Source organism: Mesorhizobium sp. P2_E9 (genome assembly GCF_056403815.1).
In genome coordinates this window covers 109,897-556,106 of record NZ_JBFUET010000001.1, presented here as the reverse complement: position 1 = coordinate 556,106, position 446,210 = coordinate 109,897, and the positions used below count along the sequence as shown (strand labels likewise).

The window sequence follows — 446,210 nt, the reverse complement described above, 5'->3', positions numbered from 1 at the left end:
CCTTGCAGGATGGCTTCGCCATGACGGTGATCGCGTCCGACCGCAAGAAGGACAAGCTTGCGGCGCAGTTGACCTGGCTTGCCAACAAGCACGAACTCGACCTGCCGGAAGACCGCCGCCACGAGCGCGTCGCGCCGCGCAACCCGACCAGCGTGCTGCAGCTCACCGACGGCCGCCAATACCAGTGCCGGATCATCGACCTGTCGCTGTCCGGAGCCGCGGTCGAGATCGATGTCAAGCCGGCGATCGGCGTCCAGGTCATGCTCGGCACCATGCGCGGCCAGATCGTTCGCCATTTCGAGGATGGCGTCGCCATCGAATTCGCCGTCATCCAGCGCCCCGAAACACTCGATTCCGAATTCAACGCGCCGCGATCCTGACCGGACAGGACAGGACGCCCAATCGAACCGGCCCTTCGTGGCCGGTTTTTTGTTTCTGGGCGCCAGCGATCGATGCTCGTCCGGTCAGCCGAGGCTATGACCTGCAATGCTCAACGCGGGCCACGCATCCCGCCCGGTCAGCCCCGCCAATCCAAACAATTCAATACTCAAATGATTCAAATTTTATGTGAATTCTACTGGCGTTTTACTTAAAGTCTGCTTCGCGCTTTTGCGTCAAATAAATCCAGCCGTGGCAGTGTCTCCTTCGAACGGGGAGACTAGAAAATGAAAAGAACGAGGGGCAAGCTGTTGCTGATGGCAATGGCGATGCAGCTTTCCGCTTGGGGATCAGCATATGCCGCGGGACCGGCCTATATGCACACCGGCGGACGTACCACGCAGCCTGTTGGCCATTATGAATTCTGCCAGCGCATTCCTGGCGAATGCAACGAGAGGACGCCCAAGGGCGCGCCGGTCGACCTGAGCCGCAAGCTCTGGGCAACGATCGTCAACATCAACAATTCGGTCAACACCCGCATCAAGCCGCGCACCGACATCGAAAACTACGGTGTCGAGGAGTATTGGGCCTATCCCGACAATGGCTATGGCGATTGCGAGGATTACGCGCTGGAGAAGCGCCGCGAACTGATGGACGCGGGCGTGCCGGCGGGCGATCTCTTGATGACGGTTGCGCGCCAGCCAAATGGCGACGGCCACGCCGTCCTGACTGTGCGCACCAGCCTCGGCGAGTTCATTCTCGACAATCTGGAAACCAAGGTGCTGTCCTGGACGGACACCGACTACACCTATCTCAAGCGTCAATCGACGGAGAATTCCGGCGTTTGGGTAACGATCAACGACGGCCGCTCCGACGCGGTCGCCAGCGTCCGCTGAGGACGTAACGAGAAACCCGGTCGAGTCCCCACCCTCCCCGTCCCCAACGACCGGGTCTAAGGAGCCGGCCCCGTCCCCGGGCCGGCTCCGCCATTTCTGGCGGAAGCCGCTAAAATTGATCCAGTTTCGACCGCATGGTGTGTGCTCGCGTCGCAGTATCTCCAGAAGATATCAGCCGCAGGAGGTCTTATGCCCACCGAAGCTCGATCACCGCATCTTGCGGTTCTCATCGACGCCGACAACACCTCCGCCAAGATTGCCGACGGTCTGTTCGAGGAGATCGCAAACATCGGCGAGGCCAGCGTGCGCCGGATATATGGCGACTTCTCCAGCCCTCGGTCCAAGGGCTGGGCAGACATACTGGCGAAACACGCAATTATTCCGCAACAGCAGTTCGCCTATACCACCGGGAAGAATGCTTCAGATATCACGCTGGTGATCGACGCCATGGATCTGCTCCATAGCGGTCGTTTCGACGGTTTCTGTCTGGTTTCATCCGACAGTGACTTCAATAGACTCGCCCTGCGCATTCGCGAACAGGGCGTCGACGTGTTCGGGTTCGGCGAGCGGAAAGCCCCAAAGAGCTTCCAGCAGGCCTGTCACCGTTTCATCTGTACCGAAAATCTTCTGCGTGGCGCGGCGAACGGTCGGGATGCCGCGCCCGCAACGAAGTCGGGTAAAACGCCAGGTGCAGCACTGCCCATACTTAAGAAGGCCGTCGGCTTGATGAATAGCCCGGATGGTTGGGTGCTGCTCGGCACCTTCGGGAAGCAACTCTCAAGCCTGTTTTCGGACTTTAATCCTCGGACCTATGGCTTCCGTAAGTTGAGCGATCTGGTGAGAAGTACAGGCGCATTTGAAATCGAAACCCCTAAGGGCGGCGCGATGCGAATGCGGACCAAGCCAACAGCTGGGAAAAAGGGAAAAATCAAACCTGATCAGTGATAGGAGCCTGACGTCCTCAAGGCCACAGCGGCCAGGCACATTCGAACATCCTGATCGGCCTTCCCACAAGTAGGTGATAGAGGCACAATAAGTCGTTGCTTTCCTCCTCCGGATCACGGCGATGTTGGAAATCCCGGAAGATCGATGCGAGCGCCATCGCCTGTTCAAGGCGATCGACGATGCCTTCAAGGCCGGTGACTTCGACGGCCTTGGCAAAGCGCTGGGCGGTTCGCCCCGCTGGTTCGACGAGCGCATGCCGTTCGAGCTGGGCCTCGGCCATCCGCTGGAATATGCGATCTATTGGAGTTCCATCGGCTTCATCTCGACCCTGCTGGGTGCGGGCTCGGACCCGAACTACGGGGATCACGGTGGGTTTCCGGCAATCATTGCCGCGCTGTCCACCGACCGGGCCGACAGGCTGGAAGTCGTGCGGGTGTTGATCGAGGCTGGCGCCGATCCCGACATGCGGGGCGTGAACGACTGGACACCGCTTCACTACGCAGTGGTCATCCGCAGCGCCGACGCGATCCGCCTGCTTTTGGCGGCGGGTGCTGATCCTGCGCTCGAAACCCGGATCGACCACTACAGGACAGCCGCCGAGGAAGCCGACATTGCCGGCTTTGAAGCCGGCGTGTCATTGTTGCGCAATGCGATGGCCGGGCGTGGCTCCAACGGACAGTAAAGTCAGCTCGCGATTAAACGGTCGGCGACAGCAGTTGGCCAAGCCGGGCTCAGACCTTCTTCAGCCCCGCCTTGAAGCGCTTGCCATTGGCGACGTAGTGCGCTGCCGAGCCGCGCAGCCTGGCGATAGCCGCGTCGTCCAGCACCCTGATCGCCTTGGCCGGTGAGCCGACGATCAGCGAATTGTCCGGGAACTCCTTGCCCTCGGTCACCAGCGCGCCTGCGCCAACCAGCGAATTCTTGCCGATCCTGGCGCCGTTCAGCACGATGGCGCCCATGCCGATCAGGCTGTTGTCGCCGATCGTGCAGCCATGCAGCATGGCCCGGTGACCGACCGTGCAGCCTTCGCCGATGGTCAGCGGAAAGCCGGGATCGGTGTGCATGACCGTGTGTTCCTGCACATTGGTGTCGGCGCCGATGACAACAGGTTCGTTGTCGCCGCGAATGACGACGCCGAACCAGAAGCCGGCATTGCGGCCAACGCTCACATTGCCGATCAGCGTCGCATCGGGCGCGATCCAGTTTGTGTCCGCGTCCGCGAAGCTGGGCTCCGTTCCGTCGATCGCATAAAGCGGCATTGTCGGTCTCCGAATCGTCTCAGATGCCGGACCCTAGGAGACGGATCGTCCATGAGGCAATGGCAAGCACGACGATGCCCAGCGCCAGGGACCAGGCAATCGCCGTGCAGCCGCATGACAGGAGCGCCACTGTCGAAATGCGGTTCTCGCGCCGGGCATCGAGGGCAGCGTTGACCAGCATGAACGGGCCGGCGCCAGCCGTAGCCATAAGCGAGCGCAGCACATGCGAGGTCGACACATAGGGTTCGGCAAAGGCGACCTTGCGGCCCGACACCAGTTCCATCGTCGAGCCCGTCAGCCCGCAGACCGTCAGCCCGACGGCAAAAGCGAACAGGAAGAGTTCCATCTGAGCCATCTTAACCTTCCATTTACCATGAAATCGCACAGTCGTTTCAGGAAGGCTGCAAGAGCCGTGCCGCGCGATGTGTGCCGCCGAGGGACACCGGGAATGGCGGCTGGGATGAGGACCGAGATGAAGCAGGCAGCGATCGCCGACGGCGCTGAATTCACCGTGATCGATTCCACGCTGATGAGGCGGGTGTTCTACGCCTTTGCCGCACTGGCCCTGCTGTCGGTGGCGATCAGCGTTGGCGGCAAATGGGTCGGCCATTCGATTGCCATGGCCGGTTACACGGACGATCCGACCATCCGACAGGTCGTGATCGGCAACAATGTCATCGCTGTGCCGGCCAACACCATTCGTTTCGCCCAGGCCCGGCGCGACGGCATTGCCTCGCGCCTCGACCTTTACCTTCGCTATCCCGAGATGGACGGTTACAGCGAGGCGGCCCGCGACGACTTCAATCACTCGGAAGCCAACGGCAAGATCATCTTCCTGTCGTTCGAGCAGCAGATGATGTCGCGCGACATGAGCGGCCGGTTCGCGCCGATCTACAGCGCACTAATCGTCAAGCCCGGCATCCCCGGACCTGGCGGCACGAAGGTCTACGGTTTCAACGAGAAATCAGGCTATCTGAACGAGGTGCTGGTGGTCGGCAAGCGCGAGGGCAAGGACCCTTTCGTCGCCCGCTGCCTCAGCGGGCCGAATGCCGGTCAGTCGCTGGCGCCGTGCGAGCGGGACATCCATGTCGGCGACGATCTCAGCCTCACCTATCGTTTCCCCAAGGAATTCCTTGGCGACTGGCAGGCACTCGACGCGGCGATGACGGCAGAGGCCGCGCGAATCCTGAAGCCCGGACATTGACTGAGAGATGCCGAGGCCGGCCGCGCTCGGCGCGGCCCGCCATCGGCTTGCGGGCTCAGGCCAGATCGATGTCAAGGATCGCCATCGAGAAATTGTAGTCGCCGTCATCCTCGTCCTTGAAGACGATGCCGAGGAACTCGTCACCGACATAGACTTCGGCCGAATCTTCCTTGCGCGGCCGTGCCTTGACCTCAAGCTTGGGATTCTGGAAGACGCGCTTGAAATAGGCGTCCAGCTTTCTGATTTCGTCCGGCTTCAACAGTCTTCTCCGATCATCGGGCTTGCTGGTTTGAAGGGCGCTTCTGGCACGTCGACAATGGCGATGTAAAGGCAAGCCGGCCGTATTGCACCGGAAGCGACAGCGCCGCCGGGCAAAATCGCAATGACGCCGGACGACGCGCTGGCGCGTAAATCAGATATCGAAGCTGACCACCTGGTCCATCGACTGCGATGGCAGAAGCTGGTCCATCTGGCGCGAGGGCTGGTCGCAACCGGTCTCGCCGACGACGCGGGCCGGCACACCGGCAACCGTCTTGTTGTGCGGCACGGGTGACAGCACCACGGAGCCAGCGGCGATCTTGGAGCAATGACCGACTTCGATGTTGCCGAGAATCTTGGCGCCGGCGCCGATCAACACGCCACGGCGGATCTTGGGGTGGCGGTCGCCACCGGCCTTGCCGGTGCCGCCCAGCGTCACGCCGTGCAGGATCGACACGTCGTCCTCTATGACCGCGGTCTCGCCGACGACGAGGCCGGTGGCGTGATCGATGAAGATGCCCTTGCCGATGCGGGCGGCCGGATTGATGTCGGTCTGGAAGACCGAGGATGAGCGGCTCTGCAAATAGAGCGCGAAGTCCTTGCGGCCCTGGTTCCACAGCCAATGCGCCAGCCGATGAGTCTGGATGGCGTGAAAGCCCTTGAAATAAAGCACCGGCATGATGAAGCGGTCGCAGGCCGGGTCGCGGTCGTAATAGGCCTGGATGTCGACGCGCACGGTCGTCGGCCAGTCCTTGTCCTCAGCCAGCATCGATTTGAAGGTCTGGCGGATGAGATCGGAGCCGATATCCTGATGGGCAAGCCGCTCGGCGATCCGGTGAATGACAGCCTCTTCCAGGCTCTCCTGGTTGAGGATCGTCGAATAGAGGAACGCTGCGAGAAGCGGATCGCGGTTGACCGCGTCCATCGCCTCGTCGCGGATCGAACGCCAGATCGGATCGACCGGCTGCAACGCACTGTGGCGGGAAATGCTGATGCTGTTCATCGACGTCTCGTCCTGCGTCCTGCTAGCTTGCCTGTTGTCCGGCGGCACATATAAGCCAGATCATAGCACGATTGAACTCAATTTTCCTTAGTGCTGTGTCAAATGGATTTGGTTCGCGGGAATTCAAGCAGCCATGGAAAACGAACCCTTGATCGACACGGCCCTGAAAACCGAGCTTTCGGCCCTCTATAATGCCTGGGATCGCCACTACCACAACCTCGCCCATATCGAGGCGCTGCTGGCGCTGGCCGGTGATTATCGAGCGCTGCTCGACGATCCCGAAGCCGTCGAAGCGGCGATCTGGTTCCACGACGCCATCTACGACAGCAAGGCCAAGGACAATGAGGCCAGAAGTGCCGCCCTTGCCGAGAAAAAACTCGCGGGCCTTACCGATGCCGGGCGGCTGGGCCGTGTCAGCGCGATGATCCTCGCCACCGCCACGCACCAGCTGCCCAGGTTCGACGACGCGGCGGCCACACGCGACGCCAGCCTCTTCCTTGACATGGACCTGTCGGTCCTGGGTGCCGCGCCGGATGCGTTCGACGCCTATGAGCGCGCGGTTCGCCGCGAATATGGCTGGGTGGAGGAGCCGATGTGGCGTGCCGGACGGGGTGCCGTGCTGAAGGATTTCCTGGCCCGCTCGCACATCTTCCACACCGAGGAATTTCGCCAGCGCTTCGAGCCGCAGGCCAGACTGAACATGGCGCGGTCGCTGGAGAGCCTGCAAAAGCCCTCGTGATTTTCGCGAGGCTTCGTCAAACGTGAATTCTTCTGAGGTGCCGACATCATGAGCAGTAATTTCTTCCAGCCGGTCGACGCTTCGGCCGTTCCCCGCTTTGCCGGGCTCTCGACCTTCATGCGGCTGCCGGCGGTGGCGAGCGCCGCAGGACTCGACATAGCGCTGGTCGGCACACCGTGGGACGGCGGCACGACCAACCGCGCCGGGGCACGGCACGGCCCGCGCGAGATCCGCAACCAGTCGAGCCTGATGCGGCGCGTCCACCACGTGTCGGGGACCGAACCGTTCAGCATCGCCAATGTCGCCGATGTCGGCGATCTCTCGATCAATCCGATCAACCTCATGGACGGATTGAAACGCATCGAGGACGGCATCGCGGCGATCGTCGCGGCAGGCGCCATTCCGCTATCCGCCGGCGGCGACCATCTGACGACGCTGCCGGTGCTGCGCGCCGTCGCCAGGGATCGTCCGGTCGGCATGATCCATTTCGATGCGCATTCAGACACCAACGACCGCTATTTCGGCGACAATCCCTACACGCACGGCACGCCCTTTCGCCGCGCCATCGAAGAGGGACTGCTCGATCCCAGGCGTGTCGTGCAGGTCGGCATTCGCGGCTCGATCTACGAGCCCGGCGAGCATGACTGGGCAGTCGCCCAGGGCATTCGCATCATCTACATGGAGGAGTTCGTCAGGCGGGGCGCTGCCAGCGTCATGGAAGAAGCGCGCACCATCGCCGGAACCGGACCGACCTATGTGACCTTCGACATCGACTGCATCGACCCGTCGATGGCGCCGGGAACAGGCACGCCTGAGCTCGGCGGCTTCACCACCCGCGAGGCGCAGGAAATGGTCCGACTGCTCGACGGATTGAACATTGTCGGCGCCGATGTCGTGGAAGTGGCGCCGCCATTCGATCTTGCCGGCATGACGGCGCTGGCGGGCGCGACGATGATGTTCGAACTGCTGTGCGTGCTGGCGAAGTCGGTTCAGGCAGCGAGAGCGCGGAACGTCAGGTAAAGGCGCCTATGGTCGACGCCATTGCCGCGAGGATGGCCAGCCCCGCCGCCACCGACAGCCCGTTGAGGATGATGCCCAGCAGGCCAAGGGCGCGATTGTCGTTAGAACGCGCCAGCGCCATGATGCCGAAGACGAACCCGGTGACGTGTGCCAGCGGCCCCGCCAATAGAAACACGGCCATGAAGAAGCCGGTGGCGACGTTCTGGACCGACTGGGATGTATCGCTCGGCATCGCCACCATTATGGCGATGGCAAGCGCTCCCGCCGTGAAGGCGCCCAATGCCAGTATGACCGAACGTTTGCCGAACCGACTGCGAGCCACGGCGCCCGGCGTGGCGCCGGCGCTTCTTCCCCATTGTGCCACTGCCGCCCCCCGGCTCACCGCTCAAAGCGGATATTCAGCATAAAACTCCAGCACGCGCTGCTTGAAGGTCTTGTCCCCGACCGCCAGCATATGATCCCTGCCCTCGATGTGGAAAGGCCTGGCGTTCGGCATCAAGGCGGCAAGCTCGTCCGGTGAGCCGCCAATGTCGTCCGTCGTACCGACCGCGACCAGCGTCGGCTGGGCGATGCGGGCAATATCGTTCTCGCTTAGCAATTCCCGCGACTTGGCAATGCAGGCGGCGAGCGCTCGGCGGTCGCTGCGGGTCTGGTCGGCGAAGGCGCGGAAAGAGCGGCCGCGCGGATGGGTGATGGCAGCCGCATCGTCGGCAAGCAGGGCCGCGGCAATCGGGTCCCAATCGCCAACGCCGTCGATCATGCCGATGCCGAGGCCGCCAAAGACCAGCGTCGCCACCTTGTCCGGGTCGGACAGCGCCAGAAACGCCGCAATGCGCGCACCCATCGAATAGCCCATGACATGAGCCCGTTCGATGCCGAGGTGGTCGAGCAAAGCAGCGGCATCCGAGGCCATTTTCGCCGGCGTGTAATCGGCCTCGTCATAGCTCTTCGATGAGGAACCATGGCCGCGATTGTCGAAAGCGATGGCGCGATACCCGGCATCGTTGAGGGTCTTGAACCAGCCGGGCGACACCCAGTTGACATAATGGCTCGAGGCAAAGCCGTGGATCATCAGCACCGGATCGCCCTCGCCCGAGGCCGGCTGGCGGTCGAGGAAGGCAAGATCGAACCCGTCATGGGAAAAAAACTGCATCGGAAGGCGATCCCCGGCGCTCAGTTGGAATCGACGTTCGGAGAATCGCCCTTGTCAGCCGGCGGCATACCGGGGCCAGATACGGTGCCGACCGCCGGGTGGCGCAAAAGATCGTCATACTCGATGCCGTTCCTGGCGGCGGTGCCAGCCTTGAGCTCGAGCACGAAGCGCACCGGTACGCCTGGCGAAATGATAGCCTGGGATTGCGGGTCGCCGTGCTTGATGGCCCGGATCTTGCCGTCCTGGCCGACAAAGATGAGGTCAAGCGGCATCGGCGTGTTCTGCATCCAGAAACTGACCTGCTGCGGTATCTCGAAAACGAACAGCATGCCGTGGTCGTCCGCCATGTCCTGGCGGTACATCAAGCCGGCCTCGCGCTCCGCATCGGTGTCGGCGATTTCGATCGAAAAGGAGCGATTCCCATCCTTCGTCACCACGACCAGCGGCGTCGGGTCGACCGGAAGGATCATCGCCCGGCTGTCGGCCGAGGTCGGCCGTTCCGAGTAGAAGAAAGCGCCCGCGGCCACGATCACCGCAGCAATGGCGCAAAGCACGCCCGCCGTCAGCCAGTTCCTCTGAGCCATGCAAAGTCCTCGACCGAAATCGTCCTAAAGCGCGTCGCGCCGAAACGGATTCATGTGACGCGCTTTAGGCTCTTGTTTTTATGCATGTCGTCCTCCCAAAGCCGGGGCCACCTTTGGGCGACATGCATTAGACCATGATCCCGAAAAGTGGAACCGGTTTTCTCGGACAAACGGAGGCCGTTTGTCCAGAGATCATGGTCAAACAAAGAGGAGGTAGAACCTGAACCATCCCGGGTCTATCGGGATGGGTCAGGTTCTAGTGCGAAACCGGCAAGGTGCCCATATCGGGGTGAATTTCGGCCGCCATAAGGCCTTTGTCACCGCGCCCGAAACGGACAAGCACGACCTGCCCCGGCCGAAGTTCGGTGATGCCGTAGCGGCGCAAGGTCTCCATATGGACGAAAATGTCCTCGGTGCCCTCGCCGCGCGTCAGGAAGCCGAAGCCCTTGGTGCGGTTGAACCACTTGACCAAAGCGCGTTCGAGCCCGCTCTCCGGCGTCACCGCCACATGGGTGCGCTGTTCCTGCATTTCCGCGGGATGGACGGCGGTGGTGATATCCATAGAGAGCACACGGAAGGCCTGCAGCCCACGATCACCCTGCTTGACAAGACAGACCACGCGCGCGCCTTCCAGCGCTGTCTGGAAGCCGTCCCGCCGAAGGCATGTCACATGGAGGAGGATATCGCCCGAAACACCGTCATCGGGAAGGATGAATCCGTAGCCCTTGGCCACATCGAACCACTTGATGGCGCCGGCAATTTCGGCCAGGTCAGCGGCATCGCCGCCTTCGTCGCGCGTCAAGGCGTCGGCAAGGGTTCCGGCCCGCCCCGTCAAAGAGGCCTTTTCCCCCATAAGAATGCCCCCTTTGTTCAAGAACACCGCAACTGATTCTTGACACCAGATTAACACCGCGGCTTCCGGTGTGTGCAAGACCTTCCCTGCCTTTTTTCACGGTTCATTTCGGGAATACCGGATTTGTTCTTTGCCGGCGTCGCCGGCCGCCGGAGATTGCCCTTTGATCGGGCCGACCCTATGTTGCGCCGCAACCCAACAAATCGAGGAAAACACATGCGCTATCTGCACACCATGGTCCGCGTCGCCGATGTCGATGCCTCGCTCGATTTCTACTGCAACAAGCTCGGGCTGAAGGAGGTCCGCCGCTACGAAAACGAGCAGGGCCGCTTCACGCTGATCTTCCTCGCCGCCTCCGAAGACGAGGAGAGCGGCATCAACGACAAGGCGCCGCTGGTCGAACTCACCTACAACTGGGATCCGGAAGACTACAAGGGCGGGCGCAATTTCGGCCACCTCGCCTATGAGGTCGACGACATCTACGCCACCTGCCAGCACCTGATGGACAACGGCGTCACCATCAACCGGCCGCCGCGCGACGGCAACATGGCCTTCATCAGGTCGCCGGACGGCATCTCCATCGAGCTTCTGCAGAAAGGTCCGGCGAAAGCCAAGGCCGAACCCTGGGCTTCGATGGCGAACACCGGAAGCTGGTAGGCATCGAGCTGATGCCGGGCGGGAGTTGCCCGGCCGCCTTTGCCGTTTCTCACGAAGGCACCTATCTACCCGAACATGGCGCCAGCCTGGCAAGTCTGGCGCCATGTCAAGCAATGGGCACCTGCCCTTCTGGAGAATTCACTCATGCCGACCAGCCGGGCCGACGTCGCCACCGAACATGCCAGCCGTTATCTGCAGCAGCTGTGCAAGCACTGGGCGCACAAATTTCCTGTCGAATTCGATCCAACCCATGGCACCATCGACCTGACATCGCTGGGACGCACCGTCATGGATGCCGATGCAAGCACGCTGCACATCACGGTGTCGACCGACGAAGCCGGGTCGATCGAGCGCCTGGAAAGCGTCGTCGCCGATCACATCAAGCGTTTTGCCTTCCGCGAGGAACTGACCTTCGACTGGAAGCCGGCTCCGACGGCTTGATCGGCCTAATTCTTACCGGCCTGACCGGCCATCTCCAGCAGCGCCAGCACCGAGCGCCAGTTGCGCGCGGTGCCAGGCACCTTCAGAACGCGCGGAATGAGGTTGGCGAACACTGACTTGCCGAGTCCGTCCGGCGCGCTGAGGTAGAGCACGTCTCCCTTGACCTCGAAGCGCTCGGGGCCGGTGCACTTTTCGGCCAGCCGCGCCACCTCATCGGCGGTCGGCTCGCGCTCCAGCGCGTAGGCATGGAGTTTGGTGTGGTCGCCGGCGGCTTCCGGATAGGGATTTTCGCTCACCAGCCGTTCGAACCAGGAGAGATCGCGCACCATGATGCGCGAATGAAACCCCCATTTCTTCTCGAAAGCCGCTTCGATCTGTTTGGTCAGCGCGACCGCGTCTCCCTTGCCGGCCCGAAAGACGACATTGCCGCTCTGCACATAGGTGGCGATATCGGAAAAGCCGAGATCCTCGAAGAACGAGCGCAACTCCGCCATCTTGACGATGCGGTTGCCGCCGACATTGATGCCGGAAAACAGGGCGATGAAGATTTTTCCGCTCATATGATGAACCCGGCCAAAGTCTCGTTGTCGGTGATGTCCTGATACTGGACGCCCTCGGCCTCGAAATTCGCCTTCAACAGGTCGAAATTGCGACGGTCCTTGGTTTCGATGCCGATCAGCACCGAGCCGAAATTGCGCGCCGACTTCTTCAGATATTCGAAGCGCGCAATGTCGTCGTCCGGCCCCAGCATTTCGAGGAAGTCACGCAGCGCGCCCGGCCGCTGCGGGAAGCGGATGATGAAGTATTTCTTCAGGCCTTCGTAGCGCAGCGCCCGTTCCTTGACATCGGGCAGCCGCTCGAAATCGAAATTGCCGCCTGAAACCACAGCGACAATGGTCTTGCCGCGGATTTCCTTTCTGGAAAAATCCTTCAATGCGTCGATCGCCAACGCCCCGGCCGGCTCGAGCACGACACCTTCGACGTTGAGCATCTCGATCATGGTCGCACAGAGCCGGTTTTCCGGGATCAGCCGCACTGTGTCGGCGGCAAACTCCTTGAGGTATCGCAACGGTTCGCGGCCGATCTCGGCGACGGCCGCGCCATCGACGAAGTTGTCGACCTTGGCGAGCTTGAGCCGTTTTCCAGCCGCAAGGCTGTCATGCAGGCTCGGCGCACCGGCCGGCTCGCAAAAGACGAAACGCGCCTCCCGGCCCTGATCGGCGAAATAATGCGTGACGCCGGCGGCTAGCCCGCCACCGCCGACCGGCAGCATGATGATGTCGGGCATGCGTGCGCCCGGCATCTGGTCCGCGATCTCATAGGCGACCGTCGCCTGGCCTTCGATGATGTCCTTGTGGTCGAAGGGCGGCACCATGTGGGCGCCGGAGCTTTCAGTGAATTCGAAGGCGGCGCGATAGCAGTCGTCGAAAAAGTCACCGACCAGCCTGATCTCGACGAAATCGCCGCCGAACAGTCTGGTCTTGTCGATCTTCTGCTGCGGCGTCGTCACTGGCATGAACACCACGCCCTTCTTGCCGAAATGGCGGCAGACGAAGGCGAAACCCTGTGCATGGTTGCCGGCCGACGCGCAGACGAACAGTTCGGCCTGATTGCCGGCGGCAAGCGCCTTGCGGAAGAAGTTGAAGGCGCCGCGGATCTTGTAGGAGCGCACGGGCGACAGGTCCTCGCGCTTCAGCAGCACCCGCGCGCCGGTCTTTTTCGACAGATAGTCGTTTTCCTGCAGCGGCGTTTCCGGAAAGATCTGGCGGATCGCCGCGGCCGCGACGGCGACGCGGGAGGAAAAACTGGTCATCGGAACGTCACCTTGTGCCGCATATCTGCGCGGACCCCTGTCATCAACATGGCCGCACAATGTCTGTCTGTTGCACCCTGATCTCGCGCAGCCGATCCTGCCTATTGCATATCCGGCCCTGCAACGCCATTGTCCGGCCCTCCATGCCCTTCCCGCAAAGGGCATTCACAGAATCCTTGCAAGCACTTGGGAGCGTTTGTTCATGCCTGTCGCATCGGTCGGCCTGAAATCCATGTCGCTGCCGGAATTCGGCGAGCCGACGGTGATGCCGCTCGTTGCCCGAAATACCCATGAAGCGCGCATCGAAGCGCTGATCGCGCTCGGCGCCAAGGCCGGCTTCGATGCCTTCGCCATCTATGGCGACCGCGAACACGCGGCCAATGTCGCCTATCTCTCGGGCTACGATCCGCGCTTCGAGGAGACATTGCTGGTCATCGTTCCCGGCAAGCAGCCAAGACTTCTCGTCGGCAATGAGGGCTGGGGCTATGCCGAAATCTGCGATGGGCCTTACGAGCGCGTGCTCTACCAGACCTTCTCGCTGCCGGCGCAGCCACGTGACCGCTCGGACGCGCTGCCCGACATCCTTGCCGGCTGCGGCCTGAAGCCCGGCGACAGGATCGGCGCCATCGGCTGGAAGCCTTTTGGCGCCGGCGATGCCGGGTTCGATGAGACGACGCTCGACCTGCCGTCCTTCATTGCTGATACGCTGCGCGCCTTCGTCGGCGACAAGGGCGCGGTCGTGAATGCCGCCAATCTTTTGATGAACCCCAGCGACGGCCTGCGCGCCATCAACGAGGCCGACCAACTGGCTGCCTTCGAGTTTGCCGCGACCTTCACCTCGCAAGGGCTGCGCAATGTGCTGCGAGGTATCGAGCCCGGCATGAGCGAACTGCAGGCGGCGCGGCTGATGGGCATGAATGGCCTGCCGCATGGTTGTCATCCAATGCTGTCGGCCGGAAAACGCGCCGCCTATGGCCTGCCCAGCCCGCGCCTCGATGTCATCCGGCGTGGCGACCCGATCACCATGGCCTATGGCATCCAGGGTGCGCTCAACGCCCGTGCCGGCTTCCTGACCGAGGACGCCTCCGAGCTTCCGCATGCCATCCGCGACTATGTCGAGAAGCTGGTCGCGCCCTATTTCGCCGCGGTCGTCGACTGGTACGAAGCGATCGGCATCGGCACGACGGGCGGCACTTTGTGGAAGGCGGTGCATGATCGCATCGGTGACCCGTTCTTTGGCGTCTCCCTCAATCCTGGCCATCTCGTCCATATCGACGAATGGATGCATTCGCCGGTGTTTTCCGGCTCCGACATCAAATTGCGATCCGGCATGGCGTTGCAGGTCGACATCATCCCGGCGACCGGCAGCGACTATTTCACCACCAATATCGAGGATGGCATCGCGCTCGCCGACGAGGCACTGCGCGAGGAGATTGCAGCGCGTTATCCCGAGGCCTGGAGCCGCATCGAGGCGCGGCGTGCTTTCATGGCCGATGTGCTCGGCATCCGCCTCAAGCCCGAGGTGCTGCCCTTCTCCAACATTCCGGCGTTTCTTCCGCCATTTTGGCTTTCGCGCAACAGTGCGATGGCTGTAGTCGGCCGCTGACCACATTTCGGCTGGACACGACTTAGTTCTGCCGCACTCTCCCTGTCCGGGAGGTGTCGCGGGGGTGGATGGGCCTTTTGGCCGGAGTGGAATTTCAGACGTGCCTTTGAAGAAGAACCTTACGGTTGTCCTTGCCTTGCTCGTTGCCGGCTGCGCCGGCCCGCAAACCCAGGAATTGCTCGGCAGCGCAGTCATGTCCGCGCCGGTGACGGAAATCGCCGGCAACCACTCGATCTTCATCGCTACGACGCGCAAGAAATCCGACGATCCCAACAAGGTTTTCGATGGCGAGCGCTCGGCCACGCTGAACTACGCCCGCGTCAACGTCACCGTGCCTGGCATCCATCAGACTGGCCAGATCGAACGGCGTTCGCGCGGCAAGTCGGATGATCCGGCCAAATATTTCATGGCTTCCGAGGTCGTCGGCTACGACGCACAGCCGAAATTCTCCAGCGCGCTCAACGCCGATATCGCGGCGCGCGGCGGCCGTGTCATGGTCTTCGTGCATGGCTACAACACCGGCTTCGATGACGCGGTCTACCGCTTGACCCAGATCGTTCACGATTCCGGCTACCCGGGCACGCCGGTCTTGTTCTCCTGGGCATCCGGCGCCAGGACCACCGATTATGTCTATGACAAGGAAAGCGCCAGTGCCGCGCGGGACCAGCTCGAAGTGACGTTGCGGATGCTGCAGCAGTCCGGGGCGCGGCGTATCGACATCGTCGCGCATTCGATGGGAACGTGGGTAACCATGGAAACGCTGCGCCAGATGGCGATCAGCGGCGATCGTGATCTCGGCGGCAAGCTGGGCGACGTGGTGCTGGCCTCGCCCGATATCGACGTCGACGTGTTCAAGAGCCAGATGCGTCGCTACGGCAAGCCCGACAAGCCGTTCATCCTGCTGCTGTCTGACGACGACCGCGCGCTGAGGCTGTCCGGCCTGATCGCCGGTTCGCGGCCACGCGTCGGCGACTACAAGGATGCCGCCGACCTTGCCTCCTACGGCGTGACGGTGGTCGATCTTTCCAAGGTCAAGGGCAGCGACAGCTTCAACCATACGAAATTCGCCGACAATCCGACCCTGGTGAAGATGATCGGCCAGCGGCTGCGCGAGGATGACGGCTTCGCCAGCGACAGGGACGTGACCGACCGCATCACCCAGCTCGGGCAGTAGATGCGCCGCCAAGGATTTCGCTGTGCCTGCTCACGAGGCGCCAGGCCACTTTGAACTGGACCGCGCCGGTCTCTGGCTCTATCGGAATGACTGGTGGCGTCACGCTTTTGACGTCCCCCTTTACGGGAGCTGTCGCGTGACCGTGCGTTTGAACAGTGTCGTCGCCATGACTTTCGCGCTGCTGGTCGCCGGCTGCGCTGGAAATACGCACGATCTGCTCAACAAGACGACGGTCGCGGTGCCGGCGTCCGCCATCGCGGCCACGCATGAGATATTCGTCGCCACCACCCGCCAGAAGGCAACGAAGGACCCGCGGCAGGTGTTCGACGGCGATCGTTCGCTGACCACCAGCTTCGCCCGGGTCGACGTCACGGTTCCGACGAGCCATCAGGTCGGCGCCATCGAGCGTGCCAAGGGTTCCGCCAACAGCAATCCGGCCAAGGATTTCACCGCCAAGGACGTCACCTACTACGAAGGCGCGCCACAATTCGCCAAGGCTGTCGGCGCCGACATCGCCTTGCGCGGCGACCGCGCGCTGGTTTTCGTGCATGGCTTCAACAACGGCTTCGACGACGGTGTCTACCGGTTGACGCAGATCGCCCATGACACGAAATATCCGGGCACGCCGGTGCTGTTTTCCTGGGCGTCGAGCGCCAAGACGACGGGCTATATCTACGACAAGGACAGCGCCAACGCCGCTCGTGACGATCTTGAGGCGACGCTCAGGATGCTCGCCAAGACGCGGGTCAAGAGCATCGACATCATCGCCCATTCGATGGGAACCTGGTTGACGATGGAGGCACTGCGCCAGCTCGCCATCACCGGCGATCGCGATCTCGGCGGCAAGCTCGGCTATGTCGTCCTGGCTTCACCCGACATCGATGTCGACGTGTTCAAAAAGCAGATGATGCGTTACGGCAAGCCGGACAAGCCGTTTGCCGTGCTGCTTTCAAGCGATGACCGGGCGCTCAAGCTGTCATCCATCATCTCGGGCGACAAACCGCGTGTCGGCGACTATGGCAATGCCGCCGATCTCGCCAGCTATGGCGTCTCCGTGGTCGACCTGTCCAAGATCAAGGGCGGCGACGGTGGCCTCAACCACGCCAAATTCGCCGACAATCCGATCCTGGTGCAGCTGCTCGGCGACCGCCTGCGCACGCCGGCTGGTCTGGCCTCGGACGAACCCGATCCGGCACAGCTCGACAATCTCGGCCAGGGCCTCGGCAAGGCCGTCGGTTCGGTCGCCGAGGTCGTCATAACCACACCGTTCAAGGTGCTGACCATCGTCACCGGCGGGTAAGTGCCAGCCAAGGGATGTTGAGATTCGGGCCAGGCCGAGCCGGGAATGGCTGCTTCCGAGAACCGCAACGGAGCGTACTTAATCGCCCGTGAAGTATCCTGAACGGCTTTTGTTTTCTGTGCGGTTGAGCCGCTCGGCAAGTGTTTGCTTTGCAGCACGATGGAATCACGCGGCCAAAGGCCGATCAGCACCCCACAAAATCAACCATATCGGCCAAATGCGGGCTCTCGGTGCCGAACGTGAAAGGTGCTTCTCCGACGGCTCATGAATCTGATGAAGGCTCTGCGGATTCGCAAGATTTCAAAGCAATTACAACAATTTAACCAACCAGCCAACGCGAGTAGCGACGTCCCCCAGGTGCGACTACTTTTTCGCCTTCTGCAAACGGATCCAACTACGAGGTGAAACACATGTCGGACGAGCAAGTGCGCTGGCTTTTGAAGGTCATCCAGCCCGAGGCGACCTTGGCCTCCCTCCCCAAAGGCGCCAGCCTAAACCGGGATGCTCATGCCGGCCTCCTCGGCCTCCCGGTTGAGATCTACGCGACGGAACTCGGCCGCATGCAAAAGGAGGCCTCGGAAGCAGCCGACGCGTTGCTTGCTGACCCAGCCGTGGCATCGATGGTCGATCGCCTTCCCCTCCGGAAAGGGGACAAAGTAGTGGCGTTCGGCGACAGTTTGACGTCTGATCCCCAATCTTGGGCGGTAGTCCTTAGGGAAATGCTGGCGAGGCGCCGCGGTACCGACGGGATTTCGTTGACCATCAGCGCAGTCGCAGGCGAGACGACCACCCACAGTCTCGTGCGGGTCGCAAATGTCATCAATTCCCGGCCCGACTGGATACTCTTCCTCTTCGGTACGAATGATGCCCGCACGCAGGGCCCACACCCCACGAAGACGCTCGTCCATCATGAGGAGACCGCGCGCAACATTGCCGAGCTGCGGCAGCGCGTTTCAGGAGAGACCACGGCGACCTGCGTCTGGATTACTCCGCCTGCGGTCAATGAAGCGCAGGTAGCGGCCCATCGGGGCCTGGCCAGGTTCGGGGTCCGGTTCCGCAACGAAGACCTGGCACGAGTGGCCAAGATCGTCCGCGAGGGCGACGGGCCGGTTATCGACGCCTTCTCAACGCTGGGGAGTCCTCCTCCTTCGGACCTGCTCATGGACGACGGTCTGCATTTCACTCTGGCGGGCCAGAAGCGAATGGCGTTCGAGGTGATCCGTGGCTGGAGCAAGCTCCAGTGAAACATCTCATCATCGGCGCCACGGGAAACATCGGCTCTCGGGTAACCCAGCGCCTCGTTGATTGCGGAGCACGCCCGTGCGTTTTCGTTCGCAGCGCGAAGAAGGCCAGGGCCCTTTTCGGTGACCGTGTCGATATCCATACCGGAGACCTCGAAAAGCCAGGCTCCTCGCTAACCACTGCGCTGGCTGGGGTCGACGGCATATTCCTCCTGACTGATGGATCGGATCTCGAGAAGCGAGATCGCGCGGTCTCCTTCGCAGCCCGCCACGCAGGCGTACGGCACGTCGTCAAGCTCTCTACCCTGGACGTGCGAACCGGGATTGGCACCGGTCCGTGGCATGCACGCGGCGAGGATGCCGTTCGGGGAAGCGGGGTGGCGTTCACGTTCATTCAGGCGGCCGGATTTATGTCCAACGCGCTCGGTTGGTCGCAATCCATCCGCCGCGAGAGCGTGCTGCGCTCGTCCACGGGTGGGGGCAAGATCGCATTCATCCATCCAGACGACATCGCCGCCGTCGCCACGGCCGCCCTGACCACGCGCGACCACGACGGCCAGGCACTGGTGATCACCGGCCGTAAGGCGCTGTCCTATGGGGAGATGGCGGCCACGATAGGCAGAGCCATCGGCAAGCCCGTCGGCTTCGAGGAAATATCCGACCGGCAGGCGTACACCGACGCCGTCGAATGGGCCGGGAAAGGCCCCTATGTCGATGCCCTTGTGGACATCTGGCGCGCGGTGCGCGAGGGCCGACTTGACACGGTGACGGACGGGGTAAAACGAGTAACTGGGCGGGAACCAATCCCGTTTGCTCAGTGGGCCGCCGAGAACGCCGCGTCGTTTCAATAGTGTTTCGGTGCAGTGCCCTCAAAAGAATTCACGTAGACCAGTACGGCACGGATCGCCTCGCTCCTAACGACATCACGCGAGAGGGCGCGCGCCTGGTGGACCGCTCCGTGCACGAGGGATTCCACCATGCGTGGAAGGACAAAAAGCATTCGCTCCGTCTCGTCGAGGCTGTATCGCTTTTCGTCGGCGCTTGACAGCACTCGCCCAAACGTGTGATGCAGCGCGTTCCTGAAGCCAAGAGCGCCTTCCGGAACGGCGGACGAAACAATCTCGTGCAGTTCCGCAGCATCCACGTGCACGTTCACCAGACCTCGGACAAGTTCGCCTGTGAATTCCTGCAGCGGAGCCGAGGCGTAGGCAGCCGTCGTCTGCCCGATGACCTGCCGTACATCGTCGACGTGTCGGTCATGAAGGGCGGTGAAGATTGCGCGCTTGTCGGGGAAGTACTGATAAAGCGACCCGACGCTAACGCCGGCGGCCTCCGCGATGCGATTCGTGGTGATGGCCTGGGTCCCGTGACGCTTCACCACAAGTTGGACGGCCTCGAGCACGCAGTCCACGGTCTGCCGCGAGCGTTGCTGTGTCGGCTCTCGCCGCGCGAAGGTTCTTTTGGCCGTGGTCATGCTGCCTCGTCGTATGCAGTTCGCAGGCCGACATCATCCGAATACCTAGACGAACAGATCGACCTTCTGGAACGTCGTCACGTCGATCAGCCCGACATCGGAAATCCTCAGCTCCGGGATGACCACCAGCGCCAGCAGCGAGTGCTGCATGTAGGCGTTGTTCAGCGAACAGCCCATCTTGCGCATCGCCTCGGTCAGTTTTTCGGCCTTGGCGGCGACGATCTCGGCGCGCTCGTCCGACATCAGCCCGGCGATCGGCATTTCGACCAGCGCCAGTTCCTTGCCTTTGGAGAACAGCACCACGCCACCACCGACTTCACCCAGCCGGTTGACCGCCAGCGCCATGTCCTGCTTGTTGGTGCCGACGCAGATGATGTGGTGGGCGTCATGCGCCACGCTCGACGCCATGGCGCAATCGCCCATATAGCCAAAGCCGGAAACGAAGGCGTTGGTGACGCCGCCGGTGCCCCGGTGCCGTTCGACCAGCGCGATCTGGCAGACATCGTTGCGGCGATCCATGGCGACCAAGCCGTCCTCGACAGGAAGATCCGCCTCCAGCGCCCGCGTCGGCGCCTGGTTCTCGATGACACCGATGACCCGCACCCGCACCTCGTTGGCGCCCTTGGGGGCGGCGATGTCGAAATCTGCCGCCTTCAGCTTCTTGCCCAGCTTGACGGTGTTCTTCGCCGTCTTCGGGTAGTCATAGGCCGGAATGTCGACGTCGAGCTTGCCGCCCTTGGCCAGCCTGGCGCCGCGTGCATAGACCTCATCGATGGTCATTGCGGCGAGATCGGAGACAATCAGCAGGTCGGCCAACCGCCCTGGCGCGATCGAACCGATCTCACGTTCCAGCCTGAAATGCTGGGCTGTGTTGATCGTCGCCATCTGGATCGCCGTCACCGGCTTCAGCCCCTGTTGGATGGCGTGGCGCACCACACGGTCCATATGCCCCTCATGCACCAGCGTGCCGGAATGGCTGTCGTCGGTGCACAGGATGAAATTGCGCGGATCGATGCCGCCTTCGGTCACCGCCTTGATCTGCGAGGCAACGTCGTACCAGGCCGAGCCCAGCCGCAGCATGGCCTTCATGCCCTGACGCACACGGGCGATGGCATCCTCAGCGCGCGTGCCTTCATGGTCGTCCTCGGGTCCACCGGCAACATAGCCATGGAACGGCAGGCCAAGATCGCGCGAAGCATAGTGGCCGCCAACGGTCTTGCCCGCCTTCACTGTCGCGGCGATCTCGCCCGACATGACGGGATCGTTGGCGACAACACCGGGGAAATTCATCACTTCGCCCAGCCCGATGATGTTTTCCCATGTCATCGCTTCGGCAACATCTGCGACCGTAAGCTCGGCGCCGGCGTGCTCCAGCCCCGGTGCCGAAGGCACGCAGGACGGCATCTGCACATGCACGTTGATCGGCATCGCCACCGCCTCGTCATGCATCAGCCGCACGCCCGGCAGGCCGAGCACATTGGCGATCTCGTGCGGATCGATGAACATCGACGTGGTGCCGTGCGGGATGACGGCACGGCAGAACTCGGTCACCGTCACCATGCCGCTCTCGACATGCATGTGCGCGTCGCAGAGGCCGGGCACCAGGTAGCGCCCGCCAGCATCGACCACCTTGGTGCCCTGGCCGATGGCGTGGCTGGCATTCGGCCCGCAATAGGCGAAGCGGCCGCCGGCAATAGCGATATCGGTGCCGGCGATGATCTCGCCCGAGTGAACGTTCACCCAGCGGCCGTTGCGGACGACGAGATCGGCGGGCTTGCGGCCCATGGCGACGTCGACCAGATGCGTCGCCATCTCGGTCCAGGGTTTTGGCTTCGTCGCATGCGCCGCCGGCTTCTTTGCCATGGAGGGACTCCTGTTTGCACGACTGTGCCAAGCCTGCCTGGTTTTGACCAGCGTCAAACAGCGGATAGGCCTACCCAACCGTCACAAAGGCTGTTCGGCCTTTACTTCGACCGTGACTTTCGCACCGCCGGCCGAAATCCGCTCCGCGAGGCGCTGGAGTTCGCCCGCGGCGAAGGTGCCGTTGAGCATCACCTCGCCGCCAAGGATGGGTTCGACCAGGCGCGGCGACGCCACCACGGCACCGTCGACGCTGAGATCAACCACCTTGCCGACATTCGCCCTGGTGAAGTCGGCGAATGCCTTTGCGCTGTCCGCCGTCATCTTGAGGTTGAGTGCCATCTGTCCCGACGCCGCATCGGCTACGACCGCGGCCTTGGCAATGGCGAGCGTCAATGGCTCGGCCTTGGCGAGGCCGCAGGCGAGCAGCACGATGGCTACTCCGGCGATGAGACGAGCCAAGCTGTTCATCAGGATTTTTCCCTGCAAAAAGATCATCTTGCACGGTTACATTCGCCCGGCAATGCCAGCTGCTCCCGGCTTGCAGAGCGCGGTTCCGGCTAGGGACACACGGCCGCTGCCAGAAATCCGATTCCGTTTTGTCGCAAATCGGTCTACCCTGGCTGCCAAGGATTTTTCCGACTCTTCGTCCGGGGAGTTCGAATGTATCGCCTTGTGGTCGCAAGTGCCGGTCTTCTAGCACTGTCCATGCCGGCTTTCGCAGCCGACCCGACGGTCGATGTTCCGATGACCGCGCCCGGCTTCGACTGGACCGGATATTACGCCGGCCTGCAGGCAGGCTATGGCTGGGGCCAATCCGAGATCTCAGGGACCGACGGCGGACCGTTTTCCGTCTCGCCCGACATTGACGGCGGCTTCGTCGGCGGACACGTCGCCGGCCTGTGGCAGTTCGACCAGGCGGTGATCGGCGCCGAGGCCGACCTCAACTATTCCTCGATCGACGGCACGGCGGAACTCGGCGGGCCCGGAAATGTCGTTGGCACCGACATCAAATGGTTCGGGTCGGTCAACGCAAAGGCCGGGTATGCGATGGATCGTGTGCTGGTCTACGGCATAGGCGGCGTCGCCTTCGCTGGGATCGAGACGTCGCAAGCCTCGGGCTCCGCCTTCTCCGAGACACGAACGAATGTCGGCTGGACGGTGGGCGCCGGCGTCGACTATGCGCTGACCGACAAGTTCGTCGTCGGCGCCCAATATCGCTACTACGATTTCGGCTCCGAACACTATGATGGATCCAGCGATTTCGTCGGCCGCGACCAGGATACCAAGCTGAACACCGTCGGCGTCAATCTCAGCTACAAGTTCTGAGCGCGGCCAGCAGCGATCGGCGAGCGACGGCTGTGATGTTACCAGCAATTTCGATGAGAGGGGCGGCCGGCGCCCCCAGTGGGCGGGGGAATGGGTTGGGCCTGGTAGACGCCGGCCTCGGCGGATCAAGTCCGCCGTGCAAACACCCTATCCCCTGCGCGCGGCGCGGATAATTCCGCGATCGCACCAGTATCGCCGCGCCCCCTCCTCTGGGGTGCGTGTTCAGACAGCTCAAGAACACGACTTGACGGCCTGTGTCTGGCATCTGAAAAGGGCTGGCCTGCGGACGTGGCGGAATTGGTAGACGCAAGGGACTTAAAATCCCTCGATCTCTGATCGTACGGGTTCGATTCCCGTCGTCCGCACCATATTGATTATAAAAAGAAATTGGTCGAATGAGGCGCCGCTGGCTACCCAAAGAAATTCCACGTGGGTAGCCGTAGGGGTAGCCGAGTATGATAGAATGAGGGCCAGATAATGGAATTCGATGACATCGTTTCCGGTAAGGAGGCATTTCTCAATCAGGCAATCCTCCTAGAAACGCAGGAAGGCCTGAGGCTCGATTTCAAGGCGCCGGCCGTTGGTAAGCCAGGCGCGGCTTTTACCCCGCAAGGCCAACTTACCAAGGATGGCCGAAGCAGTTTAGCCAAAGCTCTGTCGGCCTTTAGCAACTCTGCCGGCGGCGTTCTGGTGATTGGAGTCGAATGCCGTAAGAATGCAGACGGGGTCGATTGTGCCTGCGATCTCGAACCGCTTCCCAATTGGAGAACCGCACTCAGTGCCGTGAGTTCGGCGGTGGGCGATCTGTTGCAGCCAAAAAATGACGGTATCCGAATCGACGGATTTGCGTCCGATGGAAATCAGAGCCTCGGCTATATAGTCGTAGACGTGCCTCGTTCTGAGCGACGACCTCACCGCAGCGAAGCCGCCGATCTAAAGCAGTATTTCAAGCGCTCCGGCTCCGGTAGCTATGCCATGGAGCATTTCGACATCGAGGATGCTTTTCGTCGAACGGCCGTTCCAGAACTCAAGCTGAGAACAGACGACCGGAAATTTAGGTCGTCGGGATCAAATGGCTACTACAATATCCAATTGTGGCTCGACAATGTTTCCTCCGTAACGGCCTTTTTCCCGTCAATTACCACTTGGGATTGTACGGGAATCCAGTTCGGCTGGGGCGACGACCGCTTGCCATCCGTGAGGCGGATCAACGAGGCCGATAAAGTTACGGCTTACGGAGATTCTGAGTTCGTAATTCACCCTGACTCGACCCGACAGATTGAGGAATTTGAATTTCACGCCGCGTTCGAAAACGGTAGCCCGGTGATCGTCGGCGATCGCTTGCCGAACATGGCCCACCTTTCATTTAAGTACCGCATAGGCGCCCAGGATATGATTTCGCGCGAAGAGTCGATTGAAATCCGTCTTTTCCCATTCAAATGGTGATGGCCCGCCACCTTTCGGCAGCGGGCCATATTCCGCACCGTGCGGATTTCAGTCAGTCGGCGGTGTCGGGCTGCTCACGCTCGTCGATTGCTTCCCGCTCGTCGTCGCCTTCGCGGTCGTCCACGGCATCGTTCTCCCGCCAACCGGTGGCTATTCCTGACCAGCCCATCTCCGGTTCGCCGCCATCGACGTGCCACGAATCGTTTACGATCGGCGCTAGGGTTTGGTCGAGATGCTCCGCCCAGCCAAGTTCGGTCTCGTCTTCTTCCCGATCGTGCGGCTCGTCCAGCACGTCGCCGCCATGCTCGTTTTCGGCCTCGCACTCATCACGGCCCGGAGCGGTGGCACGCTCGCCCGCCCGCCCAATGCTCCTGCGAGTTGCTGCCATAGTACATGACGGTTAACTCCCCGCAGCGGCCCCACGGGCTTTCCCTTGATGTCGGATGGCGCTCGATGGCGCCCATGGTCGGCTCGCCCTCGCTGTCCGGCTCATAGTCGCTGTTGTCCTGCTCCCGGTCGTCTTCGCCGATCGATGGCTCGGCGTCGGCGCCGTCTTCAAGGTCACAATCGGCTTCCATCAGGTCCAGAGCCGTTATCAGGCTCATGGCGCCGTCCAGGTGGTCATTCAGGCGCTTCTGCACCGATTGGCGCCATTGGCGCGGATCCATGCCGTAGGGCCGCAGAGACCTTGCCGAGACATAGGCCTCGGCCTTCTTGGTGAGATCGAGATTATCCATGGAGGTCGGCCTCCAGGTTGTCGATCACACGGGCGCCCGCGTCGTACAGGACGTTGGACGTCTTCAGGAGCACATAGGCGAGGCAACCGCGCGCCAGGCGCGTTCTCAGGGCCGCTGCGGCCAGTAGCAGCGCAATAGCGGCGTAGGTCATGACGGCCTCCGCTGGACAAACAGGATCCGGCCGGAAAATCGTCCGATGATGGCTATCCGGTCAGCAGGCATAGCTCCGCCGGCTGCCGGAACATGGGTGTTCGGCATTGTGGTTGCTCCCTTGAGCGATTTAATTGACTGTGATAGTTTTCGCTCAAATCAAGCGATTGTCAACGGATTAGCGCAAAATGAGCGAAAGCACTCAATTCACTGGTCGACAAATATCTGCGGCCAGGGCTTTGCTCGGGCTTGCGCAAGCCGAGTTGGCGGCTGCCGCATCGATATCAGTTGCGACGCTTCGACGAATGGAGGCGAGCGAGTTTGCCGCTGTGGGGCTGACCAACAATGTGGCGGCGGTTCGCCGTGCCTTGGAAGCGGCCGGCGTCGAGTTCATCCCCGAGAATGGCGGCGGCGCCGGGGTGAGACTGCGGAAATGACCCCTGAACAAGAGGCACATATCGAGCGCCTCAAAAAGAGACGTCCCCAGGCTCTTGGCATTATTCTGGTAGGGCTTCCCTTGGCTCTCTTGCTTGTAAAGTTCTGCAAGGCCGAAGGATGGAATGCACGGGTAGATCTGCCCATCGCAATCGGCATTTCGATCCTCATCGGCCGCGTCTCAACCGTGTTGATGCAGCGGTTTATGGCCAAGAAGTAAGCGACGCTCCTGCTAGATGAACGGGACTTCTCCTCCGGTCACTTCCCGCACAGCCTTCAGCAGCGCCTCGCTCGATTTCTTCCTGCGATAGCTGCTTTGAAGGTTTGGTCCTGGCCATAGGCGATCTCCGTTCGTTTGAAGGGTCGCCGCAACGGAGGAATATATTCCTGATATTGGTGGTGGTGGCAAGGTCGCTCAATCCGGGTCCCTAAGAATATCCGCCTCAATCGCCGCATTGACGAAGGCGGCGCGGGCATAGCCGGCCTCTTTCAGCCCCTCGAGCACACCCAAGCATGCCTTGCGGGCGGCAACGTGACAGCGGCCCGTCTTCACGGGCCAACGGTTTAGCAGGATGTCCGCGGCCTGGGCGACGCGCTCAACCTTGAAAGTCGTGTTCTTTGATCTGCCGAGCGCAACCCGCACCGGCTCATCGAAACGCTGGTCCTGCATGCTTCCCTCCCGGACTCGACCTCGGAGGCAATTCGGTTCCCTCAGGTATCAGAAAGCCCCAGGGCATGATCGCCTGCCGCTTCAAAAAAAGCCCGCTGCCTGTCCCATCGTGGCAACGGGCTGAGTGCTTATGGAGGGCAATTAAGCCCACGGTAATATTAGATCGGCAAGGCGCGCTTGTCGTTGTGCGATTGCCTGTCGTTGACGGTTGGGGACTACCTGTGGATAACTCGCCGAGCGTGTGGCTATGCAGGGCTCGCCAGCGCGCGTTTCCGCTGGCCGCTGTTCTAAGCCCGGCTCGCTGCGGGCCGCATCAATCAGGCAAGTTGCCCCGAATGCATGGTGGGGATCGTTCCCGAGCTCTTATTGCGCAATCCGTAGCGATCTTGGCTTTGGCGTCGCTGATTTGCATCTGCAGTACGTTGAGCTTCTCAACAAGCTCGGGCATTCGAGCAACCGTTTCCTCAACGAACTTCATCGCAGGGGCGCAAGCCAGATACTCGCCTCGCAGATGATCCGCAGCATCACGTTCAGCGCTTGCTAGCATTCCCGGGCTAAAACTATCCTGATGGCGAGCGGTCACCTTCAAGGTGACGCCCACAACATTGGCGTACGATTTTGCAGGGAAGCAATATCGGTCAATCGCTTCCGCGTAAGCCCATGCTCTGATGAACGGCATTTCCTCGATCTGGCCCGTGATGCCCCTGACAAGCCCTTCAAGGTCAAGTGTCCAGGTCTCACGAAGGACGGTAGCCTTGGCTGTTCCCGCGAAGCAGGTGACGATCAACAGGCAGAAAGCAATGGCCCATTTCATTGACCTGGCTCCCCCAAAAAACCGAACTTAGACCGGCGGCCGCTCTCCTACACCGCCGAAGCCTGCCGCGCGTCCTGGCGCCAGCTTGTGGCCAAGCCATGCCCCGTTGCGCCCGTTCGCTGAAATCGTCAAGCGCTTCCGAAAGGGAGCCGGTCGGCTTGCGTGCAGATCGGCTACTGTGCAGAGTTGAGGCGGAAAGGTGAGAAAATGAATCTCGACGAAGCGATCGCCCATACGCTTTCTGCGATGAAGAATCAGCGATCTGCTGCCTTTGGATATGATCTCGCTCCTGTAAAAGTTGCACAAGACGTCTCATGGGAACTGAGCGGCGGGAACCGGGACTTGCACAACCAGCGCAACGACAGCGTGGCGTGGTCTTCCCTATTTTTTGAGGCAGCGTGGGAACTTTGCCGAAGGGGAATAGTGCGCCCTGGCGTGACGGGCACTGGCAAGCAAGCGACGTCGGACGGGGGATATTCGCTAACTACGTCTGGACGTGCATACATCGAGTCTCTGGATGACACAGCCTTGCTTCTGGTACAGCCCGGCGCGTTAGCCGCAGCATTGGCGCAATATGCCAATAGGTTCGGCGCCGGTTTCTTGCAGCGTTCGCAGGAGGCTATCCGCTGCCGAAATGCTGAAGCATGGTTGGCGTGTTGCTCAATGGTTGGGGCCGCCGCCGAGTCTGTGCTGCTTGCGCTGGCGATCTCAAAAACGGGTACAGAAGACGTTGTTCTAGCCGAGTATTCAAAAATGGGCGGGCGGCAAAAGGTGGTCAACATGGTAGTTGGGCAATCAGCCGGTCATGTTCAGTCGACGCTGAAAAGCTTTGCGGGCATTGTCTCGCTTTGGAGAGACGAAGCGGCACACGGGAAAGCCAGTCTACTCGACACTGCGAACGCCGACGAAGCGCTTCGCCAACTCCTGCATATGTGTCAATGGGTCTCTAAAGAATGGGATGCCCTCACCAAATAACCGCAAGGGACTGAACTCTTTGCGTTGGCGATACCTCCCCGCCGTCGGGCAGAATGTCTCATTTGGGCAGATCGATGAACTCCCAAATGACCGAACCGACCCGGCTGCCACCTTTGCCGCCTTCGATGATGAAGCCAAGATCGCGTGCGGCCGCCACCAAGCCTTGGCGGTCCACTAGCTTCCTCGTGAGATCTGGATTTTCTATATCGAGAAGTCCGAAGAGGTTCCCGCTGGCAACCCCATATCGTGGAATGGCGTCAAGCAGGAACTTGGAAAGCCTCTCTTGATCTGATGTCGTCAGTTGCATCTCACCTTCCCCCCTTAAACCTATCGACCTAACATTAACGCGGCGAGCGGAGCCTCGCCAGCGCGCGTTTCTGCCGGCCGCTCTCCTACACCGCCGAAGTGTCCCGCGCGTCCTGGCGGGCCGCCTGTGACTGCCTGCCAGCATAGCCAAACCTGCTCGGCCTCTTGTCGATAACCGGACGGCATCGGCTGCCAGTCAGCCGGCGGGATTCGCATGCACCATTTCGGATCCCGGTAGCCCCAATGCTCAAGCCCAACCTTTTCGGACCCGTCAAACCAGACCGACACATTGAGCTTGGGGAAATGCAGCACCTTGGTCTGCCACCATGTGCGCTCGATGTCGTACTCGCCAGCGCCTTCTGCCCAGCGAGTCCAGCCGCGGCCCGGAGCTCTACAAGTTCGTGATCCTGCATGGCTCGCGTGATCTGTCTCGTTTCGGGACGAAAATGCCTGGCACCGTTTTTGCACTGCCGAGGTTGCCGGTGCTCCTCCCACCGGTCCTGATCGCGGGGATCAGGAAGTAAACTTTCGCCGGGCTTGAAGGGAATTGGGGTTCCTCGCCCGGCGAGTTTTCTTTCTATGCAGCATGGCTTGCAAGATCAGGATCTCGGAAACGCCGCCGCGGGGACCTAGGTCCAACTTGTGACTGGCCTCCCGCAGGCGCAAGGTCGCGATGAACCCGACGGCTAAGGGCTTGGATCGCCATGGTTGGCGGCCCAGGCCCTTTGTCTTTTGAGCGCGATATTGAGGAATGGAAAGCCCGCCGCCCCATCGAGCGGTCATCTCTTACATTCACGGAGCCGCCGGTCCCGCTCTACATCGCCGCTATCGCTGCTCTGATGCTCGCCGGCGTGTCTGGCGCTACCGGCAGCGCGACATGCTGGGTATGGCCGCCTGCCGTGCTGATGGCCGCGCTAGGTGCCTTACTGCTTCTCTAAAACCCGACGACAATCCAAGGATTGGTCTCGTATCCGAGGCGCGGTTTCTCCGGCGTTGCTCCATCCGGCAATTTGGCCGTCCCAGTCAAACTGCAGTCCAACTCCGGCACCGGCTTCTTGGCCGAATGCTTGGTAGAGCAAAGGTCCGCAGCATTGCTGACCACCACTTTTTTCTCCTTGGCCACAGCGACACCGGTCGCAGCGATTACGATCGCCGCGCAAAAAATTGCCACTCTCATCGTACTTCCCCACGGTTGCGCATCCCCATGATGCCGGGGCCTGACGTTACGTCACTTTTATATTAGCGCAAGCGAATATTACGGCTACTAGCGGATACGTGATCGCACCATACCGACGCGCCCGCGAATCCGTCATGCATGAGGCGCGGCGGACCTGAATTGTCCGCTTGGCCGGCGCCGCACAGCCCACAGCTCCCACCCTTGGCGTCGGCCATTTTACCCGCGGTATATGTTACGCCGAGTGTTTAGCGCCTCTCTTCGGCTTCGGCGTGATTTCCTGGACCCGCACCTTCTCCTTAGCCATCGCCAGCGCTTTGGCCCTGTTCTAGGTGGTAAGGACGGTGTGCCAATGCGGCTTCTCGAAGCTCACGGATGTAGGTTGTGGCCGGCTTATGCTCCACCTTTTGCTGCTTCCATCGTTCATATTGATAAGTCCCGATTATATTAGCAAAGGTGTATTCATTGGCCAGCCGGACGCGCGTCCCGTCCTCAAGGCCACTGCCGGCCAGGCCCAGCGGCCTTCCGCTGCCAGTCCCTCTTGCAACCAAGCCGCTGGGCCGCCGTCCTAAGTCTCTGGCTTGGCGCTTCCGAACGTCGGCTTTCAGTCTCGGTTGCGCTTCGCCTGCAGGCCCTCGTAGTCAGGAATGCAGGTGAAGAAAGCCGGGCGCCGATCGCGGCCGGCGGCCTTACAATGCGAGCAGGCGACGAGCGCAACTAGATCCTGGTGCATTGAACCATGGCCCGGCCCGAGACGGCTTACCGGTCGGCTATACAAGGGTTTTTGTGACTCGCGGCCTCGGCCACGATGCCATCACCAGCAGCTACGTCGTACAGCACCAGCGTTGGCCGCGTCGTTTCCGTTGCCCAAGCGGGCGTTCTTCCTTGTTTGCTAAATGCGCGTAGTGCCCCTCTCTTGGCCGCCCGAATGCAGCACCGGCGACCGCTGATCGGCGCTTCGCTCATGGTCTGGCCGAGAGCCTATCTCAATGATCCCGACCAGCGCGCGAACAAACTCAACCATATCGTTCGCCGTGATGGCTGCCTGGTCAGGCTCTTGCCCAATGTGCTCGGCGGCCGCGCAGCATGACAGGCGGATGTGATCGTAGTGAGAATCCCTTTCATCCTCCGGCAACATCGCCAATTTCATGGCTCGGCGATGAATCAGCCGGAGCAATTGTCCGAGAGCGGCTCCGACACTCATGCGTTTGCTCCGCATTGGTCAAACGTTCCGGCGCTCCCAGGGCGGATGTCGGAACATGATGGGAGGTATTTCCGTCCCTGTGCCAAGGCTGCATTATAGCCATTAATATATTGTTTATTGCTAATATACGCTTCCAAGAGGCGGCTTTTGGCCTCCATGAAATCCCAACGGCCCAGCTCGACGCCAACGCCGCATGAGGCGGAGCCTTGCCATGACCGCGCGGACCGAGTGATCCCGTACGAGCTGTTTGACTTCAAACGGGGCGCTGGATTTCCAGCATCGGATCGCCGGCGGCATATTTATTGCCGACGACGTCGCTACAGTCGCATCAGTTGGCAATTCCATCGCCGTTATGCCCCGCGGTTGTGCGGTAAGGAGCCGAGGCAGGGTTCTCACGCCGCCTTTCGGGCGAGCCAACAGCGCCTGCGCATTCGCAAAGCTATTTCGGAACCGGCAATGACAATAACGATAGATGGAAACGCCAGTTGGCGCGATATCGCGGGCGTGAGCGAAGGCGAATCCCTGGCGCTTAGCCAGGCAGCGTGGAAGAGGATCGCTTTTGCGAACCAGCTCGTAGCGGCCATCGTCGATAAAGGCATCCGCGCCTATGGCGTCAATACCGGGGTCGGCGCATTGGCGAGCAAGATTGTGGCGCCTGCCCTGCAAAAGAAACTGTCGCGCAATATCATTCGCAGTCACGCGTGCGGCGTTGGTGACCTCGTGCCAAGACGCGGCGTGCGCGCCATCATTGCCGCTCAAGTGGCAAATTTCGCGCATGGCCATTCGGGCGTGAGCCCTGCGATCGTGCGCAATTTGCTCACCTTTATCGAGCGCGACTGCGTTCCCAACGTGCCGTCCCGGGGATCGGCCGGATATTTGACGCACAACGCGCATGTAGCACTGGTCTTGATCGGTGAAGGCAGTGCAACCGTGGCAGGTCGCTCGATGAGCGGGCTCGAGGCTCTGACTGAAATGGGTCTGGAGCCGTTGGAGCTTGGCGCCAAGGAAGGCTTGAGTCTCGTCAATGGCACCGCATGCGCAACCGGCCTGACAAGCATCGCCGTGCGGCGCGCGGAGCGCTTGTTGGGATGGGCTGACGCGGCGGCAGCTTTAACGCTTGAGGCCGCAGGCGCACAAATGCCGGCTTTTGGCGAGGCAATCCTGGCGATGAGGCCCTCACCCGGCATTCAGGACGTGGGCAGATCGCTGCGTGGCTGGCTTCATGGCAGCGAACTTATTGCGCTGGCCCACGGCAGTCGCACGCAGGACGCACTCAGTCTTCGAGCCGTGCCGCATGTCCATGGCGCCGCCCGGGAGGTGCTGGACCGGTCCGCCGAGCTGGTCGACCGCGAACTGGCCGCTGTCACCGACAATCCCGCCGTATTCGGGTCTTTGAAAGATCCTCAGGTTGTTTCAGAAGCGCATGCGGTAGCGCCCGCCCTCGGGCAGGCGGCTGACGGCCTGACCATCGCTTTGGCGCAGGTGGCTGGAATGAGCGAGCGTCGGATCGACCGTCTCGTCAATCCACTTGTCAACAATTTGCCGGCCTTCCTTGCCGATGAGGACGGGGCCAATTCCGGCTTCATGATCGCCCAATACACGGCCACGTCGCTCAGCAACGTCAATCGGCGTTTGGCCGCCCCGGCGGCGACCGACGGCGGCGTCACATCCGGCCTGCAAGAGGATTTTCTTGCTCATCCAACCGTCGCAGCCAACAAGCTGCTGGCGGTCATCGACAACGCGGAATACATTCTGGCGATCGAACTCATGGCAGCCGCGCAGGCACATGATTTTCTGACGCAGCGCGGTGTACGAGCGCCTGGTACCGACACCATCTACCGAATGGTCCGGGAAAACATCGCCCACTATTCGGACGATCGGCCTCTGTCCCGGGACATGGAAGCCTTGCGCAACTTCATCCGCGAAATGGACGTGCCGGCCTGTCCGCAGCACAACTCATAAGGCAACGGCGAGCTTCGAGAGACTAGGCCTTCATCGGGTTCAATTTTAGGTGCTGGATCAAAATGATGGTCTTGGCATCGACGATGCGGCCGTCAGCGATGCCGGCCAGCGCTTCGTCGAGCGGCATTTCCAGAACCTCGATGTCCTCGCCTTCTTCCGCCGCGCCGCCGCCGGCCGAGATGCGGTCGGCGGGCGAATAACGGGCCACGAAGAACCAAAGCCGCTCGGTGACGCTGCCCGGGCTCATGTAAGGCGCAAACAGCCGCTCAATCTTGTTCAGCCGGTAGCCGAGTTCTTCCTCGGCCTCCTTGCGGATGGCGGTCTCCGGATCGTTTTCATCAAGCAGTCCTGCACAGGCCTCGATCAGCGGCTCGCGGTGGCCGGTGACGTAGGCGGGATAGCGGAACTGGCGCACCAGCAGCACGGTCGAGCGGCTGGGATCGTAGGGCAGGATCACCGCACCGTCGCCGCGATCATAGGTCTGGCGGACCTGCGTCTCCCACTGGCCATCACGCCGGCGGTAGTCGAGCACGGTCTTCTTCAACACCGCCCAGTCGTCGGAAAGAACCTCTTCCGAGCGGATGCGAATGCGATCTTCCATTGGATACCTCGGGTATTTGCTGCCAAGCGCAGGCGTAGCCGCGAACCGGCGCCGGTGCAATTGGGGCAGCGATTGGTCCAGCGGGCGTTTCACTCTCTCGTGTGTGGTATGCAAGAGTTCCATTGCCTAAATAACGCGTTCCCCTCCCCCGGAGCCCTTTTCATGACCGCATCGCTTTTTCAGCCGATCACGCTCGACGGCCTCACCTTCCACAATCGCATCGCCGTCGCGCCGATGTGCCAGTATTCCGCCGAGGACGGCTGCGCCAGCGACTGGCATCTCTACCACTGGATGAACCTGGCCATGTCCGGCGCCGGCATGGTCACGGTGGAGATGACCGATGTCGAGCGGCGCGGGCGCATCACGCATGGCTGCCTCGGGCTCTATTCCGATGACAATGAAGCCGCTGCGCGCCGCACGCTGGACGCGGCACGACGCGTCGCCGCGCCGGACACGAAATTCGGCACACAGCTGGCGCACGCCGGCCGCAAGGCCTCGAATCGCAAGCCCTGGGAGGGTGGCGGGCCGCTGCAGCCAAACGAAGACCCCTGGCAGACCGTCTCGGCCTCGGCCATCGCCTACGACACCGGCTGGAACGTGCCGCGCGCGCTCAATGAGGAAGAAATCCTGCAGCTCATCGAGCGCTTCGTCGAAGCCGCAAGGCGGGCTGAACGCGCCGGCTTCGACTTCATCGAATTGCACGCAGCACACGGCTATTTGATCTTCCAGTTCCTGTCGCCGCTGTCCAACCAGCGCACGGACCGCTGGGGCGGCTCGCTGGAAAACCGGATGCGTCTTGTCGTCGAAATCGCCAGGGCGGTGAGACAAGCGGTGCCGAAGCTGATGCTCGGCACGCGCCTGTCGGTGAAGGACTGGGTCGACGGCGGCTTCGACGTCGACGATGCAATCGAGGTGGCGAAAGCCCTGAAGGCCGAGGGCGTCGCCTATCTCTGCTGCTCCAGCGGCGGCAATTCGCCGTTGCAGAAATTGCCCACCGGCCCCGGCTATCAGGTGCATCTGGCGGAAGCCGTGCGCAAGGGCGCCGGCATCCCGACCCGCGCGGTCGGCCTGATCGACGATCCGAAGCAGGCCGAGGCTGTTATCGCCGAGGGCCGTGCCGACATGGTGGCGCTGGCGCGCGCCTTCCTCGCCGACCCGCGCTGGGGTTGGCGTGCTGCCGCCACATTCAGCGAAAAGATCCATCCGGCGCCACAGCTCGCCCGCTCGGTGACGACCATGGAACACTGGATGAAGGCGGCGGGCTGATCGGCCCGTTTTCCTGATACCGGCGCATCCTGCCCAACCCGTCTGCAACAGCCCGCTTCAATTCTCGCCGCAAACTGTTACGTTGGGTGAGGCTGCGGCGGGCGCGGCCGGGCTTGGGAGGAAATCATGTCGTTCAAGGCATTTTTGCCGGCTGCGATGCTTGTGACTGTCGCCGCGTTTTGGCTCGGTGCGTCGACGCCGAGCGTCGCGCAATATTGCGAGGGTACTGTGCACGGCCTGTCCGGGCGCTACAATCTGGCCACCGGCAGCGGCTTTCTCGCCGTGCGGACACGGCCGAACTCGTCATCGCGGATGATCGGCCAGCTGTTCAATGGCAATCACACCGAGATTTTCGACCGGCGCGGCAACTGGTATCAGGTCGAAATCGGCGGCACGACCGGCTGGGCCAACGCACGCTGGCTGCGCAACGATTGCGGCTACTGAGGCTGCTTCGAAAATCGCTCCGGATGGCCGCCGGAGTAGAGGTTCCCAAACAGCTTCTGAGACGTTTGGGCGCAGGCTGACGGCCACTTTTGCAACCAAATTGGCTGCTTTGCGTTGCGGCCATGATGGACAACAAACCTTTTGAAACGCCGGTCGTGGTCGAACTTGGCCATGTCGGCAAATATCGCCATATCCGCAGCACCCAGGAGGCAGCGGAGTGTCTGATGACGGTGTGGCCGCTCAATCGCGGCCCGCGTCATCGTGATGCCCTCGACACTTGCCTCAAAGTGCTGGAAGGTTATCGTTCGACAGCGGAAGCGCGACGGGCATTGATCGAGGCCGCCAGGGAATCGGAAGTGCTGGTGCCCGACGACAGGCTGTCCGACGACCGGCTGCATTGAGCAGGCGGACTTTCAACCGGAGGTTTTGATGGCGAAGCTGACTTACAAGATCGTCGAGCATGACGGCGGTTGGGCCTATAAGGTCGGTTCCACCTTCTCGGAGACATTTCCCACCCATCAGGATGCGTTGCGCGCCGCCGAGATCGCCTCGGCCGAGCAGCAGGTGGCGGGTGCTACGGACGGCATTCAGTATGAGGATGCCGAGGGCAAATGGCATGAGGAACTGGCGGATGGCCGCGACCGGCCGCAGACCGAAGTGTCCGACTGAGCAATTCCAGGAAAAGTCTGAAGAAGAGAACTTGCCGGCAGGAACAGGCAGGGCGCCGACCGCGGACGTCAGGAGAGACGACGTCCTACGGTCAGCGGCTGCCCAGCGGCTGAACTATTTACCGCAATACTGATCGTTCACGTTGCCCTGGGCATTCGCGTCAGGACCGGCCGTGTTGTAGGCACAAGGGCCGGCAGAGCCCGTGCTGCCAAGGGTATCCAGTCCCGAGCGGTCGCCGTTGATGCTTCCGGTCGTGTTCTGGTCAACGCCTGAAGACTCTTCGTTGCCGAAGGGCCACCAGTTGTGATGGTTGGAATATGCGACGTCCGACGATTGCGCCATCGCCGATATGGCGAGACCGATCGTCAGAACCGATGCTGCGAGAAGTTTCCTGTACGTTGCATTACTCCGTGTCTTGGTCGCCTTGGGAGCGACACGCGGTAAACCCGGAAGTCAGCCGATTGGTTCATTGAAATTGTCGTGAGGCTGCGGTGATGGAAACGCGCGGGCGGCAATCCGCTCGATGAAACCAATCACCCGCCTGGGCTCGGCGAACTGCGGCATATGACCGACGTCGTCGACGGGTTCGAAATCGAGCCCTTCGATCTTGCCTCGCATCGGCTCGCCATGGATGCGGATGTCGATGACGCGGTCGGCGGTTCCAAACAGGATGCCGGCCGGCATGGCAATCTCGCCATAGCGTTGCTCGATGCGGCCGAGATCCTGTTCGATGGCCACGACATCGGCTGATGTTGCCTGGAAATGGACTGGCCGCAGCCCGAGCCAGCCACCGCCGTCGACCATGTAGTCCGCGGGAAAAGCCTGCGGCGCGAAGATGAATTCCATCGTCGGCCGCGCATAGCGCAGGCTCAGGGGTATTGCCACGGTGTAGGCCATGATCCAGCGTTTCAGGCGCGAGGGGATATAGAGCAGGTCGAACCGCTGGCGTGCCCTGGTTTCCAGATGCGTCAACGGCCCCAGCAAGGCGATTCCCGAAATCGCCTCGGGATGCTCCACGGCCAGGGTGAGCGTGACGGCGCCACCCAGCGAATGGCCAACCACCAGCGGCCTTTCCAGCCCCAATTTTTCAATGAAGCGGCGCACCAGCGCTGCCTGCTCGGGCAAGCGGCCGGTCGCACCGCGCGCGCGCACCGAATAGCCAGATCCGGGACGATCGAGCGCGATCAGCCGGTAGCCCGGGCCGAAATGTCCGAACAGCGTGTGCCGGAAGTGATGGAGTTGCGCACCAAGCCCGTGCAGGAAGACGATCGGCCGCCCCTCGCCCACATCGACATAGTGGATGCGGTTGCCGTCGATCTCGATGAATTTTCCGACCGGCGGCACCAGTCTTTGCGCCTTCGCCGCGATCCACAGCGTCGCCAACACCAGACAGGCGATCCCCAGGACCGCCAGCAGGAACAACAGGGCCAGCAGCCACGACAGGATCGATATCAGCATTGTTCACCCGGACCAGAACCAGTTTGAGCTTACCCGCATCCGGTTGCGCTGCAACCTCGCATCGAAACGGTTGCCATTGTTCGCCGCCCGGACGGCATTGCCGACAGCCACGTGCCGCGCTATCTCAAGCGACCCGTCCTGCCGGAGCCCTCCATGCCTGAAATCGTTACAGCCGCCATGCTTGTCATCGGCGATGAGATTCTGTCCGGCCGCACCAAGGACAAGAACATCGGCCACCTCGCCGACATCATGACGGCTATAGGCATCGACCTGAAGGAAGTGCGCATCGTTCCCGACGAGGAAGACGAGATCATAGCTGCGGTGAATGCCGTGCGTGCGCGCTATACCTATGTGTTCACCACCGGTGGCATCGGCCCGACCCATGACGACATCACCGCCGATTCGATCGCCAAGGCGTTCGGTGTTCCCTGCGAATACGATGCCAAGGCCTATGCGATGCTGGGCGAAAACTATGCGGCGCGCGGCATCGAATACACCGAGGCGCGCAAGCGCATGGCGCGGATGCCGCGCGGCGCCGACCACATAGATAACCCGGTGTCCGTGGCGCCCGGTTTCCGCATCGGCAACGTCCACGTCATGGCCGGCGTGCCCTCGATCTTCCAGGCCATGCTCGACAATGTCGTGCCGACGCTGAAGACCGGCACGAAAATGCTGTCGGCGACAGTGCACTGTCCGTTCGGCGAAGGCCTTATCGGCGGGCCATTGGGTGAGATCCAGAAGGCGCATCCGGACACCATCATCGGCTCCTATCCAAAGTATGGCGACGGCAAGTTCTGGACCGAACTGGTCGTTCGCGCCCGCAGCCAGGAGGCGCTCGACGCCGCGCGCGCCGATGTCGAGGCAATGGTGGCGGGTTTCGCCGCCAAGGCGAGCTGAGGCCGGAACCAAGCACGGCGCGCCAACGTTTCCTTGCACGCGAGATCGACGCTCGCCAGATTGAGGGATCACCATGCGCTTCAAGACCATCGTTGCCATTCTGCAGAACGAGCAGGACGCTGAACGCGTGCTCGACTGCGCCATTCCGCTCGCCAGCCGCTTCGAGAGCCATCTGATCGGCATCCATGCCGAGGCGCTTCCGGTGCCCTACACGTCTGCGACCGGTTTTCCCGATACCGAATTCCTGCAGGTCTCGGCCGACATGAACCGGGAGCGGGCCGACAAGCTGCAGGCCGTCTTCCTCAAGCGCATCGAGGATTCCGGCCTTTCCTTCGAGTGGCGCAGCCTGGAGAGTTTCTCCGGCGACAGCGCGCTGACCGGCATTTCGAGCGTGCGCGCCGCTGATCTGATCATTGCCGCCCAGCGCGATACGGGCGGCGACCCGAGCGCCGATGTCGATACGCTGGTCTATGATGCCGGCCGGCCGGTGCTGGTGGTGCCACATGCGGGCCCGCTGGTCACCACGTTCAAGCATGTGCTGCTCGCCTGGAACGGCAGCAAGGAAGCCGCTCGTGCCGCCTTCGACGCCCTGCCCTTCATCATCGAGGCGGAGAAAACCGACATATTGGTCATCGATCCGCCTGATACGCTCGACGAAAGTCCGGAAGCCGCCGGCGCCGAAATCGCATCGGCCCTGTCGCGCCATGGCGCCAACGTGAGCGTCTCGGTGCAGAAATCGGGCGGCACCTCGGTCGACGACATGATCCAGAACAGGATCGCCGAGACCGGCGCCGATCTCCTGGTGCTGGGCGCCTACAGCCACTCCTGGCTGCGCCAGCTGCTGTTCGGCGGCGTGACGCGCACGGTGCTGCGTACGACGCAGGTGGCGGCCTTCCTGTCGCGTTAGGTTGCGTGGATCGAGGATCTCTAGCGCGCGGCGAAGTACGCCCCGACATGGTCGACAACGGCGGAAGTCAGGTCATCCGCCGCGTGAGGGCTGCGTCGCAAAGCGACATCGTAGTAACCGACAGATGGAAGACCGTGCTCCGGCCCGAACGGCGCCAGTTCGCCCGACAAGGCTGCAATCGGCAGCGGCGCGACCGCCAACCCAGCCAGCACCGGGGCGAGCTGACCAGTGAGGTTCTCGCTTGTACAAACGATGTGATAAGAGATGCCGGCTGCGTCGAGCGCGTCGATGGCTGCCTTGCGCCACACGCAACTCGTCGGACCTGCGGCGACCGCCAGCGGACGACGCAAGTGGGCACTCCCATGCGCAAGGCCGGCCCATACAAGCCGGTCTCTGTGGATAGCCGTCTCGGGTGATCCAGTTCGACCTGTCGCGCCGGCGGTCACCAGCGCAACATCCAGTTCGCCCTCATCCAGCATCCGCGACACCATGCTGCTCGCGCGGCAGGTCACGTTGATTTCCATCAAGGGGTACGCGGCCGCATAGCTGGAGAGAACTGAGGGAAGGAACGCAACGGCATATTCGTCCGTCATTCCCAGTCGCACTGCGCGCCCATGCGACAAGCGGTTGAACCGCGCCACCGCTTCTTCAGCGATCCCAAGGACACGCCGCGCGTAGGTCAGAAGCGCTTCTCCTGCTGGCGTCAGCGCTATGGATCGCCCCTGATGCACGAAGACCGGCTGTCCGATCTGCGTCTCGAGTCGCTTCATTTGCATGCTGACTGCCGACGGCGTGCGATGCACTATCCGGGCAGCGCCGACAAAGCTGCCGGCGTCGACAACTGCCATCAGAGTACGCAGGAGCACATTGTCCAGTGCCAACAGAACACCCGAGTCCGGCCGTGCGTTGTTCGACATGAGTGGCAGCCCCAATTCACCAATTTAGCTGACGACGAATGTAAATCCTTTTCGTTTCTCGGAGCAATCAGCATCGGCCAAACTGAGTGACCCAACCGGACCGATCCGGTTCGACTGACAGGGTGGGCGGCTATCAGCGCCCGTGCATCGCTATTGCTTGGAGAGGTCCATTCAATGAACACGGCGCTCAAGCTCGCATACCACGCTGCACGAGCATGGATCGACGGACTGGACGATCGTTCCGTGGCCGCCACGGCCGGCCTATCGGACCTCAAGCAATGCTTCGCCGGTCCATTGCCGCCCGATGGCAGCAATGCGCGGGACGTGATCCGTGCACTTGTCCGAGACGCCGATGCAGGCATGCATGGCAGCGCGGGTGGACGCTTCTTCGCCTGGGTGATTGGCGGTGGGCTGGAATCCGCACTCGCGGCCGACTGGCTCGTTGCCACCTGGGATCAGAACGCAGCGCTCTATTCGGCCAGTCCTGCATCCGCGGTAATCGAAGAGACAGCTGGCGAATGGATCAAGGAACTGCTCGATCTGCCGCGAGACGCCTCCTTTGCTTTCACCAGCGGCTGCCAGATGGCGCACATGACGAGCCTTGCGGCTGCGCGAGCCGCTCTCCTCAAGCGCGTCGGCTGGAGTGTGGAAGAGGACGGGTTGTTTGGAGCCCCTGAAATCAGAGTCCTCACGAGTGACCAGCGGCACGTCACCATAGACCGCGCGGTGCGCTTTCTGGGGATCGGCCGCAATGCCATCGAACAATTGAAAACGGACGGGGATGGGCGAGTCTCTACTGCGGCTCTCGACGGTGCGCTTTCCGAAAACTCCAAGCCGGCCATACTCGTGCTCAATGCCGCCGACTTGAACATCGGCGCATGCGACCCGTTCAAGGACTTGATCCCAATGGCACATTCGGCTGGTGCCTGGGTTCACATCGACGGCGCCTTCGGTCTCTTCGCACGCGCGAGCCGAACGTACCGTCACCTGCTCGACGGTGTGGAAACGGCTGACAGCTGGGCGACCGACGGCCACAAATGGTTGAACGTCCCCTTCGACTGCGGTATCGCTGTCGTCGCGGATCGCAACGCGCATCGGACTGCGATGACATCGAACGCCTCCTATGTCGCGCCGGTAACAATCGCGCGGGACCAGCTGGACTGGAATCCGGAATACTCTCGCCGGGCACGCGGCGTTCCCGTCTACGCCGCGCTCAAGGAACTTGGCCGCAACGGCGTAGAGGCTCTGGTGGATCGCTGCTGTGCGCATTGCGCCAGCATCGTCGAGGGGATAGGTAAACTGCCGGGTGCCGAGATCCTGGCAAGGCCAACGCTCAATCAAGGCCTGCTCCGTTTCGTTCGGCCAGGCGCATCACCTGGCGAAAACGATGTCTTTACCGACGAGACGATTCAAAGAATCAATGCCACGGGCGAAGCCTTCTTCTCCGGCACCACATGGCGCAGCCGGCGTGCCATGCGCGTCAGTGTGGTCAACTGGCGCACCGGCGACCAGGACGTCAAGCGGGCAATCGCGGCCGCGACTTCCGTGCTGAAGTCGGAAGCAGCCACGCCTGTCGACTGACGGTCCTGCCACTTGCCAAGTCCAAGGTTTTCCAGTTAATTCCGCGCGCATTCCCCTGTTTTTGTGCACGCGGTCTTCGCGTGCTGCGGAGTGCGCGAAAAATGTCCCTTCCCGAAAAAGCCTTCCCGGTCTCCTGGGACCAGTTCCATCGTGACGCCCGTGCGCTTTCCTGGCGGCTTTCCGGCGCCAACAAGGGACAATGGAGAGCGATCGTCTGCATCACCCGCGGCGGTCTGGTCCCTGCGGCGATCATTGCACGCGAGCTCGGCATCCGCGTCATCGAGACGGTCTGCGTCGCCTCCTATCATGACTACACCAGCCAGGGGCAGTTGCAGGTGCTGAAGGAAATCACGCCCGCGCTGCTTGCCGACGATGGCGCCGGGGTGCTGATCATCGACGACCTGACCGACACCGGCAAGACCGCCGGCATCGTGCGGGCGATGATGCCCAAGGCGCATTTCGCCACCGTCTACGCCAAGCCCAAGGGCCGGCCGCTGGTCGATACTTTCGTGACCGAGGTCAGCCAGGACACCTGGATCTATTTCCCCTGGGACATGGGCTTCACCTACCAGAAGCCGATCGCCGACGACCACGCCGGCTGATTCGCAACAAGCCGCATTTTTCCAGATAAGCCGCACCGATGACAATATTTGCTTCCGCGGACGGGCCTGCGGGGCAGGATATCCTGTGAAATCGACCTTCGTTGACGGGACTCGGCCAGCCTGATCAAAGTTTTTACTTTTATTGGTCACAATTAGCCGTAAGATTCGTAAGGCGGCAAACGATTCTGGAGGCTGGGGCTAGCTTCTCCGATGTTGACAAGGCCAACGACGCACAACCATCTGGCTGAAAGGGTCCGGCGACTCTTCGGCACCGCGCCGTGCCGTCTGCAGGTTGCTGCGCTGCCTTGGCGCGATACTGGGAACGGCGTCGAGATCATGCTGATCACCAGCCGCGATACGGGCCGCTGGGTGTTGCCGAAGGGCTGGCCGGAGGCCAGGGAGCCGCTCTGCGAGGCGGCGGCGCGGGAAGCCGGCGAGGAAGCCGGGTTGCGCGGAAACATCTCCCATCTCGAAGCTGGCCGTTATTTCTATGCCAAGGTGCTGGCATCAGGCGAAGAAGTGCCTTGCGAGGTGCTGGTGTTTCCGCTGCACGTCGACAGGATCGCCGATCGCTGGAAGGAAAAGCGCTCGCGCACCCGCAAATGGGTCAATTCCAGCGAAGCGGTGCGCATGGTCAATGAACCGGACCTTTGCCAGATCATCGCCTATTTCTGCGCCGACCCGCTCAGGTTCGCCTAAGCGGCATCTTCGCGCGCTCTATGGCGGATTCACAACCATGTGATGTACCGCATGAATGGTTTGCTAATTTTTCTTCGCTAAGAATCGGCCAGTCTGGCGATTGAGCGATGGCAAACTCTGTAGACCCACTTAAGCAAGATTCCGACGCCTCCAAGCGCGAGCACCGTCCGCGCGTGCTCAAGGGCGGTTCCGTCATCACCGGCATTCAAAACTCGGAAGTCGGCGTTACGCTGCGCAACCAGCATGCTGGCGGTGCCGAATTGAAAGTTCCGCTCGAGTCGCGGGTGCCCGATCGTTTCCTTCTCTATGTGCCGCTCGACGGCGTCGCCTATCGCTGCGAGGTCCGCTGGCGCCGCAACGATCGGATCGGAGTACAGTTCACCGGCACCGAGCCCAAGCCGAAGCTGCATTACGGCTGACCCGATCTATCGCAGCCTGTTCGGCTTGCCCGGACTCACCCGACAGTGATCTCCGGTCGCGGAGGCATGCGTGCCTGTCGCCGGCAAACAGCGATCTCTCGTGCTCAATTCTATCCCCGTTATCCACATGTGTGACACACAAGATGTTGGGGTCACAAAAGCTACGCAAACGAATCCTTGACGGCGCAAAACGAGTCGCCTTTTATAGGCCATGCGCTCCTGTTGAGAGTGCGACCGGAAAGTTCTGAGCCCGGTCTTTTTCCCGGATTATGTGCGTTTTTGCCCGCATTTCCGCCTGTTTACGAGGCCGGCGGAAGCGTTGGGATTGTGGGTGGTGGGGCGACGAAAGGGAGAATTGTCGGACTGGAATAAATTGTCTGTTAATACTATATTTAGTGTTTGCAGGTAGGTTCGACGCTAGATAGTGTGAAATTCCCTCGGGTGAGGGAATCGAAAAAATCAGATTTGAGGGACCCGCGAGGTTCCCCGGCGCGTTGTGACAGAGGCTTCATAAGGAGCCCAGGCAGCAAGTGCTGGGGAGGTCGCGAAATGGAGAGCCGGTCGTTTTCGAACGCCGGCAGACGGCGGACATGCGCGTTTCGCAATGGGGGCAGAAATCCCTGGGGAAAAGCGCTATATATAGACAAAAGGACCGGACCAATGCGCATCGAGCGTCGCTTCACCAAGCCAGGCCAATCAGCTTATGCGGAGATCGAATTCCGCAAGGCCCTTTCCGAGATCAAGAATCCGGATGGCTCGGTGGTGTTCCGCTTGGACAATATCGATGTGCCGGCGCAATTCTCCCAGGTCGCCGCCGACATCCTGGCGCAGAAATATTTCCGCAAGGCCGGTGTTCCCGCGCGGCTGAAGAAGGTCGAGGAGAACGACGTCCCCTCCTTCCTGTGGCGCTCCGTCGCCGACGAGGCCGAGCTTGCCAAGCTGCCGGAAGGCGAGCGCTACGGGTCCGAGATCGACGCCCGCCAGGTCTTCGACCGGCTGGCCGGCACCTGGACCTACTGGGGCTGGAAGGGCGGCTACTTCAAGACGTCGGAGGAAGACGCGCGCGCTTTCCGCGATGAGCTTGCCTATATGCTGGCCACCCAGCGCGTCGCGCCGAATTCGCCGCAATGGTTCAACACCGGCCTGCACTGGGCCTACGGCATCGACGGACCGAGCCAGGGTCACTTCTATGTCGACCCCTTCACCGGCAAGCTGACCAAGTCGAAGTCGTCCTACGAGCATCCGCAGCCGCATGCCTGCTTCATCCAGGGCGTGCAGGACGACCTCGTCAACGAGGGCGGCATCATGGATCTTTGGGTGCGTGAAGCGCGCCTGTTCAAATATGGCTCGGGCACCGGCTCGAACTTCTCGCTCCTGCGCGGCGAAGGCGAAAAGCTGTCCGGCGGCGGCCGCTCGTCCGGCCTGATGAGCTTCCTCAAGATCGGCGACCGCGCGGCAGGCGCCATCAAGTCGGGCGGCACGACGCGCCGCGCCGCGAAAATGGTCATCGTCGACGCCGACCACCCCGATATCGAGGAATTCATCGACTGGAAGGTCAATGAAGAGCAGAAGGTCGCCTCGCTGGTGACCGGCTCCAAGATCGTCAAGAAGCATCTTGAGTTGATCATGAAGGCCTGCGTCAATTGCGAAGGCAATGGCGAGGATTGCTTCGATCCGGCCATCAACACGGCGCTGAAGCGCGAGATCAAGGCGGCCAAGAAGGACGCGGTGCCGGAGAACTACATCTACCGCGTCATCCAGTTCGCCAAGCAGGGCTACACCTCGATGTCGTTCAAGACCTACGACACGGACTGGGATTCGGATGCCTATCTGACGGTTTCGGGCCAGAACTCCAACAATTCGGTGTCGCTGAAGGACAATTTCCTGCGCGCCGTCGAGCAGGACGCCGACTGGCACCTGACCGCCCGCAAGGACGGCAAGGTGCTGAAGACGCTGAAGGCGCGGGATCTCTGGGAAAAGATCGGCTACGCCGCCTGGGCCTCGGCCGATCCCGGCCTGCACTTCAACACGACGATGAACGACTGGCACACCTGCGCTTCCGCCGGTGCGATCCGGGCCTCCAACCCGTGCTCGGAATACATGTTCCTCGACGACACGGCCTGCAATCTCGCCTCGATCAACCTGCTGCCCTACCGCAATGGCGACGGCACGATCGACATTGCCGCCTACGAGCACACGGTGCGGCTGTGGACCATCGTGCTCGAAATCTCTGTGATGATGGCGCAGTTCCCGTCGAAGGAGATCGCCAAGCAGTCTTACGAATACCGCACGCTCGGCTTGGGCTACGCCAACATTGGCGGCCTGCTGATGACCTCGGGCATTCCCTATGACTCGGACGAAGGCCGCGCCATCTGCGCCGCGCTCACGGCGATCATGACCGGCATGGCCTATGCCACTTCGGCCGAAATGGCCGCCGAGCTCGGCGCCTTCGCCGACTATGATCGTAACGCCCAGAACATGCTGCGCGTCATGCGCAACCATCGCCGTGCCGCCTATGGCGACAAGGACGGCTACGAGAAGCTGGCCGTCAATCCGGTGCCGCTGGTCGCTTCCGATCTCAAGCAGCAGGCGCTTGTCGAGCATGCGAAGGCCGCCTGGGACCGCGCCATCGAGCTTGGCGAGGAGCATGGCTACCGCAATGCGCAGGCGACCGTCATCGCGCCGACCGGCACGATCGGTCTGGTCATGGATTGCGACACCACCGGCATCGAGCCCGACTTCGCGTTGGTGAAGTTCAAGAAGCTCGCCGGCGGCGGTTACTTCAAGATCATCAACCGCGCCGTGCCGGAAGCTTTGCGCACGCTCGGCTATTCCGAAGCCCAGATCGGCGAGATCGAGGCCTATGCGGTCGGCCACGGCAACCTCAACCAGGCGCCAGCCATCAACCCTGGCTCGCTCAAGGCGAAAGGCTTCACCGACGAGAAGATCGCGGCGCTCAATGCGGCGCTGAAGTCGGCCTTCGACATCAAGTTCGTCTTCAACCAGTGGACGCTCGGCGCCGACTGGGTGAAGGAGACGTTCGGCTTCACCGACGAGCAGCTAAACGACTTCTCGTTCGAGATCCTGCCGGCGCTCGGCTTCTCCAGGAAGGATATCGAGGCCGCCAACATCCATGTCTGCGGTGCGATGACTTTGGAAGGCGCGCCCTTCCTCAAGGCCGAGCACATCGCGGTGTTCGATTGCGCCAGCCCCTGCGGCAAGATCGGCAAGCGCTCGCTTTCGATCAACAGCCACATCCAGATGATGGCGGCGGCACAGCCCTTCATCTCCGGCGCCATCTCCAAGACCATCAACATGCCCAACGACGCGACGGTGGAAGACGCCAAGGGCGCCTACATGCTGTCGTGGAAGCTGGCACTGAAGGCCAACGCGCTTTACCGCGACGGCTCGAAACTGTCGCAGCCGCTGAACGCCTCGCTGCTCGCCGATGGCGAGGAGGACGAGGACGATGCGGTCGAGCAGCTGATCGCGGCCCCGGCCGCGGCACGTGCGGCGCAGATCACCGAGCGGATCGTCGAACGCATCATCGAGCGCGTGTCGCGCGAGCAGGAAAAGCTGCCCGGCCGCCGCAAGGGTTATACGCAGAAGGCCAAGATCGGTGGCAACACCATCTTCCTGCGCACCGGCGAATATGATGACGGCCGCCTCGGCGAGATCTTCATCGACATGAACAAGGAAGGTGCGACGCTGCGTGGCCTTCTCAACAACTTCGCCATCGCCATTTCGCTCGGCCTGCAGTACGGCGTGCCGCTCGACGAATATGTGCATGCCTTCACCTTCACCAAGTTCGAGCCGGCGGGCATGGTGCAGGGCAATGACGCCATCAAGAGCGCGACATCGATCCTCGACTACGTGTTCCGTGAGCTCGCCATCTCGTATCTCGGCCGCAACGACCTCGCCCATGTCGACCAGTCGGACTTTTCCAACACCGCACTTGGCCGCAACATCAGCGAAGGCAAGACCGACGCCGTCTCCAAGGGCCTGACCCGTGGTTCGCCGGTGAAGCTGGTGTCGAGGGCAATCGGCAACGAGCCGAAGGGTTTCGCCGGTTCCGCAGGAACCCCTGCCCGCTCGGCGCCGACCGCCTTCTCCGGCTCCAACGTGCTGGCGTTGAAGCCGGCCAGCGACGAGGCGGTCGCCTACAAGCGCGATTATGAGGATCGCGCCAAGGAACTGGCCGAGGACATCGCCTTCGAGGAAGCGGCAGGCTCTGCTACCGACACCACGGCGGCACTGTTCACCGACGCCGCAGCCAATGAAGCGGCCGAAGCGAAGAAACTCGCCGCCGACCGCCGCGCCAGGTCACTGCTGCAAGGCTACACCGGCAATTCCTGCTCCGAGTGCCAGAACTTTACGATGGTGCGGAACGGGACTTGCGAGAAGTGCGATACGTGCGGTGCGACCAGCGGGTGCAGCTGAGGCAATTCTGAGGTGCTAAACGCAATATCATCGGCCCGGTCATATGATCGGGCCGAAATGGTAAAAGGAACAAAAAGGGTACAACGCATAAGGATGTCTTTATGTGACATCCTCAGAAAACACCAAAGGCCGCCCCCTACCGGAGCGGCCTTTGGTACCGCGAATAAGCCGAAGCCCACGCGGGGCGACGAGATCAAGAATCCCACCTCCTGTTGCAAGGTTATTATATGGAGATTCTGATCTGGGAGTCGAGAAGGCATCGGTAGCTGGTGTGACTTTAACGGCTCAAGAAAGGCCTTCTCGTTATGAAAACCGAACCACAAATTAGTGCCAATAAACTGATCGAATATTGCTTCGCTCGGTCGACCCGCCGAACTGCGATCATTGAAGATATCATCAGACCTAAGAGCTTCCTTCTCGACACACGCTACAACGAGATTGAGCGCGCGATGATGCATTTCATTGAAACTCATGGTCATGATGACAGCCGACTATCTCAACTCGACGGGGCCCTATTGTCTCGCCAACCTGCCACTTCGCACGACGAACAGAGGCTTCTTACGGCCCACGATGCAATCGAACTCTGCCGTACTATGAGCTTGGCCAAACTGCCTGCTACTGCGAAATTAATCGGCATTTCAGATAGTCAGCCAAAATTCTCTCTTGGCGGCGTCTCCGTTAGCGTCCGGCCGACTAACTCAGTGAAGTTGCCACAGATAGGGAAGAAGGAATTGGGCCTCGGCTTGATCAAGCCTTATCTCTGCAAGACGCTACCACTGACGACAGAAACTTCGTCACTCCATGGGGCTCTTCTCCACTGGTATGCGGAAGAATTCTTCAAAGGTGCCGGCGAACCACGTGCAGAATTCTGTTTTGTCGTTGATGTGTTTGCGCAGAAGATTTTCGCTGCGCCTGGCAACTTCAGCCAACGCAGAAAACTGCTGGCCGCCTCGTGCCAAGAGATTGCCGACCGTTGGCAGTCGATTCGGGCAAGGCTAGTTGCCGATGAAGCATCCCGTCAGACGCGAATTAGATGATCTGCCAACTATCTCCACCTTCTCCCTTGTGGCCGGGAGGAGGTGGCTGAGCTAAGCTTTGCCGAAGACTCTGATCCCACCCCTCACCCCGCCGACAAAACCCGCAACGTCTGCTCATCAAACAACGGCTCGTCCTGGCCAACACGCACGAACAGCACTTTCCGCCCCGCCGGGATCTCGAAATACTGGATGCCGTCAGGCATTTCACCCCAGTCGCCGCAGGGCGGGTCGGGAACCTCGTCGGGGTTGGCGAGCGCTTTCAGCTCTTTCGCGTAGGCGGCATCGGGGCTGAATGTGTAGCGTTTGACGCCGGCGGGAACGGTGCCCTCCGTGTAAGGCGCCAGCACACAGCGGGCGCTGACGGCCTTGTCGGTCTTTTCCAGGAACAGGCGCTGCAAGGCGGCTTCGGCGGTTTCGCCTGATTTGATGTCGAACACTTCGACCAGAGGATCGGCCGCGCCGCCATCGCTGTATTTGATGGCGAGCGCGTTGCCGGCGAATTCGAAATGGATCTGGCGGAAGCCGAAATCGCAGCGCTGCGCCCAGGCGGCAAGGCCGACGGTCTTGTCGGCGAGTTTTTCCCAGACGCATTTGTCGACCGGCGGGCGCGACGGTGCCGGCTCGTCGGCCATGGCGGATATCGTCGCGGATGCAAACAGGGCGCAGGCCCAGGCGATCGATCTCATGGCGCTAGTCATCGCGGCATCCAGTCAAGGTGAAGGCATCCCATGCCGAGCCATTCGGATTGGCGTTGGCGAAATCGGCCCATTCGGTGAAAGCCACGCCGAAATCGGGCAGCAACAGCCCTTTCGGCGCCGGTGTCGCTTCGCGCGAATTCAACTGTTCGGCGCCGCCGCCGGTCAAGGCGTAGACCTGGCCGTCCCATATCCGGCACAGCCCGCTGCCATCTTGCAGCCCCGCCTCGCGGTCGTCGTCGGTGCAGGTGTGGCGAATGGTGCCGAGCGGAAACGAATTCCTGCCATTGGTCCAGGTGATGTCGGCCGGCAGGTTTTTGTCGGTGTTGGGCACGGTCAGCGAAAACACCTGCGCGGTGAGCGCCGCCGGCTCATTGTCCAGCGGCCGGAATTGCAGAACCGCACCCGATCGCGGCTCGCGGTAGGTGGCGTGGCTCAGCAGACATTCCTTGGCGCTCGCCGCCTGTAAGGAGCCGAGCAGACCCAGGACAACAAAGGCCAGTCTGCGAATGATCATCGGATGTTCCCGGGAAGCGTTATGGAAGCCAAAAGCCTGTCCTCACACCAGCCCGACGAGCCAGGCGGCGCCGCCGAGAAATCCTGCCGAACAGACCCACAGCAACCAGAGCCCGCGCACCCTGCATTCGAGCACCGCCGAGGCCGGGTTGGCGGGGTCATAGTGCACTTCGACCTTGCTACCGTCGGCATAGCTCTGCGCCTGACCGCTGACGAGGCCGGGCAAGGAAGCCGTGACCGTGGCGCCGAAGGTGACGCGGTCGGAGGTGTAGCGCTGACCGGCGACACCGTAGGTGTAGACGATGCGAGATTTGAAGACGGTGCGCCAGCGTCGATAACCGCTATAGTTTCGCAGCGCCTGCAGACCCGAGGACTCGATGCGGCCGGCAACGACCGGCCATTTTGCCGCCTGCTCGGCCAGCGATTTCTGGGCGAACCCCATGCGCAAGGCGAACAGGCCCATGAACAGCAGCAGAGCCGCGGCGCCGAGGTTCTGCGGCTTAGGCAGATGCGGCCGGATCGCCTCCAGGAGCCCGCCGACGGAAAACACCAGAACGACCGCGACGATCACCAGCCCTGCCGAGAGCTGGAACATGAACTTGAAGGCGCCATCGGGCATAGTGCGCTCGATCACGGCCTTGCTCGGATCAGCCGGATTGTAGAAGACGGTCACGTCGGCGCCGCGGGGAAACTGCGCCAGGGTCTCGGCGACTTCGAAATTCCCCAAATTCTCCTTCACGCTGTAGCGCGAGCTTTGAAATTTCTTGCCAGCCACCTTGTATTCGAAGGTGATCGCCGGAAAATTGCGCATCTCGGTGGTATCGCTGCTGTCCGAGCCAACGCCCGAGCTTCTGACCTCACGCGCCTCGACGCGCGATGAGATAATCTTTCCCGGCGTCGGCAACCAGCGGCTGAGCGCCTGCACCTCGCGCCATTTCACGAAGGTGATGAGCGACAACATACCCGCGACCGCGCAGGCAAAGCCGACAAGCAGAATTTTGAGCTCCACCCTGATCCCCCCGGAGTGCAGGAACCGGCACTAAACAGCACCGCGGCGGCAATGTCTCGCTTATTCGCAAAGTCGGGTGATGAGCGGCCGGGCAAGCATCAGTGGCGGCCGCTTAGTCATCGATCGCCCTATTCGTCGATCGCCATGACGCGGACATACCCCTCCAGCAGGAGCGCGCGATCCCGGATGACATTGGTCGCGTCGGCAGCCTGCATGGGCACATACATCGTGCCTTGCCTTGTTTCGTAGAGAGCGTCCCTTGCCTTGGCCTCGCTGTCGCGAAAGGCCAGCCAGGCGCGTTGCGACAGGCGCAGCTGCTGTGCCGCCTCGCGCTGCAATTCGTGCATGAGCGTCGCATAGGCGGCATTCATGCGGCGATCATAGTCACCCGTTGCCGCCGCCTCGCATTCGGTTTGGCCTGCAGTCGAGCCATTGGCCGGGTCGTTCAGGCAGCGGTCGAGGGTGTCGGCAGTGGGGTCCTTCAGACCCGAGGCCATCAGCTTCGCCAGCAGCGCTGTCAACAGGCAGGCCAGCGCCCCGCCGATGAGCCAAGATGTCCCTGTCAGCTTGTTCCGCATTTCGCCCCCAGAAGATGGCCTTAAAGCGCGGCTGGCAGCCGCACGTGAAAATCATCTTCCGCCATTGTGGAGGCAATATGCCTGGGCGCAAGTCGGCGTCATCGCAGGGTTCTCGACATCGACTGTAACGCGCGCGCTCCTTCTGCCCTGTGGGGTTAAGCTATGCACACATCTTCTGTGATTGGCGTGACTGATCAGCCTGAGGCTTGATTGCCAGGTGGTTCCCCCAATCCGTCGCTGCTTCGCAGCGCCACCTTTCCCCCCGCCGGAGGGAAAGGAAGGGAGCGCTGCTGGACGAGCGTTGACGGCAAAAAGCTTGGCACCTTTCCTCTACCCCGTCGATCGGGGGAGAGGTGGCTCGGCGAAGCCGAGACGGAGTGGGGGTCGACCAGCGCAGCATAGGACAATGCATGCGCCAAGCTGCCATGCACGCTATCGCCAAAGACCAGCTGCTTGGAAATGTGTGCATGCCGTAGCTGTTGGAGAAGGGAAGAAATCCCTTCATGCCGGCCTTATAGCCAGGAACGTGTTCCATTCTTCGTCGTTGCGACCCAGGTTGAAATCGTCCCTGAGAAGCACCAGCCCGGCGGCTTCGAGACGGGCCGCAAAATCGTCCCTGCGCCAGTAGACCGTATGATATTCGCCTGATGTTTCGCCATCGCCATTGCGCATCGATACGAGGAAGGCGCCGCCTGGCCGCAGCGACCCTTCTATCCTGGCAAGCACCTGGTCGGTCTGGTCGCGCGGCACATGGATCAGGACGGCCAAGGCCAGGACGGCGTCATAGGGGCCGCCGAGATCATCGGTGAGGAGATCGAGAAGCTCGCCATGCTTGCCGCGCGCGGCTTGCAATTCGAGAAACCGCTTTGTCGCGTCGGTGCGGCGAACCTTGACGCCCAGGCCCTCCAGAAAGTCCGCATCGTAGCCCGCTCCCGACCCGACCTCCAGAATCCGGCCTCCGGTGCCGGCAATCGCCACAAGCCGCTTCAGCGATGCCTGCTCTCTCTCGTTGGGGACATGCCGCACGATGGCATCGTAGCGTTCCGCATAATCCTCATAGGCATTGATCGTTTGACGGCTCTTCGCCAGAGCCTCCGATGACGCGTCCATCTTTCCCTCCCTTGCATCCATGTGGGTCAAAAGCTTCCTCAGCGACTGCTGCCGGGAGGCACGTGTCCGTCGAGCACGCCGATGTCGCGCAGGAAATGGTCCGATAAAGAACGCTGGTCAAGCAGGCCGCGCCTGCGGGGTCTGAACGGCGCGGTGAACAGGTCGAGCATCGGACGACGAAGCGGATTGCAGAGGGTCATTGCCGTGTCCTTTCAGGTTCGAGTTGATGACCTATCATGCCTGTTTGCGGCCTTGGCTTCCAATCGAACGTCGCGTAGCATGCATCAGGAGGACTGATGCGTCATGAGTTGGGATCTACCGCCCTTAGGGGCCATCCGGGTGTTCGAAGCCGCGGCTAGACTGGGCAGTTTTACCAAAGCGGCCGAAGAACTCGGCATGACCCAGTCAGCGGCCAGCTATCAGATCAAGGTGCTGGAGGAACGCGCCGGGACACCGCTTTTCATAAGAAAAACAAGACAGATCGCCTTGACCGAGGCGGGGCAGCACTTGGCGCCGCACGCCACGGGCGCGTTCTCTGCCCTGGCGGATGCATGGGTCGCCACCAAGGGTGGAGCGAGCGGCGTGCTTTCGCTGACGACCATGGCGACATTTGCATCGAACTGGCTGGCCGTGTGGCTTGGAACATTCCAGCTGATGCATCCCGACCTCGCCGTGAAGGTGGATACATCGTCGAGGCTGGTCGATTTCGGGCGCGAGGGCATGGATATCGGCATCCGGACCGGCACCGGCAAATGGCCCGACCTGACCGCCCACTATCTGTTCAAGGCCGACTACACGCCGATGCTCAGCCCAAAACTGGCCGAGAGCGTCGGCGGCATCCGCCACCCCGAGGATCTCTACAAGGTGCCGCTATGCGGCCCTGACGATCCCTGGTGGAAAATCTGGTTCGAAGCAGCCGGCGTGCCCTTCGATCCCGCGCGTGTCATCCCCGGCCCGGCACTCGGCGGGCAGGCTTATGATGCGATGGCGGCACTGACCGATCAGGCCGCTGCCATCCTCACGCAAAATCTCTACAGCGCGCTTTTGACGAGGGGGCAGCTGATAAAGCCTTTCGACATCGTCGGGTCCGATGGCGACGGCTATTGGCTGGTGCACCTGGAAAGCCGCCGCAACGTACCGAAGATCAAGGTGTTCCGGGACTGGGTGCTTGCCCAGACTGCCGAGATTCGAGAACAGGAAGCCCGCCAGGCATAGGCTTGCAGGCGCAGCCGCAACAGAGGACAAAAATGATCGATCACATAACCATCGAAGTGGGCGACCTGGAGAAGAGCAAGCTCTTCTACGAACGCGCTTTCGCGCCCTTGGGATATCGTCTGTCCTTCGGCAAGGACGGCGTGTTCTGGGCCTTCGATATCGGCAATGGCTGCCTGTTCGAGATCCAGCGAACCGGCGAGACCCCACCGCTCACCCATCTGCACGTCGCGTTCCGCGTCGGCAGCAAGGCGGAGGTCGATGCGTTCTATCGGGCAGCGCTGGAGGCTGGCGCCAAAGACAATGGCGCACCCGGCCGGCGTCCCGACTATGCGCAGAATTACTACGCCTGCTTCGTGCTCGACCCCGACGGCTACAATATCGAGGCAATGATCAACGAGCCCTCGGCTTCATCCTAGCCAGCAGGGAACCCAGCACGAAGAGGTCAACAACGAAGGGGGCACATGCGCCCTCCTCACCCGCGAACACAGCCTTCCAACTGAACCACGCGATCCGGAGGGTGGGCGCCCGCATCGCCCAATCCGTTGATCCAGATCAACGCAGATACATCGCCAGTGCTGTCTCCTCGGCTATCCATCCAGGGAGAACGAACATGTCGACTTACGACCTCATGGTTATCGCCGCAGTGCTGCTCAGTTTCTCGTCATTTTCCGCGGTTCTCGCCTTTGCTACGTTCGACGAGTCGCGTCGCCGTCACGCAAGATAGGGTCTGGCGATCGGATCGGGTGGATGGGCGTCTGGCGGCCATCCACACGACGAAGTGATATAGATGCAATTTGACGGCGGATCGGATCAAATGAGAACGTCTGGAAGATAGCAACCGGAAAGTGGCCATGAGCGATGAAGCCGACGATGACAACGACATCGTGAACCAGCTCGCCTATGTCAGAGCCGATCCAACCCAGCATGACACGCTGACGCTTTTGACCATGATCGACGCAGCACTTGCCGAGATCATGAGCTTGAGGGCGAGGTTGCGGCTAAGCGAGGAGCGGAATGGCGGGAGCCGCCAGCTCCAGTGAGGATCAGCCGGCGGCCGCGCCAAGGGCTAGTCCGCGTCCGCCATCACCTGACGGCCGCCGCCGCCGGCCCAGGCACGCCATTGCCGCTCGTCGCCGTGGAAGACGTTGAGGTCGATGCGGCCGGTCACGCCATGCGACAGGCCGGAGCCGGAATACTGCCAGAACAGCCATTTGCGGCCGGGATAGACCTTTGACGGATGCCGCGCCACCGCGCGCAGCCAGAAGGGGTAGTCGAGAAAGGCACCCTGGAGATTGTCGCGATAGAAGTCGGGCGAGGTGTAGATGATCGGACGCTGACCATAGTGACGCTCCAGCTTGTCCATGAACACTTGCATCTTCTCCAGCACCTTTTCGCGCGATGGGCGCCGCTGGCAGGAGGAGTCGCCATTCCACTCGACGTCGATCACCGGCGGCAACGCGCCATCCATCTTCGGCACGTTGCGGATGAACCAGTCGGCCTGCTCGCCGGCGGTGCGGCACCAGTAGAAGAAATGATAGGCGCCGCGCTTCAGCCCGGCGGCATCGGCATTGCGCCAGTTCTTCATGAACATCGGATCGAGGTGGTCACCGCCATCAGTCGCCTTGATGTAGGCGAAGTTGGCGCCCTGGGCGCGAAGCTTGCCCCAGTTGACGTCGCCTTGCCAGCGCGAGACGTCGACCCCATGGACGGCGAGATGCCTGGGTGATGACCGACCGAAATTGATCGGCTTGGCGTCGCGAAAGCCGTAGCGCATGATCGACCCGGCAAACATGGGCGGCCCATTGCGGCTCAATAGCTTCGACGGCGACACCAGTGCAGCTGCTTCGACCGGCGGCTCGGCACTGTCGGGCAGCTCAGCACTGTCGGGCAGCTCAGGTGTTGCGAGCATCGCCGTTTCTTCTTCCGCCAGGCCAAAAGGCCGAGCAGGTTCGTCCACCGGCGCTGCCTCGGCCAGCTTGCGTGCTCCGGCTTTGGCCACAGGGACGGATGTGATCGGCGCGCTTGGCCGTACCACCGAGCTGGTGGTCTCGTTCGACGGCTTTTGCATGTCGAGCGCGTCCATGCCCGATGTCGACGAACAGCTGGCAAGGCACAGCGCTGCGATCACGAAACTGACGACGCTTGGTAACCGCATCTGGACCTGTACTCAGAACACAACAGACCGAAGGCGACGGCCGACGGACAACCAGACTAGTTATGAACGAGAAATTACCAATAAAGTTTGAATCAGTTTTTTACCATGACTGTGACCCGTTTCAGACAGTCGCGGTCTACGGCCGGCCGAGCCTTGACAGCGCCATGATGTGGCTGTTGAGACGAGGGGGCGGCGTTTGCCGCCGGTAGTTCCCACGATTCCCAAAAGGCGCCCGATGATTGCGTTGCAGCGGCTTCTCCTGGTCCCCCTGCTCGCGGCCCTCGCCTGCGGCGGCGCCCTCATGGCCGGAACCGCTCATGCCAGCGGGCTGGTCGTCGTTCCTCCTGGCAATCGCTCCCAGATGCAACCGACGATCCCGGATGCATCGGCGACGCGAACCCGCGCCTTCAAGACCACTTACGCGGAAAAATACGAGAAGATCGTAGCGCTGCTGAAGCGCGAGAAGAAACTCGTGGCGCATATCAAGCAGGTGGCGGCCGCCTACGATATCGACCCCATCCACATCGTCGGCGCGCTGGTCGGCGAACATACCTACAATGTGACGGCAGTCGGCTCGGTCCAGACCTACTATGTGAAGGCGCTGTCTTATTCCGGCCTCGACTTTGCCTTCCGTTACAAGGGCGTGCCGGTGCAGACCTTTGTCCAGCGGCCGGAATTCGCGGCCTGCACACAGACTGGGGACAGTGCCGCCCTGTGGAGCTGCCGCGACAGGGTGTGGGTCGAGCACTTCCGCGGCAAGACCGTCGACGGCCTCACCTACGACGCAATGACCTTCCAGCAGGCATTCTTCCAGCCCTTCTTCGCCGGCCAGACCTTCGGCCTCGGCCAGATCAGCCCGCTGACGGCGCTCGAGGTCACCGACCTGGTCAACAGGGTCAGCGGCTATGACAGGCTCACACCTGATCATCCGCAGGCGATCTATCGCGATGTCATGGATCCGGACCGCAGCATCGTCTACATCGCCGCCATCGTGCGCGACGCCATCGACGCCTACAAGGAACAGGGCTTCGACATATCAGGCAATCCGGGCATCACGGCCACGCTCTACAATGTCGGCCAGCCCCGGCAACGGGCGGCAGACCTGCGCGCGGCGGTGGCCGGCGGCAAGGGCCGCAAGTTGCCGGTCGAGAATTATTACGGCTGGCTCGTCAACGACAAGCTCGACGGACTCAGGAGCCTGCTCGACAGCGGCAGCTGAGAAGCGCTTTTAACAGGGAGCCTGCGTGCAGTCGTTCATCGACCAGAGCGATTGTTTCATCGAGAACCATCAGGCGTGGGCCGGTCTCGTGGTCGGGCTGCTGGCTTTTGGCGAGTCGCTCGTGCTCGTCGGCATCCTCTTGCCCGGCACCACGGTCCTCATCATCGTCGGCGGCCTGGTGGGGGCCGGCATCGTCCAGGCTTTGCCCGTTCTTCTGTCCGCCATGATCGGGGCGGCGCTCGGCGATACCATCTCCTATTTCCTCGGCAAATGGCTCGGGCGCGGTGTCGTCCACAAATGGCCGCTCAACCACTACCGCCGGGAGGTCGCCAAGGCGCGGCTTTTCTTCCACCGTTATGGCTTCGCAGCGGTTTTCGTCGGCCGCTTCTTCGGCCCGGTCCGCGCCACAGTGCCGCTGGTCGCCGGCATGATGGGCATGCACCGGCGCCGCTTCCAGATCGCCAACATCCTGTCGGCGATCATCTGGGCTCCGGTCGTGCTGTCGCCGGGATGGCTGGTGGCCAAGGGCGCCGGCAACATTCCCGAGATCGATGTGACCAGCCTGTTCGGGCTGGCGGCGATCGCCGTGGTCGCCTTGATCATCATCGCGGTGATCGTGCTCAAGCTTCGGGGCAAGCGCGAGCCTAGCCCCTCTTCCTGAACACGCCGATCATCGGTCCCAGATTCCAGTAATCATCGTTGCGGCCGATCGCGGGCGCGAACAGGCTCGATATCGTGCCGTCGAGAAACAGCGCATTGTCGCAGCCGAGCGCGTCGCGGAACAGCCGGGCGAATGCATGGAAATTCACCGTGCCGTTCGAAATGGCAAAGACCGCGACACCATCCTTGCGCACCCCGACCCCGTCGCGGGACTTGCGCGACGTGCCGTCGGACTGGAATTTCGGATGAAGCTGGCCGTCGATCACGAGCATCGGCCCGGATTGCGTGGCATAGTCGGTGGATGGCCGCTTCCTGACAAAGTCCCTGGTCGCGCGAACCGCCGCCTTGCCTTGGCTGATGTAGAAGATGCCGTTCGGCTGCAGCGAAAAATTGCCGCTTCCCGATCCCGTCTTCACACCAGCCATTTCCTGGCCGCGCTCGACATAGAGGCCGACCGGCCTGAGGTCGGGATGATACATGCCGGCATTGATGGCAAACAGCATGGTGCGGCCGGCGGCGCGCTGGGCGTCGTCGAGATTGTGCAGCGACTGAAAGGGGTTGCCGGCCGGATCCTTCCAGAACAGTTCGATCGAATAGAGTTTCGGGTCGACCTCGCAGACCAGGTAGCTGGTCGCCTCGAAGGCGAAGTCACGGCACGGCGGTACCGATGAGACCCATTGGCCGAATGCCATCGTGGTAGCGACCGCCTGCGGCAGCGCGGCCTTGACCAAGCCCATCAGCAGGGGCGCCGCGTTGAGAAGCGTCAGAAAATCCATACATCTATCCGATTGCCAGTTCCAACGAGCGGCCGTGGATAGCACCGTCGACCGGCACTATGAAGACCGGTTCGGGAGCATGGATATGCGGCCGGCGCGGCCGGGCGACGAGACTATTTGACCGAGCTGACCAGCTGTTCGTCGCCTCCAAGGATGGAAACCCAGTGCCCGGTGTTATCGCTCGCCTGCCGTTTCAGATAGCGATAGCTGGTCTGGTTCCAGAGCCGGACCTTGTCGGTCAGATTGTCGAGGATGAAGTCGCCCTTGTCGGTGCGCACCGTCAGCACGGCATGACCTTCGCCATCCGGTTTGCGGACCACCGTCATCAAAAGATTGGCCACGGCGATGCCCAGGCTGTTGAGCTCACGCCGCTTTTCCAGCGCATAATCCTCGCAGTCACCAAAACCGTTGTCGGGATAGGCCCACCACTCGTCCTTGCCGTAATTGTCCATGTCGCTCATCGGCTTGACGCGCGTGTTGACCGAGAGATTTACGGCCGAGATATCGTGCAGCAGCTTGCTGGTCATATGTTCCGGTTCGCTGTTGGGCGAACGGATCGAGCATTCGGCGACATGGATCTTGCAGAAATCATAGTGGCCGATCGGCTGGGAGGTCGAGCCGCCGACAACCATGGAAACGGGCGCGGCATAGCCTGAACCCACCGCACAGAAAGCGGACAGCGCAAACGCCAGCCCCAGCCCCTTCGCCTTGCGGCGCCAATCCATCGAGGATGCCATCCGGCCCCACCCATCTGTTTTGTTAACAGAATGTTAAAGGGTGTTATCTTCCGAAGTCAATGAACGCCGCTGATCACATCTCCGGGGGATCGACTCACGCATCCAAGTGGTGCTGGCGCGCAACACTGGCCTGTCAAGCCAGCCATCCCATCGCCACGCTCAGCAGCAGGACGACGCCGAGCAGGCCGCGATAGATGACGAAAGGCCAGGCGGAGAAACGTTCCAGCACCCGCATCAGGCCCCAGATGGCGAAGAAGGCGGAGATCGAGGCAACGACCAGGCCGACAGCGAGGACCGACCAGCCGTGGGCATCAAGGTGAACCTTGTGCAGCTCCCACAACTCCTTGAGGCCGGCCAGCGCAATCGCCGGCAGCCCGAGCAGGAACGAGAAGCGCGCCGCCTCGGCCCGCTTGAAGCCGAGCCCCAGTGCGGCCGTCAGGGTCGAGCCCGAACGGGAGACACCAGGGATCAGCGCGCCGATCTGGGCCACGCCGACAAGCAGTGCGTCGGCCAACGACGCTTCCGCGATGGTGCGCTTGTGGCGGGCGAAAAGCTCGGCCAGCGCCAGCAGGATCGCCATGGCGATGCAGGACCAGCCGATCACGCTCAGGCTGCGCAGCGGCGAATTGCAGGCGTTGAGAACGCCCGACAGCGCGACGCCGGCAATGACGATGGGGATCGTCGCCAGCACGATCCAGGAAGCCAGCTGGAAATGCCGATCGGCGAAATCGCGCCGCGTGAGGGCGTCGAGCGAACCGAACAGGAGATCCCTCACATCACCCCAGAAATAGCTGATGACGGCGGCAAGGGCGGCAAGCTGCATGGCAGCGGAGAAGGCAGATCCCGGATCCTGCCAGCCGAGTACCGCCGGCACGATGCGCATATGGGCGGTCGAGGAAATCGGCAGCAATTCGGTGATGCCTTGCACCAGGCCGAGAAAGGCGACCTTGGCAAATCCCAGGCCGACAAAGCCGGTGTCTACGCCTTGAGTGCAGATGTCAGCCATATCGAGCCTTTCCGTTGGAATCTGTGCCGAGCAATAGACGCGCAAGGTACGGAATCCAATTTACCGATTTGTAATGCGTCTCCCCGGTTGACAAGTCGCACATCAATATTATTATCTGCTAACCTTACATTGTAAGGCAAATAGCGGAGGAGAGCCATGCAGACCGCCCTGTCAGACTTGCAGGCGCCACCTGAACCGCACGCGCCGGGTATTGCGATCGAGGATGTCTCGCGCGATCTCAGCCGTATTATCGAACGCGCCGAGGTGCATGCCTGGCTCGACCTCTATGCAGCCGCGCCCGCCGATTTCGCCGCAAGGCAAGGGCTTTCGATCGCCAGGGAAGGCGACCTCGCCTGGACCACCTGCACGACGATCCCGTTCGTCCACTTCAACTGCGTGAAGAATTTCGGCGTCGACAGCCCGGCCTCCGAAAGCCAGCTCGACGCGCTGCTGGCGCATTACCGCGCCGCCGGCATTTCGCGGCCCTGGTTCTATGTCAATCCGCACTCCGAACCATCACGCCTCAGATGCTGGCTCGAGGCGCGCGGCCTGCAGCGCCAGGGCGGCTGGGAGCGGATCTATCGTGAGGCGGAACCGCTGTCATCCGAGCCGCTCTTCATGGCTGACGGGGTTTCAGTCGAACGCGTGACGAAGGCATCGGCAAGCGAATGGGCCGGCTTCATCGACAGAAGCTACCGGCTGCCCACCTCGCCCTGGCTGTTGGCTCTGGTCGACCGGCCGGGCTGGCATCACTACACGGCCAAGCGGGATGGCACGGTGGTGGCGGTGCGCTCACTGTTCATCGGTGCCGACGGCGCGGCCTGGAGCGGCATCGAAGCGCCGGTGCCGGGCATCATGGCGCCGAGCTTCGATCTGGATGCCATGCTTGGAGAGGCGCTGGTGCGCGACGGTATTGCGGCCGGCGCGAAACTGTTCGTCGCCGACATCGAGGCGCCGCATGAGGAGCGCGACGGACCGGCCTATCGCAACTATGCGCGCCTCGGCTTCAAAATCGCCTATTTCCGCAGCCATTACAGCTATCTGCCGGCTAGCTCAAACTGACCGCGCCTAGAGCGCTCACCGTTTCACGGAAACGGCAACCTGCTCTAACTCTTTGTTTTGACGCAATTCCGGACGGAAAACCGTTTTACACTTTTCCTGGGATTGCTTCTAGTTGCGCAGCCATTGCTGGAAACAGCTTTTGACCACCATATGGGCCGGCGGAACCACCGGCCGATCGGCGGGTGCGTCATCGACCACCCGGCTACGAGCCCGTTCGAGCAGCATGCGTACCTGTTCAGGGCGCACGCGGTCGCGCTCCATGACAAGCAGGACCATCGGATCGCTCAAAAGCTCGTCCAGGGTGCTGATGCTGTCGTTCATCCGTCGTCTCCTCGAATGCCGGCCCGCGCTGCATAGATAGGAAGACAATGATGGCCCGCCAATGACGTTTTGCCGGCTATCGCGTGTTGTTTTGGATTAAATTTTGGTCATGGTTTCACTTCCCTCTTCCCTTGTGGGAGAAGGAAAGACCTAGCCTGGCGGCGGAGCGCCTTCATGTTGCGGCAGGCCGTCATCGAGCACCACCCAGGGCTGTTTCGAGGCGGTGAAAATGTGCATCTGCGGCTTGAAGCCCGAGGGGTCGTCGAGCGAGCCGGTGGTGATGCCGATGATGCCGGCGGAGTCGCGGCGCGAAAACATCGTCGTGCCGCAGCTCGGGCAAAAACCGCGCTTCAGATCGGGCGAGGTGTTCACGGTCGCCAGCGGCCCCTCGATGGTCACATCATCGATGCGAAACAGCACGCGCGCGTTGAAAGCGGCGCCGATCGCCTTCTGGCAAAGCCGGCAATGGCAGATGCGTTCGTTGATGGGAGCCGCGTCGGTACTATAGCGCACCGCGCCGCACAGGCACCCGCCCTGATGTTTGGCCATCACCGTGATCCATAATGAGGAAAATGTGCGGCCAAGGTAATGGCGGCACCGATTGGGTCAATTGAAAAGCTTTGATACAACATCATCGATTACCGTGATGCGGCAGAAAGCCATGACGCAAGACATCGAGACCATCGGCATTGCGGATCTGTTCGGGCCGCCCTCGCCCACCCGCGACCGCGCCGACGCCGGCATCATGGCCGCCGCTTCGGGGATAGGCTTCATGGCGGTCCGCGATTTTCCCGGCGACGCCTGGCTGACGCCGGACGGCAGAGCTCAATTGCTGCGCATCTTCGACCTTCCCCAACCTGAGAAGCAGAAATTGCTGCGCTGGAATTTCGATCGCAGCAAAAAGAACGTCTATCGCGGCTGGTTCCCGCTACAGCCGGCAGCCGTCTCCTACAAGGAAGGCATCGACATGGGGCCGGATCTCACAGACACGGCGCGCGTTTCGGTTACCGACGATCCGCTGTGCGAGCCGACACCCTTGCCGGCCGAAGACGCCCTGCCCGGCTGGCGCGCGGCGGCGGCGGATTACTACCGCGCGATGGAAACGGTCGGCAACGCGCTGATGCGGTCGATCGCGCGCGGGCTTGGCCTGCCGGAAACGATCTTCGACCCCTATTTCGAGCAAGGCATCTCGACGCTGCGCCTGATCCGCTATCCCCTGCGCGACGACAATGCGGGCATCGACATCAGCGGGCCTGACTTCTCGGTGGTCCACAAAGGAGAGACACGCACCATCATCGGCCGCGAACATGCCGATTCCGGTTTTGTCACCTTGTTGGCGCAGGACGGGGTCGAGGGCCTGCAGGCCAAAAACCTCGCCGGCGAATGGATCGACGTGCCGCCGGCCAACGGCACGCTGGCGGTCAATTTCGGCCAGTTGCGTGAGCGCTGGACCGGCGGACGTGTGCGGGCAACGCGGCACCGGGTGATTGCGCCGAAGACGGCACGGTTTTCAATTCCGTTTTTCTATGAGCCGCGTGTCGACGCCGAGATCGCGCCCTTGCCATTGGATGGCGCCGAGGCCTTCGAGCCGTTTCTCTATGGCGACTATCTCTGGGAGGCGGCGACGAATTTCGTCGAGATGAGCGGCATCAAGCATCTCAGGCAGCCACGCCGGGCACGGGCTTCCTGAGCGACACGCCGGCCATCTCGTGGGAGACAGCCGGCGCAAATGGCATATGTCATTCCGTCACGCTGACCACCTCGTCCCAGGTCCTCACCTTGGTCTCGCCGTTGAGGAACGGCAGCGCGGCGGCCGTCAGTTCCGGAGCGAAGAAGACGTCGTAATGGGTACGGTTGGGCAAGATCGCCAGGCGATTCTGTGACAGGTTCTCGCGCATCCAGCCTGCATCCTTCAGACCGCCGCCGAGCATCTGGTAGAACTTGATCTCGTGCTCCGGCTTGTACATGTCGCTGTCGCCATAGGCCAGCATGACCGGCATCTTCAGCTTCGGAACATCGGCCGAGAAGTCGTAGTCCTGGCGCATGAAGTTGCCGAGCGCGTCGAGCAGTTTCGGAAAATCTTCCGGGTGCGGCGCGACCGCGACATAGGATTTGTACATCGGCGTATCCTTCATGAACGCGGCCGCGGCCGCGCTCACCTGTGCCTGTTGCGGACGCATCTCGTCATAGAAGCCGTCGGCGGCATAGCCGGTCGAAACCAGGACAAGGCGGCGCACGGTCTCGGGATGCTGGACCGCCATGCGAAAGGCGACGCCGCCGCCCAGCGAATAGCCCATAACGTCGACCTTGTCGTAGCCGAGCGCCTTGACGATATTGGCCATGTCGTCGCCAATCGCTTCCAGACTGAATGGCCGGTCGCCGAGCGCCGTGCGGCCATGGCCTTGCAGATCGACGCCGATGACAGTGCGGTTTTCGGCAAGCTTGGGCAGGATCGGTGCGAACATGTCGATGGAGCCGAGACCGCCATGCAAGAGAAGCAGCGGCTCACCCTTGCCGTAGACGGCATAATAATAGTTCAGACCGTTGATCGGCAGCAGGCCGGACTTTTCCGGCTTCGGCAGTGGCTTCGTTTCGGTGGTCATAGCGGTTTCCTCTGCATTGGTGGCGCCCGGACAGCCAACAAGCGCTGCAACCGAGGCAAGAATGGCGAAAAGCAGGGTCTTGGACATATCGATCTCCTCCCGTCCTGCCGAATTCAAAGTGTCTTGGCGAGGTCTTCGAGCTGGTCGGTGCACTGGCCCCAACCCACGTGAAAACCCATCGCCTCATGTTGTTCGCGGTCGGCGACGCTCCAGTGGCGGACGCGCGCGATGTAGCGGGTCTTGCCCTCGCCTTCGTCTTCGAAGGTCAGCACGCCGGTCATGAACGGCTTTTCCGATGGTTCCCACGCCTGCGTATAGGCATCGGTGAAGACGATCTTCTTGCCGGGAACGACTTCCAGGAAGACGCCGGGGTTGGGAAACTCATTGCCGTCGGGGCCGGCCATGACGACCAGGCTTGAGCCGCCGGTGCGCACATCCATTTGGGCGCGCGGCGTCGTCCACGGCTTTGGCGCGAACCACTGCGTCACCAGTTTCGGGTCGGTCCAGCAGCGATAGACGTTCTCGCGCGGCGCATCGATGATGCGGGCGACAACCAGTTCGAGGTCATTGGCGGGGGCGATATCGAGCTTGGTGGTCACGGTGGTCTCCTCGGTTTGATCTGGCTTCCGTCCCAAGGACGAGCCGACAGAACGCAACCCGACATGGCCAGCGAAAAAACTCTGGAGATGATGCGCTGGGAGAACCGCGAACCGAGCTCGCGTCAATGGCGCTTGGCTTGCACAAGATAGGCGTCGATCTCAGTCTCGCCGAGCCACTTGGCCGCTTCCAGGCGATGCAGGCCTTCGACGAGGATATGGCGCTTGCCGTCGTGGCGAACCTGGATCGGCGTCTTCATGCCATTCTCCAATATGTCCTCGGCGAGGCTCCGCACGGTCTCGGGGTGCAATGTCTTCTTGCGCGCCGTCGGAACGTAGATATCGTCGAGCTTGACCTTCTGGACCCTGAGCATGCCTATCCCCGTGGCGGAAATGCCGCCTTCCCTGAGATAGTCCGTTTGCTGAAGCCGGCCAAGGGCGTGGCTAACGAATGCTGGCCTGATCGTTTCCATTTGACGCTCGGCCTGCAGATCGCCGAAATGGCGCGCCTCGACCTTTTCCGGTGTTCATGACCCAGCTGCCCACCGAGTTTCCTGATTTCGGACTGACGCCAGAGCAGCGCCGCCACGCGGTGCGCGGCCACTATTACGAATGGCCAGGAATGGACGGCGAGCGCGGCGAGATCTGGTGCTACAGCGACCGCTTTTCCTATCGCGCCGGCGAGACGGTGACGCTGTATGTCAGTTCGACGGCGCCAGCATTCAACATGGCGATCGCTCGTGACGGCGGCACCGAGACGAAAGTGTTCGAGAAATCGGGCATTGCGGCGGTCTGGCAGGACACTTCAGACCAATGTTCCGCCGAGGGTTGCGGCTGGGAAGCCGCCTTCGAATTCCGTGTCGAGAGCCACTGGCCGTCTGGTGCCTATCGGATAACGCTGACTGCCGTTGGCCATGATGGCAGGCCGATCCACAGCCACCATCTGTTCATCGTCAGCCCCCAGTCCGGCAGGAAGCCCGGCCGCGTGCTGCAGGTGGCGGCGACGGGCACCTGGCTTGCCTACAACACCTGGGGCGGCTCCAACCATTATCAGGGCATTACCGGGCCGGAGCGCAACCAGTACTCGCCCATCGTGTCGACGCAACGCCCCTGGTGCCGTGGCTTCGTCGTTCTACCGAAAGACGCACCGCGCGTGCCGCTGGAGGTCGCAGTGCCGCCGAAGACGGTGCCACGCTATCCGCATATGGAATGGGCGCTCGCCACCGGCCATTCGAAGAAATATGCCTCGTCGGGCTGGGCGAGCTATGACAGCCACTTCTTCCGCTTCGCCGAGCGGGCGGGCTATGAAGTAGACCTCGCCAGCCAGCACGATCTGCATTTTTCGCCCGACATTCTCGACGGCTATGACTGTGCCGTCTTCGTCGGCCACGACGAGTACTGGACCTGGGAAATGCGCGATGCGGTCGACACTTATGTCGAACGCGGCGGCCATGCGGCGCGCTTTGCCGGCAATTTCATGTGGCAGACGCGGCTGGAGGACGAGGGTCGCCGGCAGGTCTGCTACAAATACCGCGCGCGCAAGGAGGATCCCGCCTATCTCCAAGGCGGCGACGTCACCCGGGCCACCAATTCCTGGGAAGCGCCGGAAATTGGCCGGCCGGGTTCAGCAACCTTCGGGCTCAACGCGACGCGCGGCGTCTATGCCGGCTGGGGCGGTTGCGCGCCGCGCGGCGTGCGCGGCTTTCCGGTCTACCGGCCGGAACACTGGGCTTTTGCCGGCACCGGCATCTATTATGGCGACCTGCTGGGTGCCGACAGCCATGTCTATGGCTATGAGGTCGATGGGCTCGATTTCGAAATCCGCGGCGGCCTGCCCTACCCCACATCAGACAGCGGCGCGCCGGATGGGTTGCAGGTTCTGGCCGTCGGCATGGCCAGCCAGGTGGAGGAAAGCGCCGACATCCCGATCGAGGACCAGTTCCTCACCGACGAGGATGGCCGCTTCACTGCCGAAACGCTGTTCGGCGAGGCGAGCGACGCCAATCTGGAAAAGGTCAAACGCGGCAACGGCATGATCGTCAATTTCCCGCGCGGCAAGGGCGAGGTGTTCCACGCCGGAAGCTGCGAATGGGTGGCCGGCCTGCTAAGACAAGACCCGATGGTCGGACGCGTCACCCAAAATGTCCTCGATCACTACCTTGGAAAGTCCTGACATGTCGAAGACCCAGACCGCCGCTCAAGACATCGAGACCCGGCGAGAATCGCATCTGTTCTACCTTTCCAGCCTGCGCCGGCCGCTGATCGACCGCGCCGACGGCATCTATATGTGGACGCAGGATGGCCGCCGCTTCATCGATGGCTCGAGCGGTCCGATGGTCGCCAATATCGGCCATTCCAACCGCAATGTTCTGGACGCCATGAAACGGCAGATGGACCGTGCCACCTTCGCCTACCGGCTGCATTTCGAGAACGAACCGGCGGAAGAGCTCGCGCGCGAGCTGGCCGGCAAGCTGCCGGAGGGCATGGATCGCATCTTCTTCGTTTCTGGCGGCTCGGAGGCGACGGAATCCTGCATCAAGCTGGCACGGCAATGGGCCGTTGCCACCGGCCAGGCCAGCCGCTGGAAGGTGATCACGCGCTTCCCCTCCTATCATGGTGGCACGCTGGGTTCGCTGTCGATCACCGGCGACGACGCGCTCGCCGAAACCTTTGAGCCGATGATGCGGGTGATGCCGACGGTGCCGGCACCAACCGCGTGGCGCGACCGCGACAATCTTTCGATGGAACAGCGCGGCGTGCGCTATGCCGACATGCTGGAGGAGAAGATCCTCGCCGAAGGGCCGGAGAGCGTCGTCGCCTTCATCATGGAGCCGATCGGGGGTGCTGCGACGGCGGCCCTGGTGGCGCCGGACAGCTATTATGCGCGTGTCCGCGAAATCTGCGACCGCTACGGCATCCTGCTCATCCATGACGAAGTGATGAGCGGCGCTGGCCGCACCGGCAAATTCCTTGGCGGCGACCACTGGAACTGTAAGCCGGACATCGTCGCGCTGTCGAAAGGGCTGGGCTCGGGCTACGCACCGCTCGGCGCGCTCGCCGCCCCAATGCGGCTGGTACAGCCGCTGCTTGCTTCCGGCGGCTTCCAGCATGGTCACACCTATGCCGGCAACCCGCTGGCCTGCGCCGCCGGGCTCGCCGTGCTCGGCGAGATGGACCGGCTCGACTTGATCGCCAATGCCGCCGCGATGGGCGATGTGCTGATGGACGGACTGAAGGGGTTGGCGAAGCGCTTTCCCTTCATCGCCGACGTGCGCGGCAAGGGCCTGCTGACCGGCGCCGAGATGGTTGCCGATCCCGAGACGTTGCTGCCGATCGAGCAGAGCAAGAAAGCCACGCAGCGCCTGCTCGATCTTGCCTATGAGCGCGGGCTGATCATCTATGGACGCAGGGTCAAAGGCGGCGTCGACGGCGACAATTTCATGGTCGCGCCGCCGATGATCGTCACCAGCGAACAGGTCGGCGAGATCATTTCCGTCATCGGCGACTCGTTGGAGGTTCTGGCCGCTGAGCTCGACCTGCCCGTCGAAGGCCGGGGCTAAAAAATGGCGCCGAGAAAAGTCATCATCACCTGCGCCGTCACCGGCTCGGTGCACACGCCGTCGATGTCACCCTATCTGCCGGTCACCCCGGACCAGATCGCTGCCGATGCCATCGCCGCGGCCGAGGCCGGCGCCTCGATCCTGCATCTGCACGCCCGCGATCCCAGAGATGGCCGGCCAACCGCCGATCCGGACGTGTTTATGCAGTTCCTGCCACGCATCAAGCAGGCGACCGATGCGGTGATCAACATCACCACTGGGGGCTCCTCCTTGATGACACTGGACCAACGGCTGGCGGCACCGTTGCGGGCAGAGCCCGAAATGTGCTCGCTCAACATGGGTTCGATGAATTTCGCGCTGTTCCCGATGCTCGACAAGCCACGCGAATGGCAGCACGAATGGGAGCCGAAGCTGCTCGAAGGCACGCGCGACACCATCTTCAAGAACACCTTCGCCGACATGGAAGGTGTGCTCGAAAGGCTGGGCAAGGGCTGCGGCACGCGCTTCGAATTCGAATGCTACGATGTCGGCCACCTCTATTCGCTGGCGCATTTCCGCGACCGTGGCCTGGTGTCGGGGCCGCTGTTCATCCAGTTCGTGCTGGGCATTCTGGGCGGCATCGGCGCCGATCCGGACAATCTCATCCATATGAAGCGCATCGCCGACAAGCTGTTCGGCGACAGCTACCAGTTCTCGGTGCTGGCCGCCGGCCGCCAGCAGATGCCGCTGATCTCGATCGCCGCGGCGATGGGCGGCAATGTCCGTGTCGGGCTGGAAGACAGCCTCTACGATGGCCGCCAGCTGGCGAAATCCAACGCCGACCAGGTGCGCCGCATCCGTGGCATTCTCGACGGGCTGTCGCTGGAGGTTGCCACGCCAACCGAGGCGCGTGAAATGCTGGCGCTGAAGGGTGGCGACCGGGTGGCTTTCTAGACGCAAGGGAGGAGCTGACATGGAAAGGGTTCTCGTCTCCGCCTGCCTGCTCGGCAGTCACGTCCGTTATAACGGCTCCTACCGGCTGAACGGCCATCCCGTACTGACACGGTGGCAGGCGGAAGGACGGGTCGTGCAAATCTGCCCAGAGGTCGCCGCAGGCTTCTCCACGCCGCGTCCCGCTGCAGAAATTCGCGGTGCAGGCGATGGCCGCGCGGTGCTTCACGGCCAGGGTCGGGTGGTCGAGCAGACGGGAAATGATGTGACCGCACTTTATCTCGAAGCTGGGCAGCTTGCGCTTGAACTCGCGCGCGAAACGGGATGCCGCTATGCGGTTCTTACCGACGGCAGTCCCTCCTGCGGCAGCAGCTTCGTCTATGACGGCAGTTTTTCAAGCAAGCGAGTGACCGGTCGCGGCACGACCACCGCGCTGCTGGAGGCAAACGGCATTCGCGTCTTTTCGGAAGACAATATCGGCGACCTTGACGATCTCCTGAACAAGCGCGGCTCAGCCGAAACCGCGGCCTGATCCATGGCAGACAAGATCCAGACCGCGACCAGCAATACCGTGATCCGCCACGGCACCATTGACGACGTCGACATCATCCACGCCGCGCTTCTCAAACTCGGCACCCATATCGGCGCCCATCAGGAGATCACGTCCACATCAGATGATCTCCGCCGCTACGGCTTTGGCGAAAAGCCTGCCTTCTCCACCCTGATCGCCGAGATAGATGGCGAATTCGCCGGCCTGTGTCTGTATTTCCCGATCTTTTCGACCTGGATGGGGCGGCCCGGGGTCTATGTGCAGGACCTTTATGTCGAGGACCGGTTCCGTGGCCGCAAGATCGGCGAGCGGCTGTTGCGGCGCGTCGCGGCGGAGAGCCGGAAAGAAGGCGGCGTCTATCTCAGGCTGTCGGTCGACACTGACAATGAGGGTGCCAAGGCCTTCTATGAAAGGTTGGGTATCGCCTGGTCGAGTTACGAGCAGACGCAGAAGATTTTGGGCGAAGCCTTTTTCGCCTTCGCCGACGCGCCGGAGGAGCAGGAATGAAAGCCTTTTATGCGCAGGAGCAGAAGCGCCACGACCCCAAGGCCTTTCTATCCAGTGGCGCACCGCAGCCCAATCCGGAAAAACCCGAGCGTGTCGAGAGATTGTTAGCCGGAGCAAAATCCGCCGGCTGCACGATCGAGCGGCCACGCAATCACGGCCTCGGTCCGGTTTCGGCGGTGCATACGCCCGAATATCTCGACTTCCTCGAACATATTTACGCGCGCTGGCAACGCATCGATGGCGCGTCTGCCGAGGTCATCCCCAACATCCATCCGATCGCGCGCAACGGTTCCTATCCGGCCTCTGCCGTCGGCCAGGCCGGCTATCATATGGCCGATACCGCTTGCCCGATCTCGAGCGAAACCTGGCAGAGCGCGCTGTGGAGCGCCTGGAGCGCGGTCGATGCCGCTGAAACGGTGATGACTGGCGCGCCGGCCGCCTATGCGTTGTGCCGCCCGCCCGGCCACCATGCCTTTGCCGATGTCGCCGGCGGCTTCTGCTTCATCAACAATTCTGCCGTTGCGGCGCAGGTGCTGCGCAAGCAGGCGGCGCGGGTGGCCATCCTCGATGTCGACCTGCATCACGGCAATGGCACGCAAGGCATTTTTTATGCGCGGCCGGACGTGCTCACCGTCTCGCTGCATGCCGACCCGGTGCGCTTTTACCCGTTCTTCTGGGGCCATGCCGACGAGCGCGGCGAAGGGCCGGGCCTCGGCTATAATTTCAACCTGCCCTTGCCGCGCAAATCCGCCGACGCGGCGTTTCTGGAAGCACTCGAAGTGGCGTTCCAGCGTATCCGCGCCTTCGCGCCCGACGCGTTGGTCGTGGCGCTTGGCCTCGACGCCTTCGAAGGCGACCCGTTCGGCGGGCTTTCGGTGACGACGCCAGGTTTTTCCCGTATCGGCGAAGCCATTGCCAAGCTCCAGTTGCCCACGGTCATCGTCCAGGAAGGCGGCTATCTCTGCGACGAACTCGGCGACAACCTTACTGCCTTCCTCACCGGTTTTGGCGGCAAGGCGCGGTGAAGGCTCAGCCTGACTTCAGGAGCGCTGCTGCCTGAGCATCGCGATCACCCGGTGTACGCTCTCCAGCGTCTCGTCGATCTCGGCCGCCGTGTTGTAATGCGCGATACCGATACGCACGACGCCCTGGTCGGCCGGAATGCCGAGCTGGTGAACGATCTCCCAGGCGTAGTTGTGGCCCGACCAAAGGAAGATGTTCTCGGCGTTCATCTGCCGAACGATCGTCTCCGGCACGATGCCGTCGACGGTGAACGAGACCGTCGGCACGCGATCGCCGAGCCGTTTCGGGTCGGTGATGCCATGGATGGTCAGGCCTGAAATGTCGGACAGGCCGTCGATCAGCCTTTGCGCCAGCGGATTTTCGTAGGCAATCGAGACTTCGAATGCCCTGGCAATCTTCTGCCTGCGCGAACCACCCTCGCCCGCCGCCGCACCCAGTTCGGCAAAATAGTCGACCGCCGCCGTGAGGCCGGCCATCAATTCGATCTGCGGCGTGCCGAGCTCGAAGCGTTCCGACAGGCCGTCGGACGAGCACCGGCATTTGTACGGCTGTAGCGTCTCGATGACGTCACGCCGGCCCCACAATATCCCCATATGCGGACCGAAGAATTTGTAGGCCGAGCAGATCAGGAAATCGCAGCCGAGGTCTTGCACGTCGATCAGGCCATGCGGTGCGAACTGGACGGCGTCGACATAGACCAGCGCGCCGGCCTGTTTTGCGATGGCGGTCAGGGACTTAACCCGGTTGATCGAGCCGGTCAGGTTCGAGGCATAATTCAATGCGACCAGCCGTGTCTTGTCTGACAGCAGCCCGGCCAGCGTCGCCTCCTCGACCTGCCAGCTCTTTTCGTCGAACGGCAGCCAGCGCACCACGAGGCCAAGGTCCTCGGCCAGTTGCAGCCAGGGCGAGACATTGCCCTCATGGTCCATGCGGGTGAGGACAATCTCGTCGCCGGGTTTCAGCGTGCGGCCGAGCGTGCGCGACATATGATAGGTCAGCGTCGTCATGTTGGCGCCGATGATGATTTCCTCAGGGCTCGCCGCACCGAGAAAATCGGCCATCGCTTGATGCGCCTCGTCGACGACAGCTTGAGCGGCGATCGTCGTTTCGAAATAGCCGCCGAGATTGGCATTGGTGGTGAGCAGGCAGCGCGACACTGCATCGGCGACGACCTGCGGCACCTGCGTGCCGGCGGGGTTGTCGAGATAGATGCGACGGCGGCCCTTGTCGGTCAGGGAAAGCGCTGGAAATCTTCCACGCACGGCCTCGATCGGAAAGTCCACCATCGTCTCCACCCCTCTGTTATTCCTGATAATTCTATCCCGAGCCGCTCAAGGACAGGGATTGCCGACCCGCTGGTGGATCGCGTCCACCGCCTTCTGCATCTCTTCGGTCCAGACCACATCCACCGAGGACAACGCCATTTCGAGCTGCGGAATGGTCGTCGCACCGACGATGTTCGAGGTGACGAAGGGCCGGCTCGACACATAGGCATTGGCAAACAGGGCCGGCTCCAAGCCGAACGAACGCGCCAGTTCATTGTATTCGAGCAGCGCTTCCGCGGCATTCGGTGTTTCGTAACGCTGGCCGCGATTGAAGAGCTGTGAGCGCGAGCCCTGCGGGCGGGCGCCATGGTCGTACTTGCCGGTCAAGTAGCCCTGCGCCAATGGCGAATAAGGCAGCAACGACACGTCTTCGCGCTCGCAGACCTCGGCGAGGTTCACCTCGAAGGTGCGGTTGACCAAATTGTAGGCGTTCTGGATCGACGCAACGCGCGGGCCGACGCCTTTGTCCGCCTCGGCAAGGAACCGCATGACGCCCCACGAACTCTCGTTCGACAAGCCGAAATGGCGGATCTTTCCTGCCTTTACCAACTCATCGAACACGCCAAGCGTTTCGGCGATCGGCGTTTCGTTGGCCGGCGCACCGTCGGCATCGGCACGGCGCGCCACCGCCCCGACACGCGTCGGGTTGGCACCCCAGGGGATGTCCCGTTCCGGCCAGTGGATCTGATAGAGGTCGAGATAGTCGGTGCCGAGCTTGGCCAGCGATTTGTCGACGGCGTCAAAGATATCGGCGCGCACCAGTTGCGATGGCCTGTCGCCGCGAAACCAGTCGCTCGCCGTGCGGCCGACGACCTTGGAGGCAAGGATCACCTTGTCGCGGTTGCCCTTGGCCTTCATCCAGCTGCCGATGATCTTCTCGGTTCGTCCCTGTGTCTCCGCCTTGGGCGGGATCGGATAGAGTTCCGCGGTGTCGATGAAATTGACACCGCGCGAAAAAGCCAGGTCCATCTGCGCGTGGCCTTCGGCCTCGGTGTTCTGCTGGCCCCAGGTCATCGAACCAAGGCAGATCTGGGTGACAAGAAGATCGGTCCGACCGAGACGGCGTTTGTGCATGGAATTCTGCTCCGGAGGGAAAGCGTGCGTGGCCACGCGGGGAGGAAGTCGCATCTATAGGGAAAGCGGAGGCGCTCTCCAAGCCTCGGCAGACCGACTTTTGCGTGAGCCAGCGGGTTTAGCTAGCGGCGAGCACCGGCCAGCGCGCGGCGCTTGGCCTCGTCGATTAGCATGTTGGCGACCTGCATGCGGATCACGGCGCGCTGGCGCAGATGCGGGGCGACGCGATCGGGGTGGTTGGTGAAAGCAAAGCTGCGGCGCATGCGGCCGAAATCGGCGGCGCTCTTGGACTGGTTCAGTCCCAGTTCGGCCGCGATCGATTCCGGATCGATCGGCGGCAGTTTTTCCTCGAGCTTCGGATCCTCGGCAGCCAGGGCCAGCTTGGCGTGTTCGAGCAAGGCGGCGAACTCGCTCGCCAAATCAGCACCGGCCTCGCGATATTCGGCGGCCGATACCTTGATGCGGCCGGAGTGGAGTTCATCGGCGACCGAGAGATAATCGAACGGAATGGACGGACGCGCGCCGGCCTCGTCGCCCTCGATGCCGTCGCCCTTGTCGGAGGCGACGAAGAGGTCGTCGAGCAGCGAAGCGAAATCACGCTTGGCGCTGGTAGCGATGTCAGCCTCCCACTTGCCTGACTGTCAGGTTTCCAGACCATAGAACCGGCTTGTTAAAAATACATACCACCGATCTTAATGAATTTAGCCATTCGAAGGATCGCGTCCGGCCCTCAAACAAAAAGCCGGACTGCATTTTCATGCAGCCCGGAAATTCGCCAGGAGTGGCGAGGAAAAACTGGCCATGAGCCAGCGTTGAAGCCTACGGTTCGCGCGGCGCAGAAGTTTCAGGGGCCGCAAAAAAATTTATGAAAATCATCCGGACATAGCAGGCATGCAAATGCTGCACTGCACAATTGTCACGATTCACCTATATTGGCTGGCGTGGAGGACCAACCAGGAGCCTGAATCATGGGTTTCTTCACTGAAATGTTCGCCCGGCCCCGCCCGCAGGAACATCTGAGATACCGCGCAGCACTCGCGCTGCTTCACTCTATGAGCAGTGCCGACCGCGCCGACATCGGCATCAAGCCCGCCGATTTTGCGCGCATCGCCCGCGAAATGTCCATTCGCTAAGCAGGTTGCGAGATGTCCCGGACCGATCCGGGACATCTCAAAGTCTGATTTCTCAACGCGATCCCAGGAATGTCGCCTTGCCCAACGGCACGCCATTGTGGCGAAGGATGTCGTAAGCGGTGGTGAGGTGGAAGTAGAAATTGGGCATGGCCACATGCAGCAGATACTGCATGCCGCCCAACGTCGTTTCGCGGCCACCGAGCTTCAACTCGATCACCTTGTCGTCGGAACCGTCGATATCGGCTGGCGAAAAAGTCGCCAGAAGCGCGAGCGTCTTGGCGATCCGCGCCTCTAGATCGGCAAAGCTTGCCTCATTGTCCTCGTATTTCGGCACCTCTCGGCCGGCGAGCCTCGACGGCGCGCCCTTGGCATGGTCGGTGGCGATCTGCACCTGCCTGGCCAAAGCGAACATGTCGGGCGCAAGCCGCGCCGACAAAAACACCTGCGGGTCGATCTTGCGGTCAAGCGCATTCTGTTCGGCGGCCGCCAGCACACTGGAAAGTGCTTTCAGCCTGGCTGAAAACACGGGCACGGATGCCTCATACATCGATATCGTCACGTCAAATCTCCCTGTCCGGCCTGAACGCCGGCGCAGGGGACCTAGCGCCTGTGCGCACGATTTTTCAAGCGCCGTGGGCTCCGCGTCACCACGCCGCCGCAATCGCTGTGGTAGAATTTTCGTCATCGAGCGGAGATTCCCGATGAGACGCGTCCTCCTCGCAGCGACTGCCCTTTTCTCCCTTGCCATATCTGGCCAAACGGCGCTGGCCGCCGACGATGCACCCGAAGCGCCCTATGTCGACGATCGCTCGAGCGCCGAAGCGGTCATCCGTTCGCTCTACAGTGCCATCAACCGGCACGAATTCGCCCGCGCCTGGGGGTATTATGGCGATGCAAAGCCGGCTAAGGATTTCGACAGCTTCGTCAAGGGCTATGACGGTACCGACAAGGTCGAAGTCACGACCGGTGCTATTTCAGACGATGGTGCCGCCGGCAGCATATTCTACAACGTCCCTGTCGCCATCCGTGCCACCGACAGGAGCGGCGGCGAGAAGGTTTTCGCCGGCTGCTACACGCTGCGCCAGGTGAACGCGCAGGCCCAGGCCGCGCCGCCCTTCGATCCTATTCACATCGAAAAAGGCGCGCTGAAACCCTCCACCGCCGACTTCGAGGAAGCGCTGCCGCCAAGCTGCGGCGACGGTCCGCCGCCACCGAAGAAGGATACGGCGCTTGAGCAGGCCAAGAAGGCATTCCTGGCGACCTATGGCAACCAGTGCGACAAGGACCTTGTGGCCAATGAGCCGGAAGTCTTTTCGATCAAATACAAGGACAAGAATGCGCAGCCCGGTGATCCGGACAAGGAAACGCGGCTGTTTCATTTTTCCTGTGCGGCCGCCGCCTACAATGAGAACTCGATCTACTATATGACGGATGAGGTCGATGGCGTGCGGCAATTGCAGTTCGCCGAACCGGAGACCGATATCCGCTACGAAAACAACGACAGTGACGGCAAGCTGTTGAGCGTGACGCTGATCGGCTTCCACACCACGGGATGGGCCACCAACTCCGACTATGACCCGGACGCCCATACGATCACCACTTTCAACAAATGGCGCGGCATCGGCGATGCCTCCGACTCCGGCACATATTTGTTCCGTAACGGTGATTTTTCGCTGGTTCAGTATGACGTCGACGCGTCCTATGATGGCGAAGAAAATCCGCAGACGATTGTCGACTACAACACCGCCCCCTGAAGCGCGATGCGCTTCAAGCTTTTGTCCTTTTGTATCAAGGCGCCTTCGACAGCATCCAGTTCAGCGTTCCTCGCCAGTCGACCATGCGGATCGGCGTGCCATGCGTGCCGGTCTCGAAGCGGACGAAGCGGGTCGGATAGGGATATGCCTTCGATTTGGCGATGATGGATCGGAAGAAGGCTTCCTGGTTCGCCACGGGAAAAACCACGTCATGGCTGCCCTGGCCGAAGAAGACCGGGACATGGCGCCTGAAGGCAGGACTTGCAAGAAAACTGTCGTCCCATAGCGATCCGAGCAGCAGCAGCCCGTTTATGCGCCGGCCGCTATCGTTGCGCGCGGCAAGCTTCCAACACAGGGAACCGCCCATCGAGCCGCAAGCGACGAAGATCTTCGCGCCCGGCGATTGTTCGGCGTAGTGATCGATCAAGGCTGCGACTTGTGCGGCGCCCTTGTCACCGAAATCGGGGAAATCCGGCGAGAGATAAAGCCCGCCATTGCCGGCCATCAAATTCTTGAGGCGGTTGAAATTGCCGCCGAAAGTGAAGTCGTCGACGCCCTGCTTGCGGCTGCCACCCTGCCCGTGCAGGTAGAGCACGATGATACCGGCACCTTCCGTCTTGCCGACGGCGACGTGCCTGACATCGCCAGCATCGGTCTTCAGCATCAGATCCTGCTGAACCTTGCGCACACTGGTGTCAGTATACTGCGCATGCACGCGCTTTTCCGGCACTTCATCACGCTGGTTGATGTCGCGCATTTCGCGGTAGTCGATGACCGTATAGGCGCCGTTGCTGTCGGACGAGAGCGTGGCCGGGTAGGCGAAGAGATCGTCCTTGAAGGGTTTCAGTTCGAGCGCATCGGCTTGGGCGGCAACGCCAAGAACAAATGTTGCGATCAGAACGCCGTGGAGAGGAGAAAGGAAACGAAAAGCCATCCCTCAGCCATGCTTAATTCAGTTCGGGTTTGTCAATCCTGCAGCACGCCGCCGGCGCCTTCGAGCGCCTCGCGGGTGTCGACATCGACAGACGCGCCCTCGCCGATCTCGACATCGATGACGTCGAGCCCTTCGGCCTCGACCAGGTGGCGCGCGCCGGTATCGCCTTCGAGATGAGCGATGGCCGGGAACAGCGACCGCGGCAGGAGCACCGGGTTGCCGCGTTTGCCCTCATGCGAAGCGCGGACCACGGAATTGCCTCCAGCCTTGCGGAAGGCATCGATCAGCCGGTCGAGATCGTCTGACACAACGCCAGGCATGTCTCCCAGAACAATCATCACGCCGGCGGTGTCCTCCGGCAGATAGGCAATACCGGCCTTCAGCGACGTGGACAGGCCATCGGCGAAATCCGGATTGTCAGCGAGGGTGACGTCGAGGCCTAACAAAGCTGCGCGCACCCGCTCGCGCTGATGACCGGTGACGATGATCGTGCCCGACGCCTTCGAGGCGACCGCACGCTCGGCGGTGCGGCGCACCAGCGGCTTGCCGTCGAACAGCGCCAAGAGCTTGTTCGGTCCGCCCATGCGGCTCGACCGGCCGGCCGCCAGAAGCACGGTGGCGACCTTGAGCCGGCTTTTGGCCGGCAGCGGTTCGCGCGGCTGCGGCCGTGTCGGGATTTCCATCAGCAACCCGCCGACACCCATGCCGGCGATGTCCTTCGCGGTGACGTCAAGGCCAGCGATCAACCGGTCAAGCACCCAGTCGAAGCCGTTTTCCTTGGGGCTGCGGGCGCAGCCGGGCGCACCGATGACGCGCTTGCCATCCAGCGTCCCCAGTACCAGCAAATTGCCGGGATCGACCGGCATGCCGGCGCGGATGACAGTCCCGCCCGCCATTTCGATCGCCGCCGGAACGACATCGGCGAAATCGCTCATCGCCGATGCGCCGAAGATCACCACCATGTCATTGTCGCGCGCCAGCGAGGCAGCGGCCTCCGCCACGGGCGCGATCTCATGCGGCGTGCGGCGCTCCGCCGTCAACCTGCCGCCCGAACGCGCCAGCCTTGCTTCGGTGACGCGCAGCGTCTTGTCGAGCACGCTGGGCTTGATGCCCGGCAGGACCGTCTGGATGACACCGACGCGCACCGGCTGATAGGCGTTGACGGCAAAGATCTCGCCGCCGGCACAGATTTTCGCGACCGCATCGACAAGCGCAGAGCTGACCGCGAACGGGATGATCTTCACCGTCGCCACCATCTGACCCTTTTCGACCGGCGCATGCTGCGCCAGCGTGGCAAGGGTGATGGCGGGATCGACGGCGTTGATCGCGTCGATCATCGCCGCGCTGACCGTGAAGATGCCTGATGCCTTGGCGTGGAGATTGACCCGGCCGGTGGCGGCGGACCTGGCCTCGATACCGCTGAAAGTCATGCTTTCGGCAATTCTTTGCGCCGCGGCGTCCTCGCCGAGATCGTCCGCGGAAAGCACGGCCGCAACAACCTGCGAGACGCCAGCCCGCTTGAGTATGGAGACGTCTTCGGCGCTCAGCCTGTGCGCCTTGCGAAAGCGCATTTCGCCAGCGGTGGTGGCATGCGCCAGCACCGCGCCTTCGGCCGTCTCAATCGGGATCGGACCGAATTTCACGCCACCGCGCCCTTGGCGTCGAGGCCGCGCGAGCGGAAGGCGTAGATGGTCTGCGCCAGCACCGCGACAGCGATCTCGGCCGGGCTGGCGGCACCGATGTCGAGCCCGATCGGCGCATGGATGCGGGCGATCTGGTCGGCGCTCGCGCCCAGCGCCAGCAAGCGCTCGACGCGCTTGGCGTGCGTCTTGCGGCTGCCAAGCGCGCCGACATAGAAGCAGTTGGCGTCAAGCGCTGCCTTCAGCGCGAAATCATCGATCTTCGGGTCATGGGTGACGGCGGCAAGCGCGGTGTAGCTGTCGAGCGGCTGGCGCGTCAGAACATCTTCCGGCCACTCGGCATGCAAGGCGACATCGGGAAAGCGGTCGGGCGTAGCAAAAGCGGTGCGCGGATCGATGATCTCCAGGGGATAGCCGGCAATCCTGGCCATCGGCGCCAGCGCCTGGCTGATATGGACGGCGCCGATCACCACGAGGCGCGGCTGCGGCAGATGCGCGTTGAGAAAGAAGGTCCGCCCTTCCGCCTCGACGGAACCGGAATTGCCTGATCGAAACGCCTTGGCGATCGCGGCTCCGAGATCGCCGGCGACCCGGTCGCCCTCACGCACGATGCGATCGCGGCCATCACCGAGATCGGTGACGAGGATCGCCGCGCGGCGGGCACGTCGTTCGGCATTCAAAGTTTTTAAGGCGTATGGATCCATCTGAGATCAGCCCAACCGCTCGACATACACCTTGATGCGGCCACCGCAGGAGAGGCCGACCTGCCAGGCGGTTTCGTCGGCGACGCCGAATTCGAGCATTTTGGCTTTCCCTGAGTCGATCACGTCGATCGCCTCGCTCACCACCGCACCCTCGACACAGCCGCCCGAGACCGAGCCATGGAAATTGCCTTCGGCGTCGATGACCAGATGGCTGCCGACCGGCCTCGGCGCCGAACCCCAGGTCTCGACCACGGTGGCAATGGCGACATCCTTGCCGTCCTTCATCCAGCCTTCCGCGATGATCAGCGGGTCGCGGGCCTCATCGAGATAGATGCTGTCGTCCATGATCGCTTCTCTCAGAGTCTGTTTTTCCGATGGATAAACATATGGCTATGCAGCGTGCCTCGCGCCAGCTTCCATCCATCGCCGCGGATCGACCGACTGCGCCGATTTCTTGTCGAGTGAGGCGCAGAGGTCGGCGAGCGCGTCGAGATTGTGGACCGAGCGGAATTCATCGACATGCGGCAGCATCGCCTTGACGCCGCGGGCACGCGCCTGAAAACCGTCGAAGCGAAGCAAGGGATTCAACCAAATTAGCCGCCGGCAGGATTTGTGCAGCCGCTCCATTTCCTCGGACAGGCCGGCGACATCGTCGCGCTCCAGCCCGTCGGTGATCAGAAGCACGACAGCACCCTGCCCCAGTACGCGCCGCGACCATACCAGGTTGAACTCGGCCAGCGTGTCACCGATGCGCGTGCCGCCCGACCAGTCCTTGACCGCCGCCGAACAGTCGGCAAGTGCCGCATCGGGATCGCGGTGGCGCATCTGCCGGGTCAGGTTGGTCAGCCGCGTGCCGAAGACGAAAGTGTGCACGCGGCGGCGCTTTTCCGTCAGCGCATGCAGGAAATGCAGGAAGATGCGCGTGTACTGGCTCATCGAACCGGAAATGTCGGCCAGCACCACCAGCGGCGGATGGACTTCGCGGGGCGAGCGGAATTTCGGCAGGATCAGTTCGCCGCCGGTGCGCGCGGCCGAGCGCATCATGGCGCGCGGGTCGATACGCCGACCATGCGCGTCGGCCTTGAAGCGCCTGGTCCGCACCATGTCGAAAGGCAATCGCAGCTCGGCGATGGCCTTCTTGGCATCGGCCATCTCGGCGGCGTTCATCTGGGCAAAATCCTTAGCCCGCAACACCTCGTTGCCGGAAAAGGTAAAGCGGGCATCAACCTCGATCTCAGGGATTTCCCGCGGCGGCTGGTTCTTCTGATGGCCCTCGAACATCGCCTGGCTGACGCGATTTTCGGCCGCGCGCGGCTTCTGCTTCTCCCTGGCGTCAGGCGCCACCGGCGAGAACATCGCCAGCATCTTTTCGATCAGTTCGCGCGATTTCCAGAACAGCCGGAAGGCTTCGTCGAAGGTCGGGTGATCCTCATGCCTGGACACCAGCACCGCGTGCAGCGTCCAGTAGAAATCGTCGCGTGAGCCGATTCCGGCAGCCAGCACCGCCTCGATGGCATCCTTGACCGAGGCCGGGCCGACCCGCATGCCTGCCTTGCGCAAGGTGCGGGCGAAATAGACGATGTTGTCGGCAATGCGCCCGTCCGGCGTCGCCTCTCTGGGGTCGGCCTCTTTGGGGTAAGCACCCGGCGCGTTCATTGCCGCTACTGCGCCGCCGCGAGTTCGGCCTTGACCTCGTCGAGGATGCGCCGGCCCTCGCCCGAACCGATGCGGGCAATATCGTCCTGGTATTTCAACAGCACGCCGATCGTGTCGGACACGGTTTCGGGATCGAGCGCCACCTTGTCGAGCTCCGTCAGCGCGCCGGCCCAGTCTATGGTTTCGGCAACGCCCGGCACCTTGAACAGCTCGATCTGGCGCAGCTTCTGGATGAAGGAAACCACCTCAGCCGACAGCCGCTGGTTGGCCTGAGGCACCTTGCGGCGCACGATCTCCAATTCGCGCTCGGCATTGGGATAATCGACCCAGTGGTAAAGGCAGCGCCGCTTCAGCGCATCGTGGATCTCGCGGGTACGGTTGGTGGTGATGATGACGATCGGCGGCTCTTCGGCCTTGATGGTGCCGAGTTCGGGTACCGTCACCTGGTAGTCGGACAGGATTTCGAGCAGGAACGCTTCGAAGGCTTCATCCGTGCGGTCGAGCTCGTCGATCAGGAAGACCGGGGCAGCGCCCGTCTTGCCGGTCAACGCGTCGAGCACCGGACGGCGGATCAGATATTTCTCGGAGAAGACGTTACGCTCCATGGCGGAGCGGTCGACCTTGCCGGCCGCCTCCTCCATGCGGATTTCGATCATCTGCGCGGCGTAGTTCCATTCATAGACGGCCGAGGAGACGTCGAGCCCCTCATAGCACTGCAGGCGGATCAGCCGGCGGCCAAGCGCCTGCGCCAACACCTTGGCGATCTCTGTCTTGCCGACACCGGCTTCGCCCTCGAGGAACAAGGGCCGGTTCATGCGCAGCGACAGGAAAAGCACGGTCGCCAGCGACCGGTCCGCCACATAGTCCGCGCCGGTCAGAAGATCGAGCGTCTCGTCGATCGTCCGCGGCACGGGGCGCGGTTTCAGTTCGGTCATTCTTTCTCCGTGAACGCCGCCGCTCCGCTGTCCAGGACGTGGTAGCCTCGGGCGTGGTAGATCAGCGGCCGCAAATTATCGCCCATGCGCAGGCCTGTCACCTTGCCAAAAAGCACACGATGGGTGGCCAGGTCCTTGGTGTCGATCAATTCGCAGTCGAACACGGCGAGTGCGCCCTTCAGCGTCGGCGCACCGGTGGAAATCACATCCCACTCACCGAGCGCGAAACGCTCTTCAAGCGGCAGGCCGGTGATGCCGGAAAAGCCGATCGACAGCGGCTCCTGATGCGAGGCCAGCGTGTTCAGGGCAAACCGGCCGTTTTGCACGAACAGCTCATTCTTGGCATTTTCACGGTTGAGACAGACCAGGATGGTCGGCGGCGTGTCCGATACCGAACAGGCCGCAATCACGGTCGTGCCGCGCTTGCCGGCGGGCCCGTCGGTTGTAACCACATGGACGTGGCCGGCAAAATGGCTCATCGCGTCGCGATAGGCCTGCGGCCCAATATCGTTCTTCTTCAGCACCGGGAATATTCCATGGCCAGTATCGTCCTGACATATATGGCCAGACATGACACGCCACAAGCGAAGCGCTTGGCCCATATCCCCAAATTCGCGTGTTGCACCAAGGCCGGGCAGCCTTTAGGTCTTGGCGGCAAATAGTGCCAAAGCGTAAAGCCGGCACGGAGGACTCCATCGCTCGAATGCGACCTGGGACAAGAACAATTGCGGCGCTGGCCTGGCTGTTCGTGGCCAACAGCGCGATCGCGCAGACGCTGCTGGTCGGCGTCGCCGCGCCCTTGTCCGGACCATCGGCAATTCTCGGCAAGCAGGTCGCGGCCGGCACCAGTCTGGCGGCGCAAGCGAATGGCATCGAACTCAAGACCGTGGATGACGCGTGCACCGCCGACGGTGGTGCTTCTGCGGCCAGGGACTTCGCCGCGGCGAAGGTCAGTGTCGTCGTCGGCTTCCTCTGCACCGACGCCATCGAGGCGGCGATGCCGATCCTCAAGGACGCCAACATCCCGGTCATCACCGTCGGCGTGCGCACCGAAAGCCTGACCGACCGCCGCGCCAAGACCGGCTGGCCGGTCTATCGCCTCGGGCCGCGCGGCGACGACGAGCGCAACGCCGTTGCCTCCACCCTCACCCGCCTGTGGCAGAACGAGCTGTTCGCCATCATCGACGACGGCACCATCTATGGCCGCGAGATGGCCGAAACATTTCGCGCGGCGGCCGAGCAAGCGGCGCTGAAACCGGTCTTCGTCGACACGTTCCGGCCGCAGCTTGACAACCAGATCGGGATGATCGGCCGGCTGAAGAAAGCCGGCGCCACGCATGTCTTTGCCGGCGGCGACGGCGACGACATTGCCATTATGGGCCGCGATGCCGCGCAGCTCCAGGCCGGCATCACCTTTGCCGGCGGCGAAAATCTGCGCACGCCGCCCGGCGACGTGCCTTATGCAGGGGGCACACTGATGATCGCCCCGCCAGAATGGGCCGATGTCACTGATCCCAAAGTGCTGGAAAGCTTCTCTGCGCAAAAGATCGTGCCGGACGGTTATGCACTGCCTGCCTATGCGGCGATCGAGATTGCCAAGGCGGCGTCTGCGCTGTCCGAGAGCTCGGGCAAGCCGCTGACCGACGCCCTGACCGGTCAAGATTTCACGACGGCGATCGGAGCGGTCCGCTTCGACGCCAAGGGCGACCTCAGTCGGAGCCCCTACCGCGTCTTCCGTTTCGACGGCACGCGCTTCGTGCCTTTGGAAAGCAACTGATGTTCCGCACTGGTCCGCGCAATCTGATCACCGACGTTGCCGGCCTGCGGGTCGGCAATGCTTCCGATGCCAGGCTGAAGTCCGGCGTGACATCAGTGCTGTGCGACGAACCGGCGGTGGCCGGCGTCCAGATCCTTGGCGGCGCGCCGGGAACGCGCGAGACGGACCTGCTCGAACCGCACAATTCGGTCGAGGCGATCCATGCGGTGGTGCTGTCGGGCGGTTCGGCTTTCGGCCTTGATGCTGCGTCCGGCGTGCAGGCGGCGCTGCGCGAGCGCGGCATCGGCTTCGAAGTGGGCGGCTTTCGCGTGCCGATCGTGCCAGCGGCGATCCTGTTCGACCTGCGCAATGGCGGCGACAAGGATTGGGGTCGCTATCCACCCTACCGCGACCTCGGCTATGAGGCAGCACAATCCGCCGCCACCGATTTCCAGCTTGGCACGACGGGCGCCGGCACCGGTGCGCTGACCGCGGGATTGAAGGGCGGCCTGGGCTCCGCCTCGACGCTTTTGGACAATGGCATCACTATTGGCGCGCTGGCCGCCGTCAATCCGACCGGCTCGGTGACTATCAGCCGCACCCGCCATTTCTGGGCAGCCCCCTTCGAAATCGGCGATGAATTCGGCGGGCTCGGCTATCCCTCGCCGATGCCGGACGATGCCAGGAACATTTTGCTGAAATACCGCGACAAGCATGCAGGCAGGCAGATGGAGACCGGAGGCAACACCACCATTGCCGTCATTGCCACGGACGCGGTCCTCACCAAGGCCGCCGCAAAACGCCTGGCAATGTCGGCGCATGACGGCTTCGTGCGCGCCATCTGGCCGACGCACACGCCGGCCGACGGCGATCTGGTGTTTGCGCTGGCGACAGGAAAGAGCGGCATCCGGCTCGAAGCTGATGCGGCAATCGACCTCTATGCCGCGGCCGGCGCCACGATGGCGCGCGCCATCAGCCGCGGCGTGTTTGCGGCGACGCCAGCCGACAACGATCTGTTTCCGGTCTGGTCGTCGCGCCGCTAGAGCGGGTCGCCCTATCAGACGGGATCGGACTTTTCTTCCTCGAAGGTCACCGCGACATCCGAATTCGCCGACAGCCACACCTTCTTGCCGTCGACCTCGCCGACCAGCGCCAGAGGAATGTAGTGGTGATGGCCCTTGTGAGCGCCCTCGCCGCTGTCGGCCTTGGTCAGCTTGATGCGCTGACCGTCAACCTTGTCGACGGTGCCGACATGCACGCCATCGGCGCCGACGACTTCCATATGCTCGCGAATTTTGCTGGTGTCGGTCATGGTGGTTCTCCATTGGGACTGCCGACAATAACAACTGACGGGCCGATTGGATGCATCGGCTTTCGGCCCGCACGACGTTTTGATTCGGTCGTGCTAGGGATTGCAACGATCGCCGCTGCCTGAGGGAAGAACCGATGCGAATGCTCGTTTTGTTTGCCGTTTCCCTGGCCGCACAGTTTGCGGCGTCGATCGCTGCCCAGGCCGGCGATGTCGCCGAGCTTGAGATCCTTGGCTTCACCAAGGACGGTGGCGTGTTTGCTTTCGAGGAATATGGCGTCCAGGACGGGTCGGGCTTTCCCTATGCCAACCGCTATTACATCGACACCAGCACCGACAGCTTTCTCAACGGCACGCCGATCCGGGTCCGGCTCGACGACGAGAATGCCAAACTGGACGCAGCGCGCCTTCAGGCCCGGCAGAAAGGTGAGGCCATTGTCGGCCAGGCCGAGCTGAGCGCCAATCGCGGCATCACCGCCGGTTTCAACCCGGTGACCGAGCTTTCGGCCGATCCGCACCGGATGGTGGTCAATCCGCGGCCGATCTTTTCTCCGGTCGACCAGCCGCTCGAGTTCCGACTGGACGAGATCGGCATGAACAACACCGAAGGCTGCGACAGCCAGGGCGAGATTAATGGCTTCCGGCTGCTGCGCATCGAGGCGCAGGATGGCGGCGCCACCAAATTGCTGCACGAAGACAAAGCCATCCCCAAGAGCCGCGGCTGCCCGAACGGCTACCGCATCGGTGCGGTGCAGACATTCTCCATGGACAGCCTCAGCGCCTATGCGGTGCTGATCGCGGTGCGCCAATATGGCTTCGAGGGGCCGGACTTTCGCTGGATCGCCGTGACTGGCCGCCTGTGACACCCATTGCTCAACCCGCAAGGCGCAATCGTGCCCTTGGCCGCGTGTACAACGCGATACCGACGCCGCGCACGGCACTTCTCGGCGCCTTGCTATGGGCCGTCACGATGGGCGCCAGTGCGCTCGTCAACCTGTTGCTGGACAGTTGGGTGACGCCGGATAAGATCCGTACGGTATCGCTGCTGTTTGCGGGCGGCGGCGCCTTGGCCTTTCCGGTCGGCCTGTTCGCGGCACGGCTCGTTTCGCTCGGAAGGGGCCGAGAGGTCGCCTTCGCCGCGACAATGGTGTGCCTTGCCGCCGCGACGATCGGGCTAACCGCCGGGCTCTATGCCTTGCAATACCGGTCCTACTATGCGGAATGGCATGCGCCCGTCTTCACTCTCACCTGGGGGTTTCAGCTCGCCTTCACGATGGCCGTAGCGTCCTACCAGTTCGTGGTGTTGGGCATCCGGCTCTATTTCCCGCTTGGTTTCATCGCCTTGTTTGCCGCAAGCCTTTGGTTTGCGCGGCAACAGCGTTGAGCATTTTGCCCGCCTCTGTTAGGACGCGGGCTAACCCAGAGCGGTTCAGCGTTTGGTAGAACCGCCGACCCGCTCTAACTCCTCTTTTTCGCAATTCCGGACGGAAAACCGCTGCGCACTGTTCCTGGATTGCTCTAGATACATCAGGACTGACCGATGATCCCTCGCTATTCCCGGCCGGAAATGGTCGCCATTTGGTCGCCCGAAACCCGGTTTCGCATCTGGTTCGAAATCGAGGCCCATGCCTGCGACGCGCTGGCCGAGCTCGGTGTCATCCCGAAAGCGGCTGCGAAAACCATTTGGGAAAAGGGTAATGCCGCGAAATTCGATGTCGAGAAGATCGACGAGATCGAGCGCGTCACCAAGCATGACGTGATCGCCTTCCTCACCCATCTCGCCGAATTCGTCGGACCCGACGCGCGCTTCATCCACCAGGGCATGACCTCGTCGGATGTTCTCGACACCTGCTTTGCCGTCCAGCTTACCCGCGCCAGCGATATCCTGCTCGCAGACATTGACGGCCTGCTTGCCGCGCTCAAGCGCCGCGCCTTCGAGCACAAGGATACCGTCACCATAGGCCGCAGCCACGGCATCCACGCCGAGCCTACGACCTTCGGCATCAAGCTGGCGCAGGCCTATGCCGAGTTCACGCGCTGCCGCGAGCGACTGGTGCATGCCCGAGAAGATATCGCCACCTGTGCGATTTCAGGCGCTGTCGGCACCTTCGCCAACATCGAACCCTATGTCGAAGAGCATGTGGCGGCAAAGCTAGGGCTGAAGCCGGAGCCGGTGTCGACGCAGGTCATCCCGCGCGACCGCCACGCCATGTTCTTTGCTACGCTCGGCGTCATCGCCTCGTCGATGGAGCGGCTGGCGACCGAGATCCGGCATCTGCAGCGCACCGAGGTGCTGGAAGCGGAAGAGTATTTTTCGCCAGGCCAGAAAGGCTCGTCGGCGATGCCGCACAAGCGCAATCCGGTGCTGACGGAAAATCTTACCGGCCTTGCCCGCATGGTGCGCTCCATGGCGCTGCCGGCGATGGAGGATGTGGCGCTCTGGCATGAGCGCGACATCTCGCACTCCTCGGTTGAGCGCATGATCGGCCCGGACGCCACGGTGACGCTCGATTTCGCGCTGTCACGGCTGACCGGCGTCATCGACAAGCTGGTCGTCTATCCCGAGAACATGCTGAAGAACATGAACAAGTTCCGCGGCCTGGTGCATTCGCAGCGCGTGATGTTGGCGCTGACGCAGGCTGGCCTGTCACGCGAGGACTCCTACAGGCTGGTGCAGCGCAACGCCATGAGGGTGTGGGAGCAAGGCGCTGATTTTCTTGAGGAACTTCTGGCCGACAAGGAAGTGACGGCAGCATTGCCGGAAGCCGAGATCCGCGAGAAATTCGACCTGGGCTATCACACCAAGCATGTCGATACGATTTTCCGGCGGGTGTTTGGGGAAGCTTGAGCTTTCCTTCTCCCCGTTTACGGGGAGAAAGACGCTCACGTCAAAAGCCAATCACGCCTTGCCGGGAACAGTCCTGATCACCGTGCCCCAGGGATCCTCGCGGACTGTCTCGCCGGTCACATTGTCCGAACGCATCTCCACCCAGGCCAGACCGGACCGGCTCGGATCGCGGCGGTTGGCACCGGAGCTCTGCCAGGCATTGGCGCCGATGTGGTGATGGTAGCCGCCGGACGACAGGAACACGGCCTGGCCGCCATATCTGGCTACCGTGTCGAAGCCGAATTCCTGGTTCCACCAGGCTTCGGCTTCTTCCGGCCTGCCGACGCGCAGATGGACATGGCCGACGATGCTGTTTTCCGGCGCACCTTGCCAGCCGGCATCGCCGGCCGGCACTTCGGCGACAATAGACGGAATATTCAGCCGCTCGGTCGCCATGGCGATCTTGTCGCCGTTCCATTTCCAGTCCTGTGGACGGCGGTCGGCGTAGATTTCGATGCCATTGCCTTCAGGATCGGTCAGGTACAGCGCCTCACTGACCAGATGGTCCGAAGCGCCGTCGATGGTGATCTTGTCTGATATCGCGTGGTTGATCCAGCGGCCGAGATCGGCACGGCTGGGCAGCAGGAAAGCCGTATGGAACAGGCCGGCGCCGCGCGGATCGTCGGGCTTGGCCGAAGGATCAGCCTCGACAACCAGCAGCGGACGGCTGCCGGCGCCGAGCGTGATCGCGCCGTCGGCACGGCTCAATTCCTGCAGTCCGACGACTTTGCGATAATAGGCGGCAAGACTTTCGGCATCGCGCGCCTTCAGGCCGACGCGGGCAACGCTCACCGGCGTGGTGGCGGCAAATGGCAGTTCGCTCATCATTGTCTCCGTTGCGGCAGCGCTTGATGAAGCTCCCAATGCCAGGAGCCCGGCGCCGCCGATCATTGTACGTCGTGTCAGCGCCAAATATCCGGTCCTTCACGGCTGTTTCTCTCCCGACGACAGATCGTCTATCGCGATCGTTCACACAAGACAGCGAAATGCGAACATGGTGTTCACCATTATGAGCAGGAGCGTGCCCATCAACGGTTGCATGAGGCAATCGGGCTCGCTATCTCAGCGGCATGAAAGTCAAAGACGCAGATATCCTGATCGTTCCGGGCTACACCAATTCCGGACCTGAGCATTGGCAGACCCGCTGGCAATCGAAACTGTCGACGGCGAGGCGCGTCGAGCAGGCGGAGTGGTCGAAGCCGGTGCGCGAGGACTGGACGGCGAGCGTCGCCAAAGCGGTCAACGAGGCCGAGCGGCCCGTCGTCATCGTTGCCCATTCGCTTGGTGTCGCGGCGGCCGTGCAGGCCATGCCGCAATTCGTCAAGCCGGTCGCCGGCGCCTTCTTTGTGGCGCCGCCCGATGTCGCCAACCCTAAGATCAAGCCGAAGCACCTGATGACCTTCGGCCCCTATCCGCGCGAGCCCTTGCCTTTTCCGTCGATCGTCATCGCCAGCCGCAACGACCCGTTCTGCGCTTTCGATGTCGCCGAGGACATTGCCGGCGCCTGGGGATCGCTGTTCATCGATGCCGGCGAGACCGGCCATCTCAGCGAGGATTCAGGCTTCGGCCCCTGGCCCGAAGGCTCCATGACCTTCGCCAAGTTCCTGACGGACTTGTAATATATACTGACAGAACCTGCGCACGAAGTCGCCCTCAAGCATCCGCTTGGCCTGCGTGAACAATAATTTAATGCAGCTCGCGGTAATCTCTTCAGACGCGGGGAATTCTGTTCGCCGAATTATATTAGAGAATACTGAACTAACGATTTTTCAAACAAGGGTCCATACTTGCGCAAGGATGCTTCACTCGAATTGCTGAGAGGTGTCGCGGCACTTGTTGTTCTGAATGGGCATATTTTGATCGCCTTCGCACCATCCGAAGCCGCGCAATCGTTCGAAACAAGTCTGGCTTTCGTCGCCTTCAATGGCGCCTCCGCCGTGTACTTGTTTTTCGTCCTGTCTTCCTATGTGCTTGTGAATCGCTATTTTCAGACCCGTAAACTGGAAGATTTGCTGCTGGGTGCGATCAAGCGCCTGCCGCGCCTGGCCGGCCCGGTGCTCATCACGACGCTGGCGTCCTGCACCGTCTTCAAGCTCGATCTGTACTTCTTCGAGGATGCCGCCAGCGTCACTCAATCGGGCTGGCTAAGCAGATTCGGTAATGCCTCACAGCTGCTTTCGCCGGAGTCCGCGAATTTCAGCGATGCATTCCTGCAAGGGACCTGGCGAACGTTCATTGACGGCGACAGCTATTATGACAGCAGCCTGTGGACCATGGCGGTCGAATTCTGGGGAAGCTTGCTGGCCTTTGCCCTGGCTCCGGTCGTCCTGCAGGCCCGGTCGCCGCAGTTGTCCTTGTTCGCCGTTGCAACGGGCGTTTTCTTGGCGTGGCAAGTTAATTTCCTCTTTTGCGCCTTTGCAGCCAGCCTCCTGCTCTATCCTCTTCTTGCCATGGGATTTCGCCCGAATCGGTGGGTGAGAGGTGCCATCGTCATGGTTTCCCTGGCGCTGTTGGGTTATGCTGGGGATGCTGTCGGCATATACCGCCCCTTCGTCGTGCTTGAGGTTGTTGCTCCCAGGGATGACTTGCGGCAAGCCTGCGTGGCCATCCCGGCAAGCATTATGCTGGTCTACGCCTTGCTGAGTGTGGAGAACCCGCCGTCATGGTTCTCGGGCAAGGCGGCACGTCTCCTGGGCGACCTGTCCTTCCCGCTCTACCTCGTGCATGTACCCGTCATCTGCTCACTGGGGGCATGGGTCTTGCTGGCCAGTGGCTCGGCCGCACTCGGCGCCGTGGCCGCCTTGCTGGGTTCGATCCTGGTGGCGTTGCCGCTGATGGCCATCAACAACTGGTGGGTCCAGGCACTCAGCGCTCTGTTCAACAAATTCAGACGCCACGGCCCAGCAGCAGCGGCGCCCGCGGCTGCCAAGGCCTGACCACGCAACGCTTGTGCGGCAGCGATTCGTCTGGTTTGGATTCAGGATCCGATCGAGTCCTTGATGCCCTTCAGCAAGGTTTTTGCGCCCAGCGAAATCAGCGCATGTTCGGACCCGGTGGCGAGCAGGCGGTAACCCATCGACACGACACGGCCGGCAATTGCCGGTTCGACGACATAGATCGCGGCATGTTTTCCCGCCTTGCGGGTGCGCTCGGCGACCGACGCTATCGTCTCCATCATGCTTTCCAGCGTCGAATTGACGACCGTGCCGTTGCTCCAGGCGATCGAGAAATCCGATGGGCCGAGGAAAATGCCGTCAATGCCCGCCGTGTCGAGAATGCCGTCGAGCGCGTCGAGCGCGGCACGCGTCTCGACCATGGCGAAGGCCATGGTGCGCTGATTGGTGTCGCGCAGCCATTCGGCATAATCGCCCTTGCCGTGGCGCGGAAAGGCATAGGTCGGCCCCCACGAGCGCTCGCCGAGCGGCGGATACTTCATCGCCGAGGCGAACAGTTTCGCGTCAGCCACCGAATTCACCATCGGCGCGATGACTGCCTCGGCGCCGAAATCGAGCGCCCGGCTTGCCATGTCGAAGCGGCCGACCGGGATGCGCACCAGCGCCGGCTTGTTTGCGGCAAGCACCGGCATGAGACCGCGCAGCACGCTGTCCTCGTGATGGCCGCCATGCTGCATGTCGAGCGTGATGGCATCGAAGCCCTGTTTGGCGAGGATCTCGACGGTCAGGGCGTCCGGCACACCCGACCAGGCGGTGATCAGCGTTTCATCGGCGGCAAGGCGGGACTTCAGGGACATCTAATCTCTTTCCTCGTTAACATCGCATCGGCCCGAAAATCGGATCGATTTTCGGAAAGCACGATGCGAAAACGCTAAGCGTTAGAGCGTACTTTGTGCGTCCAGAAGGACGCACGTCGCTCTAATGCAGTTTCAGCCGGAAACCACGGCAAAGGCAAAGAAAAACCGCCCGGCTTGGCCGGGCGGTCGATTGGTCCAGTCATTCTTTATCGCAGGTTCTGTCGCAAAACCGTGGGACACCTTTGCGGAACCTGTTTCCTTTTGTTTGTCGCAGGCTCTGTCGCAAAACCGTGGGACACTTTGCGGAACCTGCTCCGGCCCGGATCAGGTGTTCTTGATCTGCTCGATCGCCTCCGCCATCAGTTCGTCCATGGTGCGGCGGATCTGATGGTCCGACTGTTCGACCCCGGCAGCGTCAAAATCCTTGCGGATCTTGCGGAACACGTCGTGATCGCCGGCTTCCTCGATGTCGGAGACGACGACTTCCTTGGCGTAGGCATCAGCATCAGTGCCCGACTTTCCGAGCTTTTCGGCGGCCCACAGGCCGAGCGCCTTGTTGCGGCGCGCCGAGGCCTTGAACCGAAGCTCCTCGTCGAATGCAAATTTGCGCTCGAAGCCTTCTTCGCGGTCTTTCATGCTGCTCATGGCGTCCCTCCGGGTCAAATCCGATTCGTTGGCAAGTGATATGTGTGTTGCCAAAGCACAAACCAAAAGGTCGCGGGCCGGTCAATACGCTTCGTCATATGCTGCGCTGCGGCATTTCAGTCCCGAAAGCGGTTGATTGGAAGGATTTGCCGATTGAGCAAACGATGTGATTGGGATAGACCCGGCATTGAACCCCGCCGTCGCCGCACTAATTTAGGCAGACGGACAGGAACTGGTCGCTTGCCGCCTGCCCGCAAATCCAGAGAAAAAATCAGATGAAAAATCGCCGCCGCATTTATGAAGGCAAGGCCAAGATCCTCTATGAGGGACCCGAACCGGGCACGCTGATCCAGTTCTTCAAGGACGATGCAACCGCGTTCAACAAGAAGAAGCATGAGGTCATCGACGGCAAGGGCGTGCTGAACAACCGCATTTCCGAGTACATCTTCAACCATCTGAACCGCATGGGCATCCCGACCCACTTCATCCGCCGGCTCAACATGCGCGAGCAGCTGATCAAGGAAGTCGAGATCATTCCGCTCGAAGTGGTGGTGCGCAACGTCGCCGCCGGTTCGCTGTCCAAGCGCCTGGGCATCGAGGAAGGCACCGTTCTGCCGCGCTCGATCATCGAATTCTACTACAAGGCCGACGCGCTCGACGATCCGATGGTGTCGGAAGAGCACATCACCGCCTTCGGCTGGGCGAGCCCGCAGGAGATCGATGACGTCATGGCGCTGGCCATCCGCGTCAACGACTTCCTCTCCGGCCTGTTCATGGGTGTCGGCATCCAGCTCGTCGACTTCAAGATCGAGTGCGGCCGCCTGTTCGAAGGCGACATGATGCGCATTGTCGTCGCCGACGAGATTTCACCGGATTCGTGCCGCTTGTGGGACGTGGCGACGCAGGACAAGCTCGACAAGGACCGTTTCCGCCGCGACATGGGCGGCCTCGTCGAAGCCTACCAGGAAGTCGCCCGCCGCCTCGGCATCATGAATGAGAATGAGCCGCCCCGCCCCACCGGTCCGGTGCTTGTCGCCTCGACCGACGGCGTCAAAGGCAAGCCGCACTGATCGCGGCTTGCGATCCGATACTTTAGAACAGGAGCATGTCCAGCGTGATCAAGGCCCGCATTACCGTCACCCTCAAGAACGGTGTTCTCGACCCGCAAGGCAAGGCGATTGAGCACGCGCTGTCCGGCCTGGGTTTTGATGGCGTCGGCGCGGTGCGGCAAGGCAAGGTGTTCGACGTCGAACTGGCCGAAAGCGACAAGGCCAAGGCCGAAGCCGACCTGAAAGCCATGTGCGACAAGCTGCTGGCGAATACGGTGATTGAGAATTATAGTGTGACACTTACCTGAGGTTGTGTCGGAGGCACTATGTCGGAAGTCACGAATGAACTGATGTTCGAGCTTCTGAAGCACGTACATCACGAAATCGGTGAGCTTCGTCAGGATGTCTCCGAGACGAAACGGGAATTGAATGTGATACAGGGTCACATGGTGGCCACGCAAAGCGACATCCACAACGTTTATGGCATTCTCGCCAGACAAGACGAGCGCCTGGAGCGCATAGACAGACGTTTCGACCTGCGCGAACTAGCCGAAGCCCAGAGGCCCTACGAACCAAAATGAAATCAGCCGTCGTCCTCCTGCCTGGCCTCAACCGTGACCGCGACATGATCGCGGCGCTGACCAAGATTTCGGGAAAACCGCCGGTCACGGTCTGGCAGACAGACACCGAGATTCCGGATGTCGACCTGATCGCCATTCCCGGCGGCTTCTCCTTCGGCGACTATCTGCGCTGTGGCGCGATCGCCGCGCGCATGCCGGTGATGCGGGCCGTGGCCGAAAAGGCCGCCAAGGGCGTCACGGTCATCGGCGTCTGCAACGGTTTTCAGATCCTGGTCGAGGCCGGTCTGCTGCCGGGGGCGCTGATGCGCAACACTTCGCTGAAGTTTGTCTGCCGGCAGATCAAGCTCGAGATCACCAACGCCAACACGATGTTCACCCGCCGCTATCAGCCGGGCCAGATCATCCGCTCGCCAGTGGCACACCATGACGGCAATTACTTCGCCGACGCCGAAACGCTTGCCCGCCTCGAAGGCGAAGGCCAGGTGGTGTTCCGTTATGCCGAGGGGACCAACCCCAATGGCTCGATCAATGACATTGCCGGCATCATCAACGAACAAGGCAATGTGCTCGGCCTGATGCCGCATCCTGAAAACCTGATCGAAGCCGCCCATGGCGGCAGCGACGGTCGCGCCCTCTTCGAAGGCGCGCTCGGCATCGCCGCTTGACGATTTCAGCCGCAAATGCAGTAAAGTTTACAAGGACATCACGTCCATTGCTCTGGGGAGAGAGACGGTCATGAAACTCTATTCGCGGCCGTTGTCGCCCTACTCGTCGATCGTGCGGGCGCTGGCCTATATCAAGGACGTGCCGCTCAAGATCATCGCGCCACCGCCGGGTTTTCCGATCCCCGAAGCGTTTCGCGCCATTTCGCCGATGAACCGGATCCCCGTGCTGATCACCGGCTCGGGTGAAACCATCGTCGAATCGGTTGTCATCGCCGAATATCTCGAGGAGCGGTTTCCGGAGCCGGCGCTGCTGCCGCCCGATTCCAAGGACCGCGCGCTGGTGCGCATGTTCGCCCGCATCACCGATCTCGATGTTCTCACCCCGACGATGAAGCTTTTCGAGCTGCATTTCGTGCCGAAGCGCAACAATGCCGAGATCGACGCCCAATTCACGCGCCTGCACCACGGGCTGGCGGCGATCGAGGCGCGCATGGCGCAAGGCCCCTTCGCGCTCGGCGACGACATCAGTTTCGCAGATGCGTGGCTGACACCGACCCGGTTCATCTTCAACAATTTCCGCGCCATGACAGGTCGCCACGACCTGCTCGACGCCTATCCCAAATTCGATGCCTATGAGCAGATCGCTTCGCAGCATCCGGCCCTGTCGCGGGTGTGGGGTGAGATGACAGACGGCCTGAAAATCTCTCTCTCCGAACTCGAGATGGGTGCCGCTTGATCAAGAGCAAGACGATCGCCCTGGTTGCCGCGGCAGGCTTTGCCCTGGCCTCGTGCCAGTCGACCCCGAAGAGCACGCCTGTGCCCTCGGGCAAGAGCGCGGCACTGCTGGCCATGGAACAGGTGGCAATCGACGCACACAAATGCTGGATCGCCAGCAAGGACCCGGCCTTCAAGCAATACCAGATGGCCAATGAGCTGAACTCGTTCAGCGGCACGCCGCGCTTCCTGCTGGTGCCGGCCAAGCATTATGGTGGCAAGCCGTTGCTGGTCGTGCAGGCGCAAGGCAATTCGAGCCGCGTCGACGCGTTCGGGCCGCTGATGAACGACCCGCTCGGCGCGCGCATCGGCTCGGACATTGCCCGCTGGCAGGCCGGCAATCCGGCCTGCGCCGCGACCGCCTGACCATGGGCCGCTTCCTGCAGGTGGTGGGTCTGGCCATCGGTCTGGCAGGCCTCGTCCTGCAGTTTTGCATCAGCATCCCAGCGTCGATGGAAGCCGGCCGCAGCCTGCTCGGCTCGATCGTCTTCTACTTCAGCTTCTTCACCATCCTGACCAACATTGGCGCCGTGCTGGTGTACACATCCCTGCTGTCACCCAGCTTCTATGCGTGGCTGCCGGCCTTCGCCGGGTTCCGGATGCGCGCGGGTGTCGCGGTTTCGATCACCCTGGTCGTCATCGTTTATGCCACTGTTCTGGCGCGGCTCTGGCAGCCGCAAGGCCTGTTCCTGCTCTGCGACGTCCTGTTGCATTACGTGACGCCGGTTCTGTTCGTGCTGTGGTGGCTGATAGCAGGCGCCGACGGCAGGACGCGCTGGAGCGACATATCCTGGTGGATGCTCTATCCCATCGCCTATCTGGCCTATGCGCTGGCGCGGGCGCCGTTTGCCGGCGAGGTGCCCTACCCCTTCCTCGATGTCGCCAAGAACGGCGCAGCCAGTGTCGCCATTGCGGCATTGGCCATCACCGCGCTGTTCCTGGTAATCTCCGTCGTTGCCGTTTTTATCGATCGTGGCATCGGCCATCGCGGGACCAAACGGGTCCGTTAAGATTGGCCCCTATTCCCAGAAGGGTCTGATGCCCTCGCGATGGGCATCGCAGCGCGAGAGGCCGATGTCCTTGAGCTGATCGTCGGTCATTTCCAGCAATGCCAGGCGGCCGCGCCGGCGCTCCAGCAAATGGTCGATCCATCGTGCCAGTGACCTGATCACGCGCACCAGATGGCCGACAAAACCTCGCTGGCCGGACGGGCGTAGCGTTTCGTCTGGAAACACGGCTCTTGAAGGACGGATTGTCGCGATTGTATCCATTTTCTTTCTGCCAAAAGTATCGATTGCACCCCTTTTGGTGTGCGATTGATATGTATTGACTCACATTCCGGTGCAATATAGAAAATTGTCACCATGACAAATTGGCTTCCAGATCTGACCACCGGCGCCGGGCCGCTCTATCAACGCCTTGCCGACTCCGTTGAAGCGGGCATCGACCAGGGCGTCATCGGGGCCGGGACAAAACTGCCACCGCAACGCGACCTCGCCTACGACATCGGCACCACCGTCGGCACGGTCGGCCGGGCTTACCAATTGCTGCGCGAGCGCGGGCTGGTGAGCGGCGAAGTCGGGCGCGGAACCTATGTGCTTGGCCAGCGCGCCGACGGCGTAAAGCCGGAGGCTCCCGACGTCAGCGTGGAAGGCACGCGCTTTGTCGATGCGCCGCAGGACAAGCTGCGTTTCGACAGCACGGCGGCACCCGATATCGGCCAGGGCGCCATCGTCGCCGAGGTGCTATCGCGCACTGCGCAGGATCATCCCCATGAAATTTCAAGCTATACGCGCGATTTTCCGGGCCGCTGGTACGAAGCCGGCGCCCGCTGGCTGTCGCGAAACGCCTTCCGCCCGGCTGCCGACGCCATCGTTCCGACGCTCGGCACCCATGCCGCGGTGATGGCGGCGATCGCCGCGCTCACCACGCCAGGCGACTATGTCGCGTTCGAACACCTCACCTATTCGCAGATCTCCCGCAGTGCCGGGTTGATCGGCCGGCGCACGGCGCTGGTGGCATCGGACGAGGAAGGCCTCGACCCGGCCGATTTCGAGCGCGTCTGCGCGCAAAAACATCCCAGGATGATCTTCCTGATGCCGACGGCGCAGAACCCGACCTTGGTGACCTTGTCGCGGGCGCGCCGCGAGGCGATCGCACGTGTCGCGCGCCAATACAATGTCGTTCTCATCGAGGACGATCTCTATGGCCACCTGACCGATGACCCGACACCGTTGCTCGCCGAATATGCTCCGGAGAGAACTATCGTTGCCGGCGGCCTATCGAAGTCGGTCGCGGCCGGGATGCGCGGCGGCTGGCTCTCCTGCCCGCCTGCCTATCGCCACCGTATCCGTGTCGCCCACAAGATGATGACCGGCGGCATGCCCTTCCTGCTGGCGGAGGTGAATGCCCGGCTGGTGCTTTCCGGTCGGGCCAGCGATATCCGCAAGCGCAGCATCGCCGAAATCAGTGCCCGCATCGCGATCGTGCGCGAGACCTTGGCCGGCTTCGCGTTCAAGTCGCACGACAAGGTGCCGTTTGTCTGGCTGACTTTACCCGACCCTTGGCTGTCCGGCACTTTCAAGAATGCCTGCCTGGAAAACGGCGTGCTGATCGATGACGAGGACGAGTTCAAGGCCGGCCGTTCCGAACAGGTCTTTCACGGCATCCGCTTCGGCGTTTCGCAGCCGCGGCAGCGCGGCGATGTTGCCGATGGCGTTGCGGTGCTTCGGCGCCTCCTCGATGAGGGCCGCGCCGGCTACGACAGCTTCTCCTGAGGAGCTAGGCCCGGATCAGCCTTCGGCCTTGAAGTTGCTGGCTTCCTTCCTTGCCTTGTCCTTGCCGAGCTTTTCGGCCAGTTCCTTGGCCTGGTCGGGCGAAACGTCAGTGGTCTCGGCAATATGCATGGCCTCTTTGTCCGAGAGGCGATTGTCTTTCTTGCCTTGCTTGGTAGCCATGGTCCGGATCTCCTGAATGGTCGCAGACCCAACGGCCAGGACGCCATAGCGTTCCGCATTCGGCTTTGCATCCCTCACGGTGATCTCGCCGATGCGGCCGGCCCGACAAGCGCCTGCAAGGACCTGATGCGGCTTACCCTGTCATCACCTTGTTGCTTTCTGTCTTTTTCCTCGCTCGACGGGTGTATCGACCGCAAAGCTTGCGTTATGAGGGGACTCAAAATCCCCGCTCCATGGACATAAATCGCCGCCCATGACCATTTCCAATTCCGTTCCGATCACCCCAGAGCTCATTGCCGCGCACGGGCTGAAGCCCGACGAATATCAGCGCATCCTCGACCTCGTCGGACGCGAGCCGAGCTTTACCGAACTCGGCATCTTCTCGGCGATGTGGAACGAGCACTGTTCCTACAAATCCTCGAAGAAGTGGCTGCGCACGCTGCCCACCACCGGGCCACAGGTCATTCAGGGACCGGGCGAGAATGCCGGCGTGGTCGACATTGGTGACGGCGACTGCGTCGTCTTCAAGATGGAAAGCCATAACCATCCCTCCTACATCGAGCCTTATCAGGGCGCGGCGACCGGCGTCGGCGGCATTTTGCGCGACGTCTTCACCATGGGCGCGCGACCGATCGCGGCGATGAATGCGCTGCGCTTCGGCGCTCCCGATCACCCCAAGACCAGGCATCTTGTCGCCGGTGTGGTTTCGGGCGTCGGCGGTTACGGCAATTCCTTCGGCGTGCCGACGGTCGGCGGCGAGGTCAATTTCGACGCCCGCTACAACGGCAACATCCTGGTCAACGCCTTTGCCGCCGGCCTTGCCAAGACCAACGCCATCTTTCTTTCGGAAGCCAAAGGCGTCGGCCTGCCTGTCGTCTATCTCGGCGCCAAGACCGGCCGCGACGGCGTCGGCGGCGCCACCATGGCGTCGGCCGAATTCGACGACAAGATCGACGAGAAGCGCCCGACCGTACAGGTCGGCGACCCCTTCACCGAAAAATGCCTGCTGGAGGCCTGCCTCGAGCTGATGGCCTCGGGCGCCGTCATCGCCATCCAGGACATGGGTGCGGCCGGCCTCACCTGCTCGGCGGTCGAGATGGGCGCCAAGGGCGACCTCGGCATCGAGCTCGATCTCGACAAGGTGCCGGTGCGCGAGGAGCGCATGAGCGCCTACGAGATGATGCTGTCGGAAAGCCAAGAGCGCATGCTGATGGTGCTGCGCCCCGAGAAGGAAAAGGAAGCCGAGGCGATCTTCCACAAATGGGGGCTCGACTTCGCCATCGTCGGCAAGACCACCGACGATTTGCGTTTTCGCGTGCTGCATCAGGGTGATCAGGTCGCCGATCTGCCGATCAAGGATCTCGGCGACAAGGCGCCGGAATATGACCGGCCGTGGATCGAGCCGAAGAAGCCGGCGCCGCTTGCCGCCAATGACATTCCGCAGGCCGATGTCACTGAGGCGCTGCTGAAGCTGCTCGGCGGCCCGGACCTGTCGTCCCGCCGCTGGGTGTGGGAGCAGTATGACACGCTGATCCAGGGCAATTCGCTGCAGCTTCCCGGCGGCGATGCCGGCGTGGTGCGGGTGGAAGGCCATGCGACCAAAGCGCTCGCCTTTTCGTCTGATGTGACGCCGCGCTATTGCGAGGCCGACCCTTACGAAGGCGGCAAGCAGGCGGTGGCCGAATGCTGGCGCAATCTCACCGCCACCGGGGCTTTGCCGCTGGCCGCCACCGACAACCTCAATTTCGGCAACCCGGAACGGCCCGAGATCATGGGCCAGCTGGTCGGCGCGGTAAAAGGCATCGGCGATGCCTGTCGCGCGCTCGGCTTCCCGATCGTGTCGGGCAATGTCTCGCTCTACAACGAGACCAACGGCCAGGGCATCCTGCCGACACCAACGATTGGCGGCGTCGGCCTGATCGCCGACTGGTCGAAGATGGTGCGCACCGGCTTTGCGGCTGAGGGCCAGATGATCCTGCTGGTTGGCGCGCCCGCCTCCTGGGGCACGCATCTTGGCCAGTCCGTCTACTTCAGAGACATCCATGGCCGCACGGACGGTCCGCCGCCGCCGGTCGACCTCGCGCATGAGAAGCGCGTCGGCGACCATGTGCGCTCGCTGATCGCGTCCGGCATCGTCACGGCTGCACATGACGTTTCCGATGGCGGCATCGCAGTGGCGCTGGCCGAAATGGCGATGGCGTCGGGCATCGGCGCAACCGTTCCCGGGCTTGTCGGCACCGATCCGATCCCGGTCTGGTTCGGCGAGGATCAGGGCCGCTATCTGCTGACGCTGTCGATCGACCCGCATGGCGAGGAATGGGACGCCATCCGCAAGCAGCAGGGCGAACTCGGCATCTTCGCGCCGTGGATCGGCTCGACCGGCGGCAACACGCTCAAGCTCGGCGACGCCAGGGCGATCCCGGTCAGCGACTTGACCGCCGCGCACGAAGGCTGGTTCCCCCGCTTCATGGACCAGGCCAGTTGAGTACACTGGCCGTTCGGGCGCTGCTTGCAGTCGTCTTCTGGCCGTCGCTGTTCTTCTTCTGGTTCCTCGGGCCGTTCGTCTTCTTCCTGCTGTCGACGACCTCGAGCGAGGTTTGCCCGCTGTTGGAAAGGCGTGAGCAGTTCCTGGCTTCGGCCAATGGCACGCTGCCGATGCTGGTTCTGCAGAACCTCATCTATGCGGTTCCGATCGTCTGCCTCGTGCTTTGGAGCCGGCTTTTGCCGGAGCCCGCAAGGACAGGCCGGGTCGTCACCTGCATCAAGCTTTTCGCCGTTGCAGCCATCCTGGGAGCCCTGTGGGAGTATGGCTCTTCGCTGGCCTGCGATGGTTACGGCCAGCCGTTCTTCTCGCCCGTCTGGCGGATGACCAGCTATCTGCCGATCGCCAACCTGGCGGTCAACATCCCGCTCTACGTGTTGGTCTTCAGCCTTGGCCGCGCCTTCTCGATGCGCGACGACGACCCCGCAGCCGATGCGGTCCGTCCGGATGACAGTGCGTCGTAGGCGACAATCGCGCCGGCGCTGTGCGGAACGGCTTCAATCGTGGCCTGAAAGGCTTTAGGTTTACCCCGACTCTCATCGCACGGGCGCTGCCGCCCGCCCGAAACAGGAATTCTGCCATGGCAATGGATGCCCACGACATCGAAAAACTGATCAAGGACGGCATTCCGGACGCCAAGGTGACGATCCGCGACCTCGCCGGCGATGGCGACCACTATGCTGCCGAAGTCGTCGCCGAGAGCTTCCGCGGAAAGAGCCGCGTCCAGCAGCACCAGATGGTCTATGACGCGCTGAAGGGCAATATGGGCGGCGTGCTGCACGCGCTTGCGCTGCAGACCAGCGTTCCCGACTGAGGCCGTTCCAATCAACCCCCGCTTGGCCCAATACGGCTCATCTCTTGCGCCATTTCGCCCATGGCGCGGCTAATGTCTTGTTTCGGGCAACCTATGGGTTTATTTGAAGGACATGCTTCGAGCCTGACTCCCACAGGCGTGAAAGGATGTTCCATGAGCGGTATCAACGACTACATCGACAATGAAGTGAAGGGCAACGACGTCGTGCTTTTCATGAAGGGCACGCCCGGTTTCCCGCAGTGCGGTTTTTCCGGCCAGGTCGTCCAGATCCTCGACTATATCGGCGCCGACTACAAAGGCGTGAATGTCCTGGACTCTGCAGAGCTACGCCAGGGCATCAAGGACTATTCCAACTGGCCGACGATCCCCCAGCTCTACGTCAAGGGCGAGTTCGTTGGCGGCTGCGACATTATCCGCGAGATGTTCCAGGCCGGCGAGTTGCAGACGTTCCTCGTCGAAAAGGGCGTGAGCGTCAAAGCCACTGCCTGATTTCGGTTTCGGGCAGGTTTTAACGACCGCACTGAACACCGGGGTAACCTCGCCTCGGCAATTCTTACGTCCCTGACGTCGGGACCAAGACGAGCCAATGCGCCGGCCCGCCGGCGCGTTTTCGTTTTAGAGATCGGACTTGCCGTGGACCAGCAATCAACAGCGCCGCAATTGGCAATCAAACTGCCTATTCCGCGCTGGGAGTTCATTGCGCTCTGCGCCGCACTGATGGCGCTGAATTCGCTGGCCATCGACATCATGCTGCCGGCGCTGCAACAGATCGGCGCTTCGCTCGGCGTCGAGAATGAAAACCACCGGCAATATGTGGTCACCGCCTACATTCTGGGTTTTGGTGGCGGCCAGCTGTTCTTCGGGCCGATCTCGGACCGATTCGGCCGCCGCTCGCCGCTTGTCGCCGGGCTGATCATCTACGTAGCGGCGGCCGCCGCGGCAGCCATCGCGCCAAGCTTTGAAACGCTGCTGATATGCCGCGTCGTGCAAGGCATTGGCGCGGCCGCCACGCGCGTCATCGCGGTCTCGATCGTGCGCGATACATTCGAAGGCCGGCGCATGGCCGAAGTCATGTCGCTGATCTTCATGGTGTTCATGGCGATACCGGTCATTGCGCCTGGGATCGGCCAGTTCATCATGCTGTTCGCGACCTGGCACTACATCTTCGTCACCATGGCCGTCGGCGCGCTGATCGTGTCGGCGTGGTCACTGCTGCGCCTGCCTGAAACGCTGCGCCCCGAATATCGCCGGCCACTCACGGTCTCCTCCGTCATCGGTGGCTTCCGCATCGTGCTCACCAACCGCATCGCGCTTTGCTACGCCTTTGCCAGCACCTTCGTCTTTGCCGCCATGTTCGGCTTCATCGCCTCGGCGCAGCAGATCTATGTCGACATCTTCAACGTCGGCGAGATGTTCCCGGTCATCTTCGCCGGGGTCGCGGGCGTGCTCGCCTTCTCAAATTTCCTGAACTCGCGCTTGGTCGGCCGTATCGGCATGCGCCGCTTGTCGCAGAGCGCGCTGCTGCTGTTTCTGGTCATCAGCCTGGCCTGGCTGGTGGTTTCGCTGGAAATCAAGATGCCGCTCTGGCTGTTCGTCACCTTCTTTGCCAGCGCCATGCTTCCCTTCGGCGCGCTTGGCGCCAATTTCAACGCACTGGCCATGGAGCCGCTCGGCCAGCTGGCCGGCACGGCATCGTCCATCCTGGGCTTCATGCAGACGTTTCTCGGCGGCATTCTCGGCACGCTGATCGGCCAGGCTTTCAACGGCACGGTGACGCCGCTTGCCGCCGGCTTCTGCAGCGTCTCGGTCGCGGCGCTGCTGATGATCCTCATCGCCGAGCGCGGCAAGATGTTCCAGCCGCACAACCCACCGGTTTCAGGGCATATTACCGACCTGCATTGAACGAGGTGCGTCAGGATGCACTTTGAAGTGCTGCTGTGAAGCGAGGCGCAAGCAGACGCCCCGCGATTGCTCCGCCCATACTGTCCGAAAAAGGCAATGGCAGTGCTTCGTCGAGTGCCTTGAGGATCGACGCCACGAAGGCCCGGCTGAGCTGGGTATCGGTCCCGAGATCCGAATAGGTGGCGCGAGGCTTGCCGATCAGCGTGCCGTTGCGGCGCAACGAGAACTGCAGCGTGAGCGACATGCCCGCGGTTCCGGCTGGCGGCTTCCGACAGGCATAGATGGCGTCCGACATCTCCTTGAGCGTGTCGACGGGATCGGCACTGTGGCAGGGACGCTCTTGCGCGATTGCCGCGCTGGCGCCTGCAAACAAAAAAAGAGCCGTCGCAAAAATTGCGAACCGAGATTTCATTTCAGAGAGCCCCCACGAAAGCACCAATTTTGCGGCCGCGCAAACCCACCGGTGAAGCGCGGGCCGCAGGACTTGATCCTACTCAGCCCACAGTTCGCGGCGCAACTCCTGCCAGCTTCCCCGGTCGGGGGCGACCAGCAGACCGCCACCGACATGCGATGGCAGATAGGCTGTACCGTCGAAGCGCGCGGCATGGCCGCCGGCTTCGGCATGGATCAGCACGCCGGCGAGGTGATCCCAGGGCATCAGCTTGTTGTAGACGACGAAATGGCCGTGGCCGCTCGCCAGCAAGCGGTACTCGTGGGCGGCACAGCGGTAGTTGAACTGCGACAGCGTCTTGGTCTGGTTGCAGGCGAGCCGCGTGCGGTCGGGCTCCGCCATGTATTGCCAGGAAACCGCGCCGGTCATCCCAGAAATCGGCGCGCTCGCGGCAACCCGCACGGTCTCCAGCCTGCCATGGGCATGCCGGATATGGCTGCCGGCGCCCTTGGCGCCGATCAACCAGTCCTTGCCGACGGGATCATGGATGATGCCGGCGACCGTCTCGCCCTTGACCACGACGCCGAGCATGACGCCGAACAGCGGCACGCCGGAGGCGAAATTGAAGGTCCCGTCGACCGGGTCGATGACGAAGGCCAGATCGGCATCGCCCAGACCATCGAGCAGCGCCGGATTGTCGGAACAGGCTTCCTCGCCGACAACCATGGCCGAGGGATAGTGCTGGCGCAGCCTGGCGGTGATCAGCCGCTCGGCGTTGACATCGGCTTCCGTCACCAGATCGGCGGCCGAGGTCTTCTGTCTGATGTCGCCCTCGCCCAGCCGGCGAAAGCGGGGCATGATTTCGGTGTCGGCTGCCTCGGCCAGCAGGCTGGCCAGCCAGTCGATCGCGTTGTCGTCAAATGTCATCGGGTGCGTCTTGTCCTGTGATGAGGGTCCGGTTCAGAGCGGCGAAATCGAACAGTTTCCGGTCGAGCAGATGCGACGGCCTGGTGTTGGACAGCGCGCGGATCATGGTGTCCTTGCGGCCGGGCATGCGCTTTTCCAGATCGTCCAGCATCGCCTTCATGGCGTTGCGCTGAAGGCCTTCCTGGCTGCCGCAGAGGTCGCAAGGAATGATCGGGAACCGCATGGCGGCGGCGAATTTTTCGAGGTCGGTCTCGGCACAATAGCTCAGCGGCCGCAGCACCATGACGTCGCCTTCGTCATTGAGCAGCTTCGGCGGCATGGCGGCGAGCCGGCCGCCATGGAACAGGTTCATGAAGAAGGTTTCGAGGATGTCCTCGCGGTGGTGGCCGAGCACCAGCGCCGAGCAGCCCTCTTCGCGCGCAATGCGGTAGAGATGGCCGCGCCGCAGCCGCGAGCAGAGCGAGCAATAGGTGCTGCCCTGCGGCAGCTTGTCGGTGACGACCGAATAGGTGTCCTGATACTCGATGCGGTGGGCAATGCCGTTGGCGTTGAGATAGTCCGGCAGGATGTGTTTTGGGAAATTCGGCTGGCCCTGGTCCAGATTGCAGGCCAAGAGTTCGACCGGCAGCAGCCCGCGCCATTTGAGGTCGAGCAATGTGGCGAGCAGACCGTAGGAATCCTTGCCGCCCGACAGCGCGACCAGCCAGCGCTGGCCCGGCTCCACCATCGAGAAATCCTCGATGGCCTGCCGGGTTAGCCGCAGCAGCCGCTTGCGCAGCTTGTTGAACTCGACCGAGGACGGCACATCGGCGAACAGAGGATGAGAGCCGCCTTCGGCGGCCGGTTCTAGAGTCTCGATGTCTGGCAGCATGTTCATGGCGCGGCGGCCCCGGAGGTGACGTCCGCCCGGATTAGCGCATCGGCCGGAGAATCGAAACCGCAAAGCGGATGTACGAAACAAAAAGGCCGCCTCGAAGGGCGGCCTTTTCGGTATCGCAGAAAAGCGTTCGCTTAGCGCGAATAGAATTCGACGACCAGGTTCGGTTCCATCTGCACGGCAAACGGAACGTCCGCCAGGCCGGGGATGCGCGAGAAGGTCGCGACCATCTTGTTGTGATCGGCTTCGATGTAGTCCGGCACGTCGCGCTCGGCGAGGCCGACCGATTCCAGGACGATGACCAGCTGCTTCGACTTTTCACGCACTTCGATGACGTCGCCCGGCTTGCAGCGGTACGAGCCGATGTTGACGCGCTTGCCGTTGACGTTGACGTGGCCGTGGTTGACGAACTGACGGGCGGCGAAAATGGTCGGCACGAACTTGGAGCGGTAGACGACCGCGTCGAGACGCGACTCGAGCAGGCCGATCAGGTTCTCCGAGGTGTCGCCCTTGCGGCGGTCAGCCTCTTCATAGACCTTGCGGAACTGCTTTTCCGAAACGTCGCCATAGTGACCCTTCAGCTTCTGCTTGGCGCGCAGCTGCAGGCCGAAGTCGGAAAGCTTGCCCTTGCGGCGCTGGCCATGCTGGCCGGGGCCGTATTCGCGCTTGTTGACCGGGGACTTCGGGCGGCCCCAGATATTTTCGCCGAGACGGCGGTCGATCTTGTACTTCGCAGATTCGCGCTTGCTCATCGCATTCCCTTTTTAAAACAACACACCCGGCACCTCATGGTCCGGGTGAAGGAAACGCGCCCTCCTCTGGCCTCCGTTTTCGAGACCTGACAGGGTTTTCCCACGCAACGCGGCGGAAAACCCACGGGACACGTCAGTTCAAACAAAACCAGAAACCAAGGCAACCGGTCTTGCGCATCCAAAACAAACACCGGACATCGCTGCCCGGCGTTGGCGGCTGGTTAAACCGAGATTTAACCGGTGTCAAGCTTGTGAGTGGCGCGGCGCAACGCAACTCTATAGCGTTCGGGGCGTTACGCGATGCCGGATGTGGCGGGAGGTTCTGCGCCAACGGCACCAGGAAGGGATCTGGAGCTAGAGGAGTCCAATTAGCATGAAGAAGTTCTTCCTTACCTTGGCAGGCGCCGCGGTGCTTGCAGGTTCGATGGCGGTGGCGCCGGAACCGGCGATGGCGCGCCATTGGCACGGCCACAAACAGGTCTGCCGCGTCATCGTCAAGAAGCGGGTGGTGTGGCGGCACGGTCATCGCAAGGTGATCGTGACAAAGGTAAGGCGCTGCCACCGCTGGTGAGGCAAAACATTTGCCGAGAGACTTTGCTTGAAGAAACAAGGCCCGCAGTTCCGTTGCGGGCCTTCGTCTTTTTTGGGTCAACGTTTCGCGAACGAGATGCTCAGTCTTTCGACTTCTTTTCCGGCAATCCCTTGCGCTTGGTCTCGGCGAATTCCTCAAGCTGTTTTTCGCTCATGGATTCGTACATTCCTTTGGAAGCGCCCTTGAGTTCGCTCTTTTTCGTCTCGCCGCGCTTGGCGGAGAGCGCGGCCCCGGCAGCTTTTTGCTGAGCTTGTGAGGTGGCAGGCATGGCTGTTTCTCCTTTGCTGTCAGAGGAGAAACGCCGAGCTTCGGCGGCAGTTCCAGAGACCCAGTTCCTCACCAGACTGCTGCCATTCCGGCGGCCGGCTCTGGCGATTTTCGTTAGCGACCTTCCCGTGTTCGAAGCTCCGGTGTAGGACCGCTGAATGAAGTCTCTGACAGACCCTTCACGAGCGCTCTTCACCGGCCTGGCGAAGATCCGCACCGAATTCCACGTGCCGGAGGGATTTCCGGCTGAGGTCATGGCCGCGGCGGAGGCGGCGGCCCGACGTGCGCCGAACCAGCATGCCAATCGAATTGATATGCCCTTCGTCACGCTCGATCCGGCTGCCTCCACCGATCTCGACCAGGCGTTCTCGATCGAGGCGAGCGCCGGTGATCTTCTGCTGCACTATGCCATTGCCGACGTGGCCTGGTTCGTCGCGGACGGCGACGCGATCGATCTCGAAGCCTGGACGCGGGGCGAGACGTTTTACCTGCCGGACGGCAAGGCCGGGCTCTACCCGCCGGTACTTGCCGAGGGTGCGGCGAGCCTGTTGCCGGACGGCCCGCGTCCAGCTGTTATCTTCACCGTTCGGGTCGCTGAGGACGGTGCGGTGAAATTGGACGGCGCGGAGCGGGCAATCGTTCAGAGCCGCGCGAAGCTCGCCTATGACAGCGTGAAGGCCTCCGACGTTCCCGCCGGCTTCGCCGAAATGGCGCGGCGCATGGCGATGAACGAAAAGCGTCGTGGCGCTTCCCGCGTCGACCCGCCCGAGCAGGAGGTTGAGAGGCTCGCCGACGGCACATTCCAGCTTTCGTTCAGACCGCTGCTGCAATCCGAACAAGACAACGCCGCGCTTTCGCTGGCTGCCAACATGGCGATCGCCGACGCCATGTTTGCGCACCATACCGGGTTGTTCAGGGTGATGTCGGAGCCGGATGCTTCCAAGGTGCAAAGGCTGCGCAATGCGGCGCAGGCTCTCGGGCTGTCCTGGCCGGCCTCCACCAGCTTGCACGACTATCAGCGGACCCTTGATCCGACCAACAAGCAGCAGGCGGCGCTGATGCTGGAAATCCGCCATGCCGGCTCCGGCGCGTCCTATCAGCCCTATCAGAAGGGCGTCGTCCCGTGGCACGAGGCGATGGCTGCAACCTATGCCCACGCAACCGCGCCGCTCAGGCGGCTGGCCGACCGCTATGTCATTCGCTGTGCGCTGGCTATCGCCAACGGCCAGCCCGTGCCAGAGGCCGTCACCGAGGCGTTCACCAGATTGCCGAAAGTGATGGGACGGTCGGATGCCCGCGCTTCGCAGATCAACCATGCGGCCATCGACCTTGCCGAGGCGGTGATGCTCAGGGGACGCGAGGGTGAGACGTTCAAGGCCGTTGTCACCGACGTCAACCATGGCGTGCGCGTCCAGCTTGCCGACATGCCCGTCGTTGCCAACCTGAAGGCCTCCGGGCTCGAACAGGGTGATGGTCTGACGCTAAGGCTGGTCTCGGCAGATCCGGATCAGCGCAGCATCGTCTTTGAAGCTGTTTGAGCGGCAGACGTTTCCGCCACCGCCTAGCGTACGGCCAGTCCAAATCCCTGCATCAGCCGGCTGACGGCGAAATCCGCCTTGCCGGAGGTGAAGACGGCGATATCGGGTTCGCTTTGCGGCAGTGGCCCGTCGACGGGCGGCAGCAGCGAAAGCGCGCGACGGGCGATTGCTTCGGCCGGATCGATCCAGTCGACCGGCCAGGGCGCGGTCTTGCGCATGCGGTTGACCAGGAACGGATAATGCGTGCAGGCCAGCACGACGATGTCGGTCCGCATTCCATCACGCTCCATGAAACAGGGCGCGATCTCGGTGCACACGGCCTCCTCGTCGACAAAGCCCTCGCGCATATAGGCTTCGGCAAGTCCCGCCAGCCTGTCGCTGCCGACCAGGCGGACATGGCATTTCTGCGCCCATTTGCTGATCAGGTCGCGCGTGTATTGCCGCTTCACCGTGCCTGGCGTCGCCAGTACCGAGACCAGGCCCGAACGTGTGCGCTCGGCCGCCGGCTTGACCGCCGGCACGGTGCCGACAAAGGGATGGCCTGGAAAGGCGTCGCGCAGCACGTCGATCACCAGCGTCGAGGCGGTGTTGCAGGCGATGACGGACATGACTGGTTCAAACCGGTCGAGCAGTTTGGCGAAGAGCTCCAGTATGTGCGTCCGCAGCGCCGGTTCTTCCCAGGCGCCGAAAGGAAACGCCGCATCGTCGGCGACATAAATGAAACGCCGGTCCGGCATCAGCACGCGCGCCTCGCGCAACACGGTCAGCCCGCCGACGCCGGAATCGAACATCAGGATCGGGCGGTGGCTTGATCGATCGTTCATGAATATCGGACCACGGAAAGAGGCTGGCCAGTGATTTGGCCAATGCCGTTTCTATCCGCAACGATCATGGTCTTGAAGTGGCGAATGCTCGCAAGTTTTGCGCAGTTCTGGGCCTCACACCCCACGCTTGCCGAAGCCGGCGGCGCGCGGCCTGCCGAAAGGCTGTGGTGCGGGCGAAACGCGTGCAGCGGCGACACGCGGCGTAGCGGGAACAGTGCTTGCCGCGGTTCGGTCGGCGCGGGCTGGCGTTGGCAGCGGGCCGTCAAAGTCGAAGATTGAGGTCAGCTCTTCGATGTTGTTGCCGGCGACAGGCTTTGCCCACAGGATGGTGCACCAGAGGCCGAATATGGAAAGGCCGAGCAGGTTCAGGCCGCCAGGCACGCTTTCCGGATCGCCGAATTTGATGACCAGCAGCGTGCCTGCTTGCAGAACGGCGTAGAAGCCGGAAAGCACGATATAGGACCACACGATCCATCGGCGCCCGTTTGCATCGCGACTGCGGCGCAACGCAATGTTGCCGCGCAGCACAACAAAGATGAGCGAGAAGACCAGTACCGCACCGGCCATGCCTTGACGTGACGGGCCTGGCGCAGAATAGACCAGAGCTTCGAAGCCGATCGTGCCCATGATGCAGACGATGATCGCCACCATCTCGGCCACCGACAGGCCGAGTGAGTAAAGGAAGAAGCGCATCCGGCCTATACTGGACGTAACCATATGCCACCCTCACAGTTTCGATGAGGATGGATCAGCACCGAATAATATTCGGTTACACCAGACGTTCGAAGCTTATTGACCTTAATCTTCTTTGTCTGTCGTCCGGCTTCGCGCAGCGGCCGGAAGTCGTCTTGGATCGTCCCCCGGCGAGCCATCGCCACGCGGCATTGCCGGGGAAAACCTGTCGAGCGAGGAAATAATGCCGCGCAGTACTTTGAGCTCCGGTTCGGCGAAGCCGGCGCGCGTCAGCACGGCGCGCAGATTGTCGACCATTTTCGGTTTCTTCGGCGACGGCCGGAAATAGCCGCGCGCCTCGAGCGCGCCTTCAAGATAGGCGAACAGGCCGTGCAACTCTTCCTTGCTGGCCGGCTTCATCTCCGGCCCCGTGAAGTTTGTCTTGGTCTCGTCCTCGAGGCCGGATTTCATCCACTCATAGGACATCAGCAGTGCTGCCTGGGCGATGTTGAGCGAAGAGAAGTCAGGGTCGACGGGAAAGGTGACGATCTCGTCGGCAAGGCCGACTTCGTCATTGTAGAGGCCGAAGCGCTCACGGCCGAACAGGATGCCGGTGCGCTGCCCCATGGTGTGACGGGCGCGGAGCACCCTGCCCGCCTCCACCGGACCGCGCACGGACTTGAAGCCGTCGCGCTGCCTGGCGGTGGTGGCGAAAACGAAGTTCAAATCGGCAAGCGCCGAGGCCAGGTCGTCGAACACTTTCACGGCGTCGATGACATGGTCGGCCCGGCTGGCGGCGGCGCGCGCCTTCTCGCTCGGCCAGCCGTCGCGCGGGTTAACCAGGCGCAGCTCGGCCAAGCCGAAATTGGCCATGGCGCGGGCGACCATGCCGATGTTTTCGCCGAGCTGCGGCTCGACCAGGATAATCGCCGGGCCGGCGGCTGCGATCTTGTCGGGGTCTTTGGTGACGGGCATGATTGTCAATGAACTGCTGTTTGCGGCATTTCAGCGTTCCCTGCCATATTCAGCCGCGAAAATGAAGCTTTGGCAAATGATCGCGGCGACAGCCCCACAGTCGTGACCGATCGCCGTTTGCGCGGCCAAAAGCGCTTTGATATACGGGCGGCATCCCCTGGCCAAATCCCGCGCGGGCAAGGCCGTCCCATATCCCAGCAACGAGGCATTCTTTCATGGCGAAGATCAAGGTGGCGAACCCGGTCGTCGAACTCGACGGCGACGAGATGACCCGCATCATCTGGCAGTTCATTAAGGACAAGCTGATCCACCCTTATCTCGACCTGAAGCTCGAATATTACGACCTCGGCATCGAGCACCGCGACGCCACCAACGACCAGGTGACGATCGATTCGGCCAACGCCATCAAGAAATACGGCGTCGGCGTGAAATGCGCGACGATCACCCCCGACGAGCAGCGCGTCGAGGAATTCAAGCTGAAGAAGATGTGGAAGTCGCCGAACGGCACCATCCGCAACATCCTCGGCGGAACCATCTTCCGCGAGCCGATCATCATGAAGAACGTGCCGCGCCTGGTGCCGGGATGGACCAAGCCGATCATCGTCGGCCGTCACGCCTTCGGCGACCAGTACCGCGCCACCGATTTCCGCTTTCCGGGCAAAGGCAAGCTGACCATCAAGTTCGTTGGCGAGGACGGCCAGGTGATCGAGCATGATGTGTACGATGCACCAGGCGCCGGTGTGGCCATGGCCATGTACAATCTCGACGAGTCGATCCGCGAGTTCGCCCGCGCCTCGCTGAATTACGGCCTGCTGCGCAACTATCCGGTCTATCTGTCGACCAAGAACACCATCCTCAAAGCCTATGACGGCCGCTTCAAGGACATCTTTCAGGAAGTCTACGAGGCGGAATTCGAGGCCGAGTTCAAGGCAAAGAAGCTGTGGTACGAGCACCGCCTGATCGACGACATGGTGGCCTCCGCCCTGAAATGGTCTGGCGGCTATGTCTGGGCCTGCAAGAACTATGACGGCGACGTGCAGTCCGACACGGTGGCGCAAGGTTTTGGCTCGCTCGGCCTGATGACATCGGTGCTGATGACGCCGGATGGCAAGACGGTAGAGGCGGAAGCCGCGCACGGCACCGTCACCCGCCACTATCGCCAGCACCAGAAGGGCGAGGAAACCTCGACCAATTCGATCGCCTCGATCTTCGCCTGGACGCGCGGCCTCGCGCATCGCGCCAAGCTCGATGACAATGCCGAGCTGAAGCGCTTTGCCGACACGCTGGAGAAGGTCTGTATCCAGACGGTCGAATCCGGCTTCATGACCAAGGACCTGTCGCTCTTGATCGGTCCCGACCAGCCCTGGCTGTCGACCACCGGCTTCCTCGACAAGATCGACGAGAATCTGCAGAAGGCGATGGGGTAAGAACCCAGATTTACAAGACGGCGAAGGCTCCGAAAGGAGCCTTCGCTTTATTGGGGCAGCGAAAACGAAGGGCTGACAGCATGACCAGGCCGATCCTCTATACGGCGCGGACTACAGCGTTTACGTGCGCATCGCGCGGATGGCGCTGGAGGAGAAAGGCATCGACTATGAACTCGTGCCGCTCGATATCTTCGCCGCCGAAGGCATTCCGGCCTGGTATCTGGAGCTTCACCCGTTCGGCCGCATTCCGGCCTTCGAGCATGACGGGTTCCGGCTGTTCGAGACGAACGCGATCGCGCGCTATATCGACGAAGCCTTCGACGGCCCGGCGCTGCAGCCTGCCGATGCGCGCGGCCGCGCCAGGATGGGCCAGATGACAGGCATGCTCGACGCCTATGCCTACCGCGCCATGGTCTGGGACGTTGCCGTCGAGCGGCTGGAAAAGGCTGAGCCGGATGAGGCTTTGATCGCCGACGGACTCCGCCAGGCCGAAACGGTGCTGCGGGTGCTAACCTCGCTCAAGGCTCCCGGCCCGTGGCTGCTCGGCGACCAGGTGACGCTGGCCGACCTGCATGCCGCGCCGATCATCGCCTATTTCTTAAAAGTCGCTGAGGGCCAAAAGCGCCTGGCCCAATTTGCCGATATCCACGCCTGGTGGGGCCGCATCGCGGCCCGAGTGAGCTTCGCCAAGACCGAAAAGGCAGATTGAGCTGCCCACCAGGCGAGCCAAGGCGGAAGGCGATGGGCTAAAGCCCTATCTCCGGCCTGGTGACCATCAGCCAGAGAATGGCAAGCACGGCGGCGAAAGCCGGGAAGCCGCAAGCAAACCAGATGCGAAACAGGCGCTTCTCTTCGGCGGGCAGCGGCGCGTTTTCGATGGCCGCCTGCCGCGCCAGGTTGCGGATGCGAATCTGGATCCAGACCACCGGCAGCCAGAACAGGCCTGTCACGACATAGAGCAGCAAGGACAGCACGATCCAGCCCTCGGACAGCGGCCAGCCCACTGCCCGCGCCAGCAGCACGCCCGTGATCGGCTGAACGATGACGGCGGTCGCCGTAAAAATGGTGTCGGCGATGACAACCGTGCCCGCGACATGGGCGACGAGGTCGGCGCGGCCAGTGCGTTGCGCCATGAGCATGAAGAAGGCGATGCCGGCGCCGGTGCCGAACAGAACCGTGGCGCCGATGATATGCAGCCAGCGCAGAGTGTCGACCCAGAGGCTCATCGCTCGTCCAAAATCGCCAGCGCCACCAGGACAAGGCAAAGCGCGGGTACCGCCTTGACCATTGCCCCCAGGGGATCGAGCCACAGATCGGGCGCAAGTGCGGTTGCCGCGCCAAGATAGGCCAAGGTGATGGCAATCATTCCCGTCAGCGCGAGGCGTGCGAGGGAACGCACCAGAACAGCGGCTCCGACAATGATGTCGGCAACACTTCCGGCAAGCACCATTCCGAGCGCAAGCGCAGACGACAGGCCATGCGACACCAGAATGTCGGCTGCCGCATCCTGTCGAGCCAGGCCGACGATGCCGGAAACCAGCCAGAACAGCGGGAGCACGCCGAACACGATCGGCTTCAGCAGCCACAGGCGGGCGAACCATCGTTGCTGGACATTTGCGGGCATGTCGGCCAGCGTCGCTTCCAGTGGCTGAAGCGGGTGGCCGCTTATATCGTTCCAGGGTCCGGCATTGCCGGTCACGCCACGCGCCAGCGCGACAAGGGCTGCGCTGCGCAAAGGCGATCGCCAACCAAGCAGGCCAAGGCCGTCCGCAATGACGGCGGCAAGCCGGCCGACAACGGCCGGCATCGGCACGATGCGGGCCGACGGCAGCCCAAGCCATGCCCGAAAGTCTGAGAGAACATCAGCGAGCGATCGGGCCTCGGTTTCAACGAGATCAATCGCAAGGCGCGGCGGCAGAGATCCGGCAACCGCGCGCGAGACCGCCTCGGCAACGTCCGTTACCGCGACGGTCTGGATCGGCCGGCGCGCCATGACGGCAGGGACAAAAACGGGAAAGGCCGCAAGGGCGCGCAAAAGTGCGGTCCCGCCATAGGCGGCGGGCGCGATCACCAGGCCCGGCCGCAGGATGGTCCACTCCAGCGAGGAGCTTGCGACCGCCTTGTCGCCTTCCGCCTTGGTGCTGAAGAAAGCATCTGATGAGGCGGGATCGGCGCCGATCGCCGAGATCTGCGCAAAGCGGTGCACTCCGGCCTGCTCGCAGGCCGTGACCAGCGCCACCACCGAGCCGCGATGGATGGCGTCGAGGCGATCGCGCGGGCCGTCCTGCAGCGCGCCTGCCGCATTGACGACCGCGTCCATGCCCGCGACCACCGGCAGCCAGTCTTCAGCAGCGAGCAGTTTCGACATGTCTGCCGCGATCCAGCGAACCGCCGGCCGGCGTCGTTGTGCATCCCGGATATCGCGACCGAGACCGGTCACGTGATGACCGTCGCGAAGCAAACGGCCGACGACAGCGTCCCCGATCAAACCATAGCCGCCGAGGACAAGAACATTCATGTCGTGGCTTTCAGGCGGCTTCGAGTGCCGCCTTCACAGCCGCTATCGCATCATTGGCCTTTGAGGCATCCGGTCCGCCGGCCTGCGCCATATCGGGCCGTCCGCCGCCGCCCTGCCCGCCGAGTGCTGCGGAGGCCACGCGCACCAGATCGACGGCGCTGAAGCGGCTTAACAGATCGTCGGTGACAGCGACGACGACGCTCGCCTTGTTGTCCTCGCCGGCGCCGACGAAGACGACGACGCCGGAGCCCAGCGAGGTCTTGCCGGCATCGGCCAGCGGCTTCAGATCCTTCGGCGAGACGCCGGAGACCGCCTTGCCGAGGAAGCCGACGCCCGCCACCGTCTCGTTCTCCGACGGTGCACCTACCGCGGCACCGCCGCCCAGCGCCAGTTTCTTGCGCGCTTCGGTGAGTTCCTTCTCGAGCTTCTTGCGCTCTTCGAGCAAAGCCTCGACGCGGGCCGGCACGTCAGCCGGTGAAATCTTCAGCACCGCCGCCGCCGCCTTCAGACGCCTGTCCTGCTCGTCGAGATGTCTGCGCGCGGCTTCGCCGGTCAGCGCCTCGATGCGGCGCACGCCGGCGGCGACCGCGCTGTCGGAGACGACGCGGACCAGACCGATATCGCCGGTCGCCCTGACATGGGTGCCGCCGCAGAGCTCGACCGAATAGGGCCGGTTGGCCTTGGCGCCATGCAAGCCGGTGCCCATCGACACGACGCGCACCTCATCACCGTACTTCTCGCCGAACAGCGCCATGGCGCCCTCGGCAATGGCGTCGTCGACCGACATCAGGCGCGTGGTCACCGGGCTGTTCTGGACGACGATCTCGTTGGCCATGCGCTCGACCTCTTCGAGTTCCTCGGCCGAGATCGGCTTGTTGTGCGAGATGTCGAAACGCAGCCGCTCGGGCGCGACCAGCGAGCCTTTCTGCGCGACATGGGTGCCCAACACCTCGCGCAGCGCCTCGTGGATCAGATGCGTGGCGGAGTGGTTGGCGCGCAGCCTGGTGCGGCGCGCATGGTTGACCTTGAGCTCGACCGCAGCGCCCGTCTTGACGGTGCCGCTTGCTACCTTGCCCAGATGCACGAACAGCCCGTCGGCCTTCTTCTGCGTGTCGGAAACCTCGATCGAAAACCCTTCGCCGGAGATCACACCGGTGTCACCCATCTGGCCGCCGGACTCGCCATAGAACGGCGTCTGGTTGACGACCACGGCAACGGCGTCGCCCTTGCTGGCGCTGTCGACGGCCTTGCCGTCCTTGACCAGGGCCTGGATGAGGCCTTCCGCAGCTTCAGTCTCGTAACCGAGGAATTCGGTGGCGCCGGTCTTTTCGCGCACGGAGAACCACACTGTCTCCGTCGCGGCCTCGCCAGACCCGGTCCAATGCTTGCGCGCCTCGGCCTTCTGCTGCTCCATCGCATTGGTGAAGCCAGCAAGGTCGACCGAGATGCTGCGCTGGCGCAGCGCGTCCTGAGTCAGGTCGAGTGGGAAGCCGTAGGTGTCGTAAAGCTTGAAGGCCGTCTCGCCGTCCAGCATGTCGCCGGCATGCAGTGTTTCCGTCGCCTCGGAGAGCAGGCCGAGGCCGCGCACCAGCGTCTTGCGGAAGCGTGTCTCCTCGAGCTTCAGCGTCTCTGTGATCAACTGCTCGCCGCGCAGCAGTTCGGGATAGGCCTGGCCCATCTCGCGCACCAGCGCCGGCACCAGCTTCCACATCAGCGGCTCGTTCGCACCGAGCAACTGCGCGTGGCGCATGGCGCGGCGCATGATGCGGCGCAGCACATAGCCGCGGCCTTCGTTCGACGGCAACACGCCGTCGGCGACCAGGAAGGAGGACGAGCGCAGGTGATCGGCAATGACGCGGTAGGACGCCACCGTTTCCGCATCCGGAGCACGCCCAAGCGCGGAGGACGCCGCATCGATCAAATGCCGGAACAGGTCGGTTTCGAAAACGCTTTCCACGCCTTGCAGGATGGAGGCCATGCGCTCCAGGCCCATGCCGGTGTCGATCGACGGACGCGGCAGGTCGACGCGCTCCTCCTTCGTCACCTGCTCATATTGCATGAACACCAAGTTCCAGAATTCGAGGAAGCGATCGCCGTCTTCCTCGGGACTGCCGGGAGGACCGCCCCAGATGTGCTCGCCACGGTCGATGAAGATTTCCGAGCACGGCCCGCAAGGACCGGTGTCGCCCATCGCCCAGAAATTGTCCGAGGTCGGGATGCGGATGATGCGATCGTCCGAGAAACCGGCGATCTTCTTCCAGAAACCGGCCGCCTCGTCGTCCGTATGGTAGACGGTGACCAGCAGCTTGTCCTTGTTCAGCCCGAACTCCTTGGTGATCAGGTTCCAGGCAAGCTCGATGGCACGCTCCTTGAAATAGTCGCCGAAGGAGAAATTGCCGAGCATCTCGAAGAAGGTCAGGTGACGCGCGGTGTAGCCGACATTGTCGAGGTCGTTGTGCTTGCCGCCGGCGCGGACGCTCTTCTGGGCGGTCGTGGCGCGCGAATAGGCCCGCTTCTCCAAACCGGTGAAGACGTTCTTGAACTGCACCATGCCGGCATTGGTGAACATCAATGTCGGATCGTTGCGCGGCACGAGCGGGCTCGAGGCGACGACCTCGTGGCCCTCCTTGCGGAAATAGTCGAGAAATGTCGACCGGATCTCGTTCACGCCACTCATGACTGCTGCCTTTTCGCGAAAACCGCCGGCGCGGCCGGCGGAAACTGGTCTCTGCTTTGCAGAAATAGATTTGGCCTTTTAGCGGGCACGCCCCAGCCTGTCCAGAAACACGGAATTGGGCCAATCGAGGAGCTTGCCAGCCGTCGGCGCCACCCAAAAACGAAAACCGCCGGCGCAAAGGCCGGCGGTTTTGGACGCGATACTACAGAACTCAGTTACTTAAGCCTCAGATCATAGACCGGGATTATGGCCGAACTCCGGCAATTGCCTTACATCGCACCGGCTTCGTCCTCGAAACCATCGTCGCCACTGCCCTCAGAGCCGCCATTCTCGAGGAATTTCTCGGCGATCAGCCCGGCATTCTGCCTCAGCGCCAATTCGATCTCGCGCGCGGTATCGGGATTGTCGCGCAGGAACAGTTTTGCATTTTCGCGACCCTGGCCAAGACGCTGCGAATTGTAGGAGAACCAGGCGCCCGACTTCTCGACCACGCCGGCCTTGACGCCGAGATCGACCAGTTCGCCGGTCTTGGACACGCCCTCGCCATACATGATGTCGAACTCGACCACCTTGAAGGGCGGCGCCAGCTTGTTCTTAACCACCTTGACGCGGGTCTGGTTGCCGACGACCTCGTCGCGGTCCTTGACCGAGCCGATGCGGCGGATGTCGAGGCGCACCGACGCATAGAATTTCAGCGCATTGCCGCCGGTCGTGGTTTCGGGCGAACCGAACATGACGCCGATCTTCATGCGGATCTGGTTGATGAAGATGACCATGGTGTTGGAGCGCGAGATCGAAGCGGTCAGCTTGCGCAGCGCCTGGCTCATCAAACGAGCTTGAAGACCAGGCAGCGAATCGCCCATCTCACCTTCGATTTCGGCACGCGGCGTCAGCGCCGCCACCGAATCGACCACCAGCACGTCGATGGCGCCGGAGCGCACCAGCGTGTCGCAGATTTCCAGCGCCTGCTCGCCGGTGTCGGGCTGCGAGATCAGCAGGTTTTCAAGGTCGACGCCAAGCTTGCGGGCATAGACCGGATCAAGCGCATGTTCGGCGTCGACGAAGGCGCAGATGCCGCCCTTCTTCTGGGCTTCGGCCACGGTGTGTAACGCCAGCGTCGTCTTGCCCGAGCTTTCCGGCCCATAGATTTCGATGATGCGGCCGCGCGGCAGGCCACCGACGCCAAGCGCGATGTCGAGGCCGAGCGAGCCGGTCGGCACCGTTTCGATCTCGACGACCTGCTCGTTCGCGCCGAGCCGCATGATCGAGCCCTTGCCGAACGCCCGCTCGATTTGCGACAGCGCCGCATCCAGAGCCTTTGATTTGTCCACTGCCTTATCCTCTACAAGCCGCAAAGAATTCTGAGCCATGATACATCACCCCTTGGTCGTCAATGAAGGCCGGACAATCCGTAATCCCTGCCATTTTGTACCTTTTTTGTTCTCATTTGGCAAGAGGCAACAACCATTTGAAAAACAAGCAATATCCCGATTTGTTCTTTTTTCGTCCCAGAAACGCAAGCAGCAACGCATTCGCATTAGGCCAGCGGGCCCCGTTGTCTCGGTCTGCCGAATCGCTGCCTCGCATGCGAAACTGCAGTCGCAGCCTAGCGCTTGCGCGGCAAGAATAACAAAGGGCATATCGCCGGCATGGTGAAATCCGTAAAGATTCTGGCCGTGGGCGGCGCCCATATCGACCGGCGTGGCCAGGTGTCCGGCGCTTACGTGCCGGCCGCGTCCAATCCCGGCACGATGCGCGAGGATGTCGGCGGCGGCGTCTTCAACGCGCTGCGCAGCACGGTGCGGCGCGGCGCTTCCGCTTCACTGCTTTCGATGCGAGGCGGCGATGCGGCGGGCGATACGGTTTCACGCGCCATAGCGGAAGCAGGCATCGCCGATCTGTCGGCCGTGTTCCTCGACCGCACGACGCCGAGCTATACGGCGCTGATCGACCGCGAGGGCGAACTGATCGTCGGCTTTGCCGATATGGCGCTGTACGATCTGGCGTTCCCCAAGCAGATGAGGCGCTCCAAGGTCCGCGAGGCGATCACTGCCGCCGATGCCGTCCTGTGCGACGCCAATCTGCCGTCGGCAGCGTTGGAGCGGCTGGTTTCGCTTGCCGCCGGCAAACCTGTATTCGCCATTGCCATTTCGCCGGCCAAGGTGATCCGGCTAATACCGGTGCTCGGCGCTCTGGCTCAGCTGTTCATGAACCGGCGAGAAGCCGTCGCGCTGGCCGGCGTCCATGCCGATGCCGCCGAGCGAGATCTCATCGACGGATTGCGATGCAGCGGCCTTGCCAGCGGCATCGTGACGGCGGGCAGCGCACCGGTGCTGGGTTTCGACGAAGCAGGCGCCTTCTCGATCCTGCCGCCGCCGCCAAGAAGGGTTGCCGATGTCACCGGTGCCGGCGATGCACTGGCGGGCGCGACGATCGCGGCCTTGCTGCGCGGCATCCCTTTGCGCCAGGCCTTGCGCGACGGCGTCGCGGCGGCAACGCTGGCCATCGAAAGCGCCGACGCCGTTCCCGATTTCACCGCCGCGAGCTTCACTGAAGCGCTGGCCCTTGTGCCGGAGGCGCAGGAAGTGGCATGAGACCGGCAAATTCATAGTGCCTGAGTGAAGCTGCGTGTCCAGACGGATGCGCCGCACTCCGGTTGGAGATGCAGATGACCCCAGAGACCGCCCGCCCCTTCATCGACATCCACGCGCCGGTGGCTCAGGCGCTGGCCGCCGGGCGGCCGGTGGTGGCACTGGAAAGCACCATCATCACCCATGGCATGCCCTACCCCGACAATGGCGCAATGGCGGCGGATGTCGAGAAGATCATCAGCGACGGCGGCGCCGTGCCGGCGACGATCGCGGTGGTCGGCGGCCGCATCAAGATCGGCCTGTCCGACGGCGAGCGCGAATCGCTGGCCATGACCGGTGACGCCATGAAGCTTTCGCGCGCCGACCTCGGCTTTGCCGTCGCGCAAGGCCGCACCGGCGGTACGACAGTCGCCGCCACGATGATCGCGGCGCATATGGTCGGGATAAAAGTGTTCGCCACCGGCGGCATTGGCGGCGTCCACAAGGGCGCGGAAAAGAGTTTCGATATTTCCGCCGACCTCGACGAGTTGGCGCGCACACCGGTCATCGTCGTCTCGGCCGGCGCCAAGGCCATCCTTGATATCGAGAAGACGCTCGAGGTTCTGGAAACGCGCGGCGTGCCGGTCGTCGGCCATGGCTGCGAGACGATGCCGGCTTTCTGGTCGCGGCAATCGCCCTTCCGCGCGCCGCTGACTCTGCACACGCCGGAAGAGATCGCGCATTTCTACCAGACGCGACTGACACTGGGGCTCAGCGGCGGCATGTTGATCGCCAACCCAGTGCCCGAGAACCACGAAATCCCGGCGGAAGAGATGGCGGGCTATATCGAAGCCGCGCAGAAGGCCGCCGAGGCCCTCAACGTGACCGGCAAGGCGGTGACGCCGTTCCTGCTGGGAAAAATCCTCGAACTGACCGGCGGCCGGAGCCTGAAGACCAACATCGCGCTGGTCGAAAACAATGCGCGGTTGGCGGCGAGGATTGCGAAGGCGCTGTAGGGCATGCTGACATTCAGGTGATGCCGGCCTGCGAATGGCGGGTTCCTGCGCTTCCCGTTCTACTGCGTCGCAGTAGAACTGAGCTCACGTACGAAAAGTACACTCCGCTCCGGTTCTCGGAACCCACCACTCGACTCGGCCTGACCTGAATCTCAACATACCCTGCGTCTGCGCAGTTATTTCCCAGCCCTTCGCCCCGCCTCATAGGCGCGGCGCGCCCACACCGTCATCTCGTCGGGATCGTCGAACGCGCTATCGGGAATGCTCCAGTAGGGCATTGCCACCAGCTTGCCGTGGCGCGAGCCGGTATAGGTCCATTGCTTGCAGCCGGCGGCTTCGAAATCGGGGGCGCTTTGCTCGTCGGCCTTCAGCAGCAATTCGCCGCGCAGCACGATGGCGACGATGACGCCGTCGAAATAGATGCCCTTGCCGCCGAACAGTTTTCGGATGCTGACCGGGCCGAGGCCCTCGAAAAGTTCGGCGATGCGTTCATTGTCCATGCCGCGATCATGTCACCGGCATTTGACATTGTCATCGCGCAACCAAAATCATGCTGACAGGTTGAGACCATTCCGTCGGAGTTTTTGTCATGCCGCTTCTGCTCAAGGGATCCTGCCGCTGCAACGCCGTGCGTTTCGAGGTGGAAAGCCACACGCCCGTGCCGTTCATGCTGTGCTACTGCTCGATCTGCCGCAAGCAGCAGGGCGGCGGCGGTTTCGCCATCAATCTCGGCGCCGATTACGAAACGCTGAACATCAGGGGCAAGCGCAGCCTCGGCGTCTACCGCGCCGAGATCGAAGATGACGAGCATCCCCATTGCGAAGTCTCGACCGGCGAGCGCAATTTCTGCCGCAAATGCGGATCGGCGCTCTGGCTCTACGACCCGACATGGCCGGAGCTTGTGCATCCCTTCGCCTCGGCGATCGACAGCGACCTGCCGAAACCGCCTGAAAAGGTGCATCTGATGCTGAAATACAAGGCGAACTGGGTCGAGCCCGATATCGGCAGGAAAGACAAGGCGTTCGATGTCTATCCCGAGGAATCGATCGCGGACTGGCACAAGCGGACAGGGATGTGGGTGGAGTAGCGTTCTTCGCCCCGTTTACGGGGAGAAGATGCCGGCAGGCAGATGAGGGGCAGCGTTAGCTTTGGAGAGGTTGGCGCTGCCCCTCATCCGTCACTTCGTGACACCTTCTCCCCGTGAACGGGGAGAAGGAATGGTTCATCATTCGCCAAAGCCGCGAGCGCGTCGCCGCTCAGCCGAAAGAAAACCTTGTCCGGCTGCCTCGTACCGCCAAGGCCGTCATAGAAGGTCAGCAGCCGCTGGTTTTCGCGGTCGGCGGTCCAGTCGACGCGTCCATGGCCGCGCTGCAGGGCGGTCCGCGCCAGCGTTTGCATCAGCAGGCGTCCGGCACCGCTGCCGCGATGGGCTTGCGAGACGAACAGTTCTTTCAGGAAAAAGCCGGTTCGCAGGCCAGGTCCGGGATAGATCGTCGAGCAGATGGCAAAACCGATGATCCTGTCCGTTTCGGCGACCAAAATCTCAACACCCGGCGGCAGAGCGGCAAGATCGGCAAGGATGGTCTCGAGCGGCGGGCACGGCACCCGATAGTGCCGCTGCATCTCTTCGAAAAGATGCGCCAGCGCGGCATTGTCGGCGCTGACATGCGGCCGGATTGATGTCGCGACGTTCACGTTTTCGACGGCCATCCGGTCACCGGCTCGGTGTGGATTCGGAAACTCGGCCTGGGTTCAGGCCGAAGCGCGTGCCTCTGCCAGCGCCTTGAGGTCGGCCGGCTTCAGCTCGACGGATTCGCCGCAGCCACAGGCCGAACTCTGGTTCGGGTTGTGGAAGGTGAAGCCGGTGCGCAGCGTCGTCTGTTCGAAATCCATCTCGGTGCCGAACAGGAAAAGGGCGGCCTCCGGGGCGACATAGACATGGGCGCCGTCGCGTTCGATGTGATCGTCCTTGGTGTTGGGCTCGATCACCAGATCGACCGTGTATTCCATGCCGGCGCAGCCGCCCTTCTTGATGCCAAGGCGGATGCCATGCGCGCTGTCGCGGGTGGCAACGATCTCGCGCACCCGGTCGGCGGCCTTTTCGGTCATCGTGATGACGGCGAAGCGTCCCATTGTCTTTCCTTCTCCATTCCATGCAGGTTCAAGGCCTGCCGAATGATTCCTCACCTAAAATGGTGAAGTTTTACCCCTGGCGCAAGTGCGCCAGCCTCTGCCTGCCTAGTACCAGCCAACCGCCACCTGCGCCTCTTCCGACATGCGGTCGGCCGACCAGGGCGGATCGAAGGTCATGTTGACCTCGACGCCGGAGACGCCTTCGACGGCGCCGACGGCATTTTCCACCCAGCCGGGCATTTCGCCGGCCACCGGGCAACCCGGGGCGGTCAGCGTCATGGCGATCTTGACCGAGCGGTCGTCCTCGATGTCGATCTTGTAGATGAGGCCGAGCTCGTAGATGTCGGCCGGGATTTCCGGGTCGTAGACCGTCTTCAGCGCCGAGACGATGTCGTCGGTCAGCCGCGCCAGTTCGTCGGCAGGAATGGCCGAGGCGGAAACCAGGGGGTTGATCGCCGTTTCCGGCACGGTCTCGGTGGTGTGGCTAGCGTCATCCATGATCGTCACCCGAAGAATTTGCGCGCTTTTTCGAGCGCCTCGGCCAAAGCGTCGACTTCGGCCCTGGTATTATACATGCCGAACGATGCCCTGCATGTGGAGGTTACGCCAAAGCGTTTCAACAGCGGCTGGGCACAATGGGTGCCCGCGCGCACGGCCACGCCCTGCCTGTCTATCACCATCGACACGTCATGGGCATGAATGCCTTGCAGTTCGAAGGAGATAATGGCGCCCTTGCCTGGTGCGTCGCCGAAGATGCGCAGCGAATTGATGGCGCGCAGCCGCTCATGCGCGTAAGTCTTGAGGTCTTCCTCATGTGCTGCGATGCGCTCGCGGCCGATTTTTTCCATATAGTCCAGCGCCGCGCCGAGCCCGATCGCCTGGACGATCGGCGGCGTGCCGGCCTCGAAACGATGCGGCGGCTCGTTGTAAGTGACGATGTCTTCCGTCACCTCCTCGATCATCTCGCCGCCGCCCATGAACGGACGCATGCCGGCGAGAATGTCCTTCTTGCCGTAGAGAACGCCGATGCCCGACGGGCCGTAGACCTTGTGGCCGGTGAAGACGAAGAAGTCGCAGTCGAGGTCCTGGACATCGATCGGCATGTGCACGGCGCTCTGGCTGCCGTCGACGAGCACGGGAATGCCGCGCGCATGCGCAATGCGCACGATCTCCTTGATCGGCGTCACCGTGCCCAGCGCATTCGACATCTGCGTGATGGCCACAAGTTTCGTGCGGTCGGTCAGCCGCTTCTCGAATTCCTCGATGTGGAAGACACCGAGATCGTCGACCGGCACCCAGACCAGTTTGGCGCCCTGCCGCTCGCGGATGAAATGCCAGGGCACGATGTTGGAGTGGTGCTCCATGATCGACAGCACGATCTCGTCGCCCTCGCCGATGTCTGGCATGCCGTAGCCATAGGCAACCGTGTTGATCGCCGACGTCGTGTTCGAGGTGAAGACGATGTTGTCGGTGCTCGGCGCATTGAGGAACCGGCGCACCGTCTCACGTGCTTTTTCATAGGCATCGGTAGCGGCATTCGACAGGAAATGCAGCCCGCGATGAACGTTGGCGTATTCCTGGCTGTAGGCGTGCTGGATCGTATCCAGCACCACCTGCGGCTTCTGTGCCGAGGCGCCATTGTCGAGATAGACCAGTGGCTTGCCGTAGACTTCGCGCGACAGGATCGGGAAGTCGCGGCGGATCGCCTCGACGTCGTAGAAATCTCCAATCTTGCCTGGAGCGTTCATCATTTCACCCGTGCGTCAGAAACCACTCGTCGAGCTTCGCTTCCAGCGCCTCGACGATCGTCTCGTCATCCAGTTCCTCGATCACCTCGGCAACAAAGGCTTTGACCAGCAAGCCCCGCGCGCTCTTCTCGTCGACACCGCGCGCCATCAGGTAGAAGAGATGGTCGTGGTCGATCTCGGTGACTGTCGCGCCATGGCCGCAGATGACGTCATCGGCGAAGATTTCAAGCTCGGGCTTGGTCGAGAACTCGCCATCGTCCGACAGGAGTAGCGTGTTGCAGGCCATCTTGGCATTGGTCTTCTGTGCGTACTGATGGACGTTGATGCGGCCCTGGAAAACGCCGCGCGCCTTGCCCGTCACCACATTGCGGATGACCTCTGTCGAGGTCGTGTGCGGGACGGCGTGGTCGAGCACCATGGTCACATCGGTGTGGGTGTCGCCGGCCAGAAGATTGATGCCGCGCAGCTTGAAATCGGCGCCTTCGCCTGTCGTCCTGACCATGATCTCCTGGCGCACAAGCTTGCCGCCGGCGTTCATGACGAACAGCGTCAGCTTCGCGTTCTTGCCGATATGGGCCTTGAACTGCGCCAGATGCGTCGCCGTCTCCGGCTGCTCCTGCACGATCAGCCACGTCACCTCGGCGCCCTCGCCGAGCACGAGTTGGCTGACCGAGCTGACCAGAGCTGCCCCATCACCCGCCTGACGCTCGACGATGACAGCCTTGGCGCCGGCGCCGACGCGCACCGGCAGGCGCACATGGGTCTGGCCGCCAGCCTGCAAATTCTGCAGTTCGATCGGCTTTTCCAGCTCAGCGCCGTCAGCGATGTCGACAAAGTAGCCGTCGGCGACGAAGGCCGTGTTCAGGGCGCCGATGGCATCATCGTTGCCATAGGGATCAAGGCCTGGCGCGATGCTTCCGTCAATCAGCTTTTCCGACAGGCGCTGGACGGTAACGCCTTCGATATCAGGCGTCGTCTTCGCGTCGGACTTGCCGTTCAGGATCGCCAGCACCGCTGAGCCTTCGACGATCGGTGCAATAGCTTTTGCCGCCGCCGCCGGGTCGAAGTCCGGCACGGCATTCAGCAGCCGGCGCAGGTCGGTGTAGTGCCAGGATTCGATGCGCCGCGTCGGCAGGCCGTGCTTGATCGCCTCGATGGCGTCGTCGCGCTTCAGCATCACCGCGCCGTCGCCCGGCAGCAGCGACAGCCGGTCGCCGAACGCGTCGATCAACGCGGTTTCGGCCGGTGTCCGCTGCGGTTGTGTGTGCATATTCATCAGTTTGACCTTGCCTTCTGGCATCTCACGCGGCTTCGCCGATCACGCCGGCATAGCCATTGGCTTCGAGGTCGAGCGCCAGCGACTTGTCGCCGGACTTGATAACCTGGCCCTTGTAAAGCACGTGCACTGTATCCGGCACGATGTGTTCGAGCAGCCGCTGGTAGTGGGTGATGACTAGGAACGCCCGGTCCGGCGCGCGCAAAGCGTTGACGCCGTCGGAGACGATCTTCAGCGCATCGATGTCGAGGCCGGAATCCGTCTCGTCGAGCACGCACAGCTTCGGCTCCAAGAGCTTCATCTGCAGGATTTCGGCGCGCTTCTTCTCGCCGCCGGAGAAGCCGACATTGAGCGGACGCTTCAGCATCGCAATGTCCATGCTGAGCGAAGCGGCGGCTTCCTTCACTCGCCTCAGGAATTCCGGGATCTTCAGCGGTTCTTCGCCACGCGCCTTGCGCTGCTCGTTCATCGCCACTTTCAGGAATTCCATGGTCGCGACGCCCGGTATCTCCATCGGGTACTGGAAGGCGAGGAAGATGCCTGACGTGGCGCGTTCGGCCGGATCCATTTCGAGGATCGACTGGCCGTTGTAGAGGATGTCGCCCTCGGTGACCTCATAGTCCTCGCGGCCAGCGAGGATGTAGGACAGCGTCGATTTGCCCGAGCCGTTCGGGCCCATGATGGCGGCGACCTCGCCGGCTTTCACCGTCAGGTTCAGGCCGCGGATGATTTCGGTGCCGTCATCGACGATGCGGGCGTGCAAGTTCTTGATCTCAAGCATTCTTTTGTTTCCTGAATATCTGTCCGGTCAGCCGACCGAGCCCTCAAGCGAGATGCCGATCAGCTTCTGCGCTTCGACCGCGAATTCCATCGGCAGCTGCTGGATGACATCCTTGACGAAGCCGTTGACGATCAGCGCGATCGCCTCCTCCTCCGGAATGCCGCGCTGCATGACGTAGAACTTCTGGTCTTCGGAAATCTTGGACGTCGTCGCCTCGTGCTCGAACTGCGCCGTCGAGTTCTTGGCTTCCATGTAAGGCACGGTGTGCGCGCCGCACTGGTCGCCGATCAGCAGCGAGTCGCAGTTGGTGAAGTTGCGGGCGTTGGTCGCCTTGCGGTGCGCCGAGACCTGGCCGCGATAGGTGTTTTGCGAGAAGCCGGCGGCGATGCCCTTGGAGATGATGCGGCTCGACGTGTTCTTGCCGAGATGGATCATCTTGGTGCCGCTATCGACCTGCTGATAACCGTTCGACACGGCGATCGAATAGAACTCGCCTTGGGAATCGTCGCCGCGCAGGATGCAGCTCGGGTACTTCCAGGTGATGGCCGAGCCGGTTTCGACCTGCGTCCACGAGATTTTCGAACGGTCGCCGCGGCAGTCGCCGCGCTTGGTGACGAAATTGTAGATGCCGCCCTTGCCCTCGGCGTCGCCGGGGTACCAGTTCTGCACCGTCGAATATTTGATCTCGGCATCGTCGAGCGCCACCAGTTCGACCACCGCGGCATGCAGCTGGTTCTCATCGCGCTGCGGCGCCGTGCAGCCTTCGAGATAGGAGACGTAAGCCCCCTCCTCGGCGATGATCAGCGTGCGCTCGAACTGGCCGGTGTTCTTCTCGTTCATGCGGAAATAGGTCGACAGCTCCATCGGGCAGCGCACGCCCTTGGGCACGAAGACGAACGAGCCGTCGGTGAACACAGCCGAATTCAGCGTCGCATAGTAATTGTCGGAGGTCGGCACCACGGAGCCGAGATACTTTTTCACCAGCTCCGGATGCTCGCGGATGGCTTCCGAGATCGAGCAGAAGATGACGCCGGCCTGCGCCAACTCCTTCTTGAAGGTGGTGACGACGGAGACGGAATCGAACACCGCATCGACGGCGACGCGGCCCGACTTGTAGACGTTGTCGCTGGGCTCCTCGAGATCGGAGGCATCCGTCTTCTGCACGCCGGCAAGGATTTCCTGTTCCCGCAGCGGAATGCCGAGCTTCTCGTAGACCTTCAAGAGTTCGGGATCGACGTCGCTGAGCGACGACGGGCCTGGCGTGCTCTTGGGCGCCGCATAGTAGTAGATGTCCTGGAAGTCGATCTTCGGATAGTGGACGCGCGCCCAGGTCGGCTCTTCCAGCGTCAGCCAGCGCCGATAGGCTTCCAGGCGCCATTCCAGCATCCAGGACGGCTCGTCCTTCTTGGCCGAAATGAAACGGATGATGTCTTCGCTCAGGCCCTTGGGGGCCTTGTCGACAGCAATCTCGGTCTGGAATCCGTATTTGTATTGGTCGACGTCGATCTTTCGGACCCGATCGATCGTGTCCTGCACAGCAGGCATATGCGTTCTCCATCCACGCCGGGGTCAAGGCCCGGCAGTTTTCAAACTATGGCACTACCGAAATGAACGCCAAAGAGCGCTCGCGGCAGCGTAAGTTCCATATAGTGCGCCTCGACCGGAAATTCACCCGGCCAGCATGAAACGCACGGCTCTACCAGGCCGAAAGGCCCAAAATCGTCCAACCGCTACGCGGCCTCTTCTCTATCCGCCTTTTCCCTAGCGGCTAGCCGTGCGGCAATGCCCGCCAGCGCGGTGCGGAAGAGTTCGATATCCTCGGCACCCGTCGCCGAACCGATCGACACGCGCAAGGCGCCAAGACTGTCACCGAAACCCATGGCCTTCAGCACATGGCTCGGTCCGACCTTGCCCGACGAACAGGCGGAGCCGGCCGACAGCGCGACACCGGCGAGATCGAAGGCGATCTGCGCGGTTTCGGCCTTGACGCCCGCAATAGCGAAGAATGTCGTGTTGGCAAGCCTTGGCGCGCCGGTTCCAAAGATTTCTGCCTCCGGCACCAGCATTTTCACGATGGCCTCGATCGCGTCGCGGCGCTCGCGCACCGCATCGATCGCCGGCAGTCCGCTCACCGCCTCGCGCGCGGCAGCACCAAAACCGGCGATGGCGGCGAGGTTTTCCGTGCCGCCGCGATGGCCCTTTTCCTGGCCGCCGCCATTGATCAGCGGCTTCGGCATCATCAGATCGGCGGCGGCAACGATGGCGCCGACGCCCTTGGGACCGCCGATCTTGTGCGACGACAGAATCAGATAGTCGGCGTAACCCGCTGACATATCGATGGAAACGCGGCCCACGGCCTGAACCGCATCGACGACAAGAATGCCGCCCGCAGCCTTGACGATCCCGGCGATCCGATCGATCGGCTGGATGACGCCGGTCTCGTTGTTGGCGGCATGGATCGCCACCAGCGGCAGGCCATCGGCCTTGTCGTGACCGGCAAGCGCCGCGGATAACGCGTTGAGATCGGCAATGCCGTTGGCATCGACGCCGACGCGCGTCACCTGCGCTGCCGGGAAGCGTCCACCATTCAACAGGCAGGGATGATCGGCCTCGCAGACGTAGAGCCGGCTCATGCGGACAGTCCCGCGCCCCATCTGCCAATCGGGTGAAAGCAGTGTCGAGGCGGCTTCGGTCGCACCGGAGGTGAACACGACATGTTCGGGCTTGGCATTCACCAGCGCCGCAACCTCGCGCCTTGCCGTCTCGATCAGGCGCCGCGCGGCGCGGCCTTCGGCATGGACCGATGACGGGTTGGCGGTCACGTCGAGCGCCGCGACCATAGCCTCGCGTGCCGCTGGGAACAGCGGCGCACTGGCATTGTAGTCGAGATAGGCGCGTTTTGCGGCCATTTTCGTCCAGTTGGTCCCGTCAGAAGCCATTCGGTTGTCGTATGGCGTTATTTCCTTGAAATTCCAAGGCGAGCCGTCCTATTTACGCGGCTTGCGGCGCGGGTGGCCGGGCTCGACGTCAGGCCACTCAGTTTTGAATAGTTCTAAACTAGCTTCTAAGAAGACGCTCGCCCTGCGTCAAGGCCAGAGGAAGACACGTTCCGGGCGCCGCGCATTCGTATACCAAGTGGAGTATTTCATGCCTGAGGTCATTTTCACCGGTCCGGCCGGCCGCCTGGAGGGACGTTACCAGCCTTCCAAGGAAAAGAGCGCGCCGATTGCCATTGTGCTGCACCCGCACCCGCAATTCGGCGGCACGATGAACAACAAGATCGTCTACGACCTCTTCTACATGTTCCAGAAGCGCGATTTCACCACGCTGCGCTTCAATTTCCGCGGCATCGGCCGCAGCCAGGGCGAATTCGACCACGGCACCGGTGAATTGTCGGATGCGGCCGCCGCCCTCGACTGGGTGCAGTCGTTGCATCCGGATTCCAAGAGCTGCTGGGTTGCCGGGTATTCCTTCGGCTCGTGGATCGGCATGCAGCTTTTGATGCGCCGGCCCGAGATCGAAGGCTTCATCTCGATCGCGCCGCAGCCCAACACCTATGATTTCTCGTTCCTGGCGCCCTGCCCGTCATCGGGCCTGATCATCCACGGCGATGCCGACAAGGTGGCGCCGCCGAAGGATGTGCAAGGCCTGGTCGACAAGCTCCACACGCAAAAGGGCATCACCATCACGCAGAAGACCTTGCCCGGCGCCAACCACTTTTTCGCCAACGATGCGGACCTGCTGATCGAGGAATGCGCCGACTATCTCGATCGCCGACTGGCGGGCGAGTTGTCCGATCCGCGGCCGAAGCGGCTGAGATAAGCAGGGAAAGGCGCCAGCGCCGATGTACGAGCCTCCCCATTTCCAGGAAACGCGGCCGGATGTCCTGCACGGACTGATCCGGTCGCATCCGCTCGGCATGCTGATCTCGAACGGGCCTGACGGTCCGGTCGCCGATGCCATTCCGTTCCTGCTCGACGCAGAAGCGTCGCCGAACGGCAGGTTGCGCGCCCACCTGGCCAAGGCCAACCCGCACTGGAAACTTATCGCGGAAAACCCGTCATCACCGGTGCTGATCGTCTTCCAGGGCACCGATGCCTATGTGACGCCTTCCTGGTACGAGACCAAGCGCGAGACCGGCAAGGTTGTGCCGACCTGGAACTATGCCATCGTACAGGTGCGCGGCACGGCAAAAGTGATGGACGACCAGGACTGGCTGGCACAGCAGATCGCCGACCTGACCCTATCGCAGGAAGGCCCTCGCGAAGCCCCCTGGGCGGTGACCGACGCGCCGCCGCCCTTCATCCAGTCACAAATCAAGGGCATCATCGGACTGGAGATCGAAATCAGCGAGATCCACGGCAAGTGGAAGGTCAGCCAGAACCGTCCCGTCGCCGATCGCGTTGGCGTCGCGCAAGGTCTTGAAAGCGAGACCGCCAATTCATCCGACATGATCCGCCTGGTCAGATCCTACGGCGGCCTGGATAGCAACTGATACGGCAGCGGCCTATCTTTCAGGAGCAATCAGCCGAAACGATGCTTTGCGGACCGGCAATCCCGACGGCGTCGGCCGGAAGATGAAGCCGAGCCGGGCAAAGACCAGTCCGCAGGCGAGCGCAAACGCACAGCCCAGGCCGAAGCCGGCGACGGTGTCGCTGGGATAGTGCGCGCCGACGAAAACCCTGGTCGAGGCGAAACAGGCGGTGACCACCAAGGCGATATACCAACGCCTCGGGAACAAAAGCAGGAGAACGCCGAAGACCGCCCCCATCGTCGTCGCGTGGCCGGACGGAAAACCGGCGAAGCGCGCGTCAAAGGCGAAGGGATGCAGAGCGAGCACGCCAAAATCCTGGAAGTAGAGCGGCCGCGCCCGGCCGATCGCATATTTCAGCACATTGACCAGCAGGCCGGACAGGCCGACGGCGCTCAGCACCAGGAATGCCAGGCAAGTCCAGTTGTAGACCAGCATCAGCCGCCGCCGCGAAAGGCTTCGCCAATCGATCAGATTGGCCGCCACGAGCAAAAGCGCTGATGGAATCAGATACCAGCCGCCGAGAGCGAACTGGGTCAGGAATTCGGCAACCCTCGCTCCCGACCATTGACCATGCAGCACCCCTGCCGGCGTGTCGAGGCGAACAAAGGCCGCCGCTGTCAGCAACAGCCAGACCAGCCCCCAAACCGGCCATGCGATGTTGGGGTAACGCGCGGGACGACCTGCAAAGCGCCTTCTGACGATCTGCAAGGTGTCGCGAAAATTGTCCATGGACCGGCGCCCAACTGCAAGCAGCGTGGCGAAAACGGAAGGGCGCGGTTTCACGAGCATTGGGAATTCGACCCCATTGTTGCCGTCATGGGCATCGACGAGCCGTCATGGAGCCACACGATAGAGGCCGAGCGTAAGTTTGTCTCCCGACGAATAGTTGAGGCCGTCGATCTCGGCGATGCGGTTCACCGATTTGCCTCGCACCGATAGCATGCCATTGAGTTTCTGCTCGTCCTCGATCGGTGCCAACCCCAACGCGCAGGCCGGATCGGCAAGCAGATGTTCCGCCACGCCGCCGACATCGGTCAGCACCGTCTTGGTGCCCACGAGGAATACCAGGCTCGGTTCCTGATACCGCGCCGAGGCCAGCACCGTCGTGTCGCAAGGTTTGTTGGCGAGCACCGCCTGCTTGATCGCCGGGCTCAGCCAGATCGGCTTCAGCGACGGCGCGATGACGCCGAACAGCAAGGCATAGGTGATGCCGGCACAGGCGGCGGTGGCGCCGATGCGGGGCAGCGGCACCTGCAACTGCCGCGAAAAAGCGAAGTAGCCCGTGCCGAGTGCGGCGGCGGCGGCCGGAATGCTCCACCAGGAGAAGGTGTGTGTGATGTAGATCGGCGCACCGATACAGACCGCCGCGAGGCCGAGGCTTACCACGACCAGGCCGAATGCGGTCGACCACCACAACCATTGCTGCCAACGCTTCAGCGGCGCATTGGCATCCTCCGGCTGCAACGTCAGTAGCCAGCCGACCAGCAGCGCCATGCCGGGATAGGCCGGCAAGACATAGTGCGGCAGCTTGGTCGGGATCAGTTCGAACACCAGCCAGAACGGGATGTACCAGGCGAGGCAAAAGCGCAGCCTGACATCGTCGCGCAGACGGTTGAGGGCCTGCAGACCGGCACCGACCGCGATCAGCCCGAACGGCCACATGAATAGCGAATAGGTCAGCATATAGAAGCCGGGCGGCAGGCCGTGCGATTCCTCCCCCGACGCGACCTTGCCGAGCATGTCCTTGCCGACCGCCTGTTGCAGGAAAGCGCCGTGGCTTTTCCAGGTGATAGCGGCAAGCCAGGGCAGCGCGATCACCACGACAAGCAACAGGCCACGTCCGACCCTGAGCTTCGACAGCCAGCGCCCGTCGCGCTCGAAGGCGAACAGCGCCGCGATGGTCAGCGCCGACAAAAGCGGTGCAATCGGCCCTTTGATGAGGATTGCCGCGCCTTGCGCGATCCAGAAGATCCACCAGAGATGGCCGGCGACTGGTTCGTTACGGCGCGATGCCAGATAAATCTGCGCCAGCGCGCCTTGCGCTGCCACGCAGCAGGCCAGCAGCATCGCATCGGTCTTGGCGTCACGGCCCTCGAAGGCCGTGGCGAAGATCGCCGCCATCACCAGGCCGGCGGCGATGCCGGCACTGGCGCCGAAAAGATTGGTTCCCGTCCAGGCGATCGCCAGCACCGCGATGGCAATGCCCAACGCCGAGATCGTGCGATAGACCCAGATCGGGGCTTCGGCGCCCTTCCCACTTAAGGTCACGGCAGCGGATTGCAGCCAGTAGATACCGACGGGCTTCTGGTAGCGCGAGGCGTCCTGAAAGCGGATGTCGACATAGTCGCCGCTCTCCGCCATCTGCTTGGTGGCCTGGACAAAGCGCGACTCGTCGCGGTCGATCGGCGGCAGGGAGGCCAGCCCCGAAAGCGTCATCACCAGGCTGAACAGGAAGAGAAGGATGTAGTTCCTGTTCAACGCCATGCTTGAGCCTCTCTGGTCATTTCACCAAGCATGTCGCCCAAAGTGTGCCGCGGTTTTGGGGAGACGACATGCAAAAAGATTATCCGGCCGGCCGCTCAATCGACCTTGGTCATCGCCGCCGCCTTGCGCTCATTGGCGATCAGCCAGAGATTTCTGACATAGATGAACATGCCCATGGCCTGGCCGGCGATGAACACCGGATCCTGACGCACGATGGCATAGATCAGCAGCAGGCCGCCGCCAAACAGGGAAAAGAACCAGAAGGCCACCGGCACGACGCTGCGCTTGGCCTTTTCAGATGCCAGCCACTGCACGACGAAACGCATGGTGAAGAAGAATTGGGCGATGAACCCCAGCAGGACCCATGCGTCGAATTGCTTGACAAAAACCTGGTGAAGCCAGGTTCCCAATTCCTGAAGCACGTTAACCACGCTTGATTTCCTCTACTTTTGGCATTCTGCGCCGCCTGCGGCGCAGCCACCAGACACCGCCGAGATCGAGCGCGCCCTGCAGGCCGCGGTCGAAAATGCCGTAGTTCGACTTGCCGTGGCGGCGCGACCGGTCGACGACGTCGCAATGCACGACGCGATAGCCTTCCTGGATGACCAGGGCTGGAACGAAACGATGCGTGCCGTCGAAAAACGGCAATTTGCGCAGGACATCGGTATGCACCGCCTTCAGGCCGCAGCCGGTATCGCGCGTCTCGTCATGCAGGATGGCGTTTCTCAGCCAGTTAGCGAAACGAGACGCCAGTTGCTTGACCTTGCTGTCGCGGCGCTTGAGGCGCTGCCCCTGGGCGGCGCCGAAATCGGGCCCGGCCTGCCGCAAGGCATCGACCAGCACCGGAATGTATTGCGGATCGTTCTGGCCATCACCGTCGATCGTGGCGACGATGCCGCCGCGCGCCGCCCAGGCGCCCGAACGCACCGAGAGGCTCTGGCCGGCGGATTTCTGGTGCCGCAATTCGCGCACCGGGAACGGGCGAAGTGCCGTCTGCTCGGCCAGCACGGCAGCGGTCTCGTCGGTCGAGCCGTCATTGACGATGATCAGTTCGAAGTCGCGCCCGGCCATCGCCGCCTCGATCTCGTCGATCAGCAGCGGCAGGTTTGCCGCCTCGTTCCTGCAAGGAATGACGATGGATATCAATGCGTCCGGCATGTCGCGTCGGGGCTCTGTCGTCGGATATGGCATTGTTGGATGCCGTGCGGTGCCGCTCGAGGTCGTGGGCTGCAAGAACCTTTGGCGCGGCGCCTCATTACGCCAGCCGAAACGATGAAGCAAGCATTCGTCCCGGACGGCTCGTCGCACCGTTTCAACAACGGGTGATCACCCTGATATCTTGTGACCCTTGGCGCATGACAACCCGAGGCAAAACCGGAAACCACTTTTGCTGATCGCGCTTGGATGCTAAACGCGCGCCTTCATATAGGCCGCATCAGATCGGCCGGACGCTTTCGGGAAACAAAATATGCCTGCCTTCAAATCCGATTTCCTGCGCACGATGAGCGAGCGCGGCTTCATCCACCAGATTTCGGATGAGACCGGCCTCGACCAGCTTTTCGCCAAGGAAACGGTCACTGCCTATGTCGGCTACGACGCCACCGCCACCAGCCTGCATATCGGCAATTTGATCTCGGCGACCATGCTTTACTGGCTGCAGGAGACCGGGCACCGGCCGATCGCGCTGATGGGCGGCGGCACGTCGATGATCGGCGACCCGTCCTTCCGCGACGACCAGCGCAGCCTTTTGACGCCTGAGGCGATCGCCACCAATATCGAAGGCATCAAGCGCATCTTCGGCCGCATCCTGCGGTTCGGCGACGGCCCCAACGACGCCATCATGGTCAACAATGCCGATTGGCTGATGAAGCTCAACTATGTCGAGTTCCTGCGTGACGTCGGCCGGCATTTCTCCGTCAACCGCATGCTGACCTTCGACAGCGTCAAGCTCAGGCTCGACCGCGAACAGTCGCTGTCGTTCCTCGAATTCAACTACATGATCCTGCAGGGCTACGATTTCGTCGAACTCGCCCGGCGCCAGAACTGCCGCCTGCAGATGGGCGGGTCGGACCAGTGGGGCAACATCATCAACGGCGTCGATCTCGGCCATCGCATGGGCACGCCGCAGCTTTACGCGCTGACCACACCGCTGCTCACGACGTCTTCCGGCGCCAAGATGGGCAAGTCGGCGAAGGGTGCGGTCTGGCTCAACGGCGACCTCTTCTCGCCCTATGATTTCTGGCAGTATTGGCGCAACACCGAGGACGCCGATGTCGAGCGCTTCCTGAAGATATTCACCCGCCTGCCCCTCGATGAGATCGCGCGGCTGGCCGCACTCGGCGGCTCCGAGATCAACGAGGCCAAGAAGATCCTGGCCACGGAGACGACGGCGATCGTCCACGGTCGAGACGCGGCGAACCAAGCCGAGGAAACCGCGCGAAAAACCTTCGAGGAAGGCGCTCTGGCCGAAACGTTGCCGACCGTTGGGGTCGACAAAGCCGCGCTGGAGGCCGGCGTCGGCATCCTGTCGCTGCTGGTCACGGCCGGGCTGGCATCGTCCAATGGCGAGGCGCGGCGGCTCATCCAGGGTGGTGCGGTGCGCATCAACGACCAGTCTGTCAGTGACGACCGCCGTATGGTCACGCTTCAGGATTTGAGTCCGGAAAACGTCGTAAAGCTTTCAGTCGGCAGGAAAAAACACGTCCTGGTGCGGCCGGTCTGAGGCCGTTAAAACAGTTTGCCGTTTCATGGAAACGGCGAACTGTTTTAACTATTTGTTTTGCCGCAATTCCCAAGGGAAAGCGCTACGCGCTTTTCCCGGGAAAACCGCTTCACACTTTTCCTGGAATTGCTCACCGGTACTCGAAGATCGACCTGAATATGCCCGGTGCGATCACCGACAGCGGATTGACGTCGAGCACCGGCTTGTTGGCATTGCCCCTGAGCCGGTAGGTGACGCCGATCAGGCCGCGGTCGCGGCCATTGCCGAGCAACGCGCCGACGATGGGCAGTTCGCCGAAGATGCGGTTGAGACCATAGACCGGCATGAAGGTGCCGGTCATGTCCATATTGTTGTTCTGGTCGTAGAGGATGCCCTGGAACGTCGTGCCGATGCGCGGACCGCGCAGCACGCCATTGCCCAGTTTCAGATAGCCGCTGCCTTTCTCGATCTCGGCATAACCGCGCTCGAACTTCACCCGCGACGTGTCGAGATTGCCCTTGACCGCCTGGTTGAGGCTGCGGTTGTCGCCGGCCGGCGTGGTCGAGACGATGGAAGCGAGTTTCGGTTCGTTGACGATGAAGAAGTTGCTGGTGTCGACCTTGCCCTTCATCGGCCCGTCACTGGTTCCTGACAAGGCCAGCGTGATCGCGCCGCCTTCCATGTGCTCGTAGACGTTCAGGAACCTCAATATGGCGCCGGCGTCCGCGGACTGCACGTTGAGCGAACGCTGGCCGCCGCCGGTGGTGTTGCTGATGGTGATGGCCGCGCCCGAACTTGCCGTGGCGCTGACCTTCAGTCCGTTCACCCTTGAACCGGCGGCACTATAATCGAGCTTCAGGTTGGACAGTTGCTCGTCGTGGAAACCGGTAAGCTGCTCGACATCGGCGCTGACGGAAATGTTGTCTGTTCCGGTCGTCTTGGTCGCGGTGTCCACATCGGAGGTGAACTGCTTGATGAGCGCGCGGGCGTCGAGCGCGTTGCCATTGATATCGACCGCATAGCCCTTGCCCGACCGCTTCACCGAAATCGCGACATCGTCACCCCGGTTCAAGGTGACCTTGCTGAACTTCGCCGACGACAGGGCGCCGTTGACCAGCACGATGCTGCCGTCGATGGAGAATGTCTTTCCGTCGAGTTCGAAATCGGACAGCGTCGTGGTGTCGCCGGCCTTGGTCATGACGAAGTTGACGTTGGCCGGAACCCCTGCCCCCTTGCTCCAGCCGGCCCAGGGAATGTCCAGCCTGGCATTGGTCAGGTCGGCCGAGACGTTCTGGTTGCCGCTTCCGCTCTTGTCGATCGCGACCTTCACCGTTCCGCCCAGAAGCGGCGTCAGGCCCGGCATGGCGGCGGCACGGATCTTGTCGTCGAGCACCAGGGCCACCTTGCGGCTGCGCGGCGGCCCATCATCCGCCAGCGGCTCGACAAGATCGAGTTCGGCAGGAATGCCGTTCAGCGATGCCTTGGCGGAAATCACCGCCTTTTCGGGATCGACCGTGATCGAACCGTCGGCATCGGTCACGGTCTGTCCCTCGAACGGCTTGGCCAGCGACAGGCCGGTGTAGTCGAGCGACACCAGCCAGTCGAGCTTCGAGGTATCGACACCGGACTGCAGTGGGATATCAGCCCTGACATGGCCGGTGACGCTGCCGGACAGATCATCCGGCAGGAAGCCGACATGGCGCATGGCGTTGATCGGTTCGTAGGAGGCAAGCTCGGCGACAGCCGGCGCCTCCCCCTCCACGTCGATGTCGAGTGCGCCGATGACCGGCGGGCGGTTCGCCGCCTTGACCGCCAGCGTGCCGTTGCTGGCCGCCACGGTGCGGCCGCTGGGCATGAAGACGGTGCCCGAGGAGAGCGAAACATCGACGTCATTGCCGTGGAAAGCGACGACGCCAACCGCGTCGCGTATCGGCGGAATTCGCCCGGCCGTGTCAAAACGCGAGCCTTCGATCTGGAAGCGGCCGAACACCTCGTCGGCCGACAGCGGCACGCCGTTGCCGAGGCGGTCCGGTACGACCTGGAATTGGAGATTGGCGTCGACGACGCGGCCGCCAAACAGATTGTTCAGCACCCAAAGCCGCGCATTGCGCGCCGAAAACCACGGCCATAGCTGCTTGACGTACGAGACCGGCATGTCATGGACATTGAGCGCCAGATTGATGCCCGGGGCCTTGCCGTCAACGAACGTGACGGCCGCGGTGCCGAGCACCTCGCCGGGCGCGTCGGAGCGAACCGCGATCTGCTCGGCCACCAATTTGTGGCTCTTGATCTGATAGACACCGGCGATGCGCGCCAGGAAGGTCAGCTCGGGCTCGGGCGATTCCGATGGCGCCAGTGTCGAACCGTCGCTGGTCAGGTCGTAACGATAGGAGGGTTCCTCGCCCGCCGCCCCGGTCGCAGGTTTTGGCCCTATCGAGCCGCCGAAATTGAAAGAAGACCGGCCGGTTTTCAGCAGTAGCTTGTCCACCTGGATCTTGTTGCTGCCATCGACAAGCGTGGCATCGACATCGACGTCGGCCGGGAGCAGCCCGCGGGGACCAAGATCGAGCACGGAACCTGTCGACGACAGGGCGGCCGTCAACCGTGATGCAATGGTGCCGGCTCCTTCCGATCCTGTCAGTTTCAGCGCGACAGCCCCCAACTTCCCGGCGTCGGCCGTAGTGGTCTCGGCAGCCACCAGATTGATGCTTGCATTCAGGGCCGTCACCCGGTGCGCCGCGATATCGCGGGTCGCGGAAGCGGCAACGGTGACCTTTCTGCCATCGACATCCGCCTCGGAGGAAAACGCCATGCCGCCTGGCCCCGACTGTACGACGGTGGCGTCGGCGATCTTGATCAGCTTGATCGCCCCGGTATCGGGCAGCACGAATTCGACATTGCTGAGTTCGATCCGGCGCAGCGAATCTTCCCGCACGGCGTCCAGCGCGTGATGGATGTTGCCGAACACCGCGTCGGACAGTTTCTCCGGATCGATGAGGCCGTCCTCGTTGCGCAATTGCGCCGTCCAGTCGCCGCCGGACGGCATCGCCGCCACAACGATATGGGCATCCGAGATCCTGGCGCTGGTCAGCCGCACCTCTCCCCAAAGCAGCGGTATCAGGCGCATGCCGAAGCGCACGCGGCCGGCATCCGCCATCGGCTTGTCATCTGATGTCTTCAGGCTGACGTCGCTCACCTGAAGCGCGACGAAGCTCGAACTGTCGAGCGTGATCCGCGCCGGCCCGACCGCGACATGGACATCGACGCCGGCGAGTTTCTCGATGGCGGTTTCGGCTTCCGCCCGAAGCCGCTCGGAGCCTATCCCGGATGCCCCGACCAGATAGACAACGACGGCGGCCAGCAGGACGAGCGCGACCATGCCGGCAAACACGCGCGAAAGCATGCGGAAGCCGCGGCCGATCGACGCCTGACCAAGCGGTGGAACGCGGCACGCGGACGGCAAGGCCCCCAGGTCGGTGATCTCGTCACGCCTGAACCTGATCTTCTCGTGCTGCGGTTGCTCCTGATCCACGCAATCTTCCGTTGTACAAATTCGCTCGTGGACGAATCCCCGGTCGACACTATATCGGTGTGGCTTCGCGCGTAACCTCAAACAAGGGCATCGATATGGCTGACCTCGACGTGGGCGATCTCGCACCGCAGTTCGACCTGCCCCGGGATGGGGGCGGGTCTCTAAGCCTTTCGTCCTCGTCCGGCAAACCTGTCGTCCTCTATTTCTATCCGCAGGACGACACGACGAGTTGTACGCAAGAGGCAATCAGCTTTTCACAGCTGAAACCCGAATTCGAGAAGGCCGGCGCCGTCGTGATCGGTCTGTCACCCGACAACGTCAAGAAGCACGACAAGTTCAAATCCAAGTACAATCTCACCATCGACCTCGCCGCCGACGAGGAACGCAAGGTGATCGAGGCCTACCATCTGTGGGTCGAGAAATCGATGTATGGCCGTAAATACATGGGCGTCGAGCGGGCGACTTTCCTGATCGGCCGTGACGGGCGGATCGCCAGGATTTGGCGCAAGGTCCGGGTCAAGGGCCATGCGGAAGAGGTGCTGGAGGCCGTTCGCGCGCTTTGAGCGTCGCGAAGACCCACACGTGCCGCCCTACTCGTCGGGTGCTTCTGCCTTCGGCTTCGGCTGTCGCTTTGCTCGCCAGGACTTCGCGACATGGCTCACACGATCGGCCAGCTCGGCAAGATGACCGCGCAGGCCACGCGCTCCGATCATCGACGACAGCGTGACGGATTGGGTGGCGAAGCGCCGCTTGAAATCCTCGCCGCCGCAGAGAAAATCAACTTTGGCGAGGCCACGGTCGAGCGACCACTGGATATAGTCCATCATCAGTACCATGCCCGGCGAGGCGCGCTCATATTCGGGATCATAGGTGGTGATGAAAGCCATCATCGTGCCGTGCTGCTCGAAATTGATCGAGACGGCGACGATCGTGTCGTCAAGTTCCAGCACGAAGATGCGCAACAGCCCGAGCTCGGCCAGCACCGAAATAAGCGCGGTGAGAACGGGCGAGTCCTTGTCGAACAGGTCCGAAACGCGGCCGTGCCGGACGAGCCAGAGGCGCTTCAGCGCCGCGACCCGTGCGAGCACCGGCTCCCGCGGCTCGCCGGCATCGAGCAAGCGGAAACGCAATGTACCGGCTTCTTCCATGAACTTACGGCCACGCCGGTAATTCTGCCTGCCTTTCTTTGACAGCGTCTCGAACCATTTCGCCCCACTCTGCCAGGGACCCGCGACACGGTAGCTGATTTCAGTGCGGTGGTTGGCCCGAAGCGCCGTGCCGTGGCGCGAGGCCGGGTTCAGAAGGGCATGAACACCGGCATCCGGCAGCAGACGGTTGAGATAGATCAGGTCAAAGCCGCCCTGATCAAAAATATGCTGCCAGAGGCGGGAGATCGCCTGCGGATCGCTGTCGGGCAGTACCAGCGCATCGCCATAGTCGCTGTGATCCTTCGCCGCCCATTCGAGTATGCGAATGCCGGAGCGCTTGAAGGTCGCCAGCGCTATCACGCCATCGAGCCTGTCGCCGTTCCAGGCAAGCCCGATCCTGAGCGTGCGCCGCTCCTGATGCGGGGTGGTGCGCCACCAGGCCGCGATCCAGTCCGGGTGCTGGAACACAAGCCCGCCGGCTCGCTGCCAGAGCGCGCTCCAGGCTGGTGCGATCTCGGCCAGGCGCGTCGCCGATGTCACGACTTCGAAGGTGCGTGTGCGCGGGATGGCGAGCACGAAGGGAGCGTTCATGGCAGTGTCCCTTCCGATGATCGCGAAGTCCGTGGCTTTCCGGGCCGGATGCGCCTGGCAATATGCCCCCACATCCGCTTCAGCGGCATGACATAAAGGCCGGCCAGCGACTGGTAATCGCGCACGTCGCGGTCGACCAGTCCGAACTTGAAGTCCTCGTCGGGCTTCGGCACACACAATGTTCCGAAGAGCCGGTCCCAGAACGAGAACAGCAGCCCGAAATTCTTGTCGTAGTGGCGTGGATCGGTGCTGTGATGCAGCTGGTGCCAATGAGGACACAGGATCACATTGTTGAGCGAGCCGAACGAGATCTTGAAATGCGTGTGCCTGACGAAATCCATCATCAGGATGTTGCGCATGACATAGACGTTGACGCCAAAGACAGTCAGTTCGACAAGGTTCAGCGAAATCAGCGACCAGATGCCGAAGCAGACGCCGACGATGACGCCGTCCCAGGCTCGATTCATCAGCTCGTCGAGCGGGTGGACCCGGTCCTTGGTGATCCCGACCATCACCTCGGCCGAGTGATGCACCTTGTGCAATTCCCAAAGCACGGGATAGCGATGCTGGGCAACGTGATAGAGATAATAGGAAATGTCGTAGGCGAGCAGCATGGTGATGGTGAAGATCAGCACCGTCACCGGCCCTGCGGGCCCGTCGATCAGAGGCGGCTGGAACTGGAACAGTGCCGAAAACAGCCAGTTGGTGCCGTAGCCCACCGCCGAGACGAAGACAATTCCGGCGGGCAGCATGAGGAAGGGCATCAGCGCCTTCTTCGTCACCCAGAACATCAGGTCGGCCCTCGCCGAGGGATGGGTGATGACCTCCTGCGGGATAACGAACTCGAAAAATTCCTTCCAGCTCTTTTCTTCGACCGTGCGCCAATAGGCCACGAGCGCGCTGACAAGGGCAGTCAGCAGCAAGAGCCCGGTCGCCAGCAGACTGGTGCTCGACAACTTGTCGAGGATCTTGCCAACCGGATCGCTCAGCATCCCTTAGACCGCCATATTCAATAGAATCCCAAACCCCATCACGCTTTTAATCGAAAACCGTCAAGTAAATGCAATCGAAGACAGTTAAGGAACCCTAGTCCCTGACCCGCGAGCGACGGGCCGCTCGGCTGGCAGAAAATTGTTGTTCATTGCCAATGACTTAGCGACAGGTCGGCCGCCCGCATGGCGGTTTTCATGCAACCTTTTGCCCGTGCCGCGTGCATTCGGTGCCGCGCAATCGGCCCAGAAAGCCTTTGTTAACCCTAATAATGTGTAATCAAGCAGTCGTGGTGTCGTAAACGAAAGCTTGGTCCCGTGAACGCAACCGGTCAGTCCGCAGTCTTCGGCAGGCGCAAGGAACCCCACACGGTCATCATCGCCCGAGGCAACGAGATCAGGCATTTTACGATCCGGCCCTGGCTCGCGGCTTTCATCGGTTCGGCACTCGCCGCCATTGCCATCGGCTATCTCCTGGCCACGTCCTATCTCGTGCTGCGCGACGACCTGATCGGCGCCACCACCGCGCGCCAGGCGCGCATGCAGCAGGCCTACGAAGACCGCATCTCAGCACTCCGCGCCCAGGTCGACCGCATCACCAGCCGCCAGCTGCTCGACCAACAATTGATGGAAACCAAGGTCAGCGAACTGCTTGAACGCCAGACACAGCTCAGCCAGCGGCACGGCCGTCTCGGCCCGCTGCTCGAACGCGCCGAGAATGACGTCGGAACAGTGCCCACCGAGGATCCGGCAGCTGCCGCCAAGCCGGACAAACACGCCGAGGTGACCGGCAGCATCAGCCAGCCGGCGCAGAATTACGCGGTGGCCAGTCTCAGCGCCGACCTTGGCGCCGCCGACACCAGGCCATTCTCCTTATGGTCGACCCGCACCGATCCGCTGCCCAGCGATTCGGCCGCCGATCGCGCCGACAGGCTGTTCGTGTCGATCAACCAGTCGCTGAAATCCATCGAGAGCGAGCAGCTCAGCCGCATCAACACGCTTGCCGACAATGCCTATAAGAGCGCCGACGCGATCACCCAGGCGCTCCAGGCTGCCGGCCTGCCGGTCGACAGCGATTTCGGCAAGAACGAAAGCGATGTCGGCGGACCGCTGATCCCGCTCGACAGTTCGATGATGTTCGACAGCAAGGTCAAGGAACTGGACGAGGCGCTGGATACACTCGACCATCTCAAGAAGGAAGCTCGCCAGCTGCCGCTGGCCAACCCGGCTCCCGGCCACTCCGTCACCAGCCCGTTCGGCGTGCGCACCGATCCTATCCTCGGCACCGCCGCGCTGCATTCGGGCATGGACTTCAGGGCGCCCATCGGCATGGACGCCAAGGTCACGGCGCCCGGCGTTGTCACCAAGGCCGGCTGGAACGGCGGCTATGGCCGCATGGTTGAGGTCGACCACGGCAATGGCTTTGCGACCCGCTACGGGCATCTCAGCGAAATCGACGTGACCGTGGGCGAGAAGCTGGGCGCCGGCGCAGTCATCGGCAAGACCGGCAGCAGCGGCCGCTCGACCGGCCCGCATCTGCATTATGAAGTGCGCCACAATGGCGAAGCGATCGATCCCTTGCGCTTCCTCACCGTCGGCAAGAAGGTCGCCCAGTATCTCTGAGCTGCGCCAGTCCTGACCTGATTGGCTACCTCTCAAACCAAATCTGCCCCGCTTTGCAAGCAATCCGGATCTGGGGGATCGCTGTCCGTGCCGGCCTCGACTGCCAGCGGGCGGCTTCTGCTCCTGCTTGATCAGCGACCTGGCCAGCACCTAACCCAACGCGCTGGCAAGCGACTTGTCCACGGCCGTTCGGCCTGCCGGTGTTGACACAATTCCAGTTGTAGGATGATATGTATAACCATACGCCACAACATCAGCGCCAATCCGATAATGACCATTCACGGCATTTCGCCTGACGTCTTTGCCGCCCTGGAGCATCTCCTGGGGCAAGGCGGTGTGGCCGCCGATGCGGCCAACATGGCGAAATACCTCGTGGACTGGTCAGGCGATCATCATGGCGGCGCCCTTGCCGTGCTGAAACCGGCATCGGTCGCCGAGGTCCAGGCCTCGGTTCGGCTGTGCGGCACGCTTGGGCTGGCGATAATCCCGCAGGGCGGCAACACCGGGCTTGTCGCCGGCGCGATCGACATCGGCACGGCCTGCGGCGCGGTGATCATCAGCCTGGAGCGACTGAACAGGATCCGCTCTGTCGACGCCGACAATTTCACGCTGCAAGCCGATGCCGGCTGCATCCTGCAGCATATCAAGGATGCGGCAGAGGAACAGGATTGCCTGTTTCCGCTGGCGCTCGGCGCTCAAGGCAGTTGCCAGATCGGCGGCAACGCTTCCAGCAATGCAGGTGGCGTCAATGTGCTGCGCTACGGCATGGCCCGCGACCTTATCGTCGGCCTAGAAGTGGTGCTGCCTGACGGCGAATTGTGGAGCGGCTTTTCCGGCCTGCGCAAGGACAATCGCGGCTACGACCTGAAACAGCTTTTCATCGGCGCCGAGGGCACGCTCGGCATCATCACCGGTGTCGAAATGAAGCTCTTTCCGCGACCCGGCAAGGTCGAGACGGCGTATCTGGGGCTTCCATCATTCGAAGCGGCGATATCGCTGTTCAGGCAAGCCCGACGCGAATGCTCCGACCTGATATCCGCCTTCGAGATCATCGGATCGGAATGTATGGAGCTGGCGCGGCTCGTCGACCCGAACATCGTCGCGCCGGTCACCGCCCCGGTCCATGTGCTGATCGAATTGTCGTCGAGTGCCGCCATCGATTTGCGCGCCCTGCTGGTGGATTTCCTTGCCCGCACGATGGAAGAAGAGCTCGTCACTGACGCCGTCCTGGCAGAAAGCGGCGCACAGGCCAGGGCGTTCTGGGCCATTCGCGAAGGGCTGGTCGAGGGCCAGGCCAAGCGCGGCTACCACGTACGCACCGATCTTTCGGTGCGTATCTCCGATATCCCCACGCTGATCGCCCGAGCCCGGCAGTTTGTCCAACTGGAGCATCCCTGCTGGATTTCCCAGGCCTATGGCCACGCGGGCGACGGTAACATCCATTTCAATGTGCTGCCGCCGCTCGACCTTGCCGAGCCCGAGGCCCGCGCCAGGGGCACCGCCATCACCACCGGGTTGTACGATGTCGTCAACGCACTTGGCGGCTCGATCAGCGCCGAGCACGGCATCGGGCGCACCCGCCAGCCTGCCTACTGGGCCGGAATGACCCCTGTCCATCGCAAGCTCGTCACCGCGCTGAAACATGCCATCGACCCGGGCGGGCTGATGAACCCTGGCTGCCTCTTTCGCGCGACGGAGACTTTTTCATGAAACAACGACTGGCCGCCATCGGCACTGTCGAGGCGCTGCCGCATCGGGTCGCGGCGTTCCTCAGCCGCGAGATCGAGTCCGGTGACCTCAACCCGGGCGCCCTGCTGCCGACGGAACAGCAGCTCTCCGAAAAATTCGGCGTCAGCCGCAACGTGGTGCGCGAGGCGATCGCGCAATTGCGGGCCGACGGCATGGTGGAGGCACGGCAAGGCATCGGCTCCTTCGTGCTGGCGCCGGAACAGCGCGCGGCGATCCGCATCGACCGCGAGACGCTAAAGGAAGGGCAGAACATGGAGCGGCTGTTCGAGCTGCGCTGCATCCTCGAGGCCGAGTCCGCAGCACTCGCTGCTGAACGCCGCGGCCAGGAGCATCTCGATGCCATCAAGGCCGCACTCGACCGCATGAGCGGCGAGGAGCGCTGGGAGGACGGCAGCATCGACGCCGACCTGCTGTTCCATCGCGAAATCGCCCGGGCGACGGGCAACAGCTACATCCACACCTTCATCTCCTTCGTCTGCGAGCAGATCCGGCGCTCGATCTATTACGCAAGGCAGACCAACCCCTTGCACGATCTGGTGGAGGTCAATGTCGGCGAGCATGTGCGCATCTACGAGGCGCTGGTCGCCGGTGACCCGGCGGCTGCCGAGGCTGCAATGCGCGCGCACATCATCGGCGCGGCCGACCGTGTCGGCGTCAAACTGCCACTGCGCACCCAGCGCGCCGAGGGAGGGAAATAGTCATGTCGCTGGGGACCGCATATCGAATTTCGGACGTCTGCCTTCTCGTCGAAAACATCGAGCGGACGGTGGAGTTCTACGTCGACAGACTGGGCTTTCGCCTCCGTCGCCGCGCCGAGGGTTTCGCCGACTTCCACAGCGAAGGCGTGACACTGGCCGCCTGGGAGATCGACCATATCAGCCGGCATACCGGCGTATCCAAACTGAGGTCGCCGCGCCATGCGCACAAGGTCTGCGTCGCCGTCCAGCTCGACGCACCTAACGAGATCGACCGGCTGCATGCCGAGCTGACGGCAAAGGGTGTGCGGTTTTATGGCCCGCCCGAAAACTATGTCTGGAACGCGCGCTGCGCCTATTTCACCGACCCGGACGACACGCTTTGGGAACTCTACGCCTGGCTCGACGGCGGCCCCGGCGACTACCACGACGAACAGCCGTAGACGACACCGCGCCAAGGGAACGGCGCGCAATGAAGAGACGAGACAGTCTTGCAACAGGAGCGAAAAATGAATGGGAATTACGACATGAATCGCCGCGGTTTCATGAAGTCCGGCCTGGCGGCTGTTGCCGTGGCATCGGGCGGCATGCAGCTGGTGCTGACGCCGGGCGCGAAGGCCGCCGGAAAGGTCGTCATCCAGTATGACTGGCTGATGTCCAACGGCCAGATCGGCGATATCGCCGCCGTCGCCAATGGCTACTTCAAGGATGCCGGGCTCGAGGTGGAATTCAGCCCGGGCGGGCCCAACGCCTCGACCGTGCCGCCGGTGATTTCGGGCGCGGCACAGCTTGGCCAATTCTCCGAAACGCCACAGCTGTTTGCGGCGCGCGCCAGCGGCGTGCCGGTGAAGATCATCGCCTGCGGCTTCCGCACGGGCCCCTACGCGCTCACCTCTAAGGCCTCAAATCCGATCAAGGGCGTGGCCGACCTGAAGGGCAAGAAGATCGGCATCCAGCCGACGGCGCGTTTCGTGATGGATGAGATCCTGGCCAAGAACGGCATGAGTGCATCCGACCTCACCGTCATCAATGTCGGCTTCGACAAGGGACCACTGGTGCGCGGCGATGTCGACGCCATTGGCGGCTGGATCACCAACACGCAGGCGCTCAGCGTCGTCGGCGACGACCGCATCGACCTTCTGGTGCGTGACCTCGGCCTGAACTCCTATGCTGATGTCTATTTCGCCACCGACGCGGCGATCGAAAAGGCCCCGGACACGCTGGCCAAATTCATCGGCGCGGTTGCCAAGGGCTGGGGCTGGGTGCACGCCAACCCGCAGGAAGCGGTGAAGAAAATGGTCGCCGCCTATCCCGAAATGGACCTCGGCTGGGAAGAGAAGACCGTCAACCTCGTGCTAAAACTCTCCTTCGACGGCGCAACGGCCAAGGACGGCTGGGGCACGTTCGACCCCGCCTCGATCGAAGAGCAGCTGACGCTGCTCGACAAGGTCGGCCAGTACCCCAACGGCCGGCCCAAGGCGGCCGATGTCTACACCACCGAGATCCTCGAACTTTCGGCTGCCGAGCGGCCGAAGCTCGACGCGCCCGCCGCCTGATGGCGAGCGCGATCGAAGCCAGCAGGCTGGATGTCGGCTATGGCGGCCGCCAGGCGGCCGTCAAGGTGCTTTCCGGCCTCGACCTCAGCGTCGAGGCCGGCTCCTTCCTGTCGATCCTCGGACCGTCCGGCTGCGGCAAGTCGACCTTGCTGCGCGTGGTCGCCGACCTGCTCGAACCGCTCGGCGGCACGATCAGCGTGCTTGGCGACACGCCGCATGCGGTGCGCTCGCGCCGCGATGTCGGCTTCGTCTTCCAGGACTCGACGCTGCTGCCCTGGCGCACTGTGCGTGACAATGTCCGCCTGCCGCTTGACGTCGGGCAAGGCAGCCTGACCCGCAAGATCGAGGACCGCAGCGACGAACTGCTGGAGCTGATGGGGCTTGCCGGCTTTGGCGAACGCCTGCCACATCAACTCTCCGGCGGCCAGCGCCAACGCGTGGCCATCGCCCGCGCCTTGCTTGGCCAGCCGAAGCTGCTGCTGATGGACGAGCCGTTCGGGGCGCTCGACGAGATCACCCGCGATCGGCTCAACGACGAGCTTCTGAACCTGTGGCGGCGCACCGGCACGACGATCCTGTTCGTCACCCATTCGATCGCCGAAGCCGCCTATCTCGGCGAACGCGTTATCGTTCTCGCCACCAATCCGGGGCGGCTCGTTAGGGATTTGGACCTGCGGCCGCTCAAGCAGGACGGCAACCGCTGCACGCGCGAAGATCCGGCAATCGTCGCCGCCATGGCGGAACTGCGGACCGCGCTGGAGCAAGCATCATGAGGCCCGCACCGCTGTCGCCGCAAATGGCAATAGCCCTGCCCGTTCTCGGCGCGGCTTCGCTGCTTCTCGCCTGGCAGTATCTGCTGCCACTGCTCGGCGTGCCGGCCTATATCGTGCCGACCCCAACTGCCATATCCGGCGTCTTCCAGAAGAATTTCGCGCTGCTCATGGACAATCTCAGGCCGACGCTGATCGAGGCGCTGGCCGGCTTCGTCATCGGCAATCTGGCCGCCGTGCTGCTCGCCGTCCTGTTCGTGCACAACCGCGTCCTGCAGGCTACCTATTTTCCGATCGTGCTGTTCTTCAACACCATTCCTATCCTGGCGCTGTCACCGATCATCATCCTGATCTTCGGTCTCGGCATGACGCCGAAGATCGTCATCGCGGCGGTGATATGCTTCTTCCCGACGCTGGTGAACATGATCCGCGGCCTGGACTCCGCCAGCGACAATGAGCACGAGCTGTTCCGGGTGCTGTCGGCGACACGTTCGGAGATTTTCTGGAGCCTGCGGCTGCCGCGTGCGCTGCCGATGCTGTTTTCCTCGCTCCGCATCGCATCGGCGACGGCAGTCATCGGCGCCATCGTCGGCGAATGGATCGGCTCGGACAAGGGCCTCGGCGCGCTGATCATCCAGGCGAGTTTCAACTACCAGTCCGACCGGCTTTACGCGGCGATCGTGCTATCGTCTTGCCTGTCGATTGCCCTGTTCTGCGCCGTGGTGCTGGTCGAGCGCCGGGTCATCAAATACTGAACAGGCCTGAACTGCTTGATCAATCCGGCCTTTCCGGTTGCGTCGACAGAAATCTGGTCGCCGCCGAAACCAGGGTCGCCGCGCCGATTTTTAGCGCGGCCTCATCGACACGAAACCTGGGATGGTGGAGCGGAAAGACCGATCCGACCGCTTCATTGCGGATTCCGAGCCGAAAATAGACCGATGGACGCTTCTCGCTGTAGTAGCCAAAATCGTCGGCAATGGTCCACCCAGGTGTGTTGAGAACATTGTCGGCGCCGACGCAGGCCCTGCCGCTGACGGCGATCAGCTCCGCCATCTCGACATCGTTGACCACTCCCGGCTCACCTTTGTGTATGGCGAGTTCCACACTAGCGCCGTGGCTTGCCGCCATGCCCTCCAGGATTTCGCGAACGCGGCGCCAGGCCCGCTCGCGGGTTGCGTCGCTACCGCTGCGGATGGTGCCTTTCAGGGCGACCCTGCCGGCGATCACATTGTAGGCGCTGCCGCCATTGATGCCGGTGACGGAAATGGCCAGGGGGTCATACGGATCGATTTCGCGCGCGACGATCTTCTGCAATTCCCCGACCATGGAGCAGGCCACGGCAATCGCATCGACGCCTTCATAGGGCTTGGCCGCATGCGCCGCCTCGCCTATGACGATTGCGTCGAACGTGTCGCACGCCAGGGTATAGGGACCTGAACGGACCGCGACCTTGCCGGACGGTGTATAGGGGTCGACGTGAAGACAGATGGCGGCGTCGATATCGTCGAGCAGCCCCTCTTCCACCACCCGCCTGCCGCCCGAGGGCGAATCCTCCTCGGCCGGCTGGAAGATCAGGCGGACGGTTCCGCCAAAATCGGCCCTTGATCGATGGAGGTGCGCGGCAACCGCGAAACCCATCGAGGCATGGGCGTCGTGGCCGCAGGCATGCATCACGCCGGGATTTGTCGATGCATAGTCGACACCGGACTCTTCTTCGATGGGCAAGGCATCGATGTCGGCGCGAATGGCAATCTTCCGGTTCGACGGCTTGCCGGTGCCGACAATGTCGACCGCAAGGCCAAAGCCCGCGACGTCGCGAATGTCGGCTATCCCCTCGCCGGCCAGCATCTGCCTGAGATAGCGTTGCGTGTTGGCTTCATTGTTCGACAGTTCCGGATTGCGGTGCAGATGGCGGCGGATCTCGATCATCTGGTCGAGAATTCCCGTGTCGATATCGACTGCACCGGGACTTGCAGCACCGCCTACCATGGCCGAACCCTCAGGATTTGACATGGATCTCTCGCGGGAACTTCGTCAGCGTCTCATGGCCCGTTTCGGTGACCAGGATGGTCTCGCTGATCTCGATGCCCCAGCCGTCCATCCACATGCCGAGGATGGAATGAACGACGTTGCCGGGCTGAAGCACCGTCTTGTCACCCGGCCTGAGGCTGATCGTGTGTTCGCCCCAATCCGGCGGATAGGCGACGCCGATGGAATAGCCGATGCGCGACTCCTTCTTCAGTCCATAGCGTTGAATGACCTTGCGCCATGCGGCCTCGACGGCTTCGGCAGATGTTCCCGGCCTGACCGCGTCGAGCACCGCGTCCATGCCCTCGATCACCGCCTTTGCCGTGTCCGCGACACGCGTCGGCGTCTTGCCGAGTTGCATCGTTCTAGCCAGTCCAGCCGCGTAGCGGCGGCAGACGCCAGCGAGTTCCAGCGCAATCGTCTCATTGTCCCCGAACCGCCGGTCACTCCACATGATGTGCGGGGCCGAGGCATTCTCGCCGCCGAGGATGGTCGGCGGGAGAGCCGTGATGTCGCCGGCGAAATCCGGGCTGCCGGCGATCTGCGCCGCCTGGATCGCGGCAATCGCATCGCACTCGCGCACGCCGGGCGCGATCACCTCGAAGGCCCGCGTAACGGCGGCCTCGGCCAAGGTGGAAGCCTTGCGCAGATAGGCGATTTCCGGCGCGGATTTGACCGCGCGGATCCAGTTCACCAGCAGATCGGCATCGTGCCATTTCGCATTGGAAAGGCCGGCGACAAGGCGGGCATGCGCTTTCGGCGAGAAATAATAGGCTTCGAGCTCGATGCCGATATGTCTGTTACCCCAACCCTTGGCGACGATCCAGTTCGCGATCCAGTCCATGGGGTGGCGATCGGCCCGCTGAACATGATCCTCCGGGAAGCCAACCACGTTTTCGGGTTTCATCCAGGCTGTCAAAAGGCCACCCGCCGCGTCCATGGCGCGCCCGATCCAGACCGGCTCGACCTCCTCAATGGGTACCAGCACCACCTGCGGCGTGTAGAACGACCAACCGTCGTAGCCGGTGATGTAGTGCTGGTTGGCAACGTCGTTGACGACAAGGAGTTCGAGACCGCGCTTCGCCATCTCGGCGCGGATCTTGGCAAGCCGCTGCTGGTATTCGTCGCGGGCAAACGGCAGTTCGATCATCTCTACTCCATGCTTTGTTCAACGATTGCGAGGCTCGCCCAGCATTGAAGCGGTTTCACCATGGCGGCAATCAGCCAAGCGCCACACCTGAACAGGGCCTGGGCCGGATGCGACCTGCGGCTCTCCCGGATTGGACCGCGCTCCCGATTTATTTTTGAATTCCATTTGACTGAATAACTCTTTGATGCGAACCTAACGTCAATCAGGGGGCGCAAGGCATGGCATTGCGGGGGACCAATCAGGAATTCGGGCGGCCGTACAACCGGCGCATCGTGCTTGAATCCATCCGCCTGCATGGGCCGATCGCCCGCGGCGATATCGCCAGCCGCGTCGGCCTCACCGTCCAGACCGTATCGACCATCGTTCGCGAATTGGAGGAGCAGGGCTACATCCTCTCGGTGCGCGAGGAACCCAAGGGACGCGGCCTGCCACCGGCGACGCTGCGCATCAATCCCGAGGGCGGCTATGCCGTCGGCATCCACATCACCCCGCTCGGCATCAATGCCGCCCTGATCAATCTGAGCGGCGACGTCATCGAGAGCGCCTACCGCGAGGCGCCGAACGCAACGCCCGACCACGCCTTCGACCTGATCGGGGCCATGGTGTCTGAATTGACCGGATTGCGGGCCGGCGGGCGGGTTCTCGGGGTTGGCCTCGCCCTGCCCGGACCATTCGGTGTCGAATCCATGAGTTTTATCGGCCCGACCACCATGACCGGCTGGAAGGATGTGGCGCTGCGCGAACGGCTGGCGGCCTCGACCGGACTGCCGGCCTTCTTCGAGACCGACATGGCGGCGGCGGCCATGGGCGAGCGGCTCTACGGCCTCGGCGCCCAATTTTCTGAATACTATTATCTCTATTTCGGCGTCGGCTTGGGCGGCGTCATGGTTCATGACGGCAGCGTGCAGCGTGGCGCCTGGGGCAATGCCGGCGAGGTCGGGCATATCCCTGTCGTTCCCGGCGGCGAGGCTTGTCCCTGCGGCAACAGCGGTTGTCTTGAAAGGTACCTCTCGCTGGAGGCGCTCCGGCGCTGGAACGGCACAGAGGCCGATTGGGTCGCGGAAGTCGCGCCGATCTTTCACAATGCCATCGCCGTCATCGAGAACCTGTTCGATCCTGAAACGGTCATTCTCGGCGGGCTGGCGTCCACCGATCTGCTCGAACGGCTGGCCGGTTCGGCTGACGGCCTGCACAACTCCGTCTCGGCGCGCAAGGACCGGGTGACGCCGCGGATTATGGTCGCGCGCGGCGGGCAACATTCCGTGCTGCGCGGCGCCGCCGCCCTTGCGGTTTCCGGGGTGCTGTCGCCGCGCTTCGGCCAGATGTTCGCCGCCGAGCGCGAACGCGGCCGCGATCTTCTGACAGCCAAGGAGATTGCCGCATGAGCGAACCGCTGCTGGTGCTCGACAACGTCACCAAGAACTATGGCGCGATCGAAGCGCTGAAGGGCATCAGCTTCTCGATCGGCAAGGGCGAGGTCGTGGCGTTGCTCGGCGACAACGGCGCCGGCAAATCCACGCTGGTCAAGATCATCGCTGGCGGGCTCGAGCCGACCTCGGGCCGCATGCTGTTCGAAGGCAAGGAGTTTCTGGCGAGGTCGCCGGCCGAAGCCAAGGCGGCGGGCATCGAAACCGTCTACCAGGACCTGTCGCTGTGCACCAATGTCGACGTGGTCGCCAATTTCTTCATGGGCCGCGAGATCACCAGAAAGGTGCTTGGCATTCCAGTGCTCGACGAGCGCGCCATGGAGGCCGTCGTCGAAAAGGCGCTGGCCAGCGCCGGCACCCGCATTCCGTCGCTGCGCACCAATGTCGAGCATCTCTCGGGTGGCCAGCGGCAAGCCATCGAACTCAACCGTTTCGTGCATTGGGGCGGCAAGCTGGTGCTGCTCGACGAGCCATTCGCCGCCCTTGGCGTCGAGCAGACCCGGCGCGGCCTCGACATGATCCGCCAGGTGGCGAGCCAGGGCATCGGCGTCGTCATCATCACACACATCATGCAGCAGGCTTTTCAGGTCGCCGACCGGATCGTGGTGATCCGGCAAGGCGTCGTGGCGGGCGATGTCGCACGCAACAAAACAAGTCCCGACGCGGTGATCAACATGATCACCGGAGAGACGCTTGCCGGTGCCGGACCGGCAGGCTGAGGGACAAAGAGGGGTCCGGCTTAACAGAGAGCCAACGACATGAAGCGAATACTTCTTGCTGTCTTCGGTATCCTGGCACTGGCCTTTGCCACGCTCACGCCGGCATTCGCCCAGTCCAAGGGTGTCGTCTATTACATGGTGCCGACACTGCTCGACGAATTCCAGACCGGCTCGGTGAGCGCTCTGGAGCTGTTCCTGAAGCAGACCGGCTATGAGATGAAGACCCTGAACGCCGACAACAAGACCGACGCTCAGCAATCGCAGATGAATGACGTCATCGCCCTCAAGCCGGCGGCGATCATCCTCGCTGCCGTCGACTTCAACGCGCTGAAACCGTCGATCGAAGCCGCACGTGCCGCCGGCATTCCGGTGGTCGAATTCGACCGCCAGATCACCTCGACGCCTTCCGACTTCACCTCGGTCGCCGGAACCGTCGAGATCGGCTATGTCGCCGCCGACCAGGCCGAAAAACTGCTGAAAGCCAAGAACGGCTCGGTGAAGGGCAAGGTGCTGCAGGTGCTGGGCGACCCCGGCGATCCCTACACGCTCGACATCCAGAAAGGCTTTGAGGAGAAGATGAAGGCGTTTCCGGACGTCAAGATCATCTCGCTTCCAGCCATGCAGTGGGAAGCCAGCAACGCCGGCACCATCGTTGCCGACCAGATGCTGGCCAACCCCGACATCGACCTGATCTTCAGCCATGCCGCCCACCTCTCGGTCGCCGCCGTCGCCTCGCTCGAGGCCGCCGGCAAGAAGCCGGGCGACGTCATGCTGATGAGCTCGAACGGCGCTCCGGTCGGTCTCGACCTGATCCGCAAAGGCTGGCTCAATGTCGAAGTCGAGCAGCCGCTCTACGCACAGGCCGCTGCCGTCGCCATGTTCATGGACAAGGTGGTCAAGAAGCAAGAGATCAAGCCCGGCGAATACGACGTGCTTGGCTTGAAATCGACCGTGACCAAGGAAGCCTGGGGTCCGAACATCAAGATCCCCGGTGCCGCCATCACCAAGGAAAACGTCGACAACCCGGCCTTCTGGGGCAACCAGAAGCCGCCGACGGACACCGTCAAGTCGGTCGAATAGGCACGTCACCTGAAACGCTCCGGGCCGCCGGCCCGGAGCCGATCCTCCAATTCCAATCCGCGCATGACTTCGAAAATCAAAAGATGATTTTCGGATATGCGCCAGCCGGATCAACCCATGAACCCTCGCACCCGCCATGCCCTGGAGTTCGTTCTCGACAACCTCGTCTGGTTCATGCTGCTGTTCGTGCTGGTGGTCTTCTCCATCTTCATCCCGAACTATTTCCAGCTCGGCATCTTCGCCAACATCATCGAGGCCTCGAGCGTGCTCGGCGTCATGTCGATCGGCCTGGCGCTGGTCATCATCGCCGGCCACATGGACCTGTCGGTCGAATCCGTCGCCGCGCTCAGCGCCATGGCGGTCGGCATCCTGTTCTGCTCGTCGGGCATCGGCCTTGGCATACAGCTACATCCGGAATGGCTGATGGTTCCGGTTTCGCTGCTGCTGGCGCTGGCCGTCGGCGGCCTGATCGGCGCCTTCAACGGTTACCTGGTGGTCAAGGTCAAGATGAGCGCCTTCATCATTACGCTGGCCTCCTACATCTGGGTACGCGGCCTGGTGCTGGTGATTTCGGGCGGCCGCTCGGCGCAGGATCTGGCGCCAGCGATCCGCTGGTTCGGCATCCAGCGGCTAATCGGCCTGCCGCTGACCGCCTGGATCGCCATCGCCTGTTTCGTCGTCTTCTCGCTGATCATGGCCAAGACGCCCTTCGGCCGTCATCTCGTGATGATCGGCGGCAACGAGACGGCGACCTTCCGCGCCGGCATCCGGGTGAACCGCAACCTCATCATCGCTTTCGTGCTTGCCGGCGCCATCGCTGGCCTAGCCGGCTGGCTGCTGGCGATCCGCACCTCCGGCGCCACCGCCAATCTCGGTGTCGGCCTGCTGTTCAACGCCTTTGCCGCGGTCGTCATCGGCGGCGTCAGCCTCAAAGGCGGCGTCGGCACCCTCCCCGGCGTCTATGCCGGCGTGCTTCTGCTCTCGGCCATCAACACGGCGATCAACCTGATGGGGCTGCCGGCCAATTTTACCCAGGTCATCCATGGCCTGCTGGTGCTGGCCGCCGTGTTGCTCGACGCTTTCAAGCAAACCATTCGCCAAAGACTCGCATGACAGGACGGCTCACATGACCGGACGACTGAACGACAAGGTCGCGCTGATCATCGGCAGCGCAAGCGGTATTGGCAAAGGTATCGCACTGCGCTTCGCCGAAGAAGGTGCAAGGCTGGTGCTCGCCGACACCGATGTCGAGGCCGGACAAGCGACCGCGGATGAGCTTGGCGCTCCTTTCATCGGCACCGACATCTCGCAAATGCGCGACGCCGAGGCCGCGGTGGCATCGGCGCTGAAGCATCACGGCCGGCTCGACATCATCGTGCAGAATGCCGGCATCTATCCCTGGCAGCTGATCGAGAACACCAGCACCGACGACTGGGATCGCGTCATGGCCGTCAATCTGCGCGGCACATTCAATGCCACCCGCGCGGCACTGGTGCCGATGAAGGCGCAGCGCTACGGACGCATGCTGTTCACCTCCTCCATCACCGGTCCGCACGTCACCAGTCCGGGCCACGGCCATTATTCGGCGACCAAGGCAGGCATCAACGGCTTCATCCGTTCGGCGGCTCTGGAATTCTCCGGTTACGGCATCACCGTCAACGGCGTCGAGCCCGGCAACATCCTGACCGAGGCCATCCAGCAGCACCGTGGCGCCGCCTATATCAAGAATATGGAGGATTCGATCCCGCTCGGCCGGCTCGGCAGTCCGCGCGACGTCGCCAATGCCTTCCTGTTCCTCGCCTCGGACGACGCCAGCTACATCACCGGCACGACCATTGTCGTCGACGGCGGGCAATTGCTGCCCGAGGGCAAGGATTTCCGGATGGTGCCGCCGTAATCCTTGCATCGACGGCATTGGATCGGCCGCCTCCTGACCAGAGGCAACAGGACAAGCCGTCGCTCGGCGCATCAGCCGGCAAGTATTCCCTCGTAAGTTGCATGGAACGCATCCTCACCTCAAGGGTTGTCTATCAGTTCTAGCCAACCGAGGGGTTTGCAAATGGCCGACGAAATCAGAACAAGCCATATCTACCAGCGGGCTCATGCTTTGGCGGAAGGTGGTGTCCACAACTCTCCAGCCGAGATTGTTGCAGCGTTACTGGCCGAGGGTTACCCGGAGGCGGCCGAGCTGCTGAACACCAAAAACATCCATGCCGATCTGCGCCGGGTTTGTGACGCGGCCGCCGACGGACAGCCAGCCGCGCGCGACCTTCGCCACTGAGTAGCATTAACAGTATGGAATGGTGGGGTGCTGGAATGGTGGGCGATGACGGGCTCGAACCGCCGACATCTTCGGTGTAAACGAAGCGCTCTACCAACTGAGCTAATCGCCCGCTCCGGGCCGGACCTTTAAGCGGTCGAGACCGGCTTCGCAAGGCCAAATGAACAGGCGACGCCCTGTTCGCGGGCCGGATTTGCCAACAAAACGCCGGCTGTCAAAAAACCTTCTCCAGTTTGCTGTTATGATGGTTTGGTGCGCTTGACACCCGGTGGCGAACCCCTTATCCAGCGCCCCAACGACGAACACGGCTGACACGTGCTCGTCAATGCGCGGGTGTAGCTCAGTTGGTTAGAGTGCCGGCCTGTCACGCCGGAGGTCGCGGGTTCGAGCCCCGTCACTCGCGCCATTTCTCTCAAGGGTTTCAAACCCTTGGCATAGGGAAATGTCGACATGAATTGTCAAAGTCCACTTTCAGAAATGAAGTGTCGAGGCGCGGTCGGTGATCGTTACCAGCGCCAATCGTACGCGGCCGACGGTCTTCACAGCCGGCTTCAAAAAAACAATCATGCATGCGTGACGGTGTGGCAAACGGGACGCCACTCCAATAGGCTGAAAAGCAGCTCCTGAACCGACTCAGCCTGGTTGAGCCGCGTTTGATCTTGCGAATTGCGCTTGCGGATTTGCCCACAAAGCGCTCGATTCATTTCGCAGGTAACGGAGCTGCACCAGTATGCTGCCGAAACGGTATGGAGGACTTATAGTGTCAATCGCACCAAACATTCCTATACGCACGATATTCACCCTCGTTTACCTGGGTGCCGTGACGACGGTCGCCACCGCCCTTTTCCCGGCGACCGCGTCGGCCGACAGGCTGCAGCAGTGCGCGCGCGAGGGCGGCATCTGTCGTCTGCCGTATCCCGCCGAGGTGGTCTACGGCGCCCGGGGCCGCACAACCTCGCGCTATTTCGAGCGAAACGCCGTACCCTGCACAAATCGCGTTTTTGGCGACCCCGCACCGGGCAGGCCAAAGTCGTGTTTCATCGTCATGCGCGACCGGGACCAGTCGGATGACAATTACGACGAGCCGCGCCGCGAAAGATGGGCTGCCTGTGCCGATGAAGGCGAATTCTGCGACTTCGATGGCCGCAAGGTGGTCAGATACGGAGCGCGCGGCCGATTCACGCAGGACGTGTTCCGCAATGGCGTCCAATGCGACAACGATACATTCGGCGATCCCGCGCCCGATCAAGAAAAACGCTGCTACATCAAGCAGTAAGGGCATCGCCTGCGGGACATCTAGAGCGCGTCGCATTGAAGCGTATTCATGCGACGCACTTCGGGTCCTTGTTTGATGTATGCAGTTCTCCCAAACCGAGGTCACTTTTGGCCACATGCGTTAGGGCTGGAACAGCCTGATGGCTCGGTTGGGCCGCGAGCCTCAGTGTCTCAGCCCTTCGCCAACAGTGCCTCGACCTCCTGCAGCGTCGGCATCGACGGCGCGGTGCCGGGACGCGTCACCGAAATGCCGGCGACGGCGCAGGCGAAGCGCACAGCCTGCAGCGGCTCCACGCCTCGCGACAGCGCTGCGGCAAAGCCACCATTGAAGGCATCCCCCGCACCGGTGGTTTCGACAACCGGCCCGGCACTGATGGCGGGGATATGGTCGGAGCGGTCCTTCGAGTGCAGCAGCGCGCCCTTGTCGCCGAGCGTTACGATGACCGTGCCGACGCCCTTTTCAAGCAGCTTGCCGGCGGCGGCACGCGCCTCATCGACCGAGGAGACTTTCAGTCCGGTCAATTCCTCCGTCTCGGTCTCGTTCGGCGTGAGATAGTCGCAGAGCGCGTAGATGCGGTCGGGAAGCTTTGCCGCGGGAGCGGGGTTGAGGATGGTCGTCACCCCTGCCCCGCGCGCGATCTCCAGCGCCCGCATCGCGGCATCGATCGGCTGTTCGAGCTGCGTCACGAAGACGCCGGCGCCACGAATCAGATCGCCGTTGGCCTCGATATCGGCTGGCGAGATCAGCATGGCGGCGCCGGGGCTGACGATGATGGCGTTGTTGCCGCTGCCCTCCTCGACGAAGATGTAGGCAGCGCCGGTATAGCTGTCCGGCGTGTCGATGACGGCGCTCTTCACCCCGGCATCCTGCCAGGTCCGCTTGGCCATGTCGGCGAAGGCGTCGATGCCAAGCCGGGTCAGGAAGGTGGTGTCGGCACCGAGCTTGCCGGCGGCAACGGCCTGGTTCGACCCCTTGCCACCCGGACCCAGCTTGAACGAATTGCCGAGGATCGTCTCGCCCATGCGCGGCTGGCGATCGGCGCGATAGGCGGTGTCGGCGACAAAGACGCCCAAAATGACGACAGGCTTGCCGGTGGCCATGCTGCTACTCCGCATCCGGCGGCACCACGCCCTTGCGGAAGGCGAAGCAGCCATAGAAGCGGCGTTCGCCGGTCTGGATGACGCAATAGGCCTGCTTGGCGCGCTCATAGAAGGCATAGCGCTCAACGGAAATCATCGGCCAGGCCTTGCCTTCGGCCGTGTCGATCTCCTTTTGCACTTCCTTCTGCACCGGCGGGATCTCGTCCGGCTTGCCGACGATTTCCATGCGCGCAGCGGAGTCATCGACGAATGTGTCCAAGGGATAAAGCGACAACACCGCCTTCACCACCTCGGCCGCCGATGCATCGATGCGCAGCAGCCTGCCGTGCACGGTCTGCTTCGCCACCGAATCCGACGGGAAATTGGTGTCGGCGATGATCAGGTCATCGCCATGGCCCATCGCCCGCAATGCCTGCAGCACGTCGGCATTGAGCAGCGGATTGATGCCTTTGAGCATGATAGTCCTCGTGAAGTCCGTTTGAGATCAGAGACGCTTGCCTGTCTCGGCTTCGAAAAGATGGATCTGGTCGAGCCTCGGCTTCAGGGTCAGCGTGTCGCCGGGCTTGAAATCGTGGCGTTCACGGAACAGCGCCACCATCTCGCCCTCGCCGAAGCGCAGGAACACCAGCGTTTCCGAGCCGGTCGGCTCGACCACCGAAATCTTCGCCGGCACGCCATCGGGATGGATCTCCAGATGCTCCGGTCGCACGCCATAGACGACGGCCTGCCCGTCCTGCGCGGCGCTGTTCGGGGCAATCGGGAACAGCGTGCCAGCGATCTCGACGCCCGGCTTGTCGCCCTTGCGCATGATGCCCTTGAGCAGGTTCATCGACGGCGAGCCGATGAAGCCGGCGACAAACAAATTGGCCGGCCGGTCGAACAGCTCCAGCGGCGCGCCGACCTGCTCGATGCGGCCATCGCGCATGACGACGATCTTGTCGGCCATGGTCATGGCCTCGATCTGGTCGTGGGTGACGTAGATCGTGGTGGTCTTCAGCCGCTGGTGCAATTCCTTGATCTCGGTGCGCATCTGCACGCGCAGCTTGGCGTCGAGATTGCTGAGTGGCTCGTCGAACAGAAACACCTGTGGATTGCGCACGATAGCGCGCCCCATCGCCACGCGCTGGCGCTGACCACCGGAGAGCTGCCGGGGATAGCGCTTCAGATAGGGATTGAGATCGAGGATGTCGGCGGCGCGCTTGACCCGCTCGGCGACCTCGGCCGGATCGGTTTTGCGCAGCTTGAGGGCAAAAGCCATGTTCTGCTCCACCGTCTTGTGCGGGTAGAGCGCGTAGTTCTGGAACACCATGGCGATGTCGCGCTTGGCCGGCGGCAGATGATTGACGACGCGATCGCCGATGGCGATCGTGCCGCCGGAAACGGTCTCCAGCCCGGCCACCATTCTGAGCAGCGTGGACTTGCCGCAACCCGAGGGGCCAACCAGCACCACGAACTGTCCGTCGGCGATGTCGACGCTGACCTCATGCAGAACCTTGACGGTTCCAAACGCCTTGGCCACCTTGCTGATTGCGACTTGAGCCATCATCCTCCCTCTCGTTGCGGTGAAGCTAGCCAACGCCAACGGCAAGGGCAAGTCGGTCTCTTATAGATAAAAATCCATTCTCGTTGACACGGCATCCCGTTGTGCGAATAGTGATAGTTGCCAATCCGAATGCCGGACCTTTCACCCGGAAAGCGGAACTCCAGGCGACGCAGGGTGGGGTCCCACGTCCCCGTTTTATCGAGGAGAACCGTCGACGTCTCGGCGTCCGAATTTTTGGCATATCAATTCACGGTCTTGTTCTGGGAGGAATGGTAGATGAGAGTCGGTCTTTACGAGAAAATGGTCGGCGCGGGAGCAACCCGACGCGACATATTGAAGGGTGCGGCCAGCATGGCCGCCATCGCCGCCGCATCCGGCGCCGGGCTTGGCGCGTTCACGCGTCCAGCCTCCGCCGCCAGCGAGCTGCGCACGAAAATCCTGCAGATCCCCGGTGTCGGCAAGGGTCAGCCTACCGACGCCGACTTCCAGAAGGTCGGTGAGCTTTGCCTGGAGGCAACCAAGGCCAACGTCAAGGAAGGCGAATTCGCCGGCGTCGAGCTGACCTTCATGGGTCTCAACAACCAAAACCTGCACAACGTGCTGTTCCGCGGCTTCCTGAAGCCGTGGGAGGCCTATACCGGCGCCAAGATCAGCTGGATCGACCTGGCGCAGGCCGACTACAATGCCCGCCTGCAGCAGTCGATCGCCACCGGCACTGTCGACTTCGACATCATCGAGATGGGCGCGCCGTTCGAAGGCGATGTCTGCGGCAAGGGCCTGACGTCAGAGATGCCCGACTGGGTCAAGAAGCAGATCGATTTCGACGATCTGGTCAATTATCTGAAGCCGCCGGTCGGCACCTGGGACGGCAAGCAGTATCGCGTCACCATCGACGGCGACACACACAATTTCAACTACCGCACCGACGTGTTTGCCGATGCCGACCTCGCCAAGCAGTGGAAGGACGGTGGCGGGGCCGGCGAATGGGGCGTGCCGAAGACCTGGCAGCAGGTGCAGGCTGTCACCAAGTTCCTCAAGGGCAAGAAATTCAAGGGCCAGGACGTCTATGGCTATCTCGATGCGCCCAAGCCCTGGGGCGGGTTCGGCTTCTACTTCCTCGGCAGCCGTGCCACCGCCTATGCCAAGCATCCCGATGACAAGGCATGGCTGTTCGACGCCGATACGATGAAGCCGCGCATCAACAATCCGGCCTGGGTGCGCGCCATCCAGGACGTGATCGACGCGCTGCCGTCCGAACCGGCGGACCAGATCAACGCCGACCCGAACACCACCGGCTTCCAGCAGTTCCTGGCTGGCACCGGGTCGATGATCCCCTGGTGGGGCGACATCGGCTCCAACGTCAAGACCAACGATTCCTCGGTCATCGGCGACGTCACCGGCTTCTCGATCCTGCCGGGTTCGGACGATGTCTACAATTCCAAGACCGGCAAGTGGGAAAAGCTCGCCAGCGGGCCAAACTACTCACCGAACTGCGCCTATCTCGGCTGGGGCGTCTATGTCATGGCCCGCGTCGACAAGGACGAGAAGAAGAAAAAGGCGGCATGGTCCGCCGCCGCCCATCTCGGCGGCAAGGACCTGTCGATCTGGACGGCGATGTATCCGTCCGGCTTCCAGCCCTACCGCAACTCGCATTTCGATATTCCGGAATGGGTGGCGGCCGGCTACGACGAGGCCTTCATCACTTCCTACCTCAAGTCGGAAGGCGACAGCTACAATCATCCGAACGCGGCGATCGAGCCACGCATCCCCGGCATCTTCCAGTACTATTCCGCCGCCGAGGATATTTTGGCCAACACCTTCGCCGGCAAGATGAAGGCACAGGAAGGCGCCGACGCCATCGCCGCCGCCTGGGAAAAGCTCACCGACCAGATCGGTCGCGAAAAGCAGGTCAAGCTCTACAAGGCCTCGCTCGGCCTGGCCTGATCGTAGCATGAACCTGGGGTCCGGCGACGAGAGCCGCCGGACCCCGTCCTGACCGGCGTGGCCGGTCGCGAAGTGCCTTTTGCAAACGGACGAGACGCGTGGCTAACCAGACTTTGCCCACCAATGATTGGCCGGCAAACGCCGTCCCATCCGACCTCATCCCGCCAGGCCGCAAACGGCTCGGCTGGGCGCTGATGGCCGCTGCAACGCTCGGCCTGCTGGCAACGATCCTTGTTCAGATCCTTTACAAGAGCGAGGTCGACACGATCGGCTTCGAGACGTGGCGCCCCGTCGTCTACGCCTATGTGCTGTGGGGCGTGGCGATCGGCATCGGCCAGGTGCTGACGCGCGGCGAGGACGGCCAGCGCGCGCTGTTCCTGCTGCCGGCGCTGCTCTTCACCATCGCCATGGTGATCTTCCCGACCCTGTTCGGCTTCTATATCGCGCTGACCGACTGGAACCTTAGCTCCTTCAGCGGGCGCAGGTTCAACGGGCTCGACAATTTCTGGCAGATGCTGGCCGATCCCTATTATCGCAATGCGCTGTTCAACATGGTGCTCTACGTGCTCGCCGTGCTGGTCGAATATGTCATCGCCTTCGGCCTGGCGCTGTTGCTCAACGCCCAGATCCGCGCGCGAAAATTCTTCCGCGTCGTCTTCCTGATGCCGCTGATGCTGTCGCCGGTCGCGGTGTCGTGGATGGTCGGCAAGTCGCTGATGGAATATCGCTTCGGGCCGGCAGCAACGCTGGCGCGTCATCTCGGCTGGGAAAACCCGGCCTTCTTCTCGGATCCGATCATCGCCCGCATCTCAATCATGGTGCTGGACGCCTGGACCTTCATCCCGTTCATGATGATCATGCTGCTCGCCGGCCTGCAGGCGATGTCGCGCGAGATCCTCGAAGCGGCACGGGTCGACGGCGCCAATGCGTGGCAAACCTTCTGGCAGGTCACCTTCCCGCTGATGCTGCCGGTTTCGGTGACGGCGGTCATCCTGCGCATCATCTTCAAGCTGAAGCTCGCCGACATCATCATCACGGTGACATCAGGCGGGCCAGGCGGCGCCACCGATTCCGTCTCCAGTTTCATCTACCGCGAATACCGCGACCGCTCCAATGTCGGTTACGGCACCATGCTGGCGATGGCCTATCTGGTCATCATCGTCGTGTTCGTGACCTGGCTGCTGAAATTCGCCAACCGCTTCGTGCGCAACGTCAACTGAGCGGTGGGATCATGAGCGTTCAAACCACCGAATACACCGTTTCCGAAATCCGCTCTCCAGCGAGCTTCATCACCAGCCGTGTCTTCATCTATGGCGCGCTGGTGTTCTGGGCCTTCATCTGCCTGTTCCCGATCTACTGGACGCTAACCACCTCGTTCAAATCGGCGGTCGATGTCACGCAAGGCCATCTGATCCCCTTCGTCGACTTCCAGCCGGACTGGAAGGGCTGGCGATCGCTCGGCCTGTCGCCGGATTCGATCTTCCAGACCTCCACGGTGCGCGATGAGTTCTTCAAGCGCTTCATGAATTCGGTCATCACCTCGGTCGGCGCGTCGAGCCTTGCCATCGTCATCGGCAGCCTCGCCGCCTACGGCCTCACGCGCTACCGCTACAAGTTCGCCTGGTTCAAGAACGAGGACATCTCGTTCTTCTTCCTGTCGCAGCTGATCCTGCCGCCGGTGGTGCTGGCACTGCCGTTCCTGGTGCTCTACCGCGAAGTCGGCCTGCTCGACACGCGCATCGGGCTGATCCTGCTCTACACGCTGATGGTGTTGCCGATCGTCATCTGGATCATGCGCGACCAGTTCAATTCCATCCCCGTAGAGCTCGAGGAAGCGGCCCTCGTCGATGGCCTGTCTATCTGGGGCGCCTTTTTCCGCATCGTCATGCCGATCGCCCTGCCAGGCATGGTCGCCGCCTTCATCCTGGCGATGGTGCTGTGCTGGAACGAGTATTTCTTCGCCGCGCTTTTGACCTCGACCGATGCCAAGACCATTCCTGTCATGGTGGCGAGCCAGACCGGCTCGCAAGGCATCAACTGGTGGTCGATGGCAGCGCTTGCCACCGCGGCCATAGCGCCGCTGGCGGTCATCGGCATTGCCTTGGAACGCTATCTCATCATGGGCATGACGGCGGGAGCCGTGAAGTGACGACCCAATACTGGTTCGCGCGCAACATTCGCGTGGGCTACGACCGCTACGGCAAGGGCGTCATGCCGATTGCCTGGCAGGGTCGGGCCGTCATCGCCGGTTTTGTATTGGCAATGCTCTGTGGCGGCTTGCTCATGGCTCTGGTGGGCTTCTATGCCAACCACCTTGCTCTCGGCATAGCCCTTTACGTCATCCTGGCGATAGCCGGCGCCGGCACGTTCATCTGGGCCGTGGCCACCAAGAGCGATCCGGACAAGTCGATCGCCGACTACCGGGCGGAGCGGTTGAAAAGCCGGGATTAGGCCTTCAGGATCGCGCGCAGGTGATCCATGATCATGGCGACGCCCTTGTGCCCGAGTTCCGCCGATGCATCCTTGGCATCAGCCGTATACCAGCCGGTATTGTCGGCGAAGTGGGCCGTATCGACGGCCTCCGGACATAGCGCCAGCATCAGCGATGTCTCGCCGATGCCGGCATGGTCGAACGGGTACTTGCCGTTCATGGCGGCGGGCATGAGCGGATGCACCTGCACCCAGTTGAAGAAATTCTCCCCCGCGGCATGTCCGGCATAATAGTCGACCATCGTCTCGGAGCCCCACCAGCCCTCGCCGCGCTGCTTCTCGAGGAAACGGAAAATCGCCTGCCTGCCAGCGGTCTTGAAGGCGAGATCGGTCGGCATGCCGGCAGCGAAGTTTTCCGTCTGGTGATGGATGATGGCGTGGATGTTGCGGAAGCCGATGCGCAACAGGCTGTAGAACAGTTCCTCGCCGAACGGCGCCAGCTGATTGCCGCCGACCTGTACCGAACCCGTGCCTTCCGGCGGCGCCACCGCGTAGCTCGCAGCACCGTAGTAGAAGGGCGGCAGGATGACGACGTCCCTCTCCTTCTCGAACAGCTCCAGCGTCTTGATGACGGCCAGCGTGTCCATGCCGACAGCCATGTGCTCGCCATGGTATTCGAGCACGCCAAGCGGCAACGCGAGCGGCCAATTCTCAGCGATCGCCTTGCGAATCTGGTGCGGCAGCATCAGTTCATAACGCATGGTCTATTCCATGTTGGTGTGGCGGGCGCGCATGGCTTCGGGCGACGCACCGGTCAGGCATTTGAGCTTCAGCACCATCACCTCGAACAGCAGGAACAGCGCGCCTTCGAACACCGAGCCCATCGGCAGCACCGATGTCTTTTGCGATCCCTGGTCATTGGCCATTGTCTGCGCCGGGATGAGCAGCGTGAAATCAGCCCGCTTCGCCGCGCGGCCTTCGGCCTGAGCGGTCAACAGGAGGTTGGTTGCACCTGCATCGTGCGCGACCTGCATCAAGGTCAGCACCGTCGAGGTCTCTCCTGGTCCGGAACTGGCCAGGAAGGCATCGCCTGGGCCCAGCGGCGGCGTGGTCATGTCACCGACCACCGAGACCGGCAGGCCGAGGTGATAGAGCCGCATGGCGAAACCCTTGACCTGCAAAGCCTCGCGGCCGCAGCCATAGACGACGATCTGCCTGGCTTCGGCCAACAGCTTGCAGGCGGAATCGATGCGGCTCTCATCCACGCGCGCCAGCACGGCGCCGAGTTCGTCGAGCGCGGTTCCAAACAGGTTTTCGTTCTTGTCGCTCACCGCTGACCCGCCCCGAAATCGCCGTGGGATTTTCCACGAACAGCTTGATTTCGTTCATGCTAGCAACCGCGAAAATGCGTGTCCAACACTGCGCGGCGCTTTTGCCTGATCACAGGCATGATAGTGTCATGTCAGACAAATCAAGCCAGGACACACCAGGACATGAAGACACGGCATTTCGACCGCATCGGCAATGGCGGGATCACCTTTACCGAGCTCGGCTTCGGCACGGCGCCGCTCGGCAATCTCTACCGCGCCGTCTCCGACGAGGATGCCAATGCCACGCTCGATGCCGCCTGGGCGACCGGCTGCCGCTACTACGACACCGCGCCGCTCTATGGGCTCGGCCTGTCGGAAACACGGCTCAACCCGTTCCTGCGCGGCAGGAAGCGCGACGACTATGTGCTGTCGAGCAAGGTCGGCCGCCTGATGCGCGCTTGCCCGCCGGAGCAGCGCACGGGCATCGGCAAGTTCTTCGACACGCCATCGCGTAGGGAAGTCTACGATTACAGCTATGACGGCGTGATGCGGTCATTTGAGGCCTCGCTAGAGCGGCTCGGCGTCGACCGGATCGACATCCTGTTCGTGCACGATGTCGACATCTTCACCCATGGCAGCAAGGAGGCGTCCGACCAGCGCATCGAGGAATTCATGCGCTCGGGCTATTACGGGTTGCTGTCGCTGCGCGACCAGGGCGTCATCAAGGCGTTCGGCGGCGGCATCAACGAATGGCAGGTTGCCCAGACGCTGGCCGAGCGCGGCGATTTCGACCTGTTCCTGCTTGCCGGGCGCTACACGCTGCTGGAACAGGAGGCGCTTGCCACCTTCCTGCCGCTCTGCCAGAAGCGCGGCATCGGCATCGTGCTGGGCGGCCCCTACAATTCCGGCATCCTGGCGACAGGACCGAAGCCCGGCGCCTACTACGACTATTCAGAGGCGCCCAAGGACATTCTCGAGCGGGTCGCCGGCATTGAGGCTGTCTGCAAGCGCCATGGCATCAGGCTGATCGAGGCGGCGCTGCAATTTCCGCTGCTGCATCCCTCGGTGGTCTCGGTGATCCCCGGTGGCCAGCGGCCAAGCGAGGTCGAAAGCAACCGGTCACTGCTCGACGCGAAACTGCCAGCGGCCCTTTGGGCCGATCTCAAGAAGGAAGGCCTGATGCGCGCGGATGCGCCGACAGCATAGCGCGGCGATCATCCAAAGCAGAGCGCGGGCACAAAAATGAAAAGCCGGGCGAGCCCGGCTTTTCTGTCTCTGAAAAAGAAAAACGCGTTTAGTTGACTGCGTCCTTGAGGCCCTTGCCGGCCGAAAACTTCGGCACGGTGCGTGCCGGGATCTGCACTTCGGCGCCGGTCTGCGGGTTGCGGCCGGTGGAGGCCGCACGCTTTGACACGGTGAAATTGCCAAAGCCGACAAGCCGGACATCGCCGCCCTTCTTCAGTTCGCCGGTGATCACGGAAAATACCGCATCGACCGCCGACTGCGCGTCACCCTTCGAAATGCTCGCGGCGTCGGCGACAGCGGACACCAGTTCGTTCTTGTTCATAAAAATTCCCTTCCATGAGAACACCGGAACTAACGACTCATCCGGCAGGAAACGGACTTTAGAAAGAAGCGCTCCCGCAACCAAGTCGAAAAGGCAGGAAAAAAGCGGAAAAAGCCCGGAAATCCGGGGTTTTTCACATGAAAAAGCCGGGCGCGAGGCCCGGCTTTCCGTTTGTGCACTGCAACTTTAGCAAATATTAATGCATGGCCCCGAAAACCGATGTCGGTTTCCGGAAAGGACCATGCATAAGTCCCAAGTGTTAGAGCGTCCTTTGCGCGCCCAATTGGACGCGCGGCGCTCTAATGCGCAAGCGACTTTCCAGCGTCGTCAACGCTGTCGGTCGTGGCCGGCGGATTGACCGGTTCGACCCACTCGATCGGCTCCGGCATACGCACCAGCGCGTGCCGCAACACCTCGCCAACGCGCGAGACCGGAATGATCTCCATGCCGTTCTTCACATTGTCCGGAATCTCCGCCAGATCCTTGGCGTTGTCTTCCGGGATCAGCACCTTCTTGATGCCGCCGCGCAATGCGGCGAGCAGCTTTTCCTTCAGGCCGCCGATCGGCAAGATGCGGCCGCGAAGCGTTATCTCGCCAGTCATCGCCACATCGGCGCGGACCGGAATACCCGTCAGCACCGACACAATGGCTGTCGCCATGGCAGCACCAGCGGACGGGCCGTCCTTCGGCGTGGCGCCTTCCGGCAAGTGGACGTGGATGTCACGCTTGTCGAACAGCGGCGGTTCGATGCCGAAATCGATGGCGCGCGAGCGGACATAAGAGGCCGCCGCCGAAATCGATTCCTTCATCACGTCGCGTAGATTGCCGGTCACCGTCATGCGACCCTTGCCGGGCATCATGACGCCTTCGACCGTCAGCAGCTCGCCGCCGACTTCCGTCCAGGCAAGACCGGTGACGACACCGACCTGATCGTCGGCCTCGACCTGGCCGAAGCGGAAGCGCTGGACACCGAGGTAGTCGGCAAGGTTCGCCGCCGTGATGCTCACCGTCTTCTTCTTCGTCTTCAGGATCTCGGTCACCGCCTTGCGCCCAAGCTTCATCAGCTCGCGCTCCAGGCTCCGGACACCCGCTTCACGGGTGTAGGTCTGGATGATGGCGCGGATCGCGTCCTCGCCAACGGAGAACTCCTTCGGCTGCAGCGCGTGATCGCGGATCACCTTCGGCATCAGATGCCGCTTGGCGATTTCGATCTTCTCGTCCTCGGTGTAGCCGGCGATACGGATGATCTCCATGCGGTCCATCAAGGGCGCAGGGATGTTCAGCGTGTTCGCCGTCGTCACGAACATCACGCTCGACAGGTCGTATTCGACCTCGAGGTAATGGTCCATGAACGTCGAGTTCTGCTCGGGATCGAGCACCTCGAGCAGCGCCGACGACGGATCGCCACGGAAGTCCTGGCCCATCTTGTCGATCTCGTCGAGCAGGAAGAGCGGATTGGACTTCTTCGCCTTCTTCATCGACTGGATGACCTTGCCGGGCATCGAGCCGATATAGGTCCGCCGATGGCCACGAATCTCGGCTTCGTCACGCACGCCGCCCAGCGCCATGCGGATGAATTCGCGACCTGTCGCCTTGGCGATCGACTTGCCGAGCGAGGTCTTGCCAACGCCGGGAGGGCCGACGAGGCACAGGATCGGCCCCTTCAGCTTCTTCTGGCGGCTCTGCACGGCCAGGTACTCGACGATGCGGTCCTTGACCTTGTCGAGGCCGAAGTGATCGGTGTCGAGCACGTTCTGCGCGAAAGCCAAGTCCTGCTTGACCTTGGAGTTCTTGCCCCACGGAATCGACAGGATCCAGTCGAGATAGTTGCGCACGACGGTCGATTCCGCCGACATCGGCGACATCGTCCTGAGCTTCTTCAACTCGGCTTCCGCCTTTTCGCGGGCCTCCTTGGAGAGCTTGGTCTTCTTGATGCGCGCCTCGATCTCGGCAGCCTCGTCGCGGCCGTCCTCGCCTTCGCCGAGCTCCTTCTGGATCGCCTTCATCTGCTCGTTGAGGTAGTATTCGCGCTGCGTCTTCTCCATCTGACGCTTGACGCGCGAGCGGATGCGCTTCTCCACCTGCAGGACGGAGATTTCGGCTTCCATGAAGCCCATCGCCTTTTCCAGCCGCTCCTTGACCGAGAGCGTGGCCAGCATTTCCTGCTTTTCAGGGATCTTGATGGCGAGATGCGAGGCAACCGTATCGGCGAGTTTGGAATAGTCGTCGATCTGGCTGGCAGCACCCACCACTTCAGGCGAGATCTTCTTGTTCAGCTTGACGTAGTTCTCGAAGTCGGTGACGACCGAGCGGGCCAGCGCCTCAACCTCGACCTCTTCCTCCTCCGGCTCGACCAACGCCGTGGCGCGGGCTTCGTGGAAGTCGGGACGATCGGTGAAGGAGACGATTTTCGCACGCGAAGCGCCCTCGACCAGAACCTTGACGGTGCCGTCGGGCAGCTTCAGCAATTGCAGCACATTGGCGAGCGTGCCGATGTCGAAGATGGCATCGGGCTCGGGATCGTCATCGGCGGCATTCATCTGGGTGGCAAGCAGGATCTGCTTCTCCTGACCCATCACCTCTTCCAGCGCCTTGATCGACTTTTCACGCCCGACAAAGAGCGGAACGATCATGTGCGGAAACACCACGATGTCGCGCAGTGGGAGGACTGCGAAGACGCCGTCGCTGGGAGCCTTGGATATTTTGGCCATTGTCCAACCTTTCATGTCGCGGCCACCATCAGGCCAACCGCGAATCTCATATTAACGACCGGGGATCGTTCCGCCTACCACCGTTTGTGACGGGAGTTTTACAGCACAGAATTCGGCACCTCGGCCTTCCAGTGTTAGGTGGATGCACGCGGGGCAAAGATCAAGAGTTAACATCGCCGGCAAATCCACTCCATCACCGAGGTCGGGTGTCCTTCACAGCAAAACGGCGCCGCAACGGCGCCGTTCCACAAAAATATGGGGTCAGTTGCCATATCAGGCGCTGACATTGCCCTTCTTTTCCTTCTGTTCGGAGTAGATATAGAGCGGCCGGGCACTGCCGGTCACCACTTCCTCCGAAATCACCACTTCACGCACGCCCTCGAGCGCGGGCAGTTCGAACATGGTGTCGAGCAGGATCGCTTCCATGATCGAGCGTAGGCCGCGGGCGCCGGTCTTGCGCTCGATGGCGCGCTTGGCGATCGCCGACAGCGCGTTCTCGTGGAAGGTCAGGTCGACATTTTCCATCTCGAACAGCCGCTGATACTGCTTGACCAGAGCGTTCTTCGGCTCGGTCAGGATCTGGATCAGCGCCGGCTCGTCGAGGTCCTCCAGCGTCGCCAGAACCGGCAGACGGCCGACGAACTCGGGGATGAGGCCGAATTTCAACAGATCCTCGGGCTCGACCAGGCGGAAGACATCGCCGGTGCGACGATCCTCCGGAGAAGCGACGATGGCGCCGAAGCCGATCGAGGTCTTTCTGCCGCGATCCGAGATGATCTTGTCCAGGCCGGCGAAGGCGCCGCCGCAGATGAACAGGATGTTGGCGGTGTCGACCTGCAGGAATTCCTGCTGCGGATGCTTCCTGCCGCCCTGCGGCGGCACGGAGGCGACGGTGCCTTCCATGATCTTCAGCAGTGCCTGCTGCACGCCCTCGCCCGACACGTCGCGGGTGATCGAGGGATTGTCGGACTTGCGCGAAATCTTGTCGATCTCGTCGATGTAGACGATGCCGCGCTGGGCGCGCTCGACATTGTAGTCGGCCGACTGCAGCAGCTTCAGGATGATGTTCTCGACGTCCTCGCCGACATAACCGGCTTCGGTCAGCGTCGTCGCGTCCGCCATGGTGAACGGCACGTCGATGATGCGGGCGAGCGTCTGCGCAAGCAGCGTCTTGCCGCAACCGGTCGGGCCGATCAGCAGGATGTTGGACTTGGCCAGCTCGACGTCGTTGTTCTTGCCGGCATGCGCAAGGCGTTTGTAGTGGTTGTGGACGGCCACCGACAGTACGCGCTTGGCGTAGGGCTGGCCGATCACATAGTCGTCGAGAACCTTGAGGATCTCCTGCGGTGTCGGCACGCCCTCGCGCGACTTCACCATCGAGGTTTTGTTCTCCTCGCGGATGATGTCCATGCAGAGCTCGACGCATTCGTCGCAGATGAAGACCGTCGGACCGGCGATCAGCTTGCGCACCTCATGCTGGCTTTTGCCGCAAAACGAGCAATAAAGCGTGTTCTTCGAGTCACCGCTGTTGTTGCCGACCTTGCTCATTTTCCTGTCCTTTCATGGCCGCCCGCCGATGGTCTGGCTGAAAGGGCGCATATTCTAACTATCGCGGGAATTCGCCGCCGCCAGTGTCCCGGCTCCCGCAACGTATTCCGTACGAAACACAAATCAGAAAACGTGGCAATGATTCGCAGCAACCCCACACAAAGCTAAGCCGTCGAAAATCAACATAGCCTTAACGTAGGCAATCCTGACCGTCGAGGGAACAGCCAATTGTGGCCGAAATGCCGCAAGAGGCGCCAAAAGCGCGTGATGGTGCCATCCAACTGCCACCCAGCCCTTATGCCACGGCGGCTTCAGGCGGCTCGCGCGACGAAATGACCTTGTCGATGAGGCCGAAATCCTTGGCTTCGTCGGCGGTCATGAAATGGTCGCGGTCGAGCGTGCGTTCAATCTCCTCGTAGGTCTTGCCGGTGTGCTTGACATAGACCTCATTGAGACGGCGCTTCAGCTTGACGATGTCCATGGCGTGGCGCTCGATGTCGGAAGCCTGGCCCTGGAAGCCGCCCGACGGCTGGTGAACCATGATGCGGGCGTTCGGCGTGGCGAAGCGCATGTCCTTGTGGCCGGCGGTCAGGAGCAGCGAGCCCATCGAGGCGGCCTGGCCGATGCAGAGCGTCGATACGGCCGGCTTGATGAACTGCATGGTGTCATAGATCGCCATGCCCGAGGTGACCACGCCGCCCGGCGAATTAATGTAGAGGTTGATTTCCTTCTTCGGATTCTCGGCTTCGAGGAATAAAAGCTGTGCGCAGACCAGCGTCGCCATGCCGTCCTCGACCGGACCGGTGATGAAAATGATGCGCTCCTTGAGGAGGCGCGAGAAAATGTCGTAGGCCCGCTCGCCGCGATTGGTCTGTTCGACCACCATCGGAACGAGGTTCATGTAGGTTTCGACGGGGTTCTTCATCAGATATCTCTTATCTCGCGGTGGGATTCCGGCGCCGGGAAGGTTGGCAGATCGGGCAGAATCGGGACTGGATCGTTATTCCGTAGATAGGATGCCGGCTCATCCTTGTGCAAGGCCGACCCGTCCTAGCCATCTGGGTAAGTCGAATCAAGCTTTACGGCCAAGGATTCGCACCTGCGCCGGTCTGGGGCAGCCGCGCCGATCCGCAGCGTAGCAGTTTCTTAACCGCGTCACTTAACGAAATGCGGCAAAACCGCTTTTCTACGCAACGGCTTGCCCTACAATCCAACGTTGAACTTATGTGTAAAGTTCAAACAGGGGGAGTGTCATGTTCAGGAGAAGCGCATCCTTCGCCATTGCCGGGCTGGCCATGCTCGGCACGACTTCGCAGACGGCGGCCGGCGGCCGCGCCGTGGAATGCTACGAACCGGTCCGCACGCCGGCGGTATACGACACGGTCTATGAAGACGTGATGGTCAACCCACCCGGCCAGCAGGTCGACTACACCCCGCCCATCTACGGCACGCGCGAACGCGTGGTGATGACCGTTCCGGCACAGGTGAGCTACGAGATCGTGCCCGCCATCACCCGCACCGTCTACCACACGGTGCAAGTCGACGACGGCGGCTATTCCTGGGAATGGCGCGTCATCCACGGCCGCAGGGTGTTGTGCAAGATCTGGCACAAGGCACGTTATGAGCGCGTCGCCGAGACGGTGGTGATCCAGCCCGAGCGCACGCGACGTGTCGTCATTCCAGCGCAGTACGACAAGATTGCCGAGGAAGTGCTGATACAGCCGGAGCAAAGGCGCATCATCGATGTACCTGCCTCCTACCAGACCGTCGCGCGGCGCGTGGTGGTCCGCGAAGGGTCGTCAGGCTGGCGGCGCGTGCATATTCCCAGGCATTGCCAGGATTAATTCAGGTTCGGGCGGACGCTCAGGCCACCTCCGCCCGCAGCCATGCTTTCAGTCCCGCGACGTCGCCGTCGCCGACAGCCGCGGCAACGCGCCTGCCAACCGCCGCGCCGAACTTGTAGCCGTGGCCGGAGCAGGCTGAGACGATCAGGCACCTGCCCTTCTCTTGCGCCATGAATTTCTCGTCGGCGGTGAAAGTGTAGGCGCAGGTGACGACCTCGGTCACCTCATATTCCTCGATGCGGGCGATCGGTGGCGAAAACAGGTTGCGGATCGCCTCGCCCTCACCCGGCACCGGGTCACGATTCCAGTCGGCGTCGCTGGTGGGCACCCTGTGCAACCCGGAGCCGAATTTCATGCCAGCGCCGCCCGAGGGCGGGATTGCGTAACCGTCGACAGAACCGCCAATATCAAGGATCACCGGTGACGCATCCCAGGCGGCCTTGAGGTCGGCTGGCGGTTCGACATAGGCGAGTGCAGTCCGATAGGTCTTCAGCTCGCCATCCAGTTCCGGAAACAGTTTCAGCACCCAGGCGCCGGCCGCGACGACAATGCGATCGGCCTGCATGGTTTCACCACCTTCGAGCACGATATGGCCGGCATCGGCGTCGATGGCGGTGACCTTGCTGTTTTCGTAGACATTGGCGCCTTGGGCGCGCAACCACTTCGCCAGGCTGGAGGCGATCTTGCGGGAATGCAGCGCGCCGCCTTCGGTCGAAAAATAGGCATAGCGGAACGAGCCGGCTTGCAAAAACGGCCAGCGTTTCACGGCTGCGTCCGATTCCAGCAACTCAAAAGGGAAATTCCCCGCTTCCAGACCCTCGCGGTACTCCTCTGCCTCGTCGCCCGGCTCACGCGAAATGCAGACAAACCCGCGCGCATCGAGGTGGCTTTCGCCGAGATCGGCCCACATCTCGTCCCAGGCCTGATAGGCCTCGGTGATCAGCCGGCCGTAGCCACTTCCGGCCCGGTAGGCGCGGCGGATGACGCGATGATGGTCGCCCGACGCCGCCAACGGATTGGGAATAGGCCCCTGCTCGACGATGGAGACGCTGTGGCCGGCCTTGACCAGCGACCATGCCGTGGAGAGACCGGCAATACCCGCGCCGACAACGATCACATTCATCCGCTCAGACCTTCCACAGCCGCCACGGCTGGATCAATTCATGGGGTATCGCGCGCCAACATACGGTCTGGAATGAGGCTGGCAAGCCGCGCTATGGGTCTGGCATGACCAAATTGACGCTGCCCTATCTGGCCCTTGATCCAGCCACTCGCCAGCTGCGGCTCGACCCGCACGAGCCGGCTTTCTTCCTGAACCCTTATGAGGCCTATGGTTTCCTGCATGGCGTATCGAATGCCTTCTTCTGGGAAGAATTCGGCTTCTTGTGCTTTGGCGGCTTCGACGATGTCAACCGGCTGCTGCGCGACCGCCGCTTCGGTCGCCAGAACCCCGCCGGTATTCCCGACAGCCGTGGCAACGGCCAGGACCGAAGCCATCTCAAGGCGTTCGACGGCATCGAAGCGAACTCCATGCTCGAGCTGGAACCGCCCGTGCACACGCGGCTGAGGACGCTGGTCAACCGCGCCTTCGTCTCGCGCCAGGTCGAGCGGCTGCGGCCACGTGTCGAAGCGCTCGCCAACGAGCTGATCGACCGCTTCGATCCGAGCGGCCCCGTCGACCTTTTGCCCGCCTTCGCGGCCCCGTTGCCGATCACCATCATCGCCGAAATGCTCGGCGTGCCGGTCGAGATGGGGTCCCAACTGCTCGACTGGTCACATCAAATGGTCGCCATGTACATCCATGGCCGCACGCGCGAGACCGAGGAGACGGCCAATCGCGCCGCAGGCCAATTTGCCGATTTCCTGCGTGGCTACGTCACCGAGCGTCGCAAGAATCCCGGCGACGACCTGCTGTCGCTGCTGATTTCGGCGCAGGAGGACGGCCAAAAACTGTCCGAGGACGAGATGGTGTCCTCGGCGATCCTGCTGCTCAATGCCGGCCATGAAGCGACCGTGCACCAGACCGGCAACGCAGTGCGCTCGATCCTGGCGCAAGGCGGCGATCCGCGACGCTTCTTCGCCTCGCCCGAAGCGACCGCTGCCACCGTCGAGGAATGCCTGCGCTTCGACGCGCCGCTGCATATGTTCATGCGCTACGCCTATCAGGAGATCGAGATTGCGCCTGGCATCGTGGTGCAGCCGGGCCAGACGATCGGGCTTTTGCTCGGCATGGCCAATCATGATCCGCGCGCTTTCGCCGAACCGCTGGCCTTCCGGCCGGACCGGACAGACCAGAAGAACGTGTCCTTCGGCGCCGGCATCCATTTCTGCATCGGCGCGCCGCTGGCGCGGCTCGAATTGCAGATGTCGCTGAAAACCCTGTTCGAACGGCAGCCAAAGCTCCATCTTGCCGAACAGCCGCGCTTCCGCGACACTTACCACTTCCATGGGCTGGAAACGCTCGCTGTCGGCTTCTGAACGATCGCGGGCCTGGGGCTGCGCGATGAGACTGTTTTCCAAACTGGCGACGGCGTTCGCATTGGCATGGCTGTGCGCCTGCCTGGGGGCGGCGCGCGCCCAGCAGCAGCCGGAAAACATACCTCAGGAAAACAGCGATGCCGTCGCCAGGGCCATGGCTGGCGGTCTGCTCGAACGCCAAACGGGCGCGGCTGTGCCCGCGGACAAGTTCTGGGCCTATGAAGTCGACTTCAACCTCGACGGTTTGTCCGAAATCTATGCCTATGTCGCGGATCCCGCCTGCGACGGCGTGAAATGCGGGCTTTTCCTGTTCGTGTTGGAAGGCGACGGCTACCGTGAGGTCCTCGGCGACATCCCGGGTGCGAGACTGACGCCTCCAGACAGGGTCGCTCTCGGTGCCTTCAAGCGCAACGGCTTCATCGACCTGCAACTCGACCAGAAGCTATTTGGCTGGACCGGCGACCATTACGCTGAAGTCTCGACCTTCCCCGCCACATCGCTCGACGGCACTGCTTTCATCGCGGCCTGCCAAAAAAGCAAATCCAGCGAGCAACCTGAAGACGGCGAGGCCGAACGGGTCGCCGGTGAGTGCCAATGCCAGTTTAACCGGTTTCAAGCGATCGGCTTCACCCAGGCCGACCTTGACCAATATGCCGCCTCGCTGGGTGAGAATTTTGAATATCCCAGCGGCGGCAAAGAGAAGGCCTGGCAAGCCGTCACCACGAACGCGAGCGATGCCGCAACCGGCTGTGACGTGGTCAGCGGCAAGAGCCAGTGGCAGTCGGCCTACGTCAATCATGGCGACCAGCCGCAACAGAGGCTCGATTTCAACGGCTTCATTGCTGCCTGCCCGACCCAGGATTTCATCCTGACCAACCGCAAGGTCGGCTCGCCGGACCGTGCTCTCAGCCTTTGCGGCTGTCTCGCTCGGGAAATGCCGACACAAGGAGTGACGCAGGCCCAGTTGGATCTCGTGACGCGCTACTACCGCGACGAGATATCGGACACCGATGCCGAGGATGCGCTGGCGATGCACGACAAGGCGTCCGAAGCCTGCCTCAGCCAGTTCCCGGCAAAATAGATTCCGGAATCAATGATCGAAATGAAATTCGCTTTCCTGGAAGAGCCGCCATTCTGCTTCACCGGCGCATCGGGTGAGGTTTCGGGTTGCGACGTCGAGCTTGCGCAAAGGGTCAGCAGCATGCTGGGCTTTGCGGACTTCATGACGATAGGAACCGAATTCGCCGAATTGTTGCCGGGGTTGGTCGACAACCGCTGGACCGTGACAACCGGCCTGTTCGTCTCCGACGAGCGCAAGCAGATTGTCGACTTCACCCGGCCGATCTGGGCTCTGCAGGATGGGTTGCTGGTGAGGCGAGGCAATCCGCGCGGCTTTAGCGGATACCAATCGATCGCGAAGGACCCGACTGCATTGATCGGCGTCATCACCGATCAGGTCCAGCATCTTACGGCGTCGCGGAATGGACTCTCGCCCAGCCAGATCCGGCCGTTCGCGACACAAGCGGAGGCGGCGCAAGCGGTCTCCGACGGCATGGTGCATGCCTATGCCAGCGTTGCCATGGCGCACCGAGGTTATCTGGCGCAGCGACCGGAAATCCAGCTTGAAATTGTCGAGGTTCCCGCGGCTGAAAAGCCGCCATCGGCCGGTGCCTTCGCGATCGCCAAGGAGAATGCCGACCTGCTCCGCCGCATCGATGATTGCCTCGCTGAGCTGCTCGGCAGCGACTGGCACCGGCGGATGATGGCCCGATACGGATTTTCAGACAGTGACATCGATCGCGTCGTCTGACCCGGATGCCTAAAGCGCGTCGCGTTTGATCGGATTCACGCGATGCGCTTTAGGTCATTGTCTTTATGCATGTCGTTCTCCCAAAACCGGGGCCACTTTTGGGCGACATGCATTAAAGCTTGATCACATATTCCTTGCGAGTCGTTTCAAGCACTTCCCAGCTGCCTTTGAAGCCCGGCCTCAGCACGAAACTGTCGCCGGACTGGACAGTGCGCGCTTGCCCACCGTCTTCCGCGATCACCGAAACGCCGGACAGGATGTGGCAGAACTCCCATTCGTCATAGACGATGCGCCATTTGCCGGGGGTCGATTCCCAGGTGCCGGCGTAAAGGCCGCCGTCCCGCTCCTCGACATTCCAGGTGCGAAATTTCGGATCGCCCGAGATCAGGCGATCCGGCGCCGGCGCGCCGGATTCGGGTTCGACGCTCTTGGTGTCGACGGAAAGAAACGCAGTCATCAGCGATCAGACCTTGGCGAGTGCCTGTTCGAGGTCGGCGACGATATCGGTGACGTCCTCGATGCCGATAGAAAGCCGCACAGTGTCCGGGCCGGCGCCGGCCTTGACCTTCTGCTCGTCGGAAAGCTGGCGATGGGTGGTCGAGGCCGGGTGGATGACCAGCGACTTGGTGTCGCCGACATTGGCGAGATGCGAAAACAGTTCCAGCGCCTCGACGAATTTGACGCCGGCCTCGTAGCCGCCCTTGAGGCCAAAAGTGAACACGGCGCCGGCGCCGAGCGGCGAGTATTTCTTCTGCAACGCGTTGTTCTTGTCGCTGGGAAGGCCGGGATAGTTCACCCAGGCGACCTTGGGGTGGTTGGACAGCCAGCCGGCGACGGTGACCGCATTATCGCAGTGGCGCTGCATGCGCAAAGGCAAGGTTTCGAGGCCGGTCAGGATGAGGAAGGCGTTGAACGGCGAGATCGCCGGGCCGAGATCGCGCAGGCCGAGCACGCGCGCGGCGATGGCGAAGGCGAAATTGCCGAAGGTTTCGTGCAGGACGAGGCCGCCATATTCGGGGCGCGGCTCCGACAGCATCGGGTACTTGCCCGACTTCGACCAGTCGAAGGTGCCGCCATCGACAATGACGCCGCCGATCGAATTGCCGTGGCCGCCGATGAACTTGGTCAGCGAATGGACGACGATGTCGGCGCCATGCTCGATCGGCCGGATCAGATAGGGCGAGGCCAGCGTGTTGTCGACGATCAGCGGCAGGCCGTGCTTGCGGGCGATGTCGCCGATCTTCTCGATATCGACAAAGGTGCCGCCCGGATTGGCTAGGCTCTCGATGAAGATCGCCTTGGTCCTGTCGTCGATCTGGCTTTCGAAGGTCGAGATGTCGTTGGTATCGGCCCAGCGGACTTCCCAGCCATAATTCTTGAAGGCGTGGCCGAACTGGTTGATCGAGCCGCCATAAAGTCTGGTCGCAGCGACGAAATTGTCGCCCGGCTGCATCAGATTGTGGAACACGATCACCTGCGCGGCGTGGCCGGATGCGACCGCCAGGGCAGCCGTGCCGCCCTCGAGTGCCGCGACGCGCTCTTCAAGCACCGCCTGGGTCGGGTTCATGATGCGGGTGTAGATGTTGCCGAAGGCCTTCAGGCCGAACAGGGAAGCGGCGTGGTCGGCGTCGTCGAAGACGAAGGAGGTCGTCTGGTAGATCGGCGTGGCGCGTGCGCCGGTGGCCGGATCGGGCTTGGCGCCGGCATGGACGGCGAGCGTGTTGAAACCGGGCGAACGGGTCACTGAAACCTCCCTTTTTGAAGCTCTGGAAATCGCCGGGCATTCTTGGCGAAGCCCGTAGGCGAATGCAAAGAAGAAAATACCTTTTGGTGGACGATCTGCGATGAACGCGCGGGAAACTCAATCGCTTCCCGAAATAATTTTGCGCGGCGGCGGTTGGCTGGACTCTATTCCGAAAAAACGATCCCGATCTTTTCGGATCGCGTCACTTCTGGCGCACGCCAAAACTTTGGAAACCCTGGCGCATCAGCGGCTTCTTCGACGACAGGACGCCGGAATTGACGCCGGTCCAGCCGATTTCGCCGGACAGCTTGCCGTACTCGATCTTGGGACAGCGGTTCATCACCACCTTGATGCCGGCGGCCTCGGCGCGTGCGGCTGCCTCGTCATGGCGCACGCCAAGTTGCATCCAGATGACTTTGGGCAAGGGATCGAGCCGCAACACCTCGTCAACGATGCCCGGCACCGCGGTCGCCGCGCGAAAAATATCGACCATGTCGATCGGCTCCGGAATATCGGCCAGCCTGGCATAGGTCATCCGGCCAAGGATTTCCTTGCCGGCCTGGCCGGGATTGATCGGAATCACCGAAAAGCCCTTGGCCAGCAGATATTTCAGCACGAAAAAGCTCGGCCGTACGTCGTTGGCGGACGCGCCGACCATGGCGATGGTCTTCACCGAATTGAGGATGCCGGCGATGTAGGTGTTGTCGTAGCTATCGTGATTCATGCCTCGTCCTCATACAACGCCTCGGCGAGAAAACCATCCGGGTCATTGCTGAAATCGCGCAACATGCGGAAGTGGTCGGTATCACGAAGGTCTGCGGGCTCGAGCCCGAACCGGCTGATGCGGAACAGTTGCGCGCCGGGACAAGCCATCAGCAGCGGCGAGTGCGTGGCCATGATCACCTGCGCGGTGCCTGACTGGTCCATGCGCCGCAGCATCTTCAGCAATTCGATCTGGCGCGACGGCGACAGCGCGCTTTCCGGTTCGTCGAGAATGTAGATGCCTTGCCTGCGGCAGCGCTCCTCGAAGAAGCGGATGAAGCCTTCGCCATGCGACCAGGACAGGAAATCCGGCGGCGGTGGCTTGAACGGGTCTTCCAGCGCGGCCTGGTCGAGATAACGGGCCACCGAGTAGAAGGATTCGGCGCGAAAGAACCAGCCGGCGGTGACTTTTGGCAACCAGTGGCCACGGAATGTGTTCGCCAATGCGGCACCACTCTTGTCGATGGCGCTGGAATGGTCGACTGGCATGTAGCCTTTGCCCCCGCCGGCCTCGTCATAGCCGGCCAGCGCGCCGATCGCCTCGAGCAAGGTGGATTTGCCGGTACCGTTCTCACCGACGATGATGGTGATCGGCGTGGTGAATTCGAGTTCGAAGTCGCGGCCGCGAAACAGCGGCAGGTTCCAGGGGTATTTTTCCCAGTCGGACACCCGCTCCGGATCGAGCAGGATGCGTTTGAGATAGGGCGCCTTGAGCCGCGTCAGCTGCTTGCGGTAGGCCATCACCCAGGCAACGAAATCGTGCCGTCTTCCGCGATTGGAAAGGCCGGATTGTGCGCCACCTCCCAGACATGGCCGTCGGCATCGGCGAAATAGCCGTACCAGCCGCCCCAGAAGGCGCGGCCGGCCGGCTTGACGATCTTGCCGCCGGCCCTGTCGGCCATGGTAAGCACTTCATCGACTTCTGCGTCGGAGCGGGTGTTGTAGGCGAGATAGACTGCGGAAGGTGCCCTGGCGAAGGCGAGCCCCGCATCCTCCTCGGCACTGGCGCGCGGAAACAGGCCAAGAATGGCGCCGCCCATCTGGAAGAAGGCGACGCCGTCGGTGATGCCGGCATGACGGGTCAGGCCCATCGCCTCGTAGAAGCGCACCGCGCGATCGAGGTCATCCGTCGCGATCGTGATGATGGAGATGCGCGGTTCCACGGTTACTCGTCCGTCCATTCCGGCTTGCGCTTGCCGATGAAGGCGCCGATGCCCTCCTCCGCGTCACGCGCCAGCATGTTCTCGACCATGACGCGGCCGGTATAGGCATAGGCGTCCGCCAGCCCCATTTCAGCCTGCGCGTAAAAGGCTTCCTTGCCGGTCTTCACCACCAAAGATGATTTGGAAGCAATGGTTTGCGCGTATTTGGTGACGATCTGATTCAGGTATTCGCGCGGCACGACCCGGTTGACCAGGCCGAATTCCTTGGCGGTTGCCGCGTCGATCGTCTCGCCGGTCAGGAGCATCTCCATCGCTTGCTTGCGCGAGACATTGCGCGACAGCGCCACCATCGGTGTCGAGCAGAACAGGCCGATGTTGACGCCCGGCGTGCAGAAGGTCGCTTCATGCGAAGCAATCGCCAGATCGCAGCTCGCGACCAGTTGAAGCCCGGCGGCGGTTGCCAGGCCGTCGACTTCGGCAATCACCGGCTTGGGATGGCGCACGATCGCCTGCATCAGCGCGGCGCAAGCGGCAAAGGTCTCTTCGAAGAAGGCCTTGCCGCGATCGGCGTCGGCACGCCGCGCGGTCATTTCCTTGAGATCATGACCGGCGCAGAACACCTTGCCGGCGGCCGACAGAACGATGACACGAACAGCCTTGTCGGCCTTGGCGCGTTCTAGTTCCGCCGTCAGCGCCGCCATGACCGCCAGCGACAAAGCGTTGGCGGGTGGATTGGCGATCGTCAGGCGCAGCACGCCCTTGCCCAGTTGTGCGACAACCGGACCTTCAACTGCAGCAGGCTTGATGGCAAGGATTTCGGCCATGGCTAAGGTCTCCACGATTCCGGTCGGGTTGGCAGACTATCTAATATCGCATCGGGTTTCATCCAACACCCATCGCTTGCGCCAGGAGGATGAAGATGTTGCCAGAAACATCCGGCTGCGCCCATACAGGCTTGCCGCTAAACGAGAGACCGATATGCCCGCCCAGACCAATCTCAAGCCGGTGCTGACCGCAGCGCAAATCAATGCGCTGATGGCGACTGTGTTTCCGCAACTCAACGAGAGTTCCGCCGCCTATGAGGCGATCGACGTGTTTCCCGGCGGCTGCATCGTGCGGCTCAATGCCAATGAGCGGCATCTGCGTCCCGGCGGAACGGTGTCGGGCCCTGCCCTGTTCACGCTGGCCGACATTGGCGGCTATGTCTGCGTGCTCAGCCACGCCGGGCCGGACGCGCTCTCGGTCACCACCAACCTCAATATCAACTTCGTGCGCAAGGCCGAGGCCGGGCCGATCGATGGCCATTGCCGCATCCTGAAGCTGGGAAAGAGCCTGATGGTGTTCGACATCGACATCGTCGCCGGGCCGGACGGACAGACGATCGCGCACGCGACGGGCACCTATTCGATCCCGCCGAAGCGGAACAGCGATGTGGTAAAATAATACCTTTTACCTAGACCATTGTTTTTGCTATTGTTTCTTCGCTGTAGAGCTTTTTGATCGGCTTGACGCGCAGTTCCCCCTCGCCTATAAGCCCTCACGAAGCAGCGGCCCGCAAAGGCCGCCGTTTTGTTATTGGCGGCGAGTAAGTGTCTCATCGCCAATCCAAGCAACAAGAAACGCCTTCCCTTTGAAGGTCAGAACCGAGAGCAGAAAACATGACAACCTTTTCGCAGAAGCCTGCGGATGTGGTGAAGAAGTGGATCCTGATCGACGCCGAAGGTCTCGTCGTTGGTCGTCTCGCCACTGTCATCGCCAATCATCTTCGCGGCAAGCACAAGCCGACCTTCACCCCGCATGTCGACGACGGCGACAATGTCATCGTCATCAATGCCGACAAGGTGGTGTTCACCGGCAAGAAGTTCACCGACAAGGTCTATTACTGGCACACCGGCCACCCCGGCGGCATCAAGGAGCGCACCGCGCGCCAGCTGCTCGAGGGCCGTTTCCCCGAGCGTGTCGTCGAGAAGGCCGTTGAGCGCATGGTCCCGCGTGGCCCGCTCGGCCGTCGCCAGATGAAGAACCTGCGCGTCTATGCAGGGGCCGAGCATCCGCATGTCGCCCAGCAGCCAGAAGTCCTCGACGTGGCCAAGCTGAATTCCAAGAACAAGAAGGTCGCATAAGATGGCTGAGCTTTCCTCGCTCGCAGAACTGGGCGCCGCTACCGGCAACACGAATACCCAGCCGGCAGCCCCCGTCCACGTCCAGAAGCTCGACAAGTCGGGCCGCGCCTATGCCACCGGCAAGCGCAAGAACGCCATTGCGCGCGTCTGGGTGAAGCCGGGCTCCGGCAAGATCGTCGTCAATGACAAGGAATTCGCGACCTATTTCGCGCGTCCGGTCCTGCAGATGATCCTCAACCAGCCGATCATCGCTTCCAACCGTGCAGGCCAGTACGACATCGTCGCCACCGTCGTCGGCGGCGGCCTATCCGGCCAGGCCGGTGCTGTTCGTCACGGCATCTCGAAGGCGCTGACCTACTACGAGCCGGCACTGCGCGCCGTGCTCAAGAAGGGTGGCTTCCTGACCCGCGACAGCCGCGTCGTCGAGCGCAAGAAGTACGGCAAGGCGAAGGCCCGCCGCAGCTTCCAGTTCTCGAAGCGCTAAGCGCTCCGCAGTTTTCGACAATCGAAAAGGCCGCCTCCGGGCGGCCTTTTTGCATTGCGCATCCCTATCCCGCGGAATGGTCGGCATCGCGGATGAACAGGAAGGCGCAAATTGCGGAAACGGCCACACCGAGCGCCGAGGCCAGGAATGCCAGTTGCATGCCCTGGATCGTGCCCAGCGCCAAAGCTGAGCCAAACAGCGCGACGCCAATCGCTCCGCCCGACTGGCGCACGGTGTTGAGCGCGCCCGAGGCAGTCCCCGACATCGCCGTCGGCACGGACGACAACAGCGTCGTGGTCATGGCGGGTACGGCGAGACCGATGCCGATCGGCAGGAACAGCAGCCGCCAAAGCAGCGACAGGTAGGACGTATCGGCCTGGATCAGCGCCATCAGGCCGAAACCGGTAGCACCGAGAAGCAGGCCAATCGCCATCGGCAAGCGTGAGCCATAATTTGCGGCGATTCGTCCGGCCGCGACATTCGACACCGTGACCGCCGCCATGAAGGGCAGGAAGGCGAGCCCGGTCATCTCGGGCGAAAAATGCCTTTCCTTCTGGAAGTAGAGGCTGAGCATGAAGATCGTGCCGTAGAGCGTCAGGTTGACCGCCAGCCCGACGAGGCTCGTCACCGCCGGAATGCGGCTGGCAAACAGCTTGAGCGGAAACATCGGCGCCTTGGTCCGGCTCTCGACCAGCAGGAACAGGATTCCAGCCACCACCGCCAGGATCAATCCGCCAATGACCGGCAAGGAAGTCCAGCCCGACGAACCGGTTTCGATGAAGGCGCCGGTCAGCGAAAACAGCGTCAGCACGACAAGCCCCTGCCCGGCCCAGTCGATCGGCGGCTTCCCGGTCTTGGGCGGCGTTTCCTCTAGAAACCGGTAGGCCATCCAGATGGCGAGAGCGCCGATGGGCAGGTTGACCAGAAAAATGCTGGCCCAGCCAAGCGACGCGACCATGAAGCCGCCGAGCACCGGCCCGGCCGAAAGCGCGATGCCGCCCGCCGCCGTCCACAGGCCGACGGCGCGCGCCCGGCGCGGCTTGTCCGAGGCATAGGCGCGGTTGAGCAGCGCCAGCGAACACGGCATCAGCAAGGCGGCGCCCGCGCCTTGCACGGCACGCGCCGCGATCAGCACCCAAGGGCTCTGCGCCAGGCCGCAGACCAGCGAAGCGATGCTGAACAATGCCATGCCGCCGACAAACACACGGCGGGCGCCGATCCTGTCGCCGAGCGCACCGCCGGCAAGCAGCAGCGAGGCAAAGGCCAGCGTGTAGGCATCGACGACCCATTGCAGGCCGCCTATGCCCATCGACAGCGCCGCGCCGATCCTGTTCAGCGCGACATTGACGATGGAGACATCGAGCTGCACCACGACGAAACCGAAACTGGTCGCGGCGACGGTGGCGGCATAGGCGGCGCGGGGCTTGAAAACCATGGTGTCGGGCATGCCCTGGGATAACGGGTTTTCACTGTCACCGTTCCGTCAGTAGAGGTCAGCCTGCGACAACTAGGCCGGGACGCCGATCACGGGCAAATCAATTGATGCTGGCGGTCGCGGCGGGCTCAACGCGTTCGCCCGTCCCGGCATAGGGCACGCGATAGCCGTTGGCCGCCAGCCAGTCGATTGCCGCCTTCGGTTCGTCGGTCTGGATGATGGTGGCGCCGCGATCGGCCCAGAAACCCCAGGCTTCGCGCGGCAGGCTGGCCTGCACCGCCAGTTCGTCGCCACGGCCGCCGGCGAGGAAACCGCCCGGCTTGTTGACGATGGCGTAGGTGTCGGCCCAGATGTGCCAGTTTCCCCGCACCGCTGCCGCGCGCATGCGCGTGCTGAACAGCGGTCCGCCGGTTGCGGTCAGGGTTTCGGCGCCCGCCCGCCAGTTGATCAGTTCGATGGCGCGTGGCGAGAAAGCGTGATCGACCGTTTCGGCGAAACCGGCATCATGCACCGCGTCATCGGCGATGATCGGCATGAACTGGACACCGCCGCCGATCGCGGCCATGGCTGATTTGACCGTGTTGACCCGATTCTGGTTCCACAGGTTCTCCTTGACGATGACCTGGTCGGCCATGCCGAGATCGCGCGCCACCGCGATCATGCCCGGGAGGTCGCCGACTTCGAGCTTGTTGTCGAGATTGATGAGGATCCGGTCCCTGGTCGCCAGCAGCATCTCGCGCAGCGTCGAGACCCTCTCGTCGGTGACGGTGCGCGTGCCCTCGACCACCAGCCGGCATGTCCTGAGTTCGGCCAGCGTGTATTTGATGACCTCGCCCTTGCAGGTCGTGGTGCGGTCGAGCCAGCTGTCATGCATGACGACGAGCTCGCCGTCCTTGGAACGCCTGATATCGACCTCGACAATCTCGGCGCCCATGGCGATCGAGCCTTCCACGGCAGCGAGCGAATTTTCCGCGTAAAGTGTCTTGCCGGCCTGCATGCTGCCGGCCCGATGCGCGGCCACCATGACATGGTCGCGCCACTGGTTGGCATGTTCGAAGCGGTCAAGGATCTGCCTGGCGCGGCTTTCGCCGGCCAGGGCCTGACCGGAGGCAACCGCGAATGCCGTGGAAAGCAGAAGGCTCAGCCAGATTGTCCGCATCGAGAATCGCTCCTTGCCGGATCGAAGCCGGGATAGGCGATGTCCGTGACAGGGAGGTGAACGAAGCCGGCTAGCGGCCTTCTTGTTTGAGCATGATCTTTTCCGAAAACCGGCTTCCACTTTTCGGGATCATGCTCGCGATATCCCGCGTCAGATGCGTTTCGAGAACCTGCGGAACCACGCCATCGCAGGCATTTCGACCAGGCGCCAGGTGATCCAGGACGCGGCGATGGTGGCGACGAGCATGACGACGATTGCTACCGTTCCGGCCAAGCCGGTGCCGAAGCCGGTCGCCGGCGCGCCGCGCAGCACGATGTCGCCGACGATGCCAAGGCCGAGCTTGTGCTCGACCAGCCCCGCAATGTTGATCAGGCGCGCCTGGACGAAGAGGTGGACCATGTAGATCGAATAGGACAGCGCGCCGAGCGTCAGCATGAACGGAAGCTTGAGCAAGGCGGAAATCCAGCCGCCCTCATGGGCGAACAGAAACAACGCCAGCGCAAACACCAGGGGAGCGGCGACGCCGAAATCATTGCTGCCCGCCAGCGAGACGAAAAGCACGATCACCGCCACCATGACGATTTCGGCAAGGGTCCAGCTCAGCCGCGGACCGTTCCTGACAAGGATCTGTCGCGCCCCTGCAATGGAATCATGCTGAAACCAGGCCAGCAGGGCGCCGAGCGAGAAGCCGTAGAGGCAGCGAATGAAGCCGAAATCGTAGGATACATCCATATGATGCGTGGAGAAGCCGAGCAGGAACAGCGGCGCGGTGACGGCGGCGGCAACGAACCATATCCAGGCACGCGCGCCGGCGATGAAGACCACGCCGGCAAACAGGAGATAGGCGAAGAACTCCGCCGAAATGCTCCAGCTTGGCGCATTCCAGGTCAGATGATCCTCGAAGCCCATCCCTTGCAGCAGCAGCAGATTGGCCAGCAGACTCCTAGGGTCGAAACCGCCGGTGAAAGGGGCGGCGCCGGTGCCATGCAGTTGCGGCAGCATCAGCCGCAGCAGCTCGAAACCGGCAAAGGCGGCAAGCATGAGCAAATGCAGCGGGTAGATTCGGCCAAAACGCACCAAAGCGAAGCGAGCGACCTGGACCGGCTGGCTCAGCCGACTGCCGTAGCTGCTGGCGATAACGAAACCGGAAAGGACGAAGAAGAAGTCGACGAAAAGGTAGGACGAACCAATGAAGGCGCTCTGCGAGATCCCAGAAGCGGTCGGGAAATGAAACAGCGCCACCAGCAGCGCGCAGATGCCGCGCCACGAATCGAGAACCTGGAAGCGCTCGCCGGCTATCGTACCGGCATGGGTCGACACCATGGCATCGGACGGATTAAGAAACGCGGCCTGCGTCATGATGGTACAAATCCTGTCTTGCCGTGGCACCCGGGCGGCGCCGTTTCGTCTCCCCAAGCTGTGACTGGCATCTTCCATGCCGGTTCTGTAGTTGTTGCACCCCGATGAAAACGAGGACCAGTAATGGCGACCAAGAACATCGACCATGCCTTCACCGCTCGCTCCAAAACGGGCGGCGCCCTTGAGCCGACCTATTCCGGCGCGCTGTCGTTCATGCGGCGCAAATACACCAAGGACGTGAGGGGCGCGGACGCGGTGGTGTGGGGCATTCCCTTCGACGCCGCCGTCACCAACCGGCCCGGCGCCCGTTTCGGGCCGCAGGCTATACGCCGCGCCTCGGCGATCCTCGACAATGACCCGCAGTACCCGTTCTCGCGCGATCTGTTCGAGCACCTTGCGGTGATCGATTATGGCGATTGCCTGCTCGACTCGGGCAACCACCAGAAGACGCCCGGCACGATCGAGCGGGAAGCGGCCAAGATCCTGAAATCAGGCGCTTTCCTTTTGACGCTCGGCGGCGACCATTTCGTCACCTGGCCGCTGCTCAAGGCGCATGCCGCCATCCACGGACCGCTCGCTTTGGTGCAGTTCGACGCGCATCAGGACACATGGGAAGATGACGGCAAGCGCATCGACCACGGATCCTTCGTCGGCCGCGCGGTCAAGGAAGGCATCATCGACCCCGACCGGTCGATCCAGATCGGCATCCGGACGCACGCGCCCGACACGTTCGGCATCAAGATCCTCTACGGTCACGAAATCGAGGAGATGCGCGCGTCCGACATCGCCTACGCCATCGTCGACCGCACCGGCGGCAAGAAGACGTACCTGACCTTCGACATCGATTGCCTCGACCCGGCCTATGCGCCCGGAACCGGCACGCCGGTGGCCGGCGGGCCGTCGTCGGCGAAGATCCTGTCGACGCTGCGCCAGCTCAATCAGGTCGATATTGTCGGCGCCGATGTCGTGGAGGTTGCGCCGGCCTATGATCACGCCGATATAACGGCGATCGCCGGCTCGATGGTGGCCATGCAGTATCTCGGCCTGCTGGCGGAGCGAAAGGCACGGCAGCTAGAGATGAACAACGGCAATCACAATGGCGCCGCTGTGAATCACGGTCACGGCATATAGTGTTGAAATATCAGGGAATTTGATCAGGTCATGAAACCGAAAATCTTCATCGACGGTGAGCACGGCACCACCGGCCTGCAGATCCGGGCGCTGCTTGCCGAGCGTGGCGACCTGGAGATCATTTCCATTCCGACCGAGCGTCGCAAGGAAACGGCGGCGCGCGCCGAATTCCTCAACGCCGCCGATGTCGCGATCCTGTGCCTGCCGGACGATGCGGCGAAGGAAAGTGTGTCGCTGATCGCCAACGACACCACCAAGGTCATCGACGCGTCGACCGCGCATCGCGTCGCCGAAGGCTGGGCCTATGGCTTCGCCGAGATGGACAAGGAGCAGGCGAAGGCAATCGCCACCGCCAAGCGCGTCGCCAATCCCGGCTGCTGGCCGCAGGGACCGATCGCCACCCTCAGGCCCCTGGTCACTGCGGGCCTGCTGCCGGCCGATTTCCCGATCACCGTCAACGGCATTTCGGGCTATTCGGGCGGCGGCCGGCCTATGATCGAGGATTACGTCGCCAAGGGCGAGGACGCCTCGGAGTTCCTGCCCTATGGCCTCACCCTGCAGCACAAGCATGTGCCGGAGCTGCGGGCCTATGCGAAGCTGTCGCATGATCCGATCATGCAGCCGGCGGTCGGCAATTTCGCCCAGGGCATGATCACCGTGGTGCCGCTGCAGCTCGGCGGCCTCGACCATGTGCCGACGGGTGTGGAGCTTCATGCCGCCATTGCCGACCATTTCGCCGCCATCAAGGGTGGCGTGGTCGAGGTGGCGCCCTATGCGCATCTGGAGCGCATGCCGGACATCGATCCCGAGATCTACAACGGCACCAACCGCATGAAGGTCTATGTCTTTGCCAACGACAAACGCGCGCAGGCGCTGCTGCTGGCGGTCTACGACAATCTCGGCAAGGGTGCCTCGGGTGCCGCCGTCCAGAACATGGACCTGATGCTCGGCCTCTGATGGACGCACCGGCCTTCCCGGCGCGCTGGAAAATCAGCGCGCCCGAACTCATTGCCGAGACCTTTTCAAGCCGCATCTGGAAGGTTGTTCGCGAGGATGGCTCGCCGGCCGTCGTCAAGGCGCTCAAGCCTTTCGACGATATCGCCGATGAGTTGCGTGGCGAACATTTTCTCGCCTGGCGGCGCGGCGAAGGCGCGGTGCGCCTGCTTGGCCGCGACGGGCACTCGATGCTGCTCGAATATGCCGGCGACACCCTGCTTTCGCAGGTTCTCGATGAACAGGGCGACAACGGCGCGACCGCAATCGCGGCGGAGGTGATGGCGCAACTGTTTTCGCCTGGGAAAGGCCCCTTCCCGCCCGAGCTTCAGCCGCTCAGGGAGCGTTTTTCGAGCCTGTTCAAGAAGGCGAAAGCCGACCGGGACGCCAGCGAAGACAGCCTGTATGTCGAAGCCGCCGCCATCGCCGAGCGGCTGCTGTCCAACCCGCATGACGTTAGGCCATTGCATGGCGATCTCCACGACGACAACATCCTGCACGGCGTGCGCGGCTGGCTGGTGATCGACCCGAAGGGCGTGCTCGGCGATCCCGGCTTCGATGCCGCCAACATGTTCTACAACCCGCTCGATCGCGATGCGCTTTGCCTCGATCCGCTGCGGATCGCGCACATGGCCGAAGTCTTTGCGAGCACGCTGGGGCAATCACCGGCAGCGATACTGGACCATGCCATCGCCTATGGCTGTCTGTCCGCAGCCTGGCACCACGAGGACGACAATGCGGTCGAGGAGAACCGCGAATTGTCGATCGCCAAGGCGATCCGGACGGTGCGGGCAGATTTCTGACCTCAGGGAACAACGTGGTAGTCGATTGTTCACCATGATCGGCTACAGACCATGTCCTGGCTCCCACCCAAGGATTTGTCATGGTCAGCGCGATTTCGGGCTCCTCCTCCGCAATCCAGTACTCCTCGTCCAGCTCCTCGAGCAATGCAGCCCAGGAGGCCGCGCTCGAAAAGCAGATCCAGGACCTGGAAGACCAGGCCAAGGCGATCACCGATGAGGTCAAGGCCGCCCAGGTGCGGCAGGACATCGCCGTTGCCCAGGCCAAGCTTGACGCGCTCAGAGCCGCCGACGCCGACGAGGCAGCGAAAGCCGCTCAGCGCCAGTCAACGCCATCCGCAGCCGCCGTGCGCCAGGCGGAATTCGACGGCGAGAAAACCACGCAGTCCAACGAATTCTGGATGTGACGGGCCGATTGGCTCGAGATCAGTTCCTGACCGCGATCTGGTGCGGCAAGGGGTAAGCCCCCTTGGTACCGCGCCAATGAGCGGCGGCGAAGCCCAGTACGATCAGTGCGAACCCCTGATGGGTCAGCGCCATGTGCAGCGGCACATGCATCAGCAGCGTGCCGATGCCGATAGAGGCCTGCACCAGCACCAGCACAAACAATAGCGTCGCGCGGCGGGCATGGGTTGAGCCGGGCAGCCGCCGACCCGTGGCGATCATGTGCCAGAGCGCGACGGCGAAGACCGTATAGGCGCCGAGCCGATGGACGAACTGCACCGTCTTCGGGCTTTCGAAGAAGTTGCGCCATGCCGGCTCGAGGATCAGCAGATCGCCCGGGATGATCTTGCCGTCCATCAGCGGCCAGGTGTTGTAGCTCAGACCGGCGTCGAGCCCGGCAACCAGACCGCCAAGATAGATCTGGATCAGCGCCAGAAGCACGATGACGCCGGCCAGGCGCTGCGTCGAACGATCGGCCGCGGGCTCGGAGTGCGGCGCCAAGCCACGCGCGACGACCATGGTGGCGGTGAAGATCAGCGCCGCCAGCGTCAGGTGCGTCGCCAGCCGGTACTGGCTGACGGCAACCCGGTCGACCAGGCCGGAGGCCACCATCCACCAACCGATAGCGCCCTGCAGGCCACCGAGAAGCAGAATGCCGACCAGCTTTGGCCCAAGGCCGCGCTCGATGCGGCGTGTCGCCCAGAAGACCAGCAGCGGCAAGGCGAAGACCAGGCCGACGCTGCGCGCCAGCAGACGGTGCGCCCATTCCCACCAGAAGATCGACTTGAACGCCTCGATGCCCATGCCCTTGTTGAGCTCGGTGTATTGCGGGATCTGCTGATAGCGCTGGAATTCCTCTTGCCACTCGGCGTCGTTGAGCGGAGGGATGACACCATGGATCGGCTGCCATTCGGTGATGGAAAGACCGGACTCGGTGAGCCGCGTGGCGCCACCGACCAAAACCAGCGCAAACAGCACCAGGAGCACGACGTAAAGCCAGCCACGCACCAGCGCGCGGTTGTGCAGGTCGCGGTCGCGGGCAGCGTATGGTGCAGCGGCGGCTGAGATGGCAGCCATGATCTTGTCCCGTCCGATTGAATGTCGCGGATTGGTGAACCATCGCACCGGCACTGGCAAGACTGTGCAGCGCGGCACGCCGTCGCGCCTGATGCGGCGGGTTGCACGTGTCCCGCGTTCGGCCTAAGCGATAGTGATCAACGAGACCATACCATGCCCATTCGCCTGAAAAAGCTGATCGGAATGTTCCTGCTGGTGGCCCTGGTCATCGTCTACGCGCTGGTCGCATCCATCTTCGCCGTCGCGCGGCTTTCGGAATCGGGCGCGCTGGTCCAATTCCTGTTCTTCCTGTTCAGCGGCCTGCTCTGGGTGCTGCCGGCGATGGGCATCATCAAATGGCTGATGCTGGAGCCGCGGGTGAAGCGCTAAGCTCTGCCGGGCAACTCGTCAGATGGTGACGAGCATCTTGCCGGCATTGGCGAGCGGCGTCGTTACTCCCGACAGCATGGTGCGGATGTGGGCGAGGTTCTGGTAGCGGCCATTGATCGAAATGCGCGGCAAGGCCTGCAGGAAGCCGGCATGTTCGGCGCGCAGCACGCCATGACGGGTGGTCACGGCGGAGGTATAGCCGGCGTCACGGACAAAGCCGACTTCGCGGCAGCCGACGGCGCTTGCATAGCCATAGGGATAGGCGAAATGGTGCGGCTCCCTGCCAAGTTCGGCCCGCAACATGTCCCTTACAGCTGCGATCTCGTGGCGCGCATCGGCCTCGGAAAGCCGCTTCAGATTGCTGTGGTTGATCGTATGGGCGCCGATCGTCACCAGCGGATGAGCGGCGACGGTGCGGATCTCATCCCAGTTCATCAGGGTCCGCAGCCGCGAGGCGTCCGCGTCGACGCCGTTTGAAGCAGCCAGATCGCGTAGCACGGTCCGCAAATCTTCCTCGCGAACCTCGGTGGTGAGGTAGGCATGCAGCCTGGCTATCGCCTGATTTTTCCTGGCGGGGGTCGCGCAATCGATCACCGTTGGACCGGTCGGGGTCGCCAGGGTCAGGCGGTCGCACGCATTGACGATGTCCTCGGCCACGTCCCACCACAGATCGGCGGTGCCGTCGATCAGGCCGGGCGCGACATAGATGGTGATCGGCGCGCCGTGCTTTTCCAGCACCGGCAGGGCCTCTGTCATGTTGTCTCGATAGGCATCGTCGGCGGTGATGGTGGCGAAGCGGCCGCCCTTGCCGCCTGCCTTGATGCGCTCCACGGCCTCGTCCATCGAGACGAAGGCATAGCCGTCCGCCTTCATGCCGGCGATCACCGCGTCGAGGAAACTGGGCGCGATGTTGAGGTGACGGTTGACGCTGTTTGGCTTCTCTGGTGTCGCCGTCACACGGTGCAGCATCAGGATGGCGCCGATGCCGCCGACAAACGGCCTGGCCAGCGGTGCGAGGCCGGTATAGCGCGCGACATTGAGCGCCAGCTTCCGGATTGCCTCCCCACCGTCGATCATTCATTCACCTTTTGCGCCTAGGCTGATCCAAGCACGGAACACGCCTGAGCGCTCCCCCAAATCGGGATCAATACGCCTTAAGGATTGAGGTATGGTTGACGCAATGGCGTCATTTGACGGCAATCGGCTCGCGGCCACCGAGGCTTCGCCGCGCGCCCTGCCGAAGGATGCAGCGCAGCTGTCGGTTTCCGTTGCCGCGGCCGAAGGGCTCACGGCCTATGCGGGGTTTTGCCGCTCGGCGCTCTACGCGCCGGCGCAGGGCGAGACATGGATCCTGAACTGGGCCGGTGAGTTCAAACCCGATCTGCTCGTCGCAACGCTCTCTCCCGAAGGCAAGCCGGTCTTCGCACTGGCGCTGGAGGTCGTAAGCCAGGGACCGTTCCGGGTTGCCCGTTTCATGGGCGGCCGCCACGCCAACGGCAATTTCGCAGCGGCCGACCCGCAATGGTTGGCCAGGGCTGACATCACGGCCATCCGCTCGATGTTTGCGGCCATCGCCAGAGCCCGCCCCGACATCGATCTCATCGCGCTGGAACGATTGCTGCCCGATTTCGACGGCATCGCCAATCCGCTCGCATCGCTTGACCATTTCGCCAGCCCCAATCTTTCGCTGGCCGTCGACCTTGCGGGTGGCTTCGATGCGTTGCTGCTGCGCGCCAGCGGCAAGCGCAAACGCAAGAAGCATCGTTCGCAGACGCGTAAATTCGAGGTCGTCGGCAGCCACCGGCGCATCGAGGCGCAAACACCGGACGAGGTGGACAGGTTGCTCGACGCCTTCTTCGAGATGAAGGAGAACCGGTTTCGCAAGATGGGCATCGCCAACGTCTTCGGCGACGATCGGACACGCGCCTTCTTCCGAGGGCTGTTCACGCAGGCCCTGGCCGAGGACACGCCCTCTTTCGTGCTGCACGGGCTGGAGGTTGCCGGCAAGCTGCGCGCCGTCACCGGATCGAGCCGTTCGGGCAAGCGCCTGATCTGCGAGTTCGGCGCGATTGCCGAGGACGATCTCGCGCACAGCAGTCCCGGCGATTTCCTGTTCTTCGACAACATCCAGGAAGCCTGCGAGACGGGTTTTGCGGTCTATGATTTCTCCGTCGGCGACGAGCCCTACAAACGGCAGTGGTGCGATATCGAAACCCGGCATTGCGAGGTGCTGGTGCCGCTGACGCTGAAGGGCCGCGCGCTGGCGCAGACGCTTCGCCAGGGCGCGCGGCTGAAGGCCTTCGTTAAGAACAGCCCGACGATCTGGAAGCTGACCAAGATGCTACGCCGCAAGGCAGCCGGGCAGGCTGCACCCACTACCGGCGAGGACGACAGCTAACTTTCAGAAATTCAGAGCTTCCCTGAGCGCCGGGCCGGCCCTGACGCGCAGGTCGAGATCGGCCTCGATGTGATCTATGTGGTGCAGCATCAAGCGGCTTGCCCGCTCGCAATCGCTGTTTTCCAGCGCGCCGACAATTTCCGTGTGCTCGCTGTGCCCGCAGGCTGACACGCCGGACCGTCCGTAAAGCGCAATGACCAGCGAAGAGCGCGCGACCAGCTCCTCCATGAAGCGTTGCAGGATGGCATTGCCGGCGACAGAGGCCAGCAGCAGATGGAAATCGCCGGACGCCTTGATTTCGGAACGCCGCGCGGTCGGACCGCGCTCAGCGATGAAGCGGCCCTCCTCGTCGAGTTGCGCCCTGAAGGCGACGATGTCGGCTGATGTGACGCGCCCGCAGGCGGCAATGGCAATGCCGGGTTCGATCAACCGGCGCGAGGCGAAGACCTGGCGGGCCTCCTCGGGTGACGGGTTGGCGACGAAAGCGCCGCGGTTGCGCTCGGTGCGCACCAGGCCTTCGAAGGACAGCATCTGCAAGGCCGCGCGGGCGACAGTCCGCGACACATCGAACAGCGTGCCGACCTCGCCTTCCGACAGCTTGGTGCCCGGCGCCAGCCGGCGGTCGACGATGGCGTCGCGCAGATTGTCGCGGATCGCCTGAGCGCGATCCTGATTGGCGCTGTCGGTGGCGGAATAGATCTGATCGGCGATATTCATGGCGATGATGTCCTGCCCCCTTCTAACGCGACTCGTCCTCCCCGCACGAGAGGCAAAGTGGACACAACGTCAAAAAAGATTGCATACGATTCTTGTGCAGATCGCGCACAATCGCCCATAATTTGTGCAATGCACAAGACGGCCCGATGCATAGGCAACAGGCGAGAATCCTGATTCTTCTGACAAATCAATCGGTTGGACCAACACATCCCATTTGGCACGCATGATGCATTGGTTAATGCGACCAAACGGGGAAGCCTGAATGTCCAAAGCCGCCGAGATCGACATCGTGTCCGTTTCGAAAGTCTATGGAACGACGACCGCCGTCGAGGACATCAGCCTGAAGATACCAGCGGGGACTTATTGCTGCCTGCTCGGTCCCTCCGGCTGCGGCAAGACCTCGACGCTGCGCATGATCGCCGGCCACGAAAGCATCTCGTCCGGCGACGTCCGGCTCGGTAACACCGTCGTCACCGACCTGCCGCCGGCCAAGCGCGGCACGGCGATGATGTTCCAGTCCTATGCGCTGTTCCCGCATCTCGACCTCATCGACAATGTCGCCTTCAGCCTGAAGATGAAGGGCGTCGACAAGGAAAAACGCCGGGCCAAAGCGCTCGACATGCTGAAGCTGATGCAGATGGAGGCCTATGCGACGCGCCGGCCCGCGCAGCTTTCCGGCGGCCAGCAGCAGCGCGTAGCGCTCGCCCGCGCCCTGATCACCGATCCCGAGGCGCTGCTGCTCGACGAGCCGCTGTCGGCACTCGACCCGTTCCTGAAGATCCGCATGCGCGCCGAGCTGAAGAAATTGCAGACGTCGCTCGGCATCACCTTCGTCCACGTCACCCACAGCCAGGAGGAGGCCATGGCCTTGGCGGACCTGATCGTGGTGATGAATGACGGCCGCATCGAACAGGCGGCACCGCCGCGCGACGTGTTCGAACGGCCGGCCACCGCCTTCGTCGCGCGCTTCATGGGCGACCACAATGTCATCTCCGGCAGGGTCACCGGCGGGCGCGACGGCATGGTCGTCTTCGACGTCAATGGCGGCGGCTCGCTCGCCGCCTGTGGGCAAGGCCAGGAGGTGGGAGCGCCGATCGACATCGCCATCCGCACCGACCATGTGCGCATCGGCGACGCGCCCTCGCCCGGCCTCGGCTTCACCGGCATCATCTCCAACATCGAATATCGCGGCGCCACGGTGAAACTCTCGGTGACCGGCGCCGGCATCGACGACTTCACCGTCATCGTCGACGATTCCGATTTCTTCGCCAGACCCGTCGCCATCGGCGACGCCGTACCGCTCGCCTGGGATCCGCAAGACGCGATCGTCCTCGGCCGCCTCAATTCATGACTCCAACCAAGCAAAACAAGACAGGGGAATAGACATGACAGACACCATACAAACCAAGACTGGCATTTCGCGCCGCTCGCTGCTCAAGACGGGTGCGGCCGCAGTCGGCCTTGCCGCCGGCTCGGGCGTCATCACCGGCTTCCCGACCATCTGGGCGCAGTCCAACATCACGCTGCGCCAGTTCGGCACCGGCGTGTCGAACCTCAACGCCATTGCCGACAAGTGCAAGGCCGACCTCGGCATCACGCTGGAGATGACGGCGACCGATTCCGACGCCGCCGCCCAGCGCGCCGTGACCCAGCCCGATAGCTACGACATCGCCGACATCGAATACTGGATCTGCAAGAAGGTGTTCCCCACCGGCGTGCTGCAGCCGATGGATGTCAGCAAGCTGAAATATTACGACGAGCTGGTGCCGCTGTTCAAAACCGGCAAGCTGACCCCTGACAGCGTGATCGCCCAGGGCACCGCCCCGCATACCGTCGGCTTCGTCGAGGCGCAGGATTCCAAGACCTTCGCCAAGGCGCCGACCAACTGGTTCACCATGGTGCCGACCATCTACAACGCCGACACGCTCGGCATCCGCCCCGACCTCGTCGGCCGCGACATCACAACCTGGGCCGACATCATGGATCCGGCCTTCAAGGGCAAGACCGCCATCCTCAACATCCCTTCGATCGGCATCATGGATGCGGCCATGATCATGGAAGCCACCGGCAACATCAAATATGCCGACAAGGGCAACATGACCAAGGACGAGATCGACAAGACGATCGACTTCCTGATCAAGGCCAAGCAGGCCGGCCAGTTCCGCGCCTTCTGGAAGTCCTTCGACGAGAGCGTCAATCTGATGGCGTCGGGCGAAGTCGTCATCCAGTCCATGTGGTCGCCGGCCGTCGCCGCCGTGCGCTCCAAGGGCATTGCCTGCCGCTTCCAGCCGCTCAAGGAGGGCTACCGCTCGTGGGGCGGCGGCCTCGGCCTTGCCGCCCACCTCAAAGGCGCCGAACTCGACGCGGCCTATGAATACATCAACTGGTACACGTCGGGCTGGGTCGGCGGCTACCTCAACCGCCAAGGCTACTACTCGGCCAACATGGTCTCGGCCAAGAAGTTCATGACCGAGGACGAGTGGGGCTACTGGATCGAGGGCAAGCCGGCCAAGGGCGAGATCAAGGCGCCGGACGGCACGGTCATGGAAAAGGCCGGCGCCGTGCGCGATGGCGGCTCCTTCGAGGAGCGCATGGGCAAGGTCGCCTGCTGGAACTCGGTGATGGACGAGGACCGCTACATGGTGAAGCGCTGGAACGAGTTCATCGCGGCGTAAGGGAACAAGCGCCCCTCCTCTACCCCTTCTCCCCTTGCAGGGAGAAGGGGTAACGCGGCTCCGCCCGCATCGCCAAAACCGAGAGCCTTGATGACAGTCGCGCTCGAACGCCCCGCTATCGCCGCCAGCCCCACTAGGCGGCGCCGCCGCTTCTCCATCGGCGCCGTCACGCCCTACCTGCAGTCAGCTCCACTGGCGCTGATCCTCGGCGCGTTCCTGCTTTTGCCCATCATCATGATCGTCGTCGTGTCCTTCTGGGACTACGACTTCGCCGCCATGTATCCGGACTTCCTGACCACCAACTATTCCGATGTGCTGGGCTCCTGGGTCACCTGGAAAACCTATCTCAACACCATCAAATTCGCGGCCATCGTCTGGGCGCTGACCTTGTTCATCGGCTTCTGGGTAGCCTATTTCCTCGCCTTTCACATCCGCACCACGGCCATGCAGATGGTGCTGTTCCTGGTCTGCACCGTGCCGTTCCTGACCTCCAACATCATCCGCATGATCTCGTGGATCCCGGTGCTCGGCCGCAACGGGCTGATCAACTCGACGCTGGTGCATATGGGTCTGGTGCCAAAGCCCATCGAATGGCTACTCTATTCCGAATTCGCGGTCGTGCTGGCCATGGTGCATCTTTACACGCTGTTCATGGTGACGCCGATCTTCAACACGCTGATGCGCATCGACCGCTCGCTGGTCGAGGCCGCGCGCGATGCCGGCGCCTCCGGCTGGCAGGTGCTGTGGAACGTCATCATCCCACTGGCCAAGCCCGGCATGGCGATCGGCACCATCTTCGTCGTCACGCTGGTAATGGCCGATTTCTCCACCGTGCAGGTGATGTCGGGCGGCCAGAGTGCGTCGGTGGCGCTGATGATGAAGAACCAGATGTCGCTGCTGCAATATCCGGCCGCCGCCGCCAACGCCGTGGTGCTTTTGGTACTGGTGCTCTTGATGGTCGCCGGCATCCTGCGCATCGTCGATATCCGCAGGGAGCTTTGACGTGAGCCACGAAAAACGCACCCTCGAATTCTACGTGCTCGCCGCCTTCTTCGCGCTGTTCGTGCTGTTCCTCTACGGTCCGCTGTCGGCGATCCTGATCCTCTCCTTCCAGGGTGAGACCGGCGGCCTCACCTTCCCGCTCAACGGCGTGTCGCTGCACTGGTTCGCCAATCTGTTCGAGCGCCAGGCGGTCGGCGATTTCGGCGGCAGCTTCAAGCGTTCGCTGGTGCTGGGCCTGATGGTGATGATCGTCACGGTTATCGTGTCGCTGCTCGCCGGCCTCGCCTTCCGGCAGAAGTTTCGCGGCGCCACAGCGCTGTTCTATCTGGCGGTCGCCAGTCTCGTCGTGCCCTCCATCATCATTTCGCTGGGCATCGGCGTCGTCTTCCAGCAGGTCGGCTTGCGCCCAGCCTGGTATACGTCGGCCTTCGGCGCGCATCTGACCTGGACCTTGCCGTTCGGCGTGCTGATCATGTTCGCCGTCTTCAACCGCTTCTCGCCGGCTTATGAGGAGGCCGCGCGCGATCTCGGCGCCTCGTCCTGGCAGACCTTCGCCCATGTCGTGCTGCCGATGATCGCGCCGAGCCTGATCGGCGTCGGCCTGTTCGGCTTCACGCTGTCCTATGACGAGTTTGCCCGCACGCTGATGACATCTGGAACCTTCAACACGCTGCCGCTGGAAATCTACGGTATGACCACGAACGTCACGACGCCGGTGCTCTATGCGCTGGGCACGGTGACCACCGTGTTCTCCTTCCTGGTGATCCTGGCGACGCTGGGCGCCATCCTCTATGTCGGCCGCCGCCGGGCGAGAGCGTGATCGTGCAGATCCTTGTGGTGAACCCCAACACGACAGCGAGCATGACCGAGACGATCGCGGCGGCCGCGCGCGCGGTCGCCGGCGCCCGGACCGAAATCGTCGCCGTCACCTCGTCCACGGGACCGGCCTCAATCGAGGGCTATTATGACGAGGCTCTGGCGGTGCCCGGCCTGCTGATGGAGATCGTCGCCGGCGAACGCCGCGGCGTTCAGGCCGCCATCATCGCCTGCTTCGACGACACCGGGCTGGACGCCGCGCGCGCCATGGCCGCCATTCCCGTCATCGGCATCTGCGAGGCAGCACTCAGCATGGCTTCCTTCATCGCCCAGCGCTTCACCGTCGTCACCACCACCGAACGCTCGCGCGTGCCTGTGGAGGGGTTGGTGCAACGCTACGGCATGACTGGACGGGCGCGTGTGCGGGCCGCCGACATTCCGGTGCTGGCACTCGAGGATCCGACATCGGGAGCGGTTGGCAAGCTGCGCGACGAGATCGCCCGTGCTGTCGAGGAGGATCGCGCCGAGGCCATCGTGCTTGGCTGCGCCGGCATGGCCGACCTTGCCCACCAGTTGCAGGCGGATTTCGGACTGCCCGTCATCGACGGTGTCGGCGCCGCGATCAAGCAGGCCGAAGCGCTGATTGCGCTGGGCTTGTCGACATCGAAGCGCGGTGCCTATGCCAGCCCGCTGGCCAAGCCCTATCTTGGTATGCTGAAATCATTCTCGCCCGGAGCTGTCGCGGCGGAGTAAGCCATGAAACCGATCATCCGCACGCTGTCGCTGGGGGAATTGGCCGACCTCATCGACTGGGCGGCTGACGAGGGCTGGAACCCCGGCCTTGAAGATGCGGCGAGGTTCCAGGCAGCGGATCCGGAGGGTTTCATCGGTGCCTTTGTCGGCAACGACATGGTCGCCGCGATCTCAGCGGTGGCCTATGGGCGCGATTTTGGTTTCATCGGCCTCTACATCTGCCGTCCGGACATGCGCGGCAAGGGCTATGGCAAGGCAGTGTGGACCGCGGGCATGGACAGGCTGGCCGGGCGTACCGTCGGCCTCGACGGCGTCGAGGAGCAGCAAGCCAACTACCGAAGCAAGGGGTTCAGGCCGGTCTACGAGACCATCCGCTACAGCGGACGTCCCGCAGCGCTGCCCGCCGGCGCCGAGCGGCCTCGTATCGTGACCGCGCAGTCAGTGCCCGACATCATCGGGTATGACGCGCTTTGCTTTCAGGCGCCCCGGAGCTCTTTCTTGCGGCAATGGCTGCAGCCGCCTCACCGTGCCCTGGCGGCGATCACATCACGGGGAATGGCCGGCTATGCGGTGGCGCGATCCTGCCGAAGCGGCTTCAAGGTCGGACCGCTCTTTGCCGACGACGCGCAGACAGCACTCGAATTGCTCGGGGCGCTGGCGAGCGCGTGTGAAGGCGGTGACCTGAACATCGACGTTCCCGCGACCCAGGTGGATTTCATCGCGGCGCTCGAGGCAGCAGGCTTCTCACCGACCTTCAGCACCACCCGAATGTACCAAGGCACGCCGCCGAAGCTCGATCCCGACAGGATATTCGGCGTGACGACGCTGGAGCTGGGATAGGCCGGGTCCGCCGCTTTCAGGCGGCGGAGCGCCGGCCCGGTGTGCCCGGCGGTTCGTGGCCAAGAGGGGTCACCAGTGTCAGGTCGGGGTAGCCGCTCTCGATCAGCTTGACCGCGGCCTCCGTCACCTCGTCGTCCGGTTCGAGCATAGACAGGAACACTTCGGTGGCCTCACCGCCCAGGCGGCTGATGCCTTGCGCATCGGCCGGTCCGCATTCGACCACCACCAGGTCATAGGCGGTGGTCAGCGACTGCATGATGATGGGCAGCCGGTCGGCGGCGCGCATGGCGCGGACCGGATCGGCGGTGCCGACGGGAATGACGTGGCAGTCGGAATAGAGATCGGCATGGATCACGTCGCTGAACTGCGCCTGCGAAGCGAGCAGGTCGGTTATGCCCGGGAAAAGCCCGCTGTCCAGCATTGGCCGCGAAGCGGCGCCCGAGGCGGTGAGGTCGAGCAGCAGGACGCGCAGGCCGGCGTCGGATACCTCGCGCGCCACCAGGATCGCCGATGCGGCCGCCTCGTCGCCTTCGGGCGACACGAATATGGCGCGGGCTGCCCCGCTGGCGATCAGCTTTTCCGCGGCCTTCTCGATGTCGATCTCGCCAAGCACCGAGCGTGGCCGCTGGACCTCTACGACAGGCTCCGGCTCGGCGACCGATTCGGCTTCCGCGACAGGCTCAGCCTTGGCCACAGCTTCGGCAGCGGCAACAGGCTGCGGCTGCGCCAGCAGCTCCGATTCCGTGACCGGTTCAGTGACCGCTTCTGGCCAAGGCGTCTCGGCGGCATGACTGGCGAATTCGCTGGCGACAGCCGGCTCCAGGCGTGCATATGGCTCCAGAGGAGCGGCCGGCTCCTGGCGGGCAGTGGCAGGCATCGCCACCTCGTCGATCGGCGCGAAACGGGTGCCCGTGGCCGGGCGCATGGCGCGGCCCGAGAACAGTTCCTTGAGCAGCGTGTATACCGCGGCCAGCAGAAGCGAAGCCGCCGCGGCCGCACCAACAATCGGCCCAACCTTGGGGAAATATGGCTCGGAGGGCACCGAAGCGGGTGAGGAGACACGGGCGTCGACCGGCACGTAGTTGCGGTCCTGGCGCGAAGCTGCCTCGCGGTAGTTGGTCAGATAGAGTTCGAGCTGCTGGCGCTTGGCGGCGGCATCGCGCTGCAGTGCGTCGAGACCGACCTGCTCGTTGCCGGCCTGCGCCGATGCTGCCTTCAGTTGATTGACGTCGGAGATGAGCTGGCTTTCACGCGCCTTGGCGGCATCGGCCTGCATCAGCAGGCCCTTCATGATCTTCTGGGCCTCGTTGCGAATTTGTGCATCGAGATCGGCCAGTTGTGATTTCGCGGCGCGAACGCGCGGATGATTGTCGAGCATCGTCGTCGACAGATCGGCGATGTTGGCGCGCAACTCGGCCTGCCGCTCCCGCAAACGCTGGATCAGGTCGGACGACAGCACTTCCGGCAGTGAGTCGAGCGAACCGCCATTCTGCAGCGCCTCGCGCACGCTGTCGGCGGTGCCTTCGGCCGCGGCGCGATTGGCGCGCACCCGCGACAATTCGGTCGACAGCTCGGCCAGCTGCTGCGTGGCCAGAACCGCATTGTTGCCGCCCATCAGCAGGTCGGACTGGCCGCGGTAGGCGGCGACCTTGGCCTCGGCATCCCTGACCTGCTTCGACAGGTCGGCAATCTCGGGCGCCAGAAAGTCCGCGGCGGCGGTGTTCGATTCGCTCTTGGCCGCGCCCTGCCCGGCAATATAGGCAGCGGCGATGGCATCAGGGATGGAAGCCGCGAACTTGGGATCCTCTGAGGAGAATTCGATCGCGATGATGCGGGTCTTTTCAACGCCGAAGACGTTGAGCTTTTCGCGCATCTTCTTCAGGACACGCTCGTCGAGAGGAATATCCGTCGGGTCGTTCTTAAGCCCAAGCAGGACCAGCACGCGGCTCAGGTATGACATGTTGAGCGCTTCGTCGAACTCAGGCAGTCGCGACAGGCCAAGTTTCTGTGCCACCTGCTTGAGGATTTCGTTGGACGAAATGATCTGAACCTGGGTGGCGACGCCTTGCTCGTCGAGGATCGGCTTGTCGCCGTCATTGTTGCTGCCGGCCGGACGGGTGTAGACGGATTCACGCGGGGCGATTTCGATCTGCGTCTGGGCCTTGTAATGCTTGGTCGCGAATAATGCGAAGGCAAACGCCAGGCCCGTCACCACCAGGACGAAGAGCACTATGCGCAGCCAGTTCCTCGCCAGGCTGGCGAAGAGCTGCCTGAGGTCAACGTCGACATCTGCGGCCGCGGACTGAACGGACATGCATCCCTACTCCGAAACTGGGTCAGGATGCACCGTAAACAACTATGGTAACTCAGCCGTTAAGATCGCGGTAATACTCCGTTAGGGATTACTGGCGAGCAGCAAGAAAAACGATAAAAATACCAAAACCGCGAGCGCTCTCGACCGGCTCCTTTACCGGCCATTAACCCTAACAGGATGATAACGGACCCGATCCCAGATGTTTGCTGCGACGCCGCAGCGGCCAGTCGAAGGTACGTATCCGACATGAAAAGCACTGCCTCTCTCTTTCGCGCTCTGCTTGCCGTGTCGATGCTCGCCGGCTGCTCCAGCTACCGGCCGACGCCGGCCGCCTTCCACGAGGTCCTTGACCAGCCCTATCGTCTCGGCGCCGGCGACCGCATCCGCGTCACCGTGTTCGAGCAGGACGGCCTGACCAACAGCTACAGTGTCGACCAGTCCGGCTACCTCTCCTTCCCGCTTGTCGGCGCCATACCGGCGCGTGGCCACACCGCGCAGCAGATGGAAAAGGAGATCGCCGACAAATTGCGGCAAGGCTATCTGCGCGACCCCGACGTCTCGGTCGAGATCGATCGCTACCGGCCGATCTTCGTCATGGGCGAAGTGGGTGCTGCCGGCCAGTATTCCTATGTGCCCGGCCTGACCGTGCAGAAGGCCATCGCCATTGCCGGCGGCTTCTCGCCGCGCGCCAACCAGGAAAGCGTCGACATCACCCGCGACATCAATGGCAAGGTGATGACCGGCCGCGTGGTCACCTCCGATCCGCTGCTGCCCGGAGATACCGTTTACGTCCGCGAACGCCTGTTCTGACAGACACCACGTGGCGGACAAGCTCAGGATCGTCCACTGCTTTCGTTCACCGGTCGGAGGAATTTTCCGGCATGTGCGCGACCTGACGGAAGCGCAGGTCGCCGCCGGTCATGTGGTCGGCATCGTCTGCGATTCGACCACCGGCGGCGAATTCGAGGAGCGCCTGTTCGAGCAGATGAAGGACATGCTGGCGCTCGGCATCCATCGCACGCCAATGCAGCGCCATGTCGGCCCGGGCGATCTCGCCTCGGCCCGACGCACATACAGGATCATCAAGGAATTGCGGCCGGACGTGTTGCACGGGCACGGCGCCAAGGGTGGCGCCTATGCCCGTCTGTTCGGCTCATTGTTGCGGGTATCAAGGTCTCGCGTAGCCCGCCTTTATTCGCCGCATGGCGGCTCCCTCCACTATGACGAAACGACAGCCACCGGGAAGCTGTTCTTCGCGCTGGAGCGCACCATGGCGCGCTTTACCGATTGCCTGCTGTTCGTCTCGGACTACGAACGGCGGACCTATCGCAGGAAGGTGGGCGAGCCGCCGATCCCGAACATTCTGGTCTACAACGGACTGCGCGCCGCCGAATTCGAACCGGTGATCATCGCATCCGATGCGGCGGATCTGCTCTATATCGGCATGATGCGGGACCTGAAGGGACCCGACATCTTCATCGATGCCCTGGCAGCCGCCGGTCCCCGACTTGGCCGCGCGCTGAGCGCAGTGATGGTCGGCGACGGCGACGACCTGCCGCGCTACCATGCGCAGGTAGAGCGCCTGGGGCTGCAAGGCCATGTCCGCTTCCTGCCGCCAATGCCGGCCAGGCAGGCCTTCGCGCTGGCGGCGCTGGTGGTCGTTCCATCCCGCGCCGAAGCCATGCCCTATATCGTGCTGGAGACGCTGGCCTCAGCAAGACCCATGATAGCCACCGCTGTCGGCGGCATACCCGAAATTTTCGGCTCCGGCTCCCCTGCCTTGATCCGGCCCGATCCGGTCGAACTCGCCGGCAAGATGAGCGAGGCGCTGGCCGATCTCTCAGCCTACAGCAAACTCATGCCCGATGGCGGCAGCCTCAGGGCGCGCTTCGGCGCCGACGTCATGGCCGCCGAAATCGAGAAGGCCTATTTCGCCGCGCTCGACCGGTAACGCCCAGGCCTTTCCAAAGCCACGCGTTGTTTCAAGGGTTTCTTAGCTCTCTTTTGCTATTGACCGAAGGAAGCTTGCGGAAAGCCCCATGAACGAGATCGACCCAGCGCGCCGCTTTTCACCTGAAGCGGTGCGTAAATTCGACGGCCCAGCTGAGGGCGATGTGCCCGGCGGCATGAATGACGTTGCCCGGCAGGTCGCGTCGCAATACCGGCGCGATACGATGTCGCCGATCATGGTCAGCGGCGTCCTGCGCATGGTCGAGTTCGGGATCCTGTTCGTTTCGGGGCTCTGCGTTTATTTCTACTTTGTCGGCTTCTTCAACTATCTCGCCTGGCAATATCCGGTGACGATTGCCGCCGCGTCGTTCCTCGCCGTGGTGCTGCTCGATGTCACCGACTGCTACCAGGTCGTTTCGCTGATGCGACCGATCGCCAATCTTGGCCGCATCCTGCTGGTCTGGGCCGGCACCTTCGCGCTGATGGCGTTGACGGCCTTCGCCATGAAGATGTCGGAAGACTATTCGCGGCTTCTGTTCGGCACCTGGTTCGTCGTCGGCTTCGTCCTCCTCTTCGGCCTCAGGCTGGTGATGTCGAGACTGATCCGGCGCTGGGCACGCGATGGCCGCATGGAGCGGCGCGCCGTCATCGTCGGCGGCGGCAAGGCGGCGGAAGTCCTCATCCGCTCGGTCGAAAAGCAGCCCTACAACGATATCCGCATCTGCGGAATCTTCGATGACCGCTCAGACAAGCGCTCGCCGCCGATCGTCGCCGGCTATCCCAAGCTCGGCACGATTTCGGAACTGATCGAGTTCGCCCGTATCGCGCGCATCGACATGCTGATCGTGTCGCTGCCGCTGACCGCCGAAACACGCGTGCTGCAGTTGTTGAAGAAGCTGTGGGTGCTGCCGGTCGATATCCGGCTTTCGGCGCATTCCAACGCGCTGCAGTTCCGCCCGCGCGCGTATTCCTTCATCGGCTCGGTGCCGATGCTCGACATCTTCGACAAGCCGATCAACGACTGGGATTCCGTCGCCAAGCGCGCCTTCGACATCATTTTCTCGCTGGTCGGCATCATCGTCTTCTCGCCGGTGATGCTGGCGACAGCGATTGCCATCAAGCTCGACAGCAAGGGACCGGTGCTGTTCAAGCAAAAGCGGCATGGCTTCAACAACGAGATCATCGAGGTCTACAAGTTCCGCTCGATGTACACGGACCGCTCGGATCCGACCGCCAAGCAGACGGTGACCAAGAACGATCCGCGCGTCACCCGTGTCGGCCGCTTCATCCGCAAGACGTCGATCGACGAACTGCCGCAGTTCGTCAACTCGCTGCTGGGCTCGCTGTCGCTGATCGGCCCGCGCCCGCATGCGATCGCCGCGCAGTCGCACAACCTGCTCTACAACGAGGTGGTCGACGGCTATTTCGCCCGCCACAAGGTCAAGCCGGGCGTCACCGGCTGGGCGCAGATCAACGGCTGGCGTGGCGAGATGGACACCAACGAGAAGATCCGCATGCGGACGGAATACGACCTCTACTACATCGAGAACTGGTCGCTGCTGTTCGATCTGCGGATCCTGTTCCTGACGCCGGTCCGGCTGCTCAACACGGAAAACGCCTATTGAGCGCGATCTCCCATGAGTTGCCGTCGGCCGCGGTCAACGCCAAGCTGATCGCGCTGATTTCTTCCGCTGCGGTGGTGGTCGGCATCCTTCTGTCCGGCTTCGTCATCAGCGAGCCGGCGCCTTACGAAATCTACATGGCCGGGCTGATCGCCATCTGGGCTCTGTTCGGCCTGCGGATTTCCCGCGCGGCCATGCCGCTGCTGGTGCTGCTGGTGACGATGAACATCGGCGGCATGATCTCGATGACGCAGATGGCAGACCTCGCCTTCACGCCGCTCTATCTCTCCGTATCGCTGTTTCTCGCTTTCAGCGCGGTGTTCTTCGCCTCCGTGACAGCCACGCAGCCGGGCCTCTACCGGCTGATCTTCAATGCCTATGTCGTCTCGGCGGTGGCGACGTCGCTGCTCGGCATAGCAGGCTATTTCCACGCCTTCCCCGGCGCCGAAATGTTCACCAAATACGACCGCGCGGCCGGCGCGTTCCAGGACCCGAACGTTTTCGGACCTTTCCTGGTGCTGCCGGGCATCTATCTGCTCTACCTGATCCTGACCGGTTCGGTCTCGCGCATGCCGCTGCTGGCGGTGCCGCTGCTGATCATCACATTGGGCATCTTCTTCTCCTTCTCGCGTGGCGCCTGGGGCATGTTCGCCGTCTCGGCGGTCCTCCTCACCGGTTGCCTGTTCCTGCAAAGCGCCAGCGGCAAGTTCCGGCTGCGCGTGGTGATCATGACCATCGCCGCGCTGTCATTGCTGACCATCGCCATCATCGTCATCCTGCAATTGCCCGGCGTGTCGGAGATGTTCTCCAACCGCGCGCATCTCGAACAGAGCTACGACACCGCCCGCCTCGGCCGCTTTGCCCGCTACGGTATAGGCTTCCAGATGGCGATGGAGCGCCCGTTCGGCATCGGGCCGCTGGTCTTCGGCAAGATGTTCGGCGAGGACACGCACGACATCTGGCTGAAAATGCTGATGGATTATGGCTGGCTTGGCTTCGTGTCGTTCCTGACGCTGGTCGTCTGGACCATCACAGCCGGTTTTCGCATCCTGCTGCGCGACCGGCCATGGCAGCCCTATCTGCTGTGTGCCTATGTTGCCTTCATCGGCAATATCGGGCTCGGCACCTTCATCGACATCGACCACTGGCGCCACATGTATCTGCTGCTCGGCCTGATCTGGGGCGCCATCGCCCTGGAATACCGCCACCAGCGGCTGTCGCGGCCGGCTTTTCCAGGCGTGTCGGCGATCGCGCGATAAATGCCGAATTTCGGTTGACCCGAACAGGGTTATCACGATACATCGCGACCGGTCCGGAGTGTAGCGCAGCCCGGTAGCGCACTTGACTGGGGGTCAAGGGGTCGTCGGTTCGAATCCGGCCACTCCGACCATTAACAAAACAAGGACTTACCCCCAAAAGTCCATTTGAATTCTTCAACCTAATTTTCGTCCAGGGTAACGCACGGGGTAACTCCCCTCCCAATTGGCCCGCGTTCCTGCGACTATCGGTGGTGGCCAAATCGACCGGGATCAGGGGAGATTGCTTTGCCATGCCTGATTTCGATAGAGTCGTTAAAGGTCCGATCGCGTTGAATGAAGCCGTTGATGGCGAGGCCCAAGTTTTCGGCATTGTGACTCAGGGTATCTCAACATCACGCACGGCAACTACCAAAATCGACCAGAAGGCTGTCGTGAGCGGTCGAGCGCAGACCGGCCTGTCAAGGGATAAGGGAAAAGCCCGCCACCGTGAGGCTACAGCCGAAACCCGCCCCTAAGCATCACGAGGTCCGGGGCTTCTTCTTCGTCCTCCTCGGATTCATACGACTCTGGCGCCTCCAATAGGTCGGCGGATGGCCCACACATTGATCGACAGTTCCGATCGAACAGAGATCAAATTACCGGAAGAGGGCTCAAGAAATATATAGCCGGATATGCCGCAGTGACGCGTAATAACCTTGCTGATTAACGGCGCCTTGCAGGGATGGCAAAGGGAGCTTATTGTCGTTTGACGGGGAACTATCTGCGGCATGGCTTGGGGAATATGCTATGCGTAGGATTTTGCGCGAATTCTGGAATGATCAACGCGGTATCGCGATGCTGCTGGTTGCAATTATGCTGCCGGTTCTCATCGGCTTTTCTTTGCTGGCCTTCGACATGAGCCGAGCTACCGGGCTTCAACAACAGCTGCAAAAGGGTGTCGATGCCATCGCTCTGGCCGCTGCCGCGGAACTGGATGGCAGATCGGATTCGATCACGCGGGCCAACCTCGCAGTGACGACCCTTGTTGCCAACCAGACGCTGTATTCGGACGTGGCCGGTCATACACTCGTTCCGGCAGACGTGACCGTCACGTATTTGACCGGAATACCGGCCAGCGATGAGACGACCCTGACCACCGCCGGCGTCGATGCCAACGGCGTGAACTGGGCCAGCGTCGATCCTAAAGCGGTGGCTTTTGCCGAAGTGACTATAAACGCGTCCGGCCTGGCGAAGGGTGCTGGGGCATTCACAACCATCTTTCCGGCAAGCCTCGTCGGCAGCACTGACACAATGGACATCCGACCCCAGGCTGTCGCCGGTTTCGTTCAGTCGATATGCGAGACTGTTCCGCTCTTCATGTGCAACCCGTTCGAGACAGCCGATTCGTCGACCAGCAAGACGATCCAACAAGCGTTTGCCTCCGGCGACACCTACAGCCGGGAGTTCCGCGTCCTGAAGGTGGACTCGAATCCTGGCCCCGGCAATTTCGGGCTGATCGACAACAACCTGAGTTCGCTGCGCGATGCTATCGCGATCGGAAACTCTGGCACCTGTTACAATCGCGACGCGCTGACGACGAAGACCGGTGTCACCCTTGGCCAGGTCAATGCCGGCCTCAATGTCCGGTTTGATCTCTATAGCGGCTCCCTGAACAAGAACAACAAGGACTTCAATTACCGGCCGGCGAGCAACGTGCGCAAGGGCCAGAAAACCGGTTGCAGCAAATATGACCCGGTCACTGACAACACAGCGCTGCCGCTGCCGCCCGGGACCAATTATGTCGACACGAAAGGCATGTCCGACGCGATCGGGTCTCAAGGCTTTTGGACGAACTACTGGCAGATCAACCACGGAGGCGCTTATCCGAACGTCCCGAGCGCCACCAACCCAACCGGCACCAAGACAGCGCCGGCGTCGAGGTATGACGTCTACAAATACGAGATTTCTCAAGGGTTGGTAGGCGACAAATCACTCAATCCGACCAAAGAAACCGGCACGCCATCTTGCTACAAAGGAGACGCCCCGACAGCCGATCCTGATCGTCGGCTGCTCAATATGGCGATCGTCAACTGCATAGCGAACCAAGACAAGATCAATGGGCACGTACAATTGAAACCGGATGGGTATGTTAGCGTCTTCATCAACACGCCAGTCCAAAAGCAAGATAACACCAAAGACCCTGAAGACCCTTCGGCTGGCGAGAAGCCTATCAGCCTGGAGATCGTCGACGTGGATGGCGCGTTCGCCAACAACACGCTTGTCGACAAGGCATTCCGCAACGAGGCGCAGCTCTATCGATGAGACACCTTGTTCTGGCTGTCCTGCTGATCGCCAACCCCGCTGCCGCTGAGATGTCCGTGACAGGTTGCAATGCCCTAAGCGATTCTGCCGGCGCGGCAGCTCTGCAACTGCGATCCACTGTCAGAGTCGTCAAGGGTGAAGCTTTCCATGAAGCAGTGCCGATGATGCCTGCAAGCGCTAGAGATGAGGCGGCCGATCTGGAAGATGCCAGGATTGGTGCCGAGTCCGCACTTCGCGAGTATGCGCTGTCTCTGGAGGCCTTTGCAAAAGCGATAAAGGATTGCGGCAACTAGGCCGCCTGTGCAGCAGCGTGATCAGACAATTCCCGCACACCGTGCCTCGCTAAAATAACGGGGTATATCGACAGCCATAGACCATGGTCGCCTTTACCTTCCTGACGCCTCGGCGTGCTTCTATGGTTAAGTCGCTAATAATGTCACAAAATCATAGGCTTACCGTCCCAGCCTAGCAACGCTGCAAGTCTTCGCGGTTAACTTTCCGTTAAATCCCTTTGACTTCGGCATATCAGTAAAGACTAATAGTCATCGACGGGGCGGCTTGGGGGCATCAATTGCCGGCAACTCCGGGGTGTAAAGTCAAAAAAGGGGTAATCACATGCGTAATTTGATCAAGCAGTTCCGCGACGACGAAAACGGCGCCGCGATGGTGGAATATTCCATCCTCATCGGCATCATTGCCGCGGCCTCGATTGTCGCCGTGATCGCGATCGGCGGATGGGTCGGCAGCCAGTTCACCGGCCTGTGCGTGAAACTGAACAACACTGGCATTTCCAAGACTGGCACCGGCACCGGCACCTGCTAAAGGTCTTAACGCGCCCCTGTTCACTGAACCCGACGGGCAAACAATGTAAGGGTCGGCGTTCGTCGCGCCGGCCCTTTTCGTTAGGAGCGCGGAAATGCCGCTGTTGGCACCGTGAAGCCAGCATCGGAGGCGTAGCGGGCAACGCCCTTGGTGATGCGGACCTCATCGATCCAGCCATTGAAATTGAAGTTTGTGGTGTTGCCGTCGCCGCCGATGCTGAGAACCGCCCCTGATGGATTGATGGTGCGGTGCGTCGTTGACGACGCCACTATCACGCCGTTCAGGTACATTCGGTATTTTGTCCCGTGATAGTCGACAGCAAGATGATACCAGGTGTCGGTGGTTACACCTGTGGAACTGACGAGGTCAGTGGTGGAGGCACTACCATCTAGCGACACGGTGAACTCTGGTGTTTTGATGTGTTAGTCGGCGTGAGGTCCAGTAATTTGACTAGGGGTCAAGGGGTCGTCGTTCGAATCCGGCCACTCCGACCATTTTAAAGCAGGACTTGCCCCCGAAGTCCCCCAGCCAAATCAACCAACCCTCGAATCGCTCCTCCCTTGCCCTGCCGGTTTCAGCCTTGGATTGGTTCCGACGTTAGCCTTGGCAAACATCCACCCACTCAGCACCGGTGAGCTCAACCATCCTCTGCGGCGAAATCCTCACCGCCGCGTTGGTGGCTCCAGCAGCCGGCACCACCTCGTCGAATTCGCGCAGCGAGACGTCGCAATAGACTGGCAGCGGTGCCGGCAGGCCGAACGGGCAGACACCACCGACCGGATGGTTGGTGGCGGCGACGACTTCCTCCGCGTCCAGCATGCGCGGCTTGCCGCCGAACTGGTCCTTGAACTTGCGGTTGTCCAGCCTGGCGATGCCGCTGGTCACGACCAGCATGGTGCGCTCGCCGACGCGCAGGCAGATGGTCTTGGCGATCTGCGCCGGCAGGACGCCGTGCGCTTCCGCCGCCAGCGTCACCGTCGCCGAACTCGCTTGCGTGACGATGACCTCGATATCGGGCGCATGGGCGGCGAACAAGGCACGAACAGACTCCAGGCTCATATCAAAAACCCACGATTCGAAGACGACGGACGGCAGACGCGATTGGCGCAGTTTTGTATGCCGCAAGTATAAACACGCGCGATCTGTAAATCGGCAAGTCCGGCCTGCCTGAGGACGCCGTGGCATCAACAAGAAACCCGCCAAGCGGGCTCTGGCGGGTTCTCTTGCATGCCTGGTACTGGTCCTATGCCAAGGGTCGGCCTTGTGCGGCCGGCGTCGGCGCGGCGGGCGCCATGAGAGCGTCCTGAGGCATGCGAAGCGCGGACGCAATACGACGCAGCTTCGACGGATCGGCCGCCCGGCCGTTCTCGATATCCTCAATCTCGCCGACCGACAGACCGCAGGTCAGGGAAAGCTCTTCCACGCTGTATCCGCGGGTTTCCCGCATTGCTCTAAGGGTGCTGTAATCGTGCCCGATCTCACTGGCTAACGGTTCGGAGAGGGCATGGCTTTTTGCATTGTTGGGCATTGGCAACTCCGGTGGCTGAAAGCGTTTTGATCAAAAATGGAGTGTTGCCTGAGACGAGCAGGAACATGCCTGCTCGCCAGCGATTTGCCAAGAGCCAAAGGCCGTCACGCTATCGTGAAGCGGGTCCCGGCAAGGGCGGTCTCACGCATGCCATCAAGTTCTTTTGAACACCTCGGCACCTTTTTGCCCGGAGGTTTCAGCCCACCTGTTCGTTGTTCTGATGCGCTGGCGTGAAAACCATCCGGTTCCAGCCGGCCCGTTCCCCAGAAGGATCCCTGCAATGAACTTCAAGACATTCATGGTCGTGCTCGGCACGATCTCCAGCCTTTCCCTTGCCGCCGTGAGCGGCGCCCAGGCGGCGGACGCACTGCGCGTGCGCGGTACGGTGGTCAGTTTCGAGCCATCGCTGCTGACCGTGAAAACCCGCCAGGGCGATACTTTCGCGATCAAGCTCAACACCGGCTGGAAGATATCCGGCGTCGCCAGCGCCTCCGAAAAGGACATCAAGCAGGGCGATTTCCTTGGCATCGCATCGGTCTCGAAGGCGGATGGCGGCAGTGGGGCGCTGGAAGTGGTGATTTTCCCAGCCGCCTTGAAAGGCACCGGCGAGGGCGACCGTCCGTGGGACTTGCAGCCGAACAGCCGCATGACCAATGGCACCGTGGCCGACGTCACCGACATAAACGGGCGCGCCGTGACGCTGACCTATGACAATGGGCAGACCAAGAAGATTTCGATTCCCGACAGCACGCCGGTCGTGACCTTCGCGCCAGCCGCGCCGACCGATCTCAAGCCAGGCGCTACGGTCTTCGCCAATGCCCAGCGCGAGGCTGACGGCACGCTGAGCTCCAGCCGCGTCGTGGTGGGAAACAATGGCGTGATCCCGCCGATGTAGCCAAAACAGGCGGCAAGAGCCGGCTTTTCGGCCCTCGCAAAGATGTGACGTGAAGCCGGCTTCCTAGAAACAGTCCAGAAACAAAATTCTACAACCGGGAAATACTGACGAAAAAATCCGGGAGCGTAATTCCAGGCGCGGCGGTCGGGCTATCGACCCGAGTCATAGCTGCCGGCGAAACAAAAGGAAACGATCCCATGAAGAAGTCCCTCCTCTCGGCCCTCGGGCTTGCAGTTGCACTGGCTTTCACGGCGCCCGTGGTCGGTGCGACGAGCGCGGATGCGGCGCCGATGGCGAAGCATCATCATCATCCCCACCACCATCATCGTTATCATCACCGCCATCATCACTACCATCATCACTACCATCATTATCACCACCACATGAAGAAGATGGCAAAGAAGACGTACTAAGCATACCAGACCGCCAACGCGAAGACCGACCTTGGCTTCTTGTTCAAGCTTGGTCTTCGCGTGGTTGTGCAATGCCAAGCCCGACATCAAACCGGGCCTGTCGAATTCGCCGGATGACCCAACTGACCCAGGATTTTCGGCGCCACCCCCGATACCGCGACGGCAAGTGAAATCTTTCACGCGGCGCCAAATCGCGGTACGGCAGGAATGTTGCTGACCGGTGTATCGCACTGGATCGGGCGTTTGCGAACAGGGCCAGGTATCCCCGATGACGGCCAAGGCCGATATCTCCCGGACAGACCGCCTTGTCCTGTCGGTCGCGCGATTGTGGCTCACGCTTCGCCATCCTGCGCTTGTGGTGCGATACTTCATGAAACTGGGCTATCTGCCCAATCCGGCCACGCCGGTGCGCTACCATGAGCTCTTGCTCTGGCGAAAAATCGTCGACCGCAATCCGCTGTTCGTAACACTGACCGACAAGCTCGCCGCCAAGGCTCATATCCGTGACGCCTGTCCCGAGATCGCCGTGCCTCAGACGCTCTGGTCCGGGCGCAACCCTGCCGACATTCCTCTCGACCTGCTGGCCGGCAATGTCATCGTCAAGACAAACCACGGCTGCGCGATGAACATATTCGTTGCCAATGGCGAGCCCAATCGCGGCCTCATCGTCGCCAAGACGAGGCACTGGCTGAGAAAACGCTACGGCCGCCGCAATGGCGAATGGGCCTATTGGCCTGTCGTTCCCACCGTTTTCGTGGAAGAGCGGCTGGCGCTCTCCGGCGCAAGGATCGCAACCGACATCAAAGTGCATGTTTGCGGCGGCGTGGTAACGCATGCCTGGGTCGAGGATAAGGAAGCCGGGCGTTCGCTGCTTTTGGACCGGGACGCCAATCCATTGCCAGGGCGCGATCCGGGCTATCCCCGCGAGGATCAGGCGGTGCCCGTCAACACGCGGCTTCTCGACTATGTCCGTCAGGCGGTGTCGATCGCCCCCGTTATCGCCGGCAACCTCGACTATATCCGCATCGACTTCCTGGTCACCGACCATGGTCTCTATGCCGGCGAGATCGTCGTCTATCCCGGCGCCGGCTATGGCACCACCACCAATCCGGCGTTCGCCGGCGAAATCGTGCGGCTGTGGCGGCTCGACCAATCCGCCTTCCTGCGTCGGACGCACACGGGTGTTACCCGGCTCTATGCCGACGCGCTTCGCGCCAGATACCGGAGCGGCATCGCAACCCGCATAAACTGAAAATGGCGACCGCGCCCGAAAGGCGAGCCGCCACTTTCTTTTCTATCCCTTGTACCGACGTCGCCGTCAGCGCCGGCTGAACAGCAGGCTGGCGACCAGGCCGAGCACCACAAGGCCAACGGCGGCCGCCGCCGCCGGATGGTCGCGGGCCGATTTCTCCATCACCCTGCCCTGCTTGCGGATTGCCGGCATGGCATCGCGCAGACGTCCGGCAAGGTCGGAATATGTGTCGAGAGCGGCATCGCGGCCATCTTCATAGTAAGCGCCACCCCGCTTCGACACGGCCTTGCGCAGCGCCGCGAGTTCCCTTGAGAGGGCCGCGACCTGCTTTTCGAGGTCGATGTCCGAAAGGGTCGAAAATGTTGCCATCATGCGTTTCCTTGTCTTGCCGCAGGAAAGTCTTGCAGAAGGAAACGTAACGCCTCACCCCAAGTCGGGTTCCGGTCTCGAGGGCTCCAAAGCGCTTCGCGCGGTGGTCAGCGCACCTGGTCAAGCAGGCGCTTGCATTCCAAGAGGTCGAACAGCGCCTCCTGCAGCAGCGCGCGATTGTCGCGCGAGAGTTTAGATGCGTCCGGCTGAACCGGACCTTCCTCGTCGCTCTTGCCCAGGCCGAAAAAGCGGCGGCTGGGCTTGACCCTTGGCTGGCCAACCAATTCATCATCGCCGCCGCGCGGCTGTGCCGCCGGGGTCAGCGGCACCTGGTCGGCCTGCTTTCGCTGCGAGATCGCCTCGACGGCGGCCATGTCGCCGTTGCCGATGGCGACGAGGAAATGATTGCCGTTCTCGCGCAGCAGCTTCTGCACGCCCTTGATGGTGTAGCCCTGGTCGTAGAGCATGTGGCGGATGCCCTTGATCAGCTCGACATCCTGCGGCCGGTAGTAGCGCCGGCCGCCGCCGCGCTTCATCGGCTTGATCTGGTTAAAGCGCGTTTCCCAGAAGCGCAGCACATGCTGCGGCAGGTCGAGATCTTCAGCGACCTCGCTGATGGTGCGGAAGGCGTCAGGGCTCTTGTCCATGGGCGAAATCCTCACGCTGGAGCGTGATCCGGAACGGTCTTCAGCGAGATCAGGCTTCAACAAAGAGAGAAGCTCATTCCATTTGCGCGGAATGGATCATACGCGGAACACCAATCCAGCCATGCTGCCGAATCGGACCTTATTTCAGCGGTTTGTGAAGCAATATTCAAGCCCGGCGTTATGGCGAGGCCGGTTTTCAACCGTACAATGGAGGCTATTTGCCGCCCTTGGCCTTGCTGTTCTGGTGGGAACGCAAGATACGGTTCTTCAACACGTTCGACGATTTGAAGGTCATCACCCGGCGCGGCAGGATCGGCACCTCTTCACCGGTCTTGGGATTGCGCCCGATGCGCTCATTCTTGGAGCGGACATGGAATGTCGCGAACGACGACAGCTTTACCGTCTCGCCGCGGACGATGGCTTCGCAGATTTCGTCCAGCACCGCTTCGACGAGTTCAGCGGATTCAGTGCGCGACAGACCGACCTTTCGGTAGACGGCCTCCGCTAGGTCGGCACGCGTAAGTGTCTTTCCCCCCATGCGACCGTCCCATCAGCTCAAACGTAAAATTCGGCACAACAACAGCTGAGCCTAAGTAATTGATCCGGCAAGGTCAAGGACCGAAACCGGACCGTTCGGCACTTACCAGCGAACCAGAACGGCGCCCCAGGTGAAGCCGCCGCCCATCGCTTCCAGGAGGACGAGGTCGCCCTTCTTGATGCGGCCGTCGGCGACGGCCACCGACAGCGCCAGCGGCACGGAAGCAGCCGAGGTGTTACCGTGCAAATCGACCGTAACCACCACCTTTTGTTCTGCAATCCCGAGCTTCTTGGCCGAAGCGTCAATAATTCGTTTATTGGCCTGGTGCGGCACGAACCAGTCGAGATCGTCGGCTGATATACCGGCGGCCGAGAAGGTCGCCTCGATGACGTCGGTGATCATGCCGACCGCGTGCTTGAAGACTTCGCGGCCTTCCATCCTGAGGTGGCCGACGGTTCCTGTCGTAGATGGTCCGCCGTCGACAAAAAGCTTGTCCTTGTGCGCACCGTCCGAGCGCAGGCTGGCGGCCAGAACGCCGTGGTCGGCAATCGTGCCGGCCCCCTCGCCTGCTTCCAGGATCAGTGCGCCGGCGCCGTCGCCGAACAGCACGCAGGTCGAGCGGTCGCTCCAGTCGAGGATGCGCGAGAATGTTTCCGAGCCGATCACCAGCACGCGTTTTGCCAGGCCGCCGCGGATGTAGAGATCGGCTGTCGTCACCGCATAGACGAAGCCTGAGCACACTGCCTGCATGTCGAAGGCAAAGCCGTGATGCATGCCGAGGCGGTTCTGGATCTCGACGGCAGTCGCCGGAAATGTGTTGTTGGGGGTGGACGTCGCCAGCACGATCAGGTCGATATCGTCCGGCGTCAGTCCCGCGTTGGCAAGGGCGGTGCGAGCCGCGGCCTCTCCCAGCGAAGCCGTCGTCTCGTCGTCGGCCGCGATATGACGCTGGCGGATGCCGGTGCGCTGGGCGATCCACTCGTCCGAGGTTTCGACCATGCCTTCGAAATCGGCATTCTTCATGATGCGGCGGGGCAGCGCGGCACCGGTGCCGCGCACGACTGATCTGATCAAAGTTGTTTCCTATTCCTTCGCGTCGGTACCGTCGGATTTCCGGGATGACAGGGCATGCGGGTTGCGCGCATGAAACAGGTCCAGGTCGGCCTCGATGCGGTCGAGCAGATTGTTGCGCACCATGTCGTAGCCGAGTTCGATCGCGGCGGCGAAACCGTCCGAATCAGCACCGCCGTGGCTTTTGACGACGATGCCGTTCAGCCCCAGGAACACGCCGCCATTGGAGCGGCCGACATCCATCTTTTCGCGCAGGCGATCGAAGGCGCCCTTGGCGAAGACATAGCCGATCTTGGCCATTAAAGTGCGGCTCATCGCGGCGCGCAGGTAACCGGCGATCTGGCGCGCGGTGCCTTCGGCCGTCTTCAGCGCGATGTTGCCGGCGAAGCCTTCCGTCACCACCACGTCGACCGTGCCCTTGCCGATATCGTCGCCTTCGACGAAGCCATGATAGTTCATCGAGGCCATGTTGGCCTCGCGCAGTATGCGTCCCGCTTCCTTGACCTCTTCCTGGCCCTTGATCTCTTCGACGCCGACATTGAGCAGGCCGACGGTGGGCCGGGCGATGCCGAAGACGGAGCGCGCCATGCCGGTGCCGAGAATGGCAAAATCAATGAGCTGGTGCGCGTCGGCGCCAATGGTGGCGCCGACGTCCAGAACCACGCTTTCGCCGCGCAATGTCGGCCACAATGCCGCGATCGCCGGGCGATCGATGGTGGCCATGGTGCGCAGGCAGAATTTCGACATCGCCATCAACGCGCCGGTGTTGCCGGCGGAGATGCAGGCGTCCGCAGCGCCCGACTTGACCGCTTCGACCGCCTTCCACATCGACGACTTCCAGCGGCCATGGCGCAGCGCCTGGCTCGGCTTGTCGTCCATCCTCACCGCGATCTCGCAGTGGAAGAATTCGCTCACCTCGGCCAGTTTGGGAAACTTGGCCAGTTCGGGGCGCACGACTTCCTCACGCCCGTAGATGACGAAGCGGATGTCGGGACGGCGGGTGGCGACCGTCATGAGCGCCGGAATGACCACGGCTGGTCCGTGATCGCCGCCCATGGCATCGATGGAAATCCTGATCACGCGGTATTCATCTCACGGGTTATGCGGCAGGTCGCTTTAGTGGTCGCGAAGGTTCGGCGAAAATAGCGGTTTTGGGTTTTCACACAACCGACTTTTCCATCGCGGACGAGGTTTTCAGGATTTTCCCAGCAAGGATCGCAGTTTTTGCTGAAATTCATTCTCCGCCGCTTCGGTCTCGCCACCGGCATCCAGCGACGCGCCCGACTTGCGCGGATAGGGGTCGATCGCCAGTCCGAAGAACTGTTCGGCAAGCGCCCCGACATCGATAATGTCACCGGAGAATGTTTCGGGACTGTCAGGGCCATCCGCGTCGAGCAGGATCTCGCCGCCGCCGTCGAACCCCTGCCGTCCAAGCTTGGAATCCTCGGGCAGCAGCAACGCCTCGAATGGCTCGTCGATATGCGCAGCGACGGGATCGAGCGTGACGATGCAGGCCTGCGTGATATCGGCCTCGACACGGCCGCTGACCTTGACGCCATTGCGTTTCCAGGAGGCCACAAGGAGTTCCGCGCGGTAGGCTTCGACCGATAGCAACCCGTGTTCCTCGGCGAGCGCCGCGCGCTGGGCGGCGTCGGCCTCGATCACCACGGGCAGGCCCTTCTGCGGCAGACGAGCGACATTCGCGAAAAAGCCAACCGGGCTCTGCGGATCGGTATGTTTCATCAAGCACCTCCCCTGGCGAGCGGAAACACCGCCTTGCCGGAAACGATTGATTCGGACGGCTGTGCGGCCAGTTGCCGGCAGGCATCGGCGACATAATCGGCCAATTGCGGCGCCTCCGGCCAGGCGCCGGAATCGGGCCGGACATTGCGGGCAAGAGCCGCGGTCAGCGCGTCGCGATCGTTTCTTTCAAGCGCATCATCATAGGCGGCGGTGCGGCCATAAAACATCTTCGCCAGTTTCTTCATACGCTTGGGCACGCCGACGTCACCAATGCCCAGCTCCCGCAACGAATGGTCGACGTCGAGGAAGAACTCGTCGATCAGCACCTGGGCGATCTCCTGCGCCACACCGTCCTCGCCACGCAAGCGATGCTGGAACAGGAACATATGCAGCGAAAGCATCTCGAAACGGCCGAGCGGCGTGTCCGGCACATTCCAGTGGGAATAAAATACACTCTGCCGCGCCGCCGCCACGATTTGTGCGTAAAGCGCGTCCGTGATGGCGCGGTTGGCGTGGCGTTCGCGACCAAAAAGGCGCTGGAACATGGGGATGGTCTCCGGGGACCGTTTGTTGAATTGGCCTTGTTGCATCGGCAAGCAAGCTGGTTTACCGGTTTTGCGGCCCAGCGCAAGTTGCGGCGATATAATGGAGAATTGTTGTTGCGCGCGCTGAATTTCAAGTCGACCTTTTCGTCCAGGCCCGCCAGCGCGATCTCGCTGCTGCTCGTCGTATCGGCGCTCTCGGCGTGTCACACCAACAAGATGTTCGGCGACCTCAGTCCGAGCGAAACGCTCACTCAAGGCTATGTCTACGACCAGCAAGCCGTCGATTCGGTGCCGGTCGGCTCCAGCCGCGAGCAGGTGCTTCTGGCGCTTGGCACGCCGTCGACCACGGCGACTTTCGACAACGAGGCGTTTTATTACATTTCGCAAACGCGCAAGCGCTATGTGGCCTTCGCCAAGCCCAGGCTTGTCGACCAGAAGGTGCTCGCGGTCTATTTCGGCGCCGATGGCCGCGTCACCCAGATCGCCAATTACGGCTTGAAGGACGGCAAGATTTTCGACTTCATCTCGCGCACCACGCCGACTGGCGGCAAGGACCAGAACTTCCTCAGCCAGATCATCAACGGCGCCAGCAAGCTGGCGCCCAGCATCCCCGGCGGCGGCACTCCCTGATCATCAGACCCCGCTTCCCAACGGGAAAGCGGCAACATCTCAGGCGACCAAAAGCCCGTGGGAGCGATCTCACGGGTTTTTGTTTTCTACCGTTATCCGACGATCCGTGCCCGCCATTTCCTTTATTATGCGGTCACCAAGGGAGTGTTGCGCATGGCACGTCTGCCTCTGCAGGTATTGGTAATCCCATATCGATATCGCGACGATCTCAGGATTGAGTATGCAATCTTCAAGCGCGGCGACCACGATCAAGACTGCTGGCAAGGAGTGGCGGGCGGCGTCGAACAGGGAGAATCTCCCGAACAAGCGGCAAGACGTGAAGCGATGGAAGAGGCTGGCATTCCCTTCAAAGCGCCGTTGATTCCGCTGGACGCGATGGCCAGCGTGCCGGCCTATCACTTCCAGGACCGTGATCTCTGGAGACCAGACCTGTACGTGGTCCTTGAACGTGCGTTCGGGATACATCTGACGGATGATCTGACCATCGTGCTGTCGCGCGAGCATACCGAATATCGATGGGTGGCTTATGAAGAAGCAGTCCGATTACTCAAATGGGACAGCAACAGGACAGCCTTGTGGGAACTGAACGAACGACTCGGATGTGGTGACATCACGGTGTCGTCTTGAGAGCCGCGCATTGAAGCCCAAGCAAAAACCCGCCAGATCGCTCCGGCGGGTTTGCCATTCAGGTACCGGGCTGCTCAGCCGTGCGCGAGCACGGCCAGCAGCAGGAGCGCGACGATGTTTGTTATCTTGATCGCCGGGTTGACCGCCGGACCGGCGGTGTCCTTGTAGGGATCGCCGACCGTATCGCCGGTCACCGAAGCCTTGTGCGCCTCGGAGCCCTTCAGGTGCTTGACGCCGTCCTTGTCGACGAAACCGTCCTCGAACGATTTTTTCGCATTGTCCCAGGCGCCGCCGCCCGAGGTCATCGAGATGGCGACGAACAGGCCGTTGACGATGACGCCGAGCAGCGAGGCGCCGAGGGCTGCGAAGGCCGAGGCCTTCGACCCCGAGATCAACAGCACGCCGAAATAGACGACGAGCGGCGCCAGCACCGGCAGCAGCGACGGGATGATCATTTCCCGGATCGCTGCCTTGGTCAGCAGATCGACCGCACGCGCGTAGTTCGGCTTCGAGGTGCCGGCCATGATGCCCGGATCCTCGCGGAACTGCTTGCGCACCTCCTCGACGATGGCGCCCGCCGCGCGGCCGACGGCCGTCATCGCGATGCCGCCGAACAGATACGGGATCAGGCCGCCGAAGATCAGGCCGGCGACGACGTAGGGGTTGGAGAGATCGAAGGAGATCTCGCCCATGCCCTGGAAGTAGGGATATTTGTCGCCATTGGCGGCAAAGAACTTCAGGTCGTTCGAGTAGGCGGCGAACAGCACCAACGCGCCGAGACCGGCCGAGCCGATGGCATAGCCCTTGGTCACGGCCTTGGTGGTGTTGCCGACCGCGTCGAGCGCGTCGGTGGAGTGGCGCACTTCCTTGGGCAGGCCGGCCATTTCGGCAATGCCGCCGGCATTGTCGGTGACCGGGCCGAAGGCGTCGAGCGCAACGATCATGCCGGCAAGGCCGAGCATCGTCGTCACCGCGATCGCCGTGCCGAACAGGCCGGCGAGCTGGTAGGTCGAGATGATGCCGCCGACGATGACGATGGCCGGCAGTGCCGTCGATTCCAGCGAGACCGCGAGGCCCTGGATGACGTTGGTGCCGTGGCCGGTCACCGAGGCCTGGGCGATCGAGTTGACCGGGCGCTTGCCGGTGCCGGTGTAGTACTCGGTGATCACCACGATGAGGCCGGTCACTACGAGGCCGACCAGGCCGCAGATGAACAGGTTCTTGCCGGTGATGATCATGCCGGCAACGGTGCCAACCTCACCCCAACCGACGGTAGCGGAGGTGGCGACGGCGAGGCCGACGATCGACAGCAGGCCGGTCACGATCAGGCCCTTGTAGAGCGCGCCCATGATCGAACCGTTCGAGCCGAGCTTGACGAAGAAGGTGCCGACGATCGAGGTCAGGATGCAGGCGCCGCAGATGGCGAGCGGATACAGCATCGCAGTCTGCAGGACGGCGGTACCGCCAAAGAAGATGGCGCCGAGCACCATGGTGGCGACGACCGTCACCGCATAGGTCTCGAACAGGTCGGCGGCCATGCCGGCGCAGTCGCCGACATTGTCGCCGACATTGTCGGCGATGGTGGCCGGGTTGCGCGGATCGTCTTCCGGGATACCGGCTTCGACCTTGCCGACCAGATCGCCGCCGACGTCGGCACCCTTGGTGAAGATGCCGCCGCCGAGACGAGCGAAGATCGAGATCAAAGAGGCGCCAAAGCCGAGCGAGACCAGCGAATCGATGACGATGCGATCATTAGGCTGCAGGCCCATCGGACCAGTCAGGATCAGGAAGTAGATCGAGACGCCGAGCAGCGCCAGGCCAGCCACCAGCATGCCGGTGATGGCGCCCGACTTGAAGGCGATGTCGAGACCGGCGGCGAGGCTGTTGGAGGCCGCCTGTGCGGTGCGCACATTGGCCCGCACCGAAACATGCATGCCGATGAAGCCGGCAGCGCCCGACAGGACGGCGCCGATCAGGAAGCCGATAGCGGCGGTGATGGAAAGCAGCCACCAGGCGAGCACGAGCACGACCACACCAACGATGGCGATGGTGGTGTACTGGCGCGCCAGATAGGCTTGCGCGCCTTCGCGGATGGCGGCGGAGATTTCCTGCATGCGTGCATTGCCCTGATCGGCCGCGAGAACCGAACGTGTCGCCCAGATGGCGTAAAGGACAGAAAGCAAGCCGCAGGCGATGACGGCGTAAAGTATGGTCATTGCCGAATTTTCCTCGATTGCTGGCCCAAAAGAACCCCTCCCTGGGCCGTTGAGACAAAGACCGGAATCCGCGCACGGAATCCACCTCTTCGCATCGGTGTATGCGAAACAGGGCTCGGAACGTCAAGATATTGTTCGGTTTTTGCCCGGCTTTCGCCCAAAAGACAAAAGCCGTGACGGCCCTGCCGGCAAGGTCCTTGATTTAGATCGATTGAAATGACGCAAGGAGATCATCCCAACAAAGACCATCAGCTCCCCCAGGGACTATTGCGCCTCGCGTCCCATCCGCCGCGCGGCATAGCGCTCGACCGCCGACAGCCCGTCATAGATCAGCACGGCAAGGGCCGCCACGATCAGGCCGCCCTGGAGGATAAAGGCGAGATTGTTGGACAAGAGGCCGGCGATAATCACCTCGCCCAGCGTCTTTGCAGCCACCGTCGAGCCGATGGTGGCGGTGGCAAGGCCGATGACAACCGACAACCGGATACCGCCCAGGATGATCGGTGCGCTGAGCGGCAACTCGACCTTGGTGAGCCTTTGCCAGCCGGTCATGCCGGCGCCACGCGCAGCCTCCATCACATTGGCCGGCAGCGTCGTCAGCCCGGTCAGCGCGTTCTCGAAGATCGGCAGCAGGCCATAGAGAAACAGCGCGATCAGCGTCGGCTTCTCACCGAAGCCGACAGCCGGCACCGCGAGCGCCAGCACCGCCACCGGCGGAAAGGTCTGGCCGATATTGACCAGGCTGCGCGACAACGGCAGGAATTCGGCACCGGCTGGCCTGGTGACAAGGATGGCCAGAGCCACCGCAACGATGGTCGCGGCGACGGTGGCGATCAGCACGATGCGCAGATGCAGCAGCGTCAGTGTCAGCAGGCTGCCCTGATTGTAGATCGCGGGGGCGTTGTTTTCGGTCAATGGCTTGAGCAGCGGCTCGAACCAACCGGGATTGGTGACGAAAGCCACGAGCAACACCACCAGCGCAAGCCTGAGCAGCAAAGGCAGCCAGGCTTTCATGCCGGCCTCGCTGCGCGCTTGACCAGCCCGTCCACCGTGACGCGGCCGAGCGGTTCGCCGTCGGCGCCTTTCACTGGCAGCGCCGGCCGGCCCGACCACAGGAGTTCCGCCAGTGCATCGCGCTGGCTGGCATCGCCGGGGATCGCTTCGCCCTCGGCGGTGCCATTCTCCACTGCGTCACGCACCCGTCCGAGCGACAGCAGCCGGAACGGCCTTTCGCTGGCGCCGACCAAGGTCTCGACGAAGCTGCTGGCCGGGTTCGCCAGGATCTCGGCGGGTTTGGCGTATTGCACGAGCTTGCCGGCATCCATGACCGCGATCTTGTCGCCCATATGCACGGCCTCTTCCATGTCGTGGGTGACGAGGATGATGGTGGTGCCGAAGCGCTTCTGGATCGCCAGCAGATCTTCCTGCGCCTTGGTGCGGATGATCGGGTCGAGCGCGCCGAACGGCTCGTCCATCAACAGCACGTTGGGTTCGGCGGCGAGCGCACGGGCGACGCCGACGCGCTGTTGCTGGCCGCCGGACAGTTCGTGCGGGTAGCGCGGCCCATAAGCCTGCGGATCGAGCTGATAGAGCGTCATCAATTCGTCGACGCGAGCGTTGATGCGGTCCTTGTCCCAGCCGAGCAGCACCGGCACGGTGGCGATGTTCTGCGCCACTGTTCGATGCGGAAACAGGCCGTGACCCTGGATGGCATAGCCGATGCTGCGGCGCAGTTCGTAACCGGGCACCGAACGATTGTCGGCGCCGTCGAGCTTGATGATTCCGGCAGTCGGCTCGACCAGCCGGTTGATCATGCGCAGCAGCGTCGTCTTGCCCGAACCGGATGTGCCGACAATGACGCATACCGTGCGCGGCTCGATGACCATCGATACGTCGTCGACCACCGTTGTCGCGTCATAAACCTTGGTAATGCCTTCGATCTCGATCATGCCGTTTCAACCCTGCGCTTGGTGGCGGTCATTTCGATCACCGCATCGAGGATGATGGCGGCGGCGAAGGCGAGCGCGACCGTCGGCACGGCGCCGAGCAGCACCAGGTCCATCGCCGTCTGGCCGACGCCCTGGAACACGAACACGCCGAAGCCGCCGCCACCGATAAGGGCAGCGATGGTGGCGAGACCGATATTCTGCACCAGCACGATGCGGATGCCGGTGAGGATCACCGGGAAGGCCAGCGGAAACTCGACACCGAACAGGCGCTGGCGATCGGTCATGCCCATGCCGCGCGCCGCGTCGTTGGCGGCACGCGGCACGCCGGCGAGACCGACCACGGTGTTGGCCACCACCGGGAGCAGCGAATAGAGGAACAGGGCGACGAAGGCAGGTGCGGTGCCAATGCCGCGAATGCCGAGCGCGGCCGCCCCCGGCACGTGGATGGCGACCCAGCCGAGCGGCGCGATCAGCAGGCCAAACAGCGCGATCGAGGGAATGGTCTGGATGATGTTGAGCACGTTGAGCACGCCGGCGCGCAGCCTTTCGACGCGGTGGCAAAGGATGCCCAGCGGCAGGCCGACGATCACCGCGGCGGCCAGCGAACCGAGCGCCAGCGTCACATGCTTGGTGCCTTCGGCCCAGAAACTGTCGGCGCGGTTGAAATATTCTTTCAGGATCGACAGATTGTCCCAGCTTCCCGACATCAACAGCAGGCCAATCGCCAAAGCCGCGACGACAAGCACGCCAACTCGCGCCAAGGGCGACAGGTTCAGCCTGGTCAGCACGTCAGCCAACACAATCGTGAAGGAAAAAATTAGTATCCAAAAACCGGAAGCGGGGGACACTCTGGCGAAGGTGTTGCCGGCCGGCGTGAGAAATGTGCCGGCGACGCCGATGAGCAGCGCGAGCGCGACAAGTGCGACGACGCCGGCGGCAAGGCGCAGCACGAGCGGTGTCCTGAACAGAGCTATGAGCGCTGCGGCGACGATGATGGCGAGCAGCAACCATCCTGTCGTTGCCGGCAGCGCTTCGAGAATCGAGCGAGCCTGCCCGGGAACGATGCGGTTGGCCCGGAACGTGGCGAAGGGGGCGAGGAACGCCGCATAGGCCGCGATCACGGCAATGACCACGCCGAGCTTGTCGAAGCGGATATTCACGCCCTCCCCCGTCGGTCGTTCCGGCGCGCCACGCGAGCGGCGCGCCGGAATCGTCCTACTTCAGAAAGCCGTTCTTCTTCAGGAAGTCCTCGGCGACGCCCTTGACCGGCTCGCCGCCGACCTGCACGCGGCCGTTCAGCTCCTGCAGCGTGACGAGGTCGAGCTTGGCGAAGACCGGCTTCAGCAGCGTCACGATCTTGGGATGTTCCTTGAGCACGGATTCGCGGATGATCGGCGCCGGCTGGTAGACCGGCTGAACGCCCTTGTCGTCCTCAAGCACGACCAGGCCGGACGGCGCGATGCCGCCATCGGTGCCATAGACCATGGCGGCGTTGGCACCGCTGGTCTGGTTGGCGGCCGCGGCGATGGTGGCCGCCGTGTCGCCGCCTGAGAGCGTGATCAGCTGCTCGGGCTTCAGCTTGAAGCCATAGGTGGTCTGGAAGGCCGGCAGGGCTGCCGCCGAATTGACGAACTCGGCCGAGGCCGCCAGCACCACCTGGCCGCCGCCGGCGACATATTTGCCGAAGTCGGACAGCGTGGCGAGCTTGTTGGTATCAGTCACTTCCTTGCGCAGCGCGATCGCCCAGGTGTTGTTGGCCGGCGCCGGCGCCAGCCAGACGATCTTGTTGGCGTCATAGTCGAGCTTCTTGGCCGTCTCGTAGGCCTTGCCGGCGTCCTTCCACACGGGGTCATCGGCCTTCTCGAAGAAGAAGGCGGCATTGCCGGTGTATTCGGGATAGATGTCGATCTCGCCGGCGGTGATCGCCTTGCGCACCACCGGCGTGCCGCCGAGCTGGATGCGGTCGGTGGTCTTGATGTTGTTGGCGTTGAGAACGAGCTGGATGATGTTGCCGAGCACGCCACCCTCGGTATCGATCTTGGAGGAGACAACCACCTGAGCACTGGCGGAAGCCGCCGTGATGGCCAGCGCCAATGCCGCGCCGGCAAAAACCTTGACTGAAAACACTGTGAAAATCCCTTGCTGTGAACCGGAATGCGGTGGCCGCATATGAGCATGGCTTCAACGGCCAGTCGGGGCACACGGTTTCATAACAATAGGTACAGACGCAATAATTTTGTTTCGACGCGGCAAATTCAGCCGAAGCAATCCTGACAACATCATGTCAGATCGACAACAGTTCGGGATCAGGCGCTCGCCTTGCGCAGACTGGTCATCTTGAGCGCGCCGAGTGCGACAAAGCACAGAACGGTGACCGGAAAGATCATCCAGTTCAGCATCTCCCAGCCGAAGGCGTTGTAGACCATGCCCGACAGCAGAGATGCGCAGGCGACGGAGCCGAACAGGACGAAGTCGTGAAAACCCTGCACCTTGCCCTTTTCCGACGGCCGGTAGCTGGCCGCCACCATGGCGGTGGCGCCGATGAAGCCGAAATTCCAGCCAAGGCCGAGCAGGATCAGCGACGTCCAGAATTGCCACAGCGCCAGGCCCGACAAAGCGACAATGGCGCAGCCGATGAGGAGGATCAGGCCGACAGCGACAATGCGCTCGGCGCCGAAGCGATGGATCAGCGAGCCGGTGAAGAAGCTCGGTGCGAACATCGCCATGACGTGCCAGGAGATGCCCAGCGTCGCATCATCCTCCGACAGGCCGCAGCCGACCATCGCCAGCGGCGCGCCGGTCATGACGAAGCTCATCAGCGCATAGCTGCCGACGGCACAAAACAGCGCCGCGACGAAGCGCGGCTTGGTGACGATTTCGGACAGCGGCCTGGCATCGCCTTCGGTAATGTCGACCTTGCTCACGGCCTTCGCCGGCAGGCGCAGAAACGACAGGATAAGGGCGCCAACTGCAGCCAGCGGCAGGATGGAAGCGAACGACCCGGCAAACATCACCGGCGCGAACAGTTCGCGGGTGAAGATGACGATCTGCGGCCCAAGGATGGCGGTGATAATGCCGCCGGCCAGCACGAAGGAGATGGCGCGCGCCTTGAACTCCGGCGGCGCATTGTCGGCGGCGGCGAAGCGGAACTGCTGGACGAAGGCACCACCGATGCCGATCACCAGCAGCGCGAACGCGAACAGCCAGAAACTGCTGTGGAAAAGCGCCAGCGTGGCAATCAGGCCGCCAAGCGCGGTGACGACGGTTCCAGTCATGAAGCCGCCGCGCTGCCCCAGCCAGCGGATGATGGCCGCGGCCGGCAACGCGCCGAGCGCCACGCCAAGGTTGAAGCCGGTGATCGGCGCCGTCGCCAGCGATTTGTCGGCACCGAGCAGATATTGCCCGGCCAGCGCGCCCATGGAGATGGCGATGGGTGCCGCCGAGCCGATAATCGCCTGAGAGGCGGCGAGGATCAGCGCGGTGCGCCGCGCATCCTTGGGCGCCTCGACGGCGATGGCCGTCACGATGCGTCCTTGCCGCGCCCCTCGCCGCGCACCCGGCGTGACACGCGGTCGAGCACGGCATTGACCAGCTTCGGCTCGTCTTCTTCGTAGAAGGCCTTGGCGATGTCGACATATTCCGAAACGATCACCGCCACCGGCACGTCTTCGCGCTTCATCAATTCATAGACGCCGGCGCGCATAATGGCGCGCAGCGTCGAATCGAGCCGAGACAGCGGCCAGTCATCGGTCAGCGCCTGGCGGATGACCGGATCGATGGTCTTCTGGTTCTCGACGACGCCGGTCAGGATGGCGCGGAACCATTGGGCATCCGCCTCACGATAGAGCGCGCCGTCGACTTCCTTGCCGAGGCGAAACGCCTCATATTCGGCAGTGATCTCGAAGACGCCGCTGCCGGCGACATCCATCTGATAGAGCGCCTGCACGGCCGCCAGACGGGCGGCGCCGCGCTTGTTGGCGTGGCGCACCGCGGGCTGTCCGGGCGACGCGGGTTCGCTCACGATCGCGCTCCCAACTGTTCCTTCAGCGCAATCATGGTCAGCGCCGCACGCGCGGCAAAGCCACCCTTGTCGCCTTCCGAGCGCTTGGCCCGTGTCCATGCCTGTGCGTCGTTCTCGGTGGTCAGGATGCCGTTGCCGATGCAGACCGAGTCCTGCACGGACAGGTCCATGAGCGCGCGGCTGGATTCATTGGCGACGATGTCGAAATGATAGGTGTCGCCGCGAACGACGGTGCCGAGCGCAACGAAGCCGTCGTAATTGGTGCCGCCTTCCGCCGCGCCGTCCAGCGCGAAGGTGATCACTGCGGGAATCTCGAGCGAGCCTGGAACGGTGACGACGTCGTAGGTCGCGCCCGCTTCATCGAGCGCGCTTGTCGCGCCGTCGAGCAGCGCGTCGGCAAGGTCGTCGTGGAAGCGCGCTTCGACAATCAGCAGATGCGCCTTCGCCTTCGGACGAATGAAGGCTTTGCCGTGTTGGGATGTACCAGCCATAAAAGTCTCCGGGGGGTTGCCGGTGACTTAGGCCGAAGCCGGATTGATCGCAAGCGGAAGATTGCGGGAGGCGCATCAGACGCCTTGGGCATGCCGGTCCGGCAGACTTCTAGAGCCCCTCTTTCGCCGCCTCGGCAAGCCGCGCGGCGTAGCGGGCCATGGTGTCGATCTCGAGATTGACGCGGTCGCCGGCCTTGCGCTCACCCCAAGTGGTGACGGTCAGCGAATGGTGGATCAGCAGCACGTCGAAGCGGGTGCCCTCGACCTTGTTGACGGTGAGCGAGGTGCCGTCCAGCGCCACGGAGCCCTTCGGCGCAATGAATTTCGCCAGATGGCGCGGCGCCTCCAGCGTGAAACGCACCGCATCACCCTCATCCTTGCGCTCGACGATCTCGGCGGTGCCGTCGACATGGCCCGAAACGATGTGGCCGCCAAGTTCGTCGCCGATCTTCAGTGCCCGTTCGAGATTGACCTTGCTGCCGGATTTCCAGCTCGAGGCCGTGGTCAGCCGCAAGGCTTCTTCCCACGCCTCGACCTCGAACCAGCGCGCGTTAGAGCCATGGTCAGGCAAAGCCGTGACCGTCAGGCAAACACCGCCGCAGGAGATCGAGGCGCCAATGGCTATCATCTCGGGATTGTAGGCGGTGTCGATGCGCAGGCCGACGCCTTCGCTCAGCGGCTTGACGGCCGCGACGGTGCCGATATCGGTGACAATTCCGGTAAACATCGATGCTATCTTCCCGTTTTGACCATGACCTTGTCCGAAAACCGGGTCCCACTTTTCGGGATCATGGTCTAGAGGTCTCTTACCCACTCGGCGTAGCTGTCTTCACCAAAGCGCATCTCTCGCAGCTTGCGAAAGCCTGCCGGGATATGGTCGGCGTCGATCGGCGACACAATGCCGCCATCGCCGATCGCCTCCGGCCCCTGGAACAGCACGATGCGATCGACCAGCCCATCAGCGAGGAAAGCGCTGGCCACCCTGGCGCCGCCCTCGACCAGCACGCTTGCCATGCCGAGAGCCGCCAAATCCTCGAGCAGTTCCGGCAACGCCACGCCGCCTTCATGCGTTTCGGTGCCGATGAAGCGCACGCCGGCGCGTTCGAGTGCGGCCCGCCGATGCGGATCGGCCTCCAGGCAAGCGGCGACGTAGAGCGGCACGCGATCCACGCCCGAGGCCAGTTTCGACGCCTCCGGCAGCCTGATCTGCCGGTCGAGCACGATGCGGGCCGGCGAACGGTTCTCCAGCCCCGGCAAGCGCACCGTCAGTGCCGGATCATCCTCCAGCGCCGTGCCGATGCCGACCAGGATGCCGTCAGCCTCGGCCCGCATCAGGTAGACTTCGCGGCGGGCGATATCACCTGTAATCGCGACCTGGCCGGCGCCTTGCCTGCCGATCTTGCCGTCACTGGAAAGCGCAAGCTTCAGAATCACTTCCGGGCGCTTGCTGAGCGACCGAATGAGATAACCGGCCATCTGCTCGGCGGCTTCGCCCGCCAGCACCTTCTCGACCACCTCGACACCGGCGGCACGCAGGATGGCATAGCCCTTGCCGGAGACCCGCGGATCGGGATCGCTGGCAGCACCCACGACGCGTGCTATGCCGGCATTGACGAGCGCATTGGCGCAAGGCGGGGTGCGGCCGTGATGAGCGCATGGCTCCAAAGTGACGTAAGCCGTAGCGCCACGCGCGAGTTCGCCGGCCTCGGCCAGCGCCTCGGTCTCGGCATGCGGCCGGCCGCCGACGGCGGTGACACCGGTTCCGACGATCATCGGCCCGGCACCGTCGTCGCGCACGATCACTGTACCGACGGAAGGATTGGTCGAGGTCCTGCCGGCATTGCGGCGTGACAGCCGCAGCGCCGCGGCCATGAAACGGCGATCAAGGGCTGCCTGTTCAAGCTCGCTACGCTGCGATCCTGCCATGCTCAGCCGGCTTCCTCTTCACTGCTCTTGTCTTCGTCGCCCTTCAATTCGCCCAGCAGCTCATGGAAGTCCTTGGCCTCGCGGAAATTGCGGTAGACCGAGGCGAAGCGCACATAGGCGACGTCGTCGAGCGATTTCAGCGCTTCCATGACCAGCTTGCCGACCTCACCGGAAGCCACTTCGGTCTCGCCGGAGCTTTCGAGCTGGCGCACGATGCCGGTCACGGCGCGGTCGATGCGCTCGGGATCGACATTGCGCTTGCGCACCGCGATCTCGACCGAGCGCAGCAGCTTGTCACGGTCGAACGGCACTTTCCGGCCTGACTTCTTGACCACGACCAGGTCGCGCAACTGGACGCGCTCGAAGGTGGTGAAACGGCCGCCGCAATCGGGGCAGACACGTCGCCTGCGGATCGCCGCGCCGTCCTCGGCGGGGCGCGAATCCTTCACCTGCGTATCTTCGGACTGGCAATAGGGACAGCGCATGAAAAGCCTTGGGTTCGCGAATCTGGTGAGGCGAAAGGCTTAGAGCCTTTCCGGTCGGGATTGAAGCGGTTCCGTTTCTTCAGAGATAGCGAGGCGCGAGAAAGATTGCCAGCGCGGCCACCAGCCAGACGGCGATGCCGCCGACAACAGCCAGGCGATAATCGACCTTGTCGATGAACAACCAGCAGGCGCCGAGGAAGGCAAGATAGGCGGGAATTGTCTTCATACCGGCAAGGCAGGCATCGCGAAAACCGCTGGGATTACCCTTGGCGCCCACGGCGAGCAAGGCAATGACGGCAAAGGTCGGCGCCAGCGGCAGTATCCCGGGCAGGACATTGCCCCGCTTGGACGCCCAGACGATCAGCGCCGTCACCAGCCCGCCGACCACACCCTTCCAGACAATGTCCATCCGCGCCCCCTATTCCGCCGTCCGCGTCACGGCGCGACGTCTTTGGTCGGGAAGCCGCAGGACGTTCCGAGGTTGCGGTAGGCCTTGGTGAAGCCATCCATCGGGATGCTGGCGACAACGTCCTTGCCGAAAGTCACATCGAGCGAGATGACCTGGCGCATGGCGCGCAGCAGGGCGAGACTGGTCTTGGCCTGATTGTCGACCGTCCAGCTCGGACGGCCGATGACGGCGTCGTTGGAATAAACCGTTGCCGGAACCTTGACGCCGGGATCGCCGAACGTTGCCGCGATCTTGTTGCCGGTCGGCAGTTGCTTGTTGTCGACGGTGAGCATGATGGCCGGATAGGCATCAGGCGGCAGCGCATCGCCGGTCGAGATCGACAAGGTCAGCGTGCCCGAATTGCCGCTCGCATCGAAGAACGCCGTCGAAGCCGCACAGGTCTTGCTCGCATCCTGGCCGGTGTCGAGCACATCGACGATGGTTGTCCATTTGCCGAAGGTGCTGGTGGCAGGCGTGTCCGGGGCGGGCTGGGTCTGCGCCAAGGCAGACCCGCAAACGGCCAGCCAGCCGGCGACACCGAGTGAGGCGGGACGAAAATTGCGCATCATCAAGTCTCCAGTTCCATGCGTCACCCGTTCAGGGGCGACGCACCGCCGGCGAATAAGAGATGACGCTTCGCGCCCGGTCAATCGAGATAAGGATGGTCAACCGAGATAAGGATAGAGCGGAAAACGATCGGTCAGCGCCACGACCTTGGCCTTGACCGCCGCTTCGACCGCGGCATTGCCCTCGTCCGAATTGGCGACCTTGAGACCATCCAGCACTTCGGCGATCAGCTTGCCGATCTCGCGGAACTCGGCCTGGCCGAAGCCGCGCGTGGTGCCGGCCGGCGTGCCGAGGCGCACGCCCGAGGTGACGAAGGGCTTTTCCGGATCGAAGGGGATGCCGTTCTTGTTGCAGGTGATGTTGGCGCGGCCAAGGGCTGCCTCGGCGCGCTTGCCGGTGGCATTCTTGGGGCGCAAATCGACCAGCATCAGATGGTTGTCGGTGCCGCCGGAGACGATGTCGAGACCCGTCTCCTTGAGGCTCGAAGCCAGCGCCTTGGCGTTGGCGGCCACACTCTCCGCATAGACCTTGAAGCTCGGCTTCAGCGCTTCGCCGAAGGCCACCGCCTTGGCGGCGATGACATGCATCAGCGGGCCGCCCTGCAGGCCGGGGAACACGGCCGAGTTCATCTTCTTGGCGATGTCCTCGTCATTGCACAGGATCATGCCGCCGCGCGGACCGCGCAGCGATTTGTGCGTGGTGGTCGTCACCACATGCGCGTGCGGCAGCGGCGACGGATGCACGCCGCCGGCGACGAGGCCCGCAATGTGCGCCATATCGACCATCAGGTAAGCGCCGACCGCATCAGCGATCTCGCGAAAGCGCTTCCAGTCCCAGATGCGCGAATAGGCGGTGCCGCCGGCCAGGATCAGCTTCGGCTTGGTCTCGTGCGCGGTCTTCTCGATCGCGTCCATGTCGAGCAGATGGTCTTCCTTGCGCACTCCATAGGAGACGACCTTGAACCACTTGCCGCTCATGTTGACCGGCGAGCCGTGGGTGAGATGGCCACCGGAATTGAGGTCGAGGCCCATGAAGGTGTCGCCGGGCTGCAGCAGCGCCAGGAACACCGCCTGGTTCATCTGGCTGCCGGAATTCGGCTGGACGTTGGCGAAATTGCAGCCGAACAGCTCTTTCGCCCGTTCGATGGCCAGTTCCTCGGCCACGTCGACGAACTGGCAGCCGCCATAGTAGCGCTTGCCCGGATAGCCCTCGGCATATTTGTTGGTCATGATCGACCCCTGCGCCTCGAGCACCGCGCGGGAAACAATGTTCTCCGAGGCGATCAGCTCGATCTCGTGGCGCTGGCGACCTAGTTCGTTGCGGATGGCGCCGAAAATCTCCGGATCGGCGTCTTCCAGCGTGGTTTCGAAGAAGGATTCGAATTTGTTCGACACTGCCGCTGCTGTTGCCATGGCCTGAAAATCCTCCGGTTCGGGGGCTATTTGCTTATGCATATCGCTGCCCCAAAACCGCTGCACAGCTTTGGGCGACATGCATTGCCGCGCCATTAACACAGTTGTTTTCGACCCGCCACGTTTGCGGCGCGAAATTTGCTGGCCGGTTTGCGGCAGAGACTGCAAATCCACAGCCCCTGGGCATCGCCGGTTCTATTTCCGCGTCTGCCTGCCGTTCAAAAGGGCCTCCGTCAGGGTGATCTCGGTGAACAGCGCGCGCGCCGTGTGATCATTGATCTCGCCGCGCTGAAGCATGGCGCGCACCGCCGTGCGCTCGGCCTCGATGCCGGCAAGTCGCATTTCGAGTTCCACCCGCCCGGCCTCGCGCGCCTCGGCTCTGGCTTCATCGGCCTCGTCGGAGGTGGCGATGCGGCGCCGGTAGCCGGCGACGATGTTTTCGGCGGTGACAAGTCTGGCGCTAGGCACCTCGCCGTCGTCGTTGCTGCTGCCCGCCATGCTCTCGATGCGAGCGATTGCCGCATTGGCAGCGCCGACACGCGCCCGGCGTTCCTCGGCAGCACCGGCATCCTCGCCCGGCTCGACCAGACCGCGCGCAATCACCGGCAAGGCCAAGCTGGCGATCAGCAGGGAGCAGATGATGACGCCGGCGGCGAGGAAGATGACAAGGTCGCGCGCCGGAAATGGCGACCCGTCCTGCAGAGCCAGCGGCAGCGACAATATGCCGGCCAGCGTGATGGCGCCACGCACGCCCGCCACCGAGCCGGCCAAGCGCACGCGCAGGCCGAACGGCTCGACCTCGCGCTTGCCGAGCCGCGCCGCAACCGCCGCCGCGATGTCGCCAACCCAGATCCAGACGAAGCGGAGCGCGATCAGGCAGAACGTCAGCGCCACCACGGTCAGCACCGGCTGGATGATCGGATAGTGACCCGTGAGCTCCGGCGGCACCTTGCGGATGATTTCGGGAAGCTGCAGGCCGAGCACGATGAACAGCGCGCCGTTGAAGACGAAAGAGAACGTCGTCCAGAGCGAGATTGTCTGCATGCGCGCAGAGACGCCGAGAAAGCGGAATATGCCGGTGCTGCCGGTCAGCAGACCGGCGGTCACCGCCGCCAGGATGCCCGAGGCCCCGAAATGCTCGGCGCCGAGATAGGCGACGAAGGGCAGCAGAATGGTTATCAGCACCTGCGCCTCGGCCGGCACACCGCCGATGCGGTTCAAAAGTTGCAGCGCCTTGGCGGCGACGAACAAGGCCGCCACGCCGGCCAGGATGCCGACCGCCACGGCATAGAGGAAACTCAGCGAGGCCGCGGCAAAGGAAAAGCTGCCGGTCAACGCCGCCGCCACGGCAAAGCGGAACATGACCAGGCCCGACGCATCGTTGAGCAGCGACTCGCCTTCCAGAATGTGCATCAGCCGCGCCGGAACGACGTTCCTGTCGACGATCGAGGAGACGGCCACGGCATCGGTCGGCGACAGCACCGCGGCGAGCGCGAAGGCAACGACCAGCGGTATGCTTGGCACCAGCCAGTGCAAGGCATAGCCGAAGCCGACGATGGTGAAGAAGACGAGCCCGATCGCAAGGTCGAGGATCGGCCCGCGCAATGCCATCAGCTCGCGCTTTGGCGCGCCGAAAGCGTCGCTGAACAGCAGTGGCGGAATGAACACCAGCAGGAACAGTTCCGGATCGATCTCGACATGGATGCCGCGCACCGGCCATGCGAGGGCAGCACCTATGGCGATCTGCAAGACCGGCAGCGGCACCCGCACCAGCCGCACCAGCGCGCCGGAAACGGCGACGAAGACGAGCACGACGAGAATGAAGATGGCGGTTTGCATGGCTCGATTCCGGCTGTTGGCAGGACCATGCGCAATCATCGGCGTCGCGTCCAGACAGCGCTGGCGGAGCGATGGCCGAGAGAACAGCAGACCGAGTGGCCAGCAGGCTGCCGATGTCAGAAAAAGGCCGGCACCTGGCGTCAGCGCGAGGCTGCCTAGGGCACCAGGTGGCCGGCCGCACGCCGCCCCCCGGTCGACGTGCGTATGCGGAGCGCCGATGCCCAAACATTCGGGCATGAATTTCGAAAGCCGGCGCCGCTGCTTGTCTGGATACGCGAGCATAGTCCAGCATCAACCTCCCGATAGCGCGGGGTTGACAGATGGCTGTCACCGGCTGGCAGCCTTGCGGGTCATACTCGGCTGTGACACGCTGCGTTACGGCTCACGAGCGGGGGTTCGATCGATGCTGTCACGGATCATGGCACATGCCGAACCGGCATTGGCGTCGGCAACGGCCGAGGGCGCAAGCACCGCTTATTTCGCGGCGATGGAAGTCTTCGGCGCGTCCTATCTACAGACCCGCCTCTATCGAAGGCCGTCAGCAACGCTGACCTCCGCCAGCCATTGGGCGGCCGGCGGCTTCATCACGCGGCTGGCGCCGGCGAACTGGCCGGGCAGCCCGGCATTCGACTATGTCTGCTTCGAGTGCAACCCTTTGCTGGGCGCGATCCGCGAAAGCCGCACGCGCTACCGCTTCTCCGATTTTGCCCCGCGCGACCGCGCTGAGTTCGGCGTCTATTGGGAGGCGCTCGGCGAGGCCGGGATCAATGACGCGCTGTGTTCCACCTCCTACGGCGCCGATGGCGCCATTGCCTCGCTGCACCTCGGCTTCCACGAGCGCGACTTCACGGCAGACGAGAGCTTTGCCATCCAGATGGCCGGTCTCGTGCTGACGGAACGGCTGATGGTCCTGACGACGCCACCGCCCGCCGCCACCGTTCGGCTGACGGTGCGCGAACGCGACAGCCTGGCGCTTGTCGCCGAAGGCAAGACGGATTGGGAAATCTCGGTCATTCTGGGCATTGCCGAAGCGACGGTGCGCTTCCATGTCGACAATGCCAGGCGCAAACTCGGCGCCGTCAACCGCGCGCAAGCGGTGGCGCGGCTGGTGAACCAGCGGCTGATTTAACGCTCCCGCAAAACAAAAAGGCCGCCCTTTGAGCGGCCTTTCGCTAGAATTATCAGATGCTTAGAGCGAGGAGGTGATCTGCAGCTCGCTGGCACCGTCCAACGCGTAGACGTCGTCGCGGAACTGAACGACGCCGGGTCCCGTCGACCAGGCCGAGAGATAGAGGAAGTGCACCGGCACCGGGTTGGTGACCTGGATCGGCGTGTTTTCGCCGGTCTTGATCGCCGCCTCGAAATGCTGGCGGTCCCAGCCGGGCGTGTCGCGCAGGATCCAGGTGACCAGATCGCGCACGTTCTGCACGCGCACGCAGCCCGAGGAATCGAAGCGCAGCATCTTGCCGAACAGGCTCTGCTGCGGCGTGTCGTGCATGTAGACGCCGTCCGGGCTCGGGAAATTGATCTTCACCGACGCCATGGCGTTTTCGGAGCCGGGATCCTGGCGGAACCGGTACTTGGCAGCGTCATCCGTCGACCAGTCCACGTTCATCGGATCGACTTCGCTGCCATCCGGCGCGAACAGGCGGATGTGGCTGTTCTTCAAATAGTTGGGATCTTTCCGCATCAGCGGAATGATGTCCTTGCGCACGATCGAGACCGGCGCGTTCCAGTACGGATTGACGATGATCTCGTTGATCTTGGAATTGACGATCGGCGTCTGGCGGTCGATCTTGCCGACGATTGCCGTGTGGCGAAGCACGACGCGGTCGTTCTCGACCGCTTCGATCTGCGCCGCCGGAATGTCGACCAGCACATATCGGCTGCCCAGCGTGCCGGCCTTCTCCTTCAGCCGCTGCAGATTGGTCTGCAACTGGCCAAGCCGGATCTGCGCCGAAACGTTCATCGCCGCATAGGTGTATTTGCCCATCGAGCCGTCGGCGGGCAGGCCGTGGCGCAGCTGGAAGCGCTTGACCGCCGAGTCGACATAGGAATCGAAGGCCGTCGAAATGCCGGCGCTCTGCGACAGGTCGCCTGCAATCATCAGGCGCTTGCGCAGCGGCACCACATCCGGGTCATCGACGCCGAGTTGCAGTTTCTTGGTCGCGGGAACGTCTACCCAGCCGCCCTGCCCGACGATGTTCTGATATTGCGCGACCGCCTGCTCCGTGAACGCAACGGTCTGCGGGCTGAAGATCGGCAGTGTCGAAGCCACCTTGCCGCCTTCGCTGGCGCGGGCGTCGAACTGGTCGTCCCAATTGCCGCGGGCCGAGGATTTCAGGATATCCCCGATCACATCCTGCGCGTTCGCACGGCCGGCCACCATCGCGGCGGCGGCGAGCGCGGAGGCTCCGGAAAGGAAAAAGCGGCGGCTGGTTCTCATGGACGTTCCAGACATAGGTAGCGGTTCGATCACTTGCTGCGTCGGTCATCGGGCGATCTCGCCCGCACTCTAAAATTGGCAATCTTAACAATTAGCCAACTATGGCCCGTATCACGTTGGCTAGAAACGCACGAGGCGCGATACGGTTGCGGGTGGACGCATGGTCTTGACGACAGCATCACTGCCACCCTCGGTCCCATTGGAATATGGCGGCAACGTGGCCTTGCGCCCAATTTGGGTCCGCCCAGCATGGCGAAATGAAAGGGGCGTGCTTTTTCGGCACCGAACCCGTGTCTACCGTCGCGTCAGAGCCGGATGCAGCGGTCAGGAACAGCTAGGGCTGTGAACCGGTCTTGACCTCGAGCTCCGAACATCGTTGCAGCACCTGGTACTCGGGATACCGCAATATCTTGTTGTCCTCGAGCTTGAGCAATAGTGCGCGCCGCTTGTCGACACTCTGCTCATCGTCCGAGCAGGTCATATCCAGGACGATCGCATCCAGGCCTCTGAGTTTCTGGACCCTGTCGAGCGTGCACCAAACTTCCCACATTTCCACCGACTTGTCGGTGAACGTCACTCTCGAGTCATTGTTGTCGCAGGGGCTGGTGCCTTCACTGGCGAAGGAATCTTTCCACCATTCCTCCGCGAAGGCCATTTCCGGCGCCAGCAAGAGCACCGTTGCGACCGAACAGACTTTGAAGCAGACCCCTCGACCCATCATGCCCCCTTGGGCGGCGACATTAGGCATTGTGGAGGCGAAAGCAAAGCGTGCGGCAGAAGTCGAGGCCCGCAGGCTCCCAGGTGCAACCGCAATCGTCGAGTGATGGCCTGCCGAACTCCCGGCTGACTATCGATGATCAGAAAAAGGACCGGTGCTTTTCGGCACCGGCCCCTGACTGAAGGTCGCTATGTCGGCCGCGCTTCTGTGGCGCGGGCCAGATCTGGTATGCCTACATGCGGTAGGCGATGGTATCGTTCCAGAAGCGGTCGAGACGCTGCAGGGCACGATTCATCTGCTTGAACTCGTCGGTGTTGATGCCGCCGACCTGCTCGATCGAGCCGACATGGCGCTCATAGAGACCGGCGACGACATCAGCCACCTCGTTGCCCTTCGGGGTCAGCGAGACGCGGACCGAACGACGATCGATGCGCGAGCGCTGGTGGTTGATGAAGCCGAGATCGACCAGCTTCTTCAGATTGTAGGAGACGTTCGAGCCGAGATAATAGCCACGCGAGCGCAGCTCGCCAGCGGTCAGCTCGGAATTGCCGATGTTGAAGAGCAGCAGTGCCTGGATGGCATTGATGTCGGAACGGCCGTTGCGGTCGAACTCGTCCTTGATCACGTCAAGCAGGCGGCGGTGCAGCCGCTCGACGAGCTGCAGCGATTCCATGTACAGGGAACGGATAGCCTCGCGGCGATCGTCGGATACGTTGGCGGTCTTCGCCGCCGGACGCGAATTGATCATTGTCTTTGCCTCTCGTTTGTCGCCCTGGTGATTTTTTGTTTTTCACCTTGATCGCGACACTATCGAATACTCATAAAATTCGACTTAAACGCTAGGGCTAACAAGAGCTTACCGGTAAGAGGTTTCGAAAGAGGCTTAACGAACGGTCACCCGAGCAAGGATAATTAACCTAAAGGCTTAGGCACCTTTCACGGGGCTCAAATCCGGCGCTCGCCAAGTCGCCAATGCCCTCAACGGCTTAGTGCCGGACGGGGCGTTTCTGCAGCCAGATGACGACGCGAAAGACGATGTAGAGCAGCGCCACCGCCGCGTGCGAGACGACGATCAGCAGCCGATGGCCGAAAAGCTCGGGAAACCCGGCATACATGACGGTCTCGGTGACCGCGCAGATGAACCAGATCACCGGGCCCCAGGAGGCCAGCATCCACAGCCCGGCCGCGGCAAAGGGGAAAAACACGGCGAGCATCACCGCCGCCACCTGCCAGTGCACTGGCATCAGGTCGAAGCGCCAGAGCGAGCCCGGATAGAAGCCGATCAGCTTGATCCAGTAGAGGATGCCGAACAGCAGACAGTAGCCCGCGATGACGCGCTGGAACCAGGCGAAGATCACCTCGACCGTCGAGGGCTGCAGCACGACGCGTCTCGACGTCACCTCGCTCATAGCGAGAGTTCCCGTTCACCGAGTGGGGCGAAATAGGCATCGATATCGGCCGCGCTCACCGCATCCAGCTTCGCCGGCCGCCATTGCGGGGTCGAGCCTTTGTCGATGATGGCGGCGCGGATGCCCTCGTAGAAATCATGGCCGGCGAGCATGCGGTTGAGAATGCGGAACTCCATCTTCATGCATTCATCCATCGACAGCGTCTGGCCGGCACCGATCTGCCGCCAGGCGACGCGAAGGCTGGTCGGCGAGCGCGTGCGGATCGTCGCCAGCGTCTTTGCCGCGAATTCGTCGGTGCCCGATGCTCGGTCCAGGCTGTCGACAACATCCTGCAGCGATGGCTGGGCGAAATGGCGCGATATCGCATCCAGTGTCGGCCTGTCGGTCTCCCGCTTCGCCTGGACAAAGAAACCGCGCAGCACCGATTCCGGATCGCCGGTCAGCGCCAGCCGATCAAGAAAGCTTGCCTGGTCTTCGGCCTTGATGGTGTGGGTGGCGAGCCCCGACCACAGCGCGTCGCCATAGCGGATGCGGTTGCCGGTCAGGGCCAGATACATGCCGAAAGAGCCGCCAAGGTCGGGCAGCAGATGGCTGGCGCCGACATCCGGGAAAAAGCCGATGCCGACTTCCGGCATGGCGAACTGGGCATTTTCGGTCATCACCCGGTGCGAGCCGTGAAAGGAAATGCCGACCCCGCCACCCATGACGATGCCGTCGATGAGCGCGACATAGGGCTTCTTGAAGCTGTTGATGCGGGCGTTCAGCCGGTACTCGTCGGCAAAGAACTCGACTGGCGGCTTTCCGGCCCGGCCGGCCTCATAAATGTGCAGGATGTCGCCTCCGGCCGAAAATGCCCTGCCCTCGGCCTTGACGAGGACGACATCCACACTGTCGTCGCGCTCCCAGGAACGCAAGGCCTTGCCCAGCGCCTTGACCATGCCATGGGTAACGGCGTTGAGCGCCTGCGGCCGCGTCAGCGTGACGACACCGGCTCTGCCCAGCCGCTCGAAGCGAATCTCGTCGCCGCCGCCAAAATCCATCGCCAGAGAATCCCTCCCCCGCGCCTGCGGGACTGAAGTGCTAAAGGCGGCGCATGGGTGCGTCAATGGCAGCAGTCTGTTCCCGCGGTCTTGGCGGCTGACATCACTTCCGACCCTGGCACAATCGTGTCGCATTGGTCAGCACCGAGGGCTCGTGGTAAAAGCCGCCGAACGAGAGTTTTGGCCGAGAGTTTTGGCAATGAACAAATTTACCCCGACCAGGCCAGCCGGCGCGCGCAGCGTCGACGACATCACCGGCAGCCGCCGCCTGCGTCGCATGCGAAAGGCCGACTGGTCGCGCCGTCTGGTGCAGGAGAACCGGCTTACGGTCGACGATTTGATCTGGCCGATCTTCGTCGTCGAGGGCAGCAATGTACGCGAGCCGATCGCCGCCATGCCGGGCGTCTTCCGCCTGTCGGTCGACCTAGCGATCAAGGAAGCCGAACGCGCGGCGAAGCTTGGCATTCCGGCACTCGCCACCTTCCCCAATGTCGACCTGGCCTTACGCGACCAGACCGGCTCGCACATCCTCGATCCGGAAAACATCATCAACCGCGCCACCCGCGCCATAAAGGATGCGGTGCCCGGGATCGGCATCATCACCGACGCCGCGCTCGACCCGTTCACCAGCCACGGCCATGACGGCATTTTGCGCGATGGCATCATCGTCAACGACGAAACGGTCGAACAGGTCGCGGCGGCGGCCGTCATCCAGGCGGCGGCCGGCGCCGACATCATCGCGCCCTCCGACATGATGGACGGCCGCATCGGCGCCATCCGCGATGCGCTCGACGCCAACGGTTTCCAGGACGTGGCGATCATGTCCTACGCAACGAAGTTCGCCTCGGCCTTCTACGGCCCCTATCGCGAGGCGGTCGGCACCGCCGGCCTGCTCAAGGGCGACAAAAAAACCTATTACATCGACCACGCCAATTCGGACGAGGCGGTGCGCGAGGCCGAGCAGGATATCGCCGAAGGCGCCGACATGCTGATGGTCAAGCCCGGCCTGCCCTATCTCGACATCATCCGCCGGCTGAAGGACGAGTTCCAGATGCCGACCTTCGCCTACCAGGTGTCGGGCGAATATTCGATGATCAAGGCGGCGGGCGCCAATGGCTGGATCGACGGCGAGAAGGCGATGCTGGAATCGCTGCTCGCCTTCAAGCGTGCCGGCTGCGACGGTATTTTGACCTATTTCGCGCCTGAAGTGGCGCAGATGCTGAAGGGATAAATTTCACTCCAGCACATAACTCTCTTTGACATTTCTTGTTTCGAAATCCAGCCGACCACGCCCGCAAACCGACATGTCTTGGAACAAGTCGGGATTCTTGATGCCTGCTTCGACACAGGCTTCTCTCAATTTGGCGGTGCAAATGACGATGCCCATGTTCTTCTGTTTGAAGATATGCGCATCGCCGACAGTCTCCTCCTTGAAATAGAAGCAGGCGCCTCCGGCGCGGTCGTAGTGCACACCTCCATTCTCGCCGATCAAAAGCCTAAACTTCGACGATTCGAGATCCACGGCATCAATCTTGCGAACGATGTCGCAAAGGTAGTGCTTTGGTTCGATCGGCTTCCCGCTCAAATAGAAAACGTCGCAGTCGTTAAATACGACCCCATCAGGGTCGACTGACTGCAGAACGTCCTTCAGGCGCTCAGATACAAGCCAGTAACAATGAAAATCTTCCAGGTCTTTTGGTGGCCTGCAATAGTCTGTCGCTTCAGGCCGCAGCCTGGGCGTCTCCGGGTACTCAGGAAAGCCGTATCCCCCAAACTCCGCCGGCCCGAGCAGTATGCGGGGTGGCGGCACCAAAACTTGGGCGTTTTCCAGCTGAAGACAATGGGACCCGCCGCGATATGTCGGTCCGATCTGGAAGAATTTTCCATGTTTCTTGAATTTCGCCTCTTTGCGGAAAACCCGCTCTGGGACTTGAGCTGGCCTAGGCTGCGGACGGTTCCGGTTGGCAAACAGTTTTGCAATGAGTGAAATAATGGTCACGTGCGCGCCTGCTCAGTTTACCGACTTCTAGCTCAAGACTAAATCGCGTGAGAATACCCGTCCACCTGCTTCGCGCCCGAGGTGGCGCAGATGCTGAAGGGATAGCCGCGCCGCGGCCGCCCTGCTCCACTTTCTCAAAATTCCACGTCCAGCTCGATGATATCCTCGGGCTCGGCCAATGCGTCCTGCGTCCATTCCTGCATCAGCGGCCAGGCGAAGATAGTGTCGCAATAGGCGGTGAGCGGCGCGTCGAGCTCGACCGCATAGGTACGGAAACGGGTACAGACCGGTGCGTACATCGCGTCGGCCACGGTCGGCGACGCACCGAACAGCCACGGCCCGCCATAGGTTTCCAGGCATTCGGACCAGATCGTCTTGATCCTCTCCACATCCGGCCGGGCGCCGGAGAAGATCTTGAAGCTCTTGTGCCTGGCTTTCAGGCTCATCGGCAGCGCCGAGCGCAAATTATGAAAGCCTGAATGCATCTCGCCAGACACGGCGCGGCAATGCGCCCGCGCGATGCGGTCGGCCGGCAGGAGCCCCGCGCCGGGCATGGTCTCGGCCAGATATTCGGCGATCGCCAGCGTGTCCCATACCGTCACCCCGTCATGGGTCAGCCGCGGCACCAGAACTGATGGCGACAGCAACAACAACTCCTGCCGCTGCCCGGCATCATCGATGTCGACGCGCTTTTCCTCGAACTCCAGCCCTGCCATGCGGCACAGCAACCAGCCACGCAGCGACCAGGACGAATAGTTCTTCGACGAGATCGTCAACATCGCGATGGCCGCGTTAGCCACGGGTGCCTTAATCCTGGCCACCTTCGTCATGCCGTCGACCCTCCGAGCCCTTTGCCGGCAACAATCCTCTCGCAATGCACAAAGTTTTGCACTAGATTTTTTTGCACTGCCACATGGTCGTTGGGAATGGGACGTATTCGATGCTGTACCAGGCCTACCAGCTTCAGGACGACCTTATCGCCCCGACGCGCTTTTTCGCCGATCTGATGCGTTCGAAGATAGGCGGCACGGTCTCGGCCGACGGCTTGAAACAACGCCTGACCGCCGGGCTGGAGATGATCGCCCGTCTCAAACTCACCCACGCACGGCCGGATTTCGACATCAAATCAGCCAGGGTCGGCAATCGCGATGTGCCTGTCAGCGTGGAAACGGCGCTTGACCTGCCATTCGGCAAGCTTTTGCGCTTCGCCAAGGATATGGATACGCGCCAGCCGCGGGTGATGGTGATCGCCCCGTTGTCGGGCCATTTCTCGACGCTGTTGCGCGGCACGGTGACGACACTTCTGGCCGATCACGAAGTCTATATCACAGACTGGGCCAATGCCCGCGACGTGCCGCTTGTCGCCGGCCGCTTCGGGGTGGACGACTATGTCGACTACATCATTCGCTTCCTGCAGGCGATTGGCCCGGGCGCGCACATCCTGGCGGTTTGCCAGCCCTGCGTCCAGGCGCTTGCCGTCGTTGCTATCATGTCCGAGGACGGGCATCCGGCGACGCCGCGCTCGATGACGCTGATGGCGGGTCCTATCGATCCGCGCGAAAGCCCTACCAAGGTCAACGAATTCGCCGTCAGCAAGTCGCTGTCGTGGTTCCAGAACTCCGTCATCTCGCGTGTGCCCTGGCGCCACGCCGGCGGCGGACGCCGGGTCTATCCCGGCTTTCTCCAGCTTGCCGCGTTCATGGGCATGAACATCGACCGGCACACGAAAGCGCACCGCAAACTGCACGACCATCTGGCCGCCGGCGAGACCGCCGAGGCCGAGAAGATCAAGACTTTCTATGACGAGTATCTGGCGGTGCTCGACCTCACCGAGGAATTTTATATCGAAACCATAGACCGTGTGTTCCAGAAGGCGGAGATCGCCACCGGGACGTACACCTTCCGTGGCAGCCTGGTCGACCCGGGCGCGATCCGCAACACCGCGCTGCTCACCGTCGAAGGCGGGCGCGACGATATCTGCGCACTCGGACAGACCTCGGCCGCGCATGAATTGTGCCGGTCACTGCGTCCGCATCTCAAACGCCATCACCTGCAGGCCAATGTAGGCCACTATGGCGTCTTCAACGGCAAACGCTGGGAGCGCGAAATTTATCCGGTCGTGCGCAATCTCATCCTGTCGATGGAATAGCTTTTCGCCCCTTGGCGCGTGGCCCTTTCGAGAGGCTGACGCATGCCGCAAATCCAACCAATCTTTTGCGCTGACAAGATCAGCGTGACCTGGCTATTATGGCGGCACGGCCGGAGGCGGCCGGCAGCCCGCACCTCGCCAGAGGTATGGCGAACGCCTCCAGAGGATGCTTCCTGACCCGTTTCACCGTCGGGCGAAGGCGTCGGCAATGCGGGCACTGACGAAGACTTCGCCGTGACCCGAGGAAACGGACATGCTTGCCTATCGTGATGCCAAGACCATGGCGAAAGCCATGCGGGAGGCGCTTGCCGCCCGCGACCTGACGATCAGCCACAGCGAGGCTCTGGAGATCGTCGCGCGCCAGTTCGGACTGGCGACCTGGAACATCCTGTCGGCGAAAATCGATGCGCCGGCGGCCCGGCAGGAACCGATCATCTTCGAACGGACGGCGCCGATCGTGCGCATCTTCGACGTCGCCAAGGCGCACGAATTCTACCTCGGCTACCTTGGCTTCGCCGTGGACTGGGAGCACCGCTACGGCGACAACTTCCCGCTTTATACGTAGGTCTCACGCGGCAACCTTGTCCTGCATTTGTCCGAACATGCCGGCGACGCGACGCCGGGCGGCAACATGGTTGTGTACATGAAAGGCATCCGCGACTTTCACAAAGAGCTTGTGGCCAAGGACTACCGCTACATGAAGCCTGGTTTGGAACAGGAGGATGGACGGCTGACGGTCCAGGTCATCGACCCGTTCAGCAACCACATCCGCTTCATGGAACTCACCGAATAGCCTGATATTGCGTCTGCTTCGGCGGCCACCAGTGGCTACCCCAGCGCGTCGCTACGCAACATTCCGGACGTCACTTGGCGACGTTGTCAGGACGTGTCTGCATCGTGAGGAATACCGCTTGCGGATTGCAATCGGTTTGCTACAAGAAAACCGATTGCAGACATAATTGGTTAGGAGGCCTTCCATGTCCAAACTTCGCGTCAACGCATTCACCTTGTCGCTCGACGGCTATGGCGCTGGTCCAGATCAGGATCTGCAAAATCCGCTCGGCGTCGGCGGCCAATCCTTGCACAAGTGGTTTGTCGACACCCGCACCTTCCGCAAGATGGTGCTCGGACAAGACGGCGGCACCACCGACACCAACGAAGCGTTCGCGGCGCGCAGCTTCGAGAATGTCGGCGCCTGGATCCTTGGCCGCAACATGTTCGGGCCGATCCGCGGCGAATGGCCTGACGACAGCTGGAAAGGCTGGTGGGGCGACAACCCGCCCTACCATGTGCCGGTTTTCGTGCTGACGCACCACGAGCGGGCGCCGATCACGATGGAAGGTGGCACGACCTTTTATTTCGTGACCGACGGCATCCATTCGGCGCTCGAGCAGGCGAAGGCGGCGGCCGGCGACAAGGATGTGCGGGTCGGCGGCGGCGTCGCCACGATCCGCCAGTATTTGCAGGAAAAGCTGATGGACGAGATGCATCTGGCAATCTCGCCGGTGTTGCTTGGCAAGGGTGAGAACCTTTTTGCCGGCCTGGATATGTTGAAGCTTGGCTATCAATGCACCGAGCAGGTGGCGACGGCGCTCGCCACGCATGTGGTGATCAAGCGGGGTTAGCCACTTTCTCCCCGTTCTACGGGGAGTTGAGGAGCGATCCGCGAAGCGGACGAAAAGCCAATCGCTTGGCTTTTCGAGTGACGAACGCCCGGCAGGGCAATGAGGGGCGGCGCTGAGGTTTGGAAGATTTGCGCTGCCGACGGCACCGCCAATAGCAAATGGCAACACCCGCGCATCGGTTCGACCGCGTTCAATTGTCAAGGTCGGCGCTACCCCTCATCCGCCCGTCGGGCACCTTCCCCCGTAAACGGGGAGAAGGGAGCTAACTTCAATACTTTTCCGGCACGTAAAGCTCGCGCGGCAGCGTCTGGCGTTCGTATTCGGGGTTGAAGACACGCTCCGGCAAGGTGATCTCCTCGTGCGGCACCTCTTCATACGGCATCTGCTTGAGCAGATGATCGATGCAGTTCAGCCGCGCACGCTTCTTGTCGTTGCCCTCGACGATGAACCAGGGCGCTTCGGGAATGTTGGTACGGGCGAAGGTCTCTTCCTTGGCCTTGGTGTACTGCTCCCAGCGAACGCGCGACTGCAAATCCATGGGCGACAGCTTCCACTGCTTCATCGGGTCGTGGATGCGCATCAGGAAGCGCATCTGCTGTTCCTCATCGGTGATCGAGAACCAGTATTTCACCACGGTGATGCCCGAGCGCACCAGCATGCGCTCGAACTCCGGCACGTCGCGGAAAAATTCCTCGACCTGACCGCCATCGGCAAATCCCATCACCCGTTCGACGCCGGAGCGGTTGTACCAGGAGCGGTCGAACAGCACGATCTCGCCACCCGCCGGCAGATGCGGCACATAGCGCTGGAAATACCATTGCGACTTCTCGCGTTCGGTCGGCGCCGGAAGTGCCACGACGCGAGCGATGCGCGGGTTAAGGCGCTGGGTGATGCGCTTGATGACGCCACCCTTGCCGGCGGAGTCGCGGCCCTCGAAAATCACCACCAGCTTCTTCTTGTGATAGGCGACCCAGGACTGCAGCTTGATCAATTCGGACTGCAGGCTGATCAGGTCGCGAAAATACTGCATGCGGTCGATCGAAGGCGGATGCGCGTTCTTGTAGATCTTGGCGATCTCCATCGACAGCGCCGGCTCCGACATTTCGAGCTCATAATCTTCGTCGAGCGTGTCGGCGAGTTCGGCTTCGAGCCAGTCCTTGGCGGGAGAATTCTGTCTCAGCTCGGTCATATCGGTCGCTCCGCGTGCAAGCCTGTCGGTTCATGTCCGGCACCCCAAACTGCTGGCCCGAGGCCTGGAATGGAAACACCTTAGCCGAATTCAATATAGGCCGGCAGTGACGGTTTTATTGCAGCCTGAGCGCGATTGCCGTCACCGCCAATCCCGCGAGGTACGATCGATCCGTCGTCCTGGCATGGCGACAAGGCGACCAAATTGTCCTACAAATGCCTGGTCGCATTCCGGGCTGCCCTTTGGCGGCGCCCCAATTCAACACAATCGCGAGGACTGACATGGAATACCGTACGCTCGGCCGTTCCGGCCTGAAGGTTTCGACACTGACCCTGGGCACCATGACCTTCGGTGGCACCGGGCCCTTCGCCGCGGTCGGCAACAGCGATCTTACCGAAGCCAAGCGGATGATCGACATGTGTATCGACGCCGGCATCAATCTCATCGACACCGCCAATGTCTATTCGAACGGCCTGTCGGAGGAGATCATCGGCGAGGCGCTTGGCGGCAAGCGCAAGAACGACGTGCTGATCGCCTCCAAGGCGCGCATGCGGATCGGCAGCGGGCCTAACGACGAAGGCCTGTCGCGCCACCATCTGATCCGCGAATGCGAAAAGAGCCTGAAGCGACTGAAGACCGACGTCATCGACATCTATTTCGTCCACCAATGGGACGGCCTTACCCCGGTCGAGGAAACGGTCGCCGCGCTCGACACTTTGGTCAGCCAGGGCAAGGTGCGCTATATCGGCTGCTCCAACTGGTCCGGCTGGCAAGTGATGAAGGCGCTCGCGATCAGCGACAGCCGCCACCAGCAGCGCTTCGTCACCCAGCAGATCCACTACACGTTGGAGGCCCGCGAGGCCGAGTATGAGCTGCTGCCGATCTCGGTCGACCAGGGACTGGGCGTGCTGGTCTGGAGCCCGCTCGCCGGCGGCTTGCTGTCGGGCAAATACCACCGCGACAGCCCGACCGCACGGCAGCTCGCCGGCTGGTCCGAGCCGCCGATCCGCGACGAGGACCGGCTCTGGCAGATCGTCGATGTGCTGGTCGAGATCGGTAAGGCCCGGGGCGTGTCGGCGGCGCAGGTGGCGCTTGCCTGGCTGCTTGGCCGCCCCGCCGTCTCCTCGCTGGTGATCGGCGCCCGCAACGATGTCCAGCTCAAGGACAATCTCGCGGCGGCAAGCCTGGAGCTCAGCCATGAGGAACGCCAGCGCCTCGACGCGGTCAGCCGGCCGCCTTTGCTCTACCCCTATTGGCACCAACAATTGACGGCGAAGGCTCGCTTTGGTGCTGCCGATCTCGTGATTGACCGAAGCGGCGTATAGGTTTGACGAGAGGCCGGCGGGTCCAAGCTCGCCGGTCTCCACCTTTTGACGCCGGAATTGCTCATCCCATGATATAGCGCCAGACTTCGGCATCCGGCTTGATCTGGCCGCTCAGCACGAAATATTTGTAGAGCACCAGAAGCGAGATCGCCTGTTCGGCCTGTTCGTCGCCGAACATCCGGCAATAGCCATTCGCGGCCGCGATGATGCGCTCTGCCTTCGCCGGGTGCCGTTCGAAATAGGCCACATGTTCGGCGAGGTCGGAGAAATCGGCTTCGAGCGGCACATAGTGCACATTGGCTTCGAGTTGCCGCTCCGCGAACCAAGTCTCATATGTCGGCGGCGGCATCAGGCAGAGCGACTTCGAATTCAAGATCCATTTCAGGTTGGTCGCCACATCATTGCCCTCGAGCGAGACGATATAGCGATAGCGCTGGTGCTGGCTGATGCTGAGAAAGGGCTTGGCGTATTCGGCCGGCGCGTTCGGCTTGTGCGAACCGGCATCGCAGAACGGCAGGTCGCGCGCCGCTTGCAGAAACCGTGTCCTGATCGGATTGTTGAGGTCGCCGCGCCAGACCACAACCGGCAGCTTGTCCGCGAACGAGAGGGCGTCAGCCGGCATCTGGAAGTGACGGAACTTGTCGAGCTTCATGATGACGGCGTTCTCGTCGTCATCACGGATCGGCCGATCCTTGACGATCGTCGGCACCTTCGGCACATTCTTGACGTCGCCGAATTCGATGTCGATGAGCAATCCGGGATCGAAGTAGCGGGCGAATTCCTTCAGGTCGTAATAGTACATGGTCGGCGTGAAGGGCAGCTTGCTGATGCGAATGGCATTGGCGCTTGGCGCGAAACCATCCTGCAGCTTGTTGTAGTAATTCAATCGTCGGCGCGCCGCCTCATCGCAAAGCCTGGCCTTTTCGAGGCGAACGGCCAGTCTGCGGCGAAACAGCGCTTGTGGAATGACATCGCGCGCTGCGTTTCGCGCATAGTAGAAAACCTTTGCCGACGTCCGCGCAATTGTGGCCATAGTTCACTTGATCAAAACAAACGAGCAGCTCTCAACACGCTGGTGCCCCGCGTTTCCTACATCATTATGGCGCCGATCTGGCAAGCCCCCCCGCGGATCTCCAACGTTGCGCCCGCGCACTGTCGCTTCAGCTGTTGTGTTTGACGGCTAATGCTCCTAGGCAGGGTCAGAGCCGCAAGGCAGTACAAAAGGAGCCGATATGGCGCGAGCACCGAACTACGATCAGGAACGCAAGGAACGCGACCGCCAGAAGGCGGCCAAGAAGGCCGAGAAGCTGGCGGCCAAGGTTGCCGCACGGGAGCGTTCGCAGCCCGAAAGCGAGACTAAGACCGAAACCGCGGAATGACGGCAAAAGGCCCGCACATGCGGGCCTTGCCTCAGTCCGGATTGTCGCCCTGCGTCAGGCGGGCGCTTTGTCGCTGACAAAAACGTCCACTTCACGCGCCGCGGCAATAAAGGCGCGCCGGGCGTTCATGGCCGGCTTGTCGCCGGCCAGCGCGTCGTGGCACGCCTGCAGCGCTGCGCGATGCTTGGGGCTGCGCTTGCCGGGCCAGCTGTTGAGGAGGTAGTCGGAAGCTTCGCGGGCCGTGCGCAAGAGCTGAGTGCTTCCCGCCGTGACGGACTTGACGATCACGGGTGTTTCAAATCGGTTATTTTCCATCGCCGCTCTTACGCCATCGGCGTCCGTGAAGCGAGGCCGAAAGTGCGCGTCGCGTCAGACGCCGCCTTTTTTGGCCGACAGAGGCCCCTGCCCCGCATAGACCGCGCTAAGCGGCGATGACGGCAAATCCCCTGGCGCGAAGACCGCGTCGATCGTTGGCGAGCGACGTCACCAGCCGGTCGCGGCTGCCGACGATATGGGCTGAAAGCCGGCACGCCGCTTCATCGGCCTCGCCAAGGCGCGTTGCCGCCAGAATGGCGCGATGTTCGGCCCAGGCGCGGCCAAGGGCTGCTTCGTCTCGCACCTCCAGCCAGCGGGCGCGCGACAGGCGCGTCATGGCATCGCGCACTGCCCTGAACAGGAATTCATTGCCCGACAGGCGCGCCAGCTCGATGTGAAAATCCATGCCGACGCGATGCCATTCCTCCCGCGGCGTGTTTTCGTCGCAGGAATCGAGCATCGCCTCGATGACATCGATGGCATTCCCGTCGGCGCACGTGCATGTCAGCCGCAGGGCCGCGACCTCGACGGCTTCGCGATAGACTGCGATCTGCTCGAGCTCGGCGAGGTTGATGGGCGACACAGTCCAGCCGCGGCCATCCCTGCCGACCAGCCCCTCGGTCTCCAGTCGCAGCAGCGCCGCCCTCACCGGCGTGCGCGAGGCGCCGAAGCGGGCTTCGATCCAGCGCTCGGTCAATTTCTCGCCTGGACCGATCTCGAGCCCCAGGATCATCTCGCGCAACTGTCGTTCGACATTCTGCATCTGCGACATTGCGCTGCCCTTTTCCCAAGCCGCATTGACAGCGCCTGGGTTGGAGTTCATGACGGATACCGGTTTGGTATCCCAAAATGGTATCCGCAACAAGCGCTGATATCGGGCAGGCAGGACATGGCACAGGAAGACACGCAACAAAGCGGCTACAACATCCACTGGCGGCGCAATCTCGCCGTCTGTTTCGCGGGCTCGTTCAGCACGCTCATCGCCATGACCCTGCTGCTGCCCTTCCTGCCGCTCTATGTCGAACAGCTTGGGGCGCAGGGCCACGCGGCGATCGTGCAGTGGTCCGGCATCGCCTATGGCGCCACCTTCTTCGCCGCAGCCCTGGTCGCGCCGTTGTGGGGACGGCTGGGCGACCGCTACGGCCGCAAGGTGATGCTGGTGCGCGCCAGTTTCGGCATGGCGATCTGTATGTCGCTGACCGGCATGGTCGAGACGGTCTGGCAACTGGTGCTGCTGCGCCTGCTGATCGGCTTTGCCGGCGGCTATTCCTCGGGTTCGACCATATTGGTCGCCATGCAGACGCCGAAGGACCGCTCCGGCTGGGCGCTGGGCGTGCTGTCGGCGGGGATCACGGCGGGGTCGCTGGTCGGCCCCCTGCTTGGCGGCGCACTGCCGACACTGATCGGCATCCGCACCACCTTCCTGTTGTCGGGTGGCATGATCTTCCTCGCCTTTCTGGCGACGACATTCCTGATCAAGGAGAATCCGCGCCCTCAGGCCGCCAAGGCAGCGTCAAGCGTGAAGCCGAAAAGCGGCTGGTCGCAGATCCCCGACAAGCGCCCGGTCGTGGCCATGCTGACAACCGGCATGCTGCTCGCCTTCGCCACCATGTCGATCGAGCCGATCATCACCGTCTATGTGCAGCAGCTCATCGCGGACCAGAGCCAGGTGACCATGGTCGCCGGCGTGGTGATGTCGGCGGCGGCCCTCGGCACCATCCTGTCGGCGTCATGGCTGGGCAAGCTTGCCGACCGCGTCGGCCATTGGAACGTCGTCGTTGGGGCGCTGGCCGTCTCGGCCCTGCTGCTCATCCCGCAGGCCTTCGTCACCAATGGCTGGCAACTGATCGGCCTGCGTTTCCTGATGGGCCTGGCGCTCGGCGGCCTGCTGCCTTGCATCACCAGCGTCATCCGCCACAACATCCCGGACGGCGTCGGCGGCAATGTGCTTGGCCTGGCGATCTCGGCGCAATATGTCGGGCAGGTTGCAGGACCATTGACCGGCGGCTTTGTCGGCGGTCATTTTGGCATGCGGGCGGTGTTCCTCGCCACATCGGTGCTGATGGCGGGCGGCGCGATCTACAACTGGGTTGTCCAGTCGCGGCGCACACGCCATATGGCGCTGGAAGCGAGTGAACCTTAATTGGCTCCACATCGCTGCAAGAGGGAGCTAGCCGACATGAATTCCGCCGAACCCAGCCGTATCCTTGTGCTTGCCGGCGGTCTCGTCGGCGCGGCGGGCGTGGCGCTGTCGGCAGCCGCAGCGCACCGCGGCGGCGCCTTCACCGGCACGGCCGCGTCGTTCCTGTTGATGCACGCGCCGGTCTTCCTCGCCATCGGCCTCATTGGAGCGAATCGCTGCCTGCGGATTGCGAGCGTCGTGCTGCTTGTCGGGCTCCTGCTTTTCGCGGGCGATCTTCTCGCCCGCGATTTCCTGGGATCGAGACTGTTTCCGATGTCGGCGCCAATCGGAGGCACCCTGCTCATCGCCGGCTGGCTGGCGATAGCAATCTCTGCCCTGGTACGCCCGCGCTCCTGAGGCCAAATAGGATCAATCCCGGGGACGTTCGGTGCGAATCCAAAGATCGCGATTGCGCGCGGCCGGCTTCGTCAGGCGTCGCACCTTCGGCCGCTCGGCAGCCGGCGCGATGCCCCAGTAGTTGCGATAGATGTCCTCGAACAGATGCTTGATGGGATGCATGGCTCTTCTCCCTTTGAATTGAATCGATCCAATCGGCATGAAAAAAAATGGAGCCGATCAACTCCGCTTGCGCTCCACAAGGAAGCGAAGGTCGCGAATCCATGGGCCGGTCATGCCCCGGCGCCTGGACCTGTTGGTGGTCGACCCGATACTCCAGTCGTTGCGATAGATGTCTTCGAACAAATAATTCACGGGATGCATGGCGCACCTCCCCTAGCTCATTTCGCAGAACAGATCTGCCTTCTTGGATCGATTCAAAGATAGGACTTCACGCATCCCGGGTCAAGCAAAATTTGAATCGATCCAACGAAAGTGCTAGGTGCAAATCCGGAACGTGCTAAATGCATGTCAGGAGGCACGCACAATGGCGTCACTCACCGCAGGCAATCGAAGACCCGTCCGGCTGGCCGACATCGCCAAGGCCGCCGGGGTTTCGCACGGCACCGCATCCAATGTCTTCAGCCGCCCCGAGATCGTTCGCGAGGAAGTTCGCGAACGGGTCAAGGCAGCCGCCGAGGCAATGGGCTATGGCGGACCGGATCCCAAGGGTCGCTTGCTGCGGGCCGGCAAGGTCAATGCCATCGGCGTCGCCACCGCCGAACCCCTCTCCTATTTCTTCGACGATCCCTTTGCGCGGGTCATGATGGCCAGCATCTCGCAGGCCTGCGATGCAACGGGAGCCGGGATCTCCCTGGTTTCGGCCGCCAACAACGAACAGCTTGCCTGGAACATCCAAAGCGCGCTGGTCGACGGCTTCATCGTCTTCTGCGTCGAAGGTGGTTCGCGCCTGGTGGAATTGGCACGTGAGCGCAAACTGCCCTTCGTGGCGCTCGACCTGGACTCCGAGGATGGGGCGGTCGCGGCGATCGGTGTCGACAACATCGCCGGCGCCAGCCTGGCGGCGCGCCATCTCACCGATCTCGGACATCGCCGCTTTGCCGTTCTGGCACTGCCTTTTGCCGACGGCAGGACAGGTCTCGTTTCACCCGAGCAGGTTCGCTCCGCGACCTATGCGGGAACGCGCGACCGCCTCACCGGCTATCTCAGGGAGCTTTCGCGGGTTGGTGTCGACACATCCAAGGTGCCCGTCTACGAGACCGCCAACGATGCGGCCACCGCGAAAGCCGGGCTCGAAACCATCTTCGCGGCCAAGCAGCCGCCCACGGCCATCCTGGCGATGTCGGACAAAATAGCCTTGGTAACGCTCGAATGGCTGAGCGCGCGCAAGCTCAACGTCCCCAAAGATGTTTCCGTCGTCGGGTTCGACGGTGTTCCGGAGTCCGCCGTGTCCGAGCCGTCGCTGACCACGATCGCCCAGCCGATAGCCGCGATGGGCCGCCTTGCCGTCAAGGCGATCCTGGAAAACGACGGCAAGGTCAGCCGGCAGTTGCTGCCGGTCGAACTGATCGTGCGCGCCTCGTCGGCTCCGCCGCGCGGCTGAGCCGCGCCCCTCTCAGCGATTGGCTCTTGCCACGGCGGAGATGCCGAAGGACGCTCGGACCGGCGTGACATCCTTTTGCGTCATGCGGGCCTTGCCCGAACCGCCGATGGTCGACAGCCATTCGAGATAGAAGGCGAGCGCGAACTGCATAGCGATGCCGGCCGACAGCAGCAGGCTGTCATAGGCAAGCCCGCCCGGATTGATCAGTTTCATCACCTGCGCGACCATGGCAATGACCGTGCCGGCGATGAAGACCGGCAGCGAGCGCTTGCCTAGGATCGCCAGAGGATGGTCCGGGCTGGTGCGGAACAGGTTCGACAGCGCCGGCAGGGCGACGATGAGGTAGCTGACCGCCAGGATATGCAGCAGACGCGGCAGCGACAGGAAGGTCTTGTCGAAGCCGCCGATCACCACCGGCAGCTTGAACCAGGTTATCTGCCCCCAGAGCGGACTGTGCACCCACACCAGCGCCGTCGCCACATAGGCCACAGCCGCGCCGACCAGCCAGCGGTTGACTGGAATGACACCGCCGCGCCTGACATGCAGCATGCTGGCCAAGCCGATGTTGAACAGGAACTGCCAGGACAGCGGGTTCAGGAACCAGAAACCGGGTTCGGGATAGTTGGGCGGGGCGATCTGCCAGATGCCGGCGACGAGCCATAGCGTGCCGGAGGCGACGAGCGCCGCGACGGGCCGGTAGCTGATCAGCAGGACGAAGGCAGGCGCCATCAAAAGCAGCGCCGCATAGACCGGCAGGATGTTGTTGTAGCCGAGCTGATGGCCGAGCGTGACGATGCCGACCAGCACTTCCGGCGTGTTCTTCATCAATGGCTCGATGTTGATCAGTTTCAGCAGTTCCGGCCGCTTGGTGAACACTGCCACTGCGCAGAAAAGGGCAATCACGACCATGGTCGTGACGATGTGGGCGGTGTAGAGCGTGCCTGCCCGCCGCCACATCTTCAAGGTCGCGAGAAGCCGGTTGCCCGGCTGGAACTTCGTGCCATAGGCGAGCGCGACCGAGATGCCGGAAATCAAAACGAAGGCCTCGGCCGCATCGGAGAAGCCGAAATTCTTGTAGGTGAAGGCCTCGAAAGCCGTGCCCGGCACGTGGTCGATGAAAATGATGATGAGCGCCAGCGCGCGCAACACATCGATACGCGTGTCGCGATCCGAGATACGCGTATCGCGTTCGAGGATACGCAAATTGCGATCCGGGATACGCAAATTGCGATCCGACAAAACAGGGGTAGTCATCGACAAAAGGCCTCAAAGCTGGTTGTTCATGTCCAGCAATGCGACCCCCGGCGCACCGCTTCGATTCCTCCCACGCGGAGTATATCGGCGCAGAAACGGGCTGGAATGCGCCTGGTTCAATCAACTTTCGCGGAGCACGAACATATTGCGTTTTGAAGCCGGCAAATTGAGCGGAACCTCATATAATCAAGAGGATGCGGGATGACTGGCGACAGCCTCGAAAACAACCCGCTGCTCTCCGATCTGCCCTTTCCCTATCGCATTCACGACGCCGGCAGGAACAGCCGTGAATGCCTGTTCCTGCTGCATGGATCGGGTGTCGACGAGACCACTCTGGTGCCGCTGGCAAGACGGATCGCGCCCGCCGCCGTGCTGGTCGCGGCGCGTGGCCGTATCCCTCAAGAGGACGGTTTTCGCTGGTTCGAGCGGATAAGCCCGACGCGCTTCGAACAGAAGAGCATTCTCGCCGAAACAGCTGCCTTCACGGCATTCGCCAACGAGGCAGCCAGGCGCCATGGACTTGATCTCGATCACGCAACATTCCTCGGCTATTCGAACGGCGCCAATCTGGTTTCCAGTCTCATGCTGCTCCATCCCGGCATCGTCCGAAGGACGACGCTGCTGAGGCCAATGCCTGTGCTTGACGACGTGCCGGCGACGGATCTTGCGGGAACACGAGCACTGATCATCGCCGGCGCCGCCGACGAGACCTACGGACCCTTCGCGCCGGCGCTGGTCACGCTGCTCAGCCGGCACGGCGCGGATATAGACGCGCGTATCGTTGCCTCGGGCCACGAGATCGGTGACCCAGACGTCGCGATCGTCAGGCAATGGCTTGCAGGCCCGATGGCCATTGCACAGGCGGATTGACCGCTCAGCGCGCGGCGACGGCCTCAAAGCATTCGGCGGCGAGATCGACAACGCCACGCTGGTCAAGATTTACGGCACGTTGCCGGAAAGCGTTGGGAGATTGCGGGACGTCGTTGCGCTGATCGAGGAGAAGAAAAGCCGAGAAGCCACTGGCGCGCTGCCCCTGCGAGGTTGACGAGCCATCGCGTTCGACGAGCTTCATTGGAGCTATCTAGCAGAATGTGCTATGATTCTTGTCGTGGGCAAGAAGGCAAAGCAGAGGATCGAATCCTTGGAAGATCGCGAGATGGCGATCGAAGCCGCCTACTTTGCCCGCAAGTTCGGCCTCACCAAAGAGGAAGCACTCAAAACCATTAAAGATGCCCGTGTCGTGAAACCGTTGCCTGGCAGAAATCTGGCAAAAACCCGATAAGGGCTGGGTTGGGCGACAACGGGCCTTTGGCGAGAAATCGAACGACACTTCAGGGCCATAGACCTTGTGTCAGATCTTTATGGGCGTTCATCGCCCATATTCAGATTTCGGGCGCCTTCTCTGTGTCAGCCGCCCAGGCGCGTGACAAAATAGGTGAGGGCCGAAATGGCGGCCGTCGCCGGCAAAGTGACGATCCAGGCAATGACGATGTTCCCGGCGATGCCCCAGCGTACGGCCGACACACGGCGGGCGGCACCGACGCCGATGATGGCGCCGGTAATGGTATGCGTGGTCGACACTGGAACGCCAAGCCAGGTGGCAGCGAACAGAGTGATGGCGCCGCCGGTTTCGGCGCAGAAGCCCTGCATCGGATTGAGCCTGGTGATCTTCGAACCCATCGTGTGGACGATGCGCCAGCCGCCGAGCAGCGTGCCCAGCGCCAGTGCAGACTGACAGGTGAGGACGACCCAGAGCGGCACGTAGAATTTCTCGCCAAGCATGCCTTGCGAATAGAGCAGCACGGCGATGATACCCATGGTTTTCTGCGCGTCGTTGCCGCCATGGCCAAGCGAATAGAGCGAGGCGGAAAAGAACTGCAGGACGCGAAAGGTGCTGTCGACGGCGAACGGTGTCTGGCGCACAAACAGCCACGAAACCACCAGGATGAGGACGAGCGCCAGGACAAAACCGGTCGCCGGCGACACGACGATCGCGGCGACCGTCTTGCCAAGACCCGACCAGACGATGGCGCCGAAACCGGCCTTGGCGACACCGGCGCCAACCAGCCCGCCAATCAGCGCGTGCGAGCTGCTCGACGGAATGCCGGCAATCCAGGTGACGATATTCCAGACGATAGCGCCGACAAGGGCCGAAAAGATCACAACGGGTGTGACGATGCTGACGTCGACGATGCCTTTCCCCACGGTTTCGGCAACATGCAGGCCGAAGAACATGAAGGCGATGAAATTGAAGAAGGCCGCCCACAGCACTGCATATTGTGGCCTCAGCACACGGGTGGAGACGATGGTGGCAATGGAATTGGCGGCGTCGTGCAGGCCGTTGAGAAAATCGAAGAACAGCGCCACGGCGACAAGGCCGATCAGCACGGGAAAGGCAATGGTGGCTTCCATCACCTAAACATTCTCGATGACGATGCCGCTGATCTCGTTGGCGACGTCCTCGAAACGGTCGACCACCTTTTCCAGCTGACCGTAAATCTCGCTACCGATCAGGTAAGCCATCGGGTCGCTGCGGCCATGCCGCTTGAATAAGTCCTTCAGCCCTTGCTCGTGCAAATCGTCGGCCCGGCTTTCGACGCGCATGACCTCTTCGGCGATAGCGTTGAGGCGCACGGTGTGCGTGCCGACCTTGCTCAGCAGCGGGATCGCCTCGGCAACCAGCTTGGCGGCGGCGACGATGACGCCGCCCATTTCCTGCATGAGCGGGTCGAATTCCCTTTTCTCGAACAATCTTACGGTCTTGACGGTCTTGTGCATCATGTCGATGGCGTCATCCATCGACTGGATCAGATCCTTGATGTCGCCGCGATCGAAGGGCGTGATGAAGGAACGCCGCACCGCTAACAGGACTTCGGCGGTGATATGATCGGCCTCGTCCTCGAGATCGATGATCTTCTGACACCAGCGATCGTTGTCCTTGCCCTGGAGAAGTTGTTCCAGCGCCTCGGCGCCGCCGACCACAGTGCGGGAATGACGTTCGAACAGGTCGAAGAAGCGATCTTCGCGCGGTAGCAGCTTGCGGAACCAGCCCAACATGTCCAACCTCCCGTCGCGCTTCCACGACCCCATCAATTCACATAACGCCCCAGCGAGCCACTGGAAACAGTAAGCCGGCTGAAAGATGTGGATGCGCGCGATGCGGCTTGAGACGCGACACAATTTCCCCGACCTTGCGCAAGAAGGGCCACGGCGGTCGACAGGCTGCTGGAAGCGCTGACCAGCCCGAAGCTGCAGCAGCTCGCCTGGTCCAAGCACGGATTGCGCGGGCCGCTCGGCACCGTGGCGGGTGACGCCAACGCCATCGCCGGCGTGAGACCCGCGGAGATCGAAGCGGTGCTGCCGATGCCTTCAGCTGATGTGATGCTGGCGCTGCTCGCACAGATGGACAGTTGAGGCTTACCCTCGCCCCATCCGGTTCCACGCATCGAGCCCGGCGATCTTGTAGGCTTCGGCGAGCGTCGGGTAGTTGAAAGTGTTGTTGACGAAGAAGTCGACCGTGCCGCCGAGATTAATCACCGCCTGGCCGATATGAATGAGTTCGGTGGCGCCCTCGCCGACGATATGCGCGCCGAGCAGACGGCGCGTCTCTATCGAGAACAGCAACTTCAGGAAGCCGGTATTGACGCCCATGATGTGGCCACGCGAGGTCTCGCGAAAGCGTGCCACGCCAACCTCATAGGCGGCTCCACTCTCACGCACCTGTTCCTCGGACTGGCCGACAGTGGAGATCTCCGGCACGGCGTAAATGCCATAGGGGAAAGTTTCCGGCGGAGGCGGGAGCGGCACACCGAAGGCGTGGCAGGCGGCCACCCTGCCCTGCTCCATCGACGTCGAGGCGAGGCTGGGGAAGCCGATGACATCGCCAGCGGCGTAGATGTTGGGCACGCTGGTCTGGAAGGTCTGTGGATCGACCTTGATGCGGCCTCGGGAGTCGGCGTCGATGCCGACCACGTCGAGGCCCAAGGTTCCGACATTGCCGGTGCGACCGGCGGCGTAGAGCACGACATCCGAACGGATGGTGCGGCCGTCGGCCAGTTCCACCTCGGCCGTTTCCGGCTTGGAGCGGATTTCCTTCACTGCGCTGCCCAGCCTTATCGTCATGCCGCGGTCGCGCATCTGGTGGATGAAATCGTCGACGATCTCGCGGTCGACGAAATCGAGGATGGTGTTGCGCGGCTCGACCAGCGTCACCGGCACGTCGAGCGCGGAAAAGATCGTCGCATATTCGACGCCGATGACGCCGCCGCCGATCACTGTCAGCGTGCGCGGCAGCTTGCCGAGTTCCAGCATCTCGTCGCTGTCGAAAACGCGGGTCTTGTCGAAGGGCACGTCGCGCGGGCGGTGCGGCCTGGTACCCACCGCGATCAACGCGTTGGCGAAGCCGACTTCGCTGTAATCGCCATTGTCTGATGTCAGGCTGACCTTGTTGGGGCCGATGAATTTTACGGCGGCGCGTGCGCTCTTGACCGTGTTGCGCATGAACTGGTGCTGCAGCACCTCGACCTCGTGATCGAGCGTCTTGTGCAGCCGTTCGATCAGGTCGCCGACGGAAATGTCCTGCTTGACCCTGTAGCCGCGTCCGTAAAAACCGCGCTCGCGCCAGCCCGAGAGATTGAGCACGGTTTCGCGCAGCGTCTTCGATGGGATGGTGCCGGTGTGCACGGAGACGCCGCCGAGACGCCGGCCGCGATCGACCACCAGCACCGATTTGCCGAGCTTGGCCGACTGCACCGCGGCGCGGCGGCCGGAAGGGCCGCTGCCGATGACCAGCATGTCATAGTCCATATTTCCCCGTCCCCTCGCCTCTGCTTCAGAGTGCTTTTGTTGCGCCGCAACAAGCTAATGCCATCCGCGCGGCAAATTCAACCGATTCGGATTGTGCCCCTGCGTCGCTCGAGCCTTGCGCTCCGGAAGCCCGACCTTGATTCCGACACGGGCCTTCACCATTTCATCATCGAGCGGCCCGCACACTATGTCGGGCCCTGTTACGAGGAAATGACATGAACGCGCGCGTTCTCGACGGCGAAATCATCAACACCCGGCTTGACGATGTCAGGGCCTATGAAGGCGTGCGCACAAGGCGCATCCTGGCCTTCGTGATCGACTATATCATCGTCGCGCTGCTCACGATTCCTTTCGCCATACTGGTGTTCTTCCTCGGGCTTTTGACCCTCGGCCTTGGCTGGATGCTGTTCGGCGCCCTCGTGCCGGTTGTCGCCATCCTCTACATCTGGAACACGCTGGGCAGCGCCGACCAGGCCACCACGGGCATGAAGATAATGGGCATCCGCCTCGACCGGCTCGACGGCCGGCCGATCGACGGCCTGACCGCGGTCGTCCATTCCGTGCTGTTCTGGGCCGGCAATGTCATCCTGTCGCCGCTGGTTCTGCTGGTGACCCTGTTCTCCGATCGCAAGCGCACGCTGCACGACCTTCTGCTCGGCACGGTGGTGAGCCGCAGCGGCCGTTAAAGGCGTTTTTCGGGAGCGCTCCCGCCGCATTAGTGCAAATGTGAAGGGCTTAGCTTACTCGCGCCTTCACAATCCTGTTGAATTTTTCGCTTTCCGCGCCAAAGGTAGAGCGACTCGAAGGAGTGTTTCCAAGGCTCGATGACGCAGCATCCGACCCAGTCGCCGCAGTTCTTCCTGACCGCGCCGTCGCCGTGCCCCTATCTCGACGGCCAGTTCGAGCGCAAGGTGTTCACGCATCTGGTCGGCGACAAGGCGTCGGAGATGAACGATCTCCTCACGCAAGGCGGCTTCCGGCGCTCACAGAACATCGCCTACAGGCCGGCCTGCGAGACCTGCCGCGCCTGCGTTTCGGTGCGCATCCTCGCCCAGGAATTCACCGCCAGCCGCAACATGAAGCGCGTGCTGCAACATAATTCCGACCTCGTCGGCGCCATGCACAATGCCGAACCCTCGACCGAACAATATTCGCTGTTCCGCGGCTACCTCGATGCCCGCCACCGCCGCGGCGGCATGTCCGACATGACGGTGCTCGACTATGCCATGATGGTCGAGGATACCCATGTCGACACCAAGGTGATCGAATACCGGCGGCGCGGGCCCGACACCTTCATCACCGGCAAGGGCCAGGGCGAGCTGATCGCCGTGGCGCTCACCGACAAGATGGCCGACGGCCTGTCGATGGTCTATTCCTACTTCAATCCCGAATTCGAGGAGCGTTCGCTCGGCACGTTCATGATCCTCGACCACATCGCCCGCGCCAGGGCGATGGGCCTGCCCCATGTCTACCTCGGCTACTGGGTCAACGGCTCGCGCAAGATGAATTATAAGATGCGCTTCATGCCGCAGGAGCATCTCGGCCCCAAGGGCTGGGAGCGCTACACCAACGAAGCGGTTTCACGCTGAGTTTTTCCACGATCCGCGCTTAAACTGTTTCAAAGCCTTAAACTGGCTCAAGGCGGGAGATGCTGGTCTTTCAGCCGGTTGGCTGGAGAAAGTGCGCCATTGCACCGGCCGGCCGCCAGCCTGCATTTCATTGCGAAAGTTCCTGCATGTCCTCTCACCTTGATCACCAGAAGGGTCTCTTGATAACCGCCCTCGGCGGGCTGACGCTGACAGTCGACATACCGTTGATCCGCCTCGCCGACGGTGGCGCATGGACGATCATGCTGCTGCGCACCGGCACCACATTCGTCGCGGGCATGGTCATCTGGTCGGTCTGGCGTGCGTTGAGCCGGAACGCCCCACCACTCATTCCCGGCTGGTCCGGCCTGATCGTGGCGATCTGCTATGGCCTGACCGGGATCACCTTCGTCACCGCCGTCTATCACACCTCGACCGCCGATCTGGTGTTCATCCTGGCCTTCAACACCGTCTTCGCCGGCTTGCTGTCCTGGCTATTCCTGAAGGAAAGGCCGCAGCTGGTGACGATCATCGCCATGTCGATCATGATCCTCGGCGTGCTGGTCATCGTCGGCGGGTCAGTCGGCACCGGCAAGCTGTTCGGCGATTTCATGGCGCTTTGCTCGGCCTTCTTCATCGCCGTGGCCATCACCATCTCGCGCGCCAGCGGCAAGGACATGGGTTTCACCTCGCTCGTCGGCGTCCTTCTGCCGATGGCCCTGGCCGCCTTCATGGTGTCAGGCGAAGGCTTTCACGTGAACGCACCCTGGTGGATCATCTTCAACGGCGCCGTCATCATGCCGATCTCGTTCTTCTGCCTCGCCGCCGGGCCGAAATACATTTCGGGGCCGGAAGTGGCGATGTTCTATCTGCTCGAAACCGTGCTGGCGCCGGTCTGGGTGTGGATGGTCTTTGCCGAGGCACCGACCCGCAACAGCCTGATCGGCGGCGCCATCCTGATCGTCACTCTGGTCGCCCATTCGCTCTGGCAGTTGCATGACGGGCGCAAGCGCCGGCCTGATCTCGCGGTGCATCACCCGGTCTAGAAACAAATTTTCGGAATCAGGCGCTGGCCTTCTTCGCCGCACCAGGTTCCGGCAAGATCTCGATCTGCGGGCCAGCTTCGATTTCGACCGCCTCGCCTGCGGCCATCTCATCGACCAGTTCCACCTCGCGCAGCCACTCGCGCCATATGGCGACCAGCAGCGCCATCAGCACCGGGCCGATGAACAGACCAAGAAAACCCATGGTCTTGACGCCGCCGATCAGGCCGAAAAAGGTCGGCAGGAAGGGCAGTTTTATCGGCCCGCCAACGAGCTTCGGGCGCAGTGTCTTGTCGACGACGAACAGTTCGACCGCGCCCCACAGGAACAGCACCAGGCCGGTCATGGGCGAGCCGCTGGCGGCGAGGTAGATCGAGACAAGGGTGAAGGACAGAGGTGCGCCGCCGGGGATGAGCGCCATGACACCGGTCAGGGCACCGAGCGTCACCGGCGACGGCACGCCGGCCAGCCAATAGGCAATGCCCAGCACCAACCCCTCGCCGATGGCGATGACGGTCATGCCGGTCACCGTCGAGGAAATGGTCGCCGGCACGACGCGCGAAATCCGCTCCCATCTCGTCGGCAGGATGCGCTCGCCAAGACGATCCACCTGGCCGGCAAAATGCTCGCCGTCGCGATAGGCGAAGAACAGCGCGATCATCATGAACAGCAGTGTCAGAAGCAGGCCGAAAGCACTGCCGCCGGCGGCGAGCACGCCGCGATAGATGCTGCCGATGTTGGCACCACTGACCAGCTGGATCAGTTCCCCGATGCCGCCAGGATGGCCGATATTGGTCGTCCACTGGTCGTTCAGCCACTCGCCCACGACAGGCAGCGTGGCGATCCAGTGCGGCGTGGTGGCACCATGCCGATTGGTCTCGATCGCCCAGCCGACCCATTCACGCACCTCGTTGATGGCATAGGTGCCGGCGAGTGCGATCGGGATGACGAGGAAGGCCAGGATGAACAGGATGGCAAAGGTCGCGGCGATGGTGCGGTTGCCGCCGACGGCAACAAGCAGACGCCGGTAGAGCGGCCAGCTGGCGAAGGCGATGACAAGCGCGGCCAGCACCGGGAACAGGAAGCCATGGAAGAAATAGACGCCGGCGGCAACGATCAACACCAGCAGCCAGCGCGCCGCCGACAGCGGCGGAATGACAGCCGACCGCAGCGGCGTCGACAGGCCGAACAGGCGCTGGTGGCGCTCCGGTTTCTGGATTTTGGATTCCTTCAAACGCCCGTGTCTCCCAAACGCCCTTCGCCGTTATGCACTGATATAGTGCAGCAATCGTGACGATACTCCAACTGGTTGGATATCTCCCCCCTCGAGGGAGAGATGGCCGGCAGGCCAGAGGGGGTCGCCGCGCGTAAAGCGCCAGCCTCTCCTGTTTAAAGTAGCAGGTCGCGTCCGGTCGAACCGACCCCCTCTGTCGCCTTCGGCGACATCTCCCTCTCGAGGGGGGAGATCAGCTACCCGAACTTCCCAGTTCTCGGGAAACCCTTCGGCACCATGCGGCCTGCCGACGCCCGGGCGCCGATCCATTCGGCGAGTTCCTCGCGCGACCTGGTGAAGGTGCGGTCGGCCGAATCCTGCCAGGACAGGCCGGTTTCCAAGGTGAACGGCTTGAGATCGAGCAGGCCGCCGTCCTTGTATTTCTGCAGCCGCACACCCTTGCCGCGGCCCATCTCCGGGATTTCGGAGAGCGCGAACACCAGCATTTTGCGATTCTCGCCGACGATGGCCAGGTGATCGCCACTGACCGGGATGCAGCGCTTGGCTTCGTCCGGCGCCTTGACGTTCATCACCTGCTTGCCCTTGCGGGTGTTGGCGACCACTTCCTCCTCCGGCACGATGAAGCCATTGGCGTCATATGAGGCCAGCAGCAGCTTGCGCTTTGGATCGTGGACGAAGGCGGTGACGATGTCCTGGTCATTGTCCATGTCGACGATGATGCGGATCGGCTCGCCATGGCCACGCCCACCCGGCAGCCGGTCGGCGCCGATGGTGTAGAACTTGCCGCCGGTGGTGAAGACCAGCACCTTGTCGGTAGTCTGGGCATGGAAGGCGAGCTTCAGGCTGTCGCCTTCCTTGAAGGTCAGCGTCGAGAGATCGGCGAGATGCCCCTTCATCGCCCGCAGCCAGCCCTTTTCCGAGACCACCACGGTGACCGGCTCGCGCTCGATCATGGCGTGGGCGATGTCGGTCAGGTCATGCTCGGGCGCATCGGCAAACTGGGTGCGGCGCTTGCCGAGCTCGGTCTCGGGGCCGAACTTGTCGCGGATGCTGGTGACTTCCCACTTGATCGTCGCCCACTGCTTGGCATCGGATGCCAGCAGCGCCTCGATCTGCTTCTTCTCGGTGGTGAGGCCGTCGAATTCCTTGCGGATCTCGAATTCTTCCAGCTTGCGCAAGGCACGCAGGCGCATGTTGAGGATGGCTTCGGCCTGGGTGTCGGTGAGCGACCAGCGGGCCATCATCACCTGCTTGGGCTCATCCTCCTCGCGGATGATCCTGATCACCTCGTCGATGTTGAGATAGGCGATCAGGTAGCCGGCAAGGATCTCCAGCCGTCTTTCGATCTCGCCCAGCCGATGTTTCGAGCGGCGGATCAGGACGTCACGGCGATGGTCGAGCCATTCCTGCAGCACGCCCTTCAGTGACAGCACGTTGGGCACCTTGCCGCGCGACAGCACATTCATGTTGAGCGGAAACCGGCTTTCGAGCTCGGTCAGCTTGAACAGCGATTCCATCAGGATGCCGGGATCGACCGACCGGCTCTTCGGCACCAGCACGACGCGGATGTCCTCGGCGCTTTCGTCCCTGATATCCTCGAGCAGCGGCAGCTTGCGCGCCATCAACAGCTCGGCGATCTTCTCGATGAGCCGCGCTTTCTGCACGCCATAGGGGATCTCGGTGACGACGATGCTCCAGGTGCCCCTGCCCTGGTCCTCCTGGATCCACTTCGAGCGCACGCGAAAACCGCCGCGCCCGGTCTCATAGGCTTCGAGGATGGAGGCGCGGCTGTCGACAATAATGCCGCCCGTCGGGAAATCCGGACCCTGGACGAACTCCATCAGCTTGGCCACCGGTGCGTCCCGATGCTCGATCAGATGCAGTGCGGCGTCGCAAAGCTCGGCCGCGTTGTGCGGCGGGATCGATGTCGCCATGCCCACCGCGATGCCGGATGAGCCGTTGGCGAGCAGGTTCGGGAAGGCGCCGGGGAGCACAACCGGCTCCTCGTCCTCTTCATTGTAGGTCGGCCGATAGTCGACGGCATCCTCGGTGATGCCGGCCAGCAGTTCGGTCGCCACGTCGGTCATGCGCGCTTCGGTGTAGCGCATGGCGGCGGCGTTATCGCCGTCGATGTTGCCGAAATTGCCCTGCCCGTCGACCAGGGGATAGCGCATCGAAAAATCCTGCGCCAACCGCACCAGCGCGTCATAGATCGACTGGTCGCCATGCGGATGGAACTTGCCCATCACCTCGCCGACGATACGGGCGCATTTGGCGAAGCCCTGGTCGGGATTGAGGCGCAGCAGGCGCATCGCATGCATGATGCGGCGGTGGACCGGCTTCAGCCCGTCGCGAACATCGGGCAGCGCCCGGTGCATGATGGTCGACAGCGCATAGGCAAGATAGCGCTCTTCCAGCGCCTTCTTCAGATCGACCGGTTCGATGTGATCGCCACCGCCATCTTGAGGCGGCAAAACCCTTTTTGCCATGGGCTGGGACTAGCCGAGCGGGTGATTCGCGGCAAGAGGCGCGTGCCGGACCGGTCGACTTGCGCGCGGTTGTGCAACAGGAAACCGCAAGGTCGAGCTTGCCGGCCAACATCAATCTGTTACATGCCACATCTATTGCGAAGCACGATAACGCTCGACGGCCCGACGTTCATGCCAAATTCACTGCATTCTCCAATAGCGTTCGGTTCGGGTTTGCCTTTCACTGCGATTTTTGACCATTGTGCCGGGACACGCCTTTTTCCCGTCCAGTTCGTCACGGAATGGTGATGGCGCCAAGAATTGAAAAACAATTTCAGGACACTCTCAGGGACCTTGCGATGACAATCAAACGCTCAACTCTCCGGAAATTCGCTCTTTCGACCTTCTTGTTCACACTGCCGCTGAATGCCGCCCTTGCCCAGGACGCGGCGGTCGCCGACCGGCTGAAGGCGACGCTTGCCGCCCAGGGCGTCGACATCTCCTGGACCGGCGTGACCGGCGACAACACCAGCATGGTGCTGCAGGGCGTTGCCATCAAGCCGGCTGCGGAAAAGGAAGCCCTCACCATCGGCGACGTCAAGCTCGAGAACGTCACCGAAGCCAATGGCGGCTACGACATCGGCACCGTCTCGACCTCGGCCTTCGAACACAGCAAGGACGGCGTCACCCTCAATCTCAGCCCCTTCATCATCCATGACATGACGGTTCCGGCTGACGGCTCCACCGGCCCGCTGGGCTCGCTGATGATGTACAAGTCGGCCGAACTCTCCAACATGACGGTCAAGGTCGCCGACAAGACCGCCTTCTCGATGGACGGGCTTGCCATCCAGATCACACCGCCGGCCGACGGCAAGGCGATGGAATTCACCGGCAATACGGAGAAATTCTCGGCCGATCTGTCGCTGGTCGACGACCCCAAGTCCAAGGAAGTCATCGACGCGCTCGGCTACCAGAACATCTCCGGCAATCTCGCGATGGCCGGCACCTGGCAGCCCTCGGACGGCAAGATGGAGCTGTCGAAATATGACATCTCCGTCGAGAATGCCGGCACGCTCGGCATGACCTTCGACCTCGGCGGCTACACGATCGACTTCATCAAGTCGCTGCAGGAAATGCAGAAGAAGATGGCCGCGCAGCCGGAAGGCGCCGACAACTCGGCGCAAGGCATGGCCATGCTCGGCCTGTTGCAGCAGCTTTCGTTCAACAGCGCCTCGATCCGCTTCGACGACGATTCGCTGACCGGCAAGGTGCTGGAATATGTCGGCAAGCAGCAGGGCATGTCGGCCAAGGACATCGCCAACCAGGCCAAGGCGATCGTACCCTTCGGCATGGCGCAGCTCAACAATCCGGAACTGACGGCGCAGGTGACGGCGGCGGTCAGCAAATATCTCGACGACCCCAAGAGCCTCGAAATCTCGGCCGAGCCGCCGGCATCGGTGCCGTTCGCGCTGATCATGGCCGGCGCCATGTCCAACCCGCTCGACCTGCCGAAGACGCTTGGCGTCAGCGTCAAGGCCAACGAGGACTGATCGACGGCCTCAGATACGAAAAAAGCCCGGCAGCGATGCCGGGCTTTTTTGATGGATTATCGAATCGAAAGAATCGGTTCGGACGGTTCTTTAAAGTGCCGCCCGAAGCTGGCGGTCAGGCGTCCTTCTTGGTCGGCGCGACACGCAGCGCCAGTTCGCGAAGCTGTTGCGGCGAGGCTTCCGAAGGCGCGTTCATCAACAGATCATAGGCCTGCTGGTTCATCGGGAACATGGTGATCTCGCGCAGGTTCTTGGCGCCAACCAGCAGCATGACGACGCGGTCGACGCCGGCCGCCATGCCGCCATGCGGCGGCGCGCCATACTGGAAGGCGCGGTAGAGGCCGCCAAAGCGCTCCTCCACCGTCGCACGGTCCAGCCCGACCGTCTCGAACGCCTTGACCATGGTTTCGGGCAGATGGTTGCGGATGCCGCCTGAGGCGATCTCGAAACCGTTGCAGACCATGTCGTACTGGAAAGCCTTGATGCCGAGCAGATCCTCGCCGTTCAGCGCATCGATGCCGCCCTGCGGCATGGAGAACGGGTTGTGGGCGAAGTCGATCTTCTTCTCCTCCTCGTTCCATTCGAAGAACGGGAAGTCGACGATCCAGCACAGCTCGAAGCGCTCGCGGTCGACAAGGTTCAGTTCCTCGCCGGCGCGCGTGCGCGCAGCACCGGCAAAGGAAACGAACTTCTTCGGATCACCCGCAACGAAGAAGGCGGCGTCGCCATCGGCAAGGCCGAGTTGCTGACGGATCGCCTCGGTGCGCTCTTCACCGATGTTCTTGGCGAGCGGGCCGGCGCCTTCGAGCTTGTCGCCCTCCTTGCGCCAGAAGATGTAGCCCAGCCCCGGCTGGCCCTCGCCTTGCGCCCAAGAATTCATGCGGTCGCAGAAGGCACGGCTGCCGCCGGTCTTGGCCGGAATGCCCCACACCTCCGCCTTCGGGTCGTTGGCCAGGATGTTGGCGAAGACCTTGAAGCCGGAATCGCGAAAATGATCGGAGACGGCCTGCATCTCGATCGGGTTGCGCAGGTCCGGCTTGTCGGAGCCGTACTTGCGCATGGCGACATCATAAGGAATGCGCTGGAATTTCTGCGTCACCGGCTTGCCGTTGGCGAAGGTCTCGAACACGCCCCGCATCACCGGTTCCATAGTTGACAGCACATCGTCCTGCTCGACGAAGCTCATTTCCAGGTCGAGCTGGTAGAATTCGCCTGGCAGACGGTCGGCGCGCGGGTCCTCGTCGCGGAAACAGGGCGCGATCTGGAAATAGCGGTCGAAACCCGACACCATGATCAGCTGCTTGTACTGCTGCGGCGCCTGCGGCAGCGCGTAGAACGTGCCGGGATGGATTCGCGACGGCACCAGGAAGTCGCGCGCGCCTTCCGGCGACGACGCGGTGAGGATCGGCGTCGAGAATTCGGTGAAGCCGACCTCGCCCATGCGCCTGCGCATTTCGGCGATGATTTTTGTCCGAGCAATAATGTTCTTGTGCAGCGTCTCGCGGCGCAGGTCGAGGAAACGGTATTTCAGCCGGATGTCCTCGGGATAGTCCGGCTCGCCGAACACCGGCAGCGGTAATTCCTTGGCCGCGGACAGCACCTCGATCTCGCGGGCGAATATCTCGATCTCGCCGGTCGGCAGGTTGGCGTTCGTGGTCTCTGGCAAGCGTGCCTTGACCTCGCCGTCGACGCGGATGACCCACTCGCCACGCACGGTCTCGGCAACCTTGAAGGCCGGCGAATCCGGATCGGCGACGATCTGGGTCAGACCATAATTGTCGCGCAGGTCGATGAAGAGCAGGCCGCCATGGTCGCGCACGCGATGCACCCAGCCCGACAAGCGAACGGAAGAGCCGACATCGCTCTTTCTCAACTGGGCACAGGTATGGCTGCGGTAACGGTGCATGGTCATTGCTAAAGTCCGGGGTGCTGGGTTGCGGCCGAAGCATCAAAGCCCGGCCCAAAATTTGCGCGAAAAGCGCATGGGAGGCCGGATTTGTCAAGGCAAGCGGGCGATCCCGAGGCCTGACATGCCACTGACCGTTCAGGCGAAGTGGATTTCGGCGCCCTGACGTTCGAAATCAGCAAGGATCGCGGCCGGCGCGGTCTTTTCAACCACCAGATGGCGGATCGCTTCGGCCCCGGCGACGCGATAGGGTGCCGCGGTGGCGAGCTTGTCGTTGGTGACGGCGATGACGATGCCGGCGCTGTTCCTGGCCATGGCTCGCTTCACTTCGGCCTCGGCCGAATCGAATGCCGTCACACCGCGTGCGGCATCGAGGCCGCACGAGCCAAGGAAAAACAGATCGGCACCGAGCTGCGCAATGGCGGCTAGCGTGTCGGCGCCGACGCAGGTGCCGAGGTCACGGACAAATCTGCCGCCGAGCACGATCAGTTCGACCAGGGGATGGTCGGATAGCGCCGAGGCAACACCAAGCGAATTGGTGGCGATGGTCAGTTCGAGGTCGCGCGGAATCGCCTTGGCAATGGCGGCGTTGGTGCTGCCGCCGTCGATGAACAAGGTCTGCCTGCCGGAGAGTAACGCCACGGCCGCGCTCGCCAGCCGTGCCTTCTCCTCGACCGCATGGCCGCCGCGCAGACCGATGGAAGCCGCGGCAAAGGGTGCCGCCGCAACCGCGCCACCATAGACCCGGCGACATTGCCCGGCTTTCGCCAGCTCCCTGAGGTCGCGGCGCACCGTGTCTTCCGAAACACCGAAGCGGCTCGCCAGTTCGCCGGCCAGCACGCTCCCCTCCGCCGCGAGGCGGTCGCGGATAAGCTGGTGCCGTTGATCGGTGAGCATTGCCTGATCCTATTTCTCTTTTGCACGTTCTTGCATGTTCTGCACGTTTATGCAAGAAGTGATCGACCAGGCTGCCGGACAGGCCAGTCTCTCTCTTCCTTTGAAAGCACCGCGATGAGCTTTGGCCTCAACGTTGCCCCGCAACACCGCGTTTATGCCGGGTTCGCGATCTATTCCTTCGCCATGGGCAACATTTTTCCGCGGCTGCCCGATATCAAGCACGCCATGGGCATTGAGGATGGCACGCTCGGCCTCAGCCTGATCGGAACCCCGATCGGCACCTTGACGGCACTGACGCTGGCGACACCGTTGCTCGAGCGCGTCGGCTTCCGCCGCGCGCTGCTTGTCCTGGTCCCGCTGGTGGCGCTTGCCTATGCCATCGCAGTGCACGCGCCGGGGCCGCTGGCGCTGTTCCTGATGCTCTTTCCAGTCGGCCTGATGATCGGCAGCGTCGAGATCATGCTCAATGTCGAGGCCGACCGGACCGAATTCCTGGTCAAGCGCCGTATCATGAACCGCGCGCATTCGTTTTGGAGCATCGGCTTTTTCGGCGCCGGCCTGTTTGGCGCCGCGCTTGCGCATCTCGGCATATCGCCGCAACTGCATCTGGCGCTGATCGTACCGATCGTCGCGATCTCGATGGCGCTGTTCCTCGGCGGTTACCAGCCGGCGCCGAGCCGTTTCGCCGGTACCGGCGAGAAGGCTCCCGTGCTGGCACGGCCGACGCTGCCGATCCTCGTCCTTGTCGCGGTGACGCTCTCGGCGATGTTGATGGAAGGCGCCAGCATCGACTGGTCGGCGATCTATATGCGCACGGTGTTCGAATCCGGCCCCTTCGTCGCCGGCTTCACCGTGGCGCTGTTTGCCTTTTCCCAGGCAACCACGCGCTTCTTCGCCGACAGTTTCGTCGACCGCCATTCGCCAAGCGGCGTGGCGCGGGTGCTGCTGGTGATGATGGCGGCCGGCGTGCTGATTGTGTTTTTCTCGCCCGCGCCGTTCGTCTCCATGCTGGGCTTTGCCCTTTTGGGGATCGGGACCAGCGCCCTCTTCCCGCTGGCGATCTCGGCCGCCGCGCAGCGGACGGATCGGCCAGCGGCGATCAATGTCGCGGCGCTGTCACAGATCTCCTTCGTCGCCTTCCTGCTCGGCCCGCCGCTGCTCGGCTTCGTCTCCGACCATTGGGGCATCCGCTCGGCCTTTGGCATCGGCATCCCGTTCATTGTCCTCAGCCTGCTGACCGCGGGATCGCTCGGCCGGCGGCCGGCCGTTGGCAAGCCCGCCGTGCCGGCGGATGAGTCGCTCGAACCGACGCGGGACAAGATACTGGCGCGGGCGGCAGAAGGATGAATGGCGTTTCCACCGCCGCGGACAGGACGGACGGCCAGTTTAAGATCGCGTCGCGAAATTGACGTTCGCAGGGGGCCACACGGACCCAACGCCCGCTCCAAACTAGGCAATGCGGCGGGGGCGCTGCAGAACGGCAATTGCCGCTGGCATTGACCAGAGCAATGGTTCAAGAAGGGATCACCGATACGTGATCGCCTTTTTCATGTCCTCCATCCGTCCGCTGATCCCGCTTCTTCTCGCCGCAGGCATCCTGCTCGGCGGCAATGGGCTGCAGAGCACGCTGATTGCGCTGCGCGGCGCGCAGGAAGGGTTTCCGGCCTCGTCCATCGGCCTCATGGGCACTTTCTATTTCGCCGGCTTCCTGCTCGGCTGCCTGGCCATCACCCGCATCATGAAGGCGGTCGGCCATATCAGGGCGTTTTCAGCGCTTGCCGCGATCGCCTCGGTCGGCACCTTGCTGCTGGTGCTGGTCCTCGATCCGGTGATGTGGTGCGCGGTGCGCTTTGCCGGCGGCTTCTGTTTCGCCGGGCTGTTCACCATCGTCGAAAGCTGGCTGAATTCCGGCGTCACCAACAAGGACCGAGCGCGTGTGCTGGCGATCTACCGGATGGTCGACACCGGGTCGGTGACATCAGCCCAGTTCCTGATCCCGGTCTTCGGCGCCGGCGGCTTCACCATCTTCGCCATCATGTCGATCATGATCACGCTGTCGCTGGTGCCGGTCTCGCTCGGCGACCGCTCCAACCCGACGCCGCCCGAGGAGGTCAAACTCGACCTGGCGCGCGTCTGGCGGATTTCGCCGCTCGGCTGCTTCGGGTGTATCGCCGTCGGCGTCACCAACAGTGCGTTTCGCACGCTGTCGCCGGTCTATGCCGAGCAGATCGGCATGTCGGTCGCCGATGTCGTCACCTTCGTCAGCGTCGGCATCTTCGGCGGCGCCATCATCCAATATCCGCTCGGTTATCTCTCCGATCGCTGGGACCGGCGCCGGGTGCTGTTGATAACGACCTGCTGCGCGATGCTTTCAGCCCTGGCGCTGGTGTTCATCGCCGGCAGCAATCCGCAGCTCAACTTCATCATCATCTTCATCTTCGGCTGTTCGCCATGCCGCTCTATTCGCTGTCGGCGGCGCACTCCAACGACCGCGCCGACACGGGCGAGTTCGTGCTGATCAATGCCGCACTGATGCTGTTCTACTCGTTCGGCGCCATTGGCGGCCCTTTCGCGGCCTCGGCAGTGATGCAGCATTTCGGGCCGAGCGCGCTGTTTGTGTTCAGCGCCGTCGTCTATGCGATCTTCATCGCCGTCATCCTCTACCGCATGCAGGCACGCTCGGGCGTGCCCGTGGGCAAGCGCAGCCGCTTCACCGCGCTGTTGCGCACCTCGACCGTTTTTGCCCGGCTGGCCAGAAGAAACGGCGATCCAGACGGCCCGCCAGAGCCGTAACCATGGCGCCAAAGCTTGACGAAAGCCTTCCCGGCTGAAATCTAGGAAGACCTTACTCCTGCCAAAAGCGATTTGATGCACGTCATCACCACCCAGAAAGAACTCGAGACCGTTCTCGCCGCTTTCGAAAAGTCGGATTTCGTCACCGTCGACACCGAATTCATCCGCGAAACCACCTTCTGGCCAATCCTGTGCCTGATCCAGATGGCGTCGCCTGGGGTGACGGCGCTGATCGATCCGCTGTCGCCGGACATCGACCTCAAGCCCTTCTTCAGGCTGATGGCCAATGAGGCGGTGGTCAAAGTCTTCCATGCCGCCCGGCAGGACATCGAAATCATCGTCCATCTCGGCGATCTCGTTCCGCACCCGGTGTTCGATACGCAGGTCGCGGCGATGGTCTGCGGCTTTGGCGACAGTGTTTCCTACGACCAGCTCGTGCAGCGCATCACCGGTGCGCGGCTCGACAAGTCGTCGCGCTTCACCGACTGGCGCCACCGGCCGTTGTCCGACAAACAGCTCGACTATGCGCTGGCCGACGTCACCCACCTGATCGAAGTCTATCAGCACCTGAGCGCTGAACTGGAGCGGGAAAACCGCGCCCATTGGCTGAACGAAGAGATGGACGTGCTGACCTCGCGCGAGACCTACGATCCGCACCCCGAAGACGCCTGGAAGCGGCTGAAGATGCGGCTGCGCAAGCCGCAGGAACTGGCGATCGTCCAGACCGTGGCAGCATGGCGCGAACGCGAGGCCAGGGAACGCGACGTGCCGCGCGGCCGAGTGCTCAAGGACGACGCGATCTACGAAGTGGCGCAGCAGGCACCACGCGACGCGGCGGCCCTTGCTAAGCTGCGCACCACGCCAAAAGGCTGGGAGCGCTCCTCGACGGCGACGGCCCTGCTGGGGGCGGTCAATAACGCGCTGGCCTTGCCCAAGGAAGAGATGCCGAAACTGCCGAAGAATTTTCAGCCGCCGGAAGGCTCGAGTGCCGCGGCGGAACTGTTGAAAGTGCTGCTGCGGATCGTTGCCGAAAAGCAGGGCGTTGCTTCGAAAGTGCTGGCCTCCAGCGACGACATCGACCGCATCGCGGCCGAAGGCGAGGACGCCGATGTGCCGGCACTGCAAGGCTGGCGCCGCGCCGTCTTCGGCGAAACGGCACTGAAGCTGGTGCGCGGCGAGATCGGCATCAAGTTCGACAAGCGCAAGATCGCGGTGTTTGATTTGTAGAGTGAGCGGCCTTTCCTTCTCCCCTTGTGGGAGAAGGGAGAACTGCTCTGCTCAGACCACCCCAAGCAGATGCAGCGCGACCCAGATCCAGCCCAAAAGGATAATCACCGCTCCGAAGACGAAAGAGCGGTTGCGCAGCAGCAGGTTGTTGCTGGTCAGGTGCACCCAGGCGTGGACATAGCGCGAGGCGACAAAAATCCACATCAGCGCCAGGGTCAGATAGTTGACGCCGTTGGTGACGTGGAGTGTCAGGCACAGCACGTAGAACAGCATCGGCAGTTCGAACTGGTTGCTGAGATTGGCGGCGCCGGTGACGCTGGAGGCCGGCTCAGTCGAACGCACCTTGTACTGGCCGGCCCTGGCCTCGCCTGACTTGACCGCACCGTATCTGCGACGGCCCAGAACGCAGTAGACGATGTAGATCAGCAGCACGTGCGCCAGAACAGGCCAGAAGATCGTCGTCTGGTTCATGACATGTCCCCTGCCCTGTCCGGCATCAAGCCTGGCGTCTCTGGCCCACCAGCCAGAAAGCGGCGATGACGACCACCGGGATGGCAAGAAGCGCGAATTTGGTGACGATCAGCGCCGAAGCGAAAGACAGCGAATCCGGGTTGGCCGACAGGAAATCGGACAGAAGCCGCGCCACCGCGATGTTCTGGGCATAGTCGGCAAGCGTGTAGGGCAGCACCAGCACCAACGCAAAGATCGACTGCACCTGCCCGGGAAGCACGCGGAAGTTCTTCAGGCGCCGGCCGCTGGCCAGGATCAGGCTGACCAATGTCAGCGACAGCAGCGCCGGGAACAAGAGATCGAAGGTCAGATAGTGCCAGACGAGAATGATCTCGCCGCCGCGCCGGCCGAGCGCCGTCAGCCAGGCCATGCCCTCGTCGGGCGTGAAGCCGAAATAGCGCATGTCGAGCGACGGCAAGCCGCCGCTCAACTGACGGAAATAGAAGAATTCCAACAGCGTCATGGCGATGAAGACCGCCGCTGACAGGAAACAAAGTGCTGCCGCGTGGCGCGACAGCCGCAGGATCGTCGCGGTCAGGCTCCGCCCGAGCCCGTATTGTTCAGGCTCCGCCGGGATAGTTCGGGCTTTCGCGGGTAATCGTGACGTCATGGGCGTGGCTTTCACGAAGTCCGGCGTTGGATATGCGCACAAAGGTGGCGCGTTCACGGAAATCGGCAAGGTCGCGGCCACCGACATAACCCATAGCGGCTTTTAGCCCGCCTGCAAGCTGGTGCAGCACGCCAGACACAGGTCCTTTGTAGGGAACCTGGCCTTCAATGCCTTCCGGGACCAGTTTCAGCGTGTCGCGCACCTCGGCCTGGAAGTAGCGATCGGCCGAACCGCGTGCCATGGCGCCGACCGAGCCCATGCCGCGATAGGCCTTGAACGAGCGGCCCTGATGCAGATAGACCTCGCCCGGGCTCTCGTCGGTACCAGCCAGCAGCGAGCCGATCATGGCGGCGCTGGCGCCGGCGGCGAGCGCCTTGGCGAGATCGCCGGAATATTTGATGCCGCCATCGGCAATCACCGACACACCCGATTTGTGCGCCGTCTCGACCGCTGACATGATGGCCGAAAGCTGCGGCACGCCGACACCGGCGACGATGCGGGTGGTGCAGATGGAGCCCGGGCCGATGCCGACCTTGACGGCATCGGCGCCGGCATCAATCAACGCCTGCGTGCCTTCGGCGGTGGCGACGTTGCCGGCCAGGATGCGAACCGAATTGGAAAGCTTTTTCGCCCGCGTGACGGCATCAAGCACGCGCTGGGAATGGCCGTGCGCGGTGTCGATGACCAGAAGGTCGACGCCGGCATCGATCAGGCGCTCGGCGCGCTCGAAGCCGTCGTCGCCGACGCTGGTGGCGGCTGCCGCGCGCAGACGTCCCTGAGCGTCCTTGGTGGCGTGCGGATTGAGCTGCGACTTCTCGATATCCTTGACCGTGATCAGGCCGACGCAATTGCCCGCCTTGTCGACAACAACGAGCTTTTCGATCCGGTGCTGGTGCAGAAGCCGCTTGGCCTCGTCCTGGTCGACATTCTCCTTGACCGTGATCAGGTTCTCACGGGTCATCAATTCGTAGACTTTTTGCGCCGGATCGGAGGCAAAGCGCACGTCGCGGTTGGTCAGGATGCCGACCAGCCGGCCGATCTTCTGGCCGCCGGTACCGCCATTCTCGACCACCGGAATGCCCGAGATCGAATAGGTGCGCATCAAGGACAGCGCGTCGGCAAGGGTGGCGTCGGGGCCGATGGTGACGGGATTGATCACCATGCCGGACTCGAATTTCTTGACCTGCCGCACCTGCTCGGCCTGTTCGGCCGGCGAGAAATTGCGGTGGATGACGCCGATGCCGCCGGCCTGGGCCATGGCGATGGCAAGACGCGCCTCGGTGACGGTGTCCATCGCGGCCGAGAGGATCGGCACGTTGAGGTCGATGTCGCCGGCAATGCGGGTGCGGACATCGGTTTCGCCCGGCATGACCTCGGAATGACCCGGCTGCAAAAGCACGTCGTCAAAGGTCAGCGCCAGTGCGCCGGTGGACGTTTCGATGATTTTTGCCATAGCCAGCCCTTTAGAATGCGGAAAAAGCGCTGGACCGGGATGGACAGCGCCGACTCGTTCTTCCCTTTCAGGATTGGCGCTGGCTGGTAACACGTCGCGACGCGGATGAAAAGCCGATGATTTCACGCTCCCGGAAAGGTGACCTTTTCCGAAAAGATGCCACCCAGGGTTGCCAGTCGCACAAAAGTGACAGCAAATTAATGCGACATCCACCCGGAGGCATGGTAACCGCCCGCTCCAAGGCCGACATGCAATCGGCAACGCAACATTCAAGTCTGGACGCGTTCCTTGAACCGCACCATCCCGCTGATCCTGGCGGTCGCCCTTTTCATGGAAAACATGGATTCGACCGTCATCGCGACATCGCTGCCGGCGATCGCCATCGACATCCACACCAGCCCGATCGCGCTCAAGCTGGCGCTGACGGCCTATCTGGTGTCGCTGGCGATCTTCATTCCGATCAGCGGCTGGATGGCCGACCGTTTTGGCGCCAAGAATATTTTTCGTGCCGCGATCGCGGTCTTCATCGTTGGTTCGATCGCTTGTGCTCTGTCAGGTTCGCTGCCGGCTTTCGTCGTTTCGCGCTTCCTGCAAGGCATTGGCGGCGCCATGATGACGCCGGTCGGGCGCCTGGTGCTGGTGCGGGCCACGCCCAAGAGCGAACTGGTCGCCGCGATGTCATGGCTGACCGTTCCCGCGCTGGTCGGACCGCTGGTCGGACCGCCGATCGGCGGCTTCATCACCACCTATTTCACCTGGCACTGGATCTTCCTGATCAACGTGCCGATCGGCCTGGTCGGCATCTGGCTGGCCACACGCTTCCTGCCGGAAACCGAATCCATGGAAACGCCGCCGCTCGATTTCATCGGCTTCGTGCTGAGCGGGCTGGCAGCATCCGGCGTCGTGTTCGGCCTGTCGGTGGTCTCCCTGCCCTATCTGCCGCCGGCGACTGGCCTCATCACCGTGGCCGTCGGGCTGCTGTCGGGGGCGCTCTACCTGCTGCACGCCCGCCGCGCCAAAAATCCGCTGCTGGCGCTCGAGCTGTTCCGCAACCAGGTGTTCCGCTCCTCCGTGCTTGGCGGCTCGCTGTTTCGTATCGGCATCGGCGCGGTGCCGTTCCTGCTGCCGCTGATGTTCCAGATCGGCTTCGGGCTGACGCCCTTCCAGTCCGGCATGATCACCTTCGTCTCGGCCATCGGCGCCATCGGCATGAAATTCGTGACAGCACTGATCTTCCGGCTCGCCGGCTTCCGCCGGGTGCTGATCTGGGGCTCGCTGATCGCCGCCGCATCGATCGCCATCTACGGCCTGTTTACCCCAGAAACGCCTTACGCGCTGATGCTGGCCATGTTGCTGGTCGGCGGCTTCGTCCGTTCGATGTTCTTCACCGGCGTCAACGCGCTCTCCTATGCCGAGGTGTCGGCAGAAGATACGAGCAAGGCAACGCCGATCACGGCGGTGTTCCAGCAGCTCTCGATTGCGCTCGGCGTGGCGCTGGCCGGCGGCATTCTGGAAGTCTCGACCTCGATCCATGGCGGCTCGCTGACGCTGGGCGACTTCCATATCGCCTTCTTCATCGTCGCGGCGGTGTCGGCGGCGGCATCGCTGTCGTTCATGCGGCTGGCGCCTGATGCCGGCAACGCCGTGTCGGGTCATGGCCGGCTGACCACGCCCAAAACGCTGGAACCGGCGAGATCGCCGGGGGAGTGAGGCCGCTCAGGCTTCGTCCGGCCCTTCGCTATGGCTCCGGGCGCTCGAGTCCTTCGGAACGTCCACTGGACGTTCCGATCCGCCTGGCGGCAGACCGGCCTCTCGCCCTTTGAAATCCTTCGCCAGCAGGTACAGCTCCACTGACTCATCGCGCGATGCCGGCGGCTTGACGTGGTGGACGGAGCGGAAATTCTTCTTGAGCATCGAGAGCAGTTCGTTCTCCGCGCCGCCCTGAAAAGTCTTGGCGAGGAAATGCCCGCCGGGTTTCAGGACCGACAGCGCGAAATCGGCCGCGACCTCGCACAGATGCATGGTGCGGATGTGGTCGGTCCGCTTGTGGCCGGTGGTTGGTGCGGCCATGTCGGACAACACGACATCCGGGTCACCACCCAGCGCTTCGGCGAGCTTCTGCGGCGCATCCGGATCCAGGAAATCCATCAACAGCACCGGCGCCCCGGGCACGGCATCCATTTCCAGATAGTCGATGCCGATGACATGCGGATTTTCCGCCGTCGATTTCGTGCGCGCGGCCGCGACCTGGCACCAGCCGCCGGGGGCAGCACCCAGGTCGATCACCTTCATGCCGGGCTTGAGCAGATGGTGCTTGTCGTCGATCTCGATCAGCTTGTAGGCCGCGCGCGAGCGATAGCCATCAGCCTTCGAGCGCTGGACATAGGGATCGTTGATGTGGCGCTGCAGCCAGCGGCGCGACGATTCCTTCAGGCCGCTTTTCTTCTTGATCCGCGTCTTCAGCACACGAATGCTGGCCGAGCCTGGTTTTTCCGGTTTCTTGGTCATTGCCTGATTTCTTGCTTGAGCATGATCTCTACGCCCTGCCACGCCCATCATTGCGCCAGACGCCGTCATCGGCCATCAGCTCGCTCAATATGCCTTCGCGCAGGCCACGGTCGGCGACGCGCAGCCGCTCCGAGGGCCAGACCGCGCGGATCGCTTCCAATATAGCACAGCCAGCGAGCACCAGATCGGCGCGGTCCGCACCGATACAAGGGTTGGCGCAGCGCTGCTGGAAATCCCAGCCGACCAGCCTCTCGACCATGCGGTCGACGCTGTCGCGGTCCATCCACAGCCCGTCGACACGACGCCGGTCGTAACGGTCGAGATCGAGGTGGACGCCGGCCAGCGTCGTCACCGTACCGGACGTGCCGAGCAGATGAAAATTCGGGCTGGCCTTGAGGTGGCTCAGCCGGTCGCGGCCATCGAAGGTGGCCAGCCTGCCGGCGACATCATCGACCATGGCGGTGAAGATTTCGCGCGTTACCGTGCGTCCGCCAAAGCGCTCGGCCAAGGAGACGACGCCTACCGGCAGCGACGTCCACGACACGATATGGTTGGCGAGCCGCGGCGAACGGCGGCCGGTGAGATCGATCAGCGCGATTTCGGAAGAGCCGCCGCCGATATCGAACAGGACGACGCCTTGCGTGTCGCGCTCGACCAGAGAGCCGCAGCCGGAAACCGCCAGCCGCGCCTCGGTCTGGCGGTCGATGATCTCGAGCTTCAGCCCGGCCTCGCGCTCGACGCGTTCGAGGAATTCGACGCCGTTGTCGGCCGAGCGGCAGGCTTCGGTGGCGATCAGCCTGGCCTTCCTGATCTTGCGGCTGCGCAGTTTGTCGCCGCAGATTTTCAGCGCCTCGACGGCGCGGTCCATCGCCGGCTGGCCGAGCCGGCCATTGGCAGTGAGCCCCTCGCCCAGCCTGACGATGCGCGAAAAGGCGTCGATGACGCGGAACTGGCCATGCCGCGTCGGCACCGCAACCAGCAGCCGGCAATTGTTGGTGCCGAGATCGAGGGCCGCGAAGACCGGAAGCTCGTGCACCGGCGGTCGGCGCGTGCCCTGTTCCGGGCGTGGCGCTGGAGCGACAGGCGAGATCGCCGGCGCCGGCGGCTGCTTCGGCTCCAAGGCCGGGCGAGCGCCATTGCCTTGCACCGGAGATCGATTGTCCTGGGGATGAGCTTCGTCGCGCGCAAAAACCTTGCGCCCGCGCCTTCGCTTGCGCCGCTTCTTGGGCTTGCCCTTCTGGTGAGGGGTCGCGTCGCCCGCCTGGCCGTCGGCGGAGCGTGGCTCCGTCGGGCGGCGTTGCTGCCAACCGGCTGTCCCCGAGCCCGATGGCCCTGGGGAAGCGCTGGACGCGCCCACCTCCGACGCGCCTGCGCCGGTGTCGCGGTCTTCCACTGTCGTTCCTTCCGGCGCCGCGCGAACCGATGAAGGACGCAGCAGGCGCTTTGGCATGTTTCAAGTTGGCGCCAGAGTAACAGTGCCGTGGCCGATCACCAAGAGCCGCACGCCGAATTTTGCCGGCTGGGGCGCGAGCCGCCTTCGCCAGCCGCCGTAATGTACCCGCAAGGCTGGATTGGTAGCGCGGACGCCAGCGAAGACAACGCTGGTCGAAGCCGATGCCCCATCGCTTGCCGTTTGCGCCGCTTTCGCTGCTGGCGGACCTTGCCGGCGGCCGGCGCGACAAGTGTTCGCGGTTGAATAGCCGGCTTCAATGAGGCATTTCTGAAATGAACGGACGAATCCGGAGAGCCGGCCTCCCGCCACCAAGAGAAAAGGAAGCGGACACGCAACGCATGGCAGTCAGGCAATGAACTGGAGACGCTATTTCTGGCCGGTCGTCGGCTTCGCCGCGGTGATCTTCTCGCTGCTGCTGCTTTGGCACGAGCTGCGCGGCATCTCGATCGACGATGTCCGGGAAGGGCTCGCCGCCATTCCAACCCGCGGCTGGGTGCTGGCGGGGCTGAGTTCCGTCATCGCCTATGCAGCACTTGCCGGCTACGACCACATCGCGCTGCTGCATATCGGCAAGCGTGTGTCCTGGCTGTTCGTGACGCTGAGTTCCTTCACCACCTACGCGCTGTCGCACAATATCGGCGGCTCGGTGTTCTCCGGCGCCGTCATCCGCTACCGCGCCTATGGCACCAGGGGCCTGACCGGCCAGGATGTCGGCGTGCTGGTGGCGATCTGCTGGATCACCTTCGTTTTGTCTAGTCTTCTAGCCGGCGGTCTGGTGCTGGTGCTGGAGCCGCAAATCGTCGACCGTTTCTCGGGTGCTCCGCATCACGGGCTGGCGATCGCCTCCGGCCTTGCCATGCTGATTATCATCGGCGCTTACATCTTCGGCAGCGCGCTGCATCTCAAGCCGCTGAAGATCGCCGGCTTCCAGCTGCATTATCCGGCACTGCCGATCGTCGCCCGACAATTGCTGATCGGTCCGATCGAATTGCTGGCGGCGGCCGCGATCATCTTCTTCGCCCTGCCCGCGATGCACAATCCCGGCTATTTCGTCGTACTCGGCGTCTTCCTCGTCTCCTTCTCGATCGCGCAGATCTCGCACGCGCCGGGCGGCCTTGGTGTGTTCGAGGTGGTGTTCCTGGCCGGGCTTTCCGACATGGACCCGGTCGGCGTGCTGGCGGCGCTGCTGGTGTTCCGCCTGTTTTATCTCATCATCCCGCTGATTCTCGGCCTCGGCGTGGTGCTGTTCTTCGAACGCTCGCAATTCAGCCGGACAGAGAGCTGAGGCACAGGATCAGATTCTGTGCCCGCACCCGCGAGTCATATGAACCCGGCGTCTGAAACCTGCTGTCAAAAGGTATCGATTGAACCGCAGAGCAGGCTTGACTATTTTCCGCTGGCGGCTACAAGGCAGCGCTCAAGCGGCTCAGCCGTTCGGCCCGCGCGGTCCATGACCGCGCCTGCTGGGGAATAGGTTAACGGTAGACCCACGGACTCTGACTCCGTTAGTCCTGGTTCGAATCCAGGTTCCCCAGCCAAACATTCCACAACAAAAATAGTGATTTAGCGCCCTGTTTCATTTTGCATCGCTATGCTTCCTGAGGTTGCTGCACGAGGCCGCGTCATGCCCACCGATAGCCAGTTCATTCTCGAAAGCATCAACCAAGGCTGCGTGGTGCTTGCCGATGGCGAGTTCGTCATCGACAGGCTGGTGAAGTATGTCGGCAACGGAAGAATCCGCTGGCACGTCGAGTTTCGGGGGCATCGCGTCGAGTTCACGACCGGTCAGCTGAAGAAGCAGCCGACCTTCCGCAGGAAGATGCTTGAGCAGGCCGGTGTGCTGCCGCCCCAGCGCTTTGGGGCCGACTACAGGCGATGGGCTCTCGATCTGAGGAAGAATGCCATCGAGCTTCCCTGGCGGGATAGGCCGGTCGATGCGGGTTTCGCCATCGACAGCCTTGCCAGTCTTGGAGGCGACCGCTGGACGATTGACTACCAAGGCAAGGTCATCAAGTTCACCACGACCAAACTCCGCAGGCAAACCAGTTTCCGCAAGCGGATGCTGCTCAAGGCCAAGGTGCTGCCGCCCCAGCTCGATCCGGTTGCCTATCGGAAGTGGATGGACTGGCTGATTCAAAACGCCACGGAGGCCGCACCGCAGGCCAGCGATGCCTTGATGAGCGAGAAAAGTTGGCTTGACGACCTGCCGGAGCTAGCCGGCTGGCAAAACGATGGGACCAACTAAGGCGGCTGGTGCGCTGGCGGTGCCACTCATGGCGTTTGCCATGCCCACAGATTTCGGCACACATTGATGGCGAAGGAATCTGGCCACGGCTTGCCTCGCGGCTCATCAGACTTGAATGGAAGACATGGACCGCTTCAACCTCGGCACCTACCGCCGCCCGATCTCCACTCGCTCCACTGAGACCCAGCGCTGGTTCGATATCGGGCTCAAGTGGTGCTACGGCTTCAACCATGAGGAAGGCATCAAGTGCTTTGAGAAGGCGCTGGAGACGGATCCCGGTTGCGCCATGGTGCATTGGGGCATCGCCTATGCCGCCGGGCCTTTCTACAATCTGACCTGGAAGGAACATGGCGAGGCCGAGGCCAACAGCGCGACCAAGCGCTGCTTCGAGCATGTCCAGCTGGCGCACGCCAATGCGGCTGGCGCCAGCGATGTCGAACGACAGTTGATCGAGGCGCTGGCCCGCCGTTTCCAGCAGCCGCACAGAGTGAGCCCGCAGGAATTCGAACAGTGGGATGATGCCTATGCCGCCGCGATGCGGCGGGTCTATGAAAAGTTTCCCGACGACCATGATGTGATGGCGCTGCTGGTCGAGGCGCTGATGATGCGTACCGTGCGGCGGCTGTGGAACCTCAAGACCGGTACGCCGGCGCCGAATTCGGACGTGATCGAGGCGTTGGAGGTTTGCGAGCGGTCGATCCGGCTCGCCGACGAAGCGGGCGCAGCACAGCATCCGGCGATCGTCCACCTGCACATCCACCTCCTGGAAATGTCCACCATGCCGGAACGCGGCATGCGCTCGGCCGATCTGCTCGGCGAAATGTGCCCCGATGCCGGGCATATGAACCACATGCCGGGGCATATCCATGTGCTGTGCGGCGACTATGAGAAGGCAAAGCTTGCCAGCGAAAAGGCGGTTCGCGCCAACGACCTCTACCTCGCCTATGCCGATGAGCCGACCTATTACCTGCTCGGCTGCTGCCACGACCTGCATCTGATGATGTTCACTTGCATGTTCCTTGGCCAGTATCGGCCCGCGCTCTGGGCCGCCGAGAAGGTGCGCACCCTGGTCACGCACGACGTGGTCGCCATCCGGGACCGGCCCAAGCTCACCCAGACGGTTGAAGGCTATCATGCGATGAAATCGCATGTGCAGGTGCGCTTCGGCCGCTGGCAGGAGATCATCGACGAACCGGCAGTCGAAGAACCCGGTCTGTATGTGCTGACGGCGGCGATGCAGCACTACGCCAAGGGCGTCGCGCACGCGACGCTGAAGCAATTCACGGAGGCCGAATGCGAACGCGACCGATTCCACCGGCATGTGGAGAACATTCCGACCGAGCGGCGTTTTCTCAGCAATCCGACCCGCGCCTCGCTCGCTGTCGGTGCCGCCTTGCTCGACGGCGAGCTTGCCTACCACCAGAGCCTGCATGACGAGGCCTACGCGCATCTGCGGCAAGCGGTCGAGCTGGATGACAATCTCTCCTACACCGAACCGTGGGCGTGGATGCACCCTCCCCGCCATGCGCTGGCCGCGCTGCTTCTCGACCAGGGCCATGCGCAAGAGGCCGAGCAGGTCTATCGCGACGATCTCGGCCTCAGCGGCAAGGTGCAGCGCTGCGCCCAACACCCGGACAATGTCTGGGCGCTGCACGGGCTGGTCGAATGTTTGAGGCGGCGCGGCGAGAGCGAAGAACTGCCGGCGCTGCAGGCTAAGCTCGCTATGGCGGTGGCCAAGGCGGATGTGGCGATCAGTTCGTCATGCCTGTGCCGGACAAGCGTGCAATCGGCGCCAAGCTGCTGCCATTGAGATCCTGGACCGCTTCCCGACCTCATGCCAGCGCTGCTGGACGCCGGGCTATGAAAAGATCTTGCCCAGTTGCTCCACGCTGGTACCCTCCTTGACTTGCCGCAGCTCGACATAGCTGACCCCCGCGGCAACCGACGAAAGCACCGTCGCCGCCGCAGGCACCAGGGAATAGACAAACAGGCCGAAGGTGACATTCAAAGGCATCGCGATGCGAGTCGCCACGAGCCCCATCAGCGTTCCACCGGCTATCAGGATCAGCCACAGTCCCAGCAGTGCCCAGCGGCTCCCCTTGGTCAGGTCGCGGCTGCGCGCCATGCTGTCGAGAATGTTTTGTCTTTCCTCTATCAAGACCGGTATCGTGACCGCCCAGCGAAGCAGAAGCAGAATTCCGGGAACGATCAACACAATCAGCCCCAGCATGATCGCCACGGTCGTTACCAATGAAGTCAGCAGGATTGGAAAAAACTGGACAAGTGCGACGCCCAGGCAATCCGCAGAGGCTGGCTTTTCGCCGTGCATATCGACGATGGCTACGCGCATAAGAGCGGTCTGGAGAATGGCGATCGCGCCAACGTAATAGAGCACGCCGGTTATGGCGAGCATCACATGTTGGCCGAAAAACACCCAGAGTGGTGTCTTGCCACTACCGACGGCCGCTTTGAAGTACCAAAGCAAGAGGGCGAATCTCGGCGCCGCGTAAAGGACAACGCCGAGGCCGACGCACAATACGGGATTGCGGCGAATGACCACGAAGCTGTCATTCAACACCCGGCCGATTCGGAATCGATCGGCCCGCTCCAGCGCTGCAGACGACATCCAATGCGCGCCTACGAGAATATCTTCGCCAGTTCGTCGACGCTGGCGCCTTCCTTGACCTGGCGCAACTCGACATAGCTGACCGCGGCGGCGATCGACAGCACCATGGAGACCACGGTCTGCACCAGCGCGGCGCCCAGCTGGGCCAGGATCCCGCCAAACAGGACGAAAACCAGCAATATCCCCCACTGGATGACCATCGCGACGATGCTCAGGATGAGGAACAGGCCAAACAGCGACCAGCGATTGCCCTTTGTCAGGGCACGGCTGCGCGACATCGAACCGAACACGCCCAGCCGCTCCTGGATCAGGACCGGCACCGACATCGACCATCCGAGCCACAGGATGATGCCGGGCACGATCAGGGCCAGCATGGCGAGGGCGGAGCCAAGGGCGACGAGGAGGCCAATCGCCAGAGTCGGCAGCAGGAAACGGATCGCAATCTGAAGGCAATCGCCAAAGGACGGCCGCCTGCCGTTCAGGTCCTCGATGGTCGCCCGCACCAGCGATGACTGAAGCAGCAGCGTGAGAACGAAGGAAACCAGCCCGGCGATAAGGCTGAGGTAGGAATTGCGAAACATCGCATGGGGATCCGCCATCGCACCGGGATTGCCATGCAGCATCACGTCGATCTGCGGCTGGGTCCACAATCGGACAAGCAGCGTCGGCACGCCCGCGAACAGCGCGGCAAGGCCAAGGCAAAGCCCGATGTTGCGGCCGATGACGGCAAAGGTGTTGTTGAACACCCTGCCGATCTCGAACCGGCTGGGTTGTCCCAGTGTCGCAGTGGTCATGATGTTTTCCCCGGTCACCGCCGCATCCAAACGGCCGCCATCGAAAGTAAATCTGCCAAGATTAGAAGGCTTCGTCCAGTGGACTTGCAATTGTGCAGGCGTATTGCCAGTGTCGAGGCCGAACCGCAGGTTGCAGGGGAGCGAGCGGGTGACAGTTGCACAGCCGGTAGACGCCGAATGGCTGGCCAAGGTGCACAAGCAGCTGCTTGCGGACGATTCGATCCAATTTGACCTGCCGACGCTGGTGCAGCCCACACCTCCGGTATGGCTGAGGCCTTTTCTGGACGCATTGGCGAAAATTGGCCCCTACATGATCTACCTGTTCTGGGGCGCGGTGATCATCGGCGTCGCGGTCATCGCGCTTCTCGTCGCCCTCGAAGCGAAGGGGGTGGCATGGCGGCTGCCGTGGCGGCGCGCTCGCAAACAGGCAGAGGCGGAAGAGGCATGGCGCCCGGACGCAGCGACGGCACAGATCCTGCTGTCCGAGGCCGACGCGCTCGCCGCGCGCGGCGACTATGACGAGGCGGTGCATCTCCTGCTTCGGCGCAGCGTCGCCGACATTGCGGGGCGGTTGCCCGACTTCCTGCGCCCCTCGCTGACGTCGCGCGACATTGCCACTGCCCCATCGCTGCCGTCGCGGGCCCGCCACGCCTTCAGCGAGATCGCGCGCATCGTCGAGGCCGCCCTGTTTGCCCGCCGGCCGGTCGGGGCCGAGGGCTGGCAGCAGGCGCGCGGCGCCTATGAGCGCTTCGCCTTCAGGGATGCCTGGACATGAGCACGCCGGCCGTCGAGGCGGTACAGGAACCGTTCAGCCGAAAAACCCTGTTCTGGGGCATTTTTGCCAGCCTGCTCGCGGCGGCGGGATTTTTCCTGTTGTCGACCTATGCGCCCGATTTTCGCCAGCCGGAAGGTGGGGCGACGCCGCTCTCCAAGGGCGGTTCCGGCTATGCGGGCCTTGTGGAATGGATGAAACTTGCCAATGGACAGTCGCCACCGATGGCGCGCAGCGAGCAGGCTCTCAGTTCGGGCCTGGCGTCCGAATTCCTCCTGATCGTCACGATCGCGCCCAACAGCGATCCGGCTGCGCTGGCAAGGATCATCAAGCTTCGCTCGGGCAAGGCCACGCTGTTCGTGCTGCCCAAATGGTTCACCATTCCGCTATCGGACCACGAAGGCTGGGAGATGAAGATCGAACGGTTGCCCAGCACAGTCACCAACGACTGGTTGGGCCGCATCGCCAAGGCCAAGCTCGGCGAAGACAAGAGCTCGGTCGGGCAGATCGACGTAGCAGGCCGCATGGTCGCCGCGCCGGAGGAGCTTCAATGGGTGGCGGACGATCACCCCTTGATCGCGGCGGGTAAGGGCCGGGCCGTTGTCATCGGGCTCGAGAAAGAGCCGTTCTACATCCTGACGGATCCCGATCTGATCAACAACGCGGCGCTGAAGGATCCGCAAAAGGCGGCGGCGGCACTCGACATGATCGCCATGCTGGAGCCCGGCAAGGGCGCGGTGATGTTCGATCTGACGCTGCATGGTATCGGGCAAAAATACGATCTTGCCAGGCTTCTGGTCGAGCCGCCCTTCCTGGCGCTGACGCTGTCGGTGCTGGTGGCCGCTGCACTTGCCTTCTTGCACGGGCTCGGCCGGTTCGGGCCGCCGCGCACCGAGGCCCGGGCGATTGCCTTCGGCAAACAGGCGCTGGTCGACACCACGGCGATGCTTTTGAAGCGCGCCGGGCGGATCGAGGAGCTCGGCGACCGCTATGCGGCGCTGATGCGTGCGCGTGCCGGTGCATTGCTCGGCGCGCCGCAAGGCTTGCCAGGCGAAGCACTCGACCGTTGGCTCGATTCTCGCGACCACGGCGAAACCCAGGGCTTCAGCCGTCGCTTCAAGGCCGCGAACGAAGCAGGGACTCTGGCTCAAATGCATGAAGCAGCGCAGGAGCTGCATGACTGGACGACAAGGAGGCTCGGTGAACGTCGATGATGTGAAGGCCCTGGCGAATGCGATCAGGGAAGAAGTGGCGAAAGCGATCACCGGACAACGCGACACGGTCGATCTGATGCTGACGGCATTGTTCGCCGGCGGACATATATTGCTGGAAGGCCCGCCTGGCACGGCAAAGACGATGACCGCGCGCTGCTTCGCGCAGGCGCTCGGCGTCGCCTATGGCCGCATCCAGTTCACGCCCGACCTGATGCCCGGCGATATCGTCGGCTCCAACATCTACAATTTCCAGAGCGGGCAGTTCACACTGACGCGCGGGCCGATCTTCTGTGACCTCCTGCTTGCCGACGAGATCAACCGCACGCCGCCGAAGACGCAGGCGGCATTGCTGGAAGCCATGCAGGAACATGCCGTCACCTTCGACGGCACCACGCATGCGCTCAGCCAGAACTTCATGGTGGTGGCGACGCAGAACCCGATCGAGCATCAGGGCGTCTATCCCCTGCCCGAAGCCCAGCTCGACCGCTTCCTGTTCAAGCACCGGGTAAGCTATCCCGATGCACAGGAGGAACGTGCCATCATCGTGCATCACGGCGGCGGCTCCGCCTCGCACGACATCCAGCAATACGGCATCAAGGCGCAGACCGACCGCAAGACGCTGGAGGCAGCACTTGCCACCGTCGGCGATGTCACGCTGGTCGACGATATCGTCGGCTACATCGCGGCCCTTGTGCGCGGCACGCGCGAAAGCCCGGATCTGGAGGTTGGCGCCAGTCCTCGCGCTGGCGCCATGCTGGCCAGGGCTGCCCGCGCCAGGGCAGCGCTCGACGGCCGCGCCTATGTCATTCCCGACGACGTCAAGGCGCTGGCCGTGCCGGCGCTGCGCCATCGCGTCATCCTGTCGCCGGCGGCGCAGATCGACGGGCGGCTGGTCGAGCAGATCGTTTCGGACCTTGTCGACCAGACGGCAGCGCCCCGTTGATCTACCCAAGCGGCAGAGCGGTCTGGGCAGCGGCGGCGGGTGCCATCCCCGCCTTCCTGATCGCGCTTGCGCTGCCTTCCCTCTGGTATCTCGGTCTGTTGTGGATCTGCATTCTGCTCGCCTTCCTGGCGGTCGATGCGGCGGCCGGGCGCGGGCGCGCCTCACTCACCGCCAGTCTTTCGGCGCCGCCGCAAGTCGGCGTCGGCGGGCGTTTCACCCTCCAAGTCGCGGCCAGCCTCGGCGGACGGGCGCGCAGGCTGCAGGCGCGCGTCGGCCACGATCAGCGGCTGGCGCCGGTCGCCGGCACCGGGGGCGCGCTACCGGCCAATGGCGGCACGCTCGACCTCGAATTCGACGCGCTGAGGCGCGGCATCGCCAGTTTCGACCGGCTGTGGCTGCGCTGGAACGGCCCGTTCGGACTGACCTGGAACCAGGTCGTCCTGCCGATGGACCGCAAGGTGGCGGTGTTGCCCGATGTCAGAAGCGCGCGCGATGAGGCGATCACGTTGCTGCAGCGCTCGGCGCTCGCCGACGGCCATGCACAAAGGCGGGCCGGCCAGGGCCGCGAGTTCGAGTCGCTGAAGGACTATCAGCCAGGCATGGGCCGGCGGATGATCGACTGGAAGCGCAGCGCGCGCCACGGCAAGCTTTTGGCACGCGAATTCCGCGTCGAGGAGAACAACACCATTGTGCTGGCGATCGACTGCGGACGGCTGATGTGCGAGCCGGTCGACGGCGTGCCGAAGGTTGATCGGGCGGTGACGGCAGCACTTCTGTCGGCCTTCATCGCGCTCAAGGGCGGCGACCTTGTCAGCCTGTTCTCCTTCGACGCCAAGCCGCGTGTCTCGAGCGGCGCGGTACGCGGCTCGCCGAGTTTCATGATGATCCAGAAGCGCGCGGCCGAGATCGACTATTCGAGCGAGGAGACCAATTTCACCCTGGCATTGACAACATTGGCGGCCAAGCTTGACCGTCGCTCGCTGGTCATCATCTTCACCGATTTCGTCGACCCGATCAGCGCCGAGCTGATGCTGCGCACCGTCGGCCGGCTGACCGAGCGGCATCTGGTGCTGTTCATGCTGATGAAGGATGTCGAACTGGAGACGCTGGCCGACATGCAACCCACGAAACCCGAGGATGTGGCTCGCGCAGTCACCGCCGGCGGCCTGCTGAGGGAAAGGCAAGTGGTGATCGGCCGGCTGCGGCTGCTCGGCGCGCATGTGATCGAGGCCGACCATCAGCGGCTCGGCCCGGCGCTGGTCGAGCGTTATATCCAGCTCAAGGAGGAGAACCTCCTATGACGCTGCCCGCCGGCACCGATGCCGTACGCCAGTCGCTGGCAAGCTTCCGCCAGGAGCGCGAGGCCGACTGGAAGGCGTTCGAGGCGCTGCTTTCGCGGGTCGAAAAGCGCGCGCCGCGTACGCTTTCGGAAGACGAGCTGCTGTCGCTGCCACTGCTCTACCGTTCGGCGCTGTCCTCGCTCTCGGTGGCACGCGCGACGTCGCTCGACAGCGCGCTGATCGGCTATCTGGAGGCGCTCAGCCTGCGCGGCTATTTCTATCTCTACGGCGCACGGCGCAGCCTGAGGCAGCGCGTCGGCGATTTCTTCCTGCGCGACTGGCCGGCGGCGATCCGCGATCTGTGGCGCGAGACCTGGGTGTCGGTCGGGCTGACGGTGATCGGCGCGATTGCCGCCTACTGGCTAGTGGCCTCCGACAGCCGCTGGTACGACGCCATCATTGCGCCCAGCCTCGCCGGTGAGCGCAATCCGGACTCGTCGGCCGAGACGCTGCGCAGCGTGCTTTATGACAGCGGCGGCGACCATTTCCTGTCCGGCTTTGCCGCCTATCTGTTCACCCACAACACGCAGGTTGCGATCCTGGCCTTTGCTCTCGGCTTCGCCTTCGCGGTGCCCAGTGTGCTGATCATTCTGATGAACGGATGCATGCTGGGCGCGCTGTTCCAGGTCTACGCGGCCAAGGGGTTGGGCTTCGAGCTTGGCGGCTGGCTGTCGATCCACGGCACGACGGAATTGTTCGCCATCGCACTGGCTGGTGCGGCAGGCATGCGGATCGGCACGCGCATAGCCTTCCCGGGCGAACTGACCCGAATGGCCGCTGCAGCCCAGGCCGGGCGGGTGGCGGCGACCGCCATGGTCGGCGTCATGGTGATGCTTCTGTTTGCAGGTCTGCTCGAAGGCATCGGCCGGCAGACGATCACCAGCGATGCGGTGCGCTATGCCATTGGCGGTGGCATGCTGGCGCTATGGATCGCCTATTTCTACCTGTTCCGGTTGGTGCGGCATGGCAACGGCTAGGAACCCTGCCGCCCTGATAAGGCCGCTGATCACGCCGGAAGGTGTCGACCTCAAGGTCAAGCTGGCGGACGCCGGTACGCGGGCCGCGGCCTTCCTGCTCGATGTGGTGATCATTGTCGCTGCCGCTATTGCGGTCACCCTCGTCGTCATCTTTGGCCTCGGCGGCCTTGGCGTGAAGGAGGCGGAGCCGCTCTTCATCGTCTGGATGATCTTCATCTTCCTGCTGCGCAACGTCTATTTCATCGCCTTCGAGGCAGGGCGGCGGGCCGCGACGCCCGGCAAGCGGATCGTCGGCGTGCGGGTCGCCTCGCGCAGCGGCGCCGGTCTCACCATCGATCAGGTCATCGCGCGCAACCTGATGCGTGAGATCGAGGTTTTCCTGCCGCTGTCGATCATCGCCGGGCGCGGCGGCGCCGGCGTCGCCGACACGCTGTCGACGATCTTCGGCCTGGTGTGGGCACTGCTGTTTTCGCTGTTTCTATTGTTCAACCGCGACCGGCTGCGCATTGGCGACCTGCTTGCCGGAACCTGGGTGGTGGAGACGCCGAAATTCAAGCTGGTGGAGGATCTTTCGCAGCGACGAGACCCGATCGCCAAACGCTTCCATTTCAGCCCGGCGCAGCTCGACGCCTATGGCATCGCCGAGTTGCACAAGCTGGAAGAAGTGCTGCGCCGCGACGACTATTTCGCGATGAAAGCGGTGGCGGAAACGATCAGTCGCAAGATCGGTGCGAAGGTCGAGCCGATCGATTCAAAAGCTTTCCTCACCGCCTATTACGGCGAGCTTCGCGCGCATCTCGAGCGCAAACTGCTGCTGGGGAATCGCAAGGCGGATAAGTATGCTCGGTAGGGCGTCGCCAAGCCGAATCCGACCTGCCCTACCCCAGCCACTTCTCATAGTCGGCCACCAAAAGGTGCACCGGGGCGACATCCTCGTCGATGTTGGAGAAACGGCCGATCGTCTCGCGGAAGACATTGTCGGTGAGATCGTCATTGACGGTCGACACTTCGCCGATCAGCACATCCTTGCCCTCGGCCCAGAAGGCATGCCAGACGCCTGGCAGCAGCGTGACGCTCTGGCCCGGGTCCAGCTTCAGCAGGCCACCCGCCGGCAGCCTGTGGATGGTTCCGTCGACCGGCACCGACACCTCGGCCTTGGGGTCGATGCCGCCGTCGCGGTCGTGCATGAACAGTTCCAGCACCAGCTTGCCGCCGCCGCGGTTGATGATGTCCTCGGCCTTGATGTTATGGCGATGCATCGGCGACAGCTGGTCCTTGCGTGAGATCATGATCTTCTCGGCATAGAGCATGCCCATGCCCTTCTTCATGTCCTCGTAGCGGCCGTTGCGCACGGTGAACAGGAAGAGGCCGAGATCCTTGAACTTCTCCTGGCCGTAGTCCGTGATGTCCCAGCCGAGCCGCGAGGTGAAGATCGCCGAAGAATCGACCTGACGCGCCTTCATTTCCTCGGGCGACCAGTAGGCGAAGGGCGGCATGATGTAGCCGAACGAGCGGATGAAAGCGTCGGCTTCGCGGATGATGTCGTTGATGGCGGAGCGTTTCATGATCGTGACCCTTCATGTCGAATTTTCCGACAGATCGCATAGCCGAACGCCGCTGCGGTGTCGATCCATGTCGCTGCCTGCCGTGCCCTTTGCTACGCTCGGATGGCCCACCGATCCGGTCCGCTGGCTGCGTGACATCGCCGGCTTTCAGGCTCATAAACCCTGCGAAATTCTCGCAGGGACAGCCGATGCCGACGATCCACGACCTCGATACGCCGTCGATCCTGATCGACGCCGCGCGCGCCGAAGCCAACATTGCCCGCGCACAGGCCCATGCCGACAGAAACGGGCTGAAGCTCAGGCCGCATATCAAGACGCACAAGCTGCCCTATTGGGCGAAGAAGCAGGTGGCGGCGGGTGCCGTCGGCATCACTTGCCAGAAGATCGGGGAGGCCGAGGTGATGGCCGATGCCGGGTTGTCCGACATCTTTCTGCCCTACAACATCCTCGGCCGCGCCAAGCTGCAACGGCTGAAGGCGCTGCACGGTCGCGTCACGCTGTCGGTGACGGCGGACAGCATGGATACGCTGGAAGGGCTCGCGGCGGTTTTCACCGATACCGGCCACCCACTGCCGGTGCTGGTCGAATGCGACACCGGCATGGGCCGCTGCGGCGTGCAAACGGCCGATGAAGCGGTTGCGCTGGCAAGGCTGATCGACAAGGCCAGTGGCCTGACCTTCGGCGGGCTGATGACCTATCCGGCCGCCGGCCGCGCGGCGGAGGCCGAGGCCTGGCTCGCCAACGCCAAGCAGGCGCTGACCGCTTCGGGTCTCGCCTGCGAGCGTGTCTCCAGCGGCGGCACACCGGACATGTGGCGCTCCGCCGATGCCTCCGTCGTCACCGAATATCGTCCCGGCACCTACATCTATCTCGACCGCTATCAGGTCGCCAAAGGCGTCGGCACCTTGGACGATTGCGCGCTGACAGTGCTGTCGACGGTGGTCAGCCACCCGACGCCAACACGCGCCATTTTGGACAGCGGCAGCAAGGCGCTTTCCAGTGATACACTGGGACTAAAGGATTTTGGCGAGTTGCTCGGCGCTCCCGACGCAAGGGTCACCGGGCTGAGCGAAGAACATGGCACTGTCACGCTTTCCGGCGACGCGAAGCTGCGCATCGGCGAGCGCGTGCGGGTTGTGCCCGACCATTGCTGCGTCGTCACCAATTTGTTCAACGAGGTCAATCTGATCGACGGCGAGAACGTGCTGGAAACGCTGCCGGTGGCAGCGCGGGGCCTGATGGCCTGACCTCAGGCCGGTTGCCGCTCGGCTTGCCGCGCCGCCACCCGCCGCATGGCGATCACCCGGCGACGGCGGATTTCGGTGCGCATCGCCATCAGATGCAGGGCGAAGAACAGCACGGTGAAGCCGACAGCCATGACCAGCAGCGGCCAAAGCAGGCTGGGGTCGATGGTCGGGCCACCGAGCCGGAACACCGAAGCCGGCTGGTGCAGCGTGTTCCACCAGTCGACCGAGAATTTGATGATCGGGATGTTGATGAAGCCGACCAGCGTGATGATGGCGGCGGCCCAGGCGGCGCGGCTGGCGTCGTCGAGCGCACGGGTCAGCGCGATGATGCCGAGATACATCAGGAACAGCACGAAGACCGAGGTCAGGCGCGCGTCCCACACCCACCAGGTGCCCCACATCGGCTTGCCCCAGATCGAACCGGTGATCAGCGCCAGTGCGGTGAAGACGGCACCAATGGGAGCCGCCGATTTGAGCGCGACATCGGCCAGCGGATGCCGCCAGACCAGCGTGCCAAGCGCCGAGGCCGCCATCAGCGTGTAGCACATCATGGCGAGCCAGGCGAAAGGCACGTGGATGTACATGATGCGGACGGTGATGCCTTGCTGGAAATCCTCAGGCGCGGCGAAGCTCATATAGAGGCCGATGGCAAGGACGAGTGCGGCGATCGCCGCCAGCCACGGCACGACCTTGTCGGCCAGCGCGACGAACCGCGTCGGGTTGGCAAGGTCCATCCAGCCGGTCAGGCGTGAAGTCGTGTCGCTCATGCGACTTTACATAGACCGCCGGCGCGGTTGGGGCAATCGAGCGGTGATGTCGCAGGCTGGGAAGCGTGTTTCCTTCTCCCATGTGGGAGAAGGAAGAACGGTCATCCGCTCAGGCGGCCGCGTCCTGCACGGAGCGGCTGAGGCGGCGGACTTCCTCGTCGTTGAGCAGGCCGCCGGCGCGCAGCAAGCTGGCGAAGCGGCCATTGCGCAGCGACAGTTCGGCAAAGCCACCCATTTCGACCACCCTGCCCTTGTCCATGAACACGACCAGATCGGCGTCGCGAACGGTGGTCAGGCGGTGGGCGATGATGAAGGTGGTGCGGTCGCGCCGCAGCTCGTCGATCGCTTCCTTGACGCGATCCTCGGTCTCGACGTCGAGCGCGCTGGTCGCCTCGTCGAGTACCAGGATCGGGGCATCCTTCAGCACGGCACGCGCAATGGCGATGCGCTGGCGCTCGCCGCCCGACAGCTGGCCGCCACGTTCGCCGACCACAGTGTCGTAGCCATTGCTTTTGGCCAGGATGAAGTCCTGTGCGGCGGCCGCGGTGGCAGCGGCATGGATCTCGTCATTGGTCGCTTCGGCACGGCCGACACGGATGTTGTCCTCGATCGAGCGGTTGAGCAGCCCGGCATCCTGGAACACGGTGGCGATCGAATGGCGCAGCGACTTGCGGCTCACGGTGCGAGTATCGATGCCGTCGATCAGGATGCGGCCGCTAGACGGCGAGAAGACGCGCTGCAGCAGATTGATGAGCGTGGTCTTGCCGGCACCCGTCGGCCCGACGATGGCAACGGTCTGGCCGGCCTGAACCTCGAAGGACACGTCGCTGACGCCCTGCCCCGAATTGGCGAATTCGAAGCCGACATCCTCGAAGCGGACATGGCCGGTGACGTTGGTGAGGTCGCGCAGGCCATCCGGCTCGGCGGCATCGGCGGCCGAGTCTTCGAGCTTGTAGAATTCCTCGAGCTTGGCGCGGGCCTCCGAAATCTGGTTGGCGAAAGCCGACAGCTGGTCGAGACGGGAGATGAGCAGCGTCGCGAAGCCGGTGAAGGCAACAACGTCGCCGACGCGCAGCTGGCCATGGGTGACCAGATAGGCGCCGATGATCAGCACGACCATCATCGATATGGTCGAGGACAGGCGCTGCAGCGCATTGGCGATCGCCCACCAGTCGAGCACGGGGTTTTGCGCGTCGAGCAGGTTCTTGACATAACGGCGCAGCGTCTCGGCCTCGTGGCCAAGGCGATTGTAGCTCTGCAGCACGGCGACGTTACTGACCGAGTCGGTCACATGCGCGAACACCTTGTGGTAGTGGCGCTCGACGGCTGCCTGGCCTGCCTTGGTCCGCTTCATCACCAGCCGGCCGATGCCGACATAGAGCACGCCAAGCGCGAGCAGCACCATCGACATGCGCACATCCATGCTGAGTGCCGTCGGCACCAGCAGGACCAGCGTAACGGCCGTGGACAAATGCTGGCGCATGAATTCGAGCCATAGGCTGAACAGCGTCTCTACCGCGCGCAACAGCGTGTGCAAGGCATTGGAAGTTCCGCGCTGATGATGCCAGGCGAGCGGCATGGTGATCACGCGTTCAAAGGACTCGCAGAGCACTTCCGAGCGGCGGGCATGGGCAAAGCGATCGGCGCCGCGCGCCACAAGCACAAAGGCAACGACACTGAAGACGCCGAGGCCGGCCCAGAGAGCGAGCATTGAAAAAACCGGACCGTGGCTGGAGATAGCGTCGATCACTCGACCAAACAGGATCGACTCAACGATCGCAATCGCGGCCAGCGCGACATTGGCGCCGCAAATCAGCGCCACGCGCTTCTTGTCGGATGCCAGATAGCCCAGCGCTCTCCAATAGATCTGCAGAAGTGACACTTCAGCTACTCCGCCAATTCTCTACTGTGCTCAATTCCATATTGTGCACTGCACCATTCCCTGACACGTATCGGTTGATGCGTCGCAAAACAATGCCCGTCTATCGCTTACGTTCCCATTTAGCGAACAAAACATGACGACGATGCGAAATCTGCCGTGATCACCTAACGGTTTGAGATAAAAGGTGAAATGTCAGCCTTGCGGCAAAATCATGGCAGTAGCCGAGCACTGCCACATTTTTAATCACGACCGTATTGCAAGGCTTAATCGGGAGGCATCTTGCGGGCGTAGCCGCGGATCGCTCGCAAGTAACGAGACGCAGCGTCGCGCGTCCCGAAGGACGCGCGAACAACCAACCTAAGCTGTTGATTTTACGCCGGTATCTTGACCACGATCTCGGTCTGAGTGCCGGCTTTGGGTTCGAATGAAGCGGACTTTGTTTTCGAACCATCGACTTCAAGCGAGATCGTCTTGGTCTTTTTGTCGCGAATGACCTGAACCTTGATCTCGGCGCCCAGCATCTTGAGCGTGGCGTGGTAGCCATCCCAGTGGCTGGGCAGCTTCGGCCGGAACGTGATCTGCTTACCCCGCCGTTCAATGCCGAGGATGCCCTCCACCGCTGCCCGGTAGAGCCAGCCCGCCGAGCCGGTGTACCACGTCCAGCCGCCGCGCCCGCCCTTGTCGTCTCCGGCATAGATATCAGCCGCGACGACATAGGGTTCGACGCGATAGTGTTCGGCCGAAGCTTCGTCGAATGCGTGGTTGACCGGGTTCAGCATCGAGAAGCAGCGATAGGCTTCGTCGGTCTGCCCCATTTCGGCGAGTGCGATGACGAACCATGTGGCGGCGTGGGTGTACTGGCCGCCATTTTCGCGCACGCCCGGCGGATAGCTCTTGATGTAGCCGGGGTCCTTCTGCGTCTTCGAGAACGGCGGCGTGAACAGTTTGACGATCTTGAGCTTGTCGTCGACGAGAAGCTTCGTCGCCTGTTGCATGGCCGTCGTCGACCGTGCCGGGTCGCCCTCGCCCGAAAGCACGCTCCAGGACTGGGCGATGGAATCGATCCTGCACTCTTCGGATGTACGCGATCCCAAAGGCGTGCCGTCATCGAAACTGCCGCGCCGGTACCATTCGCCGTCCCATGCCGTGCTCTCGAGCGCCCGCTTCAGCGCCTCGGCATGCTTTGCCCAGGCCTGCGCGCGCTTGCTGTCGCCCTCGCTCTTGGCAACAGGCGCGAAATCGCCCAGCGTCTTGAGCAGGAACCAGCCCAGCCACACGCTCTCGCCCTTGCCCTGCTCGCCGACGCGGTTCATGCCGTCGTTCCAGTCGCCGCCAAGGATGAGCGGCAGGCCAGCAGGACTGCTGCGCTTGATGGCAAGGTCGAGTGCCCGCGCGCAATGATCGTAGAGCGAGACGGTCTTCTTCGAGATTTCGGGAGTGAAGAAGGCGTCGTGCTCACCCTCACCCAGCGCCTGCCCGTCGATGAAGGGCAGTTGCTCCTTCAGGATACCGGCATCGCCGGTCACCGTCAGATAGCGCGCCGTGGCGTGGGCCAGCCAGACCACGTCGTCGGAGATCATGGTGCGCACGCCGGCTCCGGTGCGCGGCAGCCACCAATGCTGCACGTCGCCCTCCGGGAACTGCCGCCGTGCGGCATTGAGGATCTGGTCGCGCGCCAGCGTCGGATCATGCGCCAGCAGCGCCAGCGTGTCCTGCAACTGGTCGCGGAAGCCGAAGGCACCGCTTGCCTGATAGAAGGCCGAGCGGGCGCGGATGCGGCAAGCAAGGCTCTGATAGGGCAGCCAGTGGTTGACCATGGCATCGAGCGCCTTGTCCGGCGTCTCGACCTGGATGGTGTCGAGGAACGCGCGCCACTCGCGCTCGTTGTCGGCCAGGCGCTGGTCGAAATCCTTGCCCCGATGCGTCTGCACCAGCGCGCTCGCCTGCGCAGAAGAATCGGCATCGCCGAGCAGCCAGAGCAGCGTGACGTCGCCGCCGGCCGGGATCTCGACGTCGCGGGCGATCGCCGCGCAGGGATCGTCTCCGGCCTCGACACGACCCGACAGCGCCGCACCGCTCAGCACCGCCTGCGGCAGTTCGCTGGACCCATGCCGGCCGAGGAACTCCGAGCGATCCGTCGTGACCGAATGGACAGCGGCATCGGCGGCGAGGAAGGCGACGCGCTCGCTGAAATCGAGCCCGTAGGGGTTTTGCGCCAGCAACGCGCCGGTCCCCGCGTCACGCGACGGGACGATGGTTGCCGCGGTGCGCGACCGATGCCCGCCAAGCACCCATTCGGCATAGGCATAGATGCGCAGCCGCGCCGGCACCGAGCCGGAGTTCTGGATGCGCAGCCGCGAAATCTTCACCGGATCGACGGGGTCAACGACATGGGTCAGGTCCATCGACAACGGCCCGCGCTTGGCGCGGAAGGTCGAGAAGCCCTGGCCATGCCATGCCTCGTAGGCCATCGACGGATCGCGCACCACTGCGGCGATCGGCGAGAACGCCCTGCCGCTGGCCTGATCGTAGATATAGATGCCCTCGCCGGGCCTGTTCGAGACCGGATCGTTCGACCATGGCGTCAGCTGGTAGTCGCGGCTGTTGCGGCTCCAGGTGAAGGCGGCTCCCTCGGCCGAGGTGTGGAAGCCGAACGAGGCGTTGGAGACGACGTTGATCCACGGCTGCGGTGTGGTGCGTCGGCCAGCCAGCCGCACCACATAGTGGCGGCCGTCGCCGTCGAAGCCGCCAAAGCCGTTCCATTGGCTGAGGCCCGTGCCATCGGCGCGGACATCCATAACGGCCTGCGAGGCAAAGGCATGCACCGCTGGCGCCGAAAGTTCGCGCAGAGTCGGCAAACCGGTCGGCAGCAAGGCGTCGCGCGCCTGCAAGGCAGCCGCCTCGGCCCGCTCGATCTGATCGAAGATGGTGCCGTTACGCGTGTGCAGCACCACCCGGGCGACGGCGAGCAGGGTCTTGTAGGTGGTCTCTTCCATCAGGTCGCGGCGCACCGCGAAAATGTGCTGGCGGGGCCCGAGTTCCTTGCCGCGCAGGCGGCTGTTTTCACACAGTGTCTCGACCGCACGCTGCAGGTCCTGGACGTAGGACGAGGCCTGCTCGTTGACGACGACGAAGTCGATCATCATGCCGCGGGTGCGCATATATTCCTGGAAGCGCAGCGCCTGGGCGACGATCTCCAGATCGGCGACGTCGCCGATCCTGACCAGGAAAATCGGGAAATCGCCCGAAATGCTGGTCGGCCACAGGCTCGACTGCTTGCCGAGGCCCGAGGCGAGGGATTCGGCGGGAAGGCGCAGGAACGCGTCGGGGTAGATCAGATAGCGCGCCAGTTTCTGCACATTGGCGGCATCGGTCAGGCTGAGACCCATATGGCGGGTCTGGACCTGGCTGCGTGTCCAGGCAAGCATCGCCTGGCGGGCGAAGCTCTCCTGATGGTCGAGCCGGTTAATCGCGTCTTCCAGCTCGGTGCGGTTGGACCCGACCACGGTCCAGAAGGTCAGCGATATCTTCTTGTTGGCAGGCACACGCACCTGGCGGCGCAGCGAGGCTATCGGATCGAGCGTGAAGCCTGAATGGCCGCCGAGTCTCGCGCCCGGATCGAAGGCGGCGGCATCGACGATGGAGCGGCCACGGCCGATAAAGGCGCGCCTGTCGGTCTCGGCCTCGGCATCGCGCGCCGGTCCGGACGGATCGGTGACGAAATGCGCCAGGGTGATATCAGGTTCGCTGGTTTCACGCTTGCGGCGCGTGGCGAAGATCGCGCCTTTGTTGGCGGCGATTTCGGTCTCGACGAACATTTTCGAGAAGGCCGGGTGCGCGTTGTCGGAAGCCTCCGAACCGAGCACCAATTCGGCAAAGGACGTCACCTCGATGTGACGGTCGGATGTGCTTTCATTGTAGAGCGTGATGCGACGGCCTTCGCCATTGCCTTCGGAAACGACGATGCATTCGACCTCGGAGCGCAACGTGCCGACCGATTTGACGAAGCTCGCCTTGTCGTCGGAGAACAGGGTCTGCACCTTCTCCTCGGCCCCGCGCTTTGGCTCCGCCGTTGCCGACCACCAGTCGCCAGAGCTGACGTCACGCAGGAAGATGTAGGAGCCCAGGCGGTCCTCGACCGGGTCGGGCTGCCAGCGGGTCACCGACAGATCGCCCCAGCGGCTGTAGCCGGAGCCGGTCGCGGTCACCATCACCGAATAGCGGCCGTTCGACATCACATTGGTCGAACGCAGCGCCCGCAAGGGATCGAGCACGATGCGGGTGTCGGGGCTCTCGGTTTCGGTCTCGTCTTTCGCTCGCTCGTCCGCTTCGGTCCTGACGGTCGCGGTCGGGATGTCGCGCGGCGCCCTTTCCTGCAGCAACAGTTCAGCCGATTCAATGACCGGATCGCTGTGGAAACGGTCGCGCAAGCGACCCTCGAAGATCGCGTCGGCGACCGCCGCGATCGACATGCCCGAATGGTGGGCATAGTAATTCAGCACCACCGCGTGGTTGGTGCCTTCAGGCACGCGCTGCGGGGTGAAATCGACCGCGTCGTAATAGCCATGCGGGCCAAGCGCACCGATCTCGCGCAGCCTGGCCAGATTCTGCACCGCTTCGCGCGGATTGAACTGCGCCGCCAGGATGGTGGCGTAAGGCGCGATCACCGTGTTCTGGCCGAGACCGCGCTTCAGCCCAAGCCCGGGCACGCCGAAATTGGTGTACTGATAGGTCAGCTCCCGGTCGCGAGCGTTGTAGGCCGCTTCCGAAATGCCCCATGGCACGTTTTTCTGACGGCCATACTGCATCTGGCGCTTGATGATGAGCTTGCTGGTCTGATTGAGGATCGAGCCTTGCGGCTCCTTCATCACCAGTGGCGGCATCAGATACTCGAACATCGAGCCCGACCAGGACATCAGCGCGCCCTGGAAACCGATCTCGACAATCGGGCGGCCGAGCCGGAACCAGTGCTCGGTCGGAAGGTCGCCCTTGGCGATGGCGAACAGGCTGGTCAGCCGCGCCTCGGAGGCGAGCAGATCGTAACAGCTTTCGTCGAGCTGATGCTCCTCGACCCGGTAACCGATCGACAGCAGCTTGCGCTCCGGCCGCAGCAGGAAGGAGAACTCCATCTCGAAGGCGAAGCGACGGGTGCGCTCGCGCAAGGTCAGGAGCTTGGCACGCAGCGCCTCGACGGCGTTGTCGTCGCTATGGGCGTCGTGGACATGCGCCTCGCAAGTGGCTTCCAGCCTTGCGGCCCAGTCGACGATGACGTCGCTCGGGGCCGACGCTGCCTCGGTATGGATGGCGGTGGCCAGCTTGCGGATCTCGCCCGCCAGCACCGCCAGGTTGATGGTGCGGATCGAGGCCATTTCCGGCTGTGCCTTGATGGTTTCGACGGCGCGCCGCATGCCGTCCAGGCGGTCGACGAGACGCTGGCGCAGCGGCCTGAGCTGACGGCGGTCGTCAGGCAACTCATCGAGGCTTTCGCTCAGGATGGTCACAGTGTCGAGAATGCCTTCGAAATCGCCCTGGAGGTGCACGGAAGGCGCTTCCGCCCATTCGGCACAGGCAGCCGCCACGGCCACCAGGTGGCCGGCGAGATTGCCGCTGTCGACGGCAGAAATGTAGAGCGGATAGAGTGGCTTCAGCGTCGTGGTGTCGTACCAGTTGAAGAGATGGCCGCGGTGGCGCGGCATGCTCTCGATGGTCGTCATGGTGGCGTCGATGCGGGTGATGGCATCGGACAGGCTGATCCAGCCGAAATCGCGCGCCGAGACGACCGATAGCAAATACACGCCGACGTTGGTCGGCGACGTGCGTGGAGCCACGACCGGTGCCGGGCTTTCCTGGAAATTGTCCGGCGGCAGATTGTGATGCTCTGCCGTGACGAAGCTTTCGAAATAGTGCCACGTGCGCCGCGCCACGGTGCGCAGCGTATGGATATCGGCCTGCGATATGCGCAGCCGGTCCTCGGTTTCGGCCGAACGGCTGATCCAGCTGGCGATCGCCGGCGAGCCGATCCAGAACAGGGCGAAGAAGAAGGCGACGAAGGCGCCGGTGGAATCGGCCAGCACCGGAATGGCGAGGCCGACAAAGCCGATGATCACGGCGCCGTACATCATGCCGTAATAGGAGCCGACATCATTGTCGCCGGCCTTGTGCGCCTGCGAAGCGGTGCGCCATTCCAGCAGATTCTGGCGGCTGACGAACAACCGGTAGAGCGTGCGCACGATGGCATCGCCCATCATCCAGGCGTTGTGCGCCATCAGCACGATCTTCAGCGCCACCATGGCGGTGCCGAAGGCGACGTCGCGCGCCAGCGCCGAGAAATGGCCGCGCGGCGTCTGGTCGCCGCTCTTGGGCAGGATGGCGTTGACGACGTCGAAAGTCGGCGCCATGAACAGGCTGAGGATCAGCAAGGCCTGCCATTGCGCGGCCTGCGTGAAGGGCAGCAAGGTCCAGCCGGCGATCGCCGCCATCACCCAGAAGATCGGCGTCAGCGAGCGGCGCAGATTGTCGACCATCTTCCAGCGTGACAGGGCCGGAACGCCGGAGCGCGGATCGAGGATGAAGCCCAGCAACTGCCAATCGCCGCGTGCCCAGCGATGGTGGCGCGAGGCGTCGACCGAGTAGCGGGTCGGATAATCCTCGACCAGTTCGACGTCGGTGACCAGTGCCGCGCGCGCCAGCGCGCCCTCAAGCAGATCGTGGCTGAGGATGGTGTTTTCCTCGATGCGGCCTTGCAGGGCGGCCTCGAAGGCATCGACGTGATAGAGGCCCTTGCCGGTAAAGGACCCGTCGCTGAACACATCCTGATAGAGGTCGGAAACGGCGAAGACATAGGGGTCGAGGCCGCGATTGGCCGAGAACACGCGCTGGAAGAACGAGGCTTCGTCGCCGCTGGTGAGCGAAGCGGTGATGCGCGGCTGCAGGATCGTGTAGCCGGCGGTGACAACGCGCTTGGCCGTGTCGAAATGCGGGCGGTTGAGCGGATGGCAGAGCTTGCCGACAAGGGTCGCCACCGCATCACGGGTGGTGCGCGTATCGGCGTCGAGCGTCATCACATGGACGACTTTTTCCGGCAGCGGCACTTCGAGCGGTAGGAAAGTGGTGTCGCTGTCGCCGCGCAGCAGAAGGTCAAGCTCGTGCAGCTTGCCACGCTTGCGCTCCCAGCCCATCCAGGCTCCTTGGGCGGCATTGAAGAGCCGGCGGCGGTGCAGGATATAGAAACGCGGCGCGCCTTCCGAGGGATAGCGGGCATTGAGACGGGCGATCTCGGCGCGGGCGTATTCGAGGATCTCGGTGTCCGCCGCATCGATCTCGATCTTGCTGTCGGGCCAATCCGACAGCAGCGCGAAATGGATCTCGTCCACCAGATTGGCGAGGTAATGCACTTCGATGTTGCGGATGTTTTCCTCGACATCGTCGCGCGAGCCGATCAGCGAAGGCACAACCACCAAAGTGCGCGCCTCGGGCGGCACGCCGTGCCGGTAGTCGTAGCCGATCAGGCGTGTCGGCTTGAGGAATAGCGAGACAACGGTGTTGAAGAAAGCCAGTGCGCCTTCGCTCGCCGGCACGGCAAACAGCGCCAGCATCAGCACGATCGAAGTCACCGACAGGCCGAGATTGGCCAACGCATTGCCGGTGAGGACAAGAAGCAGGGCCGTCAACGCGAAGACGGGCAGGACGATGCCAAGCCACCCGGTCTTGGCGAAGGTCCGCTTGGCTACCTGGCTGAGCGTCTGCCGATAGCCGATCGCCTTTTCCAGCTCCAGCCGGCGCGGGCCGACGAGGAAGAAGCCGACATCGGTATGCGCGGACGGAGCCGGAATGGAATCGTCGCGATCCGATGCATGGTCGCTGGCAGCGCGTTCGCTGGCGGCTTGGCCGGCCAGTTCGATGGCCTTTTCGGCGACGCGGTATTCCGACAGGTTCGAGCGGCGCGCCAGTTCCTCGATCGCGGTGCGGTATTGGTCGCGCGAGAAGAAGTCGAGCGCGGCGAAATCGGTGCGCTCGCGCAGCACGGTGTCGATGCGGCTGACGCCTTCGAACCAAACCGTCCAGTCGACGTCGTTGATGAGGCGCAGGCCGCGAATGATGTTGCCGGTCGTCACATTGCCGCTGGACAGGGTGTGATGCTCGGAGATGATGATCTCCTCGGCGTCAGAGCCGGTCTTTTCGAGCTCGCCTTCCAGCCATTCCAGGGCCTTGCCGGCATTCTGCGATCCATCGCGCAAGCGATAGAGAAGCTGGGTGGCGAAGGTGGTGTCCTGCGCATGGGCGCTGAAATTCGACAGGATCGCCTGGCGGTCGGCGCTGTCGTCGGTCGCCAGCACCTTGTCGGCCACATCGTTGGCGATCTGGCGCATCTGGCGGGTGCGATTGACCCTCACCGCCAGCCGGCGGAGATTCTCGATCAGCACGAAGCGCAGCAGCGATGGCAGCGCCCAGAGTTCACCGATCTTCAGCGGCTCGACCGACTGAAAGCCCTGGACGATGGACTTGAACATGGTCGCCGAGACGGAACTGTCCGAATGCGCGACATAGGTCCAGGCCAGTGCCAGCGCACGCGGCACGGTGCCGCCGTCGGGCAGTTTCAGCGTCGGCAGCTGGCGATAGAAGCGGCGCGGCAGGTCGCGCTTGACCTGGAAAATGGTCTCCTCGACCAGGTAGTTGTTGTCGAGCAGCCATTGCGCGGCCGGGGTGATCGTTTCGCCCTTGGCCTGCGCCGCATTGGTCGAACGGTAGACTTCGAGGATCTTCTTGGCACTGTCGCGGATGCGGGCCTGGAAGTCGAACGGCGTCAGGCCGAACAGGTCGGCGAGATCGCCGTTTGCCAGGCTTTCGCCAAGCAGCCGGAGGCGTTCCTCCGGCAGGAATGTCGACCTTATCGGCTCTTCCGTGATGGCCGGGAAGCTGGCGCTGGTCTTCTCGATCTGGGCTGGATTCGTCTGAATATTCATTGAAAATTCCGTAAGCGGGCACACAGCGGCGTCACCGCCACGGCAATGGCCCTAAAACCGGTTCAAATGCAATTGGTTGCATAATCCCACTTGCCGAAAGTTTGTTTCCGCACCACGACAGGGCGTCATCTCTCGGCAAAAATTCCAAGACGAGCGCCCCTCTTCCCGTCGAGATCGATCGGCGGAGAGGATTCGGGCTTTTTCGTGATGCCGGCAATAGCTTACGCTATATTTCGCCGGCAGCACGATCATGTTTGGAAACAGGCGGTAACCGTTGGCGCGAAGGCGTCAGGCCGCGATGGTTATCCGGATGACGAACAGCGTCGTATCCCCAGCCGGTTCGACCCGCAGGACGGGGGCATTCGGCACGAGCAGCAGCGTATCGAGCGGCCCGAGGCGAATTGACCCAGCGTCGGGGAAAATAGCTTCGCCCTTGTGACAAAGGATGAGGGTCGAACCGGCCCGGGGCGCGATTTCCACAGGCCGCGAAATCGCCAGGCGCTCGACCGAATGCAGCACGCGGCCGCGGCGGGTCATGACGTTGAGGTCGGTGATCGGTCCGGCGATCAAGGCGGCACTGGTCGGCAGGTCGGCCGCGAAGGAAAAAGGCGCGGAAGCCAGCGTCAGCGGCACGGCCGGCTGGCCGGCCACATCGAGCACGATCCCCTCGCCTTCCAACACCGACAGCGTGCGGTCGATACCGGCAAAGCGGGAGAATGGCCCGCTACCCTCGACGCGGGCCATCGAGACGCGCCAGTCGAAATCATCGAGCCCAGCGCCGTCAGGCGAGACGGCGATCTCGGTCGTCGTGCCGCCGCCGTTCTTCCACGGCATGACGCGGTAGTCGGCGGCACGAAGGATGCGCATGGCTTAGCCCTCCGCTATGGCTACGGGCGTTCGAAACGCGAAAAGCCGATTCTGCGGCTTTTCGCCTGCCTGCGGCCGGACGTTTCTCACCCCAAAATGCCCGGCAGGTTGAGCTGGTGCTCCCTGGCGCATTCGATGGCGATGTCGTAGCCGGCATCGGCGTGGCGCATGACGCCGGTTGCCGGGTCGTTCCACAGCACCCGCTCCAGCCGCCTTGCGGCGTCCGGCGTGCCGTCGGCGACGATGACCATGCCGGCATGCTGCGAAAAGCCCATGCCGACGCCGCCGCCATGGTGCAGCGACACCCAGGTGGCGCCGGACGCGGTGTTGAGCAGTGCGTTGAGCAGCGGCCAGTCGGAGACGGCGTCGGAACCGTCCTTCATCGCTTCCGTCTCACGATTGGGCGAGGCGACCGAGCCGGAATCAAGGTGATCGCGGCCGATGACGACCGGCGCCTTGAGTTCACCGTTGGCGACCATCTCATTGAAGGCAAGGCCCAACCGGTGGCGGTCGCCAAGACCGACCCAGCAGATGCGCGCCGGCAGGCCCTGGAAGGCAATGCGCTCGCGCGCCATGTCCAGCCAATTGTGCAGATGGGTGTTGCCAGGCGTCAGTTCGCGCACCTTGGCGTCGGTCTTGTAGATGTCCTCGGGATCGCCGGAGAGCGCCGCCCAACGGAACGGGCCGATGCCGCGGCAGAACAGCGGGCGGATATAGGCCGGCACGAAGCCGGGGAAGGCAAAGGCGTTCTCGAAACCTTCATCCTTGGCGACCTGGCGGATGTTGTTGCCATAGTCGAGCGTCGGCACGCCAGCGTTCCAGAACGCCACCATTGCCTCGACATGTTCGCGCATGGAAGCGCGGGCCGCCTTTTCGACTGCCTTGGGGTCGCTGACGCGCTTTTCGCGCCACTCGGCCATCGTCCAGCCCTTCGGCAGATAGCCATTGATCGGGTCATGCGCCGACGTCTGGTCGGTGACCATGTCGGGGCGAATGCCGCGCCTGAACATTTCCGGCACGATCTCGGCCGCATTGCCGAGCAGGCCGACCGACTTCGCTTCGCCGGCCTTGGTCCAGCGCTCGATCATTTCCATCGCTTCGTCGAGCGTCTCGGCCTTCTCGTCGACATAGCGGGTGCGCAGGCGAAAATCGATCGAGTCCGGGTTGCACTCGATGGCAAGGCAGCAGGCACCGGCCATGACGGCGGCCAATGGCTGAGCGCCGCCCATGCCGCCAAGGCCGCCGGTCAGGATCCATTTGCCCTTGAGGTTACCGCCATAGTGCTGACGGCCGGCCTCGACGAAGGTCTCGTAAGTGCCCTGCACAATGCCTTGCGTGCCGATGTAGATCCACGAGCCGGCCGTCATCTGGCCGTACATCATCAAGCCCTTCTTATCGAGCTCGTTGAATTTGTCCCAATTCGCCCAGTGCGGCACGAGGTTGGAGTTGGCGATCAGCACACGCGGCGCATCGGCGTGCGTGCGGAACACGCCGACCGGCTTGCCGGACTGCACCAAAAGTGTCTCGTCCTCGCCAAGCGTCTTCAGCGAGGCGACGATGCTGTCAAAATCGTTCCAGGTGCGCGCGGCCCGGCCGATGCCGCCATAAACGACCAGCTCGTTGGGGTTTTCGGCAACCTCGGGGTCGAGATTGTTCATCAGCATGCGCAGCGGCGCTTCGGTGGTCCAATAGCGGGCGTTGAGCTTGTCGCCGCGTGGCGCACGCACTTCACGGATGTTGTGGCGGGGATTGGTCATCATTGTCCCTTTCGAGTAAGGCGGCGCGCGTCAGCGCCCGGCCCAGTCAATGGCGGTTTCGAGAATCTGTTTCAGCGTGGTGCGGATCGGTGCCGCAAACCCGGCATCATAAGGTACCGGCCAATTGTCCGGCTCACCCTTTTCCTCGGGCTCGCGCATGTAGCCGCGGTTAGAGAGCTCCATCTGCAAGGCGTGGACACCCTGTTGCGGCTGGCCAAAATGGCGTGTGATCCAGCCGCCCTTGAAGCGGCCGTTGACGACAGAGGTTTCGCCGGTTTCGGCCATGATCTGGCTGACCATTGCCTGCAGATTCGGATCAGCGCTCTTGCCGTCATTGGTGCCGAGGTTGAACACCGGCAGCGTGCCTTCGAACAGGCGCGGCAGCACCGAGCGGATCGAGTGGCAGTCATAGAGGACGATCTTGTCGTGCAGGCCTCGCAGTCTGTCGATCTCGGCCTGCAGAGCGGTATGATAAGGCACGAAGAATTTTTCGCGACGCTCGTCGACCTCCGACGGTCCCGGCTCTTCGCCTTCGCGGTAGAGCGGATCGCCGTCGAAGGTTTCTGTCGGGCACAGGCCGGTGGTCGCCTGGCCGGGATAGAGCGAAGCGCCCGAGGGATCGCGGTTGACGTCGATGACGGTGCGCGAGATCGCGGTGTGGACGACGGTGGCGCCGAGGCTGCCGGCGAAGTCATAGAGATTGTCAATCCACCAGTCACAATCGCGGCGGCCGAGCCAGGGCGAGACCAGCCGGTTTTCGAGGCCGGCAAGGTCGATGCCGGTGTGCGGGATCGACACCAGCAGCGGTGCTGTGCCTTGGCTAACGGTGAGCCAGGGTGTGGCGGCCATCACGCCGCTCCCGAAATCGACGGCAGCGCCACCGCGCCGGCAGCCCTGACGGTCGCGCCACTGCGTACCATGGCGATTGCCTTTTCCATGTCGGGGTGGAAATGCCGGTCGTTGTCGAGATGCGGCACTTCGGCCCGGACCAGTTTGCGCACTGCCTCCAGCGCATCGCTCGAGGCCAGCGGCTGGTGGAAATCGCAGCCTTGCGCCGCGGCCAGCAATTCAATGCCGATCACCGCCGTGGCATTTTCCACCATGCCGATCAGCCGTCGCGCACCATGCGCGGCCATCGAAACGTGGTCTTCCTGGTTGGCCGAGGTCGGAATGGAATCGACGCTGGCCGGGTAGGCCTTCTGCTTGTTTTCCGAGACAAGGGCCGCCGCCGTCACCTGCGGGATCATGAAGCCGGAGTTGAGGCCGGGCTTGGGCGTCAGGAAGGCCGGCATGCCCGACAGCGCCGGATCGACCAGCATTGCAATGCGGCGTTCCGACAGCGAGCCGATCTCGCAGACGGCAAGCGCGATCATGTCGGCGGCGAAGGCCACCGGCTCGGCGTGGAAATTGCCGCCGGAGAGCGCGGTATCGTCCTCTGCGAAGATCAGCGGATTGTCGGTGACGCCATTGGCCTCGGTGCCGAGTGTATCGGCCGCCTGGCGCAGCACGGTGAGTGCCGCGCCCATGACCTGTGGCTGGCAGCGCAGGCAATAGGGATCCTGTACGCGCTCATCGCCGACACGGTGCGATTCGCGGATGGCGCTGCCGGCCATCAGATTGCGCAGTGCGTCCGCCGTCTCGATCTGGCCGGGATGCTTTCTCAGCACATGGATACGCGGATCGAACGGGGCGTCGGAACCCTTTGCCGCGTCGGTCGACAAGGCGCCGGCGACCAGCGCCGATTGGTAGAGCACTTCGGCCTCGAACAGGGCGGCAAGCGCATAGGCGGTGGAAAACTGCGTGCCGTTGAGCAGCGCCAGACCTTCCTTGGCGCCCAATGTCACTGGCTCGAGGCCATGCGAGACAAAAGCGACCTTGGCCGGGAAACGGCCATGTGGCGTAAAACATTCGCCGACGCCGATCATCACCGCCGTCATGTGCGACAGCGGCGCAAGGTCGCCGGACGCGCCGACCGAACCTTGTGCCGGCACGACGGGGATGACGTCGTTGGCGAGCATCGCTTCCAGCAGTTCGATGGTTTCGGGCCGGACGCCGGACGCACCCTGCGCCAGGCTGGCAAGCTTCAGCGCCATCATCAGGCGGGCAATTGCAACCGGCATCGGCTCGCCGACACCGGCGGCGTGCGACAGAACGATGTTGCGCTGCAAGGTCTCGAGATCGCCAGCCGGGATGCGCACACTGGCCAGTTTGCCGAAGCCGGTGTTGATGCCGTAGACCGGCTCACCCTTGGCAACGATCCTGGCAACGGCCTCGGCGCTCGCCTTGATCTTCGGGCGGCAGGCATCATCCAGCTTCGGCACGGCGCCACGGTAGATGGCGCGCCAGTCGGCCAGCGTCGCATTGCCGGGCTTCAAGGTCAGTTCGGTCATTGTCCTCTCCAAATGCGGGCATGGAGCGGGTTGAAGCCCATGCGGTAAACGAGTTCGGCGGGACGCTCGATGTCCCAGATCGCCAGATCGGCGGATTTTCCGGCTTCCAGCGTGCCGGCCTTGTCGAGAAGGCCAAGCGCTCGCGCGGCCTCGCGGGTGACGCCGGCGAGGCATTCATCGACGGTCAGGCCAAAGAGCGTCGCAGCCATATTCATGGTGAGCAACAGCGAGGTGAGCGGCGAAGTGCCGGGATTGCTGTCCGTTGCCACCGCCATCTTGACGCCATGGCGGCGGAACAAGTCGACAGGCGGCTTCTTCGTTTCGCGGATGAAGTAATAGGCGCCGGGCAGGATGGTCGCCACCGTGCCGGACTTCGCCATCGCGGCAGCGCCCGCCTCGTCCGTATATTCGAGATGGTCGGCGGAAAGCGCGCCATAGCTGGCGGCAAGCGCTGCCCCGTGCAGGTTGGACAGTTGGTCGGCGTGAAGCTTGACCGGCAGGCCCAGGGCCTTGGCGGCATCGAAAACACGCGCCATCTGCTCAGGTGAGAACGCTATGCCTTCGCAAAAACCGTCGACCGCATCGGCCAGTGCCTCGGCGGCAACCGCCGGGAGAATCTCCTTGGCGACCAGATCGATAAAAGCGTCCTTGTCACCCTTCGCCTCGGGCGGCAGTGCGTGTGCGGCGAGGCACGTCGTGCGGACGGTGACGGGACGCTCATTGGCCAGCCGGCGGCCGGCGCGCAGAGACTTCTTCTCATTGTCGAGATCGAGGCCGTAGCCCGACTTGACCTCGACCGTCGTGACGCCTTCGGCCATCAGCGCATCGAGACGCGGCAGCGTCTGGGCAACGAGTTCATCCTCGCTGGCTGCGCGCAGCGACTTGACCGAGGAAACAATACCGCCGCCGGCCCTGGCGACCTCTTCATAGGTGGCGCCGGCCAGCCGCATCTCGAATTCGTTGGCGCGGTTGCCGGCATAGACAAGATGGGTGTGGCAATCGATCAGGCCGGGCGTGATCCAGCGGCCCTCGCAATCGATCGTCTCGGCGCCCTGCCCTGCCGAAGCCGGCATGTCCGCTTCGGCGCCGGCATAGACGATAAGCCCGTCGCGGGCAGCAACGGCACCCTTCTCGACGACGCCGAGGCCAGCCACACCGTCGGCCATGGTCGCCAATCGCGCATTGCGCCACAGACGAAAGCCGCTCTTCCCGTTTGCTCCAACCATCATCTTTTCCATTTGAAAGGATGACGATTATGTATATACATATTGAAACGCGACGCAAGTGGTATCGTCGCTCGGGCATGCAGATTTGGAGGCGGACGTGACGGCGATCTTTGCGGAACAGGCGCTGCTGCCCGAGGGCTGGCAAGGCAATGTCAGGATCGCGCTGGATGGAGGCCGTATCGCCAGCGTCGATGCGGGAACCACTCCGCAGGCCGGCGACGAGCGCCACGCCGTTCTTGTGCCCGGCATGCCCAATCTGCACAGCCACGCCTTCCAGCGCGGCATGGCCGGGCTTGCCGAGCTTCGTGGCCCCTCCGCCGACAGTTTCTGGAGCTGGCGCGAGGTGATGTACCGTTTCGCTCTATCGATGACCCCCGATCAGGTCGAGGCGGTTGCCGCGCAGCTCTATGTCGAGATGCTGGAAGCCGGTTTCTCCCGCGTCGGTGAATTCCACTATTTGCATCACGACCGCGATGGAGCCCCCTACGCCAATCTTGCCGAGATGGCTGAGCGGATCGCCGCCGCCGCCGCCGAAACGGGTATCGGCCTGACGCTGCTGCCGGTGTTTTACGCGCACTCCTCATTCGGCGGCGCCGCGCCGAACGAAGGCCAAAGGCGATTCATCAACGATGTGAATCGGTTCTCCAAGCTTGTTGAGAAGAGCCGCGAATCGGTTCGTGCGTTGAATCAAGCTGTCGTCGGCGTCGCCCCGCACAGCCTGCGCGCCGCGACGCCGGAGGAACTGACCCAAATTGCCGCTTTGGCGCCGAACGGGCCAATCCACATCCACGTCGCCGAACAGGTGAAGGAAGTCGAGGACTGCCTTGCCTGGTCCGGCGCGCGGCCGGTGGAATTTCTGCTTGGCGCTGCCGATGTCGACCAGCGCTGGTGCCTGATCCACGCCACCCATATGACCGACGCCGAAACCATCGGCATGGCCAAGAGCGGTGCCATCGCCGGCTTGTGCCCGATCACAGAGGCCAATCTCGGCGACGGCACGTTTGCCGCGCCATTATTCGCCGAGCATGGCGGCCGCTTCGGAATCGGCTCTGATTCCAATGTGCTGATCGGCCTGCCCGACGAATTGCGCCAGCTCGAATATTCGCAGCGCCTCGCCCACCGCGCCCGCAATGTGCTGGCGGTTGCCGGCGGCTCGACCGGGCGGGCGCTGTTCGACGCAGCACTTGACGGCGGCAGCGTCGCGCTCGGCGCCGGCAGCTCACAGATCGCCGTTGGCGCTGCCGCCGATGTCGTCTCGCTCGATGCCACGACCCCCTCGCTGGCCGGCAAGACCGGCGACGCGATCCTCGACGCCTGGATCTTCGCCAATGGCAGCAAGGTCGACTGCGTCTGGGTGCATGGGCAAAAACAGGTCAGCGGCGGCCGGCATGCCAGGCGCGAAGCCATCGCAGAGCGGTTTCGCACTGTGATGACGGCGCTGTCGGCATGAGCACGGTCGAGACAGTTGATGCCGACAGCGGCGGCTCGCTGCATCAGCGCATCCTGTCCGACATCAGCGAAAAGATCCTGTCCGGCGCCTGGGCGCCTGGCCATCGCATTCCATTCGAGTACGAGCTGACGACCGAGTACAATTGCTCGCGCATGACGGTGAACAAGGCCCTGTCGCAGCTGGCCAAGGCCGGGCTGATCGAACGCCGCCGCCGCTCAGGCAGCTTTGTCCGCCAGCCGCAGTCGCAGGCAGCGGTGCTGGAACTTCATGACATCAGGATCGAGGTCGAAGCACTTGGCCTGCTTTATCGGTATGAGCGGCTGGAGCGCGTGAAGCGGCGCAGCAACGCGGACGACAGAGCGCTGCTCGGGCTGTCCGCCGCAGGGTCATTGCTATGGCTGGAAGGTCTGCATTTTGCCGGCGAGCGGCCATTCGCACTCGAGCAGCGGCTGATCAATCTTTCGGCGGTTCCGGAAGCCGGAGACGAAGAGTTCAGGGAAATCGCTGCCGGGCCTTGGCTGATCGGCCGTGTGCCGTGGAGCGAGGCCGAGCACCGGATCCGTGCCATGGCCGCCGATGAGATTGTTGCGGACGCGCTCGACATCGATCCCGGCGCGCCCTGCCTGGTGGTCGAGCGCCGCACCTGGAGCGCGGAACACCCGGTCACCCATGTCCGGTTTGTCTATCCGGCGGAAAGCCACACGCTGGTGGCAAGGTTCACGCCGTCGCAGGGGTGAGCGCCTCTTCACCCTCCCCCTAGTGGGGAGGGTCGGCGAGCCGACGTTGCGAAGCAAGGTTGGCGAAACGGGGTTGGGGGGGCGGCGCCGACCCCCACCCCGCTGCTCCGCAGCGACCCTCCCCACAAGGGGGAGGGTAAAAGCTTAGATCGCCGCCGTCACAATAATCTCGACCAGATATTCCGGGCCGGCGAGCTTGGCTTCGCCGGTGGCGCGGGCTGGGGTGTGGCCCTGCGGCACCCATTTGTCCCATTCCGAATTCATCTCGGCGAACGTGCCCATGTCGGCCAGCCAGATGATCGCCTGAACGATCTTGGTCTTGTCGGTGCCGGCCTTGGCCAGCAATTCGTCGATGGCCGACAGGATATCGCGGGTCTGCGAGGCGACGTTGCCGCTGGGCTGGCCGACCTGGCCGGCCAGATAGACGGTGTTGCCGTGGATGACGATCTGGCTCATGCGCGGGCCAACATCGATGCGACGAATGCTCATGGGAGGTTCCTTCCTGTTATGGGTGGCGACTGTTTAGAGTTGGCGTGGGCTTCGGGCAAGGCCGCCGGGGCCAAATCCCCTTGGACCAGTGCGCAAGAGACTCACGGCAAGTTGAGCCGCCGGTCGCAATTCCGCCCGATTGGCTTGTTGACTAATGTAATAACATCACATATCCAATCGACCCCTGCCCGCAGCCGGGTTTCGCTGCTCCACGGAACGACATGACCCAGACCTGCCTGACATTCCGTGACCTGACGCTGGGCTACAGCAGCCACCCGGCGATCCATCATCTCGACGGCACGATCCGCAAGGGGTCGCTGACGGCCGTGGTCGGCGCCAACGGTTCCGGCAAGTCGACGCTGATGAAGGGTATTGTCGGGGTGCTGAAGCCGATGGCCGGCGAGGTTGTTCGCGCACCCGGCGTGCGCGCCGCCTATCTGCCGCAGCAATCGGAACTTGATCGCTCCTTCCCGGCGCGCGTCGTCGATCTGGTCTCGCTCGGCCTGTGGCCGAAACGCGGCATGCTCGGCCGCTATACCAAGGAAGATCGCGAGTCCGTCAGCCAAGCGTTGATGGCGGTAGGCCTTGGCGGCTTCGAGAAGCGCCCGATCGACACGCTGTCCGGCGGCCAGCTGCAACGCACATTGTTTGCCCGCGTGCTGTTGCAGGATGCCGACCTGATCCTGCTCGACGAACCGTTCAACGCCGTCGACGCCAAGACAGTCGGCGACTTGATTGCGCTCATCAAGCGCTGGCACGGCGAGGAACGCACCATCATGGTTGTCGTCCACGATCTCGATCTCGTGCGGCAGAATTTTCCGGAGACACTGCTTTTGGCCCGCCAGCCGATCGCCTGGGGCGAAACCAGGGAAACGCTGAAGCCGGAAAACCTGTTGCGCGCCCGCCGTTTTCACGAAGCCTGGGAAGAAAACGCGCCCTGGTGCGAACCGGACGAGCATGCTCATGCCCATGGGCACGATCATCATGGCCACGATCACGACCATCATCACGGCGCCGGCCCGAGGGCTGCCTGATGGACACGCTCTACGGTCTTTTCATCGCACCCTTCGCCGATTTCGGCTTCATGCAGCGGGCGCTGTTCGGCTCGCTGATGCTGTCGCTCGGCGCCTGCCCTATCGGCGTCTTCTTGATGCTGCGGCGTATGAGCTTGTCGGGTGACGCCATGGCGCATGCCATCCTGCCCGGGGCGGCCGCCGGCTTCCTGTTCTACGGGCTGGAAATCCTGCCGATGACCATTGGCGGGCTGGTTGCCGGCATCATCGTCGCGCTCGGCGCCGGTGCCGTATCGCGCTTCACCATCCAGCGCGAGGACGCCTCGATGGCGGCCTTCTATCTGATTTCGCTCGCCATCGGCGTGCTGATGGTGTCGATCCGCGGTTCTAGCGTCGATCTCATGCATGTGCTGTTCGGCACGGTGCTGGCGCTCAACAATGAGGCGCTGATCCTGATTGGCGGCATCGTCGCGGTGACACTGGTCAGCCTCGCCATCTTCTGGCGGGCGCTGGTCGCCGAATGCCTCGATCCGCTGTTCCTGCGTTCGGTCAGCAAGATGGGCAGCCCGGTGCATTTCATCTTCCTCGGCCTCGTCGTGCTCAACCTCGTCGGCGGTTTCCAGGCGCTCGGCACGCTGCTTTCGGTCGGATTGATGATGCTGCCGGCCGCCTCCGCCCGCTTCTGGACGGTGCGCGTCGAACCGATGTGCGTGCTGGCCGTGCTGATCGGCTTTGCCTCCTGCATCGCCGGGCTGCTTTTGTCTTATCACGCCTCGCTGCCATCCGGTCCGGCCATCATCCTGTCGGCCGGCGTCGTGTACTTCGCCTCGATCCTGTTCGGTACGCGCGGCATTCTGCGCGCCCGCATCGTCCATCACCGTCACAGAACGGCCTGACCCACCCTCGTCCCTAAAGGAGACCCGTCCATGCTGAAATCCATCCGTGCCGCCCTGGCGATGAGCGTTATAACATTAACCGCCTTTGGCGCGTCGGCGGCCTTCGCGGCACCGCTGAAAGTGGTCGCCAGCTTCACCGTCATCGCCGATTTCGCCAAAAATGTCGGCGGCGACCGTGTCGACATCATCACCATCGTCGGGCCGGATGGTGATGCCCATGTCTATGAGCCGAGCCCGGCCGACGCGGTCGCCATGGCCAAGGCCGATATCGTGCTGGTCAACGGCCTGCATTTTGAGGGTTTCCTGCAACGGCTGGTCGATGCCAGCGCCACCAAGGCCTCGATCATCACCTTGACCAAGGGCGTGACGCCGATCGACTTCAAGCCTGAATTCGCCGACGCGGACGCGGCCGAAGGTGCCGGCACCGGCGGCGGCAAGACGGTCACCGATCCGCACGCCTTCCAGTCGATCGCCAATGCCAGGATCTATGTGAAGAACATCGCCGAGGCATTCTGCGCGGCCGACAGCGACGGTTGCGTCTCCTACCAGACCAATGCCGCCGCCTACACCAAGAAGCTCGATGCGCTGGAAGGTGAAGTGAAGGCGGCGATCCAGTCGATCCCCGAGGCCAAGCGTGTCGTCATCACCTCGCATGACGCGTTCGGCTATTTCGAGCACGAATACGGCCTGACCTTCCTCGCCCCGCAAGGCATCTCGACCGATTCCGAACCATCGGCCGCCGACGTCGCCAAGCTGGTCGAGCAGGTGAAGCAGGACAAGGCCGCCGCGATCTTCGTCGAAAACATCACCAACCCGCGCCTGATCGAGCAGATCGCCAGCGAGACCGGCATCAAGGTGGGCGGCACGCTCTATTCGGATGCGCTGTCGCTGCCCGATGGCCCCGGCTCGACCTATATCGACATGATGCACAACAACATCCGCCAGATCAAAGGCGCGATCCTCGGCAGCTGATCGACATCGCTCATCCGGCCGGAGCCGCGACAGCCCGGCCGGATTCTACCAGACGGCAGTTGCCGGTTGCGTCCGGGAGTGGCAAGACTCTTGTCAAACCAAATTGCGAGGATGCTGCCATGGAATACCGCGAAATCAGCGACGACTATTCGGTCTCTGGCCAGATCCAGCCGGAAGACGTCGCCGCCATCAAGGAAGCCGGCTTCAAGAGCGTCATCTGCAACCGGCCGGATGACGAACAGCCCGGCCAGCCTTCGGCAGATACAGTCAAGGCGGCGGTCGAAGCCGCCGGCCTCGCCTTCCGCTACATTCCGGTGATCAGCGGCCAGGTCACCGCCGAGAATGTCGAGGACCAGGCCGAGGCGCTGAACGAGTTGGAAGGCCCGGTGTTCGCCTATTGCCGCTCCGGCGCCCGTTGCACAAATCTATATGGGCTGATCCAGCAGTCCAAGGGCTGAAAATCGTCCAGCGCAAGCTGTGCTGAGATTCAGGTCAGGCCGAGTCGAAAATGATGGCTTCCGAGAACCGGAGCGGAGCGTACCTAAAGTACGTGAGCACCGTTCTACTGCGACGCAGTAGAACGGTGTAGCGCAGGAAGCCGGCATTTGCAGGCCGGCCGGACTGAATATCAACACACCTTAAATCGGCAGCGCGCCGGTTTCCTTGAGCGTCTCCAGTACAATCGCCGTCTTCACATGCTGCACCGATTCATGTGGCAGGAGCACGCCGTTGACGAACTCCGACAGTGATTTGAGATCGGGCGTCACCACCTTCAGGATGTAATCCATCTCACCGGTCAGCGCGTGCGCCTCTTGCACCTCGGGCAGCCGCGCCACCAGTTCGCCGAAGCGCCGGGCATTGTCGCGGTTGTGGGTGGCCAAGGTGACCGAGATGACATTGACCAGCGAGAAGCCGAGCTTGTCGCGGTCGAGCACCGCCCGGTAGCCCTTGATGTAGCCGTCCTCTTCGAGCCGCTGGCGGCGGCGCGAGCATTGCGATGCCGACAGGTTCACCCGCTCCGAGAGATCGTTGTTGGTGAGCCGCGCATCGCCCTGCAGGAGCGCCATTATCTTGCGGTCAAACTGGTCAATGCGCGTCTCATCCATGGCTTTGTCTCTCATCATGCATGTTTCGCGCATGACATCATCATTTCAAGCGTTTGAATGCAAGCACCATGCACCGGCTCCGCGCTATGCTGACGTGGGATGGCCGTTTCAGGCCAAGCCAGCTTTTGGAGGAATATCATGGGTCCCTTCCCGCACGACGCCCCGCCCGCCACGATCAGCAAGGACAACCCCGCCGGCACCGATGGTTTCGAGTTCGTCGAATTCGCGCATCCGGAGCCGCAGAAGCTGGCCGAACTGTTCACCCGCATGGGGTATGTGGCAGTGGCCAAGCATCGCACCAAGGACATCACCGTCTGGCGCCAGGGCGACATCAACTATGTCGTCAATGCCGAGCCGGACTCGCATGCGATGAAGTTCGCCGACAAGCACGGCCCGTGTGCGGCCTCGATGGCCTGGCGGGTGGTCGATGCCAAGCATGCGTTCGACCACGCCGTCTCGAAGGGCGCGACGCCTTACGAAGGCGACGACAAGGCGCTAGACGTGCCAGCGATCGTCGGCATCGGTGGCTCGCTGCTTTATTTCATCGATACCTATGGCAAGAAGGGCTCGGCCTACGATGCCGAGTTCGAGTGGATCGGCGCGCGCGATCCGCAGCCGCAAGGCGTCGGCTTCTATTTCCTCGACCACCTGACCCACAATGTCTATCGCGGCCAGATGGACAAATGGTGGGATTTCTACCGCAATCTGTTTGGCTTCAAGCAGATCCATTTCTTCGACATCGACGGCAAGATCACCGGCCTGGTCAGCCGCGCCATCACCTCGCCCTGCGGCAAAATCCGCATTCCGCTCAACGAATCCAAGGACGAGACCAGCCAGATCGCCGAGTACCTGAAGAAGTACAATGGCGAAGGCATCCAGCACATCGCTGTCGGCACCGACGAGATCTACGCCGCCACCGACAAGCTAGCCGACAACGGGCTGAAGTTCATGCCCGGCCCGCCGGAGACCTATTACGACATGTCGTACGACCGGGTGAACGGGCATGACGAGCCGATCGAGCGGATGAAGAAGCACGGCATCCTGATCGACGGCGAAGGCGTGGTCGATGGCGGCATGACCAAGATCCTGCTGCAGATCTTCTCGAAAACCGTGATCGGCCCGATCTTCTTCGAATTCATCCAGAGGAAGGGCGACGAAGGCTTTGGCGAAGGCAATTTCCGCGCGCTGTTCGAATCGATCGAGCAAGACCAGATCAAGCGCGGCGTGATCAAGGTGGACGGCAAGGCCGCCTGAAGCCAAACAAGTCGCTTACGGCTCGACCGGTTATGACGTATTTTGGGTTATAACAGGTCCCTGCCATGAACATATCCATCTCGGAAGCCAAAGCCAAATTATCGGAACTCGTCAGGCGTGCGGAGGCCGGTGAGGATATTGCGCTCACGCGCGATGGGAAAATTGTTGCAAGGCTCGTGCCGCCGGCCACGAAAGGCTTTTTGCCCCGCATTGGTGCCTTAAAAGGTAGCGTCAGTATCGCGGAAAATTTTGACGACCTCGGCCCTGAGTGGGCTGAATATCAGAAATGATGGCTCACAATCCCAGCCCCTCGACCTCCGCCTTCCTCAGCTTAATGTCATAATCGAGCAGGAACTCGTCGAGTTGCGGCGGCGCCACCGAGGTGCCGGACAGCATGGCGTGCACCTGGCCGCGATGGTGGATGTCGTGCAGGAAGACATGGGCGAGGATGTCGCCGATCTTTTCGGGGATCATGCCATCCTCGCGCCGATCGGTGATGACACGGCGATCGAGATCGGTCTCGGACAAGCCATTGCAGAAGGTGATCAGCCGGCGGTCGGCAACGACCTGAGCGGCAAACAGCGCCTCCGGCTCATCGAACGGCACGTAATTGTCATAGGCGGCAGCACCGACGCCGCCCTCTTCGAGAAAATCGAGATAGAGAAGGTCGACCGCGAGGATGTGGTTGAGCGTTGCCTTGATCGAAGGGAAGAAGCTGGTGCGTTCGGCTTCGAACTCACCCGGCTCGAGCGCCAGCACGGCACGATAGAGCCGGTCATTCGACCAGAGATTGTTGCCGGCCATGCGGCGCAGATGATCCAGCAGGGTCATAAATTCATCCCCCTGATCGCACCAGATGCAAGCCTGTTGCCATAATCGCGAATCCGGCGAGAACGATCAGCAGCAACCCGTTCATGCGCCGGCGCATGGCTTGCGTTTCCTCGTCCCGGGCGACTTTCATGTTGGTGATGGTGTGGAACATCATCGCCTTGCGCGGAAAGCCACTGCGGTTGGTCAGATCCGGCGAGCGCACCTCGATGCGATAGCTCAACCGGATGGCCAGGATGAAGACTGCCAGAATCCCAAGCGCCCAGACACCGGCCAGAAGATAGAACACTTCCCCCGTCATTCCATCATCCCCTGCTATCCCTGGTATTTCTCGACCTTCTGCTCGATGGCGCCGAAGATCGAATGGCCCGCTCTGTCCTTCATCTCGATGCGCACCGTGTCGCCGAAGCGCAGGAACGGCGTTATGGGCTCGCCCGATTCAATGGTCTCGATCATGCGCAGTTCGGCGATGCAGGAATAGCCGGCGCCGCCAGCCGAGACCGGCTTGCCCGGCCCGCCGTCGAGCTTGTTGGAAACGGTGCCCGAGCCGATGATGGTGCCAGCAGCCAGCGGCCTTGTCCTGGCGGCGTGAACGATCAGCGCCGGAAAATCGAAGGTCATGTCGACACCGGCATTGGCGCGGCCGAAGGGCTTGCCATTGAGATCGGCAAGCAGCGGCAGGCTAACCTTGCCGCCATCCCAGGCCTCGCCCAGTTCATCCGGCGTCACCGCGACAGGTGAAAAGGCCGAGGACGGTTTCGACTGGAAGAAGCCAAAACCCTTGGCCAGCTCCGGCCCGGTCAGCGCACGCAGCGTGACATCATTGACCAGCATGACCAGCCGGATCGCGGCGCGGGCCCCATCGAGGCTCGCGCCCATCGGCACGTCGTCGACGATGACGGTGACTTCGCCCTCCATGTCGATGCCGAAGGCCTCGTCAGCCATGCGGATCGGATCGCGCGGCGCAATGAAGGAGTCCGAGCCGCCCTGATAGATCAGCGGATCGGTCCAGAAGCTCGCCGGCATCTCGACGCCACGTGCTTTCCGCACCAGCTCGACATGGTTCACATAGGCCGACCCGTCAGCCCATTGATAGGCGCGCGGCAACGGCGAATGCGCATCGTGCTCGTGAAAACGAGCCGACGGCATCGCATTGTTCTCAAGCGATTCCGCTATTGTGCCGAGATGTGGCGAGACCCTGCGCCAGTCGTCGAGTGCCGCCTGCAGCGTGCGCGCCAGGAACGAGGCATCGGTGTACTGCGTCAGGTCGCGCGAGACGACAACGAGTTTTCCGTCGCGCGTCCCGTCCTTCAATGTGGCAAGCTTCATGCGGTTCCCTCTCCTTGTGCAGCTTTCCTGCTGCTTAACTCCACAACAAGGCCGTCGCGGGCGATCGTCAAGTCGCCGGCCCATGTTTTCCTGACAGCAGCGATCCAATCCGCCTCGCCGATCTCGGCATCGTCGGCGGGAATGAGGTGGTTGAGCACCAGCCTCTTCGCCCCGGCGTCGCTGGCGATGCGTCCCGCTTCTTCGGCAAAGCTGTGGCTGGCGAGCAGATGTTCTCTGAGCCGTGCGCCATTGCCGGTCCTGGCAACCAGCCGCTCGATGCCTTCCTCCAGCATGGCTTCGTGGACGAGAAGGTCAGCACCTTCCGCGAAGTCGGCGAGCGGTGGAAAGAAAGCCGTGTCGGCGGAAAACACCACGCTTTTCCCGCCATGCTCGAAGCGCAGGGCAAAGCAGTCGGTCACCGGTGGATGGTCGACACGCAGCGCCGTCACTTTCAGGCCAGCTTGTTCGACCACCTGCCCCTCGCCGAATTCGCTGATCGAAACCAGTTCGCGAATATCGGGCCGACCCTCGTCAACGATGCGTATCTCGATATCGAATTCCATCGCCTGGCAGAAGCGCCGCCAGTAATGGCCGGTGCCGGCGGGCCCGAAGACGTTGACCGGTGTCGCCAGTCCCGCTGTCCAGGCGGTGTGGATCAGCGGCCCCAGTTCCAGCACATGGTCGGAATGCAAATGCGTGATGAAGATCAGGTCGAGCGCCTTCAGGCTGATCCCGGCGTCGACCAGACCGCGGGTCACGCCAAGCCCGCAGTCTACGACGATGGTTCGTCCGCCAAGTTCCAGCAGCGACGAGCTTGGCCAGGGCCCACCTGGCCGCAACGCCGGGCCGCCTTTCGACCCGAGCAGCACCAACCGATCCGGCATTGGCTTGCCGCTCAAGACCAGTCGCCCTCCGGTGTGCCGTTAAAGCGTTTCTTCAGGTCAGCCCAGCAGTCGATGTAATTGTCCTGTCTTGTTTCCAGTTCGGCGCCGTAGCGGGTCAGCATCTGCGGGAAACGGGTCTCGAACATGAAGGCCATGGTGTTGTCGAGCTTGACCGGTTTTAGCCCCGCGCGCGAGGCCTTTTCGAAGCCAGGCGCATCCGGACCATGGGCCAGCATCAGATTGTGCAGGCTGATGCCGCCGGGCACAAAGCCTTCTTCCTTGGCATCGTACTGGCCGTGGATCAGGCCCATGAACTCGCTCATGATGTTGCGGTGATACCAGGGCGGCCGGAACGTATCTTCCGCTACCAGCCAGCGCGGCGGGAAGATGACGAAGTCGATATTGGCGGTGCCCTCTTCGCCACTCGGCGCGGTCAGCACGGTGAAGATCGACGGATCGGGATGGTCGAACAGCAATGCGCCGACCGGCGAAAACGTTGCCAGATCATATTTGTAGGGGGCGTAATTGCCATGCCAGGCAACAACGTCGAGCGGCGAATGGCCGATCTCGGTGACATGGAAATTGCCGCACCATTTGACGATCAGCCGGCACGGCGTTTCCTTCTCCTCGAACCAGGCGCAAGGCGTCTTGAAGTCGCGCGGGTTGGCCAGACAATTGGCGCCGATCGGGCCGCGATCAGGCAAGGTCAGCTTGGCGCCGTAGTTTTCGCAGACATAGCCGCGCACTTCCTTGTCAACCAACTCGACCTTGAAGACGAGGCCGCGCGGCAAAACGGCGATTTCGGCGGGCCGAAGCTCGATGACGCCCATCTCCGTCACCAGACGCAGGGCGCCGACCTGCGGGACGACCAGCAACTCGCCGTCCGCATTGAAGAAATGGTCGTCGACCATCGATGTGTTGGCGACATAGACATGGGCTGCCATACCGGTCTGTCCGAGCACGTCGCCAGCCGTGGTGATCGAGCGCATGCCGGCAACAAAGTCGGTCGGCTCTTTCGGCATCGGCACCGGATTCCAGCGATACTGGCCAAGCGCCAATTCATGATCGCCGACATTGGGCGCGGTCTTCCACAAGGGATAGGCCGCTGGTTTGAAACGCCCGGTGTGCTTGACGCTCGGCCGGATGCGATAGAGCCAGGAGCGCTCATTGGTGCCGCGCGGCGCGGTGAAGGGCGAGCCAGAAAGCTGCTCGGCATAGAGACCGTAGGCCGGCCGCTGCGGCGAGTTCCGTCCCTGCGGCAGCGAGCCGGGCAAGGTTTCGGTCTCAAAATCGTTGCCGAAGCCCGGCATGTAAGAAAAGGCCATCCGATCCTCCCTTATCCCGGCTCCAAGCTTCACGAAGTGTGGCCCGCCGATGATATTGACCAAACTGGTTTCATTTGTAACCATTGAAAATGTAACTATCAACGGCTACGGCGCGCGTCATGGAACCCGAAATCCTCGAACTGGAAAGTTTCCTGCCCTACCGCCTCTACCGGCTGGCCGATGCCGTCAGCCGCGAATTCTCCAGGATCTACCGGGATCGCCACGGGCTGACCCGACCGGAGTGGCGCACGCTTTCAGGCCTCGGGCAGCGCGGCACGATGACGGCGACAGAGCTCGGCGAACAGTCGGCCATGCACAAGACCAAGGTGTCGCGTGCCGTGGCCGAGCTTGAACGGCGGCGCTGGCTGACGCGCACGGCTGACGATAATGATCGCCGTGTGGAGCACCTTGCGCTGACCAAGGCTGGGCTTGCCGCCTATCGAGAGATGGTACCGCTGGCGAAAGCGTTTGAAAGGGAGTTGCTGGCTAGGCTCGGTGCGGAGGAACGCGCGGCGATTGTCAGCGGGGTGGGAGCGCTGGAGGCAGGGTTAGACCCTCGTAGAAATCAGATGGCTACGGCGGGAGGCAACGCTCCTAAGCCGTATTAGGCGCGTTCGGCTTCAATGACGTCTCTGACGTGGCTTCGAAATGCTACCGGATCGTCGATGTAGTCCAGGAGTACCTGCGCCTGCGAAGCCGCGTGTCCTCGAACGCTTTCAAACAGCCGTCTTGCCGTTTCAAAGTCACCAGCCAAGCCGGCCGCCACCCCGGCATTGAAAGGTGCCCATTCGCCGTACGCACCAGGCTGCAATTCATTCACGAGGATCGTGGCTGTCGCCTGCACGGAAGGGAACATCGATCGGCGAACCTGATCGATTTCGACTGCCTTCCTGGCCATTTGACCGATCAGGGGTACAAACTGTTCGGGGCTCTGGAATTCGACGAACCCGCCGCCGACGCGCTCAAAGCGATCCAAGGTTAACGTTTGCGGCAGCGAACCCCAAAGCCAGTGAACCGCTACGTTCAGGTAAGTGCCTTTGGACCAAGAGCTGGGCTGAAATTCGACTACACTTAGCCAGAAGCCACGATCAGCGATCCAGACACGTGACTTCCCCTTTCGCCGAAATCCGGCGGGCTGCAATACGATCTTTGCCTGCGAAGCAATGATACGTCCGTGCTCGTTTTCTGCCATCTCGGGTCCCCACGTGAAGCCAGTGGGCTCGACCCTACCAGTCCATCACCACCTTGCCCGAACTGCCGCTTCTCATCGCATCGAAACCCGTCTGGAAATCGTCGATGCCAATCCGATGCGTGATCAACCCACTCACATCGAGCGGGCCCTGCACCAGCGCGATCATCTTGTACCAGGTCTCGAACATCTCGCGGCCATAGATGCCCTTGAGATGCAGCATTTTGAAGATGACCTTGTTCCAGTCGATCTCGAAGCCGGTCGGCGCGATGCCGAGAATGGCGATCTTGCCGCCATTGTTCATGGTGTCGATCATGTCGCGGAAGGCGGGGGCGGCGCCCGACATTTCGAGGCCGACGTCAAAACCTTCGGTCATGCCGAGCGCAGGCATCACCTCGCGCAGCTTTTCCTTCGAGGCGTCGACGACATGCTGGACGCCGAGCTTTTTCGCCAGCGCCAGCCGCACCGGGTTGATGTCGGTGATGACGACCTTTCGCGCACCGACGCATTGCGCCACCAGCGCGCCCATGATGCCGATCGGCCCAGCGCCGGTGACCAGCACATCCTCGCCGACCAGATCAAAGGACAGAGCGGTGTGGACGGCGTTGCCCAGGGGATCGAAGATCGCGGCGATCTCGTCCGGCACGTCGTCGGGGATTGGCACGACATTGTGCTGCGGGATCGCCAGATACTCGCCGAAGGCGCCCGGTCGGTTGACGCCGACGCCAAGCGTGTTGCGGCACAGGTGCCCCCTGCCCGCCCGGCAGTTGCGGCAATGGCCACAGACGATGTGGCCCTCGCCCGAGACGCGCTGGCCGACCTTGTATTCGGTGACCGCAGCGCCGAAATCGGCGACGGTGCCAACGAACTCATGGCCGGTGACCATCGGCACCGGCACAGTCTTCTGCGCCCACTGGTCCCAATTGTAGATGTGCACGTCGGTACCGCAGATCGCCGTCTTCTTGATCTTGATCAGCACATCGTTGGGGCCGATCTCCGGCACCGGCACCTCTTCCATCCAGATGCCCGGTTCGGCCTTGGCCTTCACCAGCGCCTTCATCATGTTCGACATTCTTTTGTCCCTTGAATCTCTTGATCCGGAATCGCTTTTCGGCGCCGGTCGTTCAGGAAATGACGCCCAATTCCCTGCCGACCGCAGCGAATGCCGCCACCGCACGGTCGATATCGGCAATGGAATGCGCCGCCGACATCTGCGTGCGGATACGCGCCTGGCCTTTCGGCACCACCGGGAACGAGAAGCCGATGACATAGATGCCGCGTTTCAGCATGCGCGCCGCCATCTCCTGCGCCAGCGTCGCGTCGCCCAGCATCACCGGGATGATCGGATGGTCGGCCCCGGCCAGCGTGAAGCCGAGCTTACCCATCTCAGACCTGAACCGCGCCGCATTGGTATAGAGGCGTTCGCGCAAGGCGTCGCCATTGCGGATCAGCTCGAACACCTTGATCGAGGCGCCGGCGATCGCCGGCATCAGCGTGTTGGAAAAGAGATAGGGCCGCGAGCGCTGGCGCAGCCAGTCGACCACCTGGCTTTTGCCCGACGTGTAGCCGCCGGAAGCACCACCAAGCGCCTTGCCGAGCGTGCCGGTGATGATGTCCACCCTGCCCTCGACGCCGCAATGCTCGGCCGAGCCACGACCGTTCTTGCCGACGAAGCCGACCGCATGGCTGTCGTCGACCATGACCATGGCATCGTATTTGTCGGCAAGGTCGCAAACGCCTTTCAGGTTGGCGATGATGCCGTCCATCGAGAATACGCCGTCGGTGGCGATCAGCCGGAAACGGCAGTCCCTGGCTTCCTTCAGCCGTGTCTCGAGATCGGCCATGTCGTTGTTGGCGTAGCGGAAGCGCTTGGCCTTCGACAGCCTGACACCGTCGATGATCGAGGCGTGGTTCAGCGCATCCGAAATGATCGCGTCTTCCTCACCAAGCAGCGTCTCGAACAGGCCGCCATTGGCGTCGAAGCACGAGCCATAGAGGATCGTGTCCTCCAGGCCGAGGAAAGAGGAGATCGTCGCCTCGAGCTGTTTGTGTTCCTCCTGCGTGCCGCAGATGAAGCGCACCGACGCCATGCCGTAGCCATAACGGTCGAGCGCCTGGGTGGCCGCCTTTCGCAGGTCGGCGCTGTCGGCGAGGCCGAGATAGTTGTTGGCGCAGAAATTCAGCACCTTCTCGCCGCCGACCTCGATCTGCGCCGACTGCATCGAGGAAATCACCCGCTCGGACTTATAGAGGCCGGCCGATTTGAGCCCGGCAAGCTCGCTGTCGATGTGGGAGAGAAATGTTGCGGTCATGATCAGGCCCTGTTTGACGTGGTCAGACTGTCGTCCCGCCCGCGCAAAAAATCCATCGCAAAAGCGACCGGATCGGGTGGTCGGGCAGCATCAAATCAGACGCCATGGGCATCACCAAGCGACCACTCGGATAACGAACAGTCAAATGCAGGCCGGCGGCGAAAGGAGCCGATAACCATTTCGCGATCTTTCCGCGTCTCCCCCTTGCCGGCCGACCGTCGGTTTCCAGTCCTGTTAACGTTTCCAGTTCAATGGTGCTCATACAGGAATCCGTTGGCGAGAGGGCCGCCCCCGAACATGTCGCAGCAGCAGCCGGTGCATAGCGTTTCAGGCAAGCTTATCCTGCTGATCAAGGCCGGCTATTGGCTGGCGCTGCTGATCATTGCCGCCATGGTGGCGGCCTCCTTCGTCCTGCTGCAGCAGACGATGGCCACGCAGCAGCAGAATAACACCTTGCTCGACATCGTCGGCACGCAGAAGACGCTGTCACAGCGCATCGTCTTCCTTGCCAGCGCAACGGGTGCCGCCTCGCGCGACAAACAGCCGGCGCTGGTCAGCGCGCTCAAACAGGCCACGGCGGAGTTCGAGATCAACTACGATCTGCTGCTCAAGCAGACGGGGGCAGATCCGCAATCGCAAGCCAAGCTCGATCCGAAATCGATCGAGAGCGTGCTTTTCGCCAAACCGTTCCATCTCGACTATTTCTCGGTCGGGCTGATCGCCAATGGCGACCGTCTGATCTCGGCCCTTGAATCACAACTCAACCATGTCGACAATGAAGGCTACAAAGGCGGCGCCGAGCGCGTCAACCTCGATGCCTCGGTCGCCAATGCCACCTTGTCGGGCTATGCAGCCCTTGGCCAGCGTATCAGCGCCGAGGCCGACGAGCGCTCCGAAAAGCTGCTGGCCCTCCACCGCACGCTGTTCTACGCCACACTCGGCGTCATCCTGCTGGTGGCGCTGTTCATCTTCAGGCCGATGTCCAACGCGATCCTGCGCAAGACGCGTGAGCTGGTCGATGCGCGCAATTCCATGGCCTTCATCGCGGTTCATGACGGCCTGACCGGCCTGCACAACCGCACCTTCCTGACCGATCATTTCGAGACGCTGATCAAGGGCGCGCACCGGCGGCGCGAACGCCTGGCTGTCGTCCAGCTCGACCTCGACCGCTTCAAGCAGATCAACGATACGCTCGGCCACGCCGCCGGCGACTATGTCCTGGTGGTGACGGCACAGCGCATGCGCGATTCCTGCCGGGCGTCGGATCTGTGCGCGCGGCTCGGTGGCGACGAATTCGTGATGATCCTCAACGGAGCGGGCAGCACCGAAGACATCAACATGCTCGCACGGCGCATCCTGGCGCATATCAACGAGCCGATCGTCTTCCAGGGCACCACAATTCTGCCGGGCGCCAGCGGAGGCATCGCCGTCTATCCGATCGATGCCGACAATGCGCAGGACCTGCTCGTCCATGCCGATCTGGCACTTTATTCCGCCAAGAAAATGGGCGGCGGCAATTTCTCGTTCTTCTCCGAGGAACTGCGCCGCGAGCTCGACTACCGCAAGCAACTCGAGCATGACATCAAGGTCGCCATCGCCGAGCGGGCATTCCAGGTCTATTTCCAGCCGCAGGTTTCCCTGACCGACGGCACCATCAGCGGCATCGAAGCCCTGGTGCGATGGAACCATCACGAGCGCGGCATGATCTCGCCGGGCGAATTCATTCCGGTCGCCGAGAAATGCGGCTTCATGCCGGAGATCGGCCGCATCGTGATCGGCAAGGCGATCAACGAGGCAGCCGAATGGAACCGTGCCGGGATTGCCTTCGGCCGGCTCGCCGTCAATGTCTCGGGCACCGAACTGCGCGAGCACGATTTCGATGCGTTTCTGTTCGAGACGCTGGAAAAGGCCGGACTGCCGCCGCAGAAACTATCGCTGGAAATCGTCGAATCTGTCATTCTGGACGACGAGAAGACAGGCATCGCGGCAAAGCTGCGTCACATCAGGGCCGCCGGCGTCCATCTGGAACTCGATGATTTCGGCACCGGCTATGCCTCGCTCAGCCACGTCAATCCCAACGAGATCGACCGGCTCAAGATCGACCGGCGCTTCGTCCAGAACATCCACGAGAATGGCGACAATTCGAAGATCGTGCGCGCCATCACCGAGCTTGCTCGCGGCCTCGGCATCTCCATCGTTGCCGAGGGTGCTGAGACCGAGGCCGAACTCGACTCGCTGATGGCGATCGGCTGCGACCAGGTACAGGGCTATTCCATCGCCTTCCCGATGCCGCAGGACACGGCGCTGGAATGGCTGACCGCCCGCATGCCGAAGAAGGCTAAACTGCGGGTCCTGCAGGGCAGCCTGTCTTAGGCAGAATTCAGCCCGGCTTGACAACCAGCTGCCGAAATGGCGGCCTGTCGCGATAACAACCGGATCGTGCGGCTTATGACATTCATTCGGTTTGTCCTGGCGGCCATGTTGATGTCCGCTTGGCCCGCCCATGGGGCGGATCGCACCATCTATCTCACCTTCGACGATGGCCCGCTGAACGGCACCAGCAACATTCTCGACGTGCTGGCGGCAGAACAGGTTCCGGCAACGCTGTTCATGGTCGGCATGCATGCCGAGGCCAGCGCATCCAACAAGGCGCTGGTGCGGCGCGCCAAGGCGATGCCGCTGGTGACGATCGGCAACCACAGCTACAGCCACGCCTACAATCACTACCGGCACTTCTACAGCGATACGGAAGGGGTGGTTGCCGACATGCTCATGGCGAATGCCGTGCTGGGCCTGAAGCCCGCGGTGCATGCGCGCCTGCCGGGGCGCGATGTGTTCCGGCTGCCTTCGATGTCAAAGAACGACAACTCGCTCGGGCAGGCACAAGCCGGCCGCGAGGACCCCGACTACGAGTTCGTGGCGGCTTCCGGCTTCTATCTCTACGGCTGGGACCACGAATGGGTGCACAAGGACAGCGGCGAGCCGGTACAGAGCGTCGATCATCTGGTCAGCGAGATCGATCATCTGTTCGGCTATGGCCGCTTCGCCAAGCCGGGCGAGCTGATCCTCTTGATGCATGACGAGATGTTCCAGGACAGTTTTGACGGCAAGACGCAGCTCACCAACCTGATCACCGCGCTGAAGCTGCGCCACTATGCGTTTGGAGCGATCCAGAGCTATGACTGAGCCCATGGGTCGGCTCTTCTAGCCTTCAACATTGTCCCGCAATGCCGCCAGCACCTGCGCAAACTCCGCCAGACGCTCGTCGGGCAGTCCGGTGCGAAGCCGCTTGTCGAAGACAAGTGCGGCTTGTCGCAATTTCTCGAACAGTGCTTCTCCCGCCTCCGTCAATTCGACCAGATGAACCCGGCGGTTGACGGGATCGCGGCGCCGGGTCAGCAGGCCCTGCGCCTCCATCGCGTTGAGGTGGTGGGTGAGCGTCGCGCCCTGGATGCCGATCATGCTGGCAAGCTCGCGCTGGTTGGCTAGTCCATTCGACTTAACCGACAACAATGTCAGCCAGACCGGCAATGTGCCGCCGGCCTCGACCAGAGCGGCGTCGAAGGCCTGGGCAACGAGCTTGGCGGTGCGGCCGAGATTCATGCCGACTGGCGGGCGTTCAAAGGGCGTCATCGCAAGACACTAGACGGTGTTTTCCACAGATGGAACAGGCCCGCGTTTATACATTGACATCTAACAGTTAGATATCTAACTATTAGAGCACCAGCGGGCGAAAGAGGAGAGCCGGTATGCAATATGTCTACATCGTCGTCATCGGTCTTCATGTCCTGGCAGGCGTATTCTGGGCCGGCACCACGGTCACGCTGGCGCGCGATCCCGAGATCCGGGCCGAGCGTTTCATCCGGCCACAGTTGGGCGCCGCCGGCATGGTTTTCCTGACTGGGGCACTGCTGTGGTATTTCTTCCACGGCGGCTATTTTGGCTCGACAGAGATGGTACTGGCGCTCGGCATTCTGACCGCCTTCGCCGCCGCCGGCGTGCTCGGCGCCATGGTCAGGGCGCCCAGCCGGCAGCTTGCCGGCGCCAATGCGGAAACCGAAACGCAACTGCGCGCGAGAATGGCGACGGGCGAACGCATTGCCGCGCGGCTGCTGGCCATCACGGTGCTGTGCATGGCTGTCGCCAGGATGTTCTGAGCCGCAGCACCACCTCACGAGATCGTACGTTGTCTGGCATCGAGCCAGTGACGTGCGGGCGCGCGGTCAGGCCAACGTACACGGGCTCTCGTACGCAGGCTTGGCCGCGCGCCACCAGCGGTGCGAATTTGCAGCAGCTGCCTTTCTCAGGTCAGCTTCTTGCGGGCCTGTTTCTCGAGTGCCGCCACGAAGACCGCAGGCTCCCATCCCGCATCCAGTGCACGATGGAAAAGCGCCTGCTGTGTTTCCGGCGCAAGGCCGCCGAGCGGCGGGTCGCGATCAAGATTGGTCGGAAAGGAATAGCCTTCCGCCGACGACGCTATGGCATTCTCCGCTGCCTGCCTAGTCAGGCTGCCATCGCCCAGCATGCGCTGGACAATTGGATAGAGGGTCGCGCTCATGCGGGTCCGGTCCACACTCTCCATGGCGCGGCCATAGGCTGATGACACCTGCAACAGGTTCGCCATGCGCTGGATGTCGGCGGACCGGTTGGTGCCGGCGGCATGAAACAGCGCTGGATTGAAGAACGCCGCATCACCTTTCTTCAAGGGCAGTTGAACATGATGCTCGGTGAAATAGGTCTGAAACTCGGGACGGTTCATCGCCAGGTATCCAGCCAGATAGGTCTGCGAATAAGGCAGGTAAAGCGTAGGACCGCTTTCCACCGGCATGTCGCAATGAGCGACGGCGCCCTGCAGCGTCAGCACCGGCGAAATCCGATGGACATGGACCGGGTAGCGTTCGATGACCGATGCGGTCTGGAAGCCGAGATGATAATCCCGGTGCGCCGACTGGGACGCGCCACCCGGCCTGACATTGTTCACCTGCGATGTGAATTGATAGGCCGGGCCGAGCCAGGCTTCCGATATCAGCGCGATAATATCGTTGCCGTAATAGGCGGCAAAGGTTGCGGGGTCGCGCAGGCAAAGCTTTTCCAGCGCATTCCACACCCGGTCGTTGGCGCCGGGCTTGGCAAAATGATCGCCGCCGCCTGCCCCGGCCGCGCGCTCCTCGGCGATGATGGCGTTGAAAGCCTCGGTGGCGGCATCGACTGGAGCCACATCTTCGAAAGCGCCGCGAAAGACGACGACACCTGGGCCGTCGGTCATCGCCTCGACCCACTCGGCGAGAAGCACCTTGCGCCGGGCCGGATCGACAGCGGCCGCGCGAACCGCGGCACCGTCGTAGATCAGGACGTTCTTCTGCACCTCGGACGCGAACGGATAGTCCGCCAGATTTGTGGTCCGTTGCGTGAACGCCGCAAAATCGTCGATGCTGCACATATCGGCGGTTAGCCAGACACGATCGGATCTGAGCTTGGCAAAATTATCGGCCTTCACGGCATCCTCCCCATGGTCTTGTTTCGACTGGATGGCGGAAGTATAGCTCCGGCTGAGAGGTGGCATATCGCTGAAACACCTCAAAAACACCTCATCGGATCGAGACTGCTAATGTCACATCCATTCCCGGTGAAGGACATTGCCCAGCAGGCCGGCGTCAGCATCGCCACGGTCGACCGTGTCCTGCATCGGCGCAGCGGCGTGCGTCAGCACACCGTTCGCCGCATCGAGCAGGCGATCCGCGAACTGGAAACGCAACGCTCCCAGCTCGGCCTGTCCGGCCGCAAATTCATTCTCGATCTCGTCATGGAGGCTCCGGTGCGCTTCACCGAGGCGGTGCGTGCGGCGCTGGAGGCCGAGATGCCGGGCCTGCATCCGGCAGTGTTTCGGGCACGCTACCACCTTGCCGAAATGCGAGCGGCAGCGAACACCGTCTCCCTGCTCGACGCGATTGCCCGCCGCGGCAGCAACGGCATTTTCCTCAAGGCACCTGATATTCCGGAGATAGCGGCCGCTGTGGATCGGGTCGTTCAGTCGGGAATACCTGTTGTGACGCTGGTCACCGATCTGCCGAACAGCCGGAGGCTGGCCTATGTCGGCGTCGACAACCGCGCCGCCGGGGAAACGGCTGCCTATCTGATCGGCGCATGGCTTGGCGGACGTCGTGCCGATGTCCTGGTCACTTTGAGCAGCAACCGGTTCCGGGGCGAGGAGGAGCGCGAAATCGGCTTTCGCCGCGCCTTGCGCGAAAACCTTCCCGATCTTGGGATCGTCGACATCAGCGAAGGGCACGGCATCGATCGCGCGACGGGCGAGTTGGTCCGCACCGCGCTGACAAATCATCCCGAGATAGCAGCCGTATATTCCATCGGCGGCGGAAATGCCTCCATCGTGCAGGCATTCGCCGAAATGAAGCGGCCCTGCGGGGTGTTCATCGGCCACGATCTCGACGCCGACAATCTCGACCTGCTGCGAAGCCGACGCATTTCGGCCGTGCTGCATCACGATCTCAGGCAAGACATGCGCACGGCTTGCGTCCACATCATGCGGGCACAGGGCGCGTTGCCGAAATCGGTCGCGCCGGGAGCACCCAACATCCAGATCATCACGCCGTTCAACATGCCGGCGTGAGCGGGCCGTGGATCAGATCCGCAGGCCGAACCTGATCCCGTCATATATGGCGGCATGGATGTTGCGTGACGCGACCGCATCGCCGATGCGCAGCAGCACGAAGCCCGCTTCGGGATTGCGTGCCGGGAAAATGTCGCCACCGTTCACCAGTCGCTCGTAATCCACCGCGCCACCGTTCTTCGACAGCGGTTTCAGGCTGAGGTAAAGATCGTCGAGCGGCGCCGTGCCATGCTCGACCACCACCTGGTCAACCCTGCGCTCGCCGCGCCAACCATCGGCAAAATCCGAAGCAAGTTCGGCGACCAGTTGATTGCCCTCGCGCCGCACCGAGCGCAGGCGCGTGTTGATGGTGATGGTGACGCCCTTTTCCTGGAAGGCGCGCATATATGGCACGTGGTTCATGCCGCCCATTTCGGGGGCGAAGAAACGCTCCGGCGAAACCAGTTCCAGCCTTGAGCCCGCATTTGCGATCAACTCGGCCGCGCCCATGCCCTGATGGCCGCCATTGTCGTCAAAGAGCAGAACGCTCTCGGCCGGCTTGACGCTGCCGGCCATGATGTCCCAACTCGACGTGACGAGATTGTCGCCCGCCGTCAGCGGCGGGTTCTGCGGCAGGCCGCCGGTGGCAACGATCACCACATCGGGCGCCAGCGCCAGAACATCGTCCTGCTCCGCCCAGGTGTCGTAGCGGATTTCGACGCCGAGCCGGTCGAGTTCGGCCAGACGCCAGTCGATGATGCCGATCAGCTCCTTGCGGCGCGGGTTCTGGGTCGCCAGACGCACCTGGCCGCCCGCTTGCGACGATGCCTCCAGGATCGTGACTTGATGGCCGCGCTCGGCTGCGACACGCGCCGCCTCCAGTCCGCCGGCGCCAGCGCCGATGACGACGACTTTCCGCTTCGGCCCTTCGGTCTTGACGATGATGTGCGGAATCTCGGCCTCGCGGCCGGTCGCCGCATTGTGGACGCACAGCGCTTCGCCGCCTTCATAGATGCGGTCGAGACAATAGGTGGCGCCGACACAGGGGCGGATCTCGTGCTCGCGGCCCTCCATCACCTTTTTGATGATGTGCGGATCGGCGATATGCGCGCGGGTCATGCCGACCATGTCGAGCTTGCCCGTCGCGATCGCATGACGCGCGGTGGCGACATCGGAAATGCGCGCCGCGTGGAAGGTCGGGAACTTCGTCGCCGCCCTCACCTCGCCGGCGAAATCGAGATGCGGCGAAGACCGCATACCGGTCACCGGGATGACCTTGGTCAATGCCGCGTCGCTTTCGATCGAACCGCGGATGATGTTGAGGAAATCGACCTTGCCGGAGGCGGCCAGCTGCCTAGCGATCTCGACGCCTTCCTCCTTCGACAGGCCTTTCTCGAAGTCCTCGTCGGCGACCATGCGGATGCCGACGACAAATTTTTCGCCGACCGCCGCGCGCACGGCATCCAGCACCATGTTGGTGAAGCGCAGGCGGTTGTCGAGCGAGCCGCCATAGGCGTCGTCACGATGATTGGTGGCGGGCGACCAGAAGCCATCCATCAGATGGCCGTAGGCTTCGAACTCGATGCCGTCGAGGCCGGCGGCCTGGCAGCGCTGGGCGGCCGAAGCATAGTCGGCGACGATGCGCTCTATGTCCCAGTCCTCGATGGTTTTTGGGAAAGCGCGGTGCGCCGGCTCGCGCACCGGCGAGGCGGACAGCACCGGCAACCAGTCGGCCTTGTTCCAGCCGGTGCGGCGGCCGAGATGGGTGATCTGGATCATCACCTTGCAGTCATGCTCGTGGCAGGCCTCAGCGAGTTCGGCCAGCCACGGCACGATGCGGTCGTCATAGACATGCAGATTGCCGAAGGCCGCGGGACTGTCGCGTGAAACGATGGCCGAGCCGGCTGTCATGGTCAGCGCCATACCGCCCTTGGCCTTCTCGGCATGATAGAGCCGGTAGCGTTGTTTCGGCATGCCGTCCTCGGAATAGGCCGGCTCGTGGCTGGTCGACATCACCCGGTTCTTCAGCGTCAGATGCTTGAGCTGGTAGGGCTGTAGAAGCGGGTCGTTGGAGGTCATCGTCTTCCTGCTGTTTCAATTGTGTGGAGCAGCATGCACTGCCCGGTTCCTATTTAAGCACCGGATTCGTCCGAAAATCGCTGCGCACTTTTCGGTCCGGTGCTAAGGAGCGGCGAAAATTGAAAGAGATCCCGCTCATGATCGATACCAAAACCCTTACCCAGCTCGGCGCCTACGTCGAGACGCCACGGAGCCCCGAAGCAGCAGTCCTGGAGACCGTGCCTTTTTCGCGCGGCGACGGTCCGCCGGCGATCGTGCGCTTCACCTGCCCGGAATTCACCTCGCTGTGCCCGGTGACCGGCCAGCCGGATTTCGCCCATATCGTCATCGACTACGCACCCGATGCGGCTTTGGTGGAATCGAAGTCGCTGAAGCTGTTCATGACCTCGTTTCGCAACCATGGCGCCTTCCATGAAGATTGTACCGTCATGATCGGCCGCCGCATCGTGGCAGCAACCAAGCCGCTGTGGTTGCGCATAGGCGGCTATTGGTATCCGCGCGGCGGCATTCCGATCGATGTGTTCTGGCAAACCGGCGCGCCGCCGGAAGGCGCCTGGCTGCCCGACACCGGTGTGGCACCCTATCGTGGGCGCGGCTAGTTCGGCCCTCATTCGCACTGATACTGGCTGAGCGCCCACTCGCCGGTCACCGACAGCAGGTCCGATATCTTCCAGTCGCCGTCGACCTTTTTGAGCTTCCATTCAAGACGGTGCGGGTTGCCGGCGACGACGAAGGCGACGATGACCTTGGCCTGGTCGCCATTGATCGCTTCGAGCGTCTTCAGGCTCTTGTCGATCTCGCCCTTGTCGTAATCGGCATTGTCCAGCGCCATGTTGGGATCGAGACATTCGCCCTGTCCGGATTTGCGCAGCGCGTCGCTCTTGTCGAGCACGGTTTTCGCCGGATCTATGAAATGGCCGCGCTGCGCCGGATCGATCTCCAGGCCGACCTGATCGTAGAACGACCGCACCACCGCGGTCGGCGATCCAGCCTGGATGGGCGCGGCAGGTTGGCTGGGCGGCCATGCAACCGGCGGCGTTGCCGGCTCTGCCGCACCGCCCGGTGCGTTGGCGGGCGGCGCCCCGCTGTCTGCAGGAGCGCCAACCGAGGGCGCGCCGTCAGCCGGAGCGTTTGCCGGGGGGGCGCCAAACAACCCTTGCGCAGGCGTGCCATTCAAACCCGACGCCAGTATGAAAGAAACCGACAATGCCAGAAGACAGAAACGGGCCATAACGTCACCAAGGCTTTGGCCAGTCATGCTTTGCGATTGGCATGCATTCGATTGGCTGGACATCCAGCCACGCAACTTTCGGGCCTGACCTAGAACCATGCAGAGTTTGTTGGCGTAGACAAGGCCACGCCATTCAAATTGCCCGCTTAGCGCGATCGGTATCGCGCCAAGCGAGCCACATCAGGTCATTTCAGTGCAATGGAATGACGGGCGGATTTGGCCCATCACTGGTGTTGCCGTTGATCTCGTTGTTGCCATAGGACGAAATCACGCCGCCATTGACGACGGCCGTTCCGGTGGTGTTGCCGGAGATGGTCGAGCGACCGACGCGGATGTTTGCGTTGGCCCCTTCGACGACGCGCAGGCCGCCAGCCGCACCGTTGTTGGCCACGGCAACGTCGTCGACCATGATGTTGATGGCCGGCCCACCGACCGGATTCAGGATGCTGATACCGGCATTGGTATTGCCCGAGACACTGCTGTTCACAATAGTTGTGTTGGAGCCGCCGGTGTTGCTGGTGCCATCCGCCTTCACTCCAGCAAGACCATTGTTCTGGATCGAAGAGCCAGCGATGACAACCTTGGCAACGCCAGCTGCCGTCGGCTGGATATGGACGCCGTCGGCGCCATTACCGGTGATGTACGAGTTTGTGACATAGAGTTCGGCCGTCCCCGTCGGCGAGAACAAGATACCGTTGCCGTTGGGCGCCGCACCGCCGTGGTCACGAATAACGCATTCCTCGATGTGCAAAGCAGCGCCGGCAAGAAACCGAACGCCGTTGAGGCCAGGCGTGGCGGTCGCGCTGTCGATATCGAGGCCGCGAAGAATGACGACGTCGGCCGCACCGGCATTGACGATCACGCCGTTCGTCCCGCCATTCGTTATGCCCGCCTCGACATCCTCACAGGCGATCGTTATCGCCTTGGTGATCGTCACAGCACCAAAGCCACCCGGATCGATGCAGTTGATTTCGCCGCCGGCGGCGGTCTTCGAAATAGCGCCGGCGAACGTTTTGCAAGGCGCGGTGCGGCTGCAGGGATTGGCGTCATCTCCAACACCAGAGACCCATGTCCGGACCGCTTGCGCGGAAGCTGGCGTGGCGGTCACCGCCATTACCAAAGCGAGAAGCAGCGAAGATAATAGGTATCCTAGAATTTTCATGATCATTCCCCCTAAATGGAACAAGATATTCGTTCACAACCAAGCGGAGGAAGTCTAGCGCGTTGCCTCGCCGAAAGCAACGTGACGTCAAAACCGAATCGCCAATTTGTATTTCTGGTGTGAACGGCGATCCGGCAAGCTACGCAGCCGCCATCTTGCCTTTGTTACATCGCGGTCACACTACAGTCGAGGTGCTTGACGTTCCACGAAATTTAGCAGGCTCGGCGCGTCAGGGACGGCAAACACCGACATGAATCCCCCGATTCGACGCCCCGACCGGAACGGCCGAGACCCATGGCGTCACTCCGGATCCTGGCCCGCCATGCATGCGAGCTGGCTCAGCGTCCAGTCGCTGGTCTTCGAGGCAATGTCCGATATCTTCCACTTGCCATCGACCTTCTTCAGCGACCAGTGCATTTCGCGTTGCGAATCGTCTCCGTCCGGAAAAAGCCTTAAATTCGCCACCACCTGCGCGGTGTCGCCATCCACTGTCTCGGACAGTTTCAGGGTCTTGGAGACCGTTTTCTGGTCAAAATCCTGCGCGTCAAGACCAGGATCGAAGTCGATACAGGCGACCTCGTCGGGATTCTTCTTGGTCGCCTGATCGTTGAGATCGAACAGTTTCGTCACCGGCTCGGTGAAGCGATTCCGGTATTGTGCATCGGCCTCGAATTTGACCGCCGGAACATAGAAGAACTTCACGGCGTCGGATGCCGGTCCGGCGAAGGCGGTTGCGGGTAAGGCTGTCGCAAGGGCGGCAAGGAGCACTGTCAGTCTCATGCAGAATCTCCGGGTTTGATGGCTAGAAGCAACCAACACCACGCATCCTGCATACCGGTTTTTTTGCGGCTCATGAAGCCCTACGGCGACAGCCTCGGATGCCCCGCCACATGTTCTGGAGGTTCGCAATTGCCGACGATACTGGCCAGATACAATCGCCGCGAGCATCACAGGATCCTCAGCCTCCGAAAGTCGCAATCGGCGCTCCGAGTCGGGAGCGCTCAGGTTTGACACCAAGCCCTGGCATCTGGGGGACGCGTATATGCCCGTTTTCGATGACGATGGGATTTACGGGATCGGTATGCCCTTCGATGTATTCCTGTGCGATCCAGGCGCCCTCAAAGCGTCTCGGCTCGACGGTAGCGGCAAGGTGCACGCATGCTGCGGCGATGACGTCCCCACCCCAGGCGTCGTCACAACTGTGCGGAAGAGATCGTATCGCACACAGGTCGCGGACCGTGACCATCTTGGTGAGGCCGCCAAGGCGGGTCACCTTCAATCCGAATCCGTCCGCGATACCTGAAGAAACTGCCCGCAGGACGGCATTCAAATCCTCGGTATTCTCGTCGAGGTAGACCGGGTGGGTAACGCGTCCCTTGAGGCTCGCGACTTCCTCCATGGTGTTACAAGGCTGTTCGAACACGAACGGGATTGCCTGGCAAAGCCGATCGATGTGCAGCGCCGCCGCGGTGGTGAGGCCACGATTGGCGTCGACGGCTATCCGGGCCTTGAAGCCAACCGCTTCCCATACCTTGTGCACGGTGGCGACGTCTTGTTCGAGATCCCGTCCGCCGATCTTGATCTGAAGCCGTGGGTATCCGGCCTTGACCTTGTCGACGGCAATGCGCGCGGTCTCGTCCGGTTCCCCGACAATAGTCGAGTAGTAGGACGGCACACGGTCGGTGAGCGCTCCGCCCAGAAGTGTCGAAACCGGAACGCCCAGCCGTTGGCCGGCGAGGTCGAGGAGAGCTATATCGAGAGCCGCCTTGGCATAGTTGTGACCGTTCAACCGCTCGTCAATTCTCTTCGCGAGGCGCCGCATCGACGTAGTGTCCTTGCCAACGAGCCCAGGTGCTATTTCGGCAATTGCGGCTCTCGCGCCCAGAGCATGTTGGGGCTGATAAACAGGGCCGACCGGGCAAGTCTCACCCCAGCCTGACAGCCCGTCCTCGGCGGTCACTTCAACGAGCGTGCTGTCCAGATCCTGCACGGTATCGCTGGCCATCCGGTAGGCACCGCCTTTGACAGGCAGAGACATCTGATAGACTTTGATAGACTCGATACGCATACGGGGCCTTAGCTCCCTTCGAGCCAAGCGATTCGGGCCATCTTGCCATCACGGTGCATGACGGCGCTCTCGGCCACAAAGCTGGATCGAACTGTAGTGCTCAAGCGCGGACGTTGTGCTTGCGCTTCATGAAGTCCTTGGCGGTCTCGACCGCCACAGCGGCATCGCGGCAATAGGCGTCGGCGCCGACGGCCTTGCCGAATTCCTCGTTGAGCGGCGCGCCGCCAACCAGCACGACATAGTCGTCGCGAATGCCCTTTTCCTTCATCGTGTCGATGACGACCTTCATGTAGGGCATGGTCGTGGTCAAAAGCGCCGACATGCCGATGATGTCGGGCTGATGCTTTTCGATCGCATCGAGATATTTCTCGACCGCATTGTTGATGCCGAGGTCGATGACGTCGAAGCCGGCGCCTTCCATCATCATGCCGACGAGGTTCTTGCCGATGTCGTGGATGTCGCCCTTGACGGTGCCGATCACCATCTTGCCCTGCTTGGGCGCGCCGGTGGCGGCGAGCAGCGGACGCAGGATGAACATGCCGGCCTTCATGGCGTTGGCCGACAACAGCACTTCGGGAACGAACAGGATGCCGTCGCGAAAATCCTCGCCGACGATGCGCATGCCTTCGACCAGTGCTTCCGTCAGCACCTTGTAAGGCACCCAGCCGCGCTCCAGCAGGATGTTGGTGCCTTCCTCGATCTCTTCCTTCAGCCCGTCATAGAGATCGTCGTGCATCTGTTGCACCAACTCGTCGTCGGAAAGTTCAGAAAGGATGATCTCGTCGTCGGACATTGTGCCTGCGCCAATTGCTTGTCAGTGGTTTACGGGCCGCCGGCACCTTTTTCAGAGGTGCCGGCGGCGATTGCTTGCAAGTCTCGGGAGTTATATCAGGCGTCGAGCCAGACGTTCTGGAAGTCCATTTCGTAGGTCTGGTGCATTCCGTAGTTCTTCACCTTCTTGCTCATGTGGCAGTAGAGCTTCTGCCAGAACGGCTGGATGATGACGCCGGAATCCTGCAGGATCTGCTCGACGTCCTTCATCACCTCCTTGCGCTTGGCAGGATCGGCGAGCGAGAGCGCCTGCTTCAGCTTGGCGTCGAAATCCGGGTTGGCATAGGCCGTTTCGTTCCAGGCCTCGCCGCTGCGATATCCCAACGCCAGCACCTGGACGCCCAGCGGCCGCATGTACCAGATGGTCATCGAGTATGGATACTTCGTCCAGTCATTCCAGAAGGTCGAACCCGGTAGCACCGTACGCTTGACCTTGATGCCGGCATCGCGCAATTGGCCGGCGATCGCATCGCCGGTGTTCTTCTGCCATTCGTCCTCGACGGTGATCAACTCATGCTCGAAGTCGGCCTGCCCGGCATCCGCCATCAGTTTCTTGGCGGCCGCAGCATCCCGCGTCTTCTTGGGGAGCGGATAGTATTCGGGATGGATCGGGGCGACGTGGTGGTTCTCGCCAACCGTGCCGAGCCCGGCGTAGCCCAGCTGCATGACGGCATTGTTGTCGACGGCCATCTGTAGCGCATTGCGTACCCGCTGGTCGTCATAGGGCTTGTGGGTGATGTTGGTGCGGGCAACGAGCGTGGTCGCCGTCGCGACCTCCGATTTCACCAGATCCATCTTGTCGAGGGCGTCGATGAAGTCGGCCGGCGTTTCGAAATCGAGGTCGATCTCGCCGGACTCGAAGGCATTCAGCGTGGCGTTGAAGTCGGTGCCGTAGTCGATGAACTCGACACCGTCGAGTGGCGTTTCGCCACCCCACCACTTGCCGTTCTCGCGACGCTTGACGACCGCCTTCGTACCCACAGCATAGGACACCAGTTCGAAAGGTCCGGTACCGACTGGCTTCTTGATCGGGTCGGCACCATCCTTGTCGAAGTCGCGATGCACGACCAGCGCCGGATAGTCGGTGAAGCCCGGTATGATCGCGATATCGGGTTCGGCCAGCTTCAGCTTGACCGTGAGGTCATCGACCTTGGTGATAGCGCCATCCTTCGCCTTGCCGGTCTTTGTGTCGATCAGCGCGCCGACGCGTGCCGCCATGGAATTGCCTGAAGCACCCTTCTCGCACCAGCGGTTCAGATTGGCGACCACGTCATCGGCGTTGAAAGCATCGCCATTGTTCCAGGTGACGCCTTTGCGCAGATGCAGTGTGTATTCGGTGGCGTCGTCATTGACGTCCCAGCTTTCGAGGAGGACCGGCTCGAAAGTGAACTGGTGCGTATAGCGGACGAGCGGCTCAAGCCAGGTCCGGGTGACGTTTGCCATCTCGGTCCAGTCATAGGTGCGCGGATCCTTCTGCGCCTTGACCGACATCGCGACACGCAGCGTTCCGCCCTTTTTCGGTTCATCGGCCAGGGCTTTGGTCGGCGCGGCAAGGCCAATCATGCTGTAGGCGAAAGCCGTCGATGCGCCGAAGGCGCTGGCCAGCGCCAGGAATTCGCGCCGGTCCATGCGCCCTGCACGCGTCTCTGTCGCCATTGCCTCGATAGCGCCCGGCACGCGGTCGCCATTGCTTCTGAAGAATGTCATTTTTTTCTCCCTTTTTTGTTCCCGTTAGTTGTTCGTGCGTCGCGTCAACTGACGCTGTTTGGCAGCGCCTCCTCGCGCCGCGCAATGAAATCCGTCAGCCCCTCCGCGACACCCTCGTCGAGTTTCGGTTCCTCATAATCCGCGAGCATGTTGCGCGCCTTCTCGCGACCACGCGTGTCGTGGTCTTTTGCGCCTTCAGCCTTCCACTGTTCGTACGAATTGAAGTCCATGATCGAGGGTATGAAGAAGGCCGACTCGAAATGTTCGAGTGTGTGTTTAGTGCCGAGGAAATGGCCCTGCGGGCCCACCTCGCGGACTGCCGCCATCGCCTCCTTGAAATCGTCGAACGGAAGCCCGCCGGCATATTTGTACCAGCCGACAAGCTGTTCGCAGTCCGTCGCGAATTTTGAATAGCCGCAGCTCAGACCGGCCTCCAGCCATCCGGCGGAATGCCAGATGTAGTTGGCGCCGGCAAGGATGGCGGCATGCATCAGCATGTTCGCCTCATAGCCCGCCTGAGCGTCGTTCAGCTTCGAGCCGACATGGAAGCCCGAAGTGCGCCACGGCAGCCGGTATTTCCGCGCCAGGGCTCCCATCAGATACATCATCTGCGCCGCCTCAGGCGTGCCGCCCATCGGAGCGCCGGTTTTCATGTCGACCGTGACCATGAACTGGCCGTAGAGCTGCGGCGACCCTGGACGCAACAACTGTGTGAACGCGACGCCCGCCAGCGCTTCGGCATTGACCTGTGCCACCGCTCCGACGGCAGAGGCCGAGGTCGAGGCGCCGCAAAGGGCGAAGGGCGCCAAGATGAGCGGCTGGTTGCTGCGCGCATAGACCTTCATCGCGTCCAGCATGGTGGCGTCCCACACCAGCGGCGAATTGCAGTTGGTGATCGACACCAGCACTGGGTTGTCGCGGACATAGTCCTCGCCGAACACGATGCCTGCCATAGCCATCGTGTCTTCGGCGCGTTCCTTGGACGTCACGATGCCCATGAACGGTTTGTCCGAGTGCTTCAGCGCCGAATGGATGATGTGGAGGTGGCGTTTCGGCACCGCAATTTCCATCGGCTCGCAGATGACCGAGCTTGAGGAGTGCAGCGCCGGCGCCATATAGGCGAGCTTGTGGAAATTTTGCAGGTCGGCGAGCGTCCCGTAGCGCCTGTTGTTATCGAGGTCGCGCACGTAGGGCGCGCCGTACATCGGCACGAAGATGGAGTTGTTGCCGCCTACCCGCACCGTACGCTGCGGATTCCTCGCATTGAGCGTAAACTCCGACGGGACCTTCGATACAAGCTCCATCAGGAGCGCACGGTCGATCCGGACACGAGTTTCCGAGACATCGGCTCCCGCCGCTTTCCACAGTGCAATCGCTTCATCGTCGCGGAACTCGCATCCCACCTCTTCGAGGATCGAGAGCGACTCCTGGTGGATGAGCTCCACCGCCTCGTCTGGAACCATCTCATAGACGGGGATCTTACGGACGAGGGTCGGAAAAGACGCCATGGGAATTCCCCGCAGCACCTTGCGCCCCAGGCGGCCACCCGCTCGACGGTGGGCAGGTTCGGTCACTTCAACGGCCGGTGCGTTCATGGAAACTCCATCCTCCCAGGAGGCTATCAATCTAGAGAGACAAAATGCAGCTGTGACGCTGGAAAATCCTGATCTCTTGTATAAGCTGAGCTTATGCGAAGCCTGCGCCATCTGCTGCCCTCCGCCGGCAGCCTGATCGTCTTCGAGGCCGCCGGGCGGCTATCGAGTTTCACCGCTGCCGGGCGGGAGCTCGGCATGACGCAGGCCGCCGTTTCCTATGCCGTGCGCGGGCTGGAGGAGCAGCTCGGCGCCAAGCTATTCCAGCGCCGCCACCGCCAGGTTCTCCTGACAGAGGCCGGTGAGCGCTTCCATGCCGACGTCTCGCTAGGGCTGTCGCATATCCGCAAGTCGGCGGAGGATTTGCGCCTGCAGGCGACCGGCGGCCATGTCACGCTGGCCGCATCGACCGCCTTTGGCTCATTCTGGATGATGCCGCGCCTGCAGCAATTCCGCGACGAACTGCCTGGCGTTGATCTGCGCATCCAGACCGCCGACCGCGACCTCGACATCATCGCCGAGGGCATCCCGCTCGGCGTGCGCGGCGGCGTGCCGCGCGACTGGCCGGACTATCATTCGCTGTCGCTCTCTGACGAGGAGATCTTCCCAGTCGCAGGCCCCAACTATCTGGCGAAATTTGGGCTGCCGAAGACTGTCGAGGAACTGGCAACGCACCGGCTCATCCATCTCGAGGAGCCCTACCGCGAGGCCCCGAACTGGGACGAATGGTTCGCGTCCGCAGGAACCAGCCTCCGCAATGCCGAGCGCGGGTTGCGCATCAATGACTATGCCTTGGTGATTCAGGCGGTCATGGAGGGACAAGGCATCTCGCTCGGCTGGCGGCATCTGGTCGAGCGCCTCGTGGCATCGGGACTGTTGGTGCCAGTGACGGATCATGTGCTGAGGACCGGCATCGGATTCTACGTCATATGGCCGAAGAACCGGGAGCTCAGCGACAATGCCCGCAAGGTCAGGGATTGGCTGGTGGCGCAGGCGTAGATTCGCCGTTCCACCGCAGTTCGCCCTCGCCCGCACGACACGAATCCGCCTATAGTGTCCCCATGCCCATTCGCCAGCTTTCCGAAACGATGATCAACCAGATCGCCGCCGGCGAAGTCATCGAGCGTCCGGCAAGCGTGGTCAAGGAACTGGTCGAGAATGCGCTGGATGCCGGCGCATCGCGGGTCGAGGTTGTCACGGCCGGCGGCGGGCTGAACCTTATCCGCGTCACCGATGACGGTTCGGGCATTCCCGAACCGGAACTTGCGCTGGCGATCGCCCGCCATTGCACCTCCAAGCTCGTCGAGGACATCAACGACATCCGCTCGCTCGGCTTTCGTGGCGAAGCGCTGCCGTCGATCGGCTCGGTGTCGCGGCTGTCGATCCGCTCGCGCACGGCGTCGGGCGACAGCGCCGCCGAGATCGGCATCGAGGGTGGCCGCGTCCTGCCTGTCAGACCGGCGGCGGCCAACCGCGGCACGACCGTGGAGGTGCGCGACCTGTTCTTCGCCACGCCGGCACGGCTGAAATTCATGAAGGGCGAGCGCGCCGAAAGCTCGGCGACCAGCGATGTCGTAAAGCGTATCGCCATCGCCTTCCCGGCCGTGCGTTTCACATTGGCCGGCTCCGACCGCTCGACGCTGGAATTGCCGGCGACCGACGACAGCCCGGAAGGCAGCCTGCGTCGCGTCGCCCAGGTGATGGGGGCCGAGTTTCCCGACAATTCCATCGCCATCGATGCGATGCGCGAAGGTGTGCATCTGACCGGCCATGTGTCGATCCCGTCCTTCACCCGCGCCAACGCGCTGCAGCAATATGCCTATGTCAACGGCAGGCCGGTGCGCGACAAGCTGATCGCCGGCGCCATTCGCGGCGCCTTCGCCGATGTCCTGCCGCGCGACCGCCATGCGGTGACGGTGCTGTTTCTTTCGCTTGATCCGGCGATCGTCGACGTCAATGTCCACCCGGCCAAGGCCGATGTGCGCTTCCGCGACCCGGGCCTGGTGCGCGGGCTGATCGTCGGCGCCATCCGGCAGGCACTGGCCGATGCCGGCATCCGTTCAGCCACCACGGGCGCCGCCGGCATGATGGCGGCGTTCCGGCCAGGTGCGGAATCCTACGGTCATGGCGGCCCGGCCAACGGCCATCGCAGCTACGACGCGTCTTACCGTGCTTCCGGTTCCGCCGGTTTCGACCCTTCGCGCTCGCCGCAGCGGCCGCTCGACATGCAATTCGAAGGTGCTGGCTTTGAACGCGCCACTGCAAGGAATGGCGGCTTTGCTGAACCCGACCGGCCGGCCTTCGATGCCGGAGAGCTCGCCAGCGCCGATGCACGCGCCGGGCAGAGCGAAGCGGCCGAGACGTTGCTTGGCGCGGTGCTCGGTGCGGCACGCGCCCAGGTGCACGAGAACTACATCGTTGCCCAGACCAGGGATTCGCTCGTCATCGTCGACCAGCATGCGGCGCATGAGCGGCTGGTTTACGAAGCCCTGAAGAACGCGCTGCACTCGCGACCCGTCCCCTCGCAGATGCTGCTCCTGCCAGAGATCATCGACCTGCCGGAAGAGGACGCCGAGCGGCTCGCCATGCATTCCGAAACGCTGGCCAGATTCGGCCTCGGCATCGAGCGTTTCGGCCCAGGCGCTGTCGCCGTGCGCGAGACGCCGTCGATGCTGGGCGAAACCAATGTCCAGCAATTGGTGCGCGACCTCGCCGACGAGATCGCCGACAATGATACGGTCGAGACATTGAAGGAGCGGCTGGACAAGATCGCCGCCACCATGGCCTGCCACGGCTCGGTGCGTTCCGGTCGACTGCTCAAGGCCGAGGAAATGAACGCGCTGCTGCGCCAGATGGAGGCAACGCCCGGTTCCGGCACCTGCAACCATGGCCGCCCGACCTATATCGAGCTCAAGCTGGCGGATATCGAGCGGCTGTTCGGGCGGCGGTAACGACTTCGGTTCCAGTGAGGTCAGCGCCAAGCACCCCGGTCCGACCTCCCACAAGGGGGAGGTAGAGCGCCGAGCTTTTCCGCAAGAGCGCTGTTCTGTAGGCGGGCAGATCGCTTCCTCACCCTCCCCCTTGTGGGGAGGGTCGCTGGGAAGCAGCGGGGGGGCCGAAAAAGGGCCGCTTCAGCCGCCCTTTTTCGATTCAGGAAGGCCTTCCAACCTCCTGTTTTACCTCTTCAAATTCACCACGATGACGCCGCCCAGCGCCAGCGCGCCGCCGAGGATGCCGAGCAGCGTCGGCACTTCGCCCAGCCAGAAGAAGCCGATCAGGGCGGACATCGGCGAGACAAGGTAGAGGAAGTTCGAGGCGCGCGCCGCCGGCAGGCGCGACAGGGCCGTCGCCCAGGCGGCGTAGGCGATCAGGCTCGGCACGATGCCAAGAAAGATGACGGCGCCGAGGCCGGCTGTGTTGGCGACCGCGACTTGTGCAAAGCCGCTTGGCAGAAACGGTGACAGGCACAGTGCGCCAAGGATCATATTCGAGGCCGAGATGGTCAGCGGGTGATGGCGGGCAAAGAGCGGCTTCTGGACGATGGTGTTGACGGCCGAGCACAGCGCCGAGCCAAGAACCAGCAGCGCACCGGCATTGAAGTGCAGGCCATTGCCGTCGGCTACAGCGATGATGCCGATGCCAGCGAAGGAAATGGCCGTGCCCACCCAGGCCCAGCCTGAGAAGCGCTCGCCGAGCAATGCCATTGCCATGATGGCGGTGAAGATCGGGCTGACATTGATGATGAAGCCGGCGGCACCGGCCGAGACAGTCAGTTCGCCGAAATTGAGCATGACGGTATAGAGCGCGACGAAAATTGCCCCGCCAAAGACGAGGCGCCACAATTCGTCGAGCCTGGGCAACGCCGGACGCTTGACGACAAGGAAGATCGCCGCCGGCACCGCGGCGATGCCAAAGCGCAGGGCGCCCAGTTCCAGCGGCCCAAAGGCGGCGAGGCCGGCACGAATCGCGGGAAAGGCGGACGCCCAGCCGACCACCGTCAGCGCCACGGCGATGGCGGCCGTGGTGTCCATGCGCTGTGTCTGATTCAACGTGCCGGTCATCGCGCTCATCTCACTGTCCTCCTGTCTTGTGTCCTGAAAGGCAGAAAACGCCTTTTCCCGCTTGTTGACAAACGACCAAATCGAGGATCACCTGTGACTATGGATCACAGCTCGGACACAATGGTGCCGCTCGAAACCCTGCGTGCCTTCGATGCGGCGGCGCGGACCGGCAGTTTTTCGGCGGCGGCCGAAAAACTCAACATCACCCATGGCGCCGTCAGCCGGCAGATCGCCAAGCTCGAGGACTGGCTCGGGTTGAAAGTGTTCGATCGCGGCGCGCGCGGCGTCTCGCTGACGATCGAAGGCAACCGGCTGCATCTGCGCACGGCGGAAGCCTTCGCACTGATATCAAGCCATTCCGACCGGTGGGTCGAGCCGCGCGGCACGGCGGTGGTGCGGCTGACCTCGATCCCCTCGGTCAGCGGGCTGTGGCTGATGCCGCGCATGGCGACACTGGAGAACAATCCCACCAAGCTGCGCATCGTGCTCGATGTCGACATCCGCCAGGCCGACCTTGCCGATGAAGGCATCGACCTGTCGATCCGTTGCGGCCGTGGTGGCATTCCCGGCCGCATTTCGGTGCAACTGTTCGAAGAGCATGTCTTTCCTGTCGCCTCACCGGAACTCGCTCGCGAAATCGGCCGCGGTGACCCGGCCCGGCTGCTCAAATTTCCGCTGATCAACGATTCCGACGCGTCCGGCTGGCGTGCCTGGTTCGCCGCACAAGGCATGGACTATCGCCCGCGCCCGCAGGACCGACGGTTCGAGGACTACAATCTGGTGCTGGACGCAGCCGCCTATGGGCTCGGTATTGCCTTGGCGCGTCCGCCGCTGACCGGGCATCAGCTGCAGTCGGGCCGCATCGCCGCCGTCGACGAGCGCACCGCCCTCAATCCGGTGTCCTATTGGCTCGACCGGCCGATGGGACGGCCACGCACTGCCGCGGCCGACCTCGCCCGCCGCATCGCGCAGCAAGCCGGATTGACGCCGGACAAGATCGAGGCGTTCATCGAGGCCGAGCGATAGGTCTCTGGCCTATCTCCGATTCGAAATTCAGCGAAGCAGCAGCAGAACGAACCCGAAGATCATGGTTGCCAACAAACCGGTCATGATCGAGACAAAGCCGATCCTCACCAGCAGGCCCTCGGGGTTGGATGCCGCAGCGTGGGATTGATTGGCAGGCCTTCGCCGTCCCGCCGGCGCATCCAGAGCGGGACTGCTGCGCGGGACGGGAACCGGCGGCGGAATGAAGGACAGCAATGAGACCCCCGCCGCCCTGGCCGGTGCGTTGTCATTGGCCGTTGCCGCAGGTGGCACGAAGCCTCGCTGCGTTTCGGCTTCTGGTGCTGCCTTTCTCGTAACGACATCAGCCAGCACCGCCTCATCCCTCGCGTCGAGCTGGGCCTGATAGGCCTCGACGATGCCTGAAGAAGCAATCTGCTGCGATTTGACGGCCATCGGTGCAGCGGGCATCGCCAACAAAGCGGGCGCCGTGCGTTGAGCCAACAGAGAGGGCGCGGCGGGCTGGACCAGTTCCCTGACCAGCGCCGTTCTGACCGGATCGGCTTTCGCCAACGGCACGGGCTGCGGCGTCATCGCCTCCTTGAGCAAGGAAGCCAGGCGGGCGGAAGAAATATCCATCATGCCCCCGATAAAAGCGCTTTTCAGCATCTCGTAGCGCCTCAGCATTGTCCGAAGCTTGTCACATGCTTGACCCGGCCGCAGATTTGTGGCGATGAAATCTGTATGACACTTGGCACCACCGCATGATGAACCGTTTCGAAGGCCCGGGCGGCAAAGAAGCCCGCATCCGCTATCTCGATGGCGATTTCCAGGTCACCAGCCCCGGCTCGTTCGTGCGCTGCGCCGTGACCGGTGAAAGCATTCCGCTCGATGAGCTGAAATACTGGAGCGTCGCCAGGCAGGAGCCTTACGTCAACGCCACCGCCTCGCTGCGCCGCGAGACCGAGGTGCATCCGGAGCTGCGCAAGCGGAGCTAGCTTTTTTGTTTGACGCATTCCCAAGGGAAAGCGCTGCGCTTTCCCGGGGAAAACCGCGCCACACTTTTCCTGGAATTGCTAACCTTTGAGCTTGCGCTGGCGCCACGCATCCAACGTCTCGTGGATGATGCGTTCGGGCACGTGGTCGAGCTCGAAAACCGTGTCGATTTCCAACACCTCGAGTTTGTCGACAAAATCCTGCAGGGCGCCGTGACGTAACCGGGCAGCGTCCTTGGCCGTGGTGATGAGCCCGAGACCTTCGGTGCCCGCCGTCGTCGCCAGTTCGGCGAGCTCGTCCTCGGCATAGAAGTGATGGTCCGGAAAGGGTTTTGAGAGAACCACCTCACCGCCGGCCTCGCGCACCGTGTCGAAGAATTTGTCGGGATGGCCGATGCCGGCGAAGGCCAGGAACCGCTTGCCGGCAAGCCCCGCCTTGCTGCTGGGCTCCGTACGAGCCTCGAAGATCGGCCGGCCGGCGCGCGCGGCCTGGCGCACCACGGCGTCGGCGGCGGTGCCCTCGCCCATCTTCAACAGCCCGCTGGTGAAGACCAGCTGGTCAACGATTTTAGCTCGAAGCGGACCGCCAGGGATGACGCGGCCATTGCCGATGCCGTAGCGGGCATCGACCACGACCAGCGCGTAATCGATATGGATGCGCGCGCTCTGAAAGCCATCATCCATGATCAGGAAATCGCAGCCGTGCCTTTCCAGCAGCAGCCGGGCGCCGGCGGCACGGTTCGGCGTCACCGCAACGGGAGCGTGCTCGGCCAGCAGCAGCGGCTCGTCGCCGACATGCTTGGCGGCATCGTGGTCGGCATCGACGACATGCGGCTCGGCAAACGAGCCGCCATGGCCGCGCGACAGGAAACCGGGTTTGAGATGCATGCGCTTGGCCTGTTCGGCGAGCGCAATGGCCACCGGCGTCTTGCCGGTGCCGCCAACGGTGAAATTGCCGATGCACAGAACCGGCGCCTCGATCTTCTCGCGCCGCGCCCGCCGCATGCCGCGACCGGCAACCAGCGCGTAGACGGCCGACAGCGGCGACAGCGCCAGGACTTTCCAGTCCGGCTCTTCCCACCAGAATGGTGGTGCTTCGGAGGCCACGTTAGCGCCCGTTGGCGCCCTTCAGGCGCGACTTGACAACCAACGGCTGGATGTAGGGTTCGAGCGATTTCAGCGTGCGCGCCAGCGCGCCGCGCATCTCATCAACGGTCGCGATCCCCGCCGCCATCATTTCGTGGCGCGCCACTTCGTTGGTCAAAAGGAAGTTGACGGCGCCGGCCAGCATGTCGCGATCGCGCACCAGCTTGGCGCCGCCGCTGTCGATCAGGCGCTGATAGGCTTCGCGGAAATTCTGCACATTGCGGCCGGCGAGAACCGCGGTGTCGAGCATGGCCGGCTCGAGCGGATTCTGGCCGCCCTCGGAGGTCAGCGAGCGGCCGACGAAGGCGATTTCGGTCAACCGGAGATAGAGCCCCATCTCGCCGATCGTATCGCCAAGCAGGATATCGGTGTCAGGCCCGATGCGGTCGCCCTTGCTGCGCCGCGCGACCTTCAGGCCCATGCCGGAAATCTGCGCGGCAAGGGCCTCCGCACGATCGGGATGGCGTGGAACGACGATCGTCAGCAAGCCGTGGTGCCGCTTGTGCAGCATCGCGTGGACTTCCGCCGCCACCACTTCCTCGCCGTCATGGGTCGAGATCGCCGCCCAGGTCGGGCGGTCGCCGATCTGCCGCTGCAAGGTGGCCAGCGCCCGTTGGTCGACCGGCGGCGGGTTGGTGTCGACCTTGAGGTTGCCCGACACCGTGACCGGCCGGGCTCCGAGCGCGCGAAAACGCTCGCCGTCGACGTCGGACTGAGCAACGACATGGGCGAGGTTCTCGAACAGCGCCTCGGCGATGTTGGCCCGCTTCTTCCACGAGGTGAACGAGCGGTCGGACAGCCTGCCATTGACCAGCACCTGGGGCACGTGGCGCGCGCCAAGCTCGAGGATGGTCATCGGCCAGATCTCGGATTCGGCGATGATCGCCAGGTCCGGACGCCAGTGGTCGAGGAACCGGCTGACCGCCGGCTTCAGGTCGAGCGGCACATACTGGTGGATAATGCGGTCGCCGAGCCGCTCGTCGGCAACCTGGGCCGATGTCACGGTGCCGGTCGTCAAAACGATGTTGACGCCATAATCGAGGATGCTTTCGACCAGCGGAACGACGGCTATGGTCTCGCCGACGCTCGCGGCATGGATCCAGATCACAGGTCCTTCGGGGCGCGGGCGGCCGGCGACGCCATAGCGCTCGCGGCGGCGGTTGCGGTCTTCCTTGCCGCGCGAGGTGCGCCAGGCGACGTACGGTCCGACCAGCGGATAGGCCGCGGCGCCGGCAAAACGGTATGCCGACAGCATGGCGCGCGCCCAGCGACCGCTCATCGCCGACCGTCCACGAGGCGGTCGGCCTCGGCCGTCGCGGCATTGAGCGCAGCGGTGACTTCCTGGCGCTTGCGCTCCATTTCGGCTTCGTCGGCGTCCGCCGCCACGAAAATCGGTGAGCCTATAACGACAGCGGACCGGCCGAACGGCAGGTTGATGGTCGTCTTGTCCCAGCTCTTCTCCAGCACCTTGCGGCGGCTGGTGGTAATGGCGACCGGCAGCAGCGGCCGGCCAGAGAGACGCGCCAGCAGAACGATGCCAAGCCCTGCGTCGCGCGGCGTGCCGTGCGGAATATCTGCGATCATGGCGACGTTCTTGCCTGCGGTGAGCGACTTTTTGAGGGCGATGAGGGCCTTGGCCCCACCCTTGTCGAGATGCCTGGCATTGTCGCGTCCACCGGAGCCCCGCACCGCCTCGATGCCGAATTTCTCCAGCATCAAAGCGTTGAGCTCGGCGTCGGCGCTGCGCGACACCATCGCGACCAGCGGTTTGCGCTTGGGATAAAAGGCCGGCGTCAAAAGATGCTGGCCGTGCCACAGAGCAATGATACCGGGCTCGAACTCGGCGTAGGCGCCGCCTGAAAAGCGCGCCGATCCAGCGACCAGGGGGCTGGTCAGGCGAACCAGGCGCACGAATTGCGCGAGCAGGCTGGCAATGGCGTTCTTGACGAATCGCGACTGCGCGAGCGGTTCGCGTATCTTGCGCCAGAAGGCCTTGGTCGCACGGCTGCCGCCCCTGCCCGTGGGCGTGGCGTCGCTGGCTGGCCCTTTCGCCAGGTCATGCTCCATCGAATTCAACCGACGACCTTGCTGTCGGGATCCAGCAGACGGTGCAAATGAACGACGAAATAACGCATATGGGCATTGTCCACGCTGGCTTGCGCCTTGGCTTTCCACGCCGTGTGCGCGGATTGATAGTCCGGATAGACGCCGACAATGTCGAGCGCATCGAGATCGCGGAACTCGGTGCCGCCAAGCTTCTTCAGTTCGCCGCCGAACACCAGATGCAAAAGCTGTTTCTTTCCGTCTTCCGCGGCCATGTCGGTCCTTCACATATTGTGAGTTTGTGACAGGTCTAGACCAAAGCCGCCGACTTTGGAACCTGCGAATATGCTTTCACAGCCCGGCGATGACATCGACGAGCACCGCCAGCAGCTCACCACTGCCGGCGGCGAGCGCGCCGTGGCGGGTCACTTCGCCGGCATAGCGCGGCGCGCGGCCATGCGGGTCGAGCAACTGGCCGCCGGCCTCGCGCAAGATGAGATCGGCGGCGGCGATGTCCCAGTCATGCGCGTTCGGCTTGACGAAGATGGCGTCGAGCGTGCCGTTGGCGATCATCGCCAGGCGGTAGGCAAGCGAGGGGCTGTAGGGCGCCCGTGTCAGCCGTTTCTGCCAGCTGGCCGGCACCAGGTCGATCAGCTGCTTCAGCCCTGAAATCTCGGCTCTGTCACCAAGCGTGCGCACGCCAATGCGCTTGCCGTTGCGGAATGCGCCCTGGCCGGGCAGCGCCCAGTAGGTCTCGTCCATCGCCGGGCATTCGAGCACGCCGGCGAGCGTGCGACCTTGTTCGACGACGGCAACGCTGACGCACCAGGTGCGCTGTCCCTCGAGGAAGCCGCGTGTGCCGTCGATCGGATCGACGACAAAGGTGCGGCGCGCCGAAAGCCTGGCCGGATCGTCGACCGTTTCTTCCGACAGCCAGCCATAGTCCGGCCGCGCCGCCAGCAGGGTCTGGCGCAGATAGGCGTCCGCCGCATGATCGGCTTCGCTGACCGGCGAAGTGCCGCCCTTCATCCAGACCTGCGGGCTGTTGCCGAAGTAACGCATGGCGATGAGGCCGGCCTCGCGGGCGGCGTCGCGCAGCAGCGGCAGATCCCCAAGGGCGCCCGAAGGGGCGCCGGCAGTGGTCAGCTCATGCTCCGGCAAGGGTCATGCCTTCGATCAGGAGCGTTGGCGCGGCGGTGCCGAAATTGCGGTCGAGGTCGTTGGCCGGCACCATGTTGAGGAACATCGTCTTCAGGTTCGAGGCGATGGTGACTTCGGCGACCGGATAGGCAAGCTCGCCGTTCTCGATCCAGAAGCCGGAGGCACCGCGGCTGTATTCGCCGGTCAACATGTCCACGCCCTGGCCGAACACTTCGGTGACGTAGAAGCCGGTCTTGAGCGACTTGATCAGGCCCTCCGGCGAGCGGTCGCCCGGCTCGATGGCGAGATTGGTGGAAGACGGCGACACGGAGGAGCCGCTGCGCGACCCGCGCCCATTGGTGATCAATCCCAGTTCTCGAGCCGCCGACGTCGACAGGAACCAGTGGTTGAGCACGCCCTTTTCGACCATCAGAAGCTTTTCGCCCTCAATGCCCTCGCCGTCGAACGGCCGTGAGGCCTGGCCGCGCGGCCTGAGCGGTTCGTCGGTAACCGTGATCGCGGATGCGGCCACCTGCTTGCCCATCATGTCGCGCAGGAACGAGGTCTTGCGCGCGACGGACGCGCCATTGATGGCGCCGGCAATATGGCCAGCGATGCCGCGCGCCACGCGCGGGTCGAAGACCACGTCGACCGGCCCCGTCGCCGCCTTGCGCGCGCCGATGCGGCGCACCGCGCGTTCGCCGGCCTTGCGGCCGATATCCTGCGGCGCATCGAGATCGGCAAAGTGCCGGCGAGAGGAGAATTCATAGTCGCGCTCCATGCCGGTGCCCTCGCCGGCGATGACGCTGGCGGAACGCGAAAAACCCGAACCGACATAATGGCCGAGGAAGCCTTGCGAAGTGGCCAACACCATCCCGCCCAGCCCGGCACTGGCGCCGCTGCCAGCCGAATTGGTGACGCCCTTGACGGCAAGTGCCGCCGCTTCCGCCGCAAGGGCTGCTTCCTTCAACTGATCGGCCGACACTTCAGTGCCATCGAACAGGTCGAGATTTCGCGTTTGCTTTGCCAGCAGCACCGGATCGGCCAGACCCTGATAGGGATCCTCAGGCGAGACTTTCGCCATGGCAACGGCGCGCTCGGCGAGCATCGCCGGATCGGACGCGGCGGTGGCCGAGACGCTCGCCACTTTCTGGCCGACGAAGACACGCAACGAAACATCCTCGGCTTCCGACGATTCGGTGGCCTCGACCTTGCCGAGCCGAACCGACACGCTGGTGGAGCGGCCACGCACGGCGACCGCATCGGCCGCATCGGCGCCGGCCTTTTTGGCGGCCTCGACCAGCGCCGCGACGCGGTCGGTCAGTTTTGCAGCGTCTGAAGTGTCGGCCATGCCTGTAATCCTGCTTGTCGCGGCCAGCTTGCGGCCGCGCCCACCCATCTATTGTTCCGGTCCGGCTTGTGCAATGGCACAGGCTTCAATCAAAATGCATCGCTACATGGTTCCTACCCAGAACCTGTGACGCAAAATCAGTCCGCAGCCTGCACGGAGCATCCTCGATGACGCCCTTCCATCTCGCCTTCCCGGTCCGTGATCTCGATGAAACCCGAACTTTCTATGGCGAGGTGCTGGGCTGCGCGATTGGCCGCTCGTCGGCGACCTGGGTCGATTTCGATCTTTACGGCCACCAGATGTCGGCGCATTTGCGGCCGCAGGCCGCGCAAGCCGCCAGCGACGGCAAGGTCGACGGCATTCTGGTGCCGATCCCGCATTTCGGCGCCGTGCTGTTGATGGATGACTGGCAGCGCCTGGCGACGCGGCTGGAAGCGCGCGACGACATCGACTGGCTGGAACGGCCGATGGTGCGCTTCAAGGGCGAGCCGGGCGAACAGGCGACACTGTTCATCCGCGATCCCTCCGGCAACGCCCTGGAATTCAAGGGTTTTCGCTCGCTGGAGCAGGTTTTCGCGCATTGAGGTGAGAAGGCCAGCCGCGGGCCTGTCGTCAGGTTGCCGCGACCGGTGTCCAGATCACATCCTCGATCTTCTGCGCGCCGGTCGCCAGCATCACCAGCCGGTCGAAGCCGAGCGCGATGCCGCTGGCCTGCGGCATGATGGCCAACGCGGCGAGAAAGTCCTCGTCCAGCGGATAGCGCTCGCCATAAATGCGCTCTTTCTCGTCCATTTCGAGGATGAAGCGCCGGCGCTGCTCAGCCACATCGGTCAGCTCACCAAAGCCGTTGGCAAGCTCGACGCCGCAACAATAGAGTTCGAAACGCTCGGCGACGCGCGGGTCGCGCGGGCTCGGCCGGGCAAGTGCCGCCTCAGCGACCGGGTATTCGCACAGGATGGTGGCGCGGCCGAAGCCCAGATTGGGCTCGATCTTTTCCACCATCACCCGGCTGAACAGATCGGCCCAGCTGTCGTCAGGCGCCGTGCGCAGGCCGGCCGTGGTCAAGGCGGCGTAGAGCGCGTCCCGGTCGGTGCCGCCATCGGCGGCGACCGTGGCCAGGAGATCGATGCCGGCATGGTGGGTGAAGGCATCGGCCATCGTCAGCCGCTCCGGCTCTGCGAACGGATCGCAGTCGCGGCCCCGGAAGGAAAAGCGCGTGGCCCCTGCCCTTGTCGCCGTCAGCGCCAGCAGATCGGCGCAATCACGCATCAGGCTCTCATAGGTCTCGCCCACCCGGTACCATTCGAGCATGGTGAATTCGGGATGGTGCAAGGGCCCGCGCTCGCGGTTGCGCCAGACCGGGCCGAGGCTGAAAATCCTGACTTCGCCTGCGGCGAGCAGCTTCTTGCAGGCGAATTCCGGCGAGGTGTGGAGATAAAGCGGCGAACGCGCGCCATCCGGCCCGACCGCTTCCGTGGCAAAAGCCGCCAGATGCGCCTCATTGCCGGGCGAGACCTGCAGCGCCGCCGTTTCCACCTCGATGAAATCATTGCGGGCAAACCAGTCGCGCAGGGCAGCCGTCAGGCCATTGCGCAGCAGCAGGCGCGGGCGGCGGTCGGCGTGAACGTGCGGCGTCCACCAGGGCGAAGCGGCGGTCATGGGCAGATTGAAGGCGTGCTGGCGCGCGCTATGTCAGTTTGCAGTGAGGGCTGGCGGTTCGAGCCAAGATGCGCTACCAGCGCCGCACAAGCCGGCAAACGCCCGTCAACTCTCGCAGGATTTAAAACCGTGGTGAAAGTCATCGCCAGTTCGCTCCGCAAAGGCAATGTCGTCGACAAGGACGGCAAGCTTTATGTGATCCTCTTTGCCGAAAACATCCATCCAGGCAAGGGCACGCCCGTGACGCAGCTCGACATGCGCCGCATCGGCGACGGGGTGAAGGTTTCGGAGCGCTACCGCACCACCGAACAGGTCGAGCGCGCCTATGTCGAGGAACGCGAGCACACGTTCCTTTACGCCGATGGCGAAGGCTACCACTTCATGAACCCGGAAACCTACGACCAGGTGGCTGTGTCGGAAGCCGTGGTCGGCGACGCTGCCCCCTATCTCAAGGAAGGCATGCCGGTGCAGGTCTCGCAGTTCAACGGCATTGCGATCGCCCTGGTGCTGCCGCAGCGCGCCACCTTCGAAGTGGTCGAGACCGAGCCGACGACCAAGGGCCAGACGGCATCGTCCTCCTATAAGCCCGCCGTGCTCTCCAACGGCGTTCGCACCACCGTGCCGCCTCATATCGCGCCCGGCACCCGCGTGGTGGTGATGACGGCCGACGGGGCTTATGTGGAGCGGGCGAAGGACTGAGGGCGACCCTGTCCGTCAGCTATTTGGCCTGGCGGCTCGCTGCCTGGAAACCGCACAGCCCTGTCTAACACTCCGCCTCACTGTTACCATCGGTCCGCATTATGAGTTGGGAATCGCAACTCACTGGGCGGCTGAGCATGCGGATCAAGATCGTTGGAACCGGGCGCGCAGTGCCTGCGCTATGCTTGACATCGCGCAGCCTCGACGAGCGGCTGGGATTTGGCCAAGGCCAGATCGAAGCCGCTACCGGTGTCATCGAGCGTTATGTCTGCGAGACCGAATCGCAAGTCGATCTGGCCTGCACGGCGGCGCGGCTGGCACTGGCTGATGCCCGGATAGAGCCTGATGCGGTCGACCTCATCATCGGCGGATGTGGCGTGCCTTACCAGCCATTGCCTTCGACGGCACCACTGGTGATGCAGCGCCTGGGGCTGACCGATGGCTCGGCCGCTGCCTTCGACGTCAATAGCACCTGCCTTGGCTTCCTCACCGCATTCGAAACCGCCGCCCGGATGATTGAGGCCGGGCAAAGCGAAACCGCGCTGGTGTTCTCGGCGGAGATTGCGTCGCGCGCCCTGCCCTGGAAAGAACAGCCTCAAATCGCCGCCCTGTTCGGCGACGGTGCGGCCGCCGCGGTGCTGCGCAAGGCGGCGCCCGGTGAGGGTAAGGTGCTGGCCAATCTCATGCGCACCTATCCATCGGCCTACGAGGCTTGTAGCATCGGGGCCGGCGGCACCCGCTTCGACTTCCACCACCAGCCGGAGGAGTTTTCCCGCCATGCGCTCTTTCACATGGACGGCAAGGAGCTGTTTCGGGTGACCGCGCGCCATTTCAATGGCTTCGTCGGCGAACTCCTGCAACGTGCCGGCTGGCGTCATGAGGACGTCGACCTCGTCGTGCCGCACCAGGCGAGCCCGTTTGCGCTGGCGCACATGGCACGACAGACCGGGTTCGCGGCACAGAAGCTGGTCGACATTTCGGCGCGTTACGGCAACCAGATCGCGGCGTCCATTCCCTTCGCGCTCGACGTTGCGCGCCGGCAAGGCCGCGTCATGCAGGGCACCAAGGTGCTCTTCCTCGGCACCTCGGCCGGTGTCTCCTTCGGCGGCATGGCGCTGGAGGCGTGATGGGACGCGTGCTCGTCACTGGCGCAAGCGGCTTTCTTGGCGGCCATGTCGTGGCGCGGCTGGCCGCCGCGGGCACGCCGGTGTTGGCGCAAGGCCGCGATATCAGGCGAAGCGCCGCACTCGAAGCCGCCGGCCATATGGTCATGCGTCGCGACCTGTCGCAGCCGTTTGATGCGAAGTCCGACGCCGGATTTGGCGAGATCGATGCCATCGTCCATTGCGCGGCACTGTCTTCGCCTTTCGGCCGGCTCGCTGATTTCGAGGCCGCCAATGTCACGGCGACCCGCAATCTCGTCGATTTCGCACGGCAGCTGGGTGTGCAGCGTTTTGTCCAGATCTCCACCCCTTCGGTCTGTTTCGCTTTTCGCGACCAGCTCGGCGTCACCGAAAACAGCCCCTTGCCCGATCCGGTCAACCACTACGCTCGCACCAAGCGGCAAGGTGAAGACATCGTGCTCGCGGCGACGGACATAGGGCCTGTCGTGCTCAGGCCACGCGGTATCTACGGAGCAGGCGACCGAGCGCTGCTGCCACGCCTGCTGCAGGCGGCGCGGCGGCCGCTGCCGCTGTTTCGCGATGGCCAGGCACGCATCGATCTCACCCATGTCGACGATGTCGTCGATGCGGTGTTCGCGGCGCTGGCGGCCGGCAGCGCCGCCGAAGGCCAGATATTCAACATCTCGGGCGGCGAAGTGCTGGCCGTGCGCCACATTGCCGACAGTGCCTGCGCCCGCGCCGGGCTGCGAACGCGATGGCGAAAAACGCCGCTGGCGCCGGCGATGCTGGCAGCGGGCGTGATGGAGGCTGTGGCGCTGCTTCTGCCCCGCCGGCCCGAACCGCCAGTCACCCGTTATGGCCTGGGCTTGTTCGCCTATGCCCAGAGCCTCGATATTTCCAAGGCCAGGCGGATCCTTGGCTGGACGCCGAAAGTGCCGTTCGAGGATGGGCTCGACCGTACGTTTGCCAGGGGGCGTGAAGCCTGGGGGACGGCTTGAAGATCGTCTTCGCCAACAGCGCCTGGGTTGGCGCCGCCGAAAGACTGATCCTGCGCGGCGGCGGCTGGCAAAAAATCCGGCTGCGCGTGCGCTACGGGCTGATCATCCATCCGCGGGCCGGCCCGGTGCTGATCGACACCGGCTATACGCCGCATGTGACCACCGGAGCCCGGCGTAGCGCCATGCTGCGCTTCTACGGCGCGGTGCTCGGGCCCGAACTCGTCGAGGCCGGGCAACCCACGTCTGTCCTGGCCCGCTTTGGCCTGACACCGCGTGATATCAGAACCGTCATCGTCACGCATTTTCACGCCGATCATATCTCGGGCCTGCCCCTGTTTCCCAATGCGCGTTTCATCGCCTGCGATGCCGCCTGGTCGCGGCTGAAGGCGCGGACGGCCCGGCAGAACCTGCGTCATGGCGTCTTCACCGAGCTTTTTCCGGCGGATTTCGAGACAAGGCTCGACGGGCTGTCAGCGATGAGACAGATCGTGCCGCGCGGCGATATTCCCGGCGGAGCCGATCTGTTCGGCGACGGCAGCGTCATCGCAGTCGACCTGCCAGGCCATGCCGATGGCCAGTTCGGGCTCCTGTTTGCTGAAATGGATCGGCCGCTGCTCTATGCGGTCGACGTGCAGTGGCTGCTCAAGGCACTGGTCGAGAACCGGACGCCCGGCTTTCCCGCACTCCTGCTGGCCGAGGATTTCGCCGCCATCGATCGGACCAGCGCGGCGTTGCGCCGCTTTCTGGCAGCCGGCGGCGAGGTGATCTTCTGCCACGATCCGGGGCTGACGCCATACGACCTGACACCGGAGGGCGGATGACAGGGCTCGGCGAAGCGATCCGCTCTTTTGCCCTCACCTTGTGGGTGTCACGCAAAAGCCGCGAAAACTTCGAACGCTGGCAGGCGCGCGCCTTGCGGCGCTGGCTCGACCGCGACCTGCCGCTGGCGCCGTTCTATGGCGTGGCGCCACACCATCTCAGTGACCTTCCGGTGACCGACAAGGCACTGCTGATGGCCGATTTCGAGCGCTTCAACATTGCCGGCGTGTCGTCTAGCGACGCCTGGACCGCGGCGACTGGTTACGGCCGCCTAGGCGTGCTGACGGTCGGCGCCAGCACAGGCACCTCGGGCAATCGTGGCCTTTTCGTCATCTGCGAAGCCGAGAAATACCGCTGGCTGGGGACAATCCTGGCGAAAGCCATTCCTGACCTGCTCTGGCGCCGGCAGCGCGTGGCGGTGATCCTGCCGCAAAACACCGGCCTTTATGACACCGCTCGCCAGTCGAGGCGCATCGACCTGCGGTTCTTCGACCTGACGCTCGGGCCGGAGCGTTGGCGGGCGACCCTCGAGGCGTTCGCGCCGACGGTGGTCATCGGCCCACCCAAGATTCTGCGGCACTTTGCGACAGAACGCTTCCGGCTTTCGCCGCTGCGCGTGTTCAGCGCCGCCGAGACGCTCGATCCGGTCGACCGGCCTGTTATCGAACCGTTCTTCGGGCGCCGGCTCGACCAGATCTATATGGCGACCGAGGGGTTGTTCGCGGTCACCTGCCGGCAAGGCAACCTGCATCTGGCCGAGGATTCCATCTTCTTCGAGTTCGAAACGGCTGGCGACGGGCTGGTGACGCCGCTGATCACCGCTTTCCGCCGACAGACCCAGATCATGGCGCGCTACCGGATGAACGACCTGCTGCGCCTGTCGCCCACACCATGCCGATGCGGCTCGCCGTTGCGCGTGGTGGATGAAATCGTTGGCCGCACGGACGACGCCTTCCGTCTTACTTCGGCGCAAGAGCCACTCCTGATCACGCCTGACATCCTGCGCAATGCCGTGCTGAAGGCGGACCGGCGCATCGACGACTTCCGGCTGATCCAGACGGCGCCCGAGACGGTCGAGTTGCACCTCAAGCCAGACCTCGCCGGGGATGCCGCACAGGCCGCACTGGAGGCGGTGCGACGGCTGTTCGCCTCGCGCCAGGCAAGGGTCGCGGTCGAACCCGTGCGCTCGGCCTTGCCGCTGGAAACCGGCCGCAAGCTGCGCCGTGTCGAGTGCCGGCTTCCCACCGGGGCCGCCAGGTGAGCCGGGTCGTGGCAGCAGCCGCCAAGCAGGGTTCGGAGCAAGCGGACCGGGTCGAGAACGACCTGCATAAGATCGACGCGTTCACACAATTGTTCAACGCCATGCCGGTGCGTGATCTCATCGCCAACCTGACCGTTCGCGTCGAGACTTTCGACATCGCGGGCCGAGCCTTTCCGCTGACGTTGAACGATGCCAGCGAAGCGCCGAACTGCTACATCTGCTGCCCGTCCAGCGCCTATATCGACTATGCGATCGACGAGACCCGCAATTTCGCTTCAAAGCCTTGGCTGCAAAAAACAATCCGGATGCTTATCGGCCTGTGTGGCCCGCTGGTGAAGGCAAGCGGCCTCGATCATCAGGTTCAGGTCAACAACTGGCTCTATTCGACCAATCCGGTGCCGCTGCTCGACCGCGGCTCGATCGCGGCGATGCGCACGGCTCTGACGAGCCGGTTTCCCGACCGCGCCATAGTCATCCGCTCGCTGAACGAGATCGCCGATCCCTCGACCATCGCGTCACTCAAGGCGGAGGGATTTCACATGCTCGCTGCACGTCAGGTCTACATCTTCGCCGACCGCAGTTCAGTACCGCCGATGACACGCGACATGAAGCGCGACCGTGCCCGGCTGCGCGCGACATCGTTGGGTATCGTCGGCGATGACGATTTCACGCAGGCCGACTATGTCAGGAGCGAAGAACTCTACGCCATGCTTTACATCAGGAAATACACGCCACTCAATCCGCACTACACGGCCCGCTATATCGGTGAAATGCACCGGCGCGGCATTTTGCGGCTTGCCGGCTTGCGAGACGAAGCGGGACAACTCGTTGCCGTCACCGGCCTGTTCGAAAACGGCGGGACGCTGACGCAGCCGATCGTCGGCTACGACACCAGCCGGCCAATCAGTGACGGCCTCTACCGGATGGCGATGGCAATGGCGCAGGACCATGCCACGGCACACGGCCTGTTCTTCAACATGAGCGCCGGTGCGGCCGGTTTCAAACGCCGTCGCGGCGCCGTACCGGCGATCGAGTACAACGCCTGCTATGTCGGGCATCTGCCACGCCGCCAACGCCTCGCGGTGTGGACAATGGCGCGGGTTCTGGCGCTGGCCGGGATACCGCTGCTTCGGAGATTCGAACTTTGAGCAAGGCCGCGCGAAAGGATTTTTGGCAGGCTGTGGCGCTTTCAGCCGATGTCGGCGCCAGGCCGAGGCGCATCCTGTTCGAAGGCTCGCCAGTGGTGCTGTTCCGTTCCGACAAGGGCATCGCCGCGCTGTTTGACCGCTGCGTTCACCGGCTGGTCGAACTGTCGACCGGCAAAGTCGTCAATGGCGAGATCGAGTGCCCCTACCATGGCTGGCGCTACGATGGCGAAGGTCTCTGCACCGCCATTCCTGGCCATGTCGGCGAGATGCCGCGCTACCGGGTGCGACGCTACGGCGCGATCGAGCGCGATGGCGTCGTCTTCGTCTCGGAGGGCACGCCAGAGGCGGAGCCATATCTCCACTGCATGCAGGGCCAGGACGTGCTCGTGCGGCGCGTGCGCTCCTCGACGCAATCAACCGTGCTCGACGCGGCCGAGAACATCCTCGACGCAACCCACACGCATTTCACCCATAAAGGCCTGCTGCGGGGCTTGAGCGCCAGGCGCCATCTTGTGCGTGTCGATGTGACCGGCGGCGAAGGTTGGGTCGAGGCTTGCTATACCGGCGAGGAGCGGCAGCAGGGCCTGATCAGCCGGCTGCTGGAGGGTGAACGCACGAAAACCATCGGCCGTTTCCGCCATCCAGGCATCGCGGAGCTGGAATATTGGGGCAAGGACGGGCTGGCGCTGGCCACGACGTTCCATCTGCGCCAGGCGGATGAGAACATAGTCGAGGGTGTCGGCTGGCTCATCGGCCCGCGTCAGGGCCGGCTCGGTCACCTCAAGGCGCTCGCCTTCAAACCGCTGTTCAACATCGCCTTGGCACAGGACCGCAAGGTGCTGAAATCGGCTAGCGACAATGCACGCCACGCTCCCCCTGCCCCGCCGGCGATCGGCCCGCTGGATTTCCTGCGCCGCGACATGGCGGCCATCATGGCAGGCGAAATGCCGCCGGCAGCCGCAACGCCACGCGTGTATCAGATCGAGCTTTGAAGCGGCCCGTTCCATTCGATGTCGCGCGTCGAGGCGGCTTGCAGACTGATGCGCTGGTGCAGCGCCTTGCTGGCGATCTCGGCAAGCGCCCGCCACTGCGCCCGTTTGGGCGCAGGATCGTCCGGCCAGTCGAGCAATTCGTCCGCATCACGCATCGCCTGACGGAAGCTCCCGATCTGACCGGACCGAAGAGCTGACGGCAGGCCGTAGACCCACATGGCCAGTCGCACCGTCTGCGGTCTGCCGACGTCAGGCCTCACCTCGGCGCCTTCAAATAGCGCCGCCGTGAAGGCTTCCGGATCGCGGAAGAAGTGCAGGCCGCTGACGGCGCGCGGATTGCACTCCAGCGGCAGCACCGTGCCATCGCTTTCCCGCATCAGGTCGAAGGAAATCTGGCCGGTCCAGCCGGTGCTGCCAACGAAGGTTTCGACGAAATGGTGAGCAGCGGCATCATCGACCTGTTCGAACCAGATGCCGGCGCCCTTGCCGGCACGGTAGCACGAACGATAGACCGCCAATGCCTTGAGCTTGCCGTCATGCGCCAGCGCATAGGCGCTGATCTCTTCGCCGACGACGAAACGTTGCGCCACCCACGGCGCCGCTACCGAAGGGCTGATGGCATCGAGCGCGGAAGGCGGCGGCCGCAGCAGCACATGACTGGCAAAACGCGACCAGACCGGCTTGAACACCAGCTCGCGCGAACGGCCGCGCACGGCCTCGATATCATCGTCGGATCGCAGCAGCGTCGTTTCGGGCACGGCAAGGTCAAAACTGTGCGCCAAGCCGATGAACGCGTGCTTGTCATGAACCCGGGTCAGCAATTCCATGTCCGGCGCGAGCAGACGGGCGGGCATGGCCCGGTCTCGCCACAGTGCGCCGAGGTAGAAGATTTCTTCGCAAGTCGGGATGACCAGTTCCACCGCCTCGGTGCGAACAAGGTCCGCCACCGCCTGGAAATAGGCCAGCGGCGCAAAACGCGGCGGCGGCAGACGATGATAGGAGGCGCAGGCGGTGCTCGCTGCGGCAATCGGACAGGCCGGGCTGTCGGCCAGGATCACCCTCAGGCCGGCGCCATCCAGCAGCCGCGCCAGATGCAGCGCCACCGGCGCCCGAGCACCTGTGATCAGCACCGTGCGCATCAGAGCAGGATCAGGGCCACAGGCATTGGCCGCCCCAAGTCTCAGTCCAAACCGCGCTTGCTGCGCTTGAGCCTGGTGGCGCCGGAGCGCGCCTCCAGTGCTTTTTCCACCTGCCGCTTCAGCTCATCCTTGATGTCGGCGGTATCGTTCATCAAAGCGTCGATCTTCAGGAAGTCGAGCACGCGGTATTTTGACACTGCCGGGCGGACCAATATGTCGGGGCTGCACTGTTTCAGCTTGTTGGCGATGATCGACTGCATCATCAGCTGCGTGGCGCCGAACATCAGGTCGACGGAGGTCGGCTGCTTGCGGTCGACCTCTTCGGGCGCGCCGACGACGTCGACGCCGATGATGATGTCGGCGTCGTTCTCTATGAGATCAAACGGCACGGGGTTGTAGATGCCGCCGTCGATAAGCAGCCTGCCGTCGCGCATCACCGGGCGGAACACGGCGGGAATGGCGGCCGAGGCGGCAAGGGCCGAATGCAGATCGCCTTCGTCAAAGACGGCGAGCTTATGGCCGAAATAGTCGGTCGCGGTCACCTTCAGCGGGATTTTCAGCGCGGCGAAGGTTTCGGGAATGGCCTCGGGCAGAAAGGCCTTCAGGATGCGCTCGACATTGAACTGGCTGACACGGATGCCGTTCTGCATGGCCTCGGCGATCGTGCCCGGGCGCGCGCGCCACATGCGGCTCGCCACCTCGGCGCGGCGGCCGAGGATCGAGCGGGCATAGTCGTGGATGTCCTTGCCGGTCATGCCCGCGGCCATGCCGGCGCCCATGATGGCGCCGATCGACGAGCCGGCGATCGCCACCGGTTTGATGCCGAGCTCGTCCAGCGCCTCGATGACATGGATATGCGCCAGGCCGCGCGCGCCGCCGCCGCCGAAGGCTATGCCGAAGGTCGGGCTCATCCCTTGCCGGCCCCGGCCAGCGGCGGCCCGACCACCATGATGGTCGGCTCGGCCGCCAGCAGCTTTCTCGCCGCCGCCTTGACCTGGTCGAGCGTCACCGCGTTGATGTAGCCGGCGCGGCGCTGCATGTAGTCGATACCGAGATCGTCGATCTGCAATTCGACCAGCGTCGCGGCGATGGAGCTCGAAGAGTCCAGATTGCTGATGGCATAGGCGCCGATCAGATATTTCTTGGTCGCCGCCAGTTCAGCCTCGGTCGGGCCGTCCTGCGCCAACTGCTTGACGACATCGCGCACGATGCCGAGCGTCTCGGCCGCGCGGTCGGAACGCGTGCCGGTGGTGACGATCAGTGCATCGGCATGGTCCTGGTTGACGAGCGAGGAATTGACGCCATAGGCCAGCCCGCGCTTTTCGCGCACCTCCTGGAACAGGCGCGAGGTGAAGGTGCCGCCGCCGAGGATCTCGTTCATCAGCACGGCGGGGAAGAAATCCGCCGATTTGCGCTTCACGCCCGGCCAGGCAAGCTGCAGCGAGGTCTGCGGCAGGTCGTAATTGACCTCGAGACGCTGCGCCAGCTTCGGCTCGACATCGGCGACCGGGGCAAGCGCCTGTTTCTCAGGCAGGTCGCCGAACACCATGTCCAGCTTCTTCTTCAGCGTCTCGGCGTCGATGGCGCCGACCACGGCGATATGCAGGCCGCTGCGTGCGAACACCGCTTTGTGCAGAGCCTTCAGATCGTCCTGCGAGATGGCGGCGACACTCTGCCTGGTGCCCTGGTCGGAGCGCGAATAGGGGTGGTCGCCATAGATGGCCCGCGCCCATTTGCTCTGCGCTACCGTGTCGGGGTCATTCTCGTTGGCGATGATGCCGGACAGGATCTGGGCGCGGATGCGGTCGATCGGCGCCTGGTCGAAGCGCGGCTCGTTGACTGCCAGCCGCAACAGGTCGAACGCCTCGTCGCGCTGCTCGGCCAGCATGCGCATCGAACCGTAGATGCCGTCGCGGCTCTCTTCGAAGCTCATCTCGGCGCCGGCATCGTCGAGCCTGATCTGGAAGGCTTCCGAATCAAGAGTGCCAGCGCCCTCGTCGAAGAGGCCGGTCATCAGATTGGCCAGACCTTCCTTGCCCACCGGATCCTGCGTCGAGCCGCCGCCAAAGACGAAGCGGACAGCGACGATCGGCACGGAATAATCCTCCACCAGCCATGCGGTGACGCCCTTCGACGACGTGACGGACTGGATGTCCATGGCGCGAGCGGCCAGCGCCGGCAGGATCAAGAAGAGGATGGAGAGGAAGAGGGTTGCGAGGGCGGTGCGCGTTCTTCCTTCTCCCCTTGTGGGAGAAGGGAAAGAGCCGCGGTGCTGGTTCGTCATCATCAATTCCCCGCCTGTTGCTGCGGCAAGAGATAGCCTGACGTCGAGCGGGCCAGCACCAGATAGCGCGCGGCGGCGGCCTTGACCTCGTCCGCCGTGACCTTGCGGATGCGGTCCGGCCATTGCTGAACATCCTGCACATTGCCGCCCGTGGCCAGCGTCGAGCCATAGATTTCGGCCATGGAGTCCTGCTTGTCGCGGGCAAAGACCATCGACCTGATATAGCGGTCCTTGGCCTTCTCGAGCTCATCGGATGTGACGCCACCGCTGGCGATGCGCGCCACCTCGGCATCGACCGCGGCCTCGACGTCGGCAAGCTTGGCGTCGCCGCGCGGCGCGCCATAGACGGTGAAATTGGTGTCGTCGAGCATGGTGCCCTGGAAATAGGCGCCGGCGCTGGAAGCAATGCCTTGCTGGACGACCAGCGCCTGGTAGAGCCGGCTGCGGTTGCCGCCGCCGAGGATTTCGGCCAGCAGGTCGAGCGCTTCGGCCTCACCCGGCTTTGCGGTGTGATAGGACGGCACTACCCATTGCGTCGAGAAACTCGGCACGCTGACGCGGGCGTCGGTGAGCGTGACGGTGCGCTTGGTGTTCTGCTCCGGCTCGACCGGGCGGATGCGTGGCAACAGGTCCGGCCCGCGCGCCACCTTGCCATAGGTCTTTTGCGCCAGCGCCTTCACCGTATCCGGTTCGACATCGCCGCCCACGATCAGCACGGCGTTGTTGGGCCGGTAGTATTTGTCATAGAAGGCGGTGGCGTCGATGCGGTTCAGCTGCTCCATTTCCTGCATCCAGCCGATGACCGGGATGCGGTAGGGCTGGTTCTGCCACAGCGTCGCATCGACTTCCTCGTCGAGCACCGCCTGCGGGTTGTTGTCGATGCGCGAGCGGCGCTCTTCGAGAATGACATCGCGCTCGGTCTTGATGACGTCATCGGTGAGGATGAGGTTGCGCATGCGGTCGGCTTCAAAACTCATCATCAGCTCGAGCGCCGAGGGCGCCACCGTCTCGTGGAAGGCGGTGTAGTCGTAGGAGGTGAAGGCGTTGTTGGAGCCGCCAATGTCGGAGACGGCGCGGTCGAACTCGCCGGCCGCGTGATGGGCGGTCGCCTTGAACATCAGATGCTCGAAGAAATGGGCGATGCCGGATTTGCCCGGCGGCTCGTCGGCGCTGCCGATCTTGTACCAGACCATATGGGTGACGATCGGCGCGCGGTGGTCGGGAATGACGACCACCTCCATGCCGTTGTCGAGCAGGAAATCCGTCACCTTGAACTCGGCCGGCTTCATGTTGGCCGGCACGGCGCTATCTGCCAGCGCGGGGCCGGTGAGCGTGAAGGCCAGCGACGTTGCCAACAGTGTTCCGCGCAGCCATTCAGCCTGAAATGTCATCAATGGCTCCGGTTCGTAGAGCGGTTCATCGTTTCACGGAAACGCTGAACTGCTCTATCTCTTTGTTCTGACACAATTCCGGACGGAAAACCGCATAACACTTTTCCTGGAATTGCTTGGGTACGACGATAGGCCAAGGTGCTGGCGACAAGCAAAGTGAATTGTTGTTGCCGGCAAAGGCGGCGGCAAAGAGGCCGGCGGATCAGGCTGCCTCGATGAAGCGGATGATGGTTTCGCCATAGTTGCGTTCATCCAGCACGGAAAAGCCGGGGCCAGGCTCGAAGGGCGCTGCCGCCGTCTCCTCGACCACGCAGAGCGCGCCGGGCCGCAGCCAGCCGCCGGCTTTCGCCGACTGCAAGGCACGCTCGCCAAGGCCCTTGCCGTAGGGCGGGTCGGCGAAGACGAGGCCGAACGGCGCCAGCGTGCCCGCCTCGCCAAGGCCGGTAGCGTCACGGCGAAAAATCTTGGTGCGGCCGGTCAGGCCGAAGGCCTCGACATTATCGCGGATCAGGCCACGGCCTTCGGCCGACTCCTCGATGAAGACGCCATAGGAAGCGCCGCGCGACAGCGCCTCCAGGCCAAGCGCGCCGGTGCCGGCGAACAGATCGAGCACGCGCGCGCCGTCCAGCTGTTCGGCAAAGCGATGCGCCAGCACGTTGAAGACGGCCTCGCGGGTGCGGTCGGTCGTCGGACGGATGGCGCTGCTGCGGGGCGTCGCCAGTGGACGCCCGCGAAACTCACCACCGACGATTCTCATCTTGTCCGGGGGCCCTTGGGGCCGCCACGCGGCCGTTCACCGCCACCGGCCGGACGCTCGCCACGCGGCTTGCCGAACGGCTTTGCACCGCCTGGCTTGCCACCGGGTTTGCCATAGGACGGCTTGAACGAGGCCTTGCGCGCCTTGGCGTCAGCCGCCTTGGCGGCGTCGGCTTCCGCCCTGCCCTTGCCGATCGGCCGGGCACCTGGCGCCATCCAGACATTGGCCTTGCGCTGGCCGGGCGGCTCGATCGGCCGCTGCTCGCGCTCGGTCTTCTTGCCGCCAAAACCACCACGCGGCTTGTCCCCGAAGCCACCGCGCGGTTTGTCGCCAAAACTGCCGCGTGGCTTGTCGCCAAAGCCGCCGCGTTCGGGCCTGGGCCCGCGTTCGCCGAAGCTCTTTTCCGGCCTCTCGCCTCTGTCGGGACTAGTCGACAGCTTGCCCAATGCCTCGTCGCGGCTGCCTTCCCTACGCTTGCGGTTCTTGATCAGCCCGCCCTCGCCGATCGGCCGGCGCTCACCATCGCGGGTGAACTTCGGCCGTTCCGGTTCCGGCTCACGAACTTCGGTGCGCCGCACCGGCTTGTTGGAAAACGGCTTGGTGACCTCGGCATCGAAATTGGCGCCGGATTCCTCGACCAGACGCTCGCCAAGCTGGTCGCGCAGCACGCGGCCCTTGATCTCCAGCACGTGCCCCTCGGCGAGGTCGTCGAGCTGGAACGGGCCGTAAGAAATACGGATCAGCCGCGTCACATCGAGGCCGAGCGAGCCAAGGATGTTCCTGACTTCGCGGTTCTTGCCTTCACGCAGGCCAAGCGTCAGCCAGGCGTTGGTGCCTTGCTCGCGGTCAAGCGTCGCCTCGATGGCGCCGTAAAAGACGCCGTCGACGGCAATGCCTTCACGCAGGCCGGCGAGCGCGCTTTCCTCGACCTTGCCGTGGACGCGCACGCGGTAACGGCGCAGCCAGCCGGTGGCCGGCAATTCGAGCACGCGCGACAGGCCGCCATCATTGGTCAGCAGCAGCAGGCCCTCGGTGTTGATGTCGAGCCGGCCAATGGTCATCAGCCGCGGCAATTCGGCGGGCAGCACGTCGAAGACGGTCTTGCGGCCTTCGGGATCGCGGTTGGTGGTGACGACGCCGGCCGGCTTGTGGAACAGGAAGAGGCGGGTGCGCTCGATCGGCGGGATTTCCATGCCGTCGAGATGGATGATGTCGCCCGGCATGACGTTGAAAGCCGGCGAAGTCAGAGCGCGACCGTTGACCTTGACGCGGCCGGCGGCGATCAATTCCTCGGCGTCGCGGCGCGAGGCAAGGCCGGCGCGCGCCAGCCGCTTGGCGATGCGTTCACCGGCCTCTTCCGCTGCCTCGGCAGCACGCGGGCGCGGCTTGAAACCGCCGCCCGATGCGCCCTGGGGCCGATCACTGAAATCACGCTTGGGTCTGTCGCTGCCGAAGTCGCGCTTGGGACGGTCAGCGAAGTCACGCTTGGGGCGGTCGAAACGCTTTTCGCCACCCTCCACCGAAGCAGCAACCGGACGGTCGTTGCGCGGCGCATAGGGTTTGCGCGGTCCTTCGCGCTTCTCATAGGGCTTACGCTCGCCTTCGGCCGCCATCGGACGGTCGCCACGTGGCGCGTAAGGCTTGCGCGGTCCTTCGCGCTTCTCATAAGGCTTGCGCTCGCCTTCGGCCGCCATCGGACGGTCGCCACGTGGCGCGTAAGGCTTGCGCGGTCCTTCGCGCTTCTCATAAGGCTTGCGCTCGCCTTCGGCCGCCATCGGGCGGTCGCCACGCGGTGCGTAAGGCTTGCGCGGTCCTTCACGCTTTTCATAGGGTTTGCGCTCGCCCTCGGCCGCAATCGGCCGATCGCCACGCGGTGCGTAAGGCTTGCGCGGTCCTTCACGCTTTTCATAGGGTTTGCGCTCGCCCTCGGCCGCAATCGGCCGATCGCCACGCGGTGCGTAAGGCTTGCGCGGTCCTTCGCGCTTCTCGTAGGGCTTGCGTTCGCCTTCGGCGGCCACTGGGCGGTCGCCGCGCGGTGCGTAGGGCTTGCGCGGGCCTTTGCTGAATGGCTTGTCGCCGCTCTTGAAGTCGCGCTTCGGGCGTTCGCCCTCGGTGGCCATCGGCCGATCGCCACGTGGGGTATAAGGCTTCTTCGCCCCGAAGGACGGCTTGCCGCCCCTGTCGCCCCGCGACGCCGCAGGTTTCTTGCCCGGGCCTTTTTGGCGCGGAGATTTCTTGTCGTTGTCGTCCATGTGGCCTTTGTCCGTTTGCGCTGCTACAGCGTGGCGCATCCTTTCGGGCGCGCAACGAACGCTGGTGCACTTTGATTTGGCGCATGATCTTTTCCGAAAATCGAGTCCGATTTTCGGGTTGATGCGCTCAATAACAGGATCATCAGAGTTTGTCAGGGAAAAGTGGAGACCGGTTTTCCCGGAAAGACAAACGAAAGCCAAAAGCCGGGAGTGGCGAGGAGATAATCGGAATGGAAACCGCTTGAAGCGGCCTGATTTCATGGCATTGGCGCTAAAGGAGGCCGAAGCGGCAGCCTTGCGTGGCGAAGTGCCGGTCGGCGCCGTCATCGCCACGGGCAACACAGTCGTGGCAAAAGCCGGCAACCGTACCCGCGAGCTTGCCGATCCAACGGCGCATGCCGAGATGCTGGTCATCCGCGAAGCCTGCGGGAAACTGTCAGCTGAGCGGCTGACCGGCCACGATCTCTATGTAACGCTGGAACCTTGCGCCATGTGCGCCGGCGCCATTTCCTTCGCCAGGCTGCGCCGTCTCTACTTCGGCGCCGCCGACGAAAAGGGCGGTGCGGTGGTCAATGGCGTGCGCTTCTTCACCTCGCCGACCTGCCACCATACGCCCGACATCTATCCGGGCATGGGCGAGACCGAAGCGGCCCTGCTGCTGAAGGATTTCTTCAGGGAACGTCGCGACTAAACCATGCCATACCGCCCGAAAAGGGCAGCGCGGCCGTTCTTACAGGGACGGCAACCAGTCGAACCAGCCGCCCTTCTTGCCTTCCGCCTCTTTCTTCAGGCGGCGCTCCTTCTTGTACTCGTCCTCGCCGAGTTCGTTCTGCGGCGCCGTATCGGACGCGACACGATAGGCCACCGGCGGCTCGCTGAGATATTTGCGAGTGTTCGGATCGCCCTGCCTGCTCTCTACAAGACGGCGCTGAATCTCGGCCGCGCGACCCTTGTCGGAATCAGCGGACGTCCATAACGGCCGGAACGGCTGGTGCTTTAAGCCTGAATCCATCGTGTCCGCCAGTGCCTTTTTCACCGAAGCCGGATCCCCCTGCGTATCATCGACAATCTGCGCCTGATAGGCTGGGTCATTCTGGTGGGCGGTGGCGTCGGCGCGCAGCCGCGCGCGTCGCTGCTCGGGCGATTCGGGCCACTCGGCGCTTGCCGACTGGATGCTGTCCTGCGGTGCAGGCAGCGCTTCCTTCTGTCCGGGAGCGGGCTTCACCAAGGTGGGGCGCGGCTTATAGTCGATCGGGTCCTTGCGCTTGGGCGCGAAGGAAACGGCGCCGGTGAGATCGCCGGCCAGCTGTTCGGCCGCGGTCTTGTCGGTACCGTAGGTCGGAGAGCCCATGCAGCCGGATAAAGCGAGGCCCGATGCGACAAGCGGCGCCAGCAGCGCAAGGCGCGCGTTATATCTCTCGGTCATGCCAAAAAGTCCCACTCTAGACAGCCTCTCGATCGCCACCGGTCTTATGACCGATCCCCATCGTCCAAGCACTTGCGACGGAAATCCGGCGACAATTTGTCTTCCGGAGTTTCGCGTGTTTACCTCAACCACTCGTTAAGGGCAACGCACGGGCGGATTTGCACCGCCCGGCGTGGCATTTGTGCACTATTCATCGGGTGCATGTCGTTGTCCCAAAACCGCGGCACACTTTTGGGCGACATGCACTTATTGATCCGGTGCATGTCGTTTTCCCAAAACCGCTGCACACTTTTGGGCGACATGCATCTAAAGTCGGCCGAGCGCCTTCAGTTCGTGCAGCACGGCGGCATCGCGCGCCGAGACATCGGGAAATGCAGGGTCCTGCCCGACATCGGCCGTGTAGCGCCAGGAACGCGCGCATTTGACGAGGCCGCGGTCCTCTGCCTTCTCGACAACAACGGCGACGCCCTTGACGTCGTCGAGCGTGAAGGCGCCTTCCGGCGCCTCGCCATGGGCAATGACGAGATCGCTGGTGATCGCCATCTCGGCCATGTCGACGTCCGATATCGCCGCCTCGAGCGCTGCGTCGTTGATGGTGACGACCGGCACCGCCTCCAGCGAGGAGCCGATCACCTTCTGGGCACGTGCGATCTCGAGCGCGCCGGTGACGACGCGGCGCACCTGCCGCACCTTGCGCCATTTCTCCGCCAGCGCCTCATTCTTCCAGTCCGCCGGGATTTCCGGGAACTGGTCGAGATGCACCGATACCGCATCGGGATGCCGGTCGAGCCAGGCCTCTTCCATGGTGAAGGGCAGCATTGGCGCCAGCCATTTCACCAGGCACTTGAAGAGATGGCGCACCACTTGCACCGAGGCTTTGCGCTTCAGGCTCGACGGCGCGTCGCAGTAGAGCGCATCCTTGCGGATGTCGAAATAGAAGGCCGAGAGCTCTACAACCATGAAATCGAGCAGCGTGCGGGTGATGCGCTTGAACTCGAAGGCGTCGTAGCCCTGGCGCACCACTTCATCCAGTTCGGCCAGCCGATGCAGCATCAACCGTTCCAGCTCCGGCATCGCTTCCAGCGGCACCTCCTCGCCATCGTCATGGGCGAGCGTGCCCAGCATCCAGCGGACGGTGTTGCGCAGCTTGCGGTAGGCGTCGATATTGGTCTGCAGCACGTTCTTGCCGAGCCGCTGGTCTTCCCAATAGTCCGTCGTCACCACCCACAAGCGCAGGATGTCGGCGCCGGACTGCTTGATGACGTCCTGCGGCACGACCGTGTTGCCGAGCGACTTCGACATCTTGCGTCCGTCTTCGTCCATGGTGAAGCCATGGGTGACGACGGTGTCGTAAGGCGCCCTGCCCCTGGTGCCGCAGCTTTCGAGCAGCGAGGAGTGGAACCAGCCGCGATGCTGGTCCGAGCCTTCGAGATAGACGTCGGCCGGCCATTTCAGATCCGGACGGTCTTCCAGCGTGAAGACATGTGTCGAGCCCGAATCGAACCAGACGTCGAGGATGTCCATCACCTGCTTCCACTTGGAGGCATCGTGATTGCCGAGGAAACGCTCCTTGGCGCCGGCGGCGAACCAGGCGTCGGCACCCTCTTCCTCGAAAGCATCCATGATGCGCTGGTTGACCGCCTCGTCCTTCAGCACGTTGCCGTCCTCGTCGGCGAAGACGGCGATCGGCACACCCCAGGCGCGCTGGCGCGATAGCACCCAGTCTGGGCGTTCCTCGATCATCGCGCGGATGCGATTCTGACCGGCAGCCGGCACGAAGCGCGTGTCGTCGATGGCCTTCAACGCACGGCTGCGCAGCGTCGTCCCATCGCCAAGGTCCTTGTCCATATAGACGAACCATTGCGGCGTGTTGCGGAAGATCACCGGCTTCTTCGATCGCCAGGAATGCGGATAAGAATGCTTCAGGCGTCCACGCGCGAACAAAGCGTTGCGCTTGATCAGCTCGTCGATGACGGCCTGGTTGGCGTTGCCTTTCTTGCCGTTGTCATCGATGACGCGCGCGGCTCCACCCTCACGGTCCGGGCCAAAGCCCGGTGCATCCTTGGTCAGGAAGCCGGCATCGTCGACAGTGAAGGGAATGGCCGCATCGATGCCGCGCGCGCGCAGATCCGCCGCCGCATCCATCCAGGCATCGAAGTCCTCGCGGCCATGGCCGGGAGCCGTGTGGACGAAACCCGTACCCGCGTCATCGGTGACGTGGTCGCCGGCGAGCATCGGCACCGGAAACTCATAGCCGCCGCCGAGGCCCTCGAAGGGGTGCGAAAGCGTAAGGCTTCCAAGCTCTTGCGCTGAAACACTGCGAAGGCGATTCAAGGTCACCTTGGCCTTCGCCGAAGAATCTTCAGCCGATGCATCGGCGAAGATCAGCTTTTCGCCCGGCTGTGGGCCAAAAGCATTCTCCGCTGCCGTAACCTCGTAGAGGCCATAGCTGATGCGCGGCGAATAGTTGACGGCGCGGTTGCCAGGAATCGTCCAGGGGGTCGTCGTCCAGATGACGACATGCGCCTGCAGCAGATCGAGCGCGCCCTCCGTCAGTCTGGCCTCACCGTCATCGATCGGGCGGACCAGGCTGGCGACAGGAAACTTCACCCAGATCGTATCCGACTCGTAGTCCTGATACTCGATTTCGGCCTCGGCCAGCGCGGTGCGCTCGACGACGCTCCACATCACCGGCTTCGAGCCGCGATAGAGCTGGCCTGACATGGCGAATTTCAGCAATTCGCCGGCGATGCGCGACTCCGCGTGGAAGGCCATCGTCGTGTAGGGGTTCTTGAAGTCGCCGACGACGCCGAGCCTCTGGAATTCCGCGCCCTGCACCGAGATCCAGTGCGCGGCGAATTCACGGCATTCCTTGCGGAATTCGTTGACCGGCACTTCGTCCTTGTTCTTGCCCTTGGCGCGGTACTGCTCCTCGATCTTCCATTCGATCGGCAGGCCGTGGCAGTCCCAGCCGGGCACATAGTTGGAATCATAGCCGCGCATCTGGAACGAGCGGGTGATGACATCCTTGAGGATCTTGTTCAGCGCATGGCCGATATGGATGTTGCCGTTTGCGTAGGGCGGGCCGTCATGCAGCACGTATTTCGTGCGGCCGGCGGCACTCTCGCGCAGCTTGCGGTAGAGGTCCATGTCCTGCCAGCGCTTGACCAGCACCGGCTCCTTCTCGGGCAAGCCGGCGCGCATCGGGAAATCCGTCTGCGGCAGGTAAAGGGTCTTGGAATAGTCGATCGTTTCAGCGGTATCGGTCATTGGTCTGCCATATGCATTGCCCGGCGGCAAAGAAGCTCGGGCGTTGAACTATCATGATTTGGAAAAAGCGCGAGAGGCCGCGCGCAACATTCCCGGCGGCTCCGACGGCGCTCAGGCCGCCCGGAACACCGGGCTCATAATTCGTATCGCAATCGCGAAAGCGCCGATAAAGTGCGTCATCACCGGGCTTTTAGCCGATGCGGCGGCAGGAATAAAGCGTCGAATCGCCTACATCGTGAAGTCGAAACGGTAGGTGGTCGACACACCGACAGTGAACTGATTGCGGTCGCCGCGCTCTCTGACCAAGCTGGAATCAGCTGCCGGACCCTCGAGGCGCGAATATTCGCCGAACAGGCTGGCTGTCATCGGATCGGTCACCTTCCAGGTTACCGCGCCGCCGAGGCCGACGGATTTCAGGCCGCCACCGGGATTGTATTGGCTGAGACCCGAGGCCACGGCTTCCTGTGCGTTGACGCCATAATAGGCGTCGAAATAGTTGGCCGAGGCAAAGGACACGCGTGGGCCACCCGAAATCCTGACCGTCGGCGTCACGTCATAGAAGGCGTCGGCGGCGATATCGGCGACAAAGCCATTATGGGCACGGATGCCATGTCGCAGTTCGGCACGCGCGCGTAGCCAGTCCGTTGGATAGAATTCGAAGAAGCCGCCGACTTCGCCACCCCAGCGGACCGGATCGAGGCCCTTGAGTTCGTCGGCATTGCTGTCATCGCGCGAGAACAGGAACTTGCCGGTCAGACCGGCGCGGACGCCGCCATCATCGACCAGCGCCAGCGAAATGTTGTCGTTACGCGAGGTGAAGCGTGCCTGGGGACCGGCCTTGCCCAAGGAGATGATGGGCTGGGCGCTAAGCATGTATTTCTTGCCGCCCTCAAAATTCGGCGCGACAAGGCCGGTGGCGCCGACCGTCAGATACCAGTCGCCGGACAGCCAGCCGAAAGCGCCGTCACCGGCCTCGGCCGCGCCTGACGTGGCCAGCATCAGGGTAGCCAAGGCTGCAGAAATCTTCACGACCGGACTCATGGCCACTCCACTAACACGATACAACTGCCCCTCGGTGACAGCTTTGACGAGGCTTTGGTAAAATTTGGTTTAAGGATGAGACATCCGCCTCGCATTGCCTGCACCATCGAGCCCGCTATCGGCTGGACGCGGACAGGCACCAGGGGTAACTTCCCGGCATGCTGGCGGCCCTCAATGGAGGTGGCGACATGACCTTGCAAGGCGATGCCCTGAAGAACGCGATCGGCCAGACACGAGACAAGTGGGGATGGTTTGTCGGTCTGGGCGTGTTGCTGCTGATCCTCGGCGGCATTGCCTTCGGCAATCTGTTCATCGCCACGGTGGCTTCCGTCTATGTCGTCGGCTGGCTGATGCTGGTGGCCGGCGTCATCGAGATCATGCATGCTTTCGGCGTCAAGACCTGGAGCCGCTTCTTCTACTGGCTGCTCAGCGGACTGCTTTATGCGGTCGCTGGATTTTTCGCTTTCGACAATCCGCTGCTGGCCTCGGCGGTGCTGACCTTCCTGCTGGCCGTTGCGCTCGTCGCCTCCGGCGCCCTGCGGGCCTGGGTCGGCCACAGTCACCGTCCGGAACGCGGCTGGGGCTGGATCGTCGCGGCGGGCGTCATCAGCGTCATTGCTGGCCTGATCATCGCCATGGGCTGGCCGGTCAACAGCCTGTGGGTGCTCGGAATGTTCCTGGCGATCGACCTGATCTTCCAAGGCTGGACCTTCATCGCCGTCGGCCTGGCGCTGAAAAAGTAGCTCAAAACGCGACGGCGGCGTCTAGGTCGGAGAGCGGCTTGACGCCGGCAAGCAGCGCCCTCGCCTCGGCTTCGTCGCGCTTCATCTGCATGACCAGCGCATCGAGCCCGTCGAATTTGATCTCGCTGCGCAGGAAGCCGAAGAACGAGACCTGGCATGTCTCGCCATAGAGATCGCCGGAAAAATCGAAGACGAAGGTTTCCAGCAGCGGTGCGCCATTGTCGTCGACGGTCGGGCGGCGGCCGAAGCTGGCGACGCCGTCATGCAGCGTGCCGTCGGCGCGCCGAAAGCGTACGGCATAGATGCCCTCCTTGAGGGTGGCTTCCGCGGGAAGCCTCATATTCGCGGTGGGAAAGCCGAGCGTTCGTCCGAGCTGCTGGCCGCCGACGACCTCGCTTTCAACCGTGAAGCGATAGCCGAGCAGACCGGCGGCCTCGGCCACCTCGCCATCGCAGAGCAGAGCCCGGATCCGGCTTGACGAAACCACCTCCGCCCCCTCGTCGCGAAAGGCGTCGACAAGCGTCACGCCGAAGCCATGGCGTTCGCCGGCTGCCATCAGATAGGCCGGTCCGCCCTGGCGGTCCTTGCCGAAATGGAAATCGAAACCGGTTATGGCATGGGTAATGCCGAGCGTCCTCTCCAGCACATCGGTGACGAATGCTTCCGCCGACAGCGAGGCGAAGTCGCGCGTGAACGGCTGCTCGACGAGCGCGGCGAAGCCCAGCAAAGACAAGAGCCGCGCCTTCATCGGCGGCGGCGTCAACACGAACAACGGCATGTCGGGCCTGAAGACCTTTCGCGGGTGCGGTTCGAAGCTCAGCACCAGGGCCGGCACGTCACGCCGCACAGCCTCGGCCAACGCCCGTTCGAGCACCGCCTGATGGCCACGGTGGACGCCATCGAAATTGCCGATCGCGACAACGCCGCCACGCAGGTCTGCGGGCAGCGGCGCGGTTGCCGAGAGATGCTGGAAGGCTACCATTGCCACCTACTGCAGCCTGACCATGACGGCCACCGGGCGATAGCCGTGCCGTTCCAGGAAGAGCCCGAGCTTTGCCGGATCCGGCCGGGATGCATCACCGTAGTCGCGGGCATGAATGCCGCCAGAGATATAGAGAACGTCGAAACCATTGTCCGCCGCGCCCTTCACATCGGTCATCATGCCGTCGCCGATGGCCAATATCCGGGAACGCTCAACCGGCCGGCCAAGCACCTCCGCCACCTCCTTCACCGCGACATCGTAGACAGGCGCGTAGGGCTTTCCGGCGATCAGCGTGCGGCCGCCAAGCTGGGCATAGTCCCGCGCCAAGGCGCCGGCGCACCAGATGATCCGTTCGCCGCGCTCCACCATGATATCGGGATTGGCGCAGATGAACGGCAGGTTCCTGGCCCGCAATCGGCGCAAAAGGTCCGCATAATCCTCAGGCTTTTCGACCTCGTCGTTGAAAAGCCCGGTGCAGACGACGCCGGTGGCCTCGAATTCCTCGACGAGTTCGACATCGAGACCGTCATAGAGGGTCAGATCGCGCTCTGCGCCGATGTGGAAGACTTTTCGCGGGCCTTCCGAGATCAGGTCACGGGTCACGTCGCCCGAGGTCACCACACGGTCGTAGGTTGATGGAGGAACGCCGATTGCGCTCATCTGGGCGACGACATCGGCGCTGCGGCGGGGCGAATTGGTGATGAGGACAACGGGAATACCGGCCGCCCTTGCCGTGGCCAGCGCCGCCGCGGCCGCCGGAAAATGCCATTCGCCATTGTGCACCACGCCCCAGACATCGCAAAGAATTGCCGAATAAGCCTTCGAGACGTCTTCGAGCGAGCCGACGATTTCAGGCGAATCCGCCATGCGGTGTCCTTCAATATGAGCGTTGCGAGTGCCGCGGCCGACGGTTCGCCGCAGCCGGTTCGAATTATCCGAACCGGTCCATGCTGTCACCAGCTTTCATGCATCGCCGGCTGATCGACAGGTTTGCTTGCGAACGTCCTGCCTCGGCAGGGCGTTCTGTTTTTGGAGGGGATCGGGGGCCGCGGCCCTTGCATTGGTTAGCGGTTGGTGAAGCGCCAACCAAGCAATAGAGCGGTTTCCCAAACCCGTCCTTCAGCGTTTTGTGGAAAGTTGGCGTCAATCGAGAATCCGCCGGCGGGGCCGCTGCAAGACATGCATGAACTTTGGCGCCAGTTCCGCCGCGACAGTCGCGGCAACTATGCTCTTTTGACTGTTGTGGCGATGGTGCCGCTGATGGGCGGCCTGGCGGTTGCGGTCGACTTCACGGAAATGAACCGTGAAAAGCAGATGGTGACGAATGCACTCGACGCCGCCAACTTCGCCACGGCGCGCCGGCTGACGGAAGGTGCGACCGACGACCAGTTGAGAGCCTATGCGCTCGACTTCTTCAATGCCAATCTGAACGATGTCGATCCCGCCAGCACGACGCTCAACGTCACCTTGCCGAGCAACACCAGCGGCGGCGGTCTGCTGACGATGACGGCGCAGCTTGCCTACAAGCCCTATTTCTATCCTGCCTTCGCCCAGCTCGTCGGCAAATCCGCAACCGATGCGAACCAAAGGATCAGCTTCAACGTCACCTCCCAGGTGCGGCTGAAGAACACGCTGGAAGTTGCCCTGGTGCTCGACAATTCCGGATCGATGACCACGCTTGGCACAGGCTCGGGGCAAGCGCGCATCGATCTTCTCAAGACCGCGTCCAAGCAACTGGTCGACACGCTGGCCGCGCAGGCGGTCATGATCAAGCAGGTCGACAAGCCGGTACAATTCGGTCTGGTGCCCTTTGCCGCTTCGGTCAATGTCGGCCCCGGCAATGGCAACGCGTCGTGGATGGACACAGAGGGCCTGTCGCCGGTGTCGAACGAGAATTTCGACTGGTCGACGCTGAACGCGGCCAACAAATACGCCCAGCAAACCAATGGCATCTGGTACAAGCGCGGCACCGGCTGGGGCAGCGCGGAAGGCCAGATGCTGACCCGGTTTTCGCTCTACCGCGACATGCAGGTCGTCACCAACCATGAGCGTGTCGTCAACAGCAAGCGGGTGGTTTGCGACGAATACAATTCGAACAACACCTGCAAACGCAGCCACGACGAATATGACTACATCGACTCCTACGGTCCGTTCGCCAGCTGGCAGGGCTGTGTGGAGGCCCGGCCCTACCCCTACAATGTCAACGACACCCCGCCATCCGGCGGCTCGGCCAACACCGGCACAGGCGTCGGCGATCCGGCAACGATGTTCGTGCCGATGTTCGCCCCCGACGAACCCGGCAATCACTGGAAGCTCACCCAGGATCCCGACGAAGCCGCCCCGGTGACCTACGGCGCGGTGAACAGCTGGTGGAACGACGATCCTTCGAGCAGCAGCGGTCAATCGCGGTTGCGCAACATGGCCAAATATTTCCAACCGCGGCCGATCGATGCGCCGGCGCTGCCCACCGGCAACGGCCCGAACTACAGCTGCACCACCGGTGCAATCACACCGCTGACCGATGTCAGCGTCGCCGACGGGCAAACCGCGATCAAAGCCGCGATCGACCTGATGCAGCCGAACGGCGGCACCAATGTTCCCGAGGGCATGGCGTGGGGCTGGCGGGTGGTTTCCAGCGGCGAACCATTCACGCAAGGGCGCCTCGAAACGGAGAAAGGCAACGACAAGGTGGTGATCGTGCTGACAGACGGCGCCAACACCTACTATACCCCGTCCTCGCTGGGCTATTCCGACCCCGCCAGCTCGAAATCGACCTATGCGTCGTACGGCTATCTCAAACCCGGCTACAACGGCACCTCGGTCGGCCGCATGTTCATGGGCACGTCGAGCGCCATTGGCCAGTTGGATTATTCAAACGGCAATTACACCAATGCGCTCAACGAGCAGATGGCGACGCTTTGCAACAACGCCAAGGCGGCCAACATCATGGTGATGACGGTGGCGCTCGACCTGTCGACGACCAAGACCAGCGACAAGCTGGCGATCGATGCGCTGAAATCCTGCTCGTCGGACTCGCGCTTCCGCAAGGATCCGACGGATCCGACCAAGCCGGCCAAACTGTTCTGGAATGCGACCGGCGCAAGCCTGTCGAACGACTTCAAGGAAATCGGCAACGAACTGTCGAACCTGCGGGTGGTCGGCTGACCGAACCTCTGGCGCAACGCCTGGCGCCGCCAAGCCCTTGCGGCCACCTGCCGTGACGGGCACATATTGGCCGCTCGCGAGATCGTACATCCATCGCGGCATGCCTGGGGACGACAATGCCCGATACCGCCAATCACCTCGCCTTCGCGCTGGTCTGCCTCGGCATGGTGCTGACGCCTGGCCCGAACATGATCTACCTGATCTCGCGTTCGCTTTCGCAAGGGCCGAAGGCCGGACTGATCTCGCTTGGCGGAGTCGCGGTCGGCTTCCTGTTCTATGTGGTATCGGCGGCGTTCGGCATCACCGCGCTGCTGCTCGCCGTGCCCTTCGCCTATGACGCGTTGCGCTTTGCCGGCGTGCTCTATCTCTTGTGGCTTGCCTGGCAAGCGGTGAAGCCGGGCGGACGTTCGCCGTTCCAGGTGCGCGACCTGCCGAAAGACGGGCCGCGCAAGCTGTTCGCCATGGGGCTGATGACCAATCTGCTCAATCCCAAGGTGGCGGTGCTCTATTTGTCACTGCTGCCGCAATTCATCAGCATCGGCAAAGGCCATGTCCTGTCGCAGCTGCTGGTTTTGGGCGCGACGCAGATCACGATCAGCCTGACCGTCAATGCCATCATCGCCGTGACGGCCGGTTCGATCGCCACCTTCCTTGCCGGACGGCCATTGTGGCTGGTCATACAGCGCTGGATGATGGGAGGGGTGCTGACGGCGCTGGCGCTGAAGATGGCGACCGACGCACAGCGCTGATATCCAAAGCGCCAAGCTTCGTTCTTAGACTAGCCGCTGAATGCTTTTTTCAAAAAAGCACGGACATCGCTTACGGATTGGTCGGCCGCAGCCGCATTGTACTCCATGCGGTGACCATAGGCCTCGGTGCCGGTCTTCGATCCCGGAGAGGCGAATGCATGACGGGCGCCTTTGAAGACCTCGAGCTGCACGGCGCTGCCCTTGCCGCTGCTCTGCGCCATCATCTCCTGGCATTTCTTGGCGGGTGTCCAGTCGTCAAGTTCGCCGATCAGGATCAAGGTCGGGACCGACATGTCGCCATTCGCAGCCGAACAATTCGGATAGTAGGCAATCGCCGCCTTGAACTTGCGCTCCATGAGCCGCTCGGCGCCCCCGGCTTGCACAGCCTCGAGCGTTGTGGTCCCGCCGGCTGAGGATCCCGACAAGACTATGCGCCGCGGGTCGACAAAACTCAATTTCGACAGGAACTCCAAAGCGCCATAGGCATCATAGACGCGATCAGCAAGCAGGCCGCGATGATCGCACGTCTCGTGGATGCCTCGCGTGCTGAAGCTGTCGACAAAGAGGACTGCGTAACCCCAGGAAGACAGCCGCTCGGACCAGGTTTTCCTTACGCTTGGGGATAGACCCGTACAACCGTGGAGAACGACGACGGCCGGGAATGGCCCCTCACCCGGCGGCCGTGTCAGATACCCGATCAATGGCGTGCCGGGTACAGCCTTAAGCGCTTGCCCGTGCTGTTGTGCAATGCGTTGTTGAAATGGCGTTGGCGTTACCGCCGCACTTTCAAATTGCACCGGCTGGTTGGCAGCCGCATGCGCCGAATTGAGGTGCCCTGCAATGCCAAAACAGGCCAGCCAAACAATTTTTTTCAAGCACGCCAGCATCTTGCACGCCATCGGTAGACTCCAGCCATTGCCGGCAGCGCCCCTCGCTGGCGTTGCAGGCTGCTGCGCTGCCGGAACGATATGGCTCCTACATCGGCCGGCGGATCGGCCGGATCTGCGCCGGCTCGATCACCCTGCGGTAGAGATGCCAGGTGGCGTGACCCAGGATCGGCATGACCACGGCCAGCCCGACAAACAGCGGGATGGAGCCGATCACCAGAAGCACGGCGACCAATAGCCCCCACAGCGCCATCTGCAGCGGGTTTGCCATCACCGCGCGGGCCGAGGTCTCGATTGCCGAGACTGCGCCGACATCACGGTCGAGCATCAACGGAAAGGCGATCACCGTTGTCGCCAGCACCACCACGGCAAAGACGAAACCGGCCGCATTGCCAAGCACAATCAACGTCCAGCCCTTGCTGGTCGTCAGCACGTCGCGGACAAAGGCGCCGATCGAAGCCGGCGGCTGGTCGCCGAACAGGCTGGTGTAGATCGATTGCGCGGTGAACAGCCACAACAGGAACAGCGCAAACAGCATGATGCCGATGACCGCGATCGACGGTAACGCCGGTGAACGGCGCACATCCAGTGCATGGCGCCAGTCCGTGTTCATGCCGAGCTCGCGCCGGCGGCTGATCTCGTAGAGCCCGATCGCGGCAAAAGGCCCGACCAGGGCAAACCCCGACATCAAGGGATAGACAAGCTGGATGGCGTTGGAGCCCGAGGTCCACTGCGTCAGGATCAAGCCGACGACCGGATAGATCAGGCACAGGAACACGTAGTGGGACGGTTTTGCCCAGAAATCCTCGGCGCCGAGCTTCAGCGCGTCCCAGAGATCCGTCGTGGTGATGCGGCGCACCGTGGGCTGCACATGCATCCCATACGCGTCCGCCATGACATGAAAGCCGGCCATAACCATCCTCCCGTGTGTCGGGGCGGTCACCGCCTGGAGGCCGCCCGTAGGTGCCAATGCAAGAACGAGGGTGACGATAGCAAATCTGGCGTCAATTGTCGCCGCGTCAATGGCAATCAGTCGTTGTCGTCTCTGACTACTCTCTTGGGCATGCAGGGAGACCCTCGTTGGCCAACCATCGCGTTTCATTTTAGAATCTACGCATTTTAGCTATTGCTTAAATTACTCATAGAGACCCCAGGCGTATCACCAGAGCATTACAAACCTTGGCGAGGGGCGATGTTCAGATTGAAGGGCTTCTGGCCTTCGGAGCGCGGCAACTTTGCCATGGCGACTGCCATAGCGATGCTGCCGATAATGGTTGTCGTGGCCGGCACGATCGATCTGACGGGCACGAGTGACGATGCCGCGCAATTGCAGAACTCGCTGGATGCGGCCGGGCTTGCCGTCGGCACAAAGTACCTCCCCAGCATGACCGCGGGTGATGTCCAGGGGCTTGGGCTGACATTCTTTACGGCCAATATGAACGTCGCCGACCAGCAGGAATATGCAGACAGCGTCTCCGCTTTTTCGGCGACCGCCAGCGGCGACCCGAGCGCCTATTACATCTCGCTTTCGTCCAGCATCAACCGTCCGAGCTTCATCAATGGCGCGGCCCCCTGGCCAGCTCATCGCTCGGCTACGGTCAAGATGAACCCTGGTGCGCAAGCCTGTGTGCTGGCCCTCGATCCACATGCGTCGGCCGCCGTAAGCCTGCAGGGCTCGACCGATGTCTCCATGAGCAGCTGTGTGATCGCGGCAAACTCGGACGCGTCCGATGCCGTCAGCAGAGGCGGTTCCGCGCAGGTGTCGGCGGGTTGCGTCTCAACCGTCGGCAGCACTTCCGGGCTTTTGCCGCCCAGCGCCAATCTCACCTGCGGAGCCCCGCTCGAACATCAATATGCATCTTTCGATCCTCTGGCGGACGTCGTCCCTCCCCCCTACACGTTGTGCCAGCAGGTCCCGAACGGCAAAACCTATACGCTGTCGCCCGGAACCTATTGCGACAAGACGTTGTCGGGAAACATCACGCTCAATCCGGGCGTCTACATCTTGCGCGGCGTCACCCTAAAACCGGGCGGCAACGGCAGCCTGACCGGCCAGGGCGTGACTATATTCCTCATGGAGGGCGCGCAGATCTACATAAATGCCAATGAACAGGTGAACCTTTCCCCGCCCACCAGCGGTCCCTACGCCGGCATCACCATTTTCGAGAATCACGGCAACACATCGGCCTTGACGCTGAATGGCGGCGCGAATTCCGTGATCAGCGGGTTCGTCTATGCGCCTGACGCGGCCATTTCCTTTGCCGGCAACTCAGATATGAGCGGTCAGGGCGACTGTCTGAGGCTTGTCGGCCTGACCGTGCAAATGACAGGAAACTCATCCATCAAAACCGACTGCTCGGCCGTGTTTGGAAATCGCGAGATGTATGCCAGCCGCCTCATCAAGCTTGTGAACTAGGCGGTTAATCCCCCTTTCGATCCCAGATTTTCACCGCCCTGCCCGGCAAAAGCCATGATCGGGACTATGTCAGGCAGGCATGACAGCTGAAAAAAATGAAATACGTCCAGCAGGCCTGAGCAGGCGCGCGGTGTTCAAGACGGCCGGCTTCGCAGCCATTGCCGTGCTTTCCGCCTGCAGCACCGTTTCTGTACCAACGGGCGAAGGCGCGGGCGTCTCGTCCTCCGCCACGGCCACTCTGGCGGGCTTACGCGCGACGGCCGGGCTCGGCCCGTTGACGCCGGACGCGCAGCTCGAGCAGGCGGCGCTGCAGCAGGCCGGCTACATGGCCTCGCGCGAGCGTATGAGCCACACGACAGGCTGGGGCAAGGATTTCGCCTCGCGCATGAAGGACAATGGCGTGCGGGGAGCCTCGGGCGAGAACATCGCCGAAGGCCGCTTCGACCAGCAGAAACTGTTCGACATCTGGATGCATTCAACCGGCCATCGGCGCAACATACTCGATCCGGATTTCAGCCGCTTCGGGCTCGCCTATGTCCGCGACGGACGTGCCCCCAACCTGCGCTATTGGTCGCTGGTTCTCGGCAAATAGAGCTTGCCGGCCCGTCTGGTCGTTGCCTGATTCTCTCCCGTCTTGCGACGGTGCCTGCTAGTCCATATGCGCGGCTGGTGCGCCACCGGCTGGCGCCCGCGCTGGCTTGCGCAGCAGGAAGACGAACGGGATGGCAACCAGCGTCATCACCATCAGGATTTTGAAGTCGTTGACATAGGAGATCATCATGGCCTGGAGATTGACCATGCGATCGACCTCCGACAGCGCCATCGGATCGCCGCCCGCGGCCGCCGGCGAAACCGCCCAGAGGTTGGGATTGAACGGGTTGATGAAGGCCGAAAGCTCGGCATGGTTGATCTGCGTGTTGCGCACCAAAAGCACCGTCACGACCGAGACGCCGATCGATGAGCCAAGATTGCGCACCAGGCTGAACAACGAGGTTGCGTCGGTGCGGTAGCGCGCGTCGAGCGTGGCGAAGGCGACCGTCGACAGCGGCACGAACACCATTCCCATGCCCAGGCCCTGGATCACACCGGAGCTGAGGATCAGCCAGTTGTCCATCTGCGGCGTGAAGCTCGCCATTGTGTAGAGCGACTGCGCGGTCAGCAGAAAGCCGATGACGACGAGAATTCTGGCGTCGATCTTGTTCATGAGCCGCCCGACGACGAGCATCGAAATCATCGTGCCGATACCGCGTGGGCCTATGACGATACCGATGGTGACAGTCGGATAGCCGAAAATGGTCGACAGCATCGGCGGCAGCAGCGACATCGAGGCCAGGATGAGCACACCCATGACGAAGATGAACGCCAGGCCGGTCACGAAGTTCCGGTCGAGGAATATCTTGGGGTCGATGAAGGGATGTTCCGCCGTCACCGTGTGAATGATGAACACCCAGAAACCGGTGATGGCCAGGCCGAGTTCGATCCATATCTCGACCGAGGAAAACCAGTCGACCTCGCCACCGCGATCCAGCATCAGCTGCAGCGCGCCGACGCCGAGCGATATCATGGCAAAGCCGAAGAAATCGAAGCTGCGCACCCGCCGGGCAACGGCCGGCAGATAGGCCGCCATGCCAAGGAAGGCGACGATGCCGACCGGCAAATTGATGAAGAACACCCAGCGCCAGTTGAAATTGTCGGTCAGCCAGCCGCCCAGCGTCGGGCCCAGAATCGGTCCCAGCATGATGCCGGCGCCCCAGATGGCCATGGCCTGGCCGTGACGCTCCTTCGGGTTGATGTCCAGCAGGAAGGTCTGCGACAGCGGCACGATGGCGGCGCCGAACACGCCCTGCATCAGCCGGAACAGCACAATGGTTTCAAGGCTCCATGCCAGGCCGCACAGCATGGAGAAGACGGTGAAGCCGACCACGGTCGTCAGGAACAATTCCTTGCGGCCGAAGCGGTCGGCGAGCCAGCCGGTGACCGGCGTCATGATGGCGGCGGCGACGATGTAGGAGGTCAGCACCCAGTTGATGTTGTCGGGAGAGGCGCCGAGATCGCCGGTCATGGTCGGCAGCGCGACGTTGGCGATGGTGGTGTCGAGCGCCTGCATGACGGTCGCCAGCATGAGCGCAACCGTGATCAGGCCGCGATGCGGCACTTCTCGAAATGGTTCTGGTGTGCTCATGATGCGGAACTTCCAGCAGATAACAAAAACGTGTACACAGGGTTTCCGGGCGGCAAAGCCTTCCGTTGAGAGACCTTCATCGCGGTGGGACGCGAGTATCGATGTGGGGGTTACATCGACCGAAAGTCTCTGATGAGCGGATGCCTGCCGCCCGGAAACATGAGGACCGACGGGTCCGTGTCGAAGATTTCAGATTTCGGCCAGACCGCGGCGCGGCTCGAACCAAACGCTGATCCTTCCCACTCCTCCCATCAGACCAATCCTGCTATCCGCTTCCGCCCGCCTGGTCCTCGCGGGCGTCTGCCTACTTTACTGCGCGGCCTCGCCAGCCGTGGCGTGACCGAATATGGCGGGAAAACCGCGGGCAACGCCGGTATCGACGGTGACGCTGGCGCTCATGCCGGTCCGCAGCGCCATCTTGGCGTCGGGATCGGTCAGTTCCAGGCGCACCGGGATGCGCTGCGTGACCTTGACCCAGTTGCCGGTGGCGTTCTGGGCGGGCAGCAGCGAAAATTCCGCGCCCGTTCCCGCACCGATCGCCTTGACCGTCGCCTCGAAGGTCCTGCCCGGATAGGTATCGACGACGATCTCGGCCTTCTGGCCCGGCTTCATGTTGGTAAGCTGGGTTTCCTTGAAATTGGCATCGATCCAGGTGTCGTTGGTCTCGACCAGCGAAAACAGCGGCGTGCCAGAGCCGACGAACTGGCCGACCTTGAAGGACGAGGCCTGGGAGATGACGCCATCAGCGGGCGCCTTCACCGTGGTCTGCGCCAGGTCGTAGGCAGCCTTGTCGCGCGCGGCGAGTGCGGCCATCACGGTCGGATGCTTGTCGGTTTCGATGTCGGGGTTGCCGCCGAGCGCGGCCTTGGCGCTGATGATGCCTTGCTGGGCCACTGTGACCTGCTGCTTTGCCTTGTCGAGGTCGTTGCGGGCCTCATCCAGCGACGATTTGGCGTTGATGCCTTTCTGGGCGAGATCGGCGGCGCGATCGTATTGCGACTGGGCGTAGTCGACCTCGCTGCTGGCGGACTTTTCCTGCGCCGTCGACTGGCTGTAGGCCGCGCGCAGCTGCTCGACATTAAGGCGCGCGCCGGCAACCGCGGCGTCGGCCTGGGCAAGCGCGATCCGGTACGGCTCGGGGTCGATGGTGAACAGAAGGTCTCCCTGCTTGACCATCTGATGGTCCGATATGGCAACCTGGACGATGCGGCCCGCCGTATCCGAGGCGATCGACACCTTGGCCTGCTGCAGATTGGCGTTCTCCGTCTCCTGATAGCGACCGCCGGTCACCCAGACATAGCCGCCACCGACGATCAGCACCGCCGGCAAGGCAAACATCAAGAAGAAGCGGCCTATGCGGCGCTTCTTCTTCGGCTCCGCGGCCGGCTGTACGGGAGGAGCGACCGCGACAGCAGCGGCAACCGGCTGTGCCGGCGCTTCCATCTCCACCTTGGCGGCGTTTTCGTCTACCTTGGCTACCGCGTTCATGCTGCTGCGCCTTTCGTAGTCTCGACTTTGTCCGAAGATGATGAATCGCCATCCCCGAGATTCTGCGCCATCGCATCGAGCGCCCTGATCAGGACGCGACGGTCCTCCGGCGAAACGCCGACAAGCGATTCCTCATAGACTTCGCCGGCGAGGCTCTTGACCTCGGCATAGGCAGCGCTCGCCTTGGCGGTCGGGAAAATCATGCGCACGCGGCGGTCGGCTGCGTCGGCGCGGCGTTCGATCCAGCCACCCTCCTCCATCCGGTCGACAAGGCGCGAGACGCTGATCGGCTCGATTTCGAGCAGTTCGGCAAGCCGGGCTTGGGTGACGCCTTCCTCCTTGGCGACACGCACCATGAGCCGCCATTGCGCGGACGACAGGCCAAGCCCGCTGGCGCGCGTCTCGAAACGCTTGCGCATCAGGCGCTGCACGTCGTGGATCAAAAATCCCAGTCTATCTATGCCATCTGAAACCATGAGCGATATATATAATAAGCGTGCTTACTATTCAAGATGATATGTTGCGGCGGAATCCGGCAAATGGGCATGACGGTTGTGCAACGCGATCGTGGTTAGCGATCGGTGAACGTCGCGAGCCATTGGAAGCGGAGCCAGCTGTTTTTTCACAGGCGGTTTCGCACGACCAGCGTGACGACGAAGAAGGCGCCAAGCGAGCTGGTGATGATGCCGATCGGCAGTTCCTGCGGCGGCAGCAAGGTCCGCGCCAAGAGATCGCTTGCCAGCAGGAGCACCGCTCCGAACAGCGCACAGCTTGCGATCAGGCGCAGATGCAAGGGCCCCGCCAGCGGCCGCGACAGATGCGGGATCATCAATCCGACAAAGCCGATAACGCCGGCGACCGAAACGAGGATTGCCGTCGAGAAGGCGGCGACGAGAAACGTCGTCCTGCGCATCCGCGCAACTGGCACACCAAGGCTTTCGGCGGCACTTTCACCGGCCAGGAAGGCGTCGAGCCTGCGGTGGTTCCACAGCCCGTAGGCCGCGATCGTGCCGGCTCCCAACGCGCCCAGCCAGACATTATCCCAACGCGCCAGCCCGAGCCCGCCCATCGTCCAGAACAGCACGGAGTGGGCCGCGCGCTGGTCTCCGGCAAACACCAGATAATTGGTCAATGCCGTGAACAGGAAGGAAACGGCAAGCCCGGCAAGGATCAGCCGTTCCGGCCCTTGCCCCCTCACCCGCGCGACCAGCAGCAGGACAATGCAGGCGGCCAGTATGCCGCCGGTGAAGGCCGCAACCGGCAAGGTCCATATACCAAAGCTGTCGCCAAAGACGGTAATGACGGAAACCGCACCCGCGGCGGCTCCCGACGACAGGCCGAACAGGAAGGGATCTGCAAGATCGTTGCGGGTCACTGTCTGCAGCAGTGCGCCTGTTATGCCGAGGCCGCCGCCGACACACACCGCCAGGATCGTGCGCGGCAGCCTGAGATCAACGACGATCTTGCCGACCGGACCCGACACCTGGTGCTCATTCAACCCGACGGCATGGCCAAGGGCGGCAATGACGTCGGTCAGTGGGATCAGTGTCGAACCATAGGCGATCGACAGCAGCACAAGAGCGGCGACCGCCACCGCGCCCGCCGCCATGGCCAGCGCGAATGCCTTGTGCCCTGAAAGCGCGCCGGATTCATGCCCGGGGGCAAATAGCATCAGAACGCTTCCGGATGCATCGCCTTGGCGATCTTGGCGATCGCCTCGATGTTTGCCGGTCCGGGCGTCAATTCGGCATAGCGAAGGGCCACGAAGCGCTCGTTCTTGACCGCGTCGGTTTCCTTCATGGCCGGATGCGCTTTAAGGAAATCGAGCAATTTCTTGTAGCCGCCGCCATCCTGGTAATCGAGCAGGATGAGGAATTGCGGATTGCGCGACGCTACCGTTTCCCAGTCGGTATTGCCCCAGCTGGTGTCCATGTCGGCCATGATGTTGTCACCGCCAGCGGCGGTGATCATGGCGCTGGGAATAGCAAATTTTCCGGCGGTGAACGGCTTGTCCTCGCCTGAGTCATAGAGGAACACCCGCGTCCCCTTGGCGCTGCCGACTTTGGCGGTGATGTCAGCCAGTTGCGCCTTCCAGCCGGCAACAAGCTTCTCCGCTTCGGCGTCCTTGCCAAAAATCTTGCCCAGCTTTTCGACGTCGCCATAGAGCAGGTCCATCGAAGCGGCGGGCCGGTTCTTGTCGAGATGGACGCAGCTTTCGGTCAGCACCAGCGTCTTGATGCCGTGCGGGGCGAGCGTGTCGGGCGTCACGTCGCCGCCCGGCTTCATACCATAATACCAGCCGGCGAAGAAGAAATCGGGCTCGACCGCGACAAGGTTTTCGAGCGTCGGGTATTTTGGCGCCAGTTCGGGAACAGAACCCTGCTCGGCCTTGAATTCGGGGCCGACCTTGTACCATCCGGTGATGCCGGTCAGGCCGACGATCGACGGCTGCAGCTTCAGCGCGAAGGCCATCTCGGCCATGTTGAGATCGTGGATGACGGCGCGCTTGGGCGGTGCGTCGAAGGTCAGCGGCTTGCCGCAGCTATCTACCGTGACCGGGAAGGCGAAGGTTGTCGAGGCCAGCAGCGACAGGACGAGCGACAAAGCGAGACGTTTCACGGATTTTGCTCCTTGGTTGAACAGTGGCGGATCAGGGATGGTTTTGATCAGGATGGCGGCGCGGCGCGGTTCGGAACATCGAACACCGTCAGTTCGCGGTCCTCGGTGGGATGGCGCAGGCGAAACACGTCGACGCCGAAAATCTCGCGGATCAGCTGTTGCGTCAGCGCTTCGCGCGGTGCCGCCAGCGCATGCAGCCGGGCTTCGTGCATCACCGCGACCCTGGTGGCGAAGGGCGCCACCAACGCCAGATCGTGCAGCACGGCAATTACCGTCATGCCGAAGCCGGCCACAAGTTCGAGAAGCTCACCGCGGGCGCGCGGGTCGAGATGGTTGGTCGGCTCATCGAGGAACAGCACTTTCGGTTGCTGTGCGATGGCGCGCGCCAGCTGGGCGCGTTGGCGTTCCCCGCCCGACAGCGAGCCGATGCTGCGGCCAAGCAGCGGCAACAAGCCGGTCCGGCGCAGCGCGTCCACGACAATGTCGCGTTCCTCGCTCCTGCGCCTCAGGCCGGCATGCGGGACGCGGCCGAGTTCGACATAGTCGATCACCGCCAGCCGCGGATCCGGCTGGTCGGTCTGGCCGACGACGGCGATGTGCAATGCCCGTTCGGCCGTCGAGATCCTGTCCAGGCGGCGCCCGCCAAGCTTCACCTCGCCGGAACTTGGCCTGAGCATGCCGGACAGCATGCGCAGCAGCGTCGTCTTGCCGGCGCCGTTGGGGCCGATGATGGCGAGGCGATCGCCAGCGGCAACCGACAGGCTGACCGCATCGACCAGAGCCCGGCCATTTGCCGTGGCGCTGAGGTCGCGCGCTTCGAGGAGCGGCGTTGTCATCGGCCGTCCCCCGGAGGCTTGCCCAGTGCCGGGATGCGGGCCAGCGTCTTGCCGGCCAGTCGCGGTGGACGTTGTCCGGAATTGCACCAGCCGTCGGCGAGCGAGGCGTAAAGCCTGGCAAATCGCACGAGATCGCCGGCGTCGGCCTCGGCGTTGATAGAGCCGAAGAGATAAGCGGCCTTGCCCGGCGCCTGGACGGCCACCGTCAACGGCCGCGCGCAGCCCGCCATGCATTCAACGCCTTCGACCGTGAAGCCGTGCGCCACGGCCGGTTCATTGTGGGCGGAGAGCCGGGAACGCAAATCGTTGCACAAGGCTTCGCCCGACCTGACCCCGGTCGGGACGTCACGGCAAAGCGTGCACACGATGATGCGATGATCGTTGGCGCCGTCCAACTTTCCGTCACTTTCCAAAACTGGCGACGGAAGGATGTTGGCGAGCCGGCCGACAAGACCGACGTCCACGTTTCCTCCCGGCACACCCCGTCCGGTCAACTCAGTGATGGCAGGTCTCCTGGCTCGCGGGTCTCGGCGCAATCCTGCCTTCCCAGCCTTGCCGGCCAGTGGCATGTCGGATCTTGCTCACCGCTTACAGTTGCGGGGGCAGCCACGGTCTCGATCCCTCGCGGATCTCACCGTGTTCCCTTTCACCCCTTGCCTTTCGGCGCGGGGACCATCACCGGGCCATGGTAGTTTTGCCCCGGGCGCATCGCAACGATTCTTTTCGACCGGACCTGTCACCATCTCGGCACCGGCCTGCGACCTCATCAGATAGGGGCGTGCAATATCTCCGTCTGTAATGTAATAACAGAACTGATACGAGATATCCTCCGCCGCTGTCAATCCCTTGCCACCGCGAGCTGCCGGTGAGGGTTGCCAACGCAGACGGGGCGGAGTTCGCGTGAACCCCGCCCCGGATCGGATAGTCTGCAGGCAGACGTGCTTACTTACCTGACAGCTGCTTGGCGTTCTCGGGCGTGATCGCTGTCGTCTCGACAGTGACCGTCGTATCCACCGAAGTGGCGCAATCGAGCAAGATCTTCTTCGACATCTCGATCGCTTCCTTCGCACCCGTCGGGTAGGTGAAGGTCGCCGCCCAGTCACCCTTGGCGACGGCTTCGATGCCGCCTGCCGGGCCTGGCAAGCCATCAGTACCGATGATCTTGACGTCCTTGCCGGCACCCTTGGCGGCGAGCAGCGCGCCGGCCGCCATCATGTCGTTCGAGGCGTAGAGCACCTTGATGTCGGGATGCGCCTGCAACATGGCCGAGAAAGCGGTCTGGGCTTTATCCGGCACCCAGTCGGCAGCCTGCTCGGCAACGACCTGGATCTTGGCATTCTCCTTGACGCCGTCCTTGAAGCCATTCAGCCGCTCGACGGCCGGCGTGGAGCTTGGCAGTCCTTCGAGCACCGCTGCTTCGCCGCCCTCCGGCAGCAAGGTCTTGGCGGTGTATTTGCCCGCTTCGAGCGCGATCTTATAGTTGTCGCCGCCGATAAAGGCGGTGTAGTCCTTGCCGGGGTCGCCGACCGTCTTGCGGTCAAGTTCAATGACCGGAATTCCGGCATCCATGGCGCGCTTCACCGCCGGCGTCAGCGGTGCCGCCTCGAAGGGCGAGATCAGCAAGAGATCGACCTTCTGGGTGATGAAGTTGTCGACCTGCGAGGTCTGCGTGTTGACGTTGCCGGCGCCGTCGGCGATCTGCAGCGTGAAGCCCGGCACTTCCTTGGCCGCCGCCGTCAGCTCGTCATTGACATGCTGTCGGTAGGGCTCGGCATTGTTCGCCTGCGAAAAGCCGATGATGAACTGGCCGTCCTTGGCACAGGCCTTGACCAGCGGGTCGGCGGCCTGAGCGGCTCCGGCAATGCACAGGCCGGCGCCTGCCAGAAGGGCGACCTGAAGGGCGCGCCTTGTTCCTTGTCTTGTGGTTTTCATACTTACTCTCCTCCTCGTCGGGCCCGGGGCCAGACCTTGGTTTGACTGCCTTCCAAATGCTGCCGTCTTCCTCCTAACGACCCAAACCCTCGCGGCGGCGAACGAGGGATTGAATGACTGCCGCCAGCACGATGATCGCGGCGGTCGCGAGCAGTTGTATGGCGGGTGTGATGTTGTTGAGCTGAAGGATGTTGGCCAGCGCGCCGAGCATGATGGTGCCGGCCACGGTGCCGACCATCGAGCCGGCGCCGCCGAACAAGCTGGTGCCGCCGATGACCACGGCGGCGATCGCGGTGAGCTCATAGCCCATGCCGTCATTGGCGCTGCCGAAATTGAACTGGCCGGCATGAACGATACCGGCAAGAGCGGCGGCAAAGCCGGTGATGGCATAGACCGAGATCTTGACCATCGACACCGGCACGCCGGAAATGCGCGCCGCGCGCTCATTGCCGCCGACGGCAAAGACATAGCGGCCGAAGCGCGTGGTGTTGAGCACGATCGTGGCGATCGCGGCGAAGACGATGAAGACGATGGTGGCGACCGGCACGGTGTTGTGGAACAGCCGCTCGCCGAGGATCGCAAAAACCGGCGGTGCCAGGCCCGGCCCGTCGCCATAGGAAATGTTGATGTACTGATTGCCCGACACGACAAGCGCCAGGCCGCGTGCCGCCTGCAAGCCGGCGAGCGTGACGATGAACGGCTCCAGTCGGAACCGGGTGGAGATGGTGCCCTGGATCGCACCGAAGACGATGCCCATGATGAGCACGGCGAGGATGGTGGGGACCAGCCCGAAGCCGCCAGAGATCATCATCGATGCGGTGACGACACTGGACAGCCCAAGCACCGCGCCAACCGAAAGGTCGATGCCGGCAGTGATAATGACGAAGGTCATGCCGATGGCGATGATGCCGGTCTCCGACACCGCGCGCACGATGTTGGCGATGTTGTCGGGGTCGAGGAACAGGATCGCTCCATGACGGCGCGGCGAGAAGATGACACCGCCGATCGCCACCAGCACCAAGCCGATCAGGCTTTGGAAGCGCACGATCAGCGCCAGCGGATCGCGATGCGCCGGTGCCGCGGCCACCGGGCCGCCTGCTTCCGAAATCTTCTGTTCAGACATCAGGCCTCCCTGCCATTTGCCGCGGCAAGCACCGTGTGCTCGTCTACGCCGCCGATGAATTCCGCCACATTGCGCCCCTGGCGCAGCACCACGATGCGATCACAGAGCCCTATCAGTTCCGGCATCTCGCTGGAGGCGACCAGGATGCCCAACCCCTGTGTGGCGAGCGCCCGCAACCGCGCATAGATCTCGCCCTTGGCGCCGACATCGACGCCACGTGTCGGCTCGTCGAGCAGCAGCAGGCGGGGATTGCCGAGGATCTCCTTGGCCAGCACCACCTTCTGCTGGTTGCCGCCCGAAAGCGCGCCTACCGCGATGTCCGGATTCTTCGGCCTGATGTCGAACTGGCCGAAGGATTGCTTCACCGCATCCGCCTGGCGGCGCGGCGACATCAGCCCTGCCGGCGAGATGCGGCGGATAACCGACATGACGAGGTTGAGGCCAACCGCCATTCTGAGCATCAGGCCACTGCCGCGCCGGTCGTCCGTGACGAACGCGATGCCGGCCGCGCGGGCCGCCCTGATCGAATCCAGCCTTACCGGTCGGCCATCGATGGCGACCTCGCCTTCCCAACGGCCGGACAGGCCGGTGCCGTAGAGCGCGCTGAGCAGTTCGGTACGCCCTGCCCCCATGATGCCGGCCAGCCCGACGATCTCGCCCGCCTTGACGTCGAGCGAGATACCGGCCGGCGGCTGCCATCCGGCACTTTCATGGGCGAGCTTGAAGCTCGCATCGCGCAGGCTGAGCAGCGTTTTGCCCGCCGTCCTCGACCGTTCGGGATAAAGTTCGTCCAGCGGCCGCCCAACCAGGAGCCGGACCAGCTCGGCCTGCGGCGCGTGTGGCTCGGTGACGCCGGCGACGCGGCCGTCGCGCATCACCGTCACCCGGTCGGCGATCTGCGGCACCTCTTCCAGGCGATGCGAGATGTAGACGATGCCGACGCCGCTGGCGGCGAGCTTGCGCATGATGTCGAACAGCCTGTCGACCTCACCCACCGTGAGAGCCGCCGTCGGCTCGTCCATGATCAGCACGCGCGAGGCATAGGACAGCGCCTTGACGATCGCCACGACCTGGCGCTGGCCGATCGACAGGTTCGCCACCATGCTGGCCGGATCGATAGCCAATTCGATGGCTTCGAGCCGCTTGCGGGCCTCAGCGCGCATAGCCGGCACATCGAGGAAACCGCCCGGCCGCATCAGTTCGTGGCCGAGGAACAGGTTGGCGGCGACGTCGAGCGTCGGCACCAGGTCGAGTTCCTGGAAAATGGTGGCGATACCGGCCGCTTGCGCCTCACGCGGGTTGTTGAAGGTGACCGGCTTGCCGTCGATGTGGATGGTGCCCTCATCTGGCGTGTAGACGCCCGACAACAGGTTCATCAGCGTGGATTTGCCGGCGCCGTTCTCGCCGAGCAGCGCATGGATCTCACCGGACTTGAGGTCAAAGTCGACGCCACGCAGCGCCTGGACGCCGCCGAAGCGTTTGACCGCGCCGGTGACGGAAAGCAGCGGCGCGCTCATACTAACCTCATGGGGGCCGGCCTCGCACAGGACTGTCGTACTTGCAGCGCTGCCTGGAGCCGCACCGCCTGCGGCTCCAGGCCGGTGGATGCGATGCGGGCGCAGAGCAAGGCCGCCGCCTGACGTCCGATCTCGGTGCAGGGCTGCGCGACCAGCGTCAGCCGCGGCTCGAAGCAATCGGCCCATTCGAAGTCGTCGAAGCCGGCAAGCGAGAGGTCCCCCGGTATTGAAAGGCCCCGTTCTCGGATTGCCCGCACCGCTCCGATCGTCGTCATGTTGTTGCCCGTGACCAATGCGGTGGGCGGCGACGGCAGGGACAGGATCGCATGCGTCGATGCTGTCGCGCTTGCCGTATCGACATTATCCGGCGAGACATAGCGCGGCAGGCACTCAAGTCCATTGGCGGCGAGCGAGGCGCGAAAAGCCTCGATGCGTTCACGCGTCGTCGCCAGGCCCGGCTGGCCGGCGATATAGCCGATGCGCTTGTGGCCGAAGGATGCGACGTGGTCGATCAGCGCCCGCATCGACGACTGGTTCTCGACGCCGATCTGGTCGAAGCGTTCGTCGGCGAAACGGTCGATCAGTACGCAAGGCAGCTTCTTCTCGGCCAGGTAATCGATGGCGCGCTGCGGCGCGCCCGACGGCGCCAGGATGACGCCGTCGACGCGACGCTGGTGGAAGGCACGCACCACCGAAAGCTCGCGGTCGGGGTCTTCCTGCGTATCGGACAGGAACACCATGAGGCCGAGGCGCGCGCATTCGGCCTCCACCGCGCAGATGATGTCGGTGAAATAGGGGTTGGAAATCGCCGAGATCGCCAGGCCGACGCTGTTGGTCGAGGCGACTTTCAGCGACCGCGCCAACTCGTTGGGCTGATAGCCCATCGCGGCGATCGCGTCATTGATGAGCCGCGCCTTCTCCGGCGAGACAAAACGGGTGCGGTTGATGACATGCGAGACGGTCGAAACCGACACGCCGGCGCGGCGCGCGACCTCAGCCATTGTCGGCATGGCAACTCAAATGGAGTGCTGGCAAGCGCTCCTCCCTGATGATGCGTTCCACTCCGCTCTCGTTGATCTGGGCGGATTTTGGCAAACCATAATGTCATCGAAACGTTTGCGCAATCGCTTCGATGCGGTTTTTACCGAGATCGGCTGTCGTGGTGCCATCGAGATTGCGCGATCTGGTCTTAAGCGGAAAATAGAGCGTGCCGGCAAGGTTGACCTGCCGATACTCGTGAGAACACATTGGGACATCGTTCGAGATTGCAGAAGCATCTGGGTTCCCGCTTCACGAAGAAAGGCGCGCTTGAAATGGCTGGTATTTTCTATTTCCGGAGCCCGGCGGGTCGTTGAAGCGTCGGACGAGCGAGGGGCTGGTTTTCCGCATCAGGCGTTGGATCGACGCAAGGTCGTCCTTGGCCGGCATTCCCAGCCTGAGATTTCACGAAACCGGGCAAACCTATCCCCGTGCCAAGCTCGGTGCGACGCTCGCCAGCGGAGACGCAGATGGGAGTCTGCAGGAAGCCGGCGCGTTCTCTGGCGCGACGGGTCCGCACATCGGAGGTACCCGGCATGATGCGTGGTGACCCAGCCGAATGAACGAGCGGACGGTAGCAATCTGCATGCTCGCGATCGGCAAACCAGGCTATGCGCTGGCGGCGCGCGAAGCCATTACGTCCTTTCTCCGGAACACGGATTTCGAAATCTATATAGTCACGGATCGGTTCTCCGCCCCAATGCTGCCGGCCTCGCCGCGCATCCATCTCAACTTGCTCGACGCCGCACGGCAGGAACACCGGGCAGATGGGTTTCTGGCCAAGTTCGACGCACTGGCCTGGTGTCTCGGCCAGGCCAGTGCCGAGATCATTCTTCAGGTCGATGCCGATACCATCCTGTTGCGCCCCCTTGTGGCGGCAGAGGTGTTGACGGCGCTGGGCGAACAGCGGATGGCAATGGTTGAACAGACCGGGATCGCCGGTTCGGGCATGACGCTGGGGGACTTCCAGGAACATTACAGCAAGCGCTCGCTAGCGTTCATCGACGAGTCAGCGGCGGCGCCACCCGCGATATCGTTTCGCTACTTCAACAGTGGCGTGGTGCTGGCTTTCAGGGACGAACTGCAGCTTTTGCTGGAGTGGGTAGCCGCCCGACGGTTGCTTCTGCCTGCCGATCACTCGGTTGGCGCGCACATGATCGCCGACCAGGACTATTTCCAGGTGTGGGCAAACACAGTGGTGCCGGATCGCTGCGCCTCCCTCTCCTGGCAATGGAACCATTGCAGCCACTGGGATACGGGCTTTCCCCGACCGGATGCGCTGATCGCCCACTTCAGCAACTTCTGCAATGGCCCCGAATTCGAAACCGTGCTCGCGATGCATAACCTTCTTGCCGACGGTTCCGCCGGCCCCTTGCTAGACAGCACAGCGCCAGGACAGCCTGCCGACCTTGCGTTCATCATCATCACGCACAACTCGTCCAAGATAATCGGCTACTGCCTCGACGCCCTGCCGGACCAGCATGAGATCATTGTCGTCGACAATGCCTCAACCGACGAGACACTCGATCACGTGACGCATGAGGGCGTGACCATCATCCGGAACAAAAGCAATGAGGGGTTCGCCGCCGCCGCCAACCGAGGCGCCGCCGCCGCTAACGCCAAATATCTATGCTTCCTCAACCCGGACTGCGTCATGACATCGGCCGCGGTCGAGACGGCGCTCTCGATGCTTTGCCGAAAACCCGATGCGATGTTCGTTCCCGACTATGTCGACTGGCATGGCGGAGTCACAGCCGGTCGCCAGCCCGGCTATTCCCGGCTCAAGCTGACAGCCGACCTTCTTCACAATAACGGCATGGCGAAATGGGCTCGGCGCCTGAGATGTCTCCCATTCTATCACAACCATAAATGGAGCTGGCCGCTCGCGGCCGCTCTTTTCGTTCGACGAGAGACTTTTCGTGCTATCGGCGGTTTCGATGAGAGATACTTTTGCTACATGGAAGATGTCGCGGTCGGATTTGAAATGGCACGGCGTGGGCTCGAAATCGTCGAACTGGAACATGTGCTGCCGCATCTCGGTCGGTACGGCGCGCATATCCCGACCTCCGTCAGGATCTCGTTGATCGACAATGCGCGGCTCAAGTTCGCGCGGCTGCATTATGGCCGTGCCTTTGAGGCTACGCTTCGCGGTCTGCGATGGATTCTCCATCGCCGCCTCGGTATCAGGGACGCGTTGCGCCGCAAACGGCGGCGTGCGCTGGAAAGCCGATGAACTACTATGTTCTGCCCGGGGTCGGTATATATGGCGGCATCAAGGTTGGCTTCCAGTTCGCGCAGTTGCTGACGGACGCCGGCGTGCCGATGGCGGTCGCGACCCCTGGCAACCTTGCGCCTTCATGGTTCCGATGCAGTCAGCCTGTGGTGGACAGGCAGCAGGTCGTCGCGAATGCCGGGAAGAGTGATACGCTCATCTTCTCATTGCCGCACGACTATCCCGAATTGAAGGCAACTGGGGCGCGGCTGATCTTCCACTGCCAAGGTACCGATCCCCTCATCAACCCGATTCTGCACGACAGGGATGTCACCGTGCTGACGTGTTGGGAACAAGCGACGAATTATGCACTGTTCGTCGCCCGGCGCGATTCGATCGATGTCGGCATATCGATCTCCGACGTTTTCTTCCATGACGGGTCTCCCAAGGACGAGCGGTGCGCGGCCTTCATGCCGCGCAGGGGCGCCGCTATAGCCCAATCGGCGATGAAGCATGTGCGCTCCCTCTGCTTCCTGCCGATTGACGGCGATAGTGAAGATATCTGCGCGAACAGTCTTAAGCGCTCCGGGTTCTTCCTGGGCACGGCAGTCTCTGAAGGCTTCGGACTGCCGGCGCTCGAGGCGATGGCGGCAGGCTGCGTTGTAGTATCGGTTCCAGTCGTCGGCGGGATGGAGTATCTCAGACATGGGCACACTGCGTGCATCGCCGAGCCGATGGAACTGCCAGCCGCGCTTGCCGAAATCAGCAAGCAAGGCGCAAGCTCGCGGCGTGCTGCCCTGCGCGACGGCGGCGCGGCGATGGCATCCCGTTACCGCATCGCGGTTCAGAGAAAGAAACTGCGATCTGCCATGGAGGCGGGGTTGAAGGACGCCTTGTCATGGAGCTAAGCGTCATCGTTCCATCATGGGGTCTGACGGCGCTGCTGCGAAGTTGCTTGCTGCAGCTTGAGCATGCCTTGGCGAGGACACAGCTTGGCAAGACCTGTGTCGTCGTCGTCGACAATGGCTCCGCCATACCCTACCTCGCCGATGATCTAGCGCCGCCGCACGTGCGGATCGTCAGGCTGGACCTGAGGCATTCCTTCTCGGCAGCCTGCAATCGCGGCGCCCGCGAGATTGAAGCCACACGGTACCTCTTCCTCAACAATGACGTGCTTCTGCATCCGGACGCTCTGGTGGAGATGCTTGAGATCTTCCGTGACCACAAGGTTGGCATATGCGGCACCAGGCTAGTCTTGCCCGACGACACGATCCAGCATTGTGGCGTGCGGTTTGACGCCGGAGAACGTGGCCCCTATCACCAAGATCATGGCAGGCGAAGCGCGATCGTCAACCGGGCGACGACTTTCCCGCAGGCCGTTACGGCGGCGGCCCTGATGACCGACCATGCGGCCTTCAACGCCTTGAACGGTTTCGACGAGACATTCCCTTTCGGCTATGAGGATGTCGATCTCTGTCTTCGGGCACGGCAGTTGGGAATCCGAATCGCATGTGGCCAGCGCAGGGATTCACTGCATCTGGAATCGACATCGGACCGGCGGCCCGACCGCCACAAGGCCTCGCGCAACCTGTTCTTCGAGCGCTGGCGCGGGCGCTACACCATAGACGGAGACGAGACCGGGTGACGCAGGCAAACGAGATATCGCTGATCGTCCATACGCGGGATTCGGCACGGACCTTGCCCCGGCTGCTGGCGACCACCGCCTGGGCAGCGGAGCGCATCATCGTCGACATGCAAAGCGGCGATACGACCGTCGAGATCGCACGTTCCGCCGGCTGCCGGGTACTGAGTTGTGCCATCGTCGATGCCGTCGACGCAATCCGCAACCAATACCTGCCGCAGGCGCAAAACGAATGGGTGCTTGTGCTGGATTCCGACGAGTATCTCGCTGACGACGCATATGAGGCGCTGCGAGGCCTTGTGCGCGACCATGGCGAAAGCACCGACGCCTTTGCGTTGCCGAGGTTCAACTCCGTCGCCGGCCATGTCATGCGCGGTTCCGGCTTTTACCCGGATCACCAGATACGGTTTTTCCGCAAGGGGACCGTCGCCTGGCAACCAGGCCATCATCGCGTGCCGCAGGTTCTGACCGGTGCCAAGCGCCTTCGTCGGCTGGATGCGCCGAACTGCCTCCACATCCACCACGAGAACTACGTCGACATCGCCTCGTTCATTGCCCGGCAGGCGCGCTATGCGCTGAGCGATTCCTACGATCCCAATCCCGACAATTTCGATTTCGGCACCTATGTCGCCGAGGCCTATGCCGAGTTCGAACGGCGCCATGAGCCTGCCGAGGATGGTGAACTTTCCACCGCAGTGGCAACCGTGCTTGCCTGGGACCGGATCATGCGCGGGCTGATCCACTGGGAACGGCTGGGGCGCCAACAGCCACTCAACCCGGCCTTCTCCCTGCCGATCGTGCCAATTGCGCACAGGCACAAGCCATCACTGTTCGGATTGCGCCATCTGCCGCGCGAGATCGGGCGCTGGCTTCGCCGGTTCTTCCAGCGTCGGCGGCGCTAGTCGGCATCACTTTGCGCGCTGCGCAATTTCGATCAAACTGGCCGCGTGCGGAGGCGGCAGTATGATCCGGCCGATGCGCGAAGGAGCCCCATGAACCCGACCGAGAAGGCGCTGTGGTTTGTCGAGAGCCATCTGCCGGAGGCTGTTACACTCGACGACGTCGCGCAAAGCAGCGGCGTGTCGCGCTTTCATGTGACGCGCGCCTTCGGCGCCGCCACCGGCCGCTCTGTCATGGGCTACATGCGCGCACGTCGGCTGACCGAAGCAGCGCGCAAGTTGGCTGGCGGGGCGCCCGACATCCTCTCGGTGGCGCTCGACGCCGGCTACAACTCGCATGAGGCTTTCACCCGAGCCTTCCGCGACCAGTTCGGCACCACGCCGGAACTGGTGCGCGCGCAAGGCTCGACCAAGACCCTCGACCTCGTGGAGCCGATCCTGATGGACCAATCCCTTCTCGCCAACCTCGAACCGCCACGCTTCGAGACCAGCCGGTCGTTCCTGATCGCGGGCCTCGGCGAACGCTACAGCTGCGAAACCAGCGCCGCCATTCCAATGCAATGGCAACGCTTCGGCCCTTACATCGGCAACATCCCAGGCGAGACCGGCGACGTTGCCTATGGCGTCTGCGTCAATGGCGACGATGCCGGCAATTTCGATTACATCGCCGGTGTCGAGGTTTTGGACTTTTCCGACCTTCCCAGGGAATTCAGCCGCGTGCGCATACCCGCTCAGAAATATGCGGTGTTTTCGCATCGCGAGCACATCTCGACCATCCGCCGCACCGTCAACACGATCTGGAACAAATGGCTGCCGGCCTCCGGGCACGAAATAGCGGACGCGCCCGAATTCGAACGCTATGGCCCGGAGTTCGATCCGCGCAGCGGCAATGGCGGGCTGGAGATCTGGATACCGGTGAAGTCATAAGTACCGAGCAGGCCGTACCTTGACATGAGACCAAGGCACGGCTCCTGGCGCTCCGCCTACTCCACGGTGAGAGCGACCTCATAGAGGCCGGGATGGGCCTGACCCAGGGCCTGGTTGCGATCGAGAAACCTGCCATTCCGCAAATGCTCGAAGACCCGCCGCATGGCCGCCTGATCCTGCGCCTGGGCGTAATTGACGACACGCGTGCCGTCGAGACTTCGATGTAGACTGGCAGACATCCAGCCGGGAACGCTGCGGCAACTCATTGCCGCCTCCCGTAGCAGGTCGATCAACGCCTGCTGTCCGCCTTCGGGCACGGTGAAAACGTTGATCTGGGTGATGATGCCGGTGTCGGCGCGAATGATGGGCATTCTGCTTCTCCTTCGTTGGTGCCTGGCAAGCGAAGGAACGCCGATCCGCGGAAACCCCGAACGCCAAGCCGGGCGTAAAAGCACGCCGTGGGCTTGCCGTGGGTTCCCATATGAGATGGGAACGGAGCTTCCAGCTGGTGGAAGGGAGCGGGCTTACCGTTTGCCGCTCCAGGGTCCTTTTCGACCCGCGTTTCATAGCATCGGCGCAAGCCGCCAACAACCGCGCATCATGGCAGCGGATGCCGGGAAGGTTTCCCTACAGCTCGAGATCCCAGTTCTGGCCAACCAGATCCTTGCCGAAGGAATGGTGCGGCTCTTCCTCGATCAGTTTGAAGCCGGCGGCCTGGTAGATGTGCCGGGCGGCGGCCAGGATGTCGTTGGTCCACAAGGTCACCGTCTTGTAGCCCCTGGCGCGGGCAAAGCCGATGCATTCCTCGACCAGCCGCTTGCCAATGCCGAGGCCGCGCGCCGACGGTTCGACATAAAGCAGGCGCAGCTTCGCCACCTCGGGCGATTTGCGCACGACGAAGACCGAGCCGACGATCTCGCCATCGCGCTCGGCGATCCAGCTGCGCTCCCATTTCGGGTCGAAGGATTTTACGAAGGCAGCGAGGATTTCGGCGACCAGCGCCTCATAGGTTTCGTCCCAGCCATAGTCCTGCGCGTAGAGCATCCCTTGCCGGCGCGTGATCCAGCCAATGTCGCCGACCTGCAGCGGCCGCAACAGATAGGGGATTTTTGGCTCGGCGGTTTCGTCCAGCAGCGCCTGGACCGTGCGCATGGATTTCACCAGCCGGTCCTGCTCCGACGCGGGCAACCGGTCGAGTAGCGCCGCGACCTGGTCGTGCGAATCCTTGTTCAGCGGCGCGAAGGCATTCCTGCCCGCCTGGGTCAGCGCAATCGACGATTGCCTGGCGTCCGAAACCAGCGTCGATCTGGAGATGAGATGAAGGCGTTCGAACTTCTTCAGCAAACGACTGACATAACCGGCATCGAGGCCGAGATCGCGTCCAAGGTCGGTCGCGGTCAGACCGTCGCGATGCGCCAGTTCGTACAGCACGCGCGCCTCGGTCAGCGAGAAGGCACTCTTCAGCAGCCCTTCGTCGAGCAGCCCGATCTGGCGGGTGTAGAAGCGGTTGAACGCCCTGACCGCATCGATCAGCTGCTTGTTGGGCGCATCGTTGCTGGGCTGATGGTGGGTCGTCATGGGTATCTCCTGTTCGCACAGGATCAACCATTTACTTGACGCAGTCAACCATGTGACTGATCACATCATCGGCAACACCGGCCAGCGATCGACGATCCTGCCACCGGAAAACACCGCGATCGGCCCAAACTGCTGCAGCACGGCCTCGCTCTGCGTCGGCCGCAGGAAGGCGTAGTCGCCGGGCCTGGCGAGGGAATCGGCGGGCAGACCCATGAATTGCTGGTTGGAAGACAGGCCGAGCAGGCCGTTCGTCCTCATGCCCTCGGGAAAGACCGGTTCGGCCATCCATTTGCCGCCATAGAGATAGCAGCCCTTGCGCGGAAACCGGCCGAGCGCCTGCAGCAGGCGGGAAACGGCCGGCGGACCCGGCAGCATCGGTTCGACCACCTTCAGGATCGGCGTCGCGATGAAGGCCGCCGCCTGGAAACCTTCGAGACCAGTCGTGTCGAAATCGCTGGGCAGCACGAAGGCCGAACCCATCGACACTTCATTGGCAATGCCGCCATGATGAAGCAGCGCAGTCTTGCTGCCACCGATGTTGAGGATGCGGCGCTGGTCCGCACCAAGGCACGCAACGAAAGCGGCGGCCCGTTCCGAGGCCTGTGCCAACGCCTTGGCCGGGCCGCCGAACAGGCCGGGAATGTGCGGTGCGTGCGCCTCATAGGCCATGACGCCTTCGCAGCGCAGCCCTTTCTGGGCCGGCAGCATCTTCAACGCCTGCGACAAGGCCTCCGGTTCGGCGAACCCGCCGCGATGCAGACCGACATCGATTTCCAAGGCGATGCGCAGGTCGATGCCGAGTTCGGCTGCGAGAGCGCCATATTCCGCCAGCCTCTGCTGGGTATCGATCAGCCAGCAGACACGCGACCAGCCGGCGGCACCCTTCGCCATCGCCGCCCTTGCCGCGCTGACCGGCATCGGTTTGCCGTAGAGGAGATCCGCGTCCGGAAACGCTTTCAACACCGCCTCGCTGATCGGCGGATGGAAGGTCATGAAGCGATCGGTGCCGAGCGCCTTGCCGATATGCGAAAGCAGCGGCAGGCAAGCGAGCGACTTGTCGACCAGCCGCACGGCAAGGCCGGGATCAAGCCTCGCTTTGACCAGCGCAATGTTGCTGTCCAGCCGATCGCGATCAAGCAGCAGGCAGGGCTGGAAGATGCCGGCTTGCTTCAGCACCTGCGAAAGCGTGGCAAAGTAGGCGCTCATGGCTCGATGCCGAACAGGCCGGCCATATAGGGCGAGACGAAGCGGTTTTGCGGATCGATGTCGCGGCGCACCGCCATGGCATCGTCCCAGCGCGGGTATAGCTTCTTGAAGTCCGCCGCCTTCAGGCTGTGCATCTTGCCCCAATGCGGCCTGCCGCCATATCTGCGGAAAATCGGCTCGGCCGCCTGCATGAAGGGCAACGGATCGCTCGCCGCGTCATGGTGGATGGCGATTGAGCAGGTCGGCCTGTTGTAGAAGGGCGACAGCCAGAACTGGTCGGGCGCGACGCTGCGCACCTCCATCGGGAAATAGACTTCAGGAAAGCGCTTTTCGGTCAGCTCGATGATTTTGGCCAGCGCCTTCGGTCCTTCCTCGAACGGAAGGTGATATTCCATCTCGTTGAATTTGGTCTGCCGGTCGCTGGCATAGACGTTGAGCCAATCCTGCACATAATCCTCGGCCGGCACTTTCGCGACAGCGCCGAGGATCAGGCGGCGGCGCAGCGACGGTAGCCAGGCGAGCCCGGTGCGCAACCGGCGCAGCGTGCGCAAGGAGCCCTCATCATCCTCGGTCGGGCGCGCGGTGGTCGCCTCGGTGCTGAAGTCACTGGCGATGAACTGCGCATAGCCGGAAAACGGAATGTAGTAGAATTCGGCCGAGCGGTGCGCGGTCATCATCTTCTCGAAATCGCGCAGCATGTCGGCGATCGGCAGCACCCATTTGCGGCGGCGCAGCCGGTAGGTCGGGATGTTGTTCAGCGTCACTTCGCTCAAGACGCCGAAGGCACCGAGCGCGACGCCGATGGCGTGGATCGTGTCCTGATCCCCTGCCCTGGTGAAGTCGCGGACCTTGCCAAGCCCATCGACGATCTGCACCGTCTCCAATTGCGTGTGATAGGCGCCGAGCGTCGGTCCCGAGCCATGAGTGGCGGTTCCCAGCGCGCCGCCAATCGCCTGGCGGTCGATGTCGCCCATATTGGGCAGGCCCTGGCCGATACCTTGCAGGATATGCATCAGCGAACCGAGCCGCGTCCCTGCCCGCACGCGCGCCTGATGCTTTTCAGCGTCATGCGAGACCAGCCCTTCCAGCTTGTCCAGAGACAGGATCGTGCCCTCGGATTTCACCAGTGGCGTGAAGGAATGACCAGCGCCGACGACGCGGATTGGGCCTGGTGCCGTTCGCACGAGATCGCCGAGTTCGCCGGCATCGGCGGGGCTGGCGATCAGCCGCGGTTCGGCAGTGACGAAACCCGACCAGTTGCTCCAGATGTTCGACATGGCGCTCACGCAACAACCCGGCGACGCCGCGCCACGAAGACAAACACGCCGAGGAGCGCCACGCTGACCAGGGCACTGCCGGCGGCGAATTCCGGAACCGGGCGAAAATCCTTGCCGTCGATGAGCACGGACGCTGCGACAGGCCCGATCGCCAGGCCGAAGAGCTGCGCGGCCGGCACCAGCAGCACGGCCGTACGTGTCTCATCCGCCGTGATCGCCAGCCGGATCTGGTAGGGCACGATGAACAGCAGGATAAAACCCATGACTAGGGCAGCGACCCAGAATGTGGTGAGGCCAGGTCCGCTGGCGAGAACCAGCGAACACAAAAGCGCCACCACACCGATCACCATAATGGCAATGCGATAATCGATACGCGCCTCGAACACGGTCGCCGTCATCGCGCCCAGCACCTGCACCGCGAGGCTGGCTGAGACGATCAGGCCGACGGTGCGGCCATCGATGCCGAATTGGGCGCCAAGCGGCTCCAGGAACGCCCAGACCGAGCCGAAAAACATGAAGTAGCAGAAGACGCACAATAGCGCTGTCATCGAAGGAACCGTCAGCACATTGGCCAGGTTCTCGTCCTTGGGAAGGTCGGCATAGTCGCCAGGGACGGTGAAGGCTACTGCCAGCGACGCCACGCAGACGACAGCGAGAACGATGAAGCCCCCAGCCGATCCGGCGGCCGGGATGACATAGAGCGCCAGCAGCAGGGCAAGCGCACATTGCGCCAGCGTCTGCATGGTGACGAAAAAGCCGCCGATGCGTTCGGCACGCCGCGAACGGGCGATCAGTTCGGTGGCGACCGCGACCAGGCCGCCTTCGGCAAGACCGGCCAGGGCGCGTGCCGCCATCAACGTATTGGCGCCGGCGGCATAGGCTGTCCAGACATTCGCCAGCGCCAGCAGGAGCAGCAAGATCGCACTTTTCCAGCGCATGTTGTGGGCGGAGAGCAGCATTGCAACGATCGCCGAGCCGATCGCAATGGCGATCATCTCGGCGGTGGCGACCAGCGCCAGTTCGTCGCCGCTGACATGACCCTCGGTGTAGAGGGCGCCGAGCAGGACGGGCTGCAGGCCGAGAATGAGCAGGCCGACCGAGCCGATCCACAGGGCGGAGGCAAGCTGTCCGCCGGTCGGATTGCCGACCAGCCAATCGCCGCTTCCGGTATGCGCGTCACCAGATGCCAAAGCCGCCTCCCAACGTCCCTTGCCGGATCGCAAAAAAGCTGACAACCTGTCAGCATTTCAGAAACTGATACTTGATCATATTTCTTGTCAACCAGAATTTGCCAATGCGTGCGAAAGACCGGTGCATGACGGAAGCAAGGCGAACAGGGACCGAACCGAGGCGCAAACCCAAGCAGGAGCGCAGCCGCGAGCGCATCGACGCCATCCTGTCGACGACCATGCGGTTGATCGGCGAGAAGGGCATCGACGCCGTCACCATGAAGGAGGTCGGCATGCTGGCGGGCGGGCCGATCGCCACCGTCTACCACTACTTCCCCAACAAGTCGGCGATCCTGGCGATGCTCTACGAGCGGTTCTCGGAGGTCAGCCGCGCGCGATTGGCTGATATCATCGCCGATGTCCGCGAAGCCAAGGACGTCATCGCCGCCGCCGATCGACTGCTTGACGACTACCTCAGCCGTGTCGCCGGCGATCCGGCCATCCAGGATCTGCAGAACGCCATCCAGGCCGACAAGGCGCTGAAGAATCTCGACATCGCCGAAACACGACATCAGGCCAGGATGTTCTGCGACCATGTCATCGCTTTGCTCGAGCCTCAGAAACACGAGCAGTTCGAGCGCATGGTTCTGTTGATCTTCCAGCTCGCCGGCGGTGTGGTGCGTCTGGCGCTTGCGGAGGGCGAAGCGGAAAGCCGCCGGACCATCGAGGATTACCGGTCGATCATCCACACTCAGTTGCGGCTATTTCTTTAGACCGGCGCAATGACGGATCAGTCCGTTGTGGCCTATCTCGCTTGGCGGATAAGGGCTTCGAAGCCGTCAGCCAGATCGGCAGCGCCGGCCGCGAACATTTTCACGAGGTTCTGGGGACGGCCGGGAGTCTTGTTGGCATCGAGCAGGATGGCCCTGCCCTCATGCATGACGAAATCGAATTTCCCGTAGTCAAAGCCGAGTTCACGCCGCCGATCGCGCATCTCGTCGGGAACCGGGACGGGCTCACGCCGGATCGTTTCCGATGCCTTGACGAGGCCGTTTGGCGAGACATAGCGGGTGCAGCGCTCACGCTCTCCGCAAAACACCCAGAAACGCGCGGCAAAACCATCGGGTTCTCGTTCCGGAATGAATTTTTCGACGACGAGGTCATCGCTCTCGAAGATACCCTCCGGAACCTCGCCGAGAGATCCATAGACCTGATAGGGCTGCAGGGTCGGCAGATGCGGAAAAGGCGGCGGCTTCCCCGCGCGTTTCGATCTCCGGTTGAGCAGCGTCTCTGGAATGCCCAGATTGTTGAGGTCACTCTTGACGATGACCGGGCCTTGCCAGGCGTTGCGTTCTGTTATCAGAGCCCCGCTGATCCGCCTTTTGGAGATATCGGACGCCCCGACATTGAGGCAGAACGGAAACCGCTTGGCATAGGCGACATGATCTGCCGGTGTCAGTGTCGCATCGACATGCAGAACCGCGATATCTGCGTCTTGTGTCTTTGACGGGCCTTGCTGAATGCGGACCGAATGGCCACGCCTTTTCAGATCCTGCAGCACATCGAAAAGCAAATAGGGGCTGCCCCTGCGCAACAGGAGGTTGCGCTTGCCGAGGAAGCGGTCGTGCTCATGCGTTATGACGACTATGCGCGACACGGCTTTCCCCTTGGCTTCAATGCCCGCTTCTATTAAGCGGCTCTAATCGATCGATGCCAGACTTTCCTGGCTCCAACGGGTTTGAATGACAAATCATTGGGACAATTATCATCGGCACTGGAAGCTGCTGGACGCCCCGCTGCGGCCAACCGCGGAAACTGTCGGCATATTCGATCGCGAACTTGATCTCAGGGATGCCGATGTCCTTCTGCTAGGCGTGACCCCCGAACTGGCAATCCTGGGCAGATCGATGTTGGCGATCGATCAATCGGCAACCATGATTTCCGGGGTTTGGGCCGGCGACAACGCCTCGCGAAGGGCGATGGCCGGAAACTGGCTCAGCCTTCCCCTGGAGCGGGCAAGTTTCGACGCCGTCATCGGCGACGGCTGCCTGTCGGCGGTCGATTCCAAAGCCGCACGCCATGCTCTGTTCGCCGAAATCGCGAGGGTGCTGAAGCCCGGCAAGCGTGCGGCGATCCGCGTTTTTGCACGGCCGGAAACGGCAGAGAACCTGCGCGGCATCGAGGCGCTGGTCCTGGCCGGCGGGGTCGAGAATTTCCACGCGCTCAAATGGCGAATCGCGATGGCGTGCACGAGCGACGACTGCGATTTCGCAATCAAGGTGCGAACGATCCGCGACACCTTCGACAGCCTGTTCCCCGACCGCGAAGCCCTTGCCGCACGGACGGGATGGAGCGTGACGTCGATCAACACGATCGATGTTTATGCCGGCTCAGACACTAGCTACAGCTTCGCGACGCTGGCCATGCTGGTCGACGAGGCGAACACCTGGTTCAGCGACGTACGCGTCGTGCCGAGCGGCTCTTACCCGCTGGCGGAACGGTGCCCGCTTCTGGTGCTTGGATCGCCCAATGCTCGATTTGAAACCCGGGAGATCGGCTTGCGTCTCGGGCACTGACTGCCGATCAACAGGACAGCATTCGGGCAGCGTTCGGGCGGCAGCCCTTATTTTGCGCAACCGCGCGGCGGCACGAGAAAAATTTCCTGCGATTGCCCCTTCCCGCGCGCCTTGACTCTCGCAGGTCGGCGGCCTATTTCAGCGCCACGTTAGCACTCGCCCTTGGTGAGTGCTAACCACATGTCCGGCTTCGCCGGATTGAGGAACTGTTTCTCACCGTTCTCATCGAGGAAGAAAAAATGGCAAAGTCGAAGTTCCGCCCGCTTCATGACCGCGTGGTCGTTCGCCGGGTCGAATCCGAATCCAAGACCGCCGGCGGGATCATCATCCCGGATACGGCAAAGGAAAAGCCGCAGGAAGGCGAGATCATCGCCGTCGGCTCCGGCGCTCGTGACGAAGCTGGCAAGCTGGTCCCGCTGGACGTCAAGGCTGGCGACCGCATCCTGTTCGGCAAGTGGTCGGGCACCGAAGTCAAGCTCAATGGCGAAGACCTTCTGATCATGAAGGAATCCGACATCATGGGCATCATCGGCTGATTATCGGCCTCACCGTCAACTGAATTCGGGCTTACCCCAAGCCCCTGCCAGGAGCTAAAAAATGGCTGCTAAAGACGTAAAATTCTCCCGTGATGCCCGCGAGCGCATGCTGCGCGGCGTCAACATCCTCGCCGACGCGGTGAAGGTCACACTCGGCCCCAAGGGCCGCAACGTCGTCATCGACAAGTCGTTCGGCGCCCCGCGCATCACCAAGGACGGCGTCACCGTCGCCAAGGAAATCGAGCTTGAAGACAAGTTCGAGAACATGGGCGCGCAGATGGTCCGCGAAGTTGCTTCGAAGACCAACGACATCGCCGGCGACGGCACCACGACCGCGACCGTTCTGGCGCAGTCGATCGTCCAGGAAGGCCACAAGGCGGTTGCCGCGGGCATGAACCCGATGGACCTGAAGCGCGGAATCGATCTGGCCGTCACCGAGGTCGTCACGGCTCTCGGCAAGGCTGCCAAGAAGATCAAGACCTCCGAGGAAGTTGCCCAGGTCGGCACCATCTCGGCCAATGGCGACGAGTCGGTCGGCAAGATGATCGCGGAAGCGATGCAGAAGGTCGGCAACGAAGGCGTCATCACCGTTGAGGAAGCCAAGACCGCCGAGACCGAACTCGAAGTCGTCGAAGGCATGCAGTTCGACCGCGGCTACCTCTCGCCCTACTTCGTCACCAACGCCGACAAGATGGTTGCCGAGCTCGAGGACGTCTACATCCTGCTCCACGAGAAGAAGCTCTCCAACCTCCAGGCCATGCTGCCGGTTCTCGAAGCCGTCGTGCAGACCTCCAAGCCGCTGCTCATCATCTCGGAAGACGTCGAAGGCGAGGCTCTGGCCACGCTGGTCGTCAACAAGCTGCGTGGCGGCCTGAAGATCGCCGCCGTCAAGGCGCCGGGCTTCGGTGATCGCCGCAAGGCCATGCTGGAAGACATCGCCATCCTGACCGGTGGCCAGGTCATCTCGGAAGACCTCGGCATCAAGCTCGAGAACGTCGGCCTCAACATGCTCGGCCGCGCCAAGAAGGTGTCGATCTCCAAGGAGAACACCACCATCGTCGACGGCGCCGGCAAGAAGGCCGAGATCCAGGGCCGCGTTGCCCAGATCAAGCAGCAGATCGAAGAGACCACTTCGGACTACGACAAGGAGAAGCTGCAGGAACGTCTCGCCAAGCTGGCGGGCGGCGTTGCGGTGATCCGCGTCGGCGGTGCGACGGAAGTCGAAGTCAAGGAAAAGAAGGACCGCGTCGATGACGCCCTCAACGCGACCCGTGCGGCCGTCGAAGAAGGCATCGTTGCTGGCGGTGGCGTTGCGCTGCTGCGCGCTTCGGCCAACATCAAGGCCACCGGCGCCAATGCCGACCAGGCTGCTGGCATCAACATCGTGCGTCGCGCACTGCAGGCTCCGGCCCGTCAGATCGCCTCGAACGCCGGTGCGGAAGCTTCGATCGTTGCCGGCAAGATCCTTGAGAACAAGGGCGCGACGTTCGGCTACAACGCCCAGACCGGCGAATATGGCGACATGATCGCCATGGGTATCGTCGATCCGGTCAAGGTTGTCCGTACGGCTCTCCAGGACGCGGCTTCGGTCGCCGGCCTGCTCGTCACCACCGAAGCCATGATCGCGGAGGCTCCGAAGAAGGAGTCGGCTGGCGGCGGCATGCCTGGCGGCATGGGCGGCGGCGGCATGGGCGGCATGGGCGGCATGGACTTCTAATCCAGCCCCTATCAGCCTTCAGATACAGAAAGGGCGGCAGCGATGCCGCCCTTTTTTGTTTGGCGCGTACCTAGATCGCCCCACGCCGTCGTCTGTCGTCAGCTGGCGGCATCCGCGCGTTGCCGGACCTCTCCGGCAAGTACAGCGGCCTCGATCAGTGCAGCGACTTCATCGGCAACCGCCTGCAGTGGGGCCCGATCGCGGGTGGCGCGCGCGATCACCATCAGCCCTTCCAGCGACGATTCGACCAGCAGCGCCAAAGCGTGCGCGCGGCGCTCGGCCACTCCTGCCCTGACGAAGGCCTCGCGCAGCAGGCCTATCCACTGCTCGAAGGCCGAGCGGCAGAGTTCGGCAAGCTCGGGCACATTGTCAGGCGAGTCCAGCACGACCGGCGCGATCGGGCAGCCGAGGGAGAACTCATTCTCTTCCAGCATGCGTCCCACCGACTGATAGATATGATGAACAGCGACCGCGGGGTCGTGTTCGGCGGCCAGCGCCGCGCCGAGCCTCTCGGTGACCCCGGCGACGCTGTCGCGCGTCACTTCGATGACCAGCTGATCCTTGCCACCGGGAAAGTGGAAATACAGCGAGCCGCGCGGGGCACCGCTGGCGCTCAATATGTCGTTGAGCGAAGTGCCGTGGTAGCCGCGCTTGCGGAGCAGCAGCGCCGTCGTCTCGAGTATGCGGGTGCGGGTGTCGTTCGCCATGTCAACCTCTGTCAGCAGTGGCCATTATAGGCCTTGCGCATAATATGACAATCGGTCTACATAATATGTAGATCAGTCTACATACTATGTGAAGGGAACAGACATGCGCACCTACCGTCTCGAAGGGACCGAATGCCTGATGATGCGCGAAGAGCCACAACCGCAGCCGAAACCACACGAGATCGTGGTGCGCGTTCGCGCCACATCGCTCAACCGGCGGGACACGATGATCCTCAACGGCACTTATCCGCTGACGCCACGCCAAGGCATCGTTCCATTGAGCGACGGGGCCGGCGAAGTCATTGCCATCGGCGATGCCGTCACCCGCTTTGCCATCGGCGATCGCGTGACCGGTAGCTATTTCGCGCGCTGGATCGACGGCCGCGTCAATGCAGGGCTCATCGACCAGCTCGGCTGCACGCTGGACGGCATGCTGGCCGAATACGCGATGCTCGACGAACAATGGGCCGTGCGCCTGCCCGATCATCTCGACTGGCATGAGGCGGCGACGCTGAGCTGTGCCGGCGTGACTGCCTGGAATGCGGGGACAGGCGCCGGAAGTCCAAAGCCCGGCCAATGGGTTCTGGTCATCGGCTCGGGCGGCGTCTCGCTGTTTGCACTGCAGTTCGCCAAGCTGCTCGGCTGCCGCGTCGTGGCAGTGACTTCACGTGGCGAGAAAGCCGACAGGTTGCGGGCGCTGGGCGCCGACCTCGTCATCTCAAGCTCAGACCAGCCTGAATGGGGTGCGACTGTCCGCGAGCAGACCGGCGGCATCGATCTCGTCGTCGAGACCGGCGGCCCGGCGACCTTCGCGCAGTCGCTGATTGCCAGCACGCTCTATGGGCACATCGTGCTGCTGACGCTGCAGGATTCGAAAGGCCGGTCGATCGAGATGCCGGCAGCGCTCTACCAGCGCAGCCTCACCACCATCAGCCGCCTTTTCGTCGGCAGCCGGACCAATCTCGAAGCCATGCTGCGCGCCATTTCAACGCATCGCCTGAAACCGGTCGTCGACAAGGTCTTCCCCTTCGCACAAGCGGCCGAAGCCTACCGTTATTTCAAACAGGGCGATGTGTTCGGGAAAGTGATCATTGATGCCGCCTGACCGTGTTTTGACGACACAACATCTCAATCCCCAACACAGGAGGACCCAATGACAATTCGGGAAGCTTCGGCCGAGTGGCAAGGCACGTTGAAGGAAGGTTCGAGCCGCTTGCGGCTCGGCAGCGGCGTCTTCGAAGGCGCCTATTCCTTTCCGTCGCGCTTCGAGAATGGTCCTGGCACCAACCCGGAAGAGCTGATGGCAGCGGCGCATGCCGGCTGCTTTTCGATGGCGCTAAGTGCAATACTGGGGGCAGCCGGTCATATACCGACAAACATCGGCACCGTCGCCAAGGTGCATCTCGGCGCAACCGCTGCCGGACCCACGATCACCCGCATCGAGCTTGAGACGCAAGCCGAGATTCCGGGTCTTGCTCCGGGTGAATTCCGGAACTTTGCGGAGACGGCGAAAACGACATGCCTTGTCTCGCGCGCCCTGGCCGGCGTTGCCACCATCACGCTCACGGCAGAGCTCGCCGCAACCGCCGGCGCGGCGCAATGACATCAGGAGACAAGATGGAACAGGACAGCGTTATCACCCTCCACCCCGAGGGCCACTCCGGACAGACGGCCGAAATCATGCGGCGCTTCAACGACGTGTTCCAGCTGCACGACCCGTCCGCACTGCCAGACCTGGTTGCGGAAGACTGCGTCATCGAAAACACCGTGCCGGCGCCTGAGGGAGCCCGTCATGAAGGCCGGGAAGCATGCGTGCGGCTGTGGTCGGCGATCGCGACCCAGGCCGGCACGCGCTTCGATCTCGAGGAGACCTTCGTCGCCGGCAACCGGGCGACGATCCGCTGGCGCTACTGGATGGCGGACGGCAACTCCGTCCGCGGCGTCAATCTGATGCGTGTCGAGGACGGCCGCATCGTCGAGGCGATGGGCTATGTGAAGGGATAATCGCCCGTCGCTGCTCTACCGATCGGCGAGCGCGAGCTTGGCGCCGAGCATGACGAAGGCGCCGGCAAAAGTTCTACGCATCCAGGTCAGCACCATTGGCCGCGAGGCGACATGGCTGCGGATTGAAGCGGCGAAGATGCCGTAGCCGACGAAAACCACGAAGGTCAAAAGCATGAAGACGGAGCTGAGTTCCAGCATCTTCGACAGCGCGTTGGGCTCGGTGGTGCTGACGAATTGCGGCAGGAAGGCGAAGAAGAAGATCGACAGTTTCGGATTGAGCACATTGACGAGGATGCCGGTGGCAATCACCTTGCCGGCCGAGCGCGGCGCGACATTGTCCTCGACGCTGAGGCCGCCCTTCTCCTTCAGCGTGTTCCAGGCCATGTAGAGCAGATAGGCGACGCCGAGATACTTCAACGTCTCGAAGGCGACCGCGCTGGTGTGCAGCAGTGCCGCAAGGCCAGTGATGGCGGCAGCCATGTGGGGGATGATGCCGAGCGTGCAGCCGAAAGCGGCAATGATCGAGGCCCGCGCACCGCGCGAAAGTCCGGCGCTCAGGGTGTAGAGAACGCCGGTGCCGGGCGAGGCCACGACGATCAGCGACGTCAACAGAAATTCGATGCTCACGATGGATTTCCTCCGACGCCCTGCCCTGTTGCAGCGTAGCCAGCAAGGAGGTTGCGCACAAGCCACCGGCAACCGTTGCTAAGAGGTCGGAAATCCGTGCGCCCGGCGCGCCATCAGGCATTCCTCGTCGCCAGGCATGCAGGCGCGACAGACATCGGGGCGCAATTCGTAGATGCCGCAAGCGGTCGATTTGCCGACTTCGCCCGACAGTGCCGAGCAGCGCGCGCCGTCACAGCGCATGCCGGACAGGTCGGCTGCCACATATTTTTCTGGGATCCGCTCCAATTGCGCTTCATCCTCGGTGGAGAAGCGAGGCCATTCGGCCGAATAGGAACAGCAGGCGCCGCAGCTCTGGCAGTCAAAGAGCGGAGCAGTCTCGCGTTGCGACGACGAAAAGTTTGCGGCGGCGACCAGGGCGAGCAGCCCCGGCATGGCCGGATTGCGATCGGCGTCCTGCGGCAAGGCGCTATTTCTTCTTAGCCGTCTTGGCCTTCGGAGCGTCCGCCGGCGACTTGAACAGGTCGGTCGCGGCGTCGGCGGGTTCACCGGCCTTCGCGGCAACCGGCTTGGCCGGCTTTGCAGCGGGGGCCGGCGCTGCCGGCTGATCCTTGGTGGAGAATTTTATGGCCATGTCAGTCCTCGTCGACGAAACGCGATGATGGTGCGCGCGGATTGCGCAGGCGGCCGATCAGCGCCGAAACCGCCGTGATGTTCATTTCCTCGGGCGACCAGTTCTTTGCCGCCTCAATGTGATGCGGCGCCAGTTCACGATGCGTGCTGCCGCTGTAGGCGGCATCCTGATAAGTCACCCGCTCATGGGTCTTTTTGTCCTCGCGGACATATTCGATCAGGTAGTTCGGGGCTTCGGCACGGCCGCGTACGCCGACGCGCACCTGGGCATCGCCATGGGCACGCTTGCAGCGCTCGAGTTTTTCCAGCACACGCCGGACAAATTCGACCGGCTTGTCGAGGCCTTCGACCATGTCGGCAATGGTCGCATCGGCCGCGATCGGCGTTGGCGGTACGCGCTTGGTAGCCATCAGCGTTTTCCGGCTCGTTTCGGCAGCGCCGCGAGTGCTGCGGCCGCGGCCATCTCGTCGGCTTCCTTTTCCAGGCGCAGTTCGCGCAGGCGGGCGGTCTTGGCTTCCCGCGCCTCGCTGACGGCATCGCGCTCGGACATGATGCGGCCGAGCGACATCGACTGAGTTTGCGTCTTGCTGAACAGTGACACCGCCGGTTCGGCGGTCGTTTTCGAATGGGCGGTCAAAATCTTTCTCCTGTCAGGAGCCTGGTGCCGATAGGGCGAGACCGGGTCTTCGGTCAGGACCACACACAAAGCAACACGGCAGCGGGGGCAATACGGCAGCAGATTCACATTGCTGGAGCGTCCCTTAGCACGTTCAGCCCGATGCGCAGCGCATTTTCGGCGGCAACAAGCGTAAAATGAAAAAGGCCAGGCACCGCCTGACCTTCCATGGGAGCACCGCGCATCCAGATGTATGCGCAGGAGAAACTCCTCTATGCGCATAATGTGCCTTGGAAACTCAGGTTTCCAAGGCCACGCGCCAGAATTCGCCATTCACCGGTGCCAGTACATCCGTGGTCACCGGGACAGCTGAATTCTTTCTTCAGGCCGCCTTCAACTGGTCGGCGGACATCTTGCCCGACTTGTTGTCGCGGACCATCTCGTAGCCGAGCTTCTGGCCCTCGACGATGTCGCGCATGCCGGCGCGCTCTACGGCCGAGATGTGGACGAAAACGTCGGCCGAGCCGTCGTCAGGCTGAATAAAACCAAAACCTTTGGTGGCGTTGAACCATTTAACTGTGCCGGTGCTCATAAACGAACCCTTTCCATGGCAAATATTCGTTAATCGCGGTGCGACTGCACAACGATTTTTGTCTCGATTTTTGATGGGGAAGTTCGTCAAAGGCGCGCATACGTGCGCGGATAACAAAAGTCAGTCAAACAAATATCGACATATTTCTTGTAGACTTGTTTTGGTGCCGAGTCAATTTCTGGTTTTCCAACGGCCTGAATTCAACCATGGATTGCCTTGCAAATGGGACCTCAACTAGCGAACCGACTGAAAGATCGGGTTTCCAAAAATGCCGGCTGCCTACATGATCGTGCTGATCATCGGCAGGATCTCATAGCGAAAGCCGCGACCTGACTTTGCCACCGGATCGCCATCGGTCACCGCCTTTGCCTCGGCCTCGCTGCGGGCACGCAGGATCAGCAGGCCCCAGGGCCCGGCCGGATCGGCAACGGGACCGGCCATAATCATCACGCCCTCGCGCAGCTTGCCACGCAGGTAGTCGGCATGCCGCCCCATCAGTTCCCTCTCCTCCTCCGTCATGGTGAAGGCAAAGTCCGGTCGCGGCGGGATCAGCCGGCAATGGAAGATTTTTGCCGTTGCGGCTTCACGCGGCCCGTCATTGCTGGCCATGGGTCTCCTCCAGAGTACCGTCGGTCGACGTCCGCATCGACTTGACCTATTCGTCCGGGCCTGGCTCCGGCCACGGCTCTTTCGCCGCTTCCGCGTACCATTGCCGCATCGCCGATGTTGCCAGCACGGCATCGACATAGGCGCGTGTATCCAGGGCCAGTTCGCCGCCATAGGTGTCGAAGCGGGTGACGACCGGCGCGTACATGGCATCGGCCGCGGTGAAATGGCCAAACAGGAAGGGGCCGCCCTTGCCGTATTGTTCGCGGCACTCTCGCCACAGCGCTTCGATGCGCGCCCGTTGTACTTCCCCTTCGGCATCGAGCGGCTTGTGGCCCTTCGGCCGGCGCAAATTCATCGGCCAGCCATAGCGGACCTCGCGAAAACCGGAATGCATCTCGGTCGCCGCCGCGCGTGCCAGCGCGCGGGCGCCGATGTCGCCCGGCCAGAGTTTTTTGTCCGGAAACAGGTCGGCAAGATACTCAAGGATGGCAAGGGTTTCCCAGATGATCCGGCCATTGTGATTCAGCACCGGCACCTGGCCGGTCGGCGACACTTTCGCCAGGTTGGCAAAGGTCTCGGGCGTGCGCAGCCGCACGAAGCCTTCCTCGAACGGGATCTCCAGATGCCTCATCGCCACCCATGGCCGCAGCGACCATGAGGAGAAGCATTTGTTGCCGATGTAGAGTGTGAATTCCGCCATTTTTCTCCCCGTGCGCACGATTGGTCGGCGCATATCTACAGCCTAGCCTGCCAGCCTTGCGGCCGGAAGCGGCCACGCGCGTTTCGTCTGCTTCCGGTGGGATGCCTGGAACCTAAACGATGCCAGTCCGTTTATTCGCGCGGATGAATTCCCCGGAATTCAAGGACACCCAGGAGATGCGAAAGTGATGAACAGGGATCAGATTGCCGGCATGGCCAAGCAAATCAAAGGCTCGGTCAAACAGGCTGCCGGCAAGGCGACCGGCAACAGGCGGACCCAGGTTGAAGGCATAGCCGACAAGGTCGCCGGCAAGGTGCAGAAAGCCTATGGCGACGTGAAGGACAGGGTTAAGAAGGCGTTCTGATCCCGCATCTAAAAATGCTCCCATCGAAAAGGCGGCCGCCAGGGCCGCGTTTTTCATGTGCTCCAGCCCTTGCTGAAGGCGTTGGTGAAGGTGACCCCGCCATGGTCATCGGTTGCCTCGCCCAACACGACATCCATGCCATCTCTGGTCACCCTGGCCACGGCGAAACCTCCGATATAAGCGGCCTTCGGCTTGAACAGGTCGAGCCCGTCACGACGATAGATCAGCGAGGCATCGTGCTGATGGCCGTGGAAGATGCCGACGACATTGTAGCCTTTCAGCGCCGCCAGCAGCGCTTGCCTGTCGGCATCACCCCACCAGTGCGGCGGGCCGGCGCCGTCATCGTCGTAGGTGCGCCTGGCAGGATCCCACCGCTCCGTCGAAAACGTGTCCCAGCCATAGTGCTGGAACAGGATGACAGGACGGCCGTCCGCCGCGTAGGTCGCCAGATCCTGCTTGAGCCACGGCAGGCTGCTTTCGGCGCCGTGGCCGGTATCGCCGGCGAAACGATGCGTCTGGACGAGATGCAGGCCGCCCCAGTCCCATGAATAGCAGTCGGTGTCGACATCGTAGTCGGTGGCCGGCACGGGCGGCTTGAAGAACACGCCGGCGCGGTGGTTGACCTCGACATAATCGCGCAGTTCGCGCCGATACCAGTCGACATGGTGCGACGGACCATTCTGGTCGAGATCATGGTTGCCGAGTCCGACATAGACCGGCATGTGGACGCGATCCGGGCCAACGCCCTGGCTGTAGCGCTGGCTGAATTGCAGCAGCTGCGTGCCTTCGCTCGGTTGGGTGATCTGGCCGCCGCCATCGTCGGTGATGTCGCCGCCGACGACAAGGCCGAGCGGCATGCCGATGCGGCTACCGGCCGAACGCAGGCCGGTGGCGACGCCATTGATCTCAACCGGCCAGTCCTTGCCGCCGACGGCGTTCAATGCCGCGACGTTGCGCAACAGTGCCGCGTCGGTCTTGCCCTCCTGCAGGCAATTGGGGCTCAGGCCGCTTGCCATGCGGCAGGCATGGACATCGGCGATGAACAGGAAAGTGACGTCGATCGGCTGGATGCGTTGCCCCGTCTGGCTGAATGCCGGGCGTGAAAGTGCACCAGCCGCGGCAAGGCCAGCGGCCTGCATCAGAAAGCTGCGTCGTGAAAGCAATTTTGGCCACCGGTGATTCATCATCGGCGGAATTCAGCACAAGCGGCGTCTGTCCGTCCAGTTTCGGCACTATCGCGACTGCCTTGACCATCGACATCGCAATGAACGTCTGCCACTTCTACCTGCACTTGCATTCTATTTGGAAGATACGGGGGAGTGTTATGAAGAGCGCGTCTATCGGCATGGCATTGGCGGTTTTGCTGCCGGCAAGTGTTGCGCTTGCCGGCCCGTGCGTCGATGCGAAGTCCGCGAAAAATGGGTTCATCCTGGCGCGGCCCGGCATCCAAAGCGAGTTTCGGCCTGTGGCGGGCGGAATGGTCTCCGTCGTCAACACCTACGAGTCGCAATCGCCGCAGAAGCAGTTCCTGTTTGCCGGGCTGATCGAGGTTTTTCGCGACAGCGACACCGGCCGGCTGGCGATGATCCCGTTTTCCGATCTGCGAAAACTGTTTCCGCTGAAGACGGGAGCCAAGAGCACGATCGAGTTCGTCGAGCTGTCGCCGGACAAGCAGCCTAAGGCCACCAAGACGCTGACCCTGGTGGTCAAGGGCAAGGAAACCTTCAGCCTGGGCGACTGCAAATACAATGTGCTCGCCGTCAACGAGACCTTCAAGAACGGGGCCGGCGAAACACTGGATGCATTCACCGCGCTCTATGCGCCCGATCTGCAAGCCGCCCTCGCCCGGCGCTATGATGAAGGCACCAGCAAGGAAGCGGTGAACGGCTATGAGACGATCAAGCCGCTGGCCGAATGAAGGTCCTATCCGCTTGTTCGAGCATGATCTTTTTAAAGCTGTAAGCACTCCGCTGGTGCGTAGGAAGCCCTTAGACGGGTCTCGTCAAAAGCGGCTTGGACGGAAGTTCGCAAGCAGCGGATGTTCATTGCCGCCGGCGATCTCGCCGGCAAGCAGTTCGCCCGCAATCAGGCCAAGCGTTGCGCCGCTGTGGCTGAAGGCGACGTAATATCCCTCGATGTCCTTCAACTGGCCGAAGACCGGCTCGCCGTCTCCGGGGATCGGCTTGGGGCCGACACCGTAGCTCTCCAATTCCAACTTTGGATGACCCTCGAGAACATTCGAGGCTTCGTTGAGAAGCCCCTGAACAGTCGAATCCCTCACGCTATATGTGCCATCCGAATTGACGACCACCTCTTCTTCCGACCAGGCGGAATCGAGCGCGAGGGCTCCATTTGGCGTCGGTCGGATGGCGACGCGCGGTGTGTTGAGAACGGCCCGAAGCGGCAAGGCGGCGGGCTTGGTCCTGACCAGCAAAGCGATCGGCGTCCCGTCGGCGATATACCGGCCGGCGTCCGCTACCATTCGCGGCACATCACCGCCGGTCGCCAACAGCACCGCGTCGGCAGCAAGGCTGATGCCGCTTGTCGTGATGACGCCAGTGGCGCGGTCGTCGACGACCGTGACCGCGGCGCTTCCGGCATCGATGACCAGTCGCCCGCCACGAGCCACGAATTCCGCGATCAATATCTCGATCAGCGACGGCAGGTCGACCCAGCCCTCGCCTGGGTTGAAGATCGCGCCTTGAGGCGTGACAGCGCTCGCGCAGACACCTGGCGTGACTGACGCTATGGCGTCCGCGGAGAGGTGTTGCGCATCATAGCCGAGGCCCTTTTCATGAGCGAAGACATCCGCGATCTCGTTCGAGGCGTCGTCCGCATCCCATGTCAGGCCACCGTCGAAACGCAGCCAGGCAGCACCCGGATATCTCGCCGACAGCGTCCGGTAGCGGTCGATACCGATCATGCGCAGGCGATGATATTCAGCCGATCGCTTGCGTGCCGAATTGATCCAGGCGAGCGAGCGGCCGGAAGCTCCCTTGGCGAGCGGTCCATCATTGACCAGAACGGTTTCAATGCCGAGCCTTGCAAGATGAACGGCCGAGGAGACACCGAAAATGCCGCCGCCGACAACAACGACCTTCGAGACCTGATGTAACATAGCCATGGGATATTCTTTCACTGGTGGAAGTTGGATTGGGCGGCCGTCTCAAGGCTCATGCGCGATCAAAGCACTTCGGCAAGGAAGTGCTTCAGACGCGTGCTTTTCGGCGTATCGAAGATCGCAGCAGGCGTGCCGGCCTCGATGACGCGGCCTTCATCCATGAAGACGACCTGATCGGCGACCTTGCGGGCAAAGCCCATCTCATGAGTCACCACGACCATTGTCATGCCGCGCCGGCCAAGGTCCGCCATGAGGTTGAGCACGCCCTTCACCAATTCGGGATCGAGTGCGCTCGTCACTTCGTCGAACAGGATGACCTCCGGGTCCATTGCCAGTGCACGAGCGATCGCCACACGCTGTTGCTGGCCACCGGATAGGCTTCCGGGACGATGGTTCTTGCGGGCAGCCAAGCCGACATCGGCAAGGCGCGCCTCGGCGATGCGCTCAGCTTCCTGCACCGGAAGGCCTTTTACCTTGGTCAGCGACAGCATGACGTTTTCCAGAGCCGTGTGATCGGGAAACAGGTTGAATTGCTGGAAAACCATGCCGACACGCCGGCGCAATTTTTCAGGCTTCATCGCCAAGATGCTCGCACCATCGAGCAACACGTCACCGCCCTTGGGCTCGACCAGCCGGTTGAGGCAGCGCAGCAAGGTCGACTTGCCCGAACCTGATGGACCAATGACGCATGTGACCGTGCCCGGCTTGACCGCCAGGCTGACGCCCTTGAGAACATCGAGATCGCCGTAGGCCATGTCGAGATCGGTGATGGCGAGACTGCCACCCTTGAACCGGGGAAGCGCCGGGCTGCCTTCAGGGCTGGCCTCAGAGGGCGGGCTGCTGATGGCGCTCTCCAACTCGCTCACTTCGGCGAGACCGCTGGTGACGAGACCGGCCTTCTGCTTTCCGACCCGCAGCGAGTTGTCGATGTAGTTGACCACATGGGTCAACGGCACGGTGATGACGAGATAGAAAACGCCGGCCAGAAGCAATGGAGAGAGGTTTCCGGTGACCACCGCCTGGTCCTGACCGACACGGAAAATCTCGCGCTCCGACGCGAGCAGACCGAGGAAATAGACGAGGCTCGAATCCTTGACGTTGCCGATGAACTGGTTGACCAAGGCCGGCAGAACGCGGCGGATGCCTTGCGGTATCACGATCAGGCGCATGCCTTGGCCGTAGCTCATGCTGAGCGCCCTGCAGGCCTCCATCTGCCCGCGCTCGACGCTCTGGATGCCGGACCGGAAGATTTCGCCGATATAGGCGCCGGCGATCAGGCTGAGGGCGAGAATGCCGAGCGGAAAGGGCGAAGGCCCGAAGACTTCACGGCCGATGCGGGCGAAGCCCTGGCCGATCAGCAGGATCGTGACGATCGCCGGGAGGCCACGGAAAATATCGGTGTAGACCCGGGCGGGAATGCGCAGCCAGCGCGATTGCGAAATGCCCATGACCGCCAGGATCATGCCGAGAATGACACCCAGTACGGTGGACGCGGCCGCGAGGATCAAGGTGTTCTTCAATCCGATGGTGATCATGCTCGGCAGCACGTCCGCCATGGCCTGCCAGTCGAGGAAACTGCGCCGCAGGTTTTCGAGCCAGTCCATTCAGTCCCCTTTCGGTTGCGCTGTCCGCATCGTCCGACATCAAGGACGGCAGCGTAGGTCCGGCCGCCAGCGTAAAGGCCAGCGGCCGGGTGCGGTTTACTTCTTGGGGAGATACTGGTCGGGCATCGGCGAACCGGGGAACCACTTCTCGTAAAGTGTCTTCCAGGTGCCGTCCTGCATGGCCGCATGAAGGGCAGTGTTCAATGCCTCGCGGAACTTGTCGTTGCCCTTGCGCACCACGAAGCCAGCCGGCGCGTCAAAGGAAGGAATATTGACCGCGATCTTCAGGTTCGGATAGCGAACGCCGTAGTCCTTGGCGGCCTCGTAGTCGAGGAAATGCGCGTCGACAGTTCCGTTGTTGAGTGCTGAAACGGCGGAGTTGTTGTCGGGGAATTTGACGAGATCGGTTCCGACAAAATTCTTCGCCGCGTAGATTTCCTGGAGCGTCCCCTGCACGACGCCGAGGCGCTTGCCCTTGAGCCCGTCCGCCGACGTGATCGCCTTGTCGGCGGTAAGCACGGAGAGATAGCCTGCAAGATACCCGTCAGAAAAGTCGACGGTCTTCTTGCGGGCTTCCGTCGTGCCGATCGCCGCGACCGCGACATCGAAGCGTTCGTTCGCAACCGAAGGCATCAGCGCCGAGAATTCCTGGCCGGTGAAGATCACCTGGTCCGGCTTGAAGCCAAGACGGCTCGCGACGTTGCGGAACAATTCGATGTCGAAGCCGGTGAACGTGCCATCCGCTTGGGTGAAAGCGTAGGGCTTGGCATCGCCCATGGTACCAACGCTGATGACTTTCGCATCAATAAGACCATAGGGGTTGTCATCCGCGGCGGCTGCTCCCGAAACCAACCCGGCGCCAATGCACACGGCCATAAGAGCCATCGCGCCAATCTGGACCGGTGACATCAACGACTTGAGAATTCCTATCCTGCTCATGTCTTCTCTCCACTCTGAAGGTCTGTTCTTCTTGGTATTTACGCCGAGCCGCCATCTCACGCCTGACATCGCCCGCCGCCGCGACCGCGGCAGAGGCGGGGATGTTCGTTACGCCTCCTGGCTCGCGATTTTCTAAAAGAGACCGGTCTCTTATTGCTTGAGACCGGTCTCTTTGATAATCGTTATCGCCAGATTGACCTTCCGTCAACAACTCTTGTAGTCGTTCATCCGATGAAAAGAACCGCGCCCAAGACCCAGTCGATAACGGTCAGCGATGTCGCCCGCGCGGCAAACGTATCGAAAGCGACGGCCGCGCGCGTGCTCGGCGGATATGGCGTCGTCAGCGATATGATCCGCGCGGATGTCATGGCCGCGGCCAAGGCGCTGGACTACCGTCCGAACGAGCTGGCTCGTAGCATGACGACCGGCCGGTCCGGCATCATCGGTGTGGTTGTCGGCGACATCGAGAACCCGTTCTTCAGCCTCGCGGTGCGCGGCATCAGCGACGCGGCAAGGGCAGCCGGGTTCAACGTCATTCTGGCCAACTCCGGCGAGAGGATCGAGGTTGAAAAGGCAGCCGTGCGGCTGTTGATCGGCAAGCGCGTCGACGGGCTGATCGTCACGCCATCGGAATCGCGCGACATCTCGCACCTGCGCGACATCCATCGTTCAGGCCGGCCGCTTGCCCTGCTTGACAGGGCACTGCCCGATCTGGATGTCGACACGGTCACGGTCGACGATCGCGGCATCGCCATGCGGGCGACCCGCATTCTCGTGGATGCCGGACACCGCAACATAGCCTATGTGACCGCCGTCGACGCCGAAGGGCATGAGTACCGCGATCTCGGGCAAATCTACACCTCATCGGTTCGCGAGCGCATCGATGGTTTCCTCACCGTGTGCCGAGATGCTGGAATTGATCGGCCAGAACGCTATGTTCGCCTTGGTGCGACAAGCCCCGCCGAAACGCGCAGGGTTGCCGGCGATATGCTGTCCGGGCCGGATCGGCCGACGGCGATCCTTGCCTCCGACAGCGTCATAGCACTGGAGATCTTCAGGGTGATCCGCGAGCGCGGCTTGCGGGTTCCCGAGGATATTTCGCTGATCACCTTCCATGATGCGGACTGGACGAGTGTGACAACACCACCCATTACCGTCATCGACCAGCCCGTCTACGCGCTTGGCAAGAGTGTCGCGGAATTGCTCATCCGGCGATTGAAGGGAGATTCGCGCCCGGCGGAAAGGCTGATTTTGCCGACATCGATCTTTGAGCGCGGCTCCGTCGGCCCACCCTCGAACGCCATCGTCAAGCGCGCGTAGCGCGGCTGCGATTAGCCGCGCGTTAGGCTTCAAATGCCTCGACGATCGCCCCGGCGACAAAGGCCGGGGCCTCCCAATGCGGGTTGTGGCCACACGCTTCGGCACGCACGCGGCTCGCCCCGGCCAGGCAACGCGACAGCATCTGCTGATGCGCTTCGCCGAACAGCGGGTCGTACGCGCCGGCGATGATCAGCGTTCGGGTCCGCACAGCTTGCGCCACACTGGTCAGGTCAGCCCGGCAAATCTCTTCCAGAATGACGCGCCAGAGCGCCGCGGGCATTGCCGATGCATCTTTCGCCAGGCCGGCGAGAAACGGCTGGGGCACACCGGGCCTGCAGGCATGCCACCAATCATAGAACGGGTCGGCCGGCGATATCGGGTCGCGCAGAGCCTGGACACCCGCGACAAGCGGATGATCGCGCGCGAAATCGGGTTTCAGCGTGCCCGCCAGGACCACCAGTCCCCCGATGAGATCGTTGTGTCGCGCAGCCAGGGCGATGGCCACCATGGAGCCCAGCGAATGGCCAACGACGACAGGCGTGTTGAGCCGCAAATGCAGAATCAGCCCGGCAATGTCGTCGGCAAAGTCGGCAATGCCGAAACCCCTGCCCACTTGTGACGCGCCGTGACCACGCAGGTCGGGCATGATCAGCCGGCGGCCGGCAAGATGCGGCGCCAGCAGTGAAAAGCTGCGGCTGGTGTCGGTGAAGCCATGCACCAGCAACAGCGCCGGTTCGGCGCCTGCGATCTCGACATAGGCGATCTCGACGCCGGCGAGATCGACGAATTGCTTGCGGCCGGCCCATGCGTCCTGCTCCGCCTGGGCATCCGGGACCGCTTCCAGCGCGACCGATGTCACAGGCCGAGTTTCTCCTTGACCGCGGCAAGGCCGGGCTTGCCGTCGAAGGTGGTGACGCCAGCGAGCCATGCATCGAGGCGGGTCTTGTTTGCCGTGATCGCCTTCAGCGCCCCGTCTTCCGGCTTCATGCCGTCATTGATGAGATAACCCATGCCGACATTCTCGAAATCGATGTCGAAGGCGAGGTTTTTCAGGAATTGCGCGACGTTCGGGCATTGCTGAAGATAGCCCTTGCGCACTTGCGTCGTCACTGTAGCGGCGCCGAAGTTCGGACCGAAAAACTTGTCGCCGCCGGTCAGATATTTGAAGTCGTACATGGTGTTCATCGGGTGCGGCGCCCAGCCCTGGAAGACGATGAACTGCTTTTCCTTGATCTCGTAGCCGACCTCGGAAAGCATGCCGGCTTCGCTCGATTCGACCACTTGCCAGCCGTCAAGACCAAGCGAAGGGTCGGCGATGGCATCCATCATCAGCTGGTTCGAACCGGGCTCGATGCCGTACATTTTCTTGCCGAACTTGTCGGCAAACTTGTGCAGGTCGGCAAAATCCTTGACACCGGCATCCCATACATAGGTCGGCACGGCGAAGGTGTATTTGGCGCCTTCGAGATTGACGCGCACATTCTCGACCGAGCCATCCTTCTTGTAAGGCTCGTAATAGGTGACCATGGCCGGGTCCCAATAGCCGAGGAACAGGTCCAGATCGTTATTCTTCATGCCTTCGTAGATGACGTTGATGCCCAGCACCGAGCTTTGCGGCTGGTAGCCGAGCGCACCGAGCAAGACATTGGCGACGCCGGTGGTGAAGGCAAGATCGTTCCAGCCCGGTTCGGCCATGCGGACCGCCCTGCACTGCTCGGCCTCTGCCGCCTGAGCCGCATGAGCGGCCAGCATCAGGGCTGCAAGACAGACGCCATTTGCAAGCATGCGGACCATTTCGACTCTCCTCGCCATCGCTAAATTGACCAACTGGTCTTTTTATTGTCCCACTGGTCAATTGTTGATCTAGGCGGACGAAAATGTCAACGTGGATTCGCAATGCATGGATCGAAGTCGTGAAACTCAAGCGTCTCAGTGACATACGCCGCAAGGAGTTGCGGCAGGCCGCCTTCGCGGTGCTGGAGCGCGAGGGTATTGCGGGTGCGACGCTGGAAAAGGTGGCCGCCCATGCCGGCGCCTCCAAGGGCATCGTGCTGCACTATTTCCGCAACAAGCAGGAATTGTTCGAGCATGCGATGCGCGAGGCCAACGCCGTGTTGCGCGACGCGGTGGTCGCCCGGCTTCGCCAGGCGCGCACGCCAATGGAGCGGCTCGATGCGGTGATCGATGGCAATTTCGAGGAGCATCTGTTCTTGCCGCCTCTTTGCCATGCCTGGCTTTCGCTCTGCGCCGAGGTGCCGCGCGACGAGAAGCTGGCGCGCATCCAGAAGGTGCTGCATGCGCGCATGCGCTCGAACCTGTTGTCTGGCCTGCACGGCCTTGCCTCGCCCGGCGATGCCGACGACATCGCGCTTGGCGTCACCGCGCTGATCGACGGGCTTTGGCTGCGCCTCGGCCTGGAGCCGGGCAGTGTGTCGCGCGAACAGGCGATCCGCCAGGTCAAGGATTTTGTCGCCGCCCGACTGGCCATGCGCCAGCCTGCCATCGGCGCATAAGACCGGCCCAGGGCTGGTCAGCGGGGGTTTCATACGATGTGACCGGCGCGGTCTATCAGGGCGGCCAGCCGGTCGCACGCTTGCGCCCCTGCAGACCGGATTTGAGATTGCCACCGGCGGCGATGTGATCCCGAAGCAGCTTCGCCCATGCCGCGACGGCCGCCGCGCGCGTCAGGCGGGTTTGCGCGAAATGCCGCGCCTCGGCTGCTATTTCGGTTTCCTGCTTCGGATTGGCGCGCAGCCACTCGATGCGTTCGGCAAGATCCGACATGTCGCGCGCCACCGGGACATAGTGGCGAAACGGTTCGATATCGTCAAAGAACCACTCGCGCCATGGCCGATCCTGCAGCAGCACGACGCGCTTGGTGTGGAGCAGCATCTTGAAGCGGCCGCTGTAACCCGCCCCTTCGACATCGATCATGTATCTGTAGGTGGCGACCTGGTCTTCCATCGTCAGGAATTTGGTGGAATACCTGTTAGTGGCGACGTCGTAATTCGCCTCGGTGTCATACGCCTCGACGAGGTCAGGGCGGGCCGACGCGATCTCGACAATCCTTTTGCGGGCAGCGTTCATGCAGCGCCCCGCCCAGAACAACCTGGCATCACGCGGCGGGGCTTCCGACGCGGCCGCCATCGCTAGCGTCTTCTGGTCATAATCGTCGAACTTCGCGTCCGGCCAGCCATCGAAGACGAAATCGGGCGCGGCCACCTCGCCATAGCCGTCGGCTTGGGAGAAGGCGAAACGCGTGCGGAAATGGCGATGCCTTCGGCGCGACGGCGTATCGCCAAGCAGCATATAGAAGGGTGGCAGGCTGCGGACGCCCAGGGATGCCAACGCCTCGGCTATCAAAGTCAGGACCTGCACATGCCTTTCAAGCCAGGCGGCGCGGGAGCGCACCTTGAGCTTCCCGCCTTCGAAACGGCAGTGGATCTCGCCGCGATTGAGACCAGGCAGAAAGCGCCTGCCGACCTCGACGACGTCGACATCCCTGGGAAGCGCCTTCAGGCTGGTCTTGAGTGGTGCCATTTTTTAAAGACGCTTTCGTCGCGACCCGTTTTCGATCAACGCGGCTATCCCGTTGGCGCGGCGGATGCAAGGGCAGACGGTCCCGGCGCGGCAACTGGCGAAGTTCATACCGTGGGATAGGCCAGCGGCTTGACCCGGGCCGCGACGATGCGGTGCTCTGGCATTGGCCAAGGCAACCCCGGAGTGCCCGATGAGACTTCAGGACAAACGCACGCTGGTGACCGGCGGCTCGGACGGCATCGGCCTGGCGATCGCGGAAGCGTTCCTGCGTGAGGGCGCCGATGTGCTCATCGTCGGACGCGACGCAGGCAAGCTCGAAGCCGCGCGTCAGAAGCTGACTGCTCCCGGCGCGATCGGCCAAGTGGAGACGGTATCGGCCGATCTTGCCACCAGCCCGGGCATCGCAACTGTTATCGAGCACGTGAAAGAGACCGGCCGGCCGCTCGACGTTCTCGTCAACAATGCCGGTGTCGCCTACCTCGTGCCGTTCGAGACGGTCAGCGAGGCGCAGTTCCAGCACTCCTTCGCGCTCAATGTGACGGCGGCGTTCTTCCTCACCCAGGGGCTGCTGCCGCATTTCGGGGCCGGCGCATCCGTCATCAACATCTCCTCCTATTTCGCCAGCAAGATGATCCCGAAGCGGCCCTCCAGCCTCTACTCCTTGTCGAAAGGCGCGCTGAATTCGCTGACCAGATCGCTTGCCTTCGAGCTCGGTCCCCGCGGCATCCGCGTCAACGCCATTGCACCCGGCACAGTGGATACGGCGATGCGGCGCAAGACGGTCGACAATCTGCCGGCCGAGGCGCAGGCGGAGCTGAAGGCCTATGTCGAACGCAGCTATCCGCTGGGCCGCATCGGCCGCCCGGACGACCTCGCCGGCATAGCGGTTTATCTCGCCAGTGGCGAGGCGGCATGGACCAGTGGCGGGATCTTTGCCATCGATGGCGGGTATACGGCAGGGTGAACTGTCTGGCCGTTACGTGCCGGCAACTTCACGGGGCAGCGCCTTCGACAAATCCAAGAGCGTCGACAACTTCCAGGATCTGATTGCGAATCCAGCGATGAGGTGGCTCGTCGTCGTGGCGCGCGTGCCAATACATCCTGATTTCAGGGACAGCAATGGGAAGTGGCGGTTCAAACACGGCGAGTGGCAGGGTCTTCGCCGCCCAAACCGCGAACTGCCTGGGAACCGCGGAAAGGTACTTTCCGTTTGCCACGGCCAATGCGACAGCCTGAAAGTGCGGCAGTGCCAGGCTTACACGACGCTTTCGTCCGATCTTGCCGAGCGCCTCGTCGGTGGAGCCCGACATCGAGCCGTCGATAGAGCGAAGAACGTGCGGTAGTTCGCAGAAAAGCTCGAGCGGCAGCAGCTCGCCGTCTGCGATCCCCGCCTGTCTGATCGCAGCGTTGTCCCGCGCCGCAATGATTGCGAATGGCGAATGGAACAGCGGTACGCTGGAGACCCAGTCCAAGACCTCCAGCGGACGTTCCAGTGCCGTATCGATTTCGTCATCCTGGAGCAGCCGCGAAACATCGCCGCGCGCGCTATCGAGAAACCTCAACGATACACGCGGCGCGATAGCCGCGACGCGCGCCGCCAGCGTCGGCATCAGCAGCATGGAAAAGAAATCCGCGCCCATGAGCGTGAAGGTTCGCTCGAGCTCCGCCGGAACGAACGACTGCGCCGAATGGAAGGCTCGCTCGAGCTCGCGCAGTGCCAGGCGCACCGGCTCCGCCAGGCTCTCCGCGCGCGGCGTGGGCACCATGTCGTTGCCGCGCCGCACGAACAGCTGGTCGTTAAGAGCGTGGCGCAAGCGATTGAGCGCCGCGCTGACGGCCGGCTGGCTGAGGCCAATCTGCTCACCGGCACGCGTCACGCTTCTTTCCCGCAGCAGCGCGTCGAGCACCCTGACGAGATTGAGATCGAGGCCATTCAAATTCATCGCATCAATTCGCCCCATACGATCATTGGATTTCCATCGCCGGCATGTCCCTGATTAGGTCGTTGTCGGCGCCGCCCCGTCGGCAAAAGCGACTAAAGGAACAGAGACCCATGACAATGACCTCCGGGACAATCACAGGCAAGGAACTCTTCTGGTTCAACAACACGCTCGTCGCGATCCAAATTTCATCGCATGCAGGAGCGGATGGCATTTGCGTCGTCGAACATCGTATGCCCCATGGTGACTCAGCGCCGTTGCATGTGCATCGGAACGAGGACGAGGTGTTTCACGTCCTCGAAGGGCGGCTGCGCTTTCAGATCGATGGCCATGAGCGGATTGTCGTCGCAGGCGAGACCGTCATCGCGCCGAAAGGCCTGCCGCATACCTACCGGGTCGAGTCGCCCGAAGGCGCGCGCAGCCTCACCATCACGCGCGGCTCCGATTTCGAGACAATGCTGCGTCAGGCGAGCCGTCCCGCAGAACGGCCGGAACTGCCGCCGCAGACGGAACCAACGCCGGAAATCATCGCCGCACTGGTGCAGCTCTGCGCCAACAATGGCATCGACATCGTTGGCCCACCCTTAGCTTGACAAGGAGCAAGGCGGCCTTGAGGTAACGATCGGACGTACGGGTAACGAGGTGCGTTCCTTCAACCGATTTGCATCCACGGCATCCGCAATCTCCGCTTGAAGCGATTTGTGCAACGCGATACGCCCTTGCCCAAATCGACAGACCGGAGATTTGCCGTGAGCACGCCAAAGACCAGAACCGAAACCGATACGTTCGGCCCCATCGAGGTCGCAGCCGACCGCTATTGGGGCGCGCAGGCACAGCGTTCGTTGGGCAATTTCAAGATCGGCTGGGAAAAGCAGCCGGTTTCGGTCGTGCGCGCGCTGGGCATCGTCAAGCGGGCGGCGGCGGAAGCCAATATGGAGCTGAAGCGGCTCGATCCGGCAATCGGCAAGACGATTGTAGAGGCAGCGCAAGAGGTCATCGACGGCAAGCTCAACGACCATTTCCCGCTTGTCGTCTGGCAGACCGGCTCGGGCACGCAATCCAACATGAACGCCAATGAGGTGATCTCCAACCGGGCGATCGAGATGCTGGGCGGCGTCATGGGCTCGAAGAAGCCGGTGCATCCCAACGACCACGTCAATATGAGCCAGTCGTCGAACGACACTTACCCGACAGCGATGCATATCGCCTGCGCCGAGCGCATCGTGCACGACCTGCTGCCGGCGCTGAAGCACCTGCACAAGGCGCTCGCCGCCAAGAGCAGGGAGTTCAATCACATCATCAAGATCGGCCGCACGCACACGCAGGATGCCACCCCGCTGACGCTGGGCCAGGAATTCTCGGGCTATGCGGCGCAGGTCGCCTCGTCGATCAAGCGCATCGAACTGACGCTGCCCGGCCTGCAGGAACTGGCGCAAGGCGGCACCGCCGTCGGCACCGGCCTCAACGCGCCAGTTGGCTTTGCTGAAAGGGTGGCTGATCGCATTGCCGCCATCACCGGCATCGCCTTCGTCACCGCGCCGAACAAGTTCGAGGCGCTCGCCGCTCACGATTCCATGGTGTTCTCGCACGGCGCCATCAACGCGGCGGCCGCCGCGCTGTTCAAGGTCGCCAATGACATCCGCTTCCTCGGTTCGGGCCCGCGTTCGGGCCTTGGCGAGTTGTCGCTGCCCGAAAACGAACCCGGCTCGTCGATCATGCCGGGCAAGGTCAATCCAACGCAGTGCGAAGCGATGACACAGGTCTGCGTGCAGGTGTTCGGCAACAACGCTGCAGTGACCTTCGCCGGCAGCCAGGGTCATTTCGAGCTCAATGTCTACAACCCGCTGATGGCCTACAATTTCCTGCAGTCAGTGCAGCTACTCGCCGACGCTTCGGTCTCCTTCACCGACAATTGCGTCGTCGGCATCGAGGCCCGGGAAGACAACATCAAAGCGGCGCTCGACCGCTCGCTGATGCTGGTGACGGCGCTTGCGCCGACCATCGGCTACGACAACGCCGCCAAGATCGCCAAGACGGCGCACAAGAACGGCACGACGCTGCGCGAGGAGGCGCTGGCCACAGGACTGGTCAGCGAGGCCGACTATGACCGGCTGGTGCGGCCGGAGGACATGACGCATCCGGGGTAAGGTGTTTTTCGGCGGGATAATTTACTCCCGTGACCGCATCACCCGACACGAATTTCGCGCTGCTTGGCCGATCACGGAAATGTACGGCCTGTGAACGATGTGTCGCCGGATAGGCGGCTTTGGTGAACAGTCGGCATCGTCTATCTCTTGGGTCATTCAACCCATTCGGAGAGTCCCCATGTCCATCAACACTTCCACCGCCGGCGCCGGCACCTCGTCCAACAGCTCTGTCACCATCCTGCTCGGCCGCATCCTGCTCGCGGTCATTTTCCTGCTTTCCGGTTTCGGCAAGCTCAGCGCCATTTCCGGCACCGCTGCCTATTTTGGCGGCCTCGGCCTACCCCTTCCGAC

General features: G+C 62.7%; 459 protein-coding genes, 5 tRNA genes, 2 pseudogenes and 1 riboswitch (2 of these 467 only partly in view). Of the genes and pseudogenes, 217 read left to right on the top strand and 249 right to left on the bottom strand.

Going from position 1 to position 446,210, the window contains the following annotated elements:
• The 4 genes from AC1D05_RS02925 to AC1D05_RS02910 all read left to right on the top strand — a co-directional run.
• On the top strand, positions 1-380 hold the 3' portion of the coding sequence (locus AC1D05_RS02925; protein WP_477437986.1) for a PilZ domain-containing protein. Its footprint begins 238 nt before the window's first position; the window shows 380 of its 618 coding nt (coding positions 239-618); its start codon lies off the left edge, out of view; it ends in the stop codon at positions 378-380.
• Between the two features lie 285 nt (positions 381-665).
• Positions 666-1,274, top strand: coding sequence for a transglutaminase-like cysteine peptidase (locus AC1D05_RS02920; RefSeq protein WP_477437984.1), 609 nt, complete (start codon positions 666-668; stop codon positions 1,272-1,274).
• A gap of 189 nt (positions 1,275-1,463) precedes the next feature.
• Positions 1,464-2,219 (top strand): NYN domain-containing protein, encoded by a 756-nt coding sequence (locus AC1D05_RS02915; protein WP_477437982.1) that lies wholly within the window; start codon positions 1,464-1,466, stop codon positions 2,217-2,219.
• A gap of 121 nt (positions 2,220-2,340) precedes the next feature.
• Positions 2,341-2,901 (top strand): ankyrin repeat domain-containing protein, encoded by a 561-nt coding sequence (locus AC1D05_RS02910; protein WP_477437980.1) that lies wholly within the window; start codon positions 2,341-2,343, stop codon positions 2,899-2,901.
• A 49-nt stretch (positions 2,902-2,950) separates the two neighbouring features.
• Here the strand turns inward: AC1D05_RS02910 and AC1D05_RS02905 are convergent, their stop codons facing one another.
• Together AC1D05_RS02905 and AC1D05_RS02900 are read right to left on the bottom strand one after the other, a co-directional pair.
• Complete coding sequence (locus AC1D05_RS02905) at positions 2,951-3,478, bottom strand: gamma carbonic anhydrase family protein (protein WP_477437978.1); 528 nt, start codon at positions 3,476-3,478, stop codon at positions 2,951-2,953.
• Between the two features lie 19 nt (positions 3,479-3,497).
• A complete protein-coding gene (locus AC1D05_RS02900) occupies positions 3,498-3,833 on the bottom strand; it encodes a DUF6949 family protein (RefSeq protein WP_477437976.1) in 336 nt (111 codons plus the stop codon).
• A 117-nt stretch (positions 3,834-3,950) separates the two neighbouring features.
• On the opposite strand from AC1D05_RS02900, the gene AC1D05_RS02895 reads away from it, so the two are divergent.
• Positions 3,951-4,682, top strand: a complete 732-nt coding sequence (locus AC1D05_RS02895; protein WP_477437974.1) for a hypothetical protein — start codon at positions 3,951-3,953, stop codon at positions 4,680-4,682.
• A 55-nt stretch (positions 4,683-4,737) separates the two neighbouring features.
• On the opposite strand, the gene AC1D05_RS02890 is transcribed toward AC1D05_RS02895, so the two are convergent.
• Together AC1D05_RS02890 and cysE are read right to left on the bottom strand one after the other, a co-directional pair.
• The gene (locus AC1D05_RS02890) at positions 4,738-4,941 is read right to left on the bottom strand and encodes a DUF3126 family protein (protein WP_006200852.1); all 204 of its coding nucleotides are present in this window, start codon (positions 4,939-4,941) and stop codon (positions 4,738-4,740) included.
• A 153-nt stretch (positions 4,942-5,094) separates the two neighbouring features.
• Complete coding sequence (gene cysE / locus AC1D05_RS02885) at positions 5,095-5,943, bottom strand: serine O-acetyltransferase (RefSeq protein ID WP_477437972.1); 849 nt, start codon at positions 5,941-5,943, stop codon at positions 5,095-5,097.
• Positions 5,944-6,076: 133 nt separating this feature from the next.
• Between cysE and AC1D05_RS02880 the strand changes: the two genes are divergently transcribed.
• Positions 6,077-6,682: an HD domain-containing protein gene (locus tag AC1D05_RS02880; protein ID WP_477437970.1), complete on the top strand. Its 606-nt coding sequence runs from the start codon at positions 6,077-6,079 to the stop codon at positions 6,680-6,682.
• 48 nt (positions 6,683-6,730) lie between these two features.
• On the top strand, positions 6,731-7,702 hold the full coding sequence (speB, locus tag AC1D05_RS02875) for an agmatinase (protein ID WP_477437968.1): 972 nt from the start codon (positions 6,731-6,733) through the stop codon (positions 7,700-7,702).
• Here the strand turns inward: speB (AC1D05_RS02875) and AC1D05_RS02870 are convergent.
• The 4 genes from AC1D05_RS02870 to AC1D05_RS02855 form a co-directional block, all read right to left on the bottom strand.
• Positions 7,695-8,066: a hypothetical protein gene (locus tag AC1D05_RS02870; protein WP_477437966.1), complete on the bottom strand. Its 372-nt coding sequence runs from the start codon at positions 8,064-8,066 to the stop codon at positions 7,695-7,697. The two genes, speB (AC1D05_RS02875) and AC1D05_RS02870, sit on opposite strands and share 8 nt — an antisense overlap.
• Positions 8,067-8,087: 21 nt before the next feature.
• On the bottom strand, positions 8,088-8,855 hold the full coding sequence (locus tag AC1D05_RS02865) for an alpha/beta fold hydrolase (protein ID WP_477437964.1): 768 nt from the start codon (positions 8,853-8,855) through the stop codon (positions 8,088-8,090).
• 20 nt (positions 8,856-8,875) lie between these two features.
• Positions 8,876-9,439 (bottom strand): DUF192 domain-containing protein, encoded by a 564-nt coding sequence (locus AC1D05_RS02860; protein WP_477437962.1) that lies wholly within the window; start codon positions 9,437-9,439, stop codon positions 8,876-8,878.
• A 256-nt stretch (positions 9,440-9,695) separates the two neighbouring features.
• Positions 9,696-10,292, bottom strand: coding sequence for a cold-shock protein (locus AC1D05_RS02855; RefSeq protein WP_477438150.1), 597 nt, complete (start codon positions 10,290-10,292; stop codon positions 9,696-9,698).
• Positions 10,293-10,508: 216 nt separating this feature from the next.
• Between AC1D05_RS02855 and gloA the strand changes: the two genes are divergently transcribed.
• Together gloA and AC1D05_RS02845 are read left to right on the top strand one after the other, a co-directional pair.
• The gene (gene gloA, locus AC1D05_RS02850) at positions 10,509-10,949 is read left to right on the top strand and encodes a lactoylglutathione lyase (RefSeq protein WP_477437960.1); all 441 of its coding nucleotides are present in this window, start codon (positions 10,509-10,511) and stop codon (positions 10,947-10,949) included.
• 144 nt (positions 10,950-11,093) lie between these two features.
• Positions 11,094-11,390, top strand: a complete 297-nt coding sequence (locus AC1D05_RS02845) for a DUF2218 domain-containing protein (protein WP_477437958.1) — start codon at positions 11,094-11,096, stop codon at positions 11,388-11,390.
• A gap of 5 nt (positions 11,391-11,395) precedes the next feature.
• Here the strand turns inward: AC1D05_RS02845 and AC1D05_RS02840 are convergent, their stop codons facing one another.
• Both AC1D05_RS02840 and ilvA read right to left on the bottom strand, forming a co-directional pair.
• Positions 11,396-11,950, bottom strand: coding sequence for a DUF1697 domain-containing protein (locus tag AC1D05_RS02840; protein ID WP_477437956.1), 555 nt, complete (start codon positions 11,948-11,950; stop codon positions 11,396-11,398).
• Entirely contained in the window at positions 11,947-13,203 is a 1,257-nt protein-coding gene (gene ilvA, locus AC1D05_RS02835) for a threonine ammonia-lyase IlvA (protein ID WP_477437955.1), read from the bottom strand. The genes AC1D05_RS02840 and ilvA overlap by 4 nt, the downstream gene beginning before the upstream one ends.
• A 202-nt stretch (positions 13,204-13,405) precedes the next feature.
• On the opposite strand from ilvA, the gene AC1D05_RS02830 reads away from it, so the two are divergent.
• The 5 genes from AC1D05_RS02830 (at position 13,406) to AC1D05_RS02810 (ending at position 19,375) form a co-directional block, all read left to right on the top strand.
• Positions 13,406-14,809 carry an aminopeptidase P family N-terminal domain-containing protein gene (locus AC1D05_RS02830; protein WP_477437953.1) on the top strand — a complete coding sequence of 468 codons (1,404 nt, stop codon included), beginning with the start codon at positions 13,406-13,408 and terminating at the stop codon, positions 14,807-14,809.
• A 100-nt stretch (positions 14,810-14,909) separates the two neighbouring features.
• Positions 14,910-15,983, top strand: a complete 1,074-nt coding sequence (locus AC1D05_RS02825) for an alpha/beta hydrolase (RefSeq protein ID WP_477437951.1) — start codon at positions 14,910-14,912, stop codon at positions 15,981-15,983.
• 166 nt (positions 15,984-16,149) lie between these two features.
• Positions 16,150-17,283 carry an alpha/beta hydrolase gene (locus tag AC1D05_RS02820; RefSeq protein ID WP_477438148.1) on the top strand — a complete coding sequence of 378 codons (1,134 nt, stop codon included), beginning with the start codon at positions 16,150-16,152 and terminating at the stop codon, positions 17,281-17,283.
• A 410-nt stretch (positions 17,284-17,693) separates the two neighbouring features.
• Positions 17,694-18,527, top strand: coding sequence for an SGNH/GDSL hydrolase family protein (locus tag AC1D05_RS02815; RefSeq protein WP_477437949.1), 834 nt, complete (start codon positions 17,694-17,696; stop codon positions 18,525-18,527).
• Entirely contained in the window at positions 18,524-19,375 is an 852-nt protein-coding gene (locus AC1D05_RS02810; protein ID WP_477437947.1) for an NAD(P)H-binding protein, read from the top strand. Before AC1D05_RS02815 ends, AC1D05_RS02810 begins: the two co-directional genes overlap by 4 nt.
• Here AC1D05_RS02810 and AC1D05_RS02805 read toward each other — a convergent pair.
• From AC1D05_RS02805 to AC1D05_RS02795, 3 genes are all read right to left on the bottom strand, one after another.
• Positions 19,369-19,998 (bottom strand): TetR/AcrR family transcriptional regulator, encoded by a 630-nt coding sequence (locus AC1D05_RS02805; protein WP_477437945.1) that lies wholly within the window; start codon positions 19,996-19,998, stop codon positions 19,369-19,371. The genes AC1D05_RS02810 and AC1D05_RS02805 overlap by 7 nt on opposite strands.
• A gap of 45 nt (positions 19,999-20,043) precedes the next feature.
• The gene (gene ade, locus AC1D05_RS02800) at positions 20,044-21,861 is read right to left on the bottom strand and encodes an adenine deaminase (RefSeq protein WP_477437943.1); all 1,818 of its coding nucleotides are present in this window, start codon (positions 21,859-21,861) and stop codon (positions 20,044-20,046) included.
• Positions 21,862-21,942: 81 nt separating this feature from the next.
• The gene (locus AC1D05_RS02795) at positions 21,943-22,329 is read right to left on the bottom strand and encodes a SecDF P1 head subdomain-containing protein (protein ID WP_477437941.1); all 387 of its coding nucleotides are present in this window, start codon (positions 22,327-22,329) and stop codon (positions 21,943-21,945) included.
• A 192-nt stretch (positions 22,330-22,521) separates the two neighbouring features.
• Here AC1D05_RS02795 and AC1D05_RS02790 point away from each other — a divergent pair, with 192 nt between their 5' ends.
• The 3 genes from AC1D05_RS02790 (at position 22,522) to AC1D05_RS02780 (ending at position 24,633) form a co-directional block, all read left to right on the top strand.
• Positions 22,522-23,187, top strand: coding sequence for an outer membrane protein (locus AC1D05_RS02790; protein ID WP_477437940.1), 666 nt, complete (start codon positions 22,522-22,524; stop codon positions 23,185-23,187).
• 282 nt (positions 23,188-23,469) lie between these two features.
• Positions 23,470-23,555: transfer RNA gene (locus tag AC1D05_RS02785), tRNA-Leu, on the top strand.
• 109 nt (positions 23,556-23,664) lie between these two features.
• Entirely contained in the window at positions 23,665-24,633 is a 969-nt protein-coding gene (locus AC1D05_RS02780) for an AlbA family DNA-binding domain-containing protein (RefSeq protein ID WP_477437938.1), read from the top strand.
• A 52-nt stretch (positions 24,634-24,685) separates the two neighbouring features.
• On the opposite strand, the gene AC1D05_RS02775 is transcribed toward AC1D05_RS02780, so the two are convergent.
• Genes AC1D05_RS02775 through AC1D05_RS02765 form a run of 3 tightly spaced genes read right to left on the bottom strand, consistent with a single transcriptional unit; the run spans position 24,686 to position 25,521 of the window.
• Positions 24,686-24,925, bottom strand: a complete 240-nt coding sequence (locus AC1D05_RS02775; RefSeq protein WP_477437936.1) for a hypothetical protein — start codon at positions 24,923-24,925, stop codon at positions 24,686-24,688.
• Positions 24,926-24,959: 34 nt separating this feature from the next.
• Entirely contained in the window at positions 24,960-25,370 is a 411-nt protein-coding gene (locus AC1D05_RS02770) for a hypothetical protein (RefSeq protein WP_477437935.1), read from the bottom strand.
• On the bottom strand, positions 25,363-25,521 hold the full coding sequence (locus AC1D05_RS02765) for a hypothetical protein (protein ID WP_477437934.1): 159 nt from the start codon (positions 25,519-25,521) through the stop codon (positions 25,363-25,365). The genes AC1D05_RS02770 and AC1D05_RS02765 overlap by 8 nt, the downstream gene beginning before the upstream one ends.
• A gap of 187 nt (positions 25,522-25,708) precedes the next feature.
• On the opposite strand from AC1D05_RS02765, the gene AC1D05_RS02760 reads away from it, so the two are divergent.
• Together AC1D05_RS02760 and AC1D05_RS02755 are read left to right on the top strand one after the other, a co-directional pair.
• Complete coding sequence (locus AC1D05_RS02760) at positions 25,709-25,957, top strand: transcriptional regulator (protein WP_477437932.1); 249 nt, start codon at positions 25,709-25,711, stop codon at positions 25,955-25,957.
• Positions 25,954-26,175, top strand: coding sequence for a hypothetical protein (locus AC1D05_RS02755; protein WP_477437931.1), 222 nt, complete (start codon positions 25,954-25,956; stop codon positions 26,173-26,175). The genes AC1D05_RS02760 and AC1D05_RS02755 overlap by 4 nt, the downstream gene beginning before the upstream one ends.
• Positions 26,176-26,370: 195 nt before the next feature.
• On the opposite strand, the gene AC1D05_RS02750 is transcribed toward AC1D05_RS02755, so the two are convergent.
• Together AC1D05_RS02750 and AC1D05_RS02745 are read right to left on the bottom strand one after the other, a co-directional pair.
• Positions 26,371-26,625: a DUF982 domain-containing protein gene (locus AC1D05_RS02750; protein WP_057144974.1), complete on the bottom strand. Its 255-nt coding sequence runs from the start codon at positions 26,623-26,625 to the stop codon at positions 26,371-26,373.
• Between the two features lie 313 nt (positions 26,626-26,938).
• Complete coding sequence (locus tag AC1D05_RS02745) at positions 26,939-27,439, bottom strand: hypothetical protein (RefSeq protein WP_477437929.1); 501 nt, start codon at positions 27,437-27,439, stop codon at positions 26,939-26,941.
• Positions 27,440-27,646: 207 nt separating this feature from the next.
• Between AC1D05_RS02745 and AC1D05_RS02740 the strand changes: the two genes are divergently transcribed.
• Positions 27,647-28,414 carry a hypothetical protein gene (locus AC1D05_RS02740; protein ID WP_477437927.1) on the top strand — a complete coding sequence of 256 codons (768 nt, stop codon included), beginning with the start codon at positions 27,647-27,649 and terminating at the stop codon, positions 28,412-28,414.
• 58 nt (positions 28,415-28,472) lie between these two features.
• Here AC1D05_RS02740 and AC1D05_RS02735 read toward each other — a convergent pair whose 3' ends face one another.
• Both AC1D05_RS02735 and AC1D05_RS02730 read right to left on the bottom strand, forming a co-directional pair.
• Positions 28,473-28,721 (bottom strand): hypothetical protein, encoded by a 249-nt coding sequence (locus AC1D05_RS02735; RefSeq protein ID WP_477437925.1) that lies wholly within the window; start codon positions 28,719-28,721, stop codon positions 28,473-28,475.
• Between the two features lie 933 nt (positions 28,722-29,654).
• On the bottom strand, positions 29,655-29,897 hold the full coding sequence (locus tag AC1D05_RS02730) for a hypothetical protein (protein WP_477437923.1): 243 nt from the start codon (positions 29,895-29,897) through the stop codon (positions 29,655-29,657).
• Between the two features lie 925 nt (positions 29,898-30,822).
• On the opposite strand from AC1D05_RS02730, the gene AC1D05_RS02725 reads away from it, so the two are divergent.
• Both AC1D05_RS02725 and AC1D05_RS02720 read left to right on the top strand, forming a co-directional pair.
• Complete coding sequence (locus tag AC1D05_RS02725; RefSeq protein WP_477437921.1) at positions 30,823-30,984, top strand: hypothetical protein; 162 nt, start codon at positions 30,823-30,825, stop codon at positions 30,982-30,984.
• Positions 30,985-31,554: 570 nt separating this feature from the next.
• Entirely contained in the window at positions 31,555-33,060 is a 1,506-nt protein-coding gene (locus tag AC1D05_RS02720) for an HAL/PAL/TAL family ammonia-lyase (protein ID WP_477437920.1), read from the top strand.
• Between the two features lie 22 nt (positions 33,061-33,082).
• On the opposite strand, the gene AC1D05_RS02715 is transcribed toward AC1D05_RS02720, so the two are convergent.
• Positions 33,083-33,661 (bottom strand): NUDIX domain-containing protein, encoded by a 579-nt coding sequence (locus tag AC1D05_RS02715; RefSeq protein ID WP_477437918.1) that lies wholly within the window; start codon positions 33,659-33,661, stop codon positions 33,083-33,085.
• 162 nt (positions 33,662-33,823) lie between these two features.
• Here AC1D05_RS02715 and AC1D05_RS02710 point away from each other — a divergent pair, with 162 nt between their 5' ends.
• The 4 genes from AC1D05_RS02710 to AC1D05_RS02695 all read left to right on the top strand — a co-directional run bounded on the left by AC1D05_RS02710 (position 33,824) and on the right by AC1D05_RS02695 (position 36,040).
• Positions 33,824-34,927 (top strand): NADH:flavin oxidoreductase/NADH oxidase, encoded by a 1,104-nt coding sequence (locus AC1D05_RS02710; RefSeq protein ID WP_477437916.1) that lies wholly within the window; start codon positions 33,824-33,826, stop codon positions 34,925-34,927.
• 126 nt (positions 34,928-35,053) lie between these two features.
• Entirely contained in the window at positions 35,054-35,371 is a 318-nt protein-coding gene (locus AC1D05_RS02705; RefSeq protein WP_477437914.1) for an SH3 domain-containing protein, read from the top strand.
• A gap of 122 nt (positions 35,372-35,493) precedes the next feature.
• Positions 35,494-35,772: a DUF982 domain-containing protein gene (locus AC1D05_RS02700; RefSeq protein ID WP_019857850.1), complete on the top strand. Its 279-nt coding sequence runs from the start codon at positions 35,494-35,496 to the stop codon at positions 35,770-35,772.
• A gap of 28 nt (positions 35,773-35,800) precedes the next feature.
• Positions 35,801-36,040 carry a DUF2188 domain-containing protein gene (locus AC1D05_RS02695; protein ID WP_140607517.1) on the top strand — a complete coding sequence of 80 codons (240 nt, stop codon included), beginning with the start codon at positions 35,801-35,803 and terminating at the stop codon, positions 36,038-36,040.
• Positions 36,041-36,493: 453 nt separating this feature from the next.
• Here the strand turns inward: AC1D05_RS02695 and AC1D05_RS02690 are convergent, their stop codons facing one another.
• Positions 36,494-37,498, bottom strand: a complete 1,005-nt coding sequence (locus AC1D05_RS02690) for an alpha/beta fold hydrolase (protein WP_477437912.1) — start codon at positions 37,496-37,498, stop codon at positions 36,494-36,496.
• Positions 37,499-37,651: 153 nt separating this feature from the next.
• Between AC1D05_RS02690 and AC1D05_RS02685 the strand changes: the two genes are divergently transcribed.
• Together AC1D05_RS02685 and AC1D05_RS02680 are read left to right on the top strand one after the other, a co-directional pair.
• The gene (locus AC1D05_RS02685; protein WP_477437910.1) at positions 37,652-38,395 is read left to right on the top strand and encodes a competence/damage-inducible protein A; all 744 of its coding nucleotides are present in this window, start codon (positions 37,652-37,654) and stop codon (positions 38,393-38,395) included.
• A gap of 73 nt (positions 38,396-38,468) precedes the next feature.
• A complete protein-coding gene (locus tag AC1D05_RS02680; RefSeq protein WP_477437908.1) occupies positions 38,469-39,302 on the top strand; it encodes a universal stress protein in 834 nt (277 codons plus the stop codon).
• 20 nt (positions 39,303-39,322) lie between these two features.
• On the opposite strand, the gene AC1D05_RS02675 is transcribed toward AC1D05_RS02680, so the two are convergent.
• On the bottom strand, positions 39,323-40,219 hold the full coding sequence (locus AC1D05_RS02675; RefSeq protein ID WP_477437906.1) for a LysR family transcriptional regulator: 897 nt from the start codon (positions 40,217-40,219) through the stop codon (positions 39,323-39,325).
• Positions 40,220-40,393: 174 nt separating this feature from the next.
• Here AC1D05_RS02675 and AC1D05_RS02670 point away from each other — a divergent pair, with 174 nt between their 5' ends.
• From AC1D05_RS02670 to AC1D05_RS02645, 6 genes are all read left to right on the top strand, one after another.
• Positions 40,394-41,800 (top strand): pyridoxal phosphate-dependent decarboxylase family protein, encoded by a 1,407-nt coding sequence (locus tag AC1D05_RS02670; protein WP_477437904.1) that lies wholly within the window; start codon positions 40,394-40,396, stop codon positions 41,798-41,800.
• 101 nt (positions 41,801-41,901) lie between these two features.
• Positions 41,902-42,402: a xanthine phosphoribosyltransferase gene (gene gpt, locus AC1D05_RS02665; protein ID WP_027045568.1), complete on the top strand. Its 501-nt coding sequence runs from the start codon at positions 41,902-41,904 to the stop codon at positions 42,400-42,402.
• 210 nt (positions 42,403-42,612) lie between these two features.
• A complete protein-coding gene (locus AC1D05_RS02660; RefSeq protein WP_477437902.1) occupies positions 42,613-43,101 on the top strand; it encodes an NUDIX hydrolase in 489 nt (162 codons plus the stop codon).
• A gap of 107 nt (positions 43,102-43,208) precedes the next feature.
• Positions 43,209-43,520, top strand: coding sequence for a PilZ domain-containing protein (locus AC1D05_RS02655; protein ID WP_477437900.1), 312 nt, complete (start codon positions 43,209-43,211; stop codon positions 43,518-43,520).
• Positions 43,521-44,180: 660 nt separating this feature from the next.
• Positions 44,181-47,960 (top strand): vitamin B12-dependent ribonucleotide reductase, encoded by a 3,780-nt coding sequence (locus AC1D05_RS02650; RefSeq protein WP_477437898.1) that lies wholly within the window; start codon positions 44,181-44,183, stop codon positions 47,958-47,960.
• 305 nt (positions 47,961-48,265) lie between these two features.
• The gene (locus AC1D05_RS02645; RefSeq protein WP_477437896.1) at positions 48,266-48,997 is read left to right on the top strand and encodes a hypothetical protein; all 732 of its coding nucleotides are present in this window, start codon (positions 48,266-48,268) and stop codon (positions 48,995-48,997) included.
• 83 nt (positions 48,998-49,080) lie between these two features.
• On the opposite strand, the gene AC1D05_RS02640 is transcribed toward AC1D05_RS02645, so the two are convergent.
• The 6 genes from AC1D05_RS02640 to AC1D05_RS02615 form a co-directional block, all read right to left on the bottom strand.
• Complete coding sequence (locus AC1D05_RS02640) at positions 49,081-49,695, bottom strand: hypothetical protein (protein WP_477437894.1); 615 nt, start codon at positions 49,693-49,695, stop codon at positions 49,081-49,083.
• Positions 49,688-50,209: a hypothetical protein gene (locus AC1D05_RS02635; protein ID WP_477437893.1), complete on the bottom strand. Its 522-nt coding sequence runs from the start codon at positions 50,207-50,209 to the stop codon at positions 49,688-49,690. The genes AC1D05_RS02640 and AC1D05_RS02635 overlap by 8 nt, the downstream gene beginning before the upstream one ends.
• A gap of 42 nt (positions 50,210-50,251) precedes the next feature.
• Positions 50,252-51,217, bottom strand: coding sequence for a DUF3592 domain-containing protein (locus AC1D05_RS02630; protein WP_477437891.1), 966 nt, complete (start codon positions 51,215-51,217; stop codon positions 50,252-50,254).
• Between the two features lie 128 nt (positions 51,218-51,345).
• On the bottom strand, positions 51,346-51,795 hold the full coding sequence (locus tag AC1D05_RS02625; protein ID WP_477437889.1) for a lysozyme inhibitor LprI family protein: 450 nt from the start codon (positions 51,793-51,795) through the stop codon (positions 51,346-51,348).
• Positions 51,796-52,296: 501 nt separating this feature from the next.
• Entirely contained in the window at positions 52,297-52,905 is a 609-nt protein-coding gene (locus tag AC1D05_RS02620; protein ID WP_477437887.1) for a methyltransferase, read from the bottom strand.
• A gap of 38 nt (positions 52,906-52,943) precedes the next feature.
• Positions 52,944-53,105, bottom strand: coding sequence for a hypothetical protein (locus AC1D05_RS02615; RefSeq protein WP_477437885.1), 162 nt, complete (start codon positions 53,103-53,105; stop codon positions 52,944-52,946).
• 103 nt (positions 53,106-53,208) lie between these two features.
• On the opposite strand from AC1D05_RS02615, the gene AC1D05_RS02610 reads away from it, so the two are divergent.
• The 3 genes from AC1D05_RS02610 (at position 53,209) to AC1D05_RS02600 (ending at position 55,160) form a co-directional block, all read left to right on the top strand.
• Positions 53,209-54,120: a LysR family transcriptional regulator gene (locus AC1D05_RS02610; RefSeq protein WP_477437883.1), complete on the top strand. Its 912-nt coding sequence runs from the start codon at positions 53,209-53,211 to the stop codon at positions 54,118-54,120.
• Between the two features lie 32 nt (positions 54,121-54,152).
• Positions 54,153-54,536: a VOC family protein gene (locus AC1D05_RS02605; protein WP_477437881.1), complete on the top strand. Its 384-nt coding sequence runs from the start codon at positions 54,153-54,155 to the stop codon at positions 54,534-54,536.
• A 435-nt stretch (positions 54,537-54,971) separates the two neighbouring features.
• Positions 54,972-55,160, top strand: a complete 189-nt coding sequence (locus tag AC1D05_RS02600) for a hypothetical protein (RefSeq protein WP_172229366.1) — start codon at positions 54,972-54,974, stop codon at positions 55,158-55,160.
• A 26-nt stretch (positions 55,161-55,186) separates the two neighbouring features.
• Here AC1D05_RS02600 and AC1D05_RS02595 read toward each other — a convergent pair whose 3' ends face one another.
• The gene (locus tag AC1D05_RS02595; protein WP_477437879.1) at positions 55,187-56,275 is read right to left on the bottom strand and encodes a glycoside hydrolase family 25 protein; all 1,089 of its coding nucleotides are present in this window, start codon (positions 56,273-56,275) and stop codon (positions 55,187-55,189) included.
• A 301-nt stretch (positions 56,276-56,576) separates the two neighbouring features.
• On the opposite strand from AC1D05_RS02595, the gene AC1D05_RS02590 reads away from it, so the two are divergent.
• Together AC1D05_RS02590 and AC1D05_RS02585 are read left to right on the top strand one after the other, a co-directional pair.
• A complete protein-coding gene (locus AC1D05_RS02590; RefSeq protein WP_477437877.1) occupies positions 56,577-57,494 on the top strand; it encodes a DUF1402 family protein in 918 nt (305 codons plus the stop codon).
• A gap of 25 nt (positions 57,495-57,519) precedes the next feature.
• Complete coding sequence (locus AC1D05_RS02585; protein ID WP_477437875.1) at positions 57,520-58,155, top strand: DedA family protein; 636 nt, start codon at positions 57,520-57,522, stop codon at positions 58,153-58,155.
• On the opposite strand, the gene AC1D05_RS02580 is transcribed toward AC1D05_RS02585, so the two are convergent.
• From AC1D05_RS02580 to AC1D05_RS02570, 3 genes are all read right to left on the bottom strand, one after another.
• On the bottom strand, positions 58,139-58,930 hold the full coding sequence (locus tag AC1D05_RS02580) for a phosphodiester glycosidase family protein (protein WP_477437873.1): 792 nt from the start codon (positions 58,928-58,930) through the stop codon (positions 58,139-58,141). The genes AC1D05_RS02585 and AC1D05_RS02580 overlap by 17 nt on opposite strands.
• A gap of 113 nt (positions 58,931-59,043) precedes the next feature.
• The gene (locus tag AC1D05_RS02575) at positions 59,044-59,667 is read right to left on the bottom strand and encodes a transglutaminase-like cysteine peptidase (RefSeq protein ID WP_477437871.1); all 624 of its coding nucleotides are present in this window, start codon (positions 59,665-59,667) and stop codon (positions 59,044-59,046) included.
• Between the two features lie 133 nt (positions 59,668-59,800).
• The gene (locus AC1D05_RS02570) at positions 59,801-60,673 is read right to left on the bottom strand and encodes an undecaprenyl-diphosphate phosphatase (protein ID WP_477437869.1); all 873 of its coding nucleotides are present in this window, start codon (positions 60,671-60,673) and stop codon (positions 59,801-59,803) included.
• Positions 60,674-60,829: 156 nt separating this feature from the next.
• Here AC1D05_RS02570 and AC1D05_RS02565 point away from each other — a divergent pair, with 156 nt between their 5' ends.
• A complete protein-coding gene (locus tag AC1D05_RS02565) occupies positions 60,830-61,735 on the top strand; it encodes a hypothetical protein (protein ID WP_477437868.1) in 906 nt (301 codons plus the stop codon).
• A gap of 108 nt (positions 61,736-61,843) precedes the next feature.
• Here AC1D05_RS02565 and AC1D05_RS02560 read toward each other — a convergent pair whose 3' ends face one another.
• Both AC1D05_RS02560 and AC1D05_RS02555 read right to left on the bottom strand, forming a co-directional pair.
• Entirely contained in the window at positions 61,844-62,056 is a 213-nt protein-coding gene (locus AC1D05_RS02560; RefSeq protein WP_477437866.1) for a hypothetical protein, read from the bottom strand.
• A gap of 150 nt (positions 62,057-62,206) precedes the next feature.
• Entirely contained in the window at positions 62,207-62,605 is a 399-nt protein-coding gene (locus AC1D05_RS02555) for a GFA family protein (RefSeq protein WP_477437864.1), read from the bottom strand.
• Between the two features lie 112 nt (positions 62,606-62,717).
• Here AC1D05_RS02555 and AC1D05_RS02550 point away from each other — a divergent pair, with 112 nt between their 5' ends.
• Positions 62,718-63,746 carry an isopenicillin N synthase family dioxygenase gene (locus tag AC1D05_RS02550; RefSeq protein WP_477437862.1) on the top strand — a complete coding sequence of 343 codons (1,029 nt, stop codon included), beginning with the start codon at positions 62,718-62,720 and terminating at the stop codon, positions 63,744-63,746.
• A gap of 49 nt (positions 63,747-63,795) precedes the next feature.
• On the opposite strand, the gene AC1D05_RS02545 is transcribed toward AC1D05_RS02550, so the two are convergent.
• The 3 genes from AC1D05_RS02545 to AC1D05_RS02535 form a co-directional block, all read right to left on the bottom strand.
• Positions 63,796-64,746 carry an alpha/beta fold hydrolase gene (locus tag AC1D05_RS02545; protein ID WP_477437860.1) on the bottom strand — a complete coding sequence of 317 codons (951 nt, stop codon included), beginning with the start codon at positions 64,744-64,746 and terminating at the stop codon, positions 63,796-63,798.
• Positions 64,747-64,772: 26 nt separating this feature from the next.
• Positions 64,773-65,258: an SRPBCC family protein gene (locus tag AC1D05_RS02540; protein WP_477437858.1), complete on the bottom strand. Its 486-nt coding sequence runs from the start codon at positions 65,256-65,258 to the stop codon at positions 64,773-64,775.
• A gap of 122 nt (positions 65,259-65,380) precedes the next feature.
• A complete protein-coding gene (locus AC1D05_RS02535) occupies positions 65,381-65,629 on the bottom strand; it encodes a ParB N-terminal domain-containing protein (protein WP_172234816.1) in 249 nt (82 codons plus the stop codon).
• Positions 65,630-65,784: 155 nt separating this feature from the next.
• Here AC1D05_RS02535 and AC1D05_RS02530 point away from each other — a divergent pair, with 155 nt between their 5' ends.
• Genes AC1D05_RS02530 through AC1D05_RS02505 form a run of 6 tightly spaced genes read left to right on the top strand, consistent with a single transcriptional unit; the run spans position 65,785 to position 71,827 of the window.
• Positions 65,785-67,428, top strand: coding sequence for a N,N-dimethylformamidase beta subunit family domain-containing protein (locus AC1D05_RS02530; RefSeq protein WP_477437857.1), 1,644 nt, complete (start codon positions 65,785-65,787; stop codon positions 67,426-67,428).
• A 1-nt stretch (position 67,429) separates the two neighbouring features.
• A complete protein-coding gene (locus AC1D05_RS02525) occupies positions 67,430-68,815 on the top strand; it encodes an aminotransferase family protein (protein WP_477437855.1) in 1,386 nt (461 codons plus the stop codon).
• A 3-nt stretch (positions 68,816-68,818) separates the two neighbouring features.
• Complete coding sequence (gene kce / locus AC1D05_RS02520) at positions 68,819-69,748, top strand: 3,5-dioxohexanoate:acetyl-CoA acetone transferase (protein WP_477437853.1); 930 nt, start codon at positions 68,819-68,821, stop codon at positions 69,746-69,748.
• Positions 69,749-69,767: 19 nt separating this feature from the next.
• Positions 69,768-70,277, top strand: a complete 510-nt coding sequence (locus AC1D05_RS02515; RefSeq protein ID WP_477437851.1) for a 2-thiouracil desulfurase family protein — start codon at positions 69,768-69,770, stop codon at positions 70,275-70,277.
• Positions 70,278-70,280: 3 nt separating this feature from the next.
• Entirely contained in the window at positions 70,281-70,802 is a 522-nt protein-coding gene (locus AC1D05_RS02510) for an N-acetyltransferase family protein (protein WP_477437849.1), read from the top strand.
• Positions 70,799-71,827, top strand: coding sequence for a histone deacetylase family protein (locus AC1D05_RS02505; protein ID WP_477437847.1), 1,029 nt, complete (start codon positions 70,799-70,801; stop codon positions 71,825-71,827). The genes AC1D05_RS02510 and AC1D05_RS02505 overlap by 4 nt, the downstream gene beginning before the upstream one ends.
• 15 nt (positions 71,828-71,842) lie before the next feature.
• Here AC1D05_RS02505 and AC1D05_RS02500 read toward each other — a convergent pair whose 3' ends face one another.
• From AC1D05_RS02500 to AC1D05_RS02490, 3 genes are all read right to left on the bottom strand, one after another.
• Positions 71,843-73,111 (bottom strand): cysteine desulfurase-like protein, encoded by a 1,269-nt coding sequence (locus tag AC1D05_RS02500; RefSeq protein ID WP_477437845.1) that lies wholly within the window; start codon positions 73,109-73,111, stop codon positions 71,843-71,845.
• Between the two features lie 45 nt (positions 73,112-73,156).
• Positions 73,157-74,224: an aldo/keto reductase gene (locus tag AC1D05_RS02495; protein WP_477437843.1), complete on the bottom strand. Its 1,068-nt coding sequence runs from the start codon at positions 74,222-74,224 to the stop codon at positions 73,157-73,159.
• Positions 74,225-74,346: 122 nt separating this feature from the next.
• Entirely contained in the window at positions 74,347-74,808 is a 462-nt protein-coding gene (locus AC1D05_RS02490; RefSeq protein WP_477438146.1) for a hypothetical protein, read from the bottom strand.
• A 384-nt stretch (positions 74,809-75,192) separates the two neighbouring features.
• Between AC1D05_RS02490 and AC1D05_RS02485 the strand changes: the two genes are divergently transcribed.
• Positions 75,193-75,357, top strand: a complete 165-nt coding sequence (locus tag AC1D05_RS02485; RefSeq protein WP_081850628.1) for a hypothetical protein — start codon at positions 75,193-75,195, stop codon at positions 75,355-75,357.
• 52 nt (positions 75,358-75,409) lie between these two features.
• On the opposite strand, the gene AC1D05_RS02480 is transcribed toward AC1D05_RS02485, so the two are convergent.
• Complete coding sequence (locus AC1D05_RS02480) at positions 75,410-75,916, bottom strand: DUF1993 domain-containing protein (protein ID WP_477437841.1); 507 nt, start codon at positions 75,914-75,916, stop codon at positions 75,410-75,412.
• A gap of 142 nt (positions 75,917-76,058) precedes the next feature.
• Between AC1D05_RS02480 and AC1D05_RS02475 the strand changes: the two genes are divergently transcribed.
• Entirely contained in the window at positions 76,059-77,111 is a 1,053-nt protein-coding gene (locus AC1D05_RS02475; RefSeq protein WP_477437839.1) for a DUF1176 domain-containing protein, read from the top strand.
• A 34-nt stretch (positions 77,112-77,145) separates the two neighbouring features.
• Here the strand turns inward: AC1D05_RS02475 and AC1D05_RS02470 are convergent, their stop codons facing one another.
• From AC1D05_RS02470 to AC1D05_RS02440, 7 genes are read right to left on the bottom strand one after another with little or no spacing between them, the layout of a single operon-like run.
• A complete protein-coding gene (locus AC1D05_RS02470) occupies positions 77,146-78,045 on the bottom strand; it encodes an alpha/beta hydrolase family protein (protein ID WP_477437837.1) in 900 nt (299 codons plus the stop codon).
• A 32-nt stretch (positions 78,046-78,077) separates the two neighbouring features.
• Positions 78,078-79,688, bottom strand: a complete 1,611-nt coding sequence (locus tag AC1D05_RS02465; protein ID WP_477437835.1) for an NTP transferase domain-containing protein — start codon at positions 79,686-79,688, stop codon at positions 78,078-78,080.
• Positions 79,685-80,389 carry an XdhC family protein gene (locus tag AC1D05_RS02460; protein WP_477437833.1) on the bottom strand — a complete coding sequence of 235 codons (705 nt, stop codon included), beginning with the start codon at positions 80,387-80,389 and terminating at the stop codon, positions 79,685-79,687. Before AC1D05_RS02460 ends, AC1D05_RS02465 begins: the two co-directional genes overlap by 4 nt.
• Before the next feature lie 6 nt (positions 80,390-80,395).
• Positions 80,396-80,734: an XdhC family protein gene (locus AC1D05_RS02455; protein WP_027045528.1), complete on the bottom strand. Its 339-nt coding sequence runs from the start codon at positions 80,732-80,734 to the stop codon at positions 80,396-80,398.
• A 45-nt stretch (positions 80,735-80,779) separates the two neighbouring features.
• A complete protein-coding gene (locus AC1D05_RS02450; RefSeq protein ID WP_477437831.1) occupies positions 80,780-82,045 on the bottom strand; it encodes a vWA domain-containing protein in 1,266 nt (421 codons plus the stop codon).
• Positions 82,046-82,050: 5 nt separating this feature from the next.
• The gene (locus AC1D05_RS02445) at positions 82,051-82,980 is read right to left on the bottom strand and encodes an AAA family ATPase (RefSeq protein ID WP_477437829.1); all 930 of its coding nucleotides are present in this window, start codon (positions 82,978-82,980) and stop codon (positions 82,051-82,053) included.
• The gene (locus AC1D05_RS02440; RefSeq protein WP_475451074.1) at positions 82,977-83,504 is read right to left on the bottom strand and encodes a flavin reductase; all 528 of its coding nucleotides are present in this window, start codon (positions 83,502-83,504) and stop codon (positions 82,977-82,979) included. Before AC1D05_RS02440 ends, AC1D05_RS02445 begins: the two co-directional genes overlap by 4 nt.
• Positions 83,505-83,683: 179 nt before the next feature.
• Here AC1D05_RS02440 and AC1D05_RS02435 point away from each other — a divergent pair, with 179 nt between their 5' ends.
• Both AC1D05_RS02435 and AC1D05_RS02430 read left to right on the top strand, forming a co-directional pair.
• Positions 83,684-84,757, top strand: a complete 1,074-nt coding sequence (locus AC1D05_RS02435) for a branched-chain amino acid ABC transporter substrate-binding protein (protein WP_477437827.1) — start codon at positions 83,684-83,686, stop codon at positions 84,755-84,757.
• The gene (locus AC1D05_RS02430) at positions 84,757-85,779 is read left to right on the top strand and encodes a P1 family peptidase (RefSeq protein WP_477437825.1); all 1,023 of its coding nucleotides are present in this window, start codon (positions 84,757-84,759) and stop codon (positions 85,777-85,779) included. Before AC1D05_RS02435 ends, AC1D05_RS02430 begins: the two co-directional genes overlap by 1 nt.
• A gap of 14 nt (positions 85,780-85,793) precedes the next feature.
• On the opposite strand, the gene AC1D05_RS02425 is transcribed toward AC1D05_RS02430, so the two are convergent.
• Positions 85,794-86,048, bottom strand: a complete 255-nt coding sequence (locus AC1D05_RS02425; RefSeq protein WP_477437823.1) for a DUF2171 domain-containing protein — start codon at positions 86,046-86,048, stop codon at positions 85,794-85,796.
• A gap of 134 nt (positions 86,049-86,182) precedes the next feature.
• Here AC1D05_RS02425 and AC1D05_RS02420 point away from each other — a divergent pair, with 134 nt between their 5' ends.
• The 3 genes from AC1D05_RS02420 to purB all read left to right on the top strand — a co-directional run bounded on the left by AC1D05_RS02420 (position 86,183) and on the right by purB (position 88,893).
• A complete protein-coding gene (locus AC1D05_RS02420) occupies positions 86,183-86,908 on the top strand; it encodes a DUF2259 domain-containing protein (RefSeq protein WP_477437821.1) in 726 nt (241 codons plus the stop codon).
• Positions 86,905-87,429 (top strand): hypothetical protein, encoded by a 525-nt coding sequence (locus tag AC1D05_RS02415; RefSeq protein ID WP_477437820.1) that lies wholly within the window; start codon positions 86,905-86,907, stop codon positions 87,427-87,429. Before AC1D05_RS02420 ends, AC1D05_RS02415 begins: the two co-directional genes overlap by 4 nt.
• A gap of 156 nt (positions 87,430-87,585) precedes the next feature.
• Entirely contained in the window at positions 87,586-88,893 is a 1,308-nt protein-coding gene (gene purB, locus AC1D05_RS02410) for an adenylosuccinate lyase (protein ID WP_477437818.1), read from the top strand.
• Between the two features lie 51 nt (positions 88,894-88,944).
• On the opposite strand, the gene AC1D05_RS02405 is transcribed toward purB, so the two are convergent.
• On the bottom strand, positions 88,945-89,757 hold the full coding sequence (locus tag AC1D05_RS02405; RefSeq protein WP_477437816.1) for a VOC family protein: 813 nt from the start codon (positions 89,755-89,757) through the stop codon (positions 88,945-88,947).
• 245 nt (positions 89,758-90,002) lie between these two features.
• Here AC1D05_RS02405 and AC1D05_RS02400 point away from each other — a divergent pair, with 245 nt between their 5' ends.
• Positions 90,003-90,551 (top strand): RBBP9/YdeN family alpha/beta hydrolase, encoded by a 549-nt coding sequence (locus AC1D05_RS02400; protein WP_477437814.1) that lies wholly within the window; start codon positions 90,003-90,005, stop codon positions 90,549-90,551.
• A gap of 168 nt (positions 90,552-90,719) precedes the next feature.
• Complete coding sequence (locus AC1D05_RS02395; RefSeq protein ID WP_477437812.1) at positions 90,720-91,868, top strand: acyltransferase family protein; 1,149 nt, start codon at positions 90,720-90,722, stop codon at positions 91,866-91,868.
• Positions 91,869-91,909: 41 nt separating this feature from the next.
• On the opposite strand, the gene AC1D05_RS02390 is transcribed toward AC1D05_RS02395, so the two are convergent.
• Together AC1D05_RS02390 and AC1D05_RS02385 are read right to left on the bottom strand one after the other, a co-directional pair.
• Positions 91,910-92,683, bottom strand: coding sequence for an HpcH/HpaI aldolase family protein (locus AC1D05_RS02390; RefSeq protein WP_477437810.1), 774 nt, complete (start codon positions 92,681-92,683; stop codon positions 91,910-91,912).
• A gap of 324 nt (positions 92,684-93,007) precedes the next feature.
• A complete protein-coding gene (locus AC1D05_RS02385; RefSeq protein ID WP_477437808.1) occupies positions 93,008-93,328 on the bottom strand; it encodes a DUF1476 domain-containing protein in 321 nt (106 codons plus the stop codon).
• 275 nt (positions 93,329-93,603) lie between these two features.
• Here AC1D05_RS02385 and purC point away from each other — a divergent pair, with 275 nt between their 5' ends.
• The 7 genes from purC (at position 93,604) to AC1D05_RS02350 (ending at position 97,407) form a co-directional block, all read left to right on the top strand.
• On the top strand, positions 93,604-94,398 hold the full coding sequence (purC, locus tag AC1D05_RS02380) for a phosphoribosylaminoimidazolesuccinocarboxamide synthase (protein ID WP_027028673.1): 795 nt from the start codon (positions 93,604-93,606) through the stop codon (positions 94,396-94,398).
• A gap of 44 nt (positions 94,399-94,442) precedes the next feature.
• Positions 94,443-94,685, top strand: coding sequence for a phosphoribosylformylglycinamidine synthase subunit PurS (purS, locus tag AC1D05_RS02375; protein WP_013895864.1), 243 nt, complete (start codon positions 94,443-94,445; stop codon positions 94,683-94,685).
• 18 nt (positions 94,686-94,703) lie between these two features.
• Positions 94,704-94,958: a hypothetical protein gene (locus AC1D05_RS02370; RefSeq protein WP_477437806.1), complete on the top strand. Its 255-nt coding sequence runs from the start codon at positions 94,704-94,706 to the stop codon at positions 94,956-94,958.
• On the top strand, positions 94,955-95,623 hold the full coding sequence (gene purQ, locus AC1D05_RS02365) for a phosphoribosylformylglycinamidine synthase subunit PurQ (RefSeq protein WP_032930048.1): 669 nt from the start codon (positions 94,955-94,957) through the stop codon (positions 95,621-95,623). The genes AC1D05_RS02370 and purQ overlap by 4 nt, the downstream gene beginning before the upstream one ends.
• Before the next feature lie 70 nt (positions 95,624-95,693).
• Positions 95,694-96,359 (top strand): glutathione S-transferase family protein, encoded by a 666-nt coding sequence (locus AC1D05_RS02360; RefSeq protein WP_477437804.1) that lies wholly within the window; start codon positions 95,694-95,696, stop codon positions 96,357-96,359.
• On the top strand, positions 96,356-96,763 hold the full coding sequence (locus AC1D05_RS02355) for a hypothetical protein (RefSeq protein ID WP_477437802.1): 408 nt from the start codon (positions 96,356-96,358) through the stop codon (positions 96,761-96,763). Before AC1D05_RS02360 ends, AC1D05_RS02355 begins: the two co-directional genes overlap by 4 nt.
• Before the next feature lie 2 nt (positions 96,764-96,765).
• On the top strand, positions 96,766-97,407 hold the full coding sequence (locus tag AC1D05_RS02350; RefSeq protein ID WP_477437801.1) for a Pr6Pr family membrane protein: 642 nt from the start codon (positions 96,766-96,768) through the stop codon (positions 97,405-97,407).
• Between the two features lie 9 nt (positions 97,408-97,416).
• Here the strand turns inward: AC1D05_RS02350 and AC1D05_RS02345 are convergent, their stop codons facing one another.
• Complete coding sequence (locus AC1D05_RS02345) at positions 97,417-97,668, bottom strand: DUF1127 domain-containing protein (protein ID WP_477437799.1); 252 nt, start codon at positions 97,666-97,668, stop codon at positions 97,417-97,419.
• A gap of 93 nt (positions 97,669-97,761) precedes the next feature.
• On the opposite strand from AC1D05_RS02345, the gene AC1D05_RS02340 reads away from it, so the two are divergent.
• The gene (locus AC1D05_RS02340) at positions 97,762-99,174 is read left to right on the top strand and encodes an aminotransferase-like domain-containing protein (protein WP_477437797.1); all 1,413 of its coding nucleotides are present in this window, start codon (positions 97,762-97,764) and stop codon (positions 99,172-99,174) included.
• Positions 99,175-99,189: 15 nt separating this feature from the next.
• On the opposite strand, the gene AC1D05_RS02335 is transcribed toward AC1D05_RS02340, so the two are convergent.
• Positions 99,190-99,354, bottom strand: a complete 165-nt coding sequence (locus AC1D05_RS02335) for a hypothetical protein (protein ID WP_477437795.1) — start codon at positions 99,352-99,354, stop codon at positions 99,190-99,192.
• A 253-nt stretch (positions 99,355-99,607) separates the two neighbouring features.
• Here AC1D05_RS02335 and purL point away from each other — a divergent pair, with 253 nt between their 5' ends.
• From purL to AC1D05_RS02310, 5 genes are all read left to right on the top strand, one after another.
• Positions 99,608-101,839 (top strand): phosphoribosylformylglycinamidine synthase subunit PurL, encoded by a 2,232-nt coding sequence (purL, locus tag AC1D05_RS02330; RefSeq protein WP_477437793.1) that lies wholly within the window; start codon positions 99,608-99,610, stop codon positions 101,837-101,839.
• Positions 101,836-102,360, top strand: coding sequence for a hypothetical protein (locus tag AC1D05_RS02325; RefSeq protein ID WP_477437791.1), 525 nt, complete (start codon positions 101,836-101,838; stop codon positions 102,358-102,360). Before purL ends, AC1D05_RS02325 begins: the two co-directional genes overlap by 4 nt.
• 116 nt (positions 102,361-102,476) lie before the next feature.
• The gene (locus AC1D05_RS02320; protein WP_010909092.1) at positions 102,477-102,710 is read left to right on the top strand and encodes a BolA/IbaG family iron-sulfur metabolism protein; all 234 of its coding nucleotides are present in this window, start codon (positions 102,477-102,479) and stop codon (positions 102,708-102,710) included.
• 153 nt (positions 102,711-102,863) lie between these two features.
• The gene (gene grxD, locus AC1D05_RS02315) at positions 102,864-103,199 is read left to right on the top strand and encodes a Grx4 family monothiol glutaredoxin (protein ID WP_095201472.1); all 336 of its coding nucleotides are present in this window, start codon (positions 102,864-102,866) and stop codon (positions 103,197-103,199) included.
• A 144-nt stretch (positions 103,200-103,343) separates the two neighbouring features.
• Complete coding sequence (locus AC1D05_RS02310) at positions 103,344-104,612, top strand: multidrug effflux MFS transporter (protein ID WP_477437789.1); 1,269 nt, start codon at positions 103,344-103,346, stop codon at positions 104,610-104,612.
• 10 nt (positions 104,613-104,622) lie between these two features.
• Here the strand turns inward: AC1D05_RS02310 and AC1D05_RS02305 are convergent, their stop codons facing one another.
• From AC1D05_RS02305 to rpsD, 4 genes are all read right to left on the bottom strand, one after another.
• Positions 104,623-105,024, bottom strand: coding sequence for a hypothetical protein (locus AC1D05_RS02305; RefSeq protein ID WP_477438144.1), 402 nt, complete (start codon positions 105,022-105,024; stop codon positions 104,623-104,625).
• Positions 105,025-105,102: 78 nt separating this feature from the next.
• Complete coding sequence (locus tag AC1D05_RS02300) at positions 105,103-105,930, bottom strand: inositol monophosphatase family protein (RefSeq protein ID WP_477437787.1); 828 nt, start codon at positions 105,928-105,930, stop codon at positions 105,103-105,105.
• Positions 105,920-106,807: a tRNA 2-thiocytidine(32) synthetase TtcA gene (ttcA, locus tag AC1D05_RS02295; protein ID WP_477437785.1), complete on the bottom strand. Its 888-nt coding sequence runs from the start codon at positions 106,805-106,807 to the stop codon at positions 105,920-105,922. The genes AC1D05_RS02300 and ttcA overlap by 11 nt, the downstream gene beginning before the upstream one ends.
• Positions 106,808-106,941: 134 nt before the next feature.
• Positions 106,942-107,559, bottom strand: a complete 618-nt coding sequence (gene rpsD, locus AC1D05_RS02290; RefSeq protein WP_027028657.1) for a 30S ribosomal protein S4 — start codon at positions 107,557-107,559, stop codon at positions 106,942-106,944.
• Positions 107,560-107,932: 373 nt separating this feature from the next.
• On the opposite strand from rpsD, the gene AC1D05_RS02285 reads away from it, so the two are divergent.
• On the top strand, positions 107,933-108,130 hold the full coding sequence (locus tag AC1D05_RS02285) for a hypothetical protein (protein ID WP_027028656.1): 198 nt from the start codon (positions 107,933-107,935) through the stop codon (positions 108,128-108,130).
• A gap of 100 nt (positions 108,131-108,230) precedes the next feature.
• Here the strand turns inward: AC1D05_RS02285 and AC1D05_RS02280 are convergent, their stop codons facing one another.
• Entirely contained in the window at positions 108,231-108,419 is a 189-nt protein-coding gene (locus AC1D05_RS02280; RefSeq protein WP_477437783.1) for a DUF3008 family protein, read from the bottom strand.
• A gap of 157 nt (positions 108,420-108,576) precedes the next feature.
• On the opposite strand from AC1D05_RS02280, the gene AC1D05_RS02275 reads away from it, so the two are divergent.
• On the top strand, positions 108,577-109,956 hold the full coding sequence (locus AC1D05_RS02275) for an RNB domain-containing ribonuclease (RefSeq protein WP_477437781.1): 1,380 nt from the start codon (positions 108,577-108,579) through the stop codon (positions 109,954-109,956).
• Positions 109,957-109,979: 23 nt separating this feature from the next.
• Here the strand turns inward: AC1D05_RS02275 and murI are convergent, their stop codons facing one another.
• The 3 genes from murI to AC1D05_RS02260 all read right to left on the bottom strand — a co-directional run bounded on the left by murI (position 109,980) and on the right by AC1D05_RS02260 (position 112,427).
• Entirely contained in the window at positions 109,980-110,780 is an 801-nt protein-coding gene (gene murI, locus AC1D05_RS02270) for a glutamate racemase (RefSeq protein WP_477437779.1), read from the bottom strand.
• A 114-nt stretch (positions 110,781-110,894) separates the two neighbouring features.
• Positions 110,895-111,497 carry a hypothetical protein gene (locus AC1D05_RS02265; protein WP_477437777.1) on the bottom strand — a complete coding sequence of 201 codons (603 nt, stop codon included), beginning with the start codon at positions 111,495-111,497 and terminating at the stop codon, positions 110,895-110,897.
• A gap of 81 nt (positions 111,498-111,578) precedes the next feature.
• Entirely contained in the window at positions 111,579-112,427 is an 849-nt protein-coding gene (locus AC1D05_RS02260; RefSeq protein WP_477437775.1) for an RNA methyltransferase, read from the bottom strand.
• Positions 112,428-112,642: 215 nt separating this feature from the next.
• Between AC1D05_RS02260 and AC1D05_RS02255 the strand changes: the two genes are divergently transcribed.
• On the top strand, positions 112,643-113,854 hold the full coding sequence (locus tag AC1D05_RS02255) for an NADP-dependent isocitrate dehydrogenase (RefSeq protein ID WP_477437774.1): 1,212 nt from the start codon (positions 112,643-112,645) through the stop codon (positions 113,852-113,854).
• 139 nt (positions 113,855-113,993) lie between these two features.
• Entirely contained in the window at positions 113,994-114,563 is a 570-nt protein-coding gene (locus AC1D05_RS02250) for a glutathione S-transferase family protein (protein WP_477438142.1), read from the top strand.
• Positions 114,564-114,600: 37 nt separating this feature from the next.
• Here AC1D05_RS02250 and AC1D05_RS02245 read toward each other — a convergent pair whose 3' ends face one another.
• From AC1D05_RS02245 to recA, 4 genes are all read right to left on the bottom strand, one after another.
• Positions 114,601-115,080, bottom strand: a complete 480-nt coding sequence (locus tag AC1D05_RS02245) for a DUF2269 family protein (RefSeq protein ID WP_477437772.1) — start codon at positions 115,078-115,080, stop codon at positions 114,601-114,603.
• Positions 115,077-116,372 carry an SDR family oxidoreductase gene (locus AC1D05_RS02240; protein WP_477437770.1) on the bottom strand — a complete coding sequence of 432 codons (1,296 nt, stop codon included), beginning with the start codon at positions 116,370-116,372 and terminating at the stop codon, positions 115,077-115,079. Before AC1D05_RS02240 ends, AC1D05_RS02245 begins: the two co-directional genes overlap by 4 nt.
• A 10-nt stretch (positions 116,373-116,382) precedes the next feature.
• Positions 116,383-119,049: an alanine--tRNA ligase gene (gene alaS / locus AC1D05_RS02235; protein ID WP_477437768.1), complete on the bottom strand. Its 2,667-nt coding sequence runs from the start codon at positions 119,047-119,049 to the stop codon at positions 116,383-116,385.
• A 269-nt stretch (positions 119,050-119,318) separates the two neighbouring features.
• Complete coding sequence (gene recA / locus AC1D05_RS02230) at positions 119,319-120,419, bottom strand: recombinase RecA (RefSeq protein ID WP_027042422.1); 1,101 nt, start codon at positions 120,417-120,419, stop codon at positions 119,319-119,321.
• A 279-nt stretch (positions 120,420-120,698) separates the two neighbouring features.
• On the opposite strand from recA, the gene AC1D05_RS02225 reads away from it, so the two are divergent.
• Together AC1D05_RS02225 and AC1D05_RS02220 are read left to right on the top strand one after the other, a co-directional pair.
• On the top strand, positions 120,699-121,643 hold the full coding sequence (locus AC1D05_RS02225; protein WP_477437766.1) for a carbohydrate kinase family protein: 945 nt from the start codon (positions 120,699-120,701) through the stop codon (positions 121,641-121,643).
• Positions 121,644-121,717: 74 nt separating this feature from the next.
• Positions 121,718-122,635, top strand: a complete 918-nt coding sequence (locus AC1D05_RS02220) for a pseudouridine-5'-phosphate glycosidase (RefSeq protein WP_477437764.1) — start codon at positions 121,718-121,720, stop codon at positions 122,633-122,635.
• Between the two features lie 176 nt (positions 122,636-122,811).
• Here AC1D05_RS02220 and AC1D05_RS02215 read toward each other — a convergent pair whose 3' ends face one another.
• The gene (locus AC1D05_RS02215) at positions 122,812-123,135 is read right to left on the bottom strand and encodes a TfoX/Sxy family protein (protein WP_224686703.1); all 324 of its coding nucleotides are present in this window, start codon (positions 123,133-123,135) and stop codon (positions 122,812-122,814) included.
• An 89-nt stretch (positions 123,136-123,224) separates the two neighbouring features.
• On the opposite strand from AC1D05_RS02215, the gene AC1D05_RS02210 reads away from it, so the two are divergent.
• Positions 123,225-123,722, top strand: coding sequence for a GFA family protein (locus AC1D05_RS02210; protein WP_477437762.1), 498 nt, complete (start codon positions 123,225-123,227; stop codon positions 123,720-123,722).
• 83 nt (positions 123,723-123,805) lie between these two features.
• Here AC1D05_RS02210 and AC1D05_RS02205 read toward each other — a convergent pair whose 3' ends face one another.
• From AC1D05_RS02205 to AC1D05_RS02170, 8 genes are all read right to left on the bottom strand, one after another.
• Complete coding sequence (locus tag AC1D05_RS02205) at positions 123,806-124,258, bottom strand: N-acetyltransferase family protein (protein ID WP_477438140.1); 453 nt, start codon at positions 124,256-124,258, stop codon at positions 123,806-123,808.
• A 129-nt stretch (positions 124,259-124,387) separates the two neighbouring features.
• Positions 124,388-124,768, bottom strand: coding sequence for a Fe-S cluster assembly scaffold SufA (sufA, locus tag AC1D05_RS02200; RefSeq protein ID WP_477437760.1), 381 nt, complete (start codon positions 124,766-124,768; stop codon positions 124,388-124,390).
• Positions 124,769-124,873: 105 nt separating this feature from the next.
• Positions 124,874-125,266 (bottom strand): SUF system Fe-S cluster assembly protein, encoded by a 393-nt coding sequence (locus AC1D05_RS02195; RefSeq protein ID WP_477437758.1) that lies wholly within the window; start codon positions 125,264-125,266, stop codon positions 124,874-124,876.
• 5 nt (positions 125,267-125,271) lie between these two features.
• Positions 125,272-126,516 carry a cysteine desulfurase gene (locus tag AC1D05_RS02190; protein ID WP_477438138.1) on the bottom strand — a complete coding sequence of 415 codons (1,245 nt, stop codon included), beginning with the start codon at positions 126,514-126,516 and terminating at the stop codon, positions 125,272-125,274.
• 4 nt (positions 126,517-126,520) lie between these two features.
• A complete protein-coding gene (gene sufD / locus AC1D05_RS02185; RefSeq protein WP_477437756.1) occupies positions 126,521-127,792 on the bottom strand; it encodes a Fe-S cluster assembly protein SufD in 1,272 nt (423 codons plus the stop codon).
• Between the two features lie 25 nt (positions 127,793-127,817).
• Positions 127,818-128,573 carry a Fe-S cluster assembly ATPase SufC gene (gene sufC / locus AC1D05_RS02180; RefSeq protein ID WP_477221254.1) on the bottom strand — a complete coding sequence of 252 codons (756 nt, stop codon included), beginning with the start codon at positions 128,571-128,573 and terminating at the stop codon, positions 127,818-127,820.
• 27 nt (positions 128,574-128,600) lie between these two features.
• On the bottom strand, positions 128,601-130,118 hold the full coding sequence (gene sufB / locus AC1D05_RS02175) for a Fe-S cluster assembly protein SufB (RefSeq protein ID WP_477437754.1): 1,518 nt from the start codon (positions 130,116-130,118) through the stop codon (positions 128,601-128,603).
• Between the two features lie 185 nt (positions 130,119-130,303).
• The gene (locus AC1D05_RS02170) at positions 130,304-131,482 is read right to left on the bottom strand and encodes a cysteine desulfurase family protein (protein WP_477438136.1); all 1,179 of its coding nucleotides are present in this window, start codon (positions 131,480-131,482) and stop codon (positions 130,304-130,306) included.
• A 238-nt stretch (positions 131,483-131,720) separates the two neighbouring features.
• Between AC1D05_RS02170 and AC1D05_RS02165 the strand changes: the two genes are divergently transcribed.
• Together AC1D05_RS02165 and AC1D05_RS02160 are read left to right on the top strand one after the other, a co-directional pair.
• Positions 131,721-132,395 carry an alpha/beta hydrolase gene (locus AC1D05_RS02165; protein ID WP_027042409.1) on the top strand — a complete coding sequence of 225 codons (675 nt, stop codon included), beginning with the start codon at positions 131,721-131,723 and terminating at the stop codon, positions 132,393-132,395.
• A 22-nt stretch (positions 132,396-132,417) separates the two neighbouring features.
• Positions 132,418-133,068, top strand: coding sequence for an FMN-binding negative transcriptional regulator (locus tag AC1D05_RS02160; RefSeq protein ID WP_477437753.1), 651 nt, complete (start codon positions 132,418-132,420; stop codon positions 133,066-133,068).
• Between the two features lie 12 nt (positions 133,069-133,080).
• Here AC1D05_RS02160 and AC1D05_RS02155 read toward each other — a convergent pair whose 3' ends face one another.
• The 4 genes from AC1D05_RS02155 to AC1D05_RS02140 all read right to left on the bottom strand — a co-directional run bounded on the left by AC1D05_RS02155 (position 133,081) and on the right by AC1D05_RS02140 (position 136,749).
• On the bottom strand, positions 133,081-133,836 hold the full coding sequence (locus AC1D05_RS02155; protein ID WP_477437751.1) for a phosphatase PAP2 family protein: 756 nt from the start codon (positions 133,834-133,836) through the stop codon (positions 133,081-133,083).
• Positions 133,837-133,941: 105 nt separating this feature from the next.
• On the bottom strand, positions 133,942-135,591 hold the full coding sequence (locus AC1D05_RS02150; RefSeq protein WP_477437749.1) for an ArnT family glycosyltransferase: 1,650 nt from the start codon (positions 135,589-135,591) through the stop codon (positions 133,942-133,944).
• Positions 135,592-135,686: 95 nt separating this feature from the next.
• The gene (locus AC1D05_RS02145) at positions 135,687-136,022 is read right to left on the bottom strand and encodes a lipid-A-disaccharide synthase N-terminal domain-containing protein (RefSeq protein ID WP_477437747.1); all 336 of its coding nucleotides are present in this window, start codon (positions 136,020-136,022) and stop codon (positions 135,687-135,689) included.
• Complete coding sequence (locus tag AC1D05_RS02140) at positions 136,015-136,749, bottom strand: glycosyltransferase family 2 protein (protein WP_477437745.1); 735 nt, start codon at positions 136,747-136,749, stop codon at positions 136,015-136,017. The genes AC1D05_RS02145 and AC1D05_RS02140 overlap by 8 nt, the downstream gene beginning before the upstream one ends.
• 310 nt (positions 136,750-137,059) lie before the next feature.
• Between AC1D05_RS02140 and tyrS the strand changes: the two genes are divergently transcribed.
• Positions 137,060-138,313: a tyrosine--tRNA ligase gene (gene tyrS, locus AC1D05_RS02135; protein ID WP_477437744.1), complete on the top strand. Its 1,254-nt coding sequence runs from the start codon at positions 137,060-137,062 to the stop codon at positions 138,311-138,313.
• A gap of 130 nt (positions 138,314-138,443) precedes the next feature.
• Here the strand turns inward: tyrS and AC1D05_RS02130 are convergent, their stop codons facing one another.
• Positions 138,444-141,824, bottom strand: coding sequence for a hypothetical protein (locus tag AC1D05_RS02130; RefSeq protein ID WP_477437742.1), 3,381 nt, complete (start codon positions 141,822-141,824; stop codon positions 138,444-138,446).
• A gap of 95 nt (positions 141,825-141,919) precedes the next feature.
• On the opposite strand from AC1D05_RS02130, the gene AC1D05_RS02125 reads away from it, so the two are divergent.
• A complete protein-coding gene (locus tag AC1D05_RS02125; RefSeq protein WP_477437740.1) occupies positions 141,920-142,387 on the top strand; it encodes a peroxiredoxin in 468 nt (155 codons plus the stop codon).
• A gap of 27 nt (positions 142,388-142,414) precedes the next feature.
• Here AC1D05_RS02125 and AC1D05_RS02120 read toward each other — a convergent pair whose 3' ends face one another.
• Both AC1D05_RS02120 and AC1D05_RS02115 read right to left on the bottom strand, forming a co-directional pair.
• On the bottom strand, positions 142,415-143,563 hold the full coding sequence (locus AC1D05_RS02120; RefSeq protein ID WP_477437738.1) for a GNAT family N-acetyltransferase: 1,149 nt from the start codon (positions 143,561-143,563) through the stop codon (positions 142,415-142,417).
• Positions 143,560-144,555 (bottom strand): sterol desaturase family protein, encoded by a 996-nt coding sequence (locus AC1D05_RS02115; protein ID WP_477437736.1) that lies wholly within the window; start codon positions 144,553-144,555, stop codon positions 143,560-143,562. The genes AC1D05_RS02120 and AC1D05_RS02115 overlap by 4 nt, the downstream gene beginning before the upstream one ends.
• A 315-nt stretch (positions 144,556-144,870) precedes the next feature.
• On the opposite strand from AC1D05_RS02115, the gene AC1D05_RS02110 reads away from it, so the two are divergent.
• The 7 genes from AC1D05_RS02110 to AC1D05_RS02080 all read left to right on the top strand — a co-directional run bounded on the left by AC1D05_RS02110 (position 144,871) and on the right by AC1D05_RS02080 (position 151,700).
• A complete protein-coding gene (locus AC1D05_RS02110) occupies positions 144,871-146,175 on the top strand; it encodes a M23 family metallopeptidase (RefSeq protein ID WP_477437734.1) in 1,305 nt (434 codons plus the stop codon).
• Between the two features lie 270 nt (positions 146,176-146,445).
• Complete coding sequence (locus AC1D05_RS02105) at positions 146,446-147,885, top strand: FAD-binding oxidoreductase (protein ID WP_477437733.1); 1,440 nt, start codon at positions 146,446-146,448, stop codon at positions 147,883-147,885.
• On the top strand, positions 147,882-148,622 hold the full coding sequence (locus AC1D05_RS02100) for a FadR/GntR family transcriptional regulator (protein ID WP_477437731.1): 741 nt from the start codon (positions 147,882-147,884) through the stop codon (positions 148,620-148,622). Before AC1D05_RS02105 ends, AC1D05_RS02100 begins: the two co-directional genes overlap by 4 nt.
• Before the next feature lie 2 nt (positions 148,623-148,624).
• Complete coding sequence (locus AC1D05_RS02095) at positions 148,625-149,062, top strand: VOC family protein (RefSeq protein ID WP_477437729.1); 438 nt, start codon at positions 148,625-148,627, stop codon at positions 149,060-149,062.
• Positions 149,063-149,146: 84 nt separating this feature from the next.
• Complete coding sequence (locus tag AC1D05_RS02090) at positions 149,147-150,175, top strand: ABC transporter substrate-binding protein (protein ID WP_477438134.1); 1,029 nt, start codon at positions 149,147-149,149, stop codon at positions 150,173-150,175.
• Entirely contained in the window at positions 150,175-150,948 is a 774-nt protein-coding gene (locus AC1D05_RS02085; RefSeq protein ID WP_477437727.1) for an ABC transporter ATP-binding protein, read from the top strand. Before AC1D05_RS02090 ends, AC1D05_RS02085 begins: the two co-directional genes overlap by 1 nt.
• Entirely contained in the window at positions 150,945-151,700 is a 756-nt protein-coding gene (locus tag AC1D05_RS02080) for an ABC transporter permease (RefSeq protein ID WP_477437725.1), read from the top strand. Before AC1D05_RS02085 ends, AC1D05_RS02080 begins: the two co-directional genes overlap by 4 nt.
• Positions 151,701-151,719: 19 nt before the next feature.
• On the opposite strand, the gene AC1D05_RS02075 is transcribed toward AC1D05_RS02080, so the two are convergent.
• Together AC1D05_RS02075 and AC1D05_RS02070 are read right to left on the bottom strand one after the other, a co-directional pair.
• The gene (locus AC1D05_RS02075) at positions 151,720-152,958 is read right to left on the bottom strand and encodes a M20 metallopeptidase family protein (RefSeq protein ID WP_477437723.1); all 1,239 of its coding nucleotides are present in this window, start codon (positions 152,956-152,958) and stop codon (positions 151,720-151,722) included.
• Positions 152,945-154,123: a M24 family metallopeptidase gene (locus AC1D05_RS02070; RefSeq protein WP_477437721.1), complete on the bottom strand. Its 1,179-nt coding sequence runs from the start codon at positions 154,121-154,123 to the stop codon at positions 152,945-152,947. Before AC1D05_RS02070 ends, AC1D05_RS02075 begins: the two co-directional genes overlap by 14 nt.
• A gap of 218 nt (positions 154,124-154,341) precedes the next feature.
• On the opposite strand from AC1D05_RS02070, the gene AC1D05_RS02065 reads away from it, so the two are divergent.
• From AC1D05_RS02065 to AC1D05_RS02040, 6 genes are all read left to right on the top strand, one after another.
• The gene (locus AC1D05_RS02065) at positions 154,342-155,508 is read left to right on the top strand and encodes an ROK family transcriptional regulator (protein WP_477437719.1); all 1,167 of its coding nucleotides are present in this window, start codon (positions 154,342-154,344) and stop codon (positions 155,506-155,508) included.
• Positions 155,505-156,269, top strand: a complete 765-nt coding sequence (locus AC1D05_RS02060; protein ID WP_027028608.1) for an ATP-binding cassette domain-containing protein — start codon at positions 155,505-155,507, stop codon at positions 156,267-156,269. The genes AC1D05_RS02065 and AC1D05_RS02060 overlap by 4 nt, the downstream gene beginning before the upstream one ends.
• 39 nt (positions 156,270-156,308) lie before the next feature.
• Positions 156,309-157,349, top strand: a complete 1,041-nt coding sequence (locus tag AC1D05_RS02055) for a sugar ABC transporter substrate-binding protein (RefSeq protein ID WP_027057230.1) — start codon at positions 156,309-156,311, stop codon at positions 157,347-157,349.
• A 117-nt stretch (positions 157,350-157,466) separates the two neighbouring features.
• Positions 157,467-158,462, top strand: a complete 996-nt coding sequence (locus tag AC1D05_RS02050; protein WP_477437717.1) for an ABC transporter permease — start codon at positions 157,467-157,469, stop codon at positions 158,460-158,462.
• 13 nt (positions 158,463-158,475) lie between these two features.
• A complete protein-coding gene (locus AC1D05_RS02045; protein WP_477437715.1) occupies positions 158,476-159,246 on the top strand; it encodes an SDR family NAD(P)-dependent oxidoreductase in 771 nt (256 codons plus the stop codon).
• Between the two features lie 162 nt (positions 159,247-159,408).
• Positions 159,409-159,630, top strand: coding sequence for a hypothetical protein (locus AC1D05_RS02040; protein WP_477437713.1), 222 nt, complete (start codon positions 159,409-159,411; stop codon positions 159,628-159,630).
• A gap of 36 nt (positions 159,631-159,666) precedes the next feature.
• On the opposite strand, the gene AC1D05_RS02035 is transcribed toward AC1D05_RS02040, so the two are convergent.
• Positions 159,667-159,742 (bottom strand) — tRNA-Val (locus AC1D05_RS02035).
• Positions 159,743-159,959: 217 nt separating this feature from the next.
• On the opposite strand from AC1D05_RS02035, the gene AC1D05_RS02030 reads away from it, so the two are divergent.
• Both AC1D05_RS02030 and AC1D05_RS02025 read left to right on the top strand, forming a co-directional pair.
• Positions 159,960-160,036 (top strand) — tRNA-Asp (locus AC1D05_RS02030).
• Between the two features lie 354 nt (positions 160,037-160,390).
• Positions 160,391-160,906 (top strand): hypothetical protein, encoded by a 516-nt coding sequence (locus tag AC1D05_RS02025; protein WP_477437712.1) that lies wholly within the window; start codon positions 160,391-160,393, stop codon positions 160,904-160,906.
• A gap of 170 nt (positions 160,907-161,076) precedes the next feature.
• Here AC1D05_RS02025 and rbsK read toward each other — a convergent pair whose 3' ends face one another.
• The 3 genes from rbsK to AC1D05_RS02010 are packed head-to-tail and all read right to left on the bottom strand — an operon-like array spanning position 161,077 to position 163,549.
• The gene (gene rbsK, locus AC1D05_RS02020; protein WP_477437710.1) at positions 161,077-162,006 is read right to left on the bottom strand and encodes a ribokinase; all 930 of its coding nucleotides are present in this window, start codon (positions 162,004-162,006) and stop codon (positions 161,077-161,079) included.
• A gap of 4 nt (positions 162,007-162,010) precedes the next feature.
• Positions 162,011-162,463: an RbsD/FucU family protein gene (locus AC1D05_RS02015; protein WP_477437708.1), complete on the bottom strand. Its 453-nt coding sequence runs from the start codon at positions 162,461-162,463 to the stop codon at positions 162,011-162,013.
• A gap of 27 nt (positions 162,464-162,490) precedes the next feature.
• Positions 162,491-163,549, bottom strand: a complete 1,059-nt coding sequence (locus AC1D05_RS02010; protein WP_477438132.1) for an ABC transporter ATP-binding protein — start codon at positions 163,547-163,549, stop codon at positions 162,491-162,493.
• A gap of 276 nt (positions 163,550-163,825) precedes the next feature.
• Here AC1D05_RS02010 and AC1D05_RS02005 point away from each other — a divergent pair, with 276 nt between their 5' ends.
• The 4 genes from AC1D05_RS02005 to AC1D05_RS01990 all read left to right on the top strand — a co-directional run bounded on the left by AC1D05_RS02005 (position 163,826) and on the right by AC1D05_RS01990 (position 167,944).
• Positions 163,826-165,493 (top strand): ABC transporter substrate-binding protein, encoded by a 1,668-nt coding sequence (locus AC1D05_RS02005; RefSeq protein WP_477437706.1) that lies wholly within the window; start codon positions 163,826-163,828, stop codon positions 165,491-165,493.
• Positions 165,494-165,591: 98 nt separating this feature from the next.
• Positions 165,592-166,713, top strand: coding sequence for a carbohydrate ABC transporter permease (locus AC1D05_RS02000; RefSeq protein ID WP_477437705.1), 1,122 nt, complete (start codon positions 165,592-165,594; stop codon positions 166,711-166,713).
• Positions 166,714-166,724: 11 nt separating this feature from the next.
• Positions 166,725-167,642 carry a carbohydrate ABC transporter permease gene (locus tag AC1D05_RS01995; RefSeq protein ID WP_027042383.1) on the top strand — a complete coding sequence of 306 codons (918 nt, stop codon included), beginning with the start codon at positions 166,725-166,727 and terminating at the stop codon, positions 167,640-167,642.
• Complete coding sequence (locus AC1D05_RS01990; protein ID WP_477437703.1) at positions 167,639-167,944, top strand: hypothetical protein; 306 nt, start codon at positions 167,639-167,641, stop codon at positions 167,942-167,944. The genes AC1D05_RS01995 and AC1D05_RS01990 overlap by 4 nt, the downstream gene beginning before the upstream one ends.
• Here AC1D05_RS01990 and AC1D05_RS01985 read toward each other — a convergent pair.
• Both AC1D05_RS01985 and AC1D05_RS01980 read right to left on the bottom strand, forming a co-directional pair.
• Positions 167,941-168,684 (bottom strand): creatininase family protein, encoded by a 744-nt coding sequence (locus AC1D05_RS01985; protein WP_477437701.1) that lies wholly within the window; start codon positions 168,682-168,684, stop codon positions 167,941-167,943. The genes AC1D05_RS01990 and AC1D05_RS01985 overlap by 4 nt on opposite strands.
• A 3-nt stretch (positions 168,685-168,687) precedes the next feature.
• Entirely contained in the window at positions 168,688-169,254 is a 567-nt protein-coding gene (locus AC1D05_RS01980; protein WP_477437699.1) for an SIS domain-containing protein, read from the bottom strand.
• Positions 169,255-169,416: 162 nt separating this feature from the next.
• On the opposite strand from AC1D05_RS01980, the gene AC1D05_RS01975 reads away from it, so the two are divergent.
• Positions 169,417-170,439, top strand: a complete 1,023-nt coding sequence (locus tag AC1D05_RS01975) for an aldo/keto reductase (protein ID WP_477437698.1) — start codon at positions 169,417-169,419, stop codon at positions 170,437-170,439.
• Between the two features lie 88 nt (positions 170,440-170,527).
• Here AC1D05_RS01975 and AC1D05_RS01970 read toward each other — a convergent pair whose 3' ends face one another.
• From AC1D05_RS01970 to AC1D05_RS01955, 4 genes are all read right to left on the bottom strand, one after another.
• Positions 170,528-170,800, bottom strand: coding sequence for an HU family DNA-binding protein (locus tag AC1D05_RS01970; protein WP_023798342.1), 273 nt, complete (start codon positions 170,798-170,800; stop codon positions 170,528-170,530).
• 299 nt (positions 170,801-171,099) lie between these two features.
• Positions 171,100-173,511 carry an endopeptidase La gene (gene lon / locus AC1D05_RS01965; protein WP_477437696.1) on the bottom strand — a complete coding sequence of 804 codons (2,412 nt, stop codon included), beginning with the start codon at positions 173,509-173,511 and terminating at the stop codon, positions 171,100-171,102.
• Between the two features lie 273 nt (positions 173,512-173,784).
• Positions 173,785-175,059: an ATP-dependent Clp protease ATP-binding subunit ClpX gene (clpX, locus tag AC1D05_RS01960; protein WP_023759839.1), complete on the bottom strand. Its 1,275-nt coding sequence runs from the start codon at positions 175,057-175,059 to the stop codon at positions 173,785-173,787.
• A gap of 295 nt (positions 175,060-175,354) precedes the next feature.
• Positions 175,355-175,984: an ATP-dependent Clp protease proteolytic subunit gene (locus tag AC1D05_RS01955; protein WP_027042376.1), complete on the bottom strand. Its 630-nt coding sequence runs from the start codon at positions 175,982-175,984 to the stop codon at positions 175,355-175,357.
• A 328-nt stretch (positions 175,985-176,312) separates the two neighbouring features.
• Here AC1D05_RS01955 and AC1D05_RS01950 point away from each other — a divergent pair, with 328 nt between their 5' ends.
• Entirely contained in the window at positions 176,313-176,903 is a 591-nt protein-coding gene (locus tag AC1D05_RS01950) for a hypothetical protein (protein WP_477437694.1), read from the top strand.
• 19 nt (positions 176,904-176,922) lie between these two features.
• Here AC1D05_RS01950 and AC1D05_RS01945 read toward each other — a convergent pair whose 3' ends face one another.
• Entirely contained in the window at positions 176,923-178,026 is a 1,104-nt protein-coding gene (locus AC1D05_RS01945; protein WP_477437692.1) for an NAD(P)/FAD-dependent oxidoreductase, read from the bottom strand.
• A 104-nt stretch (positions 178,027-178,130) separates the two neighbouring features.
• On the opposite strand from AC1D05_RS01945, the gene AC1D05_RS01940 reads away from it, so the two are divergent.
• Genes AC1D05_RS01940 through AC1D05_RS01930 form a run of 3 tightly spaced genes read left to right on the top strand, consistent with a single transcriptional unit; the run spans position 178,131 to position 181,191 of the window.
• Positions 178,131-179,381: a cytochrome P450 gene (locus AC1D05_RS01940; protein WP_477437691.1), complete on the top strand. Its 1,251-nt coding sequence runs from the start codon at positions 178,131-178,133 to the stop codon at positions 179,379-179,381.
• 25 nt (positions 179,382-179,406) lie between these two features.
• Entirely contained in the window at positions 179,407-180,462 is a 1,056-nt protein-coding gene (locus AC1D05_RS01935) for a hypothetical protein (RefSeq protein WP_477437690.1), read from the top strand.
• Between the two features lie 21 nt (positions 180,463-180,483).
• Positions 180,484-181,191 carry a transporter substrate-binding domain-containing protein gene (locus AC1D05_RS01930; protein ID WP_477437688.1) on the top strand — a complete coding sequence of 236 codons (708 nt, stop codon included), beginning with the start codon at positions 180,484-180,486 and terminating at the stop codon, positions 181,189-181,191.
• A gap of 112 nt (positions 181,192-181,303) precedes the next feature.
• Here AC1D05_RS01930 and AC1D05_RS01925 read toward each other — a convergent pair whose 3' ends face one another.
• From AC1D05_RS01925 to AC1D05_RS01900, 6 genes are all read right to left on the bottom strand, one after another.
• The gene (locus AC1D05_RS01925; protein WP_477437686.1) at positions 181,304-181,648 is read right to left on the bottom strand and encodes a cupin domain-containing protein; all 345 of its coding nucleotides are present in this window, start codon (positions 181,646-181,648) and stop codon (positions 181,304-181,306) included.
• A 6-nt stretch (positions 181,649-181,654) separates the two neighbouring features.
• A complete protein-coding gene (locus tag AC1D05_RS01920; protein ID WP_475451158.1) occupies positions 181,655-182,935 on the bottom strand; it encodes an O-acetylhomoserine aminocarboxypropyltransferase in 1,281 nt (426 codons plus the stop codon).
• A 202-nt stretch (positions 182,936-183,137) separates the two neighbouring features.
• Positions 183,138-183,659: a CoA-binding protein gene (locus AC1D05_RS01915; RefSeq protein ID WP_477437684.1), complete on the bottom strand. Its 522-nt coding sequence runs from the start codon at positions 183,657-183,659 to the stop codon at positions 183,138-183,140.
• A complete protein-coding gene (locus tag AC1D05_RS01910) occupies positions 183,656-184,438 on the bottom strand; it encodes an AAA family ATPase (RefSeq protein WP_477437682.1) in 783 nt (260 codons plus the stop codon). The genes AC1D05_RS01915 and AC1D05_RS01910 overlap by 4 nt, the downstream gene beginning before the upstream one ends.
• Complete coding sequence (locus tag AC1D05_RS01905) at positions 184,438-184,860, bottom strand: VOC family protein (RefSeq protein WP_477437681.1); 423 nt, start codon at positions 184,858-184,860, stop codon at positions 184,438-184,440. The genes AC1D05_RS01910 and AC1D05_RS01905 overlap by 1 nt, the downstream gene beginning before the upstream one ends.
• Positions 184,861-184,862: 2 nt before the next feature.
• Complete coding sequence (locus AC1D05_RS01900; RefSeq protein ID WP_477437679.1) at positions 184,863-185,684, bottom strand: enoyl-CoA hydratase; 822 nt, start codon at positions 185,682-185,684, stop codon at positions 184,863-184,865.
• Between the two features lie 154 nt (positions 185,685-185,838).
• On the opposite strand from AC1D05_RS01900, the gene AC1D05_RS01895 reads away from it, so the two are divergent.
• The 3 genes from AC1D05_RS01895 (at position 185,839) to rpsI (ending at position 187,467) form a co-directional block, all read left to right on the top strand.
• On the top strand, positions 185,839-186,303 hold the full coding sequence (locus AC1D05_RS01895; protein WP_477437677.1) for a PaaI family thioesterase: 465 nt from the start codon (positions 185,839-185,841) through the stop codon (positions 186,301-186,303).
• 215 nt (positions 186,304-186,518) lie between these two features.
• Entirely contained in the window at positions 186,519-186,983 is a 465-nt protein-coding gene (rplM, locus tag AC1D05_RS01890) for a 50S ribosomal protein L13 (protein WP_010915638.1), read from the top strand.
• A 1-nt stretch (position 186,984) separates the two neighbouring features.
• The gene (rpsI, locus tag AC1D05_RS01885; RefSeq protein ID WP_027042360.1) at positions 186,985-187,467 is read left to right on the top strand and encodes a 30S ribosomal protein S9; all 483 of its coding nucleotides are present in this window, start codon (positions 186,985-186,987) and stop codon (positions 187,465-187,467) included.
• Between the two features lie 64 nt (positions 187,468-187,531).
• Here rpsI and AC1D05_RS01880 read toward each other — a convergent pair whose 3' ends face one another.
• The 3 genes from AC1D05_RS01880 to AC1D05_RS01870 all read right to left on the bottom strand — a co-directional run bounded on the left by AC1D05_RS01880 (position 187,532) and on the right by AC1D05_RS01870 (position 191,420).
• On the bottom strand, positions 187,532-188,902 hold the full coding sequence (locus AC1D05_RS01880; RefSeq protein ID WP_477437676.1) for an MFS transporter: 1,371 nt from the start codon (positions 188,900-188,902) through the stop codon (positions 187,532-187,534).
• 100 nt (positions 188,903-189,002) lie between these two features.
• Complete coding sequence (locus AC1D05_RS01875; protein ID WP_477437674.1) at positions 189,003-190,061, bottom strand: glycerophosphodiester phosphodiesterase family protein; 1,059 nt, start codon at positions 190,059-190,061, stop codon at positions 189,003-189,005.
• A gap of 150 nt (positions 190,062-190,211) precedes the next feature.
• Positions 190,212-191,420: an acyltransferase family protein gene (locus AC1D05_RS01870; protein ID WP_477437672.1), complete on the bottom strand. Its 1,209-nt coding sequence runs from the start codon at positions 191,418-191,420 to the stop codon at positions 190,212-190,214.
• Between the two features lie 123 nt (positions 191,421-191,543).
• Here AC1D05_RS01870 and speB (AC1D05_RS01865) point away from each other — a divergent pair, with 123 nt between their 5' ends.
• The 4 genes from speB (AC1D05_RS01865) (at position 191,544) to AC1D05_RS01850 (ending at position 194,751) form a co-directional block, all read left to right on the top strand.
• Positions 191,544-192,551: an agmatinase gene (gene speB / locus AC1D05_RS01865; protein ID WP_477437670.1), complete on the top strand. Its 1,008-nt coding sequence runs from the start codon at positions 191,544-191,546 to the stop codon at positions 192,549-192,551.
• Positions 192,552-192,581: 30 nt separating this feature from the next.
• Positions 192,582-193,508, top strand: a complete 927-nt coding sequence (argC, locus tag AC1D05_RS01860; RefSeq protein ID WP_477437668.1) for an N-acetyl-gamma-glutamyl-phosphate reductase — start codon at positions 192,582-192,584, stop codon at positions 193,506-193,508.
• A complete protein-coding gene (locus AC1D05_RS01855) occupies positions 193,508-194,347 on the top strand; it encodes an aminoglycoside phosphotransferase family protein (RefSeq protein ID WP_477437667.1) in 840 nt (279 codons plus the stop codon). The genes argC and AC1D05_RS01855 overlap by 1 nt, the downstream gene beginning before the upstream one ends.
• 80 nt (positions 194,348-194,427) lie before the next feature.
• A complete protein-coding gene (locus tag AC1D05_RS01850) occupies positions 194,428-194,751 on the top strand; it encodes a hypothetical protein (protein WP_477437665.1) in 324 nt (107 codons plus the stop codon).
• A gap of 19 nt (positions 194,752-194,770) precedes the next feature.
• On the opposite strand, the gene AC1D05_RS01845 is transcribed toward AC1D05_RS01850, so the two are convergent.
• Positions 194,771-195,865 (bottom strand): COX15/CtaA family protein, encoded by a 1,095-nt coding sequence (locus AC1D05_RS01845; protein WP_477437663.1) that lies wholly within the window; start codon positions 195,863-195,865, stop codon positions 194,771-194,773.
• Positions 195,866-196,018: 153 nt separating this feature from the next.
• On the opposite strand from AC1D05_RS01845, the gene AC1D05_RS01840 reads away from it, so the two are divergent.
• Positions 196,019-196,234 carry a DUF2842 domain-containing protein gene (locus AC1D05_RS01840; protein ID WP_477437661.1) on the top strand — a complete coding sequence of 72 codons (216 nt, stop codon included), beginning with the start codon at positions 196,019-196,021 and terminating at the stop codon, positions 196,232-196,234.
• An 18-nt stretch (positions 196,235-196,252) separates the two neighbouring features.
• On the opposite strand, the gene AC1D05_RS01835 is transcribed toward AC1D05_RS01840, so the two are convergent.
• Positions 196,253-197,311, bottom strand: a complete 1,059-nt coding sequence (locus AC1D05_RS01835; protein WP_477437659.1) for a polysaccharide deacetylase family protein — start codon at positions 197,309-197,311, stop codon at positions 196,253-196,255.
• 91 nt (positions 197,312-197,402) lie between these two features.
• Between AC1D05_RS01835 and AC1D05_RS01830 the strand changes: the two genes are divergently transcribed.
• On the top strand, positions 197,403-198,632 hold the full coding sequence (locus tag AC1D05_RS01830; protein WP_477437658.1) for a GNAT family N-acetyltransferase: 1,230 nt from the start codon (positions 197,403-197,405) through the stop codon (positions 198,630-198,632).
• Between the two features lie 3 nt (positions 198,633-198,635).
• Here the strand turns inward: AC1D05_RS01830 and AC1D05_RS01825 are convergent, their stop codons facing one another.
• A complete protein-coding gene (locus AC1D05_RS01825) occupies positions 198,636-199,349 on the bottom strand; it encodes a GntR family transcriptional regulator (RefSeq protein WP_477437656.1) in 714 nt (237 codons plus the stop codon).
• A 262-nt stretch (positions 199,350-199,611) separates the two neighbouring features.
• On the opposite strand from AC1D05_RS01825, the gene AC1D05_RS01820 reads away from it, so the two are divergent.
• From AC1D05_RS01820 to AC1D05_RS01795, 6 genes are all read left to right on the top strand, one after another.
• Positions 199,612-200,700 (top strand): ABC transporter ATP-binding protein, encoded by a 1,089-nt coding sequence (locus tag AC1D05_RS01820; protein WP_477437654.1) that lies wholly within the window; start codon positions 199,612-199,614, stop codon positions 200,698-200,700.
• A gap of 34 nt (positions 200,701-200,734) precedes the next feature.
• The gene (locus AC1D05_RS01815; protein ID WP_475451175.1) at positions 200,735-202,024 is read left to right on the top strand and encodes an ABC transporter substrate-binding protein; all 1,290 of its coding nucleotides are present in this window, start codon (positions 200,735-200,737) and stop codon (positions 202,022-202,024) included.
• A gap of 90 nt (positions 202,025-202,114) precedes the next feature.
• Entirely contained in the window at positions 202,115-203,026 is a 912-nt protein-coding gene (locus tag AC1D05_RS01810) for an ABC transporter permease (RefSeq protein WP_477437653.1), read from the top strand.
• Between the two features lies 1 nt (position 203,027).
• The gene (locus AC1D05_RS01805; protein ID WP_477437651.1) at positions 203,028-203,846 is read left to right on the top strand and encodes an ABC transporter permease; all 819 of its coding nucleotides are present in this window, start codon (positions 203,028-203,030) and stop codon (positions 203,844-203,846) included.
• A gap of 2 nt (positions 203,847-203,848) precedes the next feature.
• Positions 203,849-204,595, top strand: coding sequence for an aspartate/glutamate racemase family protein (locus AC1D05_RS01800; RefSeq protein WP_477438130.1), 747 nt, complete (start codon positions 203,849-203,851; stop codon positions 204,593-204,595).
• A gap of 3 nt (positions 204,596-204,598) precedes the next feature.
• Positions 204,599-205,435, top strand: a complete 837-nt coding sequence (locus AC1D05_RS01795; RefSeq protein ID WP_477437649.1) for a GNAT family N-acetyltransferase — start codon at positions 204,599-204,601, stop codon at positions 205,433-205,435.
• A gap of 16 nt (positions 205,436-205,451) precedes the next feature.
• Here the strand turns inward: AC1D05_RS01795 and AC1D05_RS01790 are convergent, their stop codons facing one another.
• A complete protein-coding gene (locus AC1D05_RS01790; RefSeq protein WP_477437647.1) occupies positions 205,452-207,749 on the bottom strand; it encodes a GumC family protein in 2,298 nt (765 codons plus the stop codon).
• A gap of 246 nt (positions 207,750-207,995) precedes the next feature.
• On the opposite strand from AC1D05_RS01790, the gene AC1D05_RS01785 reads away from it, so the two are divergent.
• The 9 genes from AC1D05_RS01785 (at position 207,996) to AC1D05_RS01745 (ending at position 215,703) form a co-directional block, all read left to right on the top strand.
• The gene (locus tag AC1D05_RS01785) at positions 207,996-208,559 is read left to right on the top strand and encodes a polysaccharide biosynthesis/export family protein (RefSeq protein WP_477437645.1); all 564 of its coding nucleotides are present in this window, start codon (positions 207,996-207,998) and stop codon (positions 208,557-208,559) included.
• A gap of 10 nt (positions 208,560-208,569) precedes the next feature.
• Positions 208,570-209,700: a glycosyltransferase gene (locus AC1D05_RS01780; RefSeq protein WP_477437643.1), complete on the top strand. Its 1,131-nt coding sequence runs from the start codon at positions 208,570-208,572 to the stop codon at positions 209,698-209,700.
• 88 nt (positions 209,701-209,788) lie between these two features.
• Positions 209,789-211,324, top strand: a complete 1,536-nt coding sequence (locus tag AC1D05_RS01775; protein WP_477437641.1) for an undecaprenyl-phosphate glucose phosphotransferase — start codon at positions 209,789-209,791, stop codon at positions 211,322-211,324.
• Entirely contained in the window at positions 211,321-212,580 is a 1,260-nt protein-coding gene (locus tag AC1D05_RS01770; RefSeq protein WP_477437639.1) for an O-antigen ligase family protein, read from the top strand. Before AC1D05_RS01775 ends, AC1D05_RS01770 begins: the two co-directional genes overlap by 4 nt.
• Before the next feature lie 54 nt (positions 212,581-212,634).
• Positions 212,635-212,711: transfer RNA gene (locus tag AC1D05_RS01765), tRNA-Pro, on the top strand.
• 159 nt (positions 212,712-212,870) lie between these two features.
• Positions 212,871-213,095 (top strand): hypothetical protein, encoded by a 225-nt coding sequence (locus AC1D05_RS01760; RefSeq protein WP_477437637.1) that lies wholly within the window; start codon positions 212,871-212,873, stop codon positions 213,093-213,095.
• A gap of 271 nt (positions 213,096-213,366) precedes the next feature.
• A complete protein-coding gene (locus AC1D05_RS01755) occupies positions 213,367-214,881 on the top strand; it encodes a TadE/TadG family type IV pilus assembly protein (RefSeq protein WP_477437636.1) in 1,515 nt (504 codons plus the stop codon).
• A complete protein-coding gene (locus tag AC1D05_RS01750; RefSeq protein WP_477437634.1) occupies positions 214,878-215,174 on the top strand; it encodes a hypothetical protein in 297 nt (98 codons plus the stop codon). The genes AC1D05_RS01755 and AC1D05_RS01750 overlap by 4 nt, the downstream gene beginning before the upstream one ends.
• A gap of 322 nt (positions 215,175-215,496) precedes the next feature.
• Positions 215,497-215,703 (top strand): Flp family type IVb pilin, encoded by a 207-nt coding sequence (locus AC1D05_RS01745; protein WP_477437632.1) that lies wholly within the window; start codon positions 215,497-215,499, stop codon positions 215,701-215,703.
• 80 nt (positions 215,704-215,783) lie between these two features.
• Here the strand turns inward: AC1D05_RS01745 and AC1D05_RS01740 are convergent, their stop codons facing one another.
• The 3 genes from AC1D05_RS01740 to AC1D05_RS01730 form a co-directional block, all read right to left on the bottom strand.
• Positions 215,784-216,101 carry a LamG-like jellyroll fold domain-containing protein gene (locus AC1D05_RS01740; protein WP_477437630.1) on the bottom strand — a complete coding sequence of 106 codons (318 nt, stop codon included), beginning with the start codon at positions 216,099-216,101 and terminating at the stop codon, positions 215,784-215,786.
• Positions 216,102-216,300: 199 nt separating this feature from the next.
• Entirely contained in the window at positions 216,301-216,762 is a 462-nt protein-coding gene (locus tag AC1D05_RS01735) for a YbaK/EbsC family protein (protein ID WP_477437628.1), read from the bottom strand.
• Between the two features lie 184 nt (positions 216,763-216,946).
• Positions 216,947-217,231: a helix-turn-helix domain-containing protein gene (locus tag AC1D05_RS01730; RefSeq protein ID WP_477437626.1), complete on the bottom strand. Its 285-nt coding sequence runs from the start codon at positions 217,229-217,231 to the stop codon at positions 216,947-216,949.
• 280 nt (positions 217,232-217,511) lie between these two features.
• On the opposite strand from AC1D05_RS01730, the gene AC1D05_RS01725 reads away from it, so the two are divergent.
• Positions 217,512-218,126: a hypothetical protein gene (locus AC1D05_RS01725; RefSeq protein ID WP_477437624.1), complete on the top strand. Its 615-nt coding sequence runs from the start codon at positions 217,512-217,514 to the stop codon at positions 218,124-218,126.
• Between the two features lie 149 nt (positions 218,127-218,275).
• Here AC1D05_RS01725 and AC1D05_RS01720 read toward each other — a convergent pair whose 3' ends face one another.
• Entirely contained in the window at positions 218,276-218,818 is a 543-nt protein-coding gene (locus AC1D05_RS01720) for a hypothetical protein (protein WP_477437622.1), read from the bottom strand.
• A gap of 91 nt (positions 218,819-218,909) precedes the next feature.
• Between AC1D05_RS01720 and AC1D05_RS01715 the strand changes: the two genes are divergently transcribed.
• Positions 218,910-219,791, top strand: coding sequence for an ATP-grasp fold amidoligase family protein (locus tag AC1D05_RS01715; RefSeq protein ID WP_477437620.1), 882 nt, complete (start codon positions 218,910-218,912; stop codon positions 219,789-219,791).
• A gap of 66 nt (positions 219,792-219,857) precedes the next feature.
• Here the strand turns inward: AC1D05_RS01715 and AC1D05_RS01710 are convergent, their stop codons facing one another.
• From AC1D05_RS01710 to AC1D05_RS01680, 7 genes are all read right to left on the bottom strand, one after another.
• Complete coding sequence (locus AC1D05_RS01710) at positions 219,858-220,163, bottom strand: hypothetical protein (protein ID WP_477437618.1); 306 nt, start codon at positions 220,161-220,163, stop codon at positions 219,858-219,860.
• A gap of 104 nt (positions 220,164-220,267) precedes the next feature.
• Positions 220,268-220,807 (bottom strand): MerR family transcriptional regulator, encoded by a 540-nt coding sequence (locus AC1D05_RS01705; RefSeq protein WP_027042329.1) that lies wholly within the window; start codon positions 220,805-220,807, stop codon positions 220,268-220,270.
• Between the two features lie 214 nt (positions 220,808-221,021).
• The gene (locus AC1D05_RS01700) at positions 221,022-221,345 is read right to left on the bottom strand and encodes an integration host factor subunit alpha (RefSeq protein WP_010915609.1); all 324 of its coding nucleotides are present in this window, start codon (positions 221,343-221,345) and stop codon (positions 221,022-221,024) included.
• A gap of 102 nt (positions 221,346-221,447) precedes the next feature.
• Positions 221,448-222,419 (bottom strand): beta-ketoacyl-ACP synthase III, encoded by a 972-nt coding sequence (locus tag AC1D05_RS01695; RefSeq protein ID WP_477437616.1) that lies wholly within the window; start codon positions 222,417-222,419, stop codon positions 221,448-221,450.
• A gap of 9 nt (positions 222,420-222,428) precedes the next feature.
• Positions 222,429-223,496 carry a phosphate acyltransferase PlsX gene (gene plsX / locus AC1D05_RS01690; RefSeq protein WP_477437614.1) on the bottom strand — a complete coding sequence of 356 codons (1,068 nt, stop codon included), beginning with the start codon at positions 223,494-223,496 and terminating at the stop codon, positions 222,429-222,431.
• 114 nt (positions 223,497-223,610) lie between these two features.
• Positions 223,611-224,159, bottom strand: a complete 549-nt coding sequence (locus AC1D05_RS01685) for a YceD family protein (protein ID WP_477437612.1) — start codon at positions 224,157-224,159, stop codon at positions 223,611-223,613.
• Complete coding sequence (locus tag AC1D05_RS01680) at positions 224,159-224,704, bottom strand: ubiquinol-cytochrome C chaperone family protein (protein ID WP_477437610.1); 546 nt, start codon at positions 224,702-224,704, stop codon at positions 224,159-224,161. The genes AC1D05_RS01685 and AC1D05_RS01680 overlap by 1 nt, the downstream gene beginning before the upstream one ends.
• 114 nt (positions 224,705-224,818) lie before the next feature.
• Between AC1D05_RS01680 and AC1D05_RS01675 the strand changes: the two genes are divergently transcribed.
• Positions 224,819-225,334, top strand: a complete 516-nt coding sequence (locus tag AC1D05_RS01675; protein WP_477437609.1) for an outer membrane protein assembly factor BamE — start codon at positions 224,819-224,821, stop codon at positions 225,332-225,334.
• Between the two features lie 57 nt (positions 225,335-225,391).
• Positions 225,392-225,961, top strand: a complete 570-nt coding sequence (locus tag AC1D05_RS01670; protein WP_477437607.1) for an NUDIX hydrolase — start codon at positions 225,392-225,394, stop codon at positions 225,959-225,961.
• Between the two features lie 74 nt (positions 225,962-226,035).
• Here the strand turns inward: AC1D05_RS01670 and AC1D05_RS01665 are convergent, their stop codons facing one another.
• The 15 genes from AC1D05_RS01665 to AC1D05_RS01595 form a co-directional block, all read right to left on the bottom strand.
• Positions 226,036-228,177 (bottom strand): sodium-translocating pyrophosphatase, encoded by a 2,142-nt coding sequence (locus AC1D05_RS01665; RefSeq protein WP_477437605.1) that lies wholly within the window; start codon positions 228,175-228,177, stop codon positions 226,036-226,038.
• A 264-nt stretch (positions 228,178-228,441) separates the two neighbouring features.
• Entirely contained in the window at positions 228,442-229,191 is a 750-nt protein-coding gene (locus tag AC1D05_RS01660) for an ABC transporter permease (protein WP_477437603.1), read from the bottom strand.
• On the bottom strand, positions 229,188-230,126 hold the full coding sequence (locus AC1D05_RS01655) for an ABC transporter ATP-binding protein (protein ID WP_477437601.1): 939 nt from the start codon (positions 230,124-230,126) through the stop codon (positions 229,188-229,190). Before AC1D05_RS01655 ends, AC1D05_RS01660 begins: the two co-directional genes overlap by 4 nt.
• Complete coding sequence (locus AC1D05_RS01650; protein ID WP_477437600.1) at positions 230,123-231,286, bottom strand: ABC transporter permease; 1,164 nt, start codon at positions 231,284-231,286, stop codon at positions 230,123-230,125. Before AC1D05_RS01650 ends, AC1D05_RS01655 begins: the two co-directional genes overlap by 4 nt.
• A gap of 55 nt (positions 231,287-231,341) precedes the next feature.
• On the bottom strand, positions 231,342-232,253 hold the full coding sequence (gene osmF, locus AC1D05_RS01645; RefSeq protein ID WP_477437598.1) for a glycine betaine ABC transporter substrate-binding protein OsmF: 912 nt from the start codon (positions 232,251-232,253) through the stop codon (positions 231,342-231,344).
• A 179-nt stretch (positions 232,254-232,432) separates the two neighbouring features.
• Complete coding sequence (locus tag AC1D05_RS01640; RefSeq protein ID WP_477437596.1) at positions 232,433-233,650, bottom strand: MFS transporter; 1,218 nt, start codon at positions 233,648-233,650, stop codon at positions 232,433-232,435.
• A complete protein-coding gene (gene nusB / locus AC1D05_RS01635) occupies positions 233,647-234,147 on the bottom strand; it encodes a transcription antitermination factor NusB (RefSeq protein ID WP_019857616.1) in 501 nt (166 codons plus the stop codon). The genes AC1D05_RS01640 and nusB overlap by 4 nt, the downstream gene beginning before the upstream one ends.
• Complete coding sequence (gene ribH, locus AC1D05_RS01630; protein WP_172229648.1) at positions 234,144-234,638, bottom strand: 6,7-dimethyl-8-ribityllumazine synthase; 495 nt, start codon at positions 234,636-234,638, stop codon at positions 234,144-234,146. The genes nusB and ribH overlap by 4 nt, the downstream gene beginning before the upstream one ends.
• Positions 234,639-234,747: 109 nt before the next feature.
• A complete protein-coding gene (locus AC1D05_RS01625; RefSeq protein WP_477437593.1) occupies positions 234,748-235,365 on the bottom strand; it encodes a riboflavin synthase in 618 nt (205 codons plus the stop codon).
• 68 nt (positions 235,366-235,433) lie between these two features.
• A complete protein-coding gene (ribD, locus tag AC1D05_RS01620; RefSeq protein ID WP_477437591.1) occupies positions 235,434-236,564 on the bottom strand; it encodes a bifunctional diaminohydroxyphosphoribosylaminopyrimidine deaminase/5-amino-6-(5-phosphoribosylamino)uracil reductase RibD in 1,131 nt (376 codons plus the stop codon).
• A gap of 2 nt (positions 236,565-236,566) precedes the next feature.
• The gene (nrdR, locus tag AC1D05_RS01615) at positions 236,567-237,049 is read right to left on the bottom strand and encodes a transcriptional regulator NrdR (RefSeq protein WP_027028512.1); all 483 of its coding nucleotides are present in this window, start codon (positions 237,047-237,049) and stop codon (positions 236,567-236,569) included.
• Between the two features lie 79 nt (positions 237,050-237,128).
• A complete protein-coding gene (locus tag AC1D05_RS01610) occupies positions 237,129-237,458 on the bottom strand; it encodes a GlpM family protein (protein ID WP_477437589.1) in 330 nt (109 codons plus the stop codon).
• 26 nt (positions 237,459-237,484) lie between these two features.
• Positions 237,485-238,063 (bottom strand): invasion associated locus B family protein, encoded by a 579-nt coding sequence (locus tag AC1D05_RS01605; RefSeq protein WP_477438128.1) that lies wholly within the window; start codon positions 238,061-238,063, stop codon positions 237,485-237,487.
• 99 nt (positions 238,064-238,162) lie between these two features.
• On the bottom strand, positions 238,163-239,476 hold the full coding sequence (glyA, locus tag AC1D05_RS01600; protein WP_477437587.1) for a serine hydroxymethyltransferase: 1,314 nt from the start codon (positions 239,474-239,476) through the stop codon (positions 238,163-238,165).
• A gap of 195 nt (positions 239,477-239,671) precedes the next feature.
• Entirely contained in the window at positions 239,672-241,315 is a 1,644-nt protein-coding gene (locus tag AC1D05_RS01595; RefSeq protein WP_477437585.1) for a Na+/H+ antiporter, read from the bottom strand.
• Between the two features lie 403 nt (positions 241,316-241,718).
• On the opposite strand from AC1D05_RS01595, the gene AC1D05_RS01590 reads away from it, so the two are divergent.
• On the top strand, positions 241,719-242,444 hold the full coding sequence (locus AC1D05_RS01590; protein ID WP_477437583.1) for a helix-turn-helix transcriptional regulator: 726 nt from the start codon (positions 241,719-241,721) through the stop codon (positions 242,442-242,444).
• A gap of 60 nt (positions 242,445-242,504) precedes the next feature.
• Here the strand turns inward: AC1D05_RS01590 and AC1D05_RS01585 are convergent, their stop codons facing one another.
• The 5 genes from AC1D05_RS01585 to AC1D05_RS01565 form a co-directional block, all read right to left on the bottom strand.
• Positions 242,505-243,761: a L,D-transpeptidase family protein gene (locus AC1D05_RS01585; protein WP_477437581.1), complete on the bottom strand. Its 1,257-nt coding sequence runs from the start codon at positions 243,759-243,761 to the stop codon at positions 242,505-242,507.
• 334 nt (positions 243,762-244,095) lie between these two features.
• Positions 244,096-244,509 (bottom strand): hypothetical protein, encoded by a 414-nt coding sequence (locus AC1D05_RS01580; protein ID WP_477437579.1) that lies wholly within the window; start codon positions 244,507-244,509, stop codon positions 244,096-244,098.
• Between the two features lie 202 nt (positions 244,510-244,711).
• A complete protein-coding gene (gene ldtR / locus AC1D05_RS01575; protein ID WP_013896002.1) occupies positions 244,712-245,227 on the bottom strand; it encodes a transcriptional regulator LdtR in 516 nt (171 codons plus the stop codon).
• Between the two features lie 238 nt (positions 245,228-245,465).
• Complete coding sequence (locus AC1D05_RS01570) at positions 245,466-245,888, bottom strand: DUF6163 family protein (RefSeq protein ID WP_115139495.1); 423 nt, start codon at positions 245,886-245,888, stop codon at positions 245,466-245,468.
• Positions 245,885-246,928 carry an enoyl-CoA hydratase/isomerase family protein gene (locus AC1D05_RS01565; RefSeq protein WP_477437577.1) on the bottom strand — a complete coding sequence of 348 codons (1,044 nt, stop codon included), beginning with the start codon at positions 246,926-246,928 and terminating at the stop codon, positions 245,885-245,887. The genes AC1D05_RS01570 and AC1D05_RS01565 overlap by 4 nt, the downstream gene beginning before the upstream one ends.
• Before the next feature lie 199 nt (positions 246,929-247,127).
• On the opposite strand from AC1D05_RS01565, the gene hemB reads away from it, so the two are divergent.
• Positions 247,128-248,159: a porphobilinogen synthase gene (gene hemB, locus AC1D05_RS01560; protein ID WP_477437576.1), complete on the top strand. Its 1,032-nt coding sequence runs from the start codon at positions 247,128-247,130 to the stop codon at positions 248,157-248,159.
• Positions 248,160-248,162: 3 nt separating this feature from the next.
• On the opposite strand, the gene AC1D05_RS01555 is transcribed toward hemB, so the two are convergent.
• Positions 248,163-248,927, bottom strand: a complete 765-nt coding sequence (locus AC1D05_RS01555; RefSeq protein ID WP_477437574.1) for an imm11 family protein — start codon at positions 248,925-248,927, stop codon at positions 248,163-248,165.
• 134 nt (positions 248,928-249,061) lie between these two features.
• Entirely contained in the window at positions 249,062-249,757 is a 696-nt protein-coding gene (locus tag AC1D05_RS01550) for a glutathione S-transferase (protein WP_477437572.1), read from the bottom strand.
• 110 nt (positions 249,758-249,867) lie between these two features.
• Here AC1D05_RS01550 and AC1D05_RS01545 point away from each other — a divergent pair, with 110 nt between their 5' ends.
• The 3 genes and pseudogenes from AC1D05_RS01545 (at position 249,868) to AC1D05_RS01535 (ending at position 252,701) form a co-directional block, all read left to right on the top strand.
• Positions 249,868-251,076: a polyhydroxyalkanoate depolymerase gene (locus AC1D05_RS01545; RefSeq protein ID WP_477437570.1), complete on the top strand. Its 1,209-nt coding sequence runs from the start codon at positions 249,868-249,870 to the stop codon at positions 251,074-251,076.
• Between the two features lie 253 nt (positions 251,077-251,329).
• A pseudogene (locus tag AC1D05_RS01540) lies at positions 251,330-251,869 on the top strand (glyoxalase superfamily protein).
• A 184-nt stretch (positions 251,870-252,053) separates the two neighbouring features.
• Entirely contained in the window at positions 252,054-252,701 is a 648-nt protein-coding gene (locus tag AC1D05_RS01535; RefSeq protein ID WP_477437568.1) for a dihydrofolate reductase family protein, read from the top strand.
• A gap of 268 nt (positions 252,702-252,969) precedes the next feature.
• Here AC1D05_RS01535 and ppk2 read toward each other — a convergent pair whose 3' ends face one another.
• Positions 252,970-253,890, bottom strand: a complete 921-nt coding sequence (gene ppk2, locus AC1D05_RS01530) for a polyphosphate kinase 2 (protein WP_477437566.1) — start codon at positions 253,888-253,890, stop codon at positions 252,970-252,972.
• Between the two features lie 281 nt (positions 253,891-254,171).
• Between ppk2 and AC1D05_RS01525 the strand changes: the two genes are divergently transcribed.
• On the top strand, positions 254,172-255,215 hold the full coding sequence (locus AC1D05_RS01525) for an aldo/keto reductase (protein WP_477437565.1): 1,044 nt from the start codon (positions 254,172-254,174) through the stop codon (positions 255,213-255,215).
• Positions 255,216-255,276: 61 nt separating this feature from the next.
• Here AC1D05_RS01525 and AC1D05_RS01520 read toward each other — a convergent pair whose 3' ends face one another.
• Positions 255,277-256,248: a glycosyl transferase family 90 gene (locus AC1D05_RS01520; protein WP_477437563.1), complete on the bottom strand. Its 972-nt coding sequence runs from the start codon at positions 256,246-256,248 to the stop codon at positions 255,277-255,279.
• A gap of 199 nt (positions 256,249-256,447) precedes the next feature.
• Between AC1D05_RS01520 and AC1D05_RS01515 the strand changes: the two genes are divergently transcribed.
• The gene (locus tag AC1D05_RS01515) at positions 256,448-256,594 is read left to right on the top strand and encodes a hypothetical protein (RefSeq protein ID WP_081850368.1); all 147 of its coding nucleotides are present in this window, start codon (positions 256,448-256,450) and stop codon (positions 256,592-256,594) included.
• Between the two features lie 54 nt (positions 256,595-256,648).
• On the opposite strand, the gene AC1D05_RS01510 is transcribed toward AC1D05_RS01515, so the two are convergent.
• A complete protein-coding gene (locus tag AC1D05_RS01510) occupies positions 256,649-256,909 on the bottom strand; it encodes a DUF982 domain-containing protein (RefSeq protein ID WP_477437561.1) in 261 nt (86 codons plus the stop codon).
• 106 nt (positions 256,910-257,015) lie between these two features.
• Positions 257,016-257,681: a GntR family transcriptional regulator gene (locus AC1D05_RS01505; RefSeq protein WP_477437559.1), complete on the bottom strand. Its 666-nt coding sequence runs from the start codon at positions 257,679-257,681 to the stop codon at positions 257,016-257,018.
• Positions 257,682-257,798: 117 nt separating this feature from the next.
• Between AC1D05_RS01505 and AC1D05_RS01500 the strand changes: the two genes are divergently transcribed.
• Together AC1D05_RS01500 and AC1D05_RS01495 are read left to right on the top strand one after the other, a co-directional pair.
• Entirely contained in the window at positions 257,799-259,052 is a 1,254-nt protein-coding gene (locus tag AC1D05_RS01500; RefSeq protein ID WP_477437557.1) for a multidrug efflux MFS transporter, read from the top strand.
• Between the two features lie 36 nt (positions 259,053-259,088).
• The gene (locus AC1D05_RS01495; RefSeq protein WP_477437555.1) at positions 259,089-259,448 is read left to right on the top strand and encodes a DUF423 domain-containing protein; all 360 of its coding nucleotides are present in this window, start codon (positions 259,089-259,091) and stop codon (positions 259,446-259,448) included.
• A gap of 12 nt (positions 259,449-259,460) precedes the next feature.
• On the opposite strand, the gene AC1D05_RS01490 is transcribed toward AC1D05_RS01495, so the two are convergent.
• Positions 259,461-259,610 carry a hypothetical protein gene (locus tag AC1D05_RS01490; protein WP_477437554.1) on the bottom strand — a complete coding sequence of 50 codons (150 nt, stop codon included), beginning with the start codon at positions 259,608-259,610 and terminating at the stop codon, positions 259,461-259,463.
• Positions 259,611-259,974: 364 nt separating this feature from the next.
• Between AC1D05_RS01490 and AC1D05_RS01485 the strand changes: the two genes are divergently transcribed.
• Positions 259,975-261,051 (top strand): LacI family DNA-binding transcriptional regulator, encoded by a 1,077-nt coding sequence (locus AC1D05_RS01485; protein WP_477437552.1) that lies wholly within the window; start codon positions 259,975-259,977, stop codon positions 261,049-261,051.
• A 12-nt stretch (positions 261,052-261,063) separates the two neighbouring features.
• Here AC1D05_RS01485 and AC1D05_RS01480 read toward each other — a convergent pair whose 3' ends face one another.
• On the bottom strand, positions 261,064-262,305 hold the full coding sequence (locus AC1D05_RS01480; RefSeq protein WP_477437550.1) for an OpgC family protein: 1,242 nt from the start codon (positions 262,303-262,305) through the stop codon (positions 261,064-261,066).
• Between the two features lie 201 nt (positions 262,306-262,506).
• Between AC1D05_RS01480 and AC1D05_RS01475 the strand changes: the two genes are divergently transcribed.
• Positions 262,507-263,175, top strand: coding sequence for an alpha/beta hydrolase (locus tag AC1D05_RS01475; RefSeq protein WP_477437548.1), 669 nt, complete (start codon positions 262,507-262,509; stop codon positions 263,173-263,175).
• 4 nt (positions 263,176-263,179) lie between these two features.
• Here the strand turns inward: AC1D05_RS01475 and AC1D05_RS01470 are convergent, their stop codons facing one another.
• The gene (locus tag AC1D05_RS01470) at positions 263,180-263,377 is read right to left on the bottom strand and encodes a hypothetical protein (protein ID WP_477437546.1); all 198 of its coding nucleotides are present in this window, start codon (positions 263,375-263,377) and stop codon (positions 263,180-263,182) included.
• 24 nt (positions 263,378-263,401) lie between these two features.
• Between AC1D05_RS01470 and AC1D05_RS01465 the strand changes: the two genes are divergently transcribed.
• Complete coding sequence (locus tag AC1D05_RS01465) at positions 263,402-263,587, top strand: hypothetical protein (RefSeq protein ID WP_477437544.1); 186 nt, start codon at positions 263,402-263,404, stop codon at positions 263,585-263,587.
• A 125-nt stretch (positions 263,588-263,712) separates the two neighbouring features.
• On the opposite strand, the gene AC1D05_RS01460 is transcribed toward AC1D05_RS01465, so the two are convergent.
• The gene (locus AC1D05_RS01460; RefSeq protein WP_477438126.1) at positions 263,713-264,717 is read right to left on the bottom strand and encodes an inorganic phosphate transporter; all 1,005 of its coding nucleotides are present in this window, start codon (positions 264,715-264,717) and stop codon (positions 263,713-263,715) included.
• A 3-nt stretch (positions 264,718-264,720) separates the two neighbouring features.
• Entirely contained in the window at positions 264,721-265,362 is a 642-nt protein-coding gene (locus AC1D05_RS01455) for a DUF47 family protein (RefSeq protein ID WP_477437542.1), read from the bottom strand.
• A 222-nt stretch (positions 265,363-265,584) separates the two neighbouring features.
• Between AC1D05_RS01455 and AC1D05_RS01450 the strand changes: the two genes are divergently transcribed.
• Complete coding sequence (locus tag AC1D05_RS01450) at positions 265,585-265,719, top strand: hypothetical protein (RefSeq protein WP_477437540.1); 135 nt, start codon at positions 265,585-265,587, stop codon at positions 265,717-265,719.
• 3 nt (positions 265,720-265,722) lie between these two features.
• Here AC1D05_RS01450 and sthA read toward each other — a convergent pair whose 3' ends face one another.
• Positions 265,723-267,111: a Si-specific NAD(P)(+) transhydrogenase gene (gene sthA, locus AC1D05_RS01445; RefSeq protein WP_477437538.1), complete on the bottom strand. Its 1,389-nt coding sequence runs from the start codon at positions 267,109-267,111 to the stop codon at positions 265,723-265,725.
• Positions 267,112-267,326: 215 nt separating this feature from the next.
• Here sthA and AC1D05_RS01440 point away from each other — a divergent pair, with 215 nt between their 5' ends.
• From AC1D05_RS01440 to AC1D05_RS01430, 3 genes are all read left to right on the top strand, one after another.
• Positions 267,327-267,797 carry an RDD family protein gene (locus AC1D05_RS01440; protein ID WP_477437536.1) on the top strand — a complete coding sequence of 157 codons (471 nt, stop codon included), beginning with the start codon at positions 267,327-267,329 and terminating at the stop codon, positions 267,795-267,797.
• Positions 267,798-267,935: 138 nt separating this feature from the next.
• Positions 267,936-268,700 (top strand): arginyltransferase, encoded by a 765-nt coding sequence (locus AC1D05_RS01435; RefSeq protein ID WP_172229725.1) that lies wholly within the window; start codon positions 267,936-267,938, stop codon positions 268,698-268,700.
• A 146-nt stretch (positions 268,701-268,846) separates the two neighbouring features.
• The gene (locus AC1D05_RS01430) at positions 268,847-269,743 is read left to right on the top strand and encodes a DMT family transporter (protein ID WP_477437534.1); all 897 of its coding nucleotides are present in this window, start codon (positions 268,847-268,849) and stop codon (positions 269,741-269,743) included.
• Positions 269,744-269,759: 16 nt separating this feature from the next.
• Here the strand turns inward: AC1D05_RS01430 and AC1D05_RS01425 are convergent, their stop codons facing one another.
• The gene (locus tag AC1D05_RS01425) at positions 269,760-270,974 is read right to left on the bottom strand and encodes an AI-2E family transporter (RefSeq protein ID WP_477437532.1); all 1,215 of its coding nucleotides are present in this window, start codon (positions 270,972-270,974) and stop codon (positions 269,760-269,762) included.
• A gap of 236 nt (positions 270,975-271,210) precedes the next feature.
• Positions 271,211-273,463: a DNA topoisomerase IV subunit A gene (gene parC / locus AC1D05_RS01420; protein ID WP_477437530.1), complete on the bottom strand. Its 2,253-nt coding sequence runs from the start codon at positions 273,461-273,463 to the stop codon at positions 271,211-271,213.
• Positions 273,464-273,801: 338 nt separating this feature from the next.
• Here parC and AC1D05_RS01415 point away from each other — a divergent pair, with 338 nt between their 5' ends.
• Entirely contained in the window at positions 273,802-274,992 is a 1,191-nt protein-coding gene (locus AC1D05_RS01415; RefSeq protein ID WP_477437528.1) for a hypothetical protein, read from the top strand.
• Positions 274,993-275,107: 115 nt separating this feature from the next.
• Here AC1D05_RS01415 and aspS read toward each other — a convergent pair whose 3' ends face one another.
• Positions 275,108-276,898, bottom strand: a complete 1,791-nt coding sequence (gene aspS / locus AC1D05_RS01410; protein WP_027042284.1) for an aspartate--tRNA ligase — start codon at positions 276,896-276,898, stop codon at positions 275,108-275,110.
• Between the two features lie 138 nt (positions 276,899-277,036).
• Positions 277,037-277,795 carry a DeoR/GlpR family DNA-binding transcription regulator gene (locus AC1D05_RS01405; RefSeq protein WP_477437526.1) on the bottom strand — a complete coding sequence of 253 codons (759 nt, stop codon included), beginning with the start codon at positions 277,793-277,795 and terminating at the stop codon, positions 277,037-277,039.
• Between the two features lie 114 nt (positions 277,796-277,909).
• Between AC1D05_RS01405 and AC1D05_RS01400 the strand changes: the two genes are divergently transcribed.
• The 3 genes and pseudogenes from AC1D05_RS01400 (at position 277,910) to rnd (ending at position 281,815) form a co-directional block, all read left to right on the top strand.
• Positions 277,910-279,142 (top strand): MFS transporter, encoded by a 1,233-nt coding sequence (locus tag AC1D05_RS01400; RefSeq protein ID WP_477437525.1) that lies wholly within the window; start codon positions 277,910-277,912, stop codon positions 279,140-279,142.
• A 202-nt stretch (positions 279,143-279,344) separates the two neighbouring features.
• Positions 279,345-280,588 (top strand): annotated as a pseudogene (locus tag AC1D05_RS01395) (MFS transporter).
• A 75-nt stretch (positions 280,589-280,663) separates the two neighbouring features.
• Positions 280,664-281,815, top strand: a complete 1,152-nt coding sequence (rnd, locus tag AC1D05_RS01390; RefSeq protein WP_477437523.1) for a ribonuclease D — start codon at positions 280,664-280,666, stop codon at positions 281,813-281,815.
• Between the two features lie 51 nt (positions 281,816-281,866).
• Here rnd and AC1D05_RS01385 read toward each other — a convergent pair whose 3' ends face one another.
• Genes AC1D05_RS01385 through guaB form a run of 3 tightly spaced genes read right to left on the bottom strand, consistent with a single transcriptional unit; the run spans position 281,867 to position 284,388 of the window.
• Entirely contained in the window at positions 281,867-282,286 is a 420-nt protein-coding gene (locus AC1D05_RS01385) for an MAPEG family protein (protein WP_477437521.1), read from the bottom strand.
• A 25-nt stretch (positions 282,287-282,311) separates the two neighbouring features.
• Positions 282,312-282,935, bottom strand: coding sequence for a hypothetical protein (locus AC1D05_RS01380; protein ID WP_477437519.1), 624 nt, complete (start codon positions 282,933-282,935; stop codon positions 282,312-282,314).
• Positions 282,886-284,388 (bottom strand): IMP dehydrogenase, encoded by a 1,503-nt coding sequence (gene guaB, locus AC1D05_RS01375; RefSeq protein WP_027057339.1) that lies wholly within the window; start codon positions 284,386-284,388, stop codon positions 282,886-282,888. The genes AC1D05_RS01380 and guaB overlap by 50 nt, the downstream gene beginning before the upstream one ends.
• A gap of 288 nt (positions 284,389-284,676) precedes the next feature.
• Between guaB and AC1D05_RS01370 the strand changes: the two genes are divergently transcribed.
• Positions 284,677-286,098: an MFS transporter gene (locus AC1D05_RS01370; protein WP_477437517.1), complete on the top strand. Its 1,422-nt coding sequence runs from the start codon at positions 284,677-284,679 to the stop codon at positions 286,096-286,098.
• Positions 286,099-286,104: 6 nt separating this feature from the next.
• On the opposite strand, the gene AC1D05_RS01365 is transcribed toward AC1D05_RS01370, so the two are convergent.
• Both AC1D05_RS01365 and AC1D05_RS01360 read right to left on the bottom strand, forming a co-directional pair.
• The gene (locus tag AC1D05_RS01365; protein WP_477437515.1) at positions 286,105-286,896 is read right to left on the bottom strand and encodes an RlmE family RNA methyltransferase; all 792 of its coding nucleotides are present in this window, start codon (positions 286,894-286,896) and stop codon (positions 286,105-286,107) included.
• Positions 286,897-286,924: 28 nt separating this feature from the next.
• On the bottom strand, positions 286,925-288,289 hold the full coding sequence (locus AC1D05_RS01360) for a Ppx/GppA phosphatase family protein (RefSeq protein WP_477437514.1): 1,365 nt from the start codon (positions 288,287-288,289) through the stop codon (positions 286,925-286,927).
• Positions 288,290-288,701: 412 nt separating this feature from the next.
• On the opposite strand from AC1D05_RS01360, the gene AC1D05_RS01355 reads away from it, so the two are divergent.
• The 4 genes from AC1D05_RS01355 to AC1D05_RS01340 all read left to right on the top strand — a co-directional run bounded on the left by AC1D05_RS01355 (position 288,702) and on the right by AC1D05_RS01340 (position 292,404).
• Entirely contained in the window at positions 288,702-289,634 is a 933-nt protein-coding gene (locus AC1D05_RS01355; RefSeq protein WP_477437512.1) for a lysylphosphatidylglycerol synthase domain-containing protein, read from the top strand.
• A 179-nt stretch (positions 289,635-289,813) separates the two neighbouring features.
• Positions 289,814-289,887 (top strand) — tRNA-Gln (locus tag AC1D05_RS01350).
• 86 nt (positions 289,888-289,973) lie between these two features.
• The gene (locus tag AC1D05_RS01345) at positions 289,974-290,594 is read left to right on the top strand and encodes a hypothetical protein (RefSeq protein ID WP_477437510.1); all 621 of its coding nucleotides are present in this window, start codon (positions 289,974-289,976) and stop codon (positions 290,592-290,594) included.
• Positions 290,595-290,718: 124 nt separating this feature from the next.
• The gene (locus AC1D05_RS01340) at positions 290,719-292,404 is read left to right on the top strand and encodes a hypothetical protein (RefSeq protein WP_477438124.1); all 1,686 of its coding nucleotides are present in this window, start codon (positions 290,719-290,721) and stop codon (positions 292,402-292,404) included.
• A gap of 48 nt (positions 292,405-292,452) precedes the next feature.
• On the opposite strand, the gene AC1D05_RS01335 is transcribed toward AC1D05_RS01340, so the two are convergent.
• Both AC1D05_RS01335 and AC1D05_RS01330 read right to left on the bottom strand, forming a co-directional pair.
• Entirely contained in the window at positions 292,453-293,220 is a 768-nt protein-coding gene (locus AC1D05_RS01335) for a glycerophosphoryl diester phosphodiesterase membrane domain-containing protein (RefSeq protein ID WP_477437508.1), read from the bottom strand.
• Positions 293,221-293,231: 11 nt separating this feature from the next.
• Positions 293,232-294,014 (bottom strand): hypothetical protein, encoded by a 783-nt coding sequence (locus AC1D05_RS01330; protein WP_477437506.1) that lies wholly within the window; start codon positions 294,012-294,014, stop codon positions 293,232-293,234.
• 148 nt (positions 294,015-294,162) lie between these two features.
• On the opposite strand from AC1D05_RS01330, the gene AC1D05_RS01325 reads away from it, so the two are divergent.
• Genes AC1D05_RS01325 through AC1D05_RS01300 form a run of 6 tightly spaced genes read left to right on the top strand, consistent with a single transcriptional unit; the run spans position 294,163 to position 300,110 of the window.
• Positions 294,163-294,789 carry a DUF4129 domain-containing protein gene (locus AC1D05_RS01325; protein ID WP_477437504.1) on the top strand — a complete coding sequence of 209 codons (627 nt, stop codon included), beginning with the start codon at positions 294,163-294,165 and terminating at the stop codon, positions 294,787-294,789.
• Positions 294,786-296,000 carry a DUF4350 domain-containing protein gene (locus AC1D05_RS01320; protein WP_477437502.1) on the top strand — a complete coding sequence of 405 codons (1,215 nt, stop codon included), beginning with the start codon at positions 294,786-294,788 and terminating at the stop codon, positions 295,998-296,000. Before AC1D05_RS01325 ends, AC1D05_RS01320 begins: the two co-directional genes overlap by 4 nt.
• Positions 295,987-296,943 carry an AAA family ATPase gene (locus tag AC1D05_RS01315; protein WP_477437500.1) on the top strand — a complete coding sequence of 319 codons (957 nt, stop codon included), beginning with the start codon at positions 295,987-295,989 and terminating at the stop codon, positions 296,941-296,943. Before AC1D05_RS01320 ends, AC1D05_RS01315 begins: the two co-directional genes overlap by 14 nt.
• Positions 296,940-298,244, top strand: a complete 1,305-nt coding sequence (locus tag AC1D05_RS01310; RefSeq protein ID WP_477437498.1) for a DUF58 domain-containing protein — start codon at positions 296,940-296,942, stop codon at positions 298,242-298,244. Before AC1D05_RS01315 ends, AC1D05_RS01310 begins: the two co-directional genes overlap by 4 nt.
• The gene (locus AC1D05_RS01305) at positions 298,241-299,260 is read left to right on the top strand and encodes a stage II sporulation protein M (protein ID WP_477437496.1); all 1,020 of its coding nucleotides are present in this window, start codon (positions 298,241-298,243) and stop codon (positions 299,258-299,260) included. Before AC1D05_RS01310 ends, AC1D05_RS01305 begins: the two co-directional genes overlap by 4 nt.
• On the top strand, positions 299,247-300,110 hold the full coding sequence (locus AC1D05_RS01300; RefSeq protein WP_477437494.1) for an RDD family protein: 864 nt from the start codon (positions 299,247-299,249) through the stop codon (positions 300,108-300,110). Before AC1D05_RS01305 ends, AC1D05_RS01300 begins: the two co-directional genes overlap by 14 nt.
• 28 nt (positions 300,111-300,138) lie before the next feature.
• Here the strand turns inward: AC1D05_RS01300 and AC1D05_RS01295 are convergent, their stop codons facing one another.
• A complete protein-coding gene (locus tag AC1D05_RS01295; RefSeq protein WP_475451311.1) occupies positions 300,139-300,825 on the bottom strand; it encodes a D-lyxose/D-mannose family sugar isomerase in 687 nt (228 codons plus the stop codon).
• A gap of 188 nt (positions 300,826-301,013) precedes the next feature.
• Between AC1D05_RS01295 and AC1D05_RS01290 the strand changes: the two genes are divergently transcribed.
• Positions 301,014-302,072, top strand: coding sequence for a D-TA family PLP-dependent enzyme (locus AC1D05_RS01290; RefSeq protein ID WP_477437492.1), 1,059 nt, complete (start codon positions 301,014-301,016; stop codon positions 302,070-302,072).
• Between the two features lie 2 nt (positions 302,073-302,074).
• Here the strand turns inward: AC1D05_RS01290 and AC1D05_RS01285 are convergent, their stop codons facing one another.
• The 8 genes from AC1D05_RS01285 to hutI all read right to left on the bottom strand — a co-directional run bounded on the left by AC1D05_RS01285 (position 302,075) and on the right by hutI (position 319,924).
• Positions 302,075-302,839: a heme ABC transporter permease gene (locus AC1D05_RS01285; protein ID WP_477437490.1), complete on the bottom strand. Its 765-nt coding sequence runs from the start codon at positions 302,837-302,839 to the stop codon at positions 302,075-302,077.
• Between the two features lie 109 nt (positions 302,840-302,948).
• Positions 302,949-304,721, bottom strand: a complete 1,773-nt coding sequence (locus tag AC1D05_RS01280) for a glucan ABC transporter ATP-binding protein/ permease (protein WP_477437489.1) — start codon at positions 304,719-304,721, stop codon at positions 302,949-302,951.
• A gap of 371 nt (positions 304,722-305,092) precedes the next feature.
• Entirely contained in the window at positions 305,093-313,684 is an 8,592-nt protein-coding gene (locus tag AC1D05_RS01275; protein WP_477437487.1) for a glycoside hydrolase family 94 protein, read from the bottom strand.
• Between the two features lie 288 nt (positions 313,685-313,972).
• Positions 313,973-314,551 carry a HutD/Ves family protein gene (locus AC1D05_RS01270; protein WP_477437485.1) on the bottom strand — a complete coding sequence of 193 codons (579 nt, stop codon included), beginning with the start codon at positions 314,549-314,551 and terminating at the stop codon, positions 313,973-313,975.
• Positions 314,552-314,637: 86 nt separating this feature from the next.
• The gene (gene hutU / locus AC1D05_RS01265; protein ID WP_477437483.1) at positions 314,638-316,311 is read right to left on the bottom strand and encodes a urocanate hydratase; all 1,674 of its coding nucleotides are present in this window, start codon (positions 316,309-316,311) and stop codon (positions 314,638-314,640) included.
• A gap of 27 nt (positions 316,312-316,338) precedes the next feature.
• Positions 316,339-317,157 carry an N-formylglutamate deformylase gene (hutG, locus tag AC1D05_RS01260; protein WP_477437481.1) on the bottom strand — a complete coding sequence of 273 codons (819 nt, stop codon included), beginning with the start codon at positions 317,155-317,157 and terminating at the stop codon, positions 316,339-316,341.
• Entirely contained in the window at positions 317,157-318,698 is a 1,542-nt protein-coding gene (gene hutH / locus AC1D05_RS01255; RefSeq protein WP_477437479.1) for a histidine ammonia-lyase, read from the bottom strand. Before hutH ends, hutG begins: the two co-directional genes overlap by 1 nt.
• Complete coding sequence (gene hutI, locus AC1D05_RS01250; protein ID WP_477437478.1) at positions 318,695-319,924, bottom strand: imidazolonepropionase; 1,230 nt, start codon at positions 319,922-319,924, stop codon at positions 318,695-318,697. The genes hutH and hutI overlap by 4 nt, the downstream gene beginning before the upstream one ends.
• Positions 319,925-320,021: 97 nt before the next feature.
• On the opposite strand from hutI, the gene AC1D05_RS01245 reads away from it, so the two are divergent.
• Both AC1D05_RS01245 and hutC read left to right on the top strand, forming a co-directional pair.
• Positions 320,022-321,374 carry a formimidoylglutamate deiminase gene (locus AC1D05_RS01245; RefSeq protein WP_477437476.1) on the top strand — a complete coding sequence of 451 codons (1,353 nt, stop codon included), beginning with the start codon at positions 320,022-320,024 and terminating at the stop codon, positions 321,372-321,374.
• Positions 321,371-322,111 (top strand): histidine utilization repressor, encoded by a 741-nt coding sequence (gene hutC, locus AC1D05_RS01240; RefSeq protein ID WP_477437474.1) that lies wholly within the window; start codon positions 321,371-321,373, stop codon positions 322,109-322,111. The genes AC1D05_RS01245 and hutC overlap by 4 nt, the downstream gene beginning before the upstream one ends.
• 144 nt (positions 322,112-322,255) lie before the next feature.
• Here the strand turns inward: hutC and AC1D05_RS01235 are convergent, their stop codons facing one another.
• Positions 322,256-322,600, bottom strand: a complete 345-nt coding sequence (locus AC1D05_RS01235; RefSeq protein WP_477437472.1) for a RidA family protein — start codon at positions 322,598-322,600, stop codon at positions 322,256-322,258.
• Positions 322,601-322,821: 221 nt separating this feature from the next.
• On the opposite strand from AC1D05_RS01235, the gene aztA reads away from it, so the two are divergent.
• The 4 genes from aztA (at position 322,822) to AC1D05_RS01215 (ending at position 325,939) form a co-directional block, all read left to right on the top strand.
• Positions 322,822-323,634, top strand: a complete 813-nt coding sequence (aztA, locus tag AC1D05_RS01230; protein WP_477437471.1) for a zinc ABC transporter ATP-binding protein AztA — start codon at positions 322,822-322,824, stop codon at positions 323,632-323,634.
• Entirely contained in the window at positions 323,634-324,509 is an 876-nt protein-coding gene (aztB, locus tag AC1D05_RS01225) for a zinc ABC transporter permease AztB (RefSeq protein ID WP_477437469.1), read from the top strand. The genes aztA and aztB overlap by 1 nt, the downstream gene beginning before the upstream one ends.
• A gap of 30 nt (positions 324,510-324,539) precedes the next feature.
• On the top strand, positions 324,540-325,481 hold the full coding sequence (gene aztC / locus AC1D05_RS01220; protein WP_477437467.1) for a zinc ABC transporter substrate-binding protein AztC: 942 nt from the start codon (positions 324,540-324,542) through the stop codon (positions 325,479-325,481).
• 119 nt (positions 325,482-325,600) lie between these two features.
• Positions 325,601-325,939 carry a protein tyrosine phosphatase family protein gene (locus AC1D05_RS01215; protein ID WP_477437465.1) on the top strand — a complete coding sequence of 113 codons (339 nt, stop codon included), beginning with the start codon at positions 325,601-325,603 and terminating at the stop codon, positions 325,937-325,939.
• A gap of 180 nt (positions 325,940-326,119) precedes the next feature.
• Here AC1D05_RS01215 and AC1D05_RS01210 read toward each other — a convergent pair whose 3' ends face one another.
• The gene (locus AC1D05_RS01210; RefSeq protein ID WP_032933331.1) at positions 326,120-326,587 is read right to left on the bottom strand and encodes an Lrp/AsnC family transcriptional regulator; all 468 of its coding nucleotides are present in this window, start codon (positions 326,585-326,587) and stop codon (positions 326,120-326,122) included.
• A 138-nt stretch (positions 326,588-326,725) separates the two neighbouring features.
• Here AC1D05_RS01210 and hppD point away from each other — a divergent pair, with 138 nt between their 5' ends.
• On the top strand, positions 326,726-327,841 hold the full coding sequence (gene hppD / locus AC1D05_RS01205) for a 4-hydroxyphenylpyruvate dioxygenase (protein ID WP_477437463.1): 1,116 nt from the start codon (positions 326,726-326,728) through the stop codon (positions 327,839-327,841).
• A gap of 65 nt (positions 327,842-327,906) precedes the next feature.
• The gene (locus tag AC1D05_RS01200; protein ID WP_477437461.1) at positions 327,907-328,131 is read left to right on the top strand and encodes a type II toxin-antitoxin system Phd/YefM family antitoxin; all 225 of its coding nucleotides are present in this window, start codon (positions 327,907-327,909) and stop codon (positions 328,129-328,131) included.
• A 4-nt stretch (positions 328,132-328,135) separates the two neighbouring features.
• On the opposite strand, the gene AC1D05_RS01195 is transcribed toward AC1D05_RS01200, so the two are convergent.
• The 5 genes from AC1D05_RS01195 to hmgA are packed head-to-tail and all read right to left on the bottom strand — an operon-like array spanning position 328,136 to position 332,207.
• Entirely contained in the window at positions 328,136-328,672 is a 537-nt protein-coding gene (locus AC1D05_RS01195; RefSeq protein WP_477437459.1) for a DinB family protein, read from the bottom strand.
• Positions 328,673-328,676: 4 nt separating this feature from the next.
• Positions 328,677-328,970, bottom strand: coding sequence for a hypothetical protein (locus AC1D05_RS01190; protein WP_477437457.1), 294 nt, complete (start codon positions 328,968-328,970; stop codon positions 328,677-328,679).
• Positions 328,971-328,984: 14 nt separating this feature from the next.
• Positions 328,985-329,998: a fumarylacetoacetate hydrolase family protein gene (locus AC1D05_RS01185; RefSeq protein WP_477437455.1), complete on the bottom strand. Its 1,014-nt coding sequence runs from the start codon at positions 329,996-329,998 to the stop codon at positions 328,985-328,987.
• Positions 329,995-330,882 (bottom strand): MBL fold metallo-hydrolase, encoded by an 888-nt coding sequence (locus AC1D05_RS01180; protein ID WP_477438122.1) that lies wholly within the window; start codon positions 330,880-330,882, stop codon positions 329,995-329,997. The genes AC1D05_RS01185 and AC1D05_RS01180 overlap by 4 nt, the downstream gene beginning before the upstream one ends.
• Before the next feature lie 11 nt (positions 330,883-330,893).
• Complete coding sequence (gene hmgA / locus AC1D05_RS01175; RefSeq protein ID WP_477437453.1) at positions 330,894-332,207, bottom strand: homogentisate 1,2-dioxygenase; 1,314 nt, start codon at positions 332,205-332,207, stop codon at positions 330,894-330,896.
• Positions 332,208-332,326: 119 nt separating this feature from the next.
• Here hmgA and AC1D05_RS01170 point away from each other — a divergent pair, with 119 nt between their 5' ends.
• Positions 332,327-332,815: a MarR family winged helix-turn-helix transcriptional regulator gene (locus AC1D05_RS01170; RefSeq protein ID WP_477437451.1), complete on the top strand. Its 489-nt coding sequence runs from the start codon at positions 332,327-332,329 to the stop codon at positions 332,813-332,815.
• Here the strand turns inward: AC1D05_RS01170 and AC1D05_RS01165 are convergent.
• From AC1D05_RS01165 to AC1D05_RS01150, 4 genes are read right to left on the bottom strand one after another with little or no spacing between them, the layout of a single operon-like run.
• On the bottom strand, positions 332,812-333,399 hold the full coding sequence (locus AC1D05_RS01165) for a DUF4304 domain-containing protein (RefSeq protein WP_477437449.1): 588 nt from the start codon (positions 333,397-333,399) through the stop codon (positions 332,812-332,814). The two genes, AC1D05_RS01170 and AC1D05_RS01165, sit on opposite strands and share 4 nt — an antisense overlap.
• A 34-nt stretch (positions 333,400-333,433) precedes the next feature.
• The gene (tdh, locus tag AC1D05_RS01160; protein ID WP_477437447.1) at positions 333,434-334,468 is read right to left on the bottom strand and encodes an L-threonine 3-dehydrogenase; all 1,035 of its coding nucleotides are present in this window, start codon (positions 334,466-334,468) and stop codon (positions 333,434-333,436) included.
• 52 nt (positions 334,469-334,520) lie between these two features.
• Positions 334,521-335,708 carry a glycine C-acetyltransferase gene (locus AC1D05_RS01155; RefSeq protein WP_477437445.1) on the bottom strand — a complete coding sequence of 396 codons (1,188 nt, stop codon included), beginning with the start codon at positions 335,706-335,708 and terminating at the stop codon, positions 334,521-334,523.
• Between the two features lie 22 nt (positions 335,709-335,730).
• On the bottom strand, positions 335,731-335,970 hold the full coding sequence (locus tag AC1D05_RS01150; RefSeq protein WP_477437443.1) for a hypothetical protein: 240 nt from the start codon (positions 335,968-335,970) through the stop codon (positions 335,731-335,733).
• A 35-nt stretch (positions 335,971-336,005) separates the two neighbouring features.
• Here AC1D05_RS01150 and AC1D05_RS01145 point away from each other — a divergent pair, with 35 nt between their 5' ends.
• Positions 336,006-338,081, top strand: a complete 2,076-nt coding sequence (locus AC1D05_RS01145) for a putative bifunctional diguanylate cyclase/phosphodiesterase (protein WP_477437441.1) — start codon at positions 336,006-336,008, stop codon at positions 338,079-338,081.
• Between the two features lie 111 nt (positions 338,082-338,192).
• The gene (locus tag AC1D05_RS01140) at positions 338,193-338,894 is read left to right on the top strand and encodes a polysaccharide deacetylase family protein (RefSeq protein ID WP_477437440.1); all 702 of its coding nucleotides are present in this window, start codon (positions 338,193-338,195) and stop codon (positions 338,892-338,894) included.
• An 18-nt stretch (positions 338,895-338,912) separates the two neighbouring features.
• Here the strand turns inward: AC1D05_RS01140 and AC1D05_RS01135 are convergent, their stop codons facing one another.
• Positions 338,913-339,341, bottom strand: a complete 429-nt coding sequence (locus tag AC1D05_RS01135; RefSeq protein ID WP_477437438.1) for a MarR family winged helix-turn-helix transcriptional regulator — start codon at positions 339,339-339,341, stop codon at positions 338,913-338,915.
• 116 nt (positions 339,342-339,457) lie between these two features.
• On the opposite strand from AC1D05_RS01135, the gene AC1D05_RS01130 reads away from it, so the two are divergent.
• Entirely contained in the window at positions 339,458-339,865 is a 408-nt protein-coding gene (locus AC1D05_RS01130) for a hypothetical protein (RefSeq protein WP_477437436.1), read from the top strand.
• Between the two features lie 146 nt (positions 339,866-340,011).
• Here the strand turns inward: AC1D05_RS01130 and AC1D05_RS01125 are convergent, their stop codons facing one another.
• Complete coding sequence (locus AC1D05_RS01125) at positions 340,012-341,205, bottom strand: phytanoyl-CoA dioxygenase family protein (RefSeq protein WP_477437434.1); 1,194 nt, start codon at positions 341,203-341,205, stop codon at positions 340,012-340,014.
• 111 nt (positions 341,206-341,316) lie between these two features.
• Between AC1D05_RS01125 and AC1D05_RS01120 the strand changes: the two genes are divergently transcribed.
• Positions 341,317-342,336, top strand: coding sequence for a LacI family DNA-binding transcriptional regulator (locus AC1D05_RS01120; protein ID WP_477437432.1), 1,020 nt, complete (start codon positions 341,317-341,319; stop codon positions 342,334-342,336).
• 12 nt (positions 342,337-342,348) lie between these two features.
• On the opposite strand, the gene AC1D05_RS01115 is transcribed toward AC1D05_RS01120, so the two are convergent.
• Positions 342,349-344,394, bottom strand: coding sequence for an oxidoreductase (locus AC1D05_RS01115; RefSeq protein ID WP_477437430.1), 2,046 nt, complete (start codon positions 344,392-344,394; stop codon positions 342,349-342,351).
• A 137-nt stretch (positions 344,395-344,531) separates the two neighbouring features.
• Here AC1D05_RS01115 and queF point away from each other — a divergent pair, with 137 nt between their 5' ends.
• The gene (gene queF / locus AC1D05_RS01110; protein ID WP_477437428.1) at positions 344,532-344,993 is read left to right on the top strand and encodes a preQ(1) synthase; all 462 of its coding nucleotides are present in this window, start codon (positions 344,532-344,534) and stop codon (positions 344,991-344,993) included.
• 8 nt (positions 344,994-345,001) lie between these two features.
• Here the strand turns inward: queF and AC1D05_RS01105 are convergent, their stop codons facing one another.
• The 7 genes from AC1D05_RS01105 to AC1D05_RS01075 form a co-directional block, all read right to left on the bottom strand.
• Positions 345,002-345,625 (bottom strand): YqhG/Tai3 family protein, encoded by a 624-nt coding sequence (locus AC1D05_RS01105; protein WP_477437426.1) that lies wholly within the window; start codon positions 345,623-345,625, stop codon positions 345,002-345,004.
• Positions 345,626-345,815: 190 nt separating this feature from the next.
• Positions 345,816-346,787, bottom strand: a complete 972-nt coding sequence (locus AC1D05_RS01100; RefSeq protein ID WP_477437424.1) for a right-handed parallel beta-helix repeat-containing protein — start codon at positions 346,785-346,787, stop codon at positions 345,816-345,818.
• 300 nt (positions 346,788-347,087) lie between these two features.
• Positions 347,088-347,567 (bottom strand): DUF3828 domain-containing protein, encoded by a 480-nt coding sequence (locus tag AC1D05_RS01095; protein ID WP_477438120.1) that lies wholly within the window; start codon positions 347,565-347,567, stop codon positions 347,088-347,090.
• A 178-nt stretch (positions 347,568-347,745) separates the two neighbouring features.
• Positions 347,746-348,855, bottom strand: coding sequence for a mandelate racemase/muconate lactonizing enzyme family protein (locus tag AC1D05_RS01090; RefSeq protein ID WP_477437422.1), 1,110 nt, complete (start codon positions 348,853-348,855; stop codon positions 347,746-347,748).
• Between the two features lie 100 nt (positions 348,856-348,955).
• The gene (locus AC1D05_RS01085) at positions 348,956-349,648 is read right to left on the bottom strand and encodes a corrinoid protein (RefSeq protein WP_477219161.1); all 693 of its coding nucleotides are present in this window, start codon (positions 349,646-349,648) and stop codon (positions 348,956-348,958) included.
• A 95-nt stretch (positions 349,649-349,743) separates the two neighbouring features.
• Positions 349,744-351,393 (bottom strand): ABC transporter substrate-binding protein, encoded by a 1,650-nt coding sequence (locus tag AC1D05_RS01080; RefSeq protein WP_477437420.1) that lies wholly within the window; start codon positions 351,391-351,393, stop codon positions 349,744-349,746.
• A 44-nt stretch (positions 351,394-351,437) separates the two neighbouring features.
• Positions 351,438-352,988, bottom strand: a complete 1,551-nt coding sequence (locus AC1D05_RS01075; RefSeq protein WP_477438118.1) for a trimethylamine methyltransferase family protein — start codon at positions 352,986-352,988, stop codon at positions 351,438-351,440.
• A 93-nt stretch (positions 352,989-353,081) separates the two neighbouring features.
• Between AC1D05_RS01075 and AC1D05_RS01070 the strand changes: the two genes are divergently transcribed.
• Together AC1D05_RS01070 and mutL are read left to right on the top strand one after the other, a co-directional pair.
• On the top strand, positions 353,082-353,984 hold the full coding sequence (locus tag AC1D05_RS01070; protein ID WP_477437418.1) for a LysR substrate-binding domain-containing protein: 903 nt from the start codon (positions 353,082-353,084) through the stop codon (positions 353,982-353,984).
• 62 nt (positions 353,985-354,046) lie between these two features.
• Positions 354,047-355,936: a DNA mismatch repair endonuclease MutL gene (gene mutL / locus AC1D05_RS01065; RefSeq protein ID WP_477437416.1), complete on the top strand. Its 1,890-nt coding sequence runs from the start codon at positions 354,047-354,049 to the stop codon at positions 355,934-355,936.
• A gap of 225 nt (positions 355,937-356,161) precedes the next feature.
• Here mutL and AC1D05_RS01060 read toward each other — a convergent pair whose 3' ends face one another.
• On the bottom strand, positions 356,162-357,055 hold the full coding sequence (locus AC1D05_RS01060; protein WP_477437414.1) for a DMT family transporter: 894 nt from the start codon (positions 357,053-357,055) through the stop codon (positions 356,162-356,164).
• A 90-nt stretch (positions 357,056-357,145) separates the two neighbouring features.
• Between AC1D05_RS01060 and AC1D05_RS01055 the strand changes: the two genes are divergently transcribed.
• Entirely contained in the window at positions 357,146-358,072 is a 927-nt protein-coding gene (locus AC1D05_RS01055; RefSeq protein ID WP_477437412.1) for a LysR substrate-binding domain-containing protein, read from the top strand.
• Between the two features lie 27 nt (positions 358,073-358,099).
• Here AC1D05_RS01055 and AC1D05_RS01050 read toward each other — a convergent pair whose 3' ends face one another.
• A complete protein-coding gene (locus AC1D05_RS01050) occupies positions 358,100-358,735 on the bottom strand; it encodes a hypothetical protein (RefSeq protein ID WP_477437410.1) in 636 nt (211 codons plus the stop codon).
• A gap of 77 nt (positions 358,736-358,812) precedes the next feature.
• On the opposite strand from AC1D05_RS01050, the gene AC1D05_RS01045 reads away from it, so the two are divergent.
• Positions 358,813-359,046 (top strand): DUF2093 domain-containing protein, encoded by a 234-nt coding sequence (locus tag AC1D05_RS01045; RefSeq protein ID WP_477437409.1) that lies wholly within the window; start codon positions 358,813-358,815, stop codon positions 359,044-359,046.
• A 78-nt stretch (positions 359,047-359,124) separates the two neighbouring features.
• Here the strand turns inward: AC1D05_RS01045 and lpxK are convergent, their stop codons facing one another.
• From lpxK to AC1D05_RS01015, 6 genes are all read right to left on the bottom strand, one after another.
• The gene (gene lpxK, locus AC1D05_RS01040; RefSeq protein WP_477437407.1) at positions 359,125-360,150 is read right to left on the bottom strand and encodes a tetraacyldisaccharide 4'-kinase; all 1,026 of its coding nucleotides are present in this window, start codon (positions 360,148-360,150) and stop codon (positions 359,125-359,127) included.
• A gap of 1 nt (position 360,151) precedes the next feature.
• On the bottom strand, positions 360,152-361,468 hold the full coding sequence (gene waaA, locus AC1D05_RS01035; RefSeq protein WP_477437405.1) for a lipid IV(A) 3-deoxy-D-manno-octulosonic acid transferase: 1,317 nt from the start codon (positions 361,466-361,468) through the stop codon (positions 360,152-360,154).
• Positions 361,465-362,256 carry a lysophospholipid acyltransferase family protein gene (locus AC1D05_RS01030; protein WP_477437403.1) on the bottom strand — a complete coding sequence of 264 codons (792 nt, stop codon included), beginning with the start codon at positions 362,254-362,256 and terminating at the stop codon, positions 361,465-361,467. Before AC1D05_RS01030 ends, waaA begins: the two co-directional genes overlap by 4 nt.
• A gap of 5 nt (positions 362,257-362,261) precedes the next feature.
• Positions 362,262-362,507, bottom strand: coding sequence for a DUF4170 domain-containing protein (locus AC1D05_RS01025; RefSeq protein WP_475451354.1), 246 nt, complete (start codon positions 362,505-362,507; stop codon positions 362,262-362,264).
• 76 nt (positions 362,508-362,583) lie between these two features.
• Positions 362,584-363,393 carry a 3'(2'),5'-bisphosphate nucleotidase CysQ gene (locus AC1D05_RS01020; RefSeq protein WP_477437401.1) on the bottom strand — a complete coding sequence of 270 codons (810 nt, stop codon included), beginning with the start codon at positions 363,391-363,393 and terminating at the stop codon, positions 362,584-362,586.
• On the bottom strand, positions 363,380-364,723 hold the full coding sequence (locus AC1D05_RS01015) for a TldD/PmbA family protein (RefSeq protein WP_477437399.1): 1,344 nt from the start codon (positions 364,721-364,723) through the stop codon (positions 363,380-363,382). Before AC1D05_RS01015 ends, AC1D05_RS01020 begins: the two co-directional genes overlap by 14 nt.
• 167 nt (positions 364,724-364,890) lie before the next feature.
• On the opposite strand from AC1D05_RS01015, the gene AC1D05_RS01010 reads away from it, so the two are divergent.
• Complete coding sequence (locus tag AC1D05_RS01010) at positions 364,891-365,307, top strand: VOC family protein (RefSeq protein ID WP_027042200.1); 417 nt, start codon at positions 364,891-364,893, stop codon at positions 365,305-365,307.
• Positions 365,308-365,335: 28 nt separating this feature from the next.
• Here the strand turns inward: AC1D05_RS01010 and epmA are convergent, their stop codons facing one another.
• On the bottom strand, positions 365,336-366,382 hold the full coding sequence (gene epmA / locus AC1D05_RS01005; protein WP_477437397.1) for an EF-P lysine aminoacylase EpmA: 1,047 nt from the start codon (positions 366,380-366,382) through the stop codon (positions 365,336-365,338).
• 129 nt (positions 366,383-366,511) lie between these two features.
• On the opposite strand from epmA, the gene efp reads away from it, so the two are divergent.
• The 7 genes from efp (at position 366,512) to AC1D05_RS00970 (ending at position 373,423) form a co-directional block, all read left to right on the top strand.
• Positions 366,512-367,081 carry an elongation factor P gene (efp, locus tag AC1D05_RS01000; protein WP_023782984.1) on the top strand — a complete coding sequence of 190 codons (570 nt, stop codon included), beginning with the start codon at positions 366,512-366,514 and terminating at the stop codon, positions 367,079-367,081.
• 185 nt (positions 367,082-367,266) lie between these two features.
• Positions 367,267-368,208 carry a 3-oxoacyl-[acyl-carrier-protein] synthase III C-terminal domain-containing protein gene (locus tag AC1D05_RS00995; RefSeq protein ID WP_477437395.1) on the top strand — a complete coding sequence of 314 codons (942 nt, stop codon included), beginning with the start codon at positions 367,267-367,269 and terminating at the stop codon, positions 368,206-368,208.
• A complete protein-coding gene (locus AC1D05_RS00990; protein WP_477437394.1) occupies positions 368,208-369,203 on the top strand; it encodes an NAD-dependent epimerase/dehydratase family protein in 996 nt (331 codons plus the stop codon). The genes AC1D05_RS00995 and AC1D05_RS00990 overlap by 1 nt, the downstream gene beginning before the upstream one ends.
• Positions 369,200-370,024: an MBL fold metallo-hydrolase gene (locus AC1D05_RS00985; RefSeq protein ID WP_477437392.1), complete on the top strand. Its 825-nt coding sequence runs from the start codon at positions 369,200-369,202 to the stop codon at positions 370,022-370,024. The genes AC1D05_RS00990 and AC1D05_RS00985 overlap by 4 nt, the downstream gene beginning before the upstream one ends.
• Entirely contained in the window at positions 370,021-371,283 is a 1,263-nt protein-coding gene (locus tag AC1D05_RS00980; protein ID WP_477437390.1) for a F390 synthetase-related protein, read from the top strand. Before AC1D05_RS00985 ends, AC1D05_RS00980 begins: the two co-directional genes overlap by 4 nt.
• A gap of 8 nt (positions 371,284-371,291) precedes the next feature.
• The gene (locus AC1D05_RS00975) at positions 371,292-372,431 is read left to right on the top strand and encodes a GNAT family N-acetyltransferase (protein ID WP_477437388.1); all 1,140 of its coding nucleotides are present in this window, start codon (positions 371,292-371,294) and stop codon (positions 372,429-372,431) included.
• Positions 372,428-373,423: a Rieske 2Fe-2S domain-containing protein gene (locus AC1D05_RS00970; RefSeq protein WP_477437386.1), complete on the top strand. Its 996-nt coding sequence runs from the start codon at positions 372,428-372,430 to the stop codon at positions 373,421-373,423. The genes AC1D05_RS00975 and AC1D05_RS00970 overlap by 4 nt, the downstream gene beginning before the upstream one ends.
• Here AC1D05_RS00970 and AC1D05_RS00965 read toward each other — a convergent pair.
• From AC1D05_RS00965 to AC1D05_RS00940, 6 genes are all read right to left on the bottom strand, one after another.
• On the bottom strand, positions 373,408-374,562 hold the full coding sequence (locus tag AC1D05_RS00965) for an ATP-grasp domain-containing protein (protein ID WP_477437385.1): 1,155 nt from the start codon (positions 374,560-374,562) through the stop codon (positions 373,408-373,410). The two genes, AC1D05_RS00970 and AC1D05_RS00965, sit on opposite strands and share 16 nt — an antisense overlap.
• 41 nt (positions 374,563-374,603) lie before the next feature.
• Positions 374,604-375,473 carry a patatin-like phospholipase family protein gene (locus AC1D05_RS00960; protein WP_477437383.1) on the bottom strand — a complete coding sequence of 290 codons (870 nt, stop codon included), beginning with the start codon at positions 375,471-375,473 and terminating at the stop codon, positions 374,604-374,606.
• Positions 375,470-376,846, bottom strand: a complete 1,377-nt coding sequence (locus AC1D05_RS00955) for a M16 family metallopeptidase (protein ID WP_477438116.1) — start codon at positions 376,844-376,846, stop codon at positions 375,470-375,472. The genes AC1D05_RS00960 and AC1D05_RS00955 overlap by 4 nt, the downstream gene beginning before the upstream one ends.
• 2 nt (positions 376,847-376,848) lie before the next feature.
• Positions 376,849-378,237 carry a M16 family metallopeptidase gene (locus AC1D05_RS00950; protein ID WP_477437381.1) on the bottom strand — a complete coding sequence of 463 codons (1,389 nt, stop codon included), beginning with the start codon at positions 378,235-378,237 and terminating at the stop codon, positions 376,849-376,851.
• A 202-nt stretch (positions 378,238-378,439) separates the two neighbouring features.
• Positions 378,440-378,994, bottom strand: a complete 555-nt coding sequence (gene rsmD, locus AC1D05_RS00945; RefSeq protein WP_477437379.1) for a 16S rRNA (guanine(966)-N(2))-methyltransferase RsmD — start codon at positions 378,992-378,994, stop codon at positions 378,440-378,442.
• Positions 378,991-381,246, bottom strand: a complete 2,256-nt coding sequence (locus AC1D05_RS00940; protein WP_477437377.1) for a pseudouridine synthase — start codon at positions 381,244-381,246, stop codon at positions 378,991-378,993. The genes rsmD and AC1D05_RS00940 overlap by 4 nt, the downstream gene beginning before the upstream one ends.
• A gap of 241 nt (positions 381,247-381,487) precedes the next feature.
• Here AC1D05_RS00940 and AC1D05_RS00935 point away from each other — a divergent pair, with 241 nt between their 5' ends.
• Positions 381,488-381,937, top strand: coding sequence for a nucleoside deaminase (locus AC1D05_RS00935; protein ID WP_477437375.1), 450 nt, complete (start codon positions 381,488-381,490; stop codon positions 381,935-381,937).
• Between the two features lie 39 nt (positions 381,938-381,976).
• Here AC1D05_RS00935 and AC1D05_RS00930 read toward each other — a convergent pair whose 3' ends face one another.
• Entirely contained in the window at positions 381,977-382,672 is a 696-nt protein-coding gene (locus tag AC1D05_RS00930) for a hypothetical protein (protein WP_477438114.1), read from the bottom strand.
• Positions 382,673-382,978: 306 nt separating this feature from the next.
• The gene (ileS, locus tag AC1D05_RS00925; RefSeq protein ID WP_477437373.1) at positions 382,979-385,942 is read right to left on the bottom strand and encodes an isoleucine--tRNA ligase; all 2,964 of its coding nucleotides are present in this window, start codon (positions 385,940-385,942) and stop codon (positions 382,979-382,981) included.
• 43 nt (positions 385,943-385,985) lie between these two features.
• Between ileS and AC1D05_RS00920 the strand changes: the two genes are divergently transcribed.
• Positions 385,986-386,195 carry a hypothetical protein gene (locus AC1D05_RS00920; RefSeq protein WP_477437371.1) on the top strand — a complete coding sequence of 70 codons (210 nt, stop codon included), beginning with the start codon at positions 385,986-385,988 and terminating at the stop codon, positions 386,193-386,195.
• Here the strand turns inward: AC1D05_RS00920 and AC1D05_RS00915 are convergent.
• A complete protein-coding gene (locus AC1D05_RS00915; RefSeq protein ID WP_477437369.1) occupies positions 386,171-386,983 on the bottom strand; it encodes a MipA/OmpV family protein in 813 nt (270 codons plus the stop codon). The two genes, AC1D05_RS00920 and AC1D05_RS00915, sit on opposite strands and share 25 nt — an antisense overlap.
• A 188-nt stretch (positions 386,984-387,171) precedes the next feature.
• Here AC1D05_RS00915 and AC1D05_RS00910 point away from each other — a divergent pair, with 188 nt between their 5' ends.
• Positions 387,172-387,726 carry an HdeD family acid-resistance protein gene (locus tag AC1D05_RS00910; RefSeq protein ID WP_477437367.1) on the top strand — a complete coding sequence of 185 codons (555 nt, stop codon included), beginning with the start codon at positions 387,172-387,174 and terminating at the stop codon, positions 387,724-387,726.
• Between the two features lies 1 nt (position 387,727).
• Here AC1D05_RS00910 and AC1D05_RS00905 read toward each other — a convergent pair whose 3' ends face one another.
• Together AC1D05_RS00905 and AC1D05_RS00900 are read right to left on the bottom strand one after the other, a co-directional pair.
• Positions 387,728-388,708 (bottom strand): bifunctional riboflavin kinase/FAD synthetase, encoded by a 981-nt coding sequence (locus AC1D05_RS00905; protein WP_477438112.1) that lies wholly within the window; start codon positions 388,706-388,708, stop codon positions 387,728-387,730.
• 6 nt (positions 388,709-388,714) lie between these two features.
• Complete coding sequence (locus AC1D05_RS00900) at positions 388,715-389,575, bottom strand: TIGR01459 family HAD-type hydrolase (protein ID WP_477437365.1); 861 nt, start codon at positions 389,573-389,575, stop codon at positions 388,715-388,717.
• A gap of 312 nt (positions 389,576-389,887) precedes the next feature.
• On the opposite strand from AC1D05_RS00900, the gene AC1D05_RS00895 reads away from it, so the two are divergent.
• Positions 389,888-391,873, top strand: coding sequence for a TadE/TadG family type IV pilus assembly protein (locus tag AC1D05_RS00895; protein ID WP_477437363.1), 1,986 nt, complete (start codon positions 389,888-389,890; stop codon positions 391,871-391,873).
• A 116-nt stretch (positions 391,874-391,989) separates the two neighbouring features.
• Entirely contained in the window at positions 391,990-392,622 is a 633-nt protein-coding gene (locus AC1D05_RS00890; protein WP_027057489.1) for a LysE family translocator, read from the top strand.
• A gap of 29 nt (positions 392,623-392,651) precedes the next feature.
• On the opposite strand, the gene AC1D05_RS00885 is transcribed toward AC1D05_RS00890, so the two are convergent.
• Both AC1D05_RS00885 and AC1D05_RS00880 read right to left on the bottom strand, forming a co-directional pair.
• Positions 392,652-393,521 carry a dienelactone hydrolase family protein gene (locus AC1D05_RS00885; RefSeq protein ID WP_477437361.1) on the bottom strand — a complete coding sequence of 290 codons (870 nt, stop codon included), beginning with the start codon at positions 393,519-393,521 and terminating at the stop codon, positions 392,652-392,654.
• Positions 393,522-393,597: 76 nt separating this feature from the next.
• Positions 393,598-394,422, bottom strand: a complete 825-nt coding sequence (locus tag AC1D05_RS00880; protein WP_477437359.1) for a DUF2189 domain-containing protein — start codon at positions 394,420-394,422, stop codon at positions 393,598-393,600.
• Positions 394,423-394,701: 279 nt separating this feature from the next.
• Between AC1D05_RS00880 and AC1D05_RS00875 the strand changes: the two genes are divergently transcribed.
• Both AC1D05_RS00875 and AC1D05_RS00870 read left to right on the top strand, forming a co-directional pair.
• The gene (locus tag AC1D05_RS00875) at positions 394,702-395,925 is read left to right on the top strand and encodes a TadE/TadG family type IV pilus assembly protein (protein WP_477437357.1); all 1,224 of its coding nucleotides are present in this window, start codon (positions 394,702-394,704) and stop codon (positions 395,923-395,925) included.
• 79 nt (positions 395,926-396,004) lie between these two features.
• A complete protein-coding gene (locus AC1D05_RS00870) occupies positions 396,005-396,517 on the top strand; it encodes a CAP domain-containing protein (protein ID WP_477437356.1) in 513 nt (170 codons plus the stop codon).
• Between the two features lie 57 nt (positions 396,518-396,574).
• On the opposite strand, the gene AC1D05_RS00865 is transcribed toward AC1D05_RS00870, so the two are convergent.
• The 11 genes from AC1D05_RS00865 to AC1D05_RS00815 all read right to left on the bottom strand — a co-directional run bounded on the left by AC1D05_RS00865 (position 396,575) and on the right by AC1D05_RS00815 (position 408,632).
• Positions 396,575-398,107, bottom strand: a complete 1,533-nt coding sequence (locus AC1D05_RS00865; protein WP_477437354.1) for a DHA2 family efflux MFS transporter permease subunit — start codon at positions 398,105-398,107, stop codon at positions 396,575-396,577.
• A gap of 309 nt (positions 398,108-398,416) precedes the next feature.
• Positions 398,417-399,595, bottom strand: a complete 1,179-nt coding sequence (locus AC1D05_RS00860; protein ID WP_477437352.1) for an HlyD family secretion protein — start codon at positions 399,593-399,595, stop codon at positions 398,417-398,419.
• Positions 399,592-400,071 (bottom strand): MarR family winged helix-turn-helix transcriptional regulator, encoded by a 480-nt coding sequence (locus AC1D05_RS00855; protein ID WP_477437350.1) that lies wholly within the window; start codon positions 400,069-400,071, stop codon positions 399,592-399,594. Before AC1D05_RS00855 ends, AC1D05_RS00860 begins: the two co-directional genes overlap by 4 nt.
• 146 nt (positions 400,072-400,217) lie before the next feature.
• A complete protein-coding gene (locus AC1D05_RS00850) occupies positions 400,218-401,267 on the bottom strand; it encodes a FecCD family ABC transporter permease (protein WP_477437348.1) in 1,050 nt (349 codons plus the stop codon).
• Positions 401,267-402,214 (bottom strand): ABC transporter substrate-binding protein, encoded by a 948-nt coding sequence (locus tag AC1D05_RS00845; RefSeq protein ID WP_477437346.1) that lies wholly within the window; start codon positions 402,212-402,214, stop codon positions 401,267-401,269. Before AC1D05_RS00845 ends, AC1D05_RS00850 begins: the two co-directional genes overlap by 1 nt.
• Positions 402,215-402,261: 47 nt before the next feature.
• On the bottom strand, positions 402,262-403,050 hold the full coding sequence (locus AC1D05_RS00840; protein ID WP_477437344.1) for an ABC transporter ATP-binding protein: 789 nt from the start codon (positions 403,048-403,050) through the stop codon (positions 402,262-402,264).
• Positions 403,047-403,445, bottom strand: a complete 399-nt coding sequence (locus AC1D05_RS00835) for a DUF1636 family protein (protein WP_477437342.1) — start codon at positions 403,443-403,445, stop codon at positions 403,047-403,049. Before AC1D05_RS00835 ends, AC1D05_RS00840 begins: the two co-directional genes overlap by 4 nt.
• Before the next feature lie 91 nt (positions 403,446-403,536).
• Positions 403,537-403,742: riboswitch (cobalamin riboswitch) on the bottom strand.
• Positions 403,743-403,992: 250 nt separating this feature from the next.
• Positions 403,993-404,982 (bottom strand): substrate-binding domain-containing protein, encoded by a 990-nt coding sequence (locus AC1D05_RS00830; protein ID WP_477437340.1) that lies wholly within the window; start codon positions 404,980-404,982, stop codon positions 403,993-403,995.
• Positions 404,983-405,055: 73 nt separating this feature from the next.
• A complete protein-coding gene (locus AC1D05_RS00825) occupies positions 405,056-406,105 on the bottom strand; it encodes an ABC transporter permease (RefSeq protein WP_477437338.1) in 1,050 nt (349 codons plus the stop codon).
• Positions 406,105-407,622: a sugar ABC transporter ATP-binding protein gene (locus AC1D05_RS00820; protein ID WP_477437337.1), complete on the bottom strand. Its 1,518-nt coding sequence runs from the start codon at positions 407,620-407,622 to the stop codon at positions 406,105-406,107. Before AC1D05_RS00820 ends, AC1D05_RS00825 begins: the two co-directional genes overlap by 1 nt.
• Positions 407,619-408,632, bottom strand: coding sequence for a LacI family DNA-binding transcriptional regulator (locus AC1D05_RS00815; protein WP_477437336.1), 1,014 nt, complete (start codon positions 408,630-408,632; stop codon positions 407,619-407,621). The genes AC1D05_RS00820 and AC1D05_RS00815 overlap by 4 nt, the downstream gene beginning before the upstream one ends.
• A gap of 587 nt (positions 408,633-409,219) precedes the next feature.
• Here AC1D05_RS00815 and AC1D05_RS00810 point away from each other — a divergent pair.
• The 5 genes from AC1D05_RS00810 (at position 409,220) to AC1D05_RS00790 (ending at position 414,340) form a co-directional block, all read left to right on the top strand.
• A complete protein-coding gene (locus AC1D05_RS00810; RefSeq protein WP_477437334.1) occupies positions 409,220-410,893 on the top strand; it encodes a glycosyltransferase in 1,674 nt (557 codons plus the stop codon).
• Positions 410,890-411,780, top strand: coding sequence for a glycosyltransferase (locus AC1D05_RS00805; RefSeq protein ID WP_477437332.1), 891 nt, complete (start codon positions 410,890-410,892; stop codon positions 411,778-411,780). The genes AC1D05_RS00810 and AC1D05_RS00805 overlap by 4 nt, the downstream gene beginning before the upstream one ends.
• Positions 411,771-412,517 (top strand): glycosyltransferase family 2 protein, encoded by a 747-nt coding sequence (locus tag AC1D05_RS00800; protein ID WP_477437330.1) that lies wholly within the window; start codon positions 411,771-411,773, stop codon positions 412,515-412,517. The genes AC1D05_RS00805 and AC1D05_RS00800 overlap by 10 nt, the downstream gene beginning before the upstream one ends.
• On the top strand, positions 412,514-413,416 hold the full coding sequence (locus AC1D05_RS00795) for a glycosyltransferase family 2 protein (RefSeq protein ID WP_477437328.1): 903 nt from the start codon (positions 412,514-412,516) through the stop codon (positions 413,414-413,416). The genes AC1D05_RS00800 and AC1D05_RS00795 overlap by 4 nt, the downstream gene beginning before the upstream one ends.
• Positions 413,417-413,506: 90 nt before the next feature.
• Positions 413,507-414,340: a GyrI-like domain-containing protein gene (locus tag AC1D05_RS00790; RefSeq protein WP_477437326.1), complete on the top strand. Its 834-nt coding sequence runs from the start codon at positions 413,507-413,509 to the stop codon at positions 414,338-414,340.
• 56 nt (positions 414,341-414,396) lie between these two features.
• Here AC1D05_RS00790 and AC1D05_RS00785 read toward each other — a convergent pair whose 3' ends face one another.
• The 5 genes from AC1D05_RS00785 to AC1D05_RS00765 all read right to left on the bottom strand — a co-directional run bounded on the left by AC1D05_RS00785 (position 414,397) and on the right by AC1D05_RS00765 (position 419,591).
• Positions 414,397-414,711 (bottom strand): antibiotic biosynthesis monooxygenase family protein, encoded by a 315-nt coding sequence (locus AC1D05_RS00785; RefSeq protein ID WP_477437324.1) that lies wholly within the window; start codon positions 414,709-414,711, stop codon positions 414,397-414,399.
• A gap of 256 nt (positions 414,712-414,967) precedes the next feature.
• On the bottom strand, positions 414,968-415,918 hold the full coding sequence (locus AC1D05_RS00780) for a bifunctional helix-turn-helix transcriptional regulator/GNAT family N-acetyltransferase (protein WP_477437322.1): 951 nt from the start codon (positions 415,916-415,918) through the stop codon (positions 414,968-414,970).
• Positions 415,919-415,978: 60 nt separating this feature from the next.
• Positions 415,979-417,124 carry a DSD1 family PLP-dependent enzyme gene (locus AC1D05_RS00775; protein WP_477437320.1) on the bottom strand — a complete coding sequence of 382 codons (1,146 nt, stop codon included), beginning with the start codon at positions 417,122-417,124 and terminating at the stop codon, positions 415,979-415,981.
• The gene (locus AC1D05_RS00770; RefSeq protein ID WP_477437319.1) at positions 417,121-418,401 is read right to left on the bottom strand and encodes a D-arabinono-1,4-lactone oxidase; all 1,281 of its coding nucleotides are present in this window, start codon (positions 418,399-418,401) and stop codon (positions 417,121-417,123) included. Before AC1D05_RS00770 ends, AC1D05_RS00775 begins: the two co-directional genes overlap by 4 nt.
• A gap of 5 nt (positions 418,402-418,406) precedes the next feature.
• The gene (locus AC1D05_RS00765) at positions 418,407-419,591 is read right to left on the bottom strand and encodes an MFS transporter (RefSeq protein WP_477437317.1); all 1,185 of its coding nucleotides are present in this window, start codon (positions 419,589-419,591) and stop codon (positions 418,407-418,409) included.
• A gap of 125 nt (positions 419,592-419,716) precedes the next feature.
• Here AC1D05_RS00765 and AC1D05_RS00760 point away from each other — a divergent pair, with 125 nt between their 5' ends.
• Complete coding sequence (locus AC1D05_RS00760) at positions 419,717-420,343, top strand: TetR/AcrR family transcriptional regulator (protein WP_477437315.1); 627 nt, start codon at positions 419,717-419,719, stop codon at positions 420,341-420,343.
• A 32-nt stretch (positions 420,344-420,375) separates the two neighbouring features.
• Here AC1D05_RS00760 and AC1D05_RS00755 read toward each other — a convergent pair whose 3' ends face one another.
• The gene (locus AC1D05_RS00755) at positions 420,376-421,227 is read right to left on the bottom strand and encodes a hypothetical protein (RefSeq protein ID WP_477437313.1); all 852 of its coding nucleotides are present in this window, start codon (positions 421,225-421,227) and stop codon (positions 420,376-420,378) included.
• 85 nt (positions 421,228-421,312) lie between these two features.
• On the opposite strand from AC1D05_RS00755, the gene AC1D05_RS00750 reads away from it, so the two are divergent.
• From AC1D05_RS00750 to groL, 3 genes are all read left to right on the top strand, one after another.
• The gene (locus AC1D05_RS00750) at positions 421,313-422,146 is read left to right on the top strand and encodes a class I SAM-dependent methyltransferase (protein WP_477437311.1); all 834 of its coding nucleotides are present in this window, start codon (positions 421,313-421,315) and stop codon (positions 422,144-422,146) included.
• A gap of 239 nt (positions 422,147-422,385) precedes the next feature.
• Entirely contained in the window at positions 422,386-422,682 is a 297-nt protein-coding gene (groES, locus tag AC1D05_RS00745) for a co-chaperone GroES (RefSeq protein ID WP_006203049.1), read from the top strand.
• A 61-nt stretch (positions 422,683-422,743) separates the two neighbouring features.
• A complete protein-coding gene (gene groL / locus AC1D05_RS00740; RefSeq protein ID WP_477437309.1) occupies positions 422,744-424,399 on the top strand; it encodes a chaperonin GroEL in 1,656 nt (551 codons plus the stop codon).
• A gap of 98 nt (positions 424,400-424,497) precedes the next feature.
• Here groL and AC1D05_RS00735 read toward each other — a convergent pair whose 3' ends face one another.
• On the bottom strand, positions 424,498-425,106 hold the full coding sequence (locus tag AC1D05_RS00735; RefSeq protein WP_477437307.1) for a TetR/AcrR family transcriptional regulator: 609 nt from the start codon (positions 425,104-425,106) through the stop codon (positions 424,498-424,500).
• Positions 425,107-425,209: 103 nt separating this feature from the next.
• Between AC1D05_RS00735 and AC1D05_RS00730 the strand changes: the two genes are divergently transcribed.
• The 3 genes from AC1D05_RS00730 to AC1D05_RS00720 are packed head-to-tail and all read left to right on the top strand — an operon-like array spanning position 425,210 to position 427,110.
• A complete protein-coding gene (locus tag AC1D05_RS00730; RefSeq protein WP_477437305.1) occupies positions 425,210-426,211 on the top strand; it encodes a zinc-dependent alcohol dehydrogenase family protein in 1,002 nt (333 codons plus the stop codon).
• 48 nt (positions 426,212-426,259) lie between these two features.
• Entirely contained in the window at positions 426,260-426,709 is a 450-nt protein-coding gene (locus AC1D05_RS00725) for an OsmC family protein (RefSeq protein ID WP_477437303.1), read from the top strand.
• 14 nt (positions 426,710-426,723) lie between these two features.
• Positions 426,724-427,110, top strand: a complete 387-nt coding sequence (locus AC1D05_RS00720; RefSeq protein WP_477437301.1) for a nuclear transport factor 2 family protein — start codon at positions 426,724-426,726, stop codon at positions 427,108-427,110.
• 15 nt (positions 427,111-427,125) lie between these two features.
• On the opposite strand, the gene AC1D05_RS00715 is transcribed toward AC1D05_RS00720, so the two are convergent.
• The 8 genes from AC1D05_RS00715 to AC1D05_RS00680 all read right to left on the bottom strand — a co-directional run bounded on the left by AC1D05_RS00715 (position 427,126) and on the right by AC1D05_RS00680 (position 430,884).
• Complete coding sequence (locus tag AC1D05_RS00715; protein ID WP_019857424.1) at positions 427,126-427,737, bottom strand: LysE family translocator; 612 nt, start codon at positions 427,735-427,737, stop codon at positions 427,126-427,128.
• 78 nt (positions 427,738-427,815) lie between these two features.
• Entirely contained in the window at positions 427,816-428,199 is a 384-nt protein-coding gene (locus tag AC1D05_RS00710) for a YkgJ family cysteine cluster protein (protein ID WP_477437299.1), read from the bottom strand.
• Between the two features lie 4 nt (positions 428,200-428,203).
• Complete coding sequence (locus AC1D05_RS00705; protein WP_477437297.1) at positions 428,204-428,368, bottom strand: hypothetical protein; 165 nt, start codon at positions 428,366-428,368, stop codon at positions 428,204-428,206.
• A 1-nt stretch (position 428,369) separates the two neighbouring features.
• Complete coding sequence (locus AC1D05_RS00700; RefSeq protein WP_477437295.1) at positions 428,370-428,777, bottom strand: hypothetical protein; 408 nt, start codon at positions 428,775-428,777, stop codon at positions 428,370-428,372.
• Complete coding sequence (locus AC1D05_RS00695) at positions 428,777-429,004, bottom strand: hypothetical protein (RefSeq protein WP_027042154.1); 228 nt, start codon at positions 429,002-429,004, stop codon at positions 428,777-428,779. The genes AC1D05_RS00700 and AC1D05_RS00695 overlap by 1 nt, the downstream gene beginning before the upstream one ends.
• Before the next feature lie 361 nt (positions 429,005-429,365).
• Positions 429,366-429,575 carry a cold-shock protein gene (locus AC1D05_RS00690; protein ID WP_010915421.1) on the bottom strand — a complete coding sequence of 70 codons (210 nt, stop codon included), beginning with the start codon at positions 429,573-429,575 and terminating at the stop codon, positions 429,366-429,368.
• A gap of 279 nt (positions 429,576-429,854) precedes the next feature.
• On the bottom strand, positions 429,855-430,184 hold the full coding sequence (locus AC1D05_RS00685) for a YciI family protein (RefSeq protein WP_477437293.1): 330 nt from the start codon (positions 430,182-430,184) through the stop codon (positions 429,855-429,857).
• 46 nt (positions 430,185-430,230) lie between these two features.
• Entirely contained in the window at positions 430,231-430,884 is a 654-nt protein-coding gene (locus tag AC1D05_RS00680; protein ID WP_477437291.1) for a glutathione S-transferase family protein, read from the bottom strand.
• Positions 430,885-431,071: 187 nt separating this feature from the next.
• On the opposite strand from AC1D05_RS00680, the gene AC1D05_RS00675 reads away from it, so the two are divergent.
• On the top strand, positions 431,072-431,248 hold the full coding sequence (locus AC1D05_RS00675; protein ID WP_477437289.1) for a CsbD family protein: 177 nt from the start codon (positions 431,072-431,074) through the stop codon (positions 431,246-431,248).
• Between the two features lie 53 nt (positions 431,249-431,301).
• Here AC1D05_RS00675 and AC1D05_RS00670 read toward each other — a convergent pair whose 3' ends face one another.
• Entirely contained in the window at positions 431,302-432,435 is a 1,134-nt protein-coding gene (locus AC1D05_RS00670; RefSeq protein ID WP_477437287.1) for a metallophosphoesterase, read from the bottom strand.
• On the opposite strand from AC1D05_RS00670, the gene AC1D05_RS00665 reads away from it, so the two are divergent.
• The gene (locus AC1D05_RS00665; protein WP_477438156.1) at positions 432,348-433,166 is read left to right on the top strand and encodes a hypothetical protein; all 819 of its coding nucleotides are present in this window, start codon (positions 432,348-432,350) and stop codon (positions 433,164-433,166) included. The genes AC1D05_RS00670 and AC1D05_RS00665 overlap by 88 nt on opposite strands.
• Positions 433,167-433,250: 84 nt before the next feature.
• Here the strand turns inward: AC1D05_RS00665 and AC1D05_RS00660 are convergent, their stop codons facing one another.
• The 3 genes from AC1D05_RS00660 to AC1D05_RS00650 all read right to left on the bottom strand — a co-directional run bounded on the left by AC1D05_RS00660 (position 433,251) and on the right by AC1D05_RS00650 (position 436,912).
• Positions 433,251-434,372 carry an NAD(P)/FAD-dependent oxidoreductase gene (locus AC1D05_RS00660; RefSeq protein WP_477437285.1) on the bottom strand — a complete coding sequence of 374 codons (1,122 nt, stop codon included), beginning with the start codon at positions 434,370-434,372 and terminating at the stop codon, positions 433,251-433,253.
• 59 nt (positions 434,373-434,431) lie between these two features.
• Entirely contained in the window at positions 434,432-435,973 is a 1,542-nt protein-coding gene (locus AC1D05_RS00655; protein ID WP_477437283.1) for an amino acid ABC transporter permease/ATP-binding protein, read from the bottom strand.
• 96 nt (positions 435,974-436,069) lie between these two features.
• On the bottom strand, positions 436,070-436,912 hold the full coding sequence (locus tag AC1D05_RS00650) for an ABC transporter substrate-binding protein (RefSeq protein WP_475451414.1): 843 nt from the start codon (positions 436,910-436,912) through the stop codon (positions 436,070-436,072).
• A gap of 231 nt (positions 436,913-437,143) precedes the next feature.
• Between AC1D05_RS00650 and AC1D05_RS00645 the strand changes: the two genes are divergently transcribed.
• Positions 437,144-438,232, top strand: a complete 1,089-nt coding sequence (locus AC1D05_RS00645) for a LacI family DNA-binding transcriptional regulator (protein WP_477437281.1) — start codon at positions 437,144-437,146, stop codon at positions 438,230-438,232.
• 22 nt (positions 438,233-438,254) lie between these two features.
• On the opposite strand, the gene AC1D05_RS00640 is transcribed toward AC1D05_RS00645, so the two are convergent.
• The gene (locus AC1D05_RS00640; protein WP_477437279.1) at positions 438,255-439,091 is read right to left on the bottom strand and encodes an alpha/beta fold hydrolase; all 837 of its coding nucleotides are present in this window, start codon (positions 439,089-439,091) and stop codon (positions 438,255-438,257) included.
• The gene (choX, locus tag AC1D05_RS00635) at positions 439,088-440,026 is read right to left on the bottom strand and encodes a choline ABC transporter substrate-binding protein (RefSeq protein WP_477437277.1); all 939 of its coding nucleotides are present in this window, start codon (positions 440,024-440,026) and stop codon (positions 439,088-439,090) included. The genes AC1D05_RS00640 and choX overlap by 4 nt, the downstream gene beginning before the upstream one ends.
• An 83-nt stretch (positions 440,027-440,109) precedes the next feature.
• Here choX and betI point away from each other — a divergent pair, with 83 nt between their 5' ends.
• Positions 440,110-440,745 (top strand): choline-binding transcriptional repressor BetI, encoded by a 636-nt coding sequence (betI, locus tag AC1D05_RS00630; RefSeq protein ID WP_477437275.1) that lies wholly within the window; start codon positions 440,110-440,112, stop codon positions 440,743-440,745.
• A gap of 55 nt (positions 440,746-440,800) precedes the next feature.
• Here betI and AC1D05_RS00625 read toward each other — a convergent pair whose 3' ends face one another.
• Complete coding sequence (locus AC1D05_RS00625) at positions 440,801-441,772, bottom strand: glycosyl transferase family 90 (protein WP_477437273.1); 972 nt, start codon at positions 441,770-441,772, stop codon at positions 440,801-440,803.
• Between the two features lie 190 nt (positions 441,773-441,962).
• On the opposite strand from AC1D05_RS00625, the gene AC1D05_RS00620 reads away from it, so the two are divergent.
• Entirely contained in the window at positions 441,963-442,736 is a 774-nt protein-coding gene (locus tag AC1D05_RS00620) for an SDR family NAD(P)-dependent oxidoreductase (RefSeq protein ID WP_477437271.1), read from the top strand.
• Positions 442,737-442,764: 28 nt separating this feature from the next.
• Here AC1D05_RS00620 and AC1D05_RS00615 read toward each other — a convergent pair whose 3' ends face one another.
• Positions 442,765-443,733: a LysR family transcriptional regulator gene (locus tag AC1D05_RS00615; RefSeq protein WP_477437269.1), complete on the bottom strand. Its 969-nt coding sequence runs from the start codon at positions 443,731-443,733 to the stop codon at positions 442,765-442,767.
• A gap of 92 nt (positions 443,734-443,825) precedes the next feature.
• Here AC1D05_RS00615 and AC1D05_RS00610 point away from each other — a divergent pair, with 92 nt between their 5' ends.
• The 3 genes from AC1D05_RS00610 to AC1D05_RS00600 all read left to right on the top strand — a co-directional run.
• Complete coding sequence (locus tag AC1D05_RS00610) at positions 443,826-444,305, top strand: cupin domain-containing protein (RefSeq protein WP_477437267.1); 480 nt, start codon at positions 443,826-443,828, stop codon at positions 444,303-444,305.
• Positions 444,306-444,461: 156 nt separating this feature from the next.
• The gene (gene fumC, locus AC1D05_RS00605; RefSeq protein ID WP_477437265.1) at positions 444,462-445,859 is read left to right on the top strand and encodes a class II fumarate hydratase; all 1,398 of its coding nucleotides are present in this window, start codon (positions 444,462-444,464) and stop codon (positions 445,857-445,859) included.
• 178 nt (positions 445,860-446,037) lie between these two features.
• Positions 446,038-446,210 carry the 5' portion of a DoxX family protein gene (locus AC1D05_RS00600; protein WP_477437263.1) on the top strand. The gene runs 250 nt beyond the window's last position, so only the first 173 of its 423 coding nucleotides appear in the window; its start codon is at positions 446,038-446,040; its stop codon lies beyond the right edge, outside the window.

Bases quoted from the DNA above. Each gene is read 5' to 3' on its own strand.
- AC1D05_RS00875 (WP_477437357.1), top strand. From the start codon at position 394,702: ATGTTCAGATTGAAGGGCTTCTGGCCTTCGGAGCGCGGCAACTTTGCC.
- AC1D05_RS01985 (WP_477437701.1), bottom strand. From the start codon at position 168,684: ATGCGTTATGAACTGATGCTGCCGCACCAGATTCGCAAGGCGATCGCT.
- AC1D05_RS00675 (WP_477437289.1), top strand. From the start codon at position 431,072: ATGAACAGGGATCAGATTGCCGGCATGGCCAAGCAAATCAAAGGCTCG.
- rsmD (WP_477437379.1), bottom strand. From the start codon at position 378,994: ATGAGAATCGTCGGTGGTGAGTTTCGCGGGCGTCCACTGGCGACGCCC.
- ribD (WP_477437591.1), bottom strand. From the start codon at position 236,564: ATGGCAGGATCGCAGCGTAGCGAGCTTGAACAGGCAGCCCTTGATCGC.
- AC1D05_RS01930 (WP_477437688.1), top strand. From the start codon at position 180,484: ATGAAATTCGCTTTCCTGGAAGAGCCGCCATTCTGCTTCACCGGCGCA.
- AC1D05_RS00915 (WP_477437369.1), bottom strand. From the start codon at position 386,983: ATGAGTCCGGTCGTGAAGATTTCTGCAGCCTTGGCTACCCTGATGCTG.
- AC1D05_RS02755 (WP_477437931.1), top strand. From the start codon at position 25,954: ATGACCCCTGAACAAGAGGCACATATCGAGCGCCTCAAAAAGAGACGT.
- ldtR (WP_013896002.1), bottom strand. From the start codon at position 245,227: ATGATCAATTCGCGTCCGGCGGCGAAGACCGCCAACGTATCCGACGAT.
- AC1D05_RS01955 (WP_027042376.1), bottom strand. From the start codon at position 175,984: ATGAAGAACCCCGTCGAAACCTACATGAACCTCGTTCCGATGGTGGTC.
- AC1D05_RS01735 (WP_477437628.1), bottom strand. From the start codon at position 216,762: ATGAGCCTGGAGTCTGTTCGTGCCTTGTTCGCCGCCCATGCGCCCGAT.
- AC1D05_RS02005 (WP_477437706.1), top strand. From the start codon at position 163,826: ATGAGAGTCGGTCTTTACGAGAAAATGGTCGGCGCGGGAGCAACCCGA.
- AC1D05_RS01130 (WP_477437436.1), top strand. From the start codon at position 339,458: ATGCAATATGTCTACATCGTCGTCATCGGTCTTCATGTCCTGGCAGGC.
- AC1D05_RS02090 (WP_477438134.1), top strand. From the start codon at position 149,147: ATGAATCGCCGCGGTTTCATGAAGTCCGGCCTGGCGGCTGTTGCCGTG.
- AC1D05_RS01355 (WP_477437512.1), top strand. From the start codon at position 288,702: ATGAACTGGAGACGCTATTTCTGGCCGGTCGTCGGCTTCGCCGCGGTG.
- AC1D05_RS01610 (WP_477437589.1), bottom strand. From the start codon at position 237,458: ATGGACATTGTCTGGAAGGGTGTGGTCGGCGGGCTGGTGACGGCGCTG.
- AC1D05_RS01835 (WP_477437659.1), bottom strand. From the start codon at position 197,311: ATGATCGACGGTGGGGAGGCAATCCGGAAGCTGGCGCTCAATGTCGCG.
- AC1D05_RS02820 (WP_477438148.1), top strand. From the start codon at position 16,150: ATGACTTTCGCGCTGCTGGTCGCCGGCTGCGCTGGAAATACGCACGAT.
- AC1D05_RS02610 (WP_477437883.1), top strand. From the start codon at position 53,209: ATGAGTTGGGATCTACCGCCCTTAGGGGCCATCCGGGTGTTCGAAGCC.
- AC1D05_RS02855 (WP_477438150.1), bottom strand. From the start codon at position 10,292: ATGGGGGAAAAGGCCTCTTTGACGGGGCGGGCCGGAACCCTTGCCGAC.
- argC (WP_477437668.1), top strand. From the start codon at position 192,582: ATGAAACCGAAAATCTTCATCGACGGTGAGCACGGCACCACCGGCCTG.
- AC1D05_RS01405 (WP_477437526.1), bottom strand. From the start codon at position 277,795: ATGCTCACCGATCAACGGCACCAGCTTATCCGCGACCGCCTCGCGGCG.
- AC1D05_RS01290 (WP_477437492.1), top strand. From the start codon at position 301,014: ATGCCGACGATCCACGACCTCGATACGCCGTCGATCCTGATCGACGCC.
- AC1D05_RS01055 (WP_477437412.1), top strand. From the start codon at position 357,146: ATGGATCACAGCTCGGACACAATGGTGCCGCTCGAAACCCTGCGTGCC.
- AC1D05_RS02345 (WP_477437799.1), bottom strand. From the start codon at position 97,668: ATGGATACAATCGCGACAATCCGTCCTTCAAGAGCCGTGTTTCCAGAC.
- AC1D05_RS01895 (WP_477437677.1), top strand. From the start codon at position 185,839: ATGCCCGCCCAGACCAATCTCAAGCCGGTGCTGACCGCAGCGCAAATC.
- AC1D05_RS02095 (WP_477437729.1), top strand. From the start codon at position 148,625: ATGTCGCTGGGGACCGCATATCGAATTTCGGACGTCTGCCTTCTCGTC.
- AC1D05_RS02510 (WP_477437849.1), top strand. From the start codon at position 70,281: ATGGCAGACAAGATCCAGACCGCGACCAGCAATACCGTGATCCGCCAC.
- AC1D05_RS00720 (WP_477437301.1), top strand. From the start codon at position 426,724: ATGGAACAGGACAGCGTTATCACCCTCCACCCCGAGGGCCACTCCGGA.
- AC1D05_RS02065 (WP_477437719.1), top strand. From the start codon at position 154,342: ATGGCATTGCGGGGGACCAATCAGGAATTCGGGCGGCCGTACAACCGG.
- AC1D05_RS01570 (WP_115139495.1), bottom strand. From the start codon at position 245,888: ATGAGCGAGGTGACGTCGAGACGCGTCGTGCTGCAGCCCTCGACGGTC.
- AC1D05_RS02720 (WP_477437920.1), top strand. From the start codon at position 31,555: ATGACAATAACGATAGATGGAAACGCCAGTTGGCGCGATATCGCGGGC.
- AC1D05_RS02160 (WP_477437753.1), top strand. From the start codon at position 132,418: ATGTACGAGCCTCCCCATTTCCAGGAAACGCGGCCGGATGTCCTGCAC.
- AC1D05_RS01275 (WP_477437487.1), bottom strand. From the start codon at position 313,684: ATGAATATTCAGACGAATCCAGCCCAGATCGAGAAGACCAGCGCCAGC.
- AC1D05_RS01340 (WP_477438124.1), top strand. From the start codon at position 290,719: ATGGACCGCTTCAACCTCGGCACCTACCGCCGCCCGATCTCCACTCGC.
- AC1D05_RS01725 (WP_477437624.1), top strand. From the start codon at position 217,512: ATGAACTTCAAGACATTCATGGTCGTGCTCGGCACGATCTCCAGCCTT.
- AC1D05_RS02335 (WP_477437795.1), bottom strand. From the start codon at position 99,354: ATGGCTACCAAGCAAGGCAAGAAAGACAATCGCCTCTCGGACAAAGAG.
- AC1D05_RS01385 (WP_477437521.1), bottom strand. From the start codon at position 282,286: ATGAACCAGACGACGATCTTCTGGCCTGTTCTGGCGCACGTGCTGCTG.
- AC1D05_RS02400 (WP_477437814.1), top strand. From the start codon at position 90,003: ATGAAAGTCAAAGACGCAGATATCCTGATCGTTCCGGGCTACACCAAT.
- AC1D05_RS02910 (WP_477437980.1), top strand. From the start codon at position 2,341: ATGTTGGAAATCCCGGAAGATCGATGCGAGCGCCATCGCCTGTTCAAG.
- ade (WP_477437943.1), bottom strand. From the start codon at position 21,861: ATGGCAAAGAAGCCGGCGGCGCATGCGACGAAGCCAAAACCCTGGACC.
- hutI (WP_477437478.1), bottom strand. From the start codon at position 319,924: ATGGTTGGAGCAAACGGGAAGAGCGGCTTTCGTCTGTGGCGCAATGCG.
- hutH (WP_477437479.1), bottom strand. From the start codon at position 318,698: ATGACCGAACTGACCTTGAAGCCCGGCAATGCGACGCTGGCCGACTGG.
- AC1D05_RS00955 (WP_477438116.1), bottom strand. From the start codon at position 376,846: ATGACGAACCAGCACCGCGGCTCTTTCCCTTCTCCCACAAGGGGAGAA.
- purB (WP_477437818.1), top strand. From the start codon at position 87,586: ATGATCCCTCGCTATTCCCGGCCGGAAATGGTCGCCATTTGGTCGCCC.
- AC1D05_RS01150 (WP_477437443.1), bottom strand. From the start codon at position 335,970: ATGAGCACCATTGAACTGGAAACGTTAACAGGACTGGAAACCGACGGT.
- AC1D05_RS01590 (WP_477437583.1), top strand. From the start codon at position 241,719: ATGCTGTCACGGATCATGGCACATGCCGAACCGGCATTGGCGTCGGCA.
- AC1D05_RS02895 (WP_477437974.1), top strand. From the start codon at position 3,951: ATGAAGCAGGCAGCGATCGCCGACGGCGCTGAATTCACCGTGATCGAT.
- clpX (WP_023759839.1), bottom strand. From the start codon at position 175,059: ATGAGCAAGGTCGGCAACAACAGCGGTGACTCGAAGAACACGCTTTAT.
- AC1D05_RS02565 (WP_477437868.1), top strand. From the start codon at position 60,830: ATGCAGACCGCCCTGTCAGACTTGCAGGCGCCACCTGAACCGCACGCG.
- AC1D05_RS01145 (WP_477437441.1), top strand. From the start codon at position 336,006: ATGTCGCAGCAGCAGCCGGTGCATAGCGTTTCAGGCAAGCTTATCCTG.
- AC1D05_RS01545 (WP_477437570.1), top strand. From the start codon at position 249,868: ATGCTGTACCAGGCCTACCAGCTTCAGGACGACCTTATCGCCCCGACG.
- AC1D05_RS01935 (WP_477437690.1), top strand. From the start codon at position 179,407: ATGAGACTGTTTTCCAAACTGGCGACGGCGTTCGCATTGGCATGGCTG.
- AC1D05_RS02470 (WP_477437837.1), bottom strand. From the start codon at position 78,045: ATGGCTTTTCGTTTCCTTTCTCCTCTCCACGGCGTTCTGATCGCAACA.
- hutG (WP_477437481.1), bottom strand. From the start codon at position 317,157: ATGGCCGCCACACCCTGGCTCACCGTTAGCCAAGGCACAGCACCGCTG.
- AC1D05_RS01100 (WP_477437424.1), bottom strand. From the start codon at position 346,787: ATGAAAATTCTAGGATACCTATTATCTTCGCTGCTTCTCGCTTTGGTA.
- AC1D05_RS00790 (WP_477437326.1), top strand. From the start codon at position 413,507: ATGAACCCGACCGAGAAGGCGCTGTGGTTTGTCGAGAGCCATCTGCCG.
- AC1D05_RS02190 (WP_477438138.1), bottom strand. From the start codon at position 126,516: ATGAACGCTCCAGGCAAGATTGGAGATTTCTACGACGTCGAGGCGATC.
- AC1D05_RS00615 (WP_477437269.1), bottom strand. From the start codon at position 443,733: ATGGGGCGAATTGATGCGATGAATTTGAATGGCCTCGATCTCAATCTC.
- AC1D05_RS02815 (WP_477437949.1), top strand. From the start codon at position 17,694: ATGTCGGACGAGCAAGTGCGCTGGCTTTTGAAGGTCATCCAGCCCGAG.
- AC1D05_RS01755 (WP_477437636.1), top strand. From the start codon at position 213,367: ATGCGTAGGATTTTGCGCGAATTCTGGAATGATCAACGCGGTATCGCG.
- AC1D05_RS02745 (WP_477437929.1), bottom strand. From the start codon at position 27,439: ATGAAATGGGCCATTGCTTTCTGCCTGTTGATCGTCACCTGCTTCGCG.
- AC1D05_RS00610 (WP_477437267.1), top strand. From the start codon at position 443,826: ATGACAATGACCTCCGGGACAATCACAGGCAAGGAACTCTTCTGGTTC.
- AC1D05_RS00805 (WP_477437332.1), top strand. From the start codon at position 410,890: ATGAACTACTATGTTCTGCCCGGGGTCGGTATATATGGCGGCATCAAG.
- AC1D05_RS01750 (WP_477437634.1), top strand. From the start codon at position 214,878: ATGAGACACCTTGTTCTGGCTGTCCTGCTGATCGCCAACCCCGCTGCC.
- groL (WP_477437309.1), top strand. From the start codon at position 422,744: ATGGCTGCTAAAGACGTAAAATTCTCCCGTGATGCCCGCGAGCGCATG.
- sufA (WP_477437760.1), bottom strand. From the start codon at position 124,768: ATGGGACGCTTCGCCGTCATCACGATGACCGAAAAGGCCGCCGACCGG.
- AC1D05_RS02535 (WP_172234816.1), bottom strand. From the start codon at position 65,629: ATGCTCAGGGTCCAGAAGGTCAAGCTCGACGATATCTACGTTCCGACG.
- AC1D05_RS02055 (WP_027057230.1), top strand. From the start codon at position 156,309: ATGAAGCGAATACTTCTTGCTGTCTTCGGTATCCTGGCACTGGCCTTT.
- AC1D05_RS02505 (WP_477437847.1), top strand. From the start codon at position 70,799: ATGAAAGCCTTTTATGCGCAGGAGCAGAAGCGCCACGACCCCAAGGCC.
- ttcA (WP_477437785.1), bottom strand. From the start codon at position 106,807: ATGAACATGCTGCCAGACATCGAGACTCTAGAACCGGCCGCCGAAGGC.
- sufB (WP_477437754.1), bottom strand. From the start codon at position 130,118: ATGCCTGCTGTGCAGGACACGATCGATCGGGTCCGAAAGATCGACGTC.
- AC1D05_RS02600 (WP_172229366.1), top strand. From the start codon at position 54,972: ATGAGCGATGAAGCCGACGATGACAACGACATCGTGAACCAGCTCGCC.
- AC1D05_RS00705 (WP_477437297.1), bottom strand. From the start codon at position 428,368: ATGGCCATAAAATTCTCCACCAAGGATCAGCCGGCAGCGCCGGCCCCC.
- gloA (WP_477437960.1), top strand. From the start codon at position 10,509: ATGCGCTATCTGCACACCATGGTCCGCGTCGCCGATGTCGATGCCTCG.
- AC1D05_RS01495 (WP_477437555.1), top strand. From the start codon at position 259,089: ATGAATTCCGCCGAACCCAGCCGTATCCTTGTGCTTGCCGGCGGTCTC.
- AC1D05_RS02015 (WP_477437708.1), bottom strand. From the start codon at position 162,463: ATGCTCAAAGGCATCAATCCGCTGCTCAATGCCGACGTGCTGCAGGCA.
- AC1D05_RS02620 (WP_477437887.1), bottom strand. From the start codon at position 52,905: ATGGACGCGTCATCGGAGGCTCTGGCGAAGAGCCGTCAAACGATCAAT.
- AC1D05_RS01025 (WP_475451354.1), bottom strand. From the start codon at position 362,507: ATGGCCGCGGAAGACGGAAAGAAACAGCTTTTGCATCTGGTGTTCGGC.
- sufD (WP_477437756.1), bottom strand. From the start codon at position 127,792: ATGAATATGCACACACAACCGCAGCGGACACCGGCCGAAACCGCGTTG.
- rpsD (WP_027028657.1), bottom strand. From the start codon at position 107,559: ATGAGCAAGCGCGAATCTGCGAAGTACAAGATCGACCGCCGTCTCGGC.
- AC1D05_RS00855 (WP_477437350.1), bottom strand. From the start codon at position 400,071: ATGGTTTCAGATGGCATAGATAGACTGGGATTTTTGATCCACGACGTG.
- ribH (WP_172229648.1), bottom strand. From the start codon at position 234,638: ATGGCTGGTACATCCCAACACGGCAAAGCCTTCATTCGTCCGAAGGCG.
- AC1D05_RS00900 (WP_477437365.1), bottom strand. From the start codon at position 389,575: ATGGCGGATTCGCCTGAAATCGTCGGCTCGCTCGAAGACGTCTCGAAG.
- AC1D05_RS02615 (WP_477437885.1), bottom strand. From the start codon at position 53,105: ATGACCCTCTGCAATCCGCTTCGTCGTCCGATGCTCGACCTGTTCACC.
- AC1D05_RS01500 (WP_477437557.1), top strand. From the start codon at position 257,799: ATGGCACAGGAAGACACGCAACAAAGCGGCTACAACATCCACTGGCGG.
- AC1D05_RS01910 (WP_477437682.1), bottom strand. From the start codon at position 184,438: ATGGCCTACCGCAAGCAGCTGACGCGGCTCAAGGCGCCCTATCTCAAA.
- AC1D05_RS02920 (WP_477437984.1), top strand. From the start codon at position 666: ATGAAAAGAACGAGGGGCAAGCTGTTGCTGATGGCAATGGCGATGCAG.
- AC1D05_RS01870 (WP_477437672.1), bottom strand. From the start codon at position 191,420: ATGACGCAGGCCGCGTTTCTTAATCCGTCCGATGCCATGGTGTCGACC.
- AC1D05_RS01135 (WP_477437438.1), bottom strand. From the start codon at position 339,341: ATGACGCCCTTTGAACGCCCGCCAGTCGGCATGAATCTCGGCCGCACC.
- AC1D05_RS02805 (WP_477437945.1), bottom strand. From the start codon at position 19,998: ATGACCACGGCCAAAAGAACCTTCGCGCGGCGAGAGCCGACACAGCAA.
- kce (WP_477437853.1), top strand. From the start codon at position 68,819: ATGGCGCCGAGAAAAGTCATCATCACCTGCGCCGTCACCGGCTCGGTG.
- AC1D05_RS02500 (WP_477437845.1), bottom strand. From the start codon at position 73,111: ATGGTGGACTTTCCGATCGAGGCCGTGCGTGGAAGATTTCCAGCGCTT.
- AC1D05_RS02575 (WP_477437871.1), bottom strand. From the start codon at position 59,667: ATGGCATCCTCGATGGATTGGCGCCGCAAGGCGAAGGGGCTGGGGCTG.
- AC1D05_RS01940 (WP_477437691.1), top strand. From the start codon at position 178,131: ATGACCAAATTGACGCTGCCCTATCTGGCCCTTGATCCAGCCACTCGC.
- AC1D05_RS02685 (WP_477437910.1), top strand. From the start codon at position 37,652: ATGCCTGAAATCGTTACAGCCGCCATGCTTGTCATCGGCGATGAGATT.
- AC1D05_RS02010 (WP_477438132.1), bottom strand. From the start codon at position 163,549: ATGGCTCAAGTCGCAATCAGCAAGGTGGCCAAGGCGTTTGGAACCGTC.
- AC1D05_RS01625 (WP_477437593.1), bottom strand. From the start codon at position 235,365: ATGTTTACCGGAATTGTCACCGATATCGGCACCGTCGCGGCCGTCAAG.
- AC1D05_RS01140 (WP_477437440.1), top strand. From the start codon at position 338,193: ATGTCCGCTTGGCCCGCCCATGGGGCGGATCGCACCATCTATCTCACC.
- AC1D05_RS02730 (WP_477437923.1), bottom strand. From the start codon at position 29,897: ATGAGAGTGGCAATTTTTTGCGCGGCGATCGTAATCGCTGCGACCGGT.
- AC1D05_RS02225 (WP_477437766.1), top strand. From the start codon at position 120,699: ATGGTGAAATCCGTAAAGATTCTGGCCGTGGGCGGCGCCCATATCGAC.
- guaB (WP_027057339.1), bottom strand. From the start codon at position 284,388: ATGGCAAAAATCATCGAAACGTCCACCGGCGCACTGGCGCTGACCTTT.
- AC1D05_RS01320 (WP_477437502.1), top strand. From the start codon at position 294,786: ATGAGCACGCCGGCCGTCGAGGCGGTACAGGAACCGTTCAGCCGAAAA.
- AC1D05_RS01435 (WP_172229725.1), top strand. From the start codon at position 267,936: ATGACGCAGCATCCGACCCAGTCGCCGCAGTTCTTCCTGACCGCGCCG.
- AC1D05_RS01660 (WP_477437603.1), bottom strand. From the start codon at position 229,191: ATGAAAGCCTGGCTGCCTTTGCTGCTCAGGCTTGCGCTGGTGGTGTTG.
- AC1D05_RS02205 (WP_477438140.1), bottom strand. From the start codon at position 124,258: ATGCAGCGGCACTATCGGGTGCCGTGCCCGCCGCTCGAGACCATCCTT.
- AC1D05_RS02195 (WP_477437758.1), bottom strand. From the start codon at position 125,266: ATGGATGACGCTAGCCACACCACCGAGACCGTGCCGGAAACGGCGATC.
- AC1D05_RS01190 (WP_477437457.1), bottom strand. From the start codon at position 328,970: ATGACGGGGGAAGTGTTCTATCTTCTGGCCGGTGTCTGGGCGCTTGGG.
- AC1D05_RS00860 (WP_477437352.1), bottom strand. From the start codon at position 399,595: ATGAACGCGGTAGCCAAGGTAGACGAAAACGCCGCCAAGGTGGAGATG.
- AC1D05_RS02675 (WP_477437906.1), bottom strand. From the start codon at position 40,219: ATGTCGAACAACGCACGGCCGGACTCGGGTGTTCTGTTGGCACTGGAC.
- AC1D05_RS00885 (WP_477437361.1), bottom strand. From the start codon at position 393,521: ATGGCGTGCAAGATGCTGGCGTGCTTGAAAAAAATTGTTTGGCTGGCC.
- AC1D05_RS00650 (WP_475451414.1), bottom strand. From the start codon at position 436,912: ATGAGCAGGATAGGAATTCTCAAGTCGTTGATGTCACCGGTCCAGATT.
- AC1D05_RS01535 (WP_477437568.1), top strand. From the start codon at position 252,054: ATGTCCAAACTTCGCGTCAACGCATTCACCTTGTCGCTCGACGGCTAT.
- AC1D05_RS00880 (WP_477437359.1), bottom strand. From the start codon at position 394,422: ATGGCCGGCTTTCATGTCATGGCGGACGCGTATGGGATGCATGTGCAG.
- AC1D05_RS02795 (WP_477437941.1), bottom strand. From the start codon at position 22,329: ATGAACAGCTTGGCTCGTCTCATCGCCGGAGTAGCCATCGTGCTGCTC.
- AC1D05_RS01070 (WP_477437418.1), top strand. From the start codon at position 353,082: ATGCGAAGCCTGCGCCATCTGCTGCCCTCCGCCGGCAGCCTGATCGTC.
- AC1D05_RS01490 (WP_477437554.1), bottom strand. From the start codon at position 259,610: ATGCATCCCATCAAGCATCTGTTCGAGGACATCTATCGCAACTACTGG.
- AC1D05_RS01235 (WP_477437472.1), bottom strand. From the start codon at position 322,600: ATGAGCATTCGTCGCATCGATGTTGGCCCGCGCATGAGCCAGATCGTC.
- betI (WP_477437275.1), top strand. From the start codon at position 440,110: ATGTCAACGTGGATTCGCAATGCATGGATCGAAGTCGTGAAACTCAAG.
- AC1D05_RS02545 (WP_477437860.1), bottom strand. From the start codon at position 64,746: ATGTCCAAGACCCTGCTTTTCGCCATTCTTGCCTCGGTTGCAGCGCTT.
- AC1D05_RS02305 (WP_477438144.1), bottom strand. From the start codon at position 105,024: ATGAAATCTCGGTTCGCAATTTTTGCGACGGCTCTTTTTTTGTTTGCA.
- AC1D05_RS01925 (WP_477437686.1), bottom strand. From the start codon at position 181,648: ATGACTGCGTTTCTTTCCGTCGACACCAAGAGCGTCGAACCCGAATCC.
- AC1D05_RS01605 (WP_477438128.1), bottom strand. From the start codon at position 238,063: ATGCGCAATTTTCGTCCCGCCTCACTCGGTGTCGCCGGCTGGCTGGCC.
- AC1D05_RS01880 (WP_477437676.1), bottom strand. From the start codon at position 188,902: ATGGTTTTCAAGCCCCGCGCCGCCTATGCCGCCACCGTCGCCGCGACC.
- AC1D05_RS01975 (WP_477437698.1), top strand. From the start codon at position 169,417: ATGAAGACACGGCATTTCGACCGCATCGGCAATGGCGGGATCACCTTT.
- AC1D05_RS02590 (WP_477437877.1), top strand. From the start codon at position 56,577: ATGGCCGGAACCGCTCATGCCAGCGGGCTGGTCGTCGTTCCTCCTGGC.
- AC1D05_RS02860 (WP_477437962.1), bottom strand. From the start codon at position 9,439: ATGGCTCAGAGGAACTGGCTGACGGCGGGCGTGCTTTGCGCCATTGCT.
- AC1D05_RS01085 (WP_477219161.1), bottom strand. From the start codon at position 349,648: ATGTCCGACGACGAGATCATCCTTTCTGAACTTTCCGACGACGAGTTG.
- AC1D05_RS00815 (WP_477437336.1), bottom strand. From the start codon at position 408,632: ATGCCGACAATGGCTGAGGTCGCGCGCCGCGCCGGCGTGTCGGTTTCG.
- speB (WP_477437670.1), top strand. From the start codon at position 191,544: ATGGCGACCAAGAACATCGACCATGCCTTCACCGCTCGCTCCAAAACG.
- AC1D05_RS02260 (WP_477437775.1), bottom strand. From the start codon at position 112,427: ATGCCCGTCACCAAAGACCCCGACAAGATCGCAGCCGCCGGCCCGGCG.
- AC1D05_RS00770 (WP_477437319.1), bottom strand. From the start codon at position 418,401: ATGTCGAACATCTGGAGCAACTGGTCGGGTTTCGTCACTGCCGAACCG.
- AC1D05_RS02360 (WP_477437804.1), top strand. From the start codon at position 95,694: ATGAAACTCTATTCGCGGCCGTTGTCGCCCTACTCGTCGATCGTGCGG.
- AC1D05_RS02115 (WP_477437736.1), bottom strand. From the start codon at position 144,555: ATGCTGAGCGATCCGGTTGGCAAGATCCTCGACAAGTTGTCGAGCACC.
- AC1D05_RS02435 (WP_477437827.1), top strand. From the start codon at position 83,684: ATGCGACCTGGGACAAGAACAATTGCGGCGCTGGCCTGGCTGTTCGTG.
- AC1D05_RS02865 (WP_477437964.1), bottom strand. From the start codon at position 8,855: ATGCAGTTTTTTTCCCATGACGGGTTCGATCTTGCCTTCCTCGACCGC.
- AC1D05_RS00865 (WP_477437354.1), bottom strand. From the start codon at position 398,107: ATGAGCACACCAGAACCATTTCGAGAAGTGCCGCATCGCGGCCTGATC.
- AC1D05_RS00620 (WP_477437271.1), top strand. From the start codon at position 441,963: ATGAGACTTCAGGACAAACGCACGCTGGTGACCGGCGGCTCGGACGGC.
- AC1D05_RS00645 (WP_477437281.1), top strand. From the start codon at position 437,144: ATGAAAAGAACCGCGCCCAAGACCCAGTCGATAACGGTCAGCGATGTC.
- AC1D05_RS02075 (WP_477437723.1), bottom strand. From the start codon at position 152,958: ATGTCAAATCCTGAGGGTTCGGCCATGGTAGGCGGTGCTGCAAGTCCC.
- AC1D05_RS02250 (WP_477438142.1), top strand. From the start codon at position 113,994: ATGGCGCTGGAGGAGAAAGGCATCGACTATGAACTCGTGCCGCTCGAT.
- AC1D05_RS01335 (WP_477437508.1), bottom strand. From the start codon at position 293,220: ATGTCGTCTGCAGCGCTGGAGCGGGCCGATCGATTCCGAATCGGCCGG.
- AC1D05_RS02100 (WP_477437731.1), top strand. From the start codon at position 147,882: ATGAAACAACGACTGGCCGCCATCGGCACTGTCGAGGCGCTGCCGCAT.
- gpt (WP_027045568.1), top strand. From the start codon at position 41,902: ATGTCCCTTCCCGAAAAAGCCTTCCCGGTCTCCTGGGACCAGTTCCAT.
- AC1D05_RS02735 (WP_477437925.1), bottom strand. From the start codon at position 28,721: ATGCAACTGACGACATCAGATCAAGAGAGGCTTTCCAAGTTCCTGCTT.
- alaS (WP_477437768.1), bottom strand. From the start codon at position 119,049: ATGAGTGGCGTGAACGAGATCCGGTCGACATTTCTCGACTATTTCCGC.
- AC1D05_RS01845 (WP_477437663.1), bottom strand. From the start codon at position 195,865: ATGGCTGCCATCTCAGCCGCCGCTGCACCATACGCTGCCCGCGACCGC.
- AC1D05_RS02695 (WP_140607517.1), top strand. From the start codon at position 35,801: ATGGCGAAGCTGACTTACAAGATCGTCGAGCATGACGGCGGTTGGGCC.
- AC1D05_RS02525 (WP_477437855.1), top strand. From the start codon at position 67,430: ATGTCGAAGACCCAGACCGCCGCTCAAGACATCGAGACCCGGCGAGAA.
- AC1D05_RS02760 (WP_477437932.1), top strand. From the start codon at position 25,709: ATGAGCGAAAGCACTCAATTCACTGGTCGACAAATATCTGCGGCCAGG.
- AC1D05_RS00800 (WP_477437330.1), top strand. From the start codon at position 411,771: ATGGAGCTAAGCGTCATCGTTCCATCATGGGGTCTGACGGCGCTGCTG.
- AC1D05_RS02770 (WP_477437935.1), bottom strand. From the start codon at position 25,370: ATGGATAATCTCGATCTCACCAAGAAGGCCGAGGCCTATGTCTCGGCA.
- sufC (WP_477221254.1), bottom strand. From the start codon at position 128,573: ATGCTTGAGATCAAGAACTTGCACGCCCGCATCGTCGATGACGGCACC.
- AC1D05_RS01680 (WP_477437610.1), bottom strand. From the start codon at position 224,704: ATGTTCCAGCGCCTTTTTGGTCGCGAACGCCACGCCAACCGCGCCATC.
- AC1D05_RS01195 (WP_477437459.1), bottom strand. From the start codon at position 328,672: ATGACCCTGCTGGATCATCTGCGCCGCATGGCCGGCAACAATCTCTGG.
- AC1D05_RS01900 (WP_477437679.1), bottom strand. From the start codon at position 185,684: ATGGCCGAAATCCTTGCCATCAAGCCTGCTGCAGTTGAAGGTCCGGTT.
- AC1D05_RS00680 (WP_477437291.1), bottom strand. From the start codon at position 430,884: ATGGCGGAATTCACACTCTACATCGGCAACAAATGCTTCTCCTCATGG.
- AC1D05_RS01665 (WP_477437605.1), bottom strand. From the start codon at position 228,177: ATGACCATACTTTACGCCGTCATCGCCTGCGGCTTGCTTTCTGTCCTT.
- lon (WP_477437696.1), bottom strand. From the start codon at position 173,511: ATGGCCAAAATATCCAAGGCTCCCAGCGACGGCGTCTTCGCAGTCCTC.
- AC1D05_RS01855 (WP_477437667.1), top strand. From the start codon at position 193,508: ATGGACGCACCGGCCTTCCCGGCGCGCTGGAAAATCAGCGCGCCCGAA.
- AC1D05_RS02460 (WP_477437833.1), bottom strand. From the start codon at position 80,389: ATGGATCCATACGCCTTAAAAACTTTGAATGCCGAACGACGTGCCCGC.
- AC1D05_RS00905 (WP_477438112.1), bottom strand. From the start codon at position 388,708: ATGGTAGCCTTCCAGCATCTCTCGGCAACCGCGCCGCTGCCCGCAGAC.
- AC1D05_RS02390 (WP_477437810.1), bottom strand. From the start codon at position 92,683: ATGTCCCTGAAGTCCCGCCTTGCCGCCGATGAAACGCTGATCACCGCC.
- AC1D05_RS01270 (WP_477437485.1), bottom strand. From the start codon at position 314,551: ATGCGCATCCTTCGTGCCGCCGACTACCGCGTCATGCCGTGGAAGAAC.
- AC1D05_RS00960 (WP_477437383.1), bottom strand. From the start codon at position 375,473: ATGAGCCCGACCTTCGGCATAGCCTTCGGCGGCGGCGGCGCGCGCGGC.
- AC1D05_RS02425 (WP_477437823.1), bottom strand. From the start codon at position 86,048: ATGACCGACACCAGCAAAATTCGCGAGCATATGGAAGTCGTCGGCGCC.
- hppD (WP_477437463.1), top strand. From the start codon at position 326,726: ATGGGTCCCTTCCCGCACGACGCCCCGCCCGCCACGATCAGCAAGGAC.
- AC1D05_RS02635 (WP_477437893.1), bottom strand. From the start codon at position 50,209: ATGATCATTCGCAGACTGGCCTTTGTTGTCCTGGGTCTGCTCGGCTCC.
- AC1D05_RS02215 (WP_224686703.1), bottom strand. From the start codon at position 123,135: ATGGACAATGAACGCATCGCCGAACTTTTCGAGGGCCTCGGCCCGGTC.
- AC1D05_RS02430 (WP_477437825.1), top strand. From the start codon at position 84,757: ATGTTCCGCACTGGTCCGCGCAATCTGATCACCGACGTTGCCGGCCTG.
- ilvA (WP_477437955.1), bottom strand. From the start codon at position 13,203: ATGACCAGTTTTTCCTCCCGCGTCGCCGTCGCGGCCGCGGCGATCCGC.
- AC1D05_RS02085 (WP_477437727.1), top strand. From the start codon at position 150,175: ATGGCGAGCGCGATCGAAGCCAGCAGGCTGGATGTCGGCTATGGCGGC.
- mutL (WP_477437416.1), top strand. From the start codon at position 354,047: ATGCCCATTCGCCAGCTTTCCGAAACGATGATCAACCAGATCGCCGCC.
- AC1D05_RS01550 (WP_477437572.1), bottom strand. From the start codon at position 249,757: ATGACGAAGGTGGCCAGGATTAAGGCACCCGTGGCTAACGCGGCCATC.
- AC1D05_RS01685 (WP_477437612.1), bottom strand. From the start codon at position 224,159: ATGAAACATACCGATCCGCAGAGCCCGGTTGGCTTTTTCGCGAATGTC.
- AC1D05_RS02445 (WP_477437829.1), bottom strand. From the start codon at position 82,980: ATGACCGAACTGAAACCGCGCCCCGTGCCGCGGACGATCGACGAGACG.
- AC1D05_RS02625 (WP_477437889.1), bottom strand. From the start codon at position 51,795: ATGCGGAACAAGCTGACAGGGACATCTTGGCTCATCGGCGGGGCGCTG.
- AC1D05_RS01565 (WP_477437577.1), bottom strand. From the start codon at position 246,928: ATGGATTTTGGCGGCGGCGACGAGATTCGCTTCGAGCGGCTGGGCAGA.
- AC1D05_RS01815 (WP_475451175.1), top strand. From the start codon at position 200,735: ATGACAGACACCATACAAACCAAGACTGGCATTTCGCGCCGCTCGCTG.
- AC1D05_RS01520 (WP_477437563.1), bottom strand. From the start codon at position 256,248: ATGGCCACAATTGCGCGGACGTCGGCAAAGGTTTTCTACTATGCGCGA.
- AC1D05_RS02220 (WP_477437764.1), top strand. From the start codon at position 121,718: ATGACCCCAGAGACCGCCCGCCCCTTCATCGACATCCACGCGCCGGTG.
- hemB (WP_477437576.1), top strand. From the start codon at position 247,128: ATGAACAAATTTACCCCGACCAGGCCAGCCGGCGCGCGCAGCGTCGAC.
- epmA (WP_477437397.1), bottom strand. From the start codon at position 366,382: ATGACCGCCGCTTCGCCCTGGTGGACGCCGCACGTTCACGCCGACCGC.
- AC1D05_RS00850 (WP_477437348.1), bottom strand. From the start codon at position 401,267: ATGCTATTTGCCCCCGGGCATGAATCCGGCGCGCTTTCAGGGCACAAG.
- AC1D05_RS02580 (WP_477437873.1), bottom strand. From the start codon at position 58,930: ATGGATTTTCTGACGCTTCTCAACGCGGCGCCCCTGCTGATGGGCTTG.
- glyA (WP_477437587.1), bottom strand. From the start codon at position 239,476: ATGGCAACAGCAGCGGCAGTGTCGAACAAATTCGAATCCTTCTTCGAA.
- aspS (WP_027042284.1), bottom strand. From the start codon at position 276,898: ATGCACCGTTACCGCAGCCATACCTGTGCCCAGTTGAGAAAGAGCGAT.
- AC1D05_RS01995 (WP_027042383.1), top strand. From the start codon at position 166,725: ATGAGCGTTCAAACCACCGAATACACCGTTTCCGAAATCCGCTCTCCA.
- aztA (WP_477437471.1), top strand. From the start codon at position 322,822: ATGACCCAGACCTGCCTGACATTCCGTGACCTGACGCTGGGCTACAGC.
- AC1D05_RS01705 (WP_027042329.1), bottom strand. From the start codon at position 220,807: ATGGACAAGAGCCCTGACGCCTTCCGCACCATCAGCGAGGTCGCTGAA.
- AC1D05_RS01945 (WP_477437692.1), bottom strand. From the start codon at position 178,026: ATGAATGTGATCGTTGTCGGCGCGGGTATTGCCGGTCTCTCCACGGCA.
- AC1D05_RS01480 (WP_477437550.1), bottom strand. From the start codon at position 262,305: ATGACTACCCCTGTTTTGTCGGATCGCAATTTGCGTATCCCGGATCGC.
- AC1D05_RS01430 (WP_477437534.1), top strand. From the start codon at position 268,847: ATGTCCTCTCACCTTGATCACCAGAAGGGTCTCTTGATAACCGCCCTC.
- AC1D05_RS00660 (WP_477437285.1), bottom strand. From the start codon at position 434,372: ATGGCTATGTTACATCAGGTCTCGAAGGTCGTTGTTGTCGGCGGCGGC.
- AC1D05_RS02485 (WP_081850628.1), top strand. From the start codon at position 75,193: ATGGGTTTCTTCACTGAAATGTTCGCCCGGCCCCGCCCGCAGGAACAT.
- AC1D05_RS02725 (WP_477437921.1), top strand. From the start codon at position 30,823: ATGCAGCACCGGCGACCGCTGATCGGCGCTTCGCTCATGGTCTGGCCG.
- AC1D05_RS02285 (WP_027028656.1), top strand. From the start codon at position 107,933: ATGAAGAAGTTCTTCCTTACCTTGGCAGGCGCCGCGGTGCTTGCAGGT.
- AC1D05_RS00830 (WP_477437340.1), bottom strand. From the start codon at position 404,982: ATGAAAACCACAAGACAAGGAACAAGGCGCGCCCTTCAGGTCGCCCTT.
- AC1D05_RS00760 (WP_477437315.1), top strand. From the start codon at position 419,717: ATGACGGAAGCAAGGCGAACAGGGACCGAACCGAGGCGCAAACCCAAG.
- AC1D05_RS01015 (WP_477437399.1), bottom strand. From the start codon at position 364,723: ATGGCCGACACTTCAGACGCTGCAAAACTGACCGACCGCGTCGCGGCG.
- AC1D05_RS02070 (WP_477437721.1), bottom strand. From the start codon at position 154,123: ATGATCGAACTGCCGTTTGCCCGCGACGAATACCAGCAGCGGCTTGCC.
- AC1D05_RS01045 (WP_477437409.1), top strand. From the start codon at position 358,813: ATGATGAACCGTTTCGAAGGCCCGGGCGGCAAAGAAGCCCGCATCCGC.
- AC1D05_RS01185 (WP_477437455.1), bottom strand. From the start codon at position 329,998: ATGAAGCTTGCCACATTGAAGGACGGGACGCGCGACGGAAAACTCGTT.
- AC1D05_RS02550 (WP_477437862.1), top strand. From the start codon at position 62,718: ATGACGCAAGACATCGAGACCATCGGCATTGCGGATCTGTTCGGGCCG.
- purC (WP_027028673.1), top strand. From the start codon at position 93,604: ATGAAAAATCGCCGCCGCATTTATGAAGGCAAGGCCAAGATCCTCTAT.
- AC1D05_RS00690 (WP_010915421.1), bottom strand. From the start codon at position 429,575: ATGAGCACCGGCACAGTTAAATGGTTCAACGCCACCAAAGGTTTTGGT.
- AC1D05_RS02670 (WP_477437904.1), top strand. From the start codon at position 40,394: ATGAACACGGCGCTCAAGCTCGCATACCACGCTGCACGAGCATGGATC.
- AC1D05_RS02530 (WP_477437857.1), top strand. From the start codon at position 65,785: ATGACCCAGCTGCCCACCGAGTTTCCTGATTTCGGACTGACGCCAGAG.
- AC1D05_RS01295 (WP_475451311.1), bottom strand. From the start codon at position 300,825: ATGAAACGCTCCGCCATCAACGACATCATCCGCGAAGCCGACGCTTTC.
- AC1D05_RS01595 (WP_477437585.1), bottom strand. From the start codon at position 241,315: ATGCAAACCGCCATCTTCATTCTCGTCGTGCTCGTCTTCGTCGCCGTT.
- AC1D05_RS01810 (WP_477437653.1), top strand. From the start codon at position 202,115: ATGACAGTCGCGCTCGAACGCCCCGCTATCGCCGCCAGCCCCACTAGG.
- aztB (WP_477437469.1), top strand. From the start codon at position 323,634: ATGGACACGCTCTACGGTCTTTTCATCGCACCCTTCGCCGATTTCGGC.
- aztC (WP_477437467.1), top strand. From the start codon at position 324,540: ATGCTGAAATCCATCCGTGCCGCCCTGGCGATGAGCGTTATAACATTA.
- AC1D05_RS02790 (WP_477437940.1), top strand. From the start codon at position 22,522: ATGTATCGCCTTGTGGTCGCAAGTGCCGGTCTTCTAGCACTGTCCATG.
- AC1D05_RS02880 (WP_477437970.1), top strand. From the start codon at position 6,077: ATGGAAAACGAACCCTTGATCGACACGGCCCTGAAAACCGAGCTTTCG.
- purQ (WP_032930048.1), top strand. From the start codon at position 94,955: ATGAAATCAGCCGTCGTCCTCCTGCCTGGCCTCAACCGTGACCGCGAC.
- speB (WP_477437968.1), top strand. From the start codon at position 6,731: ATGAGCAGTAATTTCTTCCAGCCGGTCGACGCTTCGGCCGTTCCCCGC.
- AC1D05_RS02170 (WP_477438136.1), bottom strand. From the start codon at position 131,482: ATGGCCGCAAAACGCGCCTATCTCGACTACAATGCCAGTGCGCCGCTG.
- AC1D05_RS02080 (WP_477437725.1), top strand. From the start codon at position 150,945: ATGAGGCCCGCACCGCTGTCGCCGCAAATGGCAATAGCCCTGCCCGTT.
- AC1D05_RS02705 (WP_477437914.1), top strand. From the start codon at position 35,054: ATGTCGTTCAAGGCATTTTTGCCGGCTGCGATGCTTGTGACTGTCGCC.
- AC1D05_RS00655 (WP_477437283.1), bottom strand. From the start codon at position 435,973: ATGGACTGGCTCGAAAACCTGCGGCGCAGTTTCCTCGACTGGCAGGCC.
- AC1D05_RS01760 (WP_477437637.1), top strand. From the start codon at position 212,871: ATGCCTGATTTCGATAGAGTCGTTAAAGGTCCGATCGCGTTGAATGAA.
- AC1D05_RS02210 (WP_477437762.1), top strand. From the start codon at position 123,225: ATGCCGCTTCTGCTCAAGGGATCCTGCCGCTGCAACGCCGTGCGTTTC.
- AC1D05_RS02320 (WP_010909092.1), top strand. From the start codon at position 102,477: ATGGCAATGGATGCCCACGACATCGAAAAACTGATCAAGGACGGCATT.
- AC1D05_RS01170 (WP_477437451.1), top strand. From the start codon at position 332,327: ATGGAACCCGAAATCCTCGAACTGGAAAGTTTCCTGCCCTACCGCCTC.
- AC1D05_RS02455 (WP_027045528.1), bottom strand. From the start codon at position 80,734: ATGGACGACAGCATCTATCTCGATGAGGCCCGCGACCCGCTGATCATC.
- AC1D05_RS01415 (WP_477437528.1), top strand. From the start codon at position 273,802: ATGACAATCAAACGCTCAACTCTCCGGAAATTCGCTCTTTCGACCTTC.
- AC1D05_RS00980 (WP_477437390.1), top strand. From the start codon at position 370,021: ATGACAGGGCTCGGCGAAGCGATCCGCTCTTTTGCCCTCACCTTGTGG.
- AC1D05_RS00840 (WP_477437344.1), bottom strand. From the start codon at position 403,050: ATGACAACGCCGCTCCTCGAAGCGCGCGACCTCAGCGCCACGGCAAAT.
- AC1D05_RS02125 (WP_477437740.1), top strand. From the start codon at position 141,920: ATGGCTGACCTCGACGTGGGCGATCTCGCACCGCAGTTCGACCTGCCC.
- AC1D05_RS01380 (WP_477437519.1), bottom strand. From the start codon at position 282,935: ATGACGTCACGATTACCCGCGAAAGCCCGAACTATCCCGGCGGAGCCT.
- AC1D05_RS02340 (WP_477437797.1), top strand. From the start codon at position 97,762: ATGACAAATTGGCTTCCAGATCTGACCACCGGCGCCGGGCCGCTCTAT.
- AC1D05_RS01010 (WP_027042200.1), top strand. From the start codon at position 364,891: ATGACGCCCTTCCATCTCGCCTTCCCGGTCCGTGATCTCGATGAAACC.
- AC1D05_RS02060 (WP_027028608.1), top strand. From the start codon at position 155,505: ATGAGCGAACCGCTGCTGGTGCTCGACAACGTCACCAAGAACTATGGC.
- AC1D05_RS02845 (WP_477437958.1), top strand. From the start codon at position 11,094: ATGCCGACCAGCCGGGCCGACGTCGCCACCGAACATGCCAGCCGTTAT.
- AC1D05_RS01455 (WP_477437542.1), bottom strand. From the start codon at position 265,362: ATGTTGGGCTGGTTCCGCAAGCTGCTACCGCGCGAAGATCGCTTCTTC.
- AC1D05_RS02280 (WP_477437783.1), bottom strand. From the start codon at position 108,419: ATGCCTGCCACCTCACAAGCTCAGCAAAAAGCTGCCGGGGCCGCGCTC.
- AC1D05_RS02475 (WP_477437839.1), top strand. From the start codon at position 76,059: ATGAGACGCGTCCTCCTCGCAGCGACTGCCCTTTTCTCCCTTGCCATA.
- AC1D05_RS01115 (WP_477437430.1), bottom strand. From the start codon at position 344,394: ATGACCTCCAACGACCCGCTTCTACAGCCCTACCAGCTCAAGCATCTG.
- AC1D05_RS01505 (WP_477437559.1), bottom strand. From the start codon at position 257,681: ATGTCGCAGATGCAGAATGTCGAACGACAGTTGCGCGAGATGATCCTG.
- AC1D05_RS01585 (WP_477437581.1), bottom strand. From the start codon at position 243,761: ATGAGAACCAGCCGCCGCTTTTTCCTTTCCGGAGCCTCCGCGCTCGCC.
- AC1D05_RS00895 (WP_477437363.1), top strand. From the start codon at position 389,888: ATGCATGAACTTTGGCGCCAGTTCCGCCGCGACAGTCGCGGCAACTAT.
- nrdR (WP_027028512.1), bottom strand. From the start codon at position 237,049: ATGCGCTGTCCCTATTGCCAGTCCGAAGATACGCAGGTGAAGGATTCG.
- AC1D05_RS01075 (WP_477438118.1), bottom strand. From the start codon at position 352,988: ATGAACGCACCGGCCGTTGAAGTGACCGAACCTGCCCACCGTCGAGCG.
- AC1D05_RS02165 (WP_027042409.1), top strand. From the start codon at position 131,721: ATGCCTGAGGTCATTTTCACCGGTCCGGCCGGCCGCCTGGAGGGACGT.
- AC1D05_RS01700 (WP_010915609.1), bottom strand. From the start codon at position 221,345: ATGGGGGGAAAGACACTTACGCGTGCCGACCTAGCGGAGGCCGTCTAC.
- AC1D05_RS00785 (WP_477437324.1), bottom strand. From the start codon at position 414,711: ATGCCCATCATTCGCGCCGACACCGGCATCATCACCCAGATCAACGTT.
- AC1D05_RS02560 (WP_477437866.1), bottom strand. From the start codon at position 62,056: ATGAACGACAGCATCAGCACCCTGGACGAGCTTTTGAGCGATCCGATG.
- AC1D05_RS01155 (WP_477437445.1), bottom strand. From the start codon at position 335,708: ATGACCGCAACATTTCTCTCCCACATCGACAGCGAGCTTGCCGGGCTC.
- AC1D05_RS01715 (WP_477437620.1), top strand. From the start codon at position 218,910: ATGAAACTGGGCTATCTGCCCAATCCGGCCACGCCGGTGCGCTACCAT.
- AC1D05_RS02495 (WP_477437843.1), bottom strand. From the start codon at position 74,224: ATGCACAAACGCCGTCTCGGTCGGACCGATCTTCTTGTCACCCAGATC.
- AC1D05_RS02645 (WP_477437896.1), top strand. From the start codon at position 48,266: ATGAAAACCGAACCACAAATTAGTGCCAATAAACTGATCGAATATTGC.
- queF (WP_477437428.1), top strand. From the start codon at position 344,532: ATGATCGATACCAAAACCCTTACCCAGCTCGGCGCCTACGTCGAGACG.
- AC1D05_RS01080 (WP_477437420.1), bottom strand. From the start codon at position 351,393: ATGACATTCTTCAGAAGCAATGGCGACCGCGTGCCGGGCGCTATCGAG.
- AC1D05_RS02105 (WP_477437733.1), top strand. From the start codon at position 146,446: ATGACCATTCACGGCATTTCGCCTGACGTCTTTGCCGCCCTGGAGCAT.
- AC1D05_RS01515 (WP_081850368.1), top strand. From the start codon at position 256,448: ATGGCGCGAGCACCGAACTACGATCAGGAACGCAAGGAACGCGACCGC.
- AC1D05_RS02300 (WP_477437787.1), bottom strand. From the start codon at position 105,930: ATGACATTTGACGACAACGCGATCGACTGGCTGGCCAGCCTGCTGGCC.
- AC1D05_RS01050 (WP_477437410.1), bottom strand. From the start codon at position 358,735: ATGCTGAGGCGCTACGAGATGCTGAAAAGCGCTTTTATCGGGGGCATG.
- grxD (WP_095201472.1), top strand. From the start codon at position 102,864: ATGAGCGGTATCAACGACTACATCGACAATGAAGTGAAGGGCAACGAC.
- AC1D05_RS02570 (WP_477437869.1), bottom strand. From the start codon at position 60,673: ATGGCTGACATCTGCACTCAAGGCGTAGACACCGGCTTTGTCGGCCTG.
- AC1D05_RS00775 (WP_477437320.1), bottom strand. From the start codon at position 417,124: ATGAGCGCCTACTTTGCCACGCTTTCGCAGGTGCTGAAGCAAGCCGGC.
- AC1D05_RS01165 (WP_477437449.1), bottom strand. From the start codon at position 333,399: ATGGCAGAAAACGAGCACGGACGTATCATTGCTTCGCAGGCAAAGATC.
- sthA (WP_477437538.1), bottom strand. From the start codon at position 267,111: ATGGACTATGACATGCTGGTCATCGGCAGCGGCCCTTCCGGCCGCCGC.
- AC1D05_RS01745 (WP_477437632.1), top strand. From the start codon at position 215,497: ATGCGTAATTTGATCAAGCAGTTCCGCGACGACGAAAACGGCGCCGCG.
- AC1D05_RS02515 (WP_477437851.1), top strand. From the start codon at position 69,768: ATGGAAAGGGTTCTCGTCTCCGCCTGCCTGCTCGGCAGTCACGTCCGT.
- ppk2 (WP_477437566.1), bottom strand. From the start codon at position 253,890: ATGACCGAGCTGAGACAGAATTCTCCCGCCAAGGACTGGCTCGAAGCC.
- AC1D05_RS02140 (WP_477437745.1), bottom strand. From the start codon at position 136,749: ATGCCGGACGCATTGATATCCATCGTCATTCCTTGCAGGAACGAGGCG.
- AC1D05_RS02715 (WP_477437918.1), bottom strand. From the start codon at position 33,661: ATGGAAGATCGCATTCGCATCCGCTCGGAAGAGGTTCTTTCCGACGAC.
- AC1D05_RS02640 (WP_477437894.1), bottom strand. From the start codon at position 49,695: ATGACTAGCGCCATGAGATCGATCGCCTGGGCCTGCGCCCTGTTTGCA.
- AC1D05_RS02275 (WP_477437781.1), top strand. From the start codon at position 108,577: ATGAAGTCTCTGACAGACCCTTCACGAGCGCTCTTCACCGGCCTGGCG.
- AC1D05_RS01485 (WP_477437552.1), top strand. From the start codon at position 259,975: ATGGCGTCACTCACCGCAGGCAATCGAAGACCCGTCCGGCTGGCCGAC.
- AC1D05_RS01305 (WP_477437496.1), top strand. From the start codon at position 298,241: ATGACGCTGCCCGCCGGCACCGATGCCGTACGCCAGTCGCTGGCAAGC.
- AC1D05_RS01400 (WP_477437525.1), top strand. From the start codon at position 277,910: ATGAGCTTTGGCCTCAACGTTGCCCCGCAACACCGCGTTTATGCCGGG.
- AC1D05_RS02915 (WP_477437982.1), top strand. From the start codon at position 1,464: ATGCCCACCGAAGCTCGATCACCGCATCTTGCGGTTCTCATCGACGCC.
- AC1D05_RS00725 (WP_477437303.1), top strand. From the start codon at position 426,260: ATGACAATTCGGGAAGCTTCGGCCGAGTGGCAAGGCACGTTGAAGGAA.
- AC1D05_RS02605 (WP_477437881.1), top strand. From the start codon at position 54,153: ATGATCGATCACATAACCATCGAAGTGGGCGACCTGGAGAAGAGCAAG.
- AC1D05_RS00780 (WP_477437322.1), bottom strand. From the start codon at position 415,918: ATGACGACCCACCATCAGCCCAGCAACGATGCGCCCAACAAGCAGCTG.
- AC1D05_RS02740 (WP_477437927.1), top strand. From the start codon at position 27,647: ATGAATCTCGACGAAGCGATCGCCCATACGCTTTCTGCGATGAAGAAT.
- AC1D05_RS02450 (WP_477437831.1), bottom strand. From the start codon at position 82,045: ATGAACGCGCCGGGTGCTTACCCCAAAGAGGCCGACCCCAGAGAGGCG.
- AC1D05_RS01475 (WP_477437548.1), top strand. From the start codon at position 262,507: ATGACTGGCGACAGCCTCGAAAACAACCCGCTGCTCTCCGATCTGCCC.
- AC1D05_RS02245 (WP_477437772.1), bottom strand. From the start codon at position 115,080: ATGAGCCTCTGGGTCGACACTCTGCGCTGGCTGCATATCATCGGCGCC.
- AC1D05_RS02690 (WP_477437912.1), bottom strand. From the start codon at position 37,498: ATGCTGATATCGATCCTGTCGTGGCTGCTGGCCCTGTTGTTCCTGCTG.
- AC1D05_RS02385 (WP_477437808.1), bottom strand. From the start codon at position 93,328: ATGAGCAGCATGAAAGACCGCGAAGAAGGCTTCGAGCGCAAATTTGCA.
- AC1D05_RS01095 (WP_477438120.1), bottom strand. From the start codon at position 347,567: ATGAGACTGACAGTGCTCCTTGCCGCCCTTGCGACAGCCTTACCCGCA.
- AC1D05_RS02660 (WP_477437902.1), top strand. From the start codon at position 42,613: ATGTTGACAAGGCCAACGACGCACAACCATCTGGCTGAAAGGGTCCGG.
- AC1D05_RS01875 (WP_477437674.1), bottom strand. From the start codon at position 190,061: ATGCGGACAATCTGGCTGAGCCTTCTGCTTTCCACGGCATTCGCGGTT.
- AC1D05_RS01785 (WP_477437645.1), top strand. From the start codon at position 207,996: ATGAAAAGCACTGCCTCTCTCTTTCGCGCTCTGCTTGCCGTGTCGATG.
- AC1D05_RS02650 (WP_477437898.1), top strand. From the start codon at position 44,181: ATGCGCATCGAGCGTCGCTTCACCAAGCCAGGCCAATCAGCTTATGCG.
- AC1D05_RS02555 (WP_477437864.1), bottom strand. From the start codon at position 62,605: ATGGCCAAACATCAGGGCGGGTGCCTGTGCGGCGCGGTGCGCTATAGT.
- AC1D05_RS00910 (WP_477437367.1), top strand. From the start codon at position 387,172: ATGACCTTGCAAGGCGATGCCCTGAAGAACGCGATCGGCCAGACACGA.
- AC1D05_RS01710 (WP_477437618.1), bottom strand. From the start codon at position 220,163: ATGATGGCAACATTTTCGACCCTTTCGGACATCGACCTCGAAAAGCAG.
- AC1D05_RS00735 (WP_477437307.1), bottom strand. From the start codon at position 425,106: ATGGCGAACGACACCCGCACCCGCATACTCGAGACGACGGCGCTGCTG.
- AC1D05_RS02370 (WP_477437806.1), top strand. From the start codon at position 94,704: ATGTCGGAAGTCACGAATGAACTGATGTTCGAGCTTCTGAAGCACGTA.
- AC1D05_RS01330 (WP_477437506.1), bottom strand. From the start codon at position 294,014: ATGACCACTGCGACACTGGGACAACCCAGCCGGTTCGAGATCGGCAGG.
- AC1D05_RS01440 (WP_477437536.1), top strand. From the start codon at position 267,327: ATGAACGCGCGCGTTCTCGACGGCGAAATCATCAACACCCGGCTTGAC.
- AC1D05_RS01470 (WP_477437546.1), bottom strand. From the start codon at position 263,377: ATGAAGCTCGTCGAACGCGATGGCTCGTCAACCTCGCAGGGGCAGCGC.
- AC1D05_RS01655 (WP_477437601.1), bottom strand. From the start codon at position 230,126: ATGATCGAGATCGAAGGCATTACCAAGGTTTATGACGCGACAACGGTG.
- hmgA (WP_477437453.1), bottom strand. From the start codon at position 332,207: ATGGCCTTTTCTTACATGCCGGGCTTCGGCAACGATTTTGAGACCGAA.
- AC1D05_RS02045 (WP_477437715.1), top strand. From the start codon at position 158,476: ATGACCGGACGACTGAACGACAAGGTCGCGCTGATCATCGGCAGCGCA.
- AC1D05_RS01460 (WP_477438126.1), bottom strand. From the start codon at position 264,717: ATGGAAGCCACCATTGCCTTTCCCGTGCTGATCGGCCTTGTCGCCGTG.
- rpsI (WP_027042360.1), top strand. From the start codon at position 186,985: ATGGCTGAGCTTTCCTCGCTCGCAGAACTGGGCGCCGCTACCGGCAAC.
- AC1D05_RS01060 (WP_477437414.1), bottom strand. From the start codon at position 357,055: ATGAGCGCGATGACCGGCACGTTGAATCAGACACAGCGCATGGACACC.
- AC1D05_RS00950 (WP_477437381.1), bottom strand. From the start codon at position 378,237: ATGACATTTCAGGCTGAATGGCTGCGCGGAACACTGTTGGCAACGTCG.
- AC1D05_RS00890 (WP_027057489.1), top strand. From the start codon at position 391,990: ATGCCCGATACCGCCAATCACCTCGCCTTCGCGCTGGTCTGCCTCGGC.
- AC1D05_RS02750 (WP_057144974.1), bottom strand. From the start codon at position 26,625: ATGCAGGACCAGCGTTTCGATGAGCCGGTGCGGGTTGCGCTCGGCAGA.
- AC1D05_RS01730 (WP_477437626.1), bottom strand. From the start codon at position 217,231: ATGCCCAACAATGCAAAAAGCCATGCCCTCTCCGAACCGTTAGCCAGT.
- AC1D05_RS01365 (WP_477437515.1), bottom strand. From the start codon at position 286,896: ATGACCAAGAAACCGGAAAAACCAGGCTCGGCCAGCATTCGTGTGCTG.
- waaA (WP_477437405.1), bottom strand. From the start codon at position 361,468: ATGAGCGGTCGCTGGGCGCGCGCCATGCTGTCGGCATACCGTTTTGCC.
- AC1D05_RS02040 (WP_477437713.1), top strand. From the start codon at position 159,409: ATGGCCGACGAAATCAGAACAAGCCATATCTACCAGCGGGCTCATGCT.
- AC1D05_RS02700 (WP_019857850.1), top strand. From the start codon at position 35,494: ATGATGGACAACAAACCTTTTGAAACGCCGGTCGTGGTCGAACTTGGC.
- AC1D05_RS02255 (WP_477437774.1), top strand. From the start codon at position 112,643: ATGGCGAAGATCAAGGTGGCGAACCCGGTCGTCGAACTCGACGGCGAC.
- AC1D05_RS02420 (WP_477437821.1), top strand. From the start codon at position 86,183: ATGCGAATGCTCGTTTTGTTTGCCGTTTCCCTGGCCGCACAGTTTGCG.
- AC1D05_RS02765 (WP_477437934.1), bottom strand. From the start codon at position 25,521: ATGACCTACGCCGCTATTGCGCTGCTACTGGCCGCAGCGGCCCTGAGA.
- AC1D05_RS00820 (WP_477437337.1), bottom strand. From the start codon at position 407,622: ATGAGCGCGCCGCTGCTTTCCGTCACCGGCGCGGTCAAACGCTTCGGC.
- AC1D05_RS01345 (WP_477437510.1), top strand. From the start codon at position 289,974: ATGCCCACCGATAGCCAGTTCATTCTCGAAAGCATCAACCAAGGCTGC.
- hutU (WP_477437483.1), bottom strand. From the start codon at position 316,311: ATGATGACCAATCCCCGCCACAACATCCGTGAAGTGCGTGCGCCACGC.
- rplM (WP_010915638.1), top strand. From the start codon at position 186,519: ATGACAACCTTTTCGCAGAAGCCTGCGGATGTGGTGAAGAAGTGGATC.
- AC1D05_RS00930 (WP_477438114.1), bottom strand. From the start codon at position 382,672: ATGACCGAGAGATATAACGCGCGCCTTGCGCTGCTGGCGCCGCTTGTC.
- AC1D05_RS01580 (WP_477437579.1), bottom strand. From the start codon at position 244,509: ATGCCTAATGTCGCCGCCCAAGGGGGCATGATGGGTCGAGGGGTCTGC.
- AC1D05_RS02350 (WP_477437801.1), top strand. From the start codon at position 96,766: ATGGGCCGCTTCCTGCAGGTGGTGGGTCTGGCCATCGGTCTGGCAGGC.
- AC1D05_RS02405 (WP_477437816.1), bottom strand. From the start codon at position 89,757: ATGAGCGAACTGCCATTTGCCGCCACCACGCCGGTGAGCGTTGCCCGC.
- tyrS (WP_477437744.1), top strand. From the start codon at position 137,060: ATGCCTGCCTTCAAATCCGATTTCCTGCGCACGATGAGCGAGCGCGGC.
- AC1D05_RS01465 (WP_477437544.1), top strand. From the start codon at position 263,402: ATGATTCTTGTCGTGGGCAAGAAGGCAAAGCAGAGGATCGAATCCTTG.
- AC1D05_RS02780 (WP_477437938.1), top strand. From the start codon at position 23,665: ATGGAATTCGATGACATCGTTTCCGGTAAGGAGGCATTTCTCAATCAG.
- AC1D05_RS02905 (WP_477437978.1), bottom strand. From the start codon at position 3,478: ATGCCGCTTTATGCGATCGACGGAACGGAGCCCAGCTTCGCGGACGCG.
- AC1D05_RS01775 (WP_477437641.1), top strand. From the start codon at position 209,789: ATGAACGAGATCGACCCAGCGCGCCGCTTTTCACCTGAAGCGGTGCGT.
- AC1D05_RS01200 (WP_477437461.1), top strand. From the start codon at position 327,907: ATGAACATATCCATCTCGGAAGCCAAAGCCAAATTATCGGAACTCGTC.
- AC1D05_RS00685 (WP_477437293.1), bottom strand. From the start codon at position 430,184: ATGGCCAGCAATGACGGGCCGCGTGAAGCCGCAACGGCAAAAATCTTC.
- AC1D05_RS01180 (WP_477438122.1), bottom strand. From the start codon at position 330,882: ATGCCGGATCGGTTGGTGCTGCTCGGGTCGAAAGGCGGCCCGGCGTTG.
- tdh (WP_477437447.1), bottom strand. From the start codon at position 334,468: ATGTCGAACATGATGAAGGCGCTGGTGAAGGCCAAGGCCGAACCGGGC.
- AC1D05_RS01970 (WP_023798342.1), bottom strand. From the start codon at position 170,800: ATGAACAAGAACGAACTGGTGTCCGCTGTCGCCGACGCCGCGAGCATT.
- AC1D05_RS02120 (WP_477437738.1), bottom strand. From the start codon at position 143,563: ATGAACGCTCCCTTCGTGCTCGCCATCCCGCGCACACGCACCTTCGAA.
- AC1D05_RS01090 (WP_477437422.1), bottom strand. From the start codon at position 348,855: ATGCGTATCGAGTCTATCAAAGTCTATCAGATGTCTCTGCCTGTCAAA.
- AC1D05_RS01300 (WP_477437494.1), top strand. From the start codon at position 299,247: ATGGCAACGGCTAGGAACCCTGCCGCCCTGATAAGGCCGCTGATCACG.
- AC1D05_RS00700 (WP_477437295.1), bottom strand. From the start codon at position 428,777: ATGGCTACCAAGCGCGTACCGCCAACGCCGATCGCGGCCGATGCGACC.
- AC1D05_RS01840 (WP_477437661.1), top strand. From the start codon at position 196,019: ATGCCCATTCGCCTGAAAAAGCTGATCGGAATGTTCCTGCTGGTGGCC.
- parC (WP_477437530.1), bottom strand. From the start codon at position 273,463: ATGGCAAAAAGGGTTTTGCCGCCTCAAGATGGCGGTGGCGATCACATC.
- AC1D05_RS01215 (WP_477437465.1), top strand. From the start codon at position 325,601: ATGGAATACCGCGAAATCAGCGACGACTATTCGGTCTCTGGCCAGATC.
- groES (WP_006203049.1), top strand. From the start codon at position 422,386: ATGGCAAAGTCGAAGTTCCGCCCGCTTCATGACCGCGTGGTCGTTCGC.
- AC1D05_RS01790 (WP_477437647.1), bottom strand. From the start codon at position 207,749: ATGTCCGTTCAGTCCGCGGCCGCAGATGTCGACGTTGACCTCAGGCAG.
- AC1D05_RS01210 (WP_032933331.1), bottom strand. From the start codon at position 326,587: ATGGATGAGACGCGCATTGACCAGTTTGACCGCAAGATAATGGCGCTC.
- AC1D05_RS02830 (WP_477437953.1), top strand. From the start codon at position 13,406: ATGCCTGTCGCATCGGTCGGCCTGAAATCCATGTCGCTGCCGGAATTC.
- AC1D05_RS02240 (WP_477437770.1), bottom strand. From the start codon at position 116,372: ATGAATGTTCTTGTCCTCGGCGGCTATGGTTTGATCGGGGACGCTGTC.
- AC1D05_RS01030 (WP_477437403.1), bottom strand. From the start codon at position 362,256: ATGGAGCATGACCTGGCGAAAGGGCCAGCCAGCGACGCCACGCCCACG.
- hutC (WP_477437474.1), top strand. From the start codon at position 321,371: ATGAGCACGGTCGAGACAGTTGATGCCGACAGCGGCGGCTCGCTGCAT.
- AC1D05_RS01820 (WP_477437654.1), top strand. From the start codon at position 199,612: ATGTCCAAAGCCGCCGAGATCGACATCGTGTCCGTTTCGAAAGTCTAT.
- AC1D05_RS02710 (WP_477437916.1), top strand. From the start codon at position 33,824: ATGACCGCATCGCTTTTTCAGCCGATCACGCTCGACGGCCTCACCTTC.
- AC1D05_RS02840 (WP_477437956.1), bottom strand. From the start codon at position 11,950: ATGAGCGGAAAAATCTTCATCGCCCTGTTTTCCGGCATCAATGTCGGC.
- murI (WP_477437779.1), bottom strand. From the start codon at position 110,780: ATGAACGATCGATCAAGCCACCGCCCGATCCTGATGTTCGATTCCGGC.
- rbsK (WP_477437710.1), bottom strand. From the start codon at position 162,006: ATGGCCACCGGCAAGCCTGTCGTCATTTTGGGCGTCTTTGTCGCCGAC.
- AC1D05_RS01525 (WP_477437565.1), top strand. From the start codon at position 254,172: ATGGAATACCGTACGCTCGGCCGTTCCGGCCTGAAGGTTTCGACACTG.
- AC1D05_RS01795 (WP_477437649.1), top strand. From the start codon at position 204,599: ATGAAACCGATCATCCGCACGCTGTCGCTGGGGGAATTGGCCGACCTC.
- choX (WP_477437277.1), bottom strand. From the start codon at position 440,026: ATGGTCCGCATGCTTGCAAATGGCGTCTGTCTTGCAGCCCTGATGCTG.
- AC1D05_RS00870 (WP_477437356.1), top strand. From the start codon at position 396,005: ATGACAGCTGAAAAAAATGAAATACGTCCAGCAGGCCTGAGCAGGCGC.
- ileS (WP_477437373.1), bottom strand. From the start codon at position 385,942: ATGACCGATACCGCTGAAACGATCGACTATTCCAAGACCCTTTACCTG.
- AC1D05_RS01285 (WP_477437490.1), bottom strand. From the start codon at position 302,839: ATGAGCGACACGACTTCACGCCTGACCGGCTGGATGGACCTTGCCAAC.
- recA (WP_027042422.1), bottom strand. From the start codon at position 120,419: ATGGCTCAGAATTCTTTGCGGCTTGTAGAGGATAAGGCAGTGGACAAA.
- AC1D05_RS00730 (WP_477437305.1), top strand. From the start codon at position 425,210: ATGCGCACCTACCGTCTCGAAGGGACCGAATGCCTGATGATGCGCGAA.
- AC1D05_RS02155 (WP_477437751.1), bottom strand. From the start codon at position 133,836: ATGGACAATTTTCGCGACACCTTGCAGATCGTCAGAAGGCGCTTTGCA.
- AC1D05_RS02655 (WP_477437900.1), top strand. From the start codon at position 43,209: ATGGCAAACTCTGTAGACCCACTTAAGCAAGATTCCGACGCCTCCAAG.
- AC1D05_RS02680 (WP_477437908.1), top strand. From the start codon at position 38,469: ATGCGCTTCAAGACCATCGTTGCCATTCTGCAGAACGAGCAGGACGCT.
- AC1D05_RS01950 (WP_477437694.1), top strand. From the start codon at position 176,313: ATGTTCAGGAGAAGCGCATCCTTCGCCATTGCCGGGCTGGCCATGCTC.
- AC1D05_RS00810 (WP_477437334.1), top strand. From the start codon at position 409,220: ATGAACGAGCGGACGGTAGCAATCTGCATGCTCGCGATCGGCAAACCA.
- AC1D05_RS00670 (WP_477437287.1), bottom strand. From the start codon at position 432,435: ATGATGAATCACCGGTGGCCAAAATTGCTTTCACGACGCAGCTTTCTG.
- AC1D05_RS01830 (WP_477437658.1), top strand. From the start codon at position 197,403: ATGGTTGACGCAATGGCGTCATTTGACGGCAATCGGCTCGCGGCCACC.
- AC1D05_RS00990 (WP_477437394.1), top strand. From the start codon at position 368,208: ATGGGACGCGTGCTCGTCACTGGCGCAAGCGGCTTTCTTGGCGGCCAT.
- cysE (WP_477437972.1), bottom strand. From the start codon at position 5,943: ATGAACAGCATCAGCATTTCCCGCCACAGTGCGTTGCAGCCGGTCGAT.
- AC1D05_RS00750 (WP_477437311.1), top strand. From the start codon at position 421,313: ATGACAAATCATTGGGACAATTATCATCGGCACTGGAAGCTGCTGGAC.
- AC1D05_RS01915 (WP_477437684.1), bottom strand. From the start codon at position 183,659: ATGAATCACGATAGCTACGACAACACCTACATCGCCGGCATCCTCAAT.
- AC1D05_RS00940 (WP_477437377.1), bottom strand. From the start codon at position 381,246: ATGGACGACAACGACAAGAAATCTCCGCGCCAAAAAGGCCCGGGCAAG.
- AC1D05_RS01510 (WP_477437561.1), bottom strand. From the start codon at position 256,909: ATGGAAAATAACCGATTTGAAACACCCGTGATCGTCAAGTCCGTCACG.
- AC1D05_RS01825 (WP_477437656.1), bottom strand. From the start codon at position 199,349: ATGAATATCGCCGATCAGATCTATTCCGCCACCGACAGCGCCAATCAG.
- AC1D05_RS02265 (WP_477437777.1), bottom strand. From the start codon at position 111,497: ATGGTTACGTCCAGTATAGGCCGGATGCGCTTCTTCCTTTACTCACTC.
- AC1D05_RS02050 (WP_477437717.1), top strand. From the start codon at position 157,467: ATGAACCCTCGCACCCGCCATGCCCTGGAGTTCGTTCTCGACAACCTC.
- AC1D05_RS02595 (WP_477437879.1), bottom strand. From the start codon at position 56,275: ATGCGGTTACCAAGCGTCGTCAGTTTCGTGATCGCAGCGCTGTGCCTT.
- AC1D05_RS01105 (WP_477437426.1), bottom strand. From the start codon at position 345,625: ATGGCCCGTTTCTGTCTTCTGGCATTGTCGGTTTCTTTCATACTGGCG.
- AC1D05_RS02900 (WP_477437976.1), bottom strand. From the start codon at position 3,833: ATGGCTCAGATGGAACTCTTCCTGTTCGCTTTTGCCGTCGGGCTGACG.
- AC1D05_RS01850 (WP_477437665.1), top strand. From the start codon at position 194,428: ATGGTCAGCGCGATTTCGGGCTCCTCCTCCGCAATCCAGTACTCCTCG.
- AC1D05_RS00965 (WP_477437385.1), bottom strand. From the start codon at position 374,562: ATGCGCACGGTGCTGATCACAGGTGCTCGGGCGCCGGTGGCGCTGCAT.
- rnd (WP_477437523.1), top strand. From the start codon at position 280,664: ATGCACGTCATCACCACCCAGAAAGAACTCGAGACCGTTCTCGCCGCT.
- purL (WP_477437793.1), top strand. From the start codon at position 99,608: ATGACCATTTCCAATTCCGTTCCGATCACCCCAGAGCTCATTGCCGCG.
- AC1D05_RS02150 (WP_477437749.1), bottom strand. From the start codon at position 135,591: ATGGCGTTGAACAGGAACTACATCCTTCTCTTCCTGTTCAGCCTGGTG.
- AC1D05_RS00625 (WP_477437273.1), bottom strand. From the start codon at position 441,772: ATGGCACCACTCAAGACCAGCCTGAAGGCGCTTCCCAGGGATGTCGAC.
- AC1D05_RS01120 (WP_477437432.1), top strand. From the start codon at position 341,317: ATGTCACATCCATTCCCGGTGAAGGACATTGCCCAGCAGGCCGGCGTC.
- AC1D05_RS00825 (WP_477437338.1), bottom strand. From the start codon at position 406,105: ATGTCTGAACAGAAGATTTCGGAAGCAGGCGGCCCGGTGGCCGCGGCA.